The organism is Janthinobacterium agaricidamnosum (assembly GCF_003667705.1).
Taxonomy (GTDB): domain Bacteria; phylum Pseudomonadota; class Gammaproteobacteria; order Burkholderiales; family Burkholderiaceae_D; genus Janthinobacterium.
The window spans coordinates 4,641,413-5,098,017 of sequence record NZ_CP033019.1; the positions used below are offsets into that span (position 1 = coordinate 4,641,413).

The window sequence follows — 456,605 nt, forward strand, 5'->3', positions numbered from 1 at the left end:
ACGAAGCGTTTCGCCGTTTGATATGCGATTTTCGCATATGGACGGCGCGCAACGGGGATTTAGTGCTTAATAGAAGCGGTTGAACAGCACCACGGACCATGTGGCAAAGGCCAGGATGCAAGTCAGCAGCACGGCGGCGCTGCCGAAGTCCTTGGCGTTTTTCGACAGCGGATGGCGCTCGAGCGAAATGCGGTCGACCACGGCTTCGATTGCCGAATTGATCAGTTCGACGATCAGCACCAGCAGCAGCACGCCGATCAGCACCAGCTTTTCAAAGGCGGAGATGCGCAGCAGCAAGGCGATCACGGTGCCGACGACGAACAGGCCCAGCTCCTGGCGGAACGCGTGTTCATGGCGCCAGGCCGCCTTCAAGCCGTCGAGCGAGTAGAAAAAGGCGGAAAAAATCCGTTTCAAGCCGCTTTTGCTCTTGAATTCATTTACAGGTTGCATAGTTTTCCATGGTTCAAAGTCCATCCAGCCGCCAATTATGACGGCCAACATGAGAATTGTGACAATTTATTCGCTGAATATCTCGGAACATTTCACTATTTTTTCACATCATGGTATAAAGATGCATGAATACTGCATTGCACCAAATCCATCATGAAAATTGAACCGGTCGCAGCCCCAAAGACGACGATCCAGGTGATCGAACGCATGGTCGCGCTGCTTGATGCCTTGGCCAAATATTCGGACCCGGTCAGCCTGAAGGAATTGTCGAAAGTGTCCGGCCTGCACCCCTCGACGGCGCACCGCATCCTCAACGACATGGTACTGACGCGCTTTGTCGACCGCATCGAACCGGGCACCTACCGCCTGGGCATGCGCCTGCTGGAACTGGGCAATGTGGTGAAAAGCCGCCTCAGCGTGCGCGAAGCGGCGCTGGACTTCATGCGCCAGCTGCACAAGAAAACCCAGCAAACCATCAACCTGTCCGTGCGCCAGGGCGACGAGATCGTCTACATCGACCGCGCCTTTTCCGAACGCTCGGGCATGCAGGTGGTGCGCGCCATCGGCGGCCGCGGTCCGCTGCACCTGACGTCGACGGGCAAGCTGTTCCTGTCCGTCGATGAACCGAAAGCCATCCGCGCGTATGCCACGCGCACGGGGCTGGCCGGGCACAACAAGAATTCCATCACGGATCTGCAAAAGCTCGAGCGTGAGCTGAGCCTGGTGCGTGAACGCGGCTATGCGCGCGACAATGAAGAGCTGGAACTGGGCGTGCGCTGCATGGCCGCCGGCATCCGCGACGATTCGGGCAAGCTGATCGCCGGCCTGTCGATCTCCGCCCCCGCCGACCGCCTGCAGGATGAGTGGCTGGTGGACCTGGTGGAAACGGCGAATCAGATTTCCGTCACACTGGGTTTTATTCCACAGGACTAAAGCTGGGGTCAGTCTTACAAGATCGGAATTTCCTCCGTTGAGGAAATTCCCCCGGCGGGTCTGACCCCAGTCGACGCCGCCATGGACATTCGCATTAAACTTAATTAACCGCCGGGCAGACTCATGTTGGCGGGTTTGAGTGCCTCCAGCCACTTGCGCATGCGTCCCGCATCGGCCGTACGCGACTGTTTCCCCTTGGAATCGAGGAAGACCATGATCACGGCCCGTCCTTCGATGACGGCCTGCATCATCAGACAACGTCCCGCCTCATTGATGAAGCCCGTCTTTTGCAAGCCGATTTCCCAGCCCGGGTTGGCCACCAGATGATTCGTATTGCCAAACTGCATAGGCTGGCCGCTGGCTTCGACGATGGCTTTCGGGTCCGTCGAGTACTCGCGCAGCAGCGGATGGCGGAAGGCGGCCATGGCCAGCTTGCCCAGGTCGCGCGCGCTGGCCACGTTCATTTTCGACAAGCCGCTGGAATCGACGTAATGCGTATCCATCATGCCCAGCTGGCGCGCCTTGCTGTTCATGGCGTCGACAAAGGCCGGCAAGCCGCCCGGATAATTGCGTCCCAGGGCCGAGGCGGCACGGTTTTCCGAGCTCATCAGGGCGATGTGCAGCATATTCGCGCGCGTCAATTGCGAACCCACTTTCAGGCGCGAGCTGCTGAACTTGGCACGGTCGACGTCCTCGTCCGTAATCGTCAGCACTTCATCCATGTCCTGGTGCGCTTCGACCACCACCAGGCCCGTCATCATCTTGGTGATGGAGGCGATGGGCAGGGCGACATTCGAATTCTTTTCAAACAGCACTTCCGAATTGTTCTGGTCCAGCACCAGCGCCACGCTCGACTTGAGATCGAGCGGATCGCGCGTGAGGTTCAGGCCCGCCAGGTCGCCCATGGTCGGCATCGGGGCGGCCATGGGCACGGCCACGCTGCTGACTTTTTGATAGATGACCTTGCGTTTGCCGCGCACCATGACGACCCGGCGCACGCTCTTTTCGCGTGGCGCGGCCGTCGCGCCCTTGCGCAGCACGATCTTGATTTTCTTGGTGTTGTGTTTCTTGGAGGCTGAGGATTTGCCGTTCGCTTCCCTGGCGTGCACGGCCGCAGCCGGCGCCAATGCAAACAGCAGGGAAGCCAGGATACCCAGCGCAAGTTTAAACTTAGCCATTCGATAATTCCCCGTGAAGCTGTTGCCTTATTGCAGTGTAGCGAAATGCAGAGTATTCGCAAGCCTATTTAACAGTTAGGACAGTATTTATTGCAGCACTGAAATACAAATCGTTGGCGATCAGCAAACAAGCTCATCTTTGAGCGGCTGTTTGCCGGCGTCCATCGCCAGCAATGTCTATTTGTCCATGAATTTAACAAAACCGGCCAGCGGCTCGCGTTCCGTGCTCAGGCGGTTCTCGATCTTGTCCGGGTCGGCATGGCCGAGGGCCATGCCGCATACCACCATTTCGCTGGCCGGTATGCCCAGCTCGTCGCGGATGATGTCATGGTAATGGATGAAGGCCGCTTGCGGGCACGTGTCGAGTCCCCGCGCACGTGCCGCCAGCATGATATTTTGCAAGAACATGCCGTAATCGAGCCAGGAACCCTGTTCCAGCACCCGCTCGATGGTAAAGATCAGGCCCACGGGCGCATCGAAAAACTGGAAATTGCGTCCATGCTGGGCCGCCATGCCGGCCGTGTCGCCCCGCTCCAGCCCCAGCAGCTGATACAGGTCCAGGCCGATCTTGCGGCGGCGCTCGATGAACGGCGCCGTCCACTGGCGCGGGTAATAGGTATACGACGCCGTGCGCGCGGGCGCATCGGGTGCCTTGGGCTCGGCATACGCGGCCAGGATGCGGCGCGACAGGCGCAGGCGCGCCTCGCCCGACAGCACGTAGACTTTCCACGGCTGCATATTGGCCCCGAGGGCGCGCGCGCCGCCACTTCCAGGATGCGCGCGATATCGTCCTGCGCCACCGGCGTGGGTAAGAAGGCGCGGATCGAACGGCGCGACAGGATGACGCTATCGACGGCTTGCTGCGCCGCCTGTGTTTCAGATACTGGCTTGCTCACTGCGCTGCTCCCTGCTATTTCTTGACTACAAACACCACACCGAGCACGGCCACCAGCATGCCGGCGATGCCCAGCATATTAAAGGCTTCGCCAAACATCAGCCAGGCCATCACGGCGGTCGTGGGCGGCGTCAGGTACAGCAAACCCGTCACTTTCGTCGCGTCGCTGCGGCGGATCAGGGCGAACAGCAGGAAGATGGCGCCGATCGACAGCACGAGTACCGACCACAGCAAGGCGCCAATAAAATTCGCCGTCCATTGGACGTTGCTGAAATGCAAGTCCAAGCCTTCGTAATACAAGGCGAATGGCAAGACCACGACGATGGAAGCGGCAAACTGCACCACCGTGCCGGTGCGCAAGTCGAACTGCGGACAGTGGCGTTTTTGATACATGGTGCCGGCCGTCATCGACAGCAGGGCGAACACGCACAGCAGCACGCTTTCCACCGTCAGGCCCACGAGGTTGATCTTCGCGTAGACGACCAGGGCCACGCCCAGCAAGCCAAAGAACAGGCCCAGCCACTGACGCGGGCGCACGGATTCGCCGATCAGCGGCGCGGCGCAGGCCGTCAGCACAGGCTGCATGCCCACGATCAGTGCGGACAGGCCGGCCGGCATGCCCAGCTTGATGGCGCACCAGACGCCAGCCAGGTAGCCGGCCTGCATCAGGATGCCGGCCACGGCGATCTGGCGGAACTGCCCCACGGGCCACGGCGCGCGCAACAGCAGCACCAGCGGCAACAGGATCACCAGCACGCCCAGGAAGCGCAGCAGCAAAAAGGTCAGCGGCGGTGCGTACGGCAAGCCGAACTTGGCCACGATAAAACCTGTGCTCCATAACAACACGAAGAAACCAGGCAAGGCCATCGGTGCCAGGGTCGTCAGGAAAGGGGTTTTGGAGGCTTTGCCGCTGGCGCCAGCCGCGGCGGGAAGATTGGACATGGTATCAACTCGGGAAACAGGATCGGCACCGGAGAGCTGCGCCAGTGCGGGAGGCAAAGTCTAGCATGCTGCGCCGCGATCGTCCCCGCAGCCACTGGAAATGATAGTTTAGACATAAACCATTGACACGTAGAAATCAAATATTTCTCTTTAGAAACAATGACTTTTGATGCAAATCTATTCAATTGTTGCATCGCACAAGAAACGCTTGACTTCGTTTTTTTTCGCCGTAGAATAGGGTTTGTTGCGTTGCACAATTCTTGTTCAGCTTGAAAAATTTAGATTCACCTGCTTTCCCAAACGGTACACGCAGCATCAAATTAACCAGATTTCGATTTTTTGGAGATTTATATGTTTTCAATTCCTGAGCAATTTTCGTCCGCTACCAAAGCCAACCTGGAAGCCCAATTCGCCCTGTTCTCGTCGCTGACGGGCAAAGCCTTCGAAGGCATCGAAAAGATCGTCGAACTGAACCTGACCGCTGCCAAAGCGACTCTGGAAGAATCGACCGCCGCCGCCAAGCAATTGCTGTCGGCAAAAGATCCACAAGAATTCTTCTCGCTGAGCGCTGCTCAAGCCCAGCCTAGCGCCGAAAAAGCCATCGCTTACGGCCGTCACCTGGCTGCCATCACGTCGGGCACGCAAGCCGAGTTCAGCAAAGCTGCTGAAACGCAAATCGCTGAAACCAACCGTAAAGTCCTGTCCCTGGTGGAAGAAGTCACCAAGAACGCGCCAGCCGGTTCGGAAAACGCCGTTGCCATCCTGAAAAGCGCCATCGGCAACGCCAATGCAGGCTACGAGCAGTTCTCGAAAACCAGCAAGCAAGCCGTCGAAGCCATCGAAGCGAACCTGACCTCGGCCGTGAACCAGTTCACGCAAGCGGCTGAAAAAGTCGTTCCGCGCGCTGCCGCCAAGTAATTCCTGCGCGACCGCCACGGCGGTCCGCTAAGTAATCCTCGGGGTTACTTTAGTACCAGCTCCTCCAGGCATCCATCCCGCACTTCCCTGACGGATGCCATTATGCCCCAGCCCTGCTGGGGCATTTTTTATGCGCTTTTACTTTCCCGCCCTTACTCCCCCAGATACGCCGCCTTCACGCGCGGATCGTCGAGCATGGCCGCCGCGTTGCCGCCCATGGTGACCAGGCCGGAATCCATCACATAGCCGCGGTGCGCCGCCTGCAGGGCCAAACGGGCATTCTGTTCGACCAGCAAGATCGTGATGCCTTCGGACGACACCTTGCGGATCACCTCGAAGATTTTCTCGACCATGATGGGCGACAAGCCCATCGATGGCTCGTCGAGCAGCAGCAGCTTCGGATGGCTCATCAGGGCGCGCGCCATGGCCAGCATCTGCTGCTCGCCGCCCGACAGGGTGCCCGCCATCTGCGCCGCCCGCTCCTTGAGGCGTGGAAACACGTCGAACCACTTGGCAATGTCATCTTCGACACCAACCTTGTCCGTGCGCGTGTAGGCGCCCATCATGAGGTTTTCGCGGATCGACATGCGCGTAAACACGCCCCGCCCTTCCGGCACCATGGCCAGCTTCCGCTCCACCAGGTGAAACGATTTCGTGCCCTTGAGCGATTCGCCCAGGTAACTGATCGTGCCTTCGACTTTGCATGCAGGCAAGGTGCCCGTGATGGCTTTCAAGGTCGTCGTCTTGCCGGCGCCGTTCGCGCCGATCAAGGCGATCAGCTCGCCCTGGTTGACTTCCAGGTCGATGCCTTTCACGGCCTTTATGCCGCCGTAAGCCACGTGCAGGCCCGCCACCTTCAATATATTGCTCATGCGTGCGATCCCCCCAGATAAGCCTCGATGACGGCCGGGTTTTGTTGTATTTCGGCCGGCAAGCCTTCCGCGATGCGCTTGCCATACTCGAGCACCGTGATGCGGTCGCACAGTCCCATCATCAGTTTCACGTCGTGCTCGATCAACAGCACGGTCTTTCCTTCAGCCTTGATTTTCACCAGCAACTCGCGCAGGGCCAGCTTTTCCGTGGCATTCATGCCGGCCGCCGGCTCGTCGAGTGCCAGCAGTTGCGGGTCGGTGGCCAGCGCGCGGGCGATTTCCAGGCGCCGTTGGTCGCCGTACGACAAGAAGCGCGCCGTGCGGCTGGCGAACTGGGCGATGCCGACGAAATCGAGCAGCTCCATCGCCCGCTTGCGGATCGATGCTTCTTCCTCGCGCGCCGCCTTGTGGCGGAAGATGGCGCCGAACACGCCCTGGTGCGAGCGCACGTGGCGCCCCACCATGACGTTTTCCAGCGCCGTCATGTCGCCAAACAGGCGGATGTTCTGAAACGTGCGCGCGATGCCCGCCTTGGCCACCTTGTGCGGCGCGGACGGCGAATACGGCTTGCCGGCCAGCTCGAAAGTGCCCGTGTCGGGCTGGTACAGGCCCGTGATCACGTTGAAGAAGGTCGTCTTGCCGGCACCGTTCGGGCCGATCAAGCCATAGATCTGCCCTTGTCGGATGGTAATGCCCACATCGGTGAGCGCCTGCAAGCCGCCGAAACGTTTATTTACGCCAGCGATATTGAGAATGATCTGTTCGCTCATGCTATCCCTCCCTTACGCGGACACGACGCCGGTGGATTTGTTGGGCTGGTCGACATCGTGGTCGGGCCGGTCTTCGTGCTTCGGCGATGGCCACAAGCCGGCGGGACGTATAAGCATAATAAGTACCATGGCCAGACCGTACAGCAACTGGCGCAAGACTTCAGCGTCGATGATGATCTCGCCAAACAGCGCCTTCTGCGCCGGCTCGACGACATGGCGCAACACTTCGGGTATCGAAGCAAGGATCACGCCGCCGAGGATCACGCCAGGGATATGGCCGATGCCGCCCAGCACGACCATGGCCAGCACGGCGATCGATTCCGTCAAGGAGAACGATTCCGGCGCGACAAAGCCCTGGAACGAGGCGAACATGGCGCCCGCCACGCCGCCGAACGAGGCGCCCATGGAAAAGGCCAGCAATTTGACGTTGCGCGTATTGATGCCCATGGCCTTGGCGGCGATCTCGTCTTCGCGGATGGCCACCCAGGCGCGGCCCAGGCGCGAATGCTGGAGGCGCTTGGTGACGAACACGACAGCGATGCACAGGAAGAGAAACAAAAAGTAATAGGCGTTCACGGACGGCATGGAAAAACCGGCCACCGTCACGGTGCTGTTGCTGCCCGCCTCGCCCGCCAGGTTGACGCCGAAGATGCGGATGGGGTCAACCATGTTGATGCCTTGCACGCCATTCGTGAAATTGATGGGCTCATTCAAGTTGCCCATGAAAATACGGATGATCTCGCCAAAGCCCAGGGTCACGATAGCCAGATAGTCGCCGCGCAACTTGAGCGTTGGCGCGCCCAGCAGGGCGCCGAACAGACCGGCCACGGCAGCGGCCAGGGGCACGATGATCCAGATCGACAGGTGGACGCCGTTTTCGCGGATTTCCGGCCCCATCAGTTGCACCAGGGTTTCACCCAGCACGGGATACTGATTTACCACCGATTCGAGCAGGATGGCGAACTGGGGCGACGCCAGCAAGGCCGTCAGGTAGGCGCCCACGGCGTAGAAGGCGATGTAGCCGAGGTCGAGCAGGCCGGCAAAGCCGACGACGATGTTCAAGCCCAGGGCCAGCATGATGTACAGCAAGGCCATGTCGACGATGCGCACCCACGAATTGCCGAACTGGGCGGCAAAAAACGGGAACACCATCAGCAGCGCGGCCAGGCCCAGCATGCCGGCGTAGGCTTTGGTCGGATTTTTCTTAGCGTCAAAATCGAGTAGTGCCATGATGGTCAACTCCTTGTTTTTATGGATGACGTCAGGCGCGGTCGGCCACGCGTTCGCCCATGATGCCGGACGGGCGCAGGGTCAGCACGATGATCAGCACGATGAAGGCAAAGATATCCTGGTAATTGCTACCGAGGAAACCAGCGGTGAGATAGGCGATATACCCGGCACCAAGGCTCTCGATGAGGCCCAGCAGGATGCCGCCCAGCATGGCGCCATAGATATTGCCGATGCCGCCCAGCACGGCCGCGCAAAATGCCTTCAGCCCGGGAAGCGCTCCCATCGAAAACTTTACCGAGGCATAGTTGGCGCCCCACATCACGCCCGCCACGGCGGCCAGCGCGGCGCCAATGGCGAACGTGGCGACGATGACCTTGTCGGAATCGACACCCATGAGGCCCGCCACGCGAGGATTCTCCGCCGTGGCCCGCATGGCGCGGCCCATCTTGGTTTTCTCAATAAGTAAGACCAGGGATCCCATGGAAATGGCGGCCAGGGCCAGCAGCAATACTTGCGTTTGGGAAATAACAGCGCCACCGATGTGCAGCGGGTCGGTCGACAGCAACTGGGGAAATGGCAGCGGATTGCGCGTCCAGATCATCATGGCGAAGGTTTGCAGCAGGATGGAGACGCCGATGGCGGTAATCAGGGGAGCGAGGCGGGGGGCGTTGCGCAGGCGGCGGTAGGCGACCCGCTCGATGAAGATGTTGACCAGAATACAAATGGGGATGGCGCCGAGGATGGCGGTGGCCAGTTTCAAATAGCCGGGCCAGTCCGGCACATAAATGCCCAGCAGCTTGAGAATGGTCAAGCCCACCATGGCGCCGATCATGAGCACGTCGCCGTGGGCGAAGTTGATCAGGTTCAACACGCCATACACCATGGTGTAACCGAGGGCGACTAAGGCATACATGCTGCCCAACACCAAGCCGTTGATGATCTGCTGGATGAATGTATCCATGATTGCCCTATCAAATATGCATTTTTCGGGAACAACTTCCACCAGAACATGTCGCTGATACAAAAACGGCACCGGAGGAAGAAATCCTGCAGTGCCATCCCTGGACCGTTCTCACCAGCATGGTGCACGCACTCAAAACGCGCGTGACCTTGCTTAGTCATAACGACAACATATTCAAGCTTGAGGCAATCATAACGATCTTTTGCAAAAACTAAACTTGGAATAAATCGAGCATTTCCGAATTAAATTCGGTTTTGAGGTGCATCCTCATCGATACTCAATCGTCCCGCAGGCTCAGGCGACGTCGCGCTTGATGCCATCGAGGCCTTTCGGCATCGGGAACGTGACGGCTTCCTGCACGCCATCGAGGGGGCGCACGCTCTTCACGCCGCACTCCTTCAAGCGGTCGATGACGGCTTGCACCAGCACCTCGGGCGCCGAGGCGCCAGCCGTCACACCCACGCGCAGCTTGCCTTCCAGCCAGGCGGGGTCGATCTGCGAGGCATTGTCGACCATGTAGGCAGGCGTGCCCATCTTCTCGGCCACTTCGCGCAAGCGGTTCGAATTCGAGCTGTTCGGGCTGCCCACAACGATCACCACTTCCACTTGCGGCGCCATGAATTTCACGGCTTCCTGGCGGTTCGTGGTGGCGTAGCAAATGTCGCCTTTTTTCGGCTCGGCGATATTCGGATATTTCGCTTTCAAAGCCGCAATAATGTCGCTGGTGTCGTCAACTGACAACGTTGTTTGCGAAACATAGGCCAGGCTCTCCGGATTGGCGACCTGCAATTTCGCCACATCTTCGAGCGTTTCCACCAGATGCATGCCCATATCGGCCTGGCCCATCGTGCCTTCCACCTCGGGATGGCCGTCGTGGCCGATCATGATGATCTCGCGGCCTTCGCGGCGCATCTTGCCCACTTCCATGTGCACCTTGGTGACGAGCGGGCAAGTGGCATCAAAAATGCTCAGGCCGCGCGCTTCCGCCTCGGCGCGTACGGCTTTCGACACGCCATGCGCGGAAAACACGAGCGTATTGCCAGCAGGCACGTCGTCGAGGTCATCGATGAAGATGGCGCCCTTGTTGCGCAAGTCGGCCACCACATAGGCGTTGTGGACGATTTCATGGCGCACGTAGATCGGTGCGCCAAATTGCTGCAAGGCGCGCTCGACGATTTCGATCGCCCGGTCGACGCCAGCGCAGAAACCGCGCGGCTGGGCCAGTAACAGTTCTTTATCCATCGCTATTCCTTACAGGACCGAAATGAGCTTGACTTCAAAACGCAACGGCTGGCCGGCCAGCGGATGGTTGAAATCGAACAGGGCGGAGTCCTCACGCATTTCGCGCAGCACGCCGGCAAAGCGGCCGCCGCCCGGCGCGGCGAAGTCGACCAGGTCGCCGATCTTGTAGTCGGCGCCCGGCACGGAGTTTTCGTCCAGGGTCGCGCGCGAAACGGACTGCACCAGCTCGGGATTGCGCTCGCCAAAGCCTTCGCCGGCCGCCAGCTCGAACGTCTGGTGCGTGCCTTCAGGCAAGCCCAGCAGACGCTGCTCGAGGAATGGCGCCAGCTGGCCCTGTCCCAGCATCAAGGTAGCAGGATTTCCGCTGAAGGTAGTGACAATATCAGTACCGTCAACAGTAGCAAGACGATAATGCAGGGTGAGGTAAGCCGCTTCGGTGACGACTGCTGGTTGCTCGTTGGACATAGTAGTTTTCAGGTAACTGGTGCAAAACGATATTGTAAGCCACACTGGCCGCGCCTGCCCCATGGCTTCGTCAAAGAAGGCCACACTGGGGCGCGCGCCGGTGCCAAACAGGAGAACAGCATGGGCATCAAGGATTGGCCGGCCGGCGAACGGCCGCGCGAACGCCTGATCGAGGATGGCGCGCAATCGCTGTCGGACGCGGAATTGCTGGCCGTCTTCCTGCGCACGGGCGTGCGCGGCAAGAGCGCCGTCGAGCTGGCGCGCGACACGGTCGAGCACTTCGGCTCCCTGCGGGGCCTGTTTGGCGCCAGCCTCGTGAGTTTTTCCGCCGTGCACGGCATGGGCAGCGCCAAGTTCGCGCAGCTGCAAGCGGTGCTGGAACTGGCGCGGCGCGCCATCATCGAGGACTTGCAGGCGGGACAAGCCCTCAATTCGCCGCACGCCGTCAAAGACTATTTGCGCCTGACCCTGGGCAACCTGGCGCATGAAGCGTTTCACGTGTTGTTTTTGGACGTCAAGAACCGCCTGATCACGACACAGGAAATGTTTCGCGGCACCCTCACCCACACCAGCGTGTATCCACGCGAAGTGGTGAAACAGGCGCTGCTGCACAACGCGGCCAGCGTCATGCTGGCCCATAACCACCCGTCCGGCACGCCGGAACCGAGCGAGTCGGATCTATTACTGACGCGCGCGCTGGTGCAAGCCCTGTCGCTGGTGGACGTGCGCATCCTCGACCATTTCGTCGTGGCCGGGCGGCAAGTGCATTCGTTTGCGGAACACGGCCAGATCTAAGCCGGCGCCAGCCGATTCACAGTTAACCATGTGTAAACAAGGACATACGTGGCAGCAGAGGGACTGTTATCTAGCAGTAAACGACGCGGTTTACCAGCGGTTTCCCTATGAAGAATAGGCAAACGTCAAATTGTTAAATTTTTTCAATACAGCGTGACACAATTGTTTTTCGCAAGTCATTGATAAATCTGCTTATTTTGGATATACTCTCGTTTTTCCAATTTGGAATATCTTTAAGGAGTGCGCCATGGCACGTGTTTGCCAAGTCACTGGGAAGAAGCCGATGGTCGGCAACAATGTTTCCCATGCAAACAACAAAACCAAACGTCGTTTTTTGCCTAACTTGCAGAATCGTCGTATTTTTGTTGAATCTGAAAACCGCTGGGTCTCCCTGCGTTTGTCCAACGCCGGTCTGCGCGTCATCGATAAAGTCGGCATCGACGCCGTATTGGTCGATATGCGCGCTCGTGGCGAAAAAGTCTAATTAGCAGAATAAGGGAGCTATCATGGCAAAATCAGGCCGCGACAAAATCAAGTTAGAATCGACCGCCGGTACGGGTCACTTCTACACGACTACCAAAAACAAGCGTACGACGCCTGCGAAAATGGAGATCATGAAATTCGATCCTAAAGCACGCAAGCACGTCACTTACAAAGAAACCAAAATCAAGTAATTGATCTTGTGTTCTGTAAAAAGAGCCGCTCCGATGAGCGGTTTTTTTTCGCCCTGATTTTCAGCCGGCTCCCCTCGCCTTGTGCCGGGACGAAAAAAAGGCCCTGGAAACCAGGGCCTTGATATGCGGCAGCTTACCTATGCATAACCTTATGCATAACTGCGCAGGCGCAAGGAGAAGTCCTGCAGCGACTGGATACCCGACGCTTCGGCGCGCGCGCACCAGTCTTGCAGCTTCTGCAGCAATTGCTCGCGCGTAAAGTGCGAGCGCTCCCAGATGGCGCCCAGCTCGACGCGCATGTGGTGCATGGTTTCCAGCGCCTTGCTGTGCTGGAACAGTTCCGACAACTGCTCATGGTGCGCATCGGCCAGCTTGCCCGGCTCGCGCTGCATCAGCTTGCGCGACGATTTCAGGAAGCGCTTTTCCAGCTCGGCCTTGTGCTTCAGGTGTTCCAGCTCTTCCTTCCAGGCATGCTTGATCGATTTCGCATACTTGGCCATCACGTCGTAGCGGTTGGCGATGACCGATTGCAAGGTCTCGAAGTCCGCTTCCAGCTTGCCGTGCGAGAACTTCGGTTCCGGCGCCAGCTTTTTCACCTTGGCCAGGCCCAGCATTTCCAGCGCGCGGATGTACGCCCAGCCGATATCGATTTCATACCATTTCGACGACAGCTTGGCCGACGTCGCATAGGTATGGTGATTGTTGTGCAACTCTTCGCCGCCGATCAGGATGCCGAACGGAATGATGTTGGTGGCCGCATCGGCGCAGTCGTAGTTGCGGTAGCCCCAGTAGTGGCCGATGCCGTTGATGATGCCGGCCGCCGTGATGGGGATCCACATCATTTGCACAGCCCACACGGAAATGCCGATCACGCCGAACAACACGAAATTGATGACGAACAGCGACACCACGCCCAGCCAGCTGTACTTGGTGTACAGGTTGCGCTCGATCCAGTCCGTCGGCGTGCCGTGGCCATACTTGGCCATGGTTTCCATGTTCTTCGATTCAGCGCGGTACAGCTCGGCGCCTTCCCAGAACACTTTCTTGATGCCGCGCGTCACGGGGCTGTGCGGATCTTCTTCCGTATCGCACTTGGCATGGTGCTTGCGGTGAATGGCCGCCCACTCCTTGGTGACCTGGCCCGTCGTCAGCCACAGCCAGAAACGGAAGAAATGGCTGGGAATCGCATGCAATTCCAGCGCGCGGTGGGCCTGGTGGCGGTGCAGGTAAATCGTGACGCTGGCGATCGTGATGTGCGTGACCACCATGGTGTACAGGAAAACTTGCCATGCGGACAGATCGGTAATGCCAGTGGCCATGAACTGCAAAACGTCGTGTAAAACGGAACTCAATGTCATTACTACTACTCCAAGTGGACAGGGCGTGCGCACGGTCGCTCCAGTGACTCTGGAGGTCCGGCAGAGTTAATTTTAGGCGTGATTGTACGCCCTAATGGGTGCTATCAGGCAAAAACGGAGGCAGGCAGCGAGGTTAAGGCTGGGTGCCGGATGGCGGGGACTCACCGTCTGCCGCGCTGGCGAGCGGGGCAGGAGGCGTACCAACAATACGCAATTCGCGTTGCGGAAACGGTACAGTGACCTTATGTTCCTGCAAGGTGCGCCAGATGGCGCGGTTCACATTCGACTTCACTCCGCCCGTGCCGTTTTCCGGATCCGCGATCCAGAAACCGATCTGCACGTCGAGACCGTCGGCGCCGAAACGCACGAGCGTCGCCGAGGGCGGATTGCTTTGCGACACACGCGGCACCTTGGCCGTCGCCGCTTCCAGCAAGGGGAAGATGACATCGAGATCCGTTTCATAGCCCACCGACACGGCCGTCGACAGCCAGACCATGCGGTTGCTCAGCGACATGTTCTGCACGCCGCCGGAAATCAGCATCTCATTCGGCACAATGGATTCAACGCCATCGCCACCCAATAACACAGTATAGCGCGTATTGATCTGCGTGACCTTGCCCGTGAATTGACCGACGGTGATCATGTCGCCGATGGTCAGGCTGCGGTCGAGCAGGATGATGAAACCGGACACAAAGTTCGCGGCGATCTTTTGCAAGCCGAAGCCCAGCGCCACGCCGAAGGCGCCGCCAAATACGGACAACACCGTCAAGTCGATGCCCACCAGCGACAGGCTGACCAGCACGGAAACGAGAATCAGCACGGCGCGCCCCATGCGCGACAGCACCACGCGCAGGGACGTGTGCAAGCCCTGCATTTTCATCAGGCGCTCGTCGAGCGAGGTGCCGGCCCACATGGCCAGCACCAGCAGCACGGCGACCGAAATAGCGGCTTGCAAGATGGCAGCCACGGACACCTTGTTGCGTCCCAGCGGCACGACGATGCTTTCCAGGAAGGTATGCAGTTCCGGCCACAGGCCCGTGATGTACAGGGCCATGCCGGCCCACACCACCACCGTGAAAATCTTTTCCAGCAACAACATGGTGGGACTGATGTCGCCATGACGGGCAAAAATGCGGCGCAGCACATAAAAGCCGAAGCGCACCAGCGCCATCGACGTGCACAGGGGGATGGCAATGCTGAGCAGGTTCACCGACTGGAACTTGGCCAGGAAATGTTGCGCAATGCCCAGCAGCATGGCCGCCAGCACGGGCGTCAAAATGCGGATGAAACTATCCGTGCGCTGCAGGGTTTCCGGCGTGGCGGGCGTGGCCGCCGCTTCCGACCGCTTATGCAGGAACACGCGCAACTGCCGCACCAGCAGCCAGCTCAGCGCCAGGCAGGCAAGGATGACCAGCGCCTGCCACAGGATGGCCGGTTGGCGGAAATCGTCGACAAAATCAGTGATCAGGTTGAGCAGCGGGGTTTCATTCATGGCGGATGCGGTCCGGAAGGTGGGGCGAAGGTGGTACGGATGGGGAGTGATCCCATGCCGCCAGGCGGGCTGGCGGCATTGAAGGGCGCCGCTGCAGGGTGCAGCGGCGGCCCGTGACAGGCTTACTCGGCTGGTTCAGCGTCAACGTCGTCGGCCGGCTTTTCATCGGCGTAGACTTTTTTCGGCATGACCTTGCGCTCGAACACGGCGGCGAAGAAGCCGTCCGTCTGGTGCAGGTGCGGCAGCAATTTCAGGTAGTCGCCCATTTCCAGTTCGATCTTCTGTTCGGCCAGCACCTTGCTCATCGGCACCAGGGTGAAGTCGGGGTTGGCCGCCAGGAATTGCTCGGCGATCTGATCGTTTTCTTCGTTCAGGAAGCTGCAGGTGGCGTACACCAGGCGGCCGCCGCCCTTGACCAGGCGCGCCGCGCCGGCCAGGATCGCTGCCTGCTTGGCTTGCAGCTCGACGATGGAGTTCGGCTGCTGGCGCCATTTGACGTCCGGATTGCGGCGCAGGGTGCCCAGGCCGCTGCACGGGGCATCGACCAGCACGCGGTCGATCTTGCCGGCCAGGCGCTTGATCTTGGCATCGCGCTCATGCGCGATCTGCACCGGATGCACGTTCGACAGGCCGCTGCGGGCCATGCGCGGCTTGAGCTTGGCCAGACGCTTTTCCGACACGTCGAACGCGTACAGACGGCCCGTGTTGCGCATCAGCGCGCCCAGCGCCAGGGTCTTGCCGCCCGCGCCGGCACAGAAATCGACCACCATCTCGCCGCGCTTGGCGCCGACGATCTGCGACAGGATCTGGCTGCCCTCATCCTGCACTTCGATGGCCCCGCTCTGGAACAATGGCAGGTTTTGCAGCGATGGCTTCTTGATCACGCGCAAACCCAGCGGCGCAAACGGCGTCGGCGTGCTGAGAATCGGCGCTTCGGCCAGGGCCAGCATCACGTCTTCGCGCGTGGCCTTGAGCGAATTGACGCGCAAGTCCAGCGGCGCCGGCGCGTTCAGCGCATCGGCCAGCTTCATGGTTTCCGCTTCGCCGAACTGGGCGATCAGCTTGTCGAACAGCCAGGTCGGCATATTGGCGCGCATGTTCGCCGGCATCAGGCTGCGGTCGATCTGCGTGATGCGTTCCAGCCATTCCACTTCTTCTTCCGTCAGGCCGCCCAAGGAGTCGGCGCCCACGGCTTCGGCCAGGCCGAGGATGGTCAGGCGGCGCATGGTCGGGCCGCTGCCCGCTTCGGCGAAATCGGTAAAGAACGATTTATTGCGCAGCACGGCATAAATGCCTTCGGCGATGGCGCCGCGTTCGCGCGAACCGAGGCGCGGATGGTCGCGGAAATAGCGCGACAAGGTCGTGTCGGCCGGGGCCGTGAAACGTAAAATTTCGCGCAACACTTCTTCAGCATTGGCAAGTATCGCTGGTGGCAATCTCATTGTTATTCTTCCTGTAATATTTTATTGAGGGTCCACGCGGACCTGGCCATGCTCGACCGACAGTTTATCGTCAATGAACAGGCGGATGGCGCGCGGGTAAAGCAGATGTTCCTGTACCAGCACGCGCGCCGATAAGCTGTCTTCTGTGTCGCCCGGCAAGACGGGGACTGTTACGCTCGCCACGGCCGGGCCATGATCGAGCTCGGCAGTCACGAAATGCACGGTCGCGCCGTGTTCCGTTACGCCCGCCTCGAGCGCCTGGCGGTGCGTCGCCATGCCCGGGAACAGCGGCAGCAGCGACGGGTGGATATTGAGCATGCGCCCCGCGTAATGTTCGACGAAGGGCGGCGTCAGGATGCGCATGAAACCGGCCAGCACGACCAGGTCGGGGGTGTAGCCGTCGATCACGGCCTGCAGCGCCGCATCGAACTGTTCGCGGCTGGCATAATCCTTGTTGGCAACAACTGCCGTCGCTATCCCATGTTCCGCGGCAAAAACCAGTCCCTGGGCGTCGGCCCGGTTACTGATGACGGCGGCAATACGGGCTGGCCATTGCTCGGCTTGCGCCGCGCGCACGACCGCTTCCATGTTGCTGCCGCGTCCGGAAATGAGGATAACGATATTTTTCATAGCGCGCATTGTACCCGCTATGGCGATGCGAACCAAGAAAGGCCGCTATTATTGTTGCGGCGCAACATAGCGACCGGGCCGCCGCCGCTGCCCGATTACGCCGCCCGATCAGGGCATGAAAGGCTGGTTTGACGCCTCCGCGGCGTGAGTAGGTGCTTACTCGAACGAATAGAAGACGCGGAACGGGACTTTCTTTTCGGCCCAGTAGTCGGCCGCGTCGCGGAACACGTCGAGCAGGATCTCGCGCGCTTCCTTGTCGAATTTTTGCGTATTTGGCAATTGCTCGAGCACCACCAGGAAGCCCGTCTGCGTGCCCGCCTTGAACATGGTGTCCGTCAGGCACAGGCGCAGGGCATCGAAATTCTTCGCCAGGTTTTTCGGAAACAGGAAGGCTTCCGCAATAATGCCGATGACTTGTTGTTTGGTCTGTCCAGCGTTGCAATGCGCATATAAAAAGTGCTGCCCGAGACGGATCGCCTCGTCTTGTAATTCGGTCACGCGAAAGGCACGGATGGACTGGACAAGGTTGGGCGGCACGGTTAGTAACAAACTCATTTTTCCCTCAAATCGACCTGTTATGTATGGATTTTTTCTAGCTGCTCGTCTTATTGCATCCCCGCACGCGGGTCAATGCGCACGCGGTGATTCGATCTGTATCAACTTTTATGCGATTCAGTGCGATTTTATATAAGCCATACGCGTATTAGGGTAACGTGTTGTCCTGCATGAATCAACCCGAATATGATGTCAAACGCAAGATTTGTTACAAACCGCTGGTTTCAAGTCACTTCAACATCTTGTATCGATTGAAAGTGCATGTTACAGACTGTGGGGCAAGGGGCTTGGGCTGTTACATTTTGTTGCCATGCGAAACACTTGCCCCGGTCTGGCGGGATTACTATAGTCCCAAGTTGTAAAAAATACCCTGAAAGATTCTCTAGATAACGAGGTTACAAATGAACTTGCAAGCCAAATTGATGTTGTCAGCCGTTTGTCTCGGCACATTGCCACTCGCCCAGGCCGCCGACTTTGAAGATTTCGGCAAGGTCGTACGCGTCGTGCCGCAAGTGGAACAGATCAACCGTCCACGCCAGGAATGCCGTACGGAATACGTGCAAGTCCAGGCACCGCCGCAACAGCGCAGCGCTGGCGGCTCCATCGTCGGCGGTATCGCCGGCGCCCTGCTCGGTAGCCAGGTCGGTGGCGGCAATGGCCGCACGGCAGCAGCAGCGGCGGGCGCGATCGCCGGCGCCGTCGTGGGCGACCGCGTCGACAACCAGAACAATTACCAGGGCGGCATGCAGGAACAAGCCGTCAAGCAATGCCGCCAAGTCGACCACTGGGAATCGCGCAACAATGGCTACCAGGTCACCTACGACTACCGCGGCCGCAACTACACGAGCATCATGTCCTACGATCCGGGCGAGCGCATCCGTCTGCGCGTCTCGATCGAGCCAGCTCAGCAGTAAGCGTAACAACCGGCCCCTACCATGCCAGCCCCAGCGGCTGGCATTTTTTATGGCGCCCCGGCACGGGCTATAATGCGGCACACTTTCAGGCCGCCCTATGCTTATCAAACGAAAATCCATCGAACAAGTCGAATCCTCGCGCCCTGCGCGCAAGCCCCGCTACGCCCCTGTCACGCTGTCGGAAATGGATGGCGTGCGTTATCTGCATTTCGGCACGGAATGGGTGCAGGGCGCCATGCGCATCCGCAAGCCGGACTGGCCGGAGCTCGAATATGCGCAGCAGATGATGGCGTGGATGCTGTGGATCGAGCAGCCGCAGCGCATCGCCCAGCTGGGCCTGGGCACGGCCGCGCTGACCAAGTTCTGCTACCGCCAGTTCCCGCAGGCGCAAGTCGAGGCCATCGAACTCAATCCTTCCGTCATCGCCATCTGCGCCTCGATGTTCAAGCTGCCGCCCAACGACGAGCGCCTGCACGTGCGCGAGATGGATGCGCTCGACTACGTCAACGATGAAGCCAACCACGGCACCCTGGACGCCCTGCAAGTGGACCTGTACGACGCCACGGCACGCGGTCCCGTGCTCGACAGCGCCGATTTCTATGCCGCCTGCTGCGCTTGCCTGGCGCCGCACGGCATCATGACGGTCAACCTGTTCGGCGACCATCCCAGCTACGCAAAGAACATCAAGGCGATGAAGTTTGCGTTTGCGCAGGTGATCTGCCTGCCGGAAGTCCATGATGGGAACGTAGTGGCGATCGCGTTCAAGACGAAAGTGGCACTCGATGCCGAAGCGCAAGCCGCCTTGCTGGAACGCGCCAAGCAGATCGTCGCCGAGACGAAGCTGCCCGCCAAGACCTGGGTCAAGGGCATCGTCAGCACCCTGTAAGCGCCGGCATTACCAGGCTAGGCCGGCAGTCCTGAAAGACGCCGGCCATGCCCGCTTCCCCGCCTCCCTCTCCCATCTCGCCCGACACGCCGCTGGAACTGCCGCAACTGCTGGCCTGGCTTCAGGAAGACGGCTTGCTCGACGCAGTGCAAGCAGCCGCCATCGCCACCCAGGCCGCCCTGCTGCCGGCGCCCGCCTTGCATCCGCTGTGCAGCATCGCCCACGGCGCACTGACGCTCGATACCCTGTGCGCGTGGCTGGCGCAACGCGCGAGCTTGCCGTATCTGCGCATCGATCCCCTGCACATCGATTTCAGCCAGGTGGCCGACGTCATGACGGCCGGCTACGCGGCCCGCTTCAACATCCTGCCCGTGGAAAGCACGCTTGACCGCATCGTCATCGCCACGGCCCAGCCCTACGCGCTCGCTTGGCAGGCGCAGCTGGGCAACCTGGCGCCGCGCAAGCTGAGCCTGGTCATCGCCAACCCGCTGCACATCGCCGACGCCATCGCGCAATTTTTCAGCCTGGCCACCTCCGTCAAGGTGGCCAGGCAAGCATCCACGCAAGACCTGGCGCTGCGCCACAATTTCGAGCAGCTGGTGGAACTGGGGCGCAACAAGACCAGCCTCGACGCCAACGACCAGCACGTGGTGCGCATCGTCGACTGGCTGTGGCAGTATGCGTTCGCCCAGCGCGCGTCCGACATCCACCTGGAACCGAAGCGCGACGCGGGCCTCGTGCGCCTGCGCATCGACGGCCGCCTGCACCAGGCCTATCAATTGCCGCCCGTCGTCATGCTGGCCATGACGGCGCGCATCAAGTTGCTCGGGCGCATGGATGTGGTGGAAAAGCGCCGCCCCCAGGATGGCCGCATCAAGACGCGCAATGCGCAAGGGCAGGAAATCGAGCTGCGCCTGTCGACCTTGCCCACGGCCTTCGGCGAAAAGCTCGTCATGCGCATCTTCGATCCGGAAGTGGCCGTCAAGAGTCTCGCCGAACTGGGCTTTCCGCCCGCGGACGCCGAACGCTGGCGCCAGCTGACGGCGCGCACGCACGGCATCGTGCTGGTCACGGGTCCCACGGGCTCGGGCAAGACCAGCACCCTGTACAGCACCCTGAAGGCGCTGGCCGGCAGCGAAGTCAATGTGTGCACGGTGGAAGACCCCATCGAAATGGTCGAGCCGGCCTTCAACCAGATGCAGGTGCAAACCCAGGCCGGCATCGAACTGTCGTTTGCCGATGGCGTGCGGGCGCTGATGCGGCAAGATCCCGACATCATCATGGTGGGAGAGATCCGCGACCTGGCCACGGCCGAGATGGCCATCCAGGCGGCGCTGACGGGCCACCTGGTGCTGTCGACCCTGCATACCAACGACGCCCCCTCGGCCGTCATGCGCCTGCTGGAACTGGGTTTGCCCGCCTATCTGCTGGAAGCGTGCCTGATCGGCGTGCTGGCGCAGCGCCTGCTGCGCTGCCTGTGTCCGGCCTGCAAACAGCCGGGCGGCGCCCCGGACGACGCGTCATGGCAGCGCCTGACGGGCGGCCAGCTGGAACGCCCCCGCGCCATGTACCGCCCCGCCGGCTGCCCCCTGTGCCGCCACAGCGGCTACCTGGGGCGGGCCGGCATTTATGAACTGCTGAGCGTGACGGAAACGTTCGGCCAGCTCATCAAGGCGGGCGCCGACCTGCACGCCTTGCGCCGCCAAAGCATCCTCGACGGCATGACGCCGCTGCGCCTCGCCGGCGCGCGCAAGATCATCGATGGCACGACCAGCATCGACGAAGTGTTGAAGCTCACGGCCGCCCTGCATTGAGCCATCTTCATTTTCGTGCAGGAATGCTTTGCATTCTTTTTCAACTGATATATAATGCGGCCTCTTTCGGGTCGTTAGCTCAGCTGGTAGAGCAGCGGACTTTTAATCCGTTGGTCGCAGGTTCGAATCCCGCACGGCCTACCACGAATACAGCAGTACAGATCAGGGTTAGCAAACTATCGTTTGCTAACCCTTTTTTGCGTCTTTATCCGTGATATTGCCCACATGGGGGAAATGTGCCCCGGTCACCGCCAAGTGCAGAAACTCTCCCGGCACTGCCTTAACCCATGTTTCTAAAGGACGGACAAGCAAGCATTGAGCCGCGCCTTGCGCAACACTCCCAAACCCGTGAGGAAATAAGACGCATGCCCATGGCAATGGCGCGCCACCGCGATGCCAACGTGCTCGTTGCAAATACAGCACGCGCTTCCTCCCCTCCAGCATATCCAGCTCGCCAGCTTCAACGATGCCATACAGGCAATGCGTCGAGAATGCCATTACTTGTAAAAAAGAAAATAAATAAAGGAAATTAATTATTGGCAACTAAATGCTATTCAAACAATTTAAAATAAGCAATAATGCCTCTCTCTTAATGATTACCTCCGACAAAAATGGCGTCCGTTCTTTTCAGGTACAGCATTTCGCGCGCACTGGCATACTTGCTCGCAACCACATTAATTGCTGGCTGTGGCGGCGGTGGTAGCCCAAGCGGTGGAGGCGACGGAAGCAGCGGCGTTGCCCCTCCGGTGCCAGTTACCCCGACGCCCACGCCAACATTGACATTCAGCGTGCCGACGGCCGCCGCTACCGCCGATGAGGGGAGCACGAAGGCATTGTCATTGCTAGCGACTGTGAACACGCCATCGGAATTTCAAAATGTAAACAGTGTGTTCGCCTACGTCATCGATACGACAGGCGTGATACTGCCGGAGGTACAATTTTCCCAGCTAAGCCCAGGCAGTTACAGCATTCTGCTCCAGACTGCGCCGACGCTGCCCATCGGAAAACATACAGGCACTTTTTCAGTCAAAGTTTGCAAGGATGCCGCTTGTACGCAACACTTCCCCGGTTCGCCGATGCAGTTGCCATATGCGATCACTGTCGTGCCGATACCCTTGTCACCAATGACAGTGGCGCCACTTGGCCTTCTCAACGCGACCATTTCTGAGGGAAATCCGGCGCCAGCGCCCGTCACTGTCAACGTCAGCGCGAAAAGTCGCACATGGACTGTGAACACGAACGCGGCATGGATCAAGCTCTCGACGGCAGCAGGTAACGGCGTCAGCTCGTTTACTGTCGGCTATGATGTTTCCGCGCTGACATTTGGCGTCCAGACAGGCACTATCGTAGTCACAAGCAGCGACGGGCAAATCGCCTCGCTGCCTGTCAGTGCCGAATTGCTGCCTGCCGCTTTTTCCATTGATCACGGCCAGATTACCTTCAATGGCATCAACGGCGCTCCCATTGCGGCAGCGCCCGTTAAATTTACGGCACCTAACCTAGCGGCGAACTGGAAAGCCACCGCCAGCGCGGCATGGCTAGGAGTGACCCCGACGAGCGGCACCACACCTGCCATTGCATCGGTATATGTCGACCCGGCGAACGGCAAGCTTGCCAGCGGCCGACACGATGCAATGTTAACGATTACCGCACCGAACGTCAGCGACAGCAAAGTTCCTGTCACGCTGAACTTGACGAAAGCCACCTTAACGTCCTCGATTGACAGCATCACGCTGGGAGGACCTTATGGCCGCTCGCCTGCGTCGACAGCAAGCCTGACGCTGAATCTCAACACCATGGCGAACGCTTATCTCTGGTCGTTCTCGGCACTGCCTGCATGGCTGGGCGCGAGCGCTACCAGCGGTACGGTGAATCAGGCTGGCAGCAGCATTATGTTTTCGCAAATCGGCGCCAACCAGCCCATCGGAACCAGTGCCACGACCTTGACCGCGAGCACGCAAGTCAATGGCGATACCATCTCGGTACCAGTCACCATCACCGCCCAGCGCGATACGCGCAAACTGCTGTTCTCGGAAGTCGGCGTCGGGCTGTCTTCCACCCCAGGCTGGTCACGCCTGTCGCGCAAGGTCACCGTGCGCGACAACTTCGGGCTAACCCCTGCATGGACTGCCAGTTCCGACAAGGCATGGCTGTCCGTGCAACGCAGCGGAAATGCGCTGACACTGACGGCCGATCCATCCACTTTACCGGTCGACGCCATCAGCTATGCCACCGTCAGCCTGGCCAGCGAGAATGGTATTCAGACTTCAGAGCAGCTGCATGTTGCGATCTGGAAAGGAAGCGTCACGCCGGCCGTCACGACGAAATTGACGAAGACCTACAGCCACCTCAAGACCGATCCGATCCGACCTTTGCTGTATGCAAACAACGGCACAGGCGATATCGATGTGTATAACATCTATTCCGCCACCCAAGTCGGCACCATCAGCAACCTCGGTGGCGCGATGGGAGACATGACCATCAGCCCGAATGGCCGGCATCTTTACACCTACGATACCGCCAATCGGAATATCATCGTCGTGGACCTGGCTACGCTGACGAAAAAAACCAGTTGGCCAATGGCAGCAGCAGTCCAGCAATCGTCGGCCTTGCTGGCCCTGCGGCCAAATGGCGTAGAGATTGTGGCAGCAGCCGACGGCAAGGCATACCTGGCCAGCACAGGTGCCGTGGCGGGCATGATCGGCAACGCCGACAGCATGGCAGCATCGAGCGACGGAAGCCGCCTCTACTTGCAAGATTCAGGCTATAGCCCGGCATCGGTAAGCGCAATTGTAGTTGACTACGCCGATATTGGTGGCGGTGCCCTGTTCAGCGCTTCGGCGGGCTCCGCCGGCTTCATCAACGGCGCATCGAATGGACAAGACATCGCGGTCAGCGCTGACGGCATGCGCCTGTATGTCGCGTCGGCTGCACCTTACCGCTGCAGCAGCGTAAAACCGTCGGACCTGAGCTTCATCGGCAGCCTCAGCGGCGGAGATGCCTACCCCAACAACGTCGAGGTGGGCAGCGATGATCGCGTTTACTGCGGCATCTCAGGCTGGTATTCGAGCGCCGACGTATGGGTGCACGACGCAAACGGCATGCTGCTCAAGAGTTTCAAGTTTGCCGGGTACGCGAGGAGCCTGATGACCCGCACCCTGGGTATTTCCGCTGATGGACTCATGATGGTGGGCCAGACAGACGACCCCCTGCTGGTATTTGTACCAGTAGGCCCATAAGGGGAGTGGCGGCGGAAATACTCCCTGCCTCGGCTGGTTGAGGTTCTTTTGAATATAGTATTCCTTGTCCATGGCAACGGGAACCATTAATCCCCTCCTGCCACGAAGACAGCAGTACGCACAGGGTTGGCAAACTAGCATTTTCCAACCCTTTTTTGCGTAAATTCGACCAGAGACAAGCTGAGCGAAAGCAGTGCGTGACGGATGCGGAAAGAATCTCCCCGCGAGCAATGCAATCGTGCGCCGCCAGTGCCGATATACTGGCGCATCTGCTGACGATACGGAAAGACGCACTGTGAAACTTGCCACCCTGCTATCCCCCCTGCTGTGCTCTTTGTTGCTGCCCGCCCAGGCGCAAACGCCCATCGTGCTCGACGGCCAGTACAGCGCGCGCACGGACGAGATGAGCCTGGAAATCATCGGCAACCGCGTCTGCTTCGCGCCCGACAAGGCGCAATGGGGCCGCTTGCCCCGCCCTGCCGCCACGCACGATGCGTGGTTTTGTTTCAGCAACGACGCCGAGGCGCGCCGCCTGCTGCGCGTGCCCGCGCGCCAGGCCGACAATTGCGGCTGGCAAGCGCGTGCGCGCATCGTCATCGATACCTATCAACCGTACGTCGAGCAAGGCGACGGCAACGACATGGCGCGCCTGGCGTCAGTGGTCAAAGTGGCGCAGCCGAACGCCATCGCCTGCGAGTAATCAGTTCAGTTCGATCAGTCCAGTTCATACTCCTGCAGATAACGGGCGAACAAGTCCCCATCGGCCAGCGGACACGCAAACCCCGCGCCCCAATCGGCCAGCAGCAACTGCTCTTTCAAGGGCAGCAGCAACAGTTGCGGCATGCCATCGCTGCACCACAGGTTGCACACGATACCTTGCTCGTCCAGGCCCGCAAACAGGGTTTCCGTCTTGTCGCCGCCAAAGGCCAGCACGTTCTTGCATTCCACGCGGTAACTGCTGTAGCCCGTGTAGACGGCGTCATACGGCGGCAAGGCATGGTCCTGCGCCAGGCGCAGCTGCTCGGCCGTCAGGCCCAGCGCGCGCAGTGGCGACGGTGGCGCCTTGATCACGTACATGTCCGTCCAGCCGGCGCCGCTGCGGTGCGCATCGGCGAACGCCTGCTGCTCGCCCATCTGCGTCAAGCAGTGCTGCAAATTATCCAGCGGCAGCAGTTCGATCATGCAATAGTCATCTTCGTGGTAGTACGCTTCGCGCATGCCTCAATTCTCCAGCAAGTCTTGCAATTGCGCATTGCGCCGCGACGTCAGCCGGCCGGCCCAGGTCTCGCTGGTGACGGATGGATAGCGCACGGCGCCAAAATTCATCCAGGCATCGCGGTACGCCAGCCACAGGCGCTGGGTGGCGCGGATGCCGTCCTTATCCACGGCGCCCGCATAGGTGGACGCGGGCTTTTTCATCAGCTTGCCGTAGATGGCGTTGAGCTCCTTGTCGAGTGCCGCCGCCTGCTCCTTCGTCATGCTGGCCGGCAACTTGCCCCCTTCGTACTCACGCAAGTCCTGCGCCAGCAAGTCGAGCTCGGCCGTGCGGGCCGCGATGCTCTGGGCGGCGCGCGCCGTGCCGCTCAAGTCCGTTTCATTGGCCGCGCGCGCGTCGGCAAACTTGCTTGCGGCCGCCTGCAGCTTTTGCAGCGACGCTTGCGCCACGGCAGGCATGCTTGCGCTGACCTTGCCTGTCGCCTGTGCGCGCACGCGCTGCTTTTGCCGCGCATCGATGGCGCTGCACACGCCCATCATGTAGCCGCTGGTAATGTCATCGCACAAGTCGATCATGCCGCGCCCGCTGGCATTGATCTGCTGCAAGTGTTCAATGCGGCCCCGCATCTCGGCCGGTGCCGCGTCGATGCTGCACGCATACTTGAGCGCCAGCAGCGGGTCTTTCTGCACGCCCTGCCCATTCTGGTACAGCATCATCAATACGGCGCTGTTCTGCGTTGCCATCGCGCAATGGCGCGCGGGACGCCAGTCGGCCGGCTTGGGCGAGGACATACTCTTGGTATCGTAATACAGGTCCGTCGCCTGGCATTGCTGCAAGGACGCCACGGCGGACGGCGCCGGCAGGTCGGCCGGCGGCGGCGCCGCATCCTTGACCTTCAGGCAGCCCGCATACCAGGCCGTGCTTTCCGCATGACCCACGCCCATGGCGCTGGTGTTCGGGTACGGTGCTGCGGCGGCGGCAAAAACCGGGGCCGCCAGCAGGCAGCTCACGCCCAGCAATGCCGTTTTCAATAAGGGTAGACAAATTTTCATGTTCTATCAGCGCCAGCGTGAATAAAGCGGCAAGTTTAACTGATCAGCCAGGCTGCGCACGCCCGGTACACGCACATCGTGCCTGGTAAGTAACGGTTCATGGCCTTGGCAGCGGCCGAATCGATGGGCAATAATGTTGCCCGCTGTACTTTTTTCACTACCCGGACCACGCCCATGACCTCACCCCGTCTTTGCCGTTCCCTCGGCTCCCTGCTGATCGCAGCAGCCTGCGCCTCGCTGGCTCACGCCGCCGAGACCAAGGCCACGACCCCAGTTGCCGCCACGCAAACGCAAGCCAGACACGCCATCACGCATGAAGACGTGTGGCTGATGAAACGGGTGGGCGCGCCCGTCGCCAGCCCGGACGGGCGCTGGGCCGTGTTTTCCGTGGTCGACAGCGCCTACGATAGCAAGGAACAATCGTCGGATCTGTGGATCAAGTCCCTGCTTGATGACAGCCCCGCGCGCCGCCTGACGTATTCCAAGGGCGGCGAAAGCGCCATGGCCTGGTCGCCGGACAGCCGCCAGCTGGTCTTCGTCGCCAAGCGCGACGGCGATGAAGCGGGACAGATCTACCGCCTCGACGTGGCCGCCGGCGGCGAAGCGCAACGCCTGACCTCGCTCACCCTGGGCGCGCGCATGCCAAAGTGGAGCCCGGACGGCAAGCAATTGCTGTTCATCAGCGACATCTATCCTGGCAACAAGACGGAAGCCGACGTCAAGCAAAGCGCGAAAGAGCGCAAGGAGCGCAAAGTCAGCGCCCGTTCATATGAAACGACGGCGCCGCGCTATTTCGACAAATGGCTGACGGACAAGCAGGTACGCCTGTTCATCGTCGATGCGCAACCTGAGTCGAAAGGTGAAAACACGCCGCGCGACATCCTGTCGGGCACGCAACTGGTGGCGCTGCCCGGCTTTGGCGGCGGCCAGGGCGACGAGGGACAATCCTTGGATGCCGTCTGGACGCCGGACGGCAAGGCCGTCGTCTTCAACGCAGCCACCAACCGCGACGCGGCCCAGCGCGAAGCCGTCTATTCGCAGCTGTACTTGCTGCCCGTGGCCGGCGGCGAAGCGCAACGTTTGACGCAGGACAAGCACAGCTACGGTTCCCTGAAATTCGCGGCCGACGGCAAGACCCTGTTCGCCTTGAGCGACGCGCAAACGCCCGGTAAAGTGTATGACGTGAAACGCCTGGCCAGCTTCGCCTGGCCGATGAGCAATCCTGCGCCAACCATCCTGACAGCCAAGCTGGACCGCTCGATTTCCCGCTATGTGCTGCCCGAAGGCGGCAAGCGCGTCATTTTCAGCTATGAACATGCGGGCCTGGAAAAGCTGTACTCGATCGATGTCAAAGGCGGCGACGTGCGCGAAGAGCCATCCTTGCCGACGGGCACCATCAACTCGCTGAGCAGCGGCGGCAAGGCCCTCGTCGGCGTGTGGGAGTCGTCGATCAATCCGCCGGAAATCTATGCCTTCAACGGCAAGCAGCCGAAACGGCTGACGGCCTTCAACACGGAGAAAGCGAGCAAGATCGACTGGCAGGCGCCCGAGCACTTCTGGTTCACCACGGCCGACGGCCGCCGGATCCACAATATGCTCGTCAAGCCCGCGAATTTCGACCCGAACAAGAAATATCCGCTGTTTACCGTCATCCACGGCGGCGCGGCCAGCATGTGGCGCGACCAGTTCGTGCTGCGCTGGAACTATCACTTGCTGGCCAAGCCAGGTTATGTCGTGCTGCTGACCGACTACAAGGGTTCCACCGGCTATGGCGAGGAATTCTCGCGCTCGATCCAGTTCGACCCATTGAAAGGTCCGGGCGATGAAGTCAACCAGGGCGTCGATGAAGCCATCAAGAAATACCCGTTCATCGACAGCACGAAACTGGCCGCCGGCGGCGCCAGCTATGGCGGCCACCTGGCCAACTGGCTGCAGGCAACCACCACGCGCTACAAGGCCATCGTCTCGCACGCGGGCGAAATGGATTTGATCATGCAGTGGGGCACCAGCGATGGCGGTTTCGGCCGTGAAACGAATGCAGGCGGCCCCGTCTGGTCGAACCTGCCCGTGTGGCGCGACCAAAGCCCGGTCATGCAAGCGGGCAACCACGAAAAAGGCACGGGCTTTACCACCCCCATCCTGATCACCGTGGGCGAGCTCGACTACCGCGTGCCGGCCAACAATGCCCTGATGAACTTTGCAGTACAACAGCGCCTGAACGTGCCGGCGAAATTGCTGGTGTTCCCGGATGAAAACCACTGGATTTTAAAAGGCGAGAACAGCCGTTTCTTCTACAGCGAAGTCGAGGGCTGGCTCGCCAAATACCTCAAGTAAATCCTGAAACGTTCTTGAAATGAAAAGCCAGGCTCCGCACATGCGGGCCTGGCTTTTTTCATGCGGGCTGGACGGCGGCCACGGCCGCCTTCTGCCGCTGGATCGCCAGCACCAGCAGCGCGGCCAGCAGGCAGGCGGCGCTGGCCGCGAACAGGGCCGGATTGTAGGTCAGCATCAGGGTGCGGATGCGGCCCGCGCCGTACGCGGCCACGGCGGCGCCCAGCTGGTGGCCCGCGAAGATCCAGCCGAACACCATGCCCGCCCGCTCCCGGCCAAACGTGGCGCCCACCAGTTTCACGGTCGGCGGCACAGTGGCGATCCAGTCCAGGCCGTAAAATATGGCAAACAGGGACAGGCCGTACAGGGTGAATTCCGAATACGGCAGCCAGAACAGGGACAGCCCCCGCAAGCCGTAGTACCAGAACAGCAGTTTGCGGTTGTCATAGCGGTCCGACAGCCAGCCGGACAAGATCGTGCCGAACAGGTCGAACGCCCCCATCATCGCCAGCACGGAGGCGGCCGGCACGGCGGACAGGCCCGAGTCGCCGCACAGGGAAATGAAGTGCGTCTGGATCAGGCCGTTGGTGCTGAGGCCGCAGATGAAGAAGGTGCCGAACAGTATCCAGAAGGTGCGGTTCGCCGCCACGCTGCGCAGAATCACGAACGGCGTGGCAAACGTCATTTTTGCGGCCACTGGCGCCGTCAGCGGCGTGGCCGGATCGGCGCCGTAGGGCCGCAAGGCCACGTCCTGCGGCCGGTTGCGCATGCACAGGAAGGCCAGCACGGCAACGATGGCGCAGCTGGCAAACACGGGCATGACGGCCGTGCGCCAGCCGAAATGCTCGATCAGCCAGGCACCCACGGGCAGGAACAGCAGCTGGCCCGTTGCCGAGCTGGCCGTCAGCACGCCCACCACCAGGCCCCGGTGCGTCTCGAACCAGCGGTTCGCCACCACGGCGCTCAGGACCAGCGCCGTCATGCCCGAGCCCAGCCCCAGCAGGATGCCCCACAGGGCCACCAGCTGCCAGAATTGCGTCATGCGCGTGGCCAGCAGCATGCCGGCCGCGATCAGGCCCAGGGCCACGCAGATGATATTGCGCAAGCCGAAACGCTCCATCAGGATGGCGGCAAACGGCCCCATCAAGCCAAACAGCACGAAACGCACGGCCAGGGCCGAGGAAATCTGCTCGGCATCCCAGCCGAACTCGCGGCTCAGCGGCTGCATCAGCGCGCCCGGCAAGCCCAGGGCGGCAGACGATGTCAGGGCCGTGAGGAAGGTGATGGCGACGATGACCCAGGCGAAATGGATGCCGCGCCGCTCCAGCCATTGCGAAAAGGGAAGAGAAAGCATGCTGTCCTCATGAGAAAAAATGGATGCCGGTCACTACCAGCCGTTGGGATTTTTCTCATGTTATATTATGATCGTAATTTATACAATCAAAAAACTGGAGCGGCACTGCTGCGTGCCGCTCCAGTCCTGACTTTAACGCTGCGCAGAATGTGGCTTACTTGACCTTCAAGCCATTCTTCACATCCGTCACGCCTTCCACGCTGCGGGCCAGGTCGGCGGCTTTTTTCACTTGCGCCTGGGAAGGCACGAAGCCGCTGAGCATGACAACGCCGTTGACCGTTTCCACGTGCACGTCAAGCGCCTTCAAGTCGTTGTCCTTGACGAGGTCAGCCTTGATCTTGGTGGTGATGACGGAGTCGGCCACGGCCGTCTTGGTGCTGCCGGCTGCATTGCGCGTCACGCAGGCGGCCTTGGCCGTCGCATCCATGGCGTCGCAATTCTCCTTCGTGGTGGCGGGCGGATTCTGCGCCACGTTGGTGCCGGCCTTGGCGCCCGTATTGGCGTCGGCCAGCGCGGCCGTCTTCGCCGCCTTGGCATCGTTCATGCATGTGGTTTTATCGGCGCCCGTGCGGTCGCCGCACTTGGCCTTGGCCAGGTCATACTCGGCATTGGCGACATCCTTGCGGGCCTTGGTCAGCTCGCGCGGCGTGTTGCGGTATTGGGCCACGGCATCCGATTCGGCCTTGGCGCGCGCTACCCTGGCTTCTTCCACGCAGACTTTTTTCGCGTTGCCGCTGTGGCTGTCGCAGGCGGCCTTGGCCTGCTTGTAGTCACTTGACGCCTTGTCCGTCAAACTCTTGTACGAGGCATCCTGCGCATACGCGGGCGCGGCGGCAAGCAGGGCGCTGGCACTGGCGGCCAGCATGAGTGCGATCATTTTGTTCATGATGGTTCCTCTCTGGTTAGTTGATGCCCAGATTAGACCCCTGCCGCGCGCAAAGCTCCGTGCGACAGCACACGCTGACAGTCCATTCGCTTAAAAATCACCGTTTATTTGTCGCCGCTCAAACCCATCTGCCACAATACTTGCGCCTGTTCAAATGGTGAAACGGCCCCATCAAATGCGCCTGCGCCTGCGCCATCGGCCAGCGCCAGCCAGCCTTGCGTGGCGTGGGAACTGCCTACACCGCCGCCCGCAGCCTCGCCTGCCGCGCGCACGCCGCGCATCCAGGCCAGCACATCCTGATACTGGCCGGGGTGGCGTCCATGCATCCAGGCCAGGGCCACCAGGTCCGCATACCCCTCTTCGCGGCGCGTCTCGCGCAGCTCCTGCGCCAGCGCAGCCAACTTGCCGCGCTGCCTGCTGCGCGGCTCGACAAAGCCGCGCGGCAAGGCATGCCAGTCGCCCTGCGCATAGCGCCGGCAATGGCCGATCTCATGCGCCGTCATCGCTTCCATCATCAGGCCCTGGCGCGCGGGCGGCACGCCTTCCAAGACACTGTCCGCCTGCGCATTGCCGCGCAAGGACAGCACCAGCTTGCAGCGCCCCCCTTCGTAGCCCAGCGCCAGCGGCACGGCGCCGGGCGCATCCTGCGGCTGCACGATGATATCGATGGGCAAACCTTGCGCACGCGCAAACGCGATGACGGGCTGGCCCGCCTGCAGCCAGCGCGTTTCCAAATCGGTCAGCTGGGCGGCAGCCACGGCAGGCAAAGGAGAGAAAGCGATGAGCAAGCTCATCAGCAATAGCGGATTCAGCATGAAATAGGCGGGAAGAAAGGAGGATTTACCACTGCAGAGTAAGCGGTGGATGTATTTCCACAAGGAAAAACTGGCAACTTTTCGCAAATAAAGACGAAAAAAAACCGGTGCGCAAGGCACCGGCTTTTCAGACTGATAATAATCAAGGTCAGCTTATTTCTTCGCCGCCTTATCCAGCGCGCGGGCCGTGACGAATTCCGGGCGGATATCGTTGGGCACGGCCTTCATCTTGTCGAGCGCCACCTGCACCTCAGGGCGGATGACAACGTATTTCGTCATCATCGCTTGCGCGCGCGCATAGTCGCCCGTCGCCTCGATGGTCAGAAATTCACGGTCCAGGTCGATCACGGCCTGCTTGATCTTCGCAAAATCGACGCCGAATTTGCCGTCGCCCAGCGAGACAAAACCGCCCTTGTCGAGGATGTAATTCATCTGGATGGCCATGCCGCGCGCATGCGAATCCGTCAGGCCGAAATGCAGCGTGCGGAAACCGGAGGCGAGGAAGGTGTTGTACAGCTTGCGTTCGGCCGCCTCGCCCTGGCCCAGGGTGTCGTTGAGCTGGCCCTTGTCCATCATGTAGCGCAGCGCGAACAGGCCCGTGATATCGGCCTTGGCTTCCTCGATGGTGGAATACGCTTCCTTCAAGTCCTGGCGCGGCGTCGATGGCTTGCCGTCGACCACGGTGGCGTGCGGGCCCAGGCCGTGCATGATTTCATGCGCGAGGATGTGCGTGAAGAAGGAATTGAAATCGACGTCCTGCTGCGCTTCCGGCGTGAGCACCAGTTTCGAGATCGGCGTCAGGGTGGCCTTGAACTTGGCTTCCTGCACGTTCTTCAGCATCACGCGCTTGGAGCCGCGCGCGCTGATGATGCGCTCGTCATTGGGCAAGTTGTAGGCGGCCGTCTGCACGGCCATGTTGCCGTCGCCGGCGCCATACACCTGGTTGACCACCACCATCGGCGCCAGCGCGCCCACTTTCGGGTTGCGGTACTGGGCGTCGAGCGGCAGGTTGTCTTCCAGCTCCTGCATGTGCTTGGCGAAGAAGTTGAGCTTTTGCGTCTCGGCCTGGTCGCGGATGTTCACGTAGGCTTCGAACGCGGCCTTGTAGCCGAACAGCTCATCGTTATACGTTTCATACGGGCCGATGGTGATGTCGACGGGCGAATCGAGGTCCATCCAGGCGAAGTCGGACGGCAGATAGTCGTTGTCGAGGAAAGCCTTGGCGCGCAGGGTGAGGAATTTCTTCAGCGATGCATTGTCCGTGGCGGCCGCCGCTTCATCGAGCAATTTGGCCAGCTGTTTCAGCTCCACCTTGTATTCGTCCGAATACTTGACGGTCTGGTATTTGCCATCCTTGCCCGCGCGAATCGTCGTGAAGAACCATTGCGCCTGCTGCTTGTCCTCTGGCGACAAGCCATTCATCCACGTTTCCAGGCTGGCCTTGGTGGCGCCCTGCGGATAGAAGTTGCCCGCTTCCGGCTTGTGCGCGGGAATGGCGATGCCCGCATAGCTGGCCGGCATGAACGAGGCGTGCGCGTCGAGCACCGACCATGGCCCCTTGTTGATCCAGAAATAATTCAGGCGGGCCTGACCCAGGGCCGACTTGTCCTTCTTCAAGGCCGCCCACAGCGCTTCATTGCCGGACCAGCGCTGGCGCAGCTGCAGCACGTCGACCAGCTTGGCCGCTTCGACCAGCTTGGCGATGGCCTGGCGGTCGCCCGCGGACAGGTGGGTGACGTCGGCCGTCAGCGCGACGGGGGCGTAGCGGGCGCTCATGGCCGTCAGTTGTTGCGCGGTGGCCGGGGTGGCTGGCGCGGCCGCTGGCGTTGTTGCGCAGGCACTGCCGACGGCGGCGGCCATCAGCAGGGGAATCAGGAGTTTTTTCATGGGGCCTCGGTTAAATTCTGGGGTCAGACCCGGCGGGTCTGACCCCAAGTGAGGCAAATTGTAATCCACCAATGCCCCCGCCTGCAGCGCTGGCTTACCAGACCTTGTACACCTGCCCCGTCTGCGCCCCTTCCACGCTGCGGCTGTAGGCGAGCGCCACGCGGCTGGCGGCGGCCGGCTCGAAGCCGTAGAAGAAGGGGCCGTACGACTCCAGCGATTCGGCCAGCACCGTCGGGCTGACGACATTGATGCGCACGCCGCGCGCAAGCTCGATGGCGGCGCCCCTGACAAAACCTTCCACGGCCGCATTGGTCATGCTGGCGGCCGTGCCGAAGCGGATCGGCTGGTCGGCCACGATGCCGCTGGTCAAGGTAATCGAACCGCCGTCGTTCAGGTATTCCTGCGCTACCAGCGCCACGTTGACCTGGCCCATCAGCTTGCTGTCCAGGCCCAGGCGGAATTGCTCGGGCGTAAATTCGCTCAGCGGGCCGAAATGCAGCTTGCCGGCCGTGACGACGACGGCATCGACCTTGCCGATGCGCTTGAACAGGGCGCGCACTTGCGCGATGTCGCCCATGTCGGCCTGGTGCGTGCCGCTGCGGCTGCCCACTTCGATGATTTCATGGCGTTGCGCCAGTTGGGCGGCGACGGCCGTGCCGATGGTGCCGCTGGCGCCGATGATGACGATTTTCATGCTGCTTCCTTGTGTGGGTTGAACGATGGAGCCAGTATGCGCCGCTTACAAAAAGGAATAAATACGCTAGAATTTACAAGATTACTAATCTATAGTTTGCAATCGGGAAGCCATGGATAAATTGCGCAGCATGGAGATTTTTGTCACCGTCGTCGATGCAGGCAGTTTCACGGCCGCCGCCGAGGCGTTCCAGATTTCGCCCGTGATGGTGGGCAAGCACATCAAATACCTGGAAGAGCGGCTGGGCGCGCGGCTGCTGGCGCGCACCACGCGGCGGCAAAGCCTGACGGAAATCGGCCAGCAGTATGCGGAACAGTGCCGTCAGATCCTGGCCAGCATCCATGCGGCCGAACGGGGTGCGGAAGCCATGCGCGCGGCGCCGCGCGGCAAGCTGAAGATCACGGCGCCCGTGTCCTTCGGCAGCGAGTGCATCGCGCCGCTGATGGCCGACTACCTCGATGCGTATCCGGAAGTGAGCCTGGAACTGAACCTGAACGACAGGATGGTGGACCTGGTGGAAGAAGGGTTCGATGCGGCCATCCGCATCGGCAAGCTGGAAGATTCCGCCATGGTGGCGCGCGTGCTGCGGCCGTATGCGATGGTGATCTGCGCCGCGCCCGCCTACCTGGCCAGACACGGCACGCCGCGCACGCCGGCCGACCTGGCACGCCACGAATGCCTGGACTTCATGCAGTGGACGCGCCACGTGCGCTGGCGCCTGGCCAGGAGCGGCGACGATGATGGCAGCCCCGTGCGCGAAAGCCGCTTCCGCTCGAACAATGGTCAGGCGCTGCGCGTGGCAGCCCTGCACGGCTTCGGCATCGTCATGCAGGCGGAGATCCTGATGGCCGGCGATATCACCGCCGGCAGGCTGGTGCCGCTGCTGGCCGGCTACGTGCCGGCGCCCCGCCCCATGCACCTCGTGTATGCGCGCGACCGCCAGCCCACGCCGAAGCTGACGACCTTCATCGATTTTCTGCTGGAACGCTACGGGCCGGCGGCGACACCGCCACCGGCCACGCTCACGTAACCGTCGTACTTAGTTGGCCTTTGCGGCGGGCGCCGAGGCCAGCTTGGCCAGCTCGCCGTCCGGCTGCCAGCCGGCACCCAGCGAACGGGCAACGGCGACCGTCGCCAGCAGGCGCTGGGTCTTGATCTGCGCGGCGGCACGGTCCGCCGCCAGCGAACTGCGCTGGGCATCGGTGACGTCCAGGTAGGTCGAGATGCCGCGCTCGTAGCGCGTGCGCGCCACCAGGTAGGCGCGCGCCGCGGCTGCCTGCGACAGGGCTTGCGCATCGCCCTGCAACTGGCGCTGCTCCACGTCGGACAAGGCGTCTTCCACTTCGCGCAAGGCCGTCAGCAGCTTCGTTTCATGGTTCGCCACGGCTTCCGCATAGCGCGCCTTGGACAGGTCCAGATTGGCCTGGTTGCGGCCGCCGTCGAAGATCGGCAGGGACAGGGCCAGCGGGCCAAAGCTGAACTGGCGCGAACCGCCCTGCGCCAGGTCGCGCAGTTTTTCCGAGGCGTAGCCGAAATTGCCCGTCAATTGCAGCGACGGGTAAAACGCGCCTTCTGCCACGCCCACTTGCGCGTTCGCCGCGCGCAGGCCCGCCACGCTGGACACGAGGTCCGGACGGTGCGCCAGCAGGCTGGCAGGCAGGCCGACAGGGATACTTGGCGGCAGCGGCAGGCTGGAAGGCTCGGCGGCCACCGGCAATTGCAGCGCCGACGGCGGCTTGCCCGTCAGGGCGGCCAGGCTGTTTTCCAGCTGGTTGCGCTGGCGCTTGACTTCATGCAGGTCGGCCTGCGCGTTCGACAGTTCGACTTTCGCGCGCGCCAGGTCCAGCTCATTCGTCAGCCCTGCATTGAAGCGCGCCTCGACCAGCTGCGCCGACTCGCGGCGCGTGTCCAGGGCGCCATTCAGGATCGCCATTTCCGCGTCCAGCCCGCGCAGCTGCCAGTAATTGCTGGCCACTTGCGACGACAGCATCAGCAGCACGCCGTCGCGGTCCGCCTGCGCCGCCAGCGCCTGCGAATCGGCCGCTTCGACCATGCGTTTCACGCGGCCCAGCAAATCGACTTCATACGACAGCGAGCCGCCCACGGAGAAGTTATTGCCGCTGATCGAGCGGTTGCCCAGGGCCAGGCCCTGCGAAGTGTTGGCCGAGGTGCGCGAGTTCGAGATGCCCGTGCTGACGTTCACGCTCGGGCCCTGGTTGGCGCGCGCCGTGCCGCTTTGCGCCAGCGCCTGCAGCAGGCGCTCGCCGGCCGCTTTTACACTGGGATTGTCCTGCAGCGCGCTCTGTTCCAGGCGATTCAGGGTGGCGTCGCCGTAGATACGCCACCACTCTTTGGGCAGCTGCGCGGCATCCGCGGCGGCCGCGCCGTGGCGGAAGGTGTCGGTGCCGGCCACGTTTGCCGGGGCCGTGAAATCCTGGCCCACGGTGCCGCAGGCGGACAGCGCCACGGCAAGGGAAGCGGCAAGCGCGATTTTCGTCAATACTGTTTGCATGATGTGTACCTTCTTGTTCTTGAGGTGCTGCACGTGCGGACTGGGCGCGGTCAATGACCGCCACCACCGCCACCGGGAGCTTTGAGTTTGTCGGCCAGCCACAGGGGCACGATGCAGGCCAGCAGGATGGCGCCGATCAGGAAGAAGCCATCGTTGTAAGCCATCACATACGCTTCGCGGCGCACGATGCCGTCGATCGCCTGCAAGGCCTGGTTGCCGGCCGTGACGGCGTCATAGCCCTTGGCCATGAACGACGACGTCAGCTGATCGATGCGCAGCTGCGTGGCGCTGGAATACGCATTGATCGCTTCGCCCAGGCGCTGCGAGTGGAAGTGTTCGCGGGTGCTCAGGGCCGTGGCCAGCAGGGCGATGCCGATCGAGCCGCCCAGGTTGCGCGTCATGTTGAACAGGCTCGATGCAGACGGCATGTCCTTCGGCGCGATGCCCTTCATGGCGAAGTTCGACAGGGTCAGCATGACGAAGGGCTGGCCCAGCGCGCGCACGACCTGCGACCACAGCAGCTGGTCGTAGCCGGTGGACGCATCCATGTAGGCATTCATCATGCACGAGCCGCCAAACAGCAAGAGGCCGAACGAGCACAGGATGCGGTTGTCCACCACGGACGAGAGCTTGGCGACAAACGGCATGATGAACAGCTGCGGCAAGCCCACCCACATGATGACTTCACCAATCTGCATCGGCGAATAGCCGGCGATCTGGCCCAGGAACAGGGGCAGCAAAAAGGCCGAGCCGTACAGGCCCATGCCCGTCACGGCCGACAGCACGGTGGCGACCAAAAAGTTACGCTGGCCGTACAGGCCCAGGTTGACGAACGGCTCGGCGCGCGTGGCGCTGGTGACGACCCAGCCCAGGATGCCCACCAGGGCCAGCGCGGCGAAGGTGATGATGAAACCCGAGTCGAACCAGTCCTTCGAATTGCCTTCTTCCAGGAAGATCGTCAGGCAGCCCAGGCCCAGGGCCATGAAGAAGATGCCCAGCCAGTCGGCCTTCCAGAACATCTCGAGCTTCATCGGCTCCTTGTCCAGGCCATAGATCATGCCGGCGATCAGCAGCACGCCCGGCACCCAGTTGATGTAGAAGATCGAGGGCCAGCCATACAGCTCGGAGAGGTAGCCGCCCAGGGTCGGGCCCATGGCCGGCGCCAGGGTCGCCGTCAGGCCGAAGATGGCCATGCCGACGGCGCGCTTCGACGGCGGCAGCTTGAGCATCACCAGGGTGAACGCCATCGGTATCAGGGCGCCGCCCGTGAACCCCTGCAGCATGCGGAAGACGATCATGCTTTCCAGGTTCCAGGCCGTGCCGCACAGGGTGGAGAACAGCAGGAAGAAAGCGGTGGTGCCGATCATGTAGGTACGCAGTCCGAACACGCGCGCCAGCAGCGCGGTGAGGGGAATGACGATAATTTCCGCCACCAGGTAGGCCGTGGAAATCCACGACCCCTCTTCCTGGGTGGCCGACAGCGAGCCAAGGATATCCTTGAGCGAGGAGTTGGTGATCTGGATGTCGAGCACCGCCATGAAGGCGCCCAGCATGCCGGCGGCGACCGCCAGCCAGGTGCGCCCGGAGACTTTCTCGTCAATCACGGGAAACGCTGGCGGCTTCGCCAGCGTGGTGGAAGGGCTGCTCATGGAAGCTTAGCGGGCGGCGGTCTGGGCGGCAGGAGCGGCGGCGTGGCGCGGGGCCTCGGCCTTGTCCGACGCGGGCTGGTTCACTTCCACTTCGGCAATCACCGACATACCCGGCACCAGGCGGCCATTCATGGCCTTGATGTCTTCCGGCTGGAAGACGATTTTCACGGGCACGCGCTGGACGATCTTGGTGAAGTTGCCGGTGGCGTTATCGGCCGGCAGCAGGGCGAATTGCGCGCCCGAGGCAGGGGCGAAGCTGTCCACGGTGCCCACGAGTTTCTTGCCCGGCATGGCGTCGATGGTCACGTGCACGCTCTGGCCGCGGTGCAGGTCGGCCAGCTGGGTTTCCTTGAAGTTGGCGGTGACCCAGACGTTGTCCTGCACGATGGCCGTCAATTGCTGGCCAGGCTGCACGCGCATGCCCGTTTCCACGTTGCGCTTGCCGATGCGGCCGGCGACGGGCGCCAGGATGCGGTTGTATTGCAGCTGCTGTTCCGCGTCCTTCAATTGCACGCGCAGCACGGCCACTTGTGCCTTGGCCACGTCGCGCGCAGCTTGCGCCGCGCCGATCTGCGACTTGGCGGCCGAGGCGCTGTCGCGGCGGGCGGCCAGGTCGGCCACGGCACTCGAGCGGGCCGCGTTGGCCGCGTCGAGTTCCGCCTTCGAGACGGCTTTCATCTGGCTCGTGTACAGCTGGCCATAACGGTCCGCATCCTGTTTCGCGCGCAGTAATTGCGCATCGGCTTGCGCCACTTGCGCCTGGGCGGCACTCGCTTGCGCCTGCACCTGGGCGATCTGCGCGTCCGCTTGCAGCACTTGCTGCTCGGCGCTGGCGATCTGCGCGGCGATCTGCTCGGTTTTCACGCGCTGGTCGAACGGGTCGAGTTCGGCGATCACGTCGCCCTCTTTCACGATTTGATTGTCGTCGATGAAGACCTTGGTAACGACGCCGGAAATGCGCGCCGAGACAGGATGCACATGGCCGGCCACATAGGCATTTTCCGTTTCCACGAAATAGTGGCTGCGGTACCACATGCGCGCGCCGGCGCCCAGCGCGACGAGGACGATCAGGCCGGCGATGATTTTCACACGGTTATTCGGTGGTGCGGAGCTGGCGGAAGCGGCGGGCGTGGAAGGTGCGGCAGGGGCCGCGGGTGGGACGGCGCTCAGCACCTTGTGCTCTGCTTGGCCTGGCTGGTTGGACATACTCGCTCCGGAAATGAAATGATATAGGTTCATTATTGGGCAAAGAAAAGCCAAAGTCAAGAAATGAAACGATTGCATTTCATTTTAATTTGCACTACAGTGTGAGCCATCACTTACCTTCCACCTTATAAAGAGACCCAGACCATGTCCGATCCCGGCCTCAGCGATACCTTGCCCACCGATACAGAATCCGACGCCGCCGCTCAGGAGCTTTCCTGCTGCGGCAAGCCAGCCGGCCGCCCGCGCGCGGCCGACATGGAAGCGCGCATGGAAAACCTGCTGCACACGGCCGGCTGCCTGTTTCTGGAAAAGGGGTATGGGAAGGTCAGCCTGGAAATGATCGCCCGCGAAGCCCATGTGGCCGTGCGCACGATTTATGTGAAATTTGGCGGCAAGTCGGGCTTGTTCAATGCCGTCGTGGAATTACGCCGCGCCGCCTACTTCTCGACCATGCCGGCGCTGGAAACGGATATGCGGCCCCTGCCCGCCATTTTGAGCGAGTTCGGCCTGCTGTTCGTGCAACTGGTGACGATGCCGGCGGCGATCCGCCTCAATCGCATGGTGGTGGCCGAAGCGGCCACGCACCCGGAACTGGCGGAAACGTTTTACAAGGTGGGACCGGGACAGACGCGCGAGATGCTGACCAAGTTTTTCAGCCGCCCCGACATCGCGCCCCTGTTTCGCGCGGAGCTGACCCCATCCATGCTGGCGCTGCACCTGCTCAATTGCCTGCTGGGCGACCAGATGTCGCGCCTGCTATTCCCGCCACAGGCGCAGCCGGATGTCGCACAGCTGCGCACAAAGGTTGCACTCAGCCTGGACCTGTTCCTGCGCGGCACCCTGCGCCAGCCGCTGGCGGACTGACGCGGCACGGCTGGCCCCGGAAGTCAGCCAGGGCGGCTGCAGTCTTCCGGCAGCGCCGCTTCGACCTGTTCATCGTTCAAGCCCAGCGCACGCAGGAAAGGCTGGGCCGCCGACGCGCCATCAACGCTGAGTGAAGACTCACTTCCATCGTAGCGGTCCGGGCCGTAGCGCATCAGGTCGAACGAGGTTTCAAAGCGTTGCGCCAGGAAATACGTGCGGAAGTAATCGAAGGAAAACGCCACCTGGCCATCGGCACACAGCAGCAAGCCATGCGCATACAGCGGCGCCAGCCAGTCCCCGGCCGCCATGCTCCAGCCCTTCACGCCGCAATAGTCGCTGACAAAACGCTCGAGCTCCGCCTCGCTGAGGAACACGCTCTTGGCTTCGAACATCACGAACGCCAGCTCGATGAGGAATTCGCGCGCATCGGCAGCGACGCCGGCGTCCTCGCGCCGTTGCGCGCCCGCCTTGCCCAGCAAGCCATCGAGATAGGCGCGATCGCCCGCCAGCTGCGGCAGCAAGGTGGCAAACACATACTCGGCATCCACCTGCCCCGTTTCCTGGCCGTTCGGCGTGTACAGCACCGACAGGGCGAAGCTCTTGCTCACGTCATCGAACTCGCGCAGCGACACCGTCCACTGCGCGCCTGGCCCGCCGCCATCCGCTTCGCCCGTGGCGAACTCGAGCACGGAAAATGCCGCCATCTGGCCATTCGCACCGTACAGGCTGCCCGGATTGCTCTTGAACAGAATGCCCAGCGACTTCATCAGCGAGCTGGCATCGCCCGTATGCTGGTGGCCATGGAACACGGCGTGGATATTCTTGTAATGCGCGCGCTGCTCGGCACTGGCGTGCTCGTCGGCAGAGAAAAAGCTGAAGCCGGCATTGCCCAGCGCCGCCGCGGCGACACCCTGCGCGCGGCTGCCCGGCACCAGGTAGAAGCGCGCACCGGGCAAGCTGGCCGCCTGCAGCAAGGGGCGCAGGAAGTATTCGTAGACGTACACGGGTGTCGTGCCGGCACAGGCGTCGGGCGCCACCAGCTGGCCCGTGAAGAAAATCGCATCGATCCTCTTGCCCGCCGCCAGGATAGCGGCCACATCCTGGTACAAGGCATGCAGCATCACGGCTTGCTCTTGCTCATCAGCCCGGCGCAAACGGACATCGGCGATATGAAGGGCGGTAAATTTTCTCATCGTTGCAAAACTTTCTTAGAGCCTATCCCAATAAGGAGCGTCTTCTGCTGGCAGTTCATCAGGAGCGCTGACAAGGCGTGAGGAGGATGCGTAGCGAGCCACGCGACGACTCCCCGCTTCCGAGGGGCGCCAGCAAGGGATGTATTCATCTGCTGGGACAGGCTCCTGGTACAGCGGAACTTGACCGACTCCCATGCTGGCAACATTGCTGGAAAAATCGCACGCGTCCATAGAAGCAAAACATGGTTACAGACCGCCATTCTGCCATTTTTTCCATACGGCAATACTCACCAATTTTCACATGGTGCTGCCGCGCCACGTTTTACCCTGCTGAAGGTCAAGGGAAATAAAAAAAGTCGGGAACACATCCCGGTTTTTTGTACTGAAAGTTAATTTTTTATCAGCGCTTGCGCGGCGGCGGCAAGTCCGTGCACACGCTTTCGTACACTTCGGTGCGCTTTTGCCAACCTGCCGATCGACTCGCCCGGGGTCGGGTGCGGGTGGATGGTCTTGCCGATGTCGGTGCCGTCGCAACCCATTTCGATGGCCAGCGCGATTTCGCCGCTTCATTTTTCACCTGTCGCCCACATGCGTGCCGACGATGCTGCCAACGGTGAAGTATTTAATCGTATCTGGACAATAAAAAACCCCGCAATCGCTTGCGGGGTTTTTAGTGTCACAACGCTACAACATCAGCGCTTGCGCGGCGGCGGCAAGTCCGTGCACACGCCTTCGTACACTTCGGCTGCCATACCAATCGATTCGCCCAGGGTCGGGTGCGGGTGGATGGTCTTGCCGATGTCGGTGCCGTCGCAGCCCATTTCGATGGCCAGCGCGATTTCGCCGCTTCATTTTTCACCTGTCGCCCGCATGCGTGCCGACGATGCTGCCAACGGTGAAGTATTTAATCGTATCTGGACAATAAAAAACCCCGCAATCGCTTGCGGGGTTTTTGGTGTCACAACGCTACAACATCAGCGCTTGCGCGGCGGCGGCAAGTCCGTGCACACGCCTTCGTACACTTCGGCTGCCATACCAATCGATTCGCCCAGGGTCGGGTGCGGGTGGATGGTCTTGCCGATGTCGGTGCCGTCGCAGCCCATTTCGATGGCCAGCGCGATTTCGCCGATCATGTCGCCCGCATGCGTGCCGACGATGGTGCCGCCGATGATGCGGTGCGTTTCCGCGTCGAACAGCAGCTTGGTGAAGCCTTCGGCGCGGCCGTTGGCCACGGCGCGGCCGGAAGCGGCCCATGGGAAGTGGCCCTTCTCGACCTTGATGCCCTTGGCTTTCGCTTCGTCTTCCGTGATGCCGGCCCATGCCACTTCCGGATCCGTGTAGGCGACCGACGGGATCACCTTGACGTCGAAGTGCGACTTCTGGCCGGAAGCCGCTTCGGCGGCCACGTGGGCTTCATGCACGGCCTTGTGCGCCAGCATCGGCTGGCCGACCAGGTCACCGATGGCGAAGATGTTCGGCACGTTGGTGCGCATCTGGCTGTCGACTTCGATGAAGCCGCGGTCGGTGACGTTCACGCCGGCCTTGTCGGCAGCGACCTTCTTGCCGTTCGGGCTGCGGCCCACGGCGACGAGCACCAGGTCGTAGACTTGCGGTGCCGGTGCCGTGGCACCCGCTTCAGCCGCTTCGAACGTGACCTTGATGCCTTCCGGCAACGCCTCGACGGCGACCGTCTTGGTCTTGGTCATGATGTTGTCGAAGCGCTTCTCGTTGAACTTCTGCCATACCTTGACGGCGTCGCGGTCCGCGCCCTGCATCAGGCCATCCATCATTTCGACCACGTCGATGCGCGCGCCGAAGGTCGAGTAGACAGTCGCCATTTCCAGGCCGATGATGCCGCCGCCGATGACCAGCATGCGTTTCGGGATCTGGCGCAATTCCAGCGCGCCCGTCGAATCGACGATGCGCGGGTCTTCCGGCACGAACGGCAGCTTCACCACGGACGAACCGGCGGCGATGATGGCCTGCTTGAACTGCACGACCTTTTTAGAACCGTCGCCTGCCGTCACTTCGATGTGGTTCGCGGAGAGGAACTGGCCCACGCCGGTGACGACCTGCGTCTTGCGCGCCTTGGCCATGCCGGCCAGGCCGCCCGTCATGTTCGAGATCACGCCTTCCTTGTACTTGCGTACCTGGTCGATGTCGATCGTCGGCTTGGCGAACGTCACGCCCGTATTGGACATGTGCGCCGTTTCGTCGATGACGGATGCCACGTGCAGCAGCGCCTTGGACGGGATGCAGCCCACGTTCAGGCACACGCCGCCCAGGGTGGCGTAGCGCTCGACGATGACCGTCGACATGCCCAGGTCGGCCGCGCGGAACGCCGCCGAATAGCCGCCAGGACCGCCGCCAAGCACCATCATGTCGACGTCGATGTCGACCTGGCCGCTGTAATTGCCGGCCGGGATGGCGGCGGCAACTGGTGCCGCCGCAGGGGCCGCAGCGGCTGCCGGAGCGGCTGCCGCCGGTGCAGGAGCGGCAGCTGGCGCGGCAGCGGCCACGCCTTCCGACGCTTCCACCACCAGCAGCGCGCTGCCTTCGGCGATCTTGTCGCCGACCTTGACCTTGACTTCCTTGACGACGCCCGCGTGGGTCGACGGAATCTCCATGCTGGCCTTGTCCGATTCGACCGTGATCAGGGACTGGTCCACCTTGATGGTGTCGCCCACCTTGACCATCAGTTCGATGACTTCGACTTCCTTGAAGTCGCCGATATTCGGTACTTTTACCTCTACTGTGCTCATCAATCGCTCCTTACAGCAGAATTTTGCGCATGTCGGCCAGGACTTCGCCGAGGTACACGGAGAATCGCGCGCCCATCGCGCCATCGACCACGCGGTGGTCGTAGGACAGCGAGGTGCCCATCATCAAACGCGGCTGGAAGGCCTTGCCATCCCATACCGGCTTGATCGAGGCTTTCGACAGACCCAGAATCGCCACTTCCGGCGCATTGACGATAGGCGTGAAGTGCGTGCCGCCGATGCCGCCCAGGGACGAAATCGTGAAGCTGGCGCCCTGCATGTCGGCCGGTTTCAGCTTGCCTTCGCGCGCCTGCAGCGACAGTTCCGTCATTTCGCGGGCGATCTGCGAGACCGACTTCTGGTCCGCGCCCTTGATCACAGGTACCACCAGGCCGTTCGGCGTGTCGGCCGCGAAGCCGATGTTGTAGTACTGCTTGAGGATCAGGTTTTCGCCCTTGGCGTCGAGCGAGGCGTTAAACGCGGGGAATTTCTTCAGCGCGGCGACGGAGGCCTTGATGACGAATGCCAGCATGGTCAGCTTGGCCGCATCCTTGTTCTTCGCATTGGCCGCGTTGGTGTCGACGCGGAACGCTTCCAGATCCGTCACGTCCGCTTCGTCGAACTGCGTGACGTGCGGGATCATGACCCAGTTGCGGTGCAGGTTCGGACCCGAGATTTTCTTGATGCGCGACAGCGGCAGCAATTCGGTCGTGCCGAACTTGCTGAAATCCAGCGACGGCCATGGCAGCAGATCCAGGCCCACGCCGGAACCGGCCTTGGCGACCGGCGCATTTGGCGCGGCGACCGCGCCCGACATCACGCCCTTGACGAAGTTCTGCACGTCTTCCTGGGTGATGCGGCCCTTCGGACCGGAACCGCCCACGCGGGCCAGGTCCACGCCCAGTTCGCGCGCGAACTTGCGGATCGATGGCGACGCGTGCGCCAGCTTGCCGTTCACGGCAGGCGCGGCGGCTGGAGCGGCAGGAGCAGCGGCGACCGGTGCCGAAGCGACGGCGGCGGCTGGCGCCGCGGCAGCTTGCGCGGCCGGTGCAGGCGCGGCGGCAGGGGCTGCGGCCGGGGCGGCAGCGCCACCCGTCGTTTCCACGACCAGCACCAAGCTACCCTTGGCGACCTTGTCGCCGACCTTGACCTTCAATTCCTTGACGACACCGGCGTGGCTCGATGGGATTTCCATGCTGGCCTTGTCCGATTCGACCGTCAGCAGCGACTGGTCGACCTTGATCGTGTCGCCGACCTTGACCATCAGTTCGATGACTTCGACTTCCTTGAAGTCGCCGATATCGGGCACGGTCACGTCGACCAGGGCCGGCGCGCCGGCTGGGGCGGCAGGCGCTGGCGCGGCCGCAGGAGCGGCGGCGGGGGCGGCTTCAGCGGCAGGTGCCGGGGCGGCAGCGGCGGCTGGCGCCGGCGCCGAGGCGTCGTCCGCCACTTCCAGCAGCAGGACCAGCGAACCTTCGGCGATCTTGTCGCCCACGTTGACTTTCAATTCCTTGACGACACCGGCGTGGCTCGATGGGATTTCCATGCTGGCCTTGTCCGATTCGACGGTGATGAGGGACTGGTCGACCTTGACCGTGTCGCCTGGCTTGACCATCAGTTCAATGATCTCGACTTCCTTGAAATCGCCGATATCCGGGACTTTGACTTCCACAATGCTCATAGCTTGCTCCGTTATTTTATTTGTCAGATGGACCCGCACACACGCCAGGGCGGCACTTTCGCACCGCCCTGGCATCATCGGGTCCGCACAACGATTACTGGGTCACCGGATTCGGTTTGTTCGCGTCAATGCCGTACTTGGCGATCGCCTGCTCCACCACCGACACGTCGATCTTGCCTTCGTCAGCCAGCGATTTGAGCGCGGCCACGGTGACATAATAACGGTTCACTTCGAAGAACTCGCGCAGCTTGGCGCGGCTGTCCGAGCGGCCAAAGCCATCGGTACCGAGCACTTTGTAGGTGCGGCCCTTCGGCATGAAGGCGCGGATCTGTTCTGCAAATGCGCGCATGTAGTCGGTCGTGGCAACGATAGGGCCATCCGTGTCCTGCATCAGCGACGTCACGTACGGCACGCGCTGCTGTTTCGACGGGTTGACCATGTTCCAGCGTTCCGCATCCTGGCCATCGCGGGCCACCAGGGTCAGCGACGGCGCCGACCACACGTCCGCGGCCACGCCCCAGTCGTTTTCCAGCAATTCTGCGGCGAAGATCGATTCGCGCAGGATGGTGCCGCAACCGATCAGCTGTACGCGCAGCTTGGCGTCAGCCTTGCCTTCCTGCAGCTTGTACATGCCTTTCAGGATGCCTTCTTCCTGGCCCGGCTTGATGCCTGGCTGGGCGTAGTTCTCGTTCATGATCGTGATGTAGTAGAACACATCTTCCTGATTGGCGATCATGCGGCGCAGGCCGTCCTGGATGATGACGGCGACTTCATGGCTGAAGGTCGGGTCGTACGGCATGCAGGTCGGGATGGTCGCGGCGAAGATATGGCTGTGGCCATCTTCGTGCTGCAAGCCTTCGCCGTTCAGGGTCGTACGGCCGGCCGTGCCGCCCATCAGGAAGCCACGGGCGCGCATGTCGGCCGAAGCCCATACCTGGTCGCCGATGCGCTGGAAGCCGAACATCGAGTAGAAGGTGTAGAACGGGATCATGATGCGGTCGTTGGTCGAATACGACGTCGCCGCGGCGATCCACGAGCTCATGCCGCCCGCTTCGTTGATGCCTTCCTGCAGGATCTGGCCGGCCTTGTCTTCGCGGTAGTACATGACCTGGTCCTTGTCGACCGGCTCGTACAACTGGCCTTTCGGATTGTAGATGCCGATCTGGCGGAACAGGCCTTCCATGCCGAAGGTACGCGACTCATCGACCAGGATAGGCACGACGCGCTGGCCCAGGTTCGGGTCTTTCAGCAGGGTCGAAATGACGCGCACGAAGGCTTGCGTGGTCGAGATTTCGCGGCCTTCCGGCGTCGCTTCCAGCACGTTCTTGAACGCGTCGAGGCCAGGCACGGGCAGGGTTTCTTCCGCTTTCTGGCGGCGCTGCGGCAGGTAGCCGCCCAGGGCCTTGCGGCGCTCGTGCAGGTAGACCATTTCCGGCGCGTCGTCGGCAGGCTTGAAGAACGGGATGTCGGCCAGCTTGTCGTCAGGGATAGGCAGCGAGAAGCGGTCGCGCATTTCGCGGATGGCTTCGTCGTCGAGTTTTTTCGTCTGGTGCGCCGTGTTGCGCGCTTCGCCGGACTTGCCCATGCCGTAGCCCTTGATGGTCTTCACCAGCAGGACGGTAGGCTGGCCCTTGTGTTCCTGGGCGATCTTGAAGGCCGCGTAGATCTTGTGCGGATCGTGGCCGCCACGGGTCAGGCGCCAGATGTCGTCGTCCGTCATGTTGGCAACCATTTCCAGCAGCTTCGGATGCTTGCCGAAGAAGTGCTTACGCACGTAGGCGCCATCCTTGGCCTTGTAATTCTGGTATTCGCCGTCGACGGTTTCCATCATCACGCGCTGCAGGATGCCTTCTTTATCTTGCGCCAGCAGGGCGTCCCAGCCCGGGCCCCAGATGACCTTGACGACGTTCCAGCCCGCGCCACGGAATTCGCCTTCCAGTTCCTGGATGATCTTGGTGTTGCCGCGTACCGGACCGTCCAGGCGCTGCAGGTTGCAGTTGACCACGATGACCAGGTTGTCGAGCATGTCGCGTGCGGCCAGGCCGATCGCGCCCAGGGATTCCGGCTCGTCCATCTCGCCATCGCCGCAGAAGGCCCAGATTTTACGGTTGTCGGTCTTGGCGATGCCGCGTGCGTGCAGGTATTTCAGGAAGCGCGCCTGGTAGATCGCCATGTGCGGGCCCAGGCCCATCGACACGGTCGGGAACTGCCAGAAGTCCGGCATCAGCTTTGGATGCGGGTACGAGGACAGGCCCTTGCCGTCGACTTCCTTGCGGAAGTTCAGCATTTGCTCTTCCGTCAAACGGCCTTCGAGGAAGGCGCGCGCGTAGACGCCGGGCGAGGAGTGGCCCTGGATGTACAGCAGGTCGCCGCCGTGGTCGGCCGTCGGCGCGTGCCAGAAGTGGTTGAAACCGATGCCCAGCATGTTCGCCAGCGACGCGAACGAGGACAAGTGGCCGCCCAGGTCGCCGTCGGCGCGGTTGGCCTTGACCACCATGGCCATGGCGTTCCAGCGCATCCACGAGCGCAGGCGCTCTTCGTATTCCAGGTTGCCGGGGCAGTGTGCTTCTTGTTTGGTGGGGATGGTATTGACGTAGGCGGTGGTGCTGGAGAACGGGATCTGGGCGCCGCGGCGGCGGGCCAGGTCAACCATGCGCTCCATCAGGTAATGCGCGCGTTCCGGACCTTCATTTTCCAGCACGGCTTCGAGCGCGTCCAGCCACTCCTTGGTTTCCTGCATATCCGGGTCGGTGCCGATCTGTGTCGTTACCTGGTTCAGTTGAGCTGACATCTGTTGAGTCTCCTTTGTGAACGCCCCACCCCGATTTTCCGGATCGCTGTCGGACGGTATTTCGCTGATTATTTACTATTAAGTCGGTTTAGTGTGGGGATTCTAACAGCGTATTTAGTATTTTTCAAATTACGATATAGCATTTCATATCATGAAATCACCCTATGAAATTTATGCTGCACTGCCGCAAATTCTGTCCGGAAATTAGGGTGATCAAAGTGCCAAAAGCGGCGCCAAAAGAACCGCAGGCCCTTGCGCTCCCTAGGCCACCTGCACACCAGCAAAACGCATTAACGCCCCAGTCGTCCGCACAGGCATACCGGGCCAAGCGGGCCTGAAAAATGTCGAGGGCAAGGCGCAGCGACGCAGACAGTACGCCAGTACGGCAAGGAGCTGCAACGCCGCCATCGGCATTTTCTCAGGCCCGCGTCTCCGGCCCGCTGCTGCTACGCCTTTGCATAGCCAAAACCGCCCCTTTGCGCCGCCCGGCTTTATAATCTGTCTTTTCCTTCCCACACAGCCCCCTACCATGCCAGCACAACTGATCGACGGAATCGCCCTCTCCCAAAAACTGCGCAGCGAAATCGCCACGCGCGCCGCCGCCCTCACGGCCAAGGGCACCCAGCCCGGCCTGGCCGTGATCCTCGTCGGCGAAGACCCGGCCAGCCAGGTGTACGTCCGCAACAAGGTCAAGGCGTGCGGCGACGTGGGTTTCCACTCGGTGCTGGAAAAATATGAAGCGGACCTGTCGGAAGCCGACTTGCTGGCACGCATCGCCAGCCTGAACGCCGATCCCGCCATCCACGGCATCCTCGTGCAAATGCCGTTGCCCAAGCACATCAACCCGCACAAGGTCATCGAAGCGATCGCCACGACGAAAGACGTGGATGGCTATTCCGTCCTGAGCGCCGGCGAACTGATGACGGGCTTGCCCGGCTTCCGCCCTTGCACACCGTATGGCTGCATGAAACTGATCGAAAGCACGGGCGTCGACTTGCGCGGCAAGCACGCCGTCGTCATCGGCCGCAGCAACACGGTCGGCAAGCCGATGGCCCTGCTGCTCTTGCAAGCGAACGCTACCGTCACCATCTGCCATAGTGCGACCCCGGACCTGGGCCTGTACACGCGCCAGGCGGACGTGGTCGTGGCCGCCGTCGGCCGCCGCAACACCCTGACGGCCGACATGGTCAAGCCGGGCGCCATCGTCATCGACGTGGGCATGAACCGCGACGATGAAGGCAAGCTGTGCGGCGACGTGGATTTTGCCGGCGTGAAAGAAGTCGCCTCCCACATCACGCCCGTGCCGGGTGGCGTGGGTCCGATGACGATCACGATGTTGCTCATGAACACGGTCGAGGCCGCCGAGCGCGTGTAATAACACCGGGGCGGCATGACCGCCCCTTTTAATATATGGAAGCGACGATGAATACCAATCCCCTGCTTGATTTTTCCGGCCTGCCACGCTTCGACGCGATCACGCACGAGCATGTCACGCCTGCCATCGATACCCTCCTGGCCCAGGCACGCGCCACGGTGGCGCGGCTGGAAGCGCCCATGGAAGAAGTGAGCTGGGACAACTTCGTCGCGCCCCAGGACCAGATCGCCGAAACCCTGGGCCGCGCCTGGAGCATCGTCAACCATTTAAATAGCGTGATCGATACGCCCGAACTGCGCGCCGCCTACAATGCCAACCTGCCCAAGGTGACGGAGTTCTTGACCGAGCTGGGCCAGAACGAAATCCTCTTCGGCAAATACAAGCAATTGCAGGCCAGCCCCGCTTTCGCCAGCCTGTCGCCGGCGCGCCGGCGCATCGTCGAGAATGCCGTACGCGACTTCCGCCTGGGCGGCGCTGAGTTGCCCGAGGACAAGAAAGAGCGCTTCGGCGCCATCCAGGAAGAACACGCGGCCGTCTCGACGCGTTTTTCCGAAAACGTGCTCGACGCCACCAATGACTACAAGTTGCTGGTCGAGAACGAAAGCGACCTGGCCGGCTTGCCCGACGACGTGAAGGCCGCCGCGCGTGCCGCGGCCGAAAAGGCCGGCAAGCAAGGCTATGAATTCTCGCTGCACTTCCCGTCCTATTACCCGATCCTGCAATTTGCCGACAAGCGCGCGCTGCGCGAAACCATCTACCGCGCCAACGCCACCAAGGCATCGGACCAGGGCGACGTCTTCAGCAAGAAAGAGGACTGGGACAATACGCACAACATCGTCACCTTGTTGCGGCTGCGCAACGAAGAGGCACAACTGCTCGGCTACGCCAATTTCGCCGAAGTGTCGCTGGTCTCCAAGATGGCCACTTCGCCGGCGCAAGTCATCGCTTTCCTGGAAGACCTGGCCAAGCGCGCGCGTCCGTTCGCCGAAAAGGACCTGGCCGAACTGAAGCAATTCGCCCGCGAAGAGCTGGGCATCGATGAACTGCAGGCGTGGGACGTGCCGTACGCCTCCGAAAAACTGCAGGAACGCCGCTACGCGTTCTCGGCCCAGGAAGTCAAACAATATTTCCCTGAACACAAGGTGATCGACGGCCTGTTCCGCCAGATCCAGAACCTGTTCGCGGTCGAGATCAAACTGGATACGGCGCCCGTCTGGCACCCGGACGTGCGTTTTTACCGCATCGAGCGCGACGGCCAGCTGGTGGGCCAGTTCTACCTGGACCTGTATGCGCGCGCCGGCAAGAGCGGCGGCGCCTGGATGGACGACGCGCGCGGCCGCCGCGCCGACGCACAGCACGTGCAAACGCCGATCGCCTACCTGACCTGCAATTTCACGGAACCGGCCGTGGTCGACGGCAAGGCACAGCCTGCATTGTTCACCCACGATGAAGTCATTACCCTGTTCCACGAGTTCGGCCACGGCCTGCACCATATGCTCACCGTCGTCGACGAACTGGGCGTGTCGGGCATCGCCGGCGTCGAATGGGATGCCGTCGAACTGCCGTCGCAATTCATGGAAAATTTCTGCTGGGAATGGGAAGTGCTCGAACACATGACGGCGCATGCCGTCACGGGCGAGCCGCTGCCGCGCGCGCTGTACGACAAGATGCTGGCGGCCAAGAATTTCCAGTCCGGCCTGCAAACCCTGCGCCAGGTGGAATTCTCCCTGCTAGACATGCATCTGCACTATGACTACGATGCCGGCACGGGCCAGAGCGTGCAGCAGCTGATCGACGGCGTGCGCGCCAAGTTCGCGCTGATCATCCCGCCCGCCTTCAACCGCTTCCAGAATTCCTTCGGGCATATCTTCTCCGGCGGCTACGCGGCTGGCTACTACAGCTACAAATGGGCCGAGGTGCTGTCCGCAGACGCCTATGCGGCATTCGAGGAAGCCAGGGCGCTGGGACCGGCCGCCACCACGGCGGCGGGCAAGCGTTATCTGCAGGAAATCCTGTCCGTCGGCGGCTCGCGCCCCGCGCTGGAATCGTTCACGGCCTTCCGCGGCCGCGAACCGTCGATCGACGCCCTGCTGCGCCACAGCGGCATGGCCGCTTGACCGTCATGAGCCGCGTCGATTTTCACAGCAACGTGCCGGACAAGCTGGCCTACGCCTGCCGTCTGGCACGCAAGGCGTATATGGCCGGCAACAAGGTGGTCGTGCTGGTGCAAGATGGCACCCAGCTCGACGCCTTGAACAGCGCCATGTGGACCATTTCCGCCACGGATTTCCTGCCGCACGTGCTGGCCGGCGACCCGCTGGCCCCGCAAACGCCCATCATCCTGACCGATGACGCGGCGGCCGAGCTGCCGCACCACGACATCCTCGTCAACCTGTCGCAGCTGCCGCCCGCCAATTACGCCGATTTCCAGCGCGTCTTCGAGATCGTCTCCATGGATGAACAGGATGCGCAGGCGGGCCGCCAGCGCTTCCTGCACTACCGCCAGCAAGACGTGCAGCCGACGCATTTCGTCGCGGGTAAAGCATGAGCCAGCAGCCATTCGACCAGGGCATCCCCCTGCTGACGGAGGTGCTGCTGGGGCCGGAAGTGGCCGAGGCCGTCGCGCCCGCCGCAGCGGCGCCTGCCGTCGAGGAAGCGCCGGCGTTGCCGCCTACGGTGGCGCAGCCCGACTGGGACGCCATCGAACAGCGGCTCACGCAGCGCATCCTGCATCAGGTGCAGGGCAAGATTGACCATCTGCTGGAAGAGCGCATCGCCCACGTCCTGCAGACGGCCCTGCAAAACGCCCTGATCGGCATGCGCGGCGCCCTGCGCGAAGACTTGCAGCAATCGCTGGAACAGATCGTCGCGCATGCGGTCAGCCATGAGCTGGGGCATCTGCATCCGCCGGCTCAGTAAGCACACACCTGTCGTTGCGACCATTTCATCACCGACAAAAATCTGGGGTCAGACCCGACGGGTCTGACCCCGGCATTCCCCGTCCTTGCCGTTGGGTTATGAGCATGCCGCGCAATGTCGGGTTACGCGCTGCGCGCTAACCCGACCTACCCGACCTACCCTATTCTTTCCTCCAACGCCATTCTTTGGTGCGCTCGCGCCTGCGAAATCGGTGCATCGCGCCTCACTTTGGTGATTGTTGCGACAAAATGTAAAAAGCCCGAAATGCGGCTTTGCGCCGCCTGTTTTTTGTTGTACCTTTCTTCACACGTACCGCCATTCGAAGCGGTTTTCACGAGACGCCGCCGTATCTTTATCCATTGGAGAATGTTTATGCTGCTCAAGACCAAAGTCCTTCCTCTCGCCCTCGCCCTCGCCTTTGCCGGCCATGCGGGCGCGCAGGAAATCATCAAGATCGGCCACGTCGCCCCGGTCTCTGGCGCCAGCTCCCACCTGGGCAAGGATAACGAGAACGCGGCCAAGATGGCCATCGAGGATTTGAACGCCAAAGGCTTCAAGATCGACGGCAAAGCCGTGAAATTCGTGCTGGTGCCCGAAGATGACGCGGCCGATCCCAAGCAGGGCACGGCCGTGGCGCAAAAGCTGGTCGACGCCAAGGTCAACGGCGTCGTCGGCCACCTGAACTCGGGCACGACGATTCCCGCCTCGCGCATTTACTTCAATGCCGGCATCCCGCAGATTTCGCCGGCCGCCACCAACCCGACCTATACCCAGCAAAAATTCAACACGGCCTTCCGCGTCGTGGCCAATGACAACAAGCTGGGGGGCACCCTGGGCGCGTATGCCGTGGGCAAGCTGCAGGCGAAGAAAATCGCCGTCATCGACGACCGCACGGCCTACGGCCAGGGCGTGGCGGAACAGTTCGTCAAGGGCGCCAAGAAGGCGGCGCCCGGCGTGCAAATCGTCGGCAAGGAATTTACCAATGCCAACGCGACGGACTTCAATGCGATTTTGACCAGCATCAAGTCGAAAAATCCCGACCTGATCTTCTTCGGCGGCATGGATTCCGTGGGCGGCCCCATGCTGCGCCAGATGAAGGCGCTGGGCATCAAGGCCAAGTTCATGGGCGGCGACGGCCTGTGCACGGAACCGCTGGGCAAGCTGGCGGGCGACGCCGTCGGCGAAGACATGGTCACCTGCGCGGAAGCGGGCGGCGTGACGGGCGCGCAGCAAAAAGGCATGGACGATTTCCGCGCCCGCTACAAGCAGAAATACAATATGGAAGTGCAGCTGTACGCGCCATACGTCTACGATGCCGTGATGACCATGGCCACCGCCATGCAGGATGCGAAATCGTCGAAACCGTCCGTCTACCTGCCGTATCTGGCCAAGGTGCACTACCAGGGCGTAACGGGGCCGATCTCGTTCGACGCCAACGGCGACATCAAGGATGGCGCGCTGACCTTGTTCACCTACCGGGATGGCAAGAAAACCAAGATGGAAGTCGTCAAGTAATAGAACCTACTGCGCGGCGCGATTTGCGGCCTGCGATGCTCACTGTGCATTCGCACAGCTCCGCTTCTCAGCCACAACTCACATCCGCTCGCTACGGTTCTTGCTGTCCGGCCACGTAAGCCAGTAATCCTTCGGCCAGCGCGTCGAAGGTGGCGCGGCAGCGCAGGCTGCCGCGCAAATCTTCATGCATGGTGACCCAGGTTTCCATCGGCAGCGAAAACGCTTGCGGCAGCACGCGCCGCAAGGCCGGATCGCGCGCCGCCAGCCCCGCCTGGCACACGCCGATGCCGGCGCCCGCCCGTATCCATGCCAGTTGCGCCAGGTCGCTGTCGCTGCGCCAGGCAAAGCTTTCCCGCGTAAATCCCTGGAAGGCCGCGCCCGCGTTGCGCACGAAGGGGCTCGCCTCGTCGTAGCCGATGACGGCGTGTTGCGCCAGATCAAGCAATCGCGCCGGCGTGCCATGGCGTGCCAGATAATCGGCGTGCGCATGCAGGCCAAGTTCGATCTCGCCCACCTTGCGCGCCACCAGCTGCTCCTGACGGGGACGCAGCATGCGCACGGCGATGTCCGCTTCGCGGCGCAGCAAATCCTGCACCTTGTTGCTCAATACCAATTCAATGGTCAAGCCCGGATGACGCGCGCGCAAGCGTGCCAGGATGGGCGGCAGCACTTCCACGCCCACCACTTCGCTGGCAGCGATGCGCACGACGCCGGCCACGCCCTGCCCCTGGCTGCTGGCGGCGCGCTCCATCAGGGCGGCAGTGTGCTCCATGGTTTCCGCATGGGGACGCAGCGCCAGGGCCACTTCCGTGGGCAGCAAGCCCTGCTGCGAGCGCGTAAACAGCGTCGCACCCAGCGCCTGCTCCAGGGCGGCGATATGCCGGCCGGCGGTGGGCTGCGTGATGCCCAGCGCGCGGGCCGCGCCGGAGAGCGAACCGTGCTTCAGCACGGCCAGCAAGGAGCGGTAGTATTCCCAGGCAATGGATGGGTTCATGGCGTCAACTTGGTCATACATAAATGTATAGCTTGTACGCGATGTTCGTCAATTCCCAATTAGCCTTGCGCGGCAGATACTGGCACCATCAACCACACGGAGGTCATGATGGAGAACACGAAAACAGTATTGGTACTGGGCGCCACAGGCGGCATCGGCGGCGAGATGGTGCGCCAGCTACTGACGGCGGGCTGGCAGGTGCGCGCCCTGACGCGGGGAGAAACGCCATCGCCACGGCGAGATAACATCGAGTGGCTGCGCGGCGACGCGCTGTCGCGCACTGACATGCTGGCGGCCGCCAAAGGCTGCGCCGTCATCGTGCACGCCGTCAACCCGCCCGGCTACCGGAACTGGGGCCAGCTGGTGCTGCCCATGCTCGACAACACGATTGCCGCGGCGACGGCCGAAGGCGCAACCATCGCGCTGCCCGGCACCGTGTACAACTTCGGTCCGGACGCCTTTCCCGTGCTGGCGGAAGACGCGCCGCAACGTCCGCTCACGCGCAAGGGCGCCATCCGCGTGGAACTGGAAGCACGGCTGGAACGGGCCAGCACGCACGGCGCGCGCGTGCTGATCGTGCGCGCGGGCGACTTCTTCGGTCCCCGCGCCGGCAACAACTGGTTTTCGCAGGGGCTGGTGAAACCGGGCCAGAGCGTGCGCAAGGTGCTGTATCCGGGCGCGCCCGGCGTGGGCCACCAGTGGTCCTACCTGCCCGACGTCGCGCGCACGATGGTGCAATTGCTGGCTTTACGCGCCACCTTGCCCGCGTTTGCGCGCTTTCACATGGCCGGCCACTGGGACCACGACGGCCGGCAAATGACGGGGGCGATCGCCCGCGTGGTGGAACAGGCGACAGGAGCGGCGCCCGCTCTCCGGCGTTTTCCGTGGTGGCTGGTGGCGCTGGCGTCGCCGTTCGTGGCGACCTTGCGCGAAATGCGCGAGATGCGCTATCTGTGGCAAGCGCCCTTGTCCATGGACAATGCGCGGCTGCTGGCCGTGCTGGGCCAGGAGCCGCATACGCCGCTCGACGAGGCGGTGCGGGCGACACTGGAGGGCATGGGCAATCTGCATAAGGCAGCGGGCAAAAAAAACGCGCCGGGATTGCCGGCGCGCTAATTGCAGGTACTGCGGCACAGATTATTTCTGTGCCAGTACCCATTTAACCAGGGTATGGGCTTCCGCATCGCTCACTTGCGGGTTGGCTGGCATCGGGATCGCGCCCCAGGTGCCGGAACCGCCCTTCATGACTTTCGCCGCGAGCTTGGCTTCCGCGTCTTTCTGACCAGCGTACTTGGCAGCCACGTCCTTGAACGCAGGGCCCACCAGTTTCGTGCTCACCGCATGGCAAGCCATGCAGTTCTTTGCTTTCGCCAGGTCCGGATTGGCCAACGCTGCTTGCGATGCCAGAGCCGATACGGTCAATACACTCACCAACATAAAACGTTTCATTGTCTTTTCTCCAAAGTTACTTCCTGCGGCATTTTACTGTGTTTCCGCAGATGCACCACGAGCCCAGATCAAGCGTTTCAATGTAGTCACGCAATGTCGTCAGAAGGCATAGCTATTCTGCCCCATCTGCGCGCCCATGACCATGTTGTTTGTAAGGCGATGTAACGACAGGCGGCCCCGCATCGTCAAACGGGGCCGGCCGTCGCACTGACGCAACAGATCAGCGTTTTTTCAGCTGCGACAGATCCCGCACGGCGCCCCGGTCGGCCGACGTCGTCAGCGCCGCATACGCCTGCAGCGCCTGCGACACGTAGCGCTCGCGGTCGACGGGCAGCCAGGCCGCGTCGCCCTTCGCTTCCATGGCGGCGCGGCGCGCGGCCAGCTCGGCAGCCGTGATGCGCAGGTTGATGGTGCGCTCGGGGATGTCGATGTCGATGAAATCGCCCTCTTCCACCAGGCCGATGGCACCGCCTTCTGCCGCTTCCGGCGAGGCGTGGCCGATCACCAGGCCCGAAGAACCGCCCGAGAAGCGCCCGTCCGTGAACAGCGCGCACGCCTTGCCCAGGCCCTTCGACTTGATGTACGAGGTCGGGTACAGCATTTCCTGCATGCCGGGGCCGCCTTTCGGGCCTTCGTAGCGGATGATGACGACGTCGCCTTCATGCACGGTGTCTTCCAGGATGGCAGCGACGGCCGCGTCCTGGCTTTCGAACACGCGCGCCTTGCCCGAGAATTTCAAAATGCTCTCGTCGACGCCCGCCGTCTTGACGATGCAGCCCTTTTCCGCCAGGTTGCCGTACAAGACGGCCAGGCCGCCATCCTGCGAGTAGGCGTGGGCCTTGTCGCGGATGCAGCCCGTGCTGCGGTCCGTGTCGACGGCCGCGAAGCGCTCCGACTGCGAAAACGCCGTCTGCGTCGGCACGCCGCCCGGCGCGGCGCGGAACAGTTCATGCACGGCGGGGTTATCCGTGCACATGATGTCGTTTTGCGCGATGGCGTCGGCCAGGGTCGGCGCGTGGATCGTCGGCAAAGTCGTGTTGAGCAGGCCGGCGCGCGCCAGTTCGCCCAAAATGCCCACGATGCCGCCCGCGCGGTGCACGTCTTCGATATGGTATTTGTCCGTCATCGGCGCCACCTTGCACAGGCAAGGCACCTTGCGCGAAATGCGGTCGATGTCGGCCATCGTGAATTCCACTTCCGCCTCGTGCGCGGCGGCCAGCAGGTGCAGCACGGTATTCGTCGAGCCGCCCATGGAGACGTCGAGCGCCATGGCGTTTTCAAACGCGGCCTTGGTGGCGATGGAACGGGGCAGCACCGAGTAATCGTCCTGCTCGTAATGGCGCTTGGCCAGTTCCACGATCAGACGGCCCGCGCGCAGGAACAGCTGCTGGCGGTCCGAGTGCGTGGCCAGAATCGTGCCGTTGCCGGGCAGGGCCAGGCCCAGCGCTTCCGTCAGACAGTTCATCGAGTTGGCCGTAAACATGCCGGAACACGAACCGCAGGTCGGGCAGGCCGAACGTTCGATCTCGGCCACGTCGGCGTCCGAGACGGTGCTGTCGCCCGCCTTGATCATGGCGTCGACCAGATCCAGCTTGATGATCTTCTGCGTGCCGTTGACCACCTTGACGACCTTGCCCGCTTCCATCGGCCCGCCGGAAATAAACACGACGGGGATATTGATGCGCATGGCGGCCATCAGCATGCCCGGCGTGATCTTGTCGCAGTTCGAGATGCAGACCATCGCGTCGGCGCAGTGGGCATTGACCATGTATTCGACGGAATCGGCGATCAGGTCGCGCGACGGCAGCGAATACAGCATGCCGCCGTGGCCCATGGCGATGCCGTCATCGACGGCGATGGTGTTGAATTCCTTGGCCACGCCGCCGGCCGCCTCGATCTCGCGCGCCACCATCTGTCCCAGGTCTTTCAGGTGCACGTGACCGGGCACGAACTGGGTAAACGAGTTGACGACGGCGATGATCGGCTTGTCGAAGTCGCCATCCTTCATGCCGGTGGCGCGCCACAGGGCGCGGGCGCCAGCCATGTTGCGGCCGTGGGTGGTGGTGCGGGAGCGGTATTGCGGCATGATGGGGTCCTTCCAAGGATGATTGATGCCTGACTGCGCGGATTTCCAGCAAAACCCTGCATGCAGTGGGGGTACGCCAGATTGCCTTGCGCGCGCCCCACTGTCAAATATATGATGCACGTGTCTGTGAGTCGTTTTGCATATCACAGCAATCAATCTGCATGGAAACGCATATGAACCTCGAACTGCGCCAGCTGCGCTATTTCGTCACCGTCGCCGAGGAGCTGCACTTCGGCCGCGCCGCCGCGCGCCTGCACATGACGCAGCCGCCCCTGTCGCAAACCATCATGGCCCTGGAAGAACAGCTGGGCGCCCCCCTGTTCGTGCGCACGCGCCGCGAAGTGCAGCTGACGCCGGCCGGCACGGCCCTGCTGCCCGAGGCGCGCCGGCTGCTGGCGCAGGCGCAAGACTTGCCCGCCCTGGTGCGCCGCGCCGCGCAGGGCGAGGCGGGCCGCCTGAGCCTGGCTTTTGTCTCGTCGGCCGACTACAGCGTGCTGCCGCCATTGCTGCGCGCGTATCGGACGGCCTATCCGCAGGTGCAGATCGCGCTGCAGGAAGCCACCTCGGACCTGCAGCTCGATGAACTGCTGGCCGGGCGCACGGATGCGGGCCTGCTGATCCCGCCCCTGCCCGAGAAGGCGAAAGGGGAGCTCGATTACCTGCCCGTGCTGGCCGAGCCGCTGGTGCTGGCCGCGCCGTCCGGCCTCGCCATCCTGAACACGCCGGGCGCCGTGCGCCTGCGCGACCTGCCGCCCCTGCCCCTGATTATTTTTCCGCGCGCGATCTCGCCCGCCCTGCACGACGCGATCCTCGGCGTGTTCCGCGCGGCCGGCATCACGCCGCAGATCGGCCAGGAAGCGATCCAGATGCAGACCATCGTCAGCCTCGTCTCGGCTGGCATGGGCATCGCGCTTGTGCCACAATCGGTATCGAACCTGATGCGCCCCGGCGTAGAATACAGGCCGCTGCAGGATGCCACGCCGCTGGTGGAAACTGGCCTGGCCTGGCGCCGCGACAATCCGTCGGCCGTGCTGCAAGGTTTCCTGGCGCTGCTGCGCAAGCAGATCAGCGCTGCCGCCGATTAAATTAAGTGGCCGCTAAGGCAAAAAACCGCCAGCGCCCCCATACTACGCAACCTTGGCTTTAAACAAAGAAAGAAACCCCATGCTGATACACCCGATGCCCGACCCGATAGCCATCCAGATCGGTCCGCTTGCCGTGCACTGGTACGGCCTGATGTATGTGCTGGCCTTTGCCCTGTTCATTATCCTGGGCCGCGTGCGCATCAAGCAGCCGCATATCGCCGTGCTGGGCTGGAAGAAGGAAGACCTCGACGACATGCTGTTCTACGGCATGCTGGGCGTGGTAATCGGCGGGCGCCTGGGCGAAGTACTGTTCTACCGTCCCGAATACTTCCTGCACAATCCGCTCGAGATCTTCATGGTCTGGCATGGCGGCATGTCCTTCCATGGCGGCTTCCTCGGCGTCATCCTGGCCATGTACCTGTGGAGCCGCAAGGCGGGCCGCAACCTGTTCGACGTGCTTGACTTCATCGCGCCGCTGGTGCCGCTCGGCTACGCGGCCGGTCGCCTGGGCAACTTCATCAATGCCGAACTGCCGGGCCGCATCGCCCCGGACACCCTGCCGTGGGCCATGCAATGGCCGGGCATTCCGTATCCCGTGCACCCGTCGCCGATCTACCAGATGCTGGTCGACGGCATTTTGGTGTTCATCATCCTGTGGCTGTATGCGCGCAAGCAGCGCCCGCGCATGGCCGTGGGCGCCATGTTCACCCTGCTGTACGGCTGCGCGCGCTTCTTCACGGAATACTTCCGCACGCCGGACTGGGAAGTCGTGTGGCTGGGCGTGCCGATCACGTCGGGCCAGATGCTGTCCTTGCCCATGATCGTCGGCGCCATCGCGCTGCTGGTGTGGGCATATAAAAGCCAGGTGATGGGCACGCCGCCCACCAAGGCCCGCGCTGCCTGATGAACAGTTTAAGCCTGTAACCTGCTTGTAATCACTTTCCATTGCGCCGGCGTTACCGGCGTGATGGACAGCCGGCTGCCCTTCTTGAGCAGCAGCATGTCTTCCAGCTCCGGCATCTGGCGCATCTCGGACAGGGGCAACAGCGCCGTCTTCTTCAGGCCTCGTACGTCGACGCTGATCCAGCGCGGCTGTTCCTGCGTGGCCTTGGCATCGAAATACTTGCCGCCCTCTTCAAACTGGCTGTGATCGGGATATGCGCCGCTGGCCACTTCGGCCACGCCCGCCACGCCCGGCTGCGGGCAGCTCGAGTGATAAAACAGCACGCCATCGCCGACCTGCATGCCGTCGCGCATGAAGTTGCGCGCCTGGTAGTTGCGCACGCCGAACCAGGGCATGGTGTGCCCGGGCGCGGCCATCAGGTCGTCGATGCTCACTTCATCGGGTTCGGATTTCATCAGCCAGTACTGTTTCATTACATTCCCCAGGTCAAAGAATAAAAGCGACAGGCGTAAAAAAACGGCTGCGCATGCTGATGCTGCAACCGTTTTTTGTACTGCAAATTGGGCCCCGCCTGTGCCGCTATGCCGGCATCCCGAACCAAACGGTTCAAGGTGGTCACGTTAGTTCAATTTCGGGTTCGTCGAACGAGCGACGCTCACTCCCATCAAACAAAATTCGCAACCGATGCGCATAAATGGTTCAAGGAATATATGGCAATCGCGAACACCGCAGGGTAGACCCAAGTTTACTCCTTTGATCGCGCATCGCAAAGACAAATCGTACCGTGTCCGCTTAAAAAAGGTTTTCCTGGGGCGTCAATGCGCTATCTAATACTGTGTGCATGGCCGAGATCTTTTGCTTCACTTCCAAGATCGTCAGTTCCGACAGCGGACCTTGCGGCGACTTCACGGAAAGGAATTCCGCGGCCACGCCCAGGGCGGCCAGCACGGCGATGCGGTCATTGCCCTTGACCTTGCCCGCGTCGCGGATGGCTTTCATTTTGCTATCGAGATAGATCGCCGCTTCGCGCAGCGCGCGCTCTTCGCCGTCGCGGCACACCATGCTGTAGGACTGGCCCATGATATTGACATCGACACGCGGCATTACGCTTCCTTCTCGTTCTCGGCAAGATAGGCGCCTGCCTCCGAAGCGGCTTGCTCCAGGCCGGCTTGCACCAGTTCGGGAATTTTTTCCAGCAACGCTTCCACCCGCTCCTGCGCCTCGCGCATGCGTTGCACATACAGGGCGTTCTCGGCGGCCAGCGCGGCATTGTCCTTGCGCAGTTGCGCGTTTTCACGGCGCAGCGCATGGGTCATTTCGGCCAGCAGGCCTATTTTGTCGGATAATTCGTTGAATTCGGAAATCATCCCGCCACTATAGGGCGGACGCTCCATGGGCGTCAATCGAATCACGCCGCTGTCACACATATTTACATCAATGCAGGTCAGTTGCCGTGAAATACACGCTTTTTCCGGCGCGTTTCGCCAACTGCACGCATCCGCCGGCGCCGCGATGCCAGCGTTTTACTCGTCGACGTAATCGGGTTCGATATCGAGACCGCCATAGCGGTTTTCGCACGAGCGGCGCGTCAATTCCTGCTTGCCGCTCTTGCCATCAAGCACCATCGTCAAGTCGCGGCAAGTACGGTGGTAGCTGCCAGGTTTGGCGTCCGTCCGCGAGGGCGTCAAAGTGACGCGCAAGGGCACGGCATTGCCCAGCCCCTTGTTGCTCCATTCACGGCTCTTGCCATCCTCTTCATCTTTCAAGGTGCGCACGGCGGCCGTCAGCAAGGATTTCTGTTCCTTCGCATTCAGCTTGGCGATGGTCACGTCGGACAGGAAAGGCGGATACACGACGGGCGCCGGGTCCTTGCCCTGCACATCCCAACGGCCGCTGTTCTGCGAACACGTACGGCGGCTCAGGTCTTGCGACTTGTCGCCCGCCGTGACGACGAATTTCAGGTCGCGGCAGATGTGCGCCTTCAGGCTGTGTTCCGTCATGCCGGAGTTGCTGAAGTTATATGTGACTTTCACCCGCACGCCACGGTCGCCGCCGTTGTCCCACACATGCGCTTCCTGGTCGTCGTCGTCCTTGTTGAGGTCGTTGAACAGCTCGTTGAGCAGCATGTCCTTTTCCAGCGGCGTCAGGGTCGCCACGGTGATCTCGTCGAGAATCGTGGGCGTTTGCGCGGCGGCATTGCCCAGGCAGGCGAGGCCGACGAGGGCGGCACCGAGCAGGCGCAGGGCGGGACGGGAAAGAGTCGATGGCATGGTGTGCTTTCTGGTACAGGGGAATATTGATATGCAATTGCAATCATCTTATCAAAGTCCATAGCAAAACTCTGTTTCCTGTGCGTACAGGAACGCCGTTCGCCTGACGGGCATGCTAGAGTCGCGCCTGTTGCTGACGCCCGGGAACGAGGCTTGCGTTTGCGCAAACCCTGCGTAAATGCAGGCTGCGTAGAACGTCCAAGCTTATCTTCCCGGAGAATAAGCCCTTGAATAAGCCCCCTACCGTCCCTATAATTAGCACTCGTTAGTAGAGAGTGCTAACAAACTCTTTCGTAGCAATCCTCAAGACATGATGGTGTCTGCCGGGCAACAGCAGGGAACGCTACGCGGCGGGCGACGCCGCGATGCCACCACTGCCCAGCGCCGGCATGCACCCGATGCCATGGGGTTTGCTTGACCGTTGCGGGCTGCTTTCAACGGCGGTCACTGAAAGCACGCCTGGCGCTGTGCCAGGCATGTATTCATTTAGCAACACCTATCCATTGAACTTTAAGGAGTTTTGTATGAATCTGCGCCCATTGAACGATCGCGTCATCGTCAAACGCCTCGACCAGGAAACCAAGACTGCGTCCGGCCTCATCATTCCTGATGCAGCTGCTGAAAAACCGGATCAAGGCGAAGTCCTTGCCGTAGGCAATGGCAAGATTCTCGACGACGGCAAAGTCCGTCCTCTGGATGTCAAAGTGGGCGACCGCGTCCTGTTCGGCAAGTACGCCGGCCAAACCGTCAAAGTTGACGGCGATGAGCTGCTGGTCATGCGCGAAGAAGACATCATGGCGATCGTCGTCAAGTAATTGTTTCCACGTTGTAGACAGATACATCCCGAAACTCAGGAGAATTGAACATGGCAGCTAAAGAAGTAGTATTCGGCGACGCAGCGCGCGCCAAGATGGTCGAAGGCGTCAACATCCTCGCCAACGCAGTCAAAGTCACCTTGGGCCCGAAAGGCCGCAACGTCGTGCTGGAGCGCTCGTTCGGCGCCCCTACCGTCACCAAGGATGGTGTGTCGGTAGCGAAAGAAGTTGAACTCAAAGACAAGCTCATGAACATGGGCGCGCAAATGGTCAAGGAAGTGGCTTCCCGCACCAGCGACAACGCCGGCGACGGCACCACCACCGCGACCGTGCTGGCACAAGCCATCGTGCGCGAAGGCATGAAGTTCGTTGCCGCCGGCATGAACCCGATGGACCTGAAGCGCGGTATCGACAAAGCTGTTGCAGCGACCGTCGAAGAACTGGCGAAAATCGCCCGTCCTTGCACCACGACCAAGGAAATCGCCCAGGTTGGCGCGATCTCGGCGAACTCGGACTACTCGATCGGCGAGCGTATCGCTGAAGCGATGGAAAAAGTCGGCAAAGAAGGCGTCATCACCGTTGAAGACGGCAAGTCGCTGAACGACGAGCTGGACATCGTTGAAGGCATGCAGTTCGACCGCGGCTACCTGTCGCCATACTTCATCAACAACCCAGAGAAGCAAGTTGCCGTCCTGGACAGCCCATTCGTCCTGCTGTGCGACAAGAAAATCTCGAACATCCGTGACCTGCTGCCGGTACTGGAACAAGTCGCCAAGGCTGGCCGTCCACTGCTGATCATCGCGGAAGACATCGAAGGCGAAGCGCTGGCTACCCTGGTTGTGAACAACATCCGCGGCATCCTGAAAACCTGCGCAGTGAAAGCACCAGGCTTCGGCGACCGCCGCAAAGCCATGCTGGAAGACATCGCTGTCCTGACGGGCGGCCAGGTGATCGCTGAAGAAGTCGGCCTGACCCTGGAAAAAGTGACCCTGGCCGAACTGGGTCAGGCGAAACGCATCGAAGTGGGCAAGGAAAACACCATCGTCATCGATGGCGCCGGCGAAGCTGCCTCGATCGAAGCACGCGTGAAACAAGTGCGTGTACAGATCGAAGAAGCGACCTCGGACTACGACCGTGAAAAACTGCAAGAGCGCGTGGCCAAACTGGCTGGCGGCGTTGCCGTGATCAAGGTTGGCGCAGCCACCGAAGTCGAAATGAAAGAGAAGAAAGCCCGCGTTGAAGATGCACTGCACGCCACGCGCGCTGCCGTGGAAGAAGGCATCGTGCCAGGCGGCGGCGTAGCCCTGCTGCGCGCACGCGCCAACATCACGGTCAAGGGCGACAATCCTGATCAAGACGCTGGTATCAAGATCGTCCTGCGCGCAATGGAAGAGCCGCTGCGCATGATCGTGCAAAACGCCGGCGAAGAAGCTTCGGTCGTCGTGGCAGCCGTCCTGGCTGGCGCGGGCAACTACGGCTACAACGCTGCCAACGGCACGTATGGCGACATGGTGGAAATGGGCGTTCTGGACCCAGCCAAAGTGACCCGTTCGGCGCTGCAAAACGCCGCTTCGATCGCTTCGCTGATGCTGACGACCGACTGCATGGTCTGCGAAATCGCTGACGACAAGGCAGCCGGCGGCATGGGCGGCGGCATGGGTGGTATGGGCGGCATGGGCGGCATGGACGGCATGATGTAATGTCCTGCGGCCAGTCGCGCAGGCGACGGCGCACCTGGCCGCATACGCCGGGACAGGGCTGGCAGGCCAAAAGCTGCCAGCGCCTCCCCGGCGGCCCCGAAAGCCACCTCCCACGGAAGGTGGCTTTTTTTCGTCTTGCTTTTTAGAAATTTCAACGATTGCCCGCCTGCACGTTTTGCTTTAGCATGGCCGCCATCGTCCCTCTTTCTCACGCCACCATCATGCAGCCACGCGCCTCTTCTTCCAAAACCACCATCATCGCCGGCATCCTGGCCGGCTTGCTGGCCGCCGGGCTCGGCGCTTTCTACCTGCACCAGCAAGGCGCGCCGCACGGCACCAATGCCCCGGCCGCGAGCAGCCAGGCGGCGCCAGAACAGAGCGCGCGCGCCGTCGATGCGCTGATGGCATTGCCGGAAATCAAGGCCTGGTCGGCGCATATCGAAAAGGCTTCGGGCGGCCGCGCCCACGGCGCCGTGATGGAAACGTCGCCCGACGTGCGTCTCATCGATGGCAAGCCCTACTATGACCTGAACTTTGTGGAAAACACGCCAGACGCGGCGCACCGCTGGGAGAGTTTCGTCGTCTCCCAGGATGGCAAGCGCATCCTCGTCGATGACGTCGTCAGCGGTGAGCTGATCAGCCTGGAACAATGGCGCAAGGACAATGCGCCCATGCAGCGCATCGCCACGCAGTAACTGCCTACGCCGGCGCGCCCTGCGGCGGCGCGCCGCGCACGCGCGCCACCCACCACACCGTCCACAGCGACAAGCCCGCCGCCAGCCAGCCATTGATGCCGTAGCCGCTGATGTGGCCGGCCGCATCCGTCTGCAGGGTCAGGCCGCCCAGCCAGGCGCCCAGGCCGCTGCCAAAGCTTTGCAGAGCCGAATTGGCGCTGAGAAACGCGCCCCGCTTGTGCGTTTCCGGGATGGTCGTCAGCAGCGCCTGCAGCGGCACCATGCGGCCCGAGACGAGGGCCATAAAGAAGGGAAACGCCAGCATCAGCCCCAGCAGCGGCAGCTGGGGCAAGTGCGTCATGAACAGCAGCGGCGCAATCGACAGCAGGGACACCCAGCGGTACACCTGCTGCTTGCCGGCCCGGTCCGCCCAGCGGCCGATCAGGCGCGCAGTAAAGATCGTGGCGCAGCCGCCCGCCAGATACACCCAGGTGACATCGGCCGGCGCCAGCCCCATATTGCCCACGAGCACGGGCGAAATGAAGGGAATGACCAGCATGCCGGCCGTCATGTTGACAATCGACAAGGAGAACGCTTTCAGGTGGCGCCGCTCGCGGAACAGCGCCAGCAGGTTCGGCAGCACCTGGCGCAGCGGCGTGGGAGCGGCGCCCATGTGCGCCGTGAGCGAGGGCAGCACGCGCGCCGCGCCCAGCCAGACCAGCAGCGACAGCACGACCAGCAGGAAAAACGGCGAGGCCCAGCCAAAGTGCGCGGCCAGCACCACGCCGATGGGTACGCCTCCCACGGCCGCCATGGCAAACGAGGTCATGACGATGCCCGTGGCCGCGCCGCGCCGCTCGGAAGGAATCACGTCGCCGATGATGGCCATGACCATGGCGCCCAGCACGCCGCCCGTCAGCCCTGCAAACGCGCGCGACCACAGCAGCACATAAAAGTTCGGCGCCAGCGCGCAAGCGAGGTTCGACAAGGTGAACAGGCAAAACATGGTCAGCAGCAGCTTCTTGCGGTCAAAGCGGTCGATATACGTGGCCGCCAGCAAGCCGGACAGGCCCGCGCACCAGGCGTAGGCGGAAACGGCGCCCGAGACGGCGGCCGGGCCGATGTGGAACGCCTGCATCAGCTGAGGCGCCAGCGGCATCATCACCATGAAATCCATGATGACGGTAAATTGCGTCAGCGCAAGCAGCCACAGCATCGCGCGCTCGCGCGCCGGCGTCAGAGCCGCGCCAGCGGACATATCAGGGGAAGGGCTCGGTACAGGTTTCATGCGGCAGATATTAAGGATGGCGGCGGTGAACGGCAAGGTTTACTTTCTGGCATCGAAGCCCGATACTCGCCCACATGCCCGCCACCACCGTCCGCCCCCTGACGCCCGACGACGTTGCCGCCTACCGCGCGCTGCGCCTGGCCGGCATCGCCGAACTGCCCGCCGCCTTCTGCACCACGCACGCGGCGGAGAGCGGCTTGCCGCTGGCACGGATAGCCGAGCGCTTGCGCATCACGCCCCACCAAATAATATTTGGCGTTTTCGACGAAGAACAATTGATCGGCATTGCCGGCCTGCGCCGCGAACCGATCGCCGTCGTGCATGACAAGGCCAGCCTGTGGGGCGTATACGTGGCGCCGCAGGCGCGCGGGCGCGGCGCTGCACGACAACTGCTGCAGGCCGCCATTGCCCATGCCTGCGCCATCCCCGAACTGGCCCGCCTGCGCCTGGCCGTGGCGCAGGACAACCACGCGGCATTGACCCTGTACCTGGGCTGCGGCTTTACCGTGGCGGACGGCCCCGCATCGGACGGCATGCTGCAAATGCAGCTGTGGCTGCCGCGCCCGGCGTGTGCAAGTACAAGCGCAAGTGCCGAAAGTAATGTCTTTATGAAAATCAATACCTTACAAATCCCTGCGAAATAGCGGACAGGCCGTTTTTTCTGTTGCAAGCAAACGCGGCAGGCCTTAGCATCGCGGCTTACAAAAAAAACTTGGGGGAGAGCCAATGTCATCGGCCGAGACACAAACCGCCACGGGCAAAATGCCGCGGCAAATACCGTACATCATCGCCAACGAAGGCTGCGAACGCTTCAGCTTTTACGGCATGCGCAACATCCTGACGCCATTCCTCATCAGCACCCTGCTGCTGATGATCCCGATCGACCAGCGCACAGGCGAAGCCAAGCACGTGTTCCACACCTTCGTCATCGGCGTGTATTTCTTCCCGCTGCTGGGCGGCTGGCTGGCCGACCGCTTCTTCGGCAAGTACAACACCATCTTCTGGCTCAGCCTCGTGTATTGCGCGGGCCACGCCTGCCTGGCCCTGTTTGAAAACAGCGTCAACGGCTTCTATTTCGGCCTGTTCCTGATCGCCTTCGGCTCCGGCGGCATCAAGCCGCTCGTCGCCTCGTTTGTCGGCGACCAATTCGACCAGACCAACAAGCACAAGGCCAAGCTGGTCTTCGACCTGTTCTACTGGATCATCAACTTCGGCTCCTTCTTCGCCTCGCTGCTGATGCCGATGTTCCTGCGCGACTTCGGCCCGTCGATCGCCTTCGGCATCCCCGGCCTGATGATGCTGGCCGCCACCGTCGTCTTCTGGATGGGCGCCAAGAAATACGTGCACGTGCCGCCGGCGCCGCCGAATCCCGATTCGTTCACCCGCGTGGCCCGCACGGCACTGCTGGCGCGCGTCGACGGCGGTTCGCGTCCCGGCCTGTACGTCGCCTACGTGGGCGTGATCGGCGCCCTGTACGCGTTCTACAGCATTCCCGAATGGGGCTTCGTGATTTCCGCGTGTACCGCGCTGGTCTTGCTGCTGGCCTTCGGCAGCATCGGCACGGCCATGCAGCTGGAACGCGCGCGCGGCATCCACCCGGACGAAGCCGTCGAAGGCGTGCGCGCCGTGCTGCGCATCCTCGTCATCTTCGCCCTCGTCACGCCGTTCTTCTCGCTGTTCGACCAGAAGGCCTCGACGTGGATCGTGCAGGCGAACACCATGGAAAAACCGAGCTGGTTCCTGCCGGCGCAGATGCAGGCGCTGAACCCGATGCTGGTGATGCTGCTGATCCCGTTCAACAACCTGGTGCTGTATCCGATGCTCAACCGCTTCGGCCTGGAAGCGACGGCCCTGCGCCGCATGACGGCCGGTATCGGCTTTTCCTCGCTGGCGTGGATCGTCATCGGCTTGCTGCAGCTGGCCCTCGACAGCGGCAACGCCGTCTCCATCATGTGGCAGATCCTGCCGTACGCCCTGCTGACGTTCGGCGAAGTGCTGGTCTCGGCCACGGGCCTGGAGTTTGCGTACAGCCAGGCGCCCGTCTCGATGAAGGGCGCCATCATGAGCTTCTGGAACCTGTCGACCACGGTGGGCAACCTGTGGGTGCTGATCGTCAACCGCAGCGTCATGAATGAAGGCGTGATCGGCAAGATCGCCGAGAGCGGCATCAGCGTGACGGCTTTCCAGATGTTCTTCTTCGCCGCCTTTGCCGCCGTCGCCATGCTGGCCTTCGGCCTGTATGCGAAGCGCTACAAGATGGTGGACAACTACCGCCAGGCGGCTGTCCCGGGCAAGGCGTAATCATACAAGTAGGTTGGATTAGCCCAAAGGGCGTAATCGACAACGCTGCTGACAATGTCGTCGGATTACGCGTGGCGATGCCACGCTAATCCGACCTACGCGCCCTTTTTTTACGTCGTCACCGTCGGCGCGTCGCGCCCCGTGCGTGCGCGGATCTGCGCCACTTGCTCGGCCACGGCGATCAATCCCGCCAGCGCTTGCTGGGTCGGGATGTCATGCTGCGCGGGATCGGCCTCGTAGCGCTCCAGGTACAGGCGCAGGGTGGCGCCCTCGGTGCCCGTGCCGGACAGGCGCAGCACGATGCGCGCGCCGTCCGTCATGACGATGCGGATGCCCTGCTGCGTCGCCACGGAACCGTCGACGGGGTCCGTGTAGCTGAAATCGTCGGCCAGCGCCACCGTGTAGCCATCGAACTGCTGGCCCGGCAAGGCGGCCAGCTGGCCGCGCACGGCCGCCATCAGCTGCGCCGCGCCAGCGCTGTCGATGTCTTCATAGTCGTGGCGCGAGTAGTAGTTGCGGCCATACGTGGCCCAGTGCGCGCGCACGATGTCTTCCACCGACTGCTTTTTTTCCGCCAGCAGGTTAAGCCAGAACAGCACGGCCCACAGGCCATCCTTTTCACGCACGTGGTTCGAACCCGTGCCGTAGCTTTCCTCACCGCACAGGGTGGCCATGCCGGCGTCGAGCAGGGTGCCGAAGAATTTCCAGCCCGTGGGCGTCTCGTAGCAGGGGATGCCCAGCGCGCTGGCGACCCGGTCGGCCGCGCCCGACGTCGGCATCGAGCGGGCGATGCCGGACAAGCCCGCGCGGTAGCCGGGCGCCACGGCGGCGTTGGCGGCCAGGATGGCCAGGCTGTCCGAGGGCGTGACGTCGAAGCGCCGGCCGACGATCATGTTGCGGTCGCCGTCGCCGTCCGAAGCGGCGCCGAAGTCCGGCGCATCGTCGCCGGCCATGCGCGCGATCAGTTCCTGCGCGTTGACGGGATTCGGGTCCGGATGGCCGCCGCCGAAGTCTTCCAGCGGCACGCCGTTGATGACGCTGCCCTTCGGTGCGCCCAGCATGCCTTCCAGGATGGCCGTCGCATACGGGCCGGAAACGGCGTGCATGCCGTCAAAGCAGATGCGCAGGCCGCCTGCGAACAGGGCGCGGATGGCGTCGAAGTCGAACAGCTGCTGCATCAGTTCAGCGTAATCAAGCACCGGGTCGATCACTTCGACCGTCATCTGCTCGATGCGCACAGTGCCCAAGGCGTCGAGGTCGATGTCGGCCGCGTCGCTGATGCGGTATTCGATGATCGTTTGCGTGCGCGCAAACATGGCTTCCGTGACCTTTTCGGGCGCCGGGCCGCCATTGGCGATGTTGTACTTGATGCCGAAATCGCCATCGGGACCGCCCGGATTATGGCTGGCCGACAGGATGATGCCGCCGCTGGCGCCATGCTTGCGGATCACGCAGCTGACGGCCGGCGTCGACAGGATGCCGCCCTGCCCCAGCAGCACGCGCGCGTAGCCGTGCGCGGCCGCCATGCGCAGCACCGTCTGGATGGCCGCCCGGTTGTAGTAACGCCCGTCGCCGCCCAGCACCAGGGTCTGGCCGCGGCAGTCGCCGAGCGTGTCGAACACGCTTTGCACGAAGTTTTCCAGGTATTGCGGGGCGCTGAAGACCGCTACCTTCTTGCGCAAGCCCGAGGTGCCGGGCCGCTGGCCGGCCATCGGTGCCGTATTGATAATTTGAATAGCCATCTTGCCTCCCTATTAACTTCCCATGTTAACCGATGCCCGCCGCCCGACAAAGCGTTGTACGCCTGCCACGGTGCGGCAAGCCGCTTAACGCCGCATCCTGGCATATCGTATAATGAGAATCATTCTCATATGCGGCATTCCTGGCTGCGGACTCAGACATCGGACGCCGTGGTTGCACGCTATTACCAAGAACTGTTGAACTTTTGCTGGCGCAGCTTGCGCAACCGCGAGGCTGCCTTGGACCTGGTGCAGGAAAGCTATGCGCGCGTGCTGGGCGAACAGGCCGTGCGCGAACCGCGCGCGCTGCTGTACCGCACGGCGCGCAACCTGATGATCGACCAGCACCGCCGCGCCGCCCTGCGCCAGCACGAGGCACTTGACGCGCTGCCGGAAGCGGCGCATCCGGCAGGACCGCTGCATTTGCAGCCGGAACAGGTGCTCGAAAGCAGCCGGGACTGGCAAGCCTGCGTGGCCGCCATCGACGCCCTGCCGCCCCGCTGCCGCGACGCCTTCGTGCTGCACGTCTTCGAGGAATTGCCGCACGCGCAGATCGCGGCGCGCATGGGCATATCCGTGAGCATGGTGGAAAAACATATCGCGCGCGGCATGCTCAGTTGCCGGGCGCAGTTGCTGCAGTTGCATTCCTTGCGCAAAGCCACATAATGGCGCCCATGACCGCCCGCCCGCCCCGCCATGAGTTCGGCCCCTCCGCCCAGGAGCAGGCGGACTTGCGCGAGTACGCCGCTTTTACCGCCACACAAGACCCGGCAGCGCTGGCGGCCGCCACCTGGTTCAGCCGGCGCGGTAACCTCGATGCGCAACAACAGGCCGAGTTTGCCGCCTGGCTGGCGGCCGATGCGCGTCACGCCCAAGAATATGCGCAGCTCAAAGACACGCACCGCGCCGTGCGCCGGATTCCCGCGCACGTCGCCGCACGCTGGACGGTGCCCCCGGCTTCCCCTGCGCCAGTGTCCGCGCCCCGCCGGCACTGGCTGCGCGCGCTGCCGTATGCGGCCGCCGCCATGCTGCTGCTTGGCGTGGGCGCGGGCGGCTACCAGTGGTGGCAGCAACCCACGTTCAGCCAGTCGTATGCGACGGCGCGGGGCCAGCGCCTGGCCGTCGCCCTGCCCGACGGCAGCAAGGTGCAGCTCGACACGGCCACGCAGCTGCACGTCACCGTGTACCGCCAGCGGCGGGAAGTGCGCCTGGCGCAGGGCGAAGCGCTGTTCCAGGTGCAATCAAAGCAAGGGCAACCGTTCGACGTGCTCAGCGGCCCTTTGACGGTGACGGTGGTGGGTACACAGTTTGCCGTGCGCAACACCCTGGCCCAGGACGGCCAGCTGCGCGTGGCCGTGCAGCATGGCCACGTGCGCGTGGCCGGCGCGCGGCAAGAGCAAGTCGACCTGACGGCCGGCCAGGGCGTCAGCAGCGATGCCGGCGGCCGCCTGTCGGCCGTCGCCAGCCTGGCCCCCGGCAGCGTGGCGCCGTGGCGCGACGGCAGGATCACCTTCGACAACGTGCCGCTGGGCGCGGCCCTGGCCGAGTTCGAGCGCTATGGCGACACGGGCCTGCTCGTGCGCGATCCGGCCGTGGCGCGCCTGCGCATCGGCGGCAGCTTCAGCCTGACCCAGCTCGACCGCTTTGCCGCCGCCCTGCCCCAGCTGCTGCCCGTGCAGCTCGTGCACAGCGGCACTGCCAGCGAGATCCGCATGGCGGCAACAATGCCTGCGCAGGCGCCCGCCATGCATCTGCAACAAAATAAATGAAAATAAGTCGCATTCGCAGGTGAGGATTTTATCCACTGCCGCGTCTACCAGGTGTATCGACAACAAGTAACCTGGAGAATGCCGCATGTGGTCCCCCCGCTTCAATCTGCAACCTGCCCCCCTCGCCCTGGCCGCCATGCTGGCCCTGGGCACGCTCAGCGCCGCACAGGCGCAAACTTTGCCCACCGTCACACTGGCCATCGCCGCCCAGCCGCTGGGGCAAGCCCTGAATGAACTGGCGCGGCAAGCCAATCTGCAACTGCTGTTTTCGCCCGACCTGGTGGCCGGCAAGACGGCGCCCGCCATCAACGCCATGCTCAGCGTGCGCGACGGCCTCGATCGTCTGCTGGCCGGCAGCGGGCTGCAGGCGTCGATCGACGGCAATGCCGTCATCATCAAGGCGGCGCCCAAGGCCACGGGCGAAACGGCGACCCTGTCGGAAATCACCGTGACGGCCAATGGCGAGCGCACGGCCACCAGCGAAGGCACGGGCGCCTACACGACGCGCGCCGTGACCCTGGCGGGCACGGAACGCGCGCTGCGCGACACGCCGCAATCGGTGTCCGTCGTCACGCGCCAGCAGATGGACGACAAGAACCTGTTCACCTTGGACCAGGTGCTGGAGCAAAGCACGGGCCTGACGCGCATGAACCGCAGCTTCGGCTCGCATGAATTCCTGTCGCGCGGCAATGCCCTGTCTTACCTGATCGATGGCATGCCCGGCATTTCCGACAATGCCACGGGATGGCTGATCCCCGACATGGCCGTGTATGACCGCGTCGAAATCCTGCGCGGTTCGGCCGGCCTGATCGTCGGCGCCGGCACGCCGGGCGGCGTGGCCAACCTGGTGCGCAAGCGCCCGCGCGCCGAAGCCCATGCGGACGTGACGGCCACCGTGGGCAGCTGGAACCAGCGCCGCATCGAACTCGACGCAGGCGCGCCGCTGAACGCGGCCGGCACCGTGCGCGGGCGCGCGCTGGTGGCCTATGAAGACCGCGATTACTTCTATGACGCGGCGCACAGCCGCATGCCCCTGTTCTACGGCATCGTCGAGGCGGACCTTGACGCCGCCACCACCGTGCGCGCCGGCGCGCGCCGCCAGCACACGGTGACGGACGGCTACTGGCTGTTCGGCCTGCCCCGCTACAGCGACGGCGCGACCTTGCCCGTGCGGCGCTCGACGTCGCTGGCGCAGGACTGGAACCGCCACGACGCCACCATCGGCGAACTGTTCGCCGACCTCGAACACCGTTTTGGCGGCGACTGGAAGGCCAAAGTTGCCCTCAACCGCACGTATGGGGCCTTCGACCAGCAGGCGGCCATCGTGCGCGGCAGCATAGCCCCCGCCACGCAGCAAGGGGCGCGCCTGTACTCGGTCAACTACCGCAAGCAGGATATCGTCACCACGGGCGTGGACGCCAACGTGGGCGGCAGCTTCCAGGCCTGGGGCGGCAGGCATGAGGTACTGCTGGGCATGAATGCCTCGCGCGCCGTCACCGACGATCATGCGGCCTCGACCTCGCCCGGCCTGCCCTTCGACGTCTTCCATCCGAACAATACGCTGCTTGCCCGTCCCCCGCATCCGGCCTGGGACGCGCTGCCGCACCTGAACGAGCAGCACTACGGCGCCTACGCCAGCACGCGCTGGGAACTGCGGCCTGACCTGCATCTGCTGCTGGGCGGCCGCCTGAGCTGGTTCGACAAGCAGACCACGGGCAAGCTGGAGACCGACCCCGTCAGCCGTTACAAGGAAAGCCGCGAATTCACGCCGTACGCGGGCCTGGTCCTCGACCTCGACAAGCGCTGGTCCGTGTACGGCAGCTACGCTAGCATCTTCCAGCCGCAGAGCCTGTACTACACGCTGGGCGGACAACCGTTGAAACCCGTCGTCGGCGACACCTATGAAGCGGGCGTGAAGGGCGAGCTGTACGACGGCCGCCTGAACGTGGCGCTGGCCGCTTTCCGCATCGACAAGCGCGACACGGCCGTGTACGACGAGGCCAGCAACGACGATTGCCTGAAGTGGGACGTGACGGGCAGCTGCTACCGCAATGGCCGCCCCATCCGCAGCACGGGCATCGACGCGGACGCCAGCGGCGAAGTGCTGCCGGGCTGGCAGCTGTCGTCCGGCTACACCTACAACATCGCGCGCGGCGAAGGCGACGAAACGCCGCCCACCGTCACGCCCAAGCACATGCTGCGCGTATCGACCAGCTACCGCCTGCCCGGCGCCTGGAACCACTGGACGGTGGGCGGCGGCGTCTCGGCGCAAAGCGGTTATGTCTACCGGGCCGATGACAATCCCGACGTGCGTTTCCGCAATGGCGGACGCGCGGTGTGGGACGCGCGCGCCGCGTATATTTTCAACCGCCACTGGAGCGCCAGCCTCAGCATCGCCAATGTAACGGACAAGACCTACTGGGCCGCCACGGGTGAATTGCGCCGTGGTAACTACTTCGGCGAACCGCGCAACATCATCCTCACCGTGCGCTACACGCCGGCGCTGTAAGCGCCCGCGCAGCCAGCATCGCGCGCCACGGCCGCCCCCAGTACCGGGCGGCCGTGCGCGTTTACAACATCGCACTCTTGCATGTCTCACAACCCCGCACTATAATAAGAATAGTTCTCATTCACATTTAGACTCGCCGGAGTCTGCACGCAGTCGCCTGGCTGCCATATGGCTGGATGACACGCTGCGCCAGCCAGGCACCACCGCCAAGCAAGCCTCCCCTACAAAAAAACGCCCGCCGTCCGACGGCAGGCACACGAGAAGAAGGATGTTTCATGGCGCGAGCAGTTTCGCTGGCCGGCATGGTGGCCAGCCCGTTTTCCCCAACCGTTGGCAATGCCGCCCTGCGTCCGCTGGCCGCCGCCGTACAGGCGGCATTGCTGGCGGCGGCGCTGGGCGCAGGCACGGCGCTGGCCGCCGATACGAGCGCCAAGCCGGAGGAAGCCACCCTGAGCGAGATCAAGGTGCAGGCCCAGCAAGACAAGGCGTCGACGGAGCACACGGGCTCCTACACCACCAGACAGATGGCCACGGGCACGCGCATGGGCCTGTCGATGCGCGAAACGCCGCAATCGATCTCCGTGGTGACGCGCCAGCGCATGGACGACATGGGCTTGAACAGTCTGGCCGAGGTGCTGGTGCAGTCGACGGGCGTGACGGTGCAGGAAAACGATAGCGAACGCACGAGTTTTTCCGCGCGCGGCTTTTCCATCGGCAATTACCAGATCGACGGCGTGGCCGTCAATTCCGGGTCCAATGCGCTGTTCGACACGGCCATCTATGACCGCATCGAAATCGTGCGCGGCGCCACGGGCCTGGTCAGCGGCAATGGCGATCCGTCGGCCACCATCAACATGCTGCACAAGCGCCCCGGCAAGGAATTCGCCGCCTCGGCCGGCCTGACCGTCGGTTCCTGGAGCAAGGTCCGGCTCGAAGGCGACGTCAGCGCACCGCTGAATGCCGATGGCAGCATCCGCGGGCGCGTCGTCGTGGCCGGCCAGAACCGCCATTCCTACATGGACCTGTACAAGGAACGCAAGCTGGCGGGCGCCGTCATCGTCGAGGCGGACCTGACGCCGGCAACGTTGCTGACGGCCGGCATCGACTATCAAAAGAACACGCCGAAAGGCACGAGCTGGGGCACCACGCCCCTGTTCTTCTCGGATGGCACGCCGGCCAACATGCCCCGCTCGTTCAATATGGCGGCCAAGTGGAGCAGCTGGGAGCGCGAGTTCCAGAACAAGTACGTCTACCTCGAGCACCGCTTCGCCAGCGACTGGAAGCTCAAGGCCGCCTACGGGCGCCTGGACAGCTCCTCGAACGGCAAGCTGTTCTACGGCGGCAGCGGCTATCCGAAACGCGATGGCAGCGGCCTGGAAGTCTGGAGCGGCGCCTTCCCCTACGAGGAAAAGCAGGACAATTTCGACCTGTCGGCCAATGGCAGCTTTCCCCTGTTCGGCCGCCGGCACGACCTGGTGCTGGGCGTGAACGGCTGGAAGCGAAAGGGCACGACGAATGAAACCTTGCTGCCCGATCCGCTGCCGTTCGCCACCACCATCCCCGACTTCCGCAACTGGACGGGCGACGTGCCCGAGCCGGCGCTCACGCGCACGGGCGCGCGCGACGTCGCCACCACGAAACAGTCGGGCGCCTTCATCGCCACGCGCATCAACGTCGCCGACAGCGTCAAGGTGCTGGCCGGCGCGCGCGTGTCGAAGTGGGAAACGTATAACGACCGTTACGACACCCAAGGCCGTTTTGTGAAGCGCAGCTCCGCGTATAAAACGGACGACGTCGTCACGCCGTATGCGGGCCTGGTGCTCGACGTGAGCAAGAGCACGTCGCTGTACGCCAGCTATACCGACCTGTTCAAGCCGCAAAACCTGAAGGACAAGAACAACGCCTTCCTCGACCCGATCACGGGCAGCAACGTGGAAGCGGGCGTGAAGAGCGAATTCCTCGACGGCGCCGTCAATGCCTCGTTCGCCGTGTATGAGGCCAAGCAGGACAATCTGGGCGAGGAAGACAAGTCGGTGCCGCCGACCTTCGTGCTGCCGGATGGCAGCCGTCCGTATATATCGACGGGCAAGGGCACGAAAAGCAAAGGTTACGAAGCAGAAGTGTCGGGCAGCCCCTTGCGCGGCTGGCAGCTGTTCGCAGGCTACACGCACAGCAGCTCGAAGACGGGCAAGGGCGTGGTGACCAACACCATCCAGCCGACCAACATGCTGCGCGTCTCGACCACCTACCGCCTGCCGGGCGAGCTGCAAAATCTCACCATCGGCGGCGGCTTGAACTGGCAGAGCGAGATCTGGACGATGGCCACCCTGCCGAACAAGAGCAAGATCCGCGTCAGCCAGGGCAGCTACGTGCTGGCCAACCTGATGGCGCGCTACCAGATCAGCCCGAAACTGTCGGCCAGCCTGAACGTCAACAACCTGTTCGACAAGACGTATTTCCGCCGCGTGGGCTTCTATAACGGCGGCTATTACGGCGAGCCGCGCAACGTGGCGCTGAACCTGCGCTACCAGTACTGATGCACCGCCGGCCGCTTTTTCCACTCACATAACAAGATAAGCAAGATAAGGGATACACCATGCACATCGCTTCCATCGCGCGCCCCCGCGCCCTCGCCACCGCCCTGCTGGGCGCGGCCCTCGCTTGCGGCAGCGCCAGCGCGCACCAGATCTGGCTGCAGCAGGACGGCAAGGCGGCCAGCGTGTACTTCGGCGAATTCGGCGACAACCTGCGCGAAGCGTCGCCCGGTCTGCTGGACAAGTTCAGCATCAAGAACGTGACGTGGCTGTCGGCCAAGGGCGCGCAGCCGCTGCAGGCGAGCAAGACGGCGGGCGCCTTCCTCCTCAATGGCAAGGTGGGCGCCGGCGAAAGTATCATCGTCGAGGAAAACGCCTACCCGTCATGGGAAGAGAAAAAGGATGGCAAGACCACGCGCACCGTGTGGGTGCCGGCCGCGCGCCTGATCGCCGACGGCAAGGCGCAAGCACCCGCGCTGACCCTGGACCTGGTGCCGACCGGCACACCGGGCCAGTTCCAGGTCAGCTACCAGGGCAAGCCGCTGGCGCAGGCCAAGGTCAACGCCGTGGTGCAGTCGGGCTGGGGCAAGGAAGCGTGGAGCGATGCGCAAGGCCTGGTCAGCTTCCCGCTGCCATGGCAAGGCACGTATGTGCTGGAAGTGCAGCACACGGACAAGACGGCCGGACAGCGCGGCGCGCAAACGTATGACAAAGCCATGTTCGTGACCACCCTGAGCCTGGTGCAGCCGCAAGGCGTGACGTCGCTGCCGGCCGGCCCAGCCCAGCCGCCGAGCAAGGATCACGACTGACCATGCAAGCGCCTGCCATCATTAAAATGCCGCGCCTGCGGCTCTCCGCCGGGGTCATGTACCGCCTCGGCGTGGCGTCGCGCAGCGTGGCCGCCATCGCTGGCGGCTACGTGCTGGCCGCACTGATCACCATGCTGCTGTCGGTGAGCCTGCCCATGGCCCGTTCCGAAGCCGTCATGACGGCCACCCTGCTGTCGTTTGCCATCTACACCTGCGCCGTGATGTGGGTCTTCGCCACGCGCAGCGCCCTGCGCGCATGGCTGGGTCTCCTGATTCCGGCCGCCGTCATCGCCGCCATCCTGCAGTCGATGGGCGCACTATCCTGGAGTCTCGCATGAAAGAAGGTTTCCGCCAGTCGATGGCATGGCTGCACACCTGGTCCGGCCTGCTCGTCTGCTGGATCCTGCTGCTGGTGTTTTGCGCCGGCACGGCCAGCTACTACCGCAATGAAATCACCTTGTGGATGCAGCCCGAGCTGCACGGCGCCGCCGCCAGCGAAGTGAGCACCGAGGAAGCGGCCAAGGTCGCGCAGCAGGCGATGCAGGAGCGTGCCGACGGCGCCACGCGCTGGTTCATCAGCTTGCCCGGCGAGCGCAGCCCCGCCACGCAGCTGGGCTGGAGCAAGCCGTCGCAACCGGGCGAAAAGAAACGCGGACGGCGCGGCAATTTTCATAGCGAAAAAGCCGACCCGGCCACGGGCCAGGTGCTATCGAAGCCGCGCGAGACGCGCGGCGGCGAATTCCTCTACCGCCTGCATTTCGACCTGCACTACATGTCGGCCATCTGGGGCCGCTGGATCGTGGGTTTCTGCGCCATGTTCATGTTCGTCTCCATCATCAGCGGCATCGTCACGCACAAGCGCATCTTCAAGGACCTGTTTACCTTCCGGCCGAAAAAGGGCCAGCGCTCATGGCTCGACGCGCATAACGTGACGGCAGTGCTGGCCCTGCCCTACCACATCATGATCACCTACACGGGCCTGGTCACCCTGATGTTCCTGTACATGCCGTCCGGCGTCACGGCCGCCTACAAGGGCGACCAGGACGCCTTCTTCGCCGAAGCCTTCCCGGGCCGCTCGGGCGACAGCAAGCCGGCCGGCGTGGCCGCGCCGCTGACGCCGATCGCGCCCCTCGTGCGCCAGGCGGAACAGCATTGGGGCGGCAAGGTCGAGCGCATCTCCGTCAATCACCCGGGCGACGCCAACGCCACCATCACGCTGACGCGCGCCGGCGGACGCGACATGTCGTCGAAGCAGCCATCGATGGAATTCGACGGCGTGTCCGGCAAGCTGCTGTCGACCGACGGCGAGGCGCAGCCTGGCGCGGCCGCCACGCAAGGCGTGATGGTCGGCCTGCACGTCGCGCATTTCGGCGGCCCGCTGCTGCGCGCCCTGTTCTTCCTCTCCGGCCTGGCCGGCTGCGCCATGGTCGCCACGGGCGCCCTGCTGTGGGCCGTCAAGACGCGCCAGAAGCAGGCCAAGGCGCTGGCCGCCGGCAAGCGCGCCAGCTTCGGCCTGCGCCTGGTCGAAGCGCTCAACATCGGCGCCATCGCCGGCATCCCGATCGCCTTCGGCGCCTACTTCTGGGCCAACCGCCTGCTGCCGGCGGCGATGGAGGAGCGCTCGAAAGAGGAAATCGCCTGCTTCTTCGGCGCCTGGGCCCTGGCCGCCATCATCGCCCAGCTGCGCCCGTCGCGCGCCATGTGGCGCATGCAGCTGGCCGCCGGCGCCTTCCTGCTCGCGGCGCTGCCCGTGCTGAACGTCTTGACCACCCATTCGCACCTGGGCGTGACCCTGTTCCTGGGGCGCGGCCCCGTGGCGGTGGCCGCCTTCGACCTGGTGGTGCTGGTGCTGGGACTGGGCCTCGCGTATGCGGCGTTCAAATTGAAACCGCTGCCCGTGAAAGCCTCCAAACCAGCACCGGCCAAGCCGGCGCCGACGACGATGGAGGCCGCGTGATGGAACTGTTAGCCAATTTCCTCGTCTTCGCGCTGTGCTACGCGGGCCTGTCTTCGCTGTGCCTGGCCATGGACCGCCACTACGCCGACCTGCACGGGCGCGGCGCCGAACCGCCCGCCCCGCTGCGCCGCCGCCTGCAGTGGACGGGCTGGCTGGCCCTGGCGGCGGCCCTGGCCTGGGCCATGCACCTCGCCGGCGGCGGCTATGGCCTCGTCTACTGGGTCGGCAGCCTGACGGGCTGCGGCTTGCTGCTGATCTGGCTGCTGCCGTATGCGCCGCACCAGGCCATGCACCTGGCGCGCGTCATCGGCGGCGCGGCCGTGCTGGCCGCCGTGCTGCTGGCGGCGCTGTCCGTCAGGCCGGGCTAGGCGACTTGAGCAGCGCCTCGATGCCCTCGGGCGCCATGGCGCGGCCGAGAAAATAGCCGAACGCCTCGTCGCAGCCCATCTCGGCCAGCAGTTCCAGCTGCTCGCCGCTTTCCACGCCGCCGGCGATGGTGCGCAGTCCGAGCGTGCGCGCCATCGCCACGATGGCGCGCACCATGGCGCCATCGCCGCCCGGCTTGTCCAGGTCGTCGATGAAACACTTTTCGATCTTCACGGCATCCGTGGGAAAGCGTTTCAGGTAAGTGAGCGAAGCGTCGCCCGTGCCGAAATCGCTGATGGCAATCGCCATGCCCAGCTGGCGGAACTGGCGCAGTATCAGCTCGCAGTTCTGGTTGCTGTCGATCAGGATGCCGGCGGCGATTTCCAGTTCGATGCAATGGCCCGGCACGCCGGCCGCCTGCAGCGCGGCGGCGAAATTGCGCGCGATATCGCGCTGGTAGAACTGGCGCGCCGACAGGCTTACGGACACCGTCAGCATCTGCCCCTGCGCAATCCAGCCGCGCGCCTGCTCCACGGCCGTGGCCAGCACCCAGGCGCCCACCGGCAGGATCAAGGCGCTTTCCTCCAGCACCGGCAAGAAGTCGAGCGGCATCATCAAGCCCAGTTCCGGGTGCTTCCAGCGCAGCAGCGCCTTCACGCCCGTGATCCTGCGCGTCTTCAAGTCCATGCGCGGCTGGTAGAACAGGGCGAATTCATCGCGTTCGAGCGCGTGGCGCAGGGCCGTCTCGAGGATGGTGCGCGAATACGACTGCGTCTGCATGCGCGGCGCATAGCGCTGGCAAGTGCCGGGGGCGTGGCGCTTGGCCGCATACATGGCCAGGTCGGCCTTTTCGATCAGCGCATTGACGTCGTCGTCGTCGTCCGGATACAGGGCCACGCCCACGCTGGCCGCCACCGACAGGCTGTACTCGCCGATGACGAAGGGCGCGGCGATGGCGGCGACGATCTTTTCGGCCACCCGTTCGGCATCGTGCGCCGTGCGCAGTTCCGTCAGCAGGATGATGAATTCGTCGCCGCCCTGGCGCGCCACCGTATCGACCTTGCGCACGCACTGCTGCACCCGGCGCGCGAACTCCGTCAGCACCTGGTCGCCCACGTCGTGCCCCAGGCTGTCGTTGATGGATTTAAAACGGTCGATGTCGACGAACAGCACGGCCAGCAAACCCTGGTGGCGGCGCGCGTAGGCGATGCCGTGCTCGAAGCGGATCTGGAAATGCAGGCGGTTCGGCAGTCCCGTCAAGCCATCGTGGTGGGCGATGAATTCCAGCTGCTGCTCGGCGCGCCGGCGGGCCGACACATCGTGCAGCAGCAGCACCGCGCCGCCCTGCGCCAGCGGCGCGCAGCTGTACTGCACGTCGATGCGCTTGCCGTCGAGATGGCGCAGCAGCACGGCGCCGCGCGCCACTTCCAGCACCTCCTGCCGCGCCACGCAGTCGCGCACCTGGCGCGCCGCATCGACGGGCGTGCCGTCATGGAACAGCGGCAGCAGCCCGGTCACGGGCTGGCCCAGGCCAGCGTCGCCCAACAGCCCGCCCATGGCGCTGGCGCGGGGATTCAGATACCGCACCACGCCGTCGTGGTCGGTGCCGATGACGGCCGCCGGCAAGGCGTGCAGCAGCGCCAGCGCCTCCGCCATGCGCCGCGCCTGCGCCGCCTGCAGCACCGCGCCGGTCGCATGACGCATGCGCCACGTGCGCGCCGCGCGCCACTGGCAGGCCAGCAGCACGGCGAGCACCATGGTCAGGGTCAGGCACAGCGCCAGCAGCAGCGCCGTCATGCGTCACCCGGCAGGCGGAACGTAGGGAACATGGTTTTCCTTTGCAACGCGCGCCATGCGGCCGGGCGCAGATACATGCTGAAAGGAAATAGTATAAGAATTTTGGCGCGATATTTGCCTGATCGGGTGCCGCTTGACTGGCATCAAGCGGCGCAGGGCACGCCGGCTTCAGGCCAGCGACAGCTTTCGCGCCATGGCGGCGCCCGCCGATGCGGCCACACCGGGCGTGCCGTGCAGCTTGAAGATGCTGACGGCGTCGGCCAGGCTGGCCGCCTGCTGCTGCAGCGCGTCCGCGGCGGCGGCGGCCTGCTCCACCAGGGCCGCGTTCTGCTGCGTCACGCCATCCATCTGGCTGATGGCGATGCTGATCTGCTCGATGCCGTCGCGCTGTTCCACGCTGGCCACGGCGATCTCGCCGATGATGGCGTTGACGCGCTGCACGCTGCTCACCACCTCATCCATCGTGCGCCCGGCCTGGCCGGCCAGCACGCTGCCCTCTTCCACCGTGCGCACGGATTCGCCGATCAGCTGCTTGATTTCCATGGCCGCCGCGGCCGAGCGGTGCGCCAGGCTGCGCACTTCGCTGGCCACGACGGCGAAGCCGCGTCCCTGCTCGCCCGCGCGCGCCGCTTCCACGGCCGCATTCAGGGCCAGGATATTCGTCTGGAAAGCGATGCCGTCGATGACGGCGATGATGTCGACGATGCGCTTCGAGGAGGCATTGATATGGTTCATGGTTTGCACCACCTGCGCCACGGCCGCGCCGCCGCGCTGCGCCACGTCGGACGCGCCGCCGGCCAGCTGGCGCGCCTGGTCGGCGTTGTCGTTATTCTGCCGCACGGTGGTGGTCAGCTCGATCATCGAGGCGGCCGTTTCTTCCAGCGAACTGGCTTGTTCTTCCGTGCGCGACGACAAGTCCATATTGCCGCTGGCAATTTCACCGGACGCCAGGGCGATGGCGTCCGTGCCGACGCGTACCCTGCCGACGATGGCGGCCAGGTTGCCGCTCATCGCTTTCAGCGCACGCAACAGGTCGCCGATTTCATCGCGGCTGCCGCCGGCCACCACGGCGCGCAGGTCGCCGGCCGCCACTTGCTGGGCGATGCCGACGGCCGCGCCCAGCGGCACCGTGATGCTGCGGATCAGCCACCACACGGTAACGCTGCCGACGACCAGGGTCACCAGCACGGTAACGAGCATGGCGATGCTGGCGCTGCGGTGCGCGGCGTCATCCTGCTCCTTCATCTGCGCCATCAGGCCGTGCGACTGCTTGCCGATGGCCGCGACGATGGCGTCGATCTGCCGCGTCGGTTCGCGGTCCATGCCCTTGACCAGCGCATCGACCGTCTGGGCGCTGTCGGCGCGCGCGCCGTCAAATTTTTGCAGCGCCGCCAGGTAGCTCACGCCCAGCGCATCGTGCGCCTGCAGCGCACGCTCGACGGGCGCCGTATCGAGTTTCAATGCCTCCATCATGGCCTGCAGGCCTTTCAATTCCTTGCGCGTCTGCGCGCCGCTGGCGACGAACGCTTCGCGGTAGCGCTGGAAGGCGGCCGCGTCGCCGCCGCGCAGCAGGATGTTTTTCCATTCCTGCACCTGGATCTTGAATTCCACCTGCGCGCTGCGCGCCGCGTCGACGGCTTCCGTCAGTGCCACGGAGCGCTGCATGGCTTCGTTGCTGCGCGCGCTGGCCGCGTCGAGCGCGCTCCAGCCGCGTGCGCCGACGAACACCAGCGCAAGAAAGAAGAAGGCGCCCAGCAGACCCAGGCGGACGGAGATTTTCAGATTCGCGAGTTGCATATGTTTCTCCCGGCGGCAAGAACAGGATGGCAACAAAGGCGTCGCCAAATCTATCCAATTCCCACCAAACAGGGAAATCATGCGGCCCGCCCCGCGAAAAACCAAGCGGCGCTTTCGCTAGAGAAACACTTTCAACATAGAAACAACAAATTACACGGGAAGATTAACTGTCTGGCCATATTCCCGCCGACGCAGCATGGCCGGGCCGGCAATCTTGCCGGCCACGTCAGCGCGTTGCCGCCGCCGCCCCCGCGAATTCTTCGCGCAACAGCGGATACAAACGCCGGTAGCGCGCCAGGCGCTCGTCCAGCACACCGGAGGCCTGCGGCGCCACCGTTTCCTGCACGGCCGGGCGCGTGCACACTTGCGCAGGCGGCAAGCCCGTCGCCGCCATCTGCGCCAGGCGCGCCGCGCCCAGGGTGCCGCCGGCCACGCCGTGATCGTGGCGCAGCACGTGCAAGCTCGAGGCATTTGCGCACAGCTGGGCCCAGAAGCGGCTGCGCGAGCCGCCGCCGACGAACGACGCTTCCTTCAGATGCGTGCCGGCGCTGCGCAGGGCCGCATTGCCGTCGGCCATGGCAAAGGCCACGCCTTCCATCACGCTGTAGGCCAGTTCCGCGCGCCCGTGTTCCGTCGACAATCCGAAAAACACGCCGCGCGCGGAAGCGTCGTTGTGCGGCGTGCGCTCACCGCTCAAATACGGCAGGAAGACGGGGGCCGTGCGCGCCTCGACGTTTTCCGCCAGCGTCACCAATTCGCCGATGTCGTTCGACTGCGTCAGCCGCGCCACCCAACTGAGGCTGGACGCGGCGCTGAGGATCACGCTCATCTGGTGCCAGCGCTCGGGCAGGCAATGGCAGAACGCGTGCACGCCCTGGCCCGGATTGGGCGCGAAGCCGTCGCTGCCGGCGAACAGCACGCCCGAAGTCCCCAGCGACAGCAGGCCGGCGCCCGGCTCCACCACGCCCAGGCCGACAGCCGCCGCGGCGTTGTCACCCGCGCCGCCGGCCAGCACGACCGCGTGCGCAATGCCCCATTCCTGGCACAGCGAGGGGCGCACCTGCGCGGCGGCGGCGCTGCCTTCGACCAGGCGCGGCATGTGCTCACGCGTGAGGCCCGTGGCGGCCAGCATGCGTTCGGACCAGTCGCGTTTGGCCACGTCCAGCCACAGGGTGCCGGAAGCGTCGGACATGTCGGACACATACTCGCCCGTCAGGCGCAGGGCCACGTAATCCTTGGGCAGCAGGACCTTGGCCGTGGCGCGGAACAGCGATGGCTCGTACTTTTGCAGCCACAGCAGCTTGGGCGCCGTGAAACCGGGCATGGCCTGGTTGCCCGTGATGGCGCGCGACTCGGGCACCAGCGCTTCGAGTTCCACGCATTCGGCAAAGGCGCGCGTGTCGTTCCACAGCATGGCCGCGCGCAGCACGTGCTGCTGCTTGTCGAGCAGGGTGGCGCCATGCATCTGGCCCGACAGGGCGATGCCGCGCAAGCCGGAAAACGCCACCGGCTGCGCGGCGCGGATGGCGGCGATCACGTCCAGCGTGGCATGCCACCAGTCTTCGGGATTCTGCTCCGACCAGCCGGGATGGGGGCTGGAGACGCGCAGGGTCACGCCAGCGCTGGCAAGGATGGTCTGCGCGTCATCGGTGAGGATGGCCTTGACTTCGGAAGTGCCGATATCGATACCGAGATAAGTCATTTGATTCCAAAAGAGAGTTAAGAATGGCCGTCGCCGGACGGCTCGGGCATGTTCATCAGCAGGCAGGAGCGGAACTTCGACGGCGACATCTGCTTGTGGGCCAAAAACTGGCGGTTGAAATTGGAAAGGTTGTTGAAGCCCGTGCGGTAGCAGATATCGGTGACCTTCATGTCCGTGTTCATCAGCAGCTCGCAGGCCAGCGCGATGCGCTCCTGGTTCACGTATTGAATGAACGAGGTGCCCGTATGCTTGCGAAAAAAGCGCGTAAATTTCAAGGTGTTCATCTCCGCCACGTCGGCCACGTCCTGCTCGCAAAAATCGAGCGTGATGTTCTGCTTGATGTAGGCCAGCACCAGGTTGATGGTCGACGACATGTAGCGGCCCGCCTGCGCCAGATAGGTCACGCTGGCCAGGGGCCGCCGCTCGCGGCACTCGCACAGCTCGCCGAACAAACGCGTAAACAGTTCGACGCGGCGCAAGCCCTGCGCCGTCGTCAATTCCTTCATCAGCGGCACCAGGCGCAGGCCCAGCGCATCGGGAAATTGCAAGCCCCTGGCGGCCTCGCCCAGCAGGCTTTTCAGGGGCGCCATTTCCGGGAACAGCAGCGCGCAACGTTCGATGAAATCGCTGGAAAACTGCAGCACCAAATCGCGCTCGGGCAGCACCACGCCTTCCGGCAGTTCGCTGACCCAGTTATGCGGCAGGTTCGGCCCTGTCAGGATCAGATTGCCCGCCCCGTAACTGCCGATATGGTCGCCGATAAAAAATTTGCCGTTCGATGTGATGATGAAGTGCAGTTCGTACTCGGGATGAAAATGCCATTTCGCCACGGTGTGCGGAAAGCCGTGCGCCCACGCGCGAAACGATTCGTGGATCGGTTTGTGGATCAGTTCCAGGTCAGGCGTCACGGCAGTTCCCTTGCGCGGTCTCGTTGCCAGCTATTCTAACCACTTACCTGAGTACCGACCGCCACGGCCAGCCCGCTGTCGGCGTCGAACAGGTGCATGTGCTCCTCGTCGAAGGCCAGCGCCAGGGTCTGCCCCACCTGCGCCGCGCTGTTGGCCGCATTCGCCGGCAGCAGGGCCGACAGGCTCAAGGCGCCGCACTGAAAGCTGATCAGCGCTTCGGCGCCCAGCAGCTCGACCAGGTCGATCACGCACGCCAGGCCATGCGTGCCTGACGGCTCCCGCGTTTGTGCCTGCGCTTGCGCCGCGCGCAAGTGGTTCGGGCGCAGGCCGAAGACCACGCGCGCACCCGCCTGCAGCGCCGCGAAGCGGGGCGACGTCAATGGCCAGCGGTAGCCGGCGCACACGAGCACCGTTTGCCCGCCGTCTTTTTCGACGACGCCATCGATGAAGTTCATGGCCGGCGTGCCGATGAAGCCAGCCGCGAACAGGGTGCGCGGATGGTTGTACAGTTCCGCCGGCGTGCCGATCTGCTCGATATGCCCGCCCTTCATCAGCACCACCCGGTCGGCCAGAGTCATGGCCTCGAGCTGGTCGTGCGTGACGTACAGGGTGGTGGTGCGCAGGCGACGGTGCAATCGCTTGATGTCGGCGCGCAGCTGCGCGCGCAGCTTGGCATCCAGATTCGACAGCGGTTCGTCGAACAGGAACACCTGCGGCGTCTTGATCATGGCGCGCGCGATGGCCGTGCGCTGCTGCTGGCCGCCCGACATGGCGCGCGGCTTGCGTTCCAGCAGGCTGTCCAGGCTGAGGATGGCCGCCACCTCGCGCACGCGGCGCTCGATCTCGTCGTTCGGCACCTTCAAGCGGCGCAGGCCGAAGGCGATATTGCCGTACACCGTCATGTGCGGATACAGCGCGTAGTTCTGGAACACCATCGCCACGTTGCGCGCGCGCGGCGGCAAATCGTTGACGATGGCCCCGCCGATCAACAGCTCGCCGCCGCTGATGTCTTCCAGGCCCGCGATCATGCGCAGCAGGGTCGACTTGCCGCAGCCCGAAGGCCCCAGCAGGACGATGAATTCGCCGTCGGCGATCTCCAGGTCGAACGGCTGCAGCACGGCCGTCTTCTGGTCATAGGTCTTGTGCAGCTGCCTGCAGGCGATATTTGCCATGATCAGTCTCCTGCCAGTTCGATTTGTATCTTGACGTCGCGCGGATGGCCCTGGGCCGCTTCCTCGAACGCCTGCACGCCGTCGGCAAAGCCGAAGGTGCGCGAAATGAAGGGTTTCACGTCGATCTTGCCCGAGGCGAGCAAGGCGATGGCGCGCGGGAAGATGTTCGCGTAGCGGAACACCGACTCGATGCGCACTTCCTTGGCCTGGATGGCGACGATATCGAAAGGCACCTTATCCGGCGGCATGCCGACCAGCACCAGGCAGCCGTTCGGGCACAGCAGGTCGACGATGTGCTCGTAGGCGCGCATGCTGCCGCTGGCCTCGAAGACGATGTCGGCGCCCCAGCCATCCGTCAGCACGCGCACCGTGTCGGCCAGGCTGGCCTGGCGCACGTCGACCGTGGTCACGGCCGCGTTATCGGCGAACAGGGCCAGCTTTTCCGGCACCAGGTCGGCCAGGATCACGCGCGAGCAGCCGCCCGCCAGCGCCGCCAGCGCAGTCATCGCGCCAATGGTGCCGGCACCGATGACCACCGCCACGTCGCCCGGCTTGATGGCCGCCTTCTTGGCCGCCTGCAGGCCGATGGCCAGCGGCTCGACGATGGCGCCTTCGCCGAAGCTGACGTTGTCGGGCAGCCTGAAGGTGAATGCGGCAGGATGCACGACGTACGGCGTGAGGCAGCCGTGGATGGGCGGCGTGGCCCAGAAGCGCACGGCCGGGTCGAGGTTGTACAGGCCGCGCATGGTGGCCGGCGAGTCGAACTGCGGCACGCCCGGCTCCATGCAGACGCGGTCGCCCGCTTTCAAATGCGTCACCTCATCCCCCACTTCCGCGACCACGCCGGACGCTTCGTGGCCGAGCACCATCGGTGCTTCGACGGCGAAGGGGCCGATCTTGCCATGTTTGAAATAATGCACGTCGCTGCCGCAGATGCCGACAGTATGAATCTTGATCTTCACGTCGCGCGGGCCGACGACGAGCGGCATGTCGATGTCGCGCAAGGTGATTTTTTCCGCCTGTTCCAATACGAGTGCTTGCATGATGAATTCCTTATTTATGTTTGAGCATGGAGTTGAGCAGCCGTCCCAGGATGCCGACGAACAGCAGCGGCGGCAGCGCCAGCAGCACGGTGGAAGCGTTCACCACGCCCCACGGCACTTCCTGGCCCATCGAGGTAAACGCCGACGCCACCACGGGCAGGGTCATGCTTTTCGACGAGGTGAGCGCCAGCGCGATCATCAGTTCATTCCAGACCAGCACGAAGCTGAAGACGATGCCGCCCATCAGGGTCTTCGAGGCCACCGGCAGGGCCACGTGCCAGAACACCTGGTAAGGACCGTAGCCGTCGAGCGCGGCCGCTTCCTCGATCTCCTTCGGAATGCGGGCAAAGGCGGGAATCGACAGCCAGATGATGGTCGACAGGGTCACCAGCAGATACGTCACCACCATCGACAGGCGCGAGTCGTACAGCCCCAGGTCGATCCAGATCGAGATCAGCGGGATGGCGACGGCCACGGGCGGCAAAAAGCGCAGGGACAGCAGGAAGAACTGGATATCCTTCTTCGCCGGAATCGGATAGCGGGCGATCGCATACGCGGCCGGCACACCGAGCACGGCGCCCAACAGCACGGCCACGCCGACGATGGCCACGCTGTTGCCCAGTCCCGTGAGTACCTCGGGGCTGGCCAGCACCTGCTGGTAGTTGGCCAGGGTCGGGCTGAAGAAAAAGCGCGGCACGGGCGTGACGATGTCCATCAGCTCCTTGAAGGAATTGAGCACGGCCCACAGGATGGGAAACAGCGCCACCAGGATAATCACGGTGGTGATGGCGGTGGTGGTGACGGCGCCAACGCCGCGCGTCAAAGTCAGTTTTCCCATTTGGCGACCCGCTTCCAGAGTAGAGTGAAGATGACAGTCGTGGCCAGCATCATCAGCACGGCCATGCTGGACGCGTACGACACCTTGCCCATCAGGCCGATGCCTTGCGCGTAAGCGTACATGTCCAGCGTTTCGGTGGAGATGCCGGGGCCGCCCTTGGTCATCACGTAGATCAGGTCGAACGAGCGCAGCGACTCGACCATCTTGATGAACACGAGGCTCATGATCGGCACCTTCAGCATCGGCAGCGCGATGTAGGCATACACCTGGAGCGTGCTGGCGTAATCGAGGCGCGCCGCTTCCAGCGGTTCGGCGGGCAGGGTTTCCAGCAGCTTCAGGATGACGGCGCCAAAAAACAGGCCCCACTGCCAGATATCGACCAGCGCCACCGCATACAAGGCCGTGGCAGGGTCGGACAGCAAGGCCGTGCCGCCCATGCCCACGCATTCGAGCAGCCAGTTGAGGATGCCCATCAGCGGCGAATACATGAACTTCCAGATGAAGGCGGCCGACACGCGCGGCAGCAGCACGGGCACGATCAGCAGCAGCGCGAGAAGATCGCGCGTGCGTCCCTTGACTTTCTCGAACAGGAACACGGCCAGCAGCACGCCGACGAGCAGCGAGCCGGCCACGGTGACCACTTCCCAGATGGCCGATACCTGCACGGCATTGAGGAAGCGGCGGTCGCCGAACAGGCGGATGAAATTGGCGAAGCCGACGTAGTCGCTGTCGCTGTAGCGCAGCACGCGGTTTTGCAGGGCCAGGTTGATGGCGGCGATGCTGGGCACCAGGCCCAGTACCAGCAGGACCAGCAGCGGCAGCGTCAGGAACACGGCCGGCAGCCAGGTGTGGCGTTTCTTGCGGATGGTATGCGGCATGGTCATGGCTTTCAAACGAGAACGGACAAGCGCTGGCGTTACCCCAAAAGCAAGAGCTGGGGTCAGACCCGTCGGGTCTGACCCCTGGTTTTAGCTGGTGGAGTCGTTGGCGATATGGGCTTATTTACGCTTGCTGGCCCGTTGCATTACCTCCGCCGCGTACTCGTTGGCCTCATCGAGCGCGCTCTGCACGTCGCCGCGCGTGCCCGTAAACACCTCTTCCAGCACGACGCCCAGGTTGTCGCCAATGTCCGGCCACTCGGGGCTGGGCCAGATGGTGACGCGCGAGACGGGCGTGGTGTCCGTCAGGCCGGCCTGGATCTGCGGCTTGACGTGCTTGCGGAAGTACTCGCTGGCGATGGTGCTGCTGCGGTTGTAGTCGCTGAAGACGTTGTCCTTCAGGCGCGCCTGTTCCTGCTCCTTGCCCGTGGCCCAGGCGATGAACTTGCCGGCCGCCTGGCGCGTGCATTCATCCTTCGCGCCCGTGGCGGAGATGGCCAGGCCGTGGCCATACGCGGCCGATGGCAGCGGCGATGGCGGGCGCGCATAGCCCACCTTGTCGACCACCGAGGATTTCTTCGGGTCTTCCATCCAGTCGGCGAACGGCGTCGATTCGATCATGAACGCCACCTTGCCCGACCTGAATGCTTCGAGCGCGTTGCTCCAGTCGTAGGTGGCGCCGCCCGGCGGCGAATACTTGAACAGTTCGCGGTACAGGGTGGTGGCCTTCACGGCCTGCGGCGAATTGAAGGCCGGCACGCCATTGTTTTCCCACTTGCCGCCGGCGGCCAGCATGAACGGCGCCCAGCGCCACACATTCATGCCCGAGCCGCGCTGGCCGCGCGCCGCCCAGCCGTACACGTTCGGCGGGTTGTTGAGTTTTTTCACGGCGGCGACCAGTTCGTCGAGCGTCTTCGGGACGGCGATGCCGGCCTTTTCCAGCAGGTCGCGGCGGTAGAACAGGAAGTCGCTGCCGCCGATCAGGGGCGCGAAATACGCCACGCCCTTGTACGAGGCGACGGCGCGGCGGCCCGGCAGGAAGTCGTCGTAGTCGGCGTCCTTGGGCAGGTATTTGAGCAGGGGAACGACCCAGCCGGCCGTGGCGAATTCGGCCACGTTGGCTTCGTCGATGTAATAGATCTGGTAGGAGCCGGCCTTGGTGGAAGCGTCGAGCCTAGCCTTGGAGCGGCGATCGTTTTCGCCGAAATAGCTGATCTGCACCTTGGTGCCGTTTTTCTTTTCATACTCGGCCAGGGTCTTTTCCATCACAGTCAGGCCCAGGCTTTTTTGCGCCAGCACCTTGAGGACGGGCACCGAGCAGCTTTGCGCAGATGCCGCCGGCATCGATGCACAGGCGGCGGACATGACGCCGCCCCATGCAATAGCAGTAACGATTTTCATCACGAGTCTCCAGTTTTTATAGTCCGGCGGTTTTCCACCGGTATGCCAACTATAAAAACAAAGACCGCGCGCCACCACTACAAAAGACGCGGCTTTCTAAATACTTTTTTTCACTTTTCCGATACGGATTTGCCGCGTCAATCCAAACGAAAATCACGGCGGTAGACATTCGTATCCTTGCCGTCCGGCTGGCGGCGCGTAAAGCGCTCGAAGCGCAGCCCCAGCTTGTTGAGCAGATTGATCGACGCCTGGTTCTGCAGCGACGTGATGCCGTACAGGGTGGGCAGGCGCAGCACGTGCTGCGCCTGCCGCACGATGGCCGCCGTCGCCTCCCAGGCATAGCCCTGGCCCCAGTAGGCGGGACGCATGGCGTAGCCGATATCGGGGCCGGGCAGGCTGTCGCGGCGCACCAGACCGGCCATGCCCACGGGCGCGCCATCGCTGCGGCGCTCGACGATGTACAGCGAATAGCCATGCTCGCGGAACTGCGCCATCGGTCCCGACTCCAGCGCGGCGCGGGACGCTTCCAGCGTGTCGATGTTGCGCTGGCCGATGTTGGCGATCCACGACGGGTCGTTGACCAGCTCCATGTAGAAGGCCGCATCGTCCAGGGTGGCGGTGCGCAGGCGCAGACGGGGCGTCTCGATGACGATAATCGGCTCTGTCATGGCGCCGCTCATGCCGGCCACTGCATCGGGTCGGTCAGCAGCTGGTACATCACGTAGGCGTCGACATAGCCCAGCTGCGCGTGGCGGTAGGCCAGCGGCAAGGTGGCGACCACCGTGAAACCCAGCTTTTTCCACAGGGTGACGGCGGCCAGGTTGGTGCTGACGACGAAGTTGAACTGCATCGCCAGGTAGCCCGCGCGGCGCGCTTCTTCCATGCAGTGCACGCCCATCAGGCGGCCCACGCCCACGCCTTGCGCGGCGGGATCGACCATGAACGAGGCATTGGCCACGTGCGATCCATGGCCCGGCTGGTTCGCCACCAGCTTGTACATGCCCAGCAGGCGCTCGCTGCCCATCACGGCGACGAAGCTTTGCACGCCGGGACCGAACCAGTAGGCGTGGCACTCTTCGCGCGTGGTCCCGGCGGGGAAGGTATAGGTGTCGCCGCCGGCGACCAGGGTCTGGAAGATCGGCCACATGGCGTCGAAATCGGCTTCATTGGCCGGGCGGATATCAATTTCTTTCAAGGCGGTGCTCCCGATAACAAGTGATGGCCGATTGTATCAGCGCCCCAGGCGGAAGTTCACACTCTCGGGCCGCCCCGGCAGGTGCAGGCGCGATTGCGCGCGCGGCGCCTCGCTGACGACTTTCCCGCGGCGCAGCACCAGGCGCCGCGCGGCGCGCAGGCGCAGCGCTTCCACCGTGGAGCCGCAATCGAGGATCAGCAAGTCCGCATGGCAGCCGGGCGCGATGCCGTAGCCGTCCAGGCCCAGGATGGCGGCCGGCGTCTCGGTGACTGCCAGGAAGCACTCGTGCATCGCCTGCTGGCCCGTCATCTGCGCCACGTGCAGTCCCATGTGCGCCACTTCCAGCATGTCGCCGGAACCGAGGCTGTACCACGGATCCATCACGCAGTCGTGGCCGAAGGCGACGGGAATGCCGGCGGCCAGCATCTCGGGCACGCGCGTCATGCCGCGCCGCTTCGGATACGTATCGTGGCGCGCCTGCAGGGTGATGTTGATGAGGGGGTTGGCGATGGCCGCCACGCCCGCCTCGCGGATCAGGGGCAGCAGTTTGCTCACATAATAATTGTCCATCGAATGCATCGACGTCAGGTGCGAGCCCGTCACCCTGCCCTGCAGCCCCAAGCGCTGGCTGTGGAAGGCCAGAGTTTCGATGTGGCGCGACAGCGGGTCGTCCGATTCGTCGCAATGCATGTCGACCATCAAGCCACGCTCGCAAGCGAATTCGCACAGCAGGCGCACGGATTCCGCGCCGTCGGCCATGGTGCGCTCGAAATGCGGGATGCCGCCCACCACGTCGACGCCCATGGCGATCGCGCGTTTTAGATTATCGAAGGCGCCGGGACTGCGCAGGATACCGTCCTGCGGAAAGGCCACCAGCTGCAAATCGAGATACGGCGCCACCTGCCGCTTGACGTCGAGCAGCGCTTCGACGGCCAGCAGGCGCGGGTCGCAGATATCCACGTGCGAGCGGATCGCCAGCAGGCCGCGCGCCACGGCCCAGTCGCAATACTGCAGGGCGCGTTCGACCAGCGCGTCCTGCGTCAGTTGCGGTTTCAGCTCGCCCCACAGGGCGATGCCTTCGAGCAGGGTGCCGGAGGCGTTGACGCGCGGCAGGCCATAGCTGAGCGTGGCGTCCATGTGGAAATGGGCGTCGACGAAGGGCGGCGTGACGAGGTCGCCGGCGGCGTCGATCTCTTGCACGCCCGTCACGGGCAAGGCGGGGCCGACGGCGGCGATGCGGCCGCCCTCAATGGCGATATCGATGGCGCGGCGCCCGTCGGGCAGGCTGGCATTGCGGATGACTAGGTCCATGCGGACACTCCTTCGGTTGACGTCTGTGTCTGGCGCTTCCAGTTAATTATCATTTTATATATTTCCCGTGGATGTTGCAGTGCAAGAAACCAGCCACTGGCAAAAGCGTAGCCATAGATTCCTTGGCAACGCTTTGCGCGCGCGCAAACTTCCCGCAAATGCCGCCAGGCGCATGAATTGCGCAAAACATACGGCGCACGCCCTTGAGAAAATAACTTTCAACTAACTCGAATCACCGCTAGAATATTCATATTGCGTTGCATCATAAAAAGTCTATGATCAGCTATTCAGCACGCTACCCACTTTACAAAACGCGGCCAACTCTGGTTTTCGGGATTTTGCAGAGCGTTTTGCCAGCATTTTAATCCGTACAAAGGAGTAAATATGTTTCCGCTTCCTGAACAATTTTCCAGCGCCGCCAAGTCGCAACTGGAAAGCCAGCTGCAAATCTTCAGCCTTCTGACCAGCAAAGTCTTTGAAAGCGCCGAAAAAATCATCGCCCTGAACCTGAACGCCGGCAAGGCCGCCATCTCGCAGACGGCGGAAACGGCGCAGCACCTGCTCGTTACGCAGGACCCGCGCGACTTCTTCAGCTACAGCACCAGCCAGGCGCAGCCAAGCATCGAGAGCGTGCTGGCCTACAGCCGCCAGCTGTTCGGCATCGCCTCGGGCACGCAGGCGGAATTGCTGGCCACAGCCAAGGCCCGCCTCGATGCGGCCGCGCCAGCCGCAGCAACGGCCCCGGCTCCTGCCGCAGCCAAACCTGTCCTGGCCGTCGCGGCGCCCGCGCCCGCTGCCGCGCCTGCCGCTGCGCCTGCACCAGCACCGGCCGCGGCGCCTTCCCCCGTTGCCGCCAAGCCTGCTGAAGTAGCCAAACCTGCCGCCGCCCCGGCAGCCAAACCGGAAGCAGCGCCTGCCAAGGCGGCCGAGAAGGTCGCCGACAAGCCTGCCGCCAAAGCGGTGGAAGCCAAGCCGGCGGCCAAACCGGCAGCCAAGCCTGAAGCAGCCAAGCACGCAGCGGCACCCGCCGCCGCACCAGCGAAAGCCGCCGCGCCAGCCCCCGCCAAGCCAGCCGCGAAATCATTTCCTTCCAGCAAACCGGCCGCCAAGCCGGCCAGCACCGCTGGCAAGACCGTGCCCAAGGCCGCCGTGAAGCACGCCCCTGCGCCAGCGGCCAAGCCGGCAGCCAAGGCAGCGCCCAAGGGCACGCCATCGAAACAGCTCGACATGCTGGGCGGCGGCAAAGGCAGCGGCCGCAAGTAAGCCGCGCGCACGGCACTGACGCAGCAAAACAACGGGCTACGGCCCGTTTTTTGCGTGCTCGTCCACAGCGCGCTTTTCCGCCTTGTTGTATCCTACGCGTACTTTCCGTCCGCGTGCCCGTCCTTCCGCCCCGCGACACCCCATTACTCAAAACAAAAGGTAACCATGAGTTTATCGAGGCTCATCGCCGGCTTCGTGCGTCAGCATTGGCCGGCGTATGCCGCCGCCGCCGTCATGCTGACAGGCGTGGCAACACTGACCGTCTGGATCCCGCGCCGCGTGGGCGCCATCATCGACGCGCTGGCCGCGCACCGCATGACGGCCGCCGAACTGTGGCTTGAACTGCTGACTCTGCTCGCCGTCGGCGTCGTCATCTACTTCCTGCGCGTGGGCTGGCGCATCACCCTGTTCAAGGCCGCCTACCAGCTGGGCGTGATGCTGCGCACGCGCTTCTACACGCGCATGTCGCAGCAGGGCGCGTCGTTCTACCAGAACCAGCGCACGGGCGACCTGATGGCGCTGGCGACGAACGATATCGACGCCATCGAAATGGCCGCCGGCGAAGCCATGCTGGCCGGTTTCGACGGCACTTTGACCCTGCTGATGGTGCTCGGCATCATGCTGCTGGGCGTGGACTGGCGCCTGGCCTGCATCGCCCTCTTGCCCTTCCCCCTGATGGGACTGGCCTTCTGGCGCATTTCCAGCCATATCCATACGGCGTCGACGGATTCGCTGCAACGCTTTTCCGCGCTGAACGACCATGTGCAAGAGTCCTTGTCGGGCGTGCGCACCCTGCGCGCGCTGGGCCTGGAAGAGCGCAGCAGCAAGCAGTTCTCCACCCTGGCCGGCCACGCGGCCAACGCCAGCCTGACGGCGCAGCGCTGGGAAGCGGCGTACGAACCGGCCGTCGGCCTGACCCTGACGGCGGCCACGGCGCTGACCCTGGGCCTGGGCGGCTACCTCGTGTGGCAAGACCAGCTGACCATCGGCGCGCTGACGAGCTTTTCCATGTACCTGGGCCAGCTGATCTGGCCCATGTTCGCCGCCGGCTGGGTGCTGTCATTGATCGAACGGGGCCGCGCCGCCTGGCAGCGCCTGCAGCCGATGCTCGACGCGCCGCTGGCCATCGACGACCATGGCAGCATCGCCACGCTGACGCCCGGCCCCCTGCAATTGCAGGACGTCGGCTTTGCGTATGCGGGCCAGACGGCGCCGGCCCTGTCCGGCATTTCGCTGCGCTTGCAGCCGGGCCAGACCCTGGGCCTGGTCGGCCCGACGGGCAGCGGCAAGTCGACCCTGCTGCGCGTGCTGCTGCGCCAGGTCACGCCGCAATCGGGCACGGCCACGTGGAATGGGCACGCGCTGGACGCCTACACCTTGCACGCGCTGCGCGCGGCGATCAGCTGGGTGCCGCAGGAGTCCTTTTTATTCTCCGCCACCATCGCCGACAATATCGCGCTGGCCCGTCCGGGCGCCACGCGCGAGGAAGTGGAGCGGGCGGCGCAACTGGCCGACATCCACGCGGACATTTTGCAGTTCCCCGAAGGCTATGCCACCCACGTGGGCGAAAAGGGCATCACCCTGTCCGGCGGCCAGCGCCAGCGCGTGGCGATTGCCCGCGCCCTGCTGGCCGACAACGGCTTGCTGCTGCTCGACGATGCGCTGTCCGCCGTCGACACGGGCACGGAAACGCGCATCCTGCAGCACCTGGAGGAATTGCGCCGCAAGCGCCCCGAGCGCAGCGCCATCATCGCCAGCCACCGCCTGAGCGCCGTCGTCAACGCGGACCTGATCCTCGTGCTGCGCGATGGCCACGTGACGGAAACGGGCAACCACGACGCGCTGATGCAGCGCGACGGCTGGTACGCCAGCCAGTGGCGCTATCAACAACTGGAGGCCAGCCTCGATGCCATCTAAGAACGACCAAGCCAACACCGCCACGCCATCCGTGCGCCGCCAGGCCGCGCAGGCGATCGGCCTGCTGCGCCGCGCCGCCGCGCCCGACCTGCGCCATTTGTACTGGGCCACGTTCTGGCTGATCCTCGCCGCCGCCCTGGAAGTCACGGGTCCCATTTTAGGCAAGGCCCTGATCGACCAGCACCTGCTGCCGCGCCACCTGGACTGGACGCGCATGTCGCTGCTGCTGGGCGGCTGCCTGCTGACGGGCTGGGTCGCTTCCGGCCTGCGCTATTTGCAGCTGGTGCGCCTGTCCGGCCTGGCCATGCGCTCGGTGCAGCGCCTGCGCGAAACCGTCTACCAGCACGTGCTGCGCCTGCCGATGAGTTTTTTCGACCGCGCCATCACGGGGCAGCTGGTCAGCCGCGTCACCAACGACACGGAAGCGGTGAAATCGCTGTACGTGCAGGTGCTGTTCGTCATCCTCGACAGCTCCATCGTCCTGGTCGGCACCATGGCCGCCATGGCCTTCCTCGACTGGCGATTGATGCTGATCGTGCTGGCCCTGCTGCCGGCCGTGCTGCTCATCGTCTTCCTGTACCAGCGCTGGAGCGCGCCGGCCGTCACGCGCGCGCGCGCCCTGCGCAGCGAGATCAACGGCCAGATCGCCGAATCGATCGGCGGCATGAGCGTGCTGCAGGCGAATAACGCGGAAAAGCGCTTCGGCGCGCGCTTCACGGGCATCAACCAGGACCACTACACGGCGCGCATGCAGGAATTGCGCGCCAACGCCTGGCTGCTGCGCCCCGCGCTCGACATGCTCAACATCGTGCTGCTGGCCGTCGTCATCTTCAGCTTCGGCCGCCGCGACATGGGTGCCGTGGAAGTGGGCGTGCTGTATGCATTCATCAGCTACATCGCGCGCGTGATCGAACCGCTGATCCAGATCACCATGCAATTCAGCCAGCTGCAGCAGTCGGTGGTGGCCACGGCGCGCGTCTCGGCCCTGCTCGACGAAGCGCAGGCGCTGGAACACGCACAGGGAAGGGCGACACCGGCCCTGCGGCAGGCGAAAACGGGCAGCGACGTGCCCGCCGTCGACATCGCCCGCCTGACCTTCGCCTACGTGGAAAACCAGCCCGTGCTGCACGACCTGTCGCTGCAGATCCCGCAAGGCGCCTTCTTCGGCATCGTCGGCCACACGGGCAGCGGCAAGTCGACCCTGCTCTCCTTGCTGCTGCGCTTCTACCCCGTCACGCAGGGCAGCATCGCCATCAACGGCGTCGCCCTCGACAGCATCGACAACGAGCACTTCCGCGCCGACGTGGGCCTGGTGCCGCAAGACCCCTTCCTGCTGGCCGCCTCGGCGCGCGAAAACATCGACATGGGCCGCGGCTACACGCAGCAGCAGATCGAGACGGCCGCGCGCGCCGCGCATGCGCACGACTTCATTGCGGCGCTGGAACACGGCTACGACACGCCGCTGGGCGAAGGCGGCTCGCGCCTGTCGTCGGGGCAGAAGCAGCTGATCGCCATCGCCCGCGCGCTGGCCGGCCAGCCGCGCATTTTGCTGCTCGACGAAGCGACGTCGCGCATCGATAGCCAGACGGAGCAGATCGTGCAGACGGCCCTCAACGAGTTGCGCGGCAAGGTCACCATCATCGCCATCGCCCACCGCCTGTCGACCATCCGCGAAGCGGACCGTATCATCGTGCTCAACCATGGCCGCATCACGGAAGCGGGACCGCACGAGGAACTGATGCAGATCGAAGGCGGCCTGTACCAGCGCCTCTACCTGCTGCAGCAACTGGCAATTTGATAGCCATGGGGCGCCGTTGCATGGCGCCACTTTTTTTCTGTACGGCATTAAAAATGCCGTACAGACGGGAGTATATTCATCTGGCGGGCAGCGCCAACGGCCCCAACCACACTTCCGGGGGATACCATGCGCAGCAAACTGTCGATCAGGAATATCTTTGCCGCCATTTTTCTGCTCAGCCTGGCGCTCTCCGTCATCAGCCTGTGGGCGCTGTTCCGCGTGGCGGGCAAGCAGGCCGAGGCGAACCGCGTCACTGAAACGCGCTACCAGTCCTACCTGCTGGCCGACGAACTGCGGCAAAGCTCGGACGACCTGACCCGGCTGGCCCGCACCTACGTCGTCACCGGCGACGCCAGGTACGAACAGCAATACCTGGACATCCTCGACATCCGCAATGGCAAGAAGCCGCGCCCCGCCCATTACGAGCGCATCTACTGGGACTTCGTGGCGGCAGGCGTGCCCGTGCCCGCATCGACGGGGCCCGCCGTGCCGCTGGCAGAACTGATGCGCAAGGCCGGCTTCAGCGAGCAGGAATTCGCCAAGCTGCGCGAAGCGCAAGCCAATTCGGACGGCCTGGTCAAGACCGAGGTGATCGCCATGAACGCCGTCAAGGGCCGCTTCGACGACGGCAGCGGCAACTTCACCAAAACCGGGCCGCCGGACCTGGAAATGGCCCGCGCCATCATGCACGATGCCCAATACCACAGCAACAAGGCGAAGATCATGCAGCCGGTGAATGAATTCCTCACCCTGCTCGACCAGCGCACGAGCGCGGCCGTGCAGACGGCGATGAGCGGCACTATGGCGGCCTATTCCGTGACGGTCGGCGTGCTGCTGGTATCCGTCATGGTCTCGCTGCTGTGCCTGTTCCTCGTGTACCGCCACATCAAGCGCAGCCTGGACCAGGCGATCGCCACGGCGCAGCTGATCGCCGGCGGCGACCTGAGCATCGACGCCGTCATCGAACGAGCCGATGAAATCGGCGTGCTGCTGCATGCGATGAACACCATTAACGCCAACCTGACGGGGCTGATCGGCGACATCCGCAGCGGCACCGGCGAAATGTCGGTGGCCACGCACGAAATCGCGCTGGGCAATGCGGACCTGTCCGCGCGCACGGAAGCGCAAGCCAGTTCCCTCGAAGAGACGGCCAGCTCGATGGAAACGCTGACGGCGACGGTGCGGCAAAACGCCAGCAACGCCGGCGAGGCGAACCAGCTGGCCGCCACCGCCTCGGCCGTCGCCGTGCAGGGCGGCGCCGTTGTCGCCCAAGTGGTCAGCACGATGGGCGCGATCAAGGAAAGCTCGAGCCAGATCGCCGACATCATCGGCGTCATTGACGGCATCGCCTTCCAGACCAACATCCTGGCCCTGAACGCGGCCGTCGAGGCGGCGCGGGCAGGCGAACAGGGACGCGGCTTCGCCGTCGTCGCCGGCGAGGTGCGCAGCCTGGCCCACCGCAGCGCTGCCGCCGCCCAGGAAATCAAGACCTTGATCGGCGCCTCCGTGGAACGGGTCGACGCCGGCAGCAAGCTCGTCGACGAGGCGGGACGCACCATGGCGCTGGTGGTGGAATCGATCCAGAAGGTGGCCGCCATCATGAGCGAAATCACCAGCGCCAGCCACGAGCAAAGCGCGGGAATCAGCGAGGTCAACCAGGCGGTCACGCAGATGGACAACATCACGCAACAGAACGCCGCCCTGGTCGAGCAGGCGGCCGCCGCGGCCGAAAGCCTGCAGGAACAGGCACAAGCCCTGATCGCGGCCGTCGCCATCTTCCGCCTGAAAGGCAGCCCGCCGGCCACGGCCGCCCTGCCCCTGCGCTGACGTGCGGCCAAAGTGTGCACTTTCGCAAATTTCCGCGCACTGCATGATATTTCTGGATTGCAACAGAATATAATCTGTTACAGACAGGTGGTCATTGCGGGAGCGGGACGTTGGCAGGCAGACAGAGACGGGCATCATGGCGAAAGGCGCATTGGCTGCTGGTATTGGCCTGCTTGCTGCCGCCTGCCGCACACGCCCAGGTCAGCGACCTTGAGCAGTATCTTGCCGCCGTGCGCGACGACGGCCGCTACGTGCCCGCGCGCGCGCTGCAACGGCTGCAGGAAGTCGAAACGCAGGCGCGCAGCGCTCCCCTGCCCGTGCGCGCGGAATTCCTTACCCAACTGAGCAACGCCCGCATGCGCCTGGGGCAGAACGACATCGCCATGCAGCTGGCCGAGGAACTGATTGCCTACGCCCGCATGAACAAGAGCGACGTGGCGCTGGCAAAAGGCATACTCAACAAGGCCTACATCACGTTTGCCCGCAACGAGCGCCGCGCCTCGCACCTGCTGGCCTTTGAGGCGGAAAAGATTGCCAATGGCACGGACGACTTGCCCGTGCGCGTGCAAGCGACCATCAGCGCGGGCCAGTCGTGGGCCGAGGAAGGCAATTTTCCGTTTGCGCTGGCCAAGCTGCAGGCAGCCGTCGACCTGGCGCGCCAGAGCAAATCCCCGTCCAGCCTGGCCGCCGCCCTGAATGCCCTCACCCTGCTGTACACGCAGATGCGCGAATACGACAAGGGCTTCGAAGTGCTCGACGAATTGCTGGCAGTCTCCGCGAGACTGGCGTCACCGGGCCGCATGGCGCAGGCAAAGAATACGGAATACGGGCTGGCGCTCGACGCGCAGCAGCCGCAGCGGGGCCAGCGCGCCCTGCTGGCGGCCCTGGCGTTGGAACGCCAGCTGGGCGCGCGCGGCATGGTGGCCGTCACCCTCGTCAACCTGTCGGACAGCTATCTCAAGGAAGGCGACTACGCGCGCGCCTTGCGCTATGCAAATGAAGCGATCACGGCGGCGGACCTCGTCAACGATGAACAGGTGGAGGCGACGGCGCGGCTGAACATCGGCCAGGCGCTGATCGGCCAGGGACGGCTGCAGGAAGGCAAGCAAAGCGTGGCCACGGGCCTGGCCTACTACGAACGCACGGCCAACCAGCCGGAAATGCAGGCCGTGCTGCTGGAATACGGCATGGCGCTGGAAAAGGCGGGCGACCTGCGCGGCGCCGTCACCGCGTACCACCGCGAGCGCGGCATTTCCAACCAGCTGTTCGAAAAGCAGCGGCAAAAGGCCGTGTATGAACTGCAAGAAAAGTATGAGGCGGAAAAGAAACAACGCCAGATCGAGCTGCTGAGCCGTGAAAATCAGCTGAAGAGCACCGAAATCGACAACCGCCGCCTGCAGCAGCGCGTGTGGTGGCTGCTGGCGCTGGTACTGGCCATGGCGTCCGCCATCGTTGGCTTGCTGTACCGCAAGGTGCGCCATGCGAACGTGCAGCTGAAGGTAAAAAACCAGGAACTCAAGCGCCAGAGTTCGCGCGACCCGCTGACGGCCCTGTACAACCGCCGCCATTTCCAGGAATTCATGCGCAGCCATGCGGGCAAGCCGCAACCCGCCTATGCCGGCGACGATGTCGTGGGCGCGCTGTTCCTGCTCGACGTCGACCACTTCAAGCACATCAATGACGCTTACGGCCATGCGGCGGGCGACCTGGTGCTGACGACGATCGCCGAAACCCTGCACGACGTGTTGCGCGAAACGGACATGATCGTGCGCTGGGGCGGCGAGGAATTCCTTGCCTTCCTGCCGGCCGTTGCGCGCGACGGGCTCGACGAGATCGCGCGGCGCATCCTCAACGGCATGGCGGCGCAACGCATCGACTACCAGGGCCAGACCATCGAAGTGCACGTGTCCGTGGGCTTTGCGCCCTATCCGCTGGCGCCGCTGGGACGGCCGCTCACGTGGGAACGCAGCGTCAACCTGATCGACATGGCGCTGTACCTGGCCAAGGCGCACGGGCGCAACCGGGCGTATGGCTTGCGCGGTTTTCATCATGTGGAAAGAACGACCCTGGAAGTGGTGGAGCAAGACCTGGAACGCGCGTGGCGCGACGGCTTTGTCGATTTGAGCGTGGTACTGGGGGGGACGGACGAGGCGGACAGACCGGAGACGGCTGGAACGCAGACGTTGACGCCAGGCGGCCAAGCGGGCGATGGCGTCGCCGCAGCTGCCGTCACCTGACGACAGCTGCGGGAACCGGGCCGGCGTTAGCTGGTCCTGGCGCGGTGATGACGGTGATTACTTGTGCGCGGCGTCCTGCATCTTTTCACCGGCTTTTTCCACTTTCTTGCCGACGGCATCGGCCGCTTCGCTCATTTTCTTGTCGGCGTCAGCGGCGACCTGGTCCATCTTGGCGCCCGTATCGGAAGCGGCCTGGCTCACGGCGGCGTCAGCTTTGGTTGCTGCGGCCTTGATGTCGGCTTCAGCCTTGGCAGCGGCCGCATCGATCTTCTGGCCAGCTTGTTCCGCAGGACCGGCGGCGACATCGCTCTTCTTCTGGCAGGCAGCCAGGGCCACAACCATCATGCCGGCGGCGCACACGGTCATCCAATTTTTGCTTACTTTCATGGTATTCCCTTTCATTGTTATCAAAAGACACAGATCAGTTCGCAATATACACCTGCCTAAAATTTTCTAGCGTGCGCTAACGCACATAAAAACAGGCTTTTGTAGCGTAGTTGTAAGCAATGGTATCTTGATATTTTTTTGGCATGCGTTCAGTGTGCCGCGGGGGCCGGCCGATAGCCATCCGTCAAGGTATGCAGGAAGGCGATCACGTCGGCGATCTCCGCTTCGTTCAGGGCCGGCGCCTGGCCCGGCAGCCGGTCGAACGGCGCTTTCACGTTGACGTTCGCTTCCAGCCCCGGCGGCAAATCGTCGTATTTGCGCACCTTGCCGTTTCGCTCTGCCGGATACCATTTTTGCGGCGCCGTATCGCGCTGCACGTAAAAGCGCAGCACCTGCTCCAGACTGTCAAAACTGCCGTTGTGGAAAAACACCTTGCGCAAGGCGACGTTGCGCAGGGACGGCGTCTTGAAGCTGCCGCAGTACTCCTTGTGCTCCATCAAGTCGGTGCGGTCCGGGCCGCACAAGCCCATGTCGAAGAACGCCGGGTCCGCATTGACGGGCAGCTTGCCATTGCGCGGTACGCCGATATTGATCAAGCCGTAATCGGTAAATTGGGGAAAGGCGCCGCCGGAAGTGATCTGGCTGATATGGCAGGACGCGCAATTGCCCTTGCGCTCATCGTTGAACAGGGCCAGGCCGCGCGCTTCCTGCGGACTCAAAACGGCCTGCTTGCGCAAGACGGCGTCGTACTTGCTCGTGTACGGATAGAAATCTAGCGGGCTTTCCTGGAACACTTCCAGCGACATCAGCGCCCAGCGCAAGGCCTGGCCCGGCTGCTCGAAGATATCGGCGCCATACGTCTGGCGAAATTGCGCCGCCAGGGGGCCAGTGCGCAATTTGGCGACGACGGCCGCCGCGTCGCGGTTGCCCATCTCGCGTTGGGAGAGCAACGGCGCCAGCGCCTACTCATGGCCGGATTGGGCGCGGCCATCCCAGTTGCGCCCGCCCGTGGGACCCGCATCGACGCTGTCGTCGCCATCGTCGTCATGAAAATGTTCGGTGAATGCGGGTGCGGTCTGCAGGTAGCGCAGCGAGGGCGCCGCGCGCGTGCCCGCGTCCTTCAGTTCCGGGCCGCCCAGCTGCACCGCCAGCCCGTTCGGCGGCCCATACGCGTGCTCGGGACTGTGGCAGCTGGCGCACGACATCTTCCCCGACACGGACAGGCTGGGCTCGAAAAACATGGCGCGGCCCATGGCCGTCATCTGGGCCACGGAAGGCTGGCGTGGCAGGGTGGGCGCGTAGGCGCCCGCCAGATAGGCGGGCTTGGCCGCGGCTTCCTTTTGCGCTGCCGGATGGCAGGCGGCCAGCAGGCAGGCGGCTACAAAGGCGAGCAGCAGTGAGGGCTTCGTTTTCATCATGGGCTGGCAGCGTAGCAACGGTATGTGACCGCTGCGTGACAAGTCCCTGCAAAACGTAATGTATCAAGTCCGTACATTACGTCATGTAACAGACGCTGACATGTCACGCAGCTGACATATTGCCTGCCTAGCATGCGACGTTTTCCACCCAGAAGGCATGAACAATGAAACCGTACGCTCGCCCTGTCTTACGTCCCCTGCCAATCTTGCTGTCGCTGGGCCTGGCCGCCTGCGGCAGCAATTATGCGATCACGCCCAGCACCACGGGCCAGGTGATCGGCAGCTACTATGAAAACGCCCAGGTATGCCTGGAAAGCGGCACCGCCAAGCTGACCTGCGACAGCGCTTCGACTCCCGTGCGCACGGCCGCCGACGGCAGCTACACGCTCGACGGCCAGGGCGCCGTGCTGGTGACCGTCGGCACGGACGCCATCCGCCATGAAGCCATCGGCGACAGCGGCAGCAAGGTGACGCAAAAACTGCTGCTGCGCGCCCCCGCCGGCCACAGCGCCTTCGTCAGCGCCCTGTCGACGGAACTGGCGCAAGTCATGGACGGCAATGGCGGCGACTTTGCGGCCGCCAGCAGCAAGCTGGCCGCGCGCATCGGCGTGTCCGAAGCGGGCCTGGCGTCCGACTTCAACAAGGCCAGCGGCGACGAGCTGGCGAAACTGAAGGCGGAAAACGCCAGCGTGACGGCCTTGATCGCCAGCGCCAGCGCGCAGGCGGCACCGGCCGACGCGCTGGCCGCCCTGAACGGCGCCCTGGCGCTGAACAATATCCAGACCATCGTCGTCATCTACGCGGAAAACCGCGGCTTCGACAATCTGTACGGCCTGTTCCCGGGCGCGAACGGCGTGCCGGGCGTCAATCCCACGTCGACTTCCGCCTACGTGCCGCAGAAAGACTATGACGGCAGCACCCTGCCCGTGCTGCCGCCCACCTGGGGCGGCATGACGGCGGCCGGCCAGAGCACCGTCATCACGCAGGCGCAATCGGCCAACCTGCCGAACAAGCCGTTCCAGATCGACGATGCCGGCAGCCCCCTGTACCTGCCGCAATCGGTGATCACGCGCGACCTCGTGCACCGCTTCTACAACAACCAGATGCAGATCAACGGCGGCGCCAACGACAAATTCGCGGCCTATTCCGACGCGGGCGGCCTGTCGATGGGCTATTACGACGGCAGCAAGATGCAGCTGTGGGACATCGCCAAACAATATGCGCTGGCCGACAATCTGTTCATCGGCGCGTTTGGCGGCTCCTTCCTCACGCACCAGTATCTGATCTGCGCCTGCGCGCCCACGTATCCGAACGCCGACACCTCGGTGGCCAAGGGCTCGATCGCGAAGATCGATGTCGACGCCAACGGCAACTTCGTGCGCCTGACGCCGTCCGCCACGGCGCCGACCACGGTCCTGAACGGCGCGCCCGCCTACGCCAACGACGGCGCGCTGACGCCGGCAGACGGCACGGGCATGTTCTACGCCGTCAACACCATGCAGCCGCCGTTCCAGCCCAGCAGCAACGCCCCGGCATCGGCCGACAGCAGCAAGCTGTATGCGGACACGGGCAAGGCCAACACGCTGCCGCCGCAGACGCAGACGAATATCGGCGACTTGCTCTCAGGGAAAAATATCGACTGGGCCTGGTATGCGGGCGCCTGGAAGGACACGACGGCCCTGGCCACAGCCAGCGCGCGCGCCGGCAGCTTCCCGAATCCGCCGAACTTCCAGTTCCACCACCAGCCGTTTAACTATTTTGCCAACATGGATCCCGTGAAGGCGCCCGCCTACCGGGCCGCCCACCTGCGCGATTTCGACAGCCAGTTCCTGGCCGACGCGGGCGCCGGCAAGCTGCCGCCCGTGACCTTCTACAAGCCGCAGGGCAATTTGAACCAGCATGCTGGCTACGCCAGCGTGGCCGACGGCGACGCGCACATCGCCAGCGTCATCGCCCAGCTGAAGAAGAGTCCGCAGTGGAAGAACATGCTGGTCATCGTCACCTACGATGAAAACGGCGGCTTTTATGATCACGCCGCGCCGCCGAAGGGCGACCGCTGGGGCCCGGGCACGCGCGTACCGGCCATCCTCGTCTCGCCGTACGTGAAAAAGGGACTAGTTGACCATACGCAATACGATTCGGCTTCGATCCTGCGCGCCATCACGCACCGCTTCGCCCTGCCCGTGCTCGACGGCTTGAGCACGCGCGACAAGGCGCTGGTGGCCAACGGCGGCAAGCCGATGGGCGACTTCAGCGCCGCGCTGGCGCTGGTACCGCAAGAGTAAGCGTCGATAGGGGAAGCGGCGGGCGTTTTAGTTGTTGGCGCTACTGGCCCGGGGATGCATCGAGCAGCGAGCGTTCGAGCAATTGCGACAAGGCCGCGCGCAGCGCCTGCGTGCGCGCCGCCAGTTCCGGCCGCTTGTAGCGCTCGGCGGCGATCAGGCTATTTTCCAGGCAGACGCGGTCGCCCTTGGCCAGGCAGGCGTCGGCCAGGTCGAGCAGGGCGCTGGCTTGCGCCACTTTCACTTTGGCGTCGAGTTCCAGGGTGTCGGGATCGTCGCCCCAGCGCTTCACATAGGCGGCCAGGCGCGTGGCGGCCAGCTCCGGCTTGCCCGCGTCGAGGGCCTGCTGGACGCTGCCTTGCAACGCCGTCCACGCCTGCGCCCGCTGCTGTTGCCTGTCGCAAGTAGCGGCGGACTTGCTGATATTCGCCTGCAAGCGCTTGATCTGCGCGGCGGGCGCCTTGGCGCTTTTCAGCACGGCCAGCGCGCTGCGCGCCCCATCCAGGTCGCACTGCGCCGCCAGCGCGGTGGCGGCCTCGACCTGTTCCGCCACGCTGGCCGGCTTGTCGGCCGGCTTGTTATAAAACCAGATACCGGTCAGCACCACGGCCGCCGCGATCCACGTGCGCAAGCGCACGGGCGGGCGCGGCGGCGGCACCGAGCCCCTGCCGGCAGGCTTGGCGGGCGGCGCCTTGGCCGGTGCGGCAGCCGGCGGCGGGGCCGGCTGGGGAGCGGAAGCTGGCTGAGGGGCGGGTTGCGGCGGGGGTTGCGGCGCGGGTTGCGGCGTGGAAATCGGCGGGGCGACGGGCACCGGCGGCGGCATGCGCGGCACCGGCGGCGGCGCCACTACCTTCTCCAGAACAGGCGCTTGCGCCACCTGGCGCGCGCCGCAAAACGGACAATGCGCCACGCGTAGCGGCAAAGTCCGGCCGCAGGCGGCGTTGATGCAAACGTCATTCACTGTTTCAAGCACATTCCAACCTTTTCCTGGAGTCATTCCACTGCGTTCTGCCGCAATATTACCTTACGCGGCCAAGGCAACGGCGCACCGGCCCCGTGTTCCCTTGCCTTGATACCAATCAAAAAGCCTCCGCCGCCGCGGCCTAAGCTACAAGCACAGGCCAAGGACAAGGAGAACGCCATGTCAGCCCACCTGATCATCGAAGACGGCCAGCCCTGGTGGGACAGCGCCGATATCTGGGTCGTGCCCGGCAATGATCCGAATGGCCCGCCCGGCGCACCCATTGCCGGCACCAGCAATTACCTGTGGGGCCGCGTGCACAACACGGGCAACAGCGCCTCGAACGGCGTGCGCGTGGACTTTTACTGGGCCGATCCTTCCGGCCAGATCGCCGTCGGCGCCGCCACGCAGATCGGCTCCGCGTTTGCCGACCTGCCGCCCGGCGCCACGCAGGAAGTGCTGTGCCTGGTACCGTGGGTGCCCGTCATCGTCAATGGCGGCCACGAATGCCTGCTGGCCGTGGCCCACGGGCCTGGCGACGTCAACCCGCTGCCCGACCCGCTGCCCAACGGTTTTCCCTTCCAGCCCAAGCAGCACGACCAGATCGCCCAGCGCAACGTCAACGTGGTGCTGGCGGCCAGGCGCGCGCAGTTGCTGGCCATCGCGGTGGCGGCCCTGCCCCGCGAAACGAAAAAAGTGGAACTGCAGATCGAGTATGGCGGCGAGCTGCCGGAGCGCCTGCTGGCCACCCTCGGGCTTGAGCGATGGCAGCCGGCCAGGGACGCACAGCTGGTCGCAGGCCTGGCGCGTACGCCCCATTGCAATGGCGACGCGCCCGGCGAGCAAACACTGGTGCTGGAAGTGCCGCGCGGCCAGGCGCAGGCCGTGTATCTGAGCGTGCGCGCCGAAGCCTTGCCGCCACGCCAGTATGCGCTGCTGCGCGTGCTGGAAACCCAGGATGGCAAGCTGCTGGGCGGCGTCACGTATGTCGTCACCGACCTGGAGAAAGAGCAAGCGCAAGAACAGCAAAGCCCCGAGGAGCAAGCATCATGAGCGACACACCCCTGCAGGTGCTGACGCGGCCGTTCGCGATCGAGCCCGTCACCAATATCATGCTGCCCGATGGCATCTTCGACAATGCCATCTATGGCTTGCGCATTGCCGCCCACGTCACCAATATGTCCGGCAGCGCCCTGACGAATGTCACGGTGTACCTGGAAAGCGTGGGCGACCCCGGCATCGTGCCCGTGGCGCGCACCTTTTTCTTTGCCAGCATTCCCGCCGGCGCGGCCATGCTGGTCATGTGGGATGCCGATTTCCAGCATGCGGCGCCCGGCAAGAGGCTCGTCAGCTTTGTCGCCAAGGCGGACGGCTACACGCCGCACCGCTCGATCCAGCAAATCTTCGTGTCGCAGACGCGCTTTGACAGCACGACCAACACCTACACGTGTACGGTCGAGGAAGGCACGCTGGAACTGTCCAAGCCGCAGGGCCATCTGCCGGGCAAGCGCTGGGGCAGCACGGGCACGGATGGGAAGGAGTGCCGCTGCCCGCCCGGCCTGGGCCCCATCGTACCGACCGGCATGACCCTCGTCTGGACGCCGAACCCCGCCTATGCGGGCACGCATGGCGAGCTGCCGTTTTCCGACCCGTGGTGGAAGGTTCTCGCCATCATCATCGCCATCATCGCCGCGCTGGTGGCCATCATTGCCGCCGCGCTCGGCTCCGGCAAGGCCAGCTTCAGCGTGGGCGGCAGTTTCGAGGAAACGGAACCCGACGTGCATTGCTGTTCGCTGGAAGGGGCCGGCTCCGGCCAGCCCGAGTTCACGGTGGCGGGCGTGGCCTCGGCCATCGCTTCGGGCGCCATCGCCGTCGCCTGCTCCGATATCGCCGACCCGTTCTGGCGTGGTCAGGAAGCAACACCACCGGCCGCTGGCGAACTGACCCTGGCCGAGCGCGTGGTGGCGAAATGGGTGTTGCCGGAAGCGCCGAATGCGGGCCTGCCCTATACGGCCGACATCAGCTGGGAGTACGATCGTTTCACCACGGGCGCCACCTACCAGCATGCGGTGACCGAAACGCAAGTCAACATCCACGTGGCGGGGCCGGTGGAAACGGATACGCCCGCCGTCGTGCAAGCCTACGAACCGTTGTGGCTGCGCGCCAGTTTCAAGCGCGACAACGGCAATGTCTTCCGCGGCACGGAGCTGTATGCGTTCGTGCTGTTCCAGGCGCCGCAGGGCCTGTATTTCGTCGAATCGCTGACCGACGACGGCCTGGGCTTCGACCCGGGTGCCAACGACGGCGTCTATGCAGGCAGCCTGGACTTGAAGCGCGCTTACCGCACCCTGCTGCAATATGATCAAAAAGTCTACGGCACCTGGAGAGTCTTCGTCTTCGCCCAGGACGTCAACCTGACCAAGCCGGGCACGCCGCCCGAAATCGCCGCCCAGCACATCGGCGGCATGTTCGTCGCCAGCGCCATCGAAATCACCTTCGACGATACCCTGCCCTGCCCGCTCAAGGCGCAGGCGAATATCATCGTGGTGTAGCAAGGAGCGAGAAGCAAGAAGCGAAGTCAGGCGTAGGTCGCGTAGGTCGGATTAGCGGGGCAACGCCCCGCGTAATCCGACACATTGTTGACTCCAAGCCCACGCGACAGTGGCCGCGCAAGCATGCAGGGCCAAGCGCCGCCCCGAAGACAGTACGCCAGGACCGGGGGAAAGCCTACAAACTGTGGCCTTTCGTACAGCCATTCGTAAGCGCGCCAAGAGCGGCTGAGAAAATGCTCAGGGCCAAGCGCCGCCCCGAAGACAGTACGCCAGGACCGAGGGAAAGGCTACAAACTGTGGCCTTTCGTACAGCCATTCGTAAGCGCGCCAAGAGCGGCTGAGAAAATGCTCAGGGCTAGGCGCCGCCTCGAAGACAGTACGTCAGTACGGCGAGAGGCAGGCAACAACGCCTTGGGCGTTTTATCAGCCGCTCTTACACCTTGACCGCGTCGGCCTTGGCAATAACCGTGCGCGGAATGATATCCATCGCCGGACACGTATCCATCGCATCCGAATACGCGAGCCAGCGCTGCAGGCTTTCCATGCGGCGGATGGTGATGCCCTTGCCATTGATGTAGCCGATCTGCTCGAAATTGGCGGGGCTGGTGGTCAGTTTCGACACGGTGGGCGCATTGTCGACGAGGCGGTCGTAGGCCTTGCGCGCCTTGTGCTCCCACTTGGCCAGCGCGGGGTCGTCAAAGCGGTTGCTTTCAAAATACACGGTAATGGTGCGGTCGTGGTTGGCAAAGCCGACGATGGCCGCACCTTTGCGTATGGTCAACAGGACATCTTCCTTGACGCCTGTGACGGGAACGAACACGGCAGCACGGCCATCCGCATCCGGCCGCTCCATGGGAATATCTTGTCCGATTATGCTCATCACATCACACTCTTAGTCTTCGCCTGTTGGCTTGTTGTCCCTGCTTCACTGAAAGCATGCCACCGTGCGCATGCGCGCCTTTGCCGCTGCGCCGGACCGCTTCCAGGCTCGCTGCCATGCCCTGTCATACCGGTTCATACCATTTTTCAAATAATACATTGCCGGAAAGCACTACACAAGATAATCAGGGGCGCGGCAGCCGCCTGTCCTCCGCCGGATGGGGAATGGTGACGGCCGGGGCAATCGCCTTATAATGCTGCGATTACTTCACGCCCCCACCTTCGCACCATGACGCTTCCCGAGAATGACACCAGCCGGCTCGATGCCATCAGCGCCGCCGCCACCGAAGTGGCCGCGCAAAACGTGGCCGACCTGCTGGCCATGGCCATCCGCCACCGCCCGGACGAACCGTCCCTGATCGTCTGCGACAAGCGCAGCTGGCTCAACGTGGTGCTGACGGAAGCGTATCGCCAGGCCTTGCCGGACGCCACCTTCATCGATTTCGACGAGGTCACGCCCGACGCCGTACTGGCCGCGTTTGCCGAACTGCCGGCCGGCAGCCTCGTCGTGCTGATCCAGTCGACCAGCTTCCGCCTGGAAGCGTTCCGCATCCGCATCGAACTGTTCAAGCGGGGCCTGAAAGTGATCGAACACGTGCATCTGTCGCGCATGCCCGGCGTACAGGGGCTGCACTACATCGCGTCGCTGGCTTACGACCCTTCCTATTACCGCGGCGTCGGCCATGCACTGAAAGCGCGCATCGACGGCGCCCGCCACGGCATGGTCGACAGCGGCGGCGAGCAGCTGGTCTTCGCGTCCCCGTTCGAATCGGCCAAGCTCAATATCGGCGACTACAGCGGCATGAACAATATCGGCGGCCAGTTCCCCCTGGGCGAAGTATTCACGGAAGCGCAGGACCTGGAAGCGGTGAACGGGCGCGTGCGCATCTTCGTCTTCGGCGACACGCACTTCATGGTCAACCGCCCCGATACGCCGATCACCCTGATCATCGACAAGGGCAGAGTCACGGGCACGGAGCACGCCACGCCGGAATTTACCGCCATGCTCGAGATCATCCGCGCACATGAAGGTGAAGTGTGGGTGCGCGAACTGGGCTTCGGCATGAACCGCGCCTTTTCGCGCGAGCAGCTGGTCAACGACATCGGCACGTATGAACGCATGTGCGGCATCCATCTGTCGCTGGGCGCCAAGCACGGCGTGTATACAAAACCGCAATTCAAGCGCAAGGATGCGCGCTACCACGTCGACATCTTCGCCGTCACCGAAGCCGTCTACCTGGACGACGAGCGCGTGTATGCCGATGGCGCCTGGACGGTGGAACCGGTCGCGTTCAATTGACCGTCAGCTGAAAACTCCGGCCGCTGCCAGCTCGCGGTCCCACGGCGGCACGGGCTGGTATTCGGCCACCAGGAAATCGATCAGCGCGCGCACCTTGGGCGAAGGCTGGCGGCTGGCCGGATACAGGGCGCTCAAGTGATTCAGGGGCAGGTCCCAGCCGGACAGCACGGGCAGCAGGCTGCCATCGAGCAGGTTGCGCCAGGCGAGAAACGTGGTGCTGTAGACGATGCCCAGCCCCCGCTGCGCCGCCTGGTGCAGCACCAGGCCGTTATTCGCCGTAAAACCCGCCTGCACGCGCACGCTCACTTCCTCCCGCTGTTCCCCGTCTCCGCGCTGGAAATGCCAGTTCGTGCCATCGGTCAAATGGCTGAAATGCAGGCACTGGTGCTTCAATAAATCCTGCGGCGTCTGCGGCACGCCCCATTGCGCCAGGTAGGCGGGACTGGCGCACAGCACGGCGCGGCACGGCGCCAAAGGCCGCATGGCCAGCGCGCTGCTGTCCGGGATGCCGCCCACGCGGATGGTCAAGTCAAAGCCGTGGCGTATCGGGTCGAGCAGCGCATCGTCGACAAACAGCTCGGCCCGCACCTGCGGGTGCAGCAGGCTGAAACGGGCGACGGCATCGGCCAGCCACGCGCTGCCGAAGCTCGATGGCGCCTGGATGCGCAGCGGCCCGGCCAGCTCCGCCCCCGCTCCCGCCTGCGCCACGTGCGCCACCATGCGCGCCGCTTCCTGCGCCTGGCTGACGGTGGCCATGCACGGCGCCAGGTAGGCGCGGCCCGCGTCCGTCAAACTCACTTCGCGCGTGGAGCGGTGCAGCAGGCGCGCGTTCAGGCGCTCTTCCAGCTGCATGATGGTCTTGCTGACCATGGCGCGCGTCAGCCCCAGGCGCTGCCCGGCCACCGTAAAGCTGCGCTGGCGCGCCACTTCGACAAAGATTTCCATCGCTTTTAGTTGATCCATATCAAAGATTGTCATCGCTTTGGCGACAATCTGTCAACCACTGGGCGATTGTTTGCGCACTGTCCCCATCCTACAATGGCGCCTTCTACCAATCTCCGGAGCCGCCGCCATGCTGACGATCGAACAACAGGAACAATACCAACGCGACGGCTACATCATCCTGCCCGATTTCAAGGGCGCGGATGAAATCGCCGCGCTGCGCGCGCGCGCCGAGCAGATTGTCAACGAATTCGATCCCAGCGTCAGCCAGTCGATCTTCACCACGCGCGACCAGGCGAAGAACACCAACGATTATTTCCTCGCCTCCGACAACACCATCCGCTGCTTCTTCGAGGAAGAGGCGTTCGGCGCGGACGGCCAGCTGAAACAGGCGAAATCGCTGTCGATCAACAAGATCGGCCACGCCATGCACGACCTGGACCCCGTCTTCCGCGCTTTTTCGGCCGACCCGAAACTGGCCGAAGTGGCGCGCGACTTGGGCCTGGCGGATGCGCAGGTATGGCAATCGATGTATATATTTAAACAGCCCGGCATCGGCGGCGAAGTACGCTGGCACCAGGACGCCACGTATTTCGAGACCACGCCGGTCAGCGTGACCACGTTCTGGTTCGCGCTGGAAGACGCGACCCTGGACAACGGCTGCCTGTGGGCCGAACCGGGCGGCCACCGCGGCCCCCTGCGCGAACGCTTCATCCGCAACGGCGACCAGGTGCGCGTGGAAAAGCTCGATGCCATGCCGTGGCCCGACGACAGCACGGCCGTGCCACTGGAAGTGAAGGCGGGCGCCCTCGTCTGCTTCCACGGCTTGCTGCCCCACTACAGCGCGCCGAACCGCTCGCCCGTCTCGCGCCACGCCTACACCTTGCACGCCACCGACGGCCAGACCGAATATGCGGCGCACAACTGGATACAGCGCGACGCGGCGTTCCCCGTGCGGGGCTTCGTCTGATGCGCATCGACGTCTTTGCCGCCCACTGGGGCAATAACGACCTGCCGCCCGACGTCTTCATCGACAAGGTACTGGCGGCCGGCTTCGACGGCATCGAGATGTCGCTGCCGCTGGACGCCGCCCTGCGCGAGGAGTGGACGGGGCGCATCGCCGATGCGGGCCTGGAGCTGATCGCCGCGCAGTGGGAAACTGTGTTCCACGGCGACTTCGAACTGCACCGCGCCGCCCTGGCGGAACTGCTAGAAAACGCCTGCCTGGCGCGCCCCGTGCTGGTCAACACGCACACGGGCAAGGATTACTATACCCAGGCGCAGAACGCGGCATTGATCGACCTGGCTGCCGCCATCTCGGCAAAGCACGGCGTGCCCATCGTGCACGAGCTTCACCGCAGCCGCTTTTCCGGCCACCCGATGCTGCTGCTGCCGTATCTGCAGCAGTATCCGCACCTGCCCTTGACGGCCGACCTGTCGCACTGGTGCTGCGCCTGCGAATCGCTGCTGGAAGACCAGCCGCACACGCTGGCGCAAGTGCTGCCGCTGGTGCGCCACGTGCATGCGCGCGTGGGCCATGCGCAGGGTCCGCAGGTGGCCGACTTCCGCGCGCCGGAAGCCAAGCCGGCGCTTGACGCCCACCTGGCCTGGTGGGATGCCATCGTCGCGCTGCGCCGCGCGGCCGGCGCCGAGCGCATGACGTTCACGCCGGAATTCGGCCCCGCGCCGTACACGCAAACGCTGCCCTGGACGCAGCAGCCAGTGAGCGACGCGTGGGAGCAGAACGTCGCCATGCTGCAGCTTTTACGCCAGCGCTATCCTGCGGATTGAGCAAGCGGCGGAAGCTGCGCAAAATTGGCCTGCACGAAATCGATGAAGGCGCGCAGCGGGGCCGGCAGGTGGCGCCGGCCCGCATAGTATAAAAACGGGCCGGGAAAGGGCATCGACCAGTCTTCCAGCACGGGCTGCAGCTGGCCCGCATCGATATACGGCTGCAGCCACTCTTCAAACAGATACACCAGACCATGGCCGGCGATGGCCATGCTGACCGCGAAGTCGGCCGCCGTCGGCGTGACGATCACGGGGCCGTCCGGCTCCACGCTCACTTTTTGCCCATCGCGTTCGAACTCCCATGGGGGAATCGCGCCACTGAGGAATTTTCCCAGCAGGCAGGCGTGCTGCAGCAGCTCGCGCGGATGCACGGGCACGCCCCGCTGCGCCAGGTAGGACGGTGCGCCCGCCACCGCGAAGCGCTGCGTGCGCGGGCCGATCGGGATGGCGATCATGTCCTGCTCCAGCCGCTCGCCATAGCGGATGCCGGCGTCGCAGCCACTGGCGACGACATCGACAAAATTATTATCGACCACCAGCTCGACCCTGATCTGCGGATAGGCGCGCAGGAACTGGTCGACCATGGGCTGCAAAAAGAAGCGCGCCGCGTTGACCGGCACGTTCAGGCGCAAGGTGCCGCGCGGACTGTCGCGCAAGTCGTTCAGCACGTCGAGCGCGCTGCTCACTTCCTCGAGCGCCGGACGCAAACGCGTCAGCAACAGCGCGCCGGCTGCCGTCGGCGTCACGCTGCGCGTGGTGCGTTCCAGCAGGCGGATGCCCAGTTGCTGCTCCAGCCGCCGCAGCGCTTCGCTCAGCGCCGACGCCGACTGCCCGCTGGCGCGCGCGGCCTGGCGAAAACCCCGGTGCCCGGCCACCAGGGCAAAGGCGGACAGGTCGGCCATGGAAGGGTTGTCTGCATGCATGAGGAGCGCTTTCACGGGGTGAGATTGTGCGTAAATAAGTACAGCCTGTGCCGGACTGACCCGATTATCATACAGCGTATTCGCCCTTAGGATGGCGGCTCCCGTCCCTTACCACTACACAGGAGCTCCCATGCACACGTATGCCCCCGCCAGCGACCGCTTCACGCCCGCCCATTGCGACATCGCATTCAACCGCCTCGGCTACGGCGCCATGCAACTGGCCGGCCCACACGTCTGGGGCCCGCCGAAGGACCGCGCCGCCGCCGTTGCCGTGCTGCGCGAAGCCGTCGAACTGGGCATCAACCATATCGACACGTCGGACTTTTACGGCCCCCACGTCACCAACCAGATCATCCGCGAAGCGCTGCATCCATACCGCGACGGCTTGACCATCGTCACCAAGATCGGCTTCGTGCGCGGTGCCGACCAGTCCTGGCTGCCGGCCGCATCGTCACAGCAACTGCGCGACGCCGTGCACGACAACCTGCGCAACCTGGGCCTGGACGTGCTCGATGTGGTCAACCTGCGCGCGCCGGGCATGGAAGGCCCCGACGGCTCGTCGCTTGCCGAGCCGCTGTCCACACTGGTGCAGCTGCAGCGGGAAGGCCTGGTGCGCCATATCGGCCTGTCCAATGTCGATGCCGGTCAGGTGGCCGAGGCCCAGCGCATCGCTCCCATCGTCTGCGTGCAGAACCACTACAATCTGGCACACCGCGCGGACGATGCGCTGATCGACACCCTGGCCGCGCAAGGCATCGCCTACGTGCCCTTCTTCCCCCTGGGCGGCTTTTCGCCGCTGCAGTCCGATACCTTGAACCAGGTGGCGGCCGCCCTGCAGGCCACGCCGATGCAGGTGGCGCTGGCCTGGCTGCTGCAGCGCGCGCCGAATATGCTGGTCATTCCCGGCACCTCGTCCATTGCGCATCTGCGCGAGAATGTCGCCGCCGGCGCGCTCAGGCTCGACGCGCAGGCTTTGGCGGCATTGGGGTCGCTTGCAACTAAGTAGCGCACTATATATACTGTGCCCATGGATACCACCACCGCCCCCAACCCCTTGCACCAGGTGCCGCGCCTGGACGGCCAGCTGTGCTTTGCGCTGTACTCGACCTCGCTTGCAATGAACAAGCTGTACCGCAAGCTCCTGCGCAAGCTCGGCCTGACCTATTCGCAGTACCTGGTGATGATGGTGTTGTGGGAGCGCGACGGCCTGACGGTGTCGGAAGTGGGCGAGCGCCTGTTCCTGGACTCGGCCACCCTGACGCCCTTGCTCAAGCGCATGGAGCAATCGGGCCTGCTGACGCGCACGCGCGCCGCCAGCGACGAGCGCCAGGTCATCATTTCCCTCACGCAGCAGGGAGACCAGCTGCGCCACGACGCGGCCCTGCTGCCCGAAGCCATCCTGACGGCCAGCCACTGCAGCGTGGAACAGATTGTGGACATGAAACAACAACTGAACCAGTTGCGCGACAGCCTGATGAAAAGTGAGTAAAAGCGCTGCTTTCCCGAGCAAAATCAGATAAAGCATCCACCTGACGGCGCCCGGCAAAAGCCGGTCCATCATCCGCCTTTCTTTATGGCTCTGTCCCCGTTAAGTAGGGGAAGTTCAGGAATCTTCCTGTATCCCCGCTGTCTGACTGTGCATCGCAGACAAACGGGAGCATTTCATGCAGCCAGCCGAATGGAAAACCTTCATCGCCCAGTTCGCCGCACTGAGCCGTCGCCAGCGCCTGGCGGGCATCGCTCTGCTGCGAGGAAGCGCACCGCAGGACGCTGCCGCGGCACTGATCGAAAGCGTGGCCCGGCAGCGGTCACACTGTCCCGCCTGCAACAGCAGTCATGCTCACCTGCATGGCCATGCGCACGGACTGCAGCGCTACCGTTGCGTGCCGTGCGGCCGCACCTTCAATGCACTCACTGGCACGCCGCTGGCGCGCTTGCGCCATAAATCACTGTGGCTCGACTACGCCGACTGCCTGCTCGAATCGGCTTCCGTGCGCAAGGCGGCAAGCCAGCTGGGCGTGCACCGCAACACCGCCTTTCGCTGGCGCCACCGGTTTTTAAGCCTGGCCAAGACGGACCGGCCCCATTGCCTGCATGGCATCGCCGAAGCGGACGAGCTGTATGTGCTGGAGTCGGAAAAGGGATCGCGGCATCTGACGCGTCCGGCGCGCCGCCGAGGCGGCCATGCCCACAAGCGCGGCGTTTCCAGTGAACAAGTCTGTATCCTGGTGGCGCGCGACCGCACGGGACAAACCCGCGATTTCGTCGCGGGAAAAGGGGCGCTGACCAAGGCGCAGCTGCATGCCTGCCTGCCACCCGTGATCGACAAGGACATCTTGCTGATGACCGACGACCACGCTGCCTATCGCGCCTTTGCCAAGGAAGCGGGAATCAGCCACCAGGCCGTCAATGTGCGTGCCGGCATCCGCGTGCAGGGCGCCGCGCATGTACAGAACGTCAATGCATATCACAACCGCCTGCGGGCATGGCTACGCCCCTTTCACGGCGTGGCGACGCGCTACCTGCCGAATTACCTGGGCTGGCGCTGGATACTGGACGCCGGGCGCATCCGCTCCCCGGAAACATTATTGAAGGCAACACTGGGAGCATTCCCACATCTGATGGTGACATAGCCTTCTTTATTGCAAAGAGAAACAAGGACGGCCCCACCCTGCGTATAGAATAGTTGCCACTATTTCCTTACAACAACGTCAGGGTGACCATGCGCATACCTTTCTGCTCCCCCGAAGACCTACCGCACCGCCTCCTGCGCGCAAGGTCACGCCTTCGCGCGTGGAACTGTTCAAGAGCGAAAAATCACCCAAGGAGAAGCTGATGCGCGATTTTCATCCACCGTTGAAAGGCAAGAGCAATGGCCCGGCCAAGGGCGACGCGGCATGAAGCGCTGGCGTGCGCTGACGGCCGTCACGCTGGCCTGCATCAGCATGGCGGCCGCCGCCCATAACTTCCACATGGGCATCGCCGACATCAGCTATAACGCGGCCAGCGGCAGCACGGAAGTGGTCCACACCTACACGGGCCACGACGTCGAGGCGCTGCTGACGAATCTGTACCAGCGCCGGTTCGACCTGGGCCAGGAAGACAGCGAAGCGGCGCTGCGCCGCTATGTCGAAAAACAGTTTTATCTCGTGGCGCCGGACGGCAGGCGATTGCGCCTGAACTGGGTCGGGATGAAGGTCGATGCCGACAACGTGGTGATCTTCCAGGAGATCGAACGCACGCGTCTGGCCCCCGCCACGCGCATTCATAACCAGTTGCTGATCGACTTCCTGCCCAGCCAGCGCAATACCCTCAACGTGCAGGACAGCGGCAGCATCCAGACGCTGATCTTCGACCGCCAGAACTCGGAATGGCCGATCCGCTAATCCCCGGCATACCCATGACGTCACGCTCCCTTCCCCTCCTCCTCGCGGCCCTGTTTTCCGCCACCGCCGCCCACGCCGACGACCTCTTCCAGCGCGTGCTGGTCGACGGTTCGCGCCTGAACCAGCTGGGCGTGGCCAATTCGGCCAACGCGGGCAGCATCACGCAACAGCAGCTCGACGCGCGCACCAGCTACCGGCCCGGCGAATTGCTCGAAGCCGTGCCGGGGCTGATCGTCAGCCAGCATAGCGGCGAGGGCAAGGCCAACCAGTTCTACCTGCGCGGCTTCAACCTCGATCACGGCACGGACTTGCGCACCACGGTCGACGAGATGCCTGTCAACCAGCGCAGCCATGGCCACGGCCAAGGCTGGACGGACCTGAACTTTTTGATCCCCGAACTGGCCATGCGCCTCGATTACAAGAAGGGGCCGTATTCGGCGGCGCAAGGCGATTTCTCCTCGGCGGGTGCGGCGTCCGTCGTCTACGCGAACCGCCTGACGCAAGGCATCGCCAGCGCGGGCATCGGGCAAAACGGCTTTCGCCGCGCCCTGCTGGCCGACTCCATCGATGCGGGCGACGGCAGCCTGCTGTACGCGCTAGAAGCGCAGCATAACGATGGCCCGTTCACGCAGCCGGACCGCTACCGCAAGCGCAATGGCGTGCTGCGCTACAGCGAAGGCTATGCCAACAACGGCTTCAACGTCACGGCCATGGCGTATGACGCCAGCTGGAACGCCACCGACCAGATTCCGCTGCGCGCCGTGCGCGACGGCAGCCTGGGCCGCTTCGACGCCGTCGATGCCAGCGACGGCGGCAAGGCGCAGCGCTACAGCCTGTCGGGCGCCTGGCACCAGACGACGGACGACGTGTCGTCCAGGGTCAGCGCGTACGTGATCGCCAACCGCCTGGCCCTGTTCTCGAATTTTACGTATGCGATGGACGATCCGCTCAACGGCGACCAGTTCGCCCAGCCCGACCGCCGCGTGACGGCCGGCCTCGACGCCAGCCACACCTGGCACCGCCACACGGACCGGGGCAGCAGCGACACCACCATCGGCCTGCAGCTACAGAACGACAATATCCACAATGGCCTGTACCACACGCGCCGGCGCCAGATCCTGTCGACCACGCGGCAAGACCATCTCGTCGAAACGAGCATCGGCGTGTATGGCGAAAACAGCACGCGCTGGTCGCGATCGCTGCGCACCGTGGCCGGCCTGCGCGCGGATGCCTACCGCTTCGACGTGCGCAGCGACCGCGCCGTCAATTCGGGCACGGCCAGCGACCATTTGTTCAGCCCCAGCCTGAGCGTGATCGCGGGGCCGTGGCGCGACACGGAAGCGTATGTCAACATCGGCAACGGTTTTCACAGCAACGACGCGCGCGGCACGACCATCACGGTCGATCCGAAGACGGGCGAGGCGGCTGGCAAGGTCACGCCCCTGGTGCGCTCGCGCGGCCTGGAACTGGGCTTGCGCAGCGCCGCCATCGCCGGCCTGCAAACCTCGCTGTCGCTGTACCGCCTGGACTTCGATTCCGAGCTGCTGTTCATCGGCGACGCGGGCGCCACGCAGGCGGGCCGCCCCAGCCGCCGCTACGGCATTGAGTTTTCCAGCTACTACAAGGCGGCCCGCTGGCTGTCGCTGGACCTGGACCTCGCGTATGCGCGCGCACGCTCGCGCGGCAGCGACCCGGCGGGCGACTTCATTCCCGGCGCCATCGAAGGCGTGGCCCAGCTGGCCATGACGGTGACGCCGCCGGGGCCGTGGTCGGGCTCCTTGCGCCTGCGCTACTTCGGCCCGCGCCCCCTGGTGGAAGACAACAGCGTGCGCTCCGCCGCCAGCGTGGGCTTGAACGGGCGCATAGCCTACCAGGTCGACAAGACCTGGCGCGTGGAAGTGGAAGGCTACAACCTGGCCAACCGGCGCGACGCGGCCATCGATTACTACTATGCCTCGCGCCTGCCCGGCGAAGCGCAGCCCGTGGACGATATCCACTTCCATCCGGTGGAATCGCGCTCGCTGCATCTGACCCTGGTAAAGAATTTTTAAGTAAACAAGAATAATTCCTGTTGCACTGCACAGGAAACGCCGCGAAGTCGTAGAATGCCAGGCTGGATAAACTGAGACAGGCCGCATTGCGGCCTGCACCGCCATGAGCACTTCCGCACCGATCTTTACCGCCCCGTCCCACGTCAAGGAAGCCTTGCGCGATGACGGCTATGCCGTCCTGCGCCCGCAGGACGTGGCCGCGCTGGCCGGCTGCCCGCTGGACGCGCTGCGCGCGCTGGAACCAAGCTGGGATACCCTGGCGCTGGACAATTACCTGAAGGATGGCGGCCGCTATCGGCGCCGGCGCCATTCGTGCTTCGTGCAGGATGGCGAGCGTCTGACGCAGACGGCGCACCGTCCGCACTGGCAGCCGGTGGAATACAACGCCCTGCACGGCGGCATGCACCGCCTGTTCGAACCGGTCGACCCGGCCATCGTCGCGCAAGCGGCCTGGCAGCAGCTGATTCGCGCACTGGGCGACGCCTGCTCGCAGGTCAAGGGCCGCCAGCCGTGGTTCATCGAGGCGCACCAGTTCCGCATCGATACGACCGACGGCATCGGCCGCCCCACGCCGGAAGGCGCGCACCGCGACGGCGTCGATTTCGTCGCCGTGCTGCTGATCGGGCGCGAACAGGTCAAGGGCGGCGAGACGCGCATCTTCGAAGCGGAGGGCCCCAACGGCAAGCGCTTTACCCTGACCGAGCCATGGTCGCTGCTGCTGCTCGACGACGCTGCCGTGATCCACGAATCGACGCCGATCCAGCCCATCGGCGAACACGGCCACCGCGACACCCTTGTACTGACCTATCGCGCCGGCCAGTTCCAGGGCGAAAACTGACAGGCGGCCACAGCATTCCCTGTGGGCAAAATAGTTACTTGGAAGTTACTTTTACAGACCTAAATCCGATATAGTCATACGATGTCGATATTGCGCGCTCACCGCGCCCAGCATCACCACACTGAAATCCTAGGAGAGGTCTGTGGACTCCAACAACCAAATCAAGCCTGACGAAATCGAGATCCTGATCGTCGAGGACAGCCCGACCCAGGCGGAGCGCTTGCGCCGCCTGATCCAGTCGCTGCACTATAACGCGCGCGTGGCGGCGAATGGCCAGCTGGCCCTGGCCGCCATCCGCGAGCGCAAGCCGCACCTGGTGCTGTCCGATATCGTCATGCCTGAAATGAATGGCTACGACCTGTGCCGCGCCATCAAGTCCGACCCGACCCTGCGCGACATTCCCGTGATCCTCGTCACCTCGCTCAATGACCCGAAGGACATCATCCGCGGCATCGAGTGCGGCGCCGACAATTTCATCCGCAAGCCTTACGCGGAAGACTACCTGCTCAACCGCATCAGCCACATGCTGATGAACCAGAAGCTGCGCAAGAACCAGAACGTGGAAATCGGCATCGCCCTGTACCTGGGCGACCAGAAGCACTTCATCAATGCGGAGCGCCAGCAAATCCTCGATTTGCTCATTTCCACATATGAACAGGCGGTGCAGGTCAACGGCGAACTGCAGGCGCGCGAACGCCAGGTGATCGAGCTGAACATGCGCCTGGCGCACCATGCGGCCGAACTGGAAACCATCAACCGCGAAATCGCCCTGAAAAACCTGGAACTGGCCGAGGCGAGCCGCATGAAGTCCGCCTTCATCGCCAACATGTCGCATGAACTGCGCACGCCGCTCAACGCCATCATTGGATTCACGGGCGCGCTGCTGATGAAACTGCCCGGCCCCCTGACGTCGGACCAGGACAAGCAGCTCAACACCATCCGCGCCAGCGCGCGTCACCTGCTCTCGCTGATCAACGACATTCTCGACGTGGCCAAGATCGAGGCGGGCAAACTGACCCTGTCGATCGAACCCGTGCACTGCCAGGACCTGATGGCCGAAGTGGCCGACACCCTGCGCCCGCTGGCCCAGCAAAAGGGCCTGGCGCTGGAAATGGCGCTGGGCGAAGCGGGCCGGCCGCCCGCCATCATCGAGACGGACCGCCGCGCACTGACGCAAATCCTCATCAACCTGCTCAACAACGCCATCAAGTTCACGGAACAGGGCACGGTGCGCATCAGCCTGGCCCAGCGCGAGGAAGACGGCATGCTGGTGACGGAAATGAGCATCGCCGACAGCGGCGCCGGCATCAAGGAAGAAGACCAGGCCAAGCTGTTCCAGGCCTTCTCGCAACTCGATTCCACCTCCACGCGCCACGTGGAAGGCGCGGGACTGGGCCTGTACCTGTGCCAGAACCTGGCCAACGCCATCGGCGGCGCCTTGTTCTTCAACAGCGACTACGGCTCCGGCAGCACCTTCACGCTGGCACTGCGCAGCAAGGCCTGAGTTTCTGTGCGCCGCAGCATGAAATGCTGTTTTTTTGCTATCAACAAGAGATGAATACAGTAGTTCTACGGTATTGCACCGCACCATTTTCAGCGCTATAGTGGAACTGTCTCCTCCAATTCGTTCCCTGAACATTGGATTCAGCCCGCGCCAGTTCGCGGGCTTTTTTTTGCCCGCGTTTTACCGCATCTTCATCTTTCCTTAACTAAATCAAGCGATTTAGTTATATCAATCGTTTGAGATATATGATTAAATCTCCGACATGATTGAAAAAAACATTTCCCCAACACCAAGCGCCGACGACGGGCGCAAGCCCCGCTCCGATGGCGAGCAGTCGCGCGAGCGCCTGCTGCATAGCGCCATCCGCCTGTTTGCCGGGCAGGGCTACGCCAAGACCTCCACGCGCGAACTGGCGCAGGCGGCCGGCACCAACGCCGCGGCCATCCGCTATTATTTTGGCGACAAGGCGGGCCTGTACCGCGCCGCCTTCTCCCATCAACTATCGAATCCACAAGACAATATCGCCCTGTACGAGCAACCGCATTTCACCTTGCGCCAAAGTCTGGAAGGCTTTTATGCGCAATTGCTCGCCCCCATGCAGCAGGGAGAAATCGCGCGCGACTGCATGCGCCTGTGGTGCCGCGAGATGCTCGAACCGACGGGCCTGTGGGCGCGCGAGGTCGACCAGAACATCCGTGCCGAACACGAGGCGCTCACGCGCGTGCTGGCGCGCCACCTGGGCGCGCCCGCCAACAGCGACGACATGCACCGGCTGGCGTTTTCCATCGCCTCGCTGGCCCTGCAGCACATGGTGGGCGCCGACGTGCTGCACACCTTGCGCCCGCAACTGCTGGAATCGCCGCACGCGATCGACACCTGGCTGGCGCGCTTGACCGACTACGCGCTGGCCATGGCCGACGTGGAACGCCGGCGCCTGGCCACTCCCCCCTCTACCACTCAACGACAAGCAGAAGGACCAGCATGACGATTATTCGATGCACCGTTCAACGCGCCCTGGCCGCCGGCATCGTGCTGGCGCTGGGCGGTTGCGCCCTGCAAGGGCCGCCCGCCGCGGTGGCCGCCAGCGCACCCGCGCAGTGGCAGGCGCCGCTGCCGCACAACGGCAAGCTGACGGACCTGGCCAGCTGGTGGCAGGGCCAGGGCGACAGCCTGCTGGTGGAATTGATCACCGAGGCGCAACAGGTCAGCCCCACCATCGCCGCCGCCGGCACGCGCATCGTGCAGGCGCGCGCGGACAGCATCGCCAGCGGCGCCGCGCTGGCGCCCAAGCTCGACGCGACGGGCAGCGTGGTGCGCACCAGCCAGCAATCGGCGCAGCCCAGCGGCACCACCTCGCAGGCAGCCTTGCAGGCGTCGTGGGAAATCGACGTGTTTGGGGCCAACCGCGCCACGCGCGACGCGGCGCAGGAGCGCTACGGCAGCGCCCGCGCGCTCTGGCATGAGGCCCGCGTCTCGGTGGCCGCCGAAGTGGCGAACCAGTACTACGCCTTGCGCACCTGCCAGCAGTTGCAGGCCGTGGCCGAACAGGATGCGGCCTCGCGCCGCGACTCGGCACGCCTGACGGAACTGAGCGCCGGCGCCGGTTTCCAGCCGCCCGCCAACGCCGCCCTGGCCCGCGCCAGCGCCGCCGAAGGCGCCAGCCGCGCCATCGAACAGCGCGCCGCCTGCGACGTGAACATCAAGGCGCTGGTCGCCCTGTCGGCCATGCCGGAAGCGTCGCTGCGCCAGAAGCTGGCGGCCAGCCCTGCCATCCTGCCCTCGCCCGTGGCGATTGCGGAACTGCCGGCGCAAACCCTGGCCCAGCGTCCCGACATCTACAGCGCCGAACGCGAAGTGGCGGCCGCCAGCTTCGAAGTACGCGGCGCGCAGGCGCAGCGCTATCCCCGTCTGAGCCTGGCAGGCTCGATCGGCAAGGGCAATATCCGCGCCGGCGGCACCAGCATCACGGCCAGCACCTGGAGCATCGGCCCGCTGGCCGTCAGCCTGCCCATCTTCGACGGCGGCACCCGCCGCGCCCAGGTCGACGCGGCCACGGCGCGCTACGACGAAGCCGTGGTGAAATACCGCGCCGGCGTGCGCCAGGCCGTGCGCGAAGTGGAAGAAGCATTGGTCAACCTGGCCAGCACGGACGCGCGCAGCGAGCATGCCAAAACCGCGCTGGAAGGCTACCGCGTGTCGTTTGTCGCCACCGAAGACCGCTACAGGAACGGCCTGGCCAGCCTGATCGAACTGGAAGACGCCCGCCGCACGCGCCTGGCCGCCGAAAACACGGTGGTCAACCTCGAGCGCGAACGCAGCGCCGCCTGGGTGGCGCTGTACCGCGCCGCAGGCGGCGGCTGGAACGGCAGCAGCGCCATCGCCAACAACGCACCTTGACGGATACGACAACATGAAAAAACTGATTTTGACACCCACGGCATTCGCCCTGGCCGCCCTTTGCGTAATGCTGGGCGCGGGCGTGGCCCTGTACCCATCGGCTTCCACGGCAGCCGACGAGGCGAAGGACAAGAAGGCGGCGCAAAAACCCGCGCTGACCGTCACCACGGCCAAGCCGCAGACGGCCAGCCTGCCCATCAAGTTGAGCGCCAACGGCAACGTCGCCGCCTGGCAGGAAGCCGTCATCGGCAGCGAGTCGAACGGCTTGCGCCTCACCGACGTGCGCGTGAATGTCGGCGACGTCGTGCGCGCCGGCCAGGTGCTGGCCGTGTTCTCGAACGACACGGTGAACGCCGACGTGGCGCAGGCCAGGGCCGCCGTGCTGGAAGCGGAAGCGAATGCGGCCGAGGCGGCAGCCAACGCGCAGCGCGCCCGCTCGCTGCAAAGCACGGGCGCCATCAGCGCGCAGCAGATCAGCCAGTACCTGACGGCAGAACAGACGGCCAACGCGCGCATCGCGTCCGCCAGGGCGCAGCTGGCGTCGCAGCAGCTGCGCCTGAAATACACGCAGGTGGTGGCGCCCGACAGCGGTATCATCTCCTCGCGCTCGGCCACCGTGGGCTCGGTGGTGGGCGCCGGCACGGAATTGTTCCGCATGATCCGCCAGGGCCGCCTCGAATGGCGCGCCGAAGTGACGGCCACCGAGCTGCTCAATTTGAAACCAGGGACGCTGGCGCAAGTGAAGGCGGCCAATGGCAGCGTGTTGACGGGCAAGGTGCGCATGATCGCCCCCACGGTCGACCCGCAGACGCGTTCCGCCCTCGTGTACGTGGACCTGCCGGCCAGCACGGGCAACCATGCGCCGTTCAAGGCAGGCATGTACGCCAGCGGCGAATTTGAACTGGGCACCTCGGGCGCGCTGACGGTGCCGCAGCAGGCGATTGCCGTGCGCGACGGCTTCAGCTATGTCTTCCGCCTCAATCCCGACCAGCGGGTCAGCCAGATCAAGGTGCAGGCCGGACGGCGCCTGAGCGACCGCATCGAGATTTTAGGCGGCATCACGGCCGACACGACCATCGTCGTCAGCGGCGCCGGCTTTCTCAATGACGGCGACCTGGTACGCAATGTCGCCACCCCGGTAGCGGCACCGGCGGCAGCCAAGCCTGCTGCGCCGGCCGCCGTGGCAGCGAAAAAGTAAGGCAAGCCATGAATTTTTCCTCCCTCTCGATCAAGAATCCGATCCCGGCCATCATGCTGTTCGCGCTGCTGACTTTGGCAGGCCTGCTGGCCTACAAGGCCAATCCGGTGCAGGATTTCCCCGACATCGAACTGCCCATCGTCACCGTCAGCGCGGTGCTGCCCGGCGCCGCGCCGGCCCAGCTGGAAACGGAAGTGGCGCGCAAGATCGAAGACTCCGTCGCCACCCTGCAAGGCGTGAAAAACATCTACACCAAGGTGCTCGATGGCGTCGTCACGGTGACCGTCGAATTCATTCTGGAAAAGCAGATCGCCGAAGCCGTCAACGATGTGCGCGACGCCGTCGCGCGGGTCAAGGCGGACATGCCGGCCGAGCTGCGCGATCCCACCGTCACCAAGGCGTCCACGGCCGGGCGCGTGGTGCTGACCTTTATCGCCACGGCAAAACCCGGCGTGGACAACCCGCTCGACTCTCCCGACCTGTCGTGGTTCGTCGACAACACGGTCGCCAAGCGCCTCCTGACCGTGCCCGGCGTGGGCGCCGTCACCCGCGTGGGCGGCGTCTACCGCGAAATCCAGGTGGAACTCGACGAGGCGCGCATGGCGGCATTGAAAGTGTCCGCCCTCGACGTCTCGCGCCAGCTGCGCCTGGTGCAGCGCGAAGCGCCGGGCGGCCGGGGCGACGTCAGCGGCGCCGAGCAGTCGGTGCGCACCATCGCCACCGTGAAAACGGCCGATGAACTGTCGCGCGTGGAAGTGCCGCTGCCGGACGGCCGCCACGTGCGCCTGGACCAGGTGGCCACCGTGCGCGACACCATCGCCGAACCGCGCGCGCTGGCCGAGCAGGATGGCAAGACCGTGGTCGCCTTCGAGGTGTTCCGCACCAAGGGCGCCAGCGAAGTGGCCGTCGCCAAGGGCGCGCGCGACGCCATCGCCGACCTGCAAAAGGAAAACCCCAACGTGGTGCTGCAGCAGTCGATCGACAACGCCTTCCCCGTCGAGGAAAACTTCGACGGTTCGATGGAACTGCTGTACGAAGGCGCGCTGCTGGCCGTGCTGGTAGTGTGGTGGTTCCTGCGCGACTGGCGCGCCACCCTGGTGGCCGCCGCCGCCCTGCCCCTGTCCGTGATGCCGGCCTTCCTTGGCATCTACTGGTTCGGCTACACGCTCAATACCGTCACCCTGCTGTCGCTGGCGCTGGTCGTCGGCGTGCTGGTCGACGACGCCATCGTGGAAATCGAAAACATCGAGCGCCATCTGCGCATGGGCAAGTCGCCCATGGAAGCGGCCATGGAAGCGGCCGACGAAATCGGCATGGCGGTGATCGCCACCACCTTCGCGCTGGTGGCCGTGTTCCTGCCGACGGCCTTCATGAGCGGCATTCCCGGCCTGTTCTTCAAGCAGTTCGGCTGGACGGCCGTGCTGGCCGTGCTGGCCTCGCTGGTGGTGGCGCGCCTGCTCACGCCGATGATGGCAGCCTACATATTGAAACCGCTGCCGCACAAGGAAGAACAGGATGGCTGGCTGATGACGCGCTACCTGACGGTCATGCGCTGGTGCCTGAACCACCGCGGCATCACGGCCATCGCCGCGGCCCTGTTCTTTGTCGGCGCCATCGCGCTCGTGCCGCTGCTGCCGACCGGTTTCGTGCCGGCCGCCGACCGCGCGCAGACGCAGATCAACCTGGAACTGCCGCCCGGCTCCACCCTCGGCGAAACGCAGGCCGTGGCAGCGCTGGCGCGCGACGCGGCCATGCGCACACAAGGCATCCAGGGCGTCTTCAGTTCGATCGGCGGGGGCTCCAGCGGCGACGCCTTCGCCCCCGGCGCGGCGGCCGAGGCGCGCCGCGCCGTGCTGACCCTGACCACTGTGCATCGCACGGAGCGCAAGGAATCGATGGCGGACCTGGAAACGCAGCTGCGCCACAAGCTCGATACGATCCCCGGCGCCCGCTTCACGGTGGGGCCGCCCGACACGGGCGTCAAGATGCAGCTGGTGCTGCGCTCGGAAGACCCGGTGGCGCTGATGGCCGCGGCGCAAAAGGTCGAGCGCGAACTGCGCGGCCTGAAAGGCATCGGCAACGTCAATTCCAGCGCCTCGCTGGTGCGTCCGGAAATCATCGTGCGCCCCGATTTCGCCAAGGCGGCCGACCTGGGCGTGACGGCGGCAGCCATCGGCGAGACCGTGCGCGTGGCCACGGCCGGCGACTACGATACGGACCTGACGAAAATGAACCTGCCCGAGCGGCAGGTGCCGATCCGCGTCAAGCTGCCCAACAGCGTGCGCGCCGACCTGGCCGCCATCGAGCGCCTGACCGTGCCCGGCAAGAATGGCCCCGTGCGCCTGGCGAACGTGGCCACGGTGACGATGGAAAGCGGCCCGGCGCAGATCGACCGGTTGAACCGCAGCCGCAACGTCACCCTCGACGTGGAACTCGGTTCGCGCACGCTCGGCGAACTGAATGAAGAAGCGCGCGCGCTGCCGTCGATGAAGAATCTGCCGCCGTCCGTGAAGATCGCCGAGCTGGGCGACGCGCAGGAAATGGCCTCGCTGTTCGCCAGCTTCGGCCTGGCCATGCTGATCGGCGTGCTGTGCATCTACTGCGTGCTGGTGCTGCTGTTCAAGGACTTCATGCAGCCGGTGACCATCCTGGCGGCGCTGCCGCTGTCGATCGGCGGCGCCTTCGTGGCCCTCCTGATCACGGGCAGCGCCCTGTCGATGCCGTCGATGATCGGCCTGATCATGCTGATGGGGATCGTCACGAAGAACTCCATCCTGCTGGTCGACTATGCGATCCTGGCGCGCCAGGCCGGCATGAACCGCTTCGATGCGCTGGTCGACGCCTGCCACAAGCGCAGCCGGCCCATCCTGATGACGACGATCGCCATGGGCGCCGGCATGATGCCGCTGGCGCTGGGCTGGGGCGCCGACCCCAGCTTCCGTTCGCCGATGGCCATTACCGTCATCGGCGGCCTGATCACCTCGACCTTATTGAGCCTGCTGGTGGTGCCGGCCGTGTTCACCTATATCGACGACCTGGAGCACCTGCTCAAGCGCGGCATGGCGAAACTGCGCCGCCAGAAGGCGCCGCTGCGGCGCGATGACAGGGTGGCGCTGGAAAAATAAGCGCCAAGGCTGATTGCAAAAACGCCCCCTGCGGGCAAGGAAGCGAGGGACGGGCCGCCAGGCCGCGCTCCCTCGCTTTCATCTATCTGGCATACTGCGCCCATTCTCCATGACCGCAATCTGCCCTGCCTATGAATTACCGCACCCCGCTCGTCCTGCTGATGGTCTCCGCACTGCTCGGCGCCTGCTCGGACAAGACCACCCCCGCCAACGCCGGCCTGGCAGCCGACGTGGCAGCCGCCGTCCCCGCCGCCGCCGATGCAACGGCATCGGTCGAACACGTGCCGCCGCCGTCCGCCACCGCGCCCAGGACGGAAGCGATGAACACGCCGCAGGCGCGCGAGCGCGAAGCGACCATGATGCGCGCCGTCTTCGGCAAGGCCTACCGCGACGACAGCGACGATGCACTGGCCGACCTGCCCGATCCGGACAACCACGTCGACAAGCTCAGTTACGTGGTCAGCGCCGTCAGCCACAAGCTGCTGCCTGATGGCAGCGCCATCCTGGTGGCGAATGCGGAAACGGCCAATACGGAAGGCACGGCCGAATCGGCGCATGCCTCGCCGGGGCTGCTGAATGTCTTTTTCCTGGCGCCCAAGGGCACACCGGAAGACGGCCAGTGGCAAGTCGTGAAACGCCTGGAAAACATCGCCGCCCTGGGCTCGTCGGGGCAGCTCGGCGAAGTCCACTGGGTCATGCTGGGCGCGAACAAGCCGGGACTGGCGATCCGCTACGGCTATACGGGCCAGGGCTACACCATCACGCAACTGGCCCTGTTTGAAATCGGCGACGGCAAGGTCACCTCGCTCGATGGCGCCATCGACCTGTACTCGGACAATATGGGCGCCTGCGGACCTGAAACGGACGAGTGCTGGATGGTCAAGGGGAACTGGCGCTTCGCGCCAGCGCGCAATGGCGGCGCCTACGATGACTTGCTGATCGACTTCAAGGGCGCCTCCGAAAAGATCAAGCCGGGCGTCAAGGTCAAGCAGGACGAAGACCCGCCGCGCATCGCCACGCCACTGAACGGCCACGCGCGCTATGGCTTCGATGGCAAGGGATACAAACTGCTTGAAGGGAAGAATCCAGTGCCAGGCGTGTAAGCGTATCCGCGCCAGGCACCGGCAAACCGGCTAGCGGCGCGCGGCCTCCAGGCGCGCCAGCAGCGGCGCATACATCGCCCGCGTATGGCTGCTCCAGCGGGCCATGGCGCTGTCGATATCGAGCAGCAGGCGCTCCGACAGCACCTTGTCTCCCTGCTGCAGCGCCCAGATCGCGCACTCGGCGCGGCACTCGAAGCTGTTGTAGCGCGTCAGCGCATCGTCGAATTCCGCCTTCGCTTCTTGCTGTCGCCCGCTTTGCGCCAGCGCGCGCGCCGTCAGCAGGGACACCATCTCGGGACGGAAATGGATATCCGTGCGGCGGATGAATTCCAGGTGCGTCAGCGCTTCGGCGCCGCGCGCGCATTCCAGATAGGCGCGCGCCGCGCCCAGGCGAATTTCCAGGTCCGATGAAAACGCACCCCGCAGGCAGGCTTCGTACGTCGATGCCGCTTCCTGCGCATCGCCCGCCTCCAGCTGCGCGCTGGCCAGGCGCATCTGGTTTTGCGCCGTCGGCGTGTACTCGAAAGCCGCTTTCGCCTCGCGCAATTCGCGGTTCGGATCGAGCACCTGCACGGCCACCGAAGCGACCTTGCGCGCGCCTTGCGGCAGGCGCGAATTGGGCAGGTAGATGGCGAAGAAATACACCACGCTGCCCAGCAGCGGGAACATGAATAAAATAAGCAGCCAGTACAGCTGCTGCCCGTTGCGCACCACGTGGATCGCAAAAAATACCGCGATCAGGATGTGGATGCCTATGCCAAAAATCGTCATGCTGCGACCTCGTTCGTTCGTGACGGGAGCAGCTGGCACGGCGCCGCCGCTTTCCCTGCTCAGAATATTACACTGGCCGCACCGTGCACACGCATCTATTGCGCCTTGGCCGACCAGCCGCCGCCCATGGCGCGGTACAAGTCGACCGAGGCGACGAGGATGCGCGTCTTCAGCTGCAGCAGCCCTACGTCGGCGCTGTACAGGGTGCGCTGGGCGTCGAGTTCCTCCAGGTACGAGGCGTAGCCATTGCGGTAGCGGTTATGCGCGATGCGCAGGGTGTCCGCCGCCGCGGCGCGGCGCGCGTCGTTTTCCACGGCTTGCTGCTGGAGGCGGTAGAGGGCGCCCAGGCTGTTCTCCGTTTCGGCGAACGCGTTGCGCACCACGTTTTCATATGCGTACACGAGCTGGTCGCGCTGCGCGCCGGCCGCATCCGTCTGCGCCTGCACGCGCCCGCCATCGAACAGGGGGCCGGCCGCCAGCGCCGTCAGACGCCACAGGGCCGTGGGCGCATGCAGGAAATCGGTGAGGGTCGTCGCCTGTCCGCCGCCGGCCGCCGTCAGCTTGAACGAGGGCAGCAGCTGGTCGCGCGTGGCGGCCAGGCTGGCGTTGGCGGCCGCCAGGTTGTGTTCCGCGCGCGCGATGTCGGGCCGCCGGCGCAGCAGTTCGGACGGCAGACCGGCCGGCACGCCAGGCGCCGCCAGCCCGGCCAGCGGCAAGCCGCGCGCGATGGGGCCGGGATTGCCGCCGACGAGGATGGCCAGCGCGTTTTCCTGTTCGAAGATCTGCCGCTGCAGCTGCGGCACCTGCTCGGCCGCCGCATGGTATTCCGATTGCGCCTGCAGCCATTCCAGGCGCGAGCTGTAGCCCACCTCGAACTGCTTGCGCGCCAGCTCGCGCGACTGTTCGCGCAGCTGCAGGGTCGATTGCGTCAACTCCAGCTGCGCGTCGAGGCCCCGCAGATTCAGGTAACTGGTCGCCACGCTGGCGGCGATCGACAGGGCCGCCGCATCGAGGCTGGCCTGCTCGGCGCGGTAACTCTCGCCGGCCGCGTCGCTCAGACTGGCCAGCCGGCCCCACACGTCGATTTCATAGCTGGCCTGCAATTCGGCCTGGAAGACATTCGTCACATACGGCTTGCCGCTGGACGCCAGGGTGCGCGTGCGCGTGGGCGAACCGTCGAAGGCCAGATTGGGCGCGCGGTTCGCGTCGGCCTGCGCCAGGCGTGCGCGGTATTCCTGCACCCGGGCGCGCGCCACGCGCAAGTCGCCATTGCGCGCCAGCGCCTCGCCCACCAGGTCGCTCAAGACCGGATCGCCGAAGGCTTGCCACCACAGTTGCTCGACATGGGCACCCGTCGCCGCAGGTGCGCCGATCGCTTGCGCGCGCCAGCCGGACGGCAGCTGCAGTGCCGATGCGGGCTGCGGCGGCGCCTTGGCGGCGCAGCCGGCCAGCGCCAGCACACCGGCCATCAGCAGGTGACGGCGCTTCATGGCTTGGCCTTCTTCGGTGCAGGCGGGGGCGCCGGGTTGTCCGCCGAATCGTTCAGCACGGCCGACGTGTCGACGCTGACCACCACCGACATGCCCGGCACGAGGCGGCGCGCATTCGCCTGGCCCGGATCGATGCGGATGCGCACGGGAATGCGCTGGGCAATTTTGAGGTAGTTGCCCGTCGCGTTATCGGCCGGCAGCACGGAAAACTCGGACCCGGTGGCCGGCGAAATGCGCTCCACCTGGCCCGTCAGCACGGCGCCGTCGAGCGCGTCGACGTGGAAGGTGGCGCTTTGCCCTTCCTGCACGCCGTTCATCTGCGTTTCCTTGAAATTGGCGATGACCCACATCTGGCGCGGCACCAGCGCCATCAGCTGCGCGCCCGAATTGACGTAGGCACCCTGGCGCACCGTCACCTGGCCCAGCTGGCCGTCGGAGGGCGCGACGATGCGCGTGTTATCGAGGTCGATCTTCGCCGCCTTGACGGCCGCCTGCGCGTTGGCCACGGCAGCCTCCAGCGCCTGCTTGTTGACCACCACGGAATGCACGCTTTGCTGGGCGATATCGAGATTGGCGCGGGCTTGCGCCAGCGCGGCCGCCATCTGCGCCTGCGTGGCGCGCGACTGGTCGTGTTCGCGCTGCGACAGCGAACCGTCGGCCACCAGCTGCTCCACCCGGCTCAAGTCCGCGCTGGCCTTGCGCGCCTGCGCTTCCGCGTTGGCCAGCGCCGCCTCGCTGACGGAAATGCCCGCCTGCGCGCTGGCCTTCTGCTGCGCCCAGTTCGACAGCGCCGCCTGCTGCGCGGCCAGCTGCGCCTGCGCCTGCTCGTAGCGCTGCTGGTAGATGCGGTCGTCGATGCGCACCAGCAGCTGGCCTTCCTTCACATCCATGAAGTCCTGCACCGTCACTTCCACCACATAGCCCGACAGCTGCGTGCCGATGATGGTCACCTGCCCCCGCACGGTGGCGTTTTCCGTCGTCACGATGGGACTGGTGAACGGCGGCAAACGCCACGCATACAGCACGATCAGCACGCCCACCAGGGCCACGGCGGCAAAGGCCAGCGCGGACAGCCACTGGTGGCGCCGGTCCGGCTGTGCCATGGAAGGGGCGGCGGGTGCGGATGGCGGTGCAGGCGTCGGTACTGGCGGCGGGGTGTTATTTTCTGTCATTGCTCGGTTCCGAATTGGTAATGGGGACGATGGCCATGGCCGTCTGCGCATCGCGCACGGGGCCGACCAGGCGGCGCGCGCCGGTGGTGATGCGGGTCCAGAACTGGCTGACCAGCATCCAGATCAGGGTGGCGACGGCGACGCCGGCGATCATCAAAAAGACGTCGTTGTAGGCGAGGACATTGGCTTCGCGCGTGGCGACGGCGCCCAGGCGGGCCACGCCCTGGGCGCTGCGCAGGGCCGGGTCCGTCAGCACGCCGCCATAGCTTGCGGCACCGGACTGTACGCGCGCGGCCACCTGCGGGTCGAGCATGGTGAGGTGCTCGACCAGATAGCTGGAATGGTATTTTTCGCGCGCCGTCTGGATGGTGCCGACGATGGCCGACCCGAGCAAGCCGCCCAGGTTCTGCGTCATGGTAAACATCACGGAAAAACTCACCAGGTTGCGCGGTTCGGCGATCACGGCGCCCATGCCGGCCACCATGGTGGGACCGAGGAAATACGTGCCGCCAAAGGCCAGCAGGAACTGGCTGACATACATGTTGACGGGGCGCGTCTGGCTGGTGGCGTGCGCGTCGATCAGGGCGCCGGCTGCGATCAGCAGCAGCGCGAACATCAGCGAGCGGTTCAGGGTGGCCGGATTGATCGTCAGCGCGCTGACCACCAGGCCCGCCACGCTGCCCAGCAGGACCACGATGAACAGGTTCTGCATCTGGTCCGTGTTCAGCCCCAGCGCCTGCAAAAAGCCCACGGCGCCCGTCGATTCGGACAGCACGATGCGAAACAGCAGCACCGATAAAAACAGCTTGGCGATCTTGCCCGTGGTGAGCCAGCGCGTGTTGAGCAGCGGGCGCGCGCGGTTATGCTCGATGGCCAGCGAGGCGGCGATCAGCACGATGGAAGCCGCCAGGCACACGCCCACCCACTCCGATTCCATCCACCACGCCGTGCGCCCCTGCGCCAGCACGGCGCACAACAGGGCCACGCCGGGCGCGAACAGAATAAAGGTGAGGAAATCGAGCGGCTCGAACGTCTGCACGCGGTCGCCGGGCGGCAGCTTCAGGGCCAGCACGCAGCCCAGCGCCAGCAGGGCCAGTCCCAGCTCGAACAGGTACAGGCCGTGCCATTCGCCGATCTGCAGCAGTTCGGACGTGAATATGCGCGCCAGCGGCAGCGCCAGCTGGGCAAAGCCCAGGCCCAGCACCACGCCTTTCAGCCGGTGCCGCGCGGGAAACGCCTGCAAGGTGTAGTACAGCCCCAGCACGCCCAGCGCGCCGCCCACCATGCCATGCGCGGCGCGCACGGCGATGGCCGACGGCAAGGTATTGGCATACAAGTGGGCGAACGTCACCAGCGCATACAGCACCAGGAACGCTTCCGTAAACAGGCGCAGGCCGAATTGCTGGCGGAACTTCACCAGCAGCAGATTCATGGACACGATGGTCATCACGTAGGCGGCCGGCAGCCACTGCATCTGGTAGGCATAGGCGGCCAGCGAACCTTGCAGGTTCAGCAAATTGGCCGTCACCAGGCCATTACCGAGTCCCCCCGTCAGCGCGACGATCAGGCCGACGATGAAATACGCGACACGCTTGGGCGTCGAATGTTCGGGCATCGATGGCGACCCGGGCAAGGTCGGACGTTCGCCCGGCCCCAGGTGCGAGGTGTGTACTTGTCCATGCGGTAATCGCGATCCGGTTTGCTGAAGCCGTTCTTTGCTGCAGTGATAGAAATAGTTGCAAATGAACAGTTCTAGTCAGCAGCATATCATCGCAGGACGTTTTTCTTGTTTACATTGTTGCGCACTGTTGCGCACGGTTACGCCAACGGGGCAAGCCAGGCCTGCCCCGCTGACGCTCATGCGGGCATCACACGCGGGGCGGATCCGTTTCGCGCGCAAACGCCCGGTGCGCGGCCAGCGCCTTTTTAAAGGCCGCCACGCCTTTCGCCACGTCGCCCGCCGGCACGACGATGATGGCGGGGTCCGGCTTGCCGTCGGGCAGGGTCACCGGCACGCCAGCCTTGTCCAGCAAGCCCTTGCCCGCGCCGATGGCCAGCATCGGCTTGCAGTGCCGGTATTGCAGGCGCAGGAAGTCGAGCGCGTTCGCGTCGCTGCCCAACTGCTGCACGGCGCCCTGGCCATCCGGTATCACGACGGCGTCGAACAGCACGGACGGTCCCGTTTCGAGCGAGATTTCCACGTCGAGCGGCGCGCCGCCGCTCGTGTCGACTTTCCCCAGATGGCTGCCCACGAGGCGCGGCACGGCGCCCTCGGCCAGCAAGGATGCATAGATGTTGCGCACCTGCGCCCCATCGCTGCCCGGCCCGACGAGGATGGCCACGCGCAGGGTATGGATGCCCGTCTTGCCGGGGCGGAAAAAAAGCGACAGCGCCGGCGACGGCGGATACGCAGGAATCGGCAGCATGGACACGGGCGGCATGACGGGCGGCAGCGCCAGGCCCAGCGCATCGGCCAGGCGCTGCGCCAGGGTCTCGTCGACATTGCGCAGCATGGCGACGATGCGCTTGCGAATCGCCACCGTCTGCACCTTGCTCAGTTCAAAGCGGAACGCATGCACGATATGGTCTTGCTCGACCGGCGTCTGGCTGATCCAGAACAGCCTCGCCTGGCCAAAGTGCTCGGCGAATTTCTCGGGCTTGCCGCGCACCTTGTCGCCCTCGGCGGAAGCGGGAAAACTGTTGAAGCCCCTGGCGCCGGCCTGGAACGGGCAGCCGCCCGCCAGCGAATTGGGCTCGTACGCGACCCGGCCCCGGTTGATGGCCTGGCGGTGGATGCCGTCGCGCTGGTTGTTGTGCACGGGCGCCAGCGGCGAGTTGATGGGGATTTCATGGAAGTTGGCGCCGCCCAGGCGCGTGATCTGCGTGTCGATATACGAGTGGATGCGGCCCTGCAGCAGCGGGTCGTTGGAAAAATCGATGCCGGGCACGATGTGCGCCGTACAGAAGGCCACCTGCTCCGTCTCGGCGAAAAAATTGTCGGGATTGCGGTTCAAGACCATTTTCCCGACGGGTATCAGCGGCACCACCTCTTCGGGAATCAGCTTGGTGGGGTCGAGCACGTCGAAGGGAAACGCTTCGGCCTGCGCTTCCGTGAAGACCTGGAACGACAGCTCGTATTCGGGATACTCGCCGCATTCAATCGATTCCCACAGGTCGCGCCGGTGGAAATCGGAATCGGCGCCGCTGATCTTGACGGCTTCGTCCCACACGAGCGAGTGCGTGCCGGCCATGGGCGACCAGTGGAATTTACAGAACACGGACTGGCCCTTGGCGTTCACGAGACGGAAGGTGTGCACGCCGAAACCCTGCATCATGCGGTAGCTGCGCGGGATGGCGCGGTCGGACATGACCCACATCAGCATGTGCGTGATTTCCGGCGACAGCGAGGCGAAATCCCAGAAGGTGTCGTGTGCGCTGGCCGCCTGCGGCATGCCGTTGTGCGGCTCGGGCTTGACCGCATGGACCACATCGGGAAATTTCATCGCATCCTGGATGAAGAAGACGGGGATGTTGTTGCCGACCAGGTCCCAGTTGCCTTCGTCCGTATAGAACTTCACGGCGAAGCCGCGCACGTCGCGCGCCGTGTCGGTCGAGCCGCGCTCGCCGGCGACCGTGGAAAAGCGCACGAAGACGGGCGTGCGCTTGCCCGCCTTGGCGAACGGCGCGGCGCGCGTCAGCTTGCTTTGTTCCTTGTAGCATTCGAAATAGCCGTGGGCGGCCGAACCGCGCGCATGCACGACGCGCTCGGGGATGCGCTCATGGTCGAAATGCGTGAGCTTTTCACGCAGGATGAAATCTTCCATCAGGGTGGGGCCGCGCAGGCCCGCCTTCAGCGAGTTCTGGTTGTCGCCCACGGGCACGCCCTGGTTGGTCGTCAGCACGCAGCCGCTGTCGTCGCTGCGGGCGCCATCCAGCGAGCTATTCAGCGCATTCTCGCCCAACGCGGGCTGGCCATCGCCCGTCTTCGGCGACGCCAGCGTTTCGCCCGTGGTGCTGGCCGTGGCCAGCGGTTCGCCGGCCGCCACATGCACGCCTTCGATCGGCGTGCGCGCCGCCTCGCCATACTGGCCATCTTCCTTGGGATTGTCGGCCATGGCGGCGGACAGCTGCTGGCTGGCGGCCGTCTTTTGCAGCAGCGCGCGGGTCACGTCATTGTCCGTGCCCAGGCTGTTTGGCGCATTGCCGTCGGATGGGCCGGACATGCTGCTCAATACGGAACCCGCACCGTCCGTGGACGGCGTTTTCTTGGTGGTAGCCATTACATCTCCTGTGAGTAGTTTGCCCCGGGAAGTAACGCTACAACTCCCTCATTCAGCGCACGAACAGGGCAATCAAAATAATGATGGGAATAGGTATGCCAATCAACCACAACAAAATGGAGCGCATCATCACTCTCCTTTACTGCTTGCTACTACCTTGTGTGCGTGGGCGCTGGCCCTCTCCGCCATGACGGCGAAGGGAACAGCGCCCACGACAAATGCTTCCAGGAAGGCGTAAAACTTATTTACGCGAACCCAGCAATTTCGACAGGCCATAGCCGGCCGCGGCCGCAATCAGCAGGGACATGGCCGGGCGCTCGCGCACATAATCGCGGCCCGTTTCGCCAGCGCGCTGGCAGGCGACGCCCAGTTGCTTGCCGCGCGCCATCAGGCGCTCCGAGGCCTTGCTGACGGTGTCGCTGACTTGCTCGATGCGGTCGCCCACCTGGTCCACGCTGTCATGCGCGCGCGTGGCGACCTTGTCGGCCAGAGGCTGTGCCTGGCTAGCCACCTTGTCGATGGTGCGGTGCAAATCCTGGCGGGTTTCCTGGGCGGTGCCGTTCATCTCGGAGCTGGTTTTTTCAATCGCGTTCATGATGGTTTCCTTTAATAGTGAATAAATCAACCATGCTCGATGCCGTGACCGAATCATGATTCTCCTCGCTTCTGGGAAAAAGAAGCGGCTAAACGCTGCCGGGCTGAGCCATATCAAACACTGGATCAGCAGCAAGCTGTTGGCACCACCTTAACCGCGCCCGCCGCGCGCCACCGTGCGCTGCCACACCTTGAGGCACAGACTTAAATTCCTGATGGAAATAACAATCCCCGCCGGCCTGGTGGGGCGGACGGGGATCGGGGTGAAATGGTGTTATTTAGGCGTAGGTCGGGTTAGCGGAGCGTAACCCGACACATCGTTGACATCACCGCTTACGCCCGCAACCGCGCATCGAGCGAATAGCGTCCCGCGCCACTGATGGCAATGGTGCCGAAGACGATGATCAGCAGCCAGCCGAACTGCCCGTCGGCGATGCTCCAGTCCGGATGCACGAGCAGCATCGACACGCCCAGCAGGAACAGCAGGGGCAGGCAGGCCAGGCGCGTCAGCAGGCCGGCGGCGACCAGCAGCGGGCAGACGATTTCCGAGAACAGCGCGCAGTACAGGGTGACGGCGCGGCCCAGGTGCAGCGGGTCGTCGATGTGCGCCAGTTCCTCGGAAAAATGCAGCAGCTTGGGCAAGCCGTGCACGTGCAGCACCAGCAGCGCGCCCGCCACGCGCGCAAACAGCAAGCCGGCATCGGGTAAAAAGGGGCCGGCCAGCGCCGCCATCCAGTGTTTCTTCATCTTCGCTCCAGTGGGAAAGGCAAGCGGCGCGGCGCGCCGCCGCCAGCCATCATAGGCAGGCGGAAGGCCCGGCGCGACTGGTCTTTTGGCAGAGGCGCCGGCACGCGCGAAGGCCTAGACTGGCCGCTGCCATCACTGGTCCAGGCCGTAAGCGGCCCCTCCCCCATCCCCGAAGGAAAACATCATGTCGAAGAAAATCGAAGCCGAAGAAGTCAATTCCCGCCGCAAGCTGCTCGTCAGCGTCGCCGGTGTCGCCGCCGGTGCGGGCCTGCTGGCCGCCGGTGGCGCCAGCGCCGCCGCCAAGCCTGCCGCTGCCGCCGCCGCGCCGGGCAAGCTCACCGTCAACAAGGTCACCGTGAAGGACGGCACCGTCATCCATTTCAAGGACTGGGGCACGGGCACGCCCGTCGTCTTCAGCCACGGCTGGCCATTGCAGGGCGACGCCTGGGAAGACCAGATGATGTTCCTGGCCAGCCACGGCTACCGCGTGATCGCGCACGACCGCCGCGGCCACGGCCTGTCCAGCCAGCCATGGCAGGGCAATGACATGGATACCTACGCCGACGACCTGGCCACCCTGCTCGACGCGCTCGACATCAAGGGCGCGACTCTGGTCGGCCATTCGACGGGCGGCGGCGAAGTGGCGCGCTATATCGGCCGCCATGGCGAAAAGCGCGTGGCCAAGGCCGTGCTGGTGGGCGCCGTGCCGCCGCAGATGGTCAAGTCGGACACCAATCCCGGCGGCTTGCCGATGTCCGTCTTCGACGGCATCCGCGCCGGCGTGCTGGCCGACCGTTCGCAATTCTTCAAGGATCTGACGGTGCCCTTCTTCGGCGCCAACCGTCCCGGCAACAAGGTGTCGCAAGGCATGCGCGACACCTTCTGGCTGCAGGGCATGCAGTGCGGCATCAAGAACGCCTACGATTGCATCAAGCAGTTTTCCGAGACGGATTTCACTGCCGACCTGAAGAAAATCTCCGTGCCGACCCTGGTCGTGCACGGCGGCGACGACCAGATCGTGCCGATCGACGCTTCCGGCAAGGCTGCGGCCAAGCTCATCAAGAACGCCAAACTGGTCATCTATGAAGGCGCGCCGCACGGCTTGCCGGCCACCCACAAGGACCGCCTGAACGAAGACTTGCTGGCCTTTATCAAGTCCTGACCCTCATCCGCTCCGCGCACCGTCGGCCCGCCCGGCGGTGTTTCCCGCCCCTGCCTTGCAAAAAAACCGTCCGCCTCCCCCATTCGTATAAGTGCCCCGGCGACGATGCCATGCATACTTGTTGCAATGCGGCATACGCCGCGACAGCGACAGGAGCACGGCGATGGCCAGCATGCATTATTTACCTCAGCAGCAAGACCCCGGCCTGGCACCGGCCCAGCGCATGGGCGGCATGGGCGGCATGGGCGAATTTGCCGCATCGGTCGCGCACGAGGTGCGCCAGCCGCTGGCGGCTATCGCGCTCAATGCCGATGCCGCCTTGCGCTGGCTCGACCACGATCCGCCCCGCCTCGACGAGGCGCGCGCGGCGCTGGCCCTGGTCGCCAGCGCCGGCAGCCATGCCAGCGCCGTGCTGCGCAGCGTGCATGGCCTGGCCTGCCATGCGCCGGGCAGCCATGTGCAGTTTGTCGCCGACGACGCCGTACAGGAGCTGCTGCCGCTGCTGCGCGCGCCGCTGCAACGCCACGCCATCGACCTGCAAACGCGGCTGGCGCCGGGCCGCCCGCTGCTGCATGCCGACCCGGTGCAATTCCGGCAAGTCCTCCTGAACCTGCTGATGAACGCCATCGAAGCCCTGCAGGGCACCCGTGGCCGGCCGCGCACGGTGCTGCTGTCCTCGCGCCTCGATGAGGGCGTGCAGCATTTCAGCATCGCCGACAATGGCGCCGGCATCGCGCCGCAGGCAGCCGGCCGCCTGTACCACGCCCTGTATTCCAGCAAGCCGGACGGCATGGGCATGGGCCTGGCCATCTGCCGCCGCATCCTCGACGCGCATGGCGGCCGCCTGTGGCATGCGCCCGGCGCGCCCCATGGCACAGTCTTCCACTTCACCCTGCCAGCACCATGAGCACAAGCATGCACACGCCCCGCGACAACGACACCCCTATCTCGCTGCTGATCGCCGACGACCACCCGCTGATCCTGGCCGGCCTGGCCTCGCTGATCGCATCGCTGCCGGGTTTACGCCTGCTGGGCCAGGCCGGCACGGGCAGCGCCGCCGTGGCGTTGTACCGGGAGCTGCGTCCCGACGTGGTGCTGATGGATTTGAACATGCCGGAAATGCATGGCGTCGAGGCGATCGAGCGTATCTGCGCGGACGACGCGCAAGCGAAGATCGTCATCCTCACCACCTACCAGGGCGAAGACAGCGTGCACCGGGCCCTGCGCGCCGGCGCGCGCGGCTACCTGCTGAAGGATTCCGGCTTCCTGCAACTGACGCAATGCATCGGCCAGGTGGCCGCCGGCAGGCACTATCTGCCGCCGGAACTGGCGGCGCAGCAGGCCGGCCGCATCGAGGCGAACCGCCTGTCGAAACGCGAGCACGACATCCTGCTGCACCTGTCTGCGGGCAAGAGCAACAAGATGATCGCGCGCAGCGCCGGCATCGAGGTGGGCACCGTCAAATTTCACGTAAATAATATTTTGACCAAGCTCAACGTATCAAGCCGCACCGAGGCGGCCACGGTGGCCGCCCGGCGCGGCTTGCTGGGCGCGTTCTAGCTGCCGGGAACCGGGGTCAGACCCGCCGGGTCTGACCCCGGCATTTACGCTGCATCATCATCCAACTTTGCCGCGGCCTTGGCCAGCGCTGGCTTCGCTTCCACGCCGCTGATCTTCGGCACGCATTCGCTGCGCAGCCACGATACCGTCACGGCTTCGCCCGCCATCAGGCGCTTGACGCTGGGGACGATCTGTTCGCCGATCAGCATGCCCAGCAGGCCGATCAGGGCAATGGCTGGCGGCGCCGGCGAGCGTACCTGCAGGACGGCATAGATGATGCCAACCAGCAAGCCCACGGCCAGCGAAATCACATATAACTTCATGGCGCATTCCTTTCGATGAAAAAAAACGCCGCGCGCGGTCAGGCGCGCGGCGCATGGCATGGCCGCGCGGCGTTTACTTGGCCGGCACCGGCGCCAGGGTGGCGTGTTCGCCATGGATGCGCTGCGGCGCCTTGTGCACCATCGTGTAGGCATAATCGACCCCCATGCCGTAGGCGCCCGAATGTTCGCGCACGATGGCCATGACGGCGTCATAGGTCGCCTTGTGGGCCCAGTCGCGCTGCCATTCCAGCAGCACCTGCTGCCACGTCACGGGCACCACGCCGGCCTGGATCATGCGCTGCATGGCGTAGTCGTGCGCTTCCTTCGAAGTGCCGCCCGATGCATCGGCCACCATGTAGATCTCGTAATCGCCTTCGAGCATCGCGCACAGGGCGAAGCTGTTGTTGCACACTTCCGTCCACAGGCCCGAAACGACGACTTTTTTCTTGCCGTTGGCGGCCAGCGCATCGCGCACCTTCTGGTCATCCCACGAATTCATCGAGCTGCGCTCGAGGATATCCTTGCCGGGGAAGACGTCCAGCAGTTCCGGATAGGTGTGGCCGGAGAAGCTTTCCGTTTCCACCGTGGTGATGATGGTGGGGATGTTGAACACCTTGGCGGCCTTGGCCAGGCCCACGGTATTGTTTTTCAGCGCCTGGCGATCCATCGACTGCACGCCGAACGCCATTTGCGGCTGCTGGTCGATGAAGATGATCTGGCAATTGTCGGGGGTAAGGACTTCCAGTTTCGGATTGGTCATGATGTCATCCATGAAGAAAGGGTTGAGTGGGTACTGCCGTGCATCGTATGCCTGGCGGCGTGCCCGCACCACTATCTAAATATAGGCTCCCCCCGAGCAATCCCCCTCTGCAGGCTGGCGGGCGCTGCGGTAAAATACCTTTTGCTTACCATCTTCCGACGACTCTTGATCGATCACTCCTCTTTGCCAGGCAACGTCATGCGCAGCGATACGGCAGCGATACGCGTGCTCATCGCCGACGACCACCAGTTGCTGCTCGATGGCATCGCGGCCCTGCTGCGCGCCTTTCCCGGCGTGGCGCTGGTGGGCCAGGCCACCGATGGCCAGCAGGCGGTGCAGCAATTTGACGCGCTGCAGCCCGATGTCACGCTGATGGATTTGCAGATGCCGCGCATGAGCGGCCTCGATGCCATCGGCGCCATCCGCGCGCGCCATCCGCAGGCGCGCATCATCGTGCTGACCACCTACAAGGGCGATACGCAGGTGCTGCGCGCCATCCGCGCGGGCGCGTGCGGCTATGTGCTGAAAAGCGCGCTGCGCCACGAATTGCTGGCGGCGATACAGAACGTGCATGCGGGGCGGCGCCACATCACGCCCGAGATCGAGGCGGAGCTGGCCCTGTATGCCTGCAGCGACGTGCTGTCGAACCGCGAACTGGACGTGCTCAAGCAGGTCGCGCAAGGCAATTCCAACCGCGAGACGGGCGCCCTGCTGCAGATCAAGGAAGAAACCGTCAAAGCGCACATGAGCACCATCCTGGCCAAGCTGGGCGCCAGGGACCGCACCCATGCCGTCACCATCGCGCTACGGCGCGGCATCCTCGACGCCTGAACGGCGCCAGCGCTGCCACCAGCGTCGCAAGGGCCCGTGCGCCGCAGGCCAGGCGCGCCGCGCCGGTACCCGCAGGCGCCACTGCGTGCCGCCCCCGTCGCGCCCGTCCACGGACAGGCGCGCACCGAGCCTGGCGGCGCGCTCGCGCATGCCGGGCATGCCCCAGTGTCCGGGAATCTGTCCGTTCGCCGCGACCACCGGCGGCAAGCCCTGGCCATCGTCGCGCACGACCAGTTCGATGCCGCCGCGCGCATAGCGCACCGCCACCTCGACCACCTGCGCACGCGCGTGCTGGAAGGCATTGCGCAGCGCTTCGCTGGCGATGCGGTAGATTTCGTGCGCGGCGCGCGCATGCAGCATGCGCGCCTCGCCCTCCTCCGCATAGCGGAACACGATGCCGTGCTGCGCCGCCAGCCGTTCGCCTTCGCGCCGCAGGATGGCGCTCCAGCGCGCGCCGCCATCGTCGCCGGCGCGCAGGTCGTGCACATGGTCGCGCCCCTCGCCCAGCATGCGGTCGGCATCGTCGAGCGCGCGCAGCATGGCGGCGCGCGCGGGATCATCCTCGGCGATGGCCATGCTGGCATTGTGAAAGTGCAGGATCATCGCCTGCGTGCCCTGCAGCAGGGTATCGTGCAGCTCGCGCGCGATGCGTTCGCGCTCGGCCTGCTGCGCCTCCATCCGCACCTGCAGGCGCGCAGCGTGCTGGCGCAGCCGCCAGCGGTAGGCGCCGTACGCGGCGGCCAGCAGCAGCGCCGCGCACAGGCTGCGGAACCACCAGGTCTGGTAAAAGGCGGGCAGCACGCGGAACGGCAGTTGCGCCACCGTGCTGTCCACGCCATCGCCATTCGCCGCGATTAGCTCGAAGCGGTAGCTGCCCGGACCCAGGCCCGTGTACTGCGCCAGGCGCCGCCCGCCCGCCTGCTGCCACTGCGTATCGTAGCCGTCGAGCCGGTAGCGGAACTGCAAACGCTCCGGCGTGCCCAGACTGGCGGCGTTGTAATGAAATTGCACGTCGCGCGTGCCGGCCGCCAGCTGCAGGCCCGCGCTTGCGGGCGGATCGACGCGCCGGCCGTCTGCCAGCAGCGCGCCGATTTCCACGCGCGGCGCCGGCAAGGCCGCAAGCGCCTGGCGCGGATCGATCCAGAACGTCGCGCTCTGGCGCGAAAACCAGATCTTGCCATCGTCCGCTTCGGCCACCGAGCGGTTGTGCAGCATGCCGATGCTGCCGTTCAAGCCATCGACGGCGTCGTACGAGGTGGCGCGCATGGCATGGGCGGCGTCGCGCAGCGCCAGTTCCACTTGCGCGGCGGGAATCTGCGCGGCGCCGCTGCCATGATTGAGCCACAGGCTGCCGTCGCGCGCGCGCAGCAGGCCCACCACGCCCTCGGTGGCGCTGGCCGGCTCGCTGCGCAGGGTGACGAAGCGGCCGCCGCGCCACAGCGCCACGCCACGCTGCCCGCCCGCCCACACCTGCCCGTGGTATTCGATCAGCATGGGAATCTTGCCCAGGTCCAGGCCCTGCGCGGGACCGAAGGCGTGCAGCCGCCCCTTTTCCAGCATGGCGACGCTGCCATCGGCATACGACAGCCACAGGCGCCCGGCCGCGTCGGCCAGCAGCGCCAGCGGCACTTTCGCGCCGCCATCGGGCAACAGCGGTTCGCGCCGCCAGGTCCCGTCGCGGTACTGGAACACCCCGGCGCCACTGAACACGCCCCAGATGCTGCCATCGGGCGCGAGCACGCCGGCGCGCATACGCTTGAGCGCGGCCGCGCCCAATGGATAGGCGATCGTGCGCAGCACGCGCCCATCCGCGCCGGCCAGCTGCTGCAGGCCGGCGCGGGCCGCCACCCACAGGCCGCCCGGCGCTGCCAGGATGGCGCTGACGGGCCCCAGGCGCGGCGCGCGCAGCACCGTGCCGTCGGCCCGCGCCAGCAGCAGCGGCCCCAGGACGTCGTCGCGCGACAGCCACATCGCGCCTGCCGGTCCGGTCAGCATTTCCTGGGTACGGAACACTTCGGCCACGCCGGGCGCGGCGCGCGTGCGCAGGACCACGGGCGCGGCCTGGCGGAAACGGTCCAGGCCGCCATACGTGGAAACCCAGACATTGCCTTCATTGTCGTCGCACATGGAGCCGACGAGGACATTGCTCAAGCCATCGCGCGGCAGGAACGATTCCGTGTCGCTGCTGATGCCCAGCTGCCCCGGCGCCAGCGCGCCGGCGCTGCGCGTGCGGTGCAAGCCGTACTGGCTGTCGAACCACAAGGTGCCCGCGCGGTCGACCAGCATGCTGCCGCTGGTGCCGCTGGTATCGCGGTAAATCCACCGATGATCGAGCTGCTCGTAGCGTTCCAGCGACTCGATGATGCGGATGCCGCGCATCTCCAGCAAATAAATGCGGCCGTCCGGTCCCTGCTGCGGCGGCGCGCGCAGGTCGAGCCGGCCGATGGGCGGCGCGAAGCGCGACTGCGTCGCCTGCCATATGAACAGGCCTTTTTCACTGAACACGGCGATGTGGCCATCGCGGTCGGCAAACACGGCGGACGCCTTTTGCGCCGTGTAGCCCTGCGCCGGTCCCATCGCCTGCCAGCGCCGGCCATCGAAGCGCGAGATGCCGGACACGCCGGCCGCCCACACGGCGCCGTCGCCGCCGATGGCAAAGCCCCAGATGGCGCCCGCCTGCACGCCCTGCGGCTCGGCATAATTGCGCACCACCCCATCCTTGACGTGGCTGATGCCGCCCACTTGCCAGCCTATCCACATGCCGCCGTCGGCGGCGCGCTTGAGCGCCAGCGCCACCGTGTCGGGAAAGCTGCCCTGGCGCACACGCACGGGCTCGAAGCGCAAGCCGTCGAAACGGCGCACGCCCGCATGCGTGCCCAGCCACAGGAAACCGTCATTGCCCTGTGTCATGACGATGATATCGTCGGGCGCGCCGTCACTGGCCGTCCAGCGCGTGTGCTGCAGCTGATGGATACCGCGTGCGGCATCGATGGCCAGCCCGCAAGGACTGGCCAGCATGAACATCAGCCACAGCAGGAAGACGCGCATGACGGCTGTCAGGACACGGGCACGGCGGTCCGACCGCTACGCTGCTCCACCACGATCAGCCCGCCCAGCAGCGCCAGCGGCACGGCCAGCGCCGCGAAACCGAAGACCAGGTAGCCAAAGCCGGCAGCGATGGCGCCCAGCGCAAAGGCCAGCAGCGGCCAGAAAAACTTCCCGCAGCGCGCACGCGTGCCCCCATCGGCCGCGCCGCGCAGCACGTCGACGGTGTCGAGCACGATCTGCGTCACGTTCCCCGTCATCATGGAGGTGGGCGCCAGATGCGCCAGCAGCAGACGGCTGGTGGCGCTGTGCACACCCATGGCGGCCGTGCCCAGCAAGCCGGCCAGCATCGCCAGCGTGCCCACTTCCTTGCCGACCGGCTCGGCCAGCACGCCGAACACCATGAAACCAGCCAGCAAGATCCATTGCAGCAGGAAGGCCAGGGTCAGCGCCGGACCGCCGCGGCGCTCGATGGCCAGCACCATCAGGCGCGTGGCGACGATGCCGGCGATAAAGGCGGGAAAGGCGAGGATTTTCAGCAGGATGGGGATGCGCGTCGGTTCGGCCAGCGCGGCGCCGATCAGCACGAAGTTGCCCGTGACATGGGCGGTAAACAAGCCGAACAGGGCGATGAAGCCCAGCGTATCGACATACCCGGCCAAAAAGCCCAGGCTGGTGCCGTATAAACGGCTGTGTGGTGCTTGATCCATGAGGACTCCCTGCGATGCGGTAAACCGCGATAAAAAATGCATCCGGACGCATGCCCAGCCGCTACTGCCGGCATGGTAATCCATGTCGCGTGCCGCCGCACCCGCCCTTAGACCAGTCGGCACGCCGCCATACCTGCCCTACCTGATCTTTTGACCCGTGTCCGCTCCCGAGCCCTGGGCTACACTGGACGCAGATCCTGGCCGCGCCCCGGCCTCCCCCCGCATTGCCACCATGGAGCCGCATCATGACCGAACCGACCCTTTCCTCCGCCGCGCCGCTGATACTGATCAACGGCTGCTTCCACACCGTCGACAAGTCGTGCCCGCAGGCGAGCGCCGTGGCCATCGCCGACGGCAAATTCCTCGCTGTCGGCGATGCCGACGACGTCATGCGCCACCGCAAGCCGGACAGCCGCGTGATCGACCTCGGTGGCCGCACCGTCATTCCCGGCCTGAACGACTCGCACCTGCACCTGATCCGCGGCGGCTTGAACTACAACCTGGAACTGCGCTGGGAAGGCGTGCCCTCGCTGGCCGACGCCCTGCGCATGCTCAAGGATCAGGCCTTGCGCACGCCGAACCCGCAGTGGGTGCGCGTGGTCGGCGGCTGGAACGAATTCCAGTTCGCGGAAAAGCGCATGCCGACCTTGGATGAAATCAACGCGGCCGCGCCCGACACCCCCGTCTTCATCCTGCACCTGTACGACCGCGCCTTGCTGAACCGCGCGGCCCTGCGCGTGGTCGGCTACGACAAAAATACGCCGAACCCGCCCGGCGGCGAAATCGTGCGCGATGCTGCCGGCAACCCGACGGGCATGCTGATCGCGCGGCCGAACGCGATGATACTGTATGCGACCCTGGCCAAGGGCCCGACCTTGCCGCGCGAACTACAAGTCAATTCCACGCGCCAGTTCATGCGCGAACTGAACCGCCTCGGCATCACCAGCGCCATCGATGCGGGCGGCGGCTTCCAGAATTATCCGGAAGACTACGCGGTGGTCGAGGAACTGGCGCAAAAGGAGCAGCTGACCATCCGCATCGCCTACAACCTGTTCACGCAAAACAAGGGCCGCGAACTGGAGGATTTTGAAAAATGGACGGAGATGGTCACGCCGGGCCAGGGCGACGATTACTACCGCCATAACGGCGCCGGCGAAATGCTGGTGTTTTCCGCCGCCGACTTCGAGGATTTCCTTGAGCCGCGCCCGGACCTGGCGCCCGGCATGGACGACGAACTGGAAAAGGTGGTGCGCCACCTGGTCTCCAAACGCTGGCCCTTCCGTCTGCACGCCACCTACGACGAATCGATCGACCGCATGCTGACGGTCTTTGAAAAGGTCAACCGCGATATCCCATTCGACGGTCTGCACTGGATGTTCGACCACTGCGAAACCATCACGCCGAAAAACATCGACCGGGTCAAGGCGCTGGGCGGCGGCATCGCCATCCAGCACCGCATGGCCTTCCAGGGCGAATACTTCGTCGACCGCTACGGCGCGGAAGCGGCCAAGGCCACGCCGCCGATCGCCCGCATGCTGGCCTCGGGCGTGCCCGTGGGCGGCGGCACGGACGCCACCCGGGTCGCCAGCTACAACCCGTGGACGGCGCTGTACTGGCTGGTATCGGGCCGCACCGTGGGCGGCTTGCGCCTGTACGACGCGGGCAGCCGTTTGTCGCGCGACACGGCGCTGGAACTGTGGACGGCGGGCAGCGCCTGGTTCTCGAGCGAGCAAGGCAAGAAGGGCCGCATCCAGGAAGGCATGCTGGCCGACCTGGCCGTGCTGAGCGCGGATTTTTTCAGCATCGATGAAGAGGCGATCAAGTCGATCGAATCGGTGCTCACCATCGTCGGCGGCAAGATCGTCTACGGCCAGGCGGAATTTTCCCATCTGGCGCCGCCAGCCATCCCCGTGCTGCCCGACTGGTCGCCCGTGAAAAACGTGGCCGGCCACTACCGCGCCGCGCCGCCGCAAAAGACCAGCGCCATGCAACAGCACCAGTGCCAGGGCGCCTGCGGCGTGCACGCCCACGCCCACGACGTGGCGCGCAAGAGTTCCGTACCCGTCTCCAGCCACTCCGGTTTCTGGGGCGCGCTGGGGTGCAGCTGCTTTGCGTTTTGAGGCATGGTGATGCGTGTATTCTCATGCGCTGCCGGCGCCCTGGCGCTGGCGGCCGCCCTGCCCAGCCATGCGCAGGAAAACGTGCAGCTGTACGGCCGCCTGAACGTGGCGCTCGAAACGCTGCACTCGTCCGGCAGCGGCGACAGCGTGCAGCGCGTCTCCAACAACCGCTCCGTGCTCGGTTTTCGCGGCAGCGAAGACCTGGGCGGCGGCTGGCAGGCCCTGTTCCAGGTCGAGGGCACCCTGGCACCCGACTCGGGCGCCGGCAGCCTGGCCGCGCGCGACACGCGCGTCGGCATTGCCGGACCGTGGGGCACGCTGTTTGGCGGCAACTGGACCCTGCCCTACAACAGCGCCACATCCGCGCTCGACCCGTTCTACCCCACAACGGCCGGCTACATGAGCTTGATGGGCAATGGCTCCGCCTCGAACGATAGCAATACCAGCAACACCTACTCGTTCGACCGGCGCCAGCAGAATAGCCTGCATTACTGGTCGCCGCCATGGCAGGGCTGGTCGCTGCGCGTGGCGCGCGGCATGGGGGAAGAGCGGCCCGCCAGCGGCGCGCATCCGGCACTGACTTCGGCCGCATTGATCTACGACGGCGGCGCCCTGTACGCCACCCTGGCGCAGGAAGACCATCACGACTACCAGGGACGCGGGCTGACCGACCGTGGCAGCAAGCTGGCGATCGCCTGGCGGATCGACAGTGCCACGCAGCTGGCGGTGGCAGTGGAAAGCCTGCGCTATGCGACGCCCACGGGTGAGCTGCGCCGCCGCACGGCCTACTTTTCCGCCACGCGCCAGTTCGGCCCCCATGGCTTGCGTTTCGGCCTGGCGCATGCCCAAAGCGCCAGCGGCGGCGCGCTGGAAACCATCGGCACGGTGCGCGCGGGAACCGGTACGGGCGCCACCCACGCCACCGCCGGCTACGACTACCAGCTGTCGAAACGCAGCAGCCTGTATGCCTACTACACACGCCTGGCCAACGGCAGCAACGGCGTCGCCGACTTTGCCATCAACAGCCTGGGACGCGACGCAGCAACCAAGGGCGCCACCTTGTCGGGCGTGACGCTGGGAATCCGGCACAATTTCTGAGCCACGATTTCCAATACGGCGGTTTTCGTGGACAACCCCGCGCGCGGCGGGTACAGTCAGCAATCGGCAACCAGGGCAGGCATCCACGGACAAACATCATGAAGCGAGCACCAACGCCAGCGCGCAGCGACTGGGTCAAGTGCGCCGAACCGGTGCAAGGAGTCGAACGCATCGAGGCATGGTTCAAGGGCAAGGCCTATGCCATGCACCGCCACGACACTTACGCCATCGGCCGCACGCTGGCGGGCGTGCAGCGTTTCAGCTACCGCCGCGGCCAGCGCGACAGCCTGCCCGGCAATACCATGATCCTGCATCCCGACGAGGCGCACGATGGCCAAGCGGGCACCGACGCCGGCTTCCGCTACCGCATGCTGTATATCGAACCGGCGCTGCTCCAGGATGTGCTGGGCGGACGCGCGCTGCCCTTCATTGAAGGTGGCGTGTCGACCGATTCCCGCCTGGCGGCGGCCACGTCCGCCTTGCTGCCGCACGACGGCCACCCGCTCGAAGCGCTGGAACAGAGCGAGGCGCTGGCCGAGCTGGCGCATGCGCTGGCGGCGGCGGCCGGCACACCGGCGCAACGTCCAAAAGGCGACTTCCTGGCGGCGCGGCGCGCGCGCGACTATTTGCAGGCGCACTGCACCCACGCCGTCACCCTGGCGCAGCTTGAAGCGGCAACGGGACGCGACCGCTGGAGCCTGTCGCACGACTTTCGCGTGTTCTATGGCACCAGCCCCTACCGCTATCTGACGATGCGGCGCCTGGAGAGGGTGCGGCGCCTGCTGCTGGCAGGCAGCACGCTCGCCTCGGCCGCCATGGCCGCGGGCTTTGCCGACCAGAGCCACATGACGCGACATTTCCTGAAAACCCATGGACTGACGCCTGGCCGCTGGCTGCGCTACGCCAGCGGCATCGGCCAGGACTGAAAACACCCACGATCGTTCAATACGGCCGGCAGGCGCCTGCGTATTCTGGCTGTATCGCCACTTGAACGGAGCACAGCATGACTATCACCATCACCACGCGCGGCCAGGGCCGGTCCATCGACCTGGCAGGCAAGGTCTCCCTGTTAGAGGGGCACTGGCAGCCGCGCGTCATCGCCGAAATGAATGACTACCAATTCAAGGTCGTCAAGGTACTGGGCCAATTCCAATGGCACCGGCACGCCGATACGGATGAAACCTTCATCGTGCTGGACGGCGAATTGCACATCGCCCTGCGCGGCCCTGGCTACGCGGAAGGACACGCCATCGTGCTCACTACCGGCCAGATGGCCGTGGTGCCCAAGGGTGTCGAACATAAACCGTGCGCCCTCGCCGAAACCAGGCTGCTGCTGATCGAGCCGCGCGGCGTGGTCAACACGGGCGACGGCGACGCGGGCGAGCGCACTGTGGAGAACGATCAGTGGATTTGAAGCAGGAAAGATAACAGTGACAAAAACAAAAAACCCGCTGACTTTTGCAAGTCAGCGGGCTTTCTGATGAAACCTGGTGCCGTTGGCCGGAATCGAACTGGCGACCTTCACATTACGAATGTGCTGCTCTACCAACTGAGCTACAACGGCGAAGACCCACATTCTACAAACAATGCACAAAATTTGCTAGTGTCAACGCGAACTTTTTTGCATTTTTTTAGCAGCCCGGCTGCGGGCCGCTGAAAATCGTGGAAAAGTGCGGCTTTTTTACTCGGCGTGATACGCGGTGACGCGGGCCACTTCGTCCTTCGAGCCGAGGAAGACGGGCACGCGCTGGTGCAGCTTGTGCGGGGCGATGTCCATGATGCGCTGCTGGCCGTCGGTGGCCGCGCCGCCGGCTTGCTCGACGATGAAGGCCATCGGGTTCGCTTCGTACATCAGGCGCAGCTTGCCCGGCATCGAGGTGTCGCGCAGGTCGGCCGGGTACATGAAGATGCCGCCGCGGTTCAGGATGCGGTGCACGTCGGCCACCATCGAGGCGATCCAGCGCATGTTGAAATTGGTGCCGCGCGGGCCCGTGTCGCCGGCCAGCAGTTCGTCGACATAGCGCTTCACGGGCGGATGCCAGTGGCGCGCGTTCGACATATTGATGGCGAATTCCTTCGTCGTCGGCGGAATCTGCATATTGCTTTGCGTGAGGACCCACGAACCCATCTCGCGGTCCAGGGTGAAGCAATTCACGCCATTGCCGAAGGTCAGCACCAGCATGGTTTGCGGGCCGTACACGGCGTAACCGGCCGCCACTTGCTTGCTGCCCGCCTGCATGAAATCCTGCTCGGTCGGCTGCCCCATGCCGTCCGGCGCCTTCAGTACCGAGAAAATGGTGCCGATCGAGACGTTGACGTCGATGTTCGACGAGCCATCCAACGGGTCGAACAGCAGCATGTATTCGCCCTTCGGATAGCGGTTCGGGATAGGGTGGATCGATTCCATTTCTTCCGACGCCATGGCCGCCAGGTGGCCGCCCCATTCGTTCGCTTCGAGCAAAATCTCGTTGGAGATGATGTCGAGTTTTTTCTGTACTTCGCCCTGCACGTTTTCCGTATCGGCCGTGCCCAGCACTTCCCCGAGGGCGCCCTTGCCGACGGCGTGGCTGATGGTTTTGCAGGCGCGCGCGACGACTTCGATCAGCAGGCGCAGTTCGGCCGGAATGCTGTTGTTCGAGCGCTGCTCTTCAACCAGGTATTGCGTAAGACTGATGCGTTTCATGAAACCCCTTAGTTAGTGTTTTAAATACGTCTCGTGCGGTGATTGTCGGCTTACGCGCCGTTGGCGCTAAGCCGACCTACGAAATCATGACGCCGTGTAGGTCGGATCAGCCCGCAGGGCGTCATCCGACAGCCGTCAATTGGCCAATGCCTTGGAAACGACTTCCATCACGTCGTTCGACAAACTGGCCTGGCCGGCGACTTGCTCCAGCGCCGTGCGCATGTGGTTTTGCAGCGCCGGCACGTAACGGCGCCAGCGGTCCATGGAGCGCGCCAGGCGCGCGGCCACCTGCGGATTCAGGGCATCGAGCGCGATGACCTGCTCGGCCCAGAAGGCGTAGCCGCTGCCGTCGGACGCATGGAATTGCGATGGATTGCCGTTGGTGAAATTGAAGATCAGGCTGCGCGCGCGGTTCGGATTTTTCAAGGTGAAGGCCGGATGCGTCATCAGCTGGCGCACGGCTTGCACGTCGGTCGTCGGCGCGGCCGCCTGCATGGCGAACCACTTGTCGACCACCAGCGCCTCGTTCTCGAAGTCGGCATAGAAGCTGGTCAAGGCCGCCTGCGCATGCGGCTGCGAGCCGGAATGAATCAGCGCCGCCAGCGCCGCGGCGCGGTCCGTCATGTTGCCGGCATTGTCGAACTGCAGCCGCGCCAGGTCCAGCTCCGCCGCTTCGGGCGCGATCAGCAGATACGACAGGGCCAGGTTTTTCAGCGCGCGCTTGCCGGCCGACAGGGCGTCGGGGCTGTAGTCGCCCGGCGTCTGGTTGGCGTGGTATTGCGCCAGCAATTCAGGTTTCAGGGCTGCCGCGATGGTGCGGCGCATGAACTGGCGCGCCGCATGGATCGCCTGCGGGTCGACTTGCGCCATGCGCTCGGCGATGATGGTTTCCGACGGCAGGATCAGGGCCAGCTCGCGGAAGGCAGGATCGAGGGTGTCGTCGGCCAGCAAGGCGCGCTGCGCTGCGATGAAGGTGTCGTCCAGCGCCAGGGTCTCGCCGGCGGCGACGGCGGCGGTCAGTTTCAGCAGGCGCTCCATGGCCAGGCGCTGGCCCGCTTCCCAGCGGTTCACGGGATCGCTGTCGTGGCGGAATAGGTGCAGCAGCTCCGCATCGGTATAGCCGTATTCGAGCACCACGGGCGCGGAAAAATCGCGCAGCAGCGATGGCACGGGTTCTTCCGTCACATGCGTGAAACGGAAGGTCTGCGACGCCTGCGTCAATTCCAGCACGACGCTGGCAGCGCCGTTCGACGCCACGCCATCCACGTGCAGCGGCAGGTCGCTGCCATCGGCAGCCAGCAAGCCAACGGTGACGGGAATGTGGAAAGGCAGTTTTTTCGGCTGGCCCGGCGTGGCGGGGCAGCTTTGCGCCAGGGTCAGCTCGAACGTCCGGCTGGCGGCGTCGTAGCGCGTGGAAGCGGTGACGACGGGCGTGCCGGCCTGGCTGTACCAGCGTTCGAACTGGCTGAAGTCGCGGCCATTTGCGTCCGCCATGGCGGCGCGGAAGTCGTCGCACTGCACGGCCTGGCCATCGTGGCGTTCGAAATACAGGTCCATGCCCTTGCGGAAACCGTCGCGGCCCACGAGGGTCTGGTACATACGCACCACTTCGGCGCCCTTCTCGTAGATGGTGACCGTATAAAAGTTATTGATCTCGACGAAAGAGTCGGGACGCACGGGATGGGCCATCGGGCCCGCGTCTTCGGGGAACTGCGCCTGGCGCAGGGTACGCACCTGGTCGATGCGCGTGACGGCGCGGCCCGTGTCCGTGCCGATCATGTCGGCCGAGAATTCCTGGTCGCGGAATACCGTCAAGCCTTCTTTCAGCGACAGCTGGAACCAATCGCGGCACGTCACGCGGTTGCCGGTCCAGTTATGGAAGTATTCGTGGCCCACCACCGCTTCGATGCCCGCGTAATCGACGTCGGTCGCCACGCGCGGATTGGCCAGCACGTACTTGGTGTTGAAGATGTTCAGGCCCTTGTTTTCCATGGCGCCCATGTTGAAGTCGCCCACGGCGACGATCATGAAACGATCGAGGTCCAGCTCCAGGCCGAAGCGCTCCTCGTCCCAGCGGATCGAGTTTTTCAGCGACTGCATGGCGTAATCGGTCTTATCGAGGTTGCCCTCTTCCACCCACACCTGCAGCAGCACTTCGCGGCCGGACTTGAGCGTGTAGTGTTCTTCCTGGCATACCAGGCGCGCGGCGACCAGCGCGAACAGGTAGGACGGTTTCTTGAACGGGTCTTCCCACTTGGCGTAATGGCGGCCATCGCCCAGGTCGCCCTCTTCGATCAGGTTGCCATTCGATAGCAGCACCGGATAGCGTTCCTTGTCGGCGCGCAGCATGACCGTGTACTTGGCCATCACGTCCGGGCGGTCCGGGAAGAAGGTGATGCGGCGGAAGCCTTCCGCTTCGCACTGCGTGAAGAAATTATGGTTCGACACGTACAGGCCGGACAGCGAGGTATTGTCCTGCGGCGCCAGCACGGTCTCGATATCGAGCAGCACCTCGTCCGGGGCCTTGGGGATGGTCAGCATGCCTGCCGTCAGCTTGTATTGCGACGGTTTCAGCAGCTTGCCATTCAGGCGTACCAGCACCAGTTCGATGTGTTCGCCGTGCAATTCGATGCTGCGGCTGGTGCTGGCCGGGTTGTGGCGCATGCGGATCCGGCTCGCCACCACTGTGCGGGCGGGATCAAGATCGAAACCAAGTTCGACGCTGTCGACCAGGAAGCTGGGCGGCGTGTAATCTTTGCGGTAAATCGTCTGAGGGCTGTCTGTGCGCATAGGGATTTGGGTGGGAGCGGAGGCAAAAGCCTATTTTACCAACACCAGCCGCCGATAGTCGCGATTCAGCTCAGGAATGTTGGATTCCCTTACACGCCGACATACCAGGTAACATTCTGTAATAATGAATAGAAACAAATAGAACTATTCTTATAATACCAAGCGATGAATTGCGTCTACTAATCAGGAGGTCATGCAATGAAACGATATCTCACCATCATGATGGCCGCATTGACCGTGTTGCTGACCGGATGCGCCACCACCATACGCAGCGATGTGACCGTCTTCCATGAGTGGCCCGCGCAATTGCAGGACAAATCGTATGCGTTTGAAGCGCCAGCGGCGGAAGACGACACGCTGGAATACCGCAGCTACCAGAACCTGGTGCGCGCGGAACTGGCCAAGCACGGCTTCGGCGAAGCTTCCGGCCCCGCGGCAGCCAATTTGCGCGTGGCGATGAATTTTTCCACCGTCGACTATCCTGAACGCGTGCTGCAGGCCACCGACCCGTTCTGGTATGGTCCCGGCTACTGGCCTGGCCGCTACGGCTACCGCTACGGCGCATGGCCAGGCTATGGCCGCTTCGGCTACAACCCCTACTGGTATGGTCCGATGGATGTGGAAGAAAGCGTACGCCACAAATACGAACGCGAATTGCGCATCACCATCAATGACCGCAACGGCAAGAAACTGTACGACGTGACCGTGCAATCGACCAGCAACAAGCGCGCCACCTCGCAAGTGATGCCGGCCATGGTAGCGAGCGCCTTTGCCGACTTCCCCGGCCAGAGCGGCGTGCCACGCAAAGTCGAAGTGAAAATAGAATAATTTCGTGGCAAGACAAAAAAAACCGGCTGGTGCAGCGATGCGCCAGCCGGTTTTTTTCATGTCTGTTTTATGCCTATGAGTAATACGCCTCGGCGGCAAAGGTGAGCGCGCCGATCAGGGCCACGGCCAACAACAGCACGATCAGCAGGCGGCCGAATTTCGGCGCGCCGTCTCTTTCGCTGCCGCCGCTCATGGCACGATGATGGTCGAACCGGTCGTCTTGCGCCCTTCCAGGTCCGTGTGCGCCTGGGCGATATTGGCCAGGCTGTAGCGCTGGTTGATCTCGATTTTGACTTCGCCGCTGCTGACGACGCCGAACAGCGAAGTGGCCATCTCTTCCAGGTTCGCGCGGTTCGAGGCATAGCTGAACAGGGCCGGGCGCGTGATGAAGAGCGAGCCGCGCGAGGCCAGTTCGCTGAGCGTAAATGCCGGCACGGGACCGGAGGCGTTGCCGAAGCTGACCATCATGCCCAGCGGCGCCAGACAGTCGAGCGAACCCGTAAACGTATCCTTGCCGATGGAATCGTAGACCACGGAGACGCCCTTGCCGCCCGTGATCTCGCGCACGCGCTCGACGAAGTTTTCCGTGTTGTAGTTGATGACGTGGGCCGCGCCATGCGCCTTGGCCAGCGCCGCCTTTTCATCGGAACCGGCCGTGCCGATCAGGTTCACGCCCAGCACCTTGGCCCACTGGCAGGCGATCAGGCCCACGCCGCCCGCGGCCGCGTGGAACAGAATGGTATCGCCCGCCTTCAGCGCCACCGTGCGGTGGAACAGGTATTGCACCGTCAAGCCTTGCAGCATCATGGCGGCGGCCGTATCGAAACCGATGCGTTCGGGCAGCACCAGCAGCAGGGCCGCCGGCAGGTTGCGCTGCTGCGCATACGCGCCATTGATACGCGCCGCGTAGGCCACCCGATCGCCGACCTTCACTTCCGTGACGCCCTCGCCCACCGCCTCGACGATGCCCGCGCCTTCCACGCCCAAGCCATTCGGCAGCGGCTGCGGGTACAAGCCCGTGCGGAAATACACGTCGATGAAATTGAGGCCGATGGCCTCGTGTTTCACGCGCGCCTCGCCGGGACCGGGCGGCGGCAATTCCACATCCACGTATTCCATCACTTCCGGGCCGCCCACGCGCTGTACGCGAATGGCTTTGGTGGTAATCGTTGCGCTCACAATATGCTCCTTGAAGAAGAATCGGGAAAAACGTCAGGCGGCCGCGCTGGCCCGCGCCTGCAGCTGCGACAGCACCAAATGCGCCGACGACAGATTCGTTGCGCACGCCACGTTGTGCACGTCGCAGGCGCGCACCAGGGCGTTGATGTCCGGCTCGTGCGGCTGCGGCGTCATCGGGTCGCGCAGGAAAATCACGCAATCGATCAAGCCTTCCACCAGCAGCGAGCCGATCTGCAAGTCGCCGCCGAACGGGCCCGAATGCTTGCGCTCGACGGCCAGGCCCAGCTCGTTGATCAGGCGGCCGCCCGTCGTGCCCGTGGCCGACAGTTCGCAGCTCTTGAGGAAATCCAAGTATTCGCCCGCCAGGGTAATCATGTCATCTTTTTTCTTGTCGTGGGCAATCAGGGCGATGCGTGTTTTCATGGTGCGGACCATTTCAGTGAGTGGAAGAATTATTTCTTTTTCGACAGCAAGTAAATACCGGCCAATACCAGGCTGGTGCCAGCCAGTTGCCAGTTGGTGATCGGTTCGTCGAGGATCATGGCACCGAGGAACAGGGTCGACACGGGGCCGATCATGCCCGCCTGCGAAGCGACGGGCGCGCCGATGCGTTCGACGGCGATCATCGTCATAAAGACGGGCATCACCGTGCAAAAGATGCCGTTGAGCAAGGACAAGCCATACACGGGCATGGGCTGGATCAGCAGTTCGACGGGGCGCAGGATGAAAAATTGAGCGATGCAGGCAAAGCTGGCCACGCACATCGCGTAGCTGACCAGGCGCATGGAGCCGATACGTTTCACCAGCTCGCCCGAGCCCAGCAGATACACGGCATACGAGCAGGCCGAGCCCAACACGAGGGTGGAACCGAGCGCCACATTGCTGGCGCCGCCCTGCAAGTCGTGCACGAACACCAGCACGATGCCGCAATACGAGGTGAGCAAGGCCAGCCATTGCAGGCGGCTGATGCGCTGCTTGAAGTACACGGTGGTAATCAGCAGCACGAAGGTGGGCGTGAGAAACAGGATCAGGCGCTCCAGCCCCACGGAAATGTATTGCAGGCCCAGGAAGTCCAGATAGCTGGACAGGTAATAGCCGACCAGGCCCAGCCCGACGAGGCGCCAGCGGTCGCTGACCGACAGTGGCGGCTCCGTGCGCATCTTCCACCAGGCGATGACGGCGAACACGGGCAGCGAGAAGATCATCCTGAAGGCGATCAGGGTGACGGCGTCGATCTGGTAGCGGTACAGCAGCTTGGCGACGATGGCCTTGGTGGAAAACAGCACCGCCCCGCCCACGGCGATGGCCAGGCCACCGAGATAGACGGAACGGGGAATAGATGGAGGGGTTGCTTGCGGGGAACTGGAGCTCATGCCCAGATTGTAATGGCAAAAGCCAAAGGCGGCGTGGGTGGGGCGTAGGTCGGGTTAGCCCAAAGGGCGTAACCCGACACCACCGCAATGTAACCCGACACCACCGCAACGTAACCCGCCCCCCATCCCCGCCAACCATGTTGTCGGATTACGCGCGGCATGGCCGCGCTAATCCGACCTACCCTTTACGCCACCACCACCGCCGCCGCGCCCGCCGTCACTGTGGCCGTCGTCACGCGCGCAATCACGTTCGACGGCGCCGCCGTGCCGATCAGTTTATTCACCTGCTTGAACTGCGCCACCAGCTTGCCTGGCGTCAAGGTCACCACCGTGTAGCCCTGCGCATCCGTATTCAAATGCTTGATCCACGGATTGTTGCCAAGGCCCGATAATTGCTGCGCCAGGCCCAGCAGGGTCACGCTGAAGTCAGTGCTCACTTTCAAGCCAGCCTGCACGGCTGATACGGTCGCGTCCAGCTGGGCTTCCGGCACGCCCTTGGCGGCCAGGGCGCCGCGCAGTTGCACGCGCAACTGCTCCAGCAGGCTGTCGACGGTGGGCGCCGTCTTGCCCATGGTGTAGTCGAGCAGGTTGACGTCGAGGTTGACCGTGCCCAGGCCCGTGACGGGAATGGCCAACGGATAACTGACGAGAGTGCCGATGTCGCCCAAGGCGCCAGCGGCCGACTTCAGATAGCTGAAGAAGGAATCCGAGCTGACGCCCGCCGAGACCAGGTCCACCATGACGGGCGTGCCGCCGCCGGCCGCGTCGAAGTCGTCGCTGACCGTGCCGGCAAAAAACGAGTGGATATCGCCGGTAATGGCGACCACATTGCCGATGGCGTTGTTTTTCAGGTGCGCCATCAAATTCTTGCGCTCGCTGTTGTAGCCATCCCACTGGTCGCAATTGAGCAGAAAGCGCGTGAAGAACGGCGCCAGCGCCGCTTGCTGGCCCGACGCGGCGACAAAGCTGGACGCCGCGCCCTTGGCCTGCACGTCGGGCTTGATCCAGCCGAAGGCGATCACTTGCGCGGCGGCCGCAGGCGAGCCGCTGTTGTAGGCGGCTACCGTGATGCCGGCCTGGGCCGCGCTCAAGCCGGCTCCGACGGCAGCGGCGCCCTGCGCGCCGGCATTGGCTGCCGCGCCGGCAATGGCCATGGCCGCCGCCTGCGCCACGGACTGCGATGCACCGGCCGTCGAGGCGGCCACGATGCTTGAGGCCAGCGGCACGCTGCCGCCCACCAGCGGCAAGGTGCCGGCGATGGCCTGGCCCACGTTCGACATCGCGCTCAGGGCCAGCAAAGTGGCAATCGCATCCGTGCCATTCAAGCCCATGCGCAGCAGGGACACTTCATTGCCCCACAGCTTCCAGGTCGAGGTGGCCGCCTTCATCTTGCTTTTCCACCAGTCGCGCTGCGTGCTGCCCAGCATGGCAACAAAGGCCAGCGGGTCGGCGCCGGCCTTTGAGGCGGCCGCCATTTTCTGCCCTTCCACGCTGTCGAACAGCGCTTGCGGCACCAGGTAGCGGCTGCCGATGCTGCCCAGCGGCTTGCCCGTGGCCGGGTTGATCGTCGATTCGGCGATTGCATGGTCGGCGCGGTACAGGCGCTCGTCCGTCATCACCAGCTGCATCAGTTTGCCGAACTGGAAATCGCGGTAGATCTGGATGTTCTGGAAGGTTGTCGCGGCGCTATCGAACGTGACGTCGGCCGGCATGTATTCGAACCATGCCTGGTTGGCGCTGCGGCGGCGGGCCGGCTGGTGCAGATCGCTGCCATCAAGCGCCACGATGCCTTCGTAGGTGGAGGCATCCTGCCAGGCGTCGTCCGTGAATTCATGGTCGTCCCAGATGGCGATGAAGGCAAAGCGCTCGTGCACGGCTTGCAGGCGCGTATCGGTGCGGTATTTCTTGTACAGGTAGCGGTAATCGGCCACCGTGGTCGCGTATTTCGCGCCGGAGGTGCCGCTTTTATACGTGCCGTCGGGCAATTTCAGCTGGTCGTGGCGGCTTTCCACGGCACCGCTCTGGAAGGCCTCGCCCACCGTTTCATAGATGTAATCGCCCAGGTGGACGATGAAATCGAGCGATTCGTTGGCGGCGATGTGCGACAGCGCGCCCCAATGGTTGATGCTCCAGTCCTGGCACGTCAGGTAGGCGAACTGCAGCTGCGACACGTCGCTGGTCGCGGCGGGCGCCGTCTTGAAACGGCCCACATTGGAGCGCACGTCGCCGGCGATGAACTGGTAAAAATACACCTGGCCCGGCTGCAGGCCCGTCACCTTGTGGCGCAGCGTATTGTCGAAATCGGCTTTCAGGGGCAGCTTGGCGTCGACGATGGGCGTGCCGGCCAGGGCCGTATTGCCGCCCAGGGCGGCCGTATTGTCGCTGGCGCTGACGATCAGGCGCACGGCCACGTCCGACTTGCCGGCCACGGCGGGCGCGACGGCGTCGAAACTGGCTGGCACGACGCGCGTCCACAGCATGGCGCTGTCGGCGCGCGGGTCGCCCGAGGCCACGCTTTGCGGGAATTTCCAGTCGCTGCCCGAGGCCAGCGGCACGCCAGGATCGCTGTGATCGGTGCTGCCGCAGGCGGCAAGGCCGACGGTGGCCACGGAAACCGTAATAAAGCCGCCCAATTTCAGAAATTGCCGCCTGTCCATTTGACTTGCCATGATGTCGCGCCCTCGATATGGTGAAAGCGCGTCACTTTAGCAACAGATTGTGTCATCCTGATGACGGAGCCATGCCGCTTCGCAGGGGGCCGATATGCTAAAATGTCGGCCACAATTGAACACCCGTCTAAGGAAGATTCGACATGGCAGGACATAGCAAATGGGCCAATATCAAGCATAAAAAGGCTGCCACCGATGCCAAGCGCGGCAAAATCTGGACGCGCCTGATCAAGGAAATCACGGTCGCGGCCCGCATGGGCGGCGCCGACGCCATCACCAATCCGCGCCTGCGCCTGGCCGTCGACAAGGCGGCTGACGCCAATATGCCGAAAGACAACGTCCAGCGCGCGATCAACCGCGGCAGCGGCGGCGTCGATGGCGCCAACTATGAAGAAGTGCGCTACGAAGGCTACGGCGTGGGCGGCGCGGCCGTCATCGTCGAATGCATGACCGACAACAAGGTCCGCACGGTGGCCGAGGTGCGCAACGCCTTCAACAAGAACGGCGGCAACATGGGCAACGAAGGCTCCGTCGCCTTCATGTTCCAGCATTGCGGCCAGCTGCTGTTCGCGCCGGGCACCGACGAAGACAAGCTGATGGAAGCGGCCCTGGAAGCGGGTGCCGACGACGTCATCGCCGATGAAGAAGGCGGCTTCGAAGTGGTCACGCCCGTGCACGATTTCGCCGCCGTCAAGGAAGCGCTGGAAGCGGCCGGCTTCAAGGCCGAAGTGGCCGAAGTCATCATGAAGCCGGCGACGGAAACCGTCTACGCGGGCGACGACGCCGTCAAGATGCAAAAACTGATCGATGCGCTGGAACTGCTGGACGACGTCCAGGAAGTCTTTACGAATGCCTTGATCGAAAACTAAGCAAAAATATGCTGTACACCTCAAGGGCGGCACCGCCGCCCTGCAACCCACACTGAACGAACGGTCCCTATGAAAATTCTGGTAGTCGGCTCTGGCGGCCGCGAACACGCCCTGGCCTGGAAACTGGCCCAGTCCGAACGCATACAGATGGTGTATGTCGCACCGGGCAACGGCGGCACCGCGCGCGATGCGCGCCTGGTCAATCTCGACATCAGCGACCCGCAATTGCTGGCCGACTTCGTTCAGCAGGAACACATCGGCCTGACCGTCGTCGGCCCGGAAGTGCCGCTGGCGGCCGGCATCGTCAACCTGTTCCGCTCGCGCGGCCTGAAAATCTTCGGCCCGACCAAGGAAGCGGCACAACTGGAGTCGTCGAAAGACTTCGCCAAGGCCTTCATGCAGCGCCACGGCATCCCGACGGCCGCCTACCAGACGTTTTCCGACGTCGCTCCCGCGCATGCCTACGTCGACGCCATGGGCGCGCCGATCGTCATCAAGGCCGACGGCCTGGCCGCCGGCAAGGGCGTGGTCGTCGCCATGACCCTGGAAGAAGCGCACCAGGCGGTCGACATGATGCTGTCCGATAACCAGTTCGGCGACGCCGGCGCGCGCATCGTCATCGAGGAATTCCTCGCCGGCGAAGAAGCGAGCTTCATCGTCATGTGCGACGGCAAGAACATCCTGCCGCTGGCCACCAGCCAGGACCACAAGCGCCTGAAGGATCACGACCAGGGCCCGAACACGGGCGGCATGGGCGCGTATTCGCCGGCACCCATCGTCACGCCGGCCATGCATGCGCGCGTCATGCGCGAAATCATTGTGCCGACCATCCAGGGCATGGCCAAGGACGGCATCACGTTCACGGGCTTCCTGTACGCTGGCCTGATGATCGACGACAAGGGCACGCCGAAGACGCTGGAATTCAACTGCCGCATGGGCGACCCGGAAACGCAACCCATCATGGCGCGCCTGAAGACCGACCTGGTCACCGTCATGGAACACGCCGTCAACGGCACGCTCGACGCAGTGGAACTGGAATGGGACCGCCGCACGGCCGTTGGCGTCGTGATGGCCGCCGCCGGCTACCCTGACGATCCCGTCAAGGGCACGCCGATCGGCGACATCCCGGCCGAAACGCCGGACGCCGTCACCTTCCATGCGGGCACCCGCATCGACGGCGAACGCCTGGTCACCAACGGCGGGCGCGTGCTGTGCGTGGTGGGCCTGGGCGACAGCATCAAGATGGCGCAGAAGCAGGCATATGAAACCGTGGAAAAAATCCATTTCGACGGCGCGCAGTACCGCCGCGACATCGGCTGGCGCGGCCTGAAGCACTAAGCACCCAGCACGCCGCTTTGCGGCAAACGGCGGGGCCGGCGCGGAAGTCATCCGCCCCGGCCCCGTTCATATTGGCGCGCCGGGAAAACCGGCATTGCGCTAAGATGCAGCCCATGTCCAGCCCCAGCCAACTCCACCCCGCCCTCGCCCAGGTACGCCAGCTCGGCCTGATCACGGACGATGAACTCGACGACGCCATCGCCGAACTGGACATTATCGAACTGCAACGCAGCCATAACGAAGAAGAGGATATCGACGTGCCGGAGCTGGCCGCTGACGCGGGGCTGGTCGACACCCTGGCATGGCTGCTGCTCACGGACCTGCTGCCGCAGCATGGCTTCCTGCAGCGGGTGCGCGACCTGCCGCGCCAGCATGGCGGCGCGGCCCTGCTCGAGCGCCAGCAACTGGCCGCCGACGCGCTGCGGCAAGTCAACCGCCAGGCCATCGACACCCTGTACGACGAGGACCTGATCGACCAGTGGCAGCGCGACGCCGCGCACGCCAGCTTGCCTGCGGACCGCCTGCTCGCCTCGCCGGTTGCCGCCCTGTGCGACATGCTCCGGCAAGGCACCTTGTCCGCGCCCCAATTTGAAGCGCTGCGCCTGCGCGCCCGCCAGCGCGGCTCGGAACTGGCCGTCATCATCATCGACGCCGCCGCGCGCCAGACCCGCCGCGAGCTGCCCGCCCATGCGCGCCCGGGAACGTGGGTGAAGGCCGCGCTGATACTGCTGGTACTGGCCTTTGCGGCCAGCGCCATGATCAGCAAGCAAGTGCCCACTCCCGCCGCCGCCACCGCTGAGCAGGGCGCCGAACGGCATGACCTGCAGCAGCGCGCCGCGCAGGCCGTGGAAAGTGCGCGCCTGCCCGGCGCCGGACCGGACCTGTCCGTCACCGTGGAGCAGGACGGCGCCGCGCCGCCGGCGCGCTGAACCACGGCGCACTTCCCGCGCCGGCGGTGATGATGGCATACTGCCGTTTTGCCACCAATGCGGGGAAACCATGGCCTGGAATGAAGGATACGTGTCGGATATCGAGTACACCAACGGTTTTTACAGCGACCTGAGTCCGCATCACCTCAATTTCAGCTGCATCCTCAACGGCATCGAACCGGTCCCCCTGGATCAACCCTACACCTACTTTGAACTGGGCTTCGGGCGCGGCCAGACGCTCAACGTGCTGGCCGCCGCCAACCCTAACGGCCAGTTCTACGGCAACGATTTCAATCCGGCCCATGTCGCTGGCGCACGCGCCCTGGCGGCAAAGGCACAGTTGGGCAATCTGACCCTGCTGGAAAACAGCTTTGAAGAATTGGCGCAGGGCCGCGTGGCCGATCTGCCGCAGTTCGACTTCATTACCCTGCATGGCATCTACACCTGGGTCAACCGGGAGAACCGCCAGCATATCGTCGACTTCATCGCGCGCTACCTGAAACCGGGCGGCATCGTTTCGCTCAGCTATAACGCCATGCCGGGATGGAGTTCCGCCCTGCCGCTGCAACGCCTGCTGCTGGAGTTTGCCGCCAGCTTCCCCGGCCGCAGCGACATGCAAATGCAGGCTGGCATCGCCTATGTGCAACAGTTGCAGAGTCTGCAGGCTGGCTACATCGCGGACAATCCCGCACTCGCGCCGCGCCTCAATGCGCTCATCAACAGCGATCCCCATTACAGCGTGCATGAGTATCTGAACCAGGACTGGGAACCGCTGTACCACGCCGACGTGATGCGCGATGTGGCGCGCGCCAAGCTCGATTTTGCCGGCTCCGCCGACCTGCCTTTGGCCTTTCCCGAGCTGTACCTGAACGCCGACCAGCAAGCCACCATCGACTTGCTGCCCGATGCGGCCAGGCGCGAAACGATGAAGGATTATTTTCTCAATACCAGCTTCCGCAAGGACGTGCTGGTACGGGGCGCGCGCCGCATGGGGGCCGTGCGCCAGGCCGAATGTTACGCCGACGTGCACCTGGCCATGCTGGTGCCGCGCGCAAAAATGACCTTCACCTTCCAGACCAAGGCGGGCGTCGTGACAGGCAACGAGCAGGTCTACGGCGCCGTCTGCGACGCGCTGGCCAACGGCCCGCATAGCCTGGCCGAATTGGCCGCACTGCCCTCCTTGCCCGGACAGAGCGTGCAAAGCCTGGCGGAGGTGGCGGCCATGCTCGTCACCGGCGGCCAGGTCGTGATGTATTTCCCGAGTCAGGCGCACGCCGACAGCGGCGACGCAGCCGCGCGCCGCCTGAACCGGACCGTCGGCGCGCAGCAGCGCTACGGCGACGACTACCGCATCCTGTGCTCGCCATTGACAGGCAGCGGTATCGATACGGAATTCATCGACCGGCTGCTGTTTTCGCTGCTGACCCAGGAGCGGGAGCAGCCGGACCTGGCCACCCTGCAGGCGCAGGCGGCCACCGCCATGGGGCGCTGCGGGCGCCGCCTGCTCAAGGATGGCGCTGCATGCGCCGACGAGGCGGCGCACCAGCAGCTGCTCAACGCGGCCATCGAGGAATTCATGCGGGACACGCTGCCCGTGCTGCAGCAATTGCGCGTGCTGTAGAAGGCGCTGGCCGCGGACGGTGTGCGCGGCCAGCCCAAAACCACAGCGCAAGCGCCGCCCTATCACAAAAACGCGTAACAGGGTACAATCCGTCCTTACTTTTTTATTTCGGCCTCGTCGGCCCACGCGATGTCGTCAACTCCCTCTCCTTCGGCCGTCAAGGCTTATTTGCTCGATTTGCAAAACCGTATCGTGCAGGCGCTCGAAGCGCAGGACGGCAAGCCCTTCCTGACCGATGCCTGGCAGCGCCCCGAGGGCGGCGGCGGCATTTCGCGGCTGATCGAGGAAGGCAATGTGTTCGAGCGGGGCGGCGTGAATTTTTCGCACGTCACCGGCGCCGCATTGCCGCCATCGGCCGCGGCCGCGCGCCCTGAACTCGGTGGCAAGGCATGGGAAGCGATGGGCGTGTCGCTGGTGCTGCATCCGCGCAATCCCTACGCGCCCACGGTGCACATGAATGTGCGCTTTTTCAGCACCGTGAATACCGATGGCGAACCCGTATGGTGGTTCGGCGGCGGCATGGACCTGACGCCGTACTACGGCGACGCGGGCGACGTGAAGCACTTTCACCAGGTGTGCCATGACGCGCTGGCGCCGTTCGGCGGCGAACTGCATCCGAAGTTCAAGCAGTGGTGCGACGATTATTTCTACCTGAAGCACCGGCGCGAAGCGCGCGGCGCCGGCGGGATCTTCTTCGACGATTTCAATGCCCTGGGCTTTGACGACAGCTTTGCCATGCTGCGCAGCGCAGGCGACGCCTTCATCGACGCCTATGTGCCGATCCTGGCGCGCCGCAAGGACACGCCGTACGGCGAACGCGAACGCGATTTCCAGTGCTACCGGCGCGGACGCTATGTCGAGTTCAACCTTGTGTTCGACCGCGGCACTCTGTTCGGCCTGCAATCAGGTGGACGCACCGAGGCGATCCTGATGTCGATGCCGCCCGTGGTCAAGTGGCGCTACGACTGGCACCCGGAAGCGGGCAGTCCCGAAGCGGCGTTGTATACTGACTTCCTCGTGCATCGCGACTGGCTGCAGGCGTGAAGGAAAGTGGTACGGCATGCGTGGCGCTACTCGGTGGCAGCTACGATCCGGTGCACATGGGCCACGTCGCGCTGGGCACGCATTTTTCCAGCCTGCTGCACGCCGACGAACTGCGCGTGATTCCGGCCGGCGCGCCCTGGCAAAAGAGCAAGCTGGGCGCCACCGGCCAGCAGCGCGCCGAGATGGCCAGCCTGGCCTTTGCCGGCCTGCCCCTGCCTGTGGTGATCGACCGCCAGGAAATCGAGCGCAGCGAACATGGCCAGGCCAGCTACACCATCGATACCTTGCGCCAGGTACGCGCCGAGCTGGGACCGCGCGCTTCCATCGTTTTCCTGATGGGCGCCGACCAGCTGCAGCGGCTCGCGACATGGCGCGAATGGCAGCAATTATTTGAATACGCGCATATCTGCGTCGCGGCCCGCCCCGGCTTCGCGCTGAATGACACAGCAGTACCGCAAGTGGTCGCCGACGAGTTTTCGCGCCGCCTGGGGTCTCTGAAAAGCATCCGCAACACGCCGCACGGTCTGACTTATCTGGCACAGGACTTCGCGGTGGATATCTCCGCCACCGAAATACGTGCGGCATTACAACGGGGGAATCGGGCAAACTCGCTTCTTTCCCCGCTAGTGCTAGACTATATTGAACAACATAATTTATACAAAAGCTAAATGGACATCAAAAAACTGCAAACCCTCGTCGTTGACGCCCTGGAAGACGTCAAAGGCCAAGACATCGCCGTCTTCGAAACGAGTCATCTGACCAGCCTGTTCGACCGCATCGCGATCGTGTCCGGTACCTCGAACCGTCAAACCAAGGCGCTGGCCGCCTCGGTGCGCGACAAGGTCAAGGACGCTGGCGGTCAAATCATCGGCATGGAAGGCGAGGAAACCGGTGAATGGGTGCTGGTCGATCTGGGCGACATGATCGTCCACATCATGCAAGCACCTATCCGCGCCTACTACCGCCTGGAAGAAATCTGGGGCGACACTCCGGTCAAGCTGGGCGCCGCCAAGCGCGCGCCGAAAAAAGCGGCCGGCGACGAGCCGAAAAAGGTCAGCGGCCATCTGGCGGCAAGCAAGGCCAATGTGGAAGCTTCGCCCGTGATCGAAAAGAAAGCGCCAGCGAAGAAAGCCACCGCTGCCACCGCCGCCAAGAAAGCCCCGGCGAAAAAAACCACCGCTTCCAAAGCCGTCGGCAAGACCGTGAAAGTCGCGCCTACCAAGACCGAAGCAGCTGCCGTGAAAGCGCTGAAAGCGCTGCCGGAGAAAAAAGTGCGCGCCCCACGCGCGGCCAAGCCGGCAGCCGATGCTGCACCGGCAAAAACCGTGATCAAGCGTATCAAAAAAGTCGAAGCGTAAGCCTCGATGCAGCTCATCATCGCTGCGGTCGGCCATAAAATGCCGGCCTGGATAGAGACGGGCTTCGCGGAATACGCGAAGCGCATGCCGCCGGAATTGCGCATCGTGCTGAAAGAAATCAAGCCGGTGGAGCGCTCCGGCAGCAAGACCGCCGCCACGGCGATGGCGCTCGAACGCGAGCGCATCGAAGCCGTCCTGCCCAAGGGCGTGCGCATCATCGCCCTCGACGAACGCGGCAAGGATCTGACCAGCGTCGGCCTGTCGCAGCAATTGATGGCGTGGCAGCAGGATGGCCGCGACACGGCTTTCCTGATCGGCGGGGCCGACGGCCTCGATCCGCAACTCAAGGCGCGTGCCGAAGGCATGCTGCGCATTTCCAGCATGACCTTGCCGCACGGCGTGGTGCGCGTGATCCTCGCCGAGCAGCTCTATCGTGCCTGGTCGATCACGCAAAACCACCCCTACCACCGTGTCTGAACTCCCCCATGAAAACGGCTGATCACAAGATCTACCTCGCCTCCAAAAGCCCGCGCCGGCGAGAACTGCTGCGCCAGATCGGCATCGATTTCGAATTGCTGCTGCTGCGCAGCGACGGCCCGCGCGGCGCCGACGTCACCGAGGAAGTCCTCCCCGGCGAATCGGCGCTCGACTATGTCGCCCGCGTGTCGAATGAAAAAGCCGCCTTCGCCTGGGACCTGGTGCGCCGCCGCCACCTGACCCCGCGCCCCGTGCTGGCGGCCGACACCACCGTCACCATCGACGGCGTCATCCTCGGCAAGCCGGCCGACCGGGCGGAAGCTGTGGCGATGCTGCAGCAGCTGTCGGGCCGCACGCACGAGGTGCTGACCTCGATCGCCGTGCACTACAAGGATTTCGCCGAACAGCGCACGCAGGTGTCGCAAGTGCGCTTCGGCGTGCTCTCGCCCGCCTCGATCGCCGCCTATTGCGCCACGCCGGAACCCTACGACAAGGCCGGCGGCTACGGCATTCAGGGCAGCGCCGCGCTGTTCGTCGAGCATATCGAAGGCAGCCATTCCGGCATCATGGGCCTGCCCCTGTACGAAACCGCACAGTTGCTACGGCTGGCAGGTTTGCCCCTGCCCTGATCCCGGGTATGATGTCATTCGTTGCCTCCACTCCCGCGCCCCCATGAACGAAGACATCCTGATCAATATCACGCCGCAAGAAACGCGCGTCGCCCTCATCCTGCAGGGCGCCGTGCAGGAATTGCACATCGAGCGCACGCTCACGCGCGGCCTGGCCGGCAATGTGTACTCCGGCAAAGTGGTGCGGGTGTTGCCGGGCATGCAGTCGGCCTTCATCGACATCGGCCTGGAGCGCGCCGCCTTCCTGCACGTGGCCGACATCTGGGAAGCGCGCGGCCACGACGGCCAGAATGCGACGCCGGCGCCGATCGAAAAAATCCTGTTTGACGGCCAGGTGCTGACGGTGCAGGTGATCAAGGACCCGATCGGCACCAAGGGCGCGCGCCTGTCGACGCAGATTTCCATCGCCGGGCGCATGCTGGTCTATCTGCCGCAAGACAAGCACATCGGCATCTCGCAGAAAATCGAAAAGGAAGCGGAGCGCGAACAGCTGCGCGTGCGCCTGCAAAGCCTGCTGCCGCCCGATGAAAAAGGCGGCTACATCGTGCGCACCATGGCCGAAGACGCATCCGACGCAGACCTGAAGGCCGACGTCGACTACCTGAGAAAAACCTGGAGCACCATCACGCACGGCGCGCGCACGCGTCCCGCCACCAGCCTGCTGCACCAGGACTTGAGCCTGGCGCAACGCGTGCTGCGCGACTTCGTCGGTGATGAAACGGCCACCATCCAGGTCGATTCGCGCGAAAACTATGTAAAACTGCGCGAATTCGCGGAAATCTACACGCCCAGCGAACTGACGCGCCTGCAGCACTACACGGGCGAGCGCCCCCTGTTCGACCTGTACGGCGTGGAAGAAGAGATTTTGCGCGCGCTGGGCCGCCGCGTGGATTTGAAGTCCGGCGGCTACCTGATCGTCGACCAGACGGAAGCGATGACCACCATCGACGTCAACACGGGCGGTTTTGTCGGCGGGCGCAATTTCGCCGACACGATTTTCAAGACCAACCTGGAAGCGGCGCACGCCATCGCGCGCCAGCTGCGCCTGCGCAACCTGGGCGGCATCATCATCCTCGACTTCATCGACATGGACAACGCCGAGCACCGCAACGCCGTGCTGGCCGAACTGAAACGCACCTTGTCGCGCGACCGCACCAAGGTGTCGGTGAGCAACTTCTCGCCGTTGGGCCTGGTGGAAATGACGCGCAAGCGCACGCGCGAATCGCTGGCCCACATCCTGTGCGAACCGTGCCCCGCCTGCGCCGGCAAGGGACAAGTGAAGACTTCGCGCACCATCTGCTATGAAATCCTGCGCGAACTGCTGCGCGAGGCAAAGCAGTTCAACCCCCGCGAATTCCGCATCCTCGCCTCGCAGGAAGTGGTCGACCTGTTTTTGGAAGAGGAATCGCAGCACCTGGCCATGCTGGGCGACTTCATCGGCAAGAAAATCTCGCTGCAGGTGGAGAACGCCTACCACCAGGAGCAGTACGACGTGATTCTGATGTAGCCATGCCGGGCACCACCGCCTTCTGGCGCGACCCGGCGCTACCCCACGTGGAGAGCCGGCGCGCCTGCCACAGCCGCGCGTGCTACAAGCCGCACAGCCATCCCACGTTTTCCATCGGCGCCGTCGATTCGGGCGGCAGCATCTTTACGGGCAGCAAAGAGGGCAAGGTGGCTCTTGGCAATGGCACCCTGGTGCTGGTGCCGGCCGGCTGCGTGCACGCCTGCAATCCCCTGCCTGACGCCGTCTGGAGCTACCAGATGCTGCATCTCGATGCGCAGTGGCTGCAAATCCACGTGCCGCGGCTGGATGCAAGCAGCGCCAGCGTACTGCACGAACCTGTCCTGTATGCGCAGTTCTGTGCCATGAATGCGCTGCTGTTCTCGCCCGCAGCCGCGGCCGCCAAGCAAGAGGCCCTGCTGGCCTTGCTACACGCCTGTGCCGATGCCGGCGGGGCAATCCCCCTCCCTCGCACGCTGCCCGCATCCCGATGCAACTGCGCCCGGTAGTGCAGCAGCTGCAGTCTCAACCGCTGGCCAGCCTGGCGCAACTGGCCGAAATGGCCGGCATGAGCCGCTACCAGCTGATCCGCGCCTTCCGTGCCGCCACCGGCATGACGCCGCATGCGTACCAGCTGAATCTGGGCGTCAACCGCGCGCGCAGCGACTTGCAGGCGGGCAACGCCCTGGCCGACATCGCCTGCGCGCTGGGGTTTGCCGACCAGAGCCACCTGCAGCGCGTCTTCAAGGCGCATGTCGGCATCACGCCGGGACGCTATCGCGGCTGAAGTGCCTGCAATTTTCTTCAATACAGACCGGAGCGTCCCCCCGCATACTCGCGCATCGCCATTGCCGGAGTCGCGTTTCATGCAGGATTTTCTCCTTATCGCCGCCGCCCACTTCCTCGCGCTGCTGTCGCCGGGGCCCGATTTTTTCCTCGTCGCCCGCAGCGCGCTGGCGCACGGCTGGCGCGGCGCCATGCCAGCGTGCATCGGCATCGCACTGGCCAATGGCGTGTTCATCGTGGCGGCGTTTGGCGGCGTCGCCGTGCTGCATCCGGGCAGTCCCCTGTTTATCGCCGTGCAATTGGCGGGCTGCGCTTATCTGCTGTACCTGGGCGGCCTATTCCTGCGCCATGCGGGCACCACGACGCTGACGGCAGCGCCGGCCGCCACGCCCGGCAAGGCGCACTGGCGCAACGGCCTGGGCATGGGTTTCCTGTCTGCCATCCTGAATCCGAAGAATGCGCTGTTCTACGTGAGTCTGGCGTCCGTCGTCGCCAGCCGGCAAACGGGCAGCGGCTCGGTCGTGCTGTATGGCGTGTGGATGGTGTGTGCGGTGCTGGCGTGGGACATGGCGGTGGCGCTGGCCATCGGCAATGGCGCGCTGCGGCAGCGCTTCGCGCGCGCCCTGCCGAGCCTGGAGCGGCTGTCGGGCGTGATGCTGATCGTGCTGGCGGTGCTGCTGCTGGTAAATGTCGCCAGCAGCAGTGTCTGACGGATCAGGCCGGCAGCGGATCCAGGTAAAACACGGCATACACTTTCAGCGGCGTGGTTTCCGTCGCTTTTTCCGAACGCACGACGGAGCAGTCGTCGGCGGCCAGACTGCGCCAGTTCTGGATGCCGGCCTTGGCGAACATCGCGTGCGCGGGGGCATTCGCGGCCAGATCCAGCACCAGGCAGGCGTTGCGCGGGCCGGCGCCGTAGTTGACGGCGCGGATCTCGATGCCGAAGGTTGTCATCCACGGTTCCCACAAGCCCTTTTCCTTGCCGGCCGCCATGCGCTCGAGCATGTCGCCAAAGCTCAAGCCTTTCTTGACGGTGCTGCGCAAGGCGGCCAGCGACGGCGCCAGGCGGGGATCGGGCTGCTTGTTGCCGGCGCGGATCTCGGCGATCGCCTTCAATTCCTTGATGATGGCTGCGTCGCGCTCCGTGTAGTCGCGCATGCGCGCGTAAAACTCGGCGTCGAGGAAGGGATTGACGGTCAGTTTGGCGACGCCCTCTTCGCGGCGTTTCGGGGAAGGCGTGTTGGTTTTGGTCATGGCGGTAGAGGGCAAGAGAAACGATGAGGGGCGCCAGTTTAACATCATGGCGCGTCGGCGGCGGCGTTAGCGCCGCTTTAATGTTGCGCCTGGCGGGTGCGGGGCGGCCACTACGGCGCGCGCACCGGGCCGCATGAAGCCACACCGCGGCCCGAACAGGAAGACGGCGCCGGCATACAGTCCCGCCAGGGGGAAGCGCACCTCCCTGAGCAACTGGTGGAAAAGGGCGATCGACTGCGCGCGGGTGACGGGCATCTCGGCGCGCCACTGGCACAGCACGTCATGCACGAGGCTGGCATGGTAGGTGGCGGGCAAGCCCAGGTGCTGCGCGCCATCGGGCGTGCCCACATAAAACAGGCCGAGCACGCTGATACAGGGCGAACAGCCATCCCAGGCATAACCGGCACGGATGCGGATCGCCGATTCGCGTATCGTCACCCACTCGTTTTCAAATTCAATGCCTTCGAGTAGCGGCGAGCAATAACCATAGTCACTGCCCAGTGCATAGCGCCAGGCGTTGCCGGGCATGCCGAAATTCTTCGGCATCAGCGGCCTCCCTGCTGTGCATGCTTTTCCGTCGTCTGCATGGCGTTGTCTTGATTAATATCAATATCAAGATTTAAACATACTCTGGCAAAAGAAGGGCAACAAGTGGCAGGCTCAGGCGCGCGGCGGCGCCGTCGACTCGCGCACCACCAGCTCGGGCTTCAGTCGCACGTCGATCACCGGGGAGTCGGGCGAGGCGATGGTTTGCAGGATCAGCCGGGCCGCTTCCGTGCCGATGCCGTGGTGGCGGATGCGGATGGTGCTCAAAGGCGGACGGATCATATCCATATAGGGCATGTCGTTGTGGCCCACCACGGAAATATCTTCGGGACAGCTCAAGCCCAGTTCGCGGATGGCGTCGTAGCAGCCGAGGGCCACCAGGTCGCTGCCCGTCACCACGGCCGTCGTTTGCGGCGACTGGCGCAGCAGTTCCAGCAGGGCCGCCTTGCCGCATTCGCGCGAATAGCCGCTGCTTTCAAAGACGAACGCTTGCGAGGGGTCGAGTTCGCTGGCCTGAATGGCGGCCAGGAAACCGAGACGGCGCACGTGGCCCGTGGACAGGTTTTCCGGGCCGGCAATGTGCGCGATATGGCGGTGACCGAGCGCCAGCAAGTGTTCCACGGCCAGGCGCATGCCGACCACGTCGTCGCTGACGACGCAGGAAGCGACGCCCGTCTCGTCGCTGCGGTTGACGGTGACGACGGGCACATTCTGGTCGATGCACATCTTGATGACGGGATCGTCGCGCCGTGCGGTAGCCAAAATCAGGCCATCGACCTGCTGCCCCAGCAGGCGGTTGATGACGAACAGCTGCTCTTCCTCGTCGGCGCCCACATTGGCGACGATGGCCAGGTAGCCATGCTTGCGCAAGCCCTCTTCGATGCCCAGCAAAATCGGCGGGAAAACAGCGTTGGTGATGTCGGGCAAGACCACGCCGATGATGCGCGACTTGCGCGTGACGAGGGTCGAGGCGGCGCGGTTCGGCCGGTAGCCTAGGCGGCCCGCTTCGGCCAGCACGCGCGCGGCCACCTCGGCGCTGACCATTTGCCGCGTTGCCGGGTTCATCACGCGCGACACGGTGGAAAAGTGCACGCCGCTGGCCCGCGCAACGTCGCTTAAGGTGGGGTTCTTGTTTGTCATGGGCTTCCCGGATCGCAATACTGTGATTTTATCGTAAAAATTCCCCATTTCGTCAAAAACCGAGCAAACGCTTGCATTGAAATAAAGCCGTTGCCCAAAGCGGTTTTGGTACGCTTAAGTACATTCCAGCCTTGACAGCGTGCAAACGCTTGCATACCATGGCTCGGACTTACCACTCGGGCCTGGTTGCCCCTCCCAGAATTCCTATGTCTACTTCGCACAGCAAGCATGCCGAACAGAACGGCGAAACCTTCAACCTGAAAGAAGCCGCCCTCGCCTATCACGCACAACCCCGCGCAGGCAAGATTTCCGTCACGCCCACCAAACCGCTGGGCGACGCCCGCGCCCTGACCCTGGCGTACTCGCCGGGCGTGGCCTTCGCCTGCGAAGCCATCGTGGAAGATCCGCGCACGGCCGGCACCTACACGTCGCGCAGCAACCTGGTGGCCGTGATCACCAATGGCACGGCCGTACTGGGCCTGGGCGATATCGGCCCGCTGGCCAGCAAACCGGTGATGGAAGGCAAAGCTTGCCTGTTCAAGCAGTTCGCCGATGTCGATGTGTTCGACATCGAGCTGGCCGAGAACGACCCCGATCTGTTCATCGACACCGTGGTGCGCATGGAGCCGACCTTCGGCGGCATCAACCTGGAAGACATCAAGGCGCCCGACTGCTTCTACATCGAACAGCAATTGCGCAAGCGCATGAACATTCCCGTCTTCCACGACGACCAGCACGGCACCGCCATCATCGTCGCGGCCGGCATCCTGAACGGCCTGGAGCTGGTGGGCAAGGATATCGGCAATGTGAAAGTGGCCGTCTCGGGCGCCGGCGCGGCCTCGATCGCCTGCCTGGACTTGCTCGTCTCGCTGGGCCTGAACAAGTCGCTGCTGAAAGTGTGCGACAGCCAGGGCGTGATCTACCCGGGCCGCGATGCCAGCATGGAAGAGAACAAGGCGCGCTACGCGAACGATACGAGCGACCGTGATCTGGCCGACGCCATGGTCGGCGCCGACATCTTCATCGGCGTCTCGAAGGGCGGCGTGGTCAGCGCACAGATGGTCGAATCGATGGCTGCCAAGCCTTTGATCTTCGCCCTGGCCAATCCGCATCCGGAAATTGCCCCGGAAAAAGTGCACGCCGTGCGCGACGACGCCATCGTGGCCACGGGCCGCTCGGATTATCCGAACCAGATCAACAATGTGCTGTGCTTCCCGTACATCTTCCGCGGCGCGCTCGACGTGGGCGCCACCACCATCAATGAAGAGATGAAGCTGGCCTGCGTGCGCGCCATTGCCGCGCTGGCCAAGGAGCCGTTGCCAGGCCACGAGAGCAGCGCCCTGACGCCGTTGCAACTGATCCCGTCACCGTTCGACGAGCGTCTGCGCAACTGGGTCGCGCCTGCCGTATCCCAAGCGGCCATCGCCACCGGCGTTGCGACGCGCGTGCCGGCTACCGCCTGATGCGCAAGGCAAGACCCGCCTTGCCTTGACAAAATTACAGCAAGTTACCATTGCTTACAAAAAAACCATGGTTCAAAACCATGGTTTTTTCGTTTATACCCTTGGGCTTGGCGAATTGATTTCAAAAAAGCAATTTTTACGTCGGCGTTTTTGCATGAACCTTCGATTACAATGACGCCTACTTTATGTTGCTACAGTTGCCATAATGGCGACGACGTGCGTTACCAAGGATATTCATGCTCGGCTTGACCTCTGTTTGTGTTTTTCTCTTTTCGGCATTGGCGTTGCCTGTCACCAGCGGATATTCCCTTGGCGCGCTGGTTCTTCTGCTGGCCAGCAGCTGGTTGCTATGGAAACGTCCCCGCCTGAACCTGCAACGCCAGGATTATCTAATGCTGGGCACGCTGTTGCTGTATTTCTGTATTTTCACGGCCAACATGCTGTACCACGCAGATCCTGCCCGCGAACTCGACATTCCATTGCGGGCACTGCTGGCCATACCCGTCCTGTTGTTGCTCATTGCGTATCCGCCACGGCCGGAGGCTTGGTGGGCAGGCTTAGCCGTCGGCGCCATTGCTGGCACAGCATTGGCGATGTGGCAATTTTTTATTCAGGATATGCCGCGCCCTCTCGCAGCAACCAGTAACGCGATTCACTATGGCAATATCAGCATCTTGCTGGGTATGTTGGCCATGTGCGGGCTCGACTGGGCCAGCATGCAAGCTCACCGCTGGTTATGGAGAGCCGTCATGCTATTGGGCTGCTTGGCAGGCATCGTCGGCTCCATCATCAGCGGCAGTCGCGGCGGCTGGATCGCCTTGCCCGTCTGCCTGATTTTCTTCGTCGTACATCACAGCAAAAAGCATGGCAAACGCTATCTGATGATGGGACTGTTGGCCCTGGCGGGCCTGTCCATCGTGGCCTACGTTTTGCCCCACTCGACGGTAAAAGAGCGCATTACTCTTGGCATTTCCAACATTCACACATTTGAGGACCGCGGGGAAGTTGATACCTCCATCGGGCAACGTCTCGAAATGTGGCGCACCGCGATCGATATGTCCCAGCAACGCCCCTGGACAGGCTTGGGTCGCAACGGTTACATGGAACAAAAATCGATGTTGGTGGCGGAAGGTAAGGCAAACATTTCCATACGCAGGCATACCAATGCCCATAACGACTACCTCGATACGATGGTCAAACGCGGCATTATCGGTGTCTTGGCCTTGTTGGCGCTCTTCCTTGTACCGTTGGCACTGTTTGCACGCTCCCTGCGCCAGAGTTCCCCCGCTGCCCAGCCCTATGCACTGGCCGGCGTGGTGCTATGCACTTGCTACCTGATTTTTGGCCTTACGACGAGCTCGCTCACCCTGAATATCGGCATCATCATGCTGGTCTTCCCGATGGTGATATTGTGGGCCCTGTTGCGCCAGCAAGAGCGCACCGCTTGAGCTCGTTTTTCGCCTGACCGTTTTTGCTGTCCCCTGCAAGGAATCATACCGATGCTCACGCCCGACCTGAAGCGCCTTACCGCGCTGCACGCGCCCTATAAGAAACACCTGGCCCTGGCCCTGCTGGCGATGGTCGTCACGGCGGGCACGGAACCGCTGCTGCCGTATGCGCTCAAGCTGCTGCTCGACAATGGTTTTGGCGGCAAAGTGCGTTTTTCCTTCTGGCTGGTGCCGCTGATCGTCATCGGCATCTTTGCCATCCGCGGCGCGTCGACGTTTGCCAGCAGCTACCTGATGAGCTATGTCTCCACGCGCATCCTCAACGAATTGCGGCGCCGGATGTTTGCCAGCATGCTGAACTTGCCCATCGACTTCTACAACACGCACACGGTGGGCAAGGTCATCAACTCCATCATGTTCGAGGTGCAGCAGATCATCGAGATGGTGACCAAGGTGTTTACCTCGATCGTGCGCTCCTCGCTGACCGTGCTGGGCTTGCTGGCATGGCTGCTGTACCTGAACTGGGCACTGACCCTGGTGACCCTGGTGCTGCTGCCCGTGCTGACCATCGTCGTGCGCACCACGGGCAAGCGCCTGAAAAAACTCAACCGCGACTCGCTGGCCGTCAATGCCGAGCTGACCCAGGTCATCGAAGAAACCACGCGCGCGCAGCAAGTGATCAAGATCTTCGGCGGCCAGGCCTACGAGAAAGCGCGCTTCGAAGAGCGCGCCGAACAATTGCGCCGCTACAGCATGCGCATGACCACGACCTTTTCCGCCACCGTGCCCATCACGCAGGTGATCACGGCCGCCGCCGTGGCCCTGGTCATCGTGATGGCCCTGTTCCAGTCGGAGCAGGGGCAGATCACGGTCGGCGGCTTTGTATCCTTCATCACGGCCATGCTGATGCTGCTGACGCCGTTGAAGCAACTGGCCGAAGTCAACGGTCCCCTGCAACGTGGCATGGCCGCCGCCGAAGAAGTCTTTTTGCTGATCGACAAGACGCCGGAACGCACGGGCGGCAAGGCTCTGGCCGGCCGCAGCAAAGGCCGCATCGAGTTCAAGGACGTGAGCTTTGCCTACCCCGGACATCCGGAACCGGCCCTGCGACACATCGACCTGAACATCGCGCCGGGACAAACGGTCGCCTTTGTCGGCATGTCCGGCGGCGGCAAATCGACCCTGGTCAGCCTGCTGCCCGGCTTTTACTCGGTCAGCAGCGGTGAAATCTTGCTCGATGGACAGAATATCGATGCCGTCGCCTTGACCAGCCTGCGCAGCCAGATCGCCATGGTCAGCCAGCAGGTGGTGCTGTTCGACGATACCCTGGCCGCCAATATCGCGTATGGCGATGCGGCCCCGGACCGGCAGCGCATTGAGGCGGCCGCCGCGGCAGCCTTCCTGTCGGACGTCATCGACGGCTTGCCCGACGGCCTGGAAACGCGCCTGGGCGACAATGGCTCGCGCCTTTCCGGCGGCCAGCGCCAGCGCGTGGCCATTGCCCGCGCGATCTACAAGGATGCGCCCATCCTGATTCTCGATGAAGCCACCTCGGCACTGGATACGGAGGCGGAACGGGCCGTGCAAGCGGCACTGGAACACCTGATGCAAGGAAAAACCACCTTAGTTATTGCTCATCGCCTATCAACAATTGAACGGGCGGACCGTATCGTGGTATTGTCACATGGGAAAATAATGGAAACCGGCAGTCACCAGCAATTATTGGACGCCAACGGCGCCTATGCCAATCTGCACCGCCTGCAATTTTCCCAGCAAGTGGCATGACACCATCCCACCCAGTGGTATGACACCATCGAATGAATACCTGAAATCGTACTGATACATGACGCCCTTGATTCCCGCCGAACTGCTACAAAAGTCGGACAAAATTCTGTTCATCGCCCATCTGGCGCTGGGAGACTTCACCTACCTGCAAAACGGCTTCCGCGCCTTTGCCGCGGCCTACCCGCATATCCAGATCCACCTGTGGGTCGATGAAGTCCGACGCACGTCCGACGCCAAACAATGGGAAAGCTTGCGCACCTATTCGCTGTATGACTGGGTGGAACAGTCGGGCCTGTTTTCCAAGGTGTACCGCAAGACTTACAGCCCCGCGCTGTACGAAGAGTCGCTGCGCGAAGCCAAGGCGGAGCACTATCCTGTCGTCGTGTCTCTGGCCCACGTACGGCCACAGCAATATGCGGACCTCGCCCGGGCCATCAGCCCGCACGGGCTGGTGATCGGCACGCGCAAGCCGTTCAGCCCATTGCGCCCCTGGCATTACCTGGCCTACCGCAAGATCGATGCCGTGCTGGCCTCGTATGCGGGACAGGATGCCGGCGAACACCATATCAGCAGCGTGTATGCGGACTGGTTCCATCAATTGACGGGACTCGACATTCCCGTGGCCGAACGCTATCCCTTCGTGCACATTCCCGAGCACGCATTGCAGCAGGCGCAAGAGCAGCTGGCCGCCTGGGGCTTTGCCCCGCGCCAGGGTCCGCTGGTGCTATTGAACCCGTTTGCCAAGTCGCACAAGCGCGGCTGGCCCCTGGAGCGCATTGCCGAGCTGATCACGCGCATGCAAGCGATGCCGAAATGGCAGCATGCCTGCTTCCTGATCAATGCCATGCCGCAGGAACTGGCCAAGGTGGATGCCGTCGTGCAGGCGCACAACTTGCCGCGCACGCAGGCCTTCAGTGCCGTCGACAACTTTTTCCAACTGCCGGCCATGCTGGCGCAATGCGACTTGATTATTTCGGTGGAAACATCGATCATGCATCTGGCAAACGCCGTGCATGTGCCCGTGGTGGCATTGATGCGCAAGAAGAATCCTGAATGGGCCCCCTTCGACAGCGCCAACAGCACCGTCATCACGGTGGCGCGGCGCAGCGACTGGGTCAAGGCGATTTCAAGCGATCAGGTATTGAAGGCGATCGCCTAGAGAACTCTTCCTCGGCTAGCCGGTGCCCAGCATGCTGATGCGCACCAGGTCGGCCACATTATCGACGCCCAGCTTGTCCATCAGGCGCGCCTTGTGCACTTCCACCGTGCGTACGGAAATACCGAGCGCCGGGGCGATATCGCGGTTGTGCTGGCCCGTCACCACCAACTGCATCACTTCGCGCTCGCGCGGCGTCAAGGCGCGCAGCAAGGCGAGCCCATCCACCTGGCGCTGCAACTGGCCGCGCGCCTGCGCCTCGCGTGAAAATGCTTCATCGATGGCGGCCAGCAGCTTGTCGTGGTCAAATGGTTTTTCCAGGAAATCGCTGGCCTGCGCCTTGAATGCCTGGCGTGCCAGGGCCACGTCGCCGTGCCCCGTGATGATGATGATGGGCAGCATGCATTTGAGCTCCAGCAGGCGGCGCTGCAGGCTCAGGCCATCCATGCCCGACATGCGGATATCGATCAGCAGACAACCGGCCCACTCGGGCCGCCAGCTGTGCAGGAAATCCTCGCCGCAGGAAAACAGCGCCGTGCGGTAGCCGCGTATGCCCAACAGCAAACCCAGCGCATCGCGCACGGCGGGATCGTCGTCCACGATAAACACCGTCAAATTACTTGTCACCATACTCTCCCCTGGCGGCTGCACTGGCGTGCGCCAGAGGCAGGATAAAACGAAACATACCATGCTTGCCCACTTCAGCCCATAGCTGGCCGCCATGGGCTTCGACGATGCTGCGGCTGAGTACCAGCCCCAGCCCCAGGCCGCTGGCCTTGGTCGAGACGAACGGTTCGAACAGGCGCGCGGCCAGGCTGTTGGAAATGCCGGGCCCGCTGTCTTCCACGGACAGGCGCAGCCGCCCGCCCTCGAGCGGCTCGGCCGACACCGTGATGCGGCGCTGGCCGCGCGGCTGGGCCATCACCGCATCCTGTGCATTGGCCAGCAAGTTACGCAATACCAGTTCGATTTGCAGGCGGTCCGCATTGACGGCCAGCGGCGACGGCGGCGCCAGTGCCAGCTCGATGCCATGCTCATGGAACAGCGGCGCGAACTGGCGCGCCAGGCCCTCGATCAAGGCGCTCGCCTGCACCGCCTCGAGCTGCATCGCGCCGGTACGGAAAAAGTCGCGCAGGCGGCGCACCACGTCCGCGGCGCGTCCCGATTCAACGATCATGTGCCCGATGGCGCCCTGCAGCAAGGCGCCGTTCTCGCCCCGTTCCAGCAGGTATTCGCACGCCTTGCCATAGGTCGACAAGGCCGTCAGCGGCTGGTTCAGCTCGTGCGCCAGGGCGGCCGCCATTTCGCCGGCCGCCGCCAGGCGCATCGTGTGCTTCAGTTCGTCGGCCACCTGCCGCATTTCATCGACGACGATGCCGATAAAAAAGCCCACCAGCGCCAGCACGGCGTCGAGCAGTTGCAATTCATAAAACTGGATATCGACGGCATGCGTCCATTTCACCAGGGTGATGATGCATAGCTGCAATACAAACACGGCCAGCACGGCGCCATGCAAGCCCTGGCGCGAGGCGGCCCAGATGACGGGAAGAAACAAAAAATAGAAATGCTTGTATTCGGAACGCACGATGGAACCGAAGACGCTCCACAGCACGAAGCAGGCCAGGGCCAGGTACGCCAGGGTTTCCCAGCGCCAGACGGCGGCATGCAGGCGCTCACGCCCCCGTTCGCTGAACAGCACCCAGATCAGCGGCATCGACACCAGCATGCCGACCGTGTCGCCGATGCCGAAACGCCAGACGGCCGTGCCCCATTCGGCGGACGGTATGCGCCCCGTGAGCGACAGCAATGAAATATAGCCGATTGCATTGAGCGCGGTGCCAAGCAGCACGATGAGAACCCAGGCGCTCAGGCGGCGCCGGTTGTCGAAGATGTCGCTGCTGCTGAAACTGCGGCGCAAGACTACGCCGATACCGCCATAGCCGAGCACCAGCCACGCCGAACAGAGCAAGGTCAGGGGCAGGCCAGCCGGCATGCCGCGCACCAGCACCTCGCCGGCCACCAGGGCGATGAACCATGGCAGCGCCGCCTTGCGGCCGTGGATCAGCCAAAATACCAGACCCAGCGCGGGGTCGGGATTCCACGGGGTGATGTTCAGCCCGTACATCGGGTCAATATACGTGGCCCAGTCAAACAGCAGGTACAGGCCGACAAAGGCGGGATACGGCAGGTAGCGGGACAGGAAGGGGCGCATAACGGTGTTTTTTAAACTGTTCCGCATTATGCATCGCAAGCGTGCGCCACGCCATGCCATCTTGCGTTATAGGCACATGAAATAATTTTCAGGCAATATCGCAAAGCCTGCCAGCGCGGTCAGGCTACGGCCAGGGGCAAGCGCACCTCGACCAGCAAACCCAGGCCACCGTTACCGCTGTGCAACTGAATCGTGCCGCCATGCTGGCGTACGACGGAAGCGACGATGGACAAGCCCAGGCCGCTGCCTGGCTGCGCCTGCTGCGGCGCGCGGAAAAAGCGGTCGAACACGCGGTCATACAGTGCCGGCGCGATGCCCGGTCCCTGATCGGCCACATGCAACACGGCCTGGCCCCGCTCCGCATGCAGCGACACCGTCACGCTGCTGCCGCGCGGACTGTACTTGATGGCGTTTTCCACCAGGTTGTCGATCAGCGACACCAGACTCTCGCGCTGTCCGGGCACGCTGAGCGAGACGCTGGCTTGCAATTCAAGCTCGATATCGCCTGCCTGGGCCAGGCCGGACAGGGCCGCCAGACGATCTTGCAGCAAGGTATCGAGCGCCTGCCGCCGCGGCAATTCGCCCGCACCCGCCTGCACTTCACTGCGCGTCAGCTGCAGCAGCTGGCCCACCAGACGCGCGGCCCGGTTGCCGCTGTTCAAGATACCGTCCAGCAGCTCTTGCTGGCGCGCATCATGTACCTGGCCCTGCAAGGCCTCGACATTGACACGCATGGCCGCCAGCGGCGTGCGCAGCTCATGCGTGGCATCGGCGATGAAGCTGCGTTCGCGCGCAGCGCTGGCATCGACCCGCTGCAGCAGCGCATTGATATTGTCAACCAGTGCCGCCAGTTCGCCATGCGGCGGCTTGAAGGTCAGCGGACGCAAATCCTGCGGCCCGCGCGCCGCCACCTCCTGCGCCAGCTTGCGCCACGGGCGCATGGCAAGGCGGATCGACAGCCAGGCCGGCACCAGCAGGAACGGCAAGCTGATCAGCAACGGCAGCAGGTAGTAACCGCGTGAATTGATGGTGATGAACAATTGCCAGGCGCCTCCCGCTTCCAGCACCGTCACGCGCGTGCCGCCCTCGGCCAGGCTGCGGCTGCGCCAGGCCTGGCCCTTGATGTACACGACTTCCATCTGTTCCGGGCCGGCGCTGCGGATCCCGCTGGGCGCATCGGGCGACTTGTAGACCAGCTTGCCTTCGCGCCAGACCAGGATGCGCGGCGCCAGTTCCGGCACCTGCCCCGTTTCAAACTCCTCGCGCAGGGCTGCGTCGATGGCGCGCAAGCTTTGTTCCTGGCGCTGCGGCTGCTCGGCCAGGTTATCGGCCACGCTGATAATGGCATGCAGGACGCCGCGGCTGACAGTGCTCGCTTCATCCGCGCCCTCGACCAGCACATACGCCACGGCCAGGCTCCACACCATGGTCAGCATCAGCATTTGCGCCATCATCAGGCGGCGTACCAGGGTAGGCTGGCGCAGCATGGCCCAGAAACGCCCCATCATGCGCCGGCACCCGATTGGGTGGATGATTCGCCCTGCTGGTCGATCACATAGCCGACGCCGCGCACGGTACGGATATAGCCTTCGCCTATCTTGCGGCGCAGGTTGCCCATATGCACGTCAAGGGTATTGCTGGCATTGGCCAGCCCGCCGGGCAGGATATGTTCTTCCAGCACGCGGCGCGTGATGACCCGGTTGGCGCGCATCAGCAAGGTCTTCAGCAAGGCATATTCACTGGCCGTAAGCTCCACGGGCCGGCCATGCACGCTGACACGGCGCGTGGGCACCTGCAGCAGCAGGCCGCGCAACTCGATGGTGTCGCCGTCGAAGCCATAGCTGCGGCGCGCCAGGGCGCGCACGCGCGACAGCAGCTCGGCCAGCACGAAGGGCTTCACCAGGTAATCGTCGGCGCCGCCATCGAGGCCCCGCAAGCGCTGTTCCAGCGTGTCGCGGGCGCTGAGGATCAGCACCGGCAAGCGGGCCGCGCGCAGCCGGGCCAGCAAATCGAGGCCATCGCCATCGGGCAAGCCCAGGTCCAGCAGCACCAGTTCGCAACTGTCGTGCTCGATGCTGCGCGCCGCATCCTCCAGGCTGCGCACCCAGACCACTTGCATGCCCTGGTCGCGCAAGGCGATCCGCACGCCGTTGCCCAGGTCCATATCATCTTCAATCAGCAATATCTTCATGGTGGGTATTAAACCACCGCAAGCTGAAGAAAGGGTAAAGAAGCGCTCTTCATGCAATCTTAATAAAAGGCTCATTTTTCCTTCATGGCAAGGACAGATACTACCGGCAGTCAATCGAGCCACTCCGGACTCGGTTCTCATCTGACGGAAAACTCCATGCACGCACCCACAACCCTGCTGACCTCGCTGGCACTTGCCAGCGGCATGATCCTCAACCCGCTGGCCGCCGCGGCGGCCGAACCGCCGGCGGAAAATGTCTTCACCATCGGCGGCGGCGTCGCCGCCGTCTCCAGCTATTCCGGCGCCGACAAGCTGTCGGCCTCGCCGCTGATCATCCTCGATTACGCCATGGCCAATGGCCTGTTCTTCAGCACGTCGCGCGGCATCGGCTATGGCGGCCAGGCAGGCCCCTTCAGCTACAGCGCCGCACTGGGCTACCGCGGCAACCGCGAAGACCACAAGCGCACGGGCGCCAACGGCTGGGGCGGCAGCGATTACCTGAAGGGCATGGGCGAAGTCAAGGGCAACGCCAGCGCCCTGCTCAGTGCCGGTTATTCGCCTTTGCCGGGCCTGTCGCTGAGCGTCACGAGCGACATTCCCCTGTCGAACCGCGAAAATGGCGCGAACGTGCATTTCGGCGCCACAGGACAGATCTACGGCCGGGCCGATGCCAAGGGCGTGCAGCAAGACAGCGTGACCATCGGCGGCCAGCTGGGCTGGGGCGAGCGCAAGTACGTGCAGACCATGTATGGCGTGACGGCCACCCAGGCCGCCAATACCTCGTTCAAGCAATACACGCCCAAGGGCGGTTTCTATGAAGCGCAAGCCACCGTCAACTGGGAACACCGCTTCGATGCACGCTGGGGCATCAATACGCTGATCGGCGTCGAGAGCCGTCTGGGCGACGCGGCCAAGAGCCCCATCGTGCAGCGCAAGACATCGCCGATCGGCGCCGTGTATGTCACTTACCGCTATTAACAACACGCGAACATAAGGGAAACCCGTACGCTGTTTCGCCAATTTACAGCGGATACGGGCATGGATAAGATTACACGGTTTTTCCACCACGGCCATCTTTTCCATGCATGCATCGCGCCTTGCCCCGCAACGCACCCGCGCCCCGGACAGCGCCGAGGGCGCCTGCGGCAAGCCGGGCCAGGATACCTTGCTGCTGCTCTTGCCCGTCAAGCGCGCCAGCGACATCATCTACGGTGCGCGCTACGCCAGGCGCCTGCAGGAATGGGGCATCAAAGTATGCGTCAGCCTGTTGCACGTGACACCGGCGCCGCGACGCTGCGCCGATGGCCTGCCGCGGCACAGCGCCAACGAATGCGATGCCCTTGACCTGGCCACGCAGCACATGATGCACGAGGCGGGACTCTACCTGAGCCGCTCTCATATCGATTTCAGCACCCACATTTTCGCCGGCGAGCCGCTGTTTACGATCCTCGATACGGCTGAGCTATTGGGTTGCCACGAAGTCGTCTTGCCAGCACACAAGCAAGGCGGCTGGCCGCGCCGGTTTTCAGGCGGACTGGCCGGCAAGCTGGCGCGGGGCAGCCGCGGCACCACCATCCTGCTGGCAAACCACGAGGGCGTCAGCAGCCCTGTACCCGTCTGAGCCGGAACGGCTTCGACGCTCCTCCTTTATCATGGACATGCGCACGATGATGCCAACTATTACCCTGTCTGACGGCTTGATGGCGATGCCGAGCGGCATGCGCCGCTGGCGTGAACTGCTCAAGCTGCATCTGCGCGCCCGCGTGCAACAGCGCCAAACCCGACTATGGCTGCAACTGCTGAACTCGCATCCGGTGTTTCATGATCTGGTACATGCCTATCCGCACATGATCCACAAGGTCTACCGGCCTTACCTGAGCCTGACCTTGAATTGCCACCAGCGCGTGGAATTGCTGGCCGAACACTACCATTTCATCTTGCAGCAAGGCTGGGGCAAGCTGATGGCTCAAGCGGCGCACGGGCCCGTACGCCTGGGCACAGTGGCGGGCAAGTCGGGCGCGTCCTACCACCTGCAACTATGTTCGCTACATCCGATGGACCGCGAAGGCGAGATGGTGCTGCAACTGGTGGATGACGACGACGTCCTCTATTCGATCGCCTTTTCCTTCTTCGGCAGCCAGTTGCGCGCCACCCTGGGCATGCGCATCGGCTGCCTGCAAGGCCCGAAGGGCGAGGAAAGCGCACACCGCGTGCGCGAGGCAACGCGCGACTTGCACGGCATGCGTCCCAAGACCCTGATGGTGCGCCTGGTGCGCCAACTGGGGTACGAACATGGCTGCCGCAAGATGCTTCTTGTCGGCAATATCAACCGCGCCGTACACCACTCCGCCAAGAAAGGCCGTTTGTTCGCCGACTACAATGCGCTATGGCAAGAACTGGGTGCGCAAGTGCGCCAGGATGGCGATTTTGAGTTAGCGTGCGAAAACCTGCCCTTGCCGGCGCTGCAAGACATTCCTTCCAAAAAACGCTCGGAAGCACGCAAGCGCCACGAATTGACGCTGGCCATGATCGCCAGCCTGCGCAGCGGCCTCGACGCCCATCGCAGCCCGATGCAAGCCGCCACGGCAGGTGCTGCGGCCGCCGCCAGCGAGGCGCGGAAAGCGGCCATGCTCGATGACGACGACTACGCTTCCGTTGTCGCCTGAGCGCCGCCCCCACCTGCGGCACACGCTACAACCCGTGCGCGGCGCAATCCTGTTACGCTAGCGCTATCGGTACGCATTACGGTGCGCCGGTTCCCCCAACGCTTACTAGGAGGCATTCATGCGCGTAGACATCTACCGCCGGGCCGAGCACGACGGCATTTTTTCCTACCTCGCCGTGCCGGAAGGAAAACTCATTCCGGAAGAAGTGACCAATACCGACTGGCAGCTCGAAGTACGCGCCAGCGAAGTGGCCGACGATGCCCAGATATTGCCGGACTACCATATCGAACAGCCGCACCAGCAGATCGCCGCCAAGGGCTATGCGATCACGGGCCTGAAAGACATGTAAACGTAAAAAAAGCCAAACCAGCATGTCTGCGGTTTGGCTTTGTTGTCTGCGCCGGGCGGTGCCGGTCAGTATTCGACCGCCACCTCTTGCGCACCCAGCATCTGCTCCAGCGCCATCTGCAATTCATCCGATGGCGCCACTTTCCACTCGTCGCCAAACTGCAGCACGCAGCTGACGCCTTGCGGGCTGACCCGCGCGGCGATCGGCAAGCCCGTCTCGGCCCGGTGCGGCATGATCACGTCTCGGATGCGCTTGGCGTCCAGGGTGGCCGGCAAGGTCAGGCCCAGCTGGCGCCCATATTGCACGCGCGCGGCGATGATGTCGAAAGCGCTCTCGGCCGTGATCCGCAAGCCGCCCGAAAAACGGTCTTCCGATACCTTGCCCACGACGGCCAGGAATTCATCTTCCTTGAAGATTTTCCGGTTGGCGTCGAACAGTTCGCCATACACCGTCACTTCCACCGTGCCGCTCTTGTCATCGAGCGTGACGATGAGGATCTTGCCGCGCTGCGTCATCTGCGTGCGCAAGCCCGTGATGACGCCGGCCATCATGCGCGGCTCGCGCGACGGCGACAGTTCCGACAATTTCGTGCGCGCGAAACGGCGCGCCTCGGGCGCATACGAATCGAACAGGTGGCCGGACAGGTAGAAGCCCAGCGCGATCTTTTCTTCCGTCAGGCGCTGTTTATCTGTCCACACGGGCACCTTGACGTACTCGGGCGGCGCCACCATGTCGCTGTCGTCGCCGCCGAACAGGCTCACCTGGTTGGCCGCCTTGGCCGCCTGGTCGGCGCATTCCATGGCGAACGCCACGGATGCGAGCAGAATGGCGCGGTCGACCTTCAGGCAGTCGAACGCGCCGCTGCGGATCAGCGACTCGATGGTGCGGCGGTTGATCTGTTTTTTATCCACGCGCTTGCAGAAATCGAACAGGCTCGTGAATGGCCCGCCCGCCTCGCGCGCGGCGATGATGGCTTCGATGGCATTCTGGCCCGAGCCCTTCACGGCGCCCAGGCCGTAACGGATCTGCGTGACTTTCTTGCCGCTCACGGACGGCGGCGCGCCGCTCGGCGTGAAGCGGTAGTCCGATTCGTTGATATCGGGCGGCAACAAGGTCAGCTTGCAGATTTCCAGCGAGTCTTCCACCAGGATCTTGATCTTGTCCGTGTCGTCCATGGCCAGCGACAAGTTGGCGGCCATGAAGGCGGCCGTGTGGTGCGCCTTCAGATACGCCGTGTGGTACGACAGCAGGGCGTAGGCGGCGGCGTGCGATTTATTGAAACCGTAGCCGGCGAACTTTTCCATCAAATCGAAGATCTCGTCGGCCTTTTCCGCCGTCAAGCCGTCTTTCGCCGCACCGGCGCGGAAGATCTCGCGGTGCTCGGCCATCTCTTCGGCCTTCTTCTTGCCCATGGCGCGCCGCAGCATGTCGGCGCCGCCCAGCGAGTAGCCGCCGACGATCTGCGCCATCTGCATCACCTGCTCCTGATACACCATGATGCCGTAGGTTTCGGACAGAATCGATTCCGTGCGCGGATCGGGATAATCGAAACGTTCGCCGTGCTTGCGCTTGCAAAAATCCGGAATCAGGTCCATCGGGCCCGGACGGTACAGCGCCACGAGCGCGATAATGTCTTCAAAACGGTCGGGACGCGCGTCTTTCAGCATGCCCTGCATGCCGCGCGACTCGAGCTGGAACACGGCCACGGTCTTGGCCTTGGTCAGCAAGTCGTACGACGGCTTGTCGTTCAGCGGCAAGGTCGCCAGGTCGAAGTTCGCCTGCGCGGGATCGAGCTGCTTGATGTAGCGCACGGCGCGGTCGAGGATGGTCAGTGTGGTCAGACCCAAGAAGTCGAACTTCACGAGGCCGACGGCCTCCACGTCATCCTTGTCGTACTGCGACACGACGCCCGAATCGCCGCCCTGCGTGTACAGCGGACAGAAGTCCGTCAGCTTGCCCGGGGCGATCAGCACGCCCCCCGCGTGCATGCCGATATTGCGCGTGATGCCTTCGACCTGCTGCGCCAGGTCCAGCAGCTGCTTGACCTCTTCCTCGTTTTCCAGGCGCTCCTTGAGCAGCGGCTCTTCCTCGATGGCATCGGCGATCGACACGGGTTTACCGGGCTTGAACGGAATCAGCTTCGAGATGCCGTCGCAGAAGTTGTAGCCGAAATCCATCACGCGGCCCACGTCGCGGATCGCGCCCTTGGCCGCCATGGTACCGAAGGTGGCGATCTGCGAGACTGCCTCCTTGCCGTACAAATCCTTGACGTGCTGGATGACTCTGTCGCGCCCTTCCTGGCAAAAGTCGATATCGAAGTCGGGCATCGAGACGCGTTCGGGATTCAGGAAGCGCTCGAACAGCAGGTTGTATTGCAATGGATCAAGGTCGGTAATGAGCAGCGAATACGCCACCAGCGAACCGGCGCCCGAACCGCGGCCCGGACCGACGGGCACGCCGTTTTCCTTGGCCCACTGGATAAACTCGGCCACGATGAGGAAGTAGCCGGGGAACTTCATGTTGCAAATCGTGTCTGTCTCGAATTTCAAACGCGATTCGTAGCGCGGACGCTCCTTTTCGCGGCGCTCCGGGTCCGGATACAGCTGGATCAAACGCTTTTCCAGGCCGGCCTGCGATTCGGCCACGAGGAACTGGTCGATCGTCATGCCTGGCGGCGTGGGGAAGTTCGGCAATTGCGGCTTGCCCAGGGTCAAGGTCAGATTGCAGCGCTTGGCGATTTCCACGGAATTGGCCAGCGCGGCCGGGAGGTCGGCGAACAATTCCGCCATGTCGGCCTGCGACAGGAAGCGCTGGCTGTCATTGAAGCGTTTCACCCGCTTGGCGTTGGCCAGCATTTCACCTTCGGCGATACAGGTGCGGGCTTCGTGGGCAATGAATTCCTCAGGAGAAATAAATTGCACGGGATGCGTGGCCACCACGGGCAAGCCCAGCTTGGCCGCCAGCGCCACCGCATGGCGTACCTGCGCTTCCTGGTTGGCCTGGCCGCCGCGCTGGATTTCGATATAGAAATGGCCGGGGAAAATCTCGGCCCAGCGCTGCGCATTGCGTTCGGCCAGGGCCAGGTTGCCGTTCTCGATGGCGATACCGACGTCGCCGAAATGCGCGCCCGACAGCACGATCAGGCCATTGGCCGCGCTTTCGCCCGGGTACAGGTCGTAGGTATTCGTCGCCAGCGCTTGCAGCCACTCGATGCGCAGCTCGGCGCGGCCCTTGTACTGGTTCGTCAGCCAGGCCGTCGACAGCAGTTCGCACAGCTGCAGATAGCCCATGCGGTTCTTCGCCAGCAACAGCAGGCGCGACGGTTTTTCGCGGTTGTCGTCATTCGTGATCCACACGTCGACGCCAACGATGGGCTTGATGCCCTTGCCGCGCGCTTCCTTGTAGAACTTGACCATGCCAAACAGGTTCGACAGGTCGGTGACGGCCAGCGCCACCTGCTTGTCCTTTGCCGCCGCCTTGACCACGTCGTCGATGCGCACGAGGCCGTCGACGATCGAATACTCCGAGTGCACGCGCAAGTGGACGAAAGCCGGACCGGGCTGCATCGCTTGCTGTGAACCTGCCGGAGCGCCGGCCTCTTGCATTACCATTTCCATCCTGTGTACCGTTTCGTGCAAAATTCAATGGGGTCTATTCTACCGCGTCGCGCGTACGGACCGGGTATCCCGCCTGGCCTGTCGGGCTTATAATATCGGCTGTTCAGTCTAAGCCGATCGCCATCATGCAAGCCATCACCCCAGCAACACCCGCCGTTTCCGCCGCCGCCAGCCAGCCCGCCGCCACGTTTGTCAATATCGCCGCGTATAAATTCATCACGCTGGACGATACGGAAGCCATGCGTCCCTTGTATCAGGAGCAATGCCTGGCGCTGGGCCTGAAAGGCACGATCCTGCTGACGCCCGAAGGCATCAACATGTTCCTGTCGGGCACGCGCGAGCATATCGACAGCTTCCTCGCCTGGGTGCGCAGCGATGAGCGTCTGGCGGACCTGGAATGGAAGGAAAGCTTGTCGAATGAGCAATCGCACAAGCGCATGCTGGTCAAGCTGAAAAAGGAAATCATCACCATGCGCATGCCGCTGATCAAGCCGGAACTGGGCCGCGCCCCGTCCGTCGACGCGCATACGCTCAAGCGCTGGTTAGATGCCGGCGTCGACGACGCGGGCAAACCTGTGGTCATGATGGAGACGCGCAACGCGTTTGAAGTGGACGTGGGCACGTTCAACAACACGCTCGATTACCGCATCGACAAGTTCACGGAATTTCCGGCCGTCGCCGCCGCCCACAAGGACGAACTGGAAGGCAAGACCGTCGTCACCTTCTGCACGGGCGGCATCCGCTGCGAAAAGGCCGCCATCCACATGAAGGAAATCGGCTACGACAGCGTGTACCAGCTCGACGGCGGCATTCTGAAATATTTTGAAGAAGTGGGCGGCGAGCACTACACGGGCGACTGCTTCGTGTTCGACTACCGCACGGCCCTGAACCCGAAACTGGAACCGACGGAAACCGTGCAATGTTTTGTGTGCCGCGCCGTCGTTACGCCGCGCCAGCAACTGGCGCCGGAATATGTGTATGAGGTGTCTTGCCCGCATTGCTTTGGCAAGAATAGCGCATAAACCTGCAAGAGGCAGATGCCATTTCATTTGGCTCGGTCCTCGACCACAGGGGTAACACGCTTCATTCCCGCAATGTGCAGTCCCGCTGGATAGCGTGCTGCACGACGCGGTCGTGGCGCTGATCAAGCACGCATCGCAAGGGAAACTGCGCGGCCTATCTGTAACGGCACTCATGCCAGCAGCACGTCCCCCCATTTCACACCAGTAAAGAAACGGGAACCAAGACGCAGTTGCATTGCGAATTGCACCGCCATCACTCACGATGCACGGCTGACCACCGGCGGTCGTGCCGCCTATCGGGCCTTCATCAGGAAAGCCAGCATCCGCCATCAAGGCACCAAGCTGCAGTTCGGCATTCGCGCGCAAGACCCCGATCACGTATGTCAATGCGTATAACAGCCGCCTGCACGAAATATTTGCATAGATTTCCCCTCATCGTCATGCCAGATTTGTCACTCTGCTTAGTTAGCGTTGAATACCCGGCGCCGGGCGTATTCAATCGCAGGAAGCTTTATTGAAGATAGTGCCGACAGAATTTCCACATTTGACGATGGCATTGTCCTTATTATTACCTATAATATAAAAACAATAGAATTGCATGCACCAAAGACTATGGTGGATTGCATATCGAGAAAATAACTATCAAGGTATAGGACTTCTTGCCGATCCTGAAAACTTTTCTGTTTTGCGGCGAACTGCTGGCGCATGCCACTGCCAAACGTCTCCGGGAGCGTTTCCCAAACAGTATTATCATCAATACTTATGGTCCGACAAAGGCGACCGTCGCGAGTACCTGGATCGTCGGTGATGACGCCTTGCTGGCTGAACACAATCCCTTGCCTGTTGGGTACAGCAAACCAGGCGGCTACATTTTTCTTGATACCCAGAATGGAGAACTATGCATCGCAAGCAATCATGTCATGAGGAGGGGGGTACTTGAACAACCCTCGATTGAACGCCGAAAAACTCTTCGAACATCGTGATCATCGCGCCTTCCGCAATGGCGATCTGGGCGAGATTGACGCCAGTGGTCTGGTATTTTGCCGTGGACGTATCGACGATCAAATAAAGTTTAATGGATTCCGCATAGAATTGTCCGATATCGACCATGCCCTACAGCGCCTGGATGGGATCGCAAGTGCCGCCGCCGTGGCGCTACGTCGGCCCGATGGTACGGTAGGGCGCTTGCTAGGTTTCCTTGTGAGAGACAATGGATTGCCGGACAAAGAGATACTCGATGCTTACAAAAAGAAGTTGAACCAGATGCTCCCCAGTTACATGGTGCCATCCTAACTGATCGTCACGACATCGCTTCCGGTATCGATTAATCGCAAGATAGATCGGCAAGTGCTTGCCGAAAGTTACAGAAATAAAAACCTTGTGCAGTAACGCAGGCGTTGAAATTTTCCAAATACGTCAAGTTTCCATCCCGTGCGTTTGGAATTCGGAATCAAACTCGAATGTATATTCCATCGAGCACAGGGTGAAAGCAATACTGCTGGTATCGGAAATGCTCCCGCCGCACCTACGCCAGCGGCCCACGACAAGCATGATTCCTATCACGGATGCTACAGTCATCTCCCGGTGAGGACGTGAAAAATCGTTATTCGCTTGGTAGCTCACCAAAAGATATCGCAGTTCGGAATCAGGCCTGCTTCAAGCGCAGTGTAAAACGATTGCCGATTATTTTTCTCTTTAATAAAGAACTGAGCCGGACTTCAAGAAGTTCGTAGCTTATCCAGGCAAGAGCAATTGAAGTTGCGGTAACTAGCATGGTAAAAGGGAAATCGTAGGTATATTTCTCAATCTCTGTTCCCCGGGTAAGAAAATATGCGGGAGCAATCACCAAGGGATGGACCAGATACAAAGAAAAAGATATCTTACCCAGCCATAACAATGGCGCTGGTATGGCTATCTCCTGCTCCTTGTTCAACAAGGCAAGAAATACAAATGTTAGTGCAAGAGGACCGCTCCAGAACTGAAAGCCAAAATGTCTCGGCATCCCACCAAGAATATTCCAGGTGGCGATACACATGGCAAGCATCAGCGCCATGTACAGGGCCTGTATGTTGCGTATACGCAGGCGTGAGATATAGACCAGTCCGATAACGACTCCGGCAACAAAGTCCCAAATAATCGGCGAGGTAATCAGGTTTAAATAACCTGGCCGAAAGTCATGATATGCGGTGACATCAAAAAAATGATACCAGGGATTTATCAGGAAAAGCGGAGCAATCAGCGTTACTCCTATCCAGGAAAAAAAAGCCAGCCATCGATACCTGCCAAAGAAGAGCGAACCACCCAATATGAAATAGAAATACATCTCGTAGTTCATCGTCCAGCCGACATGCAACACCGCGCCACCGAAATAGGGTGCGCCAGCCGCGTAATCCAGAGGTAAAAATAGCATCGAACGCAGAATCCCTACCGCCGTCCAGGCATGTAATTCCCAATCGGCAATCAGGCTGGCATTCATGTGTTTTCGCACAATCACTTCTGTCAGGCAAAATAAAAGCGTGATGACGAAATACGTAGGCCAAATCCTGAAAAAACGATTGATCCAGAAGCGGAAAGTATTCTCCAGGGAAGGTTCCTTGTTTTGCGTGGAAAGCACCATGACAAAACCGCTCAGCATGAAAAATAAATCCACGGCGGCAGGTCCGGACGCGAAGAACCATTGTGATGTGGCATTATTAGGTCCGACAGGTACATGCGACGTAGTATGGTAAATTGCGACAACAATAGCAGCCAGGCCGCGTAGTGCCTGGATAAATGGTATCTGGATCTGGTCCGTAGATTTCATCGTGACAATGGAGAGTAAAGGTTATGCAGATCAGCCCCATAGCGTGAGGGCTGACAACGCGGCGGCAACGTCCGGCTACCGCGTGCCATTCATTCAGCGAATCAGCTTGCCGATAGTCATGAAAATAATACGCACATCCAGCGCCAAGGAGCGCTGACGTACATACTCTTCATAAAAGCGCAGCTTGACCGGCATAACTTCCTCGATGTAGGTGCGCTCCGGGTCGGCCGATTCACCCAGCAGGCGATTTTCATCACGATACGTGATCGACGCGAGGTCCGTAATTCCTGGCTTGACGGAAAGTACCAGCTCGCGTTGCGTACTCGTGTACAGCGCCACATACTTCGGCACTTCCGGCCGCGGCCCGACCAGGCTCATATCACCGATGAGCACATTGAGCAGTTGCGGCAACTCGTCAAGTTTGTAGTGACGCAGCCGGTGTCCGACACCAGTGATGCGCGCGTCGCGCCCGACGGTGATCTGCCCCTGCGCTTCCGTGCCAACCGTCATCGTACGGAACTTAAAAATACGAAACAGGACACCATGCTGCCCCACCCGTTCTTGGCGAAAAAACACCGGTCCCGCGGAGTCCAGTTTCACCCATACGGCAATCAGCACCAACAACGGCGCCAGCAGCAGCAAACCGCACAGCGCCGCGATGACATCGAAAATACGTTTGATCAACACAGCAACTCGCGCAGCGTGCGGATCACCCGTTCCTGGTCCTCATCCGTCATGGCAGTATACAAAGGCAAACTGACCATCGCATGATAGGCCGCCTCCGCCTCGGGGAATTGTTCCGGCGCAAGATGATAGGTATCACGCCAGTAAGGATGACGGTGCAACGGAATGTAATGGACGCTGGTGCCAATACCGTGGTCGGACAGCTTCTGGATCAGCTCATTGCGGCCAATCGGCGCCGCAGAGGTCAAGCGTACGACGTACAGGTGCCAGGCATGTTCGCCACCATCAGCAGCCTCGGCCGGCAGCAGCAACGGCAGATCCGCCAGCCCCTCAAAATAGCGCCGCGCAAGTTGCTGGCGGCGGGCCGAAAACGCATTGATCTTGCGCAACTGATGGATGCCCATCGCTGAAGCGATATCGGTCAGATTGTATTTGTAGCCAGGCGCAACTACTTCATAGGCCCAGGCCGGGGTCTTCGAGACGAAACGATCGAAGGCATCGCGGCTGATGCCGTGAATACGCATCATCTTGATGCGGGTGGCGATGTCAGCGTCGCGCGTGACGACCATGCCACCCTCACCTGTAGTCATCGTCTTGTTGGCATAGAAACTGAACACGGTGACGTCGCTGTCCAGGGTACCGATCAAACGTCCTTTATAGCGCGTTGGGAACGCATGCGCAGCATCTTCGACGACACGCAATTTGTGTTCACGCGCCAACGCCAGAATGGCATCCATGTCGCAGGCCAGGCCGGCGTAGTGAACAGGCATGATGACTTTCGTGCGTGGCGTAATGGCCGCACGAATCGCCTCCAGCGACAGGTTCAGCGTGACCGGGTCGGTGTCGACAAAAACCGGATCGGCCCCCATGTAACGCACGACTTCCGCCGTGGCGGTAAACGTCATGGTTGGCACAATCACTTCATCGCCAGGACCGACGCCGAGCGCCTCCAGGGCCAGGTGCAAACCGGCGGTGGCCGAATTGACAGCGATCGCCTCGACACCATCGCCGATATAGGCGGCGAAATCCTGTTCGAACTGCTTGGTCTTCGGGCCCGTCGTGACCCAGCCGGAACGCAGACATTCGACTACGGCGGCAATTTCATCGTCACCGATTTCAGGTAATGCGAAGGGCAGGAATTTTTGTTCTGTCGTCAAAATAAATACCTCAGGTTGGCATAACGAACGCCCTTTACGGCGCCTTAGTTATGCGATCAATGAAACGATTCTATCGGCAGGCGTCGATGAAGCGCTGGGCCAGCACGGGATAGGTATGGTTTTCCAGCACAAACCGCCGGCCCTTCTGGCCCATGTCCGCCCGCTCCTCGTCGCTTAATGCCAGCAGGCTTTCAATGGCATGCACCAGCGCAGCCGGATCGCCAGGAGAAATGGTCAGTCCGCAGCCGGCTTCACCGACCGGGTCGTTGCCCGACTCAATGGCCTGAATGATCGGTTTGGCGGCCATCATATAGTCCATCATTTTATTTGGACTGACCCCAAAACGGTAAATAGGCACCCGTTGCGAGCCGATGAATACCACATCCATCTTTTCCAGCAGGGCCGGGATCGACTGTTTCGGAACAGGATCGAAAAAGTGCACATTATCGAGCTTGAACTCGGTCTTCATGGCCAGCAGCTTGCGTTTTTCCGAACCATCACCGACCAGGACAAAGACCACTGGCCGGTCAGCCAACAGGCGCGCCGCCAGAAGGACATTGTCCATCGCATTGGCCGGGCCATGCGAACCGGCATAGCCGACCACGCGCGCCCCGCCCCGTTTGAGCGCGTCGATCTGTTCAAGCACCGGCAAGTTTGGCGCCTGTTCGGGCGCACGCCATTCATCGACGTCAATGCCGTTCGGGACATAGGCAAATTTCTCACGCGCCATGCCATGTGCCATCATGTGTTCGAGCGCCTTGGGCAGCATGGAAACCACCTTGTCAGCAGTGCGGTATGCCCAGTTCTCGGCGTACTGCAATAGCATGATGAATGGATGGCGCGGCGACATGCCACCTAACTCAATAGGGCTGAGCGGCCACAGGTCGTGTACCTCGAAACATAGTTTGGCACCGCATTGAGCGGCGATGCGTTTGGCCGGAAAGATATCGAGCGGGTAGGTCGAAGACGCGATCACCAGATCTGGCTTGACCAGTTTGCCGATGCGTCGCCCGTAGAACAGCATCTGCGCCACAAAGGAAAACATGTTGAGTACGCGGCCGCTGCCATTCCCGTCGTATTTCGGGCTACGCAGCCAACGGTATTCGATACCATCCACCTCTTCACGCGCAAGAGCACGGTCAACCACAGGATTGGTGCGGCGCAGGTGCGAGAAATCCGCGCCGACGATAGTCACATTGTGCCCCTGCCTGACCCATTCACGGGCAAGATAATAGGGACGGTATTCCATGCCGTAATGGGGATTACCGGCATAGTGATTGATCAACAATATATTCATGAAAACAGTCTAAGGACTTTTTTTGATCAAGGGGCGAGCTGGATTGCCAGCCACGGTTATTCCGGCCTCGACGTCTTTCACAACCACGGCGCCTAATCCAACCACCGCTCCAGGTCCAATCTTGCGCTTCTCGAGAATGGAGGCATTCGGCGCAATCCAAGCGCCGGCGCCGATCACTACGCTGCCGCTCACTTCGGCACAGGCAATCACCATCGCATCGGCACCAACTTCAACATTGTGAGCAATGTGCACATGATCGTCGATCTTGCAGCCATCCATCAGTACGGTATTGCCGATGGTGCCGCGGCATACTGTCGTGAGGCTACCAACTTCGACGTCGTCACCAATGATGACACTTCCCAGATGGGGGATACGAATCGGCCGTCCGGATGCATCGGACTCGAAACCATAGCCTTCTTCGCCGATCACAGCGCAAGACTTGATCAGGCAGTTACGGCCGATACGTACGCCATCGGCGATCACGACATTATGATAGATCTCCGTACCCTCACCGATTTCCACACCATTGCCGATCACCGTATTGCGGCCGACACGTACGCTAGGGTGGATACGCGGTGGTTCCGTGTGCTCGCAAAAGCCGATCTTGACTTGCAGCAGGCGCAGTGCCAGCGCAAAATCGAGGCGTGGATTATCGGACTCGATCAAGGCCAGGCCATCCCGCGCCATGGAAAGCGGACCGATTACCGTGCAGGCGACGGAGCCGAGTTCACGGTCCGCCTTGGAAAATACCAATGCACCTTCCGTGACGTGATCGACCGAACGAATTTCCATGATAGGCAGGTCGCTGCCGTGCAAAGTACGGCCCAGTGCCGAGGCCAGCCAGGCTGCCGTGGCGGGGCGGTTTAAGCGATTATCCATCGGATCACCTCAAATGATTCTGCATATTGCGTACCGATCTGGGTACCACGGAAAACGGCCTGGCTCTTCACCACCTCGGCAGAAGCGTACACGCGATGTGCCTGCGATTGGTAGCGCGCCAGCGACTCCACCTTCTTGCCCACATCCTGCTCACTAAGGTGTACGAAGCAGCTCGTGCGGAAATCGAGATTGTTCCATGGCACTTCATAGCCAAGCATGGTGGTACGCTTGAATGCGCGGAAACCTTCATGCGCAATCACATGGTGATCCTGATGGGTATCGTTAGGACTAGGTAAAAATACCAAATCGGGCTGCAGCTCGCGATTCAGCTTGACCATTTCGTCGAGAATAGCCTGACGCTGCTCGGGGAATTTGCGAACTTCGAAATCGAGCACGATACAATCTTCAGGAGCGATACCCAACACCAAGGTGGCTTCCTTGACTTCCTTGCGCAAGATGTCACGCGGCAAATGGGGTAACACCGATTGCTCCGCTGCAGAAAATGCCACGTATACGGCACGCCAGCCTTCGCTGACATATTTCGCAATCGTTCCGCCACAGCCGAATTCGCCGTCGTCGGTATGCGGTGCAAGCACCAGCAAAGTTTTTACTCTATGGATATCAGCCATGTAATCTGCACCTTCAATAAATTATTAGAAACGCCGCACTTGGCACTGGCCGTGACTCCTACTTGGAAGCATTACAACAGCATCGATAATAAACCCGAAGCCTTCCGACACGCCAGCGCCGTAGATCTACTTACGCCGCCACAGTCTGTCTATAGGCATCGCGCATCAATGTCACACAATGATCCCAGGAAAATTGCTGGCACACCCTGGCACGTCCTGCCACGCCAAGACGGTTGCGCAAGGCACTATCTTGCACCAGCAGGTATAAGGCGTCTGCCAGCGCTTGCGGGTTTTCGTTTGGAATGATCAAGCCCGTTTCATTTTCGGCTACCACCTCCGGCAACCCTCCCATACGCGATACCACCACCGGCAATGCACAGCTCGACGCTTCCAGAATCGCCACGCCGAAGCTCTCACTGTCGTTGCGGCTCGCCGCCACATAGATATCGAGGCGGTTCAACCAGTCCGGTACGGCTGTGTGGTCAACCTGACCCGCGAAGGTAACACTGGCTTCAAGTCCCAGCTGCGCAACCAGCGCCTGCAACACTGCAGTCTCGCCCCCACCACCGACCAGCAACAGTTCAAGACGCCCGAGCAAATCATCTGCTTTTTCGTCTTGCAAGCGTTGCCTCAATAACGCATAGCCATGGATGAGAATATCGATACCGTACTTTTTCGCCATCGTCTTGACGGTGCCAATCACCAGGCGCCCGTCAGCTGCTCTCGGTACTGGCACGAATCGCGCGGTGTCGATACCGAACGGCGTGACAAAAATCGGGGCCAACTCGGGACACAACGAGCGCGTCTGCTCCGCCATGACATGGCTCGTGGAAGCGATGCGGCCGGCAGCCCTCAAATTGCGCTTGATCAACCACATCTTGAACCGCGACTCGTAGGGGAATTCGTAGACGTCCGCCCCCCATACCGACAACAGCGAAGGTCCGCGCCAGACCCCTGCCATCAAGGTGCCGTAACCGCTGGCATAATGGCAATTAAGCAAATCCGGCGACATCTCTGCAAGCACCTTGCCCAAGGCGCGCCGATTCAGGAAATAGCCCTTTCCGCCACGGTAAGGCAGCAGATGAACGCGTACGCGATCAGAGTACTGATGAACATCAAAATCGTGCTGAGTGACCAAGTGTACTTCGATATCCTGCTGTGCCAGTGCATTGCACCAGCGGCTAACATGAATAGAATTGGCTGGTCCAAGAATGGCTATTTTCATATTTCGTTTTTGTTGTTGTCGGTTTTTTGCCAATGTGGCGCCCCTCTGGCGGTCCACTCCATCAACCGGCAAATCAGGTAAATAAGAGGCAGCGGATAAATAATATAACCGAGGCCAATCACGATATTTCCACGAGCAATCATCAGCAATGCTGGCAGCCCAAGTCCAAGAAGGATTGCCGTCATGGCTGGTGGCGCCCGCTGCAGCAACGACTCAAATACCGTCAGTAAAAATGCGAATAGCAACGGGTAAAGAAGGGCACCGAACCAGCCAGCGTTGAGCAGCGCATCACCCCAAATCAAAAAGTGAAGGGACCCGGGAATACCTTGATGCGAACTATCGATCATTTCTGTTAACCAAGGATTATCGTTGAATAATCCATCGTTCAAGGCGGCGGTCCAGACCTGATAGGTTACGTCCAACGGCTTGAGGGGAATATCGGCCAGTTCGCGCGGCAACAGAATAAGCAAGGCCCGATGCAAGGTGGGCATTGGACCAGCACTCCAGCCTTCGAGGTACTTGTGTACGATGTAAAAGTAATACTTCATGATATTGTCTTCGCCGCCGAAAAGACCGCCCCCGTCAACGGAGCTGCCAATCGCATCGAGCAGGCTTGAAAAATCCATGCTCAGCATAGCGCTCAAACCGATGCCACGCGCAGCGCGCGACAGTACATGCATCGACAGCGCGGCCACTGCGCCACCGAGCAAAACGTACAAGCGGCGAGAAAAACTGATGCGATCAGATAAAAACAATTCATAGTAGAAATAGCCACCAAGACAGAACAACATGGCCCGCGAGCCGGTTACCATGAAGACGCCCAAGCAGCAAAGCACCAGCAAAACAAATCTGATGCGGCTTTTATAGAACACGGGAGCAAGGGAGAATGCCACGAGTCCCAGCAAATTGGATACGCCATCAAGCAAAGTGAGGCCTTCGCTGCGCTGCTCCGACCAATTGAGCATCAAGAAATCGAGGCCATTACGGGCCTTGATTAACGCAATGATGACAAATATCCCGGTAACCAGAAAAAAGAGCCGTTTCCAAGCTTGTTCGTCAAAAACCAGTTTCCGATAAGAGCTGCCGCGCGGCAGAAGCCAACCGCCCAGCAGGTATAGAAACACGCAGAACAAGACATTACAGGCAAAAAGAAACAGCATGCCGGCGTACAGCACCCGAGTACCATAGGCCGCTTCAATGGATGCCTCGTTGATTGATAGCGTGTAATAAAACAATGCCATCAATAAAATAGCATAGTAGCGGGATTTCGATATCGAATACAGAATACTGGGCACAAGAACCAATGCCGACAGGAAAGAGATCATGGTAAAAGCGAATCCTGGTCAGGTATGCAAGGCCGATGGAAAGCCAATCAGGCGGCCATAACTGCAGCTAAAAATATTCTTAAGGCAATATGCCATATAAGCGAAACAGCACACCTCTCCAGCGACCCAACACAGGGCGATGTCACGGGCGCTGGTCGGCCGCAAAACAAGAATGGCCAGAACAATGAAAACCGAGCGCACGATATTGGCATAAGCAACACTCTGGTGATGTCCCTGTGCCATCAACATCGGCGGCAAGATACGATTGTGCAGCCAGAAAAAACTGGCGCCAATGAAGCAAAGTGCAGAAGCACCTGCAGGGGCGAAACCGGCGCCAAAAACCATGGAAATCATCGGTGGCAGCGCTAACCATCCGAGAGGAAGAGCAAGTATGCCCAACAGGCTGCAACCGAGCGCCAGCTTTTCATATTCGGCCTGCGCAACGGCGCCGTTACCCTTCTTCGACCAATGGTTGTATAGCACCGGCGCGACCATATTCAAGGCAGTCACCATGGCATTCAAAAACAGCAACGACATACCAAAATAGCCAGCCTCAGTATGGCTGCCCGCAGCCCGCGCCAACATCCAGAAAGTCAGTGCAGGTACAATTGTAGTGGTAATAGCTGGAATGAAAGACCAAGCGCCCTCTTTCATCAAGATACGGCAGTCGGCCCCCAACGCTCCCCCTCCACGCAAGTCGAAACCTGCCGTTCGCCCTACTTCGGCGCTGGCGCACAAGGCAGCACAAACGAAACTCCACATGAGCAATTGGGGCAGTATGGTGAAGTCGTTACCTATGCCAAGAAAAAATATCAGCGGCAGGCAAATCAAGCCGGGGCTTGCTGTAATCAGATTAAACAGCAGAGGGCTGGAGTTACTCAGAGCAACGGCGCGGAATAAACCGTGCAGCACCATCGCCAGCGCACAGGCACACATCAGCCAGACATCGCGCAGACTTAATGCTGTCGCCTGAGCTAAATAATTTCCCCCAAACGCTCCCAGCAGCAGCAATAGCGCTGCCAGAGCCAGGCCATAGTGCACGATCAATCCCGCAGCGCGGCGCGCACTGATCCGCCCTGCATTGATGTGAAAGGTCAGCGCCTGGGAGAAGCCAAACAGGCCTAACACGGAGATCAAGTCGATCCACGAACGGTAAGTACTGAAATAACCTTGGCCCTCGGGTCCAAAGCGACGTGAGACCACCACTGAGACAAGGAAAGTCGCAACCACACCGAAGCCTTGAATCAAGAGCGCGAGCCCCAGTTGCCGCTGTAACTTCATGCGTCCTCTTTATGCCAACGCAACGATGATCTGTTCCTGCTCCTGTGCAGTCAAGTCTGGCCCCATCGGCAGACTCATCACGCGCTGTGCAGCGCGCTCGGCATGAGGATAGGCACCCTTGTCGCCGAAGCCGGCATAAGCTGGCTGCAAATGCATGGGTACTGGATAATGTACCGCAGTAGGAATACCAGCGGCCTTCAGGCGTTCCTGAACAGCATCGCGCGACTCGACCAACACGGTAAACTGGCCGTACACGCTGCTGCGATCGGCACGCTGGCTGACCGTCTCGACTTTATTTTTCAGCAATTCATTGTAGCGCTGACCAATTTCCAGCCGCTGCGCCACCTCCCATTCAAAACGTTCGAGCTTGGCAAGTACCACCGCACATTGCAACGTATCCATACGGCCGCCAACGCCGATACGCGTATGCACATAGCGTTTCGACTGACCATGCACCCGAATTTCACGCATGGCCTGGGCAAGCGCATCGTCACTGGTAAAAATAGCGCCGCCGTCCCCGTAACAGCCCAAGGGCTTGCTCGGGAAAAAGCTCGTGCAGCCTATCGTCGACAGATTGCAACTCTTGCGGCCCTTGTACGTCGCGCCGAAGCTTTGCGCCGCGTCTTCGATAACTACCAGGCCATGACGCGCCGCGATAGCATTGATCTCATCCATGTCAGCCGGTTGACCATACAAGGAAACTGGCATTATGGCGCGCGTGCGTGGCGTGATTGCAGCTTCGATCAGAGCCGCGTTGATATTGCAAGTGTCAGGTTCGATGTCGACAAATACAGGCTTGGCGCCCAACAGCACGATCACTTCGGCCGTGGCGATGAAGGAGAATGGCGTGGTAATGATTTCGTCACCCGGTTTGACGCCGATGGCCATCAGCGCAATCAGCAGCGCCTCGGTACCCGAAGCAACAGTGATGCAATGTTTCGCCCCTGTATATTCCTGCAGCTTGCCTTCCAGCTCCTTGACTTCCGGACCCATAATATATTGGCCATGATCGAGAACTGCCTGAATGCGTGCGTTAACCTTGTCACGCAGGGCTACGTATTGCGCCTTGAGATCGATGAATTCCATGTTGGACTTTAATGTTAGTTGTTGATTAAGGCGCAGATGCCATCTTGCAATGTATAACGCTCGCCAGTGTGCTCGCAAACGGTTTCGCCGTCGCCGGTAAGAGGCAGCGCCAGCCGTTCGCCGAAACGGCTCATCCAGCCAACCTGACGCGCCGGCACGCCCACCATCAGGGCGAAGTCCGGAACGTTTCGATTGATCACGGCGCCCGCGCCAACGAAAGCATAAGCCCCTACAGTGCTGCCGCAGACAATGGTGCAATTGGCACCCAGCGTGGAGCCGCGTTTGATCAGCGTCTTGCGATACTCATCCTTGCGCGTTACCGCCGAGCGCGGGTTGTACACATTCGTAAATACCATGCTGGGACCACAAAACACGTCGTCCTCGATGGTCACGGCATCGTACACGGAGACATTGTTCTGGATTTTGACGTTGTTACCAATGACAACGTCATTGCCGACAAAAACGTTTTGCCCCAAGGAACAGCCTGCACCGATGCGTGCTCCACCGCAAACGTGAACAAAATGCCAGACGCGGGTAGTGTCCCCAATCGTTGCACCAGCGTCTACGATTGCACTCGAATGTATTGTGGCCGCCATCTTAATACTCCAGCGGTAATGCGACACGCTTGCCATCACGCGCTGAAAGGTAGGTGGCGATCAGCACTTCCATCGATTTCAAGCCTTCACGGCCGTCCGTCTCTGGTTCGGCTTCGCCACGCAATACCTTGATGACATTGTCGTAATACAGCGGATGGCCAAAACCATATACCGACGTGGTCTGATAACTGGCTTCCTTGACCTTCTCATCATCCGGGTGCGGCTCGGAAAACTCCCAATGCTGCACTTCGTTGACGGCAACACCACCGATACGTACTGTGCCTTTTTCACCCAGAATGGTGATGCTGCCTTCCAGATTGCGCGGGTAGGTCAGCATGGTCACGTTCATCGAACCGAGCGCACCATTACGCCAGCGCAGACTGATGACGCCGGTGTCCTCGACCTCGATATCGCGCTCCAGCGTGGCGGTGTAGGCATGCAGACTCTCGACGGGGCCGATGACCCAGTCGATCAGGTCGACATAATGGCTGGCCTGGTTCATGAAGGCGCCACCGTCGTATTCCCATGTACCGCGCCATTTCGCACTGTCATAGTATTCCTGCGGGCGGGTCCAGAAAACATTCAGGTTCACCATGTAAATACGACCGAAACGTTTTTCCTCGACGGCCTTCTTAAGCAACTGCAAGGTCGCATTACGGCGATTTTGTTTCACAACAAACAACCGCACATTGGCAGCATCACAGGCTTCGACCATGCGCTTGGCATCGTCCCAGCGGGTTGCCATCGGCTTTTCGGTGATGACGCTGTAGCCAGCCTCGGCAATCTGAATCGCCTGCTCCGGATGCATGCCGGACGGCGTCGTCAGAATAAACGCATCAGCCTGGCAATGCGCGAGCATCTCGGTCAGGCTGGCATAAGGCGTGGCGCCCGTGCTAGCGGCAGCTTCGGCCAGCGCTTGCGGATTAATATCGCACACGCCGACGAGTTCGCAACGGTCAGCATGCTGCTGGATCGCGCCGAAATGATTCTTGGCAATGCGTCCGCAGCCGAGCAGGGCAAAGCGGATCTTGCGGTCAGTGACCGGAGGGGGGAAATGGCGCATTCAATAATCTTTCGGAATTAGGCTTTGACAACGTTCGACGCCGGCGTCAGGTAGACACCACGCGTATCGACGATCAATTTTGCGTGCTCCTGAATCAAGGCGTAATCAAAGGCACGGTGATCGGTCGCCAGCAACACCACATCATAGGAGGCGATTGTGGCAGCGGTCAGTTCAACACTGGATAATTCAAAATGGTGTTCGCGCATCTTCGGGAAGACCGGCACGTGCGGATCCGAGTAAGCGATATCGGCGCCCTTGTCACGCAGAATCTCCATCAATTCCACCGATGGCGACTCGCGCATATCGTCCACATTCTTCTTGTAGGCAATACCCAGAACCAGCACCTTGCTGCCCTTGATCGAACGCGAGCGCTCATTGAGGGCATCGGCCAGCTTGCTGATGACCCAATGGGGCATGTCGCTGTTAATCTCGCCAGCGAGTTCAATGAAGCGGGTGTGCAGACCATATTGACGCGCTTTCCACGTCAGGTAGAACGGGTCGATCGGGATGCAATGGCCGCCCAGGCCAGGGCCCGGATAATAGGCGGTAAAGCCGAAAGGCTTGGTGGCCGCGGCACGAATGACTTCATGAATGTCGATATCCATCTTGTCAGCAATGATCTTCATTTCATTGACCAAACCGATATTGACAGCACGGTGTATATTTTCCAGCAACTTGGTCAACTCGGCCGCGCGTGTCGAACTGACCGGCACGACGGTATCGATGGCGGGGCTGTAAAGTGCGATGCCAGCCTGCTGGCAGGCCTCGGTGGTGCCGCCGCAAATCTTCGGAATGGTTCGGGTTTCGAAATGTTGGTTACCCGGATCTTCGCGCTCGGGCGAGAACACAAGAAATACTTCTTCACCGACCGTGAAACCGCCAGCCTCGATACGCGGCTTAAGTTCTTCATCGGTGGTCCCAGGGTAAGTAGTGCTTTCCAGCGAAACGATCTGGCCTGCACGCATATGCGGCACCAGCGCTTCTGTGGTACTCAGGACATAGCTCAGGTCTGGCTCACGGTAATCGTTCAGCGGAGTGGGCACGCAGATAATCAACGCATCGGCCTCAGTGGCGCGCGAAAAATCAGTGGTAGCCTCGAAACCCTTGGCACGCGCCGCATTGATGGATTCGGCGGAGATGTGTTCGATGTAACTTATTCCTTGATTCAGCTTATCGACCTTGACCTTATCGATATCGATACCCAGCACCTTGAAACCGACATCAGCATAACGCAGCATCAAAGGCAGGCCAACATAGCCCAAACCCACAATGCCGATAACCGCATTGCTATTTTCGAATTTCGAAATAAGTTCATTTAGAAACTTCTTGTTTTTGCTATCGTTCATTTTTAGGTTTAAATTCTTATATAATTACAACAATTACACCACCCCGAAAAAACGAAACGGACACATGCCGCACGTTAGGACATCAAGAAAGAAAGATGATATAAAGAAAGAGGAGAGCCAGATTGTAAAACGGTGGTCCAGTATAACGACTCCGAGCCTATCTGGATAGGCCTCGGAGCGGAAAAGGGCCGCGACACAGGGGCGCGCCATGGACTAATGTGACGCTTTTACTACTATAGACAGGAAAAATCATGCCCTGCCTGGTCACATAAAGTTACACTTTTTCATGGTAACACAAGCAATTCTGCATCCGCGCACGCCTGATGATCATTGCGGAACCGCCCCCGGCACGCTATCATCACAGGTCGAAAATATCTGCCGCGCACAGCTCCCTATAAGATGTATCAGGCCTATAAATTCACGGCACCACCAAGATTGAGGCCTCAGAACAGTTACACCATCACCATGCGCGCACGGACTCGATACCCAAGCCCCCATTCGGCAAATGAGTCTCCATTCATTATATATATGAAAGCACATGAAATTGTACGGGTCGATTACCTGCAAATTGACTACCCGGCGACTCATCAGTGAGTAAAATGAAAATATTTCTTGATTTATCCAGATTCCAAAAACAAATTATCGCCATAACGGCAGATTTTTTCTTATTACCTTTAACTTTTTGTTTGGCGATTATCCTCCGGTATGACGTCATCAACGCTGACGTCTACCGCAGTTATTTATGGCTCATAATTGCAGCTCCCTTGGTTTCAATCCCTATTTTCATCCGCCTCGGCTTGTATCGGGCCGTGATACGCTTCATTGACCAGAAGATCGTCTATGTTGTCATTCTTGGCGTCACGCTGTCGGTAGCCAGCCTGGTAGCGCTGGCCGCGTTCGCCACCCACATGACAGGGCTTTCGCGAGGCGTCTTTGGCATTTACTGGATCAGCGCAATTACTTACGTCGTGGCCAGTCGCTTTCTGACCCGTGGCTTTTTATTGCACGTAAAAAGCCCGAAACAGACGGTGCGCGTAGCCATTTATGGCGCTGGTAAGGCAGGATCACAACTGGCAAGTGTTCTGCGCGGCGGTCGCGAATACCTTCCGGTTGCGATCATCGACGACAAAACCGAACTGCAAGGCGCGTCGATTGCCGGCATCCGGGTTTATCCCCCATCGAGCCTGCCCAAATTGATCGGCAAACTGAACATCAGCGAAGTTCTGCTGGCCATGCCATCGATACCGAAGAGCCAGCAGAAACACATTCTCGACAAAATCGAATCCCTCAAAGTCAAGATCAAGGTGACACCACCTGTTGCCAGCCTGGTCAACGGTGAACTTCGCCTGCAGGACGTACGCGACATTGAGATAGAGGACTTGCTGGGACGTGACCAGGTGGCCCCGGACACAGACCTGGTCGCCACTTGCATCACCGGAAAGTCAGTATTGGTGACTGGTGCGGGCGGGTCGATCGGCTCCGAACTGTGCCGTCAGATCATCCGCCTGCGCCCCTCCAGACTCATACTTCTGGAAATGTCCGAGTTCGCACTGTACTCGATCAAACAGGAACTGAAGGGACTCAAGCACGCGCACGCTCTGGAACTCGAGTTGGTGCCCTTTCTTGGCTCCGTACTGGACACGGAAAAGTGTGCAATGATCCTGCGCACCTTCCAGGTCGAAACTGTATATCACGCGGCAGCCTACAAGCATGTGCCATTGGTGGAGCACAATCCGATTGAAGGCGTGCGCAACAATGTCTTCGGCACCTTGAGTATCGCACGCGCGGCGATGGACGCTGGCGTCAAATGCTTCGTCCTGATTTCAACAGACAAAGCCGTACGTCCGACGAATGTAATGGGCTCGACAAAACGCCTGGCTGAACTGATTTTGCAGGCATTTGCACAGGAACGTGGCAAGACGCGTTTTTGCATGGTGCGCTTCGGTAACGTACTGGGATCGTCCGGCTCGGTCGTGCCGCTCTTCCGCAAACAGATCATGGCGGGCGGCCCGATTACTCTGACGCACCCCGAAATCACACGCTATTTCATGACTATTCCTGAGGCGGCGCAACTGGTGCTGCAGGCTGGCGCAATGGGAGAAGGCGGTGACGTCTTCGTGCTTGACATGGGTGAGCCCGTCAAGATCGTGGATCTGGCCGAACGCATGGTGCATTTGAGCGGCCTGGAAGTAAAGAGCAAGTCGGCTCCGGACGGCATCGAAATCGTCCATGTCGGCCTGCGGCCCGGCGAGAAGCTGTACGAAGAACTTCTCATCGGTGACAATGTCGAAGGCACCGAACACCCACTGATCATGCGCGCGCAGGAATCCGAAATACCGCACGCGGAATTGCAGCTACTGCTACGCGAACTCGATGATGCCTGCGCACGTTTCGCCTACGAAGATGTGCGTATGGTACTACTGAAGGCGGTAAAGGAATATGCGCCACAATGCGGTATTGAAGATTTGATCTGGTCCGAAAAAAACAAAACGCAGGCGCCGCACTGATTACAACGCAGGCCTGGTAGAAGTACCAAGCCGGCCGCCTGGTGAGTAGCCTGCTTGGCTCCTTCGGGCATATTATTCATCCACACACAATTTGAGAAACCATATGGAAACGCAGGAAAAATTCACTCAACGCACGAGCAAACAGGATGGCGCGCTGATTTCCCCAACCGAGCTTCTGAGCACGCTGTGGCACGCGCGTCGCATGATTATCGGCATGACAGTGGCCTCCATCGCACTGGGCGTGAGCAGCACCGTGTATTGGGCCAAGTATAAGAGTGACGGATTCCTGCAATTTGGCGGCCCCATCCCCTTGCAACCAGAAAAAACGGCAAGGACAAAAGACGTCAAGGATGCAGGCTTCGGCATTCAGCTCAGCGACTACAAGCGCTATTCAGCAGCATTTGGCAGTCGCGGCCGCTTCGATGACTTTGTACAGGCCGTCAAACTCGAAAATGCTCCCGGGATCGCTACTCTGCGCAAGAACATCACCAGCGAAAAAAACCTGAACGCCATCATCGAACCCATTTTCCCTTTCACCAAACTCGATGCCAAGGACTTGATGGAGCAACCGAAAGAGAACAGCAATAATGTGATCGGTTTACGCATCAGCTACGAAGCCAGTACCCCGGAAGAGGCGCAACGTATCGTCGCCCTGCTGGGCCGTTACACTATGGACACAATTGTTTATCTGATTTATACGGATTCGCTGCGCTTCAAGCATCTGGAAATTACCGCAAAAATCACCAAGCTTGACAATGACATCATTGGCAGCAAGCAGAAACTGGCGGAATACAGCAGGCGCATCAACGACCTCAAACAAATCGTTGCACGCCACCCGAAGGCCGAAGTGCAAAATACATCGCAAGTCGTCACCGTGACGGATGAAAACTCACGTTACCTGTCGCCAGTAACGCAACTGATGAGTGCCGAGGTCGAGGCCAGTGCGGCGCAAGAAGCCATTTATCAGGCTAAACGGGAACAGCAACAATATCTGTTATTGCGTGATTACTACGATAGTGCCAAAGCGACACTCGACGCCAACAAGTCAGGCGAGGCAGTGCTACGCGCACTGGAAGCGAGCAAGGAACACGCATTCAAATCCAAAGACCTGAATGACGAACTGGTCAAGGAAGTGTACAACAAAATCACAATCGACAATCAGAACTCGCTCAATTTGTATCTGGAAAAAAGCCGCTTCATCGCCGGCCCGAGTTTGCCCGAAAACCGCACTACACGATTGTCAACGGCCCTGGTGGTAAGTGCCTTGCTCGGACTCTTTCTCGGCTGCCTGATTGCATTGGGACGGCAATGGTGGTTAGCGAACCGCGAGCAGTTAGCCAACTAACGATGTGATGTCGGCAGTATGATATTTATCTGCCGCAAGATTACCCAGTCCGGCCTGCCGAACTGGCAAACAAGCGCCCTCAAACGCTGCTTGATTAAAAGCCACTGGCGTACCACTCCGCTTTCCTGCCATTCAGCAACATCCAGTGCGCACCAAAATAAAAAACGCGCCATCGCATCGGCATGAAAATACCTGATGCGATGGCGCGCAAGTCAATACCGCTGCCAGGACAATCATGACGCCGCCACGTCTACAACAGAGTGGCGTCGGAACGTTTTCTGGCAATTGCATGGTACGCCAGCAAACGCTGTTTTCTGGCGATGCTCCTTATTGCTTCAGCAAACCACCCAGCAATGCCGCCACTTTCTGCTTCGGCTTGGCCGCAGTAGGCGCCATGCTGGCGGCAGCCGGGGCTGCGGCCTTGGCCGGCTCATATGGCTTGAGGAACCAGGGATCAGCCTTTTCGCGGCGTGCGCCGGGACCAAAAGCGGGACGCGCACCGCGCTCCGCGGAGCGGCTGTCGCGGCTATCGCCGGCATGGCGGCTCTCGGGGGCGCGCGCCGGGCGTGCCTCGCCACCTTCGCTGCGGCGTGGCGGACGGCGCTCGCTGTCGCCGCTGCGGGCGGGCGCCGGGTTGAAGCCCGTCAATTCGCCGCGCTTGATGCTTTGCTTGATGAGTTTCTCGATATCGGCCAGCAAGCGCTCGTCCTTATCCGAGTAGATCGAAATGGCGTCGCCCGAGGCGCCGGCGCGGCCCGTGCGGCCGATGCGGTGCACATAATCTTCCGCGTTGTACGGCAAGTCGAAGTTGATGACGCAAGGCAGGTCGGAAATATCCAGGCCGCGCGCCGCCACGTCGGTCGCCACCAGCACGTCGATTTCGCCCTTCTTGAACGCCTCCAGCGCCGCCATGCGTTCCTGCTGGCTCTTGTCGCCGTGAATCGCCGTGGCGCTCATGCCTTCCTGTTCCAGCACGCGGGCCAGGCGCGAAGCGCCGATCTTGGTGTTCGAGAATACGATGACCTGCTTCAGGTCGCGCTGGCGCAGCAGATGGGCGACCAGGGCATGCTTCTGGTCTTCCGTCACCTTGTAGACCACTTGCGTGACCTTGTCGGCCGTCTGGTTGCTGCGCGCCACTTCGATCGTCAGCGGATCGTTGAGGAAGGTGGCGGCCAGTTTCTTGATTTCTGGCGAGAACGTGGCCGAGAACATCAGGTTCTGGCGCTGTTTCGGCAACAAGTTGATGATGCGCTGCAAGTCCGGCAGGAAACCCATGTCCAGCATGCGGTCGGCCTCATCCATGACCAGCATCTGCACCTGGCTCAGGCTGATGTTCTTTTGCTCGATATGGTCGAGCAAGCGGCCCGGCGTGGCGATGACGATTTCCACGCCGCCGCGCAGGATGACGGTTTGCGGCTTCATATCCATGCCGCCGAAGACGACGGTCGAGCGCAGCGGCGTGTGCTTGGCGTAGGCCTTGACGTTTTCGGCCACCTGCACCGCCAGCTCACGCGTCGGCGTGAGGATCAGCGCGCGCACCGGGTGGCGCGCCGGCGACATGCTGCTGCTGGCGTGCGCCATCAGCAACTGGATGATCGGCAAGGAAAAACCGGCCGTCTTGCCGGTGCCCGTTTGCGCGGCGCCCATCACATCGCGGCCTTGCAGCACCACGGGGATCGCTTGTTCCTGGATCGGTGTCGGATGGGTGTAACCCTGGTCGGTCAAGGCGCGCTGGATTTCAGGCGCAAGGCCAAAGTCGGCAAAAGTCAGGCTGGGAGCAGCGGATGCGGCAGGTGCAGGTGCAGGTGCAGGTGCAGGCGCAGGCGCAGCGGCGACGGGCGCCGCTTCAGGGGCAATCGCCGGGCTGGGCGTAGGAGTCGATTCGGTTTCAGACATAAATTTTCTGGTGTGCCTCCGCACTGCGGAAGCCATGCTTTCTCAATAAACAACATTTCGGGGCACAGGCAGCTCCGTCTTGCAAGCCATGGATCATTGTTCTTGCGGCACCTCCGTGCTCCGGGACATGCTGTATGGCGTATGCGGGAGCGTCGAAGAGATGTGCTGCGATGGCGGCGGAGATCGCGCCGGCGGAACATCGCGCGCAGAAGATACAATATCAGTGCTGTAAACGATACCCTAATTCACCGCAACTGTACACGGAAACCGTGATTTTTGAGCAAAAAGCGTTCCAGCAATAGACCTCCGGGATGCCGTATCATGCCGGCTCCGATGCCAGCTCCGCCGTCCCTGCCCTTACCATGCCCACCCCGCCTTTATCCCACGATCCGCAACCGCAGCCGCCCAGCAAACCGGGCAATGACGAGTGCTGCCACAGCGGCTGCACTTTTTGCGTACTGGAAATGTACCAGGAAGACCTGGCCGCCTACGAAGATGCCCTGAGGGCGTGGCAACAGCGCCAGCAAGCCGCTGCCGCGCCCGCCACCCAGAGCGTCAGGAAGCCGCGCAAGCGCGCTTAACTTAATTCAATTAAAAGCTTTCCCACTCATCCACCGGCGCCGCGCGGCGCGCCGTGCTGGCCAGTTGACGCGGCGCCGGTGCCGGCGTCACGGCTGCCGACGCCTTGACAGCCTTGACAGGCGCACGCGGCCGGTTTGCGGCGGCGCTGGCCGCATCGAGCTTGAAGATGCTGACCACCTCGCTCAGGCTGGCGGCCTGCTCCTGCATCGACTCGGCCGCCGCGGCAGCCTCTTCCACCAGGGCCGCATTTTGCTGCGTCACCTGGTCCATCTGGGTGATGGCCTGGTTAACCTGCTCGATACCGGCGCTCTGCTCGCTGCTGGCGGCCGTGATCTCGCTCATGATGTCCGTCACGCGGGTGATGCTGGCAACGATGTCATCCATCGTGCGGCCCGCCTGATCCACCAGTTTCGAGCCCGCCTCGACTTTCTCGACCGAATCGCCGATCAGCACCTTGATATCCTTGGCCGCCGCGGCCGAGCGTTGCGCCAGGTTGCGCACTTCCGTGGCGACGACGGCAAAGCCGCGCCCCTGCTCGCCTGCGCGCGCCGCCTCGACGGCCGCATTCAGGGCCAGGATATTGGTCTGGAAAGCAATCCCGTCGATAACGGCGATGATGTCGACGATCTTGCGCGACGAGGCATTGATCGACGCCATCGTCCCCACCACCTCGCTGACCACCTTGCCGCCCTCGATGGCGATGCTCGACGAGGTCTGCGCCATGGTGTTGGCCTGGCGCGCATTGTCCGCGTTCTGCTTCACGGTCGAGGTCAGCTCTTCCATCGACGAAGCCGTTTCTTCCAGCGAACTGGCCTGCTCTTCCGTGCGCGACGACAAATCCTGGTTGCCGGCCGCGATCTGGCTCGACGCCGTGGCGATGGTATCGGTGCCGCCGCGTACCTGGCCCACCAGGTTTTGCAGGCTGGCATTCATGTCTTTCAGGGCTTGCATCAATTGCCCCGTTTCGTCTTGCGATCGCACAACGATATGCGCCGTCAAGTCGCCAGCCGCCACCCGGCGCGCCACGCCGACGGCCTCGATCAGCGGACGCGCCACGCTGCGCGCCACCCACAGCGCCAGCAGCATGCCGATGATGACGATGCCCGCCACCAAGGCGATCAGGCTGGCGCGCGAGGCCGCATAGGTTGCGTCGGCGCTGGCGCTCGAGCGCACGCCGCCGTCCGTGTTAATCGCCACCAGTTTATCGAGCGCCGCCATCATGTCCGTCATGACCTGGGCCGACGGTCCCACGGCCAGCGCGCGCGCCTCTTCCTTTTTCATCTCGCGCGACAGGCTCAGCATGGTTGCATGCAGGCGCATGAATTCATCGTTGAGCGCCAGGAAGCGCTCAAACACTTCCTTCTCGCCCGGTTCGGAAATCAGGCTGCGGTACTTGTCGGCATCGGCCTTCAGCCTGGCCTGGGTTTCCGTCATGCGCGTTTCGTTCTGCGCCATGTCGGCATCCTGCGCGGCCAGCATGTGCGCCAGTTCCCAGCGGCGGAAATCGCTGACATCGCTGCGCATGGACATGGCCGCCAGCACGCTGGGCATCCAGTTGTCGGACAGGTCCGTCGACGCGGTATTGATGCGCGCCATGGAAAAGATCGCCGACACGCCCAGCGCGGCCGTCAGCAGCAGCACGGCGCCAAACGACAAGATCAGCTTGGTGGCAATTTTCAGATCAAAAAACCATTTCATGCGTTGCGTTCCTTCATTAACAGGTAAACGGGACAAGACAGGCGCGCACCAACACGGCGCAGGTAATGCGGCGGCTCATACCGAAACGCCGGTTAAATTTCCACAAGGCAACATTTTATCACCGACGCACTGCAGCGCAGAGTGGTTTGATCGCGGCATGCGGCCAAAGTTCAGGTGTAGCGGGCAGCGCGCCGCATTTTTGTCCAAACACGGTTGTTTCCAAACGGGAAAATGAAGAGCGGGCGTAGGAGTTGGATGACACGGGGCAATGTTCCTAGCCTACATAAGCACGTCGGCTCATCCGATGCCCGTCATTGCCCCCTGGTTCTATAGTGGATACAAGATTCAGCACAACGCTAGCAAGCCAGAAAAGCAGCGCCATCCAACAAAATCAGAAGACGAGGCCCTACCATGTACAAAGCTTATAGCAACCTGACACCAGCAACGAATAGCCACGCAGCCGCCCAGCACAACTGGCAAGCCGCTCCGGCCACACCCATGATCAGCATCACGGGCGCCCAACAGAACGAATTGCTGCGCGCCTTGTCGCGCGCCGATCTGGAGCGCCTGTTTTGCCAGCTGGAATTGGTCGCTTTGCCTGCCGGCAAGCACCTGTTCGATTGCGGCGGCAAGATTGAATACACGTACTTCCCCACCAACGCCATCGTTTCCCTGCTGTATGTGATGGAAGACGGCGCCACCACCGAGATCGCCGTCATCGGCCGCGAAGGCGTGGCTGGCGTGGTGTTGTACGAAGCCGAGCGCGCCACCTGCACCGCCATCGTGCAGACGGCAGGCTACGGCTACCGCCTGAAAACCGCCTTCCTGCGCGAAGTGTTCAATGAAGGCGGCGCGCTGGCGCAATTGCTGATGCGCTACACCAGCGCCATGTTTGCGCAAATGGCGCAGAACGTGGTGGGCGGCCGTCATTGCAGCATCGAACAAAAACTGTGCCGCTGGCTGCTGGACCGCCTCGACCGTTCCCTGTCGAACGAACTGAAGGTCACGCAAGACACCATGGCCAACATGCTGGGCGTGCGCCGCGAAAGCGTCACCGTCACGGCGCGCAAGCTGCAGGACGAAGGCCTGATCCAGTACCGTCGCGGCACGGTCGAAGTGCTCGACCGCGAAGGCCTGGAAGCGGCCGCCGGCAATTGCTATAAAGCCGCACGCGCCGGTTTCGAACAATTCCGCAGCGGCATCAGCGCACACAATTAAGCCACGTCGCAAGCTGATGCGGCAGGAAAGCAACACCTTGTACCACCATTTGCCACTTCGTCTTGCTTGGCAACAATCCAGCCTCTATTATTCTCGTTGAAATTACCCAATAGAAATTTTAGTTTCAATTGGGTAATTTATCGCGTACATAATTAGACCAACGACTGGAGTCAGTAAGCATGAAACAGCAATACCTGATCGCCGCCCTACTGGCAGGCATGTTCTGCGCAAGCCAAGCCCAGGCAGAAATCGCCATCGCCGCCGACCTGGGTACGACTGGCGTCGGCGCCCACCTGAGCGTGCCGCTGCAATCGAATCTGAATGCCCGTTTTGGCGTCGGCTTCCTGAATTACTCCTACGACTCCAGCACCGAAGACGTCGACTACAAGCTGAAACTCAAACTGCGCACCTTCGACGCCTTGCTCGACTACTTCCCCATGGACGGCGCCTTCCGCGTCAGCGCCGGCGTCGTGTACAACGGCAATAAAATCGATGCCAAAGGCAAGCCGAACAAAAGCGGCAGCTACACATTGAACGGCAACACCTATACGGCGGCCAGCGCTGGCCAGCTGGACGGCACCATCGATTTCCGCAAGGTCGCCCCCTACATCGGCATCGGCTGGGGCAACCCGGTGAAAGAGGCCGGCTGGAGCATTTCCAGCGACATCGGCGTATTGTTCCAGGGTTCGCCGAAAACCTCGCTGCACAATACCGGCTGCGACCCGCTGGTCTGTGCCGCCCTGAAAACGGACGTTGCCGCTGAAAACGAAAAACTGTCCGACAAGGTCAAGGATTTCAAGGCGTATCCAGTGCTGCGCATCAGTGCCAGCTACCGCTTCTAAGCAGGTTTTCGCCCCTGGCGCCAACCCGCCAGGCAAGATATCAAGGCACGCTGCGGCGTGCCTTTTTATATTCGGGGTTGAAAAGGACTGCAGGCCAGACACTGCGGCACGCCGCACCTAACCGGCAGCAACGGTGGCGACCGGCCACCAACCCGGCCTGGCATCGTCAAACGAGTGGTACTCGGGTGCGAAGGCGGCCTGGGTCGCATCATCAAAACTGCCCACCAGCAAGGCCACCGTGGGCGCATCGTCGATGGCGCCGATGGAACTGCCGCAAACGGCGCAAAACGCCCGGCTGGAATAATCGGAAGAGCGGTAGGTGGCCGGCGCGCCGGCCGTGCCCGTCCAGCGCACTTGATCGCGCGCAAACTCCACCCACGCCACCGTCGGCGCCCCCGTGTGCTGCTGGCAATTGCGGCAGGAACAGCTGTGCGGATTGCTGCCCTCGCCTGTCACTTCAAAGCGCACCGCGCCACATAAGCAGCCGCCTGTTTGCACCGCATTTTCCATTGCCTCTCCTCGTTTGCACCGTTGCGCACCCTGCCAGCAGGAAACTACCCGGTACAATATTGCCATAACCCGCTCCCTGGCGCACCCATACAATATGGCGCCGGCACTATGAAAGAATAAATGGAAGACATCAATTGCGAAGGCTTGCCGCACATCCGCGTATTGGCAGGCGAAAACACCAGCGGTCCCGTGTATGAAACCCTGCCCGCGCGCCAGATCGACGAACACGTCTACGAACTGCTGGCCTCGCCCGGCCTGACCCTGAACCTGGCGCGCGGCGACATTGTCAGCATCGCCGACCCGCTCGCCCCCGCCGAAGTATTAAAGCGCGGCGGCAACTTCTGCATCCAGATCTACGCCGACGACGTGCCGCAAGCAGCAGTGGACCAGCTGGAACGCGACGTGCAAAGCCAGCTGGGCGGCACCATGGACGGCCAGTACAAGGGCAACCTCACCTTCAGCGTGCCGGGACACCACGGCATCTACAATGTCAACGGTCCCTTCGACGCCTTCCGAGAAGCAACGGGCGTGGAATGGTACTTCGCCAATATCTACGTCAACCTCGATGACGACGATGATGAAACCTTGCTCAACTGGTGGGTGGATATGTAAGGTTGTCCGTGCACCAGGCGGGGCCATGACACATGTCAATGTTCTGTATTGCTCTGGCACACATCAAGCTGCTTGCCCGCGCCTTGCATACGCTCTCCCTGTCGTCAGCCACAGAGAGCAACGCTATGCCCTACATTGCGCGTGCCGATTATGCGAAGCAAAAAGAGTTCGTGGGAAATGGCGAGTGCGTTACCCTGGTCAGGCACCTCACCGGCGCCCGTGCCTCATCGCTTTGGCGCGAAGGAAATAAAGTGCCGGATCTGCTGGAACAAGGCGGTATCGCGAAAGGTACAGTGATTGCCACCTTCGTCAACGGCCGCTATCAGGATCTGCGGCAGGGCAATCATGCGGCGCTGTTCATCCGCCAGGTGCCTGGCGGCATAGCAATTTTCGACCAGTGGCGTAACCACAAGCCCAGCGCCCGCGTGATCTACTTCGGCCGTTCGGCGGCCGGGGCATCGAATCGTCCCGAACGCTATTCGATAGTGGAATGAAGCCGCTCACACTGGCGACATTGGTCATCGCTGCCGCGGCGATGCGGCCAGTTGCCGCGGCCCCCATTGCGTCCGTTTCTTGCCCGCAAGCGCCTCCCTCAAGCTGGAACCTGCCGGCCAGCAAACTCGATGGCGTACGCGTGCTGTCCTATCCGGCGGATCAGCCGCCAGCAGCTGGCGAAGCGTTGCCTATCCTGGCCCCGGACAAGGAATGGACACGCAACGGCACCTTGCATCAACGCTGGGACATCAATTTTGATGCGCCCGAGTATCTGTTTCAGGTGGACTGCCTGTATGCGGGCACCGAACGCTACCTGCGCATGGCTTTGCCGGGCGTCAAACAGTGCGTTGCAGCCATTGCACAGCAAACGAAAATAGTCAGTTTTCAGTGCAAATAGTGCGCTCAATACCACTCCTCAAGTCACTCCCCGCAGTTGCGTCAAATATGCAAAAATCCATTCAGAAATGACTGGTAAGCAAGGTCAGCAAGCGGCAAGCGCGTTCGATGTGCGGCAGCCCTACGATTGACATATCTCAAGGTAGCGTCCCAGCACCTTGTCCATGCCCTGCTCGATGCATTCGACCACCAGCGCGTGGCCGATCGACACTTCCAGGATGCCGGGAATGTCCAGGAAGCGCGCCAGGTTGTGCAAATCGAGGTCGTGCCCCGCATTCACGCCCAGGCCCAGCGCCTGCGCCCGCCGCGCCGCCTGCCGATACGTGTCAAACACGGCCTCGGCCTGCGCGCCGCCATGACTCTCGGCAAACCGTTCCGTGTACAGCTCGACCCGCGCCGCGCCCACCTCGCGCGCCCATTCCAGCGCCGGATAGTCGGCATCGACGAACAGGCTGACGCGGATGCCCAGGTCATTCAATTCCCCAATGACGGGACGCAACAGCGTCGCATGCCGTTCGATCTCCCAACCGTGATCGGACGTCAGCTGGCCCGGCATATCGGGCACCAAGGTGCATTGCGCCGGGCGCGCGCTTTTCACCACCTCCAGAAAATCCGCCGCCGGATAGCCCTCCACATTCAGCTCGCGTCCCCGCTCCGCGCACAGGTGCTGCAAAGCGGCAACATCATCGTAGCGCGCATGGCGCTGGTCCGGGCGCGGGTGCAAGGTAATTCCGGCGGCGCCCAGGTCGAGGAAGCGCGCGGAAAACGCGAGCAGGTCCGGGAAATTGCGGCCGCGCGAATTGCGCAGCAGGGCGATTTTATTGACGTTGACGGAGAGCTGGGTCATGAAAGGAATGAAGTGAAAGTGACGGGTCTGGCAGCGATTGTAGCGGATCGCCCGCGCAGGGCACGGCCAACCGAACTCAGCGCTACGTGCTACGATGCAAGACAAGTTCCACGCTTTCAATACATACCATGACCTACCAGCTATTCCTGTTTGACCTGGACGATACCCTGCTCGACTTCCGGGCGTCCGAAAAACGCTCCTTCCTACACACCATGCATGAACTGGGCTTGCGCGACGGCATCGACGGGCTGTTTACCCAATACCAGGCGATCAACGTCGACCTGTGGAAACGTTTCGAGACGGGCAGCGTCACCAAGGATTTTCTGAAGGTGGAGCGCTTCCGCAAGACGTTTGCGCTGAACGGCATCGCCATCGACCCGGAACTGGCCAGCCGTTTGTATCTGGAATCGCTGCCGGACACGGTCGTGCTCATCGACGGCGCCAAACAGGTATGCGAAACGCTGTCGCGCATCGGCGAAGTGGGCATCATCACCAACGGCGTCGACGCCATCCAGAACCGCCGCATCGCCGCATCCGGCCTGGGCGACTACATTTCCTTCGTCGCCACCTCCGAAGCGTGCGGCCACGCCAAGCCGGACGTGCGCTTCTTCGACTACGCGGCCAACATGGCGCGCGCGTTCAGCAAGGAAACGACCATCATCATCGGCGACCGCCTGGACGCCGACATCCTGGGCGCCAACCGCTACGGCATAGCCAGCTGCTGGTTCAACCCGGACGGCATGGCCAACACCTCGGCCGCCATCCCCACCTGTGAAGTCGCCAGCCTGCACGACATCGTGCCGCTGCTGGGCATGATGCAGGTCAACTTGAAACAGGCTTGATCTTCCACAAGCGCACCACCTGAAATACGCTTGCAGGGGCACGAAAACACGCCGCTGTTCGCGTAGAGTGAAGGCAAGCGACCTGCCTGCCTGATTGCGCGTCAAGCGATCAATCGCGCGTCAGCACTTCCAGCAATTCGATCTCGAACACCAAATTGGAGTGCGGCGGTATCAAGCCCACCTGCCGCTCGCCATACGCCAGCGCCGCCGGCACCCACAGCTTGCGCGTGCCGCCCACTTGCATGCCGTGCAAACCCAGAATCCAGCCCTGGATGACCTTGTTATTGCTCAACACACAGCGAAAAGGCTCGCCCCGCTTGTGCGACGAGTCAAACTCCGTGCCATCTTCCAGCCAGCCCCGGTAATGGGCTGTGACCAGCGCGCCACGCGCCGCCGCTTTGCCGTCACCGACCACGATATCGTCAATCTTCACTTCAGCCGTCATCTCGTTTCATCCTTCATCAAAGCACCAAGCCGCGATTGTACGACAGCACGAAAAAAGCCCCGGCAGTCACCCGCCGGGGCTTGTTCTATTATTGCTCAATTCTGGTGGACCTCCCGTGAGTCGAACACGGCACCAACGGATTATGAGACACATGCTCTACCACTTTAAGCTACATTTCATTCGAAATGAAATATCAAATGCACAACAAAGCATCAGGAAAATAAAATCGAAAATGATGAAAATTAACCAACTTATTTACCAGCTTGATTCATTCTCATTAAATTTGAGAGCTGATCTATGCCCTCAAAAACAGATGGCATCTTTTCATCACTCATAACTATATTAGAAAAAATAACGGTTTCAAATCTAGCCAAGGTATCTGCATTTTTCTCTTTAATTTCTGACGCGTACTTAGCGTAATCCTGAACAAATTCACACAAGGCCTTTCTCAATTCCAGTTGCGAAAGCTGCACTTTACATGACTCTGCATTTTTTAATGCGATTCTAAAAAATATATCAGCATTAAAGATATCGAAACAGATAATAGTGCCACGCTCCCCACAAATGGCAATGATGAAATGTTGAAATTCTCGTGATTGTAATACACAAGAAATAATTCTACAAACAATAAAAACAACAATGCGCCGCCAAACCATTTCATAATAAAAGTATTTCTATTAAGCTCTAATTTTTTTTCCGTAGCAATATTATCAAACCCTTTATGTAAACCAACAAAATTAAAAGCATTCCGATAGCTCTCAAGTGTTGCACGAAGACGTTCGACAATCTGCTGGTGAGAATCTAAATCAACATTCCAATCTGTTAATTTATTTTTTATCTCATCAGCAATTCGTGGCACCTCAACCAAATATCCCATTTTCTCATCATTTAATGTCTGCTTTAAAATTAATAACGGCAATTTATTTCTCGTGAAATTAATTTCAGATTTGAGTTCGGACGAGAATTTATCGTATGAATCTACCACGAAGTTCAAAAATGCCACTACATCGCCAGGTAAATCATTCAGCATTGATAAGTCATATTCAAAAATAAACCTATACAACATCACCGAATAAAGATCCACATATTGAGAAGTCACAGGATCATTAGAAATTCGCACACTACCAGCAATAGTATTAGAGCAAATCCTAATATTATATGGACAACGTTTATCAAACTCATCGGCGTTTACGGCAACAAATTCCGCCGCGACATTAAGGTGCAATGCCTTAATACGATCAGTCTGATTATGATTAATGGAAGTTTTGCAATATTCAATAACTTTCATCAACTCGTTTTTTACAGCAAGAGATTCAAAAAAAATAGTTTCACTCATAATCATCCAATGTTCTACTTAACAATATTCGGCAATTTAGAAGCATATTCAGCCAAGTGAGAGGCTGAAAAGTGGGCATATCTTCTTACCATTGCCGCACTTTCCCAGCCGCCTAACTCCTGCAAAACATTCAATGGAGTTCCATTTTGCACATGCCAACTGGCCCAAGTATGCCTCAAATCATGCCAACGAAAATTCTCTATTCCACAACGTTTCAATGCTTTATACCATGCTGCAGTAGTAACCTGTACTACTGGCTCACCTTTATAACTAAAAACCCTTATTGGGTGCCTCCCACGCTGCAATGTAACAACACGTAATGCATCAGAATTTAGCGGTACCGCAATAGCTTTCCGGGACTTTGATTGATCAGGGTGAATCCATGCTAAACATCGACCTAGATCAACTTGACTCCAGCACAGACCCGTAACATTCCCCTTTCTCAATCCGGTTGCCAAAGAAAAAGCCATCATCTCAGCAAGGTGAGGCGGTAGCTGAGAAAGAAGTGATTCCGCCTGTGTATGAGTAAGATATCGAATACGTCGTACAGGCTCGCGCAACAACCGAACTTTTGGCACAATTGGCAACCACTCCCAATCTACACTGGCGCGAATCAAGATCGAACGTAGCAGTGCAAGCATTCTATTAACCGTACCGTTTGCCACACCCGTGGCAATTTTTCTGTGTGCTAACGAATCAACGACTGGCCGGGTAATCTCAGCTATCGGTAGACCGCTAAGATACCTATCCAGCCAGCGAATAATACATTGATCGGACTTCAAAGAGGCTTTATCAGCCTTTTCAATTAACCACCGGGCAACGGCCTCATCCCAAGTTTTCTGCATAGCACCGTCCAGCGGAAACACTAATTGTGACGACTCCAAAACTCCCATATCCAGGTCTCTCCAAATGTTGCCCCAAATAAACTATACAACATTCAAAACGGACATTCATGCACGACATCAGGTAGTCCCGGAGCAGTCGCAAGGTAGACAACCCCCAGTCCGTTATTACACCAGGTCTGCAAACCATCCATACAATGCCCTTCAATAGCACGGAAAGCGGCCTGCGCGGCGCCGAGCATCGACGTGCACCCCAACAGGCGCCATGAGTGAACTTCGGGCACCACGATGCCCTTAGAACGGAAATAACGTTTCTGATCGAGCGCCCTACACTGCATTTCCTTGCCGCAGTACTTGGCAATGTAGCTGGCGATCTTGTGCGCACCAGTGACACCAAAACCGAAGCGATGCGGATCACGGACATTGACCTGCCCCATTTGTTCACCGTTCGGCCCACGACCCAAGACGCTTTGCCAAATCGAGCGCAGGAGCGCGTACATTTGTCGACCCGCCACCGCCACATGGAAGTGCAGCGCGCCGCGCTCCTGCTCCTCGATGACAGCAACATAGTGAAATTGTTTGTGCTTACCGAGCTTGCGGCAGAATGCTTTCCAGTGCTTGAGTGCTGTCTCACGATCCACCATATTTTCTCGATACGTCAACGTGACCATGCGATCTGCGCCGATCTGTTTGCAGCAGTGCTTGACGTTCTTTTTCGCACGGCGGCCAGCATCATCATCGTTTGCCTCACGGTTTTCGGACTCGCCGCGCTTGGCCTTCGTTTTGAGCAGCCTTGCAGGGCCTACAAAGTGCCGTTCCTTCGTTACTGTCACTTCACACTGTCCGTCAGGGAAAACGCGCTTACGGGCTGTGTAGTTGTCGTTCCATGTATTCTTGATGCCTTCGTCGTCCCACCAGTCCGGGCGATGTTGCGCAGATGGCTCTACAGGCGAGAAATCAATTGACGCTAAAGCGTTTTCATAATCTAATTCGGTCATTCGGTAGTCCTGTAACGGCAGGTTTATCGAAGGCCCCGGGCATTTAGTAGATGCCTGGGGCTTTTTTTTGTCCATCAAAAACTGGTCTGAAATCCTGTACTGCACATGCCCGTAACTGCGATTTCTACTGCTGTGTTCTTAAGTGTCCCTAATACAAGTTTAGCGGCGCTTCGCGCCGCCACCCGCGCTGCGCGCAGATAGCGGCACCAAGCTTTCCGCTACCGTTTGCGCAGCAATTGCTGACGCAATAATTTCTCTATCACCTGATCCGGCGTAATGTCCTTGAAGCGGATATACGCCTTCAATCCTTCCAGCACCTGCGCATCAACATGCACCGTCAGAAATGCCTTGCCATCGTCACGCAAACGCTCCCTTCGCTCTTTTTTCCGCTGTGCACTGGTCTTTGCCGCACCAGTTGCCGGACGCCCTCTGCCCCGTTTAATCGGGCCGAGTAGATCAATCGTCTTGTCATCCTCAAGCTGTTTCATGTGCATACTTTCAAAACGGTTTTTCAGAGTGGGCCGTACTGGCCAACGTGCAGCGACGCAGTACTAAGCGTGGCGGCGGACTGCCCGCTAAAACTTTGAAAACGTGTCGCTCCTCGCTCCGATGCGCACGGGCCACCTGACGCCATTACTTCAAAATCAACCGCCGACTTCGATATGCCCTCAAAGATTTTGCCCTCCGGGCCGCTTGTGCCGTCACCCCGGAATTAACGTGACAAGTCACCGTTTTTCTGACGTTCGGGGAACTTGCGCACTCAAGATCAGCACCAGATCGGTATGCAGCTTCGTCCCCGATCGAGCAGCCCACGAAGACGGCAGAAACGAGAAGCCAGAGGAACTATCGACGGTTTGCGCATCGTTCAAGCCGCCAATCAACAGCACTTCGCCATCGTTGACCGTCACCGCCGTTTTGACTTGGCGCTTAATCAGCGTGGGTGAACCCGTCACGCCGCTGGCCGTTGGCTTAAAACTGGATATTTGCCCATCGATGGCGAGATTGATTTTCCCGCTACCGAGTATCTTTGGCAGCACGTCGACGATGACGCCGGAAGGCCGATAAACGATGTTTTGCACGCTATTGCCGGAATTGTCTTTGCCAGTGCTGGCAATCGTCGGCGTTTCATCGCCCACCGTCAGCACCATTTTTTGATAGTCGTCGCCCACAATGCGGCTGTTCGATACTTGCTTGAAACGGCCGTCTGTGTTGAGCGCATCGATAACCAACTGAAAATTGGTTCCGCGCAAGCTGATCGCGGACGCCGAATTGACGCTCCCCAGCGACGCGCCGAACTTCGCACCGAGCACGCTGGCCATGATGGAAATGCCGCGGCCCGAGCTGGCGTTATCCGTGACCTCGACCCACGACGCCGACACATCAACCATACGCGGCAACTGATCGAGCGCACCGAGCAAGATGCGCATCTTGTTTAACTCCGACGCGCTGCCGGTCAGCACAATTTGATTGCCAGCCGCCACAGCACTACGCGGACCAAACGCAGCCGTCACGACCTGCACCAAGAAATCAGCCGAACGGCCAGCCGGCGCGTATACCTCTGATTCATCATCACGGCGCCGGCCGGAAGTACTGCCTGCAATGCCACTGGCATACCCACCGTCAAAATACCCCTCATCTGATTTAAGCCTGTTCAGCGGCGCAAACAAGGCCCCAGCAGATGACGACGCGCTTTGTGTAGCAACTTCAGGCGGAAGCGACACAACCGGAGCTTGGGCGGAACGAAAAGACTGCGCTGCACGCAGGTAATACACGCCATCGCGCAACTCGGACGAAATGCCCTGATCAGAAAGCACACCCTCAATAAAAACTGGCAATTGCTGGGGCGTTAAAGAACGTACAGAAACTGAGATTTTGCGATCCAACGCCAGTGCATCCGGCGCAATCACGAAATCGCGCTCAAGAAGATTTTTGTACGTCGCCTGCGCAAATGACACCAGCGAGACAGATGACAGATTGATGGCCACGGGCTGATTATTGGCCAGCGCCATGCAGGGCAACAGCATCAGGTACAGGAGCCAATTTTTCATACAGCACCCCGCACCCACAAGCCCGGCTCAATCTGCGCTATCCAGCCGCCATCCACGAAGCGAAAACGCAGAGCAACCACGACCCGACCGTCAGACAAGTTAACCATATATTTCGATCCTTGATTGATATAACCAACACCCGCTATCGTCTTCGAATAGACAAACTCCTCCTTTTTCTGCGCAACCTCAGGCGCGAAAAATGAGCCTCCAAAGTGGTATCCAAAAACGCCAAGAACGACGCCCAACAGCAGCGAACAGAATAGAAATTTAGACATATGTTTGTGTGGTGGTTTAGGAGGCAGCGCCCTAGGGCGCAACAGCGACAAGGCGGCAGGCGTAGCCTGCAATGGCCCGATGAAATCGGGAGGAACACCCACGGCAGCAGATAAGTGCCATGCCGAAAGCAGCGAGTGCGTGCCATGGGGGTAGCTATCAGAAAAGACTTGCGTGGTGTTATAGGCATTGTTCAAGTCATCGCCCCGGAAGTACCAGCGGTCCGCCACCAGCCCATCAGGAGAAGCGCCCAAGCGCACAACACCAATGTGCAAGCGGGGCATACTGCCCGTCGATGCACCGGCCGTCATAAAAGCAATGGCGGGACTCAGAAGCGGTACCTTCATACGGTCAAGACGATTCAACCGCACCACATACTCAAGCAGCGATTCGCGCAACTGTTTGTCGACCTGGCTGATGTTCTGCATGATGAAAAAAATGTCCCAGCCATACTTGCGCGCATGGATCGCCCATTCGAGCATTTCCGCCCTACCCTTGTCTTGAAAATTGCGCGTATTGAGCCACGAACCGCACTCATCGAGAATGAGCGCGCCATTGTGGTGCTCATCAAATCCCGGCAGCAACTTAGGCGACGGTGCAATCGCCGTGATACCAGCGCGACCATGCTGCAACATAGGCTCAAACTGGATGAACCTGTTCCCACTACCTACCATGTACAAATCGACCGCTGATGGCTTGTCTGGAACTCGTATGACCACGCTTTTATCCGTCGCTGGCATCAGATGCTCAAGGAAAACGTCGCAGTTTGTCGCAACCCTCTTGCCGTCCCGCAGGTAACGCCTGATCTGATCGATTGCCGCTTTACCCTTGCCACTGCCAAGCTTGCCTGTAATTGCATAAACAGCCATATCGAGCGCCTACTTAACAACAATATTCAGGCCTTTTTTCTGAAACACGTAGATTTGGCAACAGAGCCATACCGACATATAACAAGAAGCTGCCGCCATCGTCGTGGAATTAAATGCAATGCCAAGACCAACGGCAAAGCTTGGATGCGAATTAGAAATACCAGAAATTCCCTGCGCACAAACCCCGCGTGCGCATGACTGCATTGCAGCTATAACGACTGCAAAAAAACCCAGCATGACCAGTACAGCGGATATACGAAAAGCTTTTTCAAGCACCATATATCTGCCAAAAAAACTAATCAAGAATGTAACAATAGATACAAGTAAATTTGCAAGAAGTGGCATGATTTAAGCCTTAGAAGCAGAAGCAATTTGTTGAATTGAACCAATCACGGCAAAAAAGCAAATAACACCAGAAATAAATTTTGCAAATATTTCAACATACGTACAAATATTTACCTGATATGCCGCGCCAGTTATAGGGTTAGATACAGTCGGATTCGAACAAGTGGCAGTATTAATCTGCGGGAACCAGTCCCCATACATTAATTTCTCTTTCACAAGTGAACCTATTTGATCCAGCCCACTTTTATTAGTCGATTCAATTTCCTTAAGCCAAACATCACCCGGCCCTGTATCTAATGTCGGCGTGCCAGTTTCATCAATACGGCAAGGGGATTGACCGGGTGCACCGCAAGGCTGTTTGACAGAACCTGTATCACCACCTGTGCCGGTACCTGTGCCGTTGCCGTTGCCTGTGCCGTTGCCTGTGCCGTTGCCGGTTCCTGTACCCGTGCCGTTGCCATTGCCGTTGCCGTTGCCGGTTCCTGTGCCGTTGCCGTTGCCGTTGCCGGGATCAGTCGGATCAGTCGGATTTGTCGGATTTGTCGGATTTGTCGGATTATTCGGATCACCGGGCGTATAAGGCGGAGGATTCGAATCCGGAAGACTTTCCACCGAACAACGCTCACCGTTATTAGTCAAGGTAATATCGTAATGCAATAAGAACACACCATTAGCATCACTCGGACCTTCATGACCCTTACCTACATCATCTGCAGACTTAATTTTGGAAATGCAGCCATCGATACAATATGAAGCCGTAAAAAAGGAGCCATTCGGCATAATAGGTTTAACAACTATCGACTCATTATTAGGACCACGCTTGTAATAAGCAGATGGAATATCATAAGTACCAGCCGAGTCGCCCTCAACACACTGAGCACGAACGCATCTAGAACCAATCGGCTTTGATGAATCTTGCTCAAAACGTCCACCACCTGGACAAACCTCAACAAGCTCGCCATAAAGCCAATCCTCCTCCTTACCCATGTACACAGTAGTAAGCTTATAAATATCAGCACGAACATTTGCGCATTTAATCGTGGCTTTCGGAGAATAAGATTGCATGACAGAAACAATACCTGCGCAGTCATTACTGGGAACAAGTGGACGAGCGCCACCCGCCGCTTCAAAATACACTTTACCGCCAGCAGCAGCAGAATAAGAACAAAACAACATCAGAAAAAACAGCAATAAGCGCACGTCGTCACCTCCCCCAAAAAAAAAGGCGACCGAAGTCGCCCATACCACAGAGCCGGACTTAGCCAGCCTTCGAGAATGCTTTTTTCATCATCTTGATACCCCAGAAGCCACCGGCGACCAATACCGCGACAGCGAACGCTGCCGAAATGTACGTGCTGGCAGTACCGGACAAAGCAGTGATCGCAGCGACGCCTTGATCATCAGCAGCCGACGCACCAGCCGAGACAGCAACAGCACCAACCAGAGCCAAACCGCGCTGAATATTTTTGTTCATGTTCAATTCCTTAAAAATTGGCCTACAAGTACGATTGACGACGGCCGAACGCCAAAAGAGAGCTAATCCAATATTTCGATAGAGCGGCGGATAATTCGCTGTATCGAACCAGCGGCATACCCGATCCCAAACGCACTCAAGGCATAGCCAACGGCGGCGGCGATAGTCATTATTTGTGCTCCAAAAATCGGGCAATAATGTACTTGAGCAGATGTACGCCGCAGACAAACAGGCCAGCCAAAAACAGAATGGGCCAGAGATTTTTAAGCAGGATCATCGTTGCGCCCCTGCGATCCAGCCCAACGCGAACAGCACCACTACGGCCGCTGCAAAAAACGCATCCAAAGCCTTATCCTGCGCCGCCACTGCCGCCACGTATTCAGTGCCTGACTCGACCACGTAGGCACATGCAGACAATTCAGTGGGCGCGCTAGACACCGTGTACAGCACGGCACCAGACGGAGCATCTGGCCCCGTCATTTGTGTGGAATCGACGCAGGAAGGCATGGGAAATTACGAAGCGGTTTGTTGACCTGGGTTCGCCTTGATGACGGGAGCCGCTGCAGCGGACTTTGCTTGGGAAGCAGCGGAAATTGGAGTGATAGAAAAGACCTGCGCGCCGACACGTTTGTCCTGCGAGATCGAGACTTCGAACTCAACCTCATACATGCCCGGTTGAGTGTCTTTGAAGCGCTCCGGCAAGACCAGCTCACCGATTAACGGCTCGATGACGCCGGTATCGCGGTTTGGCTTGTGGACGATGCATTGCGCCATGCGCATATCGTAGTCATTGCCGGTTTTTTTCGAACGGCCCGCCACTTGGGTGACGTGCAAAATTTGAATGGTATTTTTCATGGTCTTTTCCTTGGAGTAAGTCGCCCGCTAGAGCGATTAAGTTTTTGCACGGATCAGCAGCCGAAAAAACCTCCCAAGGCGTACCAGTGGGCAAACAGGCGGCCCGTGGGCCGGAGACTGAGCGGTTTACATTCAAGCTGAATGTGCTATCGTTAACTTCGTCCAATCGGACAAATTAAAATGTCCGTTCGGACTAGCTAAGTGCGATATTAATGTCCATTTGGACTAATTGCCAATGAGAAAATACTATGGAATATCAGGAATTGATAGCAAGAGCGTTACAAGGTAGGAAAGTGCTGCCTGTAGCGAAGGCGTGGGGCGTGCCTCAGAAGACACTGGATCGCTATGTGAATGGCGAGAGAGTGCCCGACTTCCATACGACTATAAAAATCATTGAAGAGTCGGGCGTCCCTGCAGACGAGGTAGTGCGGATCATAGCTGCCCATGAGCAGCTACGTAAAAATGGTGGGCCTCCCGTGAGTCGAACACGGCACCAACGGATTATGAGTCCGCTGCTCTAACCAAGCATGAGCTAGAGGCCCGGGGACTGCGGCTTGGCGGCGCTGTTGAAAACCCGCCTCGCGCGGCCGTTTTGGAAACGGACACGCGAGGATAGGGGTATCAGGGGCGTACGTCAAGCCCTATTGGCTTCTAGTTGCCTTCCAAGAAGCTTTTCAGCTTGTCGGAGCGCGATGGGTGGCGCAGCTTGCGCAGCGCCTTGGCTTCGATCTGGCGGATGCGCTCGCGCGTCACGTCAAATTGCTTGCCCACTTCTTCCAGGGTGTGGTCGGTGGACATTTCGATGCCGAAACGCATGCGCAGCACTTTTGCTTCGCGTGGCGTCAGGGAATCGAGCACGTCCTTGACCACGCCCCGCATGGACGCGTGCAGCGCTGCGTCGGCCGGGGCCAGCGTGTTGTTGTCCTCGATGAAGTCGCCCAGGTGGGAATCGTCGTCATCGCCGATCGGCGTTTCCATCGAGATCGGTTCCTTGGCGATTTTCATGATCTTGCGGATCTTGTCCTCGGGCATCTCCATCTTGATCGCCAGGGTGGCCGGATCGGGCTCCGCGCCTGTTTCTTGCAGGATCTGGCGCGAGATCCGGTTCATCTTGTTGATCGTCTCGATCATGTGCACGGGAATGCGGATCGTGCGCGCCTGGTCGGCGATCGAGCGGGTAATCGCCTGGCGGATCCACCAGGTCGCATACGTGGAGAACTTGTAGCCGCGGCGGTACTCGAACTTGTCAACGGCCTTCATCAGGCCGATATTGCCTTCCTGGATCAGGTCGAGGAATTGCAGGCCCCGGTTCGTGTATTTCTTGGCGATCGAAATGACCAGGCGCAAGTTGGCCTCCGTCATTTCGCGCTTGGCCTTGCGCGCCTTCATTTCACCGGCCGCCATCTGGCGGTTGATATTGCGCAAGTCCGGCAGCGGCAGTACGACACGCGCCTGCAGGTCGATCAGGCGCTGCTGCAATTCCTTGACGGTCGGAATGTTGCGGCCCAGGATGGCGCTGTACGCGTGTCCTGCGTTGACTTCGCCATCGACCCAGTCGAGGTTGGTTTCATTGCCCGGGAAGACCTTGATGAAGTGGGCGCGCGGCATGCCGCAGCGGTTCACGGCCACGTCGAGGATCTGTTTCTCGATATGGCGCACTTCGTCGACCTGGCCGCGCAGGGTGTCGCACAGCTTTTCCACCACCTTGGCCGTGAAGCGGATGCCCAGCAACTCTTGCGAAATGGCTTCCTGCGCCTTGGCGTAGGGCTTGGAGTTGTAGCCTTCCTTTTCGAAGGCGCGGCGCATCTTGTCGAATTGCTGCGAAATGACGGCAAATTTTTCCAGCGCCGTGCGTTTCAGGGTTTCCAGCTGTTCGGCCGAGAAGCCGGCGGCGCCCGAAGCGCTCGCTTCTTCCTCTTCTTCCTCTTCCTCTTCTTCCGCTTCGCCTTCTTCCTCGTCTTCTTCGACGGGAGCGGACACGACAGGGGCGGCGGCGACCGGTTCGTTCTCATCGACGAGGCCGTCGACGATTTCGTCGATCTTGATCTCTTCGTTGGCGATGCGGTCGGCGGCGGCGATGATCTCGGCGATCGTCACGGGACAGGCGGAAATTGCCTGGATCATGTCTTTCAAGCCATCTTCGATGCGCTTGGCAATCTCGATCTCGCCTTCGCGCGTCAGCAGCTCGACCGAGCCCATCTCGCGCATGTACATGCGCACCGGGTCGGTGGTGCGGCCGAAATCGGAATCGACGGTCGACAATGCGGCCTCGGCGGCCGCTTCCGCCTCGTCATCGCTGGTGACGACGGCAACGTTATCGGACAGCAACAGCGTTTCCGCATCGGGCGCGTGTTCGTAGACGGCGATGCCCATGTCATTGAAGGTACCGATGATGCCTTCGATGGCTTCCGGATCGACGATGTTTTCGGGCAAGTGATCGTTGATTTCCGCATACGTCAGGAAACCGCGTTCCTTGCCGAACTTGATCAGGGTCTTGAGTTTCTGACGCCGGCGCTCGAGTTCTTCTTCGCTCGCTTCCGTGTCGGACGAGAACGCGTCCTTCAGCAGCGCGCGCTCTTTCGCCTTGCGGTCCTTGGCCTTGGCCTTGTCGACGGCCTTCAGTTCGGCCCGCTCGACGGCGTTCAGGGCGGCGACTTCATCATTTTCTGGCTGGAATTCTTTTGGCTTGCGGCCGCGGCGGCCTGGCACTTTTACCGACGGCAAGACATAACCGGACGTATCGATGGCCGCCAGGGTAGCGGCGTCGGTGGTCTGGCTGACCACGGGCGCGCTGGTCACGCGCGCTTCTGGCCGGTCGAGCGCCTTTTCGGCTTTCGTGGTAACTTTAGTGGGCTTTACAGCCGCTTTGGATTCGGGTTTCTTGATTGGCACAGGCGCTTTCGATTACACAACGACTTGCTTTACGGTGGATTAGGATAAAGTTTGCTGCCAGTTCCCTGTCTACCTGCGGGAACCACCATCTTCGAACCTGCCGACTACGCAAATTCGACACTGTTACGTTACTTACACCTCATCGGCCACGATCCGCGGGAAGCGCAGCAATTCCTGTCCACCGGCTGTTGCCAGCCGCCTCGGCAAAAATTCCTGCATCGACCGCGTTGGGAGCGAGGGCCTGGCGCGGCTTGCCAGCGTCTGCGAGCCTTGCCCGCAACGCCGAAAGCGCCAGTTGGCCCTGGCTGCCGACACGATCCACCGCGCCGATCAAGAGCCTAACTTACTGAAAACAAATACTATTTACGAAACAGAACTAGCTTGCCAAAGCACACAATACTTAGCATTTAATTATAGCACGCGAAAAATGTTTTTCCAGTGCGCGACATACCCTCAGGGCAAGGTTAGCGATTCACCAACTCGGCATCGCGTTCGCGTTCCAGCTCGCCCTGCTCCTGCATGATTTCGCGGTAGCGTACACCAATTTTCTCCGATGGCAAACCCGACGCAAACAATTGCTGCAATTCCGCCTTCAAGGCATTCAGTTTGATCTCGCGGATGGTGCTCACCAGCCACGACAATTCGCTGTCGTAATCGGATTCCGTGCCGGCCGCGATCTCGCCGATGATCTCGTCGTATTCGCTGCCCAGCTCCTTCAATTGCTGCGCCAGCGCGGCAAAACTGCCGTGCTCGCCCAGCGCCTGGCCTACAGCCACCAGCTGCCCCAGGCTGTGCGCCGCATCCGGCCCCAGGTGCTGGAAGGCGGTCAGGGCCGCCTCGTCGATGCGCAGGGTCAAGGGCGGATGCGCCACCAGCATGCGCATGATCTTCAATTCAAGACCCACGGGCACGGGACGGCCCGATTTCGGCGGCGCGCGGTGCGCCACGGCAACGGGTTTCGCCAGCTCAAACAGGGCTTCGATCTCGGCCGGCGTGGACTGCGTCAACTGCGCCAGGCCCCGCACGATCTGCAGGCGCAGGGACGACGGCGCCATCAGCTGCAGCAGGGGCTTGGCGTCGAACTGCACGCGGGCGCGCCCTTCCGGTTCCGACAAATCATGCTCGCCCGACACTTCTTTCAGCAAGAATTGCGACAGCGGCATCGCTTCATGCACTTGCTGCTCAAAACCCTCGGCGCCGAATTCGCGGATATAGCTGTCCGGATCGTGTTCCGACGGCAAGAACAGGAATTTGATCGTCTTATTGTCCGACACGTGGGCCAGACTCGCCTCCAGCGCGCGGCGCGCCGCGCGGCGGCCGGCCTTGTCGCCATCGAAGCTGAAAATCACGTTATCGGTCTGGCGCAACAGTTTCTGCACGTGGGTGGGCGTGCACGCCGTGCCCAAGGTGGCCACCGCTTGCGGGAAACCCATCTGCGCCAGCGCCACCACGTCCATGTAACCCTCCGTCACCAGCACGTAGCCGGCGTCGCGGATGGCCTGGCGCGCCTCGAACAACCCATATAGTTCGAAACCCTTGGAAAACAAGGGGGTTTCCGGCGAATTCAGGTATTTCGGTTCGCCATGGTCGAGCACGCGGCCGCCAAAGGCGATGACCTGCCCCTTGGTATTGCGGATCGGGAACATGATGCGTTCGCGGAAACGGTCGTAGCGCTTGCGGTTGTTGCCCTCTTCATCGACCTTGTCGATCACTAGACCGGCCTCGGCCAGGGCCACCACGTCGTAATCGGGGAAGACGGAACGCAGGTTATCCCAACCGCCGGGCGCGAAACCCATGCCGAAGCGAGCGGCCACTTCGCCCGTCAAGCCCCGGTTTTTGAGGTAGGCGATGGCTTCCGGCGCGTGGCGCAATTGCCCGCGGTAATAATCGCAGGCCTGCGTCATGGCGTCGGACAAGGCCAGGCTTTGCGCCTGGATCTGCGCGCGCTGTGCCGGCGGGATCTTGTCGTCCGCTTCCGGCACGACCATGCCCACGTTTTGCGCCAGGTCCTTGACGGCATCGACAAAGCCCATGCCCGAGTATTCGATCAGGAAGCCGATCGAGGTGCCATGCGCGCCGCAGCCGAAGCAATGGTAGAACTGCTTGGTGGGGCTGACGGTAAAGCTGGGCGATTTTTCACTGTGGAACGGGCACAAGCCCATGAAATTGGCGCCACCTTTTTTCAGTTGCACATAGCGCCCCACGACATCGACGATATCGACGCGGTTGAGCAAATCGGAAATGAAGGATTGAGGTATCACTGGCTAGGGCGGGTCTTGTTATAGGTCAGACTATACTACCGCACGTGGCCGGAGGTTGAGCCAGGTCAACGTGTGGGCGATTGAGCGGCTGCCAGTGCGACGACTGGCAGCCCTTGCTACTATTGTTGCTTACGCGGCCGGCGTCAAGGCTTTCTTGACCAGCGCGGAGACCACGGTCATGTCGGCGCGGCCAGCCAGCTTCGGCTTGACGATGGCCATGACCTTGCCCATGTCTTGCGGACCGGCGGCGCCCGAGGCGGCCACGGCGGCAGCCACTTCGGCCGCTACTTCCTCGTCCGACAGGCCGGCAGGCATGTAGCCGATCAGGTGCACCAGCTCGGCTTTTTCGATGTCGGCCAGGTCGGCACGGCCACCGGCTTCGAACTGGGTGATCGAATCCTTGCGCTGCTTGATCATCTTTTCCACGATGGCCGTCACGTGGGCATCCGTCAATTCGATGCGCTCGTCGACTTCCTTGCGCTTGATTTCCGCCAGCAACAGGCGAATCGTGCCCAGCTTGCCCGTTTCCTTGGCGCGCATGGCGTTTTTCATGTCTTCGGTAATTTGTTCTTTCAAGCTCATGGCAATCCTCGTGTTGGTAAGTAGGGTTCGATGCTCGTGCAGGCACTCCAAGCAGGCGGCCACAAAAGCGAAAACCCGCTGCGGCGAACCGGAGCGGGTATGCGACTCATCTGAAGTATCACTCCAGGCGAATCAAAACAAAACCCGTGGCGAACAATGCGCCGAACTACCCGGGTTGGTTCTGACTGAACAGTCTTAGAATAATTTTTTCGGCAGTTGTTGGCTGCGGATGCGTTTGTAATGACGCTTGACAGCAGCTGCCAGCTTGCGCTTGCGCTCAGCTGTTGGCTTTTCGTAGAATTCGCGAGCGCGCAATTCGGTCAGCAGACCCGTTTTTTCGATGGTGCGTTTGAAGCGACGCATTGCGACTTCGAACGGCTCGTTTTCTTTAAGGCGAATAGTGGTCATGTAAAATTCAAACCGTTGAGGTGGTGTATAGGAAGAGATAGATAGTAGCAGCTTTTATTCGGAAAGGGAAGCCCCTCCCCCACTTGCGTGCGGCATGCAGCCTGCGGTCGCTGCCGGAATGTGGCGTAAACCACGCACCGGGATCGGCGCACCGGGCGCCAAAACCCCATATTACAGAGTAGCTTACTGCAAGGCAATACCTGCCGCCACGCCGGAAGCCCAGGCCCACTGGAAGTTGTAGCCGCCCAGCCAGCCCGTCACGTCGACCGACTCGCCGATGAAATACAGGCCCGGCACTTTATTGGCCATCATGGTCTGCTGCGACAGTTCGCGCGTGTCGATGCCGCCGCGCGTCACTTCCGCCTTGCGGTAGCCTTCGGAACCGTTCGGCACGATGGACCAGGCATTGATGGCCTGCCCCAGCTTGCGCAGCTGCGCGTCGGGCATGTCGGCGATGCGCGCGTCCGGCGCCAGGCCGTTCGTGGCCAGCAGGCAGTCCGCCAGGCGCTGCGGCAGCCATTGGGCGACGATATTGCCCAACTGCTTCTTCAGGGTGCCCTTGCCTTCGATCAAGGTCTGCGCCACATCGACTTCCGGCAACAGGTTGATGACGATGGGCTCGCCCGGCAGCCAGTAGCTGGAAATCTGCAAAATCGCCGGACCGGACAGGCCGCGATGCGTGAACAGCAAATCTTCGCGAAAACGCGCGCCCGTGGCCTTGCGGCCTTTCAAGCTGCCCGTTTCCACATCCACTTCCAGCGCGATGCCGGACAATTCCGCGAACGGCGCCCAGCTGGCCGGGTCGAATGTCAGCGGCACCAGGGCCGGACGCGGCTCGACCATCGCCAGACCGAATTGCTTGGCGATGCGATAGGCAAAGTCCGTGGCGCCGATCTTCGGGATCGACAGGCCGCCCGTAGCGATGACGATGCTGGCCGTCTCGATGTCGCCGCTATCGGTCTGCAGCACGAAGCCGCCGTCGTCTTGCTGAACAACATTGTCGATCTTGCATGGCATGCGCCAGTGCACGCCGCCAGCGGCGCACTCGTCCTTGAGCATGTCGATGATCTGCTCGGCCGATTCATTGCAGAATTGCTGGCCCTTGTGCTTTTCGTGGTAACCGATCCGGTATTTTTTCACCAGCGCGAGGAAATCCTGCGGCGTGTAGCGCGACAGCGCGCTCTTGCAGAAATGCGGGTTTTCCGAGAGGAAATTTTGTGGGGTGGCGTTAATATTGGTGAAATTACACCGTCCGCCACCCGAGATGCGGATCTTTTCGGCCAGCTTGGCCGCGTGATCGATCAACACCACACGCTTGCCTTGATGGGCGGCAACAGCCGCACACATCATGCCGGCCGCGCCCGCGCCGATCACTGCCACATCAAATTGTTTTGCCATAAGAATTCCGGTCACCGCTGATTACAAAGACGCCATTGTAAACTGCGGCGGCGCGGCTAGCGCGGCCGTGCCGCAATCTGCCGCGATGTCGTCAAGCATTGCTCCACCTGTTCGGCGATCGACGGCGGCACGGGCACCTCGCCGCGCAGCACGGCCGCGATCCAGGCCGCCGTGGTGGCCGCGTCGCGCTCGGCCGGCAAATGCGGCAACTCTTCCACCAGCAACTGCTTTTCCACCAGCACCGTGCGCTCGCCGTCGTGGAACCAGTCGATCTGCTGCGCCTTGTTGGCATTGGCCACCGTTTCGCCTTCCGTGCCGCGCATCAGGAAGGCGTCGCCGCGCGCGGGATCGCAGGCAGTCAGGAAATATTCACCGAGCATTTCCAGGTACTCGGGATGCGTGTACGACACCAGGCGCAGGGCGGGCCCGGCGAACGGCTGCATGATTTTCACGAGGGTGTGCGTGGAATTGCGCACGCCCAGCACGCGCCGCAGCGACAGCATGTGCGCCAGGCGCGGCGCCAGCGCCTCGATGGGCAGGAAGGCCGCTTCGCCGCGCGCCATGGCGGCCTCGGCTTGCGCATGGTCCGGCGAGGCGGGCACACCCAGCGCGGCCAGCACCTCGGCCGTCGTGATGCGGCCCGGGTCGCTGGTGACGCCATGCACGAGCACGGGTGCGCCCGCGCGCGCCAGCAGCAGCGCCAGCAAGGCCGTCAGGTTCGCCATCTTGCGCGCGCCGTTGTAGCTGGGAATGATGATGGGCGCGAATTCGCCTGCCGGCGCGGCCAGCGGGACGAACGAGGCTTCGGCAGCGTCGAGGAAGCCGGCGATCTCGTCCACGGACTCGCCCTTGATGCGCATCGACAACAAAATGCCGCCCAGTTCCAGGTCCGACACGCGGCCCTCGAGCATGGCGCGGTACAGGGCGCGAGCATCGTCGCGCGTCATGCTGCGCGCGCCGTTCTTGCCGCGTCCTATTTCTTTGATGAAACGTGCAGCGGGAAATGGCTCGCCGGCCACATCGGTATAGGGGATGGAAACAGTCGTCATGGCGCCAGCTTACACGGATTTTTCCCCGTGCAGACGGGCTGAAGGATGCCATAGGCGCCGATGCAACAGTCTTTCCAGCTATTTTTTTGATGAATGTGCTTCGCGCCTGCATCCAAACGCGCCGCCGCTGCGTATAAGACTGCACAGGGGGAACTCATCATGGAACACGCGATCAAACAGGAAACGGCCTTCGTCGGCATCGAAACGGGCAAACTGCTGCTGAAAGCCGTGCTGCGCTCGGGCGGCGACGTGCTGTGCAAGGTGCTGGAAAACGACGTGGCCGGCTACCGCTGGCTGCGCAGCTGGCTGCAAAGGAACGACGTGCCCGTCATGGGCTTGCGCGTCTGCATGCGCCTCGACGCCCCGTACAGCGAGACGCCAGCACGCATGCTGGCCGACATGGGCATGCTGGTCTGCGATGCCCAGCCCGCGCAGCTGGCAGACTATCTGCGCAGTCAAGGTTTGCCCGAGGATGCGGCGCACGGCGCCGTGGTGCTGGCCAATTACTGCGAGGACAAACGCCCCGCTGGCTGGACGCCGCCCTCGCCCGCCTACGTGGAACTGCGCTTGTGGCTGCGCCGCCTGCACGCCATCGCAGGCGTGCGCAAGCAGGAGTCGGCGCGCCTCGACGTCCATCTGCAGGCTGGCCAGCATGCGCTGCACGCCCTGTTGTGCCAGCAAATCGCTTGTCTGGACGCACAGATACGCCAGCATGAAACGGCCATCCTCGCGCACGTGCGGCGCCATCCCGGCCTGCCCCGGCCGCCCGAGCTGGCTGGCAACTACCAGCGCATCGCCCGCTACAGCGTTGGCACCAGCGTGACCGGCGGCCGCTGAGCGCCCGGCAGCAAGGGGGCCGGCGGCGTGCCGGCCCTGCCATAAAAACAACTCATGCATTCCGTTTTGGCCCCAACCCCGCCGCCAGGCCGCATTTCCGCTACACTATTGCCTCTTAAAGAACGCAATAGCGAAAGCCGAGCCAGAATCATGAATACGCCAGACATCGAAAATATCAACGTCACCTCTTTCGCGCCCATGCCGACACCGGCCGAACTGCACGCCAAGCTGCCCCTGTCGGAAAGCGCCTTCGACACCGTCAGCCGCGGCCGCGAAGCGCTGCGCAACATCATCGACCGCAAGGACCAGCGCCTGTTCGTCGTCGTCGGTCCGTGCTCGATCCACGACCCCGTCGCCGGCCTCGATTACGCGCGCCGTCTGAAAGCGCTGCAAGAGGAAGTCAAGGATACGATGCTGCTGGTGATGCGCGTGTATTTCGAAAAACCGCGTACCACCACGGGCTGGAAGGGCTATATCAACGACCCGTACATGGACGATTCGTTCAAGGTCAACGAAGGCATGGAAAAGGCGCGCCAGTTCCTGCTCGACGTGTGCGAACTGGGCCTGCCCACCGCCACCGAAGCGCTGGACCCGATCTCGCCGCAATACCTGGGCGACTTGATCGCCTGGACCGCCATCGGCGCGCGCACGACGGAATCGCAGACGCACCGCGAAATGTCGTCGGGCCTGTCGACACCGGTCGGCTTCAAGAACGGCACCGATGGCGACATCAGCATCGCCGTCAACGCGATTTTGTCGTCGGCGCACCCGCACTCCTTCCTGGGCATCAACGCCGAAGGCAACGTCGCCATCGTGCGCACGCGCGGCAACGCCTATGGCCACGTGGTGCTGCGCGGCGGCGACGGCCGCCCGAACTACGATTCCGTCTCGATCGCCATCGCCGAACAGGCACTGGCCAAGGCCAAGCTGCCGGCCAACCTGGTGGTCGACTGCTCGCACGCGAACAGCTATAAAAAGCCGGAACTGCAGCCGCTGGTGATGGGCGACGTGGTCAACCAGATCCGCCAGGGCAACCGCTCGCTGGTGGGCGTGATGATCGAATCGAACATCGTCGGCGGCAACCAGAAGATCCCGCAAGACCTGTCGCAACTGACCTACGGCTGCTCCGTCACGGACGGCTGCATCGACTGGGATACGACGGCCACCATGCTGCGCGACGCGCATGCGCACCTGCTCAATCGCCCGGCGTAAAATATACCGCCAACGATGTTGTCGGATTACGGCCCTGTGGGCCTAATCCGACCTACCGGCCGGCCGCGTCAATACGTAGGTCGGCTTAGCGCGTAGCGCGTAAGCCGACACATCACTGCAGACAAAGAACGGCGCCCTGTGCGCCGTTTTTGCTTTTCCCTTCATCACGCCATCTGCACATGCGGCAGCACGGCGAACGATCCCGCCAGCGCCTGCTCCGCCTTGCTGGCCGGGATATTGAGTTCATTGATGTCCAGGTAGATGCGCCCGTCCAGGATGCGCACTGCGTACAGGCGCGCCATGCCCTGCACGGGCGCCACCAGGCGGCCCGAATCGAGCTCGATGATCCAGCTGTTCTTCGGACCCATCAGGTTTTTCTCCATCAGCACCCCATGCGCCAGCGGGCCGCCCAGGCACGGCACTGTGTCGAGCAGCGCGTAGACCGTATCGTCCACCGCGCGAAACAGCGCCACGCCGGGCAAATCCTGCCACGCCAGCCCCCGCTGCACCATGCGCGCGCCCGCCAGCGGCATGTCCTTCAGGCGGCAAATCATTTTCCATTGTTCCGGCATCGCAAGCTCCCTTGAAAAAGGCACACGCCTGTCTAAGCAAGAGCGGTGCCAATGCCGTTCCAGGCGCAAAGCAGCCAAAATCCCGGGCAAAACCGGCCCGCGCCGCACTGCGCAAGTGCACACTGCCGCCGAAATGGTGCGCCGGCCGCACGGTGGACTGCGCGGCTTTCCTTTACAATGGCGGATTACTCCTCCCTATTCAGTACCTTCATGATTGTTCTTGGCGTCGAATCCTCCTGTGACGAAACCGGCCTGGCCTTGTACGACACGCAACGCGGCCTGCTGTCGCACGCCCTCTATTCGCAAGTCGCCATGCACGAGCAGTATGGCGGCGTGGTGCCGGAACTGGCGTCGCGCGACCATATCCGCCGCGCCATCCCGCTGCTCGAAGAGACCCTGACGAAGGCCGGCATCGGCCTGTCCGAAATCGACGCCATCGCCTACACGCAAGGCCCGGGGCTGGCCGGCGCGCTGCTGGTGGGATCGTCCGTCGCCTGCAGCCTGGGCCTGGCCATCAACAAGCCGGTGCTGGGCATCCACCACCTGGAAGGCCATTTGCTGTCGCCGCTGCTCGCGTCCGAGCCGCCGGAATTCCCCTTCATCGCCCTGCTGGTGTCGGGCGGCCACACCCAGCTGATGCGCGTCGATGGCGTGGGCCAGTACACGATGCTGGGCGAAACCCTCGACGATGCGGCCGGCGAGGCATTCGACAAGTCGGCCAAGCTGCTGGGACTCGGTTACCCGGGCGGTCCCGCCATTTCGCGCCTGGCCGAATTCGGCGACCCGCTGGCGTATAAACTGCCGCGCCCCATGCTGCATTCGAAGGATTTCAACTTCAGCTTTTCCGGCCTGAAGACGGCCGTGCTGACGGTGGTGAAAAACCATGAAGAAAAAGTCATCGCCAATATCTGCGAGCAGGACAAGGCGAACATCGCACGGGGCTTCGTCGACGCCATCGTCGACGTGCTGACGGCCAAGTGCGTATCGGCCCTCAAGCACACGGGCTTGAAGCGCCTGGTGATCGCCGGCGGCGTGGGCGCCAACGCGCAGCTGCGCGCCTCGCTCAATGCGGCCGCCGCCAAGAAGCGTTTTAAAGTGTATTACCCGGAGCTGGAATTCTGTACGGACAACGGCGCCATGATCGCCTTTGCCGGCGCCATGCGCCTGCAGATCAACCCCGACGCCGCCAAGCACGATTACTCGTTCAACGTGCGCCCGCGCTGGCCGCTCGACGAAATCCGCGAAGTCTGATCACGCCAGCAGGAAATTGCGCGCGCCCGCCAGGGCCGCGCCCTCTTCCACCGTTTCATCCTTCAAGTCCACGCCCGACAACTGCCGGCTGAACGCCTGCGACAGCAGGTAGTGCAGCCGGTACGCGGCTGGCGCATACGCCAGCCCCTCGGGGCGCACGTTCGAGATGCAGTTGCGGCGCTCGTCCAGCAAACCTGCCTTGGGCGCCCACGTCAGGTACAGGCCCAGGCTGTCCGGGGAACTCAAGCCCGGCCGCTCGCCGATCAGCACCAGCACGGCCCGCGCTTTTATCAATTCCCCTACCTCGTCGCCGATAGCCACCCGCCCCTGCGCCACAATGTGCACGGGCGACAGCGTCCACGCTTCCAGCGCCAGCCGTTCGCGCAAAGCGGCCAGGAACGGCGCCGCGTGGCGTTGTATCGCCAGCGCCGACAGGCCGTCGGCCGCCACCAGCGCCAGATCCACGCCCTTGGCGCCACCATCCAGCCGCGCGCGTGAAGCATCGTCGAGCCGGCGCCCCAGGTCGGGGCGTTGCAGATAGTCGGCGCGCGTGGCGGCCGCGCTGTGCAGCTGCACGCAGGCTTGCCCCTGCGCGGCCAAGTCGCGCGCCAGGGCTTCGCCATCGAGGGCCAGGTGCACGGCGTCGCGCGCTTGCGCATGGGCCAGCTGGAATGCCAGCTGCGCACGGGTCGGCACGCTCACGCCGCGGCGTCCCAGCGCGATGCGCGCCGCCGTATGCGCGCGCAGCGTTTGCCACGGGGTTTTCTCGTCCATGTATGCTCCCTAATCGTCCAGGCGCAGCAGGGCTGCCTGGAAGGCCGGCGCCAGCGCCACGTTCAGATTTCCCTGCGCATCCGTGATCTGCATCCGTGCCAGCCAGGCCGCGAATTCGGGCGCGGGACGCAGGCCCAGCACGCGGCGCGCATACAGGGCGTCGTGGAACGAGGTGCTCTGGTAGCCGAGCATGATGTCGTCCGCGCCCGGCACGCCCATGATGAAATTGCAGCCAGCCACACCCAGCATGGTCAGCAAGGCATCCATGTCGTCCTGGTCCGCTTCCGCGTGGTTGGTGTAGCACACGTCGCAGCCCATGGGCAGGCCCAGCAGCTTGGCGCAGAAATGGTCTTCCAGCCCCGCGCGCATGATCTGCTTGCCGTCGTACAGGTATTCGGGGCCGATGAAGCCCACCACGGAATTGACCAGCAGCGGCTGATACGCGCGCGCCACCGCATAGGCGCGCGCCTCGCACGTCTGCTGGTCCATGCCGTGGTGGGCGCCGGCCGACAGGGCGCTGCCCTGCCCCGTCTCAAAATACATGACGTTGCTGCCCACGGTGCCGCGCCCCAGCGACAGGGCCGCCGCCTGTCCCTCGGCCAGCAGGGCCAGGTCGATGCCGAAGCTGCGGTTGGCCGCCTGCGTGCCCGCCACCGACTGGAACACCAGGTCGACGGGCGCGCCGCGGCGGATCGCTTCGAGCGTATTGGTGATGTGCGTGAGCACGCAGGACTGCGTGGGAATCTGATATTGAGCTATGACGGCGTCGAGCAGGTGCAGCAGCGAGACCACCTGCGCCACATTGTCGGTGGCGGGATTGATGCCGATCACGGCGTCGCCGCTGCCCAGCAGCAGGCCATCGAGCATCGATGCGGCAATCCCCGTGGCGTCATCCGTCGGATGGTTCGGCTGCAGCCGCGCGGACAGACGCCCTTCCAGGCCCAGGGTATTGCGGAAAGCCGTGACGACACGGCACTTGCGGGCCACCAGCACCAGGTCCTGCAGGCGCATGATTTTCGAGACGGCGGCCGCCATTTCCGGCGTGATGCCGGCGGCCACTTGCGACAGCGCGGGCGTGTCCGTCGCGTCGTCGAGCAGCCAGTCGCGAAAGTCGCCCACGCACAGGTGGGCAATCGGCGCAAAGGCGGCGCGCGCGTGGGTGTCGATGATCAGGCGCGTGACTTCATCGTCTTCGTACGGCACCAGCGCTTCATTGAGGAAGGCCGCCAGCGGCACCTCGGCCAGCGCCAGCTGCGCCGCCACCCGCTCGCGCGCGCAGGCGGCCGCCACGCCGGCCAGCACGTCGCCCGAACGCAGCGGCGTGGCCTTGGCCAGCAGCTTCTTCAGGCTGGCGAACTGGTAAACATGGCTGTCTATCGTATGGCTGAAGCGGGGCATGGACTTCTCCTGTGGGGTCAGACCCGCCGGGTCTGACCCCGGAGCATGCCTATTCTACGCCCGGAGCAACGCGATACCACCCCACGTCACAAACTGCGCAGCGCCCCTTCCAGCTGCGGATAGCGGAAGACAAAGCCGTCGGCTAATAGGCGGCGCGGGGCGACCCGCTGGCCTTCCACCAGCAAGTCTGCCTGCTCGCCCAGCAAGGCGCGCATGACGAAGGCCGGCGTGGGCACGACGCTGGGGCGGTGCAGCACGGTGCCCGCCACCTGGGCGAAGCGGCGCTGCTCGATCGCTTCCGGCGCGCAGAAGTTATACGCGCCGCCCACTGCCTGCTCTTCGCTGCGGCGCGCCAGATGGGCGATGGCGCGGATGACGTCGCGCACGTGCACCCACGAAATCCACTGTTTCCCGCTGCCCAGCGGGCCGCCTGCACCGAAGCGTATCGGCAGCAGCATCTGCGGCAGCGAACCCTGGTGGCCGAAGACGAGGCCGAAGCGCATGCAGCCCACCTGCACGCCAAATTTTTCCGCCTGGCGCGCGGCCGCTTCCCATTCCTGGCACAGCTGCGACATGAAGATGGCTTGCGGCGCGCTCTCCTCCGTCAATTCCGTGGCGTCGCCCTGCGGCTGCACACCGTAGTAGCCGATGGCCGACGCGGACAGCAGCACCCTCGGCTTGTGCTGGGCGCGGGCGATCCACGCCACCAGGTCCTGCGTCAGCGCCACGCGGCTGCGGCGCAGGGCCGCCTTGCGCGCCTCCGTCCAGCGCTTGCCGACGATGCGCGCGCCGGCCAGGTTGACCACCATGTCGATGCGCTGCGCATCCGACAATGCGTCCAGCGACCGGATGCAGCGCACCTGGCCGTCGAAGGTCCACGCGGCCTGCTTGGGCTGGCGCGTCAGCACCGTCACCGCATGGCCGTCGGCCAGCAAGGCGCTGACCAGTTGCTGGCCGATGAAACCCGTGGCGCCCGTCACCAGCACGGATTGCGGCGCGGCGGCAAAGCGCAGGCGCTCCTCTTGCTCCGCTGTCTCCTGCACCTTGCGCCGTCCCAGCTGCCACACGGCATACGCGTCGCGCAGGCCGGACAGGCCCACGCCCACGCCGCACAGGGCGAGGAAGACGCTGAGCCAGCCGTATGGCTGCCATACGAGGGCCGTCGGCAAGGTCGCCCATTCGCTGCTATTGAGAGCCAGCAGGGCGATGAAGGCGCCCGCATTGATCGCCAGCACCGTGTGCGTGACCCGCTCCGTGGCGGGCAAGAGGCGGGTCTGGTCTTCGACGACGAAATCCCACAGGGTGAGCACGATTTCCACGCCAAACACGATCACCAGCACCCAGGCCCAGGCGCCGTGCCACTCCCAGGCGGCCAGGCCCACGAACAGCAGACTGTAGATCAGCGCGCGCGTGGCATGGATGGTCAGCTCCAGGCGCGCCGACGCCTTTTGCGGCAGCGCTTCCGTGATTTCATGGTGATAGATGGTGTCGAAGGCGCCCAGGCAGCCTTGCGCCGCCATCAGTTGCAGGGCCAGCAGATGCGTATTCATGGTGTCTCCTTCATTTCCGGTGCGGCGGATTCGCGGAACACGCCGACCTGGGTGAATGTGGTGCCAAACAGGGCGTGGCGGATCTCGATGCGGATGTTGAACTGCTGCGGCGTATCGTTGCGGTGGCACAGATAGGTCTTGCCGGGCGTGAGCACGCCGGGCAGCGGCAGGCGCCAGCCGAAAAGATCCCAAAAATAGCCATCGCTGGTGAAATGCAGGTTGCCATCTTCCACGTGCAGCACCAGCTTCATGCCCAGGCCCATGCCAACGTATTCGAGCACTTCGCCTGTTGCGCTTTCAGCCATGTAGGACGTGAAGCGGATCGGCGCGCGGCCATGCAGGCGGTAGGTGCGCTGCTTGAAGATGAAGGGGCAGCCGGGGCGCGAATAGACTTCGATATCGACGGGGAAGTCGTGGTCGTCATGCGGGATCAGGGCGCCGTCGATGAAGGGGCGCGTGAGCCAGCCCAGCACCTTGCCCAGGCGCGAGCTCGTGAGCTCACTGAGCTCGCCCCGGTAGTACAGGGGCTGGCCCGGCGCGGGATTTTTCTCGAAGCGGCGCCGGATATCCGGGTGCAGGGTGAGCCACCGCTCGCCCATGACCTTCTTGAACAGCTCTCCTTCCGAGGGGCCGTTCATGCTTTTCCCGGCTTGCCAGGCTTATCGTCCGGGCTGAGGAACTTGGCCACCTTGCCGCCCATGGATAGCATGCGCTGCAGGGTCGCCGGCGGCAGGTTCTTGTAGTCGCTGTAGGTGGCGCTGAGCATTTCCAGGAAAGCCAGCACTTCGCCCATGCGCGCCAGCGTCTCAGGCGGTATCGCCGCATCCTGTTCGCCCTCGATCGCGCATTCGCGCAGCACCGTCAGGGTGGGATCGATCTCGCGCCGCTTGCGCTCTTCCATGATGACGCGGAAGATTTCCCACACATCCTGCAGGGCGACGAAGTGGTCGCGCCGGTCCCCCATCACGTGCGTGATGCGCGCCAGGCCCCAGCTTTGCAATTCCTTCAGGCTGTTGCTGACGTTCGAGCGGGCCACGTTCAGGCTGGCCGCGATATCTTCCGCCGTCAGCGGTTCATTGGCCAGGAACAGCAGCGCGTGGATCTGCGCCACCGTGCGGTTGACGCCCCAGCGGGTGCCCATCTCCCCCCAGTGCAGAATATATTTCTGCGTAGTCGGACTCAATTCCATGGTTTTCTCTTATTTCTGTCGTTACAGAAATGTAAGATGAAACAGAAGTCCAGTCAAGTGCGATTCGTCAGGACTGTGCCGGTGGCTGGCCCATGGCGCGCAGGAAGGCTTGCTGCGAGGCGTGCAGCTGGCCGTAACCGAGTTCGCGGTACACGAGGCCGTGGCGCGGCGCCAGTTCGGCCAGGATGCGCGCCAGCGCCGGGTAGTGGCGGTGGCTCCAGGTGGGGAACAGATGGTGCGTCAGGTGCAAATTCAATCCGCCGAGCCAGTAACCGAGCCAGCGCAACGCGCGCGGCTTCGGCGTCCAGTCGCAGGCCGTGTAAAACGTGTGCTGGTACCAGTCGTGCGGCAAGGTACCGTCCTGCCCCGGCTGGAAAAACTCCACTTCAGCCCAGTGCGTGCCGAGGATCAGCGCCACCAGCGCGCACGAGGCGAGCATCTGGCCCACGAAATACGCGCCCAGCACCACGCCCCAGCCGATGCCGTGCTGCTGCAGCACCCACATGGGCAGCGCCAGCACCAGCGCCACGTGACCGAGCTTCCAGCCCAGGAACGACAGCCAGCCGCGCCAGCCCTGCAAGCGGCTGTGCGCCGCCACGGGCGTCTTGCCGAAGCGGTCCAGCCAGTCGCCATACCAGTTCAGATACGGCAGCGACAGGGCCGCCACCACGGGCCAGTACAGGTATTGATAGCGGTACTGGGGCGCCCAGCGTTGGAACGGCGTCTGGCGCAGGAAGGGGTTCGGCTCCGTGTCGAGGTCATAGCCTTCCACGTTGGCATACGTGTGATGGAAATGCACGTGGCGGATGGTCCAGAAATCCGTGTCCACGCCTACGGGCAAGCCCACCAGCCGGATCAGGGTGCGATTCAGGCGTCCCTGGCGGAAGACGGCGCTGTGGGCCGCGTCGTGCAGGGTATTCATGGCCAGCGCCATGGCCGCGACCAGGCAGGCGACATAGCTGGCGACAAACGGCCAGGTGTCGCCGGCACTCAAGGCCAGCGCATACAGCCCCGCCGTCAGCGCGGCCAGGAACACAGTTTTCGCGTGCAGGCGCCAGTCGCCGAAGCGGTGTTTTCCTTCGGCCACCAGGTAGGCGTCGGCGCGCGCGCGCAGTTCGCGGCGGAAGGCGGAATCACGGGCGGGCTGGAAGCGCAGCGGAGGAAGCTGGCTCACGCGCGCGTCCCCGCCGCGGCCGGCCACCACAGGCGGCGCGCGCCGTCGAGGCCATGCGCCAGCAGCGCGGCCAGGAACACCATGCCCCACACGTCGCGCGCGCCATACCAGCCCAGATACAGGGCCGGCATGGCCACGGCGATGGCGACCCAGGCGATGGCGCCCCAGCGGCGCGCATCCGACAGGCCGCCCAGCGCCAAGGTACCGCCAAAGATCAGCGCGAACAGGATCGCTTGCTGCGCGCCGGCCAGCGCCGCTTCGTGGTTGACGTAATAGATCACCAGGCCAAACAGGATCACGCCGCCGATGCCGATGAACAGTTCGGGGACCTCGAAAGTGCCGCGCGACTGCCAGTGGGGAAAGCGCGCGCGCAGCCACTTGAACAGCTTGCCGTTGCTGGCCAGGAGCGGATTATGCGTTTGCGTCATGCCCTTCACGCCATAGCGCATTTCCACGCCCTCGAGTTCGGGCTGGAAGCTGCCGAACAGCCTGTCCCACAGCAGCAGGGTACCGCCGAAATTGCGGTTGATGTAGCGTTTGTCCGTGCCATGGTGCACGCGGTGGTGCGAGGGCGTGACCATGAAGCTATCGAGAATGCCGGACTTGTTCACCAGCGCATTGTGGTTATAGAACTGCACCGTGTAATGCAGGGACGAGACGACAAGGAAGATTTCCAGCGGCACGCCCAGCACGGCCAGGATGGCGATGAAGGGGAAATTCGTCAGCGACGAATACCAGGAATTGCGCACGCCCAGCGACAGGTTGAAATGCTCGCCCTGGTGGTGCACCACGTGCACGGCCCACAGCAAGGGGATCTTATGGTGCAGCCGGTGCATCCAGTAAAAGCACAAATCCCAGGCAAAGAATGCGAACACCCACTGCGCGGCCACGGGCCACTGGTCGACGATGTGCAGGTTCACATGGCGCAGCAGCAGGGCGAACGCCGCCACTTCCACGCCGCGGAACACCCACATCAATATGTGGCCGGAATTGAGGTTGAAGATCACGTCCTTCCACGGCACGGGGGTCTTGCGTACCCATTTGAGGATCAGCAATTCGGCCAGCACGAAGGCCAGCATGACAAGGAAAGAGAGGGCAAAGGGGTTCATCATGATGCGGTTTCAGTAGAAATGACGCGGTGAGCAGTCCAGAATACCTGCATTTTCGCCAGCATGCCGCCAGCGATGCCGACCAACAGGCCGGCGGCCAGGTCGATGCTCACGTGCCGGCGCAGCGCGATGATGGCGTAGCAAATGGCCACGCCCAGCACCACGGCCAGCGCGGAGCGGACCAGGTGGCGCTTGTCGCACAGGGCCCACACGCACAACAATGTCAGGGCGCCATGCAGCGAGGGCAGGCAATTTTGCGCGGAATCCGCCGCCTGCAGCATGCGCAGCGCCTGCGTGCTCCAGGCACTGCCCTCGCCCACGGGCGGATACGCGAGCGTCGTCGGATACAGCAGGAAGACCACGCCGCACATGACGGCGGAAAGCGCCATGGCGCGCGCCAGCCAGCGCACCCTCGCCGCATCGGCCGCCAGGTAGGCGTAGGGGATCAGGATGAAAAACGACAGATACAGCCAGATGGCAGAGTCGCTGTAGGGAATGGCGCGGTCCAGCGCCGTTTCCGGCAAGAGTATCCCCTGCCCTTGCAGCACATCGCTGGAAAAATACACGAGGCCGACGCTGCCCCAGCCGGCCAGCAAATGCAGCAGGCGGCAGCGTACGGTCATGGAAGAAGGATTCATGCGGTCGCAAGGCGCCGGATGCGGCGCCGTTTCATGGTGGGGTCAAAGGGAGGCAGTTCGCCGCTCGTCGTCCAGGCCAGGCTGTCGACGGCCACGGCCAGGCCGCGCAGCACCGTTGCCAGGTGATCGCGCAAGGCAGCCAGGCCAGCGTCGTCGAGGGCCGCGTGCAGCTGCAAGGCGCTGTCGCCCGATTGCAGCAGGCGGTAGTCGGCGTCCGCCGGCAAGGCTTGCGCGAACGCGCGCGTCAAGACGTCGGCAAACACGGCGACGGCGGCGCCGCCGCGTGCAGACGGAAGCAGCAGCATGTCGTCGCAGCGCCCTTCGATGCCGTCGATGGCGCGCGTGGCGCGGCCGCACGGGCATGGCGTGGCGCGCGCGACCAGGATATCGTCCAGGCGATAGCGCACGATGGGCTGCGTGATGCGCGTGAAATCCGTAATCACGGGCACAAAACGACGCTGTTCCGCATCGAGCCATTGCGGCTCGATGTGCACGTATTCCTCGTTCAGGTGCAGCACGCCGTGTTCGCAGCTGCTGGCGAGGAAACCCTCGGTCGCCTGATAGATTTCATGCACGGCGCCGAACGCCTGCACGATCAGCGCGCGGTCCTGCGCTTCCAGCACTTCAGCCACGGAGATGACTTTTTTCGGCGCCAGCACCAGGCTGCCGTCGATGACGCGCAGCGCCAGCTGGCGCAGCACCTGGGCCGGCGCGACGATGACGGACGGTTGATAGCGCGCCAGCTGCGCGCACAGGCTGTCGAACGGTGCGAACAGGTCGTAAAAGGCAAACGTGAGCCACGGCGAGCGCACGGCCGTGTACAGATTGCTGTTCGCGCGCAGGAACAGCGCCACCTTTTCGCCGGAAAACAGGCCGTCGGGCAGCGCCTTGGCCAGCATCACGCCCGCCCATTGGGCCTTTTCGCGGGGGCTGACGGTAAACACGGCGCGCCGCGACGAGGTGCCCGACGACAGGCCCACCGTGATGTCGCCCACCGCGGGCGTAAAGTCGCGGCTATGCTCGGCCGCCATGGCCGCCTCCATCGCCTGCGCCAACGTGATTCCCTCGGTATTCATGGCATCGAAATGCTCGAGCATCAGCGCCTTGTTCATCGTCGGCCACTGCGCCAGCGGCAGATCGCGGAACGGGGCGAAGTAAGCGCTGCGCGCGCACAGCACGTCGATGAAGTGCGCCATCTGCTTGTGCTGGTAGGCGTCGAGCTGCGCGCGGCTTGCGAAACGCAGGCGGCGCGTGCGCCAGTACGACAGCAACAGCCAGAAAATTCGCTTCACGGGCGGCCCGCCACTGGCAAATAATCGTTGGTATCTTCATGCGTGATGCGGATCTGCGCCTGGCCCGACTGGTGCAGCTGGTGCAGGCGCTTCAACGTCTCATAATACGGCGCGCGCTTGTGCTGGATGAGGAACGACAGTTCGGACGGTCCGCGCAGCTGCTGGAAACTTTCCGGCACCCAGGCCGCGTCCGACGCCAGCAGGGTCCAGCCGCCGTCCTGCAGCACGAAGGCGCCCAGGTGGCCGATGGCGTGGCCGGGCAAGTCGACGATGTAGATCTCGCCCGTGCCGCTGACGTCGCGCCCGTGCGTGAATGGCAGCAAGGCCGCCGGCAAGGCCGTCTCGGGCACGCTTTCGACAAACGCCAGGCGGTCAGAGATATCGGGCGGCAGCAGTTCGGGCACGAAGGCCTGGCGCACGGCGGCCACGCCGGACAAGCCGCGCACGGCGTCCCAGCCCGTTTTGGAGGCCATCAGCCGCGCGCCGGGAAAGTCGCGCAGGCCGGCGATATGGTCGGCGTGGAAGTGCGACAGCAGCAAGGTGTGGATGTCGCCGGGCGATACGCCATGCGCGCGCAGCTGGCCGTGCAGCGACTCATTCTCGTCGAACGAGATGGGCGTCACCCACGCGTACATGCGGTACACGCCTTTCGACGTGGCAGCGCGGAAGTGTTCGGCATACCCCGTGTCCCACAGGTACAGGCCCGCGCGCGTTTCGATCAGGTAGGCGCGCGAAGGGAAGCAGCGGCTGGCCAGCCCGCTGCCTTTCAAGACCATGCACGAAGGATGGGTGCAGTGGCCGACGCGAAATGCGGTGATGCTAGCCATTGCGCTCCTTGCCCACCTTGTGCGCCGCCGCTTCCTGGCGCATCCACTGCGCCGTGCGGGCGATGCCGTCCTGCAGGCTGACGACGGGACGGTAGCCGAGCACCTTGCGGGCCTTGGCGTTATCGAGCGTCATGTCGAAACTGAGCGCGCCGATGCTGTAGGGCGTGAGCGATGGTTCGCGGCGCGTGAAGCGCGAAGCGAACTGCATCAGGCGCGCCGCCAGCGCCAGCACGCGGTAAGGCACGCTGACGATCTCGAACGGCTGCTGCAGATGGTCGCAAAACAGGCTGCGCAAAATGTCGCACAGGCGCGCCGGCTCGCCGTTCGTGATGTTGAAGGCGGCGCCCGAAGCGATGGTCTTGTGCACGGTGGCCAACCACATCGCGTGCACGACATTGTCGACATAGGTGACGTCGATGGTGGCCGCGCCGCCGTTGGGCAGCGGCAGCTTGCCGCCGCGCTCCTGCAGCACCCGCGCCAAGCGCGGGATCAGCACCTGGTCGTGCGGGCCGAAGATGGCGCGCGGGCGCAGGATCACGCACGTCATGCCGCGGTGGCGGTCGACGCACTCCTGCACCAGTTTTTCCGCCATCGCCTTCGAACGCGCGTACGCGTTGACGAAAGCGTCGGGGCGGAAGGTTTCCGGCACCTCGTAGCGGTTGCGGTAGTCGAAATAGATGGCCGGGGTCGAGATGTGCACGAAGCGCGCCACGTGCAGGCTGGCGGCCGCGCGCAGCAGCTGGGCCGTGGCCGTGACGTTGGCGGCGATGAAGTCGCGTTCCGCGCCCCACGGCGAGGACAGCGCGGCACAGTGCCAGACGGTGTCCATGCCGCGCACCAGTTCATCGACCTGGCGCGGCGTCGCTTGCGCCAGGTCGAGCGCCACGAATTGCGCGCCCATGCGTTCGAGCTCGCGGCCCACGGCGGCGTTGCGGCCCGTGGCGCGCACTTCCACGCCCTGCGCCAGCAGGGTGCGCACGGCATTGCGCCCCAAGCCGCCCGTCGCTCCCGTGACCAGTATCCGCCTCATCGCACCACCTTCACAGGTCAAGAATCATGCCGCCGATGGTCAGGCCCGCGGCCGTACCCATCATCAGCAAACGCTGGCCTGCCACTGCCCGCCCCGTCATCACCGCCTCGTGCAGGGCGGTGGGCAGGGACGCGGCCACCTGGTTGCCATGCGTTTCAAAGATCTTGATGATTTTAGCATCGGGAACGTCGAGGATGCGCGCCGCATGCGCGAGGCCCAGCGGGCTGGCCTGGTGCGGCACGACCACGTCGATTTTATCCAGTCCCGCGCCCGATTCCTGCATGAGTTCCGTCAGGAAATCCGGCATCACCTTGACGGCCAGGCGGAACACGGCCTTGCCATCCATGCGGAACAGGTAGTCGCCCGGTTCGCAGCCGTTGCGGGGGTTGCGCTCGGTACCGCCGCCGCGGATTTCGCAGTAGCGCCGCCCTTCCGGATACGTGCCCATCTTGTAGGCGCGGATGCCGGCGCTGCCGTCGCCCCGCTCGACGATGACGGCGGCGGCGCCGTCGCCAAAGATCATCGACGCTTCCGGCTCGCTCCAGTCGACCCCGCGCGAGGCCAGGTCCGACGAGACGATGGCGATGCGGCGGTAGGCGCCGCCGGCCAGCATGGACGCGGCCACGCGAAAAGCGGCCATGAAACTGAGGCAACTGGCGTTGACGTCGAAGCTTTGCGTGCCTGGCGGCAAACCCGCATGTTCGGCCACGAAGCAGGCCGTATTCGGCAACGCTTGCTCGGGCACGCCGCAGGCGCAGATCAGCAAGTCGATGTCGGCCGGACGCAGGCTGGCATTTTTCAGCGCGTCGACCAGGGCGGCGGCGCCCAGCTGGCTTTGCGATTCATCGGGCGAGGCGACAAAGCGCGACAGCACGCCGCTCTTGCGCAGGGTATAGCCAGCCGGATGACCCAATTTCAGGTCCAGACTGGCGGAAGTCACACTATGCGACGGCAAGGCTTTGCCCGTCGCGATCAGGCGAACTGGAATCATGTTGGCCTTAACAAAGTAAAGTAAATAGGGTTATGAATTAATCACGTGCCAGCGGCGGCAATGCAACCCCGCAGTTCTTGCAGAAATTGGCATCGTCATCGAGCCCTTCTTTCAGACACGTGGGGCAGGTACGCGTGGTGACCAGCTTGGAGCTGCGCTGTACCGTCATCTCGGCACTGATAATGCCGGTAGGCACGGCCAGGATGCCCCAGCCGAGCAGCATCATCAGCGAAGCGATGGTGCGCCCGATGTCGGTGCGCGGCGTGATATCGCCGAAACCGACCGTGGTCATGGTGCTGATGGCCCAATAAATCGACGTGGGAATACTGCTGAAACCGTTATCGGGCCCTTCCACGACATACATCACAGTACCCAGCAGAAAGACCACCATCATGACAAAAGACAAGAAAATGAGGATCTTGCGCCGGCTGGCCAGCAAGGCCCGCCCCAGCACCGTGTATTCATGCACATACGAGGTGAGCTTGAGGATACGGAACATGCGCAGCAGCCGCAAAATGCGCACGTCGATCAGCACGTGCGCACCCGGCAGCAGCAAGCCGATATAGGTCGGCACGATGGCCAGCAAGTCGATAATGCCGAAAAAACTCTTGGCGTAGCGCACCGGATGCTGCAGGCACGACAGGCGGGCGAAATATTCGATGGTAAATAAAATGGTAAAAAACCATTCGAGCGCCGTCAGCCAGGTGCCGTAGCGCTCGGCCACGGAGGCGACACTGCTGAGCACGACCACCGTCACGCTGATCAGGATGGCGGCGATCAGCAGCAGGTCGAAAGCGCGGCCCGTGCGCGTTTCCGCCTCGAAAATGACGGTGTACACCCGCTCGCGCCAGCCCCGCTCGGGCTTGCCGTATTTCTGTTGCGTTTCCTGCGCCGCCAGTTGCTGCGGCGTCAGGGGTGCCGCGCCGCTCTTCGTCGCGGCTTTCATGTGGGTAGTGTGCTCATATACTATTATTGTATAGATAATTGACAAAGCACGGCGATACGCACGTTTGCACTAAGGCTTGCCCTACGACAATTTTTTCGCCAGCAGCACGGCATTGCGCCGGTCGCGCTCCGCCTGCACGATGTCCGTCGTGCGCGCTTCCGACAGGCCCACCGTGTGCAGCACGGTGGCCGTCAGCTGCAGCGCCGACTCCAGCGCCTCGGGCACGACCAGGGTGGCGCCCGCCTGTATCAGGGCCACGGCATGCGCCTCGTCGCGGGCGCGTGCATACACGGGCAACTGCGGATATTCGCGGCGGATCGATTTGACGGCATGCAGCACGGAGGCCGCATGGTCCATCGTCAGCACGACGGCGGCGGCGCGGTCGGCATTGACCTTTTGCAGCAGTTCCGCGCGCGACGCATCGCCGAAATACACGGGAAAGCCGCGCGGATGCAGGGTCGTCACCAGCCGTGCATCGTTTTCAATCGCCACATAGGCGATATCCTGCTCCGTCAGCACCTTGGCCAGCAACTGCCCCACCCGGCCGAAACCGGCGATGATGACGGTGCTGCCCTGCGGCGGCAGCGCGCCGTGCGCCAGGTCGGCCAGCTGGTGGTGGTGGCGCTGTTCCCACCAGTTGCCGAAGGCGCGCGCCGCCTTGGCCAGCGCCGGCGTGGCGAACAGGCTCAGGCCCACCACCAGCATGACGAACTGCGCCACCTGCGGGCCGATCAGCTTGGTACCGAGCGCATACGCGACGACGATGAAGGCGAATTCGCCGCCCTGCCCCAGCAGCACGCCCGTTTCCACGGCGCGCCCCCAGTGAAAGCCGCCGATGCGGAAAATCACGCTGATGACCAGCGTCTTCAGGAAAAACAGGCTCAGCACGGCTAGGGGAATCAAGACGGGCGACTTGAGGATTTCGCGCACGTCGATCTGCATGCCCACCGACATGAAGAACAGGCCCATCAGCAAACCCTTGAAGGGTTCGATCGTCACTTCCACTTCGTGGCGAAATTCCGTTTCCGCCAGCAGCAGGCCGGCCAGCAAGGCGCCCAGCGCCATCGACAGGCCCGCCAGATACGTCAGGCCCGCGATACCGAGGGTGCTGAGCAGGGTCAATGCCATGAACACGTCGGGCTGGCGTTTCTTGACGAAAAACTGGAACAGCGGGCGAATCACGCGGCGGCCCAGCAGATAGATCAGCAGGATGGCGCCCGCCGATTTCACGGCCGCAAAGCTGAGCAGATAGGCCAGGTCGTCGCTGCGCCCGCTGGCGAACACGTCGATCAGGATGAACAGCGGCACCACCATCAGATCCTGGAACATCAGAATGGAAAAGCCCGCCTGGCCGGCCGGGGTCTGCAGGGAGCGCTGGTCCGTGAGCAGCTGCATCACCACGGCCGTCGACGACAGCGACAGCACCAGGCCCAGCACGATGGACGCTTCCAGCGACAAGCCGAAGTAATACGCGACGCCGCCGATCAGGCAGGCGCTGACGGCCACCTGCCCCACGCCCGCGCCGAACACCCAGCGCCGCAGCGCCCACAGCCGTTCCGTCGACAGTTCCAGGCCGATCATGAACATCAAAAACATCACGCCCAGCTCGGCCAGGCCGCTGACCTGCTCGGCGCGCACGAAGGAAAAATACGTCAGCCATGGGAAGTCGCCGGCCCACAGGCCGAAGCCGAACGGGCCGAACAGGGCGCCCACGGCCAGGAAGCCGAGCACCTGGTTGACCTTCAGGCGTTGCAATAGCGGAATAAAAATTCCGGCCAGGGCGAGAAACAGCAGGGTTTCCCGCAGATACGGTAAGGCGTGTTGCTCTTCCAAGATAATCCTAACTCAATGACATCCATGCCGAATTGATAATTGTCGCATGCTGGGCGACAGAGAAGTATGTGCACACATGATATTTTTCCACAAGGCAACAAATCCGCTACGGGCGCGCCGCTGGCGGCGCCAGCATGTCGGCACGGGGGCGGTCCCAGCCCGGCACGTAGGCGGGACACGGCCTGCCACGGAACTGCTGCAGCTCGACGGTCGTGAAATTGGGCAACATGCCGGGGTTGAAACGCACGTCCGTCAGCTTGTCCGCATTCAATCGGGGCATGCGGGCAAAGCGGAACCAGGCGTTCACATAGCAATTGTCTTCCTGCAAGGCGCGCAAGGCGGCCAGGCTGCCCGCCGCCTGGGCGGAGACGGCGATGCCGGACGCCAGTTGCCGGCCTTGCTTGCTGGTCTCCGCCAGCCCGGCCGGGCAGGCGGCGGGCGCCAGCGATGCGGGCAGCAGGCTCAGGGTGCCGCGCCGCAAGGTGTACACGTCCGTCTTGCTGTCGAGCGAGACATAGATCCAGCACAGGGGATTGCTGGGAAACGCCGTCATCGCCACGTCCCACACGCGCGTGCCCGGATCGAGCCGCTGCACGGCCGCCTCGATGCGCGTACGGCCGATGGCCGACGCCACGCCCTGCGTGCCGATAAACGTGGCCGCCAGCGCGAAGGCCAGCAGCAGCGGTCCCCGCCCCCGCTCGCCGGCCCGCCCTTGCAGCACGGCCAGCACCAGGCCCAGCGTCAGCAGCACGGCCAGCGCGGCGGGCGCCAGGTAGGTTTTATAGGTAAAGAAGCACAGGGCCGCCGCCAATCCGGCCAGCAGCACGCTTTTGACGATACCGTAGCGCAAGGACATGATCACGGGCACGCCCAGCAGCACCCAGAACATGGGTTCGACAATGAAGACCATGTCGCCATACAGCCAGCGGCTGTTGAACGGATAAAACGGGTGCAAGCCATAGGAATTGAGGAAATCCATGCCCATGTGCAAGCAAAATCCCAGCAGCAGACAAGCCGCCAGACCGATGCGGGCGGGCACGCTCTCCTTGAGCAAGCGCCGTGCGCCGGGCCACAGCAGCCACAGCAGGGCCAGCAACAGCAGCGCCTGCGGCAAGGCCAGCAGCAAGGTATGCGTGTGGCCACGGTGGTGCAGCATGTAGCCGAACGGACGCGGCAGCAGCCTGGTCAGCACCAGATCCAGGTCGGGCGCGTTGCTGGCAAACCAGGCCGTAAACAGAAACAGCGCACGCCGGGTGCGCTGTGCGGGGGCTTGCGGCTCGGGCGGCAGGCTGCGGTGTACCAGTTCGCCGACCCCGAGGCCGATGACCGAATGCGTAATATTATCCATCGGGCAATTTTACAGGATGCGGCCACATCAATAGCAAAGGCTGGGCTCGTACCCTCAGGGTACGCCCCCGGATTCTGCCATTGGTTTGTGCAATCAAGCGGCTACAGCGCCTGTAAATCTTCCCCGCGCATGCCAACCAGCAAGGCGCGGCCATCGGGCAGCACGCGGAACTCGCCGTAACGGGCCTTTTCCCAGCGCGCCGCCTCGCCTTCCTTGAAGAACCAGGCATCGCTGACCAGCACCCAGTTGCCATCCTTCGGCGTCAGCTCGAGCAAAAATTCGCCGGGCGCCAGCGCCTCCCTCGTGTACGGGCGCAGCAGTTCGGCCACGCCGCGCGCATCGCGCCGGGCCACCACGAAGGGACGGCCCGGCGCCCGCTCCACGCTGGCCAACGTGGAGAGGACGCCCAGGTTGACGAAATTGAGGCGCATGTAGTCGCCCTGCATCAGCGAGCGGGGATCGACGGGTTCCAGCGCCACGAAGATGGCCTCGCCCTTGGCGATCAGCTGCTCCTTCTGCCAGATGCCGATGTTGGCCACCAGCAGCACCAGCAGCAAGCCGCCCAGCGCACCCAGGCGCAAGAAGCGGCGCTCGGCCGCCACGTCCGCCGGTTTGCTTTCCACCAGGTGCAGCACGGCGCCGCGCGTGGCCAGCCACGACAGGGCGCACAGCACGGCGCCAGCCACGGCCAGCAGCGCCGCCTTGCTGGCCAGCGGCCAGGCCAGCTGGTAATAAAAGCTGCCGATGATCCACGCCGCCGCCAGCGCGGCCGCGACGGCCACGCGTGTACGCCCGCTCGTCACGCAATACGCGAGGATCAGCAGCACGGGCCCCAGCGCCGGCATGAACCACGCCAGCACGATCAGCACCAGGGCCACGCCGATGGCGGGCAACTGGCGCAGCGCCGGCCAGCGCCAGCCCGTCCAGGCGGCCGCCGCCGTGGCCAGCACGAGCGAGACGCCGTTCAACGCTTGCGCATACCAGGCGCCGGCATGGTGCCTGCTCACTTCGCGCGCCACTTCGCCCGTGAAGCCGCCACCCAGGGCACCGCCCAGCATGAAGGTCATGCCGGACCAGAAGACCAGCCCCAGCAAGATGGCCAGGACCCACCCCGTCGACAGCGATTCCAGGAAGGCGGCGATGGGCGCGCCGCGGCCATCGTTGAAGGCCTGCTTCTGCAGCCAGTGGGCGGCCAGCCAGAGTGCCAGGGCCAGCATCCAGGCCAGATACAGTTGCGTCGGATCATTGTCGAATATCCAGTCGCGCGTGCTGTCGACGATGCCCAGCCCCAGCAAGCCGCAGGCGACCAGCCCCAGCAGCACGCGCAGCCAGTCGCGCGGCAAGGCGGCGGCCACCACCAGGGTTGCCAGGCACAGCAGCAGCGACGCCGTCTGCGTGGAATAGTCGCGGTACAAGGCGTAGCCAAGCAAGCCGCCGCCCACCAGCAGACAGGGCACGGCCAGCTGCTCGACAAACAGCGCCACGCCGCGCGTGCGGATCAGCAGGACGGACACCACCAGCACGATGGCGGCCACGACATACGCGCCGGGACCGTGGCGCACGACGCTTTCCAGGCCCACGCCCAGCGCGATCATCAGGGGAATGGCGGCAAGCCAGGCACCGAAGGCCGTCATCAGCACCAGCGGCCACGGCCTTACATCCTGCACGGGGCGGCTGGCGTTGGGCGGCAACAGGCCGGCGCGCGTGGCATCGTCGATCAGGGTGCCGAGCGCATCGTCGCGCTGAGTGTTCATCTTGCTCATGCCGCCTCCTGGCGCGTGCGCCACAGAATGCCTTGCACGGTCAGCGCCAGCAGCACGGCTGCCAGCAAGCCCAGCGTGGCCAGCGCGCCGACGCCATCGCCATGACCGTTGAACAGCACGTGCGTCAGCCCTCCCACCAGCAAGGTATTGATACCGAGCGCGACGGCGCTCAGGCCGAACACGTCAAAGTAGCGGCGCGTGGCCAGCAGGGCAGCGGCGACGGCCAGCAAGCCGAGACCGGCCCAGTACGGCGATTCGATCTCATTGCCGAACAGGGCACTGACGGCCGTGCCCGTGATGAGGATGGTGGCGAGTACCAGACCCAGGCGCAAGGCCCAGACACCGGCGCCCGTCCAGCGCGCCAGCAGGGGCGAGACAAACGCACAGGCCAGCAGCACGGCCAGCCAGCCGCTGACGAAAATGGACAGGTCGGCCGAATCGATGCGCCAGCTGTGGCGCGCATGCGCCTGCATCCACAGGGCGGCGGCCGTGGCCAGCACCAGCATCCACGGCGTCCACAGCACGTCGCTGCGCGCGACTAAACACAGGGGCAAGGCCAGCACGGCCCACAGGGCGAACAGCTGCCACGGATCGGCGCCCGTCTGGTAGGTCTGGCCGAAATACGCGAACAGGCCGCCGATGGCCAGCAAGGCCATCAGCAGCAGCGGAATGCGCGCCTTGGGCACGGCGAAGGCGCCCACGCAGGCGGCGGCAAACACGCCTTGCAGCAGGGCAAAGCGGCCCATGCGGCCCAGGTCTTCCCAGTTGGCGGCGACCCAGCAGATCAGGCCCATGCCCAGCAGCGCGGCGCCCAGCACGGCCACGCCGCGCGGCAGCCAGTAGGCCAGGCGCGCCGGTTCGCGCTGGAAACCGGCCGCTTCCTGCAACTGCTGGGTTTGCTGGGCATCGAGCGCATGGGCCGAGGCGAGTTGGTACACGGCGAGGCGTAAATCCATCGTCTGCTTTCTTTGTCAGGGCTTTGTCAGGAAATAGGGGGAGTCAGGTCAGCGCTCGACGCTCACGCCGCGCCAGAAGGCGACGTGGCCGGCAATTTGCTTGGCGGCATCCTTGGGCTGGGGGTAATACCAGGCGGCGTTGGCGTTCGTCTGGCCATCGACAACGACATCGTAATAGCTGGCCGTGCCCTTCCACGGGCAGACGCTCGTGTGGCTGCTGGGACGCAGATACTCCTGCGTCACCTTGGACAAAGGAAAATACACATTGTTTTCAACGACTTGCACCTGCGCATCGGTGGCTTGCGCGATGACGGCGCCATTCCAGCTGGCTGTTGGCATTTGACTATCCTCCTTCTTTGCCGAGTGTAGCCGAAAAAGCCCGCCTTGGCGCGCGCCATTGGCGCCCCGTTCAGGCGCCGCTGATGATCTGGCGCAAGGCTTGCTCAAACACTTCGGGCGGCTGGCCGCCGGAAATCAGGTGGCGCTCGTTGATGATGACGGCGGGCACGGAATTGATGCCGTTCTGCTGGTAGAAGCGCTCCTGCGCGCGCACCTCGTCCGCATAGGCATCGGACGCCAGCACTTCGGCCGCTTTCGCGGTATCAAGGCCCACGTCGCCCGCGACTTTCAGCAGCACCTCGTGCGAGGACGGATCCTGGCCCTGCGTGAAGTAGGCATCGAACAAGGCCATCTTGAGTTGCTTCTGGCGCCCTTCCAGAGCAGCCCAGTGCAGCAGCCGGTGCGCATCGAAGGTGTTGTAGATGCGCCCGCGCTTGTCCATGGCAAACGTAAAGCCCAGCTGTTCGCCGCGCGCGCGGATCGCTTCGCGCGACTGCGCCATCTGTTCCGGCGTGGAACCGTATTTGCGGGCGATGTGTTCGCCGATATCCTCGCCCTCGGGCGGCATATTCGCGTTCAGTTCGAAAGGCTGGAAGTGGATGTCGGCCTGGACGGTGCCGTCCAGCTTGGCCAGCGCCTGCTCCAGCGACTTCAGGCCCACCACGCACCAGGGGCAGGAAACGTCGGAAACGAAATCGATACGGATAGGGGTGGGTGTGGCGGAGGTGGTGGAAACGGTCATGGTGGGCAGCCTTTGCGCGAGTCGGTGGCGGCCGCACCGCGCGGCGCCGCAAGCACAGCATATGCGTGCGGGCCGCGGGAAATCAAGCGCTTACTTTTTCTGCACGGGCGCTTTGGCCCCATCCTTCTTGCCGCCGATCTTGCTTTCTTTACCAGAGAGCAAGTTCGCGATGTTCTGGCTGTGGCGGTAGGCCAGCAGCACGCTCATGACGATGACGGCCAGCAAGATGGGATCGACGCCGAACAGCAAGTCATAGTAAAACGGCGCGAACAGGGCCGCCACCAGCGCTGCCAGCGAGGAATAGCGAAACGCGTAGGCGATGATCAGCCAGGTGGCCAGGGTCGCCAGGCCCAGCCAGGGATTAATGCCCAGCAACACACCGAGGGCCGTGGCCACACCCTTGCCGCCGACGAAGCGGAAGAACACGGGCCACAAGTGGCCGAGGAAGACGGCGATGGCCACCAGGGCCACGGCCATGTCGCCCACGCCCAGCGCGCTGGCAAAATGGTCGGCCAGGAACACGGCCAGCCAGCCCTTGGCGCCATCGCCCAGCAGGGTCATGATGGCCGCTCCCTTGTTGCCGCTGCGCAGCACGTTGGTGGCGCCCGGGTTTTTCGAGCCATAGGTGCGCGGATCGGCAATGCCGTAGACCTTGCTCATCACCACGGCAAACGATATCGAGCCGAGCAAGTAAGCGGCCACTGTCATCGCCACGGTTGTGATTACTGGATTCATTTCTTCCCTTTATTGTGTTTATCACACCAGCATCGAGGCTGGCGCAGCAGAATATACACCAGCGTCCAGTCCAGGGACAGGGCGGCGTCTGGTTTTCTTAATCTTGCAGCGCGCACTGCACCGGCTTGGCCTTGAGCAAGTCGAGCAAGACCTGCGGCGCCAGCGAGACGAGGAAACCGCGCCGCCCGCCATTGATGTAAATGCGCGGCAAGTCCAGGATCGATTGCTCCACGTACACGGGCATGGTCTTTTTGGTGCCGAAGGGCGAGGTGCCGCCGATCATGTAGCCGGAATGGCGCTGCGCCACTTCGGGCTTGCACGGCTCGACGGACTTGCAGCCGATGCCGCGCGCCAGGTTCTTGGTCGACACCTTGCAATCGCCATGCATGAGCACGATCATCGGCTTGGCCGCCTCGTCCTGCATCACCAGGGTCTTGATCACCGCGTGTTCCGGCACGCCCAATTCGCGCGCCGAGACGCTGGTGCCGCCGTGCTCCTCGTAAGGATACGGGTGTTCTTCGAAGGAAACTTGATGCTTGCGCAGCAGCTGCGTCGCCTGCGTTTCGGAAATATGCTCTTTTTTAGCCATGCGTGATACGCTGATCGTTCAGTGAGGAGTGCTAATTATGCAGGAAGAAATCCGCTTTGCCACATTCAATGTCTGCAACCTCGCCCCCGCCGGGGCGAAATTGTATGACAACCTGGAGCCGTTGAGCCCGGCGCAATACGAGGCCAAGGCGGAATGGACGGCGCGGCAGATCGACCTGCTCGACGCCGACGTGATCGGATTCCAGGAAATTTTCTCGCAGGCAGCCCTGCGCGACGTGCTGTCGCGCACGCGCCATTACCGCGCAGCCACGCTGGCCGGCTACGATGCGATGGATATTGCCGGACGCATGCTGCCCACGGTAGCGCTGGTGTCGCGCCTGCCGCTGGCCGGTGCCGGTGTTGCCTGGGCGAATTTTCCCACCGGCGTGACCGTGTCCGCCGACAGGCAGCCCGCCGACGACAACGCCTGCCGATTCGCCCGCGCTCCACTGCATGTCCAGGTCATCTTGCCGGGCGGACAACTCACGGACGTGGTCGTCGTGCATTTGAAATCGCGCCGGCCCGACTACCGCCATGGCGACGGCAACGATGCCATCGCCTACGCGCTGGCCAACCTGCGCTCGCTGCAGCGGCGCGGCGCGGAAGCCGTGGCGCTGCGCGTGCTGGCAAGCGAGCTGGGCCACACTGGCCGTCCCCGCATCGTGCTGGGCGACTTCAACGACATCGCCAATGCCGTCACGACGGCCATCGTCATGGGCGCCGGCGCGCCGTGCGAACCGGGCATGGAAATGCGCGCGCGCCTGTACGACGCCAACGCCATCCAGCTGCGCCAGGACGCCCTGCGCCACGCGGGCTACACGAATATTCACGACAGCACCTACATGACGATCGACCATATCCTCGTGTCCGAACATTTTCATCCCGCCTCGCCGCGCGCCATCGGCGTGCTGCAGGAAGTGACGTATCTCAACGACCATTTGCTGCTGGGCTTGCCGCATGCCTCCGACCATGGCCAGGTGCTGGCACGCATCAAGCTGCTGGGCAACATTGACTAATTCAATAACTTCGCCAGCGTGCTGCCCGCGACTTGCGCGCTGGCAAAGCGCCCCTGGTATTGCTGGCAGCCCTGCCCCCGCAGATACGCCAGCTGCTGCGCCGTTTCCACGCCTTCGGCGATCACCGTCAATTGCAGCTCGCGCGCCATGGCGATGATGGTGGCGGCGACGGCCGTGTCGGACTCGCCTGCCGCGCCATCGGCCGCGGCCGGCAGGAACGACGGGTCGATCTTGAGTTGATCCACCGGGTAATGGCGCAGATTGGCCAGGCGCGAATAGCCGGTGCCGAAGTCGTCGATGGCCAGCCTGGCGCCCAGCGCGCGCAGCTGCGCCAGCACGCCGGCCAGGCGCGCGCCCCCTTTCATCAGCAAGGATTCCGTCACTTCCAGTTCCAGGCAGGCGGCGGGCAAGCCCGACACGGCCAGCGCCTCTTGCACGCTGAGCAATAAGTTATTGTGCAGGCATTGCGCCGGCGACAGATTCACGGCCACTCTCCAGGCATGGCCCGCATCGTGCCAGGCGCGCGCGCGGCGGCAGGCTTGCTGCAGCACCCAGTTACCGATCGACACCATCAAGCCGCATTCCTCGGCCACGGCAATGAAACGCTCGGGCGGCAGCACGCCCAGTTGCGGGTGGCGCCAGCGCAACAGCGCTTCGGCGCCGAGGATTTGCCCGCTGGCGACATCGAGCGCGGGCTGGAATTCGAGCACGAACTCGTCGCGCCCCAGCGCTTCGCGCAAGCCCTGCTCCAGGCTGGCCCGCTCGACGATTTGCGCATTCATCTCGGCATTGAAAAACTGGAAATTGTTGCGCCCGCTTTCCTTGGCGTGGTACATGGCGATGTCGGCGTTGTGCACGAGGCTATCGATGCTGTCGCCGTCGCTGGGAAAGATGGCCACGCCGATCGAGGTCGACACATGCAATTCGTACTCGCCCAGCTGATAGGGTTGCGTGACGGCATGCAGCAGGCTGGCCGCCACGTGGGCCACCTGGTCGATGCCGCCCACCTCTGCCAGGATGATGACGAACTCGTCGCCGCCATGCCGGCTGACGGTATCGACGCCGCGCACGCAGCGCACGAGGCGCCGCGCCACTTCCTTGAGCAGCAAGTCGCCCACGTGGTGCCCCATGCTGTCATTGATGTGCTTGAAATGGTCGAGGTCCAGGTACAGGATGGCCAGCATGCTCAGCTTGCGCCGCGCGGCCGCCAGCCCCAGCGACAGCCGGTCGAGCAGCAGCACGCGGTTCGGCAAGTCGGTGAGGAAATCGTGCTCGGCCAGGTGGCGCGTGTGCTCCTCGTTTTTCTTGCGCTCGCTGATATCGCTGAGGATGGCCAGATAATTGCTCAATTGCCCCTGCGGGTCGCGGATGGCCGTCAGCGACAGCCAGGCCGGATAGCGCCCGCCCGCCTTGCGCTGGCCGACGATGTCGCCTTGCCAGTAACCGTTGGCATCGACTTCGTCCCACACGTGGTCGAAAAATGCGGGCACGTCCGGCTCGACGCCGTGCGGGACGAAGGGCTTGCCCAGCATGTCGTCGAGGCTGTAGCCGCTGATCTCGCTGTACGCGGGATTCATGCTGACGACGTGCTGCTGCGGGTCCATCACGACGATGGCCTCGCGCGCATGCTCGACCACCTGCGCCGACAGGTACAGGGCCCGCTCGGCCAGCTTGCGCGAGGAAATATCACGGATCACGGCGTAAAACAGATAGCTATGGTCGAGCGTGACGGACGTAAGCAGCACTTCGCCCCAGAACAGCTGGCCCGTGCACGTCTGGTAACGCCAGTCGTAGCGGCAGTTGCCGTCGGCATGGGCCTGCGCCGCCAGCTGCGTGCCGCGTAACGAGGACAATGCGCCATCGGGCTGGCGCAAGGGCGAAAAGTCGCTGAGGCGGCGCCCCAGCAGGCGTGTCCGGTCTTCGCATTGAAACAGGGCGATGGCGGCCGGATTCGCCTCGGCGATGTGCTCGTCGCGCAGCAGCACGATGGCGTCGGCCGACTTCTCGTACAGCTGGCGGAAATTGTCTCCCATCAGCAGCAGGGCGCCCTGCGCCGCGTCATCCTGGCCGCTGGGCGTGATGTCGGCATCGATGCAGACCACTTGCCGCACCCTTCCGGACTGCATGACCGGAAATACGGTGGAACAGATGCAGCGCGGCGCGGCCCCGTCGGCATCGAGTTTCCACAGGCGCATGCCGCGCGCCTTGCCGCTCTCCCACACGGCCGCCAGTTCGCCGCTAACTTCCTCGGCCAGGGTGGCGGCACCGGGCAGCGAAGCGGCCACCCTGGCCCACGGCTGGCCCAGCGCCAGCTCGGCCGCCACGCCATACAGGCGCGCCGCACCCGCGCTCCAGTAGCGCACGATGCCATCGCGGTCGATACCGCGCACGGCCAGGCCGGGCGCCTGTTCGACGGCGGCAACGATGATGGACAGCAAGTCGAGCGCCTTGCCGGCCGGCCCCGCCTGCGGTTCGGCCGCGGCCAGCAAACGGCCCGGCGAGGGGGCGGCTCCGGCAATCCGATCAGACATCAGCCCCCCCGTGGCGCGGCCGCGCGGCAACCGGCGGGCAAATGACCTGTCCGGTAGCGCAACCATCCTGACCATTCTTGCGCGCCGGCGAATCGGCTTCTTGAGAAGGCGCAAGCATCGTGACGTGGACGGCGCGCATGCTGGCGATGGTCTTTGGTCGCCGTTTTTTGCATTCCAGCCCCGATTTTGTGCAATCTGTCGCACGGCGATGGCGGCCGGACTTGAATCTTCCTAAAGTGGCAACATGCGCATCGCCGTGAACGGCCGCAGCGGCAGGCGTGTCGTCTGCGGCCGCCACAGTGATGCGCTACCCGAATTCCCCCGGCCTGCCGCAGGCCGGCCGCACCGAGACCTGGCGCCGAAGCCCTGCGCCGCTCCTGAAAAAAAACCTATGAAAAACGAGACCCTGCCCCCCGCCTCTCCCCTTGCCGCCACGCGCCGCCGGCGCTGGCGCGCCCCCGTGCTGATCCTCGTCGTGCTGGGCCTGGCCGGCGGCGGCTGGACAGTGATGCAATCGAAACAGCAAGCGGCCAAGGTTGCCGAACAGCAAGCGAGCAAGAAGAAGGAACAGGAAAAGACGCCCGTGCATGAACTGGCGCAGGGCGACGTGGCCGCCATCGATGCGCGCGCCCTCAGCATCAGCCTGCCCCTGTCCGGTTCGCTGGCCCCCGTGACCCAGGCCACCATCAAGGCCAAGGTTTCCGGCGTGATCCAGGAAACGACCTTGCAGGAAGGCCAGCAAGTAGCCAACGGGCAAGTCCTCGTGCGCCTGGACGCGGCCGACCTGCGCGCCCGCCTGACGCAGCAGCAAGCCATGCTGGACGAAGCGCAGGCGCGCCTGTCCATGGCGGCCAAGAATGAAGCGAACAGCCAGGCGCTGCTCAAGCAAAAATACATTTCGCAGACGGCCTACGACACGACGCAGAATTCCGTCGACCTGGCGCGCGCCAACGTCAAGTCCGCCGCCGCCATGGTCGACATCGCCCGCATCGCGCTGGCCGACACGGTGATCCGCGCGCCGATGGCCGGCATCGTCAGCAAGCGCCATCTGCAGGCGGGCGAAAAAGTCTCGCCCGACATGCCCGTCTACACCATCGTCAACCTGGCCCAGCTGACCCTGGAAGCGCCCGTGCCCAGCGCGGAGATTCCCCGCATCAAGCTGGGCCAGGACGTGCGCTTCAAGGTCGACGGCTTCGGCGCGCGCGACTTCGCCGGCAAGGTCACGCGCATCAACCCCACCACCGAGAGCGGCTCGCGCGCCATGCTCGTCTACATCGCCGTCGACAATGGCGATGGCGCGCTGCGCGGCGGCATGTTCGCCAAGGGCAGCATCGTCACCGAGCGATCAATCGTCGCGCCGCTGGTGCCGTTGACGGCCGTGCGCAACGAAAAGCAGGGCCCCGTCGTGTATGCGCTGGTGAATAACAAGGTGGTCGCGCAGCCCGTCACCCTGGGACTGCGCAACGAGGATGAAGGCTATGCCGAGGTCAAGTCGGGCCTGGTGCCGGGCGCGAAAGTCATCATCGCCAGGCTCGATGGCGTGAAGCCGGGCCATGGCGTGACCTTCGCCGCGCCCGCCACCGGCCCCGCCCCCGCCGCGCCGGCGGCCGTGCTGGCACGGAAGGATTAAGCCATGTGGATGACCAAAGTCAGCATTCAAAACCCCGTCTTCGCCACCATGGTCATGGTGGCGCTGGTGGTGCTGGGCATCTTCTCCTACCATGGCCTGGGCGTGGAGAGCATGCCCAGCGTGCAGTTCCCGTTCGCCGCCATTGAAGTGAACTACCCGGGCGCCTCGCCCGAAGCCGTGGAAAACGACATCACGCGCCCCATCGAGGACGCCGTCAACACCGTCAGCGGCATCAAGACCATCCGCGCCAATTCGTGGGAAGGACGCGCCGGCGTCTACCTGGAATTCGAGCTGTCGACCAATATGGACAAGGCCATGCAGGACTTGCGCGACAAGGTGGCCCTGGTGCGCCCGCGCTTCCCGAAGGAAGCCAAGGACCCGTTCATCGCGCGCGCCGAGGGCGACAACGAGCGCCCCATCGCCACCATCGTGCTGACCTCGACCGGGCATGACCTGCGCTCGCTGTCGACCATGACGGAGCAGATCATCAGCAAGCGCTTCCAGGGCGTGGCCGGCGTGGGACAAGTCAAGCTGCGCGGCCTGCGCGCGCGCCAGATCCTCATCAGCATGAAGCCGATCGAGCTCAATGCCCAGGGCATCGGCGTCGATGAAGTCATCCGCGCGATCCAGGCGACGAATACCAACCTGCCGGCCGGCTCGATCAGCCATGGCGCGGCAGAGCAGCTGGTGCGCGTGGAAGGCAAGATCAAGGATGCGCGCGAATTCGGCAAGATCATCGTGGCGCGCCGCGCCATCGGTCCCGTCTACCTGGACCAGGTGGCCACCGTCGTCGACGGCGAGCAGGAAGAACTGTCGATTTCGCGCATGAACGGCCAGCAGGCCGTGACCATGGAAATCACCAAGGTGCAGGACGCCAACGTGGTCGAAGTGGGCACCGGCATCCTGAAAGTGGCGGCGGACCTGCAAAAGACCCTGCCGCCCGATATCACCCTGCGCGTGCTGGACGACGAGTCGGAACGCGTGCAAAGCCAGCTCAATAACGTCAAGCGCACCATCATCGAAGGCGCCGTGCTGACCATGGTGATCGTCTTCCTGTTCCTGCACTCGTGGCGCTCGACCATCATCACGGGCTTGACCCTGCCGATCTCCGTGCTGGCCAGCTTCATCGCCATGAAGGCCTTCGGCTTCACGCTGAACTTTTTGACCCTGATGGCGCTGTCCCTGTGCATCGGCCTGCTGATCGACGACGCCATCGTGGTGCGCGAAAACATCGTGCGCCACCTGGGCATGGGCAAGAACCACTACAAGGCGGCCAACGACGGCACCAATGAAATCGGCCTGGCCGTAATGGCCACCACGTTCGCCATCGTCGCCGTGTTCGTGCCCGTCGCCTTCATGGACGGCATCATCGGCCGCTTCTTCCTGCAGTTCGGCATCACCGTGGCCGTCGCCGTGCTCGTTTCCCTGTTCGTCAGCTTCACGCTCGACCCCATGCTGTCGTCCGTCTGGCGCGATCCCGTCAAGGACCGCTTCAAGTACGCGCCGTGGCTGGGCCGCTTCATGGCCTGGATCGAGACGGGCATCGACCGCCTGCACGTCTGGTACGGCAAGGTGCTGGCTGTGGCCCTGCGCTGGCGCAAGACCACGCTGGCCACGGCCGTGGCGCTGTTCGCGGGCAGCCTGATGCTCGTGCCCATGATCGGCGGCGAAATGTTCCCCGAAACGGACCAGGGCTGGGTCAACCTGCGCTTCAAGACGCCCGTCGGCTCCAGCCTCGAATACACGGATAGCAAAGTGCGCCAGATCGAAACGGCCTTGAAGGAATTTCCCGAGATCGACAGCCTGGTGGCCAATATCGGCACGCCCGATGGGCGCAACACGGCCGAGGTGAACCTGAAGCTGACGGACATCAAGACACACAAGCGCCGCTCGCAGCAGGAACTGGAAAAACTGATCCGCGAACGCCTGGCGCCGATCGCCGGCATCACCCTGTCCGTCGGCCAGCGCCCCATCTTCATCGCCATCCTCGGCACGGACGAAGGCAAGCTCGATGCGGTGGCGCACACCCTGATGGACAAGATGCGCAACATCAAGGGCCTGGCCGACATGGAATACAGCCAGGAAGGCGCCAATCCGTCGACCACGGTGAAGATCAATAACGAACTGGCCAGCGACCTGGGCTTGTCGGTGCAGCAGATCGGCAATGCCCTGCGGCCGTTCGTGGCGGGCGACACGGTCAGCCACTGGCTGGCGTCCGACGGGCAGAACTACGACGTCAACGTGCAGCTGCCCAAATCGGGCCGGCAAAAGGTGGCCGACCTGGCCGACCTGTCGCTGGCGTCGAGCAAGCTTGACGCAAACGGCAAGCCCGTCATGATCCCGCTGCGCCAGGTGGTCGAATTCGTGCCGTCCTCGAGTCCGCAGGTGCTCAAACGCCAGGCCTTGCAGCGCCGGGTCGCCATCTATGCGGGCGTGCAGGGCCGCCCTGCCGGCGACGTCGACGCCGACGTGCAGAAGGCCATCAAGTCCATCGACCTGCCGCCGGGCGTGCGCTTCGACGTGGCCGGCAATGCGCAGCAGATGGCTGAAACCATGGGCGGCGCGATGATGGCGCTGGGGATCGCCGTGATCTTCATCTACCTGGTGCTGGCCTCGCAGTTCGGCAGCTTCCTGCAGCCGATCGCCATCATGGTGTCCTTGCCGCTGTCCCTGATCGGCGTGCTGGCCGCGCTGCTGATCACGGGCAGCACCCTGAACATCTTCTCCGTGATCGGCTTCATCATGCTCATGGGCTTAGTGACGAAGAACGCGATTCTGCTGGTCGACTTCACCAACCAGCGCCAGCGCGAAGGCCTGGGGCAGTTCGAGGCGCTGATGGAAGCGGGGCAAGTGCGGCTGCGCCCCATCCTGATGACGACCCTGGCGATGGTGTTCGGCATGCTGCCGATGGCCATCGGCATGGGCGACGGCGGCGAATCGCAGGCGCCGATGGGCCGCGCCGTCATCGGCGGCGTGATCACCTCGACCTTGCTGACCTTGGTGGTGGTGCCCGTCGCCTACACCTATCTCGATAGCCTGGGCAAGCGCGCCGCGCGCTTTTTCGGCAGCGGCGAGCATGCCGAATCCGCCGATGATGGCAAAGCACACGCCCACTGATTGACCGGTCGCCTTCACCGTCCCCGCATTGGCGGGGACGACGCGGCGGCTGCCTGAAGAGAGCTTCAGTTGACCAAAGCGGCACCACTGGCTAGACTGTCCCCGTTATCAATGATATGGAGTGACTCGTGGGTGCTTGTTCCAGTGACAGTAGTCGATTGACCATCGGCGATCGACCTTAGGCAAGACGCGCGCATTCCGCCCGCCCTGCCCTCGGCAAGGTGTGGCTCTTCCAGCGGCGAACTTCACTCGCCGCCACTTCCCTCCTCATCGTTCCACCGCCCGTCATCCCCGTCTGCTGCCCCCAATCCGGGCGGATTTTCTTCGCCTTGTGCACTCGCCTGTTCCTCCCCAGCCGGGAGAAACTGATGGTGGTATTTGACTTTGCGCTGCGCGTTGCCGCGGCATTGACCCTGGGCGCCATGATCGGCGCCGAACGCCAGCTGCGCCAGCGCATGGCGGGCCTGCGCACGAATGCGCTGGTGTCCGTCGGCGCTTCGCTGTTCGTGATGGTTTCCGTGCTCGAAGGCGATGCCTCCGGCCATATGCGCATCGCCGCGCAGGTGGTGTCGGGCATCGGCTTTCTCGGTGCCGGCGTCATCATGCGCGAGGGCATGACGGTACGCGGCCTGAACACGGCCGCCACCCTGTGGTGCTCGGCCGCCATCGGCATCCTGTGCGGCCTGGGGTTTGCCCTGGAAGCGGCCATCGGCACGGGCTTCGTGCTGATCGCCAACCTGGTGCTGCGCCACCTGGCGCAACGCATCAACGCGCACGGCAGCGAAGCGGGCATCGAGACGGAAAGCATCTATCGCGTGACGGCCGTGTGCGAGGCGGAGCAGGAAGTGCAAGTGCGCAAGCTGATGCTGCGCTTGATCAGCGGCATGCCGGCGCTGATGCTGCAATCCTTGCACAGCGAAGACGCGGCGCAGGCCGGGCGCATCGAAGTGCGGGCCGACCTGCTCACGCCCGTCTCCAGCCTGGGATTGCTGGAGCAGATCGTCAGTCAGGTCAGCCTGGAAGGCAGCGTCTCGGCCGTGCGCTGGGCGCTCGTGAACAACGCGGAATTTGTCGCTGAACGGGGAGTGTGATGATGAAAAAATTCTTCCATTGGTTTGCCAGGCGCGGTCCCGTCATGGCCACCTACCGCCTGACCGTCACCTGCCCCGCGGCGCAAGCCGACCACGTGGTGCGCCTGCTGCTGGCCGAACTGCAAGACGCGGGCCTGGCGCCGTCGCAGATGCTGCGCAGCTGGGACGAAGCCCGGCAAGTGGTGCGGCTGATCGCCACGGTGCTGTGCCAGGCCGTGCAGCGCGCCGTGCTGGTGCGCTTCGTCAACCGCGCGGGCGCCTGGCCGCAAGTGCGGCAGGTGCGCTGGGAAGGCGTCGCCCCCTCAGCTTGACGCGGGCAGGCGCATGAGGAACAGCGCGCCGCCTTGCGGGCGGTTGCGCGCCTCGATGCTGCCGCCGTACGCGTGCACGATCGCTTGCGACAGGGCCAGGCCCAGGCCGAAGCCGGGCGCCTCGCCCGCGCGCGCCTGGGCGCCACGGTAAAAGCGCTCGAACAGATGCGGCAAGTCTTCCACGCCGATGCCCGGTCCCGCGTCCGCCACGCCGACGAGTGCATGTTCACCCTCGCGCGCCACGTGCACGCTGATGACACTATCGGGTGGCGAAAACTTCACGGCATTATCGAGCAGATTGGCCAGCACCAGGTCCACGGGGCCGGCCGCCACGCGCGCGTGCACGGCCACACTGTCATCGAAGACGATGCGGATGCCGCGCTGCGCTGCCGGCTTTTCCAGCCGCTGCGCGGCCGCCCGCACGAGCGGATTGAGCGCGATGGTTTCCACGGCATTGCGCTCCTGCCCCACGTCCAGGCGCGTGAGCATCAGCAGTTCTTCCACCAGGGTCGTCAGGCGCTGCACTTCATCGAGGCAGGACGCCAGCGCGTCCACATACTCGGGCGCTTCGCGCGGACGGCGCAGGGTAATTTCGATTTCCGTGCGCAGGCGCGACAGGGGCGAGCGCAGTTCGTGCGAAGCATCGGCCGTGAAGCGGCGCTGCGCATCGTAGCCGTGTTCCAGGCGGTCCAGCATGGCGTTCAGGGTATCGACCAGGCGGCCGATCTCGTCCTGCGTGCCGGGATGGGGCAGGCGCTGGTGCAGGCTGGCCTCGCCGATCGAATGCGCCTGGTCGACCACGTCGTCGATGGCGCCCAGCACGCGGCGCGTGAGCATTTCGCCGGCCAGGCCCACGGCCGCCAGCAAGGCCAGCGCCATGGCGCCAAACAGCACGGTGGCCGCGGCCAGCACGTGATTCGTGTCGTCGAGCGAACCGGCCACCTGCACCGCCAGGCGCGCGCCGGACGAGGGCACGGGAATCGAGACCATGCGCAGCGGCTCTTCGCCAAACTTGGGCAGGGTTTCGAAGACGGTCTCGCCGGCCGCCAGGCGCGCCAGCAGGGCGGGCGGCGCCGGCAGCTGCGCCGCCTCCAGGTTGCGGCTGCGCGCCAGCACGCGGCCTTCGCCATCGATGATCTGCACCAGGCGGTCCAGCCGCGTCAACGACGGCGGCGCCAGGCCCGGCGCCACCTCGTGCACCTGCACGGGCTGGCGCGGCGCGGCCGGCAGCATGGCCATTTCCGTCTCGGCCAGCGCCAGCAGGGCCGCATCGAGCTGGCCGTGCACGGCGCGCGACAGGCCCCAGTAGCCGGCCAGCGCCGTGCAGGCGACGATGGCGAGGATGACGGCCAGGTGCACCAGCAGCAATCGCTTGCGAAAGCTAGCCACCATGGTTTTCCGCCAGGCGGAAGCCGCGTCCGCGCACCGTGTGGATCAGGGGCGGCAAGCCCGGCGCATCGACCTTGCCCCGCAAATTGCGCACGTGGACGTCGATCAGGTTGTCGATACCGATCAGGTCAGCCTGCCAGATCTGCTCGGCCAGGCGCGCGCGGCTCACCACCTCGCCCGCCTGGCGCAGCAGGATCAGCAGAATCGCGTATTCCTTGGGCGTGAGCACCAGCGGCGCGCCGGCCCGCGTCGCCTGGTGGCTGACGGGATCGAGCGTCAGGTCGGCCAGCGCCAGCACCAGCGGGCGGCTGATGTCGGAGCGGCGCAGCAAGGCGCGGATGCGCGCCAGCAGCTCCTCGAATTCGAACGGCTTGGTCAGGTAATCGTCGGCGCCCGTGTTCAGGCCCGCCACCCGGTCGGCCGTGGCGTCGCGCGCCGTGAGCATCAGCACGGGCGTCTGGATGCCGCGCGCGCGCAAATCGCGGCAAAAATCGATGCCCTGCTTGCCCGGCAACATCCAGTCCAGCACGATCGCGTCGTAGTCGACGGCGTAGCTTTCATCCTCGCCCTCTTCCGCGCTGTGCGCCACGTCGACGACAAAGCCTTCTTCCTGCAAGCCACGGGCCAGCAGGCGCGCCGCCTTGCGGTCGTCTTCCACCAGGAGGATTCTCATGCCTGCCTTTCCCATTGTGCTGTGTTTTCCCGCATTTTCCATCCTTGCATTTTACCGCGCCACACCGCGCGCGCACGCAACCTGAAGAATGATTCAGGCGTTCTTGGGCGCTTCTTCAGGAGCACATTGCTATGCTTTTCCGGCGCTGTCATACCGCTGCCCGCGCTCCCCTCTGACCGCCCGCCTGGGCACGGCATCCACGCATGCCCCATCACCATCAATAACAAGGAAACACGGGATGAACACGACCACCCGCAACGCCCTGGGCGCCAGCTGCGCCCTCGCTCTCGCCTGCTCGGCCCTGGCCGGCTGCGCCAAACCGACGGCGGCAGCCACGCCGCCCGTCCAATCGATGCATCTGGACGACGGCAGCATCGCCGTCGACAGGATGTCGCCGCTGCGCCAGCGCCTGCAGATCGCCGCCGTGCAGGAACAGGAGATCGCCACACAGACGGAGGCGCCGGGCAGCATCGAAGCGATGCCGGAAAAACTGGTGAAGATCACGCCGCCCCTGGCCGGGCGCATCACGCGCTTGCAGCGCGCCCTGGGCGACAGCGTGAAGGCGGGCGACCCGCTGTTCACGCTCGACTCGGCGGAACTCAGTGCTGCCTACGCGGACGACAGCAAGGCGAAGTCCGCCCTGCTGCAGGCGCGCCAGGAACTGGAGCGCCAGAAAACGCTGTTCGAGGCGGAAATCGCCGCGCGCAAGGAATATGAAGCGGCCCAGGCGGCCTTTGCGCAGGCCGGCAGCGACGCGCAGGCCAGCGCCGACAAGCTGGCCCAGTACGGCGCCGGCGCGCGCGGCACACGCGGCACCCGCCGCGACTACGTGCTGCGTTCGCCCATCGCCGGCACCGTGATCGCCATGGAAGGCGCCCAGGGCGGCTACTGGAACGATATCAACGCGCCCGTCATGACGGTGGCGGATCTCTCCACCGTGTGGCTGTCGGCCAACGTGGCCGAAAGGGACCTGGCGCAGGTGGCCGTGGGCCAGACGGCCCGCATCACCGTCGACGCCTGGCCCGGCAAGGCTTTCGAGGGCAAGGTCGCGTATGTGGGCGCCGTGCTCGATCCCGAGACGCGCACGGTGAAAGTGCGCGTGGCCATCGACAACCGCGCCGGCACCTTCAAGCCCGGCATGTTTGCCCACGCGGGGTTCGCCGGCGCCAGCCGCCGCGCCCTCCTCGTGCCCGCGGCCGCCGTGCTGCAAAGCGGGCCATCGACGCGCGTGATGGTCGAGCGCAGCCCGCTGGTATTTACGCCGCGCACGGTGGAAGTGGGCGCCAGCCATGGAGAACAGGTGGAAATCCTCGCCGGCCTGAAAGCGGGCGAACGCATCGTCGTCAAGGAAGGAGTGCTGCTCAATGATTGACCGTTTCATCGCCACCTGCTGCCAGCGGCGCGGCATCGTCTGGCTGGTGCTGCTGTTCGTCGCCGTCTACGGCGTCTACTGCTGGAAGCAGCTGCCCATCGAAGCCTATCCCGACATCGCCGACGTGACCTCGCAGATCGTCACGCAGGTGCCGGGCCTGGGCGCCGAGGAGATCGAGCAGCAGATCACCATACCGCTCGAGCGCGCCCTGCTCGGCACGCCAGGCATGCACGTGCTGCGCACGCGCAGCCTGTTCGCGCTGTCGCTGATCACCGTGGTGTTCGAGGATGGCAGCGACGGCTACTTCACGCGCGAACGGTTGCAGGAGCGCCTGGCCAGCGTGAACCTGCCGTACGACGCCAAGCCGGGGCTTGATCCCTACACCTCGCCCACGGGCGAGATCTACCGCTACACGCTGGAATCGAAAACGCGCTCCCTGCGCGAACTGTCCGAGTTGCAGTTCTGGACCGTGATTCCGCGCCTGCAGCAGGTGCGCGGCGTGGCCGACGTCAGCAATTTCGGCGGCCTGACGACGCAATTCATGCTGGAACTCGACCCCGCAAAACTGGACAGCTACGGTTTCTCGCTGGCGCAGGTGAAGGACGCCATCAACGCCAATAACCTCAGCGGCGGCGGCAGCGTCATCGACCGCGGCCAGCAATCGTACGTGGTGCGCGGCGTGGGCCTGCTGCATTCGCTCGATGACATGGGTAACGTCGTCGTCAGCAGCAAGGACGGCGTGCCCGTGCTGGTGAAGGACCTGGGCAAGCTCGCTTACGGCAACGTGGAGCGGCGCGGCATCCTCGGCATGGACGACAACCCCGACACCATCGAAGGCATCACCCTGCTGCTGAAGGATTTCAACCCGTCCGAAGCGCTGGCCGGCATCCATGCGGCCGTGGACGATTTGAATGCGAATGTGCTGCCGAAGGACGTCAAGGTCGTGCCCTACCTGGACCGCAGCTCGCTGATCGACGCCACCCTGCACACGGTGGGATTTACCTTGGGCGAAGGCATGCTGCTCGTCGCCCTCGTGCTGCTGCTGTATCTGGGCAGCCCGCGCGCGGCCGCCATCGTCGCGCTGACGATTCCGCTGGCCCTGCTGATCGCCTTTATCTTCATGCACCACTTTAAGATTCCCGCCAATTTGCTGTCCCTGGGGGCGATCGACTTCGGCATCCTCGTCGACGGTTCCGTGGTGGTGCTGGAAAACATGCTGCGCCGCCGTGAGCGCGAGCAGGACCGCCCGCTCACCCTGCAGGACGCCATCGACGCGACCCTGCAGGTGGCGCGCCCCATCATGTTCGGCATGGCCGTCATCATCGCCGCCTACCTGCCCCTGTTCGCCTTCCAGCGCATCGAGTACAAGCTGTTCTCGCCCATGGCGTATGCGGTGGGCGCGGCGCTCGTGGGCGCGCTGGTGGTGGCCCTGGTGCTGATCCCGGGCCTGGCCTGGCTGGCCCTGCGCAAGCCGCGCCGCACCTTCCATAACCGCGTGCTGGACAAGCTGACGGGCGCGTATGGCCGCTTCCTCGAACGCATGGTGGGCAAGAAGCGCTGGGTGGCGATGGTGTGCGCAGGATCGCTCGCAGCGCTTGCCATCCTGGGCGGCAGCATCGGCCGCGACTTCCTGCCCTATCTCGATGAGGGGTCGCTGTGGCTGCAGGTGCAGATGCCGCCCGGGATCACCCTGGACAAGGCGTCGGAGATGGCCGGCGAACTGCGGCGCGCCGCGCTGGAATTCCCGGAAGTGTCGACCATCGTCACGCAGACGGGACGCAACGACGACGGCACCGATTACTGGACGCCGTCGCACATCGAGGCAAGCGTGGGACTGCATCCCTATAAAAGCTGGAAGTCGGGCATGAGCAAGCAGCAGCTGATCGCAAAAATGAACGAGCGCTTCGCGCGCATGCCCGGCGTCACAGTCGCCTTCATGCAGCCGATGATCGATGGCGTACAGGACAAATTGTCGGGCGCGCACAGCGACCTGACGGTGAAAATCTTCGGCAACGACCTCGATGAGGTGCGCGCCATCGCCAGCAAGGTGGCCAATGTGCTGAAGACTGTCCACGGCGCCTCCGACGTGGCGGTGGACGTGGAGCCGCCGCTGCCCAACCTGAAGGTGGAACTGGACCGCGCGAAGGCGGCCCGCTACGGCATCAATGCGGCCGACGTGGCCGACCTGATTGCCACCGGCATCGGCGGCACGCCCATCGGCCAGGTCTACGTGGGCGAAAAAAGCTATGACATCGCCGTGCGCTTCCCGCCCGCCACGCGTTCCAGCCCGGACGCCATCGCCAGCCTGAAGCTCACGGCCGCCAACGGTGCCAGGGTGCCACTGGCGCAGGTGGCCACCATCAGCACCACCTCGGGCGAAAGCGTGATCGTGCGCGAAATGGGGCGGCGCCACATCATCGTGCGCCTCAATGCCCGCGGACGCGACCTGGCCGGCTTCCTGGCCGAAGCGCGCCCGCTGGTGGCGCAAGCCGTGGCGGGCGAGCACCAGCGCATCAGCGTCGAGTGGGGCGGCCAGTTTGAAAACCTGCAGCGCGCGCAAAGCCGCCTGGCCCTGATCCTGCCGATGACCCTGGGCGCCATGTTCCTGCTGCTGTTTGGCCAGTTCCGCAACCTGCGCCAGCCCGCGCTGGTCTTGCTGGCCGTGCCGCTGGCCATGCTCGGTGGCCTGGCCGCGCTGCACCTGCGCGGCATGACCCTGAACGTGTCGAGCGCCGTCGGCTTCATCGCCCTGTTCGGCGTGGCCGTGCTCAATGCCGTGCTGATGCTGGCGCAGATCAACCGCTTGCGCGCGGACGAAGGCAGGAGCTTGCGCGACGCCGTACTGGATGGCGCGCGCGACCGCATGCGCCCCGTGCTGATGACGGCCACCGTGGCCGCCCTGGGCCTGACGCCGGCCATGCTGGCGACGGGCCTGGGCAGCGACGTGCAGCGCCCGCTGGCCACCGTCGTGGTGGGCGGGCTGGTGACGGCGACGGCACTGACCCTGCTGCTGTTGCCGGCCCTGTATTACCTGATCGAGGCGTATGTACAACAACGCCGGACCGATACCGAAGGAGTGAACCATGACACGTTTTAATGTATTGCTGGCGGCCTGGCTGATCGCCCCCGGCGCCTGCGCCGCGCCCTTGACCTTCGAGACCTATTTGTCCGCCGTGGAAAGCCACAGCCTGGAATTGCAGGCGCAGCAGGAAGACATCGTCTCGGCCAAGGCCGGCATCGGCATCGCCGGCTTGCGTCCCGATCCCGAATTCACGCTGGGCGCCACGCGCGAAACCGTGCGCAGCGTCGAGCACCGCCCCGTCACGTGGAATCCGGCCATCAGCATGGCCATCGAAACGGGCGGCAAGCGCGCCGCGCGCTTGAAGGCGGCGCACAGCCACGTCGCGCTGGCCGAGGAAACGGTGGCTGGCTTCAAAAGCGAACTGTATGGCACGGCCGCCGCCGCGTTCACGGAAGCGTGCCGCACGCGCGAGGTCCTCGCGCGCAAGGAGCAGACCATGGCGGCCCTGTCGAAAGTCGTCGACGCGAATGCCGTGCGGCGCAAGGCGGGCGACGTGGGCGGCATCGAGCTGCTGCAGTCGCGCGTGGAACGCGACCAGTTCCAGGCCGAGCTGGCGCAGGCGCGCAGCGAGGCGGACAGCGCCATGTTGAATTTGTCGCCCCCCTTGGGCCGCCAGTTCGACAGCCTGTTTCCGGACGCACAGCTGGCCTGCGACTTCGCCGCGTATGCCGACCAGGATGCCAGCGCCCTGGTGCCGCAGGCGCTGCGCGAGCGCAGCGACGTGCGCATCGCCCGCGCCACCGTGGACAATCTGCGCGACGGCGCGGCGCTGGTGCGCGCCAACCGCTCGGTCGACCCGACCGTCACCGTGGGCCTGGCCGCCGCGCGCGGCTACCATGACGGCGTTGACGCCGGCGGCAATCCCGTCGACGGGTCGCCACGCTCGCGCGCCTTGAGCGTATCGCTGGCCATCCCCATCCCCCTGTCGCGGCGCGACAGGGGCGACGTGGTGCAGGCGGAAGCGGGCGTGACGCAGGCGATGCTGGCCCTGCGCCAGGCGGAACTGACGGCGGAAACGCAGGTGCGCACGGCGCAGCGGCAGCTGCGTGCGGCGCGGGACAGGCTGGCGCGCTACCGCGACGGCGTGCTGGTCGATGCGCAAAAGGTGGTCGACGGCATGCGCCTGTCCTATTTCAGTGGCAATGCCTCGCTGCTGGAATGGCTGGCGGCGCAGCGTTCGGCCGATGAGGCGTATCAGGGTTATGTGCAGGCGCGCGCCGATGCGGCCATCGCCAGCACGCAGCTGCAACTGGCGATCGGCCAGCGGCCGCGCTTGTAGCGGGGGAAGGAAAAACGCGGGGAGACCGGCGCGGCCATGCCGCACCGGTCGTCAGAAACAGGGGAATTACTGCGGCTGGGCAGGAGCGTCGCCAGCGGCGGCTGGATCAGCGTCGACGTCTGCGTCGTCCGCTTCCGGCTCATCGCCCTCGCTGCCATCGGCCGGCTTCGGATTGTTTTTCGCTTCCAGCTTGCGCCTGGCTTTTTCCTCGGCTTTCTTCTTCTTTTCCAGCTCTTTTTGCCGTTTTTCGTATTGGAAATTTGTCTTGGCCATTTACTACCTCTTTAGTTTTTAGATGTTACAGATAAGCATATAAGGCACATTATGACGTAGTTGGAGCAAACTCCAAATGTTTAGCCTCGCGGATGATGCTGCGCATGCAGCAGTTTCAGCCGTTCACGGGCCACATGCGTGTAAATCTGCGTGGTGGAAATATCGGAGTGCCCCAGTAACAATTGCACAACACGCAAGTCCGCACCGTGGTTCAGCAAATGCGTGGCGAACGCGTGGCGCAAGGTATGCGGCGACAGCGGCGCCGTGATGCCCGCGTTCAGCGCGTGTTTCTTGATGATGACCCAGAACATTTGCCGCGTCATGGCGCCGCCGCGCCGCGTGACGAACAGCGCGTCGTCCATCTGCCCGTCGAGGATGACGCCGCGCGCCTCCTTCAGGTAGCGCTCGATCCACAGCCGCGCCTGTTCGCCGAACGGCACCAGGCGCGTCTTGCTGCCCTTGCCCGTGATGCGCAGCACGCCATCGTTCAGGCTCAGTTCCACGGATTGCAAGTCCACCAGTTCCGACACGCGCAAGCCGCTGGCATACATGAGTTCGAGCATGGTGCGCTCGCGCAAGCCCAGCGGCGTGCTCACGTCGGGCGCCGCCAGCAAGGCTTCCACCTGCGCTTCGCTCAGGGTATGCACGAAGCGCGCCGGCTGCTTGGCCGACACCATCTTCAGGCACGGGTCGGCCGCGATATGCTTGTGCCGCAAGGCCAGCTGGTAAAACCGCTTGAGCACAGAGAGGCGCCGGTTCGACGACGTCGCCTTGCTTTCGTCGTGGCGGGCGGCAAAATACGCCTCGATGTCGGCCGTGGATACCTCGTACAGCCCCTCGCGCCCGGGCCGCGCCACTTCCAGCCAGCGGGCGAACAGCCGCATGTCGCGCCGGTAGGCATCGAGCGAGTTTTTCGACAGGCCGTCTTCCAGCCACAGGCTGTCGCAGAATTCATCGATCAGGGTGGCGTTGTCGGGCGCCAGCAGACTGTTCATCATCGGTAAGCTTCCACGCCTTCATGCGCCAGCAGCCAGCGCTTGACGCCCAGGTGGAAGCCGGTCGCATCGTCATGGTGGGCAAAGCCGCCCAGGCCGCCGGCGGCCGTCACGCGGTGGCAAGGGATCACCACGGGAAACCAGTTGGCGCCGCAGGCCTGGCCCACGGCGCGCGGCGCCGAACCGATCAGGCGCGCCACGTCGCCATACGTGCGCACCTGGCCGCGCGGGATACCGGCGATCGCCGCCCATACGCGTTGCTGGTAAGCGCTGCCCAGGCCCGCCAGCGGCAGGTCGAACGGCGCATCGGGGTCGCGGAAATAGCGCGCCAGTTGTTCGCACGCCCGCTCGGAGACGGCATCCTGCGGATCTTTCTCGGCAAAGTGCGGCGGCAAATACACGAGTTCGCGCAACTGGCCGTCCTGCGCGCGCACGCCCATGGCGCCGAACGGCGCGGCCACGATGGCGCTAAACAGTTCACTGCCCTGTTGTTTTTTCATCTGCTGATCATTATTCAAGTGTGGCATATATGCAACCTGCCGGCGCCGGAAACCGCGCCACGGGAATTATGCACCGACTTTGGGCGTGCCGGCGGACGTTTCCTGCGCACGAAAAAAAAGCGCACCAGCCGGTGCGCTTCAAATATTGCTTCACGTTCCCGGTCGTTTGGGTCCGCCGGTGCCGGCTTGTGGCCGCAGACAGCTATGACTCAACAACTTCTGTGAAACGTGTGTCTCCTCAATATATCCCCGGTATCAATACCGTTTTTATAGACCACTCCCCCACTAACCTTGTTGCCAATTCTGTATTTCAGCCTTGCTACCGGGGCGCATATGCATATACGTGTTTCCCCTTAAGGCTGCCCATCATAGCGCATTTGTTCGGCAGGATCGACTTTTTTTGCACCATGAAGGGGACAACTGTTTTAGTTGTAAATTAAATTTGGCAACCACAGCGAGATTTGTGGTACGTAGGTAATCAAGCCCAGGAAGGCCAGCATCGTCAGCAGCCATGGCATCACGGCCACGGTCAGCTCCGAGATGCCCATCTTGGTGATGCCGGACGCCACGTACAGGTTCAAGCCCACGGGCGGATGGCACATGCCCACTTCCATGTTGACCACGATCAGGATGCCGAAGTGCACAGGATCGATGCCCAGCTTCATGGCGACAGGGAACAGGATCGGCGCCATGATCAGCACGATGGACGACGGTTCCATGACGTTACCAGCCAACAACAGCAGTACGTTGACCACCAGCAAGAAGCTGATCACGCCCAGGCCCTTGCCCGTGATCCATTCGGCCATCGCCTGCGGGATGTTTTCGCTGGTCATCAGGAACGAGAACAGCACGGCATTGGTGATGATGTACAACAGCATCGCCGACATGGCGGCCGAATCGAGCAAGACCTTGCCCACTTGCTTGATCTTCAAGTCCTTGTAGACGAAGACGGCGATGATGAAGGCGTACACGGCAGCCATGGCGGCCGCCTCCGTCGGCGTAAACGCGCCCGAATAGATGCCGCCCATGACGATGACGATCAACAGCAGGCCCCAGGCGCTCTTCTTGAACGTGACGAAGCGTTCGCCCCAGCTGGCCTTCTGCATGCGCGGATAGTTGTGCTTGCGCGCCAAGAACCACGTGGTCAGGCCCAGCAGCATGGCCAGCATCATGCCGGGAATCACGCCCGCCATGAACAGCTTGCCCACGGACGTGTTCGTGCTGACGGAATACATCACCATCACGATCGAGGGCGGGATCAGAATGCCCAGCGCGCCCGAAGTCGTGATGACGCCGGCGCCGAAACCGCGCGGATAGCCTTGCTTGACCATGGCCGGCAGGATGATGGAGCCGATCGCCACCACGGTGGCGGGGCTGGAGCCGGAGACGGCGGCAAACAGCGCGCACGCCATCACGCCGGCCAGCGCCAGGCCGCCGTGCCAGTGGCCGACCATGGAGCTGGCGAAGTTGATCATGCGCCGCGCCACCCCGCCATGCGTGAGGAAGTTACCCGCCAAAATGAAGAACGGGATGGCCATGATTTCGAATTTCTCGATGCCCGTGAAGATCTTCAGGGCCACCGATTCGATGGGCACGCTGGTCATGGTGAACAGGAACGTCAATACCGTCAGGCCCAGCGAGATGGAGATCGGCATGCCGGTCAGCATCAGTGCCAGCAGCAGCACAAAAATAATCAGCGCGTTCATGCCTTGGCTCCTTTTTCTTCCGCCGTCAGTTCATCTTCCAGGCCCTCGACGTGCGAGTGGTCGTGTTTCGGCAAGGCGCCCGTCTTGATGAAATGCACCATCACCTGCAGGAAACGGAAGCACATCAGGTAAGAACCGAGCGGCACGGCCAGGTAGACCAGCCACATCGGTATTTCCATGTCGGCCGAAGTCTGGTCCGTGTGGCCGATCGACCACACGAAGCTGGCGCCCAGGGTGCCCACGATACCGGTAAACAGGGCGCCGGCGCCCAGGCCGAAGACGATGAAACGGTCGCGCCAGCGCGGGTTCATGCGGTTGATCAGCACGTCAACGCCCACGTGGATGCCCGTGCGCACGCCATACGCGGCGCCGAACTTGGCCATCCAGACGAACATGTAGATGCACAGTTCCTGGGCCCAGCTGGTGTTGATTTGAATCAGGAAGTCTTGCAGGCCCGGAATCGGCAAGCCTGCCAGGTAGCGGTGCACGACCGCGACGAAGATGATGAAGGTGGCCGCGCCCATCAGGGTCGCGATCAGCCACTCTTCCAGGTGATCCAGAAATTTCATGGTGGACTTTCAAAGAATGCGGGTGCACGCACTCCCGCGCAGGACGCGCGGGAGTCGTTCAAACGGACCGGCAGGGATGCCCTGCCTGCCGCGCCAGGCGGCGCGGCCAGCGCGGCTTACTTCGCGCTTTCCTTGTTGATGGCCGAGATCAGATCCTTGCCGATGCGCCCTTCCATGGCCTTCTGCACGGGTGCCAGCGCCTTGCGCCATTCGGCCTGTTCCTGCACCGTCAGCGTGTAGATCTGCGTCTTGCCCGCTTTCTTGATGGCGTCGAGGGCCTGATCGTTGTCGCGCTGGGCGATGGCTTTTTCAAACGTGGTCGCCTCGCGCATGGCTTTTTCCAGCTGCGTGCGGATATCGGGCGGCAAGCCGTCCCAGAATTTCTTGTTGACGATGACGGCATAGCCCAGGTAGCCGTGGTTGGACACGGTCACGTGCTTTTGCACTTCATGCATCTTTTGCGTGTACATATTCGATGGCGGATTTTCCGTGCCGTCGACCACGCCCGTCTGCAGCGCCTGATACACTTCCGAGAAGGCCAGCACTTGCGGGTTGGCGCCCAGCGCGCGCATCTGCGCATCGAGTACCTTCGACGACTGGATGCGCATTTTCAGGCCCTTGAAGTCGGCCGGGGTATGCAGCGGCTTGTTGGCCGACATCACCTTGAAGCCATTGTCCCAGTAGGCCAGGCCCGTGATACCCTTGGGTTCGAGTTTTTTCAGCAGGCTCTTGCCGATTTCGCCTTCGGTGACGTTGTACAACGCCGTCTTGGTGGGGAAGATGTAGGGCAGGTCGAACGCTTCGAATTCCTTCACGCCCAGCGGGCCGAACTTGGCCAGCGACGGCGCCAGCATCTGCACGGCGCCCAGCTGCAGCGCTTCGAGTTCTTCCTTGTCCTTGTACAACTGGCTGTTCGGGTACAGTTCGACCTTGACCTTGCCATTCGTGGCTTTTTCGGCCAGCTGCTTGAAGCGCTCGGCGGCCTGGCCTTTCGGCGTGTCCGTCGCCACGACGTGGCTGAACTTGATGACGATGGGGGCTTGCGCGTAAGCGTGGACGCCGGCGGTGGCGCCGATGGCCGCGCACAGCGCGACGAACATGGTTTTCATCTGCATTTTTGTCTCCTGAATGGTGTTTAGAAAAACTTTATTATTTGTCTACTTGAATATTGTGCCAAAGAAACTGCCTCGGCTATTGTGGTTAACCACAATAGCCGGTTCCCGATAAGCCGCTACCCTGCCAGCCATGCCGACTCCCCCCACCCTTGCGCGCCGCTTCAAGCTATCGAGTCCGATGCGCTGGCTGCTGCCCGTCATCCTGCTGCTGCTGTTCCTGTCCATCCTGTTCTGGCTGCCCTGGCAGGCACGCCAGATGGAAAGCAACGAGCGCCAGGAGCAGCTGATCGCCGATACGCTGTGGGTGGAACAGACCATCCGCTTCCAGCTGGCGCGCAACGAGGAAAGCCTGTTCAACCTGGGCGTGGACATCGCCAGCGGCTCCCTGTCGGCGGAAAAAGTGCATGAACGGCTGCAGCAGATGCTGCGCAATGGCCGCGAACTGCAGCGCGTGCTGTGGCTCGATACCAACGGCAAGGTGCTGGCCACCAGCGACAACAATCTGCCGCACGCCCTGTCGTTTGCGCCGGCATCGCTGACGGCGGCCGACAATGCGCGCCGCCTGCACCGGGGCCAATACGCCCAGCCTTCGCAGCAGACGGGCTTTCCCGATACGCCGCCGGGCGCCATGCTGATGGATTACCACCAGCCCCTGTTCGATGGTCAGCGCTATGTCGGCAGCCTGGTGGCCACCTATCAGATCAGCAGCCTGCTCGATGAAATGGTGCCGTGGTGGTTTGCGCAGGATAACCAGATTTCGCTGATCGACCGCGACGACAAGGTGCTGGCGCGGCGCGCCGCCGCCGGTCCCGGCCACGGCGTGTACACGCACAAGCGCGCGCTCGACGTGCCCGGCGCCACCATCACCCTGTTTACCGACAGCGTGAAAAGCCAGCCCAAGCTGCTGCCCAATCTGCTGGTCGGCTCCGTCATCGCCCTGTCGCTGGGTTTATTATGGAGCTTGCTGGCCCTGTGGCGCCACATCTCGCGCCGCCTGGTGGCCGAAGGCGCGCTGCGCCAGCAGATGCTGTTCCGCACGGCGATGGAAAATTCTTTGGTGACGGGCATGCGCGCGCGCGACCTGGAAGGCCGCGTCACCTACGTGAATCCGGCGTTTTGCCAGATCGTCGGCTATCCGCCCGAGGAAATCCTGGGCCGTTTGCCGCCCATGCCCTACTGGGTGCCGGAGGCGCTGGAGGAATACCAGCAGCGCTTCGTCAAGGCCCTGGCCGGCAATCCCACGCCGCAGTTCGAAACCTATTTCCAGCGCCCGGACGGCACGCGCGTGCCCGTGCTGATCTTCGAAGCGCCGCTGGTGGACAAGAACGGCCAGCAGACGGGCTGGATGGGTTCCGTGCTCGACATCTCGGACCGCAAGCGGGTCGAGGAGCTCAATCGCCAGCAGCAGGAAAAACTGCAAACGAGCTCGCGCCTGGCCACCATGGGCGAGCTGGCGTCGATGCTGGCGCATGAACTGAACCAGCCGCTGGCGGCCATTTCCAGCTACACGACAGGGGCCTTGAATTTGATCCGCCGCGCCATCGAGCATGACGCCCCCGTCGATCCGGGCACCCTGAAACCGGCGCTGGAACAGGCCAGCGCGCAGGCGCAGCGGGCCGGCCAGATCATCCGCAGCGTGCACGATTTCGTGCGCAAGAGCGAACCGCAGCGCCAGGATATCGCCCTGCGCACCCTGATCGACGGCATCCGCGCGCTGATCGACCTGCAGGCGCGCAAATACTATGTCACCATCCAGGAAGAGCTGCCGCCGGACCTGCCGCTGCTGCGCGCCGACCCCGTGATGATCGAGCAAGTGCTGCTGAACCTGACGCGCAACGCCATCGAGGCCATGCAGGATGCGGCGCCCGGACGGCGTATCATGCGTCTGCGGGCCAGCCACGACGCGCAGCAAGGCATGGTGACGGTGGACGTGATCGACCATGGCCACGGCATCCCGGTGGACGTGGCCGAGCGGCTGTTTTCGCCGTTTTTCTCGACCAAGTCCGAAGGCATGGGCATGGGCCTGAACATCTGCCGCACTGCCATCGAATTTCACGGCGGCGCGCTGACCTTCGGCGCCAACCCCGCTGGCGGTACCATCTTTACCTTCAGCGTGCCGGCCGCGCCGCGCGCCGCACCAGGCAATAACGCATAACGAATAACCGACAAGCCGGAGACACCATGCTACACATCATCGACGACGAAGAAGTCGTGCGCGACTCCCTCTCCTGGCTGGCCGCCTCGCGCAGCATCGAGGCGCGCAGCTACGCCAGCGCCCAGCAATTTCTCGATAGCCTAGACGGCGGCTTCGACGCCGCCGGCGACTGCGTGCTGCTCGACGTGCGCATGCCCGACATGAACGGCATCGCCCTGTTCGACCAGCTGGTCAAGCGCGACCTGACGGCGCGCCTGCCCGTGATTTTCCTCACCGGCCACGGCGACGTGCCGATGGCCGTCGACAGCCTGAAACGGGGGGCCTTCGATTTCTTTGAAAAGCCGTTCAACGACAACGACCTGATGGACCGCGTGCAGCAAGGCCTGGCCAACTCGCGCCAGGCGGGCGAACTGGCCGCCGTGCACGCGCGCCTGGCCACCCTGTCGACGCGCGAACGCGAAGTGCTGGACCTGATTTTGGCGGGCAAGATGAACAAGGTGGTGGCCGACAAGCTGGGCATCAGCATGCGCACCGTGGAAGTCCACCGCGCGCATATCTTCGACAAGATGCAGGTCAAGACGGCGGTGGAGCTGGCGGGGTTGTTGAAGTAATTGCAGCAATGTTGGATTACGCCGTATATTGCAACGCAGGTCGGCGTAGGTCGGGTTAGCGCAAAGCGCGTAACCCGACACCACCACCATCACCACCATCACCACCATCACGCATCGTGATGCTCATGGTGCTCCGCCGCCCCATGCTTCCAGTAACTGGCCACATGCAGATGCTGCTTCGGCACCCCGGCGTCGATAAAGTGCCCGCGCAAGCCCTGCACCTGCGCGTGCTCGCACGCCACCCACACGTAGCCGTCTCCCTCTGACGGCAGCGCGATCTGGCGCAAGGCGTCGAGCAGCAGCGGGCCCTGGCGGCCATTGCGCGCCACCCAGCGCAGGTCCAGCTGCGCCGCGCACTCGAGCGCGATCTGCTCGCCGTCTTCGACGATCTCGATCACGGCGATGGCCCGTGCCGTGGCCGGCAGCTGCTCCAGGCGGCGGGCGATGGCCGGCAAGGCCGTCTGGTCGCCCACCAGCACATACCAGTCGAAGTCGAGCGGCACCAGCATCGAGCCGCGCGGCCCGCCCACGCCCAGGGTCTGGCCGGGCGCCGCTTGCGCCGCCCACAACGATGCAGGCCCGTCGCCATGCAGCACGAAGTCGATTTCCAGCTCGCGCCGTTCGGCGTCGTAGCGGCGCGGCGTGTAGTTGCGGGCGATGGGGCGCGGCCCTTCCGCATACTCGATGGGATTGGCGCCATTGCCCAGCACGGGGAACACGGGCGTGGTCTGACCCGGGGCGGGGAAGAACAGTTTCACGTGGTCGTCGTGCGCCGGCGAGACAAAGCCTTCCAGGTCGTCCCCTGCCAGCGTGATGCGGCGCATGTGCGGCGTCAGCTGCTCGGTGCGCACGACGGTGAGCACGCGCAGTTTCAAGTCATGCCGCACGCGTTCGATGGCGTGCGCGGGTAGTGTTGCAGGTGAGGCAGTAGTCATTGCGTATCCTTGTAAAGTGGGCTCAGTGGCCGTCGACGATGGCGTTCGCCGCCTGTTCCAGCACGGCGGACACGCGTTCGGCTTCCGCTTCGCTCCAGTTAGTCTTGTTCAGCAACAGCGCATGCTTGAGGGTGTGCATGGCCTGGCGCACGCGCTCGGGCAAGGCGTTGCGCGCCTGGACGCGGGCAAACATGTCGAGGCGGGCCAGGATGCCGTCCACCTGGGCGCGGTTCTCGTCGAGATAGGCGCGCCCCAGCTCCGTGATCGTGTAGAGCTTCTTGCCGCTGGCGCTTTCGGAGGACGTCACATGATCCTGCTCTTCCAGCAAGGTCAATGTCGGATACACGGCGCCCGGGCTGGGGGCATACGCGCCGCCGCAACGCTCTTCGATGGCCTTGATGATTTCGTAGCCGTGACGGGGGCTGATTTCGATCAGCGCCAGCACGATCAGCGGCAGATCGCCGCGGCCGAAGACGCGCTCGGCCCGTTCGCCGCGCCCGCCCCGGCCACCGGGGCCGCCATGGCCCATGCCGTCGCCGCGCTCGTCGAAGCCGCGCGGGCCGCGGCCGTGCATGAAGTATTCGTGACGGTCTTCGTGGCGATGCCCGCCTTGATGGTGATGGTGATGCTGGCCGCAATGGCCGTGTTCTGCGTGGTGTGAGTTTCTCATGTTTTCTCTTTAAAGATATATCGTTAGTAGGTATCGTCATTTTATAACGATATATCGATAAGTCAAGGAGAAATTTGCTATGCTCGTCTTTTCCCAACCGACACGCCCATGCCATGCCTGAAAAAACCGTTGCTGAAAAAATGTATGTAAAAAATGCCAGAGCCCTGGCCGTGCTCAATGACGGCGGCGAGCATGCCGCCCTGCTGGCGCAGTTGCCGGCGGAGCGGCGGGTGAGCGAAGGAAAAAACGCCGACTGGCTACTGCTGTTCGCGCGCAGCCGCGCGGAACTGGAGCAGTTCCTGCCGGCGGCGCAGGCGCGGCTGGCGCCCGGCGGCGCGGTCTGGGTGGCGTACCGCAAGGGTGGCATCAAGGCGGGCAGCGATATCCACCGCGACGATATTCGCCTGTATGCGCAGGCAACAGGTCTCGACAGCGTGGCGATGATCGCCATCGACAGCGAGTGGTCGGCGCTGCGCCTGAAGCAGGTTTAAAAAACGCTAGGCGATGCCGTGCAGCGCCAGCGCCCATTCGACGTGTTCGCGCACGATGGCCGACGGATGCGCGCGGCGCGACAGCAGGGCCGCGACGATGTCGGCCTGGCCCCGGGCCTTGGCGGCCGCGTTGCCCATGCCGACGGCCAGGTTGCGCAGCCAGCGTTCGTGGCCGATGCGGCGGATCGCGCTGCCTTCCATGCGGCGGTTGAATTCCTCTTCCGTCCAGGCGAACAGCTCCACCATGCCGGCGCTGCCCAGGCTGTGGCGCTCGTCGAAGTCGGGCACGACGGCGCGCTGGGCGAACTTGTTCCACGGGCAGACGGTCTGGCAATCGTCGCAGCCGTACACCTTGTTGCCGATCAGGGGGCGCATCTCGACGGGAATCGCGCCCTTCAGCTCAATCGTCAGGTAGGAGATGCAGCGCCGCGCGTCAAGCTGGTACGGCCCCAGGATGGCTTGCGTCGGGCACACCGTGATGCACGCCGAGCACTGGCCGCAGCGCGGGGTCTCGGGCGGGTCGACGGGCAGCGGCACGTCGATGAGGATCTCGCCGAGGAAAAAGAAGGAACCGCCCTGGCGGTTGATCAGCAAAGTGTGCTTGCCGCGCCAGCCCAGGCCACCCTTTTGCGCCAGCTCGACTTCCATCACGGGCGCCGAATCGCTGAAGACGCGGTAGCCGAAGTCGCCGATCTCGCCCTTGATGCGCTCGGCCAGCTGCTGCAGGCGCGAACGCATCACCTTGTGATAGTCGCGGCCCCGCGCATACACGGAGATCACGGCCGCCGCGGGGTCGGCGTCGCGCGCCGCCTCGTGCGCGCGCCAGTCGGGGCCCAAGGCCGGCGGCAGGTAGTTCATGCGCGCGCTGATGGCGCGCACCGTGCCCGGCACCAGTTCGGCCGGGCGCGCGCGCTTCATGCCGTGGCTGGCCATGTAATCCATTTCGCCGTGATACCCTGCATCGAGCCAGGCCTGCAAGGGCGCTTCCATGTGCGACAGGTCCACGTCGGCGATGCGCACCTCGGCAAAACCCAGCTCACGCCCCCATTCCTTGATGGTGCGCGCCAGGACGGCGAGATCGGTGGTGGTGGCGGACATAGGGGACTTTACGGAAAACGGCAGGCGCGCGGGCGGTTACAATGACAGCAGCCTCCATTTTATGCGATACGGAAGATCATGACCGAACACTTCACAGCCCACCTCCACGACGAAGCCGGCACCGCCGCGCTGGGCGCCGCGCTGGCGCGCGCGCTGGCGCCGGGCCTGGCGATCTACCTGCACGGCGACCTGGGCGCCGGCAAGACGGCCCTCACGCGCGCCCTGCTGCACGCGGCCGGCCACGCGGGCCACGTCAAAAGCCCCACCTACACCTTGTCCGAACCGTACACGGTGCGGCTCGACGGCCAGAGCGTCAACGTCATCCACTTCGACCTGTACCGCATGGGCAGTGCCGAGGAATTCCTCGACGCGGGCTTCCGCGAAGACTTCGACGGGCGCAATATCTGCATCGTCGAATGGCCGGAAAAAGCCGAACCGGTGCTGCCGCCTGCCGACCTGAATATTTATTTGAACGTTGCGGGTACAGGACGTGATGTAGAATTGCAAGCGTCTTCTGAATTGGGTCTGTCATGCCTTCACCGTCTCAAATTCGCCCCGAACCTTTGATCTCCTCGCCCATCACCCGGCGCACGGTGCTCAAGGCCGGCGGCACCCTGCTGTTGTCCGTGTTCGCGCCCATGTCGGCGATGGCGGCGCAAATTCTCGCCGTGCGCGTCTGGCCGGCCGAGGACTACACGCGCGTCACCCTGGAAAACGACAGCATCCTCAAGGCGACCCACTTCATCGTCAAGGACCCGGAACGGCTGGTGGTCGACATCGAAGGACTGGAACTCAATCCCACCTTGAAGGGCCTGGTGGCGAAGATCCAGTCGAACGACCCGTACATCAAGCAGGTGCGCGTGGGCCAGAACCGGCCCAATGTCGTGCGCCTCGTGTTCGACCTGAAGGAGGAAGTCACGCCGCAGCTGTTTACCCTGCCGCCGGCCGGCTCCTACAACCACCGCCTGATCTTCGACCTGTATCCCGTGCGCGAGCCGGACCTGATCGCGCAGATGATCGAAAAGGGCGACTGGTCGAGCGACCCCGCCAAGCCGCCTATGGCCGACACGCATACGCCGCCGCCCGCGCTGCCGCTGCCCGAGAGCGGCAAGCCGCCCGTGGCCGCCGTGACGCCGCCGGCGCCCACCGTGCCGCCCGTGCCCGAACTGCGTCCGGAACAGCGCCCCGAAGCGCGCCCCCTGCCGGGCCAGAAAGTGGTGCGCATGATTACCATCGCGCTCGATCCGGGCCACGGCGGCGAAGACCCGGGCGCCATGGGCAGCCGGGGCAGCCGCGAAAAAGACGTGGTGCTGGCCATCGCCAAGCGCCTCAAGACCAAGCTGGAATTGCAGCCGAACATGCGCGTCATGCTCACGCGCGACGCCGACTTTTTCGTCCCGCTGGGCATGCGCGTGGAAAAGGCGCGCAAGGTGCAGGCCGACCTGTTCGTCTCGATCCACGCCGACGCCTTCATCCAGCCGACGGCGCGCGGCTCGTCTGTCTTCGTGCTGTCCGAAAAGGGCGCCACCTCGACGGCCGCGCGCTGGCTGGCCAACAAGGAAAACCAGGCCGACCTGATCGGCGGCGTGAACGTGAAGAACCACGACAAGCAGCTGGCCAGCGTGCTGCTCGACCTGTCGACGACGGCGCAGATCAATGACAGCATGAAGCTGGGCAAGGCCGTGCTGCGCGAAATCGGCGGCATCAACCGCCTGCACAAGGGTTCCGTCGAGCAGGCCGGCTTCGCCGTGCTCAAAGCGCCGGACATCCCGTCCATCCTGATCGAGACGGCCTTCATCTCGAATCCGGAGGAAGAAGCCAAGCTGACCGACAACGGCTACCAGGACCAGATGGCCGACGCCATCGTCACGGGCATCAAGAATTATTTTGCGAAGAATCCGCCGCTGGCGAAAAGCCGTTTGACCTGACATGAAAGCCTAGCATGAGCAACAGCACCTTTGGCCAGTTGCCGGCCGTGACCATCCGCGCCGCCGATGGCGCGCAGGCGACCGTCACCCTGTACGGCGGCCACCTGGTCTCGTGGCAAACCAGCGACGGCCAGGAGCGCCTGTTCTGCAGCCGCGATTCCGCCCTCGACGGCAGCCGCGCCATCCGTGGCGGCGTGCCCGTGATCTTCCCCCAGTTCGGCGCGCGCGGCACGGGCATGCGCCACGGCTTTGCGCGCGTGGCGACCTGGCAGCTGGAATCGACGGGCGACACCGATGGGGCCGCATGGGCGCAATTCATCCTGCAGCACACGGACCTGCCGGAGGCGATCGCCGCCAGCTGGCCCTGGGCCTTCACCCTGCGCCTGCGCGTGGCGGTGCAAGGCCAATCGCTGGAACTGCACCTGTCCGTGCACAACACGGGCGAACAGGCGTTTCCGTTCTCGGCCGCCCTGCACAGCTATTTTGCGATCGAACGATTGAGCGAGGCCCGCGTTGGCGGCCTGCAGCGCGTGCGCTATTCGGACGAGACGCCGCAAGATGCCTTGCAGGCGGAAGAGGAGCTGCAATTTTTGGACAAGCTGGACCGCATCTATTACCAGTTGCCGGGCGCCCTGACCCTGCAGTCCGGCCGCCATACGCTGCGCCTGGAGCAGCAGGGCTTCACGGATGCCGTCGTGTGGAACCCCGGCGCGCAGGACGCGGCCGCCCTGCCCGACCTGGGCGACGACGAGTACCAGCGCTTCATCTGCATCGAGCCTGCCCTGATCCAGCCCGACCTGCTGGCCGCCGGCGCCGAATGGACCGGCCGCCAGCGCCTGGAATTCGTTTAATTCGATTCCTTGATGATGCGTCCGTTACCGGCTTGCACCGGGCGCGCATTGAGCGGATACAAACGGCTGAACAGCGCCATCTGCGCCGGCGAAGCCTGCACCGGCTGCTTCATCACCAGCCACAGCACGCCCTCGCTGCACGGCGGCGAAGTCAGCGATCCCATATACGTGTAGTAGTCGCGCCGCGCCGGCAGCATCTCGGCGGGATCGAGCAGGATGGTCGGCTGCATGGTGTCGAATTTTTCCAGCGGCAGGTTGTTCCACACGGTCTGGATGGTCGCTTGCGGCGCGCCCCGCTCCAGCAGCAGCGCCAGCACCGCCAGCCGGCCTTCCGCATCGCGATGCACCAGGTGCACCACCATTTCGAATGCCTTGCCATTGATGCGCTCTTCGGACGGACGGTGGAAATGGAATTGCTGCAGCTCGAACATGCGGTTCTGCACCGTGATGTAATTGCCGCCGCTCACGCCCACCTGCACCGTGTGGCCGTTGTCGACCACATTGAACGACGACGGGTGGTAGTCAAAGCTGATCTGCTCGAGCTCGACCTTCATGCCATCGCGGATATCGATCGGCGACTGGCGGTTGCCATTGCCGCACTTGGCCCAGTCGACATTGATCTTGCTCCAGTTGGCCGGACCACTCTCCCCCTCGTACGACCAGTGCGTGCCGCGCGCCACGGGCGGCGGTGGCGGCGGCGCGGCCTTCACCACGGCGGCCCGCTTGGCGCGGGCGGCGGCGCGGGCCGCCTGGGTGGCGCGCATTTCCGCCAGGCGCGCCGCGATGCGTTCGGACAGGTCGACTTCGGCCGCTTCTTCCTTCTCGCGCGCCGTGGGCGCGACGACGACAGGCGCCTTGGCCTCCTTGCCCTTCACCGATTCGGTCAGGGTTTTCATGGCGGCCGCACGCGCCGACGCCGACATCGGCGCGGAGGCGGCCGCGCTCGCCGAAGCGGGGGCATCTTTGGCGCTTGCCATGGCCGCCATCGCGGCAAGGCTGCAAGCTAACAGGGCGCTCAAATGTCGCATGGAAATCCAGAAAGTGAGAATACCTTCTGGTTTACGGCTGGAAAGCAACAAAACTTGAATCAGCGCAGGCGTAATACAGAAACAACGGAGAGAAAAACGGGATCCGGGGCCGGCTGCGGGCTGTGCCGCAGCGCGCTTGCCCCGGATCCATGCGGCCTTACGCCGACTTGCCGACCATGCGCTTGTAGAGTTTCCACAAGCCGCCCAGTACCACCGGCACGACCGCGGCGCCGACACCGATCAGCACGATCAAGGTCAGGTGGTCGCGGATCCACGGAATATTGCCGAAGAAGTAGCCCGCCGTCACCAGACCGACCACCCACAACAGGGCGCCCGTCACGTTGTACATCTGGAAGCGCGCATGCGTCATGTCGGAAATGCCGGCCACGAACGGGGCGAAGGTGCGCACCACCGGCACGAAACGGGCCAGGATGATGGTCTTGCCGCCGTGCTTTTCAAAGAATTCATGCGTGCGGCGCATGGCATCCTTGTTGATCCAGCGGTAATCGTGGGTAAACACCCTTTGCCCGATGGCCTCGCCTATCCAGTAATTGAGCGTGTTGCCCGTGACGGCGGCCGTCACCAGCAAGGCGATCAGCAAGCCCAGGTGCATCTGTCCCGTCGCGCAAAACGCGCCGGCGATAAACAATAAGGTATCCCCAGGGAAGAAAAACAGCACCACGAGGCCTGTCTCGCAAAAAATAATGGCAAACAGCACCGCATACACGAGGGTACCGTACTGCTCGATCAAGAGGCCCAGCGTCTTGTCGACATGCACGATCATGTCGAGGAATTGCACAAAATCCATATATTTTTCCCTAAAGGTAGCGGCGGAATCATACACCACCCGGCCAGCGCAACGGCAGTCCCTGGGCCGATATTTCGTGATTAATTCGGCAGCGCCCTTGGCGATGTGGCATTTTAAGTAAAGGTTAAGGAAACGCCATATCGGCAGGCAACTGCCAGGATTGCCATCTGCAATGTTTTTACAGCGAAATATTGCCATTCCGGTATACACTTTCTCCACGGCGCAACCCGCGCCCACCAGGAGAAAACATGTATCGACACCCATTGAGCGGCCTGACCATGGCCACCGTACTGGGCCTTGCACATCTGACGGCCCACGCAGCCCCTGTCCAGATCAAGGCGCCCGCCGAACTGCCCGCCAAGGCAACCTTGGCCGACGTGATCAAGGCCTCGAAACCGTCCGACTGGCGTGCGCTGGACCCGGACAACACCCTGTACCTGGACATTCCCGCCGGCCGCGTGGTGATCGAACTGGCGCCCGACTTCGCACCGAAGCACGTGGCCAACATCAAGGCCCTGGTGGACGAACAGTATTACGACGGCCTGGCCATCACGCGCGCGCAGGACAACTGGGTGGCGCAGTGGGGCGATCCGAACGAGAAAAATCCCAAGCCCATCCAGCACGCCCAGCGCACCCTGCCCGGCGAATTCACCGTGCCATTGAAAAACATCAAGAGCTTCACGCGCCTGCCGGACGTTGACGGCTATGCGCCGCAGGTCGGCCATTCGAACGGTTTTCCATCCGCGCGCGACCCGAAAACCGGCACGGCCTGGCTCACGCATTGCTATGCCACCGTGGGCGTGGGCCGCGACAGCGCCAGCGACAGCGGCGGCGGCACCGAGCTGTACGCCGTCATCGGCCAGTCGCCGCGCCACCTGGACCGCGACATCACGGTCGTCGGCCGGGTCGTCTCCGGCATGCCATTGCTGTCCACCCTGCCGCGCGGCACGGCGCCCATGGGCTTTTACGATAGCCCCGAGAAAAACGTGCCGATCAAGTCCATCCGCCTGGCCGCCAGCGTGCCACCGGAGCAGCGCAGCAACCTGGAAGTGATGCGTACCGACAGCGCCGCCTACCAGGCCGTGCTGGAAGCCCAGCGCCACCGCGGCGGCCCGTGGAGCAAGGTCACGGCCGGCCACGTCGACCTGTGCAATGCGCCGATACCGGTGCGGGAGGTGGGGAAGTAAATAGGGACCAAGGCTGGGGTCAGACCCCCGGGTACGTTGGCGCCAAATTTTGTGTTAACGGTGTTGAGGGTCTGACCCCAAGTACGTTGGCGCGACGCTTTGCGTAGGCGGCGTTGCGGGTCTGACCCCGGTATAATTACCGCATGAACGCTCCCATCACGCCCCACCGCCCGATCCAGGCCTTGCCTGACCAGTTGATTTCGCAAATCGCCGCCGGCGAGGTGGTCGAGCGGCCGTCGGCCGTGGTGAAGGAATTGCTGGAAAACGCCCTCGACTCGGGCGCCACGCAGATCACCGTGCGGCTGGAAGAAGGGGGCGTGAAACGCATCGCGATCACCGACAACGGGCGCGGCATCGATAAGGACCAGCTGCCGCTGGCCCTGGCGCGCCACGCCACCTCGAAGATCGCATCGCTGCACGACCTGGAAAACGTCGGCACCCTGGGCTTCCGGGGCGAGGCACTGGCCTCGATCGCCTCGGTGGCCGCCGTCACCGTGACCTCGCGCACGATGGATGCGGCCCATGCGTGGGAAATCGTCGGCTCGCACAACGGCAGCGTGTCGCCGTCGTCGGGCGCGCACGGCACCACGGTCGACGTGCAGGACCTGTATTTCAACACGCCCGCGCGGCGCAAATTCCTCAAATCCGAGCAGACGGAGTACGGCCATTGCGCCGAAGTCGTGCGCCGCATCGCGCTGGCGCGGCCCGACGTGTCGTTCTCGCTGTCGCACAACGGCCGCACCATCGACCAGTGGAATATCAGCGAACTGGCCAAGCGCAGCGCCCACATCCTGGGCAACGACTTCGCCGAAGCGCGCCTGGCGCTGGACGAGTCGGCCGGCAGCCTGCGCATTCACGGCTTTGCCGGCTTGCCGACGGCGTCGAAGGCGCGCGCCGACGGCCAGTTCTTTTACGTCAACGGGCGCTTCGTGCGCGACAAGCTGCTCGTGCACGCCGTGCGCATGGCCTACCAGGACGTGCTGCATGGCGACCGCTTCCCGTCGTACGTGCTGGCGCTCGACCTCGACCCGGCCCTGGTCGACGTCAACGTGCATCCGTCGAAGATCGAAGTACGCTTCCGCGACAGCCGTTCCGTGCACCAGTTCGTCTTCCATGCGGTGCAGCGCGCGCTGGCGCAGACATCGGCCACGGCCTTCGGCAGCGTGCCGGCACCGCTGCCGGCAGCCTCCACCCTGGGCGGCGGCGACGCCGGCTCAGCGAACGGCGGCCCCGGCATCTGGCGCCGCGAACAGACGCAGACCTCGTTCGGCGCGCAATTTACGAATACCTTCGCGCCCGCCTCGCCCGGCGCGGCCCGCCCCTTCTTTGCCGAGGCGCCAGGCGTGGCCCAGGACACGGCGGCCTACGGCGCCCTGTTCGGCGGCGGCGCAGGTGCCGCCAACTCGCCGGTCACGCAGGTGGAGCCCTACATCGCCTCGCCCGAAGCGATGGCGCGCGAAGAATATCCGCTGGGCTTTGCCCTGGCCCAGCTGCACGGCATCTACATCCTGGCGCAAAACACCAAGGGCCTGGTGCTGGTCGACATGCACGCGGCGCACGAGCGCATCCTGTACGAACAGCTGAAAAACGCGCTGCAGGCCCAGGTCTCCGGCCAGGACATGCAAGTGCAATCCTTGCTGATCCCCGTGACGTTCTACGCGGACGCCATCGAAGTGTCGACGGCGAATGAAAACCAGGACACCTTGAAAGCGCTGGGCTTCGATATCGCGGCCCTGTCGCCCACCACCCTGGCCGTACGCTCCGTGCCGACCCTGCTCAAGAACGCCGACGCGCAAACCCTGGCGCGCGACGTGCTGCGCGACGTGCGCGAATACGGCGGCTCGCGCGTGCTGATCGAGCGCCAGAACGAATTGCTGGGCACCCTGGCCTGCCACACGGCCGTGCGCGCCAACCGGATCTTGTCGGTGCAAGAGATGAACGCCCTGCTGCGCCAGATGGAGAGCACGGAACGCGCCGACCAGTGCAACCATGGCCGGCCCACCTGGGTGCAGGTCGAGATCAACGCGCTAGACAAGCTGTTCCTGCGCGGCCAGTAGGTCGGATTAGCGCAAGCGTAATCCGACACTGCAGCGGCGTCATCACGTCGGCTTACGCTTGCGCTAAGCCGACCTACGCATCACCTTACACGAGTCAACATGCAAAACACCCCACATCTCCCCCTGGCCGTCGCCATCATGGGCCCCACGGCCAGCGGCAAGACGGCCAGTGCGCTGGCCATCGCGCAAGCGATCCCGTCCGAGATCATTTCCGTCGATTCCGCCCTCGTCTACCGCGGCATGGATATCGGCACGGCCAAGCCGTCGCAAGAAGAACTGGCCCAGGTACCGCATCATCTGATCGACATCATCGACCCGCTCGATGCGTATTCCGTGGCCCAGTTCCGCAACGATACCCTGCGTCTGGTGGCGGAAATTTCCGCGCGCGGCAAGCTGCCGCTGCTCGTCGGCGGCACCATGCTGTACTTCAAGGGCCTGGCCGACGGTCTCGACGACTTGCCAGGCGCCGATCCAGCCTTGCGTGCACGGCTGGAAGAAGACGCGGCCGCCATCGGCTGGCCCGCCATGCATGCGCGCCTGGCCGAGCAAGACCCCGTCACGGCCGCGCGCCTGGCGCCACAGGACGCGCAGCGCATCGGCCGCGCGCTGGAAATCATCGCCCTGTCCGGCCAGCCCATGTCGGCCCTGCTGGACCGCCGCGAAAAGACCGTGCTGCCATTCCGGCTGCAATCGTTCGCACTGGAGCCGTCCGACCGCGCCGTGCTGCATGCGCGCATCGCCACGCGCTTCGACCTCATGCTGAAAAACGACGCCCTGCTCGACGAAGTGGAACAGCTGCGCCGGCGCGGCGACCTGCACCCGGGCCTGCCGTCGATGCGCTGCGTGGGCTACCGCCAGGCCTGGGAATACCTCGACGGCCGCATCGACCGCGCCGCGCTGCGCGAGACCGGCATCATCGCCACGCGCCAGCTGGCCAAGCGGCAGCTGACATGGCTGCGCTCGATGCCGGAGCGCATCGTCATCGATTGCCTGGGAGCTGATCCGGCCAATGCCATGCTGGCACAAATCGCCCCTTTGCTGACATAAGCGTCGCCACACAACAACTGGCCAAGCGCTAGGCTCGACTTAGGCTGCGCTCGATGCCGGAACGCGTCGTCATCGATTGCCTGGGACGTGACCCGGCCGCGGCCATGCTGGCGCAGATTCAAGCGTTGCTGAAATAGCCATACAACAATCCACCACGAAAAACCCGCACATTTTTTTGCTCCAGCATTGACAAGGAAATCGGAAGACTGGATAATGCTCGGCTGTTGGGTGATATAGCTCAGTTGGTTAGAGCACAGCATTCATAATGCTGGGGTCGGTGGTTCAAGTCCACCTATCACCACCAAAGAACATCGATCAGGTTTCACCTGGTCAAAACCAGCATCCGGTCTGACCGGTCTGTTTGGTGATATAGCTCAGTTGGTTAGAGCACAGCATTCATAATGCTGGGGTCGGTGGTTCAAGTCCACCTATCACCACCAAGAATTTGCAGCATTGATGAACCCGCCCTGCCCCGTGCAGCGGCGGGTTTTTTCATTTCCGGCTACCGCGCATGCGGCCTGCGCGCAACACCCGCCCCTTCCGCATGCAATCGGGGATTGTGGCGAGACGCCGCTGGCGCTTACAATGAGAATAATTCTCATTTATATTATTCATTCCCCATGTCCGCCATCCAACCCAGCCTGCAACAGCAAGTGCAGTCGCTTTACAGCGAGCATCATGGCTGGCTGGTGGGCTGGCTGCGCAAAAAGCTCAGCTGTCCGCATGGCGCGGCCGATGTGGCACAAGACACGTTCGTGCGCATCATCGCTTCGCGCGACGCCCTGTTCGGCATGCGCGAGCCGCGCGCCTATCTGTCCACCACGGCAAAGCGCTTGCTGCTCGACCGCGCGCGCCGGCAGGTACTCGAGCGCAGCTACCTGGCGGAACTGGCCCTGCTGGCCGACAGCCTGCCCGGCGCGCCGTCGCCGGACGAGATCCTGATGGCCGTGCAGGCGCTCGGGCAGATCGCCACGGCGCTGGCCGGCTTGTCCGCCAGGGCGCGCGACGCCTTCTTGCTGCACTACCTGGAAGAGCAGCCGCAGGCCGCCGTCGCCGCGCAGCTGAACGTCTCCACGCGCATGGTGCAAAAATACCTGGTGCAAGCCTTGCTGGCCTGCCGCCACGCCTGCCCGGCCATGGCGGCATGAAGGGCGCGCGCACCGACGCGACAGCCGAACAGGCCGCGCAGTGGATCGTGCGCCTGAGCGCCGACGACCCGGCCGAGCGCGAACAGGCACGCTCCGGCTTCGCCGCATGGAAGGCGGCCGACCCGCTGCACGCGAACGCAGCGGCCGGCATGGAAAACCTGCTGCGCCAGTTGCACGCCGTGCGCGAGCCGGCCGGCGGCGACCATCGCCCCGCCCGGGCCGCCCTGGCCGCCATCTCCCCCGATCGCCCCCGCCAGCGCCTGCGCCAGCTGGCCGCCGCCAGTGCCGTCGCCATGCTGGTGCTGGGCACGGCCATGGTCGCCAGCGAGCGCCCCGCCTACCTGCTGGCCGACCTGCGCAGCCCCACAGGGCAATGGCAGTCGCACATCCTGGCCGACGGCAGCCGGATCACCCTGGCCGGCGGCAGCGCCGTCAACGTGCGCTTTACTGCGGGCGAGCGGCACGTGGAACTGGTGCGTGGCGACATCCTCGTCGACGTCGCCAAGGATGTGCAGCGCCCCTTCATCGTCGACAGCAGGCAGGCGGCGATCCGCGCGCTGGGCACGCGCTTTAGCGTGCGCCGGGAAGACGGCGCCACCATCCTGAACATGCTGGAGTCGACAGTATCGGCGCAGGTGCCGCAACATCCTGCCGTCGTGGTGCGGGCGGGCCAGCGCACGCGCATCACGGGCGATGGCGTCGGACCGCTAACAACCATCGATGCGGTCAGCGTGCAGCAAGCGTGGCACGCGCACCAGCTGGTGGTCGACGACCAGCCATTGGCCGAGGTGCTCGACGAGCTGGCGCGCCACCGTCCCGGCCAGCTGCATTACGACCGCGCGCAGATCGCCGGCATCCGCGTGGCGGCCGTGCTGCCGCTGGACGACACGGACAAGGCGCTGCAGCTGTTGATCGACAATTTCCCGCAACTGCGCATCCGCATGCTGACGCGCTACCTGGTGATGGTCGACGCGCCAAGCACTGGCACCGCAAAAAAATAATTTGCCACGCAGGTTCGTGTTGGCGCATCTCGCGCGTCAAGGCAGCTGAGATCATTCAAAAAAGGCTGTCACCATGTACGCTCAAGTCGTTGCCGTTTCCTCCCCGAACACCCTGCGCACGCGTCTGCGCCCGCTGGCCCTGGCGGCCATGCTGCTCGCTGGCGCCGCCCTGCATGCCCAGGCAGCCGCCCAGGCCGTGCCGGCGGTCGCCAGCTACGCCATTCCCGCCGGCCCGCTGGCCGGCGCCCTGAACCGCTATGCACAGCAGGCGGGCGTGTCCATCGTCATCGACGCGGCCAAGGTGCAGGGGCTGCAGACGGCCGGACTGCAAGGCAGCTACGCCATCGACGACGGCTTCGCCATGCTGCTGCGCGGCAGCGGCTATGCCATCGGCAAGACGTCCACCGGCTATGTGCTGGTGGCCGCACCGGCGTCCGCCCCCACGGCGGCGGCAAGCTCCGCTTCGGCGGGCGAGCGCACCATGCCCTCGATTACCATCGTCGGCCAGGCCGAACAAGGCGCCACCACGGAAGGCAGCGGTTCCTACACGGCGCGCAAGCTCACCATCGGCAAGGGTGAACAAGCGATGAAGGACATCCCGCAATCGGTCAGCGTGCTGACGCGCCAGCGCCTGGACGACCAGGGCATCACGGACTTGCGCGAAGCTGTCAACAACGTCACCGGCGTGGTGGGCGTGCATGGCGTGGGCCCGGGCGTGGTCATCACGGCGCGCGGCTTCCAGATCGACCAATGGCAATACGACGGCGTGCCGATCGACCGCAACACCTATGCGCTGGGTAACTGGGGCCAGGAAAACATGGTCATCTACGACCGCCTGGAAGTGCTGCGCGGCGCTTCCAGCATGCTCGTTGGCACGGGCAGCCCCGGCGGTTCCGTCAACCTGGTGCGCAAGCGCCCGCTGGCCACACGCGCGATCACGCTGACGGGGCGCGCCGGTTCCTGGGACCACTATGGCGCCCAGGTCGACATCAGCACGCCCCTGAACGCGGAAGGCAGCCTGCGCGGACGCGCCATCGTCGACGAGGACGACAGCCACTCCTTCATCGACCAGGTATGGAGCAAGAGCCGCACCCTGTACGCGGCAATCGACTACGACCTGGCGCCCGCCACCACGGTCGGCCTGGCCGCCAGCCATGTCAAGGCCCACGGCCGCCCCACCTTCATCGGCCTGCCCCGCTACGTCGACGGCAGCGCACTGCCGCTGCCGCGCTCCACCTTCACGGGCGCCGACTGGAACCGCAGCCTGGTGGAACAGAGCACCGTCTACCTGGACCTGGAACACCACTTCAATACGCAATGGAGCCTGAAGGCCTCGGCGCTGGGCATGAATGAAAGCACCAGCTCCACGCACCAGCGCACGGCCTTCGCCATCAAACCCGATGGCAGCGGCGCGCGCTATGGCGACTTTTCCACCGATTTCGACAACCGCAAGCGCGGCATCGACGCTTTCGTGCGCGGCAAATTCGACGGCCTGGGCATCGCGCAGGAAATCGTCGCCGGCGCCAGCTATGTCAGCATGACGTCGAACGACCGCTATGCGCGCGCGTGGGAAACGGGCGCGGATATCTTCAACATCAAGCACCATCGCCCGTGGCAGGACTTCGACAGCATCGCCGCGCGCGGCGTGAGCAGCTACAGCACCTACGACATGCGCCAGAAAGGGCTGTACGCCACCTGGAACGGCCAGCTGACGGGCAAGCTGAAAGCCCTGCTGGGCGGGCGCTTCAGCTGGTACGACTTCCTGTATGCCACGCCGGACGGCTACCGCGACGCCACCCGCGCCACGGCCAGGTTCACGCCATCGGTGGGCCTGATCTATGCATTGACGCCGCAATGGTCGGCCTACGCCAGCTATGCGGACGTGTTCCAGCCGCAGACGAACCACGATGTGGCCGGCCGCACCCTCAAGCCGATCACGGGCAGCAGCTACGAAGGCGGCATCAAGGGTGAACTGGTGGACGGCAAGGTCAACACTTCGCTGGCCGTATTCCGCTATGACCACAAGGACCGCGCCGTCACCGACTACGCTGCCGGTTTCGCCTGCGACGGCTGGTACTGCTCGCGCGCCTCGGGCAAGGTGCGCAGCCAGGGCCTGGAAGCGGAGGTGTCGGGCGAAGTGGCGCGCGGCCTGCAGCTGTCGGCCGGCTATGCCTACACGACGACGACCTACCTCGACGATCCGGACAACAAGGGCCAGGTCTTTTCCACGTGGACGCCGAAGCACATGCTGCGCCTTTGGTCGAGCTATACCCTGCCCGGCGCGTGGGACAAGTTCAGCGTGGGCGCCGGCACCAGCCTGCAAAGCCATACGGTCGATACCGAACGCACGTTCAAGGTTGCCGGTTTCTCGATCTGGAATGCACGCCTGGGCTGGCAAGCCACGCCGCAAGTGGCCCTGTCGGTCAACGTCAACAATCTGTTCGACAAGCGCTACATCATCCCGGCCTACAACACCACCGGGTCGAACAACTATTATGGCGACCCGCGCAACGTGCAGTTCACCCTGAAGTACACGCCGAAGTGGTAGGACGATTGAAAAGCTGAGGGCCGGCAACGCCGGCCCGCGCCGCGTGACTGATAGTGCCACCGGCATTCAGTTCGCGCCGCGGCCGGGATTTTCGGCTAAGATGATGGCGCGGCGTTGCGCCGCACCGCATCGTGCATCGGCCTCTCAATCATCTACACCGTCAATGGAACAAAAAGACAAGTCCTGGGTCACTTCGGTCGACGTCGCCAAACGGGCCGGCGTCTCGCGCTCCGCCGTCTCGCGCACATTCACGCCCGGCGCCAGCGTGGCGCCCGAAACGCGGGCCCGCGTGATGGAAGCGGCGCAGTCGCTGGGCTACCAGGTCAACATCCTGGCGCGCAGCATGAACCAGGGGCAAAGCAATCTGGTGGGCGTCGTCATCACGGGCTTCACGGACCCGTTCCGCGTGGCCCTGCTGGGCGAAGTCACGCGCAGCCTGAGCGAACATGCGCTGGTGCCGCTGCTGATGAATGCGGAAGATCCCGAACGCCTCAGCGAATTGCTGCGCATCCTCCTCAGCTACAAGATTTCCGGCGTCATCATGACGTCCGGCTCGCCGCCGTCCGCCGTGGCGACGGAATACCTGCAGCGGCAAGTACCGGTGGCCATGATCAACCGCGCGCGCGACCTGAAGGGCGTCGACGTGGTCAACAGCGACAACCGCCATGGCGGCGAACTGGCGGCCAGCACTCTGCTCGACAGCGGCGCCAAACGGCTGGCCTTCGTCAACACGCGCGCCAGCAGTTTCAGCGGCATCGCGCGCGGCAAGGCCTTCCTCGACCATCTGGCGCCGGCCGTGGCGAAGAAGCGCTGCACGGCCGGCGAATACCTGGCCGACGCCATCGGCTACCAGGCGGGCCAGGAAGCGGCCGACGCCCTGCTCGCCTCGGGCAAGCTGCCCGACGGCGTCTTTTGCGCCACCGACCTGATCGCCTGCGGCTTCATCGACGCGGCGCGCAGCAAGTACGGCATCGACGTGCCTGCGCAATTGCAGGTGATCGGCTTCGACGACATTCCCATGGCGGCGCTCGACGCCTACCAGCTGACCACCATCCGCCAGGATGCGGGCGACTTGGCGCGCCGCGCCGTCAAGAGCCTGGTCGAGCGCATGGAAAAATTTGCCATGCCGGGCCGCCTGAAGGAAGTCCCCGTCACCCTGGTGCGGCGCGGCACGACGCGCTAAGCGATTCAATACGGCAGATGGCGCAACGCCGTCTGCCCGCCCCCACCGCCCCGCAGCGCCCGCCGTTCCCCGTTTTCCACACTTTTTCATCCTCCGCCTGTACTTGTTGACATCGAAAAAAATCCGGGTTACTGTTTGCACACGTGTACTGCACACGTGTGCAATTTCTTCAAAAAGCCTGTTCTGGCCATACCACTAAAAAAAGCGCCCCGTCCACGGAGGCGTATCAAGGAGACCGTTATGTTGAACCACGTTCTAAGAATCGCCCTGTTCGGCGCCGGGGCCATCGGCCTGGCGGCCTGCACCACCCCCGCCGGCATGCAGCACAATACGGCTGCCAGTGCCGCCGCCGATCCGAAGCTGGCGAAGATCGGCCAGATCGTCGTCGTGTACATGGAAAACCGCAGCTTCGACCACCTGTTCGGCACCTTCCCCGGCGCCGACGGCATCGCCAATGGCCGCTCGCCGGACACCACCACGCAGACCGGTCCCGACGGCAAGCCGTATGCGATGCTGCCCGCCGTGGCACTCGACAAGGGCGGCCTGGACCAGCGCTTCAAGGGCGACATCGCCAACGCGCCTTTCCACATGGAGCCGAGCGTGTCGCTGGGCGACAAGACGGCCAGTCCCGTGCACGCATTCTGGACGCACAAGCGCCAGATCAACGACGGCAAGAACGACCGCTTCGTCGTCGAGGGCAACACGGGCGCCCTGCCCATGGGCTATTTCGACGGCAGCAAGCTCAAACTGTGGGCCCTGGCGCAGCGCTACACCCTGGCCGACCGCTTCTTCCAGTCCGCTTACGGCGGTTCCTTCCTCAACCACATGTGGCTGACCTGCGCCTGCACGCCCGTGTTCCCGAACGCGCCCAAGTCCATCGTCGCCCAGGATGAGCGCGGCACCGGCCACAAGAAGGGCGAGGAAGCGGAAGTGACGCAGGACGGCTACGCCGTCAACACCATGCAGGGCCCGCTGCTGTTCGACCCGACCAAGAAGCAGACGTTCCTGCCGCCGCAAACCATGCCCACCATCGGCGACCGCCTGACGGACAAGGGTATCTCGTGGGTCTATTATGCGGACGGTTACGACATCGCCGTCGCCTCGACCAAGTCGGGCAAGAAGGCCGACGATTTCTCGTATCACCACCAGCCGTTCACCTACTTCAAGCGCTTCATCGACAGCCCGCAGCAGCGCGCCACGCACCTGAAGGACCGCTCCGACATGATCGCCGACGTCCAGGCGGGCAAGCTTCCGCCCGTCTCGTTCTACAAGCCCATGGGCAAGAAGAACATGCATCCGGGGATGGACAAATCGAGCGTGGCGGCCGGCGACGACGAGGGCGTGGCCATCATCAACGCCATCATGGAAGGCCCGCAATGGAAGGATACCGTCATCATCGTCACCACCGATGAAAACGGCGGCTTCTGGGACCACGTGGCGCCGCCCAAAGGCGACCGCTTCGGCCCGGCCACGCGCATCCCCGCCCTCGTCATCTCGCCGTTCAGCGAAGGCGGGCATATCGACCATACCGAGTATGAAACCGTGTCGATCCTGAAGTTCATCGAGGAACGCCATGGCCTGGCGCCATTGAGCGAGCGCGATGCGCGCGCCAACAGCCTGGCCAAGGCCCTCAAGCTCTAAATTCCACCATCCTGCCTGTCTGCCCTGGGTGCGCCGTCCTGCGCGGCGCGCCCGGGCAACTCACATCCAAAGGAAACGCCATGCTGCATGCACGCCATCTCCCCCTGTCCATCCTGATGCTCTCCCTGGCCGCCTGTGGCGGCGGCGAGACAACGCCTCCGGTGACGCCCCCTGTCACGCCGCCGGTGACACCCCCTGTGACGCCGCCGCCCGCCACCTATTACCAGACCAAGACGCCGTACACGCCGCAGCAGGAGGCGGCCACGTATGAAGCCACGCCGGCCGGCTACGCGCCCGTGTTCACCGAACTGGTGGCTCGCCACGGTTCGCGCGGCCTGTCGAGCATGAAGTACGACGCCGCCTTCTACAACGTCTGGCAAAGGGCCGCCGCCGACGATGCGCTCACGCCGCTGGGGCAAAAGCTGGGCGCCGACATCCTGAAACTGATGAAGGCCAACGCGCTGCTCGGCTACGGCGTGGACGGCATCACGGCGCCCGGCTACGGCAACCTGTCGCAGACGGGCATCAATGAGCACAAGCAGCTGGCCGTGCGCATGCTGGCGCGCCTGCCCGCCCTGTTCACGCAACTGGGCGCGAACGCCGCCAGCGCGCCGCGCCAGATCGTCACCGTCAGTTCCGGCGTGGACCGCGCCAAGGACAGCGCCGCGTATTTTGCGCAGTCGCTGGCCGCCACGGCACCCAACGTCGCGCCGCTGATCACCCTGCCGCCCGCGCCCGCCGGCTACCCGGCCGGCAAGCCCGTGGCGCAGCCAGCTGGCACCAACCGCTTCCTGCTGTATGCGCACAAGCTGGTGCCCAAGACGGACCTCGTCACCGATGCCCTCGACGGCTACTACCAGACCTACCAGGACAGCCAGGCCTACCAGAACTACCTGAAAAGCCCCGACTTCCTGGCCAAGTACACGGCCATCGACACGGACGCCACGGCGCGCACCCTGGGCCGTGAAGTGCTGGAACGGCTGTTTAGCAAGGCGTTTGTCGACAAGATCGACAACGGCACCTACAGCTTCGCCAATACGGGTACTTACAGCTTCACCAGCGACGACGGCAAGTTCACCAACACTGTCACGGGCGACGGCGAGACCACCATCAAGGGCCTGGCCGATGCCGCGTCCGTGCTGTACAACCTGTACGCCATCATGGCCGGCATGACGAACGAGGTCAAAGCCGACTTCGTGCAGTACATGCCGTCGGACGCGGCCAAGTACCAGGCCTTCGTGCAGGATTACCAGGATTTCTACAACAAGGGTCCCGGCACCACGGAAAGCGCCGGCGTCACCTGGAACTACGTGCGCGCGCTGCGCGAGGACTTCTTCACGGAAGTGGACGCCATCGCGCGCGGCGACCTGTCGCACGGCGCCAAGCTGCGCTTCACGCATGCGGAAGCCATCATCCCGCTGGCCACGGCCATGGGCCTGAAGACCGTCGTCGGCGCGCTGCCGGCGGCGCAGACCTACAGTTATGACAACAGCAGCTGGCGCGGCCTGTACGTGGCGCCGATGGCGGCCAACATGCAGTGGGACGTGTACCGCGACGCCAGCGGCAATGTGCTGGTAAAAATGCTGTACAACGAAAAGGAAACCGACTTCCAGGCCGCCTGCGATGGCGCGCGCCATGCGGCCGGCAGCCATTTCTATGTATATGCGAAGCTGAAGACCTGCTACGGCCACGTGGCGCAGTAATCACGGAGTGCAGGCGGGCCGGCTCCCAGCCGTGCCCGCCAGTTTGGCGTTTGATGCTAGGCTTGCGCCCAGGAACTCATCACGTCACGGACTCCCATGCCTCCATCGCTTCCCCTGGCCAGCATCCCGCTGGCCCTGGCCCTCGCCATGTGCGCCGGTCCCACGCTGGCCGTCGAAGGCCATTACCAGACCAAGACGCCGTATGCGCCGCAGCAGGACCCGGCCACCTATGCCGCGCCGCCGGCCGGCTTCCAGCCCATCTTCACGCAACTGGTGGCGCGCCACGGTTCGCGCGGACTCACAAGCATGAAGAACGACGCGGCCCTGTATGCGATGTGGCAGCAGGCCGCCGCGCAGGATGCGCTCACGCCCCTGGGCCGCGAACTCGGCCCCGACATCCTGGCCCTGATGAAGGCCAATGCCTTGCTCGGTTATGGCGTGGCCGGCATCGAGCGGCCCGGCTACGGCAATCTGTCGCGGACGGGCATCGACGAGCACCGGCAGCTGGCCGTGCGCATGCTGGCGCGCCTGCCCACCCTGTTCGCGCAAGTGGGGCAAGACGCGGCGACGGCGCCGCGACAGCTCGTCACCATTCATTCCGGCGTGGACCGCGCGCGCGACAGTTCGCGCTTCTTCACGCAGTCGCTGCTCGAGCACGCGCCAGCGCTGACGCCCTTGCTGTACCTTCCGCCCGCGCCGGCGCCATATCCGCAAGGGCGCAAGCCCGCGGTACAGCCGATATTGCAGCCCGATGGCGTCAACCGCTTCCTGCTGTACGCGCACAAGCTGGCGCCGCAGACGGACCGTGTCACCGATCCGGCCAACCCGTATTACGCCACCTATGCCGCCAGCCAGGCCTACCAGTACTATGAACGAAGCAAGCAGCTGGATGCGCTGATGGGAACCCCGGCCAGGCTGCCTGCGGCGACCGCGCATGCGCGCCACGTGCTCGAACGGCTGTTTTCTCCCGCCTTCCTCGACCAGTTGGAAGGCGGCCGCGCCAGCTATGCGGACACGGGCAGCTACACCTTCACCAGCGCCGACGGCAAGTTCACGCGCACCATGACGGGCAGCGGCAAGACCGTGATCCGCAGCCTGAATGCGGCCGCGACAAAACTGTATGAGCTGTATGCGATCGCGGCCGGCATGCGGCATGAAGTGCCGGTCGATTTCAGCCGCTACATGCCTGCCGAGGATGCGCGCTACTACGCGTATATCGCCGACCACGAGGATTTTTACCAGAAGGGACCGGCCACCAAGGAAAGCAGCGGTGTGACGTGGCGCTTTGCGCTGGCCTTGCGCGACGATTTTTTCAATGAGGTCGATGCGCTGGCCAGGGGAGATGTGCGCCACGCGGCGAAGCTGCGCTTCACGCACGCCGAGATGATCATTCCGCTCGCTTCGGCCATGGGCTTGCAGCAGGCGCTGGCCCCCTTGCCGGCATCGGTCAGTTACAGTTATGAAAACAATCCATGGCGCGGCCAGAACGTCTCGCCGCTGGCGGCCAATATGCAGTGGGATGTGTACCGCAACGAGGCAGGGCAGCTCATCGTGCGCCTGCTGTACAACGAAAAGGAAACGGACTTCCAGGCCGCTTGCGACGGCGCCCGCATCGCGCCGGGCAGCGTCTTTTACGACTACGCAAAACTGAAAACCTGCTACGGACACGTGGCGGCGCGCTGACGCGCTGATACTGCGCGCCGCCAGCGCGCTTTACTTCAGGGTCGGCATGGCAAACTCGGCCCCGGCCGCCGTCGAGGCCGGCCAGCGCTGCGTCACCGCCTTCTGCTTCGTATAGAAACGTACCGATTCCGGGCCGTGCGCATGGTGGTCGCCGAACAGGCTGCGCTTCCAGCCGCCGAAGCTGTGGAAGGCCATCGGCACGGGAATCGGCACGTTCACCCCGACCATGCCCACCTGCACCCGGTGCGTGTATTCGCGCGCCGTGTTGCCGTCGCGCGTGTAGATGGCCGTGCCGTTGCCGTATTCATGCGCATTGACCAGGTCCAGCGCCGCCGTGAAATCGGGCACGCGCACGATGCACAGCACGGGGCCGAAGATTTCTTCCTTATAAATCGTCATGTCCGGCGTGACGTGGTCGAACAGGCTGCCGCCGAGGAAAAAGCCCTGCTCATGGCCGGGCAGGACAAAACCGCGCCCGTCGCAGATGAGCTTGGCGCCCTCTTCCACACCTTGCGCGATATAGCCGGCGATCTTCTCCTTGTGCACCTGCGTGACGACCGGCCCCATTTCGGCCGACAGATCCATGCCCTGCGTGATCTTTAACGCCGCGATGCGCGGCACCAGGGCTTCCACCAGCTGGTCCGCCACATTGCCGACCGCCACGACGACGGAAATGGCCATGCAGCGCTCGCCGGCCGAGCCGAACGCGGCGCCCATCAGGGCGTCCACCGTCTGGGGAATGTCCGCGTCGGGCATGACGACCATGTGGTTTTTCGCGCCGCCCAGGGCCTGCACGCGCTTGCCCTGCGCGCAGCCCGTCGCATAGATATACTCGGCGATCGGCGTGGAACCGACGAAGCTGACGGCGCGCACGTCCGGGTGGTGCAATAAGCCATCGACGGCTTCCTTATCTCCCTGCACCACGTTGAAGACACCGTCGGGCAAGCCCGCGTCCGTCAGCAGCTGCGCCAGCAGCAGGCTGGCCGACGGGTCGCGTTCCGACGGTTTTAATACAAACGTGTTGCCGCAGGCAATGGCCATCGGGAACATCCACATCGGCACCATCACGGGAAAGTTGAACGGCGTGATGCCGACACAGACGCCGAGCGCCTGGCGGATCGACCAGGCGTCGATGCCGCCGGCCACCTGTTCCGAGTATTCTCCCTTCATCATCTGCGGGATGCCGCAGGCAAACTCCACCACTTCGATGCCGCGCGTCACTTCCCCTTTCGCATCCGTGAAAACTTTGCCGTGTTCACGCGTGATCAGCTCGGCCAGCTTGTCGGCGTTTTGCTCCAGCAATTCCTTGAATTTGAACATGACGCGGGCGCGGCGCAGGGGCGAGGTTTGCGACCAGGCGGGAAAGGCCGCATGGGCGGCAGCCACGGCCGCGTTCAGCTCGGCAGGCGTGGCCAGCGCCACCTTGGCCGTCACGGCGCCCGTGGCAGGATTAAACACATCGCTCGTGCGCTCGGTGCGCGAAGCCATCGGGTTGCCACCAATAAAGTGGCCGATCATCGGGGTCGTCATTGTCTTGTCCTTGGTTATTTCGTCATCAGCCAGTCATGGGCCGGGTCGTTTTTAAAATGCCACACGCGTTTCGGGCCGGCCATCACGTTCAGGTAATAGCCGTCGTAGCCATACGGCACGGTGACGGGGTGGTAGCCACGCGGCACCATCACCACGTCGTGGTTTTCCACGGCCATGGCTTCGTCAATGCTGCGGTCATCCGTGTAGACGCGCTGGTAGGCAAAGCCCTGCTCAGGATGGAGGCGGTGGTAATAGGTTTCTTCCAGCGAACTTTCGGTTGGAATATTGTCGCTGTCGTGCTTGTGCGGCGGATAGCTGGACGAATGGCCGGACGGCGTGACGACTTCCACCACCAGCAAGCCGTCCGCCTCGGCCGTCTGCGGCAGGATGTCGCACACATAGCGCGTGTTGGCGCCCTGGCCGCGCACGGAGCGCGTCATGGTGGAAGGTTCGATCAGGCGCGCCGGACGGTGGGTCGTGGCCGGGGCGCTGCACAAGGCCACCTCGGCGGCGCTCACGGCCGTGATACGCACCGTGGTTTCCAGCGGCACATACACGGCGTAGGGCGAGACGTCCTCGAAGACGCTGGCGCGCTTGCCGATGCCTTCCCATACGTGATCGCCCGCCTGCACCGTGACCGTGCCCGTCAGCACGACGAGGCACAGCTCGCGGTGGCCCGTCTCCAGGCTGATGTGTTCGCCGGCCTGCAACCTGTGCGCGGCAAAGCCCACGTGCGTCCAGCCGGCCGATTCCGGCGTGACTTCCACAATCTTGCCGCCGGCCTTGCCTGCTTTGACCAGCAGCGGGCTCATGCCGCCTCCCGACCCAGGCGCGGAATCGCATGGACCAGGCGCGCCAGGTAATCGTGGCCCATCTTCGCGTATGCGTAGCTGGGGGCGACGGCCGGGTCTTGCTCCGCCTCCACCACCAGCCAGCCCGCGTAGCCATGCAGATACAGCCGCGTCAGGATGGCCGGGAAGTCGATGCAGCCGTCGCCCGGCACGCTGAAGGCGCCATTGATGACGGCCTGCAAAAAACTCCAGTGGCCATTGCGGGCCAGTTTCACCACGTTCGGGCGCACATCCTTGCAATGCACGTGGCAAATCCTGTCGATATGTTTATTGAGCACCGCCAGCGCGTCGCCGCCGGCAAAGGTGATATGACCCGTATCAAACAACAAGCCCACTTCCGGCCCCGTCAAGGCCATCAGTTGATCCACGTCGGCCGGCGTTTCCACGTAGGCGCCCATGTGGTGGTGGTAGGCCAGGCGCACGCCGTGCGCCAGCAAATGCCTGGCAAAGGCCGTCAACTTGTCGGCGTAGTCCTGCCATTGCTGCTGCGACTGGAAGCGCGGGCGTTTGTACAGCGGACGGGCTTCACCCTGGATGGCGTCGGCCACTTCGCCGTACACCATGACGGTGGCGCCGCTGTCGGCAAGTAAACGTAAATGCGGGCCAACAGAAGCGATCTCTTCTTCCACCGAGCGGTGCGCCAGGCGGCCCGAATACCAGCCGGAGACGCACGCCAGGCCATACTTGCCCAGCACGGCGTTCAGGGACGGGGCATCTTTCGGAAACTTGTTGCCCAGTTCAAAGCCCACGTAGCCGATCTCGGCGCCTTCCTTCAGCGCCGTTTCCAGGGGCGTTTCGCCGCCCAGGCTCGGTAAATCGTCGTTCATCCACGAGATCGGGTTGATGCCGATACGTACATTCCAGGTAGTCATTTCAATTCCTTTGTTTCAGGCGATCGTTTTCATAACGGGCACGCGCAGCTTGCACGCCGGACTGGGTGGAGACCTCGGGCACGGCCACTTCCCACCAGCAGCCGCCCTCTTCTGTCGTGCGCGTGGCGTCCGTATTGATGCAGATCAGATACGTGCGGGAAGCTGCCCGGGCGCGCAGCATCGCTTGCTCGAGTTCGCCAATGTCGGCAACGTGCTCGGACAGCGCACCCAGGGCTTGCGCATGCAGGGCGAAGTCGATAGGCGGTGCGCTGTCGGGCAGCATATTGTTGAACGAAGCATTGCCGCAGGCCTGCTGCAGGCGGTTGATGCAGCCATAGCCCCGGTTGTCGAGCACGACGATGATGAGCTTTTTGTCCAGCATGACGGAAGTGGCGATTTCCGAATTCATCATCAGATAGCTGCCGTCGCCCACCATGACGATGACCTCGGCATCAGGCTTGGCCATCTTGACGCCGAGGCCGCCGGCGATCTCATAGCCCATGCACGAGTAGCCGTATTCCATGTGGTAGCCGCCCGGCGTGGACGTTCTCCACAGCTTATGCAGCTCCGCCGGCAGAGTCCCTGCCGCGCAGACGACGATGTCGCGCACAGTAGAATCCGGTGCGGAACGCTGCACGGCGCCGATGACTTCGCCGTCATACGGCAAGCCGGCCACCTCGCGTTTGCCGGTAATGGACGCCACGGTATCGCGCCAGGCATTCCCTGCCTGTTGCGCCCGGTCCAGCCACTGGCCCGCGCTGTTCCAGGTACCGAGCAGGCGCGACAGGCCCTGCAAGCCCAGGGTCGCGTCCGCTTGTACACCCAGGCCGCGGCGTTTCAGCGCATCAAAGTTGTTGACGTTCAGGCTGAGCAGTTGCGCCTGCGCAAACAGGGAGTTCGATCCTGTCGTGAAATCCTGCAGGCGCGTGCCGACGGCCAGCACCACGTCGGCCTGCGCCGCCAGCGCATTCGCGGCGGGCGAACCGGTGACGCCGATGGCGCCCAGCTGCAAAGGATGATCCCACGGCAAGGAACTCTTGCCGGCCTGGGTTTCCGCCACGGGAATGCCGTGGCGTTCGGCAAACGCCTGCAAGGCGGCGCCGGCCTGGCCGTACAGCACGCCGCCGCCGGCCAGTATCAGCGGCTGCTTCGCGTGCTTCAACAACGCTGCCGCCTCTTCCAGTTCCTGCTCGACGGGCGGCACGGCGCGGAAACGCACGACTCTCGGTTCGAAAAAGTCGGCCGGATAGTCATACGCCATCGTCTGCACGTCTTGCGGCAAAGATAAAGTAACGGGGCCGCAGGCGGCCGCGTCCGTCAAGGCGGCGATCGCGCGCGGCAAGGCCGTGAGCAATTGTTCCGGATACACGATGCGGTCGAAATAGCGCGATAAAGGTTTAAAAGCATCATTCACCGACACGCTGCCATCCGTGCCGTCTTCCAGCTGCTGCAAGACGGGATCCGGCGCGCGCGAGACGAAGACGTCGCCGGGCAACAGCAAGACCGGCAGGCGGTTGACGTGGGCCAGCGCGGCGGCCGTGAGCAAATTGGTGGCACCGGGACCGATGGAGCTGGTGACGGCCATCATGCGCCGGCGCATGTGGGCTTTCGCATAGGCGATGGCCGAGTGCGCCATCGCCTGTTCATTGTGGGCGCGGTAGGTGGGAAATTGCTCGCGGTACTGGTACAGCGCCTCGCCCAGGCCCGCCACGTTGCCGTGGCCAAAGATGGCGAAGGCGCCGCCGAACAAAGGTTCGCCGTCCTCGGTGCGCAGCACGGACAGGTAGCGGATCAAGGCCTGCGCCATGGTCAATCTGATCGTGGCGCTCATGCCGCACGCTCCAGGCGGTTGCGCGTGCGTTGCCACAAGCTGATCAGCTGCTCGAAATTGGCGCGCACGGCGGCGATCAGGCCAGCATCGTCGAGTTCGCCGGCCAGCCAGCGGCGGCTCGGTTCCTGGAAGATGGTGCGGCCCACCATGAAACCCTTGCAGGTGCTGCTGGCACTGGCCTGCTCGAAACTGTCGGCCAGGGCGGCGATGGGCGCGTTCAGGCCCAGTAATACCACGCCACGGCAATACGGATCGCGCTCGTGCACGAGGGCATCGATGGCTTGCCATTGCTGGGCTGACATGCTTTCCAGCTTCCACCATTCCGGGTAGATGCCGAGGTTGTACAGGCGTTTCACCGCGCGATACACGGTGTCGTCGTGCTGCGGCAAGGACTTGGCAGGAATAATTTCCAGCAGCAATTCATGGCCCGTGATTTGCGCCGCGTCGTACAAGCCCTTGATTTGCGCTTCCTGTTCCAGGCGGTTTTCCGGCGTATCGTCGGGATGCAGCTGCACCAGGCACTTGATCACGTGCTCTTTTGGCCACTGCGTCAAGCGCGACGCCAGCGAACGGCCCCAGTCGAACTGCAAGGGATTCGAACCCGGCATCTCGACGGGACGGCCGATCCACCAGCCGCGCCCCGTGGCATCGTTGAGCGCGTCGACGCCATAGCGGTCATCGATCAGCACGCCCGTGCCGCCCTGCAAGCCGCGCGCCGCTTCCGTCTGGCCCACGGCTTGCACGAACAGTTGCTTGAGCTTTGAAATCCGCGCTTCGTCGCTCACGCCCTGCTGGGCCAGCTCAAAGAATTGCGTGCGGTGATCGAACGCAAATACGCACAACTCATTCCACTGTTTGCGCGCCACCGTCGTGCGGTGCAGGCGCGACAAGGTCGCATCCTGGTCCGGCTGCGTGAGTTTGGCCGCATTAGCCAGGAAATAGTCGAGCTCAACGGGCGACGGCATGGCCGGCGCGCAGCCGTGGCGCGACACGACGAGGGCGCCGCAGCCATTCGCATAGCGGCAGCACGCCTCGTAATCCTCGCCGCGCAGCCAGCCTTTCAGGAAACCGGACAGAAAAGCGTCGCCCGCACCGAGCACGTTCAAGACTTCCACGCGCACGCCCTGATAGTTGAATGCCTCATCGAGACCGACAGGGATGGCCGCCTCGATGACGGCGCAGCCAAGCGGCCCGCGCTTGACCACCAGGGTTGCACCGCTCACCTTGCGCACGGCGCGCAGGGACGCCATGATGTCGGCACCACCGCCGGCGATCATGAATTCCTCTTCCGTGCCGACGATCAGGTCGAACTGCGGCAGGATCGCCTGCAGATGTTTGGTGACGCCGTCGTTCGAGACGAACCGCGTTTCGCCGTCCGCCTTGCCCGACAAGCCCCACAGCACGGGCCGGTAATCGATGTCGAGCACGGTGCGCACGTTATTGGCGCGCGCCAATTTCAGAGCTTGCGTGCTGACGGCGTGCATGGCGCTAGTCGAGAAATGCGTGCCGGTGATTAATAACGCTTTGCTGGAAGCGACAAAGGCGGCGTCGACGCTGGACGCTTCGATGGCCATGTCGGCGCAATTTTCGCGATAAAAGATCAGCGGGAAGGTGTTCTTGTCCTTGATGCCCAGCATCACCAGGGCGGTGAGCCGTTCGCGGTCGATGCCGACATGGCTGACGTCGCAGCCCTCCTGCGCCAAGGTATCGGTGAGGAAACGGCCCATGTGGTCATCGCCCACCTTCGACAGCATGGCGGACTTCAAGCCCAGCCTGGCCGTGCCGAAGGCGATATTGGCGGAAGAGCCGCCCAGGTATTTGGCAAAGCTCGTCGCGTCTTCCAGGGTGCTGCCGATCTGCTGCGCGTACAGGTCCACCGCCAGGCGGCCCAGGCAGATCACGTCGAGCGCGCGGCCCTGGGCAAATTCAGTCGTATTCTTCATGGCATTGTTTCCTTATGACAGTTGCACGATGCGCTGCTCGCGCCACGACACGGTGGCCGCTTCGGCCAGTTCCAGGGCTTTCAAGCCATCGTGGACGGTGGTGCGCAGCGCTGCGCCATGGGCAAAGGCGTCGAAAAAGTGCGCCATTTCGCTGGCGTAGGCGGCGCGGTAGCGTTCCAGGAAAAAGTCTTCCGGCTTGTCCACGCTGACGTTGACGGCACCATAGGCCGTCACTTCCGTCGGTTTGTGGTTGCCTGCCTGCAGCATGCCGGCGCTGCCCAGCACTTCGAAACGCTGGTCGTAGCCGTAGGCGGCGCGGCGCGTGGTGTTGATCTGGCACAAACGTCCCTTTGCCGTGCGGATGGTCACAGCCGTGCAGTCGAGATCGCCCGCCGCGCCGATGGCCGGGTCGACGAGGCAGCTGCCCGTGGCATGCACGCTGACGGCTTCATCGTCGAGTATCCAGCGGAAGATGTCGAAATCGTGGATCAGCATATCCTTGAAGATGCCGCCCGACACCTGGATGTAGCTGACGGGCGGCGGGCCCGGATCGCGGCTGGTGACGATGAGCATCTCCGGCGTGCCGATCTCGCCCGCCGCGATGCGCTGCTTGACGGCGGCAAACGTGGGGTCGTAGCGGCGCTGGAAGCCGATCATGCACAGCACTTTTGCCTCCTTGACGGCGGCGGCGGCGGCGCGCGCGCGCTCCAGGGTCAGGTCGACGGGCTTTTCGCAAAAGATGGCCTTGCCGGCGGCGGCCGCGCGCACGATCAGGTCCGCATGCGTATCCGTGCTCGACGCGATCAGCACGGCCTTGACTGCCGGGTCGGCCAGCACAGTGTCCACGCTGGCCACGCTGGCGCCATGCAGGGCCGCCACTTCCGCCGCCGCGCCCGCATGCACGTCGACCACGTATTTCAGGCGCACGCCGGGCTGGCGTACCAGATTGCCGGCGTGAATGCGGCCGATGCGCCCGGCGCCGAACAATGCCACTTGAATCATTTCCATCTCCTTGATAGTCGGTATCGCTTGGCCCGGAAATGCACACGTGTGCAAATCCGGGCTAAAAAAGTTAAAACAGGTGGATGACGCCCAGCATTACGCCGCTGAGCTTGGCACCCTTCTTGGTGGCGGCGAAGGCATTGCCGCCAAACGTGTAGTTGGCGTTCTTGTCGTTATTGGTTTGCGTGTAGTAGGCGTACACGGTACTGCGCTTGGACAAGTAATACTCGTAGCCCAAAGTCGCCTGCTTGGCGCCGCTGTCGTCGCCGCGCACCAGGGTGGTGGCCTTGATGGTCACGCTGCTGCCGTTGGGCGCGCTGCCCGACACGTCGCCTGCCACGCCGAAACGGCCGATGAAGGCACCGCCGCCCGCCTTGTAGGCGCCCGTGATGGTGAAGTAGTCGCGCTGCAAGTCGCCGCCGGCCACGTCATACACCATGCGGTTCCAGGCCACGCCCACGTCGCCGCCGCCGAAGTTGTAATTGCCCACGGCGCGGAACATCTTTTCGCTGAAGCCGGGACGCAAGTCCTTGTGCTTTTCATAGCCGACGGCGCCCTTCACGGGACCGTTTGCGTATTGCACGATGCCCGAATAGATGCGGTCGCCGTTCGATGCCTCGTTTTCGCTGGCGCGGTAAATCGTGGCGCTGAATCCCTGTACCACGGGCGTGCGATAGCTGACGGCATTCGAACTGCGGCGGTTGAAGCCTTCGCCGCCCAGCTGCGAAATGTTGGCGTCATCCTGGATGCCTTCGCCCACGAAACGGTTGGTGTAGCCGTTGATCTGGCGGATCGGCGTGGCGAAGCGGCCCAGCGCGATGCGGCCATAGGCGGGGTTTTCCAGCCCGACAAAGGTATCCTTGCTATTGATGGCGCCCGTGCCATCGTCGAGCTTGGCATTGCCCTCGATCTGGAAGAAGGCCGTGTTGCCATTGCCCAAATCTTCCCTTCCCCGGAAGCCGATCTTCGAGGAATTGTCCGATACGCGCGATACCGACTCGCCATTCGGCGCCGTGGCCGAGCTCGACGTTTCGATACGGTCGAAGCCCGCGTGGATGCGGCCATACACGACGACGCTCGATTCGGCCAGCACGCAACCTGGTGCGACCAGCAACAATACGGCGGCGATCTTGTTCAACTGCATGGTGCTCTTTTTCATCCCGTTTTTCATTTTGTCTCCTGCTTGTTTTTATGGTGGTGGATTACTCATGATGCTCAACAGCGTGTTGCCACTACATGCGTCCCTCGCCGGACGCCTGCCCTCCCTTTCCAGTCAATGTGTTCAGGTACAGCGCGGCAAGGCCAGCGCCGCCAGTTGCGGATACAAGCGGGGGCCGCCCACCAGGATGGGGTTGCCCTTTTCCAGACCGTTATCGGCCAGGAAATCATTGCAGCGCCCGCCCGCTTCGTTGACGAGCACGATGCCCGCCAGGCAATCCCAGGAATTGATGTGCGGCTCGAAATAGCCGATCAGGCGCCCGGCCGCCACGTAGGCGATCATCAGCGCGCCGGAACCGTTGCGGATGAACATGCCGCCCTCTTCCAGCACGTCGAGCAGGAAGGGCAAAAAGGTATCGGTGCCCACGCGGTGCGAAAAGCCCACGCCCAGCACGCCGCCTTGCAGGCTGGCCACGTCGTTGATGCGCAGCCGCGTTTCACCCGCCTTCGCCGTCACATGCGCGCCCTGCCCCAGGCAGGCGTGGAACAGCTCGTCCGCATTCGGGTCGTACACGGCGCCGATGGCGGGCTGGCCGTCGACCAGCACGCCGATCGACACGCACCAGGCCAGCATGCCGTTGACGAAACAGGCCGTGCCGTCGATGGGATCGATGACCCACACGCAGCGCGCATCGGACGCCCCGCCGCCCCGCTCCTCGCCCACCACGGCGTCTTCCGGGAAGCGCTCGGCGATCTGCGCGCGCAGGAAATCCTCGACCATGCGGTCGGCGATGCTGACCATGTCCTGCAAGCCCTTTTCCTCGATCACCAGTTCCGTGCGGCGCCGGAACATGCCCAGCGCGATCTCGCCCGCCTGGCCGATGATGTGCCGGGCGTAGGCATAGCGTTCCAGGGTCGCCGCGTCGGCCAGTACCGCTGCCTGTGTCATATCTGTCATGCTTGTCCTCCAATGATGGCTGCGCCATGTTCGTGTACGGTCATGGCGACCGATGTGCCTTGCGTGAAAACCTGGCTCAAGTCGTGCGAGACGGCAAACAGTTCGCCGACCGGCGTCTCGAGCGTGTATTGCATTTCGCGTCCCAGGTAAGTGGCGCGCGCCACGCGCACCACCATGGCGCTGTCGGGCTGCGCGGGCGACAGCAGGATCGCTTCCGGACGCACGGCGAAACTCGCTTCGCCGCTGCGCTGGCTGCGGCATGGCAGGCGCAGCCGCAGCTTGCCCATGACGCAGACGGCCTTGCCGTCGGCCACCGATTCGATCACGCCATCGACGATGTTCGCGTTGCAGATGAAGTCGGCGACGAACTTGTCGGCCGGCGACTCGAACAGCTCGTGCGGCGTGCCCTTTTGCGCGATCACCTGGCGGTTCATGACGATGATCTGGTCGGAAATGGCCAGCGCCTCTTCCTGGTCATGCGTGACGTACACGGCCGTCAAGCCCAGCTTGACCTGGATGTCGCGGATCTCGTCGCGCACGCGGCGGCGCAGTTTCGTGTCGAGGTTCGACAGCGGCTCGTCCAGCAGCAAGACCTTGGGCTGCAGCACCAGCGAGCGGGCCACGGCCACCCTCTGCTGCTGGCCGCCCGACAACTCGTTGGGGAAGCGCGCGGCAAAGTCGGCCAGGCCCACCAGGCGCAGGCTTTCCTGCGCCCGTTCCACGGCGCGCGGCTTGGTCTCGCCCGAGACGGTCAAGCCGTAGCACACGTTGTCGAGCACCGTCATGTGCGGGAACAGCGCATACGACTGGAACACCATGCTGACGTCGCGCTCGGCGGCGGACGTCAGGGTGACATCCTCGCCGGCCAGCAGGATGCGCCCGGCGCTGACGCGCTCCAGGCCCGCGATCAGGCGCAGGGTGGACGTCTTGCCGCAGCCGCTGGGGCCCAGCAGGGTGACCATGGTGCGCGGGGCGATCGTGAACGACACATCGTTCACGGCCAGGGCCTTGCCGTAGCGCTTGGTAACACCATCGAATTCCAGCGCGGCAAGCTCTGTTGCTTGGGTAGTAAAGTGGTTCATGCGTAGCTCTTTTCCAGGTTGGGAACGGCGGCCGGCAGCGTTTTTTCGGCGCTGACGCGGCGAAGGCGGCGCTTGCCGACCAGCAAGTGGATCAATTGGATGCACAGCAGGATGATGACGATCAGCACCGTGGCATAGGCGATCGCCGTGCCGTAGTTACCGTTCGACACCAGGCCGATGATGTAGGACGTGGCCATGTCGTAATCGGCGCTGACGAGGAAGACAACGGCCGAGATCGACGTGATCGAACGCACGAAGCCATACACGAGGGCCGAGGCGATGGCCGGGCGCAGCAGCGGCAGGATGACCTTGCGCATGGTGGTCCAGCTGCTGGCGCCCAGGGTGATCGACGCCTCGTCCAGGCTGCCGTCGAGCTGGCGCATGGCGGCGATGCCCGTGCGCAATCCCATCGGCATGTTGCGGAAGACAAAGCACAGGATCAGAATCGTCGCCGTGCCCGTCAACTCGATCGGCGCCGAGTTGAACGCCAGGATGTAGCTGATGCCGATGACGGTGCCGGGAATGGCAAAGCTGAGCATGGTGCCGAACTCGAACGCGCTCTTCAGGGCGAATTGCTGGCGCACCAGCAGCCAGGCCGACAGGATGCCGACAAAGGCCGTCAAGGGCGCGGCGATGGCCGAAATCGTCAAGGTGGTGAACAGCGACGGCCAGGCCTGGCCCGTCCAGTGCCAGCCGGCAGCGCCCGCCGTGATGCCGAAGGCGTCGATGTAATGGCGCAAGGTGAAGGCATTGTCCTGGCCCCAGTTGTTCACGAAGCCGCCCGCCACCACGGTGCCGTAGATCAGGGCCGTGAAGGCGAACCATGGCAGGGCGATGGTCCACAGGGTGGTTTTCAGGCGCGGGTTGAGCGAGGCGTGGCCGCCATGGTCGGCCTTGCCCGTCACCGTCACATACGATTTCTTGCCCAGCCACAGGTTCTGGATGAAGAAAGCGCCCACGGCAAACGTCAGCAGCACGATGGCCAAAGTCGCCGCGCGGCCCTGGTCGTTCGAGGCGCCCACCACGGAAAAGAAGATTTCCGTCGACAGCACGTGGAAGTTGCCGCCCAAGACCATCGGGTTGCCGAAGTCGGCCATGCTTTCGATAAAGCACAGCAAGAAGGCATTGGCGATGCCGGGACGCATCAGCGGCAAGGAGACCTTGACGAAGGTTTGCCAGCTGCTCGCGCCCAGGGTGCCCGACGCTTCTTCCAGCGAGGGGCTGACGCCTTCGACCACGCCGATCAATGTCATGAAGGCGATCGGCGCAAAGGCCAGCATCTGCGACAGCCACACGCCCGTCATGCCGTACAGCCAGCGGCTTTGTTCGATGCCAAATAGTTCGCCGACGAGGCCCGTGATGGCGCCGTTGCGGCCGAACAGCAAGATCAGCGCCAGGCCCAGCACGAACGGCGGCGTGACGATGGGGAGAATCGTGATGGCGCGCATGGGGCGTACCCAGCGGCCATTCGTGCGTGTGACCAGCAGGGCGAACACGAGACCGAGGAAGGTGGCCGACACGCCCGTCAGCAAGGCCAGCGCCAGGGTGTTCCAGGCCACGCCGCAGCGGCCGGGACCGGCCACGCAATTGAGGCTCCAGATGCCGGGGTCGGCCAGGCGGCGCGCCAGGGCGGCGGCGCCCGTGCCGCCATCGTCCAGGGGCTGGCCGGCGCTGACGAGGATCAGCGCGACGGGGAACAGCACGAACAGGGAAATGAGGCAGATGATGAGGCCGATGGCGCCGGCCACGAAGGCGTCGCCGCGGCACACGCCGCAGGCGGCGGCGCCCGAGGTGAGCAGGAACAGCAGGCACAGCGCCAGCAGCAGCGCGCCGAAACCGAGGCCGGTGCCGGCGGCCAGCGGCCCCCAGCCCAGCCATGCCAGCCACAGCAGGCCCGCGCCGCCGAGGGCGATCTGGCCCAGGCCCAGGGTCTTGCGGTGGGGATTGCCGGCCACCAGCGCGGCGCTGGCGGCGATCAGGGCAAAGAACACGCCCAGCGGCCAAGCGCCGAACGACAGCACGTGCAACACGGCCGGTGCGCCACGTTCACTGAAGAACTGGCCGTCACGCAGCCATTCGCCGGCGAACAGGCCCGCTTCCTGCTGCTGCCAGGGCAACAGGCACAACGAGGCCAAAGCGGCCAGCAGCCAGCCGTAAAATATCTTTTTCATGAGTTTCATCCAACTATGAACGTCTGAAATTCTGTTGCGCGGTGCGCTCTGTTTTCCAGACGTTTTGAACAATTGATATAGGTTTAACGCCTGCCAAAACTGTAGCGAGCGGCAGTGATTTGCGGCCGAGACGCGCAGCTGTGCGCTAGCACAGTGAGCATCGCAGGCTGCAAATCGCGACGCGCAGTAAGTTTTGGCGCGCGTTAATTGCCGGCAGAATAAATCTGCGTGGTCCAGCGTTGCAGCAGGCGCTTGCGCGTGTCCGACGCGCCATACTTGGCGAAGTCGTAGTTGATGGTCTTGATGTTTTCCAGGCGCGGCGAGGCGGCGGGAATGGTGGCGGCCGCGTTGGACGGGATCTGGAAAGCCAGCGCCTTGACGGCTTCGCTCTGCACGTCGGGACGCAGGGCGAATTCATAGAATTTCTTTGCCTGTTCCATGTTTTTCGCGCCCTTGACGATGCTCATCGAGCCGATCTCGTAGCCCGTGCCTTCGCAGGGCGGCAAGACTTTCACGGGAAAGCCGGCCACGGTGAGTTTCATCAGGTCATGCATGAAGCCGATGGCCACGCCCGCTTCGCCGCGGCCCACGTCCTCGCCCGGCGCCACGCCCGCGTTCGGATACTTGCTGACGTTCTGGCCCATTTTCGCCAGGAAATCGAAGGCTTCCTCTTCGCCGAACAGCTGCACCACGGTGGCCAGCGCGTTGTAGGCGGCGCCCGAGGAGTTCGGGTTGGCCATCTCGATCTCGCCCTTGTAAGCGGGCTTGACGAGGTCTTTCCAGCACTGGGGCGGCGGCAGGTTTTTCTTCTTCAGCACGTTTTCGTTATAGGCCAGGCCCAGGATGCCGATATAGATCCCGACGGTGCGGTACTTGGCCGTCTCGGCCTGCTTGAGCGCCCACGGCTGCAGCTTGGGCAAGGTGGGCGACTTGTATTCTTCCGTATAGCCTTCGGCGGCGGCCTGCAGGTGCGGGTCGCCCGTGCCGCCCCACCAGATGTCCGATTTCGGGTTCGACGCTTCGGCGCGGATCTTCGCGTAGGCTTCCCCCGCACTCTTCCTGATCATCGATACCTTGATCTTGCTTTCCGCCTCGAAGCGGTTCTTCATCAGCTGGCACCATTCCATGTCGGCCGAGCACAGCACGGACAGGCGTTCCTCGGCGGCCATGGCCGTCATCGGCAGGGCCAGGCTTATAGCAATCGCAACATTGCGCATCTTCATCGTCTCACTCCAAGTTCGTTATCGTTGTGGTACTTCAGACCGCACCGCTATCTTGCGGTGTCACTGTCCCGGGATGTGCTTTGTAAGGCCTTGCACTGTATTGCACACGTGTGCACACCTTACCACCAGCCGATTTTGACTGTCAACAAGAATCTCGGCAGGCGTGCGGCGTGGCGTTTTACCGACAAAAAAAGCCGCCAGCTGGTTGCAGCTGGCGGCTTTCGGGTGCTCCGGGATCAGAGGCGTGTTACTGCCAGGCTTCCTTGCCCGCGCGCGGCTTGCCCACCATCAACAAGGCGCCCAGGGTCAGCACGGCCGCCAGCGACAGGTAATAGCCCACGTACTGCAGACCATAGTTGGTGGCCAGCCAGGTGGCGATGTACGGCGCCAGCGAGGCACCGAGAATGCCGGCCAGGTTGAACGTGAGCGAAGCGCCCGTGTAGCGCACTTCGGGCGGGAACAGCTCGGACAACATCGTGCCCAGCGGTCCGTAGGTCATGCCCATCAAGCCCAGGCCGACAGCCATGAAGACGGTCACTTCCCATGTCACGCCCGAGCCGAACATCGGCGCGAGCACCAGGCCGAAAATGGCGATGGCGACGGAGACCCAGATCAGGGTAGCGCGGCGGCCGCGGCGGTCGGCCAGCACGGCCGACAACGGTATCGTCAGGGCAAAGAACAGCACGGCAAACAGCTGCACGACGAGGAATTCCTTGCGCGTGAAGCCCAGCTTGGTCGTACCCCAGCTCAGCGCGAACACCGTCATCAGGTAGAACAGCACGAAGGTGGCCAGGGCGATGATGGTGCCCAGGAACAGCATGCGGCCATGCTGGCGGAACACGGTGGCCACGGGCAGCTTGACGACTTCGTTCTTGTCGATGACTTTCTGGAAGTCCGGCGTTTCCGTGATCTTCAGGCGCACGTACAGGCCGACGATGACCAGCAGCGCGCTGGCGAGGAACGGGATGCGCCAGCCGTAGCTGAAGAACTGCTCATCGGTCATGGTTTCGCTCAGCAGCAGGAAGATGCCGCCCGACAGGAAAAAGCCGATCGGCGCGCCCAGCTGCGGGAACATGCCGTACCAGGCGCGTTTGCCCGGTGGCGCGTTCTCGGTTGCCAGCAGCACCGCGCCGCCCCACTCGCCGCCCAGGCCCAGGCCCTGGCCGAAACGGCACAGCGCCAGCAGCAGCGGCGCCAGGGTGCCGATGGCGGCATACGTCGGCAGCAAGCCGATGATGACGGTGGAGATACCCATGGTCAGCAGGGCCGCCACGAGGGTCGCCTTGCGGCCGATGCGGTCGCCGAAGTGGCCGAACACGGCCGAACCGATGGGGCGGGCGAAGAAGGCGATGGCGAACGTGGCCAGCGACTGCAGCACGGCGGCCGACGGGTCGCCGGCGGGGAAGAACAGTTTCGGGAACACCAGCACGGCGGCGGTGGCGTAGATATAAAAGTCAAAGAACTCGATGGTGGTGCCGATCAGGCTGGCGAACAGCACCGTGCCGGGGGAATTTTTCTTGGGGGGGGTGCTCCGGGGCTTACTCATTTACTGCGCTCCTTGGGGAGGGTGTCTAAAGGCCATTCTCTGGATGTTTTTTCAGGCAGCAGCACAGCACGTTGTCTCCGTGTCGTTCGCATATCATAGCTGCGCGCAGGCGTATTTGCTGCGCATTTGCTATTAAATTTGCAAACAAAAAACAACGGTTTTTGTTGCCGTAGCGAACTGTCGGCAACGCGCGCTAACGCGCCGTGATCAGTGCTGATTTAGAGAAACAACGGTCGTGCGCCATCCGGTTACCCGGGGCACGGCAGGAAAGGCGTCAGGGGATGGGCGACGTGTATCAGGCCCGGCGTATCGCCAGGCATTCCGTACCAGACCCGCGCGTCGGCATCGCGGCATCGGTCATTTGTGGTGAATCCTTGCCTGCGGCCCCTCCGGGTGGAGCGGGCCGGCGATGATCGCGCTGCATCACGAAGGATGCGGTTGATCTTGCTGTAAGCGGCTTATCATACGCGCAGTGCTGCGGTGCGGCAAGAAGTTGTGATGGAGCATGTACGGTGGTGTCGGCTTACGCTGCGCTAAGCCGACCTACGCCGACCTACGCCGACCTACGCCCACCTATACTGACCTACGCATCGATCAATGCAAAAGTCTGCTCGATCTCGCGGCTGTCGAGCGGGCGCACGAGGCGCGCCACTTCCTGGCCATCTTTCAGGAAAATCAGGGTCGGCCACAGTTTCACGCGGAATGAGCGCCCCAGCGCGCGGCCGGGGCCGTCTTCCACGCGAATATGCGCTACCGCGGGGTGCTGCGCCAACGCAGCGGCCAGCGGCGCCTCGGTGGCGCGGCAGTGGCCGCACCAGCCCGTGCCGAATTCCAGCAGGGCCGGCCCCGCCAGGGCGTCGATCTCGGCGCGCGTCGGTTGTGCTACGGAATATGTGTCGTTCATCATGCCGCCCTCCTTGTCCGCTCAGACCACTTTCACGCGCAGTTCGCCCAGGCCATCGATGGCGCCCACCAGTTCGTCGCCGCGCTGCACGGCAGCCACGCCGGCCGGCGTGCCCGTGTAGATCAGGTCGCCCGGCTGCAAGGTGAAGTAGGTCGACAGGTCGGCGATGGTTTCGGCCACGTTCCAGATCAGCATGTCGATGCTGCTGCTTTGACGCAGCTCGCCATTCACGCGCAGGGTGATGGCGGCATGCTGGACGTCACCTGCCTGCGCGGCCGGCGTGATGGGGCCGATGGGCGCCGAGTGCTCGAAGGCCTTGCCCGTCTCCCACGGACGGCCCAGTTTTTTTGCCGCGCCCTGCACGTCGCGGCGCGTCATGTCCAGGCCGATCGCATAACCCCACACGTGGCTCAGCGCATCGGCCACGCCGATATCGCTGCCGCCCTTGCCGATGGCCACCACCAGCTCCATCTCGTGCTGGAAATCCTGCGTCTGCGCGGGATACGGCAGCTCGCCCGTCGTGCCGGCGGGCACGGGCAGCACGGCGTCAGCCGGCTTCATGAAGAAAAACGGCGCCTCGCGGCCCGTGTGGCCCATTTCCTTGGCGTGCTCGACATAGTTGCGGCCTACGCAATAGATGCGGTGGACGGGGAAAGTATCAACGCTGCCCGTGACGGGAACGCTGGGCTGGATCGGTGCGGGAATGACATACGACATGAAAACTCCTGATCGGCACGATAAAAGGCGGCAATGAAAAAGGGACACCGCAGTGTCCCCCACGCAGTGTCCCCCATTTTACGACAACGTTACTTCAGCAGTCCCGAGCGGCTCGGGTCCGGCATGCGGATGGCGACGATGAAGGAAATCAGGCACATGACGGTCACGTACCAATAGAAATACTCTTCCACGTGCCAAGCCTTGAACTGCAGCGCCACGTATTCGGCCGAACCGCCGAACATCGCGTTGGCCACCGCATACGACAGACCCACGCCCAGCGCGCGCACTTCGACGGGGAACATTTCCGCCTTGATCAGGCCGCTGATCGACGTGTAGAAGCTGATGATGGCCAGCGCGATGATGATCAGGCCAAACGCCGCGTACGGGCTGGAAATATCCTTCAAGGCATGCATGATCGGCAACACGCCCAGGGTGGCCAGGCCGCCGAAGAACAGCATCGAGGTGCGGCGGCCGATGCGGTCGGACAAGGCGCCGAACACGGGCTGCAGAATCATGTAGACGAGCAAGGCGCAGGTCATGACGGCGCTGGCCGTCTTGGTATCCATGCCGGCCGTGTTGACCAGGTATTTCTGCATGTAGGTGGTGAACGTGTAGAACACGAGCGAACCGCCGGCCGTAAAGCCGAGTACCGTGATGAAGGCGCGCTTGTGCTTGAGCAAGCCGCGCAGGCTGCCCGCGTCCTTGTCCTTGCGCTCGCTGGCGGTGGTCGTTTCCGTCAGGGATTTACGCAGGTTCAGCGAGACGAGGGCCGCCAGGGCGCCAAACACGAACGGGATGCGCCAGCCCCAGGCGCGCAATTCTTCCAGGGTCAGCAGTTGCTGCAAGACCACCAGCACCAGCAAGGCCAGCAGCTGGCCGCCGATCAGGGTCACGTACTGGAACGAGGCGAAGAAGCCGCGCTTGCCCGATTCCGACACTTCGCTCATGTAGGTGGCGCTGGTACCGTATTCGCCGCCCACGGACAGGCCCTGGAACAGGCGCGCCACCAGCAGCAGGAATGGCGCGAAGGCGCCGATGGTGTCATACGTGGGCATGACGGCGATCATCAGGGAGCCACCGCACATCATCAGCACGGAAATCATCATCGACTGGCGCCGGCCGTATTTGTCGGCGATGCGGCCGAACAGCCAGCCGCCTACGGGGCGCATCAGGAAGCCGGCGGCAAAGATGCCGGCCGTCTGCAGCAGCTGCGTGGTCGAGTTACCGGAAGGGAAGAAGGCGTGCGAGAAATACAGCGCGCAGAACGAGTAAATGTAGAAGTCGAACCATTCGACCAGGTTACCGGAAGAAGCGCCAATGATGGCCTTGATGCGCTGCTGGGAAGTCAGCTGCGCAACGTCATGCGGAGTATCGTGGGATGTCATATCAATCTTCTTGTTCGTGTAAAAAAGCCAACGCCAGCCAGGTTGCCCGGGCTGGTTTTGCATCATACGCCCTTGATCAGGGTCAAAAAGCCGTCCGGCATACGGGTTAATACGTATCGCCGGCAACTATTTTTCGCCATCAGGCGCTGCCGGTCAGACCCGTTCCAGCACCAGCGCGATGCCCTGGCCCACGCCGATGCACATCGTACAGAGCGCATAGCGCCCGCCCGTGCGGTGCAGCTGGTTGACGGCCGTCATGGCCAGGCGCGCACCGGACGCGCCCAGCGGGTGACCGAGGGCGATGGCGCCGCCGTTCGGGTTGACGCGCGGATCGTCGTCGCGCACACCCAGCTGGCGCAGCACGGCCAGGCCCTGGGCGGCAAATGCTTCGTTCAATTCGATGACGTCGAAGTCGGTCAGGGTCAAGCCCGTCATGGCCAGCACTTTCAGGGTGGCAGGTGCGGGGCCGATGCCCATGATGCGCGGCGCCACGCCGGCCGTGGCCATGGCCACGACACGGGCGCGCGGCGTCAGGCCAAAGCGGGCCGCGTTCGCCTCATCGGCCAGCAGCAGCGCCGCCGCGCCGTCGTTGACGCCGGACGCGTTGCCGGCCGTAATCGTGCCGTCCGCGCGCACGACGGGTTTCAGTTTGGCCAGGGTGTCCAGCGTGGTGGCGCGCGGATGCTCGTCGCGGGCGACGACGATGGGATCGCCCTTCTTCTGTGCAATGCTGACGGGGCAGATTTCGCTGTCGAACACGCCAGCCTGCTGCGCCGCCAGGGCCTTGACCTGGCTGGCCAGGGCAAACGCATCCTGGTCCGCGCGGCTGATGCCGAAGTCGCTGGCCACGTTTTCCGCCGTTTCCGGCATCGAATCGACGCCGTACTGCGCCTTCATCAGCGGATTGATGAAGCGCCAGCCGATGGTCGTGTCCTCCATTTTCATGCCGCGCGAAAAGGCGCTGTCGGCCTTGCCCATGACGAACGGCGCGCGGCTCATGCTTTCCACGCCGCCGGCGACCAGCAAGCCCGCTTCGCCGCTCTTGATGAAACGGGCAGCGCTGCCGATGGCGTCCAGGCCCGAGCCGCACAGGCGGTTCAGGGTGGCGCCCGGCACGCTGTCGGGCAATCCCGCCAGCAAGGCGGCCATACGCGCCACGTTGCGGTTGTCCTCGCCCGCCTGGTTGGCGCAGCCGTACAGCACGTCCGTGACGGCCGTCCAGTCCACATTGGGGTTGCGCGCCATCAAGGCGCGGATGGGCACGGCGCCCAGGTCGTCGGCGCGCACGCCGGACAGGCCGCCGCCGTAGCGGCCGAAGGGCGTACGCTGGGCGTCGCAGATGTATGCGTGGGTCATGTTCTTTCCTCCAAGAAAGTGTATTGATGGTCAGTTAGCGCGCGTCCGTCAGCGGCACGGCCGTCAAGGCTTGTAACTGTTCAAAACTCAGGCCATCGGCCAGTTCGACAACCGTGGCGCCGGCCGGTCCCAGGTCGAACACGGCCAAGTCGCTGTAGATGCGGCTCACGCACCCGATGCCCGTCAGCGGATAGCTGCAGGCCTGCACCAGCTTGCTTTCACCGCCCTTGGTCAGCAATTCCATCATGACCCAGGTTTTTTTCGCGCCGATGGCCAGGTCCATGGCCCCGCCCACGGCGGGGATGGCGTCGGGCGCGCCCGTGTGCCAGTTGGCCAGGTCGCCCGTGGCGGACACTTGAAACGCGCCCAGCACGCAGATGTCCAGGTGGCCGCCGCGCATCATGGCAAAGCTGTCGGCATGGTGAAAATAGCTGCCGCCGGCCAGCAAGGTGACGGGCTGCTTGCCCGCGTTGATCAGGTCGTAGTCTTCCTCGCCCGGCGCGGGCGCGGGGCCCATGCCGATCACGCCGTTTTCGCTGTGCAGGATGATCTCCGCGCCGGCCGGCAAGTGATTCGCCACCAGGGTCGGCAAGCCGATGCCCAGGTTCACGACGGCGCCTTCATGGATGTCGGCCGCCACGCGGGCTGCCATTTGATCTCGATTCCATTTATTCATGTTGATTTTCCTCAGGCTGCTTTGAAGCCGGCGGGGCCGGTGGCCGTGCGCGGCACTTGCACGATGCGCTGCACGAACAGGCCCGGCGTGATGACGTGTTCGGGGTCGATGCTGCCCAAGTCAAGCACCTCGTGCACGGAAGCAATGCTGACCTTGGCGGCCATGGCCATGATGGGGCCGAAGTTGCGCGCCGTCTTGCGGTAAGTGAGGTTGCCCCAGCGGTCGCCCTGCTCCGCCTTGATCAGGGCGAAATCGGCGTGGATGGGCGACTCGAACACATACATACGCCCGTCGATCTCGCGCGTTTCCTTGCCCTTGGCCAAGTCCGTGCCGTAGCCCGTGGGGGTAAAAAAACCGCCGATGCCGGCGCCGGCGGCGCGGATGCGCTCGGCCAGGTTGCCCTGCGGCACCAATTCCAGTTCCAGCTTGCCCGCGTGGTACAGGGCGTCGAAGACGTGGGAATCGGCCTGACGCGGGAACGAGCAGATGATCTTGCGCACCTGCCCGTTTTTCAGCAGGGCGGCCAGGCCCGTGTCGCCATTGCCCGCGTTGTTGTTGACGATGACGAGGTCGCGCGCGCCCTGGGCGATCAGGCCGTCGATCAGCTCGGCCGGCTGGCCCGCGCCGCCGAAGCCGCCAATCATGACGGTGGCGCCATCGTGGATATCGGCCAGCGCATCAATCACGCTGGAACGCAGTTTGTCGATCATTGCGGTCTCCTCCCAATCAAACTCATTAGTCATTTGTTCGTATATCGAACAAATATTCGCATTTAGAACTTATTCGTGAGAATATGCCTGATCGGGGCGCTTGTCAATTTGCCGTTTTCGCCAGCGCCATGGCTATAATTGCCACCTTGCCCCATTGGAATTGCCATGACCGCACGCAGCCGCACCTCCCTTTCCACCGAAGAAACCGTCGATGCCGACGGCGCGCCGCGTCCCGGCGACAGCTATGTGCAATCGTTCGCGCGGGGCCTGGCCGTGCTGCGCAGCTTCGGCGCGGACGCGCCGCAGCAGACTTTGAGCGAAGTGGCGGAACGGGCGCAGCTGACGCGCGCGGGCGCGCGGCGCATCCTGCACACCTTGCTGCATCTCGGTTATGTGGAAGCGGATGGACGGCTGTTCCGTTTGACGCCCAAGGTGCTCGACCTCGGTTACGCCTATCTGTCATCCTTGCCCGTGTGGACGCAGGCACAGCCGCTGCTGGAAGAATTGATGCAGACCTTGCGCCAGTCGTGCTCGGCCACCGTGCTCGACGGCGACGACATCGTGTATGTCGTGCGCCTGTCCGCGCACCGCACCATGTCGATCAACCTGGGCATCGGCAGCCGCCTGCCCGCCTACTGCACCTCGATGGGCAGGGTGTTGCTGTCGGGCCTGGCGCCCGACGCGTTGCGCGAACGGCTGTCGAAGATGGCGCTGCTGAAGATCACGCCGGCGACCAAGGTCGATATCGAGGTCCTGATGGAAGAGATTGCGCAAGTGCGGCGCCAGGGCTGGTGCCTGGTGCAGGAAGAGCTGGAACAGGGCTTGATCGCCCTGGCCGCGCCCGTGTTCGACCGGGCCGGCAAGGTGGTGGCGGCGATCAACGTCAGCGGCCAGACGGCGGGGCCGTCCGTGGCGCACCTGCTGGAACACAGCCTGCCGAAACTGCTCGACACGGCCAGCCGGGTCAGCGCCCTGGTGCGGGTGCAGCAGTGATTATTTCCTGAATTTGGCGCACAAGTCCGGGCGCGGCTGCGCCGGCATCGTTTGCGTCAGGTCGAACGTGCCCTGGTAGCCGGCGACGCCCTGTTCCAGGTAGCCGATGCTGCGCAGGTTCAGTTGCGGGTCGGCCAGCTTCAGCCAGCGGGGCACGCCGATATCCTTGCGCACATGCGCATTGCCGGCGATCAACACCACGTCGCGCGGCGCCTGGTCGCGGATCAGCTTGGCCATCCAGATATCGCGCGCCACCTGGGCGTTGACGACACCGTTGATCATCATGTCGGGCAGCATATTGCAGCGGGCCGCCTGGGCTTCCTTCTTTTGCCCTTCCAGAATATCGGCCGGCACGGGCGCAGCCAGGTAAGTGGCTACCATGGCGGGCGGCATGGACCACTGGATACCGTCGCGCACGATGCGCGAGGCATCGGCCGGCGACAGGTTGCCGGCGACCAGGGTCAGCTGGTAGCTGATGACGAGGTCCAGCACGGGCCGGTACAAGCTCCAGTCCCAGCGCGGCTGTTCCATCACGCGGATGATGCAATCGGGGTCGGCGCAATCGCGCGCGGCGCGCGTCAGCAAGGCCTGGTTTTCGCGATCAAACTGCTCCATGACGATCACGGGACGCCAGCCGGCCGCCAGCCGGCGCTGCAATTCCGCGACCCTCAGGCGATGGCCTTGCGCATTGTCATGCACTTCGCCGAGCAGCAGCACTTGCGGATTGGGCAAGGTGTCGGCCACGGGCGCGGGAGGGGGCGGCGCTTCCTTCTTCAGCAAGCCGCCGCAGGCGGCCAGCGCCAGCACGCTGCACAGCAGGGCGGCGCGCGCGCCGGCACGGAAAATCACGGTCTTCATGTAAGCAGTATCCAGAGTGGCGATGCGCCAGATTGTACCGTCTCAGGCCGGCGAAGGTGCCTTGCGGCGCTCCAGGACTTCAAACAGGGCCATGCCAGCCAGCATCGCGCCGACAAAAATCCAGGCCTTCGGCTGGCCCGCCAGCAGCGACACGAGGGCGGGACCGGGGCAGAAACCGGCGATGCCCCAGCCCGCGCCAAAGGCCAGGCTGCCCAGCAGCAAACGCCGGTCGATGCGGCGCGCCGCGGGCAATTGCATGGGCTCGCCCAGCAGCGAATTGCTGCGCCGCCGCGCCAGCCAGAAGGCGGGCAGGGCCACGCCGATGGCGCCGCCCATCACCAGCGCCAGCGATGGGTCCCAGGCGCCGGCCAGGTCGAGGAAACCGAGCACCTTGGCCGGGTTGGCCATGCCGGAGACGATCAGGCCCAGTCCAAAGACGAGGCCGCTCAACAGGGAAAGGATCAGCTTGCTCATAAGCTTGCTCACAGATGGCGCAACAGATACACGGTGAAGAAACCGGCCGCCATGAAGGCACACGTGGCCGCCAATGAACGCGGTGACAGACGCGACAGGCCGCACACGCCGTGGCCGCTGGTGCAGCCGGCGCCATAGCGCACGCCCACGCCCACCAGCAAGCCCGCCACGATCAGGGCAGGCGTACCGGCGTCGACCTGCACGGGCGGCAAGGCTTGCCACAACTGCCACAGCAGGGGCGTGCCGATCAGGCCGGCGAGAAAGGCGATGCGCCAGCCCAGGTCGCCACTGCGCGGGCGCAGCAAGCCGCCGAGGATGCCGCTGATGCCGGCGATGCGGCCATTGAACAAGATCAATAGTGCCGCCGCCAGACCGATCAGCATGCCGCCTGCCAGCGCGGCCCATGGCGTGAAGTGTTGCCAGGCTATCGTCATGGCAGGATCAGTCGGCTTCGTCGTTGAACGGGGCGCGCGGCGCGCAAAATTGCGCGTACAGCACTTGCAGCACGGCCAGCACGGGCGCGCTGGCGACGCGGTAATAGATCTGCTTGCCGTCGCGCCGCGTGGCCACCAACATCTCTTCGCGCAGCACGCCCAGCTGCTGCGAGAGGGTCGGCTGGCCGATGCCCACTTTTTGCTCGAGGTCGCTGACGCAATGCTCGCCCTGCGATAGCTGGCACAGCAGCATCAAACGGTCGGCATTGCCCATGGCCTTGAGCAGCGAGCTGGCCTTGTAGGCCGAACCCCGCATGGCGTCGAGGTTGTATTCGGCGTGTTGTGTTGCGACTGTCTCCATCGTGCCCTCCCACAGGCGGTCATATTGAATAGCGTGCGATAAACAATATACTAATCAATATATTGTTTTCCTGCTGGCGATTCGCACAAAAAAACAACAGTGTTTTTCGGCGATAGCGTGCTTATGCAAAGTGTGCGGCAGCGATCATGCTTACGCTATCAAAATGACAAATATTCGTAATAAAGAGGAAATAAGCGTATCAAAAATGTCACGATCTATGCTGTAATGGGAGAACAGCAGAAAAATCATGATACGCCCCCGTACAGGCGAATTGTCCGTCCATGCGCTAGCCGGTTTCGGCTGCGCCGCGCGGTGAACAACAGGGAGAGCACGATGAGAATCTATCAGCCGTTATGCGTGGCCTTGCTGGCGCTGTCGGCCAGCACGGGGAGCATGGCGGCAGTCAGCGACACGACGGCCGGCAAGCAGGAAGCCGGCGAACGCGTGACGATCGATGAAAGCATCAGCTTGAATAACAATCCTGGCTGGGAAACGCCGGACTTGCCGTATGCACGCCTGCTGGCCAGCAGCACCGCGACGGCGACACCGCACTGGAGCAGCAGTGGCGCGCGCCATGCGGCCCTGGCGCCGCCCAGGCCCACGACGGCCGCGACCGCACAGCAAACCAGCGTACCGGCCGCCGTGCCGGAAGCGAGCATGTACTCGATGCTGCTGGTGGGATTGGGCCTGGTGGCCTTGAGCCTGCACGGCGAAAAACAGGAAAAATTCGACAACTGACGGCGCCTGCGCTGGCAAGTGCGCTGCTGCAAAACATTCCGCCTGGTGCGGAATGTTTTTTGATGGCGTCCTCATTTATCGAGCAGGCGGCAGACCCGTTCGATATTCCCCACCGGAATGCCCGACTTCAGGGCGCGCGCGATGCAGCCCGCCTTGTCCGGGCCCGAGGCGGACATGAGCACGAAGGCCGTCACCACCGCGCTGATGGCGACGAGCACGATCAAGACGCCCTTGACGATATCCCAGTTCATGGCGTCTCAACAATATCATACGTAAAATCATAATAATGCTTGCCCTCCTCGATGCGGATGGCCAGGCTGCCGGTGAGTCCTTGCAACTGGCCCGTACCCGTATCGGGCACCACCGTCACGGACAAGGCGGGCGCGCCGCGCGTCATGCTGCCGCTGTGCTGCAAATAAAAACTGCCGTGGCGCCCGTCCAAAGTGCCTTCCACCCGTTCCAGCGCCACATAGCCTGCCGAACCGGTCACGCTGGCACGCGCGCTGAGCATCTCGCCCTGCGCGCTGGCGTCGAGGGCGCCGTGGTAGCGCTTGGCTAGCGACAAGCGTCCCAGCCCCGACTGCGTGGCCGTGTCAGACAAGGCTTCCGGACGGATGATGACGTCGAATGTCCCTGAAATGGAAGGCATCAGTGGTCCTTGGTAAATGAGGATATGGCTGCCGCATCCGCTCCGTTCAGCAGCGCATATAATTTCTGCATGGTGGCCCAGTTGCGCGAGGTGACGCCGTCGCCCAGCAGCACACCGAGCGCCGCCACCACCTTGCTGGCCAGCACGCCATCGGGACACCAGGCATACGCGGCCCAGCGGCCCAGCGCCAGCGCTTCGGGCTGCCACGACTGCTGCAAGAGCGGCGTCAGGCGCTGCACGTCGGCCGGATTGTTCAGCACCAAGGTCAGCAGGCGTGCCGCATCGGTCGCCGGCGCCAGGGTGTTTTGTTCGACCAGTTCGGCAAACTGGCTGGCCGACAGCACCGTCACCCTGGCCGCCACGCCCAGTTTCAGCACCAGCGCTTCCTCGATGCGGGCAGCGGCCTCGGCCGGCGCCACCGCCCCCCCGTCATACACGACGTTGCCGCTGTTGAGTACCGTACGCACCTGCGCAAAACCGAGGTCGCCCAGCAGCTTGCGCAGGTCGGCCATGGCCACGCGCTTGGCGCGACCCACATTGATCCCGCGCAAAAGCGCCACTTGCTGACTGTTTTCTATCTGTGCCATGTCTTCTCCTTGACTATGCCTGGCTGCTGGTGCTTTCCGGCAACGGCGTCACCGTGGGCAGGCGCAGCAGGAACGTCGCGCCCTGCCCCAAGGTGCTGCTGACCGTGATGGTGCCGCCAAACTGCTTGGCAATCAAGTTGAACACGATATTCAAGCCCAGCCCCGTGCCGCCCTGCCCGCGCCGCGTGGTGACAAACGGATCGAACACGCGGTCGAGCATGTCGGGTGCGATGCCGCGGCCGTTGTCGCGCACCTGCATGGCGATCGCGTCGCCGTCGCGGCGCACGCCGATATGGATATTGCCCGCCGTGTCCGCATCGAAGGCGTGCTCGACGCAGTTCAAGACCAGGTTGGTCAGCACCTGCGCCAGCGCACCCGGATAGCTGTCGAGCATGATGTCAGGCGGGCAATCGATATCGATGCTGATGCGCGTCTTTTTCAGGGTCGGCTGCAGGCTCGAGATCACTTCGCCGATATAGTCGCGCAATTCGAACAAACGGCGCGCCTCGCTGACCTGGTCGACGGCGATCTGCTTGAAGCTGTGGATCAGGTGTGCGGCCCGGTAGGCATTGTTCATGATCAGCCGCGCGCTTTCGCCGGCCGTTTCCAGGTAGCGCACGATGTCGGTCTTCTTCACGCTGCCGCCAGCCACCGCCGCGCTGATGTCATCGGTGGCTTCCTTCAGCACCGAAGCGCTGGTCAGCGCGATGCCGACCGGGGTGTTGATTTCATGCGCCACGCCGGCCACCAGGCTGCCCAGCGAGGCCAGGCGTTCCGATTGCAGCAACGATTCCTGCGCGCGGCGCAGCTCGTCCATGGCCTGCGCCGTTGCCTGCTGCGAACGGCGCGCCATGTCCTCCGCCTCGCGGCTGCCCTCGATGATGGACTTGAGCTTGCGCTGCACGGCATTGAAGCCGCGGATCACGTCGCCCAGTTCGTCGCGCCGGCTTTCCGGCAGCTCTTCGACCTCGTCGCTGCCGCGCGTGGCCAGGTCGAACAAGCCGTCGCGCAACTGTTTCAGGGGGCCGAAGACGATGCGCAGACTCAGCGCCAAGGCGCCCACGAGGATGATGTCAAGCAGCAACACTTCCAGTACCTTGCGCCGCACTTCGCTGCGCAAGGCCGCATCGATCTGCGCACGGCTGAAATTGACGATGACCTTGCCGACAATCACCGGCTTGCCGCCCGAGGCCGCCGCCACGGCGTCGCGGAACACCAGCGGCGCCTCGACGGGCGTGCCGCCCATGGCCACGTCCGCCTCAAGCGGCACCAGCGTGCCGGCCGCGTCGCGCACCTCGCCGGCGAACAAACCGACCGAGGCGTCATAGACGCGGATGCCGACCAGTTCCGGCGGCAGCATTTCGGCCGCCACGATGCTGTCGACCTTGGATTTGTCGAGGTCCCACAGGGCGGACGGCAAGCTGGTCTGCAAGCGCGTGAGCACGCCGCTGCGCAGGCGCGCGCTGCCCGATTCGAGTTCCTTGCTCAAGGTATATTGGGTATAGCTGCCGGAAATGCCCAGCACCAAGGTGACGATCACGACAAAAAGCAGGGTCAGCCGGACTTGGATACTCACCATCAATCAACACTCCCCGGGCCAGGCCAGCCGCCAGCCCGCGGCGCGGGCGCAGATACGTCAGCAATGCAAGGGCCTGATTCAAATGTACGGTATGACATGCTTATTGGCAAGATTTACAGCATTCCCAGTTTCGATAGAGACTTTGATGCAGGTTGAGACATTGCGTCATGGCAATGGTAATATCCCGCAATCATCTAAGGAGTCGTCATGGCGGTCACGCATCAACATCTACCCCTGGAACAAGTTCGTCCCGGCATGATCTTGTCGGATGTCTTGCTCGATGCGCATGGACAAGTGCTGTTGCCGCAAGGCGCGGTATTGACGGAAAACATGCTGGCTCTGATGCCCCGCCACAACATCGACATGCTGCCGATCCAGGCGCCGCCCCCGTCGCCGGAAGAAATCGCCGCGCAGCAGGCGGCCGACAGCGAACGGCTGGCCTACCTGTTCCGCAAGCATGACCCGGACGATCCCCTCGATGCGGCCACCACCTTGCTGCGCAACTATGTCACGGCTTACCGCCTGGGCACGGGAGAGGCCGCATGAGCACCCAGCTGACGCTCGACGATATCGTCGCCCACCTCGATGACCTGCCTTCGCTGCCCGCCGTCGTCATGGAACTGCTCAACAGCATAGACCAGGAGGACGTCGATATTTCCGTGCTGGCCAAAAAAGTGTCGTATGACCAGGCGCTGACGGCAAAAACCCTGCGCCTGGCCAACTCATCGCACTATGGCCTGCAAGTGAAGGCCACCACCATCCAGCAGGCGATCACTTACCTGGGCTTCCAGACCACGCGCAGCCTGATCACCTCGGCCGCCATCACGGGCTGCTTCCCGGAAGGCCGCTGCCCCGGTTTCGACGACAAGGCCTTCTGGCGCCATTCGGTAGCGACGGCCGCCTGCGCCAAGGTGCTGGCGCGGCAGATCCGTTTCAACCAGGATTACGCATTCACGGCCGGCTTGCTGCACAACATCGGACGGCTGGTGCTGGTCAGCAGCTTTCCCGCGCACTACGCGCAAGTCATCGCACACCAGGCCGCGCACGATTGCAGCCTGCTCGAAGCGGAGCAGGCCGTGCTGGGCGTGGACCACGTGCAGGCGGCCGTGGCTCTGGCCGAACACTGGAATTTTTCCGACACCATGCGCCTGGCGCTGGGCAACTACCTGCAGCCGGAAGCGCCGGGGGCAGGCTTTCTCGCGTCGCTGATCCACGTGGCCCATGCGATTGTCTGCGCGCTCGACCTGGCGCAGGCAGGCGACGACATGGTGCCGCGCGTCTCGCCGGTGGCCTGGGATGCGCTGGGCCTGGGCGAAGACACGTATCTGCAGCTGTTCCGCGAAACGGAACTGCGCTACGACGAAATCACCTCGGCACTGCTGAGCTAATCAAGATCCTCACGAGGCCGCAAACGCAAACGGCTCTCGCTGCGAAGCGAAAGCCGTTATCGGTACTGCGATACATCCATGTTACCCGGTCCATGCTGCCCGGTCCACGCCAGCCTGTTGCCGCCAGCAGCTACGCAAGCGGCACAGTCAGCGCGCAACCGCCACATCAGTGCGCGTAATTGGATTCTTGCGCATCGCCGCGGTCTTCCGCTTTTGGACGGCCCTGGGCGTCGGACAGACGATACTTGGTGCGGCGGTCGCCCATCAAGTCGCGCAGGTCGCGGATGCTCATGCCCGTCACTTCGTGCATGCGGATCAACAGCGAGGCGCCGACCGGCAAGCGGTGGTGGCGGATCTTGCTGATGACCGGTGGCGCCACTTCAAGCAGGCGCGACAGGGCTGCATCATTCTTCAGCTGCATCTTGCTCAGCAGAATATCCAGCAGGTGGTTCGGGTTGTAACTCTCTTGCGATGCTAATGCATGATGTGCCATGATTTTTCCTCGTCTGGTGAATGTAGAAAATAATGCCGATATGAACTTAAGGCTGGCTTAGAGTGTTTAAATAAACGTCTTTCCAACTGATTCAGCCTTCCCCCGCCTTTTTCCTTATCGCACTGCCCGCACAGGACTCGCACAGCCACGCCCGGCCAACGTACGCAACTTGCCGCGTGAGTAAAAGCACTGCAACCCACCAAAATGAATTGCATATAAGACAATATACTAGTCCAAACACGCAGCATCTGCGCCTCGCGCAAACTTCCTGATTGTTAAATATCAATCAATCTGCTGGTTGGCTTGGCAACGATGCTATTTCAACACATTAGGATGCCAGCGGGCGCACACAAGGCTTTGCAGCAACTTGTTACAAATCAATGGTGCCGTACAGCAATAAATGCTTTTCAGCATCGCCGTTCCGGGCGCCTTGTTCACATCGCAACCTTGCCGGCAAGATCAGCACGACATGGCCCGTGCCGGCGATTTACGCTAAACTATGGCCTGAACTTGCAGCGAGCCTGCCACCGGGCAGCCAGAGGCGCCCGGCCGGTCATCCACCGCGCCCAACCCTGAGCGGCCCCCTGCGCCGCAGCATCCTGCCCACCCATCTTGTTTGCCGCCACATTTACCGATAAGCGCCCGACTCCATGCAGAAAAAAGTATTCATTAAAACCTTCGGCTGCCAGATGAACGAATATGACTCGGACAAGATGGCCGACGTGCTGGGCGCCTCCGATGGCCTGGTGCGCACCGACACGCCGGAAGACGCCGACGTCATCCTGCTCAACACCTGCTCCGTGCGCGAAAAGGCGCAGGAAAAAGTGTTTTCCGACCTGGGCCGTCTGCGCGAGCTGAAACTGGCCAAGCCGCACCTCCTGATCGGCGTGGGCGGCTGCGTGGCCTCGCAGGAAGGCGACGCCATCGTCAAGCGCGCGCCGTATGTCGACATGGTGTTCGGCCCGCAAACCCTGCACCGCCTGCCGCAGATGATCGAACTGCGCCGCGCCAGCGGCGATGCGCAAGTGGACATCAGCTTCCCGGAAATCGAAAAGTTCGACCACATGCCGCCGGCCAAGGTGGAAGGCGCTTCGGCGTTCGTCTCCATCATGGAAGGCTGCAGCAAATATTGCAGCTACTGCGTCGTGCCCTACACGCGCGGCGAGGAAGTGTCGCGCCGCTTCGAGGACGTGCTGACGGAGGTGGCGGGCCTGGCCGCCCAGGGCGTCAAGGAAATCACCCTGCTGGGGCAAAACGTGAATGCCTACCGGGGCGCGATGGAAGGCGGCGAGATCGCCGACTTCGCCCTGCTGCTCGAATACGTGGCCGACATTCCCGGCATCGAACGCATGCGCTTCGTCACCAGCCACCCGAAGGAATTCACGCAGCGCCTGATCGACGCCTACGCGAAGATCCCGCAGCTGGTCGACCATCTGTACCTGCCGGCGCAGCACGGTTCCGACAAGATCCTCGGCGCCATGAAGCGCGGCTACACGGGCCTCGAATACAAGTCCATCATCCGCCGCATCCGCGCCGTGCGCCCGAACATGGCCATTTCGTCCGACTTCATCGTGGGCTTTCCTGGCGAGACGCAGGCCGACTTCGACGCCATGATGAAGCTGATCGCGGACGTGGGCTTCGACAACAGCTACAGCTTCATCTTCAGCAAGCGCCCCGGCACGCCGGCCGCCAGCCTGGAAGATGACACGCCGCACGAGATCAAGCTGGCCCGGCTGCAGCAGCTGCAGGCGGCCATCGACGCCAATACGCGCAAATACAGCCTGGCCATGGTGGGCACGGTGCAAACCATCGTCGTCGAAGGCCGCTCCAAAAAGGATACAGACGATAGCGAGCTGCAAGGCCGCACCGAGAACAACCGCGTGGTCAATTTCGACGCCGGCCCGGACGGTTTGCAATTGATCGGCCAGCTGGTCGACGTGCGCATCACCGAAAGCCATTCCTACACCCTGCGCGGCGAACTTGTCGCCAGCGCCCCCGCATTGAAAAGAGCCAGTTGAAAACCAAAGCCCCGATACAGCCGCATTACTTCATCCCCGAGCCGCTCGACAACACGCGCCTGGCGCATCTGTGCGGACCGCTCGATGAAAACTTGCGCCAGATTTCCGCCGCCCTCGACGTGACGATTTTCCGCCGCGGCGAGAAATTCATCGTCGGCGGCAGCAACGCCGAGCGCGCCGTGGAAATCCTCGAACAGTTCTACGCCATCGCCAACAAGGTCGTGCCGCTGGAAGAAGTCCAGCTGGCCCTGGTGGAACAGCGCGCGGGCCTGTCCGCCGCCTCGGAACACCACGCCAACGCGCCCGCCAGCACTTTTGTGGAACCGGACATCGCCAGCCCCGTGCTGAAAACGCGGCGCTCCGACCTGCGCGGACGCACGCCGCACCAGATCGCCTACCTGCGCGACATCCTCGAACACGACATCAGCTTCGGCGTGGGTCCAGCCGGCACGGGCAAGACCTACCTGGCCGTCGCCTGCGCCGTCGACGCGCTCGAGCGCGACGCCGTCAAGCGCATCATCTTGACGCGCCCCGCCGTCGAAGCGGGCGAGCGCCTGGGCTTTTTGCCGGGCGACCTGGCGCAAAAGGTCGACCCCTACCTGCGCCCCCTGTACGACGCGCTGTACGATTTGCTGGGCTTTGACCGCACGCAGAAGCTGTTTGAAAAACAGGTGATCGAGATCGCCCCGCTGGCCTACATGCGCGGGCGCACCCTGAACCACGCGTTTGTCATCCTCGACGAGGCGCAAAACACCACCGTCGAACAGATGAAGATGTTTTTGACGCGCATCGGCTTCGGCAGCAAGGCCGTGGTGACGGGCGACGTGACGCAAGTCGACCTACACAAGAGCCAGACAAGCGGCCTGATCGACGCCGTGCACGTATTGAAAGACGTGCGCGGCATCGGCTTCACGCAATTTAACAGCACCGACGTGGTACGCCATCCGCTCGTCGCGCGCATCGTCGACGCTTATGAAACGGCGCAGGCGGCCAATGCCGACGCCGCCCACCTGCCCTCCTTATTGAAACCAGCCGCCGCCAAAAATGTCCGAAAAAAATAAACTGTCCTTGTCCGTGCAATACCCGGATGCCCGTCTGGAAACCCTGATCACGCGCCCGAAAGTGCGCCGCTGGGTCAAGGCGGCCCTGTTCGCCCCGGCCGAATTCACCATCCGCTTCGTCGACGCGGAAGAAGGCCGCAGCCTGAACCGCGACTACCGCGAAAAGGACTACGCCACCAACGTGCTGACCTTCGCCTACAACGAAGGCGAAGAATTAAGCGACGACGAGCCAACGCGCGCCGACATCATCCTGTGCACGGACGTGCTGGAAAAGGAAGCGGCCGAGCAAAAGAAGAGCGTGGAAGAACACACGGCCCATCTGATCGTGCACGGCGTGCTGCATGCGCAGGGCTACGACCACATGGATGACGAGGAAGCGGCCGAGATGGAAGGGCTGGAGACGGAGATCCTGGCCAAACTCGGCATTGCCGATCCGTACGCGGACCCAAAATAAACCGCGCAGATTGGGGCGGTCGGTAGGTCGGGTAGGTCGGGTTAGCCCGCAGGGCGTAAGCCGACAACATCCGTCAATGTAACCGGAGCACCACAGTGTCAGATTACGCTGCGCTAATCTGACCTACGTACAAATAGCGCCAACGCGCGCACACAAGGACATACTATGGGCACTTGGGCCACTGACGCCTTCGGCAACGACTACGCCATGGATTGGGCGCAGGATTTGCACGAATATAAAACCCTGGAACTGGTCGAGACAACGCTCGACAACGTCATCGACAGCCAGGAAGCGGAACTGGAAGCGCCGTTCGCCGCCGAGGCGCTGGCCGCGCTGGAAGTGATCGCGCGCCTGCTGGGCAAGCCGGGCGAGGACGACCCGGCCACGGCCGAGGTTGACGAATGGGTGGCCGCCTGCAAGAAGAAAGTCACGCCGCCGCTGCTGGAAAAGGCGCGCCTGGCCTTCGACAAGATCACGGCCGAAGCGTCGGAACTGCGCCAGCTGTGGCAGGACAGCGAGCATTTCGCCGACTGGCAGGCCGACGTGGCGCACTTGCGCGCGCGCGTGCTGGGCCCGGAAGCGGCGTAAAAGATCGCGCAACGGCGCACTTCAACGTATTAAATTTGCATCAAAAGCGGGGAAATCCGGTATTCCCCCACTTTTGGTGTATCCTATATCCCTTCGCAACAACGGCTCACGCCTCCTATGCCCGAGCACCCTAGTGGCGTCAGAACTGACGTCAAGCCCCACCGGTCACTGTTTGAACGCCTGACCGCACTCATTTCCCCCGAGCCAGAGAACCGTGCAGAATTGCTCGAAGTTCTACACGATGCGCATGAACGCAAGCTGATCGACGCCGACGCCCTGTCGATGATCGAAGGCGTGTTCCAGGTGTCGGATCTCTGTGCGCGCGACATCATGATTCCCCGTTCGCAAATGGATGTCATCGACATCAGCAAGCCGATCGAGGAATGGATGCCGGAAGTCCTGTCCACCGCCCACTCGCGCTTCCCCGCGATCGAAGGCGAGCGCGACAAGGTCATCGGCATCCTGCTGGCGAAAGACTTGCTGCGTTATTACGCAGAAGAAACTTTCGACGTGCGCGACATGCTGCGCCCCGCCATCTTCATCCCCGAATCGAAACGCCTGAATGTGCTGCTGCGCGATTTCCGCGCCAACCACAATCACATGGCCATCGTCGTCGATGAGTACAGCGGCGTCGCCGGCCTGATCACCATCGAAGACGTGCTGGAACAGATCGTCGGCGATATCGAGGACGAATACGACTTCGACGAAGCGGAGGACAATATCCTCTCGCTCAAGGAAGGCCAGTTCGGCCCCCGCTGGAGGGTCAAGGCGCTGACCGAGATCGAACAGTTCAACGAAGAAGTGGGCAGCCACCTGGTCGACGACGACGTCGACACCATCGGCGGCCTGGTCTCGAAGTACCTGGGCCGCATGGCGCACAAGGGCGACATCTTCGACCTGGGCAATTTGCGTTTCGAGGTCCTGCGCGCCGATGCGCGCCAGGTGCACGTGCTGCTCGTCGAGCGCCTGCCCAACGTGCCGGAACTGGAACTCTGACATGCGCGTGCTGTAAATGCGTTTCAGACGCGCCGACCCCAACGCCCCCGCCAAACCGCCCCGCAGCACCTGGGCGCGCATGCTGACTGCCTTTGTTGCCGGCGCAGTCGCCGTGCTGGCGTTCGCCCCTTTCGGCTACTGGCCGCTGCAAATCCTCAGCCTGGGCGTGCTGTTCTACCAGGTGCTGCGCGCGGCGAACGTCAAGGCCGGCGCGCTGATCGGCTGGGCCTACGGCTTCGGCTGGTGCGCGGCCGGCACGCACTGGCTGTACATCTCGATGCACCGCTATGGCGACATGGCCGCGCCGATCGCCGCCATCGCCGTGGCCTTGCTGGCACTCTTGATGGCCATCTACGTGGCCCTGGCCATGGGCGCGGCCGCCTGGCTGCGCCAGCGCTGGGTGCTGTCCCTGCCCGCCATGACCTTGCTGGTGCTGCCCGCCACGTGGACCCTGTTCGAATGGACGCGCGGCTGGCTGTTTACGGGTTTTCCGTGGCTGGCCACCGGCTACGCCCACAATGCCAGCCCGCTGGGCGGCTTTGCCCCCATCGTCGGATCGTATGGCCTGGGCTGGCTGGCGGCGCTGTCCGCCGGCGCCCTGCTGCTACTGGTCCACCCCCTGCACCGCACGCGCTGGAGCGCGCTGGGCGGCGTCATCGCCCTGTACGCGGCCGGCGTTGGCTTGCAATACGTGAACTGGACCCACCCGGTCGGGCGCCCCATCACTGTGCGCCTGTTGCAGGGCAATGTGCCGCAGCAGCAGAAATTCGACCCCGGCTTCGTGCTGGGCGCTCTGCAGATGTACCAGAGCGCCATCACCAGCACGCCGGCCGACCTGATCGCCACGCCGGAAACGGCCGTCACCGTGCTGCCGCACCAGCTGCCGCCCGGCTATCTCGATAGCCTGGCGACGTATGCGCAGCAGACGGGCAGCACGATTTTGGTCGGCATGCCCGTGCTCGACGAGCAGCAGCGCTTCTACAATGCGGCCCTGGGGATTTCCCCCAACGGCGCGGGCGGTCCCTACTACCAGTACCGCAAGCACCATCTGGTGCCGTTCGGCGAATTCGTGCCGCCCGGCCTGCACTGGTTCGTCGCCATGATGGCCATCCCGCTGGGCGACATGGGCCGCGGCGCCGAGGTGCAGGCGCCGCTGCAGGTGCGCGACCAGCTGGTGCTGCCGAATATCTGCTACGAAGACTTGTTTGGCGAAGAAATCGCCGGCCAGCTGGCCAGCGCCCACCGCCACGGCAAGCAATCGGCGTCCGTGCTGCTCAATATCTCGAACCTGGCATGGTTTGGCGACTCGATCGCCATCCCCCAGCATCTGCAGATTTCGCAGATGCGCAGCCTGGAAACGGGCCGCCCCATGCTGCGCTCGACGAACACGGGCGCCACCGCCGTCATCGACGGCAAGGGCAACGTGCAAAGCCTGCTGCCGCCGGAACAGCAAGCCACGCTGGCGACCAAGGTGCAGGGCATGGGCGGCATGACGCCATACATTCTGTACGGCAACAAACTGGTGCTGGCCCTGGCCGCGCTGGCCCTGCTGACGGCCTTCCTGCTGTCGCGCGCCGCCCGCCGTGGCCGCGCCGCGCAGCAATAAGCGGCCGATATTGCCCGAAGAGTCACAGTGGGCCCGTAAAAACCGCTAAAATTAGCAAAACCCCGGCCCGGACGCGCTTGTTAGCGGCGTGCGGGCTTCAAGCAAACCTTAACAGCGCGCAGTCTCCCGCGCGGCGAACTCATACGATGCTCACATTTCAACAAATTATCCTGACCTTGCAAACCTATTGGGACAAGCAAGGTTGCGCCCTGCTCCAGCCATACGACATGGAAGTCGGCGCCGGCACCTTCCACACCGGCACCTTCCTGCGCGCGATCGGCCCGGAACCGTGGCGCGCCGCGTATGTGCAGCCGTCGCGCCGCCCGAAAGATGGCCGCTATGGCGAAAACCCGAACCGCATGCAGCACTACTACCAGTACCAGGTGGTGTTGAAGCCGGCGCCGGAAAACATCCTCGACCTGTATCTGGGTTCGCTGGCCGCGCTGGGCCTGGACTTGAAGCAGAATGACGTGCGCTTCGTCGAAGACGACTGGGAAAGCCCGACCCTGGGCGCCTGGGGCCTGGGCTGGGAAGTCTGGCTGAACGGCATGGAAGTGACCCAATTTACCTACTTCCAGCAAGTGGGCGGCCTCGATTGCAAGCCCGTGCTGGGCGAGATCACCTACGGCATCGAACGCCTGGCCATGTATCTGCAGGGCGTGGAAAACGTGTATGACCTGGTGTGGACAGAGTGGGAAGAAAACGGTATTACGAAAAAACTGACCTACGGCGACGTCTTCCACCAGAACGAGGTGGAGCAATCGACCTACAACTTCGAGCACGCGAACACGGACCTGCTGTTCGAACAGTTCGGCAACTACGAAGCGGAAGCGAAGCGCCTAATCGAACTGCAACTGACCCTGCCCGCCTACGAGAAGATCATGAAGGCCTCGCACAGCTTCAATATGCTCGACGCGCGCGGCGCCATCTCGGTGACGGAACGCGCCGCCTACATCGGCCGCGTGCGCACCCTGTCGCGCCTGGTGGCGCAAGCGTACTACGACTCGCGCGAGCGCCTCGGTTTCCCGATGCTGCCCGCCGCAGACCAAGCCGCCGCCTAATTCGAGCCTCCACACCGCCGTACCTGACAAGAACACCATGAACCAAACACTGCTCATCGAACTGCTGACCGAAGAACTGCCGCCGAAAGCGCTGGCCAAACTGGGCGCCGCCTTCACGGCCGGCATCGTCAACGGCCTGAAAACGCGCGACTTCCTGGAAGCCGACAGCGTCGCCACCAGCTACGCCTCGCCGCGCCGCCTGGCCGTCTCCATCACCAACGTGCGCGAAGTCTCGCCCGACAAATCGATCCGCGAAAAAGTCCTGCCCGTCTCCGTAGCGCTGGACGCGAACGGCAACGGCACGCCGCCGCTGGCCAAGAAACTGGCCGCGCTGGGCTTCCCCGATCTGACGGTGGCCGAGCTGGAACGCGCCGCCGACGGCAAGGCGGAAAGCTTCTTCTACACCTACACGGCGCCGGGCAGCCAGCTCGCCACAGGGGCGCAGGCCGCATTGACGGAATCGGCCGCCAAGCTGCCGATTCCAAAACTGATGAGCTATCAGCGTCCGGACGGCACCACCGTGCAGTTCGTGCGCCCGGCCCACAGCCTGATCGCCCTGCACGGCATCAATATCCTGCCATTGACCCTGCTGGGCTTGACGGCCGGCCGCACCACCCTGGGCCACCGCTTCCTCACCGACGGCGAACCGATCACCATCGCGCACGCGGAAAACTATGCGCCCTCGCTGATTCTCAACGCCAGCGTCATCGCCAGCAACGAGGAACGCAAGGAGCGCATCCGCGCCCAGCTGCTGGACAAGGCCGGCGCCGACCAGGTGCTGATGCCCGAAGCGCTGCTCGATGAAGTCACGGCCCTGGTCGAATGGCCGGTCGTGTATGAGTGCCACTTCGAGGAAGAATTCCTGGCCGTGCCGCAGGAATGCCTGATCCTCACGATGCAGACGAACCAGAAATACTTCGCCCTGACGGACAGCGAAGGCAAGCTGCGCTCGCGCTTTTTGATCGTCTCGAACATCGAGACGGACACGCCCGAGCACATCATCGGCGGCAACGAGCGCGTCGTGCGCCCGCGCCTGTCCGACGCCAAGTTCTTCTTCGAGCAGGACAAGAAGAAGACCTTGGCATCGCGTCTGCCGCTGCTGGCCAACGTCGTCTACCACAACAAGCTGGGCACGCAAGCGGCCCGCACAGAGCGCGTCAAGTCGCTGGCCGGCGCCATCGCCGCCAAGCTGGGCTACGACGTGGCGCTGGCCGAACGCGGCGCCCTGCTGGCCAAGGCCGATCTGCTGACCGACATGGTGGGCGAATTCCCCGAACTGCAAGGCATCATGGGCACGTACTACGCGCGCCATGACGGCGAACCGGAAGAAGTGGCGCTGGCCGCCTCCGAACACTACCAGCCGCGCTTTGCCGGCGACAGCCTGCCGTCCACCGCCACCGGCACCGCCGTGGCCCTGGCCGACAAGCTCGAAACCCTGGTCGGCATCTGGGCCATCGGCCTGGCGCCGACAGGCGACAAGGACCCGTTTGCGCTGCGCCGCCACGCCCTGGGCGTGCTGCGCATGCTGCTGGAAAAACGCCTGCCATTGTCGATCCAGGGCTTGCTGGCGGACGCCGCCGCGCAGTTCGCGTCGGTGCCCGGCTTCAAGGACCCCGTCGCGGATGTGACCACCTTCATGCTGGACCGCCTGCGCGGCATCCTGCGCGAGCGCGGTTTCTCGCCGAATGAAATCGAAGCCGTCGTGGCGCAGAATCCCGACCGCCTGGACGACATCGTGCAGCGCCTGGAAGCCGTGCAGGCGTTTGCCGCGCTGCCGGAAAGCGCCTCGCTGGCAGCGGCCAACAAGCGCATCACGAACATCCTGAAAAAGAACGAGGAAGCCGTGAGCCAGGTCGCCGCCGGTGGCGTCAACGTGGCGCTGCTGCAGGACGAGGCGGAGAAAAAACTGGCCGCCGCCGTCTCGCGCGTGCAGCCGGAAGTCGACGCGGCCTTTGCCAAGGGCGACTTCACCAGCACCCTGCAAACCCTGGCGCAGCTGCGCGATGACGTCGATGGCTTCTTCAACGACGTGATGGTGATGGCCGAGGATGTCGCCCTGCGCAACAACCGCCTGGCCTTGCTGTCGTCCTTGCACGGCATGATGAACCGCGTGGCCGACATTTCCAAGCTGGCGGCATAATGGGCACTCCGGCGCTGAAACTGATTATTCTCGACCGCGACGGCGTCATTAATCATGACTCGCCGGACTTCATCAAGTCGCCGGCCGAATGGCTGCCCATCCCCGGTTCGCTCGAAGCGATAGCCCGCCTGAACCAGGCCGGCTATCGCGTCGTAGTCGCCTCGAACCAGTCCGGCATCGCGCGCGAATACTTCGACATGACGGTGCTCAACGCGATCCACCAGAAGATGCACACCCTGGCGCAGCAGGTGGGCGCCGATATCGACGCCATCTTCTTTTGCCCGCATGCGGGCGCGGACAATTGCGACTGCCGCAAGCCGAAACCGGGCATGTTCCATGAAATCTCGCAGCGTTACAACACCAGCCTGCGAGGCGTGCCCACCGTTGGCGATTCGCTGCGCGACCTGCAGGCCGGCTTCATCAGCGGCTGCGTGCCCTACCTGGTCTTGACGGGCAAGGGCGAAAAAACCAACGAGACGGGTGGCCTGCCGCCCGGCACTCAGGTCTTCCCCGACCTGGCCGCCGTCGTGAACCACCTGCTCAAGGCGCCCGCCACACCGGCGCCCACCGTGGCATTCAGTATCTAATCTTCGGAGAACCGCATTGCGTAATATTTCCCTGTTCCTGCGATCACTGCTGTTCATGATCATCATGATCGTGGCCACCATCGTCTGGGCCTGCGTGTGCTTTTTTGCCGCGCCATTGAGCTACAACAAGCGCTATTGGGTCACCTCGCGCTGGAATGTGTTTATCCTGTGGTGCGCCAAGGTCATTTGCGGCATCCGCTATGAAGTCAAGGGCGCCGAGAACTTCCCGGACGCGCCGGCCATCGTGCTGTCGAAGCACCAGTCGGCATGGGAAACCATCTTCTTGCTGCCCAGCCTGCCCCGTCCGCTCGTATATGTGTTCAAGAAGGAGATCCTGTACATCCCCTTCTTCGGCTGGGCCATGGCGCTGCTGCGCATGATCCCCATCGACCGCAAGCAGGGCAAGCATGCGTTCAAGAGCGTGGTCGCACATGGCAAGCGCCGGCTGGCCGATGGCCAATGGATTATCATGTTCCCTGAAGGTACCCGCATTCCCGTGGGCCAGGCGGGCAAGTACAAGAGCGGCGGCACGCGTCTGGCCATCGCCACGGGCGCCGTGGTGGTGCCGATTGCGCATAATTCAGGCGAGTGCTGGCCCAAGCAGTCATTCCTCAAACGCCCGGGACTGATCACCGTCTCGATAGGCAAACCGATTTCGCCGGAAGGGCAAACCCCGGACAGCATGATGCAACAGGTGGAAAATTGGATAGAATCAGAAATGCGCGTCATTTCGCCTCACGCCTACAACGCTGGCTAGACGGCATCAGCGCGGTCATCCAGGAGCCGACACTGCGCCAGCAGATGAAGACCATCAAGGTCGGCGACCAACAACTGGATTTGTTCGCGCATGACGTCTCGACCAGCACGCCCCCGGCGGTGCGCCCCACGGCACCGCCAGCGCCGCCCGTGGTGCCACCGGTAGTGGCGCCCGCGCCGCCCATCGTTCGCCCTGCCCCGCCTCCCCTGCCTTCCCCGCCACGCACCGCCGATGGCCCGCCACTGCGCCAGCTGCAGCTGGGCAGCCACCTCGTCGAATTCGCCCTGCGCCGCTCCACGCGCCGTTCCATCGGCTTCATGATCGACGATAACGGTTTGCGCGTCACCGCGCCCAAGCGCGTCACCCTGGCCGAAATCGACAACGCCATCCGCGCCAAGCAAGGCTGGATCGTCTCGAAACTGCTGGAACGGGGCGAGCGCAAGGTACAGCGCCAGCAGCGCCCGCCCGTGGCATGGGTCGATGGCGCCGTGCTACCCTACCTCGGTGGCGAGATCACCTTGCGATTGCACCAGGCGCCGCGCCACCGCGCCAGCTTTCAGCGCGATACCAATGAGCTGCACGTGTGGGTCACGCCCACGGGCAGCGAGCAGCAATTGAAGGAAAAAGTGAAGGGCTGGTTCCAGCACGAGGCTCGCCAGCTGTTCGAAGCACGGCTGGACCTGTATGCGGACAAGCTGGGCGTGCGCTACGATTCGCTGTCGCTGTCGTCGGCCGGCACGCGCTGGGGCAGCTGCACCATCGAGCGCAAGATCCGCCTGAACTGGCGCCTGATCCACTTCGCCCTGCCGCTGATCGATTACGTCGTGGCGCACGAACTGTCGCACCTGCTGGAAATGAACCACAGCCCCCGCTTCTGGGCCACCGTGGAATCGATCTATCCCGATTACGATGGGGCCAAGCAGGCGCTCAGAAAACGCTCGCAGGAGTTGCCGGTGCTGTTCGCGTAAACGATATTGTTGGCCACGACTGTCGGATTACGCGCCCTGCGCTAATCCGACCTACAGCTGCCATGATGGAGGTAGGTCGGATTAGCGCTAGCGCGTAATCCGACAACATTCTTGGCCGCGCCGCCGTCACCGCAGCAGCGGTTGAATCGCCGCGATGGTGCGCGGCGTGGCGCCCCGGTGCTGGCTGGCAAACGCCAGCGCCTTTTGACCCATCGACGATAAACGCGCCGGATCCTGCAGCAAGGCAGATGCCTGCGCCATCAGCGCATCGGCATCCGCCACCAGCGCGGCGCCGCCGGCGGCGATCGCCTGCTCGGTGACCAGCGCGAAATTGAAGGTGTGCGGGCCGATCAGCACGGGCTTGCCCAAGGCCGCCGGCTCGATCAGGTTTTGTCCGCCCAGCGGCAGCAGGCTGCCGCCGACGAACGCGCAATCGCAGGCCGCGTAGTACGCAAACATCTCGCCCATCGAGTCGCCCAGCAGCACCTGCGTGCCCGCCGCCACCACATCGTCCTGCGCCAGGCCCGACCTGCGCTGCACGGCCAGGCCGTGCGCCGCGATCAATTTTTCCACCTCGTCGAAGCGCTGCGGGTGGCGCGGCACGATCAGCAGCAGCGCATCATCGGGCAAGCTGGCGCGGGTAAAGGCATCGAGGATCAGCTGCTCTTCGCCTTCGCGCGTGCTGGCGCACAGCAGCACGGGGCGCGCACCGATGGCGGCGCGCAGCGCTGCCCCCGTCGCCAGGGCCGCCTCGGGCACGACGACGTCGAACTTGATGCTGCCCGTGACCACCACGTCCTGCACGCCCAGCTGGCGCACGCGATCGGCGTCGTCCTGCGTCTGCGCCGCCACCAGGGTGATGCCGCGCGCCGCATCGGCAATCAGCTTGCCCAGACGCTGCGCCTTGCCCAGCGAACGCTGCGACAAGCGCGCGTTGGCCAGCACCACGGGCACTTTGTAGCGAGTGCATTGGTGGATCAGATTCGGCCACACTTCCGTCTCCATCAGGATGCAGATGCGCGGGGTGAAATGGCGGATGAAACGGGCCGGCATGGCGCCCGTGTCGTAGGGCAGATAGCTTTGCACGAGGCGCGCGCCGTGTTTGGCGAACAGCGCCTTGCCCGTCGCACGCCCCGTCGGCGTCATGTGCGTGAGGACGATGCGGCACCTGGGCCAGGCGGCCAGCAGCGCATCGATCAGCGGCTCGGCCGCGCGCGTCTCGCCGACGGAGACGGCGTGCAGCCAGATGGTGTCTGTAGCCGTTGTCGGCTGGCGGCCGTAAAAGCCCAGGCGCTCGCCCCAGTGCTGGCGGTAGCCGGGTTCCTGGCGTCCGCGCAGCCACAGCCGCGCCAGCACCAGGGGCAAGGCCAGCCACCAGGCAAGGGTATAAAGAAGTCGCATGATTGTTGAATGTTAAGGTCAGGCGGTTGAAGTCAGGCGGGAGGATGTTCGGTCAGCAGGCGTTGTGCCGCGGCCAGCACTTCCGGCACGCCGGGCGGCGCACCCTTGTCGCCCAGGTTGATGATGTTCGGCGACCAGTTGCCTTCCGTTTTCCACAGCGGAGAATCGGCATAGATTTCCACCGTCGGGCGCACGAAGGCGGCCGCGATATGCGTCAGACCCGTGTCGACGCCGATCACCAGCGCCGCGTGGCGCGCCAGCAGGGTGGCATCGTCCATCGACAGTTTCGGCAGCACGCGCGCGTTCGGCAGACCGGCCGCAAGTTGTTCGGCTTCCGCCTTTTCCCTGGGCGAACCCCAGGGCAGCAAAATCGGCATCGGCGCCAAGGCACGGCCCAGGGCGATCCAGTTTTCCGGCGCCCATTTCTTGGCGTCGCGCGCCGTACCGTGGAAATACACGCAGTAGGGAGCTTCGCCCATCCAGTCCGGGCGCGGCTCGTTGCGCGAGACTTCCGGCAAGCCGAAATCGGCCGGCGTGTCGATCGTGTAGCCGAGTGCGGCGGCAGCGACCAGGCGGCCGCGCGCTACCGCATGCGTGCGCGGGTCGAGCGGAATGCTTTTGGTGTGGAACAGGCGCGAGATGCCTTCGTAGCCGGAGCCTTCGCTGCCATTGGCTAGGCCGACCTTCTGTCCGCCCGGCGCCAGGCGCGCGGCGCCCATGATGATGCCCGTCTTGAGCAAGCCCTGGGTATCGAACACATAATCGTAGCGCGTCTGGCGCAGGCTGCGGAAGAAGGCGGCGATTTCCGCGCGCGTCTCTTTCTTGCCCAGACTCTTGCGCCAGCGCCGCAGCGCGAACGGGAAAATGGTATTGACGCGCGCGTTCAGGCGCACCAGGCTGGTGTAGCCCTCTTCAACCACCCAGTCGATGGTCGCGTTCGGGAAATGGCGGGCGATGTCCGCCACCATCGGCAGGTTATGCAGCACGTCGCCCAGCGAGGACACGCGCACCAGCAGGATTTTCAAGGGCGCCTGCGCGCCTGGTTGAGCGGCCATGCTGTCAGAACGGCAGCACGGCATCAGGCTTGGCGGCCAGGATCACGCTCTTGAACTGTCCCTGGATGCGCGCCAGGGCTGCCGGCGTTTCCGCTTCGAAGCGCATGACGATCACTGGCGTGGTGTTCGACGAGCGGGCCAGGCCGAAGCCGTCCGCGTATTCCACGCGCAAGCCGTCGATGGTGATGATCTGTTCATTGCCGGGGAAGACGGCGTCGCGGCGCAGCATGTCCATCAGCGCGACGTTCTCGCCCTCCTTCAGCTCCAGGTGCAGTTCCGGCGTGCTGTCGGACTGCGGCAGGGAATTCAGCAAAGCCGACGGATCCGCTTCGCGCGTGAGGATTTCGAGCAGGCGCGCGGCCGAATACATGCCGTCGTCGAAACCGTACCAGCGGTCCTTGAAGAAGATATGGCCGCTCATTTCGCCGCCCAGCGGCGCACCCGTTTCGCGCAGCTTGGCTTTTACCAGCGAGTGGCCCGTCTTGTACATCAGCGGTACGCCGCCATGCTTGCTGATCCACGGCGCCAGGTGGCGCGTGCATTTCACATCGTACAAAATCTGCGCGCCAGGATGGCGGGTCAGCACGTCGGCCGCGAACAGCATCATCTGGCGGTCAGGGTAGATGATCTGGCCATCCTTGGTGACCACGCCCAGGCGGTCGCCGTCGCCGTCGAAGGCGATGCCGATTTCGGCATCCGTCTCGGCCAGGCAGCGGATCAGGTCCTGCAGGTTTTCCGGGTGCGCCGGGTCCGGATGGTGGTTCGGGAAGTGGCCGTCGACTTCGCAGAACAGTTCGATGACTTCGCAGCCCATGCCGCGGAACAGGTCCCCCGCGAATGCGCCGGCCACGCCATTGCCGCAGTCGACGGCGATCTTGATCGGGCGCGCCAGCTTGACGTCGCCCAGGATGCGCGCCAGGTAGGCCGTGCGGATATCGTGCGTGGCATAGGAGCCCGGCTTGGCACTGGCGCTGCCGTCGTGCGCGACGATGCTGTGGTACAGCGCCTGGATCGCTTCGCCGTGGATCGCTTCACCGGCCAGCACCATCTTGAAGCCGTTGTAGTCGGGCGGATTGTGGCTGCCCGTGACCATGATGCCGGAGCGCGTGTCGAGCACATTCGTGCCGAAGTAGACCATCGGCGTGGCCACCACGCCCAGGTCGATCACGTCGACGCCCGCCGCTTGCAAGCCCTGCGCCAGCGCCGCCGTCAATTCCGGTCCCGACAGACGGCCATCGCGGCCGATCACGACCCGCTGCTCGCCCTTGGCCAGGGCGGCCTGGCCAAATGCCTGACCGATCTTGTGGGCCACGCCGGCATCGAGGGTTTTAGCGATGATGCCGCGAATATCGTAGGCCTTGAAGATCGTTCTGGACAATGGGAGCATGGTGTGGCCGGTATAAGTAGGGTCAATAAGGTGCCTGGCAAGGTGCAGCGCGCGGCTGGCGGCTTGCCACTACGCCAAGAGTATACCGAATTATACGCGCAGCAGATCGATCGACTTGCCCGATTCCACCCACTGCCTGACCCACAGCGGCTGACGGCCACGGCCTGTCCATTGCTCGGTCGCATTCTCAGGATGGCGGTAACGCACCGCGACTTTGCCCGTGCGCGGGTGCAAGCCATCGAGTATCAGCTGTTTCAGCGGAATGCCGGCTTGCTGCGCGATGGCCATGATCTGTTCGCGCGCCTTGTTCAAGTCTTCGCGCTCGCGGCTGTTCAACTCCTGCTTGACATTATCTTCCAGTTTGCGCAATTCCAGCATCGTCATCGTAGACAGATCCATTGGTACATCCTTTATATTCATTTAAATAATAAAATCACGTGGAATATACTACATTGCATAAATATCTGTGCACCAACGCATAATCCATCATCAATTGAATCACGGCCCTCGATTTATTTGGCGGGCCAACATTAAGATTAAATGAAGAATATACCGGAAGCCCGCATGAAAAATGAATAACCATGAATTAAATGGCATTCCCGCGTGCCTGAACGGCATGCCAGCGGATTATTATTCCTATACGGCAGCGTGATACGGCAGCGTGACATACCGCTGAATCAAATTCCCATGCGGCATAATCGGCGCCCGCGTTTTTCTTCCCGCCGGCCATGCGCGCAATCGCGCACCTGCCAGAAATGCCCCAACGCCAAAGGGCGGGCATGCTTATAATGCAGGCGCGTAGTTCACTTCACCCCGGCACATATGAAAACTTACTTTATCGGCGATCTGCAAGGCTGTCATGCACAAACCGTCGAATTGATCGAACGGATCCAGGCGGCAGCGGGCGGTCCGTACCGCCTGCTGTTCGCGGGCGACTTGATCAATCGCGGCCCGGCCTCGCTGGCCACCCTGCGCCACGTGCACGCCCTGGCGCAGCAAGGCCTGGCCGACAGCGTCCTGGGCAACCATGACTTGCACTTGCTGGCCGTGGCCAACGGCATCCGGCCCGAGCATGCGTCCGACACCCTCGCCGACATCCTCGATGCACCCGACCGCGAGGAGTTGATCGACTGGCTGCGCCAGCGGCCACTGGCACTGGAACACGATGGCCATGTGCTCGTGCATGCAGGCTTGCTGCCGCAATGGAGCGCGGCCCAGGCCCTGTCCCTGAGCGAGGAGGTGTCCGCCATGCTGCGCAGCGACGATTGGGTGGCGTTCCTGCGCACCATGTACGGCAACGAGCCGGCCGCCTGGCGCGACGACCTGCAGGGCGCCGACCGGCTGCGCTGCATCGTCAACGCCATGACGCGGCTGCGCTTTTGCACGCCGGACGGTGTAATGGATTTCAAGATGAAGGAAAGCGGCAGCCCGCCGCCAGGCTCCGGCCTGCTGCCCTGGTTCGACGTGCCGGGCCGGCGCAGCGCCGGCGACACCATCGTCTTCGGCCACTGGTCGGCGCTGGGACTGCTACTAAGGCCGCACCTGATCGGACTCGATAGCGGCTGCGTCTGGGGCGGGAAACTGTCGGCCGTGTGCCTGGAGGACCGCTCGCTGCTGCAAGTCGACTGCCCCGCGTTCCAGCAGCATAGCGGCAAGCAGTAATCACCAAGCTTGGCGCGCATATGCTTAGTCGAAATCGGTCGTTGGCCTTGCCGCGTCTGGCCCGTATGATGGCGCTTTTGCCTTTGCGATCCCATGCATCCTGATACCGACAGACTGGCGCGCTGGCTGCTCGGCAGCCTGGAACTCGACACCGCCGTCCTGCATGTGGGCCAGTACTGCGGCCGCTGGCGCGCTTCCACGGCGGGGCGGGAACTGGGCAGCTTTCACCTGGTGCTCGATGGCCATTGCTACTTGCACCTCGACGGCGCGGCGCCCATTGCGCTCGGCCCGCGCGACGGCGTCTTCCTGCTGCGCGACTTGCCGCACTTCCCCAGTCCCCACAGCGATCCGCTGCAGGCGGTGAGCGCGCAAGCGATGCTGCCGCTGCAAACGCCCACGCAGCAGCCGGCGACGGCGCTGGCCTGCGGCTTCTTTCAATTTCGCGGCGCCCTCTCCGCGCTGATCGTCGACTCGTTCCCGCCGTATCTGCTGATACGCGGCGACGCGCCCGCCTTCAGCGCCGCCGCCGCGCTGTTCGACCTGATCCTCGCCGAAGCAGGCGGCGATCCGGAGCAACCGTCGCCGCTCATCGCGCGCCTGGTCGAGCTGCTGTTCTTTTACCTGATCCGCCATGTGGCGCAGGGCGAGCAGGTGGCGGCCGGCCTGCTGTCGCTGCTGCACCAGCCCGCATTTTCGCCACTGCTCGAACGCATGCTCGACGCCCCTGCCGACGACTGGTCGATCGAGAACATGGCCAAGGCAGCGTGCATGTCGCGCGCCAGCTTCTGCAAGCATTTCGCCAGCGCCAGCGGCCACTCGCCGGCCCAGTTCCTGCTCCTGCTGCGCATGAAGATCGCCGCGCGGCGTCTGCACGACGGCGTCTCCGTCGAACGCGCCGCCGAACTGGTGGGCTACCGCTCGCACGCCGCCTTTACGCGCGCCTTCAAGCGGGTCACGGGCGAGCAGCCGGGCGCCTACCGGCGCGACCAGCGATTGCGCCAGCTGGCCAGCTAAGAGCCTGCCGGAATCAAGGATCACACAATCGCAGACGAACGAGCACAAAAGGACGACGCTGACGTCTGTTGCGTGCACGGCATGGCCGATATAATGACCGGGTGACTTACTAACTTAGCAAGGTACCCCATGTCCCGTCTGACGCTGCACACTCTCGATACCGCCCCGGCCGACAGCCGCCCCTTCGTGGAAAAGGCCATCGCCAACAATGGCTTCCTGCCCAATCTGATCGGCGTGCTGGCCAATGCCCCGCTGGCACTGGAAACCTATCTGACCGTCTCCGGCATCAATGCGCGCGCCAGCCTGACCCTGATGGAGCGCGAAGTGGTGCAGATCACGGCCGCGCGCATCCATGGCTGCGATTTCTGCATCGCCGGCCATAGCGCCATCTCGCTGAAAAAAGCGGGCCAGACACCGGACACGGTGCGCGCCCTGCAGCACGGCCAGCCGACGGGCGATACGAAGCTCGACGCCGTCGCCGCCTTCGCCACGGCCGTCATCGCCACGCGCGGCGCCGTCAGCGACGCCGAATATCAAGCCTTCCTGGCCGCCGGCTACAACGAACAGCAGGCGCTCGAAGTCGTGCTGGGCATCAGCCTGGCCACCCTGTGCAATTTCTCCAACAGCCTGGCCGGCACGCCCGTCAATCCGCAATTGACGCCCTACCTGCCTGGCGCCGTCTGACATGGCGAACCTCACTCACTGGCTGCACATGCATGCCGACCAGCTCGACCAATCGCCGGAGCTGGCTGAAACCGTATTGCCGGCATTGGCCGGCGACAAGCTGCTGGCCATCGGCGTGCCGCAGGAACACGGCGGCGCGGGCGGCGACGTGCGCGACGCCATCGACGCCATCGCCAAGGTGGCCGGGCAATCGGTGACGGCAGCCTTTGTCTTCTGGGGCCAGCGCTGCTTTATCGAATTCCTGCTGCAAAGCGAGAACCGCGCACTGGCCGAGCGCCGTTTGCCCGGCCTGCTGGCCGGCACGCAGGCAGGCGCCAGCGGTTTGTCGAACGCGATGAAATTCTTGTCCGGCATCGAGCAGCTGCAAATCACGGGCGCGCGCCACGATGACGGCTTGCTCGTCAACGGCGGCCTGGCCTGGGTGACCAACTTGCGCAAGGCCGGCTTTGTCGCGGCAGCCGCCGTGGCGCCCGACGACGGCGCGCCGCCCGTCATCGTCGCCTTCGACAGCGGCACGGCGGGCGTCAAGCGCAGCGATGACCTGGACCTGATTGCCCTGCGCGGCAGCAATACGGCTTCCGTCAAGCTGGCGCAGGTGCACATCCCCGCCGCGGACATCATCAGCGACAACGCGCCGGCCTGGCTGCCGCAGGTGCGCCCATCGTTCCTCGGCATGCAGTGCGGCCTGTCGATCGGCCTGGCGCGCGCCAGCCTGGCAAAGGCGGCGCAAATCTCGGCCGGCTCGCGCAACCAGCTCACGCCACGCATCGAAGCGCTGCAAGCGACACTGGAAAGCGCCGTCGCCACCTTGCTGGCCGGCGTGCACGACGGCCGCTTCAAGACGCAGGCGCCGGCCATGTTCCGCCTGCGCATACAGCTGGCCGACGTGCTGCAGCAGGCGCTGATGCTGGAACTGCAAGCCATGGGCGGGCGCGCCTACCTGAACGCCGAACAGCAGGGCTTTGCCCGCCGCTGGCGCGAATCGTCGTTCATCCCCATCGTCACCCCCAGCCTGACGCAGTTGCAATCGGCCTTGCAGCTGTTCGACAGCCAGCAGGCGGCAGCGGGAGCCCCGGCATGAGCGTTGCTGATTGGGCCTTGCAGGCGCAGGACCTGAGCTTTTCCTATGCGGGCAGCACGCCCGTGTTCCAGCACGTCTCGCTGGGTGTGCGCAAGCGCGAGATCGTCTGCCTGCTGGGCGGCAGCGGCTGCGGCAAATCGAGCCTGCTGCGCGTGCTGGCCGGCCTGCAGCCGCCATCGACGGGCGCCATTCAATTCCTGGACGCGCCCATGCGCGAACCGGACCCGCGCAGCGCCCTCGTGTTTCAGCAGGCGAGCCTTTTGCCCTGGCTGAACGTCACGGGCAACGCGGGTTTCGGCCTGGATTTCAAGCACCAGCCGCAGCTCACGCGCGCAGCGCACGAGGCGCGCGTGGCGCAAGCCATCGAAGCGGTGGGCCTGAAGGGCCGCGAAAAACTGTATCCGTCCGCGCTGTCGGGCGGCATGGCGCAGCGCGTGGCGCTGGCCCGCGCGCTGGCGCGCGAACCGGAACTGCTGTTCGCCGACGAACCGTTTTCCGCGCTCGACGCCATTACCCGCGCCGAGATGCAGTCGCTGCTGGTCGACGTGGTGCACCGCTGGCACACGGCCGTGCTGCTGGTCACGCACGACATCGACGAAGCCATCCTCGTCGCCGACCGCATCCTGCTCATGGGCGGCAAGCCGGGCAACATCGTGCGCGAATGGCCCGTCGCCATCGACCAGCCGCGCATCGGCCACAGCGCCGACGTGATCGCCCTCAAGATGGACATCCTCGACGCCCTGCAAGCGCTGCAACAGCAAGATCAGGCCCACGCCGCCCACTAATGCACTTTACTGGAACCTTCATGTCCCTCCCACACGATAACAAACCCCTGCATATCTGCGCCTCCTCCGATTGCGACTGCGGCCTGACGCGGCGCGACTTCCTGCGCATGTCGGCCCTGGCCACGGCCAGCGTCGCCTCGCCGCTGCTGTTCGCCGGCGACGCCATGGCCCAGCAAGGCCCGAAAGGCGATGACCAGCCCGTAAAAATCGGCTACCTGCCGATCACCGACGCCACCCCGCTGCTCGTCGCCCACGCGCGCAAGCTATTCGAGGCGGAAGGCTTGCAGGCGGAAACGCCGCGCCTGTTCCGCAGCTGGGCGCAGATCATCGAAGCGTTCGTCGCCGGCCAGGTCAACGTCATCCACCTGCTGTCGCCGGCCACCCTGTGGGTGCGCTACGGCGCCAAGTTCCCCGCGAAAGTCGTCGCCTGGAACCACGTCAACGGCTCCGCGCTGACCGTGGCCAACGAGATCAACAAGGTCTCCGACCTGGGTGGACGCACGGTCGCGATTCCATTCTGGTACTCGATCCACAACATCCTGCTGCAGCAGATCCTGTCCTCGAATGGCCTGACGCCGGTCACGCGCGCGCGCAACGCGGCCATCAAGCCGAATGAAGTCAACCTGATCGTGCTGGCGCCGGCCGAAATGGTCTCGGCCCTGGCCAGCAAGTCGATTGCCGGCTACATCGTGGCCGAGCCTTTCAATGCGGCGGCGGAAAACGCCGGCATCGGCAAGATCCTTCGCTTCTCGGGCGACGTGTGGAAAAACCATGCGTGCTGCGTCACCTTCCTGTCCGAGCGCGACATCAACACGCGCCCGGAATGGGCGCAAAAGGTCACCAACGCCATCGTCAAGGCGCAGTTGTGGACGCGTTCGAACCAGGTCGATACGGCCAAGCTGCTGTCGAACGTGGGCGAGCACCGCTACACGCCCCATCCGCTGCAGGTGCTGACGAAGGTGCTGGCCACCACCGATTACGCCGGCTATGAAAAGCAGGGCCTGATCGTGCACAAGAACTGGCAGCAGCGCCGCATCGACTTCCAGCCCTATCCATTCGCCTCGTACACGGAAGAACTGGTGCGCGCCATCGGCCGCACCAAGGTGGAGGGCGATACGCGCTTCCTGGCGAATCTCGATCCGAAATTCGCCGCGCGCGACCTGGTCGATGACCGTTTTGTGCGCAAGGCCATCACGGCAGTCGGCGGCCCGGCCGCCTTCGGCTTGCCGGCCAACCTGCTGCGCAGCGAAACCGTGGCGGTCTGACGATGGCAAGCAAGTTGTTCACGAAGTTCGGCCTGCCCCTGGTGGGGCTGGCCTGTGCCTTGCTGCTGTGGTCCATGGGTGTGACGGCACTGGAGAAATCCACGCCGATCGCCACCGCCTTCGCGCCCTTGCCCACGGCGCTGGCGTTCAGGGAGATGCTCGGTGGTTCCGATATCTGGCTGCACGTGGTCTTGAGTCTGCAAAGGGTGGCCGTGGGCCTGGGGCTGGCCATCGTCATCGGCGTGCCTCTGGGCGTGCTGGTGGCCATGTCGAAGAGCTTTTCCGGCGCGGCCATGCCGCTGTTCCAGCTGCTGCGCATGATTTCGCCGCTGTCGTGGATGCCGATCGCCGTGATGGTGCTCGGCGTCGGCGACGCGCCCGTATACTTCCTGCTGGCGTTCGCGGCCGTCTGGCCGATTTTGCTCAATACGGCGGCCGGCGTGGCGCGGCTCGACCCGAACTGGCTGCTGCTGGCGCGCAGCCTGTCGGCCACGCGCAGCGAGATCGTCTTCAAGGTGATTTTGCCGGGCATCACGGCCGATATCCTGACGGGCGTGCGGCTGGCCATCGGCATCATCTGGATCGTGCTGGTGCCGGCGGAAATGCTGGGCGTATCGGCCGGCCTCGGCTACTTCATCCTCGACACGCGCGACCGCCTCGCGTATTCGGAGCTGATGGCCGCCATCGTGCTGATCGGGATGTTAGGCTTCATCCTCGACTACCTGGCCCGCGCCGCGCATGCGCGCTGGCTGCACGTAAAAAACTAGGCCGCCTTCTCCAGCGGCAGCACAGCGGCCACCGCCGCCTGCGTTGCCGCCGCCAGTTCGCGCCGGTGCGCGTCGGCCGTCGCCACTGGCGCCAGACAGGTCAGGCGCGCTGTGATCGGCGGGCCGCTCAGGATCGCCACCATGCTTTGCGCAAAGCTCATGTCGCCGATGAAGTCGACGGCGTGGTGCAGCGCCCCCTTGTCATCCACATACACGAGCGCGAACGGCTGCACCGGCACTTGCGCGTCGATGGCCGCCTCGAACAGGTTGGCGTGAAACGGCAAGATCTGCCCTTGCGCGGCGGTCGTGCCTTCGGGGAAAAACGCAATGCGTTCGCCCGCCGTCAATTTGTCCACCAGGCCCTGGAAGATCAGGCGCAGGTCGCGCTTGCTGCCGCGCGAAATGAAGATGGTGCCGGCGCGCCCCGCCAGCCAGCCGAGGATAGGCCAGGCGCGGATTTCCGCCTTGGCGACGAAACGGCAAGGGTGGACGGCATTGATGACGAAGATGTCGAGCCACGAGACGTGGTTCGCCACCATCATCGCATGGTCGAGTGCCGGCACGCTGTCTGCCGGCTGCGCCACGTGCACGCCGCAGATGTCGAGCAGCTGCGTCGACCAGCGGCGGATGCGCCGGTTGCGCCCTTCCAGGTCCAGCCAGGGAAAGAGCACGGCGCTCTTGGCCATGCCGCAGCTCAGGTGAATGGCGATGCGCGCGAGGCGGTAGGTAAGCAGAAGTTTCAAATGACACCAAGGTTGGAAGCAAAGCCATGCAGCTGCGTAGGTCGACTTGGCAGCGCCCGCGAGGCGCTGCGTAAGCCGACAGGAGCCGCCATGGACTTGTCGGATTACGCGTACCGCTAATCCGACCTACGGCTCCGATACAAAAAATTAGCGCTGAAACGCCACCTGTCCGGCAACGATGGTCGCCTTGACGATGCCGCTCAGCTCATAGCCGAGGAAAGGCGTGTGCTTGCCCTGGCTGGCCAGCGACGCCGACGACACGGTCCAGCGCGCGGCGGGATCGAAGACGCAGATGTCGGCCGCTTCGCCCACGGCCAGGCTGCCGGCCGGGATGCCGGCGACACGCGCCGCATCGGACGTGACCTTGGCCACGGCGCGCGCCAGCGGACGCGCGCCCGTTTGCGGCTGGTTCAAGGCGTAGTCGTCGGCCCATTTCAGGGCCAGCGACAGCAGCAGTTCCAGGCCCGTGGCGCCGGGCGACGCTTCGCCGAACGGCAGCAGTTTTTCATCGTCATCGACGGGCGTGTGGTCCGAGCACATGGCGTCGACCGTGCCGTCAAGCAGGCCGGCGCGGATCGCATCGCGGTCGCGCTGGCTGCGGAACGGCGGCGTGACGCGCGCGTTCGGGTCGAAGAAGCCGATGTCGGCGTCCGTCAGGTGCACATGGTGCACGCCGACGTCGCAGGTGACGGGCAAGCCTTCGGCCTTGGCGGCGCGGATCAGTTCCAGGCCCGCCGCCGACGAGATGCGGCACAGGTGCACGCGCGCGCGGCTGGCGCGCATCAATTCGAAAATCGTGTGCAGGGCGATGGTTTCGGACATCACGGGCACGCCGGACAAGCCCAGGCGCGACGCCAGCGGGCCGCTGTGGGCGATGCCGCCACGGCCGATGTGCGGGTCTTGCGGACGCAACCAGACCGTGTAGCCGAAGGTGTTCGCGTATTGCATGGCGCGCAGCAACACGGTGGTGTCCTCGATCGGCTCTTCCGCCTGCGCGAAGCCGATGCAGCCCGCTTCCGTCAGTTCCGCCATTTCCGTCAGCGACTTGCCCTTCAAGCCCATGGTCAGCGCGCCCAGCGGGTGCACGTGGGCCTTGTTCTGCGTCTTGGCGCGGTATTTCAGCATTTCCACCAGGCCCGGCTCATCGAGCACGGGGTCGGTGTCGGGCGGGCAGACCAGGCTCGTGACGCCGCCTTGCAGGGCCGCCTGCAGTTCCGATTCCAGGGTCGCCTTGTATTCGTAGCCCGGCTCGCGCAGGCGCGCGGACAGGTCGACCAGGCCGGGGGAAACCACCAGGCCGGCCGCGTCAAACGTGGTGTCGGCGGTGAAGCCGGCAGGGGCGCTGCCCACGGCCAGCACTTTGCCGTCGGCGATAAACAGGTCTTGCAAGCCATCGATGCCGTTGGCAGGGTCGATCAGGTGGCCGTTCTTGATATGTAGTGTCGTCATGCTCGCTTACTCGTCCTTGGGCTATCAGCCCTGATTACCAGCCAAAATACTCATCACCGCCATGCGCACGGCGATACCGAAGGTCACCTGCGGCAGGATCACCGCCTGCGGACCGTCGGCCACGGCCGAATCGATTTCCACGCCGCGGTTCATCGGGCCCGGATGCATGACGATGGCATCCGGTTTCGCCAGCGCCAGACGCTCGGGCGTCAAGCCATAGCTCTTGAAATATTCCTGCGCCGACGGCAGCAGCGCGCCGCTCATGCGTTCATTCTGCAGGCGCAGCATGATGATCACGTCCACGCCCTTGAGGCCTTCATCCATGTTGGTGAAGGTGCGCACGCCCATCTGTTCCAGGCCGCCCGGCAGCAGGGTGTGCGGGCCGATGGCGCGCACTTCCGGCACGCCCAGGGTGGTCAGCGCGTGGATGTCGGAACGGGCCACGCGGCTGTGCAAAATGTCGCCCACGATGGCCACCGTCAGGTTCGTGAAATCCTTCTTGTAGTGGCGGATCGTGTACATATCGAGCAAGCCCTGGGTCGGGTGCGCGTGGCGTCCGTCGCCCGCGTTGACCACGTGGACGTGCGGCTGCTTGGTGTCGATCAGGTGCTTGGCGATCAGGTAGGGCGCGCCCGACTGCGCGTGGCGCACGACGAACATGTCGGCATGCATGGCCGACAGGTTGTCGATGGTGTCGAGCAGCGATTCGCCCTTGCTGGCCGACGAGGCCTGGATGTTCAGGTTGATGACGTCGGCCGACAGGCGCTTCGAGGCGATTTCAAAGGTGGTGCGGGTGCGCGTGGAGTTTTCAAAGAACAGGTTGAAAACGCTCTTGCCACGCATCAGCGGCACCTTTTTCACGTCGCGGTCGGAAATGCCGACGAACGAGGAGGCCGTGTCGAGGATATGGTTGACGATAGACTTCGGCAAGCCTTCGATCGTCAGCAGATGTTGCAGTTCGCCGTGTTTATTCAGTTGCGGATTAAGCATGGTTGTTATCTATGGTGAGCGTGAATTTTCCATCGTCGGCTTGCTTCAGGACCAGGGCCTGGCCCGGCGGCACGGCAGTGAAGGCGGCCACGAAATCGGCGGCCACCGGCAGCTGGCGTTCGCCGCGGTCGACCAGGGCCGCCAGCATGATCTTGGCCGGGCGGCCATAGTCGAACAATTCGTTGATGGCCGCGCGCGTGGTGCGGCCCGTGTACAGCACGTCGTCGACCAGCAGGATGGTGGCGCCGGCCACGTCGAAGCTGATTTGCGTCGGCTTGACGTCCGCATGCAAGCCCTTCTGGGCAAAGTCGTCGCGGTAGAAGGACACGTCGAGCACGCCCAGACGGTCGAGCAGATTCAGATCGCGCGCCAGGCGTTCAGCCAGCCAGGCGCCGCCCGAATGGATGCCGACGATGGCCACGTTGGGGATGCCCGTCAGGCCGCTGCGCACCTGCTGCAGCAAATCTGCATACAGGGCCTCGGCGTCGAGTTGGGAAGGATTCGCAGGATGCGGCATAGAGTTCTTAATCATTCAGGGAGGGAGTCTAGGGTCAGATTAATAATTCGCGTCGAAATACTGTTGCAGGATGATGGCGGCGGCGCGGTCATCGATCACTTCGCCGCGCTTGGCGGCGATCACGGCCGAGGAATAGCGCTCGTCGACCAGTTCCACGGGCAGGTTGAAGCGGCCATGCACCTGGTTGGCGAAACGGCGGCAGCGCGCGCTCATCTCGTGTTCCGTGCCATCGGGGTGGCTGGGCAAGCCCACCACGATGCGGCTGGCGCCCCACTCCTTGATCAGGTTATCGATGGCGGCAAACTTCGGCTCGTTCGCCGTGGCCGTGATCACGCTGAGCGGCTTGGCCTGGCAAATCATGGTATTGCCGATGGCCACGCCGATGCGTTTCAAGCCGAAATCGAAGGCAAGGATGGTGTCGATGGCGTTACTCGTCACAGCATTTTTCCATAATAAAGATCAACATAGGTGGTGTCAGAAACCGTAGCGAGCAAGCTCAATGTCGGGTTGAGTAGCGGAGCTGTACGAAGGTACAGCGAGCAACGGATGCCCGAAAGTGGGCTGCGCAGTAGGTTTATGGCATCCACCTCATGCGTGTCCGGCTTCGGATGCCAGCATGAGGGGATCGATACCGAGCAACTTGATGGCCGCCACGTAGCGCTGTTCGATGGGGAAATCGAACAGGATATCGGCCGAGGCGCCTACCGTCAGCCAGCCGTTGCGGCCGATCTCGTCTTCCAGCTGGCCCGGGCTCCAGCCCGAGTAGCCGATCGAGACGAGCATGCGCTCGGGACCATCGCCCTTGGCGACGGCTTCGAGCACGTCGATCGAGGTGGTAAACGCCACTTCATCGGTCACCGTCAGCGACGAGGAATAGCGCGCGCCCGGCGTGTGCAGCACGAAGCCGCGGTCATCCTGCACGGGGCCGCCGAACATGATCGGCTCGTTGATGATGGGCGTGTCGCTGCCAGCCTCGAGTTTCAGGTCGATGCGGTCGAACAGCACTTCCATGGTCATGTCGGTGGGTTTGTTGATGACGACGCCCAGCACGCCGTTTTCATTGTGTTCACACACGTACACGACCGTGCCGCCGAAGATCGGATCTTGCATGGCCGGCATCGCAATCAGGAAATGGTTCGCCAGATTCAGGGTGGAGGAACCGGTCGCGGCCGGCTCTCCCACACCCTGCATCAGACGATGTCCTGGTAGAGTCTGGTCGATTTTACTCTTTTTCATACGCGATGCTCTCTCTGTGGGCTTGCTGGCAAGTCTCGCTTACCCCGCTATCGTACGCCCGGCGCAAGCGGCCGCATATCTTGGGCGGCGCGCACCGTGGTGCCAGGCGTTATTCTTGTTATGTTATAAATTAATGATCAATTCGCTATGCCTGCAGGCGCATTTCAATGCCAATTGTAAAATTGATTGCAAAATCGCTGTCGCACATAAAGTACCGCGAACATACCCGCTAGTTTACACTGAATTGCCGCCGCAGCGACGCCAAAGGCGCGACGCGAGCGGCCATAAAGCCCTGTTGACGGCAAAAAATCGCCTATCTTTGACCTTGAACACGCGAAATAATGACAATTAAGACTTCCCTGGTGTGGTTCCGCCGCGATCTGCGCGCGTTTGACCATGCTGCACTGCATCACGCCCTGCGTCAAAGCCAGGCCGTGCATTGCGTCTTCGTATACGACACCGCCATCCTGGCAGCGCTGCCGCGCCGCGACCGGCGGGTCGACTTCATCCATGCCAGCGTGGCCGAGCTGGCCGCCGAGCTGCGCCAGCTGGGCGGCGACCTGATCGTGCTGCACGCGGACGCGGCCGAGGCGATTCCGCGCCTGGCCGCCGAATTGAACGCCGACGCCGTCTTTGCCAACCACGACTACGAACCGCAGGCGATCGCCCGCGACGCCACGGTGGCCGCCGCGCTCACGCACGACGCGCGCCTGTGGTTCAGCTTCAAGGACCAGGTCATCTTTGAAAAGGACGAGGTGCTGACGCTCTCGGCCAAACCCTACACCGTCTATACGCCGTATAAAAATGCCTGGCTGAAGAAAATGCGCGCCGAACCCGCCTGCCTGGCGCCATTCGCTATCGAGCCGCATGCGGCCAGCCTGGCGCCGCCCCGCGCCGGCACGCCGTCGCCCCTGCCCAGCTTGGGCGAACTGGGGTTCGAGGCCAGCAACCTGGCCGAACTGGCCATCCCCACCGGCATGTCGGGCGCCAGCGCGCTGTTCGAGGATTTTTTGCCGCGCGTGGCCCGCTATGACGTGGCGCGCGATTTTCCCGCCCTGAAGGGACCGTCCTACCTGTCCATGCATTTGCGTTTCGGCACCGTGTCGCTGCGCTATCTGGTGCGCACCGTGGTCGATCTGATGGACCGGGGCGGCGGCGGCGATGGGGCGCCCGTGTGGCTGGCCGAACTGATCTGGCGTGATTTCTACGCCATGATTTTGTACCAGAACCCGCACGTGGAAGGCGGCGCCTTCAAACCGGCCTACGACACCATCGCCTGGGAAACGGGAGCCGAGGCCGATGCCGCCTTTGCCGCCTGGTGCGAGGGGCGCACCGGCTATCCGCTGGTCGACGCGGCCATGGCGCAGCTGAACCAGACGGGCTATATGCACAACCGCCTGCGCATGGTCACGGCCTGCTTTCTGATCAAGGATCTGGGCATCGACTGGCGCCGCGGCGAAGCGTATTTCGCGCTGCATCTGAACGACTTCGACCTGGCCTCGAACAACGGCGGCTGGCAATGGGCATCGTCGTCCGGCTGCGATGCGCAGCCTTACTTCCGCATCTTCAATCCCATCACGCAGTCGGAAAAATTCGACGCCGGCGGACGCTTCATCCGCCGCTACCTGCCGCAGCTGAAGGCGCTGGGCGACAAGGAAATCCACGCGCCCTGGCTGGTGCCGCGCATGCTGCTCGAGCAAAAAAACATCGTGCTGGGACGCGACTATCCGGAACCCATCGTGCAGCACGACGAGGCGCGCAAGGAGACCCTGGAGCGCTATGCCGTGGTGAAGGTGGTGGGGTAAGCAGGTAATTGATTGGCATTGCGGTGATGTCGGGTTACGCTGTCGTAAAGAGCGTAGGTCGGATTAGCGGGGCAAGGCCCCGCGTAATCCGACAATATCGTTGGCGCTTGTGACGGCGTCGTGTTACACCACGCCGTCGGCCAGCAAGCGTCCCACCTCGGCCAGCAATTCATCTTCCTGGAACGGCTTGCCGAAATACGCATTCACGCCCAGTTCAAATGCATGCGCGCGGTGCTTGTCGGCGCTGCGCGAGGTGATCATGATGACGGGGATGGCGCGCGTCTTGTCGTCGCTGCGCACATTGCGCGTCAAATCAAAACCGTCCATGCGCGGCATTTCCACGTCGACCAGCAGCAGCGCCGGCATGGCGGCCGGTTCCAGCGCATGCAGCTGCTCCAGCGCATCGAGGCCATCCTTGGCCAGCAGCACCTGGTAGCCTTCGCGCTCGAACAGGCGCTGCATCACGCGGCGCACCGTCAGTGAATCGTCGACCACCATCACGCGCACGGCTGGCACGGCCAGCACGCTGGAAGCGGCGTGCTGCTCGCGGCTGGCCAGCGCATATTGCGACAGCAGTTCCGGATGGTGCTCGAGGTGCTGCGCCAGCGCCACCGGGTTGAGGATCAGCACGATGTCGCCCGTGCCCAGCACCGTGGCGCCGGCGATGCCCGGCATGCGCGCCAGTTGCGGCCCCACGTGCTTGACCACGACCTCGCGGTTGCCCACCACGTCATCGACCTGCAAGGCCAGCCTGTCATTGCCATTCCGGAGCAACAGCACCGGCGCATGGCGCTGCGTGGCCTGCTCCGCCGGCGTCTCACCCAGCATGGCCGACAGGTGATGCAGCGCCAGCGACTGCCCGTGCGACTCGATGCGCCCGGCCGCCCGCACCTGCTCCAGCTGTTCGCCTTTCAGGTGCAGCACCTGCTCGACCAGCACCGACGGCAAGGCATACGTCTTGCCGTTCGCCGCCAGCAGCACCACCTGGGTGACGGCCAGGGTCAGCGGCAGGTGGATGGTGAAGCGCATGCCCAGGCCCGCCTGCGTCTGCGTTTCCACGCGCCCGCCCAGGGCCAGCGCTTCGGAGCGCACGATGTCCATGCCAAAACCGCGTCCTGCCAGTTCCGTCAGGCTGTCGGCGGTGGAAAATCCGGGCGTGAAAATCAGCTCGGCCGCCTGCGCGTCGCTCAAAGGCGCGTCCGTCGGCACCAGGCCGGCGCCGTGCGCCTTGGCGCGGATGCGTTCCAGGTCCAGCCCCGCGCCATCGTCGGAAAAAGCGATCGCCACTTCATTGCCCTGCTGGCTGACCTGCACCAGCAGCTCGCCCGTCTCGCTCTTGCCGGCGGCCAGGCGCGCATCGCGCGGCTCGACGCCGTGCACGATGGCGTTGCGCAGCAGGTGTTCGAAGGGCGCGGCCATGCGTTCGAGCACGCTGCGGTCGATTTCCACGCCGCCGCCGCGGATGTCGAGGTTGACGCGCTTGTCGACTTCCTTGGCGCTTTGCCGCGCCACGCGGAACAGGCGTTCAGCGATGCTGGCAAACGGCACCATGCGGATCTGCATCAGGTCGCGCTGCAGCTCGCGCGTCAGCCGCGCCTGCAGCACCAGGTCGTCCGTCACCGCATCGACGCTGTGGCTGAGGTTTTCATGAAACGAGGCCACGTCGTTGACGCTTTCGGCCATCATGCGCGTGAGTTCCTGCAGACGCGTAAAGCGGTCGAATTCGAGCGGGTCGAATTCGCGCTCGCTGCCGACGGCCATGCGCGAAGCGATCTGCGATTCGGCCTGCATTTCCACTTCGCGCAACTGGCGCCGCAGGCGCGCCAGGTTATCGGAAAACTCGGACAGCGAAGCGCCCAGCACGCCCACTTCATTTTCCATTTTAGAACGCGTGATCGACACTTCGCCGGCCTGGTTCACCAGGCGGTCGAGGATATCGGCGCGCACGCGCACCAGCGCCGCCTTCGGTTCGGCCACCGGGTTGTCTTCCATACCCGGCAAGGGCAGCAACGGTTGCTGCAGCTGCTCGAACAGGTGCAGCGCATGGTCGTAATGGGCCAGCAATTCCTCGAAAGCTTGCGGCGTGGCGGTGCCCGCGTGCAGCATGTTTTCGATATGCGTCTCGATTTCATGCGCATGCTGGCCCAGGCGCATGGCGCCGGCCATGCGCGCGCTGCCCTTGACCGTGTGCAGGGTGCGCAGCAGCATCTGCGCCTGGCCGCTGTCGTGCGGCTGCTGCTGCCAGCTGCGCAGCGCCTCGCCGATCTGCGGCAGCAGGTCGGCGCCCTCTTCCAGGAAGACGGACAATAAATCGAGGTCGAGTTCATCGCTGATGCCGGCGCTCGCCGCCAGCAGCGCGGCCGCATCGGCCGGCATGATGGCCGGTGCCGGCGCTTCCGGCGCCGCATGCTCCAATGGCGGTGCGTGTTCGAAACCGGCATCGAACAGGTCGTCGCTGGCGCCGCTCTCCTGCGCCGGCGCCGGTGCCGGCACTTCGGCCAGCGGCTCGGCAGGCTGCGCCGGCGTACCGACGATGCTGGCGTAAGCCTCCGCAAACAGGGCGTCGAGGCGGTCTTCCTTGCTTTCGCCAGGCGGCGCCGTCAAGGCGCGCCACAGAGTGTTGAGCGCTTCGATCATGTCCGGCTGCGTTGGCGCCAGGTCGCCCAGCGCGAACGCCTGCAGCATTTGTCCGATGCGCCGCGTGGCCTGCTCCAGCACGTCGTGCTGTTCGGCGCGCAGGCCGGCCAGCGGCGGCACCACCGTTTCAATCACCGTTTCCAGCGCGTGCGCCAGGTCGCGCAGGGACTGGAAGCCCACCGTGCCGGACGTCCCGGCCAGCGTATGCACGGCTTGCAGCGCCTCGGCGCTGACGGCGCGCGGTTCATGGCGCCACTCGCCGAAATCGCGCGTGAGCACGCGCAGCAATTCATCCGTCTCGGCCAGGTAGATGTTGTACAAAGGCAGGCTGATGCGCAGTTCGCCCACGTGCTTGAGGTGATCGTCCGGCGCTTCGTGGAGCGCGGGCGCCGTGGCCAAAGGAAGTCCGATCACATTGCCATTGCCGGCCAGCGGCGCGGCCGGGCGCGGCTTGCGCAGTTCGAACGGTCCCCCTTCGCGCACGCGCTCGGCCGCCGCCAGCAGCATGCCGGCCTCGCGCTCGCGCCCCGCGCCGCCTTCCAGTTCGGCCACCCATTCGCTGAGCTGGTACCAGCCGTAATTGAGCAAGGTAAACAAGTCGTCGCTGGCGGGACGCGCTTCGGCCAGCCAGGTATTCATGACGCGCTCGATGGCGCCGGCCGCTTCGGCAAACTGCGCCAGGCCGATCATGCGGCTGCTGCCTTTCAGGGTGTGGAACGAACGGCGCAGCATGGCCAGGTGGTCGCCACTGGCGGCCTGCTCGCGCGGCAAGGCCAGGGTGGTGTCGATGAAGGCCAGCACTTCGCGCGCTTCGGCGATGAAAATGTCGAGCATCTCCGCGTCGACATCGGTCACGGCCGGTGCGGCATCCATGCCGGCGGGTGCTGCGGGCGCCAGGGCCTGGTCGAGCAAAGGTACCGGTACAGCGCCGGCGGCGGCGACTTTTTCAAATGGCAGCGCGCGGAAAGTGCCGGCGGCCGCATCGAAATGGAAACGCCCGCTGGCCGCCTGCGCGTTGCGGCCCAGCATATCGACAAAAAAGCCCAGCGCGCTGACATTTTGCGCGATCTCGTCGAGCGCTTCGGCGTGCGCATTGGCGTCGCCACCGGCCAGCTGCCGCACGGCCGCATCGACCTGCAGCACGGCGGCGCGCGCGTCTTCCTGTCCCAGCCCGGCCAGCTGCCGCTGCAACTGCTCCAGCACGGGCGCGACGCCATCGAGCGCCCCCGCCGTTCCCGCACCCGCGGCATCCGCGTAGTAGGCGTTGAGCACCTTTTCCACCTGGCGCAGGCCCGTCTTCATGTCCTCGGCCAGCGCGGCAACCGTCTGGCCCTGTTCGATCTGGCGCGACAGCTCGCCCGCCGTGACGGGCGGCGGCGCTTCGCCAGCCAGCAGCGCCTGCAGGCGCGCGGCGATGGTTTCCGCATTGCCGGCGAAATCGTCGGGCAGGCGGCGCAGCTGCTCCAGTCCCGTGTCGGCAAACAGCAGCGCCATGCCGATTTCATTCTCCAGGGCCGCGCTGCGCCCGCTGGCCACGGCTTGCCGCGCCACGGCCGCGCATTCGCGCAGCAGGCTGGCCAGGGCGGGCTGCTTCAAGGTCTCCACATGTGCCGCCACCTGTTGCAGCGACGCTTCAAAATCCGGGCCCAAGGCAGGATCGAGGTCGGCTTGCGCCAGGCGGCTCCAGCTGGCGCGCGCCTGCGCCAGTGACGTACGCGCGCCTTGCAAGGCATCCTGGTCGACCTGGCCGTAGCGCCGCGTTTCCACGTCGGCGGGCAGCATGCCGTCCAGGGCGAAAGCGGCGCGCAGCTGGCGTGCCTCCGGCGTCGGCTCGGGCGCCGCGGCGATGAAGAACAGGGCGTCGCGCAGCATCGCTTCGGGCAGGCTGGCCGTGCCCTGCGCCAGACGGCGCAACTGCAGGTTGATCAGGCCGAACAGCTGCTTGACGTTGAGCGTGCCCATGCCCTCGCCGCTGGCCGCCAGCCCCGCGAACGCCTGCATGGCGAACCAGAAGGTGCGCGCCGGCGCTTCCTGCTGCGCGTCGGCCACCAGGGTCAAGGTGGCGTGCAGCTCGCCCGCGTGCTGGCGCCGCGCCCCATCATCCTGCGCCTTCAGGAAGGGCAGCAGGGACTTTTCAAAGCGCCCGCGCCAGGCAGGATAGTCCGCCACGGGCGGCGTGTCGGCCAGCGCGATGGCCTGCCCTTCCAGCATGGCGGACGGCGGAAAAAACAGGTCGGCCGGGTGGATGCGCTCGGTGCCCAGCAGGGTTTGCAGGTCTCGGTAGTAGGGGAACAAACGCGCCGGCTGCGGCGGCGTGCCGGCCACTAGGTCTTCCAGGTATTCGGTCAGGGCCTGATACAGTGCGGCGACGATCTGCGCATGGTCCAGCGTGTATTCGAGGCTGCCGTCGCGAAAGCGCGCCAGCGCCCGTTCCGCGCCGTCCGTCAGCAGGCTGGCGCCGGCCACGTCCACCATCACCAGCGCGCCATGCGCCTGGTGCAGGTGCGAGCGCGCATGCTGCAGGGCCGTGGCGCGTTCCTCGCGTTCGCGGCCGCCCGCTTCGAACAGGGCCGTTTTCGAGCGGCCCAGCGCTTCGCGGATTTCCACCATCACCCAGGACAAAGGTTCGCTGTCGAACGGCTTGGACTGCTGTGGACTATCTGGTGTGCTCATGCATGCCTCGGTAAAGAAATCGCCCTGGCTTGGCGCGACGTTCAGGCGGCGACGCGGAAGCGCGACACCGAGTTTTTCAGTTCCTGCGCCAGCATCGACAGTTTATGGATCGACTGCGCCGTTTGCTGCGTGCCGTCCTGCGTCTGCTCCGTCACGCTCAGGATATGCTGGATATTCAAGGCCACGCCGCTGGCCGAACCGGCCTGCGTGCCGGTGGCGAACGAGATGCCCTGTATCAGTTCGGCCAGGTGTTTCGACACCTGGCTGATGTCGTTCAAGGCCGCGCCGGCCGCGTCGGACAGGCGCGCGCCCTCGACCACGCCCTGCGTGGACGTTTCCATCGCCCGCGTCGCATCCTGGGTATCGGCCTGGATGGTGCGCACCAGCGCGCCGATCTGCTTGGCGGCCGCGGCCGAGCGTTCGGCCAGGCGCTGCACTTCCTCGGCGACGACGGAAAAGCCGCGCCCCGCCTCGCCAGCCGATGCGGCCTGGATGGCGGCGTTCAGCGCCAGCACATTGGTCTGCTCGGTGATGTCGGAAATGAGCTCGGTGATTTCGCCGATTTCCTGCGACGATTCGCCCAGGCGCTTGATGCGCTTGGACGTATCCTGGATCTGCTCGCGGATTTCATGCATGCCCTTGATGGCGTTTTCCACCGCCGTCGAACCCTGCTGCGCCGCCGCCACCGACTGGCGCGCCACGTCGGCCGAGACGCTGGCCGACTTCGACACGTCGGTAATCGCATTGGCCATCTTGACCACGGTGGCGCTGACGCCCTGGATTTCGCGCGACTGCTGCTGCGACGCGATCAGCAGCTTGCTGGAGATGCTTTGCGCCTGCGTCGAGGCGCGGTTGACCTGTTCGGCCGTCGCCGTCACCCGTCCCACCAGGCCGCGCAATTCCTCGACCGTGTAGTTGACGGAATCGGCGATGGCGCCCGTGATGTCTTCCGACACGGTGGCCTGCACCGTCAGATCACCATCGGCGACCTTCTGCAATTCGTTCATCAGGCGCAGGATGGCCGCCTGGTTCTGGTCATTCCTGGCCTTCGCCGCTTCCTCTTTTCCCTGCGACTGGAGGCGCAGGATTTCCGCCTCCTGGCGCCGCCGCTCGGCGTCGCGCGTGCGGTTGACGGAGTCCTGCAGCAGCACTCTGCCGATGCCGGCCGCCGCGATCAGGGTCAGCAACACGCCGCCGACCATCATCCAGAAGGCCATGCCCAGAGTTTCCTGGTTCACGTGGTACATCTGCTGCAGCAGGGTCAAACGCTGGCGCAGGTCTTCGTTCTCGTTGAAGATCAGCTGTTCGGCGCTTTTCGCCGAACTGAATTTATCGAGCCGGTCGAGTATCGACGACACCAGCTTCTGGTAAGTGTCGAAACTGGCTTTCAGCGCCACCAGCCGGTCGCGCAGTTCGGCGTCGCGCGTGGGCGCCAGTTGCAGCGGCACGCTGCCATTCAACAGCCCTTCGACGGCGGTGCGGAAATACGTCGTGTCGCGCCCCAGCGAAAACGCCGTTTCCGAGCTGATGCTGCCCGACGACAGGAACTCGCTGGCGCTGCGGCTCATGCGCTGGCTCAGCATCATCAGGCGGCCGATGACGGCCAGGTCGCGCGCATTGCCGCCGCGCTGCACCTTCAGGGCCGCGACTTCCTCGGTCTGCGCCAGCAACGCCGGCGACAGCGCGTTCAATTGCTGCAAGGTCTTGTCGAATTCGCCCAGCTCAGGTTTCAGGCGCAGGATGGTGCTGGCCGCGCGGTCGCTGCTGGCCCACTTCTTGCGCGCGTCGGCCACGGCCGCCAGCAGGGCGGAACGCGACTCGCCGATATCGCGGCCGTGATACGTCCCGCCGCGCAGCATCAGGCGGAAATCTTGGTTCAGTTCATTGCGGCTTTCCTCGAGCTGGCGGAACGCTTCCGGATTGCCTTGCACGGCGTTCGGCGCGGCCTTGCCGATGCGCTGCGAATGCATCAGCGCATCGCTGGCCAGCTGCGTCTGCGCCGAGGCGATATTGCCGCTGCGCGTGTTCAGTCCCACGAACAGCAGGCTGGCGGCCAGGCTCAGGGCCATCACCGTCGACAGGATGCTCAGCTGCTTTTGCAGCGGGAAATGGCCGATCAGCGGCAGCTTCAAGTCGCGCACCGGCGCGCTGGCCAGCGACTTGCGCCGTCCCAGCGCGTCGCGCAGGCGCAGCGGCAGGTCGGCCGCCGATCCCGGCTCGCCGGGCGCGTGCTCCGCTTCGGGCATGGCGGCCGCCAGAATGGGGGAATGGGCGCCCATCAGCAAATATCCTTGTAGTCGGCGAGGCCGCCAAAGCCGGCATCGAGGAAGCGTTCCGCTTGCGCCAGCTGCGCCAGGTCCAGGCGCAGCCACTGCTGCCCTTCGCTGTCGCGCAGCGCCTGCGCCGCCCACGACGGCGGTGCATGCGGCAAGGAGACGGGCTGCATCGTGCGCAGCTGGCGCAAGCCCAGTACGCGCTCGACCAGCAGTGCGCAATTGAGGCCCAGGCGCGGAGAAAAAGTGATGATGCGGCAGTGAATGCCGGGCGCGCAAGCCGGTTCGCCCATGTAGCGGGCCAGGTCGACGACGCCCGTCAGGCGTCCGCGCATGGCCGCCAGGCCCAGGTACCAGTCCTGCGCCAGCGGCACGCCCTGGATCTGCACGCCGGCGGCAATGACGATTTCACCAAGCTGCGTCAGGTCGAGCAGGCAGGGCCGGCCACCGAGCATCACGCCCAGTTCCTTGCGCGCCGCCAGCGCGCCGCTGCGCGCAGCCTGTATCCGCTCGATCAATTGCAGCTGATACTGGCGCAAGCGCCCCTGCCGCGCGCCCGACTCGAAGGATGGCACGGCGGCAGCGGCAGGCGCAAAGGCCGTTGTGGACACGCCGAGACCTGGCATCGTTTGCATGCTCAGGAAAGCGCGGCGATCTTGGCCAGCAGCTCGGCTTCGACCACCGGCTTGACCAGGTAATCGCGCGCGCCCTGGCGCAAGCCCCAGATGCGGTCCGTTTCCTGGCTCTTGCTGGAACAGATAATCACCGGCACGTCCTGCAGTTCGGGATCGCGCGCAATCGCGCGCGTGATCTGAAAGCCATTCGCACCGGGCATCACCACGTCCATCAGGATCAGGTCGGGCCTAGCCTCTTTGAGTTGCGCCAGCGCGTCGGCGCCGTCCTGCGCCGTGAGGACGGCATAACCGGCACGCACCAGCATCTCGCTCAGGTAGTAGCGTTCTGTCGGCGAGTCATCGACGATCAGAATTGTGTGTATGGCCATCTGCTTCCTTGCTGCGTTGTCAATCAATAAAAACACTTACTCAAAATGCCCGGCCAGGTGCAGCCGCACGGCCTCCAGCAGCGCCTCGCGCGCCAGCGGCTTGGCCAGGCAGGCGCTGGCGCCCGCCATGGCGCCGCGCGCGCGGTCGAACAAGCCTTCCTTCGACGACAGCATCAGCACCGGCGTGGCGTGATACGCCGCGCTGGCCTTGATCAGCGCACAGGTGCGGTAGCCGTCCAGGCGCGGCATCACAATGTCGCACACGATCAGCGCCGGCTGGCAGTCGGCGATCTTGGCCAGGGCCGCAAAGCCGTTTTCCGCCACCACCACGCGGTAACCGGCCTCGCCCAGTATCTTCGCGGCAGCGCTGCGTATCGTCGCGCTGTCGTCGATGACGAGTACCGTGACGCCGGCACACACGGCATCGGACGGCGCCTCTGGCAAGGAAGATCGCGTCATGTGATTATTCGACAATTTTTCATACCATAGCACAGGCAGCCGCGACACCTGCGTGCGGCAGCGGCATCCCGTGGACCTGATTGATTACAGCGCTACCATCTCGAAATCATCCTTGCGCGCACCGCATTCAGGACAGGTCCAGTTCATCGGAACATCGGCCCAACGCGTGCCGGGAGCGATATCTTCGTCGGGCAAGCCGGCCGCTTCATCATAAACCCAGCCGCAAATAAGACACATCCACGTTTGGAATTGCTGCGTTGTTTCGTTGCTACTCACGTTCTGCCACCCTTCAATCAAGTAAAATGCTGAATTAGGTATCTTAATCTACCCGCCGTGCAAAACCAAACTTCTCCCCTCATATTAAGCTTCGGCGTGTCCGATCCGGTCGGCGCGATCGGTATCCAGGCCGATCTGGCCACATTTTCAGCCTTCGGCTGCCATGGCCTGTCGGTCACCACGGGCCTGCTGATCAGCGATACGGCACGCGTGGAAGACGTGCAGGCGGTCGACCCGGACTGGGTTTCCGACCAGGCGCGCGTGCTGCTGGAAGACATGTCCGTGGCCGCCATCAAGATCGGCGCGCTGGGCAGCGTGGAAAACGTGACGGCCATCGCCGAAATCGTCTCCGACTATCCAAACGTGCCGCTGATCCTCGATCCCTTCATTTCGGCGCTGCCGGAACAGGGCATGGACGACGAGGACATCCTCACCGCCGTGCGCCAGCTGCTGATCCCGCAAACGACCCTGCTGGTGCTCTCGCCGGTGGAACTGGAGCGCCTGGCCGAGACCTGGCGCGACGCCGACCCGGACGACACCCTGCAAAACGACGTCGATTACCTGGTGGCGCTGGGCTGCGAATACGTGCTCGTCACCGGCATGCCGGCCGATGCCAGCAAGTCCGGCACGGGCGAAGGCAAGCTGCGCGCCAATACCCTGTTCGGCGAGGACGGCGTGGTGCGCCACGACGAATGGCAGCACTTGCCAGGCATCTTCAACGGCGCCGGCAGCACCCTGTCGGCGGCGGCCACCGCCCTGCTGGCCCTGGCCGAAAACGAAGACGACGTGCCGCAAGTGGTCGTGGCGGCGCAGGAATTCACGGCCGGCGCGCTGGCGCACGCGCAGCGCCACGGCATGGGCAAGCTGGTGCCGAACCGGCTGTTCCGGCAGCAGCGCCAGCGCGGCGCCCAATAATCCCGTCCAGACAAACACAGACGACACAGACAACGATCCACTCTCAAGGCACGATTATCATGACGACGACTTCACAGAACGACATCCTGTTTGCCCGCGCACAAAAAACCACGCCAGGCGGCGTCAACTCGCCCGTGCGCGCCTTCCGCTCCGTGGGCGGCACGCCGCGCTTCATCACGCGCGCCGAAGGCCCGTACTTCTGGGACGCGGACGGCAAGCGCTATATCGACTACATCGGCTCGTGGGGCCCGGCCATCGTCGGCCACGCCCATCCGGAAGTGGTAAAGGCGGTGCAGGATGCGGCCGCGCTGGGCCTGTCGTTCGGTGCGCCGACCGAAGGCGAAGTGCTGATGGCCGAGGAAATCACGCGTCTGGTGCCGTCGATCGAGCAGGTGCGCCTGGTGTCGTCGGGCACGGAAGCGACCATGAGCGCCCTGCGCCTGGCGCGCGGCGCCACGGGACGCGACAAGATCGTCAAGTTCGAAGGCTGCTACCACGGCCACGCCGATTCGCTGCTGGTCAAGGCGGGCAGCGGCCTGCTCACCTTCGGCAACCCGACGTCGGCCGGCGTGCCGGAAGATTTTGTCAAGCACACCCTGGTGCTCGACTATAACAACGTGGAACAGCTGAAGGACGCCTTCGACAGCTTCGGCGCGGAGATCGCCTGCGTCATCGTCGAACCGGTGGCCGGCAACATGAACCTGGTAAAAGCCACGCCAGAATTCCTGCAGGCGATGCGCGAGCTGTGCACGCAGCACGGCGCTCTGCTCATTTTCGATGAAGTCATGTGCGGCTTGCGCGTGGCCCTGGGCGGCGCGCAGGCGCTGTACGGCATCCAGCCCGACCTCACCGCGCTGGGCAAGGTGATCGGCGGCGGCATGCCGGTGGCGGCCTTCGGCGGCAGCGCGGCGCTGATGCACAACATGGCGCCGCTGGGCGCCGTCTACCAGGCCGGCACCTTGTCCGGCAACCCGGTCGCCGTGGCGGCCGGCATGGCCACCCTGAAACTGATCCAGCAACCGGGCTTCTACGAGCAGCTGGGCGCCACGGCCAAGCGCCTGACCGAAGGCCTGACCGCCGCCGCCAAGGAAGCGGGCGTGGTGTTCTGCGCCGACTACATCGGCGGCATGTTCGGCATCTATTTCAGCGAAACGCCGCCGACCAGCTACGCGGAAATGATGGCGGGCGACCGCAGCAAGTTCAACGCCTTCTTCCACGCCATGCTGGACGAAGGCGTGTACTTCGCGCCCGCCGCCTTCGAGGCGGGCTTCGTCTCGGCGCAGCACGATGACGCCGTCATCGACGCCACCATCGCTGCCGCGCGCAAGGTGTTTGCCAAGCTGGCGTAAGGTTATACGGTCGCGGTGTCCATCACCGCGGCCACCAGCGCCGGCAGCCTGGCCATGTCGTTGAACACGACATGCGCACCGGCCGCTTTCAACCTATCTTCCTGGCCGGCGGCGATATGCCCGCCGCCGATGAATCCCAATACCGTCATGCCCGCCGCCACGGCGGCCGTCACGCCCGTCACGCTGTCTTCCAGCACCAGGCACTGGCTCGGCGGCACGCCAAACGCGGCAGCCGCCGCCAGGTAGACGCCCGGATGCGGCTTTGCATGACCCACCAGGTCGGGCGTAAACACGCGCTTGTCGAACAGCGGCGCCATGCTGGTCCGTTCGAGTGCCGACAGCACGCGCGCGCTGACGCTGTTCGAGGCCACGGCCTTGGGCAGCGCAATGGCGGCCAGCGCCTGCGCCACGCCGGGCACGGCGCGCAATTGCGCGTCGCAAGCGGCATCGACGGCGTTGCCGATGGCCATGATCTCGTCGGCCGGCAATTGCGGCAAGCCCAGTTCCTTGTAGATATCCTGCATCAGCGGCACCAGGCGCTGGCCCAGGCGCGGCTCGATCAAGCCTTGCAGGGTGACGCCCTCGGGCAGGTTCTGCAGGCGTGGCCCCAGCAACTCCAGCAGCGCTTGCAGGGCCACGGCTTCGCTGTCGATCAGCACGCCATCGCAGTCGCTGATCAGATGGGTGAAGCGCGGTGGGGTGATGGCGGTATCAGGCATGGACTCTCCAGAAGACAACGGTGACGGGAAATGCGGCGGCCGGCCGGCCAAGGCTGGCATCGCAACGATCATAGGTGGAACAGGCGGACGCTGCCACGCAGAAAACGGCTCAATGACGATACTTTTCTGCAAAAGGCAGACTACGGGGAAAAGACTGGCTCAGCACAGGCAACGTAGATACCAATTCAATACCACGCAATACCAGTGATTATCGCTGATTTTTGAATTTGCTGCGCTCGCCTTGAAACCGGGACGCGGGAGCGTCCCGGCGATGCTGCTTATTTCAGCCAGCCGCGGTGGCGGAAGTACAGGAAGGGCGCGATGGCGCTGGTGATCATCAAGCCCCAGGCCCATGGATAGCCGAACGACCATTCCAGCTCCGGCATCAGCTTGAAGTTCATGCCGTACACGCTGGCGATCAGGGTAGGCGGCAGGAAGGCCACGCTGGCCACCGAGAATATCTTGATGATCTTGTTCTGGTTGATGTTGATGAAGCCGACGGTGGCGTCCATCAGGAAGTTGATCTTGTCGAACAGGAACGAGGTGTGGCCATCGAGCGATTCGATGTCGCGCAAAATCTGGCGCGCTTCCTCGAACTGCTCGGAATTGAGCAAACGGCCGCGCATCAGGAAGCTCACGGCGCGGCGCGTATCCATCATGTTGCGGCGGATACGGCCATTCAAATCTTCCTCGTGGGCAATGGCATTCAGCGCTTCGGCCGCGTGCGCATCGGTAAATTCCTTTTGCAGCACGCGCGTGCTGACTTCTTCCAGGTTCTGGTAGATGCCTTCGAGCACGTCGGCCGAATATTCGGCATCGGTGGCGTACAGGTCGAGCAGCACGTCCATGTAGTCGGCAATCGAGCCGGGCCGCGAACGGGCGCGCATGCGCACCAGGCGGAACACGGGCAAGTCGTCCGTATGCATGGAAAACAGGATCTTGCGGGCCAGAATGAAGGCCACGGTGATGACGCGCGACGGGCCGTCGTCCTCTTCGCGCAAGAAATCCGTGCGCAGGTGCAAGTCGCCGTTTTCCGCTTCGTAATAGCGGGCCGACGCCTCAATATCCTTGACTTCGTCTTCGCCCGGCAGGGTGACGTTGTAGATGGCCTTGACCCAGGCCCGTTCATCATCGGTGGGGTCGGTCAGGTCGACCCACACCGGTTCGGCATTTTCGAGGTCTGCGCGGCTGTCGATCGGCACCTGGTTGAGCCGGCCATTCTGTAATACAAAGACATTGATCATGCGCGCTCTCAGCCGGATGTGGGGTTATCGTGATGTGCTGGCGCTGGCGCCAAAAATGAAAACAGCGCAAGTGTACCCGCAAAGGCCTTTTCACGACCACCCCCGGCACGGCTTTTTCACGGAAAAAGTGCGGCGGTGCACCAAGGGAGGCGATTAAGATGCTGCGCCGCAATAGTGCCAATCAGGCAGCTTTAACTTTATGCAAAGGAATCGCCCCGCCATCAAGGCAATTCCGCCGCCCCCATGCGGCGCAGGATGACGCCCGTACGCCGGTTCAGATAACCGGTGTCGCGGTGGCGGTCGTAAAAGCGGGGGTTCGGCAGCATCACGGCCAATTTCGCCGCCTGCGCCGCGCTCAAGCCCGCCGCGCTGACCTTGTAATAGTGGCGTGCGGCCGCCTCGGCGCCGAAGGTGCCCGTGCCAAATTCCACCACGTTCAGATAAATCTCGAAAATGCGCTGCTTTTCCATCAGGTTTTCCAGCATATACGTGATGATCAGTTCCTGGCCCTTGCGCACATAGCTGCGCGAACCGGACAGGAACAGATTCTTCGCCAGCTGCTGCGTGATGGTGGAGCCGCCCGCCACGACTTTCTGCTTCTTGCTGTTCTTTTCATATGCCTTTTGCAAGGCTTCCCAGTCCACGCCTTCGTGCTCGGAAAAATTCGCGTCTTCCGAGGCGATGATGGCCCGTTTCAGATTGTTCGAAATGCGGTTGTACGGCACCCACGTCTGCTGGATCGTGGCATTCGGATTCTTTTCCTGCAAGACAGACAACTGTTCGCGCATGAAAGCCGTGCTGGAGGGGTTATGGTCGACCCACCACCAGATTTGCAGGAAGAAATACAGTTGCACGACGATGAAGGCCAGCACGGGCACGATGAACAGCCACTTGATCCAGCCGTAGCCACGGCCGCTCTTGCGCGTGCCCTTCTTGCCGGCGCTCACAGGCTGCCCCGCAATTGCGCCAGCAAATCCTGCGTCTGCGGCCGCACGCCGCGCCACACGTAAAACGATTCGGCCGCCTGCTCCACCAGCATGCCCAGGCCGTCGCGCACCTGCGCGCCATGCTGGGCGGCAAAATCCATGAAGACGGTGGGCCGGGCGCCGTACATCATGTCCAGCGCCAGGGTGCGGCTGCCGAAGATACCGGGCGGCACGGGCGGCAAGTCGCCCGCCAGGCTGGCCGAGGTGGCATTGATGACGATATCGAAGACGCCTTCCGGCTGCGTGAAAGCACCGGCGCGCAGCTGGCCGGGGTGCGCCAGCGCGTCGGCAAACTGCGCCACCAAAACCTCGGCCGTGGCCACGGTGCGGTTGGCAATGAACATTTCCTGCGGCCCCTGTTCCAGCAAAGGCAGCACGACGCCGCGCGCCGCGCCGCCCGCGCCCAGCAGCAGGACGCGCTTGCCGGCAATGCTCACGCCCGCGTTGCGCACGATGTCGGCCACCAGGCCCGCGCCATCGGTATTGTCGCCAAGAATGGTGTCGCCATCGAAACGCAGGGTATTGACGGCGCCGGCGGCCCTGGCCCGCGGCGTCAGCGCGGTGGCCAGCGCGCACGCGTCGAGCTTGAAGGGCACCGTCACGTTCGCGCCCTTGCCGCCCTCGGCGGCAAACGTGCGGGCCGCCAGCGCGAAGCCGTCGAGCGGAGCCAGGCGGCGCTCGTAGACCAACGCTTGTCCTGTCTGCAGGGCAAACGCGGCGTGGATCAGGGGGGACTTGCTGTGGGCGATGGGATTGCCGAAGACGCAATATTGATCGGGGTTCATCTCTTGCTTGTTCAATTGCTGCCGCCAGTCAGGTTAGCTTCCATTTTTTCTTCGCGGGTAAATTTGAAACGGGTGATGACGACCCACAGGTCATCTTTATCACTCGACAACATATTCGGTGGGAAACGGCCGAACGGCGCCGCGCGGCGCACGATGGCCAGGGCTGCCGCGTCCAGCGCGGGATTACCCGAGCTTTTTTCCACGCGGACGCCGCCCTCTTTCTGGTAAATCGTGCCATCCTGGAAGATGGGGATGTAGACGACCAGTTCGCCATACATCTTGCGGCCATTGTTTTGCGGGAAATTCAGGGTGCCGATTTCCTCGATACGCTTTTGCAAGGTCTTGTAATACATGGCATAGCCGACCTCCTGCGTACTGGGCGTAATAAAGGTCTTGCGCGGGCGCTTGTTCTGGTCTTCCACGGTCTGGCTGATCTCGGCTGCCATGCGGGCGATGGCCTTGCTGCTTTCCATCAAGTCCGAACCGGAGGCCAGGGGATTGGGCTTGTCTTTTTCCGTGACGGGCGCGGCGCTGTAGGGCGTCGCCTTGGCCGCCTGCGTCAGCAGTTCCTGCTGCTTCTGCTCCAACTCGGCGATGCGCCGCGCGCTGGCCTTGACGCTGTCGCCCTCTTCCACCTTGCGCATATCGGGCAAGGGCGACTTGGCGCGGCCCTTGTCGGCCTGGCCACCACCGTCGAGGTTGGCTTGTGCCAGGGCATCGGCCTTCAGCGGCTTGTCCGCATGCTTGGCATTGACCAGTATTACTTCCAGGCCGGGATCGGTGGCGACGGCCCGCTGCGGGGGCGGGGCGACAAAATGCATCGCCAGCAAGGCGCCGTGCGCCAGCAGCGATACCGCCACGGCGATCATCAGGAAACGATTCTCTCGGAAAGACTTCACGCGCAACCCAGTTAGCAACAAGCACACCATACAAGATGGCTGAATTCTACGTCAAAGGGCGACGCGGGAAACAGTTTTAGTCCCGTTTTTCACGCCGCCCCGCAGCCTTACTTGACCTCGGGCTCGCTGACCACGTCTTCGCTGGCCAGTTCCGCCACTTCCGCGTCCGCGTCGCTGACCTGGTTCGCCGCTTCCGGCGAGGCCTCCGCCGCCGCGTCGCCCTCTTCCGCGCCTTCGTCGTCCGATTCCTCTTCGTAGTCGAGCTCGGCATCGGCCGCCGCATCGGGCACGGCGGCGATTTCCAGCAAGCGCGCTTCGATGCTCAGGTCGACTTCATCCCAGCGCAAGAGATCCAGCTTGACCTGCGCACCGCGCGCCACCGATGGCATGCCCGGCAGCTTGATGACCAGCGGAATGTCGACCAGGCGCAAAATCTCGTCTTTCAGCACGACGGCATCGACCTGGCGCGCGTTTTCCTGGTGCAGCCAGCGCAAGCACCAGTAGCGTTCCATATTCGACTGGAAATCGCCATACGCTGCATACGCGGCGTCGAAGGCCGAGACGATGGCGAACAGGTTCGCATCGCGCGGCTTGAACGGGGCCACCAGCGGCGCCGTCACGCCATGCTCGGCGCAGGCGATGATTTGCCACTGGTTCACCAGGTCCGTGTAGCGGCGCAAGGGCGAGGTGCTCCACGCGTATTGATCCACGCCCAGGCCCTGGTGCGGCGCCGCATGGGTGACCATGCGCACCTGCATCTTTGCCGCCCAGCTATTGCCGCTGCCGCCGCCCTGGCTGCGGTAGATGCCGGGCACGCCATGGTCGTGCAGCATCTTGCCCCAGGTACTGTTGGCAAAAATCATCAATTCGGCGACGATCTTGTCCAGCGGCGCGCCACGCTTGCGGCGCGCCACGGTGACGATGTCGTTTTCCACATAAAAGTTGAAATCGACGCGGTTATTCTGTTCCGGCTTCAGGCCGAACGCTTCGCGCTTCTTCATGCGGCCCTGTTCCAGCTGCTGCGCCCATTGCCACAGGATGGCGAAGTCGGCCTTGTGCGGATAGTCTCCCTCGCCGCTGGCCAGGGTTTCCTCGTTGACCAGGTCGTCGAGCTGGTTATGGCGCAAGTTGCTGGCGATCGGCACCAGTTCGGCGCGCGTCTGCGTGCTGACCACGGCCCAGTCGGCTTTCGGGTCCAGAGTGGCGTACAGCGACAGGGCCGGGCACGTCGTGCCTTCCGCCAGGGTAAACGCATTGACGATTTCGTCCGGCAGCATGGTGATCTTGTCGCCCGGCATGTAGACGGTCGACATGCGCTGGCGCGCCATCTTGTCGATCACGTCTTCCGGACGGATGCCCAGGCCCGGCGCAGCGATGTGTATACCCACTTTCACGGTGCCATCCGGTAACGGTTGCACGGAGAAGGCATCGTCGATCTCGGTCGTGGTCACGTCGTCGATCGAGAAGGCGGCCACGTCGGCCAGCGGCAGCTTGGCCGTCACGGCGGGCACGGGCACGGTGGGGAAACCGGCGCCTTTCGGGAAGTTTTCGAAGAGGAACTTCGACAGGTGCAAGTCTTTCGGCGAAGCGATACCACCGACAGCCAGCATCAGGCGCGGCGGCGTCGTGTGCAATTCCGTGCACGCCGCTTCCAGCGCCTTGTATTCAATCGTGTTCTTGTCCGGCTTGAACAGCAATTGCAGCACCATGGGCTGCATCGAGGCGGGCAAGCGGTTCTGTTTCAGCTCTTCCACATAGCCTGCCTGCACCAGGGCCTGCTGCTTTTTCTTTTCGATGCCGGCCAATGCCGCCTTCAAGGACGCTTCCGGCGCCGCCTTGTAGCGGCCACGGCCCTTCTTGTAGAAATACACGGGCGCCGAATGCAGGGCGAGGATCAAGCCGGCCGCTTCCGGCGGCAAGGGGGCATGGCCGAAATACTCGGCGCCCAGCTCGGCAAAGCCGAACTCGTCTTCGCCCGCCACTTCCCACAGGAAATCGAGATCGATCTCGGCGGCAACAGCCTTGGCTTGCTCGAGCAACTCGGCCGGGGCCGGCTTTTCATACTGCAGCAGCACGTCCTTGACCTTGACCTTGGTGCGCTTGCCGCTGGCCATCTCGACCTGATACGCTTCACCCGCTTGCGACAGGACCGTGCCGACCTTGAAATCGCCGGATTCTTCAAAAAATAGATTCATTGTTATGCTTTGTTTATTAGTGTGTCGGTTGCAGCGGTGCGAGTGATGGACGTCAACTCGAGCACCGCCGGCAAAAATACTTCTGTTACCAGCAGCAATCCCTGGTGACGCTGATACAGGCAGCGGCGGGCAAAAAACAGCGACTTGTCGTTGGCGCGCCGCCCTTCCAATGCCAGCGCCGCCTGCGCCCGCTGCACCAGCGGGTGCCCGGCACGCAAGCGGGCAAATTCCAGTGCACCGCGGCGTACCATGCGGTCGCCAAACAGCGTCGTGCCCAGCGAACGCTCGCCCAGCGCGGAAAACAAAGGCCAGTCCGTGGCCGTCGCCTGCATGGGCACGACGGTATGGCCAAACACGGCCGGTCTGTTATCACAACGCAACAGCACTTCGCGCTCCCATACCCGGCCCGCGCGGTGCAAACCAATGATGGCGGCCTCGTCGCTCAAGCAGCGTGCCGTTTCCTGATGCAAACATTGCACGCGGAACGCCTGGCTATGCGCTTTCAGCTTGGCCGTCAGCGAACCGCCGCCCGTGAGCCAGTGGCGCAGGGCCGGCGGCGCATTGACGGCGTTCACGTGCGCATGCCATTGCGCCTGCCGCAGCGAACCCGGCCTCACTGGGCAGAGTCCGCGTCGATGCCGCAAAAGGCCAGCACGGGCGCCACGTATGCGGCAAATTCGCTGATGCCATGGTCGCTGCCGTCGATGACGCACTGCCGCGCACCCTGATAATGCGCCACCATATCGCGGTAGTCGAGCACTTCATCGCCGGTGGCGGCGATCAGGAAGTAACGTTGCGACTCAGTAATTTTCTCTACAGCAAAGGTTCCAAGTTCGGCGATGTATTCGCGCTTGAACTCGAATGGCTTGTCCGAATGGAACTCCGTCGTCACGCCCACATGCTGCTCCAGGTCGATCAGGGGCACGATGGCAGGATTGAGCAGCACGGCGCGGCAACCGAGCCGCTCGGCCAGCCAGGTGGCGTAATAGCCGCCCAGCGAGGAGCCGATAATCGTCAGGTCGGCCGGCGCCACGTCTTTCACTAATGACAAGGCCAATTCAATGGCCAGCTTGGGCGAAGCCGGCAATTGCGGGCACAGCCACTGTGCTTCGCGGCCCAGCGCCTGCATCTGCGCGGCCAGCAGGCGCGACTTCATCGACAGGGGCGACGAGCGGAATCCATGCAGGTACAGAATCATCGACCCAGCGCCTCCAGCAATTTCTGGTGCACGCCGCCAAAGCCGCCGTTGCTCATGACGACGATCTGGTCGCCGGGACGGGCGCTGGCGGCCACGGCGGCCACGAGGGTATCGATGTCTTCATAGGCGCTGGCAATCTTGCCCAGCGGCGCCAGCGCGTCGCCCAGACTCCAGCCCAGCGCGGCATGACTGCCAAAACCGAAGACCAGGTCCGCATCCTTGAGGCTGCCCGGCAACGCCTCTTTCATGGCGCCCAGCTTCATGGTGTTCGAGCGCGGTTCCAGCACGGCCAGGATGCGGCCGCTGTCGCCTATCTTCTGGCGCAAGCCGCCCACGGTGGTGGCAATGGCCGTCGGATGGTGCGCGAAATCGTCGTACACGGTGATGTCGTTGACCACGCCGCGCACTTCCATGCGGCGCTTGACGCTCTCGAACGTGGCCAGCGAAGCGCACGCCTGGGCAATGGGCACACCCACGTGGCGCGCGGCGGCGATGGCCGCCAGCGCATTGCTGCGGTTGTGCTTGCCCGTGAGCGCCCAGGCCACATGGCCTTCCTGCTGGCCATTGAAGAAGACGTCGAAGCTGCCGTCGGCCTGCTCTTGCAGTTGCCAGTGAGCATCTTGACCAAAACTTTCCTGTTCGCTCCAGCAACCGCGCGCCAGCACGCGCTGCAGCGATGCTTCGTCGCCGTTGTACACGAGGCGGCCGATGCCGGGCACGGTACGCACCAGATGGTGAAATTGCGTCTCGATCGCGTGCAGATCGGGGAAGATGTCGGCGTGATCGTATTCCAGGTTATTCATGACGGCCGTCTTCGCGTGGTAATGCACGAATTTGCTGCGCTTGTCGAAGAAGGCTGTGTCGTACTCATCGGCTTCGATGACGAAGAAGTCCGACTCGGCGCTCTTGCCGTCGATCTTGCCGCTGAGGCGGGCGGAAATGCCAAAGTTCATCGGCACGCCGCCGATCAAAAAGCCCGGCGCGTAGCCCGCGTCTTCGAGTATCCAGGCCAGCATGGCTGATGTTGTCGTCTTGCCATGCGTGCCGGCCACCGCCAGCACCCACCGATTGCGCAGGATGTGTTCGCCGATCCATTGCGGGCCAGATACATAGGGCAGGCTGCGGTTGAGGATTTCTTCCACCAGCGGGTTGCCGCGCGAGACGACATTGCCAATCACATACAAATCCGGGTTCAGCTTGGTCTGTTCCGGATCGAACCCCTGGATCAGTTCGATTCCCTGCGATTCCAGCTGAGTGCTCATCGGCGGATAGACGTTGGCATCGCAACCGGTGACTTTATGGCCGGCTTCCTTGGCCAGGACGGCCAGGCCGCCCATGAAGGTACCGCAAATACCGAGAATATGAATATGCATGTGATCAGTGCGAAAGGTGCACGCTTAAGTAAGTAAGACGGTGAGATAAAAAACAGCAAGTGCAGGATTTTACCTGACGCCATGACTTTTTCCGCTTCGGAGTATCATCTCGCTCATGACGAACGATGCATTTGACGATAGCGCGCAGTTGCGCCTGGAAATCGCCGCCGCTGCCGCGCGCCTCGTGGCGCAGGATGGCGCCGACTATGGCAGCGCCAAGCGCAAGGCGGCGCGGCAAGTCCTCGGTGACGCGCCGAACCTGACCAATGTACTGCCTGACAACGACATGATCGAAGAACAGGTGCGGCAATACAATGCCCTGTTCCTGGCCGACAGCCAGCCGGCGCGCCTGTTCCAGCTGCGCACGATTGCGCTGCAGGTCATGGAAGCGTTGCAACAATTTCATCCCCTGCTCAGCGGCCCCGTGCTCAATGGCACGGCCGGCCCCCATGACGAGATCTATTTGCAGCTGTTTGCCGAGAGCGCCAAGGAAATCCACATCTTCCTGCTGAATAAAAATGTCGTGCTCGACATGTCGGAAAGCCCGCATTTCAAGGGAGCGCGTTATGATGCGGTCGAGACAGCCAGTTTCTTGTGGAAAAACGAAGGCGTGCACGCCGCCATGTATGAGCTCGACGATATGCGCGGCGCGCTGAAAGCCAAGGCGGACGGCAAGGTGCTGCGCACCGATATCGCCGGGCTGCGTAGCCTGCTGGCCGCCAGCCTTGCCGATGGCGTGCCGGCTGCCGACTAACATTGATATAGATAAAGTTATGACAAAAAAGAATTGGATCGCCTGCGCCATCGTCGCGCTGATGTTTGGCGGCATGGGCGCCTACGTCGGTTTAAGCAAGGAAAAAGCGAAAGCAGCGGGACCGCTGACGACCACGATCGCGCCAGGCGCGACGGGCCCCGTCAACGAGCTGTATGCGCTGTCCTTGCCGGACGCGGCGGGCGCCACGCAAGCCTTGTCGCAATGGAAAGGCAAGAATTTGCTGGTCAATTTCTGGGCGCCGTGGTGCCCTCCTTGCGTGGAAGAAATGCCGGAGTTATCCGAAGTGCAAGGCCACTATGCGGCAAAAAACCTGCAGGTGATCGGCATCGGCATCGATTCGGCCAGCAATATTGCCACTTTTGCCAGCAAATTCAAGATTGCCTATCCCGTGTATGTCTCCGGCATGAGCGGCACCGACCTGTCGCGCCATTTTGGCAATGCCACGGGCGGTTTGCCGTTTACGGTGCTGATCGGCGCCGATGGCGAAGTCAAAAAGACCTATCTGGGCCGCTTGAAATTTGATCAGTTACGCGCCGATCTGGATAAATTGTAAATTCGGAGCGTGCTTTTTTCTCTTGCCAATGCGTATCTTTGGCGGCAAAATGCGGAACTTTCGCTAAAACGGTCTTCCATACATGGCAAAAAACCTCCTTCTGCTCAACGGTCCCAACCTGAATTTGCTGGGAACGCGCGAGCCTGAGGTCTACGGCGCCAGCACCTTGGCCGATATCGAGCAGGCAGCAATGGCGCAAGCCATGGCGGCCGGTGCCGACCTGGTCTGCTTTCAAAGCAACCACGAAGGCGCGCTGATCGACCGCATCCATGCCGCGCGAGCGGAAGGGATCGATGCCATCGTCATCAATCCGGGCGGCCTGACCCATACCAGTGTTGCCTTGCGCGATGCGCTGGCCGGGGTCGCCATCCCGTTCGTGGAAGTCCATATCTCGAATATTTATCAACGCGAAACGTTTCGACATCACTCATTTCTCAGCGCGATCGCGCAGGGGACGATCTGCGGGCTAGGTATCGATGGATATCGGTTTGCCATCGACTTTGCGCTTAAAAAACGTTAATCTACGCGATCTGCACGCATTTAGCGCGGCGATAGGCTCTTGGACATCACCGCATCACTCATAAAACAAACTACATTCCTAGGGGTTTTACATGGATCTACGAAAACTCAAGACCTTGATCGACCTGGTCGCCGAATCGGATATCGCAGAGCTGGAAGTTACCGAAGGCGAAAGCAAGGTTCGCATCGTCAAATCGTCGGCCATGCCGCAAAACCAGATGGTCATGATGCAGCCGCAAGGCATGCAAGCGCAATACCAGCCAGCCGCGCCAGCCGCCGCTCCCGCTGCGGCACCTGCCGTCGTGGTCGCCGCCGAGCCAACGGGCTATGTGGTCAAGTCGCCGATGGTCGGCACCTTCTATCGTTCCTCCGCTCCTGGCAGCGCCGCCTATGTTGAAGTGGGCTCGACCGTCAAGGAAGGTGATACCCTGTGCATCATCGAAGCGATGAAGCTGCTGAATGAAATCGACTCCGATAAAGCCGGCGTCGTGACCCAGATCCTGGTCGAAAACGGCCAACCGGTCGAATTCGGTCAACCCTTGTTTGTGATCGGCTAAAACCCAGTCCACACGGCCGGCAACGGCCGTTTGCAGTTTTAGCCCCTCACACTTGTTGTTTCGCCGGCTCGCCGGCTCTCACAGACATACGCGAACCTACCATGTTTGAAAAAATCCTGATTGCCAACCGTGGTGAAATTGCCCTCCGTATTCAGCGCGCCTGCCGCGAAATGGGCATTAAAACGGTTGTAGTCCACTCCGAAGCCGACAAGGACGCGAAATACGTCAAGCTGGCCGACGAATCCGTTTGTATCGGCCCGGCACAGTCGACCCTGAGCTACCTGAACATGCCCGCCATCATCAGCGCCGCTGAAGTGACGGATGCGCAAGCGATTCACCCAGGCTATGGCTTCCTGTCGGAAAATGCCGACTTTGCCGAACGCGTCGAGAAATCGGGCTTCGTCTTCATCGGTCCCCGCTCCGAATCGATCCGCCTGATGGGCGATAAAGTATCGGCCAAGCAAACCATGATCAAGGCTGGCGTACCGTGCGTACCCGGCTCCGAAGGCGCGTTGCCGGACGATCCGAAAGCGATCGTGCAAATTGCCCGCAAGATCGGCTACCCGGTCATCATCAAGGCCGCCGGCGGCGGTGGCGGACGCGGCATGCGCGTGGTGCACACGGAAGCGGCCCTGATCAACGCCGTGGCGATGACCAAGACGGAAGCGGGCACCGCTTTCGGCAACCCTGAAGTGTATATGGAGAAGTACCTGGAAAATCCGCGCCACGTGGAAATCCAGATCCTCGCCGACGAACACAAGAACGCCGTCTGGCTGGGCGAGCGCGACTGCTCCATGCAGCGCCGCCACCAGAAAGTGATCGAAGAAGCACCGGCGCCGGGCATCCCGCGCAAACTGATCGAGAAAATTGGCGACCGTTGCGCCGAAGCATGCCGCAAGATCGGCTACCGCGGCGCCGGCACGTTTGAATTCCTGTACGAAAACGGCGAGTTCTATTTCATTGAAATGAATACCCGCGTGCAAGTGGAGCATCCCGTCACCGAGATGATCACCGGCATCGACATCGTGCAAGAACAGATCCGCATCGCCGCCGGCGAAAAACTGCGTTTCCGCCAGCGCGACGTCTTGCTGTCGGGTCACGCCATCGAGTGCCGCATCAATGCGGAAGACCCGTTCAAGTTCACGCCATCGCCAGGCAAGATCGTGTCCTGGCATGCGCCGGGCGGCCCTGGCATCCGCGTCGACTCGCACGCCTACGCCGGCTACTATGTGCCGCCGCATTACGACTCGATGATCGGCAAAGTGATCGCTTACGGCGCCACGCGCGAACAAGCGATCCGCCGCATGCAGATCGCCCTGTCCGAAATGGTGGTCGAAGGCATCAACACGAATATCGCCCTGCACCGCGAACTGATGATCGACGCGCGCTTCATCGAAGGCGGCACCAACATTCACTATCTGGAACAGAAGCTGGCCGACATGCCGGACCTGGGCAAGAACCTGAATGGCGGCAGCCCCAGCATCGCCAAGAAGTCCGAAATCAAGGCGGGCGCATGAGCTGGACGGAAATCGTCATCGAAATCGCCCGTGACAACGCCGAGGCCATGTCCGACGCGTTGATGGAAGCGGGTGCCCTGTCGGTATCGGTGGAAGACGCCGATGAAGGCACGGATGCCGAGCAGCCGCTGTTTGGCGAGCCCGGCATGGAACCGAAGGAAGCGGCGTGGGAACGCAGCCGCGTGGTGGCGCTGACGGACGTCGACGCCGACCAGGCCGCCATCGTGGCCGCCGCTGCGCAAGCGGTCGGCATGACGGAAGTGCCCGCCTTTAGCATGCGCCCCGTGGAAGAGCAGGACTGGGTGCGTTTGACCCAGTCGCAATTCGCACCGATTCACATCGGCAAGAATATCTGGGTCGTGCCCAGCTGGCACGAGGCACCGGATCCAAGCGGTCTGATCCTGGAACTGGACCCGGGCCTGGCCTTCGGCACGGGCAGCCATCCGACCACGCGTCTGTGCATGGAATGGCTGGAAGCCCATCCGGCCCCAGGCAAGACCGTGCTCGACTACGGTTGCGGTTCCGGCATCCTGGCCATGGTGGCCAAGAAACTCGGTGCGCAAACGGTGGCCGGCGTCGACATCGACCCGCAAGCGATCGAATCGGCGCGCGACAATGCCGAGCGCAACCAGTGCGAGATCGAATATTTCTTGCCAGACACGTTTGCCACGTCGGCACACGCCACGGCCAAGTTTGACATCGTCGTCGCCAATATCCTGTCGAGCCCATTGAAGCTGATGGCGCCGATGCTCTCCGGCCGTGTCGCCGACGGCGGCGCCCTGATCCTGTCCGGCGTGCTGGCGCGCCAGGCGGAAGAAGTGGCCGCTGCCTACGCACCGTTCATCCAGCTGGGTGTATGGGCCGAGCAAGACGGCTGGGTGGCCCTGCATGGCCGCCTGGGTGCAACGCAAGCGCCTGCGCCCCGCGCGGAAGGTGCATAAGCACAGCAATGGCCCTCGCCACCAAATGCCCCCATTGCAACACGATATTTCGGGTCGCTGCTGACCAGTTGAAGTTACGTGGGGGCATCGTGCGCTGTGGCACGTGCAGGGAAGTGTTTGACGGCAATGCCGCGCTGGTCGATCCAGCCGCGGCATCGCCGTTTTTAACATCCGCTCCCGGTACTGCCGCCCCGCCGTCAAGCAGTTATCTGGCCGACAACAGCCTGCCGTCCGCCACGGACGACGAACCCATCTACTCCCTCGACTTCGACACCTCGTTTGACCCGTTTGGCATCCTGCCGGAAACGGCGAAGCTCAAGGATGACGCGGACGATGGCGAGCACATCGAGCTGGATCTCGACGTCAGCCTGCCTGAAGAGGCAGCAGCCGACGCACCACCCGAACTCCCCGAAGAAACACCGGCAGAAACACCGGCCGAGCTGCCCGAACCACCGTTGCCCCAGCCAATGGCGCCCTTCAAGCGCCGCCAGGTCGATGACGCGCCCGCCTTTGCCACGTATTTGCGCGATAGCCGCCGCGAACCGAATCTGGAAACTGGCGCCGCAGCGGCGCCGCCCGCGACCGAAAAAGTCAGCCTGGACAAGCCCGTGCCGCCTGCGCCTGCCGCAGCCAGCCCCGCGCGCCGCGAACCCACGCTGGCCGACCATGCCTTCACGCCGCTGCCCGCCGCCGTTGCGCCGGCGCCAGCCGATGAGCAGGAAGAACCGGTCCTGCCGCCAGCCGACGACGAACCGGCTTTCGTCACCCAGGGCCGGCGCCGCGAACAGAGCAGCAAGGCCCTGCGCGTGGCCATGGCCGCCGGCTCGGTGGTACTGCTGCTTTTATTATTCCTGCAGGTAATGACCACCTTCCGCAATCCGCTGGCGGCGCAATTTCCGCAGTGGAAGCCGACCCTGGTCACGCTGTGCAAGCTCAGCGGCTGCCAGGTCGACTTGCCGGCGCAGATCGAGGCGCTGGCCATCGAGCAGGGCGAGCTGCAGACCCTGAAGGAACAGACGTTTTCCTACGTCTCGCTGCTGCGCAACCAGAGCCGCAGCGTGCAAGCCTGGCCCAGCATCGAACTGATCCTCAACGACGCGAACGACAAGCCCCTCTTGCGCCGCGTGATCGCGCCGCGCGACTATCTGCCGGCCACTATCGACGTGAACGCGGGGTTTGCGCCGCGCTCGGAACAAACCATCAAACTGTATTTTGCATTAGACCAGCTCACGGCGTCTGGCTACCATATCGCCATCTTTTACCCTTAACAGGCACTATCATGACCAAAACATCGCTGATCTGCGGCTCGCTTGCCACCGACACCATCATGCAATTCCCTGGCCGCTTCGGCGAATCCCTGCTGGCCGACCAGCTGCACAAGGTGAACGTCTCCTTCCTCGTGCCCACCATGCGCACGGAGTTCGGCGGCTGCTCGGGCAACATCGCCTATAGCCTGAAAATGCTGGGCGGCGACCCGCGCATCGTCGGCGTGATGGGGCAAGACAGTGCCGCCTACCTGGAGCGCCTGCAAAAGCTGGGCATTTCCACCGCCAACATCCTGATCAAGGCCGACAGCTACAACGCGCAGTGCTTCGTCACGGCCGATGCGGACAATAATCAGATCAACGCCTTCCACCCGGGCGCCATGTCGTTCGCGCATGAAAACCCGATCGCCAATGCAGGCCCGGCCAAGGTCGCCATCATTTCGCCGGACGGCGACCAGGGCATGCTCAAGCACGCCGCCGACCTGGCCGAGCTGGGCATTCCCTTCATGTTCGATCCGGGCCAGCAGTTGCCACGCTTCAATGGCGAACAGTTGATCGACTTCATCAACAAGGCCACGTATGTGTCGGCCAACGATTATGAGATGGAAATGTTGATGGAACGCACGGGCTTGACCCTGCCGGACATCGCCAGCCGCCTGGAAGCGCTGATCGTCACGCGTGGCGAAAAAGGTTCGGAGATCTATACGGACGGCAAGCGCATCGACATTCCAGTCGTGACCGCCAAGGAAGTGCTGGACCCGACCGGCTGCGGCGACGCCTACCGTGCCGGCTTGCTGTTCGGCATCACCAACGACCTGGGCTGGGAAACCAGCGGCCGTCTGGCCAGCCTGCTGGGCGCCATCAAGATCGCTACCCAGGGCGCGCAAAACCATGTGTTTACGCCGGAGAGCATCGCCGAGCAGTTCGAAGCGGCGTTTGGTTACCGCTATTAATATGTAGGTCGGGTTCGTGGGGGATGTCGGGTTACGCTACGCTAACCCGACCTACGCCCTCACATCACCATCATCGCAGCACAATAATCATCCCCACCAGCACTTGCGCAATCTGCAGCAGGATCAGCGCCACCAGCAGCGACAAATCCAGACTGCCTACCAGCGGCACCACCTTGCGGATCGGACGCAGCAGCGGCTCGTTCAGGGCCCGTACGAACGGCGCCAGCGGCGCATGCGGGTTGACCCAGCTGAAGATGGCTTCGATGATCAGCAAGGCCATGAAACCGTAGAGTATCCATTGCAGGAAGCGTTGCAGCGACTTGAGCAGCACAACTTCGACGGGAGCGCCGGAAATAAACAGCACCGAGCTGGCCAGCAGCACGATCAGGAAGGCGCCGATCAGGCTGGCCCAGTCATACCCGCCCACGCCCGGTACCACGCGGCGCAGGGGGCGCACCAGCCAGTCGGACAATTGAAACGTGAATTGCGCCACCGACGAGGGCGGCCGCACGCGCACCGCCTGCATCCAGAAGCGCAGCAGTAACACGCCGCCCAGCAAGGTGGCGATGGTATCAACGATCAATGTAAGGATAACGATCAGCACGACTAATTCTCCAAAAAAAAACCGCTGTGTGATTGAGTCACACAGCGGCGTGTTGCCTCATCCAGGCACCCGTATCGTTGGAATTACGATGGGCGGGTGCTGGTTGGGAATGGCCAGGCTGCAGCCGGTGCCAACACGGTTTTTGCTACAGGTGCGATAGGTGCCGATGGCTTGGCGACAGGAGCTGCCTTCTTCGGTGCGGCCTTTTTAGGCGCGGCCTTCTTGGCGGCTGGCTTGGCGGCCACGGCGGCTGGTGCCGCTGGAGCTGCTGCCGGCGCTGCTGCTGGTGCGGCTGCCACGACTGGCGCTGCGGCTGGTTTGGCGGCTGGCTTGGCGGCAGGTTTCGCTGCTGCTTTCGCTGCCGGCTTCGCTGCTACCTTGGCCGCTGGCTTCGCTGCTGGCTTGGCTGCTGGCTTCGCCGCTGCTTTGGCCGCTGGCTTGGCTGCAGGTTTCGCTGCTGCTTTTGCCGCAGGCTTGGCTGCAGGTTTCGCTGCGACCTTGGCCGCTGGCTTGGCTGCAGGCTTGGCTGCAGCTTTTGCTGCTGGCTTCGCTGCTACCTTGGCTGCTGGCTTGGCTGCCGCTTTTGCTGCTGGCTTCGCTGCTGCCTTGGCCGCTGGCTTCGCCGCAGCTTTTGCTGCTGGCTTGGCTGCTGCTTTGGCCGCTGGCTTGGCTGCCGCTTTGGCTGCTGGCTTCGCTGCTGCCTTGGCGACGACTTTTTTCGCTGCTGGCTTGGCTGCCGCTTTGGCGGCCGGTTTCGCTGCTGCCTTGGCTGCAGGTTTCGCTGCGGCTTTTTTCACTGCTGGCTTGGCTGCTGCCTTGGCCGCTGGCTTGGCTGCTGCCTTGGCCGCTGGCTTGGCTGCAGCTTTTGCTGCTGGCTTCGCTGCTGCCTTGGCGACGACTTTTTTCGCTGCTGGCTTGGCTGCTGCCTTGGCGGCCGGTTTCGCTGCCACCTTGGCTGCAGGTTTCGCTGCGGCTTTTTTCACTACTGGTTTGGCTGCTGCCTTGGCGGCCGGTTTTGCTGCGGCTTTTGCTGCTGGCTTGGCGGCCGGTTTGGCTGCGGCTTTTTTCGCGACAGGCTTGGCTGCCGGTTTCGCTGCGGCTTTCGCTGCTGGCTTGGCTGCCGGTTTTGCTGCTGCCTTGGCCGCAGGTTTCGCTGCGGCTTTCGCTACTGGCTTGGCAGCCACTTTTGCTGCAGGCTTGGCTGCGGCTTTGGCAGCCGGTTTTGCTGCTGGTTTCGCTGCGGCTTTGGCAGCTGGTTTAGCGGCAACCGTCTTCGCTGCGGCTGCCGGCTTCTTCGCGGCAGGAGCAGCCTTGGCGGCTGGTTTCTTTACTTCTGATTTCTTAGCGGCTGTTGCCATTTGTCTCTCCTTCATCTGAGATGAGAAATTTAAGCTACAAGATTTAAACCCGTCCGACCCACCACAGGGATAGGCCAGGCGAATTATTCATCGGCACAAACGGTCGTTTGCGCTAATGAATTCGGCACCAGCTGAACTGCTGCAACTCCTCACGTTTGCAGCACTTCAGCCATCGTCGGTGCCACCCTGCTTTATCTCGCAGCTGGTGGCAAAGTCTGAATTCGGTCATTCGTTTTCGATGCCGTGCGTTTTTTCGCTCCTCGCATCGCGCTCGCCACAACACCGATGCGTCAAATAAAAAACCGCCATGCCTGAAAAAATTCGGGCACGGCGGCAGACGAAAACGGTGTGGTTTTGTGCATATCCGTGTAAATCTGTATCCCTGTTTTGCGAGGTTTTTTCGCTACCGCGCTGGTTAAAAAACCCCGCATTCTAACGCTCGCATTTGCAATCTCATAAAGTACACGAAAACCTTGTCAATGCGCAACCGGCACGACACGTTTTCGCCCGCTTTTTTGCACGATACGCGTGCTATCGCACAATCGCGCGGCAAATGCCGCCGCCAGCGTCTCCGGAAATGCTTTTTCGGGTGTGCGATGCGGCCATGCGCGGCATCCGGAAATCCTGGCGCAGGCCTCGTCGCATGCACCGATGATGCGCGCATTTTTGCGCCGCCACGCACGCAAAAAAAAAGCGCCGTCACGATGACGGCGCTTGTTGGCGTAGCCTGAAAAAGGATTACTCCCAGTTCAACGCACCACCCGTTTGATACTCGGTCACGCGGGTCTCGAAGAAGTTGCGTTCCTTCTTCATGTCGATCATTTCGCTCATCCACGGGAATGGATTTTCTTCCTGAGCGAACAGCGGCTCGATGCCGATCTGCTGCGCGCGGCGGTTGGCGATGAAGCGCAAATAGCCCTTGAACATCGGCGCGTTCAGACCCAGCACGCCGCGCGGCATGGTGTCTTCCGCGTACGCGTATTCCAGTTCCACGGCCTTCATGAACAGATCCTTGATCTCTTCGCGGAAGGCGGCCGTCCACAACTGCGGATTTTCCATCTTGATCGTGTTGATCAAGTCGATGCCGAAGTTACAGTGCATCGATTCGTCGCGCAGGATGTACTGGTACTGCTCGGCCGCGCCCATCATCTTGTTCTGGCGGCCCAGCGCCAGGATCTGCGTGAAGCCGACATAGAAGAACAGGCCTTCCATCAGGCAGGCAAACACGATCAGGGATTTCAGCAGCTTCTGGTCGTTTTCCACCGTGCCGGTGACGAAGGCCGGGTCGGTCAGGGTGTTGATGAACGGGATCAGGAATTCATCCTTGTCGCGGATCGACTTGACTTCGTTGTAGGCGTTGAAGATCTCGCCTTCGTCCAGGCCCAGCGATTCGACGATGTACTGGTAGGCGTGCGTGTGGATCGCTTCCTCGAACGCCTGGCGCAGCAGGTACTGGCGGCACTCGGGCGCCGTGATGTGGCGGTAGGTACCCAGCACGATGTTGTTGGCGGCCAGCGAGTCGGCCGTCACGAAGAAGCCCAGGTTGCGCTTGACCAGGCGGCGCTCGTCGTCCGTCAGGCCGTTCGGGTTTTTCCACAGCTCGATATCGCGCTGCATGTTCACTTCCTGCGGCATCCAGTGGTTGGCGCAGCCGGCCAGGTATTTGTCCCACGCCCACTTGTACTTGAACGGCACCAGCTGGTTGACGTCCGTCTTGCCGTTGATGATGCGCTTGTCGTCGGCATTCACGCGGCGCGCCACTTGCTCGGCGTTCGCTTCGGACGGCTCGGCGCCGGCCGGCAGGTTCAAATCGGTATTTCCCAACGGCGCTTGCTGCGCCGGACGCGGCACAGCTGCCGACGTGGTTTCATCATCCCAAGACAACGACATATTCTTCTTCCTTTCCATGCCGGCGAGCCGGCGATCCGCAACAGGCCCGTTGAATCGGACAATACGGACATTGACAACATTGAATCAGCCCAGAAGTTCTGGGCTGACAACTAAAATCTTACTGGCAGGCTTCGCACTCTTCGAAACCGTCATCACCCGGACGCAGGTAGCAGGCTTCGCCATCGGCATCGTCCGCCGCCGCTGCCACTACCGGCGCCACGGCCACTGCTGCTGCCGCCACGACCGCTGCCTGGGCGCTCTGTGCGCTGGCCGACATGCCGCCATCGACTGCCACGGCGTTCAGCGCGCCCGTCTTGGAAGTCGATTTCTCCATGTGAGTGGCGGCGATGGTGCGCAGGTAGTAGGTGGTTTTCAGGCCACGCAGCCATGCCAGCTTGTAGGTCTCGTCCAGTTTCTTGCCCGAAGCGCCAGCCATGTAGATGTTCAGCGACTGGGCCTGGTCGATCCACTTCTGGCGACGCGAAGCCGCTTCCACCAGCCAGCTTGGCGACACTTCAAAGGCGGTGGCGTAGATGTCGCGCAGGTCTTGCGGGATGCGGTCGATCTTCACCAGCGAGCCGTCGAAGTATTTCAGGTCGGAGATCATGACTTCATCCCACAGGTCGCGCGCCTTCAGGTCGCGCACCAGGTAGCCGTTGATCTCGGTGAATTCGCCCGACAGGTTCGATTTCACGTACAGGTTCTGGAACGTCGGCTCGATACAGGCCGAGACGCCGATGATGTTCGAAATCGTCGCCGTCGGGGCAATCGCCACGCAGTTCGAGTTGCGCATGCCGAACTTGGCGATGCGCTCGCGCACCGGCGTCCAGTCCATGGCCGACGAGGAATCGACTTCCAGGTAACCGCCGCGCTCTTCGGCCAGCAATTTGACCGAGTCCTGTGGCAGGATGCCGCGGTCCCACAGCGAACCGGCGTACGATTCATAGCGGCCGCGCTCTTCGGCCAGTTCCGTCGACGCCAGGTAGGCGTAGTAGCAGACGGCTTCCATCGAGGTGTCGGCGAAGCTGACAGCCGCGTCCGAGGCGAACGGCACGCGCATCATGTGCAGGCAGTCCTGGAAGCCCATGATGCCCATGCCGACCGGACGGTGGCGCATGTTCGAGTTGCGCGCCTTGTCGACGGCGTAGTAGTTGATGTCGATGACGTTGTCGAGCATGCGCATGGCGGTGCGGATGGTCTTGGCCAGCTTGACGTGATCGAGCTTGCCTTCCTTCATGTGCGCCGGCATGTTCACGGAACCGAGGTTGCAGACGGCGATTTCGTCAGGGCCCGTGTTCAGCGTGATTTCCGTGCACAGGTTCGAGCTGTGGACGACGCCGACGTGCGACTGCGGGCTGCGGATGTTGCACGGATCCTTGAACGTGATCCATGGGTGGCCCGTTTCAAACAGCATCGACAGCATCTTGCGCCACAGATCCAGCGCCGCGATCTTCTTGAAGACGCGGATTTCGCCGGCGGCGGCCTTGGCTTCGTAGCCCAGGTAAGCCTGCTCAAAAGCCTTGCCGACCTTGTCGTGCAGGTCTGGCGTGTCCGACGGCGAGAACAGCGTCCAATCGCCTTTTTCCATGACGCGCTTCATGAACATGTCGGGAATCCAGTTCGCCGTGTTCATGTCGTGCGTGCGGCGGCGGTCGTCGCCCGTGTTCTTGCGCAGGTCGAGGAATTCCTCGATGTCCATGTGCCAGGTTTCCAGGTAGGCGCAGACGGCGCCCTTGCGCTTGCCGCCCTGGTTGACTGCCACGGCCGTGTCGTTGACCACTTTCAGGAACGGCACCACGCCTTGCGACTTGCCGTTGGTGCCCTTGATGTGGGCGCCCAGGGCGCGCACCGGCGTCCAGTCGTTACCCAGGCCGCCGGCAAACTTGGCCAGCAGCGCGTTGTCCTTGATGGCGTCGTAGATGCCTTCCAGGTCATCGGAGACGGTGCTCAGGTAGCACGACGACAGCTGCGAGCGCAGGGTGCCCGAATTGAACAGGGTCGGGGTCGAACTCATGAAGTCGAACGAGGACAGCAGGCTGTAGAACTCGATGGCGCGCGCTTCGCGGTCCGCCTCGTTCAGCGCCAGGCCCATGGCCACGCGCATGTAGAACGCCTGCGGCATTTCGATGCGCACGTCCTGGATGTGCAGGAAGTAGCGGTCGTACAGGGTTTGCAGGCCGATGTAGCCGAATTGCAAGTCGCGGTCGGCGACGATGGCTTTGGCCAGGCGCTCCAGGTCGAAACTGGCGAGTACCGGGTTCAGCAGCTCGGCGGCGATGCCCTTGGCGATATATTGCGGGAAATACGTCAGATATTCGGCGGCGGCGGCCGCTTGCGGCACTTCCTTGCCGAACACTTCCTTGCGCACCGTGTGCAGCAGGATGCGGGCCGTGACCTGGCTGTAGGCCGGGTCTTTTTCCATCAGCGCGCGCGCCGCCAGGATGGCCGACTTGTGCAGCTCTTCGACGGGCACGCCGTCGTACAGGTTCTTCACCGTTTCAGCCAGGATGGCGTCGGCATCGACGTGCTTTTCCAGGCCTGCGCAGGCGGCGTTGATCAGGTCGCGCACTTCCTGCATGTCCAGCAGGCGGCGCACGCCGTTGTCGGTGACATTTAATTGTGGTGCGGAAACTTGTGCGGACGCGCCTTGCGCTTCCTTCTGCAGGCGGCGCTCTTCCATGTGCTTGGCGCGGTACAGCACGTAGGCACGCGCCACATCGTGCTCGCCCGAACGCATCAGCGACAGTTCCACCTGGTCTTGCACGTCTTCGATATGGAAGGTGCCGCCGCCCGGATGGCGGCGCACCAGCGCGGCGACGACGCCGTCCGTCAGTTGCTCCACCAGTTCGCGGATGCGTGCCGAGGCGGCGCCCTGGCCGCCGTTAACGGCCAAAAACGCCTTGGTCATGGCGATGGCGATCTTCGAAGGCTCAAATGCCACCACCGCGCCGTTGCGGCGGATGATGCGATAGTCGCCCAGTGCCGCGCCCGTGCTCGCCACGCTGTTGGCCGCGCCTGGCGCTGGCGATACTGGCGTTGGATGGATGGAAATATCTTGTGGTGATTGCATTGAAGCTCCCGTTGTCAGCTAAAGTCAGCCTGCAGTTTTGCTGCCGCGTGTGTTGTTGAATAGAACGCCCGATGGTCAGGGTTTCTTCAGGTATTTGTTGCTAAATAGTAAATTTATAATGCATAAAACAGGTCAGTATCCATAGCGCCACACCGTACTGCCCGGCTGGCGCGAAACACGATCAAGGGTGATAAACCGCCAGTTCCAGTGCTTTATCAGCAATCCGGATAGCTTTGACAATAATTCTGAAAACGTCTGTGATGGCACTAGATATAGTCTTTACATCCAACTTCTGCACTAATTGTAGTGCCCATCGAAGGGCGATGCAATAGTTTTCCAGCATCCGCCGGCGTAATTTTTTGTATTTTCATATACGATTTCGGTTGACTTTTCAGGGCATGGATGGAAAGCCCAATCCCCGCGAAGTAAGCGCTAACGCAGGCTGCCCGCGCAGGGTTTCCAGCCAGCACTCTTGATAAAAATGCCAGTCAAAAAACGGCCCCGGATCCGTCTTCCGTCCCGGTGCGATATGCTCGTGGCCGCGCACATGGGACAGCCCGTGGCGCGCCACCAGCGCCGCCGTCAGCGCCGCCAGCACATGGTATTGCCGCCGCTGGAAAGGCACATCGTCCGCGCCCTCCATTTCGATACCGATGGAATAGCCATTGCACTGCGGGCGTCCTTCGAACACGGACGCGCCCGCATGCCAGGCACGTTGATCAGTAGAAACATATTGCAACAACGCACCATCGCGCCGCACAAAAAAGTGCGCCGACACCTGCAAGCCACGCAGGTCGGCGAAGGAAGGATCGGCATTATAATCTACCCGGCCCGTAAACAAGTCCGACACATGCGGCCCGCCAAAGCGGCCACCCGGCAAGCTGATGTTATGAATCACCAGCAAGTCGACTTGCGCACCGTCCGGGCGCGCATCGCAGTACGGCGAGTCATAGCGCAGCGCGCCGTCGCACCAGCCATCTTCATCTATCGTCCATCCGCTCATCAAGTAATGCTTCCTGTATCGTCAATTTCTGCATGCGGTAACGCAACTGGCGCACGCTCAGGCCCAGCTGACGCGCCGCCCGCGCGCGGTGATAACGCGCCTGGACCAGCGCCTGCATGATCATGTCGCGCTCGGCCTGACGCAAATACACGTCCAGCGGCAGGGCCGGGCTCACGCCATATGCCGCCATGCCGGGTAGGCACAGTTGCCGCTCCGGCAAGTCCGGCAATGCCGGCGCCGCCCGCAACGGCATGCTGTCCGGCGCGGATGGCAAGGCCAGCCCGTCGAGCGCGATCACGCCGCCGTCGGCAAAGGCCAGTGCCCGCTCCAGCACGTTTTCCAGTTCGCGCACATTGCCGGGAAACGCGTACGCGGCCAGGGCCGCCAGCACGGGCGGCGCCAGGCTCACGGCCCGGCGTGGCGACAGGCGCGCCAGGATCACCTCACATAATACCTGCAGATCGCCGCGCCGTTCGCGCAGCGGCGGCAGCGCCAGTTCGATCACATTGAGGCGGTAAAACAGATCCTGGCGAAAGGTGCAGGCGGCCACGCCGCTCGCCAGGCCATGCTGGCTGGCGCACAGGATGCGCACGTCGACGGCTTCGTCAGCACTGCCGCCCAGCTTGCGCACGCGGCGCTCCTGCAGCACGCGCAACAGTTTCACCTGCATGGCCAGCGGAAGGTCGTCGACTTCGTCGAGCAGCAGGCTGCCGCCATGGGCCGCCTGGAACAAGCCCTGGCGCTCGTGCAGCGCGCCCGTGTAGGCGCCCGGGCGGCAGCCGAAGAATTCCGCTTCCATCAGCGCTTCGGGTATGGCGCCGCAGTTGACGGCGATAAACGGGAAGCCGGCGCGCGCGCCCTGCGCATGGATGGCGCGCGCCGCCAGTTCCTTGCCCGTGCCTGATTCGCCGCGGATGGCCACCGGCGCGCCGCAGCGGGCGATGCGGCTTATCTGCGCGCGCAGCGCCTGCATGGGCAAGGAATTACCGCTCAGTTGCGGCGCCGGCTCCATGCCGGTGGTGGTCACGGTCTGCTGGCTGGTGCGGGGACTGGACATGGGAGCGCGCCTTTCTGCAATGGCGGTGGCGAACCGCCTGCTGCAGATGCTACGCCGGACGAATGCCGGAGGTCGTTACGATACGGATGAGCAACGCGCGCGAAGCTGCGCGCTTGCCCTTACACGGTGGCGTGCGCGTGGCTGCAGTAATCGTGACCCTTGGCCTGCACGTTTTCCGAGGCCGGATAGTAGACGCCGCAATGGGCGCAGCACAGCATCAGCTCGGCATCGGGCAATTCCTGCGGCCGGCCCGGCGGCGCAAACGGATTCGGCGGCTGCTGCGCGCGGGCGCGCTGCTGCATGCCCCGGATCTTGCTGCGGATAGCAAACAGCACCAGGAACACCAGCGCCAGCCAGAATAAAACACGTGTCATGCGAATCCTCGGTGTAAAACCACTTCCAGTACAAAACGGCTGCCGACATAGGCCAGCAGCAAGGTGGCGAAACCGGCCAGGGTGAAGCTCAGGGCCGTCTTGCCGCGCCAGCCGCGAAAGCGGCGCCCCGCCAGCAGGGCGGCAAACAATAGCCACGACAGCATGGTAAACACGGATTTGTGATCCCAGTTGAGCGCCTTGCCAAATAATTGCTCGGAGAACACGATGCCCGACAGCACGGTCAAGCTGAGCAAAATAAACCCGAGGCCAATCATGCGGAACAGCAGCTTTTCCATCGTCAGCAAGGCTGGCAGCTGGTCCAGCGCGCTGCCGATGAAGCCGCGGCTTTCGCTGCGCGTATGCAGCCGCGATTCCTGCAGCGCCATCAGCACGGCGTGAAAGGCGGCGATCGTCAAGGTGCTGTAGGCGAGCACGGCCACGGCAATATGCCAGCCGAAGACGGCCGACTTGCCTTCCATGCTGACCTGGCTGCCGGGAAAGGCCCAGGCCAGGCCAATGGCGAGGACGGCGCTGGGCATGACCATGCGGCGCAGTCCGTCCAGGCTGAAATTGCGGTTCTCTATCCAGTAGGCGCCCACCGAGACCCATAGCGCGGCCGACAGCATGGCGGAAAAACCGAAGCGCAAGGTGCCCGGCGCCATCAGGTCGAACCACAGGGTGGCGGCGTGCGCCAGCCAGGCGACGCCGGTCAGGCCGGCAATGAGCCGGGCACGGGACGAGGGAAGCACCGCGCACGCCGCGTACAACAGGGCGGCGATGAAAAAGAAATAGATCTGCATAGTTTAAGTTTACACCATAGCCGGCAAGCGCGATTCAAGCGACAGTATGGGCTGTAGGCAATTGGCGCCAGCCGATACCGCAAGCCTGCCATGATATCGTGCCTCGGGCGCGACGGGGTGGCGCACCCTCAAGATTTCGGCAATCTTTCCTTCCATGTACGGTCGCCGCGTCGCGGCCACGTTGCCATCCTGATTAGCCAGTCCTATAATTATGTCCACAGAGCAATAATCATCGACCTTTCGCCACCTGCCCCCACCGCCATGTTTTCTTTCAAAAAAATTTCCTGGACCTGCCTGCTGCTGGCCGCCTGCACTGTATTAAGCGGCTGCATGAAAGATGCGCCGTCCCAGTCCACCTACGAAGAGTATTTCCGTACCTCGATCCAAAGCTATGACCTGTACAAGGAGTACTTCGACATCGCGAAGCTGGAAAAGCTGAACGGCTGGAAAGAGAACGAACAATATGAAATCAAGGGCTCGGCCGTGCTGCGCGCCAAGGTGGGCTACCTGGAATTGCTGGCCGACGTGGCCGACAAGCTCGAAGCGCAGGCCAAGACGGACGGCTCCGTGGGCATGACCATGGGTTTGGGCCTGATGGCGCGCGGCATGGGCGGCGAAAACAAGGTGTTCCGCGAATTCTGGACGCAGCAGCAGGAAAAAAAGGCGATTCCCGCGCCGCTGCTGGCGCGCCAGGCGGCGATGACGGCCGAGCGTTTCGAGAACCTGCTGCAATGGTCGGACCAGCTCGTGCAAGACAATTACGGCGCCATCATCAGCCGCCAGTTGAAGAAAGGCGATGAACTGACGCGCATCTACACCTTGAGCTTCCGGCACACGGAAAAAGGCTGGATGGGTTTTAACGCCCGCTAAGGCCACGCCTCCACAAAAAAAACCTCCGCGCCATCGCTGGCACGGAGGTTTTTTACATGGTTGCCTGATTTACTTCACGTTCAGGCTCTTTTTCGCCTGCTCCAGCAAGTCCGTCTTGACCCAGTCCTTGGCCACGGGCGGCTTCGTCATGCGGCCCACGCCCGTTTTCACCATCACGTCCGTGGTGACCTGGATATGCTCGGGCGAGATGTCATACGAATACGGCGAATTGCTGATCGCGTCGTCGAAGTCATCCTTCGTGATCTGACCGCGGAACACGACTTCGCGCACATACTTTTCCGCCGTCGCCTTGTTGTCGATAAAGGTTTTCGTCGCTTCGACGAAGCAGCGCATGAATTTTTCCGCCACAGGACGGCGTTCCTTGTAGAACTTTTCCGTCATCACCATGGTCCGCACAGGCTCGCCGATCGGCGTGTCGTACGGTTTGATGACTTCGGTGCCAAAACCCTTGTTGATCGCCTGCGACGATTGCGGTTCCGACTGCATCATGGCGTCGAGATTCTTGCCCATCAGCGCCTGGTTCAAGTCGGCGTAGGCGAGGAACACCAGCTGCACGTCCTTGCCCTTGGTTTCCGAATACGTCAGACCCGCCTGCGACAGCTCGGCCAGCAGCAGCACTTCCTGGATGCCGCCGCGCGTCACGCCCACGCGCTTGCCCTTGAGTTCCTTGACGCTGGCGATCTTTTGCCCGGCGCCCGCCACCAGGCGCGCGCCGCCCTTGGCAAAACCGGCCACCACATAGATCGGCGCGCCGCCGGCGCGGCCGGAAATGGCCGCTTCGGACGCCGTCGCGCCCACGTCCAGCTCGCCCGCGATAATCGCCTGCATCACGTCGAGGCCCTTGGCGAAGACATGCTCTTCGACCTTGATGCCGCACTTGGGCGCGATTTCCTTGATGTACGACACGGCGCCGTAATGGGCGAATTTCAAATTCCCCAGGCGCACGACTTCCTGCGCCTGTGCCTGCACGGCGCCCATGCCGAACGCCAGCATGAGGGCGGCGGCAATACCGGTCTTCAAGGTTGATTTTTTCTGCATCGGGTTCTCCTGTGGTGGTTGGTATGTGCCCGCAAGGGCATAAAACACGAAACACTGCTCTTATTATGGGGAGATAGTACCGTGTGTTGAGTCAGGAGCAATCTTTTTTATGGAAAGCCTGCCTTGGCGCTGTTGCAGCAGCGCAAAGACAGGCGAATCCGGGAGCAGCAAGCCCGGCTTCATGAAGCGTTACTGTCCCGCCAGCGCCACCACCGGATCGAGTCCCGACGCCTTGCGCGCCGGCATGAAGCCGAACACCAGCCCCGTCACTACGGCGCAGGCAAATGCGCCGGCGATGGCGCTGAGCGAAAAGATCACGGGCACGTCCCAGACCAGCAGCAGGCCGGCCACCGTCACGCCGACCACGATGCCGGCCACGCCGCCCACCACCGACACCAGCACGGCTTCGGTGAGGAACTGGCGCAGGATATCGCGCCGGCGCGCGCCCGTCGCCATGCGGATGCCGATTTCGCGCGTGCGCTCGCGCACCGTCATCAGCATCACGTTCATGACGCCGATGCCGCCCACCACCAGCGAGACGGCGGCGATCAGGCTGAGCATCATGGTCATGTTGTCCTGCGTCTTGGCTTCGGCGGCGATCGACGCGGCCGCATTGCTGATGCCGTAGTCGCGGATGCGGTGGCGCTCGAACATGGTGGCGTCGACCGCCGCCTCCACCTCCGTCACGCGCTTGACGTCGTCCACGGCCATCACCGTGTACGTCGGCTCGCGCTGGCCGAAGACGCGGATGCCGGCCGTGGAAAACGGCAGCAGCAGCACGTCGTCTTCATCCTTCTCGCCCGTCAGCGCGCCTTTCGCGCTCATCACGCCGATCACCTGGAACGGCACGTTGCCGATCAGGATGCTCTGCCCCACGGGGTTGGGCACGTCGGGCATCAGCTTTTCGGCCAGGTGCGCGCCCAGCACGGCCACGGTGGCCATCTCGCGCTCGTCTTCCTCGGTAAAGAAACCGCCCTTGGCCACGGGCCAGGTCTGGATCTGCGGCAGGGCCGGCCCCGTGCCGCGCACATAGGTCTGCACGTCGAGGTTACCGTGGCGTATCACCTTGTTGCCCGTGACATTCGGCAGCACGTGGGAAATGCCCGGCACGTCCTTGAGCGCATCGAGGTCGGCCAGGGTGATGCTGCGCCCGGGGATGCGCGAGCTTTCGCCGCGCGACGCCATGTACAGCAGGTTCGAGCCGAAGGCGCCCAGTTGCGCCATCACTTGCTGGCGCGTGCCCAGGCCGATGGCCAGCATGACGATCACGGAAGCGACGCCGATGACGATGCCCAGCAAGGTCAAGCCCGTGCGGAAACGGTTGATCCACAGCACGCGCCAGGCGGCGCGCGCCGCGTCGAGCAATTCCGTGCCCAGCGACGCGCCCGTGTCATGGGCGGCGCGCGACATGTCCAGCGGCGGCAGGGCCGTCGATGTGGCGGGAATGGCGATGGCGCCCGAGTCCGCGATGATTTCGCCGTCGCTGATCTCGATCACGCGGCGCGCCTGGGCCGCCACCTTGCGGTCATGCGTGATGAGGATGATGGTATGGCCCGCGTCGGCCAGTTCGCCCAAGAGGGCCATGACTTCGGCACCGCTGCTGCTATCTAACGCCCCCGTCGGTTCATCGGCGAGGATGATGCGCCCGCCATTCATCAGGGCACGCGCGATCGACACGCGCTGCTGCTGCCCGCCCGACAATTGATTCGGCCGGTGGTCGAGCCGCTCGCCCAGGCCCAGGCGCTTGAGCAGCGCTTCCGAGCGGGCGTGGCGGGCCGCGGCCGGCATGCCCGCGTACAGGGCCGGCACTTCCACGTTTTCGCGCGCCGATTCGGTGGCGATCAGGTGATACCCCTGGAAGACGAAACCGAACGCTTCGCGCCGCAGCCACGCCAGTTCATCGGGATTCAGGCTGGCCACGTCCTGGCCGGCGAAGCGGTAAGTGCCGTCGCTGGGCCTGTCCAGGCACCCAAGCAAGTGCATCAGGGTCGATTTGCCGGAACCGGACGCACCGACGATGGCGACGAATTCGCCGGCGCCAATCGACAAGGTCAGACCGCGCAGCACTTCCACGGCCGGCGCGCCATCGTGGCCGCCGTAGCGCTTGCGGATGCCTTGCAATTCAATCAACGGCGCCGCTTGGTCCGGCTGTCCCGCTTGTCCCAGCGACGCGGCCTCACTCATGGCACTCATAGCTGGAACCTGCTGCTGCCGCTGCCGGCCGGCTGTTCGCCCGTGACCAGCAATTCGCCTTCGCGCAAGCCTTGCAGCACTTCCGCGCTGAGGCGGTTGCGCACGCCCACGGTGACGGCGCGCGTATCGACCTTGCCGTCCGCATCCATCACGCGGGCCGTGAACTGCCCCGGCTTGGCGCCTTCTTCCGTCGATGGTTTCAGGGCCGGCAAGGGCACGGCCAGCACATTGTTCGCCGCGGCCGTGACAAACACCACTTGCGCCGTCATCTGCGGCATCAATTCGCCATCGGCGTTATCGACGTCGAACAGCACGGTATACAAGATCACCTTGCTGGTCGACGGCGCCAGGGCCGTGCCGGCGGCGGCACCACCGGGCACCGGCGGCGCGGGCAGCACTTGCCGCACCTTGCCGCTCCAGCGCCGCTGATCGCCGCCCAGGGTGGTGAAGTAGACGGGCATGTCCGGGCGCACGCGGCGCACGTCCGCTTCCGACACTTCCGTCCATACCGTCATGGCCGACAAATCGGCGATACGCAGAATGTTCGGCGTCTGGTAGGTGGCGTTCAGGGTTTGCCCCTCTTTCGCGTCCAGGCCCACGACCTTGCCGGCCATGGGCGCGTAGATGCGCGTATAGCCGAGGCGCGCCTCGTCCGCCTTCAGGCTGGCCTGCGTCTGGTCGATCTGCGCCTTCAGGTGGTCGATCTTGGCGCCGGCCGAGGCCAGGGTGGCTTCGGCCGTCTCCAGGTCGGCCAGCGGCGTCGAATCGAACTTGGCCATCTGCTTCTGGCGCACGTGCTGCTGGCCCGCCAGGCGATGCTGCGCCTGCTGGTCGGCCAGCTGCGCGCGCAAGCCCGCCAGCGCGGCACGGCCCGCGTCGACCGTGGCTTGCTGCACGCTGGGGTCGATCTCTGCCAGCAACTGGCCTTTTTCCACGGCGCTGCCGGGCTGCACGTGCAGGCGCGTGATCTGGCCCGACACCTGCGCACCCACGTCGACATAGGTTTGCGGCTGCAGGGTGCCGATGGCCGTGACGCTGGCCTCGATATTGCCGCGCTTGACGGGCGCCGTGTCGAACACGGTTTTCGGACCGCGCGTTGCCCATAGAAAGCCGGCGCCGAACAGCGCCAGCAAGACCACGCCGCCGAGGATGCGGGCGCGGCGCGAAGGCAGGCGGGCCGCCATCAGGAAGCCGCCTTGCGGTTACAAGTACAGTAAAACGGTGTCGCCAAACGTGAAAAATACATCGGTCTATCCTTGAAAATAGCGGTGGACATCACCGCAGGAACGTCACAAGACCTGCCAGCGCGGCGACGGCTGCCAGCAGGGAACTACGCAACAGCAATCGGGGCGCATACGGCAGCAGCAGGGCCACCAGCAGCGCGCCGGCCGAAATGAAACCCAGCCAGGCGACGACGCCGACGGTGGCGCTCCAGCCGGCCACGCAAGGCCAGATGGCCAGCGCCAGCAGGACGGCACCCGCCAGCTGCAGCGCGCGCCGCACGTTCGGCGCCGCGTCCCTGCCCCAGACCTGGCCATGGTGGCGGTCCATCGCCAGGGAGAGGCTGGCCATGCCCGCATACGACAGGCCTAGCGCGCACAGGATGGTGTTAATCATGACTGTCCTTCCGTAGTGACGTGCAGGCTGACCGAGGGCGTAGCGCTTTCCTTGGCAGCAGCCTTTTTCACCGGTTTTTCCTTGCGCTGGTGGACTTTCCACGCGCCCCAGGCGGCCAGCAGGCCGAAGGCCATGCTGCCCAGCTCCACGCCGGCGCTTTCCCAGTCGCCGCGCGCGATTTGCGCCGCCAGGTTGTCGCCCGTGCTCAGGACATTGAGCACCGGCAGCAGCAGGCACAGGGCGGCCAGCAAGCCCAGTTGCTCGATCCACGCGCGCTTTTCCGCGCGCACGCAGGCGTGCACGAGCATCAAAAACCACACGCCGAAGAAGGCGCGCACTTCCCAGCCGGCGCGGTGCTCGAGGCCGACGGGGATCAAACGGTTCGCCCACAGGAAGCCCACGCAGGCGATGGACAGGCCGGCAATCGCCGCCACGTTCAGGCATTCGATGGCGCGGTAGACGCGCTGCGTGTAAGCGCCGAACTCGCCGCCCGACTTCTGGCGGCGCTTGACCATGAACATGATCGCGCCCGTGCCCATCATGGCCGTGCCGGCCAGGCCGCAGAAAAAGTACAGCCAGCGCATGGGCGTGCCGCCAAAACCCACCATGTGCAGATTCGACATGACGGAGCGCGTCAGGCCCGCGCCGCCCGTGTCGGACGCGCCGGGCAGACGCAAGGCGGTCTGCTCGCCCGTGGCCAGCGCATAGCAAGCCCTGCCCGTGTTGGCGCTGATGCGTTCCATCGTGTCCGTCTCTTCATTCCAGCCGTACATGCACACGCGCATGGAGGCGTCGTTCGGATTGTCCAGCACCACGGCGCGGATTTCCTGGCCGATGGACTGTTCGGCGCGCAGCGCGAACGCTTCCAGCGCGGGAATGGCCAGCGGCTGGCCCGTCTTCACGGGTTTGCCCGCGTCGTTCCAGTCGCTCAAAAAGGCTTTCTTGGGGTTGTCCATGCCGTATTGCGCGGCCACGGGGGCCGGCACATAGTCATCGCTGAAAAATGCCAGGCCCGTGTAGGCGATCATGAACTGGAACGGCAAGGTCAGCACGGCCACGGCGTTGTGCGCGTCGAGCCACGAGCGCTGGCCCTTGGCCGGGCGGAAGGTGAAGAAATCCTTGAAGATGCGCTTGTGCGTGATGACGCCGCTCACCAGCGCCACCAGCATGATCATGGTGGTGATGCCGACGATCCAGACGCCGATGCGCCCCGCGTGCAGCTCGTAGTGGAAATCGACGAAATGGTGGCCGCCGATGGTTTCCCGTTCCGTTGCCTCGCGCGCATGTTCGATGACGGCGCCCGTCAGCGGATCGAGCTCCGCCGAGCCATAGCCGCCGCTGGGCTGGAACCAGTAGGCGGACAGGCCGTGGCCGGGACGCTGCACGGGCCAGATTTCCCACATGTCCGCCTTCGGATGTTCCTTCGCCATGAAGTCGAGCGCCAGCTCCAGGCGGTGGCCACGGTCCGTGACCTTCGGCAACGGCGGATCGTTCGCATGCGCCGCTTCTTCCAACGCGTGTTCGGGCGTCATCCAGTGGCCGATCGGGTCGTCGAAGACGGCCAGGGTGCCGGTCAGGAAGATGGCGAACAGCAGCCAGGAAATCCACAGGCCGCTCCACGTATGCAGCCAGGCCATGGCCTGGCGCAGGCCGCCCTGCTGCTGCGTTTTCACCACTTTGTCTATCTTGACGGCGTTCATGCGGCACCCCGCGACAGCAGCAGGCCGATGCCGCCGCACAGGATCGCTGGCAACAGCATGCCCAGCCAGGCGCGGCGCAGGTCTTGCACGGCAAAGACCCAGATCACGGCGCAGGTGTAGACGACAAAGGCGCTCAGGGTCGCCGTCAGCACGGCTTCGGCGCGCGACAGCGGCAGCACGGCCGCCAGCAGCACGGCCACGCCGGACGTGAGCGCATAGCCGCCAAAGACGGCGGCAAGCACGCGCGAAAACAACATCATGTTGGCCGACTTCATCATCGCGGCACTCCCCGTGGCATACGCCGGCTCACGCCATTACTGGCGTGGGCCAGATTCAACTGCACATCCATAAGCCATGCATCCTTCATCAAGATAGGTCATTCAAAAGTGATTGTTTACAGTTTGTAGTTCAATGTCAGCATCACGTTGCGCGGCGCCCCTGCCAGGTTGCCGAAGACATCGGAATAGATGCTCTGGTAATAGTGCTTGTCCAGCGCATTGTTGACGTTCAGGCGCAGCTCGGCGCGGCTGTCGATCTGCCAGGCCGCGTTCAGGCCCACGATCGCATAGCGGCCCTGGCGCAGATGGTAGGTGCCGTCGCTCGACTCGGTCGCGCCCTGCCCGTACACCGACGCGCCGACGCGCCAGCCCTGTGCAGCGCCGGACAGGCGGTAGCTGGTGGCCAGCTTGAGCTGCTGGCGCGGATAGCGGCTGTTGAAATCCTTGCCGATATTGGCCGGATCGCTGTCGCGCGTGAATTGCGCCTTCACATACGTAAAACCGGCCGACAGCTGCCAGTCCGGCGTCAGCGCGCCCGCCACGTCCAGCTCCACGCCTTCGCTGCGCACTTCGCCCGACGCGCGCTGGCAATAGCCCCAGGTGCTGCCGGGGCAGGGATTCGGGCCGGCCAGGTCGTCCACGCCGCGGTTCTGCTGGCGGATCTGGAACACGGCCGCGCTGGCATTGAGGGCGCCGCCGAAGTATTCGCCTTTCACGCCCGCTTCATAGTTGGTGCCGCTGATCGGTTTCAGGGGCCGCGCATTGGCATCGGTGGACGCCTGCGGCTGGAAGATCTCGGTCCAGCTGGCGTACACGGAATGCTGCTTGTCGAGGTCATATACGACACCGGCGTACGGCGTGAATTCGCGCGCCACCGAGTAGCCGGCATCGTCCTTGTACCAGCTCACGCGCCCGCCCAGCACCAGCGACAGCGGCTCGGTCAGGCGCAGGCGCGTGCCCGCATACACGCCGCTTTGCTCGGTAATGCTGGCCGTGCGCCACTGCGCGTAATTGATGACGGGGCGCGCCACGCTGCCCGCGTCCCAGTGGAACGGGTCGAGCACGGGCGCAGCCGCGCCCCAGCTGTACGGCGCCCAGCCGCCATAGCTGTTTTTCGACGAACGGCGGTGGCTGGCGCCGACCGTCAGCTCGTGCTCGCGGCCGAACAGGCTGTAGCTGCCGCTGGCATAGGCGTCATAGCTGGTGTTGGCCAGTTCGGCGCGGTAGCTTTGCGAATTGAAACGCAGGGTGTCGCCGCGGCGGTTGATGCCGGAAAAGGTCGTGTCGATCTCGGGCGTCTTGCGCGTGGCCGCCAGCTTGGCCTTCCAGCCGTTGGCGAAGCGGTGTTCCAGTTCGGCGAAGATGGTTTTATCGGTCTGGCGCCAGCCGTCGAAATCGCTGCCCAGGTAGGTGGAACGGGGCAAATGCAAAAAGCGGCCGTCGGCGGCCGTCACCACGCCCGTTGTCACGCCGTCGTTATCGGTCTTGCGGTAGTGGGCGCCCACGGTCAACGTGGTATCGGGACGCAGATCGGCCTCGATGATGCCGTACAGCTGGTGATTGCGTCCATGCAGCACGTCGACAAAATCCTTCTTGTCCTGCACCGTGACGACCATGCGCCCGCGCAGGGTCTTCGCTGCGTTGAGCGCGTTGGCCGCATCGGCTTCCAGGCGGTAGTTGCTCCAGCTGCCGATGCTGGCCGAGAACGACGCTTGCGGCGTGGCCGTCGGGCGCTTGCGCACCATGTTGATGGCCGCGCTGGGCGTGCCGCTGCCCGTGGTCAGGCCCGTAGCGCCGCGCACCACTTCGATGCGGTCGTAGATGGCCAGGTCGTCATTGTCGCCATTGAAAGTGCCGTTCGCGCCGAGGCTGGTGGGCAAGCCGTCGAGCAGGATGTTATCGACTGGAAAGCCACGTGCGCTGAAACTGCCCGAATCGCCCGTAAAGTTGCCCTTTTGCATGACCAGCCCCGTGATCGACTGCACGGCGTCGTCCAGGGTCGTGATGCCCAGGTCGTCGATCTGCTGGCGCGTCAGCACGCTGACCGACTGCGGCGTTTCGCGCAGCGACAGGTTCAGCTTGGTTGCCGTATTGCTCACGCCCGTCGTATAGGAGCCGCTGCCTTCCGTCGTCGCATCGCGCCCCGCCGTGACGGACACGCCAAGCATGGTTTGCTCAGGGACGGGAACGGCAGGCGAGGCCTGCTGCGCCAGCGCCGGCAAGCTGGCGGCCAGGCACAGGGCCGCGGCGGCTTGCGCCAGCGGACGCAATGCGCAGTGAGGTGATGGCAAATTGACAAAATTGAAAGCGTACGACATAAAAGTTCCTGATAGTGGCGTCATCAGACGGTAGAAAACAGGCGCCCTACTCTGTAGGTGCCGCGAAAACGAAAAACGGGCAGCCGGATGGCTAAATATTTCTGCGCAGCGTGCTACGGCGCCGGTTCGACGCTGACCCAATAGCGCGTGCGGCTGCGTACCTGCACCGGCAGCGAGTTGGGCAGCATGTTCAAAATGCGCTCGGTGTCGGCCAGCGGGAACACGCCCGACAGGCGCAGTTGGGCCACTGCCGGCGCGCAATCGATCACGCCGGGGCGGTAGCGGGCCAGGTCGGCCAGGAAATCGCCCAGGGTCACGTCGTCGACGATCAGCTGCCCGCGCGACCAGGCATCCGCATACGCAGCGATGGCGTGCGGCGCGTCCGGCGCGTGGCGGCAAAAGGCCACGCCGCGCCCGGCCGCCAGCAGCATTGGCGCGCCAGCACCGTCGCGGGGACGGATTTCAACGGCGCTTTCAAACACGTCCACCGTGCTGTAGCCATCCTGCTGGCGCACGGCAAAGCGCGTGCCCAGCGCGCGCACCAGGCCTTCGCGCGTGACCACCACCAAAGGCGCGGCGCTGCCGGCACCGTGGCCGCTTGCCACGAGGACCTCGCCGGCCAGCAGCTCGATCAGGCGGCGGCTGGCGTCGAAACGCACGTTGACGGCCGATCCCGTATTCAGATTGAGCACGCTGCCATCGTCCAGCGCCACCTCGCGCCGCTCGCCCGTGGCCGTGCGGTAGTCGGCACGCAGGGCGCGCACGCCGTCCCAGGCGCCCGTCTGCGCGGCCAGCATGCCGCCGCCGGCCGTCACGCCCAGCCACGCCAGCACCTGGCGCCGCTTGCCGTTGACGGCCTTGCGCTGCGTGCCGGCCAGCGCCTGCGCGGCCGCGCCGCGGTGCAAGCCGTTGAAGCGCCGCGATACCGCTTCGATATGCCGCCAGGCCCGTTCATGTTCCGGGTCGGCTGCGCGCCAGCGCTGCCAGGCGGCGTGCTGCGCTTCGCTGGCCTCGCTCGACATCAGCACGGTCAGCCACTCGGCCGCCTGCTGCTGCACGTCCTCGCGGATGGCTGGCGGTGCCGCCGGTTCTGCCGCCGTGCTCATGCCGGCAGCGAGAAAAACACCTGGCGGTTGGCACGCGTCAGGTATTGCTTGACCGAGCTGGCCGACACGTTCAGGCGCGCGGCGATCTCGGCATAGCTGAGGCCTTCGAGCTGCGCCAGCAAGAACGCCGTGCGCACGGGCGCGGGCAAGCCGCCGAGGGCCGTGTCGATTTCCTGCAAGGCTTCCAGCGCCAGCAGCCGCGCTTCGGGCGCGGGCGCTACCTCGGGCGGCAGACAGGCGAGCGCCTCCAGATACGCGTCTTCCAGCACTTGGCGGCGGTAGCGGTGCGCCACCAGGCGGCGCGCGACGGTGGCGAGAAAAGGCCGCGCTTCGCGGATCTGCGGCGCGGAAGCGGCCGTCAGCACGCTGATGAAGGTGTCTTGCGCCAGATCCGCCGCGTCGCCCGCATTGCCCAGCTTATGCCGCAGCCAGCCCTGCAGCCAGCCATGATGGCTGCTGTAGAGCGCGTGCAGGTCTTGTTGCTGGGCAAAATCGGCGGCCGACATGGCATCCCTTTCCGCTCAGGCGTGCGCTGCCCGAGAATGTAAATAAGAATTATTCGCATTCTAACCGCGCAATGCCTTTGATGCAATCGCGGCATTGACAGAAATACCAACTAATTCAAAAGCCGGCCAACCGCCAGGCGCTGCAGCGCAGGACCGCCAGCCAACCGCGATAAGGTAAAATGACGGCCATCGTCCGGCTTTCGCCGCCCACTCCCAAGCTTTTCATTGCAGGTTCATCATGCTAGATAATCTCACCCAACGGCTTGCCAAAGTCGTCAAGACCATGCGCGGCGAGGCGCGCCTGACCGAAGCGAACACCGCCGACATGCTGCGCGAAGTGCGCCTGGCGCTGCTCGAAGCCGACGTCGCCCTGCCCGCCGTGCGCGAATTCATCGCCAAAGTCAAAGAAAAAGCCATGGGCGAGGATGTCATTTCCTCGCTGACGCCAGGCCAGGCCCTCGTTGGCGTGGTGCAGCGCGAGCTGGCCGCCCTGATGGGCGCCGACCTGGGACCGGAAGCGTCGCAGATCAGCTTTGCGCAACAGCCGCCCGCCATCATCCTGATGGCCGGTCTGCAGGGTGTGGGTAAAACCACCACCGTCGGCAAGCTGGCGAAGTACCTGAAGGAAGAAAAGAAGAAGAAAGTGCTGACCGTCTCGGCCGACGTGTACCGCCCTGCCGCGATCGCCCAGCTGCAATCGGTCACCGCCCAGGTCGGCGCCGACTTCTTCCCGTCCACCAGCACGGACAAGCCGGTCGATATCGCCCTGGCCGCGCTGGACTGGGCGAAAAAGCACTACCACGACGTACTGATCATCGATACGGCGGGCCGTCTCGGTATCGACGAAGAGATGATGCGCGAAATCGCCGCCGTCCACGCCGCCGTGAAACCGATCGAAACCCTGTTCGTCGTCGACGCCATGCTGGGCCAGGACGCCATCAACACGGCCAAGGCCTTCAACGATGCGCTGCCGCTGACCGGTATCGTGCTGACCAAGCTCGACGGCGATGCGCGCGGCGGTGCCGCCCTGTCCGTGCGCCACATCACGGGCAAACCGATCAAGTTTGCCGGTGTCTCGGAAAAACTCGACGGCCTGGAAGCGTTCGACCCGACCCGCATGGCCAACCGCATCCTCGGCATGGGCGACATCCTCGCCCTGGTGGAAGAGGCGCGCAAGGGCGTCGACAGCAAGGCGGCGGCCGACCTGGCGCAAAAGATCAAGGTCGGCGGCAAGTTCGACATGAACGACTTCAAGGCGCAACTGGGCCAGATGAAGAAAATGGGCGGCATGGCCAACCTGATGGACAAGCTGCCGGCCCAGTTCCAGCAGGCGGCAGGCGGCAAGAACATGGATCAGGCCGATAAACAGGTGCGCCGCATGTGCGGCATCATCGATTCGATGACGCCGCAGGAACGCGCCAAGCCTGAACTGATCAAGGCCACGCGCAAGCGCCGCATCGCCGCCGGCGCCGGCGTGCAGGTGCAGGAAGTGAACCGCATGCTGACGCAATTCGAGCAGATGCAGACGATGATGAAGAAATTGTCGGGCGGCGGCATGATGAAGATGATGCGTAGCATGAAGGGCATGATGCCTGGGATGAGGTAAGGCGTCACGATCCCCGCTCGCGGGGAGCGTGACGGCATTCATTAGGCCGTGTATCCAAACTCGACAGATCAAAAAACACCGTTCTAAATAATGCCGGAATGCATTTTCATGTGTTCGGCATCACTCTTCCCTCCCTTCGCAGCGCCCCTCCCCGCATAGCCAGCAACCATGCCATTTACGGGTAAAAACGCCGTTCTGCGCTCCCAAGCGGTGCGCCCGGGCGACAGGCACGGCATTTCCCTGCTTTTTCCTCGTGAAAACGTGAAAAACACTTGCATACAAGGTAAATCCACACCAATATTAGCCGTGCGATTAATTGCGCAATTTCCCATGTGTTTGTTAAGGAGGCTCGAAGATGGCAACAGCCAAAAAAACCCCAGTAGCAGCGCCAGCCAAAGCAGCAGCAGCCAAGCCTGCAGCCGCCAAGAAAGCAGCACCCGCAGCCAAGGCAGCAGCTAAACCAGCAGCGGCGAAGAAAGCGGCAGCACCGGCAACACCACGCAAGCCAAACGCAGCATTCATGAAAGCAATGACGCCATCGAAAGAGCTGGCCGCCGTTGTTGGCGCAGCACCACTGCCGCGCACGGAAGTGACCAAAAAGGTATGGGATTACATCAAAAAACTCGATCTGCAAGATCCGGCGAACCGCCGCATGATCAATGCGGACGACAAGCTGAAAGCCGTTTTCGGCGGCAAAGCCCAAGTCTCCATGTTTGAAATGACGAAACTGATCTCCGATCATTTGAAATAATCAGATACGCACAGGGCGTCCGCGCCGTGTGAGTGCCCCGCCGCATTACTGCGAGCGGGGCATTTTTTTTGCTGCGGGCGTCAACTATGTTGTCGGATTACGGTCTTTCAGACCTAATCCGACCTACGTCCGCCCCATTCACCCGGGGTCAGACCCTCAACACCGTTAACACAGAGCTCTGCGCCAACGCTGCCGGGGGTCTGACCCCAGCCTTCATTTAAATTCCCACTGCCTCCACGCGGCGCGCACGGCATTCGGGTACTCGGCCCTGCCCCGGCTGCCGTTGTAGCGCCCCAGCGCCAGGTATAAATCGCCCTTTTCCATATCCAGGTACATGCGCAGGATCGCGCAGCCGTAGCGCAGATTCGTCTGCATGTGGAACAGCTTGCTGCGGTCATGGTCGCCGATGACGCCCGTCCAGAACGGCATCACCTGCATGTAGCCGCGGGCGCCGGCCAGCGAGACGGCGTATTTGCGGTAGGCCGACTCGACCTGGATCAGACCCAGCACCAGGGCCGGCTCCAGGCCCGCGCGGCGCGACTCGTACCAGACGGTTTCCAGGAATTCCGTGCGCAGCTGGGCGTCCGGCAGCTTGCGCTGCAGGCGTTGCGACATCTGCGCCAGCCATTGCTGGTAGCGCTGCAAGTCGGCGGGCGTGGCAAATTTGGGCTGCGGGGGGCGTTCGTCGCGGATCGCGTGCGACAGGGCCAGGCGGACGGAGTCGGCCAGCGCCTCCTCTTTCTGGTTGCCGGCCTGCGCAAAGGAAACGCAGGCCAGGCCAGCGGCCAGCGCGAGCGCGCCAGCCGTTTTACTTAGCGATAAGCGCTTCACTGCGCCATTTTGCCCTGGATGAAGGCGACGATCTCGTCCGGCGCAACGCCGGTCGCTTCCGCGTCGCGGCGGCCCTGGTATTCCAGCTTGCCTTCTTTCAGGCCGCGCTCGCCGATGACGATGCGGTGCGGCACGCCAATCAGTTCCCAGTCAGCGAACATGGCGCCAGGGCGCAAGCCGCGGTCGTCGACGATGACGTCCACGCCAGCGCCTTGCAGGGCCGCGTACAGCTTCTCCGTCTCTTCCTTGACCAGTTCGCTGCGGTCCATGCCCATCGGGCACAGCACGACCTCGAACGGTGCGATCGACGCGGGCCAGATGATGCCCTTGTCGTCGAAGTTCTGTTCGATGGCGGCGCCCAGGATGCGCGTCACGCCGATGCCGTAGCAACCCATCTGCAGCGGCGCAGGCTTGCCGTTTTCATCGAGGAAGGTGGCTTTCATGCTTTCCGAGTACGCCGTACCCAGCTGGAACACGTGGCCCACTTCGATGCCGCGCTCGATGGCCAGTGCGCCCTGGCCGTCCGGCGACGCATCGCCGGCGACGACATTGCGCAAGTCGGCCACGATGGCAGGCTCGGCCACGTCACGGCCCCAGTTGGCGCCCGTGTAGTGGAAACCGGCCTCATTCGCGCCGCAGACGAAGTCGCTCATGTGAGCGACCGTGCGGTCCGCCACCACGGTGACGGGTGCCTTCGTGCCGATCGGGCCCAGGTAGCCAGGGATGGTGCCGTAGACTTCCAGGATTTCCGCTTCCGTCGAGAAACGGTGACCGGCCAGGCCGGCAACCTTGCCCACCTTGATCTCGTTCAGTTCATGGTCGCCGCGCAGCAGCAGCATGAAATGCTGTTTCGTGACTTTGTCGTCCTTGCCCGTCGTTTCCACCGTCAGGGCGATGGTTTTCACGGTGCGCGACAGCTCGATGCCCAGCAAGGCGGCCACGGTTTCGCACTTGACGGTGTCCGGCGTGGCCGTTTTCGTCAGCGCCTGGGTGGCGGCCGGGCGCTCGCCCGCTGGCGGCAGCGCTTCGGCCGCTTCCATGTTGGCGGCGTAGTCGGACGTCGGGCAGTACACAAGCGCGTCTTCACCCGTGTGGGCGATGACGTGGAATTCATGCGAACCGGAGCCGCCGATGGCGCCGTTGTCGGCCGCCACGGCGCGGAATTTCAGGCCGAAACGCGTGAAGATGCGCGTGTAGGCGTCGAACATGACTTTATACGACGCCTGCATGCCAGCCAGGTCGCGGTCGAACGAATACGCGTCCTTCATGGTGAATTCGCGGCCGCGCATCAGGCCGAAACGTGGGCGGCGCTCGTCGCGGAACTTGGTCTGGATGTGATAAAAGTTCAACGGCAACTGGCGGTAGGACTTGATTTCCGTGCGCACGACGTCGGTGATGACTTCTTCCGACGTGGGCTGGATCGCGTATTCGCGGCCGTGGCGGTCTTTCACGCGCATCAGTTCGTCGCCCATCTTGGTCCAGCGGCCCGTCTCCTGCCACAGTTCGGCCGGCTGCACGAGCGGCATCAGCAGTTCGATGCCGGCGGCTTTGTTCATCTCGTCACGGATGATGGCTTCCACCTTGCGGATCACGCGCAAGCCCATCGGCATGTAGGTATAGATGCCGGAACCGAGGCGTTTGATCATGCCTGCACGCATCATCAATTGGTGGCTGACGATTTCCGCGTCAGAAGGTGCATCTTTAAGTGTGGAAATAAAAAAACGGGAGGCGCGCATAACGGTGAATTCTTTTTAAAAAGAGAGGGTTATAATCAACCTAATTTTAAAGGATTAGCTGGCTGATGCGTCCATACTTTACACAAATGCGCTCAATTGGTGCGATTCCGGCGCTTTTCGCACCCCGAAAAGGTCACCGGCTTGCGAAGTTGTGGGTAATTATGTAAAAAAGGACGCACTGTCGCAGAAAGTTTGAGGTGCATTATGCTCGACCGTGAAGGGTTTCGGCCCAACGTCGGCATCATCCTGCTAAACGCCCAGAACGAGGTGTGGTGGGGCAAGCGGGTGCGCGAGCACTCATGGCAGTTTCCGCAAGGCGGTATCAAATATGGCGAAACACCGGAACAAGCCATGTTTCGCGAACTTGAAGAGGAAATCGGACTCAGACAGGAACACGTCAAAATTGTCGGCCGCACCCGCGACTGGCTGCGCTATGAGGTGCCAGACCACTTCATCAAGCGCGAGATTCGCGGCCATTACCGTGGCCAGAAGCAGATTTGGTTTCTGCTGAGAATGTGCGCGCGCGATAACGACGTCAATCTGCGCCTGACCGATCATCCGGAGTTCGACGCCTGGCGCTGGCATGAATACTGGGTCCCGCTCGATGTCGTCATTGAATTTAAACGCGATGTATACCAGCGCGCCTTGCAGGAGCTGTCCCGCTTCCTGACCTGGCCCGTGCATGGCAACGCACAGCAAGCGCACCGCCACACGTCGCGCTACCTGCGCCAGCCCCATGCGCCACGGGCACAGGACGGCGCGGCACTGGCCAAGCCTTGCGACGGCATCGCCGCCGAAGGGTGTACGCCGGAGCTGATCTTGCCGGGCAAGGAGTAGTCAGCCGCAATGAACGCACGCTCCCACGCAAAAGGGGCAGCCTGAACAGGCTGCCCCTTTTTTCATGCCGGCAGGAAACTCCCCTGCCGGTCAGGCTGGCTTAGTTTGCCGCCGGCGCTGGCGCAGCAGCGGGAACGTCGAGCGTGATGGCTTTCAAGCCCAGGATATTGCTGCTGTAATGGCGGATCTTGTTGGCCAGGGCCGGGTCGTTGTTCAGCTTTTGACCGTACGACGGCACCATTTCCACCATCTTCGCTTGCCATTCCGGCGTGGCCAGGCGGCTCTTGAAGGCCGTTTGCAGCACCTTGATCATGATCGGCGGCGCGGTCGAGGCGCCTGGCGAAGCACCCAGCAAGGCGACGATGCTGCCATCGGCGGCGCCGACGACTTCCGTGCCGAACTGCAGCAAGCCGCCTTTGACCGGGTCATCCTTGACGATCTGCACGCGCTGGCCGGCGTTTTGCAAGGTCCAGTCTTCCATCTTGGCGTTCGGCAAGTATTCGCGCAGGGTCTTCAGGCGGTCTTCCGGCGTATTCATGACCTGTTCGACCAGGTATTTCGTCAGTGGAATATTGTCGTAACCGGCTTGCAGCATCGGTTTCACATTGCCCGTGCCGATCGAGGCAGGCAAGTCGATCCACGAACCATTTTTCAGGAACTTCGTCGAGAAGGTGGCGAACGGGCCAAACAGCAAGGCTTTCTTGCCATCAATGATGCGCGTGTCCAGATGCGGCACGGACATCGGCGGCGAACCGACGGACGCCTTGCCGTACACCTTGGCCGCATGCGCCGCCACCAGTTCCGGATTGGTGGTCACCAGCCATTGGCCGCCGACCGGCACGCCGCCGTAGCCCTTGGCTTCAGGAATACCCGATTTTTCCAGCAGCGGCAGCGAACCGCCGCCGGCGCCGATGAAGACGAACTTGGCGCGCATGGTCTTTTCCTTGCCGGCGGCCAGGTCTTTCACCGTCACGTTCCACACGCCGTCGGCGCCGCGCCGGATGTCTTCCACCTGGTGGCGCAGGTGCAGCACCATGCCGTGGCTGTCCGTCAGGTATTTCACCAGGCCACGCGTGAGGTTGCCGAAATTGACGTCGGTACCGATGTCCATGCGCGTCGCGGCCACTTTCTGGCCCTTGTCGCGACCTTGCATGACCAGCGGCGCCCACTGTTCGATCTGCGCCTGGTCTTCCGAGTACAGCATGCCCTTGAACAGGTTTTCCTTTTGCAGCGCGGCATAGCGCTTCTTCAAAAAGGCAATATTGTCGTCGCCCCAGACAAAGGCCATGTGCGGCACATTGTTGATGAAGGTTTGCGGCGCGCCCAGGTGCTTGTTGGCCACCTGATAGGCCCAGAATTGCTTGGAAATTTCGAATTGCTCGTTGATGGCAACGGCCTTCTTGGTCTCGATGCTGCCGTCGGCCGCTTCCGGCGTGTAGTTCAGTTCGGCAAATGCCGAGTGGCCCGTGCCTGCGTTGTTCATCGCGTCCGAACTTTCGGCGGCCACGGAATCGAGGCGCTCGACCATTTCCATCGTCAGCGAAGGATCGAGTTCCTTGAGCATGCTGCCCAGGGTGGCGCTCATGGTGCCGGCGCCGATCAGCAGCACGTCGACCGGTTTTTCGGACGAGGCCGGAGGGGTCTTGTCACATGCCGCCAGGATCAGGCACGACATCAAAAGTAATAGCGATTTACGCATACGTAACTCCGTTTATGAATACTGAAGGATGATTCTTGCGCGCCACCGTGGCGGCACCATCGCTGTATGAAATGAAAACAGTTGGCCAGCCGGAACGCCAGGGCGGCCGGACAGGTCAAGGTCGATGGTGATAGGCATGCTGCCGCGCTCCGGGATAAGCCTGGAGCAAGATCTGGTGGCAAAGGTGCGGGCAATGGAAGCACGCAATGGCAACAAAATCGCCATCGTGTCCAGTGCAAATATCAAGAGCGGCGATTTTATCACCGTTATTTGGCGCCACCGGGCCGTGGCGGTAGTGGATAATACTTACTGCAGGGTATTAAATTGCGGTGACTATCGGGTCATGCAAGCGGACGCCAGACGGCAAAAAAGGCATCCCCGATGCCTTGAATTGACGTACGCGGTACAATGCCGGCTGCCCTTTAGCCACAGTCCTTCCGCCATGTTCAACCCATCTTCCGACGACGTGCGCCGCTTCTTTTGCGACACCTTGCGCAAGCACCGCGCCCATGAAATCCTCACGCCGATGGAAGCCATCGCGCTCGACTGGATCCTCGAACATCCCGAGTATGAAAACGAGCTCTCCGATGTCGAAGCGGCGCTGGCGCGCGACTATTCCGTCGAAGGAGGCCAGGCCAATCCCTTCCTGCACCTGTCCATGCATCTGTCGATCACGGAGCAGGTACAGGTGGACCAGCCGCGCGGCATCCGCCCGGCCGTCCAGCAGCTGACCCAGCGCCTCGATTCGGCCCATGCGGCCCAGCACGAAGTGATGGAATGTCTGGGCCAGATGATCTGGGCCTCGCAGCGCTCGGGCTTGCCGCCGGATACGGACGCGTATATCGACTGCGTCCGCAGGCGTTAACCGGGCTACACCGCTGAAGGCTGCGGTACAGCTGCCTTCGGCGCCTTGCCCATCAACCCCAGCACCACCTGCAACGCCATGGCGACGGCGCCGACGATGAAGACCACGTCGCCGAAGGTGCGTATCCAGCGCAGGTTCTGCAACAGCGGCTGCTGCATGAAGCCTTCGCTGCGCGCATACCACAGGCCTTCCGTCACGCTGGCATGGAACTGGATGATGCCAATCGGCAGCAAGCTGGTAAAGATCATCAGCGCCAGGCCCCCGTTCAAGCCCCAGAACGCCGTCTTCATCAACGCAGGGCTGAAGCGGTAATCGGGCCGCAGGTAGCGCAGCACCAGCAAGGTAAAGCCCAGCGCCAGGAAGCCGTACACGCCGAACAGCGCCGCATGCGCATGCACGGGAGTCGTGTTCAGGCCCTGGATATAGTACAAGGCCACGGGCGGATTGATCATGAAGCCCAGCACCCCGGCGCCCAGCATGTTCCAGAAGGCGACGGCGACAAAGCACATCAGGGGCCAGCGCAGGTTTTCCATCCACGGCGCGCGTTCCTTCAGGCGCCAGTTTTCCCACGCTTCGTGGCCCAAGACGATCAGCGGCACCACTTCCAGCGCACTGAAGCTCGCGCCGATGGCCATCACGGGCGTGGTGGTGCCGGCAAAGTACAGGTGGTGGAAGGTGCCGGGTATGCCACCCAGCATGAACAGCGAGGCCGACGCCAGGCTGGCCGTCGTGGCCATGCGCACCGACACCAGGCCCAGGGTCGAGAAGATGAAGGCCAGCGCCGTCGTGGCGAACACTTCAAAGAAGCCTTCCACCCACAGGTGCACCACCCACCAGCGCCAGTACTCCATCACGGATAAATGCGTGCGTTCGCCGTAGAACAGGCCGGCGCCATAAAACAGCCCGATGGCGCCCACGGACGCGGTCAGCAGCGCCAGCAGGTTCCTGTCGCCGCCCGGCTGGCGCAGGGCCGGCACGACGCCGCGCAGCATCAGCACGAGCCACAGCAGAATGCCGACAAATTTGCCGATCTGCCACAAGCGGCCCAGGTCGACATATTCATAACCCTGGTGGCCGAGCCAGAAATTCCACTCGGGCGGCATCACTTGCGCGATGGCCAGGTAATTGCCGATGAACGAGCCGACGACGACCGCGACGAGGGCCCAGAACAGCACGTCGACACCGAGGCGCTGCCACTTGGGGTCCTTGCCGCCATTGATCAGCGGGGCGAGGAACAGGCCGGCGGCCAGGAAGCCCGTGGCGATCCAGAACAGCGCGGCCTGGATATGCCAGGTGCGCGTGAGCGCATACGGGAACCAGCGCGACACGTCGATGCCGTAGAACTGCTGTCCTTCCACCGTGTAATGGGCCGTAAAGCCGCCGATGAAGACCTGGAAGATGAACAGCGCCACCACGAGGAACAGGTACTTGCCCAGTCCCCGCTGCGAAGGCGTCAGCGCGAACGTGGTGAGCGGATCGCGCGGACCGGCGGCCGGCAGCGCTTCGTCGTGGTCGCGCAAGAAGGCCCAGCCCCAGACGAGGAAGCCCACGCCGGCCAGCAGCACCACCACGCTGGCGACCGACCAGACGAGGTTTTCGCCGCTGGGCTGGTTGCCGATCAGCGGTTCGTGCGGCCAGTTGTTCGTATAGGTCACTTTCTGGCCCGGACGTTCGGTAGCGGCGGCCCACGCCGTCCAGAAGAAGAACTGCGTCATCTGCGCGCGCCGCGCGGCGCTGGGCAGGGTGTTTTCCTTCATGGCAAAATGCTCGCGGCTGGCGTGCAGCGCAGGCGCGTCCGAGAACAGCTGGTCGTAATAGTGCGCCGTGCCGGCGATGGCTTGCACGCGGCGCGCCGACAGATGCAGTACTTGTTCTTCATCGACCCGGTTGGCGCGGTATTCCAGCTTGAGCGCTTCGCGCAGCGCCGCCTGCGCGGGGCCGTCGAGCGCCGCGTACGCCTTGCCATGCTGTTCTTGCGCGGCCAGTTCCAGCCAGGCCGTCAGTTCGCGGTGCAGCCAGTCGGCCGTCCAGTCGGGCGCCTGGTAGGCGCCGTGGCCCCAGATGGAGCCCAGCTGCATGCCGCCGACGGATTGCCAGGCCGTCTGGCCGTCGAGGATGCCCTCGCGGTCGAACAGCTGCCGGCCATCCTGCGCCAGCACTTGCGCGGGAATCGGCGGCGCCTGCCGGTACACTTCCGTGCCGTAGTAGCCGAGCAGCGAAAACGTCACGATCAGCACACCGATCAGGGTGAACCAGAGTTTTTTGTAGGGACCCATGGGTCTTTCCTTTGTCAGTGCACCACGGCCGGCGCAAAGCGCTCGAACAGGATATTGTTTTCAGTATGGATGTGTGCCATCAGGTCTTCGCGGAAGGTGCGCAAGCCCGTGTACAGCGCGCGCCAGGTGGTGCAGGCGCCGCCAGGTGCGGTGATATCGTTCGTCATCGCCTCCATCGCGCGCAAGGCCACGCCATGGTCGTCATGCTCCATGCGCATCACGTTGATGGGCGCGCCGGCCCGGGGCCCTGGCCGCGCACGATCATGGGGAACAGCACGTCTTCTTCCTTGCGCATATGGCTTTCCAGTTCCTGCGCCATGGCCGACAGGTGTTCCGCCAGCCCGTGCGGACAGTCGGCGCGGTCGCCATGCACCTGCTCGACCTTGCGCGCCAGGCGTATCAGCTCGGGCAGCTGCTCGCGGTGCACGGCGTGGTAGCGCGCCAGGATGTGTTCCACCAGCTCGGCGGCCGGGGCGTCCTGCCAGTCACGCGCGCCGCTGGCGTCAATCCGTCCGGCCAGCACTTGCAGTTCCTCGACGATGGGCGCCGCGTCCACGCCGGCCGCTTCGGCCGCCGCGCGCAGGGTCTTGTTGCCGCCGCAGCAGAAATCGAGGCGGTGCGCATCGAACAGGCGCGTGGCGCCGGGGATGCGGCGGGCCAGCTGGCCCAGGGACAGGTCGATCATTTCCATAGCAGTTCCTTGATGATGAATGGGGGGTGTTTTATTGGACGGCGCCCGCGTGGTAGACGCCGGGCACGGCTTCGCCCGTCACTTCCAGCACGCCCACGGCGCCCTTGCCGGCGCGCGACAGCGCATGGTCGACCAGCAGATAGCTGCCAGGGTGCTGTACCTTGAGTTCGACGATGGTCGCGCCGCCCGGTGCGACGAGCGTGGTTTGCACGTCGTGTTTCGGGCTGCTGATCGAGCCTTCGCTGTACACCTTGTCGAAGATCTCGCCGATGATGTGGAACGATGAAATCTTGTTCGGGCCGCCGACGCCGAAATAGATGCGCACGGTCTCGCCGACTTTGGCCTGCAATTTGTGCGTCTTGCTCAAGGCGCCCACTTCGCCGTTGAAGACGTAGTAGTCGGGCAGTTCATTGGCCATTTTTTCCAGGTTCGGTTCCTGGTGCACGGGTGCGCCGTGCGGACGGCCCGTGTACATCTCGCCCTGCATCACGTAGTACTCGCGGTCGACCTTCGACAGGCCGCCTTCCGGTTCGACCAGGATCATGCCGTACATGCCGGCCGCGATATGCTGCGGCACGAGCGGCGTGGCGCAGTGGTAGACGAACAGGCCCGGATTGAGCGCCTTGAAGGTCACCGTCTTTTCCTGCCCCGGCGCCACCTGCGTGTGCTGTCCGCCGCCATGGCCGCCCGTCACCGCGTGCAGGTCGATCGAGTGGATCATCTTGCTGTCCCTGGCGTTGAACAGGGTCAGTTCCACCGTGTCGCCCACCTTGGCGCGCAGCATGGGGCCGGGCACCTGGCGGTTGAAGGTCCAGTAGGTAAAGCTGGTGCCGTCATCGAGCTTGCCCGGCAGTTCCACTGTCTCCATCCGGTATTTCAGGGTTTGCGGCGCGCGCGCGCCGATGGCGGAAGGCACCTGCGCCGGATTGGCGGCCACGCTGACGGCCGATGGATCGGGGCCGCGCATCGGCGACGGCGCGGGCGTGTACAGGGCCAGCGCGGCGGCCTGGCTCGATTCGCCGGCAGCGCTGCCGGCGCCAGCGGCCTTCGGTGCGCCGGCTTCGGCCAGCGAGGTGCCGGCGACTTCCAGCTTGCCTTCCATGCCGATCTGGCGGTGGCCGGGAATCGAGCAGTAATAGGTGAACGTGCCCGCGCGCGTGACCTTGAAGCGCACGGTGGTGCTGCCGCTGTTGGCGCTAAACTTGTTTGATGCCACGTTCAGTTCCGGGATCAGCAGATCGTGCTCGGCGCCTTCGCCGCTTTTCAGCACCAGTTCGACCGTGTCGCCCACCTTGGCCGTCAGCACGGGGTTGACCTGGCCCTTGGCATCGATGAACACCATCTTGCCGTCGACGATATTGGTTTGCAGTTCATAGCGCTTGAGCGCGGCGGCGGCAGAGGGTTGGCTGACAGCGGCCGCAGTGGCGGCGGCGCTGGCCGGCAGGCTCGCCTGGGCTTGCACGGACAGGGGCATGGCCAGCACGCAGACGGCGGCGGCAATGGCGCGGAGGGAGGGAGTCGTTTTCATCAGGCTTTCCTTGGTCTTGTATGCCGGTTCGGCACCCTTACCTAGGCAATCCGTGTGCCAGGAAAAACTTGTTTTAAATCAACGATTTGAAAAATGCACGGTCATCATGACCCTTTTCAAGCGTGGTCCGTTGTACCCTGCATGGTACTTATGACCACCACCGCCATCCACCTGCTGCTGCTCACCGACCTGGTCGCCGACCTGCCCGTGGCCGTGCGCCTGCAGCGCCTGGTCGGCAGCCTGCGCGCGCACTTCGGCTGCGAGGCCGTGGCCTTGCTCAAGCTCGATGGCGAACACCTGCGCCCCGTGGCGATGGCCGGCCTGGCCAGCGACGCGCTGGGACGCCGCTTCGCCGTCGCCGACCATCCGCGCCTGGCCGCCATCCTGCAGCGGCGCGGCGTGCTGTGCTTCCATCACGACAGCTCCCTGCCCGATCCCTACGACGGCCTGATCGCCGAGCGGGCCGGCGAACCGCTGCCCGTGCACGACTGCATGGGCATGGCGCTGGACCTGGAAGGCGAACGCTGGGGCGTGATCACGCTCGACGCGCTGCGGGTGGGCACCTTCGATACGCAGGCGCAGCGCGACCTGGGCGAGCTGGCCTGCGCCATCGAGGCGGCCGTGCGCGTCACCCGCCTGGAGACGGAAATCCGCGCCCTGCGCCTGTCGGGCGGTGCCATGCTGGCCGATGCGCAGGCGCCGCGCGAGGAACACGATTTCGTCGGCCAGAGCAGCGCCATCACGCACTTGCTGCACGAATTGCAGGTGGTCGCCGATTCCGAACTGCCCGTGCTGCTGCTGGGAGAGACGGGCGTCGGCAAGGAATTGTGCGCGCACCGCCTGCACCGCCTGTCGCGCCGCGCGGGCAAACCGCTGATCCACGTCAATTGCGCAGCCTTGCCGGAATCGCTGGCCGAGAGCGAGTTATTCGGCCATGTGCGCGGTGCGTTTTCCGGCGCCGTCAGCGACCGGCCCGGGCGCTTCGAGGCGGCCGAAGGGGGCACCCTGTTTCTCGATGAAGTGGGGGAATTGCCGCTGTCGATACAGGCCAAGCTGCTGCGCACCTTGCAAAATGGCGAAATCCAGCGCCTGGGCGCGGACCGGCCGCGCCGGGTCAACGTGCGCGTGATCGCCGCCACCAACCGCAGCCTGCGCGAACATGTGCGCGACGGCTCGTTCCGCGCCGATCTGTACCACCGTTTATCCGTCTATCCCGTGCCGATTCCGCCGCTGCGCGAGCGGGGCAATGACGTGCTGCTGCTGGCCGGCGGCTTCCTGGAACTGAACCGCGCGCGCCTGGGCTTGCGCAGCCTGCGCCTGTCGGCCGCGGCGGAAAACGCCCTGTGCCACTACCGCTGGCCGGGCAACGTGCGCGAACTGGAACATGTGATCAGCCGGGCCGCGCTGAAAGCTGTGATCCGCGGCGCGGACCGCAAAGAGATAGTAACGCTGGAAACGGATATGCTCGACCTCGATGCGCTGGAAGCGCCGGCCGGCACGGACGCGCTGCCGCTGGCGCCAGCCGCGTGCGGCACGCCGGCGGCGCCGCTGCTATCGATGCATCAGATCGTCGAAGCGAGCCAGCGCCAGGCCATCCGGCAAGCGCTGGTGCTGCATCAGGATAACTGGGCCGCTGCGGCGCGGCAACTGGGGCTCGACGCCAGCAATCTGCATAAACTTGCTCGCCGGGTGGGGCTGAAAGCCTGAGCCGGCGTTACCGCTCAGCGATGAGTGACCAGGCTGCTCGGCAAGCTGTGCAGGTAGGCGGCCAGGTCCTTGATGTCCTGGTTGCTCAACGGTTTCACCTGGCCCGTCATGATGGCGTTGTTGCGGCCGTTGGCCTTGTCGCCCCGCTTATACGCCGTCAAGGCGTGCTCCAGGTAATCCCTGTGCTGGCCCGCCAGTTTCGGGTAGGACGGGTCGATGGGCGAACCGTAATCCTTGCCGTGGCAGGTGGCGCAGCTGTATTTTTCGGCCAGGGCCTTGCCCGTGTTGACATTGCCGGCGGCGCTGGCGGAAAACGAGACGGTGGCGCAAACGAGGGCGGCGAGTAGTGTTTTCATCATCTGGCTGGTCCTCAGTTCGGCTTGGCTTGTTGCGCATAGTACGCGGCGACATCGGCGATATCCTGGTCCGACAGGCTGCTGGCGATGCCCTTCATGCTGGGGTGCTTGCGGTCGCCCTTCTTGTAGGCTTGCAGCGCATTCTCGATATATTTTGCCGGCTGGCCGCCGATCATCGGCACCTGGAACACTTCGGGGAAGGTTGCCTTGTAACCGGGGATGCCGTGGCAGCCGATACACATTTCCACCTTGGCAGGGGCTGCCTTGGCGTTTCCTACAATGTCAGCCGCTGTGACGGCATTTGCTATGCCGGCAAGCACGAGAAGTGCAAATATTTTTTTCATAGTGGCAATGTGAACAAAGGTAATCGGAGAAACGCCAGTGCTGGTTTTTATTGATTTTATGTGTTGACAATTAAGGTTGACAATTAATCTGCTGCTTGCCGATTCTAGCCAAGATATTCTTGCAAGTCCACCTATAAAACCCGCATTGTCGGCAGGCAGGCACAGGCCGTCCGCGTGGCAGCGCGCCACAGTTCTGTTTATACTCACCATTTCCCTACTTTGGCAGACCGCTCATGCAAGCACAGCACACCCAGCAAGGCCAACGCTTCGAAGGTTCCGACAGCTATGTCGCCACCGCCGACCTGAAACTGGCCGTGAATGCGGCGCTGACCCTGCAACGCCCGCTGCTGATCAAGGGCGAACCGGGCACGGGCAAGACCATGCTGGCCGAGGAAGTAGCCGCCGCGCTGAACATGCCGCTGATGCAATGGCATATCAAATCGACCACCAAGGCGCAGCAGGGCCTGTACGAATACGACGCCGTATCGCGCCTGCGCGATTCGCAGCTGGGCGACGAGCGCGTGCGCGACATCCAGAACTATATCGTCAAGGGCGTGCTGTGGCAGGCATTCACGGCGCCCGAACCGGTGGTGCTGCTGATCGATGAAATCGACAAGGCCGACATCGAATTCCCGAACGACTTGCTGCGCGAGCTGGACCGCATGGAATTCTATGTGTATGAGACGCGCGAAATGGTCACGGCGCGCCACCGTCCGCTCGTCATCATCACCTCGAACAACGAGAAGGAATTGCCGGACGCCTTCCTGCGCCGCTGCTTCTTCCACTACATCAAATTCCCGGACAAGGACACGATGGAGCAGATCGTCGCCGTCCACTACCCGCACCTGAAACAGGAATTGCTGGCGCAGGCGCTGCAAACCTTCTATGAAGTGCGCGACGTGCCGGGCCTGAAGAAAAAGCCGTCGACGTCGGAATTCCTCGACTGGCTCAAGCTCCTGCTGGCCGAGGACATCCCAGCCGAAGCGCTGCGCAGCAAGGACAACAAGGCCGTCGTGCCGCCGCTGCACGGCGCGCTGCTGAAAAACGAGCAGGACGTGCACCTGTTCGAGCGCCTGATGTTCATGTCGCGCACCAACCGCTAAGGAGCGCCGGTGAACGATATCAGCCCCGACATGGTCTTCGTCCCCCTGGAACTGCACGGCATCCGCCTCGAGGCACTGGCGCCGCACCACGCGCCCGGCTTGCGCGCGGCGGCCATGGATGGGGAACTGTGGAATCTGCGCGTCACCTCCGTGCCCGAGCCGGACCAGGTGGACCAGTACATTTTCAAGGGCATCGAGATGCGCCCTTCGCGCTTCGCCTTTGCCGTCATCGACGCGGCCAGCGGCGAGGTGCTCGGCACCACCAGCTACCACGACGTGGTGCCGGCCATCGGACGCCTGGAAATCGGCTACACCTGGTATGCGAAGCGCTGCCAGCGCAGCCATGTCAACACCACCTGCAAATTGCTGCTGCTGGCGCACGCCTTCGACACGCTCGGCTGCGCGCTGGTGGGCCTGCGCACCGACAATTTCAACCACGCCTCGCAGGCGGCCATCGAGCGCCTGGGCGCGAAAAAGGATGGCGTGCTGCGCCACCATGCGCTGCGCCGCGACGGCACCGTGCGCGACACCGTCATGTACAGCATCACGCGCGGCGAGTGGCCGGAAATTGCCGCCCATTTGCGCTACAAGCTGGCACAGCGCCCCATCGCCGCACTGCCCCGCGCGGGAGAGCGGGCGCCATGCTGATCGATTTCTTCTTCACGCTCAAGGATGCGAAAATTCCCGTCTCGATCAAGGAATTTCTGACCCTTCTTGAAGCGCTGCAAAAGAACGTCATCGACGCCTCGATGGACGATTTCTACTATCTGACGCGCCTGACTCTGGTCAAGGATGAAGCCCATTTCGACAAGTTCGACCGCGCCTTTGCCCAGTACTTCAAGGGCATCAACGCGGCTTTCGACACGAACGCGGCGATTCCCCTCGACTGGCTGCTCAAACGCATGCAGCGCGAGCTGTCCGAGGAACAAAAGGCGCAGCTGGAAAAATTCGGCTACGACAAGCTGATGGACCGCCTGAACGAGCTGCTGAAGGAGCAGAAGGAGCGCCACGAGGGCGGCAGCAAGTGGATCGGCACGGGCGGCACCTCGCCGTTCGGCAATGGCGGCACGAATCCGGAAGGCATCCGCATCGGCGGCAAGGGCAGCAACCGCACGGCCGTGAAGGTGTGGGAAGCGCGCAGCTACAAGGATTACGACGGCGAGCGCGAACTGGGCACGCGCAACATCAAGGTAGCCTTGCGCCGCCTGCGCAAATTCGCGCGCGAAGGCGCGGAAGATGAGCTGGCGCTCGACGCCACCATCGCCGCCACGGCCAACAACGCGGGTTACCTCGACATCAGGATGCGGCCCGAGCGCAAGAACCGCATCAAGGTGCTGATGCTGTTTGATGTGGGCGGCAGCATGGACGACCATATCGAGCGCACCGAGGAACTGTTTTCGGCGGCGAAGACGGAATTCAAGAACATGGAGTTCTTTTACTTCCATAACTGCGTCTACGACTATCTGTGGAAGAACAACCGGCGCCGCAATGCCGAGCGTTTTCCCGCCTGGGACGTGCTGCGCAAATATCCGCCCGACACCAAGCTGATTTTCGTCGGCGACGCCACCATGAGCCCCTATGAAATCCTGCAGCCGGGCGGCAGCGTGGAATACAACAACGAGGAAGCGGGATCGACGTGGCTGGCGCGCTTTACCCAGGCGTTCCCGAAATTCATCTGGCTCAACCCCGAAGCGGAAGGATTGTGGCAGTACCGCCAGTCGATCGGCGTGATGCGGCAGTTGATGAACAACCGCATGTTCCCCCTGTCGATCGACGGGCTGGAACGGGGCATGCGTCTGCTCAGTAAATAAAAGCACGCAACAAAAAGTCCATGGCGGCATGAGGCCGCCATGCCGTACACTGCGACACGGCACTACCGTGCGGAGCATCTCCGCCGCGGGCGGGTAGCATACGCCGATACCAGCCCTGCCCCACCCTGCTGCATCCCGTGCGCGGCCGCCATGGTCGCGACACTGTTCGATTGCGCACATCGTGCGCGCCCTCTGCTCCGGTAGAATCGGCGCATCGCTCTGCGCAAACTATGCACCACCGCTGCACCAAGACCTTGCCGCGCCAGCCCCCGTGCTGCCGGCCGGTGCCAGCGCCAATTTCAAAGGAATGAGCATGCAAAGTCTGATCTCGATCGCCGCCGACCTGTCCTGGCCGTTCGCCATTACCCTGGCCTGGGTGGTGGGCGAATTCGGCCACCGCTGGACGGGCCTGCCGCGCATCAGTTTTTACGGCGTGATCGGTTTCGTCCTCGCGCAGACGCAGGTAGGCATCCTGCCGCAGACGGACGCCGGCCCCATGCTGGTGCTGGCCGACGTGGCTTTCGGCCTGATCCTGTTCGAGGTGGGCTACCGCATCAACCTGCGCTGGCTGAAGAACAATCCGTGGATCGCCGTCACGGGCCTGGTCGAATCCCTGCTGACCTTTGCCGTCGTCTACTTCATCGGCATCGAATTCGGCAGCACCTCGATGACGGCGCTGCTGCTCGCATCACTGGCCATGTCCACCTCGCCGGCCACCATCATGCGCGTCATCAACGAGGAACGCAGCTCGGGCCAGGTCACGGAACGCATCGTCCACCTCACCGCCTTGAATTGCGTGCTGGCCGTCTTCACGTTCAACATCATCGTCGGCTTCTGGATGTTCCAGAGTTCCACCGACCTGATCGAGGCGAGCAGCAGCAGCGCCGCCGTGCTGGCCGCCTCCGTGGCCGCCGGCACCGTCTTCGGCATCGTCGTGCCGGCCATGCTGCGCCGCCTGGGCAACATGGCGCAGGACGCCACCGTGGCGTTCGCGCTGTCGGTGATGCTGCTCGTCGCCCTGACCTACACCACCAGCCTGTCGCCGCTGCTGGCCACCCTCACCTTCGGCCTGGTGGCGCGCCACCGCAGGGTCGCCTTCAGCCAGGCGCAGCGCAATTTCGGCGCCATGGGCGAGCTGCTGACGGTGCTGCTGTTCGTGTATGCCGCCTCGACCCTGGAATGGGCCAGCGTGACGGCCGGCGCGGGACTGGCCCTGGCCGTCGTCGGCGGACGATTGCTGACGAAGGTCGCCGGCGTGGCCGCGTTCTCGCATGTGAGCGGCATTTCCTGGCGCAAGGGCGTGCTGACGGGCGTGGCCCTGACGCCCGTCTCCGTCTTCATCATCCTGCTGCTCGAGCACGCGCGCCAGCACGGCGTGAACTTCGGCGACGAATTGAACGCCCTGGCCGCCATCACCCTGGGCCTGGAACTGATCGGCCCCGTGCTGGTGCAGCGCGTGCTGATGCTGGCCAAAGAAACCCACGAAATCAAGGAGCGCTAAATGCCGCTGGAACCCTTTGGCCAATCGGCCGCGCTGACCTTCGGCGTCGAACTCGAACTGCAACTGGTGAACCTGTCGGACTATGACTTGACGGCCGCCAGCCCCGACCTGCTGCATCTGCTGAACAAGAAACCGTTTCCCGGCAACGTCACGCCGGAAATCACCGAGAGCATGATCGAGATTAACTCGAGCGTGCACACGCATCACGGCCCCCTGCTGGAGCAATTGCAGGAAATCCGCGACACCTTGATCACGGCCGGCGACAAGCTCAATATCGGCATCGCGGGCGGCGGCACGCACCCGTTCCAGCAATGGTCGTCGCAAAAGATCTTTTCCAAGCCCCGCTTCCAGGAGATTTCGGAACTGTACGGCTACCTGGCCAAGCAGTTCACCATCTTCGGCCAGCACGTGCACATCGGCTGCGCCTCGGGCGACGACGCCATGTTCCTGCTGCATTCGCTGAACCGCTACATCCCCCACTTCATCGCCCTGTCGGCTTCCTCGCCCTATGTGCAGGGCCGCGACACCCTGTTCGATTCCGCCCGTTTGAACTCCGTGTTCGCCTTCCCCATGAGCGGACGCGCGCCGTTTACGCTGAGCTGGGACCAGTTCTCCAACGAGTATTTCGCCAAGATGGAGAACACGGGCATCATCAAGAGCATGAAGGATTTTTACTGGGACATCCGTCCCAAGCCGGAATTCGGCACCATCGAGCTGCGCGTGTGCGACACGCCGCTGACGGTGGAGCGGGCCGCCGCGCTGGCCGCCTACCTGCAGGCGCTGTGCCGCTACCTGCTCGAACGCCGCGAAACCCCGCCCGTGGAAGACGATTACCTCGTATATAACTACAACCGCTTCCAGGCCTGCCGCTTCGGCCTCGATGGCGCCATCACGCATCCGAAAACCTACGAAACGATGTCGCTGCGCGAAGACATCATGACCACCCTGCGCAAGATGGAACCGCACGCCGAGGCGCTGGGCAGCACGCCGGCCCTGAAACACCTGTCGGACGTGGCCAAGCAGTGGAGCGACGCGCAATACCTGCGCAAGCAGCACAGCCTGCAGGGCAGCGCCGAGGGCATGGTCGATTCGGCCATCCGCTGCTTCCGTGGCGAGCCCATGAACTACTGACGTTGCTGCCTGGTAACGTAGGTCGGATTAGCGGCGTAGCCGCGTAATCCGACTGGCGCTGCCAACCATGTTGTCGGATTACGGTCCTTCGGACCTAATCCGACCTACCGTTCGTCAACCAAAAAACCACAGCGTGCCTGCCCGTCATTTACAGCCGCCGTCCCCGCTTGCTACAATGAGAATGATTCTTATTATTGTTTAAAAACGCAAGGGGAATGCGATGCCGCTGGCAAAGCCGCTACAACGCCAGGACATCGCGACACTGTATGCCGACCACCACGGCTGGCTGCAGGGCTGGCTGCGCAAAAAACTCGGCAGCACGGCCTGCGCGGCCGATGTGGCGCACGATACTTTCATGCGCCTGCTCGACCGCGAAGACGCCGTCGCCGCGCGCGAGCCGCGCGCCTTTCTCGCCACCGTGGCGCAGCGCGTGCTGTTCAACCATTACCGCCGCCAGAAACTGGAACAGGCGTACCTCGACGTGCTGGCACAGCTGCCGCCCCTGCATGCGCCCTCGCCCGAGGAACGCGCGCTGCTGCTGGCCACCGTGTTTGAGCTGGACCGCATGCTCGACGGCCTGCCGCCTCCCGTCAAACGGGCTTTTTTACTGCGCCAGCTCGACGAACTGCCGCAGGAAGACATCGCGCGCCAGCTCGGCATCTCGCTGGCCACCGTGAAACGCCATCTGCAGCGGGCCGGCAGCGCCACGCAGGCGTGGCAGCAGCTGCAAATACAGCACGAGCACCTGCCGCCCGCGGCGCACGCGAGCCTGCTGCGCGCCTGCGTGCAGGCGAACGCCCCGCGCCGCCACGCCGTCAAGACGCTGGCCCTGCTGCTGGCCTGCGGCGCCTCGCTGTATGCATTCGAACGCCGTGGCCCATGGCGCAGCTGGACGGCCGACTACCGCACGGGCATCAATCAGCGCCGCGTCGTGACCTTGAACGATGGTACTCAGCTCACGCTCAACACCGGCAGCGCCGTGAATATCGCTTACGACGGCGCACAGCGCCGCATCGACCTGCTGGCCGGCGAAATCTTCATCGCCACCGGCAAGGATGCGGCGCAGCGCCCGTTCTTCGTCAGCACGCCGCACGGTAGCCTGCAGGCGCTGGGCACGCGTTTCACCGTGCGCCTGCACGAGCAATACGCCAGCGCCGGCGTGCTCGAAGGGGCCGTCGCCGTGCTGGCCGGCGATGGCGCGCAGCGCCTGCTGCTGCGCCCCGGCGAAGGCGCCCATTTCGATAGTGACGGTTATCACCGCCAGGCGCTGGCGCCGTACGGCGGCGCCTGGCTCGATGGCATGCTGGTGGCGCGCGACATGCGCCTGGCCGATTTCCTCGCCGAGCTGTCGCGCTACAGCGAGCAGCCGCTGGGCTGCACGCCCGCCGTCGCCGGTTTGCGCGTGTCCGGCTCCTACCCGCTGGCCGACGTCGATGCCATCGTCGACGCCGTCAGCGCCAGCCTGCAATTGCGGCGCAATACCGTCACGCGCTTCTGGGGCCATCAGGTGGTGCGCATCGAACTGGCGGCCCGCTGAAAAATATTTTCTGCAAAGTGAGCTGTTTTACCGTGCTCGCGTGACCTGGAAGATAGGCAGTCTCCATCTTGCGCATCCACGAAAGGCTTTATTCCATGCACCACGCTTCGCGTTCCCTCCTTACCCGTACCGTTCTGGCCTGCGCCCTGGCGCAGATCGGCATGGCCCTGGCCCTGCCGGCGCCAGCCCAGGCGCAAAGCCGGCAAGTACGCGCCTACAGCATTCCGGCCGGCGCGCTGGGCGACGTGCTGACGCGCTTCGGCAGCGATAGCGCCATCCTGCTGTCCTTCTCCAGCGATACCACGCAAGGCTTGCGCAGCGCCGGCCTGCAAGGCAGCTACAGTCTGCACGATGGCTTCCGCGTGCTGCTGGCCGGCAGCGGCCTGCAAGCCGTGCCGCAATCGAATGGCGGCTACCTGCTGCAGAAGATCCCCGCCGGCGCGGATACGCCCACGGCGGACAGCCGCGGCGTGGCCGTCATGAGCGGCGTCACCGTGGTGGCGTCGGCCGAGCGCAGCGCCGCCACCAGCGGCACGGGCAGCTATACGGGCGGCCCCGCCAGCGGCGCCACGGGCCTGGCCCTGACGCAGCGCGAAACCCCGCAGTCGCTGACCATCGTCACGCGCCAGCAGATGGATGACCAAAACAGCAACGCCGTCTCCGACGTCATGAAAAACGTCAATGGCGTGAGCGTGCAAAACTACGACAGCGACCGCTGGAGCTTCCAGGCGCGCGGCTTTGCCGTCACCAATTTCCAGTACGACGGCGTGTCGGCCATCTATGACGGCGTGTACGACTGGGGCACGACCAACAGCGACATGGCCATCTACGACCGCATCGAAGTGCTGAAGGGCGCGACTGGCCTGATGAGCGGCTCGGGCGACCCGTCGGCCACCGTCAACATGGTGCGCAAGCGTCCCACTGCCAGCTTCGAGGGCGCGGCGACCCTGGGCGCGGGATCGTGGGACAATTACCGGGGCGAGGCCGATGTCTCCGGTCCCCTGAACGACAACCGCACGGTGCGCGGCCGCCTGGTCGGCGCCTATCAGGACAAGCACTCCTACCTGGACCGCTACACGCAGCAAAAATCCGTCGCCTACGGCATCGTCGAGGCGGACCTGACACCCGTGACCCTGCTGACGGCCGGCTTCACGCACCAGGACTACAAGCCGCGCGGCTCGACCTGGACGGGCTTCCCCGTGCTGCTGGCCGACGGCTCGCGCACGGATTTCCCCACCGCGTGGAACCCGGCCACCGGCTGGAGCCGCCGCGACATGCGGAACACCACGCTGTTCTCGTCGCTCGAACACACGTTCGCCAACGCGTGGAAACTGACACTGAGCGCCAACCAGCTGCGCAGCAAGCATGACAGCGTGCTCGGTTCGGCCAGCGGCGGCAATCCCGACCCCGTCACGGGCGAAGGCGCCTATTTCTTCATGGGCAAATACAAGGGTGACCGCCGCCAGACCACCGTCAACGTCGACGCCAGCGGGCCGTTTACCGCCTTCGGCCGCCGCCATGAAGCGATGCTCGGCTATTCCACCTCGACGGCAAAGCAGGATGGCCCCGTCTACGAATCGGTCTACCCACCCGTCGCAGGCAGCTATTTCGACTGGCGCGGCCAGTATGCGGAACCCGCATTTAGCCGCCTGGGCAACGACAACGACAGCACGCGCCAGAGCGGCCTGTATGGTGCCGTGCGCCTGCATCCGGCCGATGCGCTGTCCGTCATCGTCGGCGCGCGCGTGAGCAACTACAGGCAGGAGCAGGACCGCAGCTTCTTCGACCCCAAGACCGCGCGCATCACCTCGCGCATCGAGGAAAGCAACGTCATCACCCCGTATGCGGGCGTCGTGTATGACCTCGACAAGACGTATTCCCTCTTCGGCAGCTATACCAGCATCTTCGCTCCGCAAAGCAACCGCGATGTGAACCGCAACTTCCTCGCCCCCGTGCGCGGCAAAGGTATCGAGGCGGGCGTGAAAGCCGAATACCTCGATGGCAAGGTCAATGCCAGCGCGTCCCTGTTCCAGATCCGCCAGAGCAATGTGGCCAGCTCCGTGGGTGAAGTCAACGGCGAGGAAGCGTATCGAGCCATCGACGGCGTCACCAGCCGCGGCGTGGAAATGGAAGTGACGGGCGAAGTGATGCAGGATGTGAAGCTGAGCGCCGGCTATACCTACACCCACGTGCGCGACGCGGATGGCAAGGATGTCTTTTCCACCATGCTGCAAACCACGCAGCCTGCTCACTTGGTGCGCGTGCAAGGCTCGTGGCGCCTGCCGGCCAGCCTGGACAAGCTGACCGTCGGTGGCGGCGTCAACTGGCAAAGCAGCTACTACGGCAATATCTGGAATCCCGCCATCGAGGATTATTCACGCATCAAGCAGGGCGGCTACGCGCTGGTCAACCTGATGGCCCGCTACGAGATCAGCAAGAACGTCACGGCCAGCCTGAACGTGAACAACCTGCTGGACAAGAAGTACTTCACGGGCCTGGGCCTGTTCCAGACGGGCTTTTACGGCGAACCGCGCAACGTGATGTTCACCGTGCGCACGAAGTTTTAATCAGCAAGTTTTAACTCACTGCCGTACAGCGCCAGCGCCCAGGCGGGCGGGCGCAGTTCCAGCGCCAGGGACAGGTAAGCGGGATCGAAGCGCGCCGCCAGCAGATACACATTGGCGGCGCCCTTGGTCTCCCAATTCCCCGTAAAGCCCTTTTCGCCGGCCGCCACGCGCTTGCGGTCGAAGGGTACGGCGCTTTTCGCGAACTCCTCGTGCGTTTTTTTGCCCTGCGCATACGGTGACAGCCAGGCCAGTGCCTCGGCAAGGCGCTTCGCTTCCGGCGCGCCATACCAGTCGTCGCCATGCGCCTGCGCCATCAGGGCCGTCGTCAGCAGCGGCTCCAGGCTGTAGGTGGTGTAATGCAGGGCGTCGCGCTGCTCGAAGTCGAAGGGCACGCCGCCGGCGCCGATATTGCGCGGCACGTGCGCCAGGAAGCGCTCCTTCGCCCGCGCGATCAGCAAGGCTTCGCCCGTGACATACGCGGCGGCCGTGCCGATCTTGATGCGGTGGCTGTGCCAGTTGTTGCGCGCCGTGGACGGGCCGCCCACCTTGACGGGATCGCTCAGATACCCTTGCGCCAGGGTGCGGCAAAACGCCTGCACCTGCTCGCGCTCGACGCCGTTCAAGCGTTCCTGCACCAGGTCAAATCCCATCAGCAGGCTGGCCAGTTCCGTCTCGTCGACAGGGCTGAACGAGGGCTGATAGCTGCCGCTCCAGGCCAGCAGCAGCTGGCGCGCCACCTCGAAATGCGGCATCTCGCCCGACAGCCGCCAGGCCAGCGCCTGCAAGCGCGCCTGGCGCCAGTCTTCCTGCGCCTGCTGGCTGGTCTCGCGCCCGCCCTCTCCCTTCAGCAAGCCGCCCGTGCGCACTTGCGCCATCAGGTGCACGGGCCGCGCAGCGTCCTTGCGCGCCGCCTTGACCACCTGTTCAGCGATGGCCGGCGCCACCCGCGCCTTGAGCGTGCGTGCGCGCGCGGCGGACGTCAGCGCAAACGGCGGCGCGCCTTCATGCGGGCGCGGCGCCGCGCGCAAGCCCGCCAGGGGCAGCGCCAGCAGGCCGGCCAGCACGGCGCGCCGGCGGATCAGATGCGTACTCAAAACCGCGTCTCCCGCGCCGCGCGCAAAAAGTTATCGAGGATGGGCGTGCAATCGAGCAGCTCGACGCCGCCCGCCGAATGGAATTCCGGGTGCCACTGCAAGCCCATGACGAAGCGGGCACGCTGGTAGCGGATGGCCTCGACGATGTTGTCCCCTTGCGAATACGCTTCCACGGTGACGTCGCGCCCCAGGTCCTTGACCGACTGGTGGTGGATGGAATTGACGAGCGCCTCGCCCGCCTTCGGAAACATGCCCGCCAGGGACGAGCCTTTCGGGAAGACGATGGTGTGGCGGTGGCGGTCATACAGGTCGTTGACGTGGGAGGCCGCACCTTCCACGTCCGAGGCGATGTCCTGGTACAGGGTGCCGCCAAAGCCCACGTTGATCAGTTGGCAGCCGCGGCAAATGCCCAGCACGGGTTTGCCCGCATCGACGAATTCGTGCAGCAGTTCCAGCTCGTACAGGTCGCGCGCGCGGTCGCCGTTCCATTCGGGCCGCGTGGCCGCCTCGGAATACGTCTGCGGCGAGACGTCGGCGCCGCCCTGCAGCACCAGGCCGTCCAGATGGCGCGCATAGTGGCGCAGGGTGATATTGCTCGGGTGTAGCTGGCCGCTGGTATTGACCGTCGGGATCATGAACACCAGCACGTCGCGCGACATAACCCACTGGGCAATCGACTCTTCCAGGTATTGCAGGTTCTTGCTGCGCAGGCCAGTGGCGCCCGGCTCGGGGTGGAAAATGCGCGCCGAGATGCCGATGCGCAGGGTGCGCCGCATGAAGTCGCGGCTGGCCTTGTCGCGCATGGAGCGGTAGCGCGACGAGATCACACGCCAGGCCAGCGCCAGCGGCGTGTCGTTATCCTTCAAATAGCGGGGCGCGGCATCGCGCGCGCGGTGCTCATCATCGGGCGCCCGGCGGCCCACCCGGTCGGGCCGGGACGGCGTTGGCGCTGCGGGATCGGTGGAAGGGGGATGCAGGGGATCTTTTTCGTCTGACATGGCAAGGCTGACTGAAAGCGGAGACGTTTTCAATATAACCCCCCTCCCCCGAAAGCACGATTCAATTTTGTAACAAAAGCCCACGCGCGGGGCCTCTG

At 63.3% G+C, this 456,605-nt stretch carries 402 protein-coding genes, 5 tRNA genes, 1 other RNA gene and 5 pseudogenes; 179 read left to right on the plus strand and 234 right to left on the minus strand.

Annotated elements, in window-relative coordinates; genetic code table 11:
* Positions 1-66: 66 nt before the first annotated feature.
* Positions 67-450, minus strand: a complete 384-nt coding sequence (locus D9M09_RS20980) for a diacylglycerol kinase (RefSeq protein WP_070224509.1) — start codon at positions 448-450, stop codon at positions 67-69.
* Between the two features lie 153 nt (positions 451-603).
* Here D9M09_RS20980 and D9M09_RS20985 point away from each other — a divergent pair, with 153 nt between their 5' ends.
* On the plus strand, positions 604-1,383 hold the full coding sequence (locus D9M09_RS20985; RefSeq protein ID WP_046685991.1) for an IclR family transcriptional regulator: 780 nt from the start codon (positions 604-606) through the stop codon (positions 1,381-1,383).
* 104 nt (positions 1,384-1,487) lie between these two features.
* On the opposite strand, the gene pbpG is transcribed toward D9M09_RS20985, so the two are convergent.
* From pbpG to D9M09_RS21000, 3 genes and pseudogenes are all read right to left on the minus strand, one after another.
* Positions 1,488-2,561 (minus strand): D-alanyl-D-alanine endopeptidase, encoded by a 1,074-nt coding sequence (pbpG, locus tag D9M09_RS20990; protein ID WP_070224508.1) that lies wholly within the window; start codon positions 2,559-2,561, stop codon positions 1,488-1,490.
* Positions 2,562-2,738: 177 nt separating this feature from the next.
* Positions 2,739-3,457, minus strand: a pseudogene (locus D9M09_RS20995) (nitroreductase).
* 14 nt (positions 3,458-3,471) lie between these two features.
* Positions 3,472-4,398, minus strand: coding sequence for a DMT family transporter (locus tag D9M09_RS21000; protein ID WP_121670289.1), 927 nt, complete (start codon positions 4,396-4,398; stop codon positions 3,472-3,474).
* A 351-nt stretch (positions 4,399-4,749) separates the two neighbouring features.
* On the opposite strand from D9M09_RS21000, the gene D9M09_RS21005 reads away from it, so the two are divergent.
* Positions 4,750-5,316, plus strand: coding sequence for a phasin family protein (locus D9M09_RS21005; protein WP_070224506.1), 567 nt, complete (start codon positions 4,750-4,752; stop codon positions 5,314-5,316).
* Between the two features lie 152 nt (positions 5,317-5,468).
* On the opposite strand, the gene D9M09_RS21010 is transcribed toward D9M09_RS21005, so the two are convergent.
* The 6 genes from D9M09_RS21010 to D9M09_RS21035 all read right to left on the minus strand — a co-directional run bounded on the left by D9M09_RS21010 (position 5,469) and on the right by D9M09_RS21035 (position 10,856).
* On the minus strand, positions 5,469-6,188 hold the full coding sequence (locus D9M09_RS21010; protein ID WP_121670290.1) for an ABC transporter ATP-binding protein: 720 nt from the start codon (positions 6,186-6,188) through the stop codon (positions 5,469-5,471).
* The gene (locus D9M09_RS21015; RefSeq protein WP_034747484.1) at positions 6,185-6,958 is read right to left on the minus strand and encodes an ABC transporter ATP-binding protein; all 774 of its coding nucleotides are present in this window, start codon (positions 6,956-6,958) and stop codon (positions 6,185-6,187) included. The genes D9M09_RS21010 and D9M09_RS21015 overlap by 4 nt, the downstream gene beginning before the upstream one ends.
* Before the next feature lie 12 nt (positions 6,959-6,970).
* The gene (locus D9M09_RS21020; RefSeq protein ID WP_121671178.1) at positions 6,971-8,188 is read right to left on the minus strand and encodes an ABC transporter permease subunit; all 1,218 of its coding nucleotides are present in this window, start codon (positions 8,186-8,188) and stop codon (positions 6,971-6,973) included.
* Positions 8,189-8,219: 31 nt separating this feature from the next.
* Positions 8,220-9,149 (minus strand): branched-chain amino acid ABC transporter permease, encoded by a 930-nt coding sequence (locus tag D9M09_RS21025; RefSeq protein ID WP_121670291.1) that lies wholly within the window; start codon positions 9,147-9,149, stop codon positions 8,220-8,222.
* A 294-nt stretch (positions 9,150-9,443) separates the two neighbouring features.
* Positions 9,444-10,391 (minus strand): 4-hydroxy-3-methylbut-2-enyl diphosphate reductase, encoded by a 948-nt coding sequence (ispH, locus tag D9M09_RS21030; RefSeq protein ID WP_070312810.1) that lies wholly within the window; start codon positions 10,389-10,391, stop codon positions 9,444-9,446.
* A gap of 9 nt (positions 10,392-10,400) precedes the next feature.
* Positions 10,401-10,856 carry an FKBP-type peptidyl-prolyl cis-trans isomerase gene (locus tag D9M09_RS21035; protein ID WP_070224501.1) on the minus strand — a complete coding sequence of 152 codons (456 nt, stop codon included), beginning with the start codon at positions 10,854-10,856 and terminating at the stop codon, positions 10,401-10,403.
* A 120-nt stretch (positions 10,857-10,976) separates the two neighbouring features.
* Here D9M09_RS21035 and radC point away from each other — a divergent pair, with 120 nt between their 5' ends.
* From radC to rpmG, 3 genes are all read left to right on the plus strand, one after another.
* Entirely contained in the window at positions 10,977-11,651 is a 675-nt protein-coding gene (radC, locus tag D9M09_RS21040; protein ID WP_070301434.1) for a RadC family protein, read from the plus strand.
* A 247-nt stretch (positions 11,652-11,898) separates the two neighbouring features.
* A complete protein-coding gene (gene rpmB / locus D9M09_RS21045) occupies positions 11,899-12,135 on the plus strand; it encodes a 50S ribosomal protein L28 (RefSeq protein WP_010400928.1) in 237 nt (78 codons plus the stop codon).
* Between the two features lie 22 nt (positions 12,136-12,157).
* Entirely contained in the window at positions 12,158-12,325 is a 168-nt protein-coding gene (rpmG, locus tag D9M09_RS21050) for a 50S ribosomal protein L33 (RefSeq protein WP_010400929.1), read from the plus strand.
* Between the two features lie 149 nt (positions 12,326-12,474).
* Here rpmG and D9M09_RS21055 read toward each other — a convergent pair whose 3' ends face one another.
* The 5 genes from D9M09_RS21055 to D9M09_RS21075 form a co-directional block, all read right to left on the minus strand.
* A complete protein-coding gene (locus D9M09_RS21055) occupies positions 12,475-13,683 on the minus strand; it encodes a DesA family fatty acid desaturase (protein WP_070224499.1) in 1,209 nt (402 codons plus the stop codon).
* 133 nt (positions 13,684-13,816) lie between these two features.
* Positions 13,817-15,175, minus strand: a complete 1,359-nt coding sequence (locus D9M09_RS21060) for a mechanosensitive ion channel family protein (RefSeq protein ID WP_121670292.1) — start codon at positions 15,173-15,175, stop codon at positions 13,817-13,819.
* Between the two features lie 122 nt (positions 15,176-15,297).
* Positions 15,298-16,617, minus strand: a complete 1,320-nt coding sequence (locus D9M09_RS21065; protein ID WP_070224497.1) for an RsmB/NOP family class I SAM-dependent RNA methyltransferase — start codon at positions 16,615-16,617, stop codon at positions 15,298-15,300.
* Between the two features lie 21 nt (positions 16,618-16,638).
* Positions 16,639-17,247: a phosphoribosylglycinamide formyltransferase gene (purN, locus tag D9M09_RS21070; protein ID WP_121670293.1), complete on the minus strand. Its 609-nt coding sequence runs from the start codon at positions 17,245-17,247 to the stop codon at positions 16,639-16,641.
* A gap of 156 nt (positions 17,248-17,403) precedes the next feature.
* Entirely contained in the window at positions 17,404-17,802 is a 399-nt protein-coding gene (locus D9M09_RS21075; protein WP_034747450.1) for a barstar family protein, read from the minus strand.
* A gap of 401 nt (positions 17,803-18,203) precedes the next feature.
* Here D9M09_RS21075 and D9M09_RS21080 point away from each other — a divergent pair, with 401 nt between their 5' ends.
* From D9M09_RS21080 to D9M09_RS21110, 6 genes are all read left to right on the plus strand, one after another.
* Positions 18,204-18,716: a glycine zipper 2TM domain-containing protein gene (locus D9M09_RS21080; protein ID WP_070224495.1), complete on the plus strand. Its 513-nt coding sequence runs from the start codon at positions 18,204-18,206 to the stop codon at positions 18,714-18,716.
* A gap of 97 nt (positions 18,717-18,813) precedes the next feature.
* Complete coding sequence (locus D9M09_RS21085; protein ID WP_121670294.1) at positions 18,814-19,602, plus strand: spermidine synthase; 789 nt, start codon at positions 18,814-18,816, stop codon at positions 19,600-19,602.
* 47 nt (positions 19,603-19,649) lie between these two features.
* A complete protein-coding gene (locus tag D9M09_RS21090) occupies positions 19,650-21,416 on the plus strand; it encodes a GspE/PulE family protein (RefSeq protein ID WP_121670295.1) in 1,767 nt (588 codons plus the stop codon).
* Positions 21,417-21,484: 68 nt separating this feature from the next.
* Positions 21,485-21,560, plus strand: a tRNA-Lys gene (locus D9M09_RS21095).
* Positions 21,561-22,204: 644 nt separating this feature from the next.
* Complete coding sequence (locus D9M09_RS29190) at positions 22,205-24,655, plus strand: BACON domain-containing protein (RefSeq protein ID WP_162995760.1); 2,451 nt, start codon at positions 22,205-22,207, stop codon at positions 24,653-24,655.
* A 295-nt stretch (positions 24,656-24,950) separates the two neighbouring features.
* Positions 24,951-25,355 carry a hypothetical protein gene (locus D9M09_RS21110; RefSeq protein ID WP_139142976.1) on the plus strand — a complete coding sequence of 135 codons (405 nt, stop codon included), beginning with the start codon at positions 24,951-24,953 and terminating at the stop codon, positions 25,353-25,355.
* Positions 25,356-25,369: 14 nt separating this feature from the next.
* On the opposite strand, the gene D9M09_RS21115 is transcribed toward D9M09_RS21110, so the two are convergent.
* Both D9M09_RS21115 and D9M09_RS29395 read right to left on the minus strand, forming a co-directional pair.
* Complete coding sequence (locus tag D9M09_RS21115; RefSeq protein WP_121670297.1) at positions 25,370-25,873, minus strand: hypothetical protein; 504 nt, start codon at positions 25,871-25,873, stop codon at positions 25,370-25,372.
* Between the two features lie 3 nt (positions 25,874-25,876).
* A complete protein-coding gene (locus D9M09_RS29395) occupies positions 25,877-26,923 on the minus strand; it encodes a lysozyme inhibitor LprI family protein (RefSeq protein WP_205602279.1) in 1,047 nt (348 codons plus the stop codon).
* Between the two features lie 174 nt (positions 26,924-27,097).
* Between D9M09_RS29395 and D9M09_RS21125 the strand changes: the two genes are divergently transcribed.
* A complete protein-coding gene (locus D9M09_RS21125) occupies positions 27,098-29,257 on the plus strand; it encodes an alpha/beta hydrolase family protein (protein WP_121670298.1) in 2,160 nt (719 codons plus the stop codon).
* A 58-nt stretch (positions 29,258-29,315) separates the two neighbouring features.
* Here the strand turns inward: D9M09_RS21125 and D9M09_RS21130 are convergent, their stop codons facing one another.
* The 5 genes from D9M09_RS21130 to D9M09_RS21150 form a co-directional block, all read right to left on the minus strand.
* Entirely contained in the window at positions 29,316-30,608 is a 1,293-nt protein-coding gene (locus tag D9M09_RS21130) for an MFS transporter (RefSeq protein WP_121670299.1), read from the minus strand.
* 154 nt (positions 30,609-30,762) lie between these two features.
* Entirely contained in the window at positions 30,763-31,494 is a 732-nt protein-coding gene (locus D9M09_RS21135; RefSeq protein WP_121670300.1) for a BON domain-containing protein, read from the minus strand.
* A gap of 104 nt (positions 31,495-31,598) precedes the next feature.
* Positions 31,599-32,309, minus strand: a complete 711-nt coding sequence (locus tag D9M09_RS21140) for a hypothetical protein (protein WP_230502497.1) — start codon at positions 32,307-32,309, stop codon at positions 31,599-31,601.
* A gap of 153 nt (positions 32,310-32,462) precedes the next feature.
* Positions 32,463-34,196: a dipeptidyl-peptidase 3 family protein gene (locus D9M09_RS21145; RefSeq protein ID WP_121670301.1), complete on the minus strand. Its 1,734-nt coding sequence runs from the start codon at positions 34,194-34,196 to the stop codon at positions 32,463-32,465.
* A gap of 94 nt (positions 34,197-34,290) precedes the next feature.
* Positions 34,291-34,890, minus strand: a complete 600-nt coding sequence (locus D9M09_RS21150; RefSeq protein ID WP_121670302.1) for a short chain dehydrogenase — start codon at positions 34,888-34,890, stop codon at positions 34,291-34,293.
* 112 nt (positions 34,891-35,002) lie between these two features.
* Between D9M09_RS21150 and D9M09_RS21155 the strand changes: the two genes are divergently transcribed.
* Positions 35,003-35,920, plus strand: a complete 918-nt coding sequence (locus D9M09_RS21155; RefSeq protein ID WP_121670303.1) for a LysR family transcriptional regulator — start codon at positions 35,003-35,005, stop codon at positions 35,918-35,920.
* 9 nt (positions 35,921-35,929) lie between these two features.
* Here D9M09_RS21155 and D9M09_RS21160 read toward each other — a convergent pair whose 3' ends face one another.
* Genes D9M09_RS21160 through D9M09_RS21170 form a run of 3 tightly spaced genes read right to left on the minus strand, consistent with a single transcriptional unit; the run spans position 35,930 to position 40,257 of the window.
* Positions 35,930-37,402, minus strand: coding sequence for an efflux transporter outer membrane subunit (locus D9M09_RS21160; RefSeq protein ID WP_121671181.1), 1,473 nt, complete (start codon positions 37,400-37,402; stop codon positions 35,930-35,932).
* Positions 37,403-37,452: 50 nt separating this feature from the next.
* Positions 37,453-39,051: a DHA2 family efflux MFS transporter permease subunit gene (locus tag D9M09_RS21165; RefSeq protein ID WP_121670304.1), complete on the minus strand. Its 1,599-nt coding sequence runs from the start codon at positions 39,049-39,051 to the stop codon at positions 37,453-37,455.
* 6 nt (positions 39,052-39,057) lie between these two features.
* Complete coding sequence (locus D9M09_RS21170) at positions 39,058-40,257, minus strand: HlyD family secretion protein (protein ID WP_099408851.1); 1,200 nt, start codon at positions 40,255-40,257, stop codon at positions 39,058-39,060.
* A 144-nt stretch (positions 40,258-40,401) separates the two neighbouring features.
* On the opposite strand from D9M09_RS21170, the gene D9M09_RS21175 reads away from it, so the two are divergent.
* Positions 40,402-41,121: a TetR/AcrR family transcriptional regulator gene (locus D9M09_RS21175; RefSeq protein WP_070312825.1), complete on the plus strand. Its 720-nt coding sequence runs from the start codon at positions 40,402-40,404 to the stop codon at positions 41,119-41,121.
* A gap of 23 nt (positions 41,122-41,144) precedes the next feature.
* Here the strand turns inward: D9M09_RS21175 and D9M09_RS21180 are convergent, their stop codons facing one another.
* The gene (locus tag D9M09_RS21180) at positions 41,145-42,314 is read right to left on the minus strand and encodes a hypothetical protein (protein WP_162995761.1); all 1,170 of its coding nucleotides are present in this window, start codon (positions 42,312-42,314) and stop codon (positions 41,145-41,147) included.
* 180 nt (positions 42,315-42,494) lie between these two features.
* Between D9M09_RS21180 and D9M09_RS29195 the strand changes: the two genes are divergently transcribed.
* Positions 42,495-42,707, plus strand: coding sequence for a hypothetical protein (locus D9M09_RS29195; protein WP_139142974.1), 213 nt, complete (start codon positions 42,495-42,497; stop codon positions 42,705-42,707).
* Positions 42,708-43,006: 299 nt separating this feature from the next.
* Here D9M09_RS29195 and D9M09_RS30000 read toward each other — a convergent pair whose 3' ends face one another.
* The 4 genes from D9M09_RS30000 to aceE form a co-directional block, all read right to left on the minus strand.
* Positions 43,007-43,135 carry a hypothetical protein gene (locus D9M09_RS30000; RefSeq protein WP_261980892.1) on the minus strand — a complete coding sequence of 43 codons (129 nt, stop codon included), beginning with the start codon at positions 43,133-43,135 and terminating at the stop codon, positions 43,007-43,009.
* A gap of 153 nt (positions 43,136-43,288) precedes the next feature.
* Positions 43,289-45,076: a dihydrolipoyl dehydrogenase gene (lpdA, locus tag D9M09_RS21195; RefSeq protein WP_070300275.1), complete on the minus strand. Its 1,788-nt coding sequence runs from the start codon at positions 45,074-45,076 to the stop codon at positions 43,289-43,291.
* A 10-nt stretch (positions 45,077-45,086) separates the two neighbouring features.
* Positions 45,087-46,754: a dihydrolipoyllysine-residue acetyltransferase gene (aceF, locus tag D9M09_RS21200; RefSeq protein ID WP_121670306.1), complete on the minus strand. Its 1,668-nt coding sequence runs from the start codon at positions 46,752-46,754 to the stop codon at positions 45,087-45,089.
* A gap of 94 nt (positions 46,755-46,848) precedes the next feature.
* Positions 46,849-49,545: a pyruvate dehydrogenase (acetyl-transferring), homodimeric type gene (gene aceE / locus D9M09_RS21205; protein WP_099408847.1), complete on the minus strand. Its 2,697-nt coding sequence runs from the start codon at positions 49,543-49,545 to the stop codon at positions 46,849-46,851.
* Between the two features lie 529 nt (positions 49,546-50,074).
* Here aceE and folD point away from each other — a divergent pair.
* The 5 genes from folD to D9M09_RS21230 all read left to right on the plus strand — a co-directional run bounded on the left by folD (position 50,075) and on the right by D9M09_RS21230 (position 55,354).
* Positions 50,075-50,920 (plus strand): bifunctional methylenetetrahydrofolate dehydrogenase/methenyltetrahydrofolate cyclohydrolase FolD, encoded by an 846-nt coding sequence (gene folD, locus D9M09_RS21210; RefSeq protein WP_121670307.1) that lies wholly within the window; start codon positions 50,075-50,077, stop codon positions 50,918-50,920.
* 47 nt (positions 50,921-50,967) lie between these two features.
* A complete protein-coding gene (locus tag D9M09_RS21215) occupies positions 50,968-53,037 on the plus strand; it encodes a M3 family metallopeptidase (RefSeq protein ID WP_121670308.1) in 2,070 nt (689 codons plus the stop codon).
* 5 nt (positions 53,038-53,042) lie between these two features.
* On the plus strand, positions 53,043-53,468 hold the full coding sequence (locus tag D9M09_RS21220; protein WP_070311793.1) for a DNA polymerase III subunit chi: 426 nt from the start codon (positions 53,043-53,045) through the stop codon (positions 53,466-53,468).
* A complete protein-coding gene (locus D9M09_RS21225) occupies positions 53,465-53,839 on the plus strand; it encodes a hypothetical protein (RefSeq protein WP_070289206.1) in 375 nt (124 codons plus the stop codon). The genes D9M09_RS21220 and D9M09_RS21225 overlap by 4 nt, the downstream gene beginning before the upstream one ends.
* A gap of 372 nt (positions 53,840-54,211) precedes the next feature.
* A complete protein-coding gene (locus D9M09_RS21230) occupies positions 54,212-55,354 on the plus strand; it encodes a branched-chain amino acid ABC transporter substrate-binding protein (protein WP_070289205.1) in 1,143 nt (380 codons plus the stop codon).
* Positions 55,355-55,445: 91 nt separating this feature from the next.
* On the opposite strand, the gene D9M09_RS21235 is transcribed toward D9M09_RS21230, so the two are convergent.
* Positions 55,446-56,348: a LysR family transcriptional regulator gene (locus D9M09_RS21235; RefSeq protein ID WP_121671183.1), complete on the minus strand. Its 903-nt coding sequence runs from the start codon at positions 56,346-56,348 to the stop codon at positions 55,446-55,448.
* A gap of 108 nt (positions 56,349-56,456) precedes the next feature.
* Here D9M09_RS21235 and D9M09_RS21240 point away from each other — a divergent pair, with 108 nt between their 5' ends.
* A complete protein-coding gene (locus D9M09_RS21240) occupies positions 56,457-57,464 on the plus strand; it encodes an NAD(P)H-binding protein (RefSeq protein WP_121671182.1) in 1,008 nt (335 codons plus the stop codon).
* A 21-nt stretch (positions 57,465-57,485) separates the two neighbouring features.
* Here the strand turns inward: D9M09_RS21240 and D9M09_RS21245 are convergent, their stop codons facing one another.
* Entirely contained in the window at positions 57,486-57,797 is a 312-nt protein-coding gene (locus D9M09_RS21245) for a c-type cytochrome (protein ID WP_070221905.1), read from the minus strand.
* Positions 57,798-58,017: 220 nt separating this feature from the next.
* On the minus strand, positions 58,018-59,883 hold the full coding sequence (ilvD, locus tag D9M09_RS21250) for a dihydroxy-acid dehydratase (protein WP_121670309.1): 1,866 nt from the start codon (positions 59,881-59,883) through the stop codon (positions 58,018-58,020).
* 173 nt (positions 59,884-60,056) lie between these two features.
* Between ilvD and D9M09_RS21255 the strand changes: the two genes are divergently transcribed.
* Together D9M09_RS21255 and lgt are read left to right on the plus strand one after the other, a co-directional pair.
* On the plus strand, positions 60,057-60,968 hold the full coding sequence (locus D9M09_RS21255) for a LysR family transcriptional regulator (RefSeq protein ID WP_121671184.1): 912 nt from the start codon (positions 60,057-60,059) through the stop codon (positions 60,966-60,968).
* 79 nt (positions 60,969-61,047) lie between these two features.
* Positions 61,048-61,872 carry a prolipoprotein diacylglyceryl transferase gene (lgt, locus tag D9M09_RS21260; RefSeq protein WP_070221902.1) on the plus strand — a complete coding sequence of 275 codons (825 nt, stop codon included), beginning with the start codon at positions 61,048-61,050 and terminating at the stop codon, positions 61,870-61,872.
* An 8-nt stretch (positions 61,873-61,880) separates the two neighbouring features.
* Here lgt and D9M09_RS21265 read toward each other — a convergent pair whose 3' ends face one another.
* The 5 genes from D9M09_RS21265 to D9M09_RS21285 all read right to left on the minus strand — a co-directional run bounded on the left by D9M09_RS21265 (position 61,881) and on the right by D9M09_RS21285 (position 64,142).
* Positions 61,881-62,345, minus strand: a complete 465-nt coding sequence (locus D9M09_RS21265; protein WP_070289203.1) for an EVE domain-containing protein — start codon at positions 62,343-62,345, stop codon at positions 61,881-61,883.
* Between the two features lie 87 nt (positions 62,346-62,432).
* A non-coding RNA gene (gene ssrS, locus D9M09_RS21270) (6S RNA) lies at positions 62,433-62,610 on the minus strand.
* 54 nt (positions 62,611-62,664) lie between these two features.
* Positions 62,665-62,976 (minus strand): cell division protein ZapA, encoded by a 312-nt coding sequence (locus D9M09_RS21275; RefSeq protein WP_034747344.1) that lies wholly within the window; start codon positions 62,974-62,976, stop codon positions 62,665-62,667.
* Positions 62,976-63,239 (minus strand): DUF904 domain-containing protein, encoded by a 264-nt coding sequence (locus D9M09_RS21280; RefSeq protein ID WP_070289202.1) that lies wholly within the window; start codon positions 63,237-63,239, stop codon positions 62,976-62,978. Before D9M09_RS21280 ends, D9M09_RS21275 begins: the two co-directional genes overlap by 1 nt.
* A 156-nt stretch (positions 63,240-63,395) precedes the next feature.
* Positions 63,396-64,142: a hypothetical protein gene (locus D9M09_RS21285; RefSeq protein WP_121670310.1), complete on the minus strand. Its 747-nt coding sequence runs from the start codon at positions 64,140-64,142 to the stop codon at positions 63,396-63,398.
* Between the two features lie 524 nt (positions 64,143-64,666).
* Between D9M09_RS21285 and groES the strand changes: the two genes are divergently transcribed.
* The 3 genes from groES to D9M09_RS21300 all read left to right on the plus strand — a co-directional run bounded on the left by groES (position 64,667) and on the right by D9M09_RS21300 (position 67,352).
* Complete coding sequence (gene groES, locus D9M09_RS21290; RefSeq protein WP_010400979.1) at positions 64,667-64,957, plus strand: co-chaperone GroES; 291 nt, start codon at positions 64,667-64,669, stop codon at positions 64,955-64,957.
* A gap of 50 nt (positions 64,958-65,007) precedes the next feature.
* Positions 65,008-66,657 (plus strand): chaperonin GroEL, encoded by a 1,650-nt coding sequence (groL, locus tag D9M09_RS21295; RefSeq protein WP_070221899.1) that lies wholly within the window; start codon positions 65,008-65,010, stop codon positions 66,655-66,657.
* A 221-nt stretch (positions 66,658-66,878) separates the two neighbouring features.
* Entirely contained in the window at positions 66,879-67,352 is a 474-nt protein-coding gene (locus D9M09_RS21300) for a hypothetical protein (protein WP_070289263.1), read from the plus strand.
* A gap of 4 nt (positions 67,353-67,356) precedes the next feature.
* On the opposite strand, the gene D9M09_RS21305 is transcribed toward D9M09_RS21300, so the two are convergent.
* The gene (locus D9M09_RS21305) at positions 67,357-68,619 is read right to left on the minus strand and encodes an MFS transporter (protein WP_240453435.1); all 1,263 of its coding nucleotides are present in this window, start codon (positions 68,617-68,619) and stop codon (positions 67,357-67,359) included.
* 74 nt (positions 68,620-68,693) lie between these two features.
* Between D9M09_RS21305 and D9M09_RS21310 the strand changes: the two genes are divergently transcribed.
* Positions 68,694-69,263 (plus strand): GNAT family N-acetyltransferase, encoded by a 570-nt coding sequence (locus D9M09_RS21310; RefSeq protein ID WP_121670312.1) that lies wholly within the window; start codon positions 68,694-68,696, stop codon positions 69,261-69,263.
* A gap of 82 nt (positions 69,264-69,345) precedes the next feature.
* On the plus strand, positions 69,346-70,920 hold the full coding sequence (locus tag D9M09_RS21315) for an oligopeptide:H+ symporter (protein ID WP_070311781.1): 1,575 nt from the start codon (positions 69,346-69,348) through the stop codon (positions 70,918-70,920).
* 110 nt (positions 70,921-71,030) lie between these two features.
* On the opposite strand, the gene D9M09_RS21320 is transcribed toward D9M09_RS21315, so the two are convergent.
* A complete protein-coding gene (locus D9M09_RS21320; RefSeq protein ID WP_121670313.1) occupies positions 71,031-72,662 on the minus strand; it encodes an alpha-D-glucose phosphate-specific phosphoglucomutase in 1,632 nt (543 codons plus the stop codon).
* Between the two features lie 168 nt (positions 72,663-72,830).
* On the opposite strand from D9M09_RS21320, the gene D9M09_RS21325 reads away from it, so the two are divergent.
* The 8 genes from D9M09_RS21325 to D9M09_RS21360 all read left to right on the plus strand — a co-directional run bounded on the left by D9M09_RS21325 (position 72,831) and on the right by D9M09_RS21360 (position 82,605).
* On the plus strand, positions 72,831-73,325 hold the full coding sequence (locus D9M09_RS21325; RefSeq protein ID WP_205602281.1) for a sigma-70 family RNA polymerase sigma factor: 495 nt from the start codon (positions 72,831-72,833) through the stop codon (positions 73,323-73,325).
* Between the two features lie 8 nt (positions 73,326-73,333).
* Complete coding sequence (locus tag D9M09_RS21330) at positions 73,334-74,428, plus strand: FecR family protein (RefSeq protein WP_121671185.1); 1,095 nt, start codon at positions 73,334-73,336, stop codon at positions 74,426-74,428.
* 85 nt (positions 74,429-74,513) lie between these two features.
* Positions 74,514-76,937 (plus strand): TonB-dependent siderophore receptor, encoded by a 2,424-nt coding sequence (locus D9M09_RS21335; protein WP_121670315.1) that lies wholly within the window; start codon positions 74,514-74,516, stop codon positions 76,935-76,937.
* A gap of 275 nt (positions 76,938-77,212) precedes the next feature.
* Entirely contained in the window at positions 77,213-79,474 is a 2,262-nt protein-coding gene (locus D9M09_RS21340; protein ID WP_162995762.1) for a TonB-dependent siderophore receptor, read from the plus strand.
* Between the two features lie 59 nt (positions 79,475-79,533).
* On the plus strand, positions 79,534-80,280 hold the full coding sequence (locus D9M09_RS21345; protein WP_121670317.1) for a DUF4198 domain-containing protein: 747 nt from the start codon (positions 79,534-79,536) through the stop codon (positions 80,278-80,280).
* 2 nt (positions 80,281-80,282) lie between these two features.
* Positions 80,283-80,618, plus strand: coding sequence for a DUF3649 domain-containing protein (locus D9M09_RS21350; RefSeq protein ID WP_070289192.1), 336 nt, complete (start codon positions 80,283-80,285; stop codon positions 80,616-80,618).
* Complete coding sequence (locus tag D9M09_RS21355; protein ID WP_121670318.1) at positions 80,615-82,237, plus strand: PepSY-associated TM helix domain-containing protein; 1,623 nt, start codon at positions 80,615-80,617, stop codon at positions 82,235-82,237. Before D9M09_RS21350 ends, D9M09_RS21355 begins: the two co-directional genes overlap by 4 nt.
* Complete coding sequence (locus D9M09_RS21360; RefSeq protein WP_121670319.1) at positions 82,237-82,605, plus strand: DUF3325 domain-containing protein; 369 nt, start codon at positions 82,237-82,239, stop codon at positions 82,603-82,605. The genes D9M09_RS21355 and D9M09_RS21360 overlap by 1 nt, the downstream gene beginning before the upstream one ends.
* Here D9M09_RS21360 and D9M09_RS21365 read toward each other — a convergent pair.
* The 12 genes from D9M09_RS21365 to D9M09_RS21420 all read right to left on the minus strand — a co-directional run bounded on the left by D9M09_RS21365 (position 82,592) and on the right by D9M09_RS21420 (position 96,645).
* The gene (locus D9M09_RS21365) at positions 82,592-84,400 is read right to left on the minus strand and encodes a putative bifunctional diguanylate cyclase/phosphodiesterase (RefSeq protein ID WP_205602282.1); all 1,809 of its coding nucleotides are present in this window, start codon (positions 84,398-84,400) and stop codon (positions 82,592-82,594) included. The genes D9M09_RS21360 and D9M09_RS21365 overlap by 14 nt on opposite strands.
* Before the next feature lie 168 nt (positions 84,401-84,568).
* The gene (locus tag D9M09_RS21370) at positions 84,569-86,197 is read right to left on the minus strand and encodes a methyl-accepting chemotaxis protein (RefSeq protein ID WP_121670320.1); all 1,629 of its coding nucleotides are present in this window, start codon (positions 86,195-86,197) and stop codon (positions 84,569-84,571) included.
* A gap of 226 nt (positions 86,198-86,423) precedes the next feature.
* Positions 86,424-87,899 carry a xylulokinase gene (gene xylB / locus D9M09_RS21375; protein WP_121670321.1) on the minus strand — a complete coding sequence of 492 codons (1,476 nt, stop codon included), beginning with the start codon at positions 87,897-87,899 and terminating at the stop codon, positions 86,424-86,426.
* A 17-nt stretch (positions 87,900-87,916) separates the two neighbouring features.
* Positions 87,917-88,807, minus strand: a complete 891-nt coding sequence (locus tag D9M09_RS21380) for an AraC family transcriptional regulator (protein ID WP_070289188.1) — start codon at positions 88,805-88,807, stop codon at positions 87,917-87,919.
* Between the two features lie 35 nt (positions 88,808-88,842).
* The gene (locus tag D9M09_RS21385; RefSeq protein ID WP_121670322.1) at positions 88,843-89,979 is read right to left on the minus strand and encodes an ABC transporter ATP-binding protein; all 1,137 of its coding nucleotides are present in this window, start codon (positions 89,977-89,979) and stop codon (positions 88,843-88,845) included.
* A gap of 2 nt (positions 89,980-89,981) precedes the next feature.
* Positions 89,982-91,022, minus strand: coding sequence for an NAD(P)-dependent alcohol dehydrogenase (locus tag D9M09_RS21390; RefSeq protein ID WP_070312830.1), 1,041 nt, complete (start codon positions 91,020-91,022; stop codon positions 89,982-89,984).
* Between the two features lie 10 nt (positions 91,023-91,032).
* Positions 91,033-91,860 carry a carbohydrate ABC transporter permease gene (locus D9M09_RS21395; protein ID WP_121670323.1) on the minus strand — a complete coding sequence of 276 codons (828 nt, stop codon included), beginning with the start codon at positions 91,858-91,860 and terminating at the stop codon, positions 91,033-91,035.
* Complete coding sequence (locus D9M09_RS21400) at positions 91,848-92,738, minus strand: carbohydrate ABC transporter permease (RefSeq protein WP_121671187.1); 891 nt, start codon at positions 92,736-92,738, stop codon at positions 91,848-91,850. Before D9M09_RS21400 ends, D9M09_RS21395 begins: the two co-directional genes overlap by 13 nt.
* A gap of 120 nt (positions 92,739-92,858) precedes the next feature.
* Positions 92,859-94,103, minus strand: coding sequence for an ABC transporter substrate-binding protein (locus D9M09_RS21405; protein WP_430886702.1), 1,245 nt, complete (start codon positions 94,101-94,103; stop codon positions 92,859-92,861).
* 173 nt (positions 94,104-94,276) lie between these two features.
* The gene (locus tag D9M09_RS21410; RefSeq protein ID WP_240453436.1) at positions 94,277-94,807 is read right to left on the minus strand and encodes a GNAT family N-acetyltransferase; all 531 of its coding nucleotides are present in this window, start codon (positions 94,805-94,807) and stop codon (positions 94,277-94,279) included.
* An 8-nt stretch (positions 94,808-94,815) separates the two neighbouring features.
* Positions 94,816-95,334: a GNAT family N-acetyltransferase gene (locus D9M09_RS21415; protein WP_121670325.1), complete on the minus strand. Its 519-nt coding sequence runs from the start codon at positions 95,332-95,334 to the stop codon at positions 94,816-94,818.
* A gap of 36 nt (positions 95,335-95,370) precedes the next feature.
* Positions 95,371-96,645: an amidohydrolase family protein gene (locus D9M09_RS21420; RefSeq protein WP_070312832.1), complete on the minus strand. Its 1,275-nt coding sequence runs from the start codon at positions 96,643-96,645 to the stop codon at positions 95,371-95,373.
* A 384-nt stretch (positions 96,646-97,029) separates the two neighbouring features.
* On the opposite strand from D9M09_RS21420, the gene phaP reads away from it, so the two are divergent.
* The 5 genes from phaP (at position 97,030) to D9M09_RS21445 (ending at position 105,687) form a co-directional block, all read left to right on the plus strand.
* Entirely contained in the window at positions 97,030-97,908 is an 879-nt protein-coding gene (gene phaP, locus D9M09_RS21425; RefSeq protein ID WP_070312838.1) for a TIGR01841 family phasin, read from the plus strand.
* A 165-nt stretch (positions 97,909-98,073) separates the two neighbouring features.
* A complete protein-coding gene (locus D9M09_RS21430; protein WP_070218015.1) occupies positions 98,074-99,825 on the plus strand; it encodes an ABC transporter ATP-binding protein in 1,752 nt (583 codons plus the stop codon).
* On the plus strand, positions 99,815-101,623 hold the full coding sequence (locus D9M09_RS21435) for an ABC transporter ATP-binding protein (protein WP_070218017.1): 1,809 nt from the start codon (positions 99,815-99,817) through the stop codon (positions 101,621-101,623). The genes D9M09_RS21430 and D9M09_RS21435 overlap by 11 nt, the downstream gene beginning before the upstream one ends.
* Before the next feature lie 126 nt (positions 101,624-101,749).
* The gene (locus tag D9M09_RS21440) at positions 101,750-103,450 is read left to right on the plus strand and encodes a methyl-accepting chemotaxis protein (RefSeq protein WP_070218019.1); all 1,701 of its coding nucleotides are present in this window, start codon (positions 101,750-101,752) and stop codon (positions 103,448-103,450) included.
* Between the two features lie 383 nt (positions 103,451-103,833).
* Positions 103,834-105,687 (plus strand): sensor domain-containing diguanylate cyclase, encoded by a 1,854-nt coding sequence (locus D9M09_RS21445; protein ID WP_121671189.1) that lies wholly within the window; start codon positions 103,834-103,836, stop codon positions 105,685-105,687.
* Between the two features lie 57 nt (positions 105,688-105,744).
* Here D9M09_RS21445 and D9M09_RS21450 read toward each other — a convergent pair whose 3' ends face one another.
* Both D9M09_RS21450 and D9M09_RS21455 read right to left on the minus strand, forming a co-directional pair.
* Positions 105,745-106,074 (minus strand): hypothetical protein, encoded by a 330-nt coding sequence (locus D9M09_RS21450; RefSeq protein WP_070312834.1) that lies wholly within the window; start codon positions 106,072-106,074, stop codon positions 105,745-105,747.
* A gap of 149 nt (positions 106,075-106,223) precedes the next feature.
* Positions 106,224-107,492 (minus strand): annotated as a pseudogene (locus D9M09_RS21455) (cytochrome-c peroxidase).
* Between the two features lie 164 nt (positions 107,493-107,656).
* Between D9M09_RS21455 and acpA the strand changes: the two are divergent.
* Positions 107,657-109,777, plus strand: coding sequence for an acid phosphatase (gene acpA, locus D9M09_RS21460; protein ID WP_121670326.1), 2,121 nt, complete (start codon positions 107,657-107,659; stop codon positions 109,775-109,777).
* 40 nt (positions 109,778-109,817) lie between these two features.
* On the opposite strand, the gene D9M09_RS29400 is transcribed toward acpA, so the two are convergent.
* Positions 109,818-110,735, minus strand: coding sequence for a hypothetical protein (locus D9M09_RS29400; protein ID WP_205602284.1), 918 nt, complete (start codon positions 110,733-110,735; stop codon positions 109,818-109,820).
* A gap of 180 nt (positions 110,736-110,915) precedes the next feature.
* Between D9M09_RS29400 and D9M09_RS21470 the strand changes: the two genes are divergently transcribed.
* Both D9M09_RS21470 and D9M09_RS21475 read left to right on the plus strand, forming a co-directional pair.
* On the plus strand, positions 110,916-111,788 hold the full coding sequence (locus D9M09_RS21470; protein WP_070289178.1) for a hypothetical protein: 873 nt from the start codon (positions 110,916-110,918) through the stop codon (positions 111,786-111,788).
* Complete coding sequence (locus D9M09_RS21475) at positions 111,785-113,287, plus strand: hypothetical protein (protein ID WP_070310371.1); 1,503 nt, start codon at positions 111,785-111,787, stop codon at positions 113,285-113,287. Before D9M09_RS21470 ends, D9M09_RS21475 begins: the two co-directional genes overlap by 4 nt.
* A gap of 433 nt (positions 113,288-113,720) precedes the next feature.
* Here the strand turns inward: D9M09_RS21475 and D9M09_RS21480 are convergent, their stop codons facing one another.
* Entirely contained in the window at positions 113,721-114,140 is a 420-nt protein-coding gene (locus tag D9M09_RS21480) for a hypothetical protein (protein ID WP_083287041.1), read from the minus strand.
* 315 nt (positions 114,141-114,455) lie between these two features.
* Between D9M09_RS21480 and D9M09_RS21485 the strand changes: the two genes are divergently transcribed.
* On the plus strand, positions 114,456-115,526 hold the full coding sequence (locus D9M09_RS21485) for a hypothetical protein (RefSeq protein WP_070310366.1): 1,071 nt from the start codon (positions 114,456-114,458) through the stop codon (positions 115,524-115,526).
* Positions 115,527-115,529: 3 nt separating this feature from the next.
* Here the strand turns inward: D9M09_RS21485 and D9M09_RS21490 are convergent, their stop codons facing one another.
* A complete protein-coding gene (locus tag D9M09_RS21490; protein ID WP_227742026.1) occupies positions 115,530-116,489 on the minus strand; it encodes a LysR family transcriptional regulator in 960 nt (319 codons plus the stop codon).
* 109 nt (positions 116,490-116,598) lie between these two features.
* Between D9M09_RS21490 and D9M09_RS21495 the strand changes: the two genes are divergently transcribed.
* Both D9M09_RS21495 and D9M09_RS21500 read left to right on the plus strand, forming a co-directional pair.
* Positions 116,599-117,438, plus strand: coding sequence for a phytanoyl-CoA dioxygenase family protein (locus D9M09_RS21495; protein WP_121670327.1), 840 nt, complete (start codon positions 116,599-116,601; stop codon positions 117,436-117,438).
* Positions 117,438-118,259, plus strand: a complete 822-nt coding sequence (locus D9M09_RS21500) for a sugar phosphate isomerase/epimerase family protein (RefSeq protein ID WP_121670328.1) — start codon at positions 117,438-117,440, stop codon at positions 118,257-118,259. The genes D9M09_RS21495 and D9M09_RS21500 overlap by 1 nt, the downstream gene beginning before the upstream one ends.
* Here D9M09_RS21500 and D9M09_RS21505 read toward each other — a convergent pair.
* Positions 118,244-119,182, minus strand: coding sequence for a LysR family transcriptional regulator (locus tag D9M09_RS21505; protein ID WP_205602285.1), 939 nt, complete (start codon positions 119,180-119,182; stop codon positions 118,244-118,246). The two genes, D9M09_RS21500 and D9M09_RS21505, sit on opposite strands and share 16 nt — an antisense overlap.
* Before the next feature lie 130 nt (positions 119,183-119,312).
* Between D9M09_RS21505 and D9M09_RS21510 the strand changes: the two genes are divergently transcribed.
* From D9M09_RS21510 to D9M09_RS21565, 12 genes are all read left to right on the plus strand, one after another.
* Entirely contained in the window at positions 119,313-120,188 is an 876-nt protein-coding gene (locus D9M09_RS21510; RefSeq protein WP_121670330.1) for an aldo/keto reductase family oxidoreductase, read from the plus strand.
* Positions 120,189-120,209: 21 nt separating this feature from the next.
* The gene (locus D9M09_RS21515) at positions 120,210-120,671 is read left to right on the plus strand and encodes a MarR family winged helix-turn-helix transcriptional regulator (protein WP_070310354.1); all 462 of its coding nucleotides are present in this window, start codon (positions 120,210-120,212) and stop codon (positions 120,669-120,671) included.
* Between the two features lie 175 nt (positions 120,672-120,846).
* Complete coding sequence (locus D9M09_RS21520; RefSeq protein WP_121670331.1) at positions 120,847-121,815, plus strand: IS1595 family transposase; 969 nt, start codon at positions 120,847-120,849, stop codon at positions 121,813-121,815.
* A 264-nt stretch (positions 121,816-122,079) separates the two neighbouring features.
* Positions 122,080-122,568, plus strand: coding sequence for a DUF6702 family protein (locus D9M09_RS21525; protein WP_121670332.1), 489 nt, complete (start codon positions 122,080-122,082; stop codon positions 122,566-122,568).
* A gap of 14 nt (positions 122,569-122,582) precedes the next feature.
* Complete coding sequence (locus D9M09_RS21530) at positions 122,583-124,619, plus strand: TonB-dependent receptor (RefSeq protein WP_121670333.1); 2,037 nt, start codon at positions 122,583-122,585, stop codon at positions 124,617-124,619.
* Between the two features lie 103 nt (positions 124,620-124,722).
* Positions 124,723-125,457: a 2OG-Fe dioxygenase family protein gene (locus tag D9M09_RS21535; protein WP_070223489.1), complete on the plus strand. Its 735-nt coding sequence runs from the start codon at positions 124,723-124,725 to the stop codon at positions 125,455-125,457.
* A 142-nt stretch (positions 125,458-125,599) separates the two neighbouring features.
* Positions 125,600-126,961, plus strand: coding sequence for a hybrid sensor histidine kinase/response regulator (locus D9M09_RS21540; protein WP_121670334.1), 1,362 nt, complete (start codon positions 125,600-125,602; stop codon positions 126,959-126,961).
* 262 nt (positions 126,962-127,223) lie between these two features.
* A complete protein-coding gene (locus D9M09_RS21545; protein ID WP_070223491.1) occupies positions 127,224-127,946 on the plus strand; it encodes a CerR family C-terminal domain-containing protein in 723 nt (240 codons plus the stop codon).
* On the plus strand, positions 127,943-129,358 hold the full coding sequence (locus D9M09_RS21550; RefSeq protein ID WP_227742027.1) for an efflux transporter outer membrane subunit: 1,416 nt from the start codon (positions 127,943-127,945) through the stop codon (positions 129,356-129,358). The genes D9M09_RS21545 and D9M09_RS21550 overlap by 4 nt, the downstream gene beginning before the upstream one ends.
* Before the next feature lie 13 nt (positions 129,359-129,371).
* Positions 129,372-130,556, plus strand: a complete 1,185-nt coding sequence (locus tag D9M09_RS21555) for an efflux RND transporter periplasmic adaptor subunit (protein ID WP_121670335.1) — start codon at positions 129,372-129,374, stop codon at positions 130,554-130,556.
* An 8-nt stretch (positions 130,557-130,564) separates the two neighbouring features.
* A complete protein-coding gene (locus tag D9M09_RS21560; RefSeq protein WP_121670336.1) occupies positions 130,565-133,681 on the plus strand; it encodes an efflux RND transporter permease subunit in 3,117 nt (1,038 codons plus the stop codon).
* Positions 133,682-133,812: 131 nt separating this feature from the next.
* The gene (locus D9M09_RS21565) at positions 133,813-134,784 is read left to right on the plus strand and encodes a hypothetical protein (protein ID WP_121670337.1); all 972 of its coding nucleotides are present in this window, start codon (positions 133,813-133,815) and stop codon (positions 134,782-134,784) included.
* Between the two features lie 30 nt (positions 134,785-134,814).
* Here D9M09_RS21565 and D9M09_RS21570 read toward each other — a convergent pair whose 3' ends face one another.
* From D9M09_RS21570 to D9M09_RS21600, 7 genes are all read right to left on the minus strand, one after another.
* Complete coding sequence (locus D9M09_RS21570; protein ID WP_121670338.1) at positions 134,815-135,555, minus strand: hypothetical protein; 741 nt, start codon at positions 135,553-135,555, stop codon at positions 134,815-134,817.
* Between the two features lie 95 nt (positions 135,556-135,650).
* Positions 135,651-137,045: an efflux transporter outer membrane subunit gene (locus D9M09_RS21575; protein ID WP_121670339.1), complete on the minus strand. Its 1,395-nt coding sequence runs from the start codon at positions 137,043-137,045 to the stop codon at positions 135,651-135,653.
* Positions 137,042-138,217 (minus strand): HlyD family secretion protein, encoded by a 1,176-nt coding sequence (locus D9M09_RS21580; RefSeq protein WP_240453437.1) that lies wholly within the window; start codon positions 138,215-138,217, stop codon positions 137,042-137,044. The genes D9M09_RS21575 and D9M09_RS21580 overlap by 4 nt, the downstream gene beginning before the upstream one ends.
* On the minus strand, positions 138,204-139,832 hold the full coding sequence (locus tag D9M09_RS21585) for an MFS transporter (RefSeq protein WP_099409595.1): 1,629 nt from the start codon (positions 139,830-139,832) through the stop codon (positions 138,204-138,206). Before D9M09_RS21585 ends, D9M09_RS21580 begins: the two co-directional genes overlap by 14 nt.
* Positions 139,833-140,085: 253 nt before the next feature.
* Positions 140,086-142,497 carry a catalase gene (locus tag D9M09_RS21590; protein WP_070310330.1) on the minus strand — a complete coding sequence of 804 codons (2,412 nt, stop codon included), beginning with the start codon at positions 142,495-142,497 and terminating at the stop codon, positions 140,086-140,088.
* A 241-nt stretch (positions 142,498-142,738) separates the two neighbouring features.
* Positions 142,739-143,092, minus strand: a complete 354-nt coding sequence (locus D9M09_RS21595; protein ID WP_070223505.1) for a DUF883 family protein — start codon at positions 143,090-143,092, stop codon at positions 142,739-142,741.
* A 332-nt stretch (positions 143,093-143,424) separates the two neighbouring features.
* Complete coding sequence (locus D9M09_RS21600) at positions 143,425-143,838, minus strand: DoxX family protein (protein WP_205602286.1); 414 nt, start codon at positions 143,836-143,838, stop codon at positions 143,425-143,427.
* A gap of 184 nt (positions 143,839-144,022) precedes the next feature.
* On the opposite strand from D9M09_RS21600, the gene D9M09_RS21605 reads away from it, so the two are divergent.
* The 3 genes from D9M09_RS21605 to D9M09_RS21615 all read left to right on the plus strand — a co-directional run bounded on the left by D9M09_RS21605 (position 144,023) and on the right by D9M09_RS21615 (position 146,560).
* Positions 144,023-145,000, plus strand: a complete 978-nt coding sequence (locus tag D9M09_RS21605) for an alpha/beta fold hydrolase (protein ID WP_121670340.1) — start codon at positions 144,023-144,025, stop codon at positions 144,998-145,000.
* 163 nt (positions 145,001-145,163) lie between these two features.
* Complete coding sequence (locus tag D9M09_RS21610) at positions 145,164-145,907, plus strand: sensor histidine kinase (protein WP_121670341.1); 744 nt, start codon at positions 145,164-145,166, stop codon at positions 145,905-145,907.
* Between the two features lie 8 nt (positions 145,908-145,915).
* Complete coding sequence (locus D9M09_RS21615; RefSeq protein WP_121670342.1) at positions 145,916-146,560, plus strand: response regulator; 645 nt, start codon at positions 145,916-145,918, stop codon at positions 146,558-146,560.
* Between the two features lie 44 nt (positions 146,561-146,604).
* Here the strand turns inward: D9M09_RS21615 and D9M09_RS21620 are convergent, their stop codons facing one another.
* Positions 146,605-146,883, minus strand: coding sequence for a XapX domain-containing protein (locus D9M09_RS21620; RefSeq protein ID WP_121670343.1), 279 nt, complete (start codon positions 146,881-146,883; stop codon positions 146,605-146,607).
* 73 nt (positions 146,884-146,956) lie between these two features.
* A complete protein-coding gene (locus D9M09_RS21625; protein WP_035828118.1) occupies positions 146,957-147,643 on the minus strand; it encodes a hydrolase in 687 nt (228 codons plus the stop codon).
* Positions 147,644-147,841: 198 nt separating this feature from the next.
* On the opposite strand from D9M09_RS21625, the gene D9M09_RS21630 reads away from it, so the two are divergent.
* Positions 147,842-148,474, plus strand: coding sequence for a response regulator transcription factor (locus D9M09_RS21630; RefSeq protein WP_070287889.1), 633 nt, complete (start codon positions 147,842-147,844; stop codon positions 148,472-148,474).
* Here D9M09_RS21630 and D9M09_RS21635 read toward each other — a convergent pair.
* Both D9M09_RS21635 and D9M09_RS21640 read right to left on the minus strand, forming a co-directional pair.
* Entirely contained in the window at positions 148,448-151,522 is a 3,075-nt protein-coding gene (locus D9M09_RS21635; RefSeq protein ID WP_121670344.1) for a sensor histidine kinase, read from the minus strand. The two genes, D9M09_RS21630 and D9M09_RS21635, sit on opposite strands and share 27 nt — an antisense overlap.
* 8 nt (positions 151,523-151,530) lie before the next feature.
* A complete protein-coding gene (locus D9M09_RS21640) occupies positions 151,531-152,229 on the minus strand; it encodes a YoaK family protein (RefSeq protein ID WP_121671191.1) in 699 nt (232 codons plus the stop codon).
* Between the two features lie 245 nt (positions 152,230-152,474).
* On the opposite strand from D9M09_RS21640, the gene D9M09_RS21645 reads away from it, so the two are divergent.
* From D9M09_RS21645 to D9M09_RS21660, 4 genes are all read left to right on the plus strand, one after another.
* Positions 152,475-154,349, plus strand: coding sequence for an amidohydrolase (locus tag D9M09_RS21645; RefSeq protein WP_070223517.1), 1,875 nt, complete (start codon positions 152,475-152,477; stop codon positions 154,347-154,349).
* Between the two features lie 9 nt (positions 154,350-154,358).
* Positions 154,359-155,447 carry a porin gene (locus D9M09_RS21650; RefSeq protein WP_121671192.1) on the plus strand — a complete coding sequence of 363 codons (1,089 nt, stop codon included), beginning with the start codon at positions 154,359-154,361 and terminating at the stop codon, positions 155,445-155,447.
* A gap of 98 nt (positions 155,448-155,545) precedes the next feature.
* Positions 155,546-156,373: an AraC family transcriptional regulator gene (locus tag D9M09_RS21655; RefSeq protein WP_121670345.1), complete on the plus strand. Its 828-nt coding sequence runs from the start codon at positions 155,546-155,548 to the stop codon at positions 156,371-156,373.
* A 77-nt stretch (positions 156,374-156,450) separates the two neighbouring features.
* A complete protein-coding gene (locus tag D9M09_RS21660) occupies positions 156,451-156,861 on the plus strand; it encodes a cupin domain-containing protein (protein ID WP_121670346.1) in 411 nt (136 codons plus the stop codon).
* A 74-nt stretch (positions 156,862-156,935) separates the two neighbouring features.
* Here the strand turns inward: D9M09_RS21660 and D9M09_RS21665 are convergent.
* The 3 genes from D9M09_RS21665 to pepN form a co-directional block, all read right to left on the minus strand.
* Positions 156,936-157,011 (minus strand) — tRNA-Thr (locus D9M09_RS21665).
* A gap of 117 nt (positions 157,012-157,128) precedes the next feature.
* A complete protein-coding gene (locus D9M09_RS21670; protein WP_034747152.1) occupies positions 157,129-158,130 on the minus strand; it encodes a class 1 fructose-bisphosphatase in 1,002 nt (333 codons plus the stop codon).
* 135 nt (positions 158,131-158,265) lie between these two features.
* Positions 158,266-160,920 carry an aminopeptidase N gene (pepN, locus tag D9M09_RS21675; protein WP_121670347.1) on the minus strand — a complete coding sequence of 885 codons (2,655 nt, stop codon included), beginning with the start codon at positions 160,918-160,920 and terminating at the stop codon, positions 158,266-158,268.
* A 198-nt stretch (positions 160,921-161,118) separates the two neighbouring features.
* On the opposite strand from pepN, the gene D9M09_RS21680 reads away from it, so the two are divergent.
* The gene (locus D9M09_RS21680) at positions 161,119-161,748 is read left to right on the plus strand and encodes a DUF4136 domain-containing protein (protein ID WP_121670348.1); all 630 of its coding nucleotides are present in this window, start codon (positions 161,119-161,121) and stop codon (positions 161,746-161,748) included.
* A 189-nt stretch (positions 161,749-161,937) separates the two neighbouring features.
* On the opposite strand, the gene D9M09_RS21685 is transcribed toward D9M09_RS21680, so the two are convergent.
* The 4 genes from D9M09_RS21685 to D9M09_RS21700 all read right to left on the minus strand — a co-directional run bounded on the left by D9M09_RS21685 (position 161,938) and on the right by D9M09_RS21700 (position 166,969).
* Positions 161,938-162,867 (minus strand): quinone oxidoreductase family protein, encoded by a 930-nt coding sequence (locus D9M09_RS21685; protein ID WP_240453672.1) that lies wholly within the window; start codon positions 162,865-162,867, stop codon positions 161,938-161,940.
* A gap of 93 nt (positions 162,868-162,960) precedes the next feature.
* Entirely contained in the window at positions 162,961-163,350 is a 390-nt protein-coding gene (locus D9M09_RS21690) for a methylglyoxal synthase (RefSeq protein ID WP_070310373.1), read from the minus strand.
* Positions 163,351-163,379: 29 nt separating this feature from the next.
* Positions 163,380-164,300, minus strand: coding sequence for a DMT family transporter (locus D9M09_RS21695; RefSeq protein WP_070310309.1), 921 nt, complete (start codon positions 164,298-164,300; stop codon positions 163,380-163,382).
* A 185-nt stretch (positions 164,301-164,485) separates the two neighbouring features.
* Positions 164,486-166,969, minus strand: coding sequence for an alkaline phosphatase D family protein (locus D9M09_RS21700; RefSeq protein ID WP_240453438.1), 2,484 nt, complete (start codon positions 166,967-166,969; stop codon positions 164,486-164,488).
* Positions 166,970-167,112: 143 nt separating this feature from the next.
* On the opposite strand from D9M09_RS21700, the gene D9M09_RS21705 reads away from it, so the two are divergent.
* The 13 genes from D9M09_RS21705 (at position 167,113) to D9M09_RS21760 (ending at position 178,234) form a co-directional block, all read left to right on the plus strand.
* Positions 167,113-167,838, plus strand: a complete 726-nt coding sequence (locus tag D9M09_RS21705; RefSeq protein WP_070224399.1) for a YebC/PmpR family DNA-binding transcriptional regulator — start codon at positions 167,113-167,115, stop codon at positions 167,836-167,838.
* 69 nt (positions 167,839-167,907) lie between these two features.
* Positions 167,908-169,176 (plus strand): phosphoribosylamine--glycine ligase, encoded by a 1,269-nt coding sequence (gene purD, locus D9M09_RS21710; protein WP_121670351.1) that lies wholly within the window; start codon positions 167,908-167,910, stop codon positions 169,174-169,176.
* Positions 169,177-169,289: 113 nt separating this feature from the next.
* Positions 169,290-170,105: a hypothetical protein gene (locus D9M09_RS21715; RefSeq protein ID WP_162995763.1), complete on the plus strand. Its 816-nt coding sequence runs from the start codon at positions 169,290-169,292 to the stop codon at positions 170,103-170,105.
* Positions 170,106-170,175: 70 nt separating this feature from the next.
* The gene (locus tag D9M09_RS21720; protein ID WP_162995764.1) at positions 170,176-171,726 is read left to right on the plus strand and encodes a class I SAM-dependent methyltransferase; all 1,551 of its coding nucleotides are present in this window, start codon (positions 170,176-170,178) and stop codon (positions 171,724-171,726) included.
* Positions 171,727-171,855: 129 nt separating this feature from the next.
* Positions 171,856-172,770 (plus strand): oxygen-dependent coproporphyrinogen oxidase, encoded by a 915-nt coding sequence (hemF, locus tag D9M09_RS21725; protein ID WP_121670354.1) that lies wholly within the window; start codon positions 171,856-171,858, stop codon positions 172,768-172,770.
* Between the two features lie 20 nt (positions 172,771-172,790).
* Entirely contained in the window at positions 172,791-173,438 is a 648-nt protein-coding gene (gene nadD / locus D9M09_RS21730) for a nicotinate-nucleotide adenylyltransferase (protein ID WP_256267163.1), read from the plus strand.
* A complete protein-coding gene (rsfS, locus tag D9M09_RS21735) occupies positions 173,439-174,128 on the plus strand; it encodes a ribosome silencing factor (RefSeq protein ID WP_121670355.1) in 690 nt (229 codons plus the stop codon).
* Between the two features lie 6 nt (positions 174,129-174,134).
* A complete protein-coding gene (gene rlmH, locus D9M09_RS21740) occupies positions 174,135-174,605 on the plus strand; it encodes a 23S rRNA (pseudouridine(1915)-N(3))-methyltransferase RlmH (protein WP_034747108.1) in 471 nt (156 codons plus the stop codon).
* 8 nt (positions 174,606-174,613) lie between these two features.
* Positions 174,614-175,234, plus strand: coding sequence for a Maf family protein (locus D9M09_RS21745; protein ID WP_070224393.1), 621 nt, complete (start codon positions 174,614-174,616; stop codon positions 175,232-175,234).
* A 43-nt stretch (positions 175,235-175,277) separates the two neighbouring features.
* The gene (rng, locus tag D9M09_RS21750; RefSeq protein WP_034747098.1) at positions 175,278-176,741 is read left to right on the plus strand and encodes a ribonuclease G; all 1,464 of its coding nucleotides are present in this window, start codon (positions 175,278-175,280) and stop codon (positions 176,739-176,741) included.
* Positions 176,742-176,743: 2 nt separating this feature from the next.
* Positions 176,744-177,247, plus strand: coding sequence for an AraC family ligand binding domain-containing protein (locus tag D9M09_RS29795; protein WP_240453439.1), 504 nt, complete (start codon positions 176,744-176,746; stop codon positions 177,245-177,247).
* On the plus strand, positions 177,229-177,525 hold the full coding sequence (locus tag D9M09_RS29800) for a helix-turn-helix transcriptional regulator (RefSeq protein ID WP_240453440.1): 297 nt from the start codon (positions 177,229-177,231) through the stop codon (positions 177,523-177,525). The genes D9M09_RS29795 and D9M09_RS29800 overlap by 19 nt, the downstream gene beginning before the upstream one ends.
* Positions 177,526-177,604: 79 nt before the next feature.
* The gene (locus D9M09_RS21760; RefSeq protein ID WP_121671193.1) at positions 177,605-178,234 is read left to right on the plus strand and encodes a LysE family translocator; all 630 of its coding nucleotides are present in this window, start codon (positions 177,605-177,607) and stop codon (positions 178,232-178,234) included.
* A gap of 4 nt (positions 178,235-178,238) precedes the next feature.
* On the opposite strand, the gene D9M09_RS21765 is transcribed toward D9M09_RS21760, so the two are convergent.
* From D9M09_RS21765 to D9M09_RS21775, 3 genes are all read right to left on the minus strand, one after another.
* Entirely contained in the window at positions 178,239-178,778 is a 540-nt protein-coding gene (locus D9M09_RS21765; RefSeq protein WP_230502344.1) for a hypothetical protein, read from the minus strand.
* A 66-nt stretch (positions 178,779-178,844) separates the two neighbouring features.
* Positions 178,845-179,324 (minus strand): hypothetical protein, encoded by a 480-nt coding sequence (locus D9M09_RS21770; RefSeq protein ID WP_205602287.1) that lies wholly within the window; start codon positions 179,322-179,324, stop codon positions 178,845-178,847.
* Positions 179,325-179,438: 114 nt separating this feature from the next.
* Positions 179,439-180,464: a LacI family DNA-binding transcriptional regulator gene (locus D9M09_RS21775; protein WP_070224387.1), complete on the minus strand. Its 1,026-nt coding sequence runs from the start codon at positions 180,462-180,464 to the stop codon at positions 179,439-179,441.
* 206 nt (positions 180,465-180,670) lie between these two features.
* Here D9M09_RS21775 and D9M09_RS21780 point away from each other — a divergent pair.
* The 4 genes and pseudogenes from D9M09_RS21780 to D9M09_RS21795 form a co-directional block, all read left to right on the plus strand.
* A pseudogene (locus tag D9M09_RS21780) lies at positions 180,671-181,909 on the plus strand (malic enzyme-like NAD(P)-binding protein); the annotation flags it as partial.
* A gap of 254 nt (positions 181,910-182,163) precedes the next feature.
* Entirely contained in the window at positions 182,164-183,375 is a 1,212-nt protein-coding gene (locus D9M09_RS21785; protein WP_070224385.1) for an O-antigen ligase family protein, read from the plus strand.
* 51 nt (positions 183,376-183,426) lie between these two features.
* The gene (msbA, locus tag D9M09_RS21790; RefSeq protein WP_121670357.1) at positions 183,427-185,160 is read left to right on the plus strand and encodes a lipid A export permease/ATP-binding protein MsbA; all 1,734 of its coding nucleotides are present in this window, start codon (positions 183,427-183,429) and stop codon (positions 185,158-185,160) included.
* 58 nt (positions 185,161-185,218) lie between these two features.
* Positions 185,219-186,319: a glycosyltransferase family 9 protein gene (locus D9M09_RS21795; RefSeq protein ID WP_070224383.1), complete on the plus strand. Its 1,101-nt coding sequence runs from the start codon at positions 185,219-185,221 to the stop codon at positions 186,317-186,319.
* 15 nt (positions 186,320-186,334) lie between these two features.
* Here D9M09_RS21795 and D9M09_RS21800 read toward each other — a convergent pair whose 3' ends face one another.
* The 4 genes from D9M09_RS21800 to D9M09_RS21815 all read right to left on the minus strand — a co-directional run bounded on the left by D9M09_RS21800 (position 186,335) and on the right by D9M09_RS21815 (position 190,719).
* Positions 186,335-186,946: a response regulator transcription factor gene (locus D9M09_RS21800; RefSeq protein WP_121670358.1), complete on the minus strand. Its 612-nt coding sequence runs from the start codon at positions 186,944-186,946 to the stop codon at positions 186,335-186,337.
* Positions 186,933-188,528, minus strand: a complete 1,596-nt coding sequence (locus D9M09_RS21805; protein ID WP_070310518.1) for an ATP-binding protein — start codon at positions 188,526-188,528, stop codon at positions 186,933-186,935. Before D9M09_RS21805 ends, D9M09_RS21800 begins: the two co-directional genes overlap by 14 nt.
* 119 nt (positions 188,529-188,647) lie before the next feature.
* On the minus strand, positions 188,648-190,036 hold the full coding sequence (locus tag D9M09_RS21810; RefSeq protein ID WP_121670359.1) for a sensor histidine kinase: 1,389 nt from the start codon (positions 190,034-190,036) through the stop codon (positions 188,648-188,650).
* Positions 190,033-190,719 (minus strand): response regulator, encoded by a 687-nt coding sequence (locus D9M09_RS21815; protein WP_070310519.1) that lies wholly within the window; start codon positions 190,717-190,719, stop codon positions 190,033-190,035. Before D9M09_RS21815 ends, D9M09_RS21810 begins: the two co-directional genes overlap by 4 nt.
* 156 nt (positions 190,720-190,875) lie before the next feature.
* Here D9M09_RS21815 and D9M09_RS21820 point away from each other — a divergent pair, with 156 nt between their 5' ends.
* The 4 genes from D9M09_RS21820 (at position 190,876) to D9M09_RS21835 (ending at position 193,734) form a co-directional block, all read left to right on the plus strand.
* On the plus strand, positions 190,876-191,697 hold the full coding sequence (locus tag D9M09_RS21820; RefSeq protein ID WP_162995765.1) for a MipA/OmpV family protein: 822 nt from the start codon (positions 190,876-190,878) through the stop codon (positions 191,695-191,697).
* 103 nt (positions 191,698-191,800) lie between these two features.
* Entirely contained in the window at positions 191,801-192,340 is a 540-nt protein-coding gene (locus D9M09_RS21825) for a universal stress protein (protein WP_121670361.1), read from the plus strand.
* A gap of 46 nt (positions 192,341-192,386) precedes the next feature.
* Complete coding sequence (locus D9M09_RS21830) at positions 192,387-193,385, plus strand: VirK/YbjX family protein (protein WP_162995766.1); 999 nt, start codon at positions 192,387-192,389, stop codon at positions 193,383-193,385.
* A 118-nt stretch (positions 193,386-193,503) separates the two neighbouring features.
* Complete coding sequence (locus D9M09_RS21835; RefSeq protein ID WP_070224376.1) at positions 193,504-193,734, plus strand: DUF6139 family protein; 231 nt, start codon at positions 193,504-193,506, stop codon at positions 193,732-193,734.
* A 65-nt stretch (positions 193,735-193,799) separates the two neighbouring features.
* Here the strand turns inward: D9M09_RS21835 and dnaE are convergent, their stop codons facing one another.
* Positions 193,800-197,339, minus strand: coding sequence for a DNA polymerase III subunit alpha (gene dnaE, locus D9M09_RS21840; RefSeq protein WP_230502684.1), 3,540 nt, complete (start codon positions 197,337-197,339; stop codon positions 193,800-193,802).
* Positions 197,340-197,476: 137 nt separating this feature from the next.
* On the opposite strand from dnaE, the gene D9M09_RS21845 reads away from it, so the two are divergent.
* The 3 genes from D9M09_RS21845 (at position 197,477) to D9M09_RS30010 (ending at position 199,666) form a co-directional block, all read left to right on the plus strand.
* Positions 197,477-198,373: a sulfurtransferase gene (locus D9M09_RS21845; protein WP_121670363.1), complete on the plus strand. Its 897-nt coding sequence runs from the start codon at positions 197,477-197,479 to the stop codon at positions 198,371-198,373.
* 659 nt (positions 198,374-199,032) lie between these two features.
* On the plus strand, positions 199,033-199,356 hold the full coding sequence (locus D9M09_RS30005) for an AMP-binding protein (protein WP_071650280.1): 324 nt from the start codon (positions 199,033-199,035) through the stop codon (positions 199,354-199,356).
* Entirely contained in the window at positions 199,310-199,666 is a 357-nt protein-coding gene (locus tag D9M09_RS30010; protein ID WP_071650279.1) for an AMP-binding protein, read from the plus strand. The genes D9M09_RS30005 and D9M09_RS30010 overlap by 47 nt, the downstream gene beginning before the upstream one ends.
* Positions 199,667-200,018: 352 nt before the next feature.
* Here D9M09_RS30010 and D9M09_RS21860 read toward each other — a convergent pair whose 3' ends face one another.
* The 13 genes from D9M09_RS21860 to D9M09_RS21920 form a co-directional block, all read right to left on the minus strand.
* A complete protein-coding gene (locus tag D9M09_RS21860) occupies positions 200,019-201,176 on the minus strand; it encodes an acyltransferase family protein (protein WP_070308414.1) in 1,158 nt (385 codons plus the stop codon).
* 93 nt (positions 201,177-201,269) lie between these two features.
* The gene (locus D9M09_RS21865) at positions 201,270-201,860 is read right to left on the minus strand and encodes a sugar transferase (RefSeq protein WP_070224371.1); all 591 of its coding nucleotides are present in this window, start codon (positions 201,858-201,860) and stop codon (positions 201,270-201,272) included.
* Positions 201,857-203,017 (minus strand): DegT/DnrJ/EryC1/StrS family aminotransferase, encoded by a 1,161-nt coding sequence (locus D9M09_RS21870; RefSeq protein WP_205602288.1) that lies wholly within the window; start codon positions 203,015-203,017, stop codon positions 201,857-201,859. The genes D9M09_RS21865 and D9M09_RS21870 overlap by 4 nt, the downstream gene beginning before the upstream one ends.
* Before the next feature lie 70 nt (positions 203,018-203,087).
* Complete coding sequence (locus tag D9M09_RS21875; protein ID WP_070224369.1) at positions 203,088-204,314, minus strand: glycosyltransferase family 4 protein; 1,227 nt, start codon at positions 204,312-204,314, stop codon at positions 203,088-203,090.
* A gap of 9 nt (positions 204,315-204,323) precedes the next feature.
* Positions 204,324-205,193, minus strand: coding sequence for a UDP-3-O-(3-hydroxymyristoyl)glucosamine N-acyltransferase (locus D9M09_RS21880; protein WP_071653569.1), 870 nt, complete (start codon positions 205,191-205,193; stop codon positions 204,324-204,326).
* Positions 205,178-205,822, minus strand: coding sequence for a PIG-L deacetylase family protein (locus tag D9M09_RS21885; RefSeq protein WP_070224367.1), 645 nt, complete (start codon positions 205,820-205,822; stop codon positions 205,178-205,180). The genes D9M09_RS21880 and D9M09_RS21885 overlap by 16 nt, the downstream gene beginning before the upstream one ends.
* 130 nt (positions 205,823-205,952) lie before the next feature.
* Complete coding sequence (locus D9M09_RS21890; protein ID WP_121670364.1) at positions 205,953-207,047, minus strand: glycosyltransferase; 1,095 nt, start codon at positions 207,045-207,047, stop codon at positions 205,953-205,955.
* On the minus strand, positions 207,044-208,372 hold the full coding sequence (locus D9M09_RS21895) for a hypothetical protein (protein ID WP_070224365.1): 1,329 nt from the start codon (positions 208,370-208,372) through the stop codon (positions 207,044-207,046). Before D9M09_RS21895 ends, D9M09_RS21890 begins: the two co-directional genes overlap by 4 nt.
* Positions 208,373-208,390: 18 nt before the next feature.
* Positions 208,391-209,653 (minus strand): lipopolysaccharide biosynthesis protein, encoded by a 1,263-nt coding sequence (locus tag D9M09_RS21900; RefSeq protein ID WP_070224364.1) that lies wholly within the window; start codon positions 209,651-209,653, stop codon positions 208,391-208,393.
* A 9-nt stretch (positions 209,654-209,662) separates the two neighbouring features.
* Complete coding sequence (locus D9M09_RS21905; RefSeq protein ID WP_070224363.1) at positions 209,663-210,739, minus strand: DegT/DnrJ/EryC1/StrS family aminotransferase; 1,077 nt, start codon at positions 210,737-210,739, stop codon at positions 209,663-209,665.
* 14 nt (positions 210,740-210,753) lie between these two features.
* The gene (locus D9M09_RS21910; RefSeq protein WP_070224362.1) at positions 210,754-211,335 is read right to left on the minus strand and encodes an acyltransferase; all 582 of its coding nucleotides are present in this window, start codon (positions 211,333-211,335) and stop codon (positions 210,754-210,756) included.
* Between the two features lies 1 nt (position 211,336).
* A complete protein-coding gene (locus D9M09_RS21915) occupies positions 211,337-212,398 on the minus strand; it encodes a Gfo/Idh/MocA family protein (protein WP_070224361.1) in 1,062 nt (353 codons plus the stop codon).
* A 17-nt stretch (positions 212,399-212,415) separates the two neighbouring features.
* On the minus strand, positions 212,416-213,744 hold the full coding sequence (locus D9M09_RS21920) for a nucleotide sugar dehydrogenase (protein WP_070224360.1): 1,329 nt from the start codon (positions 213,742-213,744) through the stop codon (positions 212,416-212,418).
* Positions 213,745-214,343: 599 nt separating this feature from the next.
* On the opposite strand from D9M09_RS21920, the gene D9M09_RS21925 reads away from it, so the two are divergent.
* Entirely contained in the window at positions 214,344-216,251 is a 1,908-nt protein-coding gene (locus tag D9M09_RS21925) for a polysaccharide biosynthesis protein (RefSeq protein ID WP_070224359.1), read from the plus strand.
* A 103-nt stretch (positions 216,252-216,354) separates the two neighbouring features.
* A complete protein-coding gene (locus tag D9M09_RS21930; RefSeq protein ID WP_070224358.1) occupies positions 216,355-217,596 on the plus strand; it encodes a lipopolysaccharide biosynthesis protein in 1,242 nt (413 codons plus the stop codon).
* Between the two features lie 327 nt (positions 217,597-217,923).
* Here D9M09_RS21930 and D9M09_RS21935 read toward each other — a convergent pair whose 3' ends face one another.
* A complete protein-coding gene (locus D9M09_RS21935) occupies positions 217,924-219,492 on the minus strand; it encodes a DEAD/DEAH box helicase (protein ID WP_070224357.1) in 1,569 nt (522 codons plus the stop codon).
* Between the two features lie 362 nt (positions 219,493-219,854).
* Here D9M09_RS21935 and D9M09_RS21940 point away from each other — a divergent pair, with 362 nt between their 5' ends.
* Complete coding sequence (locus D9M09_RS21940; protein ID WP_070224406.1) at positions 219,855-220,073, plus strand: oxidoreductase-like domain-containing protein; 219 nt, start codon at positions 219,855-219,857, stop codon at positions 220,071-220,073.
* A gap of 10 nt (positions 220,074-220,083) precedes the next feature.
* Here the strand turns inward: D9M09_RS21940 and D9M09_RS21945 are convergent, their stop codons facing one another.
* Positions 220,084-221,772 carry a methyl-accepting chemotaxis protein gene (locus tag D9M09_RS21945; protein ID WP_070224356.1) on the minus strand — a complete coding sequence of 563 codons (1,689 nt, stop codon included), beginning with the start codon at positions 221,770-221,772 and terminating at the stop codon, positions 220,084-220,086.
* Positions 221,773-222,270: 498 nt separating this feature from the next.
* Between D9M09_RS21945 and D9M09_RS21950 the strand changes: the two genes are divergently transcribed.
* Together D9M09_RS21950 and D9M09_RS21955 are read left to right on the plus strand one after the other, a co-directional pair.
* Positions 222,271-222,990, plus strand: coding sequence for a Crp/Fnr family transcriptional regulator (locus D9M09_RS21950; protein WP_035828139.1), 720 nt, complete (start codon positions 222,271-222,273; stop codon positions 222,988-222,990).
* Positions 222,991-223,169: 179 nt separating this feature from the next.
* Entirely contained in the window at positions 223,170-223,832 is a 663-nt protein-coding gene (locus D9M09_RS21955) for a hypothetical protein (protein ID WP_175444717.1), read from the plus strand.
* A 117-nt stretch (positions 223,833-223,949) separates the two neighbouring features.
* On the opposite strand, the gene D9M09_RS21960 is transcribed toward D9M09_RS21955, so the two are convergent.
* The gene (locus D9M09_RS21960) at positions 223,950-224,342 is read right to left on the minus strand and encodes a GFA family protein (RefSeq protein WP_121670365.1); all 393 of its coding nucleotides are present in this window, start codon (positions 224,340-224,342) and stop codon (positions 223,950-223,952) included.
* A 120-nt stretch (positions 224,343-224,462) separates the two neighbouring features.
* Here D9M09_RS21960 and D9M09_RS21965 point away from each other — a divergent pair, with 120 nt between their 5' ends.
* From D9M09_RS21965 to D9M09_RS29200, 3 genes are read left to right on the plus strand one after another with little or no spacing between them, the layout of a single operon-like run.
* Positions 224,463-224,954: a DUF4265 domain-containing protein gene (locus tag D9M09_RS21965; protein ID WP_121670366.1), complete on the plus strand. Its 492-nt coding sequence runs from the start codon at positions 224,463-224,465 to the stop codon at positions 224,952-224,954.
* Between the two features lie 38 nt (positions 224,955-224,992).
* The gene (locus tag D9M09_RS21970; RefSeq protein ID WP_240453441.1) at positions 224,993-225,448 is read left to right on the plus strand and encodes a BPSL0067 family protein; all 456 of its coding nucleotides are present in this window, start codon (positions 224,993-224,995) and stop codon (positions 225,446-225,448) included.
* Positions 225,445-225,846, plus strand: coding sequence for an STY0301 family protein (locus tag D9M09_RS29200; RefSeq protein WP_162995767.1), 402 nt, complete (start codon positions 225,445-225,447; stop codon positions 225,844-225,846). Before D9M09_RS21970 ends, D9M09_RS29200 begins: the two co-directional genes overlap by 4 nt.
* A 120-nt stretch (positions 225,847-225,966) precedes the next feature.
* Here D9M09_RS29200 and D9M09_RS21980 read toward each other — a convergent pair whose 3' ends face one another.
* On the minus strand, positions 225,967-226,692 hold the full coding sequence (locus D9M09_RS21980; protein ID WP_121670369.1) for a pyridoxine 5'-phosphate synthase: 726 nt from the start codon (positions 226,690-226,692) through the stop codon (positions 225,967-225,969).
* A gap of 128 nt (positions 226,693-226,820) precedes the next feature.
* Here D9M09_RS21980 and D9M09_RS21985 point away from each other — a divergent pair, with 128 nt between their 5' ends.
* Entirely contained in the window at positions 226,821-227,534 is a 714-nt protein-coding gene (locus D9M09_RS21985; protein ID WP_121670370.1) for a YjjG family noncanonical pyrimidine nucleotidase, read from the plus strand.
* 109 nt (positions 227,535-227,643) lie between these two features.
* Here D9M09_RS21985 and D9M09_RS21990 read toward each other — a convergent pair whose 3' ends face one another.
* The 19 genes from D9M09_RS21990 to ybiB form a co-directional block, all read right to left on the minus strand.
* The gene (locus tag D9M09_RS21990; RefSeq protein ID WP_121670371.1) at positions 227,644-227,979 is read right to left on the minus strand and encodes an FKBP-type peptidyl-prolyl cis-trans isomerase; all 336 of its coding nucleotides are present in this window, start codon (positions 227,977-227,979) and stop codon (positions 227,644-227,646) included.
* 251 nt (positions 227,980-228,230) lie between these two features.
* On the minus strand, positions 228,231-228,452 hold the full coding sequence (locus D9M09_RS29205; RefSeq protein ID WP_162995768.1) for a hypothetical protein: 222 nt from the start codon (positions 228,450-228,452) through the stop codon (positions 228,231-228,233).
* 20 nt (positions 228,453-228,472) lie between these two features.
* Positions 228,473-229,315 carry a hypothetical protein gene (locus tag D9M09_RS29210; RefSeq protein WP_162995769.1) on the minus strand — a complete coding sequence of 281 codons (843 nt, stop codon included), beginning with the start codon at positions 229,313-229,315 and terminating at the stop codon, positions 228,473-228,475.
* 14 nt (positions 229,316-229,329) lie between these two features.
* Positions 229,330-230,208, minus strand: coding sequence for a tyrosine-type recombinase/integrase (locus D9M09_RS21995; RefSeq protein WP_162995770.1), 879 nt, complete (start codon positions 230,206-230,208; stop codon positions 229,330-229,332).
* A gap of 44 nt (positions 230,209-230,252) precedes the next feature.
* Positions 230,253-231,155, minus strand: a complete 903-nt coding sequence (locus D9M09_RS22000) for a rolling circle replication-associated protein (protein ID WP_121670372.1) — start codon at positions 231,153-231,155, stop codon at positions 230,253-230,255.
* Between the two features lie 218 nt (positions 231,156-231,373).
* Complete coding sequence (locus D9M09_RS22005) at positions 231,374-231,643, minus strand: hypothetical protein (RefSeq protein WP_162995771.1); 270 nt, start codon at positions 231,641-231,643, stop codon at positions 231,374-231,376.
* Positions 231,644-231,880: 237 nt separating this feature from the next.
* Positions 231,881-233,203: a type II secretion system protein GspD gene (locus D9M09_RS22010; RefSeq protein WP_121670374.1), complete on the minus strand. Its 1,323-nt coding sequence runs from the start codon at positions 233,201-233,203 to the stop codon at positions 231,881-231,883.
* Complete coding sequence (locus D9M09_RS22015; protein WP_121670375.1) at positions 233,200-234,345, minus strand: zonular occludens toxin domain-containing protein; 1,146 nt, start codon at positions 234,343-234,345, stop codon at positions 233,200-233,202. The genes D9M09_RS22010 and D9M09_RS22015 overlap by 4 nt, the downstream gene beginning before the upstream one ends.
* A 9-nt stretch (positions 234,346-234,354) precedes the next feature.
* A complete protein-coding gene (locus D9M09_RS29215) occupies positions 234,355-234,690 on the minus strand; it encodes a hypothetical protein (protein WP_162995772.1) in 336 nt (111 codons plus the stop codon).
* Between the two features lie 3 nt (positions 234,691-234,693).
* Positions 234,694-235,890: a hypothetical protein gene (locus D9M09_RS29220; RefSeq protein WP_162995522.1), complete on the minus strand. Its 1,197-nt coding sequence runs from the start codon at positions 235,888-235,890 to the stop codon at positions 234,694-234,696.
* A 58-nt stretch (positions 235,891-235,948) separates the two neighbouring features.
* A complete protein-coding gene (locus tag D9M09_RS22030) occupies positions 235,949-236,164 on the minus strand; it encodes a major coat protein (RefSeq protein WP_070223129.1) in 216 nt (71 codons plus the stop codon).
* Between the two features lie 513 nt (positions 236,165-236,677).
* Entirely contained in the window at positions 236,678-237,019 is a 342-nt protein-coding gene (locus D9M09_RS22040; RefSeq protein ID WP_240453442.1) for a hypothetical protein, read from the minus strand.
* 463 nt (positions 237,020-237,482) lie between these two features.
* A tRNA-Ile gene (locus D9M09_RS22045) sits at positions 237,483-237,561 on the minus strand.
* A gap of 109 nt (positions 237,562-237,670) precedes the next feature.
* Positions 237,671-239,911: an RNA polymerase sigma factor RpoD gene (gene rpoD / locus D9M09_RS22050; RefSeq protein WP_070223123.1), complete on the minus strand. Its 2,241-nt coding sequence runs from the start codon at positions 239,909-239,911 to the stop codon at positions 237,671-237,673.
* Between the two features lie 464 nt (positions 239,912-240,375).
* On the minus strand, positions 240,376-242,172 hold the full coding sequence (dnaG, locus tag D9M09_RS22055) for a DNA primase (RefSeq protein WP_070287782.1): 1,797 nt from the start codon (positions 242,170-242,172) through the stop codon (positions 240,376-240,378).
* Between the two features lie 129 nt (positions 242,173-242,301).
* Positions 242,302-242,754: a GatB/YqeY domain-containing protein gene (locus tag D9M09_RS22060; RefSeq protein ID WP_070223119.1), complete on the minus strand. Its 453-nt coding sequence runs from the start codon at positions 242,752-242,754 to the stop codon at positions 242,302-242,304.
* 195 nt (positions 242,755-242,949) lie between these two features.
* Positions 242,950-243,162, minus strand: a complete 213-nt coding sequence (rpsU, locus tag D9M09_RS22065) for a 30S ribosomal protein S21 (RefSeq protein ID WP_008451879.1) — start codon at positions 243,160-243,162, stop codon at positions 242,950-242,952.
* A 183-nt stretch (positions 243,163-243,345) separates the two neighbouring features.
* Positions 243,346-244,560, minus strand: coding sequence for an NAD(P)/FAD-dependent oxidoreductase (locus D9M09_RS22070; protein ID WP_121670378.1), 1,215 nt, complete (start codon positions 244,558-244,560; stop codon positions 243,346-243,348).
* A 56-nt stretch (positions 244,561-244,616) separates the two neighbouring features.
* Complete coding sequence (ybiB, locus tag D9M09_RS22075) at positions 244,617-245,609, minus strand: DNA-binding protein YbiB (protein WP_121670379.1); 993 nt, start codon at positions 245,607-245,609, stop codon at positions 244,617-244,619.
* 159 nt (positions 245,610-245,768) lie between these two features.
* On the opposite strand from ybiB, the gene D9M09_RS22080 reads away from it, so the two are divergent.
* Together D9M09_RS22080 and D9M09_RS22085 are read left to right on the plus strand one after the other, a co-directional pair.
* Positions 245,769-246,446: a hypothetical protein gene (locus tag D9M09_RS22080; protein ID WP_162995773.1), complete on the plus strand. Its 678-nt coding sequence runs from the start codon at positions 245,769-245,771 to the stop codon at positions 246,444-246,446.
* 150 nt (positions 246,447-246,596) lie between these two features.
* Entirely contained in the window at positions 246,597-247,658 is a 1,062-nt protein-coding gene (locus D9M09_RS22085) for a 3-deoxy-7-phosphoheptulonate synthase (RefSeq protein WP_070223112.1), read from the plus strand.
* A 164-nt stretch (positions 247,659-247,822) separates the two neighbouring features.
* Here the strand turns inward: D9M09_RS22085 and D9M09_RS22090 are convergent, their stop codons facing one another.
* A complete protein-coding gene (locus D9M09_RS22090) occupies positions 247,823-248,230 on the minus strand; it encodes a nitrite reductase (NAD(P)H) small subunit (RefSeq protein ID WP_162995774.1) in 408 nt (135 codons plus the stop codon).
* A gap of 210 nt (positions 248,231-248,440) precedes the next feature.
* Between D9M09_RS22090 and tsaD the strand changes: the two genes are divergently transcribed.
* On the plus strand, positions 248,441-249,481 hold the full coding sequence (tsaD, locus tag D9M09_RS22095) for a tRNA (adenosine(37)-N6)-threonylcarbamoyltransferase complex transferase subunit TsaD (RefSeq protein ID WP_099409665.1): 1,041 nt from the start codon (positions 248,441-248,443) through the stop codon (positions 249,479-249,481).
* On the opposite strand, the gene eutC is transcribed toward tsaD, so the two are convergent.
* The 21 genes from eutC to ybaK all read right to left on the minus strand — a co-directional run bounded on the left by eutC (position 249,482) and on the right by ybaK (position 270,704).
* A complete protein-coding gene (gene eutC, locus D9M09_RS22100) occupies positions 249,482-250,255 on the minus strand; it encodes an ethanolamine ammonia-lyase subunit EutC (RefSeq protein WP_121670382.1) in 774 nt (257 codons plus the stop codon).
* A gap of 9 nt (positions 250,256-250,264) precedes the next feature.
* Positions 250,265-251,653, minus strand: coding sequence for an ethanolamine ammonia-lyase subunit EutB (locus D9M09_RS22105; RefSeq protein ID WP_121670383.1), 1,389 nt, complete (start codon positions 251,651-251,653; stop codon positions 250,265-250,267).
* An 86-nt stretch (positions 251,654-251,739) separates the two neighbouring features.
* A complete protein-coding gene (locus D9M09_RS22110; protein WP_121670384.1) occupies positions 251,740-253,203 on the minus strand; it encodes a TIGR01777 family oxidoreductase in 1,464 nt (487 codons plus the stop codon).
* A complete protein-coding gene (locus tag D9M09_RS22115) occupies positions 253,200-253,841 on the minus strand; it encodes a DUF4166 domain-containing protein (protein ID WP_070287766.1) in 642 nt (213 codons plus the stop codon). The genes D9M09_RS22110 and D9M09_RS22115 overlap by 4 nt, the downstream gene beginning before the upstream one ends.
* The gene (locus D9M09_RS22120) at positions 253,838-254,392 is read right to left on the minus strand and encodes a GbsR/MarR family transcriptional regulator (RefSeq protein ID WP_121670385.1); all 555 of its coding nucleotides are present in this window, start codon (positions 254,390-254,392) and stop codon (positions 253,838-253,840) included. The genes D9M09_RS22115 and D9M09_RS22120 overlap by 4 nt, the downstream gene beginning before the upstream one ends.
* Before the next feature lie 67 nt (positions 254,393-254,459).
* Positions 254,460-255,566 carry a fatty acid desaturase family protein gene (locus D9M09_RS22125; RefSeq protein WP_240453443.1) on the minus strand — a complete coding sequence of 369 codons (1,107 nt, stop codon included), beginning with the start codon at positions 255,564-255,566 and terminating at the stop codon, positions 254,460-254,462.
* Complete coding sequence (locus D9M09_RS22130; RefSeq protein WP_121670387.1) at positions 255,563-256,678, minus strand: sterol desaturase family protein; 1,116 nt, start codon at positions 256,676-256,678, stop codon at positions 255,563-255,565. Before D9M09_RS22130 ends, D9M09_RS22125 begins: the two co-directional genes overlap by 4 nt.
* On the minus strand, positions 256,675-257,313 hold the full coding sequence (locus D9M09_RS22135; protein ID WP_083287335.1) for a phosphatase PAP2 family protein: 639 nt from the start codon (positions 257,311-257,313) through the stop codon (positions 256,675-256,677). The genes D9M09_RS22130 and D9M09_RS22135 overlap by 4 nt, the downstream gene beginning before the upstream one ends.
* Positions 257,310-258,605 carry a F390 synthetase-related protein gene (locus D9M09_RS22140; protein WP_070223099.1) on the minus strand — a complete coding sequence of 432 codons (1,296 nt, stop codon included), beginning with the start codon at positions 258,603-258,605 and terminating at the stop codon, positions 257,310-257,312. The genes D9M09_RS22135 and D9M09_RS22140 overlap by 4 nt, the downstream gene beginning before the upstream one ends.
* Positions 258,602-259,432, minus strand: a complete 831-nt coding sequence (locus tag D9M09_RS22145; protein ID WP_070223098.1) for an MBL fold metallo-hydrolase — start codon at positions 259,430-259,432, stop codon at positions 258,602-258,604. Before D9M09_RS22145 ends, D9M09_RS22140 begins: the two co-directional genes overlap by 4 nt.
* Complete coding sequence (locus D9M09_RS22150) at positions 259,425-260,462, minus strand: NAD-dependent epimerase/dehydratase family protein (RefSeq protein WP_121670388.1); 1,038 nt, start codon at positions 260,460-260,462, stop codon at positions 259,425-259,427. The genes D9M09_RS22145 and D9M09_RS22150 overlap by 8 nt, the downstream gene beginning before the upstream one ends.
* A 10-nt stretch (positions 260,463-260,472) precedes the next feature.
* Positions 260,473-261,453: a 3-oxoacyl-[acyl-carrier-protein] synthase III C-terminal domain-containing protein gene (locus D9M09_RS22155; protein WP_121670389.1), complete on the minus strand. Its 981-nt coding sequence runs from the start codon at positions 261,451-261,453 to the stop codon at positions 260,473-260,475.
* 37 nt (positions 261,454-261,490) lie between these two features.
* A complete protein-coding gene (locus D9M09_RS22160) occupies positions 261,491-262,399 on the minus strand; it encodes an ion transporter (RefSeq protein WP_070287754.1) in 909 nt (302 codons plus the stop codon).
* A gap of 81 nt (positions 262,400-262,480) precedes the next feature.
* Entirely contained in the window at positions 262,481-264,232 is a 1,752-nt protein-coding gene (locus tag D9M09_RS22165; RefSeq protein WP_121670390.1) for a cation:proton antiporter, read from the minus strand.
* Positions 264,233-264,338: 106 nt separating this feature from the next.
* Positions 264,339-265,580, minus strand: coding sequence for a metal-dependent hydrolase (locus D9M09_RS22170; RefSeq protein ID WP_121670391.1), 1,242 nt, complete (start codon positions 265,578-265,580; stop codon positions 264,339-264,341).
* 101 nt (positions 265,581-265,681) lie between these two features.
* Positions 265,682-267,343, minus strand: a complete 1,662-nt coding sequence (locus D9M09_RS22175; RefSeq protein WP_240453444.1) for a GDYXXLXY domain-containing protein — start codon at positions 267,341-267,343, stop codon at positions 265,682-265,684.
* Positions 267,340-268,299, minus strand: coding sequence for a DUF2157 domain-containing protein (locus D9M09_RS22180; RefSeq protein WP_121670392.1), 960 nt, complete (start codon positions 268,297-268,299; stop codon positions 267,340-267,342). The genes D9M09_RS22175 and D9M09_RS22180 overlap by 4 nt, the downstream gene beginning before the upstream one ends.
* 48 nt (positions 268,300-268,347) lie before the next feature.
* Entirely contained in the window at positions 268,348-268,638 is a 291-nt protein-coding gene (locus D9M09_RS22185; RefSeq protein WP_070223083.1) for a DUF427 domain-containing protein, read from the minus strand.
* 70 nt (positions 268,639-268,708) lie between these two features.
* Positions 268,709-269,380: a DsbA family oxidoreductase gene (locus tag D9M09_RS22190; protein ID WP_070223081.1), complete on the minus strand. Its 672-nt coding sequence runs from the start codon at positions 269,378-269,380 to the stop codon at positions 268,709-268,711.
* Positions 269,381-269,470: 90 nt separating this feature from the next.
* Entirely contained in the window at positions 269,471-270,115 is a 645-nt protein-coding gene (gene plsY / locus D9M09_RS22195; RefSeq protein WP_240453445.1) for a glycerol-3-phosphate 1-O-acyltransferase PlsY, read from the minus strand.
* Positions 270,116-270,212: 97 nt separating this feature from the next.
* Positions 270,213-270,704 (minus strand): Cys-tRNA(Pro) deacylase, encoded by a 492-nt coding sequence (gene ybaK, locus D9M09_RS22200; protein ID WP_070223079.1) that lies wholly within the window; start codon positions 270,702-270,704, stop codon positions 270,213-270,215.
* A gap of 37 nt (positions 270,705-270,741) precedes the next feature.
* On the opposite strand from ybaK, the gene D9M09_RS22205 reads away from it, so the two are divergent.
* Positions 270,742-271,719: an endonuclease/exonuclease/phosphatase family protein gene (locus tag D9M09_RS22205; protein ID WP_121670394.1), complete on the plus strand. Its 978-nt coding sequence runs from the start codon at positions 270,742-270,744 to the stop codon at positions 271,717-271,719.
* On the opposite strand, the gene D9M09_RS22210 is transcribed toward D9M09_RS22205, so the two are convergent.
* Positions 271,716-274,250: a sensor domain-containing protein gene (locus tag D9M09_RS22210; protein WP_121671196.1), complete on the minus strand. Its 2,535-nt coding sequence runs from the start codon at positions 274,248-274,250 to the stop codon at positions 271,716-271,718. The two genes, D9M09_RS22205 and D9M09_RS22210, sit on opposite strands and share 4 nt — an antisense overlap.
* A gap of 391 nt (positions 274,251-274,641) precedes the next feature.
* Between D9M09_RS22210 and D9M09_RS22215 the strand changes: the two genes are divergently transcribed.
* The 4 genes from D9M09_RS22215 (at position 274,642) to D9M09_RS22230 (ending at position 280,399) form a co-directional block, all read left to right on the plus strand.
* Entirely contained in the window at positions 274,642-275,880 is a 1,239-nt protein-coding gene (locus D9M09_RS22215; protein ID WP_121670395.1) for an efflux RND transporter periplasmic adaptor subunit, read from the plus strand.
* Positions 275,881-275,883: 3 nt separating this feature from the next.
* The gene (locus D9M09_RS22220) at positions 275,884-278,997 is read left to right on the plus strand and encodes an efflux RND transporter permease subunit (RefSeq protein WP_121670396.1); all 3,114 of its coding nucleotides are present in this window, start codon (positions 275,884-275,886) and stop codon (positions 278,995-278,997) included.
* Between the two features lie 371 nt (positions 278,998-279,368).
* Positions 279,369-280,088, plus strand: coding sequence for an MgtC/SapB family protein (locus tag D9M09_RS22225; protein WP_205602420.1), 720 nt, complete (start codon positions 279,369-279,371; stop codon positions 280,086-280,088).
* The gene (locus D9M09_RS22230) at positions 280,088-280,399 is read left to right on the plus strand and encodes a hypothetical protein (protein WP_070287737.1); all 312 of its coding nucleotides are present in this window, start codon (positions 280,088-280,090) and stop codon (positions 280,397-280,399) included. The genes D9M09_RS22225 and D9M09_RS22230 overlap by 1 nt, the downstream gene beginning before the upstream one ends.
* On the opposite strand, the gene D9M09_RS22235 is transcribed toward D9M09_RS22230, so the two are convergent.
* Positions 280,391-281,788, minus strand: coding sequence for a sensor histidine kinase (locus D9M09_RS22235; protein ID WP_205602421.1), 1,398 nt, complete (start codon positions 281,786-281,788; stop codon positions 280,391-280,393). The genes D9M09_RS22230 and D9M09_RS22235 overlap by 9 nt on opposite strands.
* Positions 281,781-282,461: a response regulator transcription factor gene (locus D9M09_RS22240; RefSeq protein WP_070287908.1), complete on the minus strand. Its 681-nt coding sequence runs from the start codon at positions 282,459-282,461 to the stop codon at positions 281,781-281,783. The genes D9M09_RS22235 and D9M09_RS22240 overlap by 8 nt, the downstream gene beginning before the upstream one ends.
* 238 nt (positions 282,462-282,699) lie before the next feature.
* Between D9M09_RS22240 and D9M09_RS22245 the strand changes: the two genes are divergently transcribed.
* Genes D9M09_RS22245 through D9M09_RS22255 form a run of 3 tightly spaced genes read left to right on the plus strand, consistent with a single transcriptional unit; the run spans position 282,700 to position 288,194 of the window.
* On the plus strand, positions 282,700-283,833 hold the full coding sequence (locus D9M09_RS22245) for an efflux RND transporter periplasmic adaptor subunit (protein WP_121670399.1): 1,134 nt from the start codon (positions 282,700-282,702) through the stop codon (positions 283,831-283,833).
* Positions 283,826-286,930 carry an efflux RND transporter permease subunit gene (locus tag D9M09_RS22250; RefSeq protein WP_121670400.1) on the plus strand — a complete coding sequence of 1,035 codons (3,105 nt, stop codon included), beginning with the start codon at positions 283,826-283,828 and terminating at the stop codon, positions 286,928-286,930. Before D9M09_RS22245 ends, D9M09_RS22250 begins: the two co-directional genes overlap by 8 nt.
* Positions 286,917-288,194: a TolC family protein gene (locus D9M09_RS22255; RefSeq protein WP_121670401.1), complete on the plus strand. Its 1,278-nt coding sequence runs from the start codon at positions 286,917-286,919 to the stop codon at positions 288,192-288,194. The genes D9M09_RS22250 and D9M09_RS22255 overlap by 14 nt, the downstream gene beginning before the upstream one ends.
* A 66-nt stretch (positions 288,195-288,260) precedes the next feature.
* Here the strand turns inward: D9M09_RS22255 and D9M09_RS22260 are convergent, their stop codons facing one another.
* The 6 genes from D9M09_RS22260 to D9M09_RS22285 all read right to left on the minus strand — a co-directional run bounded on the left by D9M09_RS22260 (position 288,261) and on the right by D9M09_RS22285 (position 293,346).
* Positions 288,261-288,467 carry a hypothetical protein gene (locus tag D9M09_RS22260; protein ID WP_070223057.1) on the minus strand — a complete coding sequence of 69 codons (207 nt, stop codon included), beginning with the start codon at positions 288,465-288,467 and terminating at the stop codon, positions 288,261-288,263.
* 80 nt (positions 288,468-288,547) lie between these two features.
* Positions 288,548-289,465, minus strand: a complete 918-nt coding sequence (gene xerD, locus D9M09_RS22265) for a site-specific tyrosine recombinase XerD (RefSeq protein ID WP_257218035.1) — start codon at positions 289,463-289,465, stop codon at positions 288,548-288,550.
* On the minus strand, positions 289,462-289,962 hold the full coding sequence (locus D9M09_RS22270) for a methylated-DNA--[protein]-cysteine S-methyltransferase (RefSeq protein ID WP_070223055.1): 501 nt from the start codon (positions 289,960-289,962) through the stop codon (positions 289,462-289,464). Before D9M09_RS22270 ends, xerD begins: the two co-directional genes overlap by 4 nt.
* A 425-nt stretch (positions 289,963-290,387) precedes the next feature.
* Positions 290,388-291,668, minus strand: a complete 1,281-nt coding sequence (locus D9M09_RS22275) for a TRAP transporter large permease (protein WP_070223052.1) — start codon at positions 291,666-291,668, stop codon at positions 290,388-290,390.
* The gene (locus tag D9M09_RS22280; protein ID WP_034746865.1) at positions 291,665-292,237 is read right to left on the minus strand and encodes a TRAP transporter small permease; all 573 of its coding nucleotides are present in this window, start codon (positions 292,235-292,237) and stop codon (positions 291,665-291,667) included. The genes D9M09_RS22275 and D9M09_RS22280 overlap by 4 nt, the downstream gene beginning before the upstream one ends.
* Before the next feature lie 116 nt (positions 292,238-292,353).
* A complete protein-coding gene (locus tag D9M09_RS22285) occupies positions 292,354-293,346 on the minus strand; it encodes a TRAP transporter substrate-binding protein (protein ID WP_430886703.1) in 993 nt (330 codons plus the stop codon).
* Positions 293,347-293,482: 136 nt separating this feature from the next.
* Between D9M09_RS22285 and D9M09_RS22290 the strand changes: the two genes are divergently transcribed.
* Entirely contained in the window at positions 293,483-295,507 is a 2,025-nt protein-coding gene (locus D9M09_RS22290) for a sensor histidine kinase (RefSeq protein ID WP_240453446.1), read from the plus strand.
* Between the two features lie 26 nt (positions 295,508-295,533).
* Positions 295,534-296,118: a response regulator transcription factor gene (locus D9M09_RS22295; RefSeq protein WP_070287725.1), complete on the plus strand. Its 585-nt coding sequence runs from the start codon at positions 295,534-295,536 to the stop codon at positions 296,116-296,118.
* Between the two features lie 107 nt (positions 296,119-296,225).
* Here the strand turns inward: D9M09_RS22295 and D9M09_RS22300 are convergent, their stop codons facing one another.
* The gene (locus tag D9M09_RS22300) at positions 296,226-297,053 is read right to left on the minus strand and encodes a siderophore-interacting protein (RefSeq protein ID WP_121670403.1); all 828 of its coding nucleotides are present in this window, start codon (positions 297,051-297,053) and stop codon (positions 296,226-296,228) included.
* A gap of 22 nt (positions 297,054-297,075) precedes the next feature.
* Complete coding sequence (locus tag D9M09_RS22305; RefSeq protein ID WP_230502199.1) at positions 297,076-297,627, minus strand: PadR family transcriptional regulator; 552 nt, start codon at positions 297,625-297,627, stop codon at positions 297,076-297,078.
* A gap of 209 nt (positions 297,628-297,836) precedes the next feature.
* Here D9M09_RS22305 and D9M09_RS22310 point away from each other — a divergent pair, with 209 nt between their 5' ends.
* Positions 297,837-298,214 (plus strand): DUF3052 family protein, encoded by a 378-nt coding sequence (locus D9M09_RS22310; protein ID WP_121670404.1) that lies wholly within the window; start codon positions 297,837-297,839, stop codon positions 298,212-298,214.
* 6 nt (positions 298,215-298,220) lie between these two features.
* Here D9M09_RS22310 and queG read toward each other — a convergent pair whose 3' ends face one another.
* Positions 298,221-299,312 carry a tRNA epoxyqueuosine(34) reductase QueG gene (queG, locus tag D9M09_RS22315; RefSeq protein ID WP_121670405.1) on the minus strand — a complete coding sequence of 364 codons (1,092 nt, stop codon included), beginning with the start codon at positions 299,310-299,312 and terminating at the stop codon, positions 298,221-298,223.
* 78 nt (positions 299,313-299,390) lie between these two features.
* On the opposite strand from queG, the gene tsaE reads away from it, so the two are divergent.
* The 3 genes from tsaE to D9M09_RS22330 are packed head-to-tail and all read left to right on the plus strand — an operon-like array spanning position 299,391 to position 302,091.
* Positions 299,391-299,879: a tRNA (adenosine(37)-N6)-threonylcarbamoyltransferase complex ATPase subunit type 1 TsaE gene (gene tsaE, locus D9M09_RS22320; RefSeq protein WP_070312279.1), complete on the plus strand. Its 489-nt coding sequence runs from the start codon at positions 299,391-299,393 to the stop codon at positions 299,877-299,879.
* A complete protein-coding gene (locus D9M09_RS22325) occupies positions 299,843-301,240 on the plus strand; it encodes an N-acetylmuramoyl-L-alanine amidase (protein ID WP_070223035.1) in 1,398 nt (465 codons plus the stop codon). Before tsaE ends, D9M09_RS22325 begins: the two co-directional genes overlap by 37 nt.
* Positions 301,241-301,254: 14 nt before the next feature.
* On the plus strand, positions 301,255-302,091 hold the full coding sequence (locus tag D9M09_RS22330) for a D-hexose-6-phosphate mutarotase (RefSeq protein ID WP_121670406.1): 837 nt from the start codon (positions 301,255-301,257) through the stop codon (positions 302,089-302,091).
* Here D9M09_RS22330 and D9M09_RS22335 read toward each other — a convergent pair.
* On the minus strand, positions 302,088-302,987 hold the full coding sequence (locus tag D9M09_RS22335; RefSeq protein ID WP_343216092.1) for a carbonic anhydrase: 900 nt from the start codon (positions 302,985-302,987) through the stop codon (positions 302,088-302,090). The two genes, D9M09_RS22330 and D9M09_RS22335, sit on opposite strands and share 4 nt — an antisense overlap.
* Between D9M09_RS22335 and D9M09_RS29810 the strand changes: the two genes are divergently transcribed.
* Positions 302,986-303,177, plus strand: coding sequence for a hypothetical protein (locus D9M09_RS29810; protein WP_240453691.1), 192 nt, complete (start codon positions 302,986-302,988; stop codon positions 303,175-303,177). The two genes, D9M09_RS22335 and D9M09_RS29810, sit on opposite strands and share 2 nt — an antisense overlap.
* Before the next feature lie 99 nt (positions 303,178-303,276).
* Here D9M09_RS29810 and D9M09_RS22340 read toward each other — a convergent pair whose 3' ends face one another.
* A complete protein-coding gene (locus tag D9M09_RS22340) occupies positions 303,277-303,927 on the minus strand; it encodes a VTT domain-containing protein (RefSeq protein WP_070223029.1) in 651 nt (216 codons plus the stop codon).
* 248 nt (positions 303,928-304,175) lie between these two features.
* On the opposite strand from D9M09_RS22340, the gene D9M09_RS22345 reads away from it, so the two are divergent.
* The 12 genes from D9M09_RS22345 to D9M09_RS22405 all read left to right on the plus strand — a co-directional run bounded on the left by D9M09_RS22345 (position 304,176) and on the right by D9M09_RS22405 (position 319,125).
* On the plus strand, positions 304,176-305,114 hold the full coding sequence (locus tag D9M09_RS22345) for a peptidylprolyl isomerase (protein WP_121670407.1): 939 nt from the start codon (positions 304,176-304,178) through the stop codon (positions 305,112-305,114).
* Positions 305,115-305,257: 143 nt separating this feature from the next.
* The gene (gene mutL / locus D9M09_RS22350) at positions 305,258-307,171 is read left to right on the plus strand and encodes a DNA mismatch repair endonuclease MutL (protein ID WP_121670408.1); all 1,914 of its coding nucleotides are present in this window, start codon (positions 305,258-305,260) and stop codon (positions 307,169-307,171) included.
* Positions 307,172-307,270: 99 nt separating this feature from the next.
* Positions 307,271-308,218, plus strand: a complete 948-nt coding sequence (gene miaA, locus D9M09_RS22355) for a tRNA (adenosine(37)-N6)-dimethylallyltransferase MiaA (RefSeq protein ID WP_121670409.1) — start codon at positions 307,271-307,273, stop codon at positions 308,216-308,218.
* 227 nt (positions 308,219-308,445) lie between these two features.
* Positions 308,446-308,522: transfer RNA gene (locus D9M09_RS22365), tRNA-Met, on the plus strand.
* A 59-nt stretch (positions 308,523-308,581) separates the two neighbouring features.
* Positions 308,582-308,658: transfer RNA gene (locus D9M09_RS22370), tRNA-Met, on the plus strand.
* Between the two features lie 180 nt (positions 308,659-308,838).
* A complete protein-coding gene (locus D9M09_RS22375; RefSeq protein WP_070223020.1) occupies positions 308,839-309,366 on the plus strand; it encodes a sigma-70 family RNA polymerase sigma factor in 528 nt (175 codons plus the stop codon).
* A complete protein-coding gene (locus tag D9M09_RS22380; RefSeq protein WP_070300266.1) occupies positions 309,363-310,367 on the plus strand; it encodes a FecR family protein in 1,005 nt (334 codons plus the stop codon). The genes D9M09_RS22375 and D9M09_RS22380 overlap by 4 nt, the downstream gene beginning before the upstream one ends.
* A 73-nt stretch (positions 310,368-310,440) precedes the next feature.
* A complete protein-coding gene (locus D9M09_RS22385) occupies positions 310,441-312,915 on the plus strand; it encodes a TonB-dependent siderophore receptor (protein WP_121670410.1) in 2,475 nt (824 codons plus the stop codon).
* Positions 312,916-313,078: 163 nt separating this feature from the next.
* Positions 313,079-314,098, plus strand: coding sequence for a LacI family DNA-binding transcriptional regulator (locus tag D9M09_RS22390; RefSeq protein WP_121670411.1), 1,020 nt, complete (start codon positions 313,079-313,081; stop codon positions 314,096-314,098).
* Positions 314,099-314,338: 240 nt separating this feature from the next.
* Positions 314,339-315,739 carry an alkaline phosphatase family protein gene (locus tag D9M09_RS22395; RefSeq protein ID WP_070220788.1) on the plus strand — a complete coding sequence of 467 codons (1,401 nt, stop codon included), beginning with the start codon at positions 314,339-314,341 and terminating at the stop codon, positions 315,737-315,739.
* A gap of 80 nt (positions 315,740-315,819) precedes the next feature.
* Positions 315,820-317,442, plus strand: coding sequence for a histidine-type phosphatase (locus D9M09_RS22400; protein ID WP_121670412.1), 1,623 nt, complete (start codon positions 315,820-315,822; stop codon positions 317,440-317,442).
* Between the two features lie 96 nt (positions 317,443-317,538).
* Positions 317,539-319,125 carry a histidine-type phosphatase gene (locus D9M09_RS22405; RefSeq protein ID WP_121670413.1) on the plus strand — a complete coding sequence of 529 codons (1,587 nt, stop codon included), beginning with the start codon at positions 317,539-317,541 and terminating at the stop codon, positions 319,123-319,125.
* A gap of 30 nt (positions 319,126-319,155) precedes the next feature.
* Here D9M09_RS22405 and D9M09_RS22410 read toward each other — a convergent pair whose 3' ends face one another.
* The 18 genes from D9M09_RS22410 to D9M09_RS22495 form a co-directional block, all read right to left on the minus strand.
* Entirely contained in the window at positions 319,156-320,655 is a 1,500-nt protein-coding gene (locus D9M09_RS22410) for a CoA-acylating methylmalonate-semialdehyde dehydrogenase (RefSeq protein ID WP_121670414.1), read from the minus strand.
* Positions 320,656-320,669: 14 nt separating this feature from the next.
* A complete protein-coding gene (iolB, locus tag D9M09_RS22415) occupies positions 320,670-321,467 on the minus strand; it encodes a 5-deoxy-glucuronate isomerase (RefSeq protein WP_070308503.1) in 798 nt (265 codons plus the stop codon).
* Complete coding sequence (gene iolE, locus D9M09_RS22420) at positions 321,464-322,378, minus strand: myo-inosose-2 dehydratase (protein ID WP_121670415.1); 915 nt, start codon at positions 322,376-322,378, stop codon at positions 321,464-321,466. The genes iolB and iolE overlap by 4 nt, the downstream gene beginning before the upstream one ends.
* Position 322,379: 1 nt before the next feature.
* A complete protein-coding gene (gene iolD / locus D9M09_RS22425) occupies positions 322,380-324,209 on the minus strand; it encodes a 3D-(3,5/4)-trihydroxycyclohexane-1,2-dione acylhydrolase (decyclizing) (protein ID WP_121670416.1) in 1,830 nt (609 codons plus the stop codon).
* Positions 324,206-326,152 (minus strand): bifunctional 5-dehydro-2-deoxygluconokinase/5-dehydro-2-deoxyphosphogluconate aldolase, encoded by a 1,947-nt coding sequence (locus D9M09_RS22430; RefSeq protein ID WP_121670417.1) that lies wholly within the window; start codon positions 326,150-326,152, stop codon positions 324,206-324,208. Before D9M09_RS22430 ends, iolD begins: the two co-directional genes overlap by 4 nt.
* Before the next feature lie 12 nt (positions 326,153-326,164).
* The gene (gene iolG / locus D9M09_RS22435; protein ID WP_083287742.1) at positions 326,165-327,154 is read right to left on the minus strand and encodes an inositol 2-dehydrogenase; all 990 of its coding nucleotides are present in this window, start codon (positions 327,152-327,154) and stop codon (positions 326,165-326,167) included.
* A gap of 70 nt (positions 327,155-327,224) precedes the next feature.
* Positions 327,225-328,325 carry a porin gene (locus D9M09_RS22440; RefSeq protein WP_083287339.1) on the minus strand — a complete coding sequence of 367 codons (1,101 nt, stop codon included), beginning with the start codon at positions 328,323-328,325 and terminating at the stop codon, positions 327,225-327,227.
* 111 nt (positions 328,326-328,436) lie between these two features.
* Positions 328,437-329,270 (minus strand): inositol monophosphatase family protein, encoded by an 834-nt coding sequence (locus D9M09_RS22445; protein WP_121670418.1) that lies wholly within the window; start codon positions 329,268-329,270, stop codon positions 328,437-328,439.
* Entirely contained in the window at positions 329,267-330,352 is a 1,086-nt protein-coding gene (locus D9M09_RS22450) for an ABC transporter ATP-binding protein (RefSeq protein WP_121670419.1), read from the minus strand. The genes D9M09_RS22445 and D9M09_RS22450 overlap by 4 nt, the downstream gene beginning before the upstream one ends.
* Positions 330,349-332,523, minus strand: a complete 2,175-nt coding sequence (locus tag D9M09_RS22455; protein ID WP_205602289.1) for an ABC transporter permease — start codon at positions 332,521-332,523, stop codon at positions 330,349-330,351. The genes D9M09_RS22450 and D9M09_RS22455 overlap by 4 nt, the downstream gene beginning before the upstream one ends.
* A gap of 203 nt (positions 332,524-332,726) precedes the next feature.
* Positions 332,727-333,746 (minus strand): ABC transporter substrate-binding protein, encoded by a 1,020-nt coding sequence (locus D9M09_RS22460; RefSeq protein ID WP_099410802.1) that lies wholly within the window; start codon positions 333,744-333,746, stop codon positions 332,727-332,729.
* A gap of 247 nt (positions 333,747-333,993) precedes the next feature.
* Positions 333,994-335,292, minus strand: a complete 1,299-nt coding sequence (locus D9M09_RS22465) for an MFS transporter (protein WP_070310222.1) — start codon at positions 335,290-335,292, stop codon at positions 333,994-333,996.
* A 583-nt stretch (positions 335,293-335,875) separates the two neighbouring features.
* Positions 335,876-336,199 (minus strand): thioredoxin family protein, encoded by a 324-nt coding sequence (locus D9M09_RS22470; RefSeq protein ID WP_121670421.1) that lies wholly within the window; start codon positions 336,197-336,199, stop codon positions 335,876-335,878.
* An 18-nt stretch (positions 336,200-336,217) separates the two neighbouring features.
* Entirely contained in the window at positions 336,218-336,913 is a 696-nt protein-coding gene (locus D9M09_RS22475; RefSeq protein ID WP_121670422.1) for a fumarylacetoacetate hydrolase family protein, read from the minus strand.
* An 89-nt stretch (positions 336,914-337,002) separates the two neighbouring features.
* Entirely contained in the window at positions 337,003-338,298 is a 1,296-nt protein-coding gene (locus D9M09_RS22480) for an MFS family transporter (protein ID WP_121671197.1), read from the minus strand.
* 153 nt (positions 338,299-338,451) lie between these two features.
* The gene (pcaF, locus tag D9M09_RS22485; RefSeq protein WP_070310218.1) at positions 338,452-339,654 is read right to left on the minus strand and encodes a 3-oxoadipyl-CoA thiolase; all 1,203 of its coding nucleotides are present in this window, start codon (positions 339,652-339,654) and stop codon (positions 338,452-338,454) included.
* Positions 339,655-339,688: 34 nt separating this feature from the next.
* On the minus strand, positions 339,689-340,330 hold the full coding sequence (locus D9M09_RS22490) for a 3-oxoacid CoA-transferase subunit B (protein WP_070290428.1): 642 nt from the start codon (positions 340,328-340,330) through the stop codon (positions 339,689-339,691).
* Between the two features lie 11 nt (positions 340,331-340,341).
* A complete protein-coding gene (locus tag D9M09_RS22495) occupies positions 340,342-341,040 on the minus strand; it encodes a 3-oxoacid CoA-transferase subunit A (protein WP_121670423.1) in 699 nt (232 codons plus the stop codon).
* 165 nt (positions 341,041-341,205) lie between these two features.
* Here D9M09_RS22495 and D9M09_RS22500 point away from each other — a divergent pair, with 165 nt between their 5' ends.
* A complete protein-coding gene (locus tag D9M09_RS22500) occupies positions 341,206-342,033 on the plus strand; it encodes an IclR family transcriptional regulator domain-containing protein (protein WP_121670424.1) in 828 nt (275 codons plus the stop codon).
* Here D9M09_RS22500 and D9M09_RS22505 read toward each other — a convergent pair whose 3' ends face one another.
* From D9M09_RS22505 to D9M09_RS22520, 4 genes are read right to left on the minus strand one after another with little or no spacing between them, the layout of a single operon-like run.
* Positions 342,034-342,891, minus strand: coding sequence for a ChaN family lipoprotein (locus D9M09_RS22505; RefSeq protein ID WP_121670425.1), 858 nt, complete (start codon positions 342,889-342,891; stop codon positions 342,034-342,036). It lies immediately after the preceding gene.
* Positions 342,892-342,933: 42 nt separating this feature from the next.
* Entirely contained in the window at positions 342,934-343,365 is a 432-nt protein-coding gene (locus D9M09_RS22510) for a YeeE/YedE family protein (protein ID WP_121670426.1), read from the minus strand.
* 8 nt (positions 343,366-343,373) lie between these two features.
* On the minus strand, positions 343,374-343,799 hold the full coding sequence (locus D9M09_RS22515; protein ID WP_121670427.1) for a YeeE/YedE family protein: 426 nt from the start codon (positions 343,797-343,799) through the stop codon (positions 343,374-343,376).
* Between the two features lie 7 nt (positions 343,800-343,806).
* Positions 343,807-344,160, minus strand: a complete 354-nt coding sequence (locus D9M09_RS22520; protein ID WP_034746789.1) for an ArsR/SmtB family transcription factor — start codon at positions 344,158-344,160, stop codon at positions 343,807-343,809.
* A 333-nt stretch (positions 344,161-344,493) separates the two neighbouring features.
* Here D9M09_RS22520 and D9M09_RS22525 point away from each other — a divergent pair, with 333 nt between their 5' ends.
* Positions 344,494-344,898: a PEP-CTERM sorting domain-containing protein gene (locus D9M09_RS22525; RefSeq protein WP_139143763.1), complete on the plus strand. Its 405-nt coding sequence runs from the start codon at positions 344,494-344,496 to the stop codon at positions 344,896-344,898.
* A gap of 71 nt (positions 344,899-344,969) precedes the next feature.
* Here D9M09_RS22525 and D9M09_RS22530 read toward each other — a convergent pair whose 3' ends face one another.
* The 4 genes from D9M09_RS22530 to D9M09_RS22545 are packed head-to-tail and all read right to left on the minus strand — an operon-like array spanning position 344,970 to position 347,713.
* Positions 344,970-345,149, minus strand: a complete 180-nt coding sequence (locus D9M09_RS22530) for a hypothetical protein (protein WP_121670428.1) — start codon at positions 345,147-345,149, stop codon at positions 344,970-344,972.
* Entirely contained in the window at positions 345,146-345,547 is a 402-nt protein-coding gene (locus tag D9M09_RS22535; RefSeq protein WP_099410793.1) for a DUF3224 domain-containing protein, read from the minus strand. Before D9M09_RS22535 ends, D9M09_RS22530 begins: the two co-directional genes overlap by 4 nt.
* The gene (locus D9M09_RS22540) at positions 345,547-346,134 is read right to left on the minus strand and encodes a DUF1697 domain-containing protein (protein ID WP_121670429.1); all 588 of its coding nucleotides are present in this window, start codon (positions 346,132-346,134) and stop codon (positions 345,547-345,549) included. The genes D9M09_RS22535 and D9M09_RS22540 overlap by 1 nt, the downstream gene beginning before the upstream one ends.
* A 13-nt stretch (positions 346,135-346,147) precedes the next feature.
* Complete coding sequence (locus D9M09_RS22545; protein ID WP_121670430.1) at positions 346,148-347,713, minus strand: sensor histidine kinase; 1,566 nt, start codon at positions 347,711-347,713, stop codon at positions 346,148-346,150.
* Between the two features lie 207 nt (positions 347,714-347,920).
* Here D9M09_RS22545 and D9M09_RS22550 point away from each other — a divergent pair, with 207 nt between their 5' ends.
* Positions 347,921-348,259: a hypothetical protein gene (locus D9M09_RS22550; protein WP_070221004.1), complete on the plus strand. Its 339-nt coding sequence runs from the start codon at positions 347,921-347,923 to the stop codon at positions 348,257-348,259.
* Positions 348,256-349,101 carry an HDOD domain-containing protein gene (locus D9M09_RS22555; RefSeq protein WP_121670431.1) on the plus strand — a complete coding sequence of 282 codons (846 nt, stop codon included), beginning with the start codon at positions 348,256-348,258 and terminating at the stop codon, positions 349,099-349,101. The genes D9M09_RS22550 and D9M09_RS22555 overlap by 4 nt, the downstream gene beginning before the upstream one ends.
* Positions 349,102-349,267: 166 nt before the next feature.
* On the opposite strand, the gene D9M09_RS22560 is transcribed toward D9M09_RS22555, so the two are convergent.
* Entirely contained in the window at positions 349,268-349,594 is a 327-nt protein-coding gene (locus D9M09_RS22560) for a hypothetical protein (RefSeq protein ID WP_034746769.1), read from the minus strand.
* A 650-nt stretch (positions 349,595-350,244) separates the two neighbouring features.
* Between D9M09_RS22560 and miaB the strand changes: the two genes are divergently transcribed.
* From miaB to D9M09_RS22615, 11 genes are all read left to right on the plus strand, one after another.
* The gene (gene miaB, locus D9M09_RS22565) at positions 350,245-351,612 is read left to right on the plus strand and encodes a tRNA (N6-isopentenyl adenosine(37)-C2)-methylthiotransferase MiaB (RefSeq protein ID WP_121670432.1); all 1,368 of its coding nucleotides are present in this window, start codon (positions 350,245-350,247) and stop codon (positions 351,610-351,612) included.
* Complete coding sequence (locus D9M09_RS22570) at positions 351,609-352,673, plus strand: PhoH family protein (RefSeq protein ID WP_034746759.1); 1,065 nt, start codon at positions 351,609-351,611, stop codon at positions 352,671-352,673. The genes miaB and D9M09_RS22570 overlap by 4 nt, the downstream gene beginning before the upstream one ends.
* A complete protein-coding gene (ybeY, locus tag D9M09_RS22575) occupies positions 352,657-353,127 on the plus strand; it encodes an rRNA maturation RNase YbeY (RefSeq protein ID WP_070221010.1) in 471 nt (156 codons plus the stop codon). The genes D9M09_RS22570 and ybeY overlap by 17 nt, the downstream gene beginning before the upstream one ends.
* Positions 353,128-353,292: 165 nt before the next feature.
* Complete coding sequence (locus D9M09_RS22580; RefSeq protein WP_121670433.1) at positions 353,293-353,715, plus strand: DUF4259 domain-containing protein; 423 nt, start codon at positions 353,293-353,295, stop codon at positions 353,713-353,715.
* Between the two features lie 117 nt (positions 353,716-353,832).
* Entirely contained in the window at positions 353,833-354,711 is an 879-nt protein-coding gene (locus D9M09_RS22585) for an HlyC/CorC family transporter (RefSeq protein ID WP_034746750.1), read from the plus strand.
* Between the two features lie 16 nt (positions 354,712-354,727).
* Positions 354,728-356,317, plus strand: a complete 1,590-nt coding sequence (gene lnt / locus D9M09_RS22590) for an apolipoprotein N-acyltransferase (protein WP_430886675.1) — start codon at positions 354,728-354,730, stop codon at positions 356,315-356,317.
* A 146-nt stretch (positions 356,318-356,463) separates the two neighbouring features.
* Positions 356,464-357,378: a glycine--tRNA ligase subunit alpha gene (glyQ, locus tag D9M09_RS22595; RefSeq protein ID WP_070290459.1), complete on the plus strand. Its 915-nt coding sequence runs from the start codon at positions 356,464-356,466 to the stop codon at positions 357,376-357,378.
* Positions 357,379-357,415: 37 nt separating this feature from the next.
* Positions 357,416-359,518 carry a glycine--tRNA ligase subunit beta gene (gene glyS, locus D9M09_RS22600; protein WP_121670434.1) on the plus strand — a complete coding sequence of 701 codons (2,103 nt, stop codon included), beginning with the start codon at positions 357,416-357,418 and terminating at the stop codon, positions 359,516-359,518.
* The gene (gene gmhB, locus D9M09_RS22605; RefSeq protein WP_121670435.1) at positions 359,518-360,105 is read left to right on the plus strand and encodes a D-glycero-beta-D-manno-heptose 1,7-bisphosphate 7-phosphatase; all 588 of its coding nucleotides are present in this window, start codon (positions 359,518-359,520) and stop codon (positions 360,103-360,105) included. The genes glyS and gmhB overlap by 1 nt, the downstream gene beginning before the upstream one ends.
* A gap of 16 nt (positions 360,106-360,121) precedes the next feature.
* Positions 360,122-360,862, plus strand: a complete 741-nt coding sequence (locus tag D9M09_RS22610; RefSeq protein WP_034746739.1) for a lysophospholipid acyltransferase family protein — start codon at positions 360,122-360,124, stop codon at positions 360,860-360,862.
* Positions 360,863-360,906: 44 nt separating this feature from the next.
* Entirely contained in the window at positions 360,907-361,830 is a 924-nt protein-coding gene (locus D9M09_RS22615; RefSeq protein ID WP_121670436.1) for a M48 family metallopeptidase, read from the plus strand.
* 126 nt (positions 361,831-361,956) lie between these two features.
* Here the strand turns inward: D9M09_RS22615 and waaA are convergent, their stop codons facing one another.
* From waaA to D9M09_RS22635, 4 genes are all read right to left on the minus strand, one after another.
* Positions 361,957-363,231 carry a lipid IV(A) 3-deoxy-D-manno-octulosonic acid transferase gene (waaA, locus tag D9M09_RS22620; protein ID WP_121670437.1) on the minus strand — a complete coding sequence of 425 codons (1,275 nt, stop codon included), beginning with the start codon at positions 363,229-363,231 and terminating at the stop codon, positions 361,957-361,959.
* A gap of 32 nt (positions 363,232-363,263) precedes the next feature.
* Entirely contained in the window at positions 363,264-364,286 is a 1,023-nt protein-coding gene (gene waaC / locus D9M09_RS22625; RefSeq protein WP_070290465.1) for a lipopolysaccharide heptosyltransferase I, read from the minus strand.
* A 4-nt stretch (positions 364,287-364,290) separates the two neighbouring features.
* On the minus strand, positions 364,291-365,673 hold the full coding sequence (locus tag D9M09_RS22630) for a phosphomannomutase/phosphoglucomutase (protein WP_121670438.1): 1,383 nt from the start codon (positions 365,671-365,673) through the stop codon (positions 364,291-364,293).
* Positions 365,674-365,763: 90 nt separating this feature from the next.
* Complete coding sequence (locus D9M09_RS22635) at positions 365,764-366,072, minus strand: H-NS family nucleoid-associated regulatory protein (RefSeq protein ID WP_070221029.1); 309 nt, start codon at positions 366,070-366,072, stop codon at positions 365,764-365,766.
* A gap of 423 nt (positions 366,073-366,495) precedes the next feature.
* Here D9M09_RS22635 and D9M09_RS22640 point away from each other — a divergent pair, with 423 nt between their 5' ends.
* The 7 genes from D9M09_RS22640 to D9M09_RS22670 all read left to right on the plus strand — a co-directional run bounded on the left by D9M09_RS22640 (position 366,496) and on the right by D9M09_RS22670 (position 372,931).
* Positions 366,496-367,335 carry a symmetrical bis(5'-nucleosyl)-tetraphosphatase gene (locus D9M09_RS22640; protein ID WP_099410785.1) on the plus strand — a complete coding sequence of 280 codons (840 nt, stop codon included), beginning with the start codon at positions 366,496-366,498 and terminating at the stop codon, positions 367,333-367,335.
* A 93-nt stretch (positions 367,336-367,428) separates the two neighbouring features.
* Positions 367,429-368,349, plus strand: coding sequence for an AraC family transcriptional regulator (locus tag D9M09_RS22645; protein ID WP_121670439.1), 921 nt, complete (start codon positions 367,429-367,431; stop codon positions 368,347-368,349).
* 129 nt (positions 368,350-368,478) lie between these two features.
* Positions 368,479-369,033: a carboxymuconolactone decarboxylase family protein gene (locus tag D9M09_RS22650; RefSeq protein ID WP_070222110.1), complete on the plus strand. Its 555-nt coding sequence runs from the start codon at positions 368,479-368,481 to the stop codon at positions 369,031-369,033.
* A 1-nt stretch (position 369,034) separates the two neighbouring features.
* Positions 369,035-370,114, plus strand: coding sequence for an acyl-CoA dehydrogenase family protein (locus D9M09_RS22655; RefSeq protein ID WP_070290472.1), 1,080 nt, complete (start codon positions 369,035-369,037; stop codon positions 370,112-370,114).
* Positions 370,111-370,899 (plus strand): ABC transporter ATP-binding protein, encoded by a 789-nt coding sequence (locus tag D9M09_RS22660; RefSeq protein ID WP_070310174.1) that lies wholly within the window; start codon positions 370,111-370,113, stop codon positions 370,897-370,899. The genes D9M09_RS22655 and D9M09_RS22660 overlap by 4 nt, the downstream gene beginning before the upstream one ends.
* Positions 370,900-370,919: 20 nt before the next feature.
* Positions 370,920-372,164: an ABC transporter substrate-binding protein gene (locus tag D9M09_RS22665; protein ID WP_070222116.1), complete on the plus strand. Its 1,245-nt coding sequence runs from the start codon at positions 370,920-370,922 to the stop codon at positions 372,162-372,164.
* Positions 372,165-372,166: 2 nt separating this feature from the next.
* Positions 372,167-372,931, plus strand: coding sequence for an ABC transporter permease (locus D9M09_RS22670; protein ID WP_070222119.1), 765 nt, complete (start codon positions 372,167-372,169; stop codon positions 372,929-372,931).
* Here the strand turns inward: D9M09_RS22670 and D9M09_RS22675 are convergent.
* The 6 genes from D9M09_RS22675 to D9M09_RS22700 all read right to left on the minus strand — a co-directional run bounded on the left by D9M09_RS22675 (position 372,928) and on the right by D9M09_RS22700 (position 377,821).
* Positions 372,928-373,674 carry a lysophospholipid acyltransferase family protein gene (locus D9M09_RS22675; RefSeq protein WP_121670440.1) on the minus strand — a complete coding sequence of 249 codons (747 nt, stop codon included), beginning with the start codon at positions 373,672-373,674 and terminating at the stop codon, positions 372,928-372,930. The genes D9M09_RS22670 and D9M09_RS22675 overlap by 4 nt on opposite strands.
* Before the next feature lie 147 nt (positions 373,675-373,821).
* The gene (locus tag D9M09_RS22680; RefSeq protein ID WP_121670441.1) at positions 373,822-375,123 is read right to left on the minus strand and encodes a dihydroorotase; all 1,302 of its coding nucleotides are present in this window, start codon (positions 375,121-375,123) and stop codon (positions 373,822-373,824) included.
* Positions 375,124-375,147: 24 nt separating this feature from the next.
* On the minus strand, positions 375,148-376,113 hold the full coding sequence (locus D9M09_RS22685) for an aspartate carbamoyltransferase catalytic subunit (protein WP_034746695.1): 966 nt from the start codon (positions 376,111-376,113) through the stop codon (positions 375,148-375,150).
* The gene (gene pyrR, locus D9M09_RS22690; protein ID WP_121670442.1) at positions 376,106-376,630 is read right to left on the minus strand and encodes a bifunctional pyr operon transcriptional regulator/uracil phosphoribosyltransferase PyrR; all 525 of its coding nucleotides are present in this window, start codon (positions 376,628-376,630) and stop codon (positions 376,106-376,108) included. Before pyrR ends, D9M09_RS22685 begins: the two co-directional genes overlap by 8 nt.
* Before the next feature lie 39 nt (positions 376,631-376,669).
* Positions 376,670-377,053 (minus strand): Holliday junction resolvase RuvX, encoded by a 384-nt coding sequence (ruvX, locus tag D9M09_RS22695; RefSeq protein WP_070222165.1) that lies wholly within the window; start codon positions 377,051-377,053, stop codon positions 376,670-376,672.
* 165 nt (positions 377,054-377,218) lie between these two features.
* Entirely contained in the window at positions 377,219-377,821 is a 603-nt protein-coding gene (locus tag D9M09_RS22700) for a YqgE/AlgH family protein (RefSeq protein WP_070222127.1), read from the minus strand.
* 386 nt (positions 377,822-378,207) lie between these two features.
* On the opposite strand from D9M09_RS22700, the gene D9M09_RS22705 reads away from it, so the two are divergent.
* The gene (locus tag D9M09_RS22705) at positions 378,208-379,671 is read left to right on the plus strand and encodes a cryptochrome/photolyase family protein (RefSeq protein ID WP_121670443.1); all 1,464 of its coding nucleotides are present in this window, start codon (positions 378,208-378,210) and stop codon (positions 379,669-379,671) included.
* A gap of 123 nt (positions 379,672-379,794) precedes the next feature.
* Here the strand turns inward: D9M09_RS22705 and D9M09_RS22710 are convergent, their stop codons facing one another.
* The 6 genes from D9M09_RS22710 to D9M09_RS22735 form a co-directional block, all read right to left on the minus strand.
* Positions 379,795-384,981, minus strand: coding sequence for a hybrid sensor histidine kinase/response regulator (locus D9M09_RS22710; RefSeq protein ID WP_070310166.1), 5,187 nt, complete (start codon positions 384,979-384,981; stop codon positions 379,795-379,797).
* Positions 384,982-385,022: 41 nt separating this feature from the next.
* Entirely contained in the window at positions 385,023-387,260 is a 2,238-nt protein-coding gene (locus D9M09_RS22715; RefSeq protein WP_121670444.1) for a methyl-accepting chemotaxis protein, read from the minus strand.
* Positions 387,260-387,865: a chemotaxis protein CheW gene (locus D9M09_RS22720; protein ID WP_346428562.1), complete on the minus strand. Its 606-nt coding sequence runs from the start codon at positions 387,863-387,865 to the stop codon at positions 387,260-387,262. The genes D9M09_RS22715 and D9M09_RS22720 overlap by 1 nt, the downstream gene beginning before the upstream one ends.
* Before the next feature lie 26 nt (positions 387,866-387,891).
* Entirely contained in the window at positions 387,892-388,257 is a 366-nt protein-coding gene (locus tag D9M09_RS22725; RefSeq protein ID WP_070222135.1) for a response regulator transcription factor, read from the minus strand.
* 36 nt (positions 388,258-388,293) lie between these two features.
* Complete coding sequence (locus D9M09_RS22730; RefSeq protein WP_099410777.1) at positions 388,294-388,716, minus strand: response regulator; 423 nt, start codon at positions 388,714-388,716, stop codon at positions 388,294-388,296.
* A gap of 84 nt (positions 388,717-388,800) precedes the next feature.
* A complete protein-coding gene (locus D9M09_RS22735; RefSeq protein WP_010401308.1) occupies positions 388,801-388,953 on the minus strand; it encodes a rubredoxin in 153 nt (50 codons plus the stop codon).
* A 96-nt stretch (positions 388,954-389,049) separates the two neighbouring features.
* Between D9M09_RS22735 and thiD the strand changes: the two genes are divergently transcribed.
* Both thiD and hemL read left to right on the plus strand, forming a co-directional pair.
* Positions 389,050-389,907: a bifunctional hydroxymethylpyrimidine kinase/phosphomethylpyrimidine kinase gene (gene thiD / locus D9M09_RS22740; protein ID WP_035822099.1), complete on the plus strand. Its 858-nt coding sequence runs from the start codon at positions 389,050-389,052 to the stop codon at positions 389,905-389,907.
* A 59-nt stretch (positions 389,908-389,966) separates the two neighbouring features.
* Positions 389,967-391,256 (plus strand): glutamate-1-semialdehyde 2,1-aminomutase, encoded by a 1,290-nt coding sequence (hemL, locus tag D9M09_RS22745; protein ID WP_121670446.1) that lies wholly within the window; start codon positions 389,967-389,969, stop codon positions 391,254-391,256.
* Between the two features lie 2 nt (positions 391,257-391,258).
* Here hemL and D9M09_RS22750 read toward each other — a convergent pair whose 3' ends face one another.
* The 9 genes from D9M09_RS22750 to mpl form a co-directional block, all read right to left on the minus strand.
* On the minus strand, positions 391,259-391,975 hold the full coding sequence (locus D9M09_RS22750; protein WP_070290488.1) for an HAD family hydrolase: 717 nt from the start codon (positions 391,973-391,975) through the stop codon (positions 391,259-391,261).
* 278 nt (positions 391,976-392,253) lie between these two features.
* Positions 392,254-393,219 (minus strand): magnesium/cobalt transporter CorA, encoded by a 966-nt coding sequence (gene corA, locus D9M09_RS22755; RefSeq protein ID WP_034746658.1) that lies wholly within the window; start codon positions 393,217-393,219, stop codon positions 392,254-392,256.
* A 221-nt stretch (positions 393,220-393,440) separates the two neighbouring features.
* A complete protein-coding gene (gene mtgA / locus D9M09_RS22760; protein ID WP_409028727.1) occupies positions 393,441-394,181 on the minus strand; it encodes a monofunctional biosynthetic peptidoglycan transglycosylase in 741 nt (246 codons plus the stop codon).
* Positions 394,163-394,990: a shikimate dehydrogenase gene (gene aroE, locus D9M09_RS22765; protein ID WP_121671199.1), complete on the minus strand. Its 828-nt coding sequence runs from the start codon at positions 394,988-394,990 to the stop codon at positions 394,163-394,165. Before aroE ends, mtgA begins: the two co-directional genes overlap by 19 nt.
* An 11-nt stretch (positions 394,991-395,001) precedes the next feature.
* Positions 395,002-395,859 (minus strand): energy transducer TonB family protein, encoded by an 858-nt coding sequence (locus tag D9M09_RS22770; RefSeq protein ID WP_099410775.1) that lies wholly within the window; start codon positions 395,857-395,859, stop codon positions 395,002-395,004.
* A gap of 137 nt (positions 395,860-395,996) precedes the next feature.
* On the minus strand, positions 395,997-398,084 hold the full coding sequence (locus tag D9M09_RS22775; protein WP_121670448.1) for a ribonuclease catalytic domain-containing protein: 2,088 nt from the start codon (positions 398,082-398,084) through the stop codon (positions 395,997-395,999).
* 2 nt (positions 398,085-398,086) lie between these two features.
* Entirely contained in the window at positions 398,087-398,701 is a 615-nt protein-coding gene (locus D9M09_RS22780; RefSeq protein ID WP_070310153.1) for a chorismate--pyruvate lyase family protein, read from the minus strand.
* Positions 398,698-399,282: a YqiA/YcfP family alpha/beta fold hydrolase gene (locus tag D9M09_RS22785; RefSeq protein ID WP_121670449.1), complete on the minus strand. Its 585-nt coding sequence runs from the start codon at positions 399,280-399,282 to the stop codon at positions 398,698-398,700. Before D9M09_RS22785 ends, D9M09_RS22780 begins: the two co-directional genes overlap by 4 nt.
* Positions 399,279-400,655, minus strand: coding sequence for a UDP-N-acetylmuramate:L-alanyl-gamma-D-glutamyl-meso-diaminopimelate ligase (gene mpl, locus D9M09_RS22790; RefSeq protein WP_121670450.1), 1,377 nt, complete (start codon positions 400,653-400,655; stop codon positions 399,279-399,281). The genes D9M09_RS22785 and mpl overlap by 4 nt, the downstream gene beginning before the upstream one ends.
* A gap of 115 nt (positions 400,656-400,770) precedes the next feature.
* On the opposite strand from mpl, the gene D9M09_RS22795 reads away from it, so the two are divergent.
* The 8 genes from D9M09_RS22795 (at position 400,771) to D9M09_RS22830 (ending at position 407,735) form a co-directional block, all read left to right on the plus strand.
* Complete coding sequence (locus tag D9M09_RS22795) at positions 400,771-401,409, plus strand: hypothetical protein (protein ID WP_070222151.1); 639 nt, start codon at positions 400,771-400,773, stop codon at positions 401,407-401,409.
* A gap of 19 nt (positions 401,410-401,428) precedes the next feature.
* Positions 401,429-401,983 carry a TlpA family protein disulfide reductase gene (locus D9M09_RS22800; RefSeq protein ID WP_070222153.1) on the plus strand — a complete coding sequence of 185 codons (555 nt, stop codon included), beginning with the start codon at positions 401,429-401,431 and terminating at the stop codon, positions 401,981-401,983.
* Between the two features lie 82 nt (positions 401,984-402,065).
* A complete protein-coding gene (gene aroQ, locus D9M09_RS22805; protein WP_034746628.1) occupies positions 402,066-402,503 on the plus strand; it encodes a type II 3-dehydroquinate dehydratase in 438 nt (145 codons plus the stop codon).
* 91 nt (positions 402,504-402,594) lie between these two features.
* Positions 402,595-403,059 carry an acetyl-CoA carboxylase biotin carboxyl carrier protein gene (gene accB / locus D9M09_RS22810; RefSeq protein WP_070222155.1) on the plus strand — a complete coding sequence of 155 codons (465 nt, stop codon included), beginning with the start codon at positions 402,595-402,597 and terminating at the stop codon, positions 403,057-403,059.
* Between the two features lie 101 nt (positions 403,060-403,160).
* Positions 403,161-404,576, plus strand: a complete 1,416-nt coding sequence (gene accC / locus D9M09_RS22815; protein ID WP_070222157.1) for an acetyl-CoA carboxylase biotin carboxylase subunit — start codon at positions 403,161-403,163, stop codon at positions 404,574-404,576.
* Entirely contained in the window at positions 404,573-405,517 is a 945-nt protein-coding gene (gene prmA, locus D9M09_RS22820; protein WP_070310144.1) for a 50S ribosomal protein L11 methyltransferase, read from the plus strand. Before accC ends, prmA begins: the two co-directional genes overlap by 4 nt.
* A gap of 8 nt (positions 405,518-405,525) precedes the next feature.
* Entirely contained in the window at positions 405,526-406,785 is a 1,260-nt protein-coding gene (locus tag D9M09_RS22825; protein WP_121670451.1) for a DUF3426 domain-containing protein, read from the plus strand.
* A gap of 11 nt (positions 406,786-406,796) precedes the next feature.
* Entirely contained in the window at positions 406,797-407,735 is a 939-nt protein-coding gene (locus tag D9M09_RS22830; RefSeq protein WP_034780255.1) for a carbohydrate kinase family protein, read from the plus strand.
* Positions 407,736-407,805: 70 nt separating this feature from the next.
* On the opposite strand, the gene D9M09_RS22835 is transcribed toward D9M09_RS22830, so the two are convergent.
* Positions 407,806-408,339, minus strand: coding sequence for a YggT family protein (locus tag D9M09_RS22835; protein WP_227742044.1), 534 nt, complete (start codon positions 408,337-408,339; stop codon positions 407,806-407,808).
* Positions 408,340-408,592: 253 nt separating this feature from the next.
* Here D9M09_RS22835 and D9M09_RS29225 point away from each other — a divergent pair, with 253 nt between their 5' ends.
* On the plus strand, positions 408,593-409,600 hold the full coding sequence (locus tag D9M09_RS29225) for a hypothetical protein (RefSeq protein WP_162995776.1): 1,008 nt from the start codon (positions 408,593-408,595) through the stop codon (positions 409,598-409,600).
* Between the two features lie 835 nt (positions 409,601-410,435).
* Here D9M09_RS29225 and D9M09_RS22845 read toward each other — a convergent pair.
* The 6 genes from D9M09_RS22845 to D9M09_RS22870 all read right to left on the minus strand — a co-directional run bounded on the left by D9M09_RS22845 (position 410,436) and on the right by D9M09_RS22870 (position 417,891).
* Positions 410,436-411,587, minus strand: a complete 1,152-nt coding sequence (locus D9M09_RS22845) for a ribonucleotide-diphosphate reductase subunit beta (RefSeq protein WP_070218582.1) — start codon at positions 411,585-411,587, stop codon at positions 410,436-410,438.
* Positions 411,588-411,705: 118 nt separating this feature from the next.
* Complete coding sequence (locus D9M09_RS22850; protein WP_070218583.1) at positions 411,706-414,657, minus strand: ribonucleoside-diphosphate reductase subunit alpha; 2,952 nt, start codon at positions 414,655-414,657, stop codon at positions 411,706-411,708.
* Positions 414,658-415,048: 391 nt separating this feature from the next.
* The gene (ampD, locus tag D9M09_RS22855) at positions 415,049-415,660 is read right to left on the minus strand and encodes a 1,6-anhydro-N-acetylmuramyl-L-alanine amidase AmpD (RefSeq protein ID WP_070310136.1); all 612 of its coding nucleotides are present in this window, start codon (positions 415,658-415,660) and stop codon (positions 415,049-415,051) included.
* Positions 415,638-416,717, minus strand: coding sequence for a sigma 54-interacting transcriptional regulator (locus D9M09_RS22860; RefSeq protein WP_121670453.1), 1,080 nt, complete (start codon positions 416,715-416,717; stop codon positions 415,638-415,640). Before D9M09_RS22860 ends, ampD begins: the two co-directional genes overlap by 23 nt.
* A gap of 119 nt (positions 416,718-416,836) precedes the next feature.
* Positions 416,837-417,091: a PP0621 family protein gene (locus D9M09_RS22865; protein ID WP_070218586.1), complete on the minus strand. Its 255-nt coding sequence runs from the start codon at positions 417,089-417,091 to the stop codon at positions 416,837-416,839.
* Positions 417,088-417,891: a cytochrome C assembly family protein gene (locus D9M09_RS22870; protein ID WP_121670454.1), complete on the minus strand. Its 804-nt coding sequence runs from the start codon at positions 417,889-417,891 to the stop codon at positions 417,088-417,090. Before D9M09_RS22870 ends, D9M09_RS22865 begins: the two co-directional genes overlap by 4 nt.
* Before the next feature lie 261 nt (positions 417,892-418,152).
* On the opposite strand from D9M09_RS22870, the gene D9M09_RS22875 reads away from it, so the two are divergent.
* A complete protein-coding gene (locus D9M09_RS22875) occupies positions 418,153-418,761 on the plus strand; it encodes a hypothetical protein (RefSeq protein ID WP_121670455.1) in 609 nt (202 codons plus the stop codon).
* Positions 418,762-418,830: 69 nt separating this feature from the next.
* Here D9M09_RS22875 and D9M09_RS22880 read toward each other — a convergent pair whose 3' ends face one another.
* The 9 genes from D9M09_RS22880 to D9M09_RS22920 all read right to left on the minus strand — a co-directional run bounded on the left by D9M09_RS22880 (position 418,831) and on the right by D9M09_RS22920 (position 429,538).
* A complete protein-coding gene (locus D9M09_RS22880) occupies positions 418,831-419,820 on the minus strand; it encodes an ABC transporter substrate-binding protein (RefSeq protein WP_430886676.1) in 990 nt (329 codons plus the stop codon).
* Between the two features lie 189 nt (positions 419,821-420,009).
* The gene (locus tag D9M09_RS22885) at positions 420,010-422,004 is read right to left on the minus strand and encodes a MacB family efflux pump subunit (RefSeq protein ID WP_070218589.1); all 1,995 of its coding nucleotides are present in this window, start codon (positions 422,002-422,004) and stop codon (positions 420,010-420,012) included.
* 5 nt (positions 422,005-422,009) lie between these two features.
* Positions 422,010-423,197, minus strand: coding sequence for an efflux RND transporter periplasmic adaptor subunit (locus tag D9M09_RS22890; protein ID WP_070218590.1), 1,188 nt, complete (start codon positions 423,195-423,197; stop codon positions 422,010-422,012).
* 91 nt (positions 423,198-423,288) lie between these two features.
* Positions 423,289-423,630: a DUF3325 domain-containing protein gene (locus D9M09_RS22895; RefSeq protein WP_070218591.1), complete on the minus strand. Its 342-nt coding sequence runs from the start codon at positions 423,628-423,630 to the stop codon at positions 423,289-423,291.
* A complete protein-coding gene (locus D9M09_RS22900; RefSeq protein WP_205602290.1) occupies positions 423,627-425,330 on the minus strand; it encodes a PepSY-associated TM helix domain-containing protein in 1,704 nt (567 codons plus the stop codon). The genes D9M09_RS22895 and D9M09_RS22900 overlap by 4 nt, the downstream gene beginning before the upstream one ends.
* Positions 425,327-425,608 carry a hypothetical protein gene (locus D9M09_RS22905; protein ID WP_083287002.1) on the minus strand — a complete coding sequence of 94 codons (282 nt, stop codon included), beginning with the start codon at positions 425,606-425,608 and terminating at the stop codon, positions 425,327-425,329. Before D9M09_RS22905 ends, D9M09_RS22900 begins: the two co-directional genes overlap by 4 nt.
* Before the next feature lie 116 nt (positions 425,609-425,724).
* Complete coding sequence (locus tag D9M09_RS22910) at positions 425,725-427,926, minus strand: TonB-dependent siderophore receptor (protein WP_205602291.1); 2,202 nt, start codon at positions 427,924-427,926, stop codon at positions 425,725-425,727.
* A 113-nt stretch (positions 427,927-428,039) separates the two neighbouring features.
* A complete protein-coding gene (locus D9M09_RS22915; RefSeq protein WP_162995777.1) occupies positions 428,040-429,032 on the minus strand; it encodes a FecR domain-containing protein in 993 nt (330 codons plus the stop codon).
* The gene (locus tag D9M09_RS22920; protein ID WP_121670457.1) at positions 429,029-429,538 is read right to left on the minus strand and encodes a sigma-70 family RNA polymerase sigma factor; all 510 of its coding nucleotides are present in this window, start codon (positions 429,536-429,538) and stop codon (positions 429,029-429,031) included. The genes D9M09_RS22915 and D9M09_RS22920 overlap by 4 nt, the downstream gene beginning before the upstream one ends.
* Positions 429,539-429,776: 238 nt before the next feature.
* Here D9M09_RS22920 and ffh point away from each other — a divergent pair, with 238 nt between their 5' ends.
* Positions 429,777-431,144, plus strand: a complete 1,368-nt coding sequence (ffh, locus tag D9M09_RS22925; RefSeq protein ID WP_121670458.1) for a signal recognition particle protein — start codon at positions 429,777-429,779, stop codon at positions 431,142-431,144.
* 355 nt (positions 431,145-431,499) lie between these two features.
* Complete coding sequence (locus D9M09_RS22930) at positions 431,500-431,895, plus strand: SWIB/MDM2 domain-containing protein (RefSeq protein ID WP_071653383.1); 396 nt, start codon at positions 431,500-431,502, stop codon at positions 431,893-431,895.
* Between the two features lie 213 nt (positions 431,896-432,108).
* Here D9M09_RS22930 and D9M09_RS22935 read toward each other — a convergent pair whose 3' ends face one another.
* Both D9M09_RS22935 and D9M09_RS22940 read right to left on the minus strand, forming a co-directional pair.
* The gene (locus tag D9M09_RS22935) at positions 432,109-432,726 is read right to left on the minus strand and encodes a lytic transglycosylase domain-containing protein (protein WP_121670459.1); all 618 of its coding nucleotides are present in this window, start codon (positions 432,724-432,726) and stop codon (positions 432,109-432,111) included.
* Positions 432,723-434,462 (minus strand): proline--tRNA ligase, encoded by a 1,740-nt coding sequence (locus D9M09_RS22940; protein WP_121670460.1) that lies wholly within the window; start codon positions 434,460-434,462, stop codon positions 432,723-432,725. Before D9M09_RS22940 ends, D9M09_RS22935 begins: the two co-directional genes overlap by 4 nt.
* Before the next feature lie 204 nt (positions 434,463-434,666).
* Here D9M09_RS22940 and D9M09_RS22945 point away from each other — a divergent pair, with 204 nt between their 5' ends.
* Complete coding sequence (locus D9M09_RS22945; protein WP_070218597.1) at positions 434,667-435,299, plus strand: RNA pyrophosphohydrolase; 633 nt, start codon at positions 434,667-434,669, stop codon at positions 435,297-435,299.
* Between the two features lie 100 nt (positions 435,300-435,399).
* Here the strand turns inward: D9M09_RS22945 and mqo are convergent, their stop codons facing one another.
* Complete coding sequence (gene mqo, locus D9M09_RS22950; protein WP_205602292.1) at positions 435,400-436,998, minus strand: malate dehydrogenase (quinone); 1,599 nt, start codon at positions 436,996-436,998, stop codon at positions 435,400-435,402.
* A 442-nt stretch (positions 436,999-437,440) separates the two neighbouring features.
* On the opposite strand from mqo, the gene D9M09_RS22955 reads away from it, so the two are divergent.
* Positions 437,441-437,863 (plus strand): DUF1841 family protein, encoded by a 423-nt coding sequence (locus D9M09_RS22955; RefSeq protein ID WP_070218599.1) that lies wholly within the window; start codon positions 437,441-437,443, stop codon positions 437,861-437,863.
* A 5-nt stretch (positions 437,864-437,868) separates the two neighbouring features.
* Here D9M09_RS22955 and D9M09_RS22960 read toward each other — a convergent pair whose 3' ends face one another.
* From D9M09_RS22960 to nirK, 3 genes and pseudogenes are all read right to left on the minus strand, one after another.
* Positions 437,869-440,139, minus strand: coding sequence for a nitric-oxide reductase large subunit (locus D9M09_RS22960; protein ID WP_121670462.1), 2,271 nt, complete (start codon positions 440,137-440,139; stop codon positions 437,869-437,871).
* Positions 440,140-440,153: 14 nt separating this feature from the next.
* Positions 440,154-440,830, minus strand: a pseudogene (ytfE, locus tag D9M09_RS22965) (iron-sulfur cluster repair protein YtfE).
* A gap of 31 nt (positions 440,831-440,861) precedes the next feature.
* Positions 440,862-442,358: a copper-containing nitrite reductase gene (gene nirK / locus D9M09_RS22970; RefSeq protein ID WP_121670463.1), complete on the minus strand. Its 1,497-nt coding sequence runs from the start codon at positions 442,356-442,358 to the stop codon at positions 440,862-440,864.
* A 150-nt stretch (positions 442,359-442,508) separates the two neighbouring features.
* Here nirK and norR point away from each other — a divergent pair, with 150 nt between their 5' ends.
* Entirely contained in the window at positions 442,509-444,065 is a 1,557-nt protein-coding gene (gene norR / locus D9M09_RS22975; protein WP_121670464.1) for a nitric oxide reductase transcriptional regulator NorR, read from the plus strand.
* Positions 444,066-444,079: 14 nt separating this feature from the next.
* Here the strand turns inward: norR and D9M09_RS22980 are convergent, their stop codons facing one another.
* Together D9M09_RS22980 and D9M09_RS22985 are read right to left on the minus strand one after the other, a co-directional pair.
* A complete protein-coding gene (locus D9M09_RS22980; protein WP_070310233.1) occupies positions 444,080-444,421 on the minus strand; it encodes a c-type cytochrome in 342 nt (113 codons plus the stop codon).
* Positions 444,422-444,435: 14 nt separating this feature from the next.
* The gene (locus D9M09_RS22985) at positions 444,436-444,765 is read right to left on the minus strand and encodes a c-type cytochrome (RefSeq protein ID WP_046684254.1); all 330 of its coding nucleotides are present in this window, start codon (positions 444,763-444,765) and stop codon (positions 444,436-444,438) included.
* A gap of 233 nt (positions 444,766-444,998) precedes the next feature.
* On the opposite strand from D9M09_RS22985, the gene D9M09_RS22990 reads away from it, so the two are divergent.
* The 8 genes and pseudogenes from D9M09_RS22990 (at position 444,999) to D9M09_RS23020 (ending at position 454,415) form a co-directional block, all read left to right on the plus strand.
* Entirely contained in the window at positions 444,999-445,868 is an 870-nt protein-coding gene (locus tag D9M09_RS22990; protein ID WP_034746522.1) for an AAA family ATPase, read from the plus strand.
* A 30-nt stretch (positions 445,869-445,898) separates the two neighbouring features.
* Complete coding sequence (locus tag D9M09_RS22995) at positions 445,899-446,516, plus strand: GNAT family N-acetyltransferase (RefSeq protein WP_121671203.1); 618 nt, start codon at positions 445,899-445,901, stop codon at positions 446,514-446,516.
* Complete coding sequence (locus tag D9M09_RS23000) at positions 446,510-447,679, plus strand: vWA domain-containing protein (protein ID WP_121670465.1); 1,170 nt, start codon at positions 446,510-446,512, stop codon at positions 447,677-447,679. Before D9M09_RS22995 ends, D9M09_RS23000 begins: the two co-directional genes overlap by 7 nt.
* A 313-nt stretch (positions 447,680-447,992) precedes the next feature.
* Entirely contained in the window at positions 447,993-449,180 is a 1,188-nt protein-coding gene (locus tag D9M09_RS23005) for a cation:proton antiporter (protein ID WP_070218615.1), read from the plus strand.
* Positions 449,181-450,311, plus strand: a complete 1,131-nt coding sequence (locus tag D9M09_RS23010) for a YbdK family carboxylate-amine ligase (protein WP_034780287.1) — start codon at positions 449,181-449,183, stop codon at positions 450,309-450,311. It abuts the gene before it with no gap.
* A gap of 220 nt (positions 450,312-450,531) precedes the next feature.
* Positions 450,532-451,014, plus strand: a pseudogene (locus tag D9M09_RS29815) (sigma-70 family RNA polymerase sigma factor); the annotation flags it as partial.
* Between the two features lie 81 nt (positions 451,015-451,095).
* Positions 451,096-451,848 (plus strand): FecR family protein, encoded by a 753-nt coding sequence (locus D9M09_RS29820; protein ID WP_276208779.1) that lies wholly within the window; start codon positions 451,096-451,098, stop codon positions 451,846-451,848.
* Between the two features lie 95 nt (positions 451,849-451,943).
* Positions 451,944-454,415 (plus strand): TonB-dependent siderophore receptor, encoded by a 2,472-nt coding sequence (locus tag D9M09_RS23020; protein ID WP_121670467.1) that lies wholly within the window; start codon positions 451,944-451,946, stop codon positions 454,413-454,415.
* On the opposite strand, the gene D9M09_RS23025 is transcribed toward D9M09_RS23020, so the two are convergent.
* Together D9M09_RS23025 and D9M09_RS23030 are read right to left on the minus strand one after the other, a co-directional pair.
* Positions 454,412-455,509: an alginate lyase family protein gene (locus D9M09_RS23025; protein ID WP_121670468.1), complete on the minus strand. Its 1,098-nt coding sequence runs from the start codon at positions 455,507-455,509 to the stop codon at positions 454,412-454,414. The two genes, D9M09_RS23020 and D9M09_RS23025, sit on opposite strands and share 4 nt — an antisense overlap.
* Complete coding sequence (locus D9M09_RS23030) at positions 455,506-456,507, minus strand: gamma-glutamyl-gamma-aminobutyrate hydrolase family protein (RefSeq protein ID WP_070288617.1); 1,002 nt, start codon at positions 456,505-456,507, stop codon at positions 455,506-455,508. The genes D9M09_RS23025 and D9M09_RS23030 overlap by 4 nt, the downstream gene beginning before the upstream one ends.
* Between the last annotated feature and the right edge of the window lie 98 nt (positions 456,508-456,605).

What these genes read in the sequence shown, in the direction of transcription:
- D9M09_RS20980 (WP_070224509.1), bottom strand. Translation starts at nt 450, where the DNA reads ATGCAACCTGTAAATGAATTCAAGAGCAAAAGCGGCTTGAAACGGATT.
- D9M09_RS20985 (WP_046685991.1), top strand. Translation starts at nt 604, where the DNA reads ATGAAAATTGAACCGGTCGCAGCCCCAAAGACGACGATCCAGGTGATC.
- pbpG (WP_070224508.1), bottom strand. Translation starts at nt 2,561, where the DNA reads ATGGCTAAGTTTAAACTTGCGCTGGGTATCCTGGCTTCCCTGCTGTTT.
- D9M09_RS21000 (WP_121670289.1), bottom strand. Translation starts at nt 4,398, where the DNA reads ATGTCCAATCTTCCCGCCGCGGCTGGCGCCAGCGGCAAAGCCTCCAAA.
- D9M09_RS21005 (WP_070224506.1), top strand. Translation starts at nt 4,750, where the DNA reads ATGTTTTCAATTCCTGAGCAATTTTCGTCCGCTACCAAAGCCAACCTG.
- D9M09_RS21010 (WP_121670290.1), bottom strand. Translation starts at nt 6,188, where the DNA reads ATGAGCAATATATTGAAGGTGGCGGGCCTGCACGTGGCTTACGGCGGC.
- D9M09_RS21015 (WP_034747484.1), bottom strand. Translation starts at nt 6,958, where the DNA reads ATGAGCGAACAGATCATTCTCAATATCGCTGGCGTAAATAAACGTTTC.
- D9M09_RS21020 (WP_121671178.1), bottom strand. Translation starts at nt 8,188, where the DNA reads ATGGCACTACTCGATTTTGACGCTAAGAAAAATCCGACCAAAGCCTAC.
- D9M09_RS21025 (WP_121670291.1), bottom strand. Translation starts at nt 9,149, where the DNA reads ATGGATACATTCATCCAGCAGATCATCAACGGCTTGGTGTTGGGCAGC.
- ispH (WP_070312810.1), bottom strand. Translation starts at nt 10,391, where the DNA reads ATGGATAAAGAACTGTTACTGGCCCAGCCGCGCGGTTTCTGCGCTGGC.
- D9M09_RS21035 (WP_070224501.1), bottom strand. Translation starts at nt 10,856, where the DNA reads ATGTCCAACGAGCAACCAGCAGTCGTCACCGAAGCGGCTTACCTCACC.
- radC (WP_070301434.1), top strand. Translation starts at nt 10,977, where the DNA reads ATGGGCATCAAGGATTGGCCGGCCGGCGAACGGCCGCGCGAACGCCTG.
- rpmB (WP_010400928.1), top strand. Translation starts at nt 11,899, where the DNA reads ATGGCACGTGTTTGCCAAGTCACTGGGAAGAAGCCGATGGTCGGCAAC.
- rpmG (WP_010400929.1), top strand. Translation starts at nt 12,158, where the DNA reads ATGGCAAAATCAGGCCGCGACAAAATCAAGTTAGAATCGACCGCCGGT.
- D9M09_RS21055 (WP_070224499.1), bottom strand. Translation starts at nt 13,683, where the DNA reads ATGACATTGAGTTCCGTTTTACACGACGTTTTGCAGTTCATGGCCACT.
- D9M09_RS21060 (WP_121670292.1), bottom strand. Translation starts at nt 15,175, where the DNA reads ATGAATGAAACCCCGCTGCTCAACCTGATCACTGATTTTGTCGACGAT.
- D9M09_RS21065 (WP_070224497.1), bottom strand. Translation starts at nt 16,617, where the DNA reads ATGAGATTGCCACCAGCGATACTTGCCAATGCTGAAGAAGTGTTGCGC.
- purN (WP_121670293.1), bottom strand. Translation starts at nt 17,247, where the DNA reads ATGAAAAATATCGTTATCCTCATTTCCGGACGCGGCAGCAACATGGAA.
- D9M09_RS21075 (WP_034747450.1), bottom strand. Translation starts at nt 17,802, where the DNA reads ATGAGTTTGTTACTAACCGTGCCGCCCAACCTTGTCCAGTCCATCCGT.
- D9M09_RS21080 (WP_070224495.1), top strand. Translation starts at nt 18,204, where the DNA reads ATGAACTTGCAAGCCAAATTGATGTTGTCAGCCGTTTGTCTCGGCACA.
- D9M09_RS21085 (WP_121670294.1), top strand. Translation starts at nt 18,814, where the DNA reads ATGCTTATCAAACGAAAATCCATCGAACAAGTCGAATCCTCGCGCCCT.
- D9M09_RS21090 (WP_121670295.1), top strand. Translation starts at nt 19,650, where the DNA reads ATGCCCGCTTCCCCGCCTCCCTCTCCCATCTCGCCCGACACGCCGCTG.
- D9M09_RS21115 (WP_121670297.1), bottom strand. Translation starts at nt 25,873, where the DNA reads ATGCGCGAAGCGTACTACCACGAAGATGACTATTGCATGATCGAACTG.
- D9M09_RS29395 (WP_205602279.1), bottom strand. Translation starts at nt 26,923, where the DNA reads ATGAAAATTTGTCTACCCTTATTGAAAACGGCATTGCTGGGCGTGAGC.
- D9M09_RS21125 (WP_121670298.1), top strand. Translation starts at nt 27,098, where the DNA reads ATGACCTCACCCCGTCTTTGCCGTTCCCTCGGCTCCCTGCTGATCGCA.
- D9M09_RS21130 (WP_121670299.1), bottom strand. Translation starts at nt 30,608, where the DNA reads ATGCTTTCTCTTCCCTTTTCGCAATGGCTGGAGCGGCGCGGCATCCAT.
- D9M09_RS21135 (WP_121670300.1), bottom strand. Translation starts at nt 31,494, where the DNA reads ATGAACAAAATGATCGCACTCATGCTGGCCGCCAGTGCCAGCGCCCTG.
- D9M09_RS21140 (WP_230502497.1), bottom strand. Translation starts at nt 32,309, where the DNA reads ATGCTGAATCCGCTATTGCTGATGAGCTTGCTCATCGCTTTCTCTCCT.
- D9M09_RS21145 (WP_121670301.1), bottom strand. Translation starts at nt 34,196, where the DNA reads ATGAAAAAACTCCTGATTCCCCTGCTGATGGCCGCCGCCGTCGGCAGT.
- D9M09_RS21150 (WP_121670302.1), bottom strand. Translation starts at nt 34,890, where the DNA reads ATGAAAATCGTCATCATCGGCGCCAGCGGCACCATCGGCACGGCCGTC.
- D9M09_RS21155 (WP_121670303.1), top strand. Translation starts at nt 35,003, where the DNA reads ATGGATAAATTGCGCAGCATGGAGATTTTTGTCACCGTCGTCGATGCA.
- D9M09_RS21160 (WP_121671181.1), bottom strand. Translation starts at nt 37,402, where the DNA reads ATGCAAACAGTATTGACGAAAATCGCGCTTGCCGCTTCCCTTGCCGTG.
- D9M09_RS21165 (WP_121670304.1), bottom strand. Translation starts at nt 39,051, where the DNA reads ATGAGCAGCCCTTCCACCACGCTGGCGAAGCCGCCAGCGTTTCCCGTG.
- D9M09_RS21170 (WP_099408851.1), bottom strand. Translation starts at nt 40,257, where the DNA reads ATGTCCAACCAGCCAGGCCAAGCAGAGCACAAGGTGCTGAGCGCCGTC.
- D9M09_RS21175 (WP_070312825.1), top strand. Translation starts at nt 40,402, where the DNA reads ATGTCCGATCCCGGCCTCAGCGATACCTTGCCCACCGATACAGAATCC.
- D9M09_RS21180 (WP_162995761.1), bottom strand. Translation starts at nt 42,314, where the DNA reads ATGAGAAAATTTACCGCCCTTCATATCGCCGATGTCCGTTTGCGCCGG.
- D9M09_RS30000 (WP_261980892.1), bottom strand. Translation starts at nt 43,135, where the DNA reads ATGGGCTGCGACGGCACCGACATCGGCAAGACCATCCACCCGCACCCG.
- lpdA (WP_070300275.1), bottom strand. Translation starts at nt 45,076, where the DNA reads ATGAGCACAGTAGAGGTAAAAGTACCGAATATCGGCGACTTCAAGGAA.
- aceF (WP_121670306.1), bottom strand. Translation starts at nt 46,754, where the DNA reads ATGAGCATTGTGGAAGTCAAAGTCCCGGATATCGGCGATTTCAAGGAA.
- aceE (WP_099408847.1), bottom strand. Translation starts at nt 49,545, where the DNA reads ATGTCAGCTCAACTGAACCAGGTAACGACACAGATCGGCACCGACCCG.
- folD (WP_121670307.1), top strand. Translation starts at nt 50,075, where the DNA reads ATGCCAGCACAACTGATCGACGGAATCGCCCTCTCCCAAAAACTGCGC.
- D9M09_RS21215 (WP_121670308.1), top strand. Translation starts at nt 50,968, where the DNA reads ATGAATACCAATCCCCTGCTTGATTTTTCCGGCCTGCCACGCTTCGAC.
- D9M09_RS21220 (WP_070311793.1), top strand. Translation starts at nt 53,043, where the DNA reads ATGAGCCGCGTCGATTTTCACAGCAACGTGCCGGACAAGCTGGCCTAC.
- D9M09_RS21225 (WP_070289206.1), top strand. Translation starts at nt 53,465, where the DNA reads ATGAGCCAGCAGCCATTCGACCAGGGCATCCCCCTGCTGACGGAGGTG.
- D9M09_RS21230 (WP_070289205.1), top strand. Translation starts at nt 54,212, where the DNA reads ATGCTGCTCAAGACCAAAGTCCTTCCTCTCGCCCTCGCCCTCGCCTTT.
- D9M09_RS21235 (WP_121671183.1), bottom strand. Translation starts at nt 56,348, where the DNA reads ATGAACCCATCCATTGCCTGGGAATACTACCGCTCCTTGCTGGCCGTG.
- D9M09_RS21240 (WP_121671182.1), top strand. Translation starts at nt 56,457, where the DNA reads ATGGAGAACACGAAAACAGTATTGGTACTGGGCGCCACAGGCGGCATC.
- D9M09_RS21245 (WP_070221905.1), bottom strand. Translation starts at nt 57,797, where the DNA reads ATGAAACGTTTTATGTTGGTGAGTGTATTGACCGTATCGGCTCTGGCA.
- ilvD (WP_121670309.1), bottom strand. Translation starts at nt 59,883, where the DNA reads ATGCCGCAATACCGCTCCCGCACCACCACCCACGGCCGCAACATGGCT.
- D9M09_RS21255 (WP_121671184.1), top strand. Translation starts at nt 60,057, where the DNA reads ATGAACCTCGAACTGCGCCAGCTGCGCTATTTCGTCACCGTCGCCGAG.
- lgt (WP_070221902.1), top strand. Translation starts at nt 61,048, where the DNA reads ATGCTGATACACCCGATGCCCGACCCGATAGCCATCCAGATCGGTCCG.
- D9M09_RS21265 (WP_070289203.1), bottom strand. Translation starts at nt 62,345, where the DNA reads ATGAAACAGTACTGGCTGATGAAATCCGAACCCGATGAAGTGAGCATC.
- D9M09_RS21275 (WP_034747344.1), bottom strand. Translation starts at nt 62,976, where the DNA reads ATGCCGCGTGTCGATGTCAATATCATGGGCCAGTCCTACAGCATGGTG.
- D9M09_RS21280 (WP_070289202.1), bottom strand. Translation starts at nt 63,239, where the DNA reads ATGATTTCCGAATTCAACGAATTATCCGACAAAATAGGCCTGCTGGCC.
- D9M09_RS21285 (WP_121670310.1), bottom strand. Translation starts at nt 64,142, where the DNA reads ATGCCATCGACTCTTTCCCGTCCCGCCCTGCGCCTGCTCGGTGCCGCC.
- groES (WP_010400979.1), top strand. Translation starts at nt 64,667, where the DNA reads ATGAATCTGCGCCCATTGAACGATCGCGTCATCGTCAAACGCCTCGAC.
- groL (WP_070221899.1), top strand. Translation starts at nt 65,008, where the DNA reads ATGGCAGCTAAAGAAGTAGTATTCGGCGACGCAGCGCGCGCCAAGATG.
- D9M09_RS21300 (WP_070289263.1), top strand. Translation starts at nt 66,879, where the DNA reads ATGCAGCCACGCGCCTCTTCTTCCAAAACCACCATCATCGCCGGCATC.
- D9M09_RS21305 (WP_240453435.1), bottom strand. Translation starts at nt 68,619, where the DNA reads ATGAAACCTGTACCGAGCCCTTCCCCTGATATGTCCGCTGGCGCGGCT.
- D9M09_RS21310 (WP_121670312.1), top strand. Translation starts at nt 68,694, where the DNA reads ATGCCCGCCACCACCGTCCGCCCCCTGACGCCCGACGACGTTGCCGCC.
- D9M09_RS21315 (WP_070311781.1), top strand. Translation starts at nt 69,346, where the DNA reads ATGTCATCGGCCGAGACACAAACCGCCACGGGCAAAATGCCGCGGCAA.
- D9M09_RS21320 (WP_121670313.1), bottom strand. Translation starts at nt 72,662, where the DNA reads ATGGCTATTCAAATTATCAATACGGCACCGATGGCCGGCCAGCGGCCC.
- D9M09_RS21330 (WP_121671185.1), top strand. Translation starts at nt 73,334, where the DNA reads ATGACCGCCCGCCCGCCCCGCCATGAGTTCGGCCCCTCCGCCCAGGAG.
- D9M09_RS21335 (WP_121670315.1), top strand. Translation starts at nt 74,514, where the DNA reads ATGTGGTCCCCCCGCTTCAATCTGCAACCTGCCCCCCTCGCCCTGGCC.
- D9M09_RS21340 (WP_162995762.1), top strand. Translation starts at nt 77,213, where the DNA reads ATGGCGCGAGCAGTTTCGCTGGCCGGCATGGTGGCCAGCCCGTTTTCC.
- D9M09_RS21345 (WP_121670317.1), top strand. Translation starts at nt 79,534, where the DNA reads ATGCACATCGCTTCCATCGCGCGCCCCCGCGCCCTCGCCACCGCCCTG.
- D9M09_RS21350 (WP_070289192.1), top strand. Translation starts at nt 80,283, where the DNA reads ATGCAAGCGCCTGCCATCATTAAAATGCCGCGCCTGCGGCTCTCCGCC.
- D9M09_RS21355 (WP_121670318.1), top strand. Translation starts at nt 80,615, where the DNA reads ATGAAAGAAGGTTTCCGCCAGTCGATGGCATGGCTGCACACCTGGTCC.
- D9M09_RS21360 (WP_121670319.1), top strand. Translation starts at nt 82,237, where the DNA reads ATGGAACTGTTAGCCAATTTCCTCGTCTTCGCGCTGTGCTACGCGGGC.
- D9M09_RS21365 (WP_205602282.1), bottom strand. Translation starts at nt 84,400, where the DNA reads ATGACGGCGCTGCTGCTGGCGCTGTGCCTGACCCTGACCATGGTGCTC.
- D9M09_RS21370 (WP_121670320.1), bottom strand. Translation starts at nt 86,197, where the DNA reads ATGCAACTCGCGAATCTGAAAATCTCCGTCCGCCTGGGTCTGCTGGGC.
- xylB (WP_121670321.1), bottom strand. Translation starts at nt 87,899, where the DNA reads ATGACTTATCTCGGTATCGATATCGGCACTTCCGAAGTCAAGGCCATC.
- D9M09_RS21385 (WP_121670322.1), bottom strand. Translation starts at nt 89,979, where the DNA reads ATGGCAAATATCGCCTGCAGGCAGCTGCACAAGACCTATGACCAGAAG.
- D9M09_RS21390 (WP_070312830.1), bottom strand. Translation starts at nt 91,022, where the DNA reads ATGCAAGCACTCGTATTGGAACAGGCGGAAAAAATCACCTTGCGCGAC.
- D9M09_RS21395 (WP_121670323.1), bottom strand. Translation starts at nt 91,860, where the DNA reads ATGGGAAAACTGACTTTGACGCGCGGCGTTGGCGCCGTCACCACCACC.
- D9M09_RS21400 (WP_121671187.1), bottom strand. Translation starts at nt 92,738, where the DNA reads ATGCCGCATACCATCCGCAAGAAACGCCACACCTGGCTGCCGGCCGTG.
- D9M09_RS21405 (WP_430886702.1), bottom strand. Translation starts at nt 94,103, where the DNA reads ATGTCCGCCGCCTGTGCATCGATGCCGGCGGCATCTGCGCAAAGCTGC.
- D9M09_RS21410 (WP_240453436.1), bottom strand. Translation starts at nt 94,807, where the DNA reads ATGACAGAGCCGATTATCGTCATCGAGACGCCCCGTCTGCGCCTGCGC.
- D9M09_RS21420 (WP_070312832.1), bottom strand. Translation starts at nt 96,645, where the DNA reads ATGGACCTAGTCATCCGCAATGCCAGCCTGCCCGACGGGCGCCGCGCC.
- phaP (WP_070312838.1), top strand. Translation starts at nt 97,030, where the DNA reads ATGTTTCCGCTTCCTGAACAATTTTCCAGCGCCGCCAAGTCGCAACTG.
- D9M09_RS21430 (WP_070218015.1), top strand. Translation starts at nt 98,074, where the DNA reads ATGAGTTTATCGAGGCTCATCGCCGGCTTCGTGCGTCAGCATTGGCCG.
- D9M09_RS21435 (WP_070218017.1), top strand. Translation starts at nt 99,815, where the DNA reads ATGCCATCTAAGAACGACCAAGCCAACACCGCCACGCCATCCGTGCGC.
- D9M09_RS21440 (WP_070218019.1), top strand. Translation starts at nt 101,750, where the DNA reads ATGCGCAGCAAACTGTCGATCAGGAATATCTTTGCCGCCATTTTTCTG.
- D9M09_RS21445 (WP_121671189.1), top strand. Translation starts at nt 103,834, where the DNA reads ATGCAGCTGGCCGAGGAACTGATTGCCTACGCCCGCATGAACAAGAGC.
- D9M09_RS21450 (WP_070312834.1), bottom strand. Translation starts at nt 106,074, where the DNA reads ATGAAAGTAAGCAAAAATTGGATGACCGTGTGCGCCGCCGGCATGATG.
- acpA (WP_121670326.1), top strand. Translation starts at nt 107,657, where the DNA reads ATGAAACCGTACGCTCGCCCTGTCTTACGTCCCCTGCCAATCTTGCTG.
- D9M09_RS21470 (WP_070289178.1), top strand. Translation starts at nt 110,916, where the DNA reads ATGTCAGCCCACCTGATCATCGAAGACGGCCAGCCCTGGTGGGACAGC.
- D9M09_RS21475 (WP_070310371.1), top strand. Translation starts at nt 111,785, where the DNA reads ATGAGCGACACACCCCTGCAGGTGCTGACGCGGCCGTTCGCGATCGAG.
- D9M09_RS21480 (WP_083287041.1), bottom strand. Translation starts at nt 114,140, where the DNA reads ATGGAGCGGCCGGATGCGGATGGCCGTGCTGCCGTGTTCGTTCCCGTC.
- D9M09_RS21485 (WP_070310366.1), top strand. Translation starts at nt 114,456, where the DNA reads ATGACGCTTCCCGAGAATGACACCAGCCGGCTCGATGCCATCAGCGCC.
- D9M09_RS21490 (WP_227742026.1), bottom strand. Translation starts at nt 116,489, where the DNA reads ATGGATCAACTAAAAGCGATGGAAATCTTTGTCGAAGTGGCGCGCCAG.
- D9M09_RS21495 (WP_121670327.1), top strand. Translation starts at nt 116,599, where the DNA reads ATGCTGACGATCGAACAACAGGAACAATACCAACGCGACGGCTACATC.
- D9M09_RS21500 (WP_121670328.1), top strand. Translation starts at nt 117,438, where the DNA reads ATGCGCATCGACGTCTTTGCCGCCCACTGGGGCAATAACGACCTGCCG.
- D9M09_RS21505 (WP_205602285.1), bottom strand. Translation starts at nt 119,182, where the DNA reads ATGCATGCAGACAACCCTTCCATGGCCGACCTGTCCGCCTTTGCCCTG.
- D9M09_RS21510 (WP_121670330.1), top strand. Translation starts at nt 119,313, where the DNA reads ATGCACACGTATGCCCCCGCCAGCGACCGCTTCACGCCCGCCCATTGC.
- D9M09_RS21515 (WP_070310354.1), top strand. Translation starts at nt 120,210, where the DNA reads ATGGATACCACCACCGCCCCCAACCCCTTGCACCAGGTGCCGCGCCTG.
- D9M09_RS21520 (WP_121670331.1), top strand. Translation starts at nt 120,847, where the DNA reads ATGCAGCCAGCCGAATGGAAAACCTTCATCGCCCAGTTCGCCGCACTG.
- D9M09_RS21525 (WP_121670332.1), top strand. Translation starts at nt 122,080, where the DNA reads ATGAAGCGCTGGCGTGCGCTGACGGCCGTCACGCTGGCCTGCATCAGC.
- D9M09_RS21530 (WP_121670333.1), top strand. Translation starts at nt 122,583, where the DNA reads ATGACGTCACGCTCCCTTCCCCTCCTCCTCGCGGCCCTGTTTTCCGCC.
- D9M09_RS21535 (WP_070223489.1), top strand. Translation starts at nt 124,723, where the DNA reads ATGAGCACTTCCGCACCGATCTTTACCGCCCCGTCCCACGTCAAGGAA.
- D9M09_RS21545 (WP_070223491.1), top strand. Translation starts at nt 127,224, where the DNA reads ATGATTGAAAAAAACATTTCCCCAACACCAAGCGCCGACGACGGGCGC.
- D9M09_RS21550 (WP_227742027.1), top strand. Translation starts at nt 127,943, where the DNA reads ATGACGATTATTCGATGCACCGTTCAACGCGCCCTGGCCGCCGGCATC.
- D9M09_RS21555 (WP_121670335.1), top strand. Translation starts at nt 129,372, where the DNA reads ATGAAAAAACTGATTTTGACACCCACGGCATTCGCCCTGGCCGCCCTT.
- D9M09_RS21560 (WP_121670336.1), top strand. Translation starts at nt 130,565, where the DNA reads ATGAATTTTTCCTCCCTCTCGATCAAGAATCCGATCCCGGCCATCATG.
- D9M09_RS21565 (WP_121670337.1), top strand. Translation starts at nt 133,813, where the DNA reads ATGAATTACCGCACCCCGCTCGTCCTGCTGATGGTCTCCGCACTGCTC.
- D9M09_RS21570 (WP_121670338.1), bottom strand. Translation starts at nt 135,555, where the DNA reads ATGACGATTTTTGGCATAGGCATCCACATCCTGATCGCGGTATTTTTT.
- D9M09_RS21575 (WP_121670339.1), bottom strand. Translation starts at nt 137,045, where the DNA reads ATGAAGCGCCGTCACCTGCTGATGGCCGGTGTGCTGGCGCTGGCCGGC.
- D9M09_RS21580 (WP_240453437.1), bottom strand. Translation starts at nt 138,217, where the DNA reads ATGACAGAAAATAACACCCCGCCGCCAGTACCGACGCCTGCACCGCCA.
- D9M09_RS21585 (WP_099409595.1), bottom strand. Translation starts at nt 139,832, where the DNA reads ATGCCCGAACATTCGACGCCCAAGCGTGTCGCGTATTTCATCGTCGGC.
- D9M09_RS21590 (WP_070310330.1), bottom strand. Translation starts at nt 142,497, where the DNA reads ATGGCTACCACCAAGAAAACGCCGTCCACGGACGGTGCGGGTTCCGTA.
- D9M09_RS21595 (WP_070223505.1), bottom strand. Translation starts at nt 143,092, where the DNA reads ATGAACGCGATTGAAAAAACCAGCTCCGAGATGAACGGCACCGCCCAG.
- D9M09_RS21600 (WP_205602286.1), bottom strand. Translation starts at nt 143,838, where the DNA reads ATGAAGAAACACTGGATGGCGGCGCTGGCCGGCCCCTTTTTACCCGAT.
- D9M09_RS21605 (WP_121670340.1), top strand. Translation starts at nt 144,023, where the DNA reads ATGTCGAAGAAAATCGAAGCCGAAGAAGTCAATTCCCGCCGCAAGCTG.
- D9M09_RS21610 (WP_121670341.1), top strand. Translation starts at nt 145,164, where the DNA reads ATGGCCAGCATGCATTATTTACCTCAGCAGCAAGACCCCGGCCTGGCA.
- D9M09_RS21615 (WP_121670342.1), top strand. Translation starts at nt 145,916, where the DNA reads ATGCACACGCCCCGCGACAACGACACCCCTATCTCGCTGCTGATCGCC.
- D9M09_RS21620 (WP_121670343.1), bottom strand. Translation starts at nt 146,883, where the DNA reads ATGAAGTTATATGTGATTTCGCTGGCCGTGGGCTTGCTGGTTGGCATC.
- D9M09_RS21625 (WP_035828118.1), bottom strand. Translation starts at nt 147,643, where the DNA reads ATGACCAATCCGAAACTGGAAGTCCTTACCCCCGACAATTGCCAGATC.
- D9M09_RS21630 (WP_070287889.1), top strand. Translation starts at nt 147,842, where the DNA reads ATGCGCAGCGATACGGCAGCGATACGCGTGCTCATCGCCGACGACCAC.
- D9M09_RS21635 (WP_121670344.1), bottom strand. Translation starts at nt 151,522, where the DNA reads ATGCGCGTCTTCCTGCTGTGGCTGATGTTCATGCTGGCCAGTCCTTGC.
- D9M09_RS21640 (WP_121671191.1), bottom strand. Translation starts at nt 152,229, where the DNA reads ATGGATCAAGCACCACACAGCCGTTTATACGGCACCAGCCTGGGCTTT.
- D9M09_RS21645 (WP_070223517.1), top strand. Translation starts at nt 152,475, where the DNA reads ATGACCGAACCGACCCTTTCCTCCGCCGCGCCGCTGATACTGATCAAC.
- D9M09_RS21650 (WP_121671192.1), top strand. Translation starts at nt 154,359, where the DNA reads ATGCGTGTATTCTCATGCGCTGCCGGCGCCCTGGCGCTGGCGGCCGCC.
- D9M09_RS21655 (WP_121670345.1), top strand. Translation starts at nt 155,546, where the DNA reads ATGAAGCGAGCACCAACGCCAGCGCGCAGCGACTGGGTCAAGTGCGCC.
- D9M09_RS21660 (WP_121670346.1), top strand. Translation starts at nt 156,451, where the DNA reads ATGACTATCACCATCACCACGCGCGGCCAGGGCCGGTCCATCGACCTG.
- D9M09_RS21670 (WP_034747152.1), bottom strand. Translation starts at nt 158,130, where the DNA reads ATGAAACGCATCAGTCTTACGCAATACCTGGTTGAAGAGCAGCGCTCG.
- pepN (WP_121670347.1), bottom strand. Translation starts at nt 160,920, where the DNA reads ATGCGCACAGACAGCCCTCAGACGATTTACCGCAAAGATTACACGCCG.
- D9M09_RS21680 (WP_121670348.1), top strand. Translation starts at nt 161,119, where the DNA reads ATGAAACGATATCTCACCATCATGATGGCCGCATTGACCGTGTTGCTG.
- D9M09_RS21685 (WP_240453672.1), bottom strand. Translation starts at nt 162,867, where the DNA reads ATGGAATACGTGGATGTGGAATTGCCGCCGCCCGGTCCCGGCGAGGCG.
- D9M09_RS21690 (WP_070310373.1), bottom strand. Translation starts at nt 163,350, where the DNA reads ATGAAAACACGCATCGCCCTGATTGCCCACGACAAGAAAAAAGATGAC.
- D9M09_RS21695 (WP_070310309.1), bottom strand. Translation starts at nt 164,300, where the DNA reads ATGAGCTCCAGTTCCCCGCAAGCAACCCCTCCATCTATTCCCCGTTCC.
- D9M09_RS21700 (WP_240453438.1), bottom strand. Translation starts at nt 166,969, where the DNA reads ATGGCAAGTCAAATGGACAGGCGGCAATTTCTGAAATTGGGCGGCTTT.
- D9M09_RS21705 (WP_070224399.1), top strand. Translation starts at nt 167,113, where the DNA reads ATGGCAGGACATAGCAAATGGGCCAATATCAAGCATAAAAAGGCTGCC.
- purD (WP_121670351.1), top strand. Translation starts at nt 167,908, where the DNA reads ATGAAAATTCTGGTAGTCGGCTCTGGCGGCCGCGAACACGCCCTGGCC.
- D9M09_RS21715 (WP_162995763.1), top strand. Translation starts at nt 169,290, where the DNA reads ATGTCCAGCCCCAGCCAACTCCACCCCGCCCTCGCCCAGGTACGCCAG.
- D9M09_RS21720 (WP_162995764.1), top strand. Translation starts at nt 170,176, where the DNA reads ATGGCCTGGAATGAAGGATACGTGTCGGATATCGAGTACACCAACGGT.
- hemF (WP_121670354.1), top strand. Translation starts at nt 171,856, where the DNA reads ATGTCGTCAACTCCCTCTCCTTCGGCCGTCAAGGCTTATTTGCTCGAT.
- rsfS (WP_121670355.1), top strand. Translation starts at nt 173,439, where the DNA reads ATGGACATCAAAAAACTGCAAACCCTCGTCGTTGACGCCCTGGAAGAC.
- rlmH (WP_034747108.1), top strand. Translation starts at nt 174,135, where the DNA reads ATGCAGCTCATCATCGCTGCGGTCGGCCATAAAATGCCGGCCTGGATA.
- D9M09_RS21745 (WP_070224393.1), top strand. Translation starts at nt 174,614, where the DNA reads ATGAAAACGGCTGATCACAAGATCTACCTCGCCTCCAAAAGCCCGCGC.
- rng (WP_034747098.1), top strand. Translation starts at nt 175,278, where the DNA reads ATGAACGAAGACATCCTGATCAATATCACGCCGCAAGAAACGCGCGTC.
- D9M09_RS29795 (WP_240453439.1), top strand. Translation starts at nt 176,744, where the DNA reads ATGCCGGGCACCACCGCCTTCTGGCGCGACCCGGCGCTACCCCACGTG.
- D9M09_RS29800 (WP_240453440.1), top strand. Translation starts at nt 177,229, where the DNA reads ATGCAACTGCGCCCGGTAGTGCAGCAGCTGCAGTCTCAACCGCTGGCC.
- D9M09_RS21760 (WP_121671193.1), top strand. Translation starts at nt 177,605, where the DNA reads ATGCAGGATTTTCTCCTTATCGCCGCCGCCCACTTCCTCGCGCTGCTG.
- D9M09_RS21765 (WP_230502344.1), bottom strand. Translation starts at nt 178,778, where the DNA reads ATGACCAAAACCAACACGCCTTCCCCGAAACGCCGCGAAGAGGGCGTC.
- D9M09_RS21770 (WP_205602287.1), bottom strand. Translation starts at nt 179,324, where the DNA reads ATGCCGAAGAATTTCGGCATGCCCGGCAACGCCTGGCGCTATGCACTG.
- D9M09_RS21775 (WP_070224387.1), bottom strand. Translation starts at nt 180,464, where the DNA reads ATGACAAACAAGAACCCCACCTTAAGCGACGTTGCGCGGGCCAGCGGC.
- D9M09_RS21785 (WP_070224385.1), top strand. Translation starts at nt 182,164, where the DNA reads ATGCTCGGCTTGACCTCTGTTTGTGTTTTTCTCTTTTCGGCATTGGCG.
- msbA (WP_121670357.1), top strand. Translation starts at nt 183,427, where the DNA reads ATGCTCACGCCCGACCTGAAGCGCCTTACCGCGCTGCACGCGCCCTAT.
- D9M09_RS21795 (WP_070224383.1), top strand. Translation starts at nt 185,219, where the DNA reads ATGACGCCCTTGATTCCCGCCGAACTGCTACAAAAGTCGGACAAAATT.
- D9M09_RS21800 (WP_121670358.1), bottom strand. Translation starts at nt 186,946, where the DNA reads ATGGTGACAAGTAATTTGACGGTGTTTATCGTGGACGACGATCCCGCC.
- D9M09_RS21805 (WP_070310518.1), bottom strand. Translation starts at nt 188,528, where the DNA reads ATGCGCCCCTTCCTGTCCCGCTACCTGCCGTATCCCGCCTTTGTCGGC.
- D9M09_RS21810 (WP_121670359.1), bottom strand. Translation starts at nt 190,036, where the DNA reads ATGATGGGGCGTTTCTGGGCCATGCTGCGCCAGCCTACCCTGGTACGC.
- D9M09_RS21815 (WP_070310519.1), bottom strand. Translation starts at nt 190,719, where the DNA reads ATGAAGATATTGCTGATTGAAGATGATATGGACCTGGGCAACGGCGTG.
- D9M09_RS21820 (WP_162995765.1), top strand. Translation starts at nt 190,876, where the DNA reads ATGCACGCACCCACAACCCTGCTGACCTCGCTGGCACTTGCCAGCGGC.
- D9M09_RS21825 (WP_121670361.1), top strand. Translation starts at nt 191,801, where the DNA reads ATGCATGCATCGCGCCTTGCCCCGCAACGCACCCGCGCCCCGGACAGC.
- D9M09_RS21830 (WP_162995766.1), top strand. Translation starts at nt 192,387, where the DNA reads ATGATGCCAACTATTACCCTGTCTGACGGCTTGATGGCGATGCCGAGC.
- D9M09_RS21835 (WP_070224376.1), top strand. Translation starts at nt 193,504, where the DNA reads ATGCGCGTAGACATCTACCGCCGGGCCGAGCACGACGGCATTTTTTCC.
- dnaE (WP_230502684.1), bottom strand. Translation starts at nt 197,339, where the DNA reads ATGCAAGAGGCCGGCGCTCCGGCAGGTTCACAGCAAGCGATGCAGCCC.
- D9M09_RS21845 (WP_121670363.1), top strand. Translation starts at nt 197,477, where the DNA reads ATGCAAGCCATCACCCCAGCAACACCCGCCGTTTCCGCCGCCGCCAGC.
- D9M09_RS21860 (WP_070308414.1), bottom strand. Translation starts at nt 201,176, where the DNA reads ATGAAATCTACGGACCAGATCCAGATACCATTTATCCAGGCACTACGC.
- D9M09_RS21875 (WP_070224369.1), bottom strand. Translation starts at nt 204,314, where the DNA reads ATGAATATATTGTTGATCAATCACTATGCCGGTAATCCCCATTACGGC.
- D9M09_RS21880 (WP_071653569.1), bottom strand. Translation starts at nt 205,193, where the DNA reads ATGGATAATCGCTTAAACCGCCCCGCCACGGCAGCCTGGCTGGCCTCG.
- D9M09_RS21885 (WP_070224367.1), bottom strand. Translation starts at nt 205,822, where the DNA reads ATGGCTGATATCCATAGAGTAAAAACTTTGCTGGTGCTTGCACCGCAT.
- D9M09_RS21890 (WP_121670364.1), bottom strand. Translation starts at nt 207,047, where the DNA reads ATGAAAATAGCCATTCTTGGACCAGCCAATTCTATTCATGTTAGCCGC.
- D9M09_RS21895 (WP_070224365.1), bottom strand. Translation starts at nt 208,372, where the DNA reads ATGATCTCTTTCCTGTCGGCATTGGTTCTTGTGCCCAGTATTCTGTAT.
- D9M09_RS21900 (WP_070224364.1), bottom strand. Translation starts at nt 209,653, where the DNA reads ATGAAGTTACAGCGGCAACTGGGGCTCGCGCTCTTGATTCAAGGCTTC.
- D9M09_RS21905 (WP_070224363.1), bottom strand. Translation starts at nt 210,739, where the DNA reads ATGGAATTCATCGATCTCAAGGCGCAATACGTAGCCCTGCGTGACAAG.
- D9M09_RS21910 (WP_070224362.1), bottom strand. Translation starts at nt 211,335, where the DNA reads ATGGCGGCCACAATACATTCGAGTGCAATCGTAGACGCTGGTGCAACG.
- D9M09_RS21915 (WP_070224361.1), bottom strand. Translation starts at nt 212,398, where the DNA reads ATGCGCCATTTCCCCCCTCCGGTCACTGACCGCAAGATCCGCTTTGCC.
- D9M09_RS21920 (WP_070224360.1), bottom strand. Translation starts at nt 213,744, where the DNA reads ATGAACGATAGCAAAAACAAGAAGTTTCTAAATGAACTTATTTCGAAA.
- D9M09_RS21925 (WP_070224359.1), top strand. Translation starts at nt 214,344, where the DNA reads ATGAAAATATTTCTTGATTTATCCAGATTCCAAAAACAAATTATCGCC.
- D9M09_RS21930 (WP_070224358.1), top strand. Translation starts at nt 216,355, where the DNA reads ATGGAAACGCAGGAAAAATTCACTCAACGCACGAGCAAACAGGATGGC.
- D9M09_RS21935 (WP_070224357.1), bottom strand. Translation starts at nt 219,492, where the DNA reads ATGTCTGAAACCGAATCGACTCCTACGCCCAGCCCGGCGATTGCCCCT.
- D9M09_RS21940 (WP_070224406.1), top strand. Translation starts at nt 219,855, where the DNA reads ATGCCCACCCCGCCTTTATCCCACGATCCGCAACCGCAGCCGCCCAGC.
- D9M09_RS21945 (WP_070224356.1), bottom strand. Translation starts at nt 221,772, where the DNA reads ATGAAATGGTTTTTTGATCTGAAAATTGCCACCAAGCTGATCTTGTCG.
- D9M09_RS21950 (WP_035828139.1), top strand. Translation starts at nt 222,271, where the DNA reads ATGATCAGCATCACGGGCGCCCAACAGAACGAATTGCTGCGCGCCTTG.
- D9M09_RS21955 (WP_175444717.1), top strand. Translation starts at nt 223,170, where the DNA reads ATGAAACAGCAATACCTGATCGCCGCCCTACTGGCAGGCATGTTCTGC.
- D9M09_RS21960 (WP_121670365.1), bottom strand. Translation starts at nt 224,342, where the DNA reads ATGGAAAATGCGGTGCAAACAGGCGGCTGCTTATGTGGCGCGGTGCGC.
- D9M09_RS21965 (WP_121670366.1), top strand. Translation starts at nt 224,463, where the DNA reads ATGGAAGACATCAATTGCGAAGGCTTGCCGCACATCCGCGTATTGGCA.
- D9M09_RS21970 (WP_240453441.1), top strand. Translation starts at nt 224,993, where the DNA reads ATGTTCTGTATTGCTCTGGCACACATCAAGCTGCTTGCCCGCGCCTTG.
- D9M09_RS29200 (WP_162995767.1), top strand. Translation starts at nt 225,445, where the DNA reads ATGAAGCCGCTCACACTGGCGACATTGGTCATCGCTGCCGCGGCGATG.
- D9M09_RS21980 (WP_121670369.1), bottom strand. Translation starts at nt 226,692, where the DNA reads ATGACCCAGCTCTCCGTCAACGTCAATAAAATCGCCCTGCTGCGCAAT.
- D9M09_RS21985 (WP_121670370.1), top strand. Translation starts at nt 226,821, where the DNA reads ATGACCTACCAGCTATTCCTGTTTGACCTGGACGATACCCTGCTCGAC.
- D9M09_RS21990 (WP_121670371.1), bottom strand. Translation starts at nt 227,979, where the DNA reads ATGACGGCTGAAGTGAAGATTGACGATATCGTGGTCGGTGACGGCAAA.
- D9M09_RS29210 (WP_162995769.1), bottom strand. Translation starts at nt 229,315, where the DNA reads ATGAGTGAAACTATTTTTTTTGAATCTCTTGCTGTAAAAAACGAGTTG.
- D9M09_RS21995 (WP_162995770.1), bottom strand. Translation starts at nt 230,208, where the DNA reads ATGGGAGTTTTGGAGTCGTCACAATTAGTGTTTCCGCTGGACGGTGCT.
- D9M09_RS22000 (WP_121670372.1), bottom strand. Translation starts at nt 231,155, where the DNA reads ATGACCGAATTAGATTATGAAAACGCTTTAGCGTCAATTGATTTCTCG.
- D9M09_RS22005 (WP_162995771.1), bottom strand. Translation starts at nt 231,643, where the DNA reads ATGAAACAGCTTGAGGATGACAAGACGATTGATCTACTCGGCCCGATT.
- D9M09_RS22010 (WP_121670374.1), bottom strand. Translation starts at nt 233,203, where the DNA reads ATGAAAAATTGGCTCCTGTACCTGATGCTGTTGCCCTGCATGGCGCTG.
- D9M09_RS22015 (WP_121670375.1), bottom strand. Translation starts at nt 234,345, where the DNA reads ATGGCTGTTTATGCAATTACAGGCAAGCTTGGCAGTGGCAAGGGTAAA.
- D9M09_RS29215 (WP_162995772.1), bottom strand. Translation starts at nt 234,690, where the DNA reads ATGCCACTTCTTGCAAATTTACTTGTATCTATTGTTACATTCTTGATT.
- D9M09_RS22030 (WP_070223129.1), bottom strand. Translation starts at nt 236,164, where the DNA reads ATGAACAAAAATATTCAGCGCGGTTTGGCTCTGGTTGGTGCTGTTGCT.
- D9M09_RS22040 (WP_240453442.1), bottom strand. Translation starts at nt 237,019, where the DNA reads ATGAAAAATACCATTCAAATTTTGCACGTCACCCAAGTGGCGGGCCGT.
- D9M09_RS22060 (WP_070223119.1), bottom strand. Translation starts at nt 242,754, where the DNA reads ATGAGCTTGAAAGAACAAATTACCGAAGACATGAAAAACGCCATGCGC.
- rpsU (WP_008451879.1), bottom strand. Translation starts at nt 243,162, where the DNA reads ATGACCACTATTCGCCTTAAAGAAAACGAGCCGTTCGAAGTCGCAATG.
- D9M09_RS22070 (WP_121670378.1), bottom strand. Translation starts at nt 244,560, where the DNA reads ATGGCAAAACAATTTGATGTGGCAGTGATCGGCGCGGGCGCGGCCGGC.
- ybiB (WP_121670379.1), bottom strand. Translation starts at nt 245,609, where the DNA reads ATGACGACTGTTTCCATCCCCTATACCGATGTGGCCGGCGAGCCATTT.
- D9M09_RS22080 (WP_162995773.1), top strand. Translation starts at nt 245,769, where the DNA reads ATGGAACACGCGATCAAACAGGAAACGGCCTTCGTCGGCATCGAAACG.
- D9M09_RS22085 (WP_070223112.1), top strand. Translation starts at nt 246,597, where the DNA reads ATGAATACGCCAGACATCGAAAATATCAACGTCACCTCTTTCGCGCCC.
- D9M09_RS22090 (WP_162995774.1), bottom strand. Translation starts at nt 248,230, where the DNA reads ATGCCGGAACAATGGAAAATGATTTGCCGCCTGAAGGACATGCCGCTG.
- tsaD (WP_099409665.1), top strand. Translation starts at nt 248,441, where the DNA reads ATGATTGTTCTTGGCGTCGAATCCTCCTGTGACGAAACCGGCCTGGCC.
- eutC (WP_121670382.1), bottom strand. Translation starts at nt 250,255, where the DNA reads ATGGACGAGAAAACCCCGTGGCAAACGCTGCGCGCGCATACGGCGGCG.
- D9M09_RS22105 (WP_121670383.1), bottom strand. Translation starts at nt 251,653, where the DNA reads ATGCCCCGCTTCAGCCATACGATAGACAGCCATGTTTACCAGTTCGCC.
- D9M09_RS22110 (WP_121670384.1), bottom strand. Translation starts at nt 253,203, where the DNA reads ATGAATACGCATCTGCTGGCCCTGCAACTGATGGCGGCGCAAGGCTGC.
- D9M09_RS22115 (WP_070287766.1), bottom strand. Translation starts at nt 253,841, where the DNA reads ATGAACGGCCCCTCGGAAGGAGAGCTGTTCAAGAAGGTCATGGGCGAG.
- D9M09_RS22120 (WP_121670385.1), bottom strand. Translation starts at nt 254,392, where the DNA reads ATGGAATTGAGTCCGACTACGCAGAAATATATTCTGCACTGGGGGGAG.
- D9M09_RS22130 (WP_121670387.1), bottom strand. Translation starts at nt 256,678, where the DNA reads ATGATGAACCCCTTTGCCCTCTCTTTCCTTGTCATGCTGGCCTTCGTG.
- D9M09_RS22135 (WP_083287335.1), bottom strand. Translation starts at nt 257,313, where the DNA reads ATGAATCCTTCTTCCATGACCGTACGCTGCCGCCTGCTGCATTTGCTG.
- D9M09_RS22145 (WP_070223098.1), bottom strand. Translation starts at nt 259,432, where the DNA reads ATGGCTAGCATCACCGCATTTCGCGTCGGCCACTGCACCCATCCTTCG.
- D9M09_RS22150 (WP_121670388.1), bottom strand. Translation starts at nt 260,462, where the DNA reads ATGAGGCGGATACTGGTCACGGGAGCGACGGGCGGCTTGGGGCGCAAT.
- D9M09_RS22155 (WP_121670389.1), bottom strand. Translation starts at nt 261,453, where the DNA reads ATGATTCCAGTTCGCCTGATCGCGACGGGCAAAGCCTTGCCGTCGCAT.
- D9M09_RS22160 (WP_070287754.1), bottom strand. Translation starts at nt 262,399, where the DNA reads ATGAAAGCCGCGACGAAGAGCGGCGCGGCACCCCTGACGCCGCAGCAA.
- D9M09_RS22170 (WP_121670391.1), bottom strand. Translation starts at nt 265,580, where the DNA reads ATGGATAATATTACGCATTCGGTCATCGGCCTCGGGGTCGGCGAACTG.
- D9M09_RS22175 (WP_240453444.1), bottom strand. Translation starts at nt 267,343, where the DNA reads ATGAGCAAGATGAACACTCAGCGCGACGATGCGCTCGGCACCCTGATC.
- D9M09_RS22180 (WP_121670392.1), bottom strand. Translation starts at nt 268,299, where the DNA reads ATGGATTTACGCCTCGCCGTGTACCAACTCGCCTCGGCCCATGCGCTC.
- D9M09_RS22185 (WP_070223083.1), bottom strand. Translation starts at nt 268,638, where the DNA reads ATGCCAACAGCCAGCTGGAATGGCGCCGTCATCGCGCAAGCCACCGAT.
- D9M09_RS22190 (WP_070223081.1), bottom strand. Translation starts at nt 269,380, where the DNA reads ATGACCGTTTCCACCACCTCCGCCACACCCACCCCTATCCGTATCGAT.
- plsY (WP_240453445.1), bottom strand. Translation starts at nt 270,115, where the DNA reads ATGAATCCAGTAATCACAACCGTGGCGATGACAGTGGCCGCTTACTTG.
- ybaK (WP_070223079.1), bottom strand. Translation starts at nt 270,704, where the DNA reads ATGGCTAAAAAAGAGCATATTTCCGAAACGCAGGCGACGCAGCTGCTG.
- D9M09_RS22205 (WP_121670394.1), top strand. Translation starts at nt 270,742, where the DNA reads ATGCAGGAAGAAATCCGCTTTGCCACATTCAATGTCTGCAACCTCGCC.
- D9M09_RS22210 (WP_121671196.1), bottom strand. Translation starts at nt 274,250, where the DNA reads ATGTCTGATCGGATTGCCGGAGCCGCCCCCTCGCCGGGCCGTTTGCTG.
- D9M09_RS22215 (WP_121670395.1), top strand. Translation starts at nt 274,642, where the DNA reads ATGAAAAACGAGACCCTGCCCCCCGCCTCTCCCCTTGCCGCCACGCGC.
- D9M09_RS22220 (WP_121670396.1), top strand. Translation starts at nt 275,884, where the DNA reads ATGTGGATGACCAAAGTCAGCATTCAAAACCCCGTCTTCGCCACCATG.
- D9M09_RS22230 (WP_070287737.1), top strand. Translation starts at nt 280,088, where the DNA reads ATGATGAAAAAATTCTTCCATTGGTTTGCCAGGCGCGGTCCCGTCATG.
- D9M09_RS22240 (WP_070287908.1), bottom strand. Translation starts at nt 282,461, where the DNA reads ATGAGAATCCTCCTGGTGGAAGACGACCGCAAGGCGGCGCGCCTGCTG.
- D9M09_RS22245 (WP_121670399.1), top strand. Translation starts at nt 282,700, where the DNA reads ATGAACACGACCACCCGCAACGCCCTGGGCGCCAGCTGCGCCCTCGCT.
- D9M09_RS22250 (WP_121670400.1), top strand. Translation starts at nt 283,826, where the DNA reads ATGATTGACCGTTTCATCGCCACCTGCTGCCAGCGGCGCGGCATCGTC.
- D9M09_RS22255 (WP_121670401.1), top strand. Translation starts at nt 286,917, where the DNA reads ATGACACGTTTTAATGTATTGCTGGCGGCCTGGCTGATCGCCCCCGGC.
- D9M09_RS22260 (WP_070223057.1), bottom strand. Translation starts at nt 288,467, where the DNA reads ATGGCCAAGACAAATTTCCAATACGAAAAACGGCAAAAAGAGCTGGAA.
- xerD (WP_257218035.1), bottom strand. Translation starts at nt 289,465, where the DNA reads ATGATGAACAGTCTGCTGGCGCCCGACAACGCCACCCTGATCGATGAA.
- D9M09_RS22270 (WP_070223055.1), bottom strand. Translation starts at nt 289,962, where the DNA reads ATGAAAAAACAACAGGGCAGTGAACTGTTTAGCGCCATCGTGGCCGCG.
- D9M09_RS22275 (WP_070223052.1), bottom strand. Translation starts at nt 291,668, where the DNA reads ATGAACGCGCTGATTATTTTTGTGCTGCTGCTGGCACTGATGCTGACC.
- D9M09_RS22280 (WP_034746865.1), bottom strand. Translation starts at nt 292,237, where the DNA reads ATGAAATTTCTGGATCACCTGGAAGAGTGGCTGATCGCGACCCTGATG.
- D9M09_RS22285 (WP_430886703.1), bottom strand. Translation starts at nt 293,346, where the DNA reads ATGAAAACCATGTTCGTCGCGCTGTGCGCGGCCATCGGCGCCACCGCC.
- D9M09_RS22290 (WP_240453446.1), top strand. Translation starts at nt 293,483, where the DNA reads ATGCCGACTCCCCCCACCCTTGCGCGCCGCTTCAAGCTATCGAGTCCG.
- D9M09_RS22295 (WP_070287725.1), top strand. Translation starts at nt 295,534, where the DNA reads ATGCTACACATCATCGACGACGAAGAAGTCGTGCGCGACTCCCTCTCC.
- D9M09_RS22300 (WP_121670403.1), bottom strand. Translation starts at nt 297,053, where the DNA reads ATGACTACTGCCTCACCTGCAACACTACCCGCGCACGCCATCGAACGC.
- D9M09_RS22305 (WP_230502199.1), bottom strand. Translation starts at nt 297,627, where the DNA reads ATGCACGGCCGCGGCCCGCGCGGCTTCGACGAGCGCGGCGACGGCATG.
- D9M09_RS22310 (WP_121670404.1), top strand. Translation starts at nt 297,837, where the DNA reads ATGCCTGAAAAAACCGTTGCTGAAAAAATGTATGTAAAAAATGCCAGA.
- queG (WP_121670405.1), bottom strand. Translation starts at nt 299,312, where the DNA reads ATGTCCGCCACCACCACCGATCTCGCCGTCCTGGCGCGCACCATCAAG.
- tsaE (WP_070312279.1), top strand. Translation starts at nt 299,391, where the DNA reads ATGACCGAACACTTCACAGCCCACCTCCACGACGAAGCCGGCACCGCC.
- D9M09_RS22325 (WP_070223035.1), top strand. Translation starts at nt 299,843, where the DNA reads ATGCCTTCACCGTCTCAAATTCGCCCCGAACCTTTGATCTCCTCGCCC.
- D9M09_RS22330 (WP_121670406.1), top strand. Translation starts at nt 301,255, where the DNA reads ATGAGCAACAGCACCTTTGGCCAGTTGCCGGCCGTGACCATCCGCGCC.
- D9M09_RS29810 (WP_240453691.1), top strand. Translation starts at nt 302,986, where the DNA reads ATGGCGGCCGCACGCGCCGACGCCGACATCGGCGCGGAGGCGGCCGCG.
- D9M09_RS22335 (WP_343216092.1), bottom strand. Translation starts at nt 302,987, where the DNA reads ATGAAAACCCTGACCGAATCGGTGAAGGGCAAGGAGGCCAAGGCGCCT.
- D9M09_RS22340 (WP_070223029.1), bottom strand. Translation starts at nt 303,927, where the DNA reads ATGGATTTTGTGCAATTCCTCGACATGATCGTGCATGTCGACAAGACG.
- D9M09_RS22345 (WP_121670407.1), top strand. Translation starts at nt 304,176, where the DNA reads ATGTATCGACACCCATTGAGCGGCCTGACCATGGCCACCGTACTGGGC.
- mutL (WP_121670408.1), top strand. Translation starts at nt 305,258, where the DNA reads ATGAACGCTCCCATCACGCCCCACCGCCCGATCCAGGCCTTGCCTGAC.
- miaA (WP_121670409.1), top strand. Translation starts at nt 307,271, where the DNA reads ATGCAAAACACCCCACATCTCCCCCTGGCCGTCGCCATCATGGGCCCC.
- D9M09_RS22375 (WP_070223020.1), top strand. Translation starts at nt 308,839, where the DNA reads ATGTCCGCCATCCAACCCAGCCTGCAACAGCAAGTGCAGTCGCTTTAC.
- D9M09_RS22380 (WP_070300266.1), top strand. Translation starts at nt 309,363, where the DNA reads ATGAAGGGCGCGCGCACCGACGCGACAGCCGAACAGGCCGCGCAGTGG.
- D9M09_RS22385 (WP_121670410.1), top strand. Translation starts at nt 310,441, where the DNA reads ATGTACGCTCAAGTCGTTGCCGTTTCCTCCCCGAACACCCTGCGCACG.
- D9M09_RS22390 (WP_121670411.1), top strand. Translation starts at nt 313,079, where the DNA reads ATGGAACAAAAAGACAAGTCCTGGGTCACTTCGGTCGACGTCGCCAAA.
- D9M09_RS22395 (WP_070220788.1), top strand. Translation starts at nt 314,339, where the DNA reads ATGTTGAACCACGTTCTAAGAATCGCCCTGTTCGGCGCCGGGGCCATC.
- D9M09_RS22400 (WP_121670412.1), top strand. Translation starts at nt 315,820, where the DNA reads ATGCTGCATGCACGCCATCTCCCCCTGTCCATCCTGATGCTCTCCCTG.
- D9M09_RS22405 (WP_121670413.1), top strand. Translation starts at nt 317,539, where the DNA reads ATGCCTCCATCGCTTCCCCTGGCCAGCATCCCGCTGGCCCTGGCCCTC.
- D9M09_RS22410 (WP_121670414.1), bottom strand. Translation starts at nt 320,655, where the DNA reads ATGACGACCCCGATGATCGGCCACTTTATTGGTGGCAACCCGATGGCT.
- iolB (WP_070308503.1), bottom strand. Translation starts at nt 321,467, where the DNA reads ATGAGCCCGCTGCTGGTCAAAGCAGGCAAGGCCGGCGGCAAGATTGTG.
- iolE (WP_121670415.1), bottom strand. Translation starts at nt 322,378, where the DNA reads ATGACTACCTGGAATGTACGTATCGGCATCAACCCGATCTCGTGGATG.
- iolD (WP_121670416.1), bottom strand. Translation starts at nt 324,209, where the DNA reads ATGAGCGCCACGATCAGATTGACCATGGCGCAGGCCTTGATCCGCTAC.
- D9M09_RS22430 (WP_121670417.1), bottom strand. Translation starts at nt 326,152, where the DNA reads ATGAAGAATACGACTGAATTTGCCCAGGGCCGCGCGCTCGACGTGATC.
- iolG (WP_083287742.1), bottom strand. Translation starts at nt 327,154, where the DNA reads ATGATTCAAGTGGCATTGTTCGGCGCCGGGCGCATCGGCCGCATTCAC.
- D9M09_RS22440 (WP_083287339.1), bottom strand. Translation starts at nt 328,325, where the DNA reads ATGAAAAACGGGATGAAAAAGAGCACCATGCAGTTGAACAAGATCGCC.
- D9M09_RS22445 (WP_121670418.1), bottom strand. Translation starts at nt 329,270, where the DNA reads ATGACAGATATGACACAGGCAGCGGTACTGGCCGACGCGGCGACCCTG.
- D9M09_RS22450 (WP_121670419.1), bottom strand. Translation starts at nt 330,352, where the DNA reads ATGAACCACTTTACTACCCAAGCAACAGAGCTTGCCGCGCTGGAATTC.
- D9M09_RS22455 (WP_205602289.1), bottom strand. Translation starts at nt 332,523, where the DNA reads ATGAAAAAGATATTTTACGGCTGGCTGCTGGCCGCTTTGGCCTCGTTG.
- D9M09_RS22460 (WP_099410802.1), bottom strand. Translation starts at nt 333,746, where the DNA reads ATGAAGATGCGCAATGTTGCGATTGCTATAAGCCTGGCCCTGCCGATG.
- D9M09_RS22465 (WP_070310222.1), bottom strand. Translation starts at nt 335,292, where the DNA reads ATGAGTAAGCCCCGGAGCACCCCCCCCAAGAAAAATTCCCCCGGCACG.
- D9M09_RS22470 (WP_121670421.1), bottom strand. Translation starts at nt 336,199, where the DNA reads ATGATGAACGACACATATTCCGTAGCACAACCGACGCGCGCCGAGATC.
- D9M09_RS22475 (WP_121670422.1), bottom strand. Translation starts at nt 336,913, where the DNA reads ATGTCGTATGTCATTCCCGCACCGATCCAGCCCAGCGTTCCCGTCACG.
- D9M09_RS22480 (WP_121671197.1), bottom strand. Translation starts at nt 338,298, where the DNA reads ATGACATCCCACGATACTCCGCATGACGTTGCGCAGCTGACTTCCCAG.
- pcaF (WP_070310218.1), bottom strand. Translation starts at nt 339,654, where the DNA reads ATGACCCACGCATACATCTGCGACGCCCAGCGTACGCCCTTCGGCCGC.
- D9M09_RS22490 (WP_070290428.1), bottom strand. Translation starts at nt 340,330, where the DNA reads ATGAATAAATGGAATCGAGATCAAATGGCAGCCCGCGTGGCGGCCGAC.
- D9M09_RS22495 (WP_121670423.1), bottom strand. Translation starts at nt 341,040, where the DNA reads ATGATCGACAAACTGCGTTCCAGCGTGATTGATGCGCTGGCCGATATC.
- D9M09_RS22500 (WP_121670424.1), top strand. Translation starts at nt 341,206, where the DNA reads ATGACCGCACGCAGCCGCACCTCCCTTTCCACCGAAGAAACCGTCGAT.
- D9M09_RS22505 (WP_121670425.1), bottom strand. Translation starts at nt 342,891, where the DNA reads ATGAAGACCGTGATTTTCCGTGCCGGCGCGCGCGCCGCCCTGCTGTGC.
- D9M09_RS22510 (WP_121670426.1), bottom strand. Translation starts at nt 343,365, where the DNA reads ATGAGCAAGCTGATCCTTTCCCTGTTGAGCGGCCTCGTCTTTGGACTG.
- D9M09_RS22515 (WP_121670427.1), bottom strand. Translation starts at nt 343,799, where the DNA reads ATGACGATAGCCTGGCAACACTTCACGCCATGGGCCGCGCTGGCAGGC.
- D9M09_RS22520 (WP_034746789.1), bottom strand. Translation starts at nt 344,160, where the DNA reads ATGGAGACAGTCGCAACACAACACGCCGAATACAACCTCGACGCCATG.
- D9M09_RS22525 (WP_139143763.1), top strand. Translation starts at nt 344,494, where the DNA reads ATGAGAATCTATCAGCCGTTATGCGTGGCCTTGCTGGCGCTGTCGGCC.
- D9M09_RS22530 (WP_121670428.1), bottom strand. Translation starts at nt 345,149, where the DNA reads ATGAACTGGGATATCGTCAAGGGCGTCTTGATCGTGCTCGTCGCCATC.
- D9M09_RS22535 (WP_099410793.1), bottom strand. Translation starts at nt 345,547, where the DNA reads ATGCCTTCCATTTCAGGGACATTCGACGTCATCATCCGTCCGGAAGCC.
- D9M09_RS22540 (WP_121670429.1), bottom strand. Translation starts at nt 346,134, where the DNA reads ATGGCACAGATAGAAAACAGTCAGCAAGTGGCGCTTTTGCGCGGGATC.
- D9M09_RS22545 (WP_121670430.1), bottom strand. Translation starts at nt 347,713, where the DNA reads ATGGTGAGTATCCAAGTCCGGCTGACCCTGCTTTTTGTCGTGATCGTC.
- D9M09_RS22550 (WP_070221004.1), top strand. Translation starts at nt 347,921, where the DNA reads ATGGCGGTCACGCATCAACATCTACCCCTGGAACAAGTTCGTCCCGGC.
- D9M09_RS22555 (WP_121670431.1), top strand. Translation starts at nt 348,256, where the DNA reads ATGAGCACCCAGCTGACGCTCGACGATATCGTCGCCCACCTCGATGAC.
- D9M09_RS22560 (WP_034746769.1), bottom strand. Translation starts at nt 349,594, where the DNA reads ATGGCACATCATGCATTAGCATCGCAAGAGAGTTACAACCCGAACCAC.
- miaB (WP_121670432.1), top strand. Translation starts at nt 350,245, where the DNA reads ATGCAGAAAAAAGTATTCATTAAAACCTTCGGCTGCCAGATGAACGAA.
- ybeY (WP_070221010.1), top strand. Translation starts at nt 352,657, where the DNA reads ATGTCCGAAAAAAATAAACTGTCCTTGTCCGTGCAATACCCGGATGCC.
- D9M09_RS22580 (WP_121670433.1), top strand. Translation starts at nt 353,293, where the DNA reads ATGGGCACTTGGGCCACTGACGCCTTCGGCAACGACTACGCCATGGAT.
- D9M09_RS22585 (WP_034746750.1), top strand. Translation starts at nt 353,833, where the DNA reads ATGCCCGAGCACCCTAGTGGCGTCAGAACTGACGTCAAGCCCCACCGG.
- lnt (WP_430886675.1), top strand. Translation starts at nt 354,728, where the DNA reads ATGCGTTTCAGACGCGCCGACCCCAACGCCCCCGCCAAACCGCCCCGC.
- glyQ (WP_070290459.1), top strand. Translation starts at nt 356,464, where the DNA reads ATGCTCACATTTCAACAAATTATCCTGACCTTGCAAACCTATTGGGAC.
- glyS (WP_121670434.1), top strand. Translation starts at nt 357,416, where the DNA reads ATGAACCAAACACTGCTCATCGAACTGCTGACCGAAGAACTGCCGCCG.
- gmhB (WP_121670435.1), top strand. Translation starts at nt 359,518, where the DNA reads ATGGGCACTCCGGCGCTGAAACTGATTATTCTCGACCGCGACGGCGTC.
- D9M09_RS22615 (WP_121670436.1), top strand. Translation starts at nt 360,907, where the DNA reads ATGAAGACCATCAAGGTCGGCGACCAACAACTGGATTTGTTCGCGCAT.
- waaA (WP_121670437.1), bottom strand. Translation starts at nt 363,231, where the DNA reads ATGCGACTTCTTTATACCCTTGCCTGGTGGCTGGCCTTGCCCCTGGTG.
- waaC (WP_070290465.1), bottom strand. Translation starts at nt 364,286, where the DNA reads ATGGCCGCTCAACCAGGCGCGCAGGCGCCCTTGAAAATCCTGCTGGTG.
- D9M09_RS22630 (WP_121670438.1), bottom strand. Translation starts at nt 365,673, where the DNA reads ATGCTCCCATTGTCCAGAACGATCTTCAAGGCCTACGATATTCGCGGC.
- D9M09_RS22635 (WP_070221029.1), bottom strand. Translation starts at nt 366,072, where the DNA reads ATGGATCTGTCTACGATGACGATGCTGGAATTGCGCAAACTGGAAGAT.
- D9M09_RS22640 (WP_099410785.1), top strand. Translation starts at nt 366,496, where the DNA reads ATGAAAACTTACTTTATCGGCGATCTGCAAGGCTGTCATGCACAAACC.
- D9M09_RS22645 (WP_121670439.1), top strand. Translation starts at nt 367,429, where the DNA reads ATGCATCCTGATACCGACAGACTGGCGCGCTGGCTGCTCGGCAGCCTG.
- D9M09_RS22650 (WP_070222110.1), top strand. Translation starts at nt 368,479, where the DNA reads ATGTCCCGTCTGACGCTGCACACTCTCGATACCGCCCCGGCCGACAGC.
- D9M09_RS22655 (WP_070290472.1), top strand. Translation starts at nt 369,035, where the DNA reads ATGGCGAACCTCACTCACTGGCTGCACATGCATGCCGACCAGCTCGAC.
- D9M09_RS22660 (WP_070310174.1), top strand. Translation starts at nt 370,111, where the DNA reads ATGAGCGTTGCTGATTGGGCCTTGCAGGCGCAGGACCTGAGCTTTTCC.
- D9M09_RS22665 (WP_070222116.1), top strand. Translation starts at nt 370,920, where the DNA reads ATGTCCCTCCCACACGATAACAAACCCCTGCATATCTGCGCCTCCTCC.
- D9M09_RS22670 (WP_070222119.1), top strand. Translation starts at nt 372,167, where the DNA reads ATGGCAAGCAAGTTGTTCACGAAGTTCGGCCTGCCCCTGGTGGGGCTG.
- D9M09_RS22680 (WP_121670441.1), bottom strand. Translation starts at nt 375,123, where the DNA reads ATGACGACACTACATATCAAGAACGGCCACCTGATCGACCCTGCCAAC.
- D9M09_RS22685 (WP_034746695.1), bottom strand. Translation starts at nt 376,113, where the DNA reads ATGCTTAATCCGCAACTGAATAAACACGGCGAACTGCAACATCTGCTG.
- pyrR (WP_121670442.1), bottom strand. Translation starts at nt 376,630, where the DNA reads ATGCCGCATCCTGCGAATCCTTCCCAACTCGACGCCGAGGCCCTGTAT.
- D9M09_RS22700 (WP_070222127.1), bottom strand. Translation starts at nt 377,821, where the DNA reads ATGCAGGGTGTGGGAGAGCCGGCCGCGACCGGTTCCTCCACCCTGAAT.
- D9M09_RS22705 (WP_121670443.1), top strand. Translation starts at nt 378,208, where the DNA reads ATGACAATTAAGACTTCCCTGGTGTGGTTCCGCCGCGATCTGCGCGCG.
- D9M09_RS22710 (WP_070310166.1), bottom strand. Translation starts at nt 384,981, where the DNA reads ATGAGCACACCAGATAGTCCACAGCAGTCCAAGCCGTTCGACAGCGAA.
- D9M09_RS22715 (WP_121670444.1), bottom strand. Translation starts at nt 387,260, where the DNA reads ATGGGCGCCCATTCCCCCATTCTGGCGGCCGCCATGCCCGAAGCGGAG.
- D9M09_RS22725 (WP_070222135.1), bottom strand. Translation starts at nt 388,257, where the DNA reads ATGGCCATACACACAATTCTGATCGTCGATGACTCGCCGACAGAACGC.
- D9M09_RS22730 (WP_099410777.1), bottom strand. Translation starts at nt 388,716, where the DNA reads ATGACGCGATCTTCCTTGCCAGAGGCGCCGTCCGATGCCGTGTGTGCC.
- D9M09_RS22735 (WP_010401308.1), bottom strand. Translation starts at nt 388,953, where the DNA reads ATGTGTCTTATTTGCGGCTGGGTTTATGATGAAGCGGCCGGCTTGCCC.
- hemL (WP_121670446.1), top strand. Translation starts at nt 389,967, where the DNA reads ATGACGACGACTTCACAGAACGACATCCTGTTTGCCCGCGCACAAAAA.
- D9M09_RS22750 (WP_070290488.1), bottom strand. Translation starts at nt 391,975, where the DNA reads ATGCCTGATACCGCCATCACCCCACCGCGCTTCACCCATCTGATCAGC.
- corA (WP_034746658.1), bottom strand. Translation starts at nt 393,219, where the DNA reads ATGATCAATGTCTTTGTATTACAGAATGGCCGGCTCAACCAGGTGCCG.
- aroE (WP_121671199.1), bottom strand. Translation starts at nt 394,990, where the DNA reads ATGAACCCCGATCAATATTGCGTCTTCGGCAATCCCATCGCCCACAGC.
- D9M09_RS22770 (WP_099410775.1), bottom strand. Translation starts at nt 395,859, where the DNA reads ATGATCGCCGTGGCGGTATCGCTGCTGGCGCACGGCGCCTTGCTGGCG.
- D9M09_RS22775 (WP_121670448.1), bottom strand. Translation starts at nt 398,084, where the DNA reads ATGAATCTATTTTTTGAAGAATCCGGCGATTTCAAGGTCGGCACGGTC.
- D9M09_RS22785 (WP_121670449.1), bottom strand. Translation starts at nt 399,282, where the DNA reads ATGATTCTGTACCTGCATGGATTCCGCTCGTCGCCCCTGTCGATGAAG.
- mpl (WP_121670450.1), bottom strand. Translation starts at nt 400,655, where the DNA reads ATGCATATTCATATTCTCGGTATTTGCGGTACCTTCATGGGCGGCCTG.
- D9M09_RS22795 (WP_070222151.1), top strand. Translation starts at nt 400,771, where the DNA reads ATGACGAACGATGCATTTGACGATAGCGCGCAGTTGCGCCTGGAAATC.
- D9M09_RS22800 (WP_070222153.1), top strand. Translation starts at nt 401,429, where the DNA reads ATGACAAAAAAGAATTGGATCGCCTGCGCCATCGTCGCGCTGATGTTT.
- aroQ (WP_034746628.1), top strand. Translation starts at nt 402,066, where the DNA reads ATGGCAAAAAACCTCCTTCTGCTCAACGGTCCCAACCTGAATTTGCTG.
- accB (WP_070222155.1), top strand. Translation starts at nt 402,595, where the DNA reads ATGGATCTACGAAAACTCAAGACCTTGATCGACCTGGTCGCCGAATCG.
- accC (WP_070222157.1), top strand. Translation starts at nt 403,161, where the DNA reads ATGTTTGAAAAAATCCTGATTGCCAACCGTGGTGAAATTGCCCTCCGT.
- prmA (WP_070310144.1), top strand. Translation starts at nt 404,573, where the DNA reads ATGAGCTGGACGGAAATCGTCATCGAAATCGCCCGTGACAACGCCGAG.
- D9M09_RS22825 (WP_121670451.1), top strand. Translation starts at nt 405,526, where the DNA reads ATGGCCCTCGCCACCAAATGCCCCCATTGCAACACGATATTTCGGGTC.
- D9M09_RS22830 (WP_034780255.1), top strand. Translation starts at nt 406,797, where the DNA reads ATGACCAAAACATCGCTGATCTGCGGCTCGCTTGCCACCGACACCATC.
- D9M09_RS22845 (WP_070218582.1), bottom strand. Translation starts at nt 411,587, where the DNA reads ATGTCGTTGTCTTGGGATGATGAAACCACGTCGGCAGCTGTGCCGCGT.
- D9M09_RS22850 (WP_070218583.1), bottom strand. Translation starts at nt 414,657, where the DNA reads ATGCAATCACCACAAGATATTTCCATCCATCCAACGCCAGTATCGCCA.
- ampD (WP_070310136.1), bottom strand. Translation starts at nt 415,660, where the DNA reads ATGAGCGGATGGACGATAGATGAAGATGGCTGGTGCGACGGCGCGCTG.
- D9M09_RS22860 (WP_121670453.1), bottom strand. Translation starts at nt 416,717, where the DNA reads ATGTCCAGTCCCCGCACCAGCCAGCAGACCGTGACCACCACCGGCATG.
- D9M09_RS22865 (WP_070218586.1), bottom strand. Translation starts at nt 417,091, where the DNA reads ATGACACGTGTTTTATTCTGGCTGGCGCTGGTGTTCCTGGTGCTGTTT.
- D9M09_RS22870 (WP_121670454.1), bottom strand. Translation starts at nt 417,891, where the DNA reads ATGCAGATCTATTTCTTTTTCATCGCCGCCCTGTTGTACGCGGCGTGC.
- D9M09_RS22875 (WP_121670455.1), top strand. Translation starts at nt 418,153, where the DNA reads ATGTTTTCTTTCAAAAAAATTTCCTGGACCTGCCTGCTGCTGGCCGCC.
- D9M09_RS22880 (WP_430886676.1), bottom strand. Translation starts at nt 419,820, where the DNA reads ATGCAGAAAAAATCAACCTTGAAGACCGGTATTGCCGCCGCCCTCATG.
- D9M09_RS22885 (WP_070218589.1), bottom strand. Translation starts at nt 422,004, where the DNA reads ATGAGTGAGGCCGCGTCGCTGGGACAAGCGGGACAGCCGGACCAAGCG.
- D9M09_RS22890 (WP_070218590.1), bottom strand. Translation starts at nt 423,197, where the DNA reads ATGGCGGCCCGCCTGCCTTCGCGCCGCGCCCGCATCCTCGGCGGCGTG.
- D9M09_RS22895 (WP_070218591.1), bottom strand. Translation starts at nt 423,630, where the DNA reads ATGATTAACACCATCCTGTGCGCGCTAGGCCTGTCGTATGCGGGCATG.
- D9M09_RS22900 (WP_205602290.1), bottom strand. Translation starts at nt 425,330, where the DNA reads ATGAACGCCGTCAAGATAGACAAAGTGGTGAAAACGCAGCAGCAGGGC.
- D9M09_RS22905 (WP_083287002.1), bottom strand. Translation starts at nt 425,608, where the DNA reads ATGATGAAGTCGGCCAACATGATGTTGTTTTCGCGCGTGCTTGCCGCC.
- D9M09_RS22910 (WP_205602291.1), bottom strand. Translation starts at nt 427,926, where the DNA reads ATGTCGTACGCTTTCAATTTTGTCAATTTGCCATCACCTCACTGCGCA.
- D9M09_RS22915 (WP_162995777.1), bottom strand. Translation starts at nt 429,032, where the DNA reads ATGAGCACGGCGGCAGAACCGGCGGCACCGCCAGCCATCCGCGAGGAC.
- D9M09_RS22920 (WP_121670457.1), bottom strand. Translation starts at nt 429,538, where the DNA reads ATGTCGGCCGCCGATTTTGCCCAGCAACAAGACCTGCACGCGCTCTAC.
- ffh (WP_121670458.1), top strand. Translation starts at nt 429,777, where the DNA reads ATGCTAGATAATCTCACCCAACGGCTTGCCAAAGTCGTCAAGACCATG.
- D9M09_RS22930 (WP_071653383.1), top strand. Translation starts at nt 431,500, where the DNA reads ATGGCAACAGCCAAAAAAACCCCAGTAGCAGCGCCAGCCAAAGCAGCA.
- D9M09_RS22940 (WP_121670460.1), bottom strand. Translation starts at nt 434,462, where the DNA reads ATGCGCGCCTCCCGTTTTTTTATTTCCACACTTAAAGATGCACCTTCT.
- D9M09_RS22945 (WP_070218597.1), top strand. Translation starts at nt 434,667, where the DNA reads ATGCTCGACCGTGAAGGGTTTCGGCCCAACGTCGGCATCATCCTGCTA.
- mqo (WP_205602292.1), bottom strand. Translation starts at nt 436,998, where the DNA reads ATGCGTAAATCGCTATTACTTTTGATGTCGTGCCTGATCCTGGCGGCA.
- D9M09_RS22955 (WP_070218599.1), top strand. Translation starts at nt 437,441, where the DNA reads ATGTTCAACCCATCTTCCGACGACGTGCGCCGCTTCTTTTGCGACACC.
- D9M09_RS22960 (WP_121670462.1), bottom strand. Translation starts at nt 440,139, where the DNA reads ATGGGTCCCTACAAAAAACTCTGGTTCACCCTGATCGGTGTGCTGATC.
- nirK (WP_121670463.1), bottom strand. Translation starts at nt 442,358, where the DNA reads ATGAAAACGACTCCCTCCCTCCGCGCCATTGCCGCCGCCGTCTGCGTG.
- norR (WP_121670464.1), top strand. Translation starts at nt 442,509, where the DNA reads ATGACCACCACCGCCATCCACCTGCTGCTGCTCACCGACCTGGTCGCC.
- D9M09_RS22980 (WP_070310233.1), bottom strand. Translation starts at nt 444,421, where the DNA reads ATGAAAACACTACTCGCCGCCCTCGTTTGCGCCACCGTCTCGTTTTCC.
- D9M09_RS22985 (WP_046684254.1), bottom strand. Translation starts at nt 444,765, where the DNA reads ATGAAAAAAATATTTGCACTTCTCGTGCTTGCCGGCATAGCAAATGCC.
- D9M09_RS22990 (WP_034746522.1), top strand. Translation starts at nt 444,999, where the DNA reads ATGCAAGCACAGCACACCCAGCAAGGCCAACGCTTCGAAGGTTCCGAC.
- D9M09_RS22995 (WP_121671203.1), top strand. Translation starts at nt 445,899, where the DNA reads ATGGTCTTCGTCCCCCTGGAACTGCACGGCATCCGCCTCGAGGCACTG.
- D9M09_RS23000 (WP_121670465.1), top strand. Translation starts at nt 446,510, where the DNA reads ATGCTGATCGATTTCTTCTTCACGCTCAAGGATGCGAAAATTCCCGTC.
- D9M09_RS23005 (WP_070218615.1), top strand. Translation starts at nt 447,993, where the DNA reads ATGCAAAGTCTGATCTCGATCGCCGCCGACCTGTCCTGGCCGTTCGCC.
- D9M09_RS23010 (WP_034780287.1), top strand. Translation starts at nt 449,181, where the DNA reads ATGCCGCTGGAACCCTTTGGCCAATCGGCCGCGCTGACCTTCGGCGTC.
- D9M09_RS23020 (WP_121670467.1), top strand. Translation starts at nt 451,944, where the DNA reads ATGCACCACGCTTCGCGTTCCCTCCTTACCCGTACCGTTCTGGCCTGC.
- D9M09_RS23030 (WP_070288617.1), bottom strand. Translation starts at nt 456,507, where the DNA reads ATGTCAGACGAAAAAGATCCCCTGCATCCCCCTTCCACCGATCCCGCA.